This window comes from Mesorhizobium sp. M8A.F.Ca.ET.161.01.1.1 (assembly GCF_004792105.1).
Classification (GTDB): domain Bacteria; phylum Pseudomonadota; class Alphaproteobacteria; order Rhizobiales; family Rhizobiaceae; genus Mesorhizobium.
Genome location: NZ_SRTD01000004.1, coordinates 1 through 452499 on the forward strand (window position 1 = coordinate 1; position 452499 = coordinate 452499).

Below are 452499 nucleotides of genomic sequence, written 5' to 3' on the forward strand. Positions count from 1 at the left end.
TGCTGGCGCTGCGAGAGATCATCCACTCGACCGCAAACGGTGTCCGTCCGCTCTCCGGCATGTTCACCACACGCGAAGCTGCGGTTGTGGAGGCGCTCAGGACAGGCAAGGCGAACAAGATAATTGCTTACGAGCTCAACCTGTGCGAGAGCACCGTCAAAGTCCACATCCGAAATATCATGAAAAAGCTCAAGGCTACCAACCGCACCGAGGTAGCGTACAAGCTTAGACAAATGCTGCTTTGAAGGCTGCCTCGGATCGGTCTTTGCCTGGCCGGCTCTGGCAATACAACTGCTGGATGGCTAAACGGCGGGCTAGCAGTTCGCCGTTCTGATCTAACCGAAGCTCGATCGCCCCGTTCGACCCTTTTCGCGCGACAGCCACTCTCGGCGGCTTTCGGGCGCGTTTCCGTCCCGCGCGACCAGGGAAACACAAGCCAGTATGCGCCATGAATCGCTGCTGGATTTTAGAGATGAAACTCAGTGCGTCGGTTGTCGCTTGGCGCCCACAGCGAAACCGCGTCCAGAAAAGCGCCGCATACGTTCGCGGTCCACCCTAAGTAAATTTGGCTTGGACTACGCCGAGCTAGATATACTGGAAAGGCGCCTGCGCGCTTTGGCGGTTGCAATCCGCACCGATGGAGCAGTCTCAGGCCGGATGCTCTTGCACCCACTCTCACTTGACCCGTTGCACGAACAAATCCTGCAAGCGGAGGGGTAGTTGCGGCGAGGCTTGCAATTCCCTACAGCTCTGTTCCCATCGTTGAAGATATTCGGCGATGGGAATACCGGTTCGACCGGGCCAGCGGTTTAGTGCGCCGAGCGCTTCGATGCAGCCAGGCGCGCGGTCGTATTCGGTGAGGATAGTCGCTGACATTGCTTGGGCGAATGGATTGAGGCCTGGGATTTCGATTTCGCTGCGATGATCGGCGAACCAGGCCGCCGCGTCGCGAGTGAGCCCCTGGCCATCGGCGAGCGCGGTGTAACCTCGGACGATGTTGTCGCGATACTCGGCAATGGCATCACCGAAAGCGTTGTCGCCGGGGAACGGAGAATTCTCCTTCCAGTCTTTCGCCAGGCTTCCCAGGCCACGCAGCGAAAACGCTTCAACCGTCGCTTCCTCGAGCCACTGGCATGGTGGCGCCGGCTTGGCGTCCGCCTGCCAGCTGTTGGCCATGACGTGTCCGAGCTCGTGCCCGAACTGATAGGCAAGCTTCGACCAATCGCGCTCGCCGATGTCGACGATGATCCACGCCATGCTGGTGCCGTCTGGATGCAGCCACACGGCCGGTTGCCCGGAGGTGTGCTCGTCGATACGAAGTCGCGTAGGCTGGCGATCGGAGAGCAGGCGTAGGCCATCCAGGCAGGCGTGCCGCATACGCTCGACGACCTGATCTGCCGCACCTGGAAGCATGCGGCCCCAGTCGCCTGCGAGTTCGATGGGGGCCGAAAGAAGGGTGACAGAGGGCTCAGTTGGGAGGGGCGGCATGGCTGAGTTGATCTCCAATCTGGGCCAAAGCCCTCCTGTTGCAGCCGCCGATCCTGCCACAACGACGACGCCAACCGCCAACTCTCGCCGCGTCATAAACTCTCCTGTTGGCAGAACAAATCATCCAGGCTAGCGCCTGTCATCCGGGACATCTCGTCAGCTATCACCAAACCGGCTAGACTTGAAACTGTCTTCAAATGGCGGCCTTGCTGCGAACTGCCTCAGGCGATGGAAGGGTACGACTGCGCGAACCGTCGATTTCAAAACAGGTCTAAAAGCATGATAGATGAAATTCATGTCATCAATCTCGATCGCAGTATCGGGCGCCTAGATATATTTCGCAAGTTAAACTCGCATCTTTGCAACACTCGGAGGTTCTCCGGGATTGACGGTAAGTCAGTTGATCGCGATCGGCTCGTCAGGGACAAGGTCATCGCTCCGAATCTAGATTATGCAGCCGGCAGTTTGGGCTGCGCTATTTCGCACGTGACGCTGTGGAGAGAAGCAGTCGCACGCCATAAAGTGATAACGGTTGCCGAAGACGACGCGATCATCTCGCATCAATTCGAACGACATACCAAGGCGCTCTTGTCAAAGGTCGGAGCCGATTGGGATTTTATCCTGTGGAGCGCAAGCCTGCGATGCTACGCCTGGTTGAATGCCCTTCCGGGCGGAACTGGTGCTAGGTTGGAGTTTTTTTCTGGCGACGTCATGACGCATGTTGCGGATTTCCAAGAGGCGAAAATCGAACCCGCTCTGCTCCGCGCGCATTATCTGCTGGGGACGGTCTGCTATTCCATCTCGCCTCGCGGCGCGCGTGCACTGTTGGATTGGTGTCTTCCGATACGACCAATGATCGTAGATTTTGCCGGTTTTGGACTGAGGCTAAACAATGCAGGAATTGATTGTCTGATGAACGGGGTGATGCCGTCACTCAAGGCGTATGTGTGCTTGCCGCCGCTCGCGATAAGTGACGAACGGCCCGAAGAATCGGTGCGGATAAACACGTGAGGAGCTTGCGCTCAGCCTGAGCCGCGGCGTCTTCGCCGAGCGGTGATTTGACGTCTCATGCCCGGTCCTCTTCCCGCAGCCGAATGAAGAAATTCAGATTGTTCGAAAGACGCTCATTGGTTGGATCAAGCTCAAGCGCTTTCCTGCCCCACGCGACGGCATGGTCCATCGCATTCAGGTGCCATGATGCGATGGCGCCCAGGTCAAACAGCCGAAATCCCCAGCAGTTCGGATCGTCCAGATAGCTTCCGGTGCGGTGCGTCTTCTCGATACCGTTGGTGCAAGCCCAAAACAGATTCAACCAGTCCGCTTTGCCGTGGAACTCTTCTGCCAGATCGGCCCAGATCTCGCGGCGGTGCGGCGCTTCCATCCGCGCCTTGTCCAGCCAGGACAAGCTCTGTTCCGGGCGCATGCGCGCGATATAACGCATGGCCTCAGCCCGTTCTTCGCCCCACGTGCTTGTCGGTAAGGCAAGGTAGTTCTCAAGCAACTGGACGGCTCGATCGTGCTGGTTGGCCCACATCAGGTCCCGCCCGAGCCAGAAGCAGATCTGTGCGTCCGCTGGATCTTCCTTATGTGCAATCTCCATCAGCGGCAGGTAAGTGCTCCTTGTTGGCTTGGTGAGGTCTTGCACCTCGAACATGACGATGTCGGTGCTGGTCGCCGTCACTTCCCTTTCTCCGGTGAAGACGAGGGCCTCATGGACTGGTCGCTTGAATCGATAGCCCCAGCGATGGTGAAAATTCTTCGCCGGCCAACTTCGCAACGGTGCCGGATCATCAACACTGGATCTATAGATCGTCTGGCAATAGAGGGCTGTCGTTTCGGCGTTCCAGGCCGCCTCCAACTTCGGGCGCCAGCCCGGTTCGAGAAACCGGTCCATGTCCATGGTGCAACACACATCGACGTCGGCAGGGATAAGAGCCATGGCGGCGTTGCGGGCGTCGTCAAAGCGCCACGGACGGATCGCTATCGGGTGCACAGTGACGCCGGCCGCGGTCAGCCGTCCTACCGTGTCATCGGTGCTGCCCGTATCGGCCACTATCCGGTAGTCCGCATCGACGGCCGAGTTGGCCCAACGTTCGGCGTTCCCGGCCTCGTTCAATGCGATGGTGTAGACCGCAACTTTCAACGAAGCGCTCCGCGATCAGGCATATCCGGCGTCTATTCTGTGCGCATCAACGCGGACCGAGCCCGCCCGGAATGACCTGTGGGGCTCAACGCACAAGGCCAATCCCTCCGCGCTTGCGGATCGCGACCAAGCCGCCGAGCAGATTTGCCCGGTTCAGCTCATAGTGGCTGTCGAAGAACAGGATCTCGGCGATTTGACCGGCAAGCGCACTCACTCCCAACGGATCGGCCGAGCGGGCACTGCCGTGCCGCTGAATCTCGCGCAGCAGGTTCTTCGTGAGTGCAATCTTGCCGGTGTCCTCGTCCGGCGGCTGCCAGTCGAGGTCTTCGATGAAATACCAGCCGCCCTCGGCGAGCAGCGGGAAGAACTCGCGAAGCGTGAGTTGTTCGTCGAACGAAGCATGGCTGCCGTCGTCGATGATCACGTCGAGCGAGCCTGGTTCGAGTTTCGTGGCCACCCTGTGTAGATCGTCCAGCTTGGACTGGTCGCAGATGAACGATTTGAACCTTTCGTTGTTGAACTCGGAAAAATCCGTCGAGTCGACGCCGAACACTTGGCAGAAGGGAAAAAAGCTCTGCCAAAGCGAGACTGATGGGGTCTCGGTTTGGTCGTCCGCCAACACGCGACACAGACCGATCTCCATAAGCCTCCGCAAGGAAAACCGCCGGCCTGACAGCAGGCGATCGTAGACCCTGGCATAGGCATGACGATTGCCGGTATGCCGGTTCTTGTCGGTATTGAAACGGTCAGCGAGGTTCGTGAGCGAGGGGAAACTGTGCAGGGGGTCGATCAGCAGTGCGTTAAGCGGCGCTCCTTCACCGTCCGAGCGAGCTTCATTGCGTGCCGTCCAAAGATGGATTCCAAAGACGCGCTCATCATTAAGATAGTCGGCCAACTGGGACAGCGGCTTGTCGAACTCGCTTATCTCGGTCCAATCGATCGGATTAAAGAGCATCGGCCCAAACACCCATTCGCGCAATTCGGCGCCTGCATCCGACGCAACGTAATCGGACAGCAACCTCGGACCGATCTCGCCGAATCCCTTTCCGGTGTCACCGAAGAACCGCTCGATCGACATTTCGTAGAGCACTCTTAGGTGGTGGCTATAAGCTTCAGCATAGATCACGTTGCCACAGATGAAGTGACCTTGGTGCCCGCCGCGCCATTGCAGATTGAAAAAATAATCGCCACGGAACGGGAATGGTCTCAGCATGACCACGTCGCAGTCCATCCACAATCCGCCATGCTCGTAAAGCACAGCGTACCTAAAGGCGTCGCTGAAATACCTGATCTCGGAGCCGGCAACAATTCGATCGAACAAGGCGCGCGGCATCACGTCGTCCGCAGTTCGGACCTCCACGCCGAGCGGGAGCAGGAATTCAAGCTTGTTCGGCGAATAGGTCCAGACCCTCACGGGATGGCCGGCCGCGCGCATCGATGTGGTGGCGGCAATCAACGTTCGATGCTCTGCATTGTCGGACAGCACCTCGTAGAAGCAGTGGATCTGCGGCAACGCGGCATCCCCTGTGCGCAAGTGAGACGCGATGCGGGCATCGAAGGCTCGCGATAGCGCGCATCGCTCTTGCGGCGAATCCGCCAAACGAAGGAACGGCGCCAGCTCGAGAAGGATTTCTTCAGTTCCTTTCGCTTCGCTCGAGGCACCGCTGCTTGCCGGTTGAGAAAGGCCGCCGTCAGGCGGGCCTGGATTGCCATTCTCGCGCCTCACAGGCTGATGGTCCGTTTCCAGCTTCTTCCGCACAGGGGGTCGTTCGTTGGCGCCGGCCGCCGAATGCATGGCCAGTGAGTTCCAGTGAGCCTCGCCCGGTAACAAGTTGCCTGTGGCCTGTAGCAGTAGGCGTACCTCCGATGCATCAACAAGGCCAATCCACGACTCTCTGTCTCCGACGCCATAGGAAATCAGCAGCTGTTCCTCATTCGGGTGCCATGTGAGGCCGGCTGCAAATTCGCTCCCCTTGTCGTTAAAGAAGAAGGGTCGGCTGACCTTCCCCAGGCGAGCTGCGTCGTCGAACCAGACGAAGCGATGCTGGTAGATTGGCCGAACTTCGTTCGGCCGCGTGCGCACCTCATGAACGAGTGCCAGCCACCCGCCGTCGAATACAATCGCCTGCGTGGCCCCCCTGAATTGTTCGCTACACAAAGCAGACGCGGCCTCCGAGACCGTTTGCCCTTGATCGTCGACAATGCGGACGGGGTCGCCCGCACAAAAGAACTGCAGCTGCTCACTATCGGCATCGATGCCAGCCGGCTTGACGAGGGGCATCCAGCTGGTGTCGAGCAGCTTCGTACCCAGGGGGTGGAGCACACGCCAATCGGTCATTTGGTATGGCCCAGGTCCGCGATCGTCGATACGCGCAATAACGGGTTCGCACCAGCTGTCTGCCGTCAACGCGCGCGAGCATGCGACAGTCCACAGTTGTTCGCGCCAAGCAAACACGCGAATGGCCTCGAAGCCTGGTTCTGCTCTGTCGGCGGCTTCTGCCAGGTCGGCCGGCGCCAGTATCTCCGTGGCTGACTGAACGACGAGATCGGCATCCAGGTGAACGAGGAAATTGCGCGTTTGGCTCGGCGCCTCTTCGGGCGTATCAGGCCGGCCATCTTCCTTCAGCGTGCAGTTAACGGTCGGCTGAACCAGGACGATCCGGGCACCCAATCGCGTTACTGACGGACTGCTTGGCCGGTGGCCGTCGGGGGGGGTGAAGCCGATAGGGCGCGCGCTGAACGACGGCATCGTTGTCTTGGCGGACTGCAGATAAAAGAGCAGGTTGGATCGCGCCAACTCCCTGGGTCCATCGCCGATGCTACGGTCCAGCGCTAACCAGTTGCACGTCGCGAAACCGCGATCCTTGCGCGCCGGGTCGCGCGCATAATTCGCCGCGATCGCATACTCTTCGCGCAAGCCTGTCGTGTAGACGAAATCCTCAAGGAACAGGATGTCTTCCTCCGGCCGCTTGATCGCCAGCCCCGCTTCGGAGAACAACACGCTGGCGTCGTTCATCCCCTTCTCTCGGTAAAACCGGGCCAGGTCATAAAGTGGCTCGGCGCGTTGCGGCCGTTGATTGAAGGCGGCAAGCGCCTGTTGAACAAAACCGGCCTCATCGCCGAGTTTGCGCAAGCAGCGCGCCTCCTGCAGGCGGGCGTTCCACGCCTCCTCGTCCCAACCGCCCATCGCGGCACGCTTGGCGTAGGCCACCGCCGCCTCCGCCGTTCGCCCAGCGTCGCGGTAGGACTGTGCCAGGTAGAACCAGTAGCGCTGATTTTCCGGATTCTTATCAAGGGCCTCCAGCAGAAGCCTGGCATCACGCTCGAACTTGTCCGCTCGGTTCGACCCGCTGGCGTGGTCCTTGTACCAGGCGCCCCTCAGTTCCCGCACGCCACCAGGCACGTCGAGATATTCGTGGGTCACGCCATGGTAGCGTGCACCGGCGTCGCGCCTGGCAAGACGTGTATTCCAATAGGCGAGGCCGGAATCCGAGCGCTGGAGCAGCCGGTAACCCGGGCCGTCGAGCCCATCTCGGAAGCCTGTATCCTCGACCATCAGCTCCATGTCGGCATCGTCGAACAGCAGATAGTCATAGGCGAGCGGCGAGGCATAGGCGTGATCGAGCGCGGCGTTGCGCGCCTGCTCGAAATTGTGGAACGGGAACTCATGCAATTCGCCAGGCAGGTTGTGGACGGCAAAGAACGCCTTGATGAAATCCTGGGTTCCGTCGTTCGAGCCGGTGTCGCCGATGACCCAACAGTCGATGTGGTCGACAACCGCCCCGAGACAGCGTTGAAGGTTCGCCATCTCGTTCTTGACGATCATGTTGAGGCAGAGGCGCTTACCGCTCATATGCTGCCTATCGACCCCCATGGCTGCGGGCTGAAGCGGTTACATTTGTGCCATGGTGCCATCGGCGACAGCGATCCGATACACATCATCCCTGCCTCGGCCATCTGGATGCTACCTCAGCGTGGTCCATTGTTAGCCAGCACCTTCCGCCGCAGCAAGGGTCTCGCGGTCACCTTGATCGCGGCTTTGCGAATTGCCCTGTAGGCTCGATCGCTACGCAGACACCCCCGCCGCGATATCAAGGGTTCGTCGCTGCCGAAGGCGGCGTATCTTAAGTCCCGGATTTTTCGGTGCATTTGGGCGTAATGCCCGCCATCTCGATGATTGCCAAAGGTAGTAAGTCATGGTTGGGCGTTTAATAAATTGCAAACAGGTTATTTACAAACTGCTAATTTTATATTTTACTAATATCTTATGTATGGGAGGGTCTCCGTGGACCGGCAGTAGGCCTGTCGGTTCGCGCTGTCTGCGAAGCCAGGAGAGTATCTGGAGCAATCCCACTTCGTGCGTGAGGGCGCAGAAAGTGTTTGGCGTGCAGGAAGACGTCGTAGGGTCTTGAATTAGGCCCGCGTTTTCCCAACCGGATGGTCCCTCGCAAGTAGTCGATTCCCTCGTGTGTTGGGAGTTGGCTGTGGTTGGTGTGATACCAAGTGCGAAACGATGCGTACGCGACGCAGGTTTCTGCTTCAATCAATCCCTCAACTATCTGCAGCTGGCCGCCAGCAAAGATTGCGTGGCGCTTGATGAGTGTTGCTCGGCGCCCTTTGGACCGCGGCGCGCAGCGAGTTCCACACCCACCTCAGTGAAGACAAGTGGACGGCGTTCGATCGGACGGCACGAAGAGGTCGTCAAGCCTTGTGCGCGCGTCTGGTCGCTCGTGCGGCGCCCGTCGGTTTACGGATCTTGCACGCAGCTCGAGCACCGGCAGAAGCTGCGACCGCCCTTAGCGAGCGCGGGCGCTCGGCAGCGATAGAAACCTAGGCACGAAACAAGACACACAGCGGCGTTGCCGCCGCCGACCGAGGAGGAAATGATGAGCTACATAGCAGGGTTTGCCGTCATGGAAGTTGCTGTTAGAGGCGTTTTGCCCATCGGCGACACGCCCGAAAATGTGGCTTATTTTATCCTTGACACGGCCAAGAGCGCCGTCGTCGGTCAGGTCATTCTTCCCAAGGCCGTCAAGCGAAGCCTCGCCGTCGCTGTCACCGTCAAGGTTCCGGCCGCGGCCGGTTCATTTGCGATTGGCACGTTTGATGATGGCGGGAATTTCCAGGCCTGCAGCTTCCTCCGGGTAGAGAGCCCCGCTGTCGAACATCCCGACGGCGCCATCGGGCCGTCCGGAAGATGAGGCCTCTCAAGTCGCTTATCCCGAGCCCTCGCCGGCGAGGCCGGTGGGCGGTTTCCGTTTGAACTGAGTTCGAAGCCAAGAGGAGCCAGTCATGGCCCGTGCCTCTGAAATTCTTTTTGTCGATACCTCGGTCTCCGACCTGCAGACGGTGGTCGGCAACGTGCGCCCCGAAGTTCAAGCGATTGTGCTCGACGACCGCTCGCCGGCGGCGCAGCAGATCGCTGCGGCGCTCGCGGAGCACGAAGGGCTCGATGCGATCCATGTTATGGCGCATGGCGCGCCTGGCCGCGTTAGCTTCACAAGCGGAGAATGGTCGGCCACCACACTGAAGGAAGATGCTGAGGATCTTGCCGCAATCGGCAGGGCGCTTGCCGCGGACGGCGAACTGCGACTGTGGAGTTGCGAGACGGCTTTAGGGAATGCTGGCGAGACCTTCGTTACGGCACTGGAACAAGCCGTCGGCGCGGACGTCCGCGCATCGAGATCGCTGGTTGGAGCAGCCAAGCTAGGTGGCTCTTGGGAGATGTCGGAACACGCGAACAAACCCCGGCCACCCCTGACCCAGGATGGGATGGTGTATTATGGAGGAGTTTTTACCGCAGGTGATTTGACGCTGACTGGATTAATAGATGGCTCGGGAAAAAGCATTAACACGTTTTACCTAGTAGATACGAATAACACTCCTGAGGCATCTGATGATCTCATAGTAGGAAGTTTTGTTCTTCCGGCTACTCCGGACGTTGCATCACATTTTTCCATAACTGTTACTGTTCCAGATATAACTCATACTTATCTTGTCTACGATTCAGGCTTTCGCTTGTACGGTACGCTAACTGCTGTCGCAGACATTGACCCCGTGATGGCAGGCGACCAACCTGGTTTCAGTTTCGCGACCACGCCCATCAATGCCGTTGGCGGATCCGGCAACAATGGCGATCATTTTGATGGGGGCAACATAAACGTAGCAAGTGCCGGCACTCCAGGCCCGACAGGCCCGACAGGCCCAACAGGCGCGACCGGCGCGACAGGAGCAACGGGCGCGACAGGAGCCACAGGTGCGACGGGCGCTACTGGTGCGACAGGCGCTTCGGGTGCGACTGGCTCGACAGGTGCTTCTGGCGGGACCGGTGCAACGGGCGCCACGGGTGCCACGGGAGCTTCAGGTGGGACGGGCGCGACTGGTGCGACTGGCTCGACCGGTGCCACCGGCTCGACCGGTGCGACAGGCTCGACTGGCTCGACCGGAGCGACAGGTTCGACTGGTGCGACCGGCTCTACCGGCGCAACTGGTGCGACCGGCTCGACCGGTGCCACCGGCTCGACCGGAACGACAGGCTCTACCGGAGCGACAGGTTCGACTGGTGCAACCGGCTCGACCGGAGCAACGGGTGATACCGGCTCGACTGGCTCGACAGGTGCAACTGGCTCGACCGGTTCGACCGGAGCGACAGGTTCGACTGGTGCAACCGGCTCGACCGGAGCAACGGGTGATACCGGCTCGACCGGAGCAACGGGTGATACCGGCTCGACTGGCTCGACAGGTGCAACCGGCTCGACTGGCTCGACAGGTGCAACTGGCTCGACCGGTTCGACTGGAGCGACAGGTTCGACTGGTGCAACGGGCTCGACTGGAGCAACCGGCTCGACCGGAGCGACCGGCTCCACAGGAGCAACTGGCTCGACAGGAGCAACAGGTGATACCGGAGCGACTGGTGCGACCGGCTCTACCGGCGCTACCGGCTCGACCGGCGCCACCGGCTCGACCGGAACGACAGGCTCGACCGGAGCAACTGGCTCGACTGGAGCAACAGGCTCGACTGGAGCAACAGGTGATACCGGTGCGACTGGCTCGACCGGTGCAACTGGCTCGACCGGAGCAACTGGCTCGACAGGTGCGACTGGCTCGACAGGTGCCACCGGCTCGACCGGCGCAACAGGCTCGACTGGAGCAACAGGTGATACCGGAGCGACTGGTGGGACCGGAGCCACAGGCTCGACCGGAGCCACAGGCTCGACCGGGGCAACAGGCTCGACCGGTGCAACGGGCTCGACCGGAGCAACCGGTGCGACCGGCTCGACCGGAGCCACCGGCTCGACCGGCGCGACTGGCTCGACCGGTGCAACCGGCTCGACTGGAGCAACCGGTGCGACCGGATCCACAGGCTCGACCGGATCCACAGGCTCGACCGGGGCAACAGGCTCGACCGGTTCGACTGGTGCAACCGGCTCGACTGGTGCAACGGGCTCGACCGGAGCAACGGGCTCGACCGGCGCGACTGGCTCGACCGGTGCAACGGGCTCGACCGGAGCAACTGGCTCGACCGGTTCGACTGGTGCAACGGGCTCGACAGGTGCGACTGGCTCGACTGGAGCGACGGGTTCGACTGGTGCAACCGGCTCGACCGGAGCAACTGGCTCGACAGGTGCGACCGGTGCCACTGGCTCGACCGGTGCAACCGGCTCGACCGGAGCCACCGGCTCGACTGGCTCGACAGGTGCAACTGGCTCGACTGGTTCGACTGGTGCAACGGGCTCGACTGGTGCAACGGGCTCGACCGGTGCAACGGGCTCGACCGGAGCAACTGGCTCGACCGGTTCGACTGGTGCAACGGGCTCGACTGGTGCAACGGGCTCGACAGGTGCGACTGGCTCGACTGGTGCAACCGGGTCGACCGGAGCAACCGGCTCGACAGGTGCGACCGGTGCGACTGGCTCGACTGGAGCGACGGGTTCGACTGGTGCAACCGGTTCGACAGGTGCGACTGGCTCGACTGGAGCGACGGGTTCGACTGGTGCAACCGGCTCGACCGGAGCAACTGGCTCGACAGGTGCGACCGGTGCCACTGGCTCGACCGGTGCAACTGGCTCGACCGGTGCAACCGGCTCGACCGGTGCAACGGGCTCGACCGGAGCAACTGGCTCGACCGGTTCGACTGGTGCAACCGGCTCGACTGGTGCAACGGGCTCGACAGGTGCGACTGGCTCGACTGGTGCAACCGGCTCGACCGGAGCAACCGGCTCGACAGGTGCGACCGGTGCGACTGGCTCGACTGGAGCGACGGGTTCGACTGGTGCAACCGGTTCGACTGGTGCAACCGGCTCGACCGGAGCCACCGGCTCGACTGGAGCGACAGGTTCGACTGGTGCAACCGGCTCGACCGGAGCAACTGGCTCGACAGGTGCGACCGGTGCCACTGGCTCGACCGGGGCAACAGGCTCGACCGGCGCGACTGGTTCGACCGGTGCAACCGGCTCGACTGGCGCGACTGGCTCGACCGGTGCAACGGGCTCGACCGGAGCAACCGGCTCGACGGGAGCCACAGGCTCGACCGGGGCAACAGGCTCGACCGGGGCAACAGGCTCGACCGGCGCGACTGGTTCGACCGGTGCAACCGGCTCGACTGGTGCAACGGGCTCGACAGGTGCGACTGGCTCGACAGGTGCCACCGGCTCGACCGGAGCCACCGGCTCGACTGGAGCCACCGGCTCGACTGGTGCGACTGGCTCGACAGGTTCGACCGGGGCCACCGGCTCGACTGGAGCGACAGGTTCGACTGGTTCGACTGGAGCAACCGGGTCGACTGGAGCAACCGGTGCGACTGGAGCAACCGGTGCGACTGGCTCGACCGGGGCAACCGGTTCGACCGGAGCGACTGGCTCAGCCGGTTCGACGGGTGCGACCGGAGCGACCGGCCCGGGCGGTGAGACTGGTGACCACCACCATGGCAATAACGGCTTTGGCAATGGCGATCAGGATGCACCTGGTAATTCCGGGAACCATAACAATGCCGAAAACGGCCCTGGCCACAAAGCCACCATCTCGGCCAATACGCTCGGACTGAAGGACTCGACGCAGTTCCTGCAATCCAGCTCTACCGACAGTAGTGCCGTCAGCCATGCGTCGTTCCGCCAGCTTGTCGGCCTGGCAGCCAGCTCCGTGACGACCGACCTCCTGAATGTCCTCAACACGATCAGGGGATTTGGTCAGAACCAGAACAAGCCGTTGGGTGCGAGTAACGACCTGATTTCGGACAAGACCAAGCAAGGTGCCGGCTACGCCAACACCGACGACACAGTGAAGAAGGCTCTGAAGGATATTCTGAAGCCGCATGAGTGAGCAGGAATGGTGACCGGACAAACCACAAAAGAGACCGGTCCAAGGGTAAGAAATGGTCGCGCGGGCTTTGCGAGAGAGCAAAGCCTGCGCGTTCACCATTTCCGAATGGGCAAGGGACGGTCTGCCCTGGGCACGACTGAACTTTGGCCTGCGTGCCGGAAGGGAAGTCCATGGTAAGCATCCCTTTTAACGCCGAAACCCGGCCGGTCCAGATCCGCACCGACACCGAAGCCGACGCGACCGGCAAGGCCGGCGGCGAGAGCGTAGTAGGACGGACTCCGGGTGGCCCCGCCGAGTTTGACCAGGTCGGGCCGCGCCTCAAGGCGATGCTCGCGGTCGCCCGCTATCATGGTGTCGAACTCGACCCGAAGGAATTCAGGGCGGCAACTGCAAGCCCGTTTCCAACCTCCACTGATCTGTCCGAATGGGCGCGCAACGGTGGTATGTGGTCTCGCGCCGTCCGCGTTCGCTGGTCTCACCTCTTGCGCTTTCAGGACACGGGACCCGTCGTTCTGTTGTTCAACGATGGGGGCGCGGGGCTCCTGATCGGGGCGAGTGCGGAGCGCGACCTAGTCTTCCTCAAAAGCGCGGACGCGTCTGATGATGGTCAACCCACCGCGATCGACGAGTTGCGCCTGTCGCAGGTGTGGACGGGCGAGGCGGTGCTGCTGAGACAGGCGCGATCCTATGTTGCGGCGGATGCGCCTTTCACTCTCGGCTGGCTCGTCGAACTGGTGGGGCTTGAAAGCCGACCCCTCCGGGACGTCGCTATCGCCTCGTTCACGCTCAGCGTGCTTACCATCCTGCCGCCGCTCATCGTCATGACGGTCGTCAACAAGGTGCTGCAGTTCAACAGTGTCTCCACGCTGTTGCTCTTATCGGCCATAATCGCGGTCGTCTTCGCCTACGAGACATTCCTAGGTCACGCGCGGCGATTGATCATCAACGTCGTCGGCGCGCGTTTGGACACCAAACTGCAGCTGCACGTTTTCAGTCGGCTCCTGCGCCTGCCGCTGGACTATTTCGAGCGTCATCCAGCCGGCGAGACGATGTACCGTCTCGCCCAGGTCTATCGCATCCGCGAGTTCCTGACCGGCAAACTGCTCGGCACGTTGCTCGACCTGATTACGCTGTGCGTGCTGATACCGGTGATGTTCTACATCAACGCCAAGCTCGCCTGGATCGTGATCGCCTGCGCAGGCGCGATCGTGGTGATCATTCTCGCCTTCCTCAAGCCGCTGCGCCGGAGGTACCAGCGGGTGATCGAAGCCGAGACATGGAAAGCGGCGGCACTCGGCGAAACTGTTGTCGGGATAAAGACCGTGAAGGCACTTGGTCTCGAGCCGCAACGCAAGGCGCTTTGGGACGAGCAGGTGGCGGAGTCGGGAAGGGCGCGCCTGGCCTTCGGCCAGTTCGCCAGCTGGCCGCAGACCCTGGTTACGCCGATCGAACGTGCCATGGTGCTTGGCACTATGCTGATCGGCGCCTATCTCGCGATGAACGACAGTTCGGGATATATGGTAGGTGGCCTGTTCGCCTTCATGATGATCTCCCAGCGCGTCGCACAACCCCTCGTGGGGCTGGCACGACTGATCGAAGACTACGAGGAGGTCGGGGCAGCGATCGGCGAGGCGGCGTCTGTTCTGAACCGGCCGCTGGAGAGCAGTTCGAATTCCCTCGGCCTGAGACCAAGGCTCGTCGGCGAGATCACGTTCAGCGATCTGACCTTCAGCTATATCGGTACGAAGACGCCCGCACTCGACCGGGTCAGCTTCAACATTCCGGCAGGGTCCATGTTCGGCATCGTCGGGCGCAGCGGGTCGGGAAAATCCACGATCGCGCGCCTCCTACAGGGGATCAATCGAGACTATAGCGGATTCCTCAAGCTGGATGGTGTCGACCTCAAGGAATTCAACCTGCGCCATCTGCGCCAGGGGCTCGGTGTGGTGCTCCAGGACAATTTCCTGTTCCGCGGATCAATTCGCGACAACATCATTGCCGGGCGCGCAGGCCTGACGCTTTCCGACGCCATGCGTGCCGCACATCTGGCCGGCGCCGAAGAATTTATCGAACGAATGCCTAATGGCTACGACACCTACATCGAGGAAGGATCGCCCAATCTGTCGGGCGGTCAAAAGCAGCGGCTGGCGATCGCGCGCGCCCTCATCCACAATCCGACCATCCTCATCCTCGACGAAGCGACCAGCGCACTCGACCCGGAGAGCGAAGCCGTCGTCAGTAACAACCTGATGCGCATCGCCAGCGGGCGCACGATGATCATCGTTTCGCACCGGCTCTCCTCTCTCACGGAGTGTGACCAGATCCTGGTAATGGAGCAAGGTAAGGTGCTCGACGTGGCATCGCACGCGACCCTGCTCGAGCGATGCCCCCTCTACAGGCAACTGTGGTTGCAGCAGAACCGGCACCTCGACGGCCGCGCCGGCCGCCCGGTGGCCGTACCGTCGCGGCTGGATTGACGATGTCACGCTGCGATCGATTGAGCGTGAGGATCGCCGGCAAATGGGCGATCCATAGCGGCGCCAACGCGCTTGGCGGCACGCCAAAAGGTGGAATGGGATAGCAAGCCATGAGCAGCAGCACCTCGGTCGCCATCCGCCCCCCCCGCCGGCAGCGGACCAAAACGAACGATCCGACCACACCGGCCATCCTCGAATTCCAGTGGCCTTCCACGGCGATCGCCAATGCGCCAATGCCGAGAACGGCGCGGGGCATCATCTGGGTTATTTCGAGTTTGGTAATCGCCTTGATTGCCTTGGCAGGGTTGATTCCCGTCGACCAGGTGGTGACGACCAGAGGGCTAGTGGTCTCACAATCGCCGAACATCATTGTGCAGCCACTGGAGACGGCGATCGTGCGCTCGATCGACGTGCGCGAAGGACAGCATGTGCGAGCCGGTCAATTGCTTGCCCGCCTCGATGCTACGTTTGCCTCAGCCGACCTCCAGTCGTTGGCAATCCAAGTCTCGACGCTTGAGGCCGAAGTGGCTCGGTTGAAGGCAGAGGCCGACGGGCAAGCCTTCAACTATGATGGTCTCGATCCAAGCTGGACCCTGCAGGCGTCCATCTTCGAGCGCCGTAAGGCAGTCTATGACTCCAAGCTCGATAGTTTTGACCGACAGCTTGACGAACTCAGTTCCGTGATCTCGCGATCACAATCTGATGCGGAAGGCTACCGCCAGCGGCTCAAGGTCGCGGCCTCGATCGAACAGATGCGAAAACAGCTGGAAGCAAGACAGGTGGGTAGTCGCCTCAATACGCTCCTCGCCGAGGACAACTGGGCGGAAATGTCCCGCTCACTCAGCAATGCCGAGCAAACAACAGAAGCCGCCAAACGCCAGCAGGGGGGGACGGCCGCCGACCGCAACGGATACATTCAGAGTTGGCGAGCGGAAGTCTCACAGAGCCTGTCGGAGGCGAACTCGCGATTGTCCGACGCCCGCGAACTCCTCAACAAGGCGAAGCTGCGCAAGCAGTTGGTCGAACTGCGGAGCGAAGCCGACGCTATCGTCCAGTCGGTGGCGAAGGTTTCGGTTGGGGCGGTTCTGCAGTCTGGTGAGCGCTTGATCACTCTGGTGCCGGTCAACGCGCCTCTCGAGATCGAGACAAACATCGTCGGCCGGAGCAGCGGCTTCGTTCATGTCGGCGACCCAGTGGTCATCAAGTTCGACACCTTTCCCTATTCGCAATACGGCCTCGCCCACGGCACCGTACGAGCGCTCAGCCCTGATTCCTTCTCGGCACGAGACCAGGTGCGCGATCAGAACAGCTCTCGGGCCATGCTGCCTTCTGATGCTGAGCCGTTCTATCGTACGCGGATTTCCATCGATCAGGTCGCGTTGCACGACGTGCCCACCGGGTTCGTGGTCAGCCCCGGCATGCCGGTGACGGCAGATGTGAAAGTCGGTCGGCGCACTGTGCTCAAATACATTCTTGGCGTGATGCTCCCGATCGGCCAGGAAGCCATGCGGGAACCGTAGGGCAGTTGGTTGGACTACGGAGGGGCCGCATCGATGGCAATCCTGAATCGGCTGACTGATCGCGCCTTCCCCGCAGTTGCGTTGCGCCGGGCAATCCAGCTCAGCGACAAGCCGGCAGAAGCCTTTCAGCACTTGGCGGTCGCGGCACGCGCGGGTCTTGTCGATGCCGAGTATCGGGTCGCCCGTTGCTATCTAGAGGGCTCAGGCGTGCCGGCGAGCCGGGCGGAAGGTAGGCGTTGGCTGCTGCGGGCAGCGAACCACGGAAGTGCTGACGCGCAGGCGCTTCTGGCTGCCCTCTATCTGGCCGGGCTGGTGGCCGCGGATGCTGACGGTCGCGATGCCAGCGTGAGTCTTTTCGAACAAGATTACTCTGGCGAACCTGACTTCGCTGCTGCGCTCGGTTTTGCCACGAAGGCGGCCGAGGCAGGCTCGGCAACGGGACAGGCGATCCTCGGTTACATTCTGGCCAGCGGCCCCGAGCCGATGCGGGATGAGGATGCTGCGCAGCGCTGGTATGAAAGGTCGGCCGCAGCTGGCTGCGCCGAAGGAAGTCTCGGCCTTGCCCTCTCGCTGGCCCGGCGCGGCAGGCCGGAACAACGGAGCAGGATTGCCGACGAGGTACGGCGCGCGGCAGATGCCGACCTGCCGACCGCAACCTATCTTCTCGCGGTCCTCACCGAACATGGGTTCGGAGTTACGAGTGATCTTGCTGCGGCCGCGCGGCTTTATCAGCAAGCCGCGGAGAAAGGCCTTGCCTCGGCCCAATTCCGGTTAGGGCTGGCACTGATCGACGGGAGCTTCGTCGCCCCGGATCCCGTGGCCGGGGAGGCGTGGATGCGGCGCGCCGCGCTGGCCGGCAACGTCGAGGCAGCCCACTTCCTGGGTGATCGGAACGCCAAGAGCCGGCCACCGGATTTTGCTGAAGCCGCAACATGGTATCGACGGGCCGCCGAGGCGGGCCACCAGGCCGCCGCGCGCGCACTGGCATCCCTGTATTTGACGGGAAACGGTGTTGTTAGGGATGAGAAAGAGGGGACACGCTGGCTGCGCACTGCAGCGGCCAGCGGGAACCAGGCAGCACAAGTAGACCTGGCCAACCTCGTGCTTCGAGGGGCTGGCGAGCCGGCAGATACTGCAAGTGTAGCCCGATGGTTCGAGGCAGCTGCATTGTCGGGCGACCTGACCGCTGCGTTCAATCTAGGGCTCTGTTTCACCAAGGGACTCGGTGTATGCCAGGACGACGGTCAGGCTGCGCGGTGGCTAAGACGGGCGGCCGAAGGCGTGGCCGACGCTCAATACATGTATGCGCGCATGCTCAGGGATGGGCGTGGCGTGGTGGCCGACGCGCATCACGCTCGCGCTTGGTTTGCCGAGGCGGCCGAAGGTGGCGTGCTGGACGCCCAAGTGGCACTTGCGGAGATGCTGCTCAACGGGGGCGGCGGCAAGTGCTTGCCGGAGACCGCCGTGAAGCTGTTCGAACGGGCCGCCGCCGACGGTCATGCTGGGGCAATGTTTGCCTTGGGAGTGCTGCACAGTTCCGGGGAGGGCCTGCACATCGATCAGGTGGCGGCGCAGAAATGGTTTGCCGCCGCCGCCGAACGTGGGCACGGACAGGCCCAATTCATTCTGGGCCGGTATCTCTCCAGAGGTCTTGCCGGAGAGCGCAACCCAATGGCGGGCCGCTTTTGGCTTGAGCGCGCAGCAGCGCACGGGATCCAGGAAGCGGTCGAGGAGCTCGCGGATTTTGCCCCGGGTTGAAGCAGGACACAATATGAGCAAGCGCGCCGCCGACTTTCTACGCAGATGGATTCTCGACCACTTGCCGCCGCGAATTGAAGACCCGCCCTTGTCGTGACCACCATGGCGGCCGACGCGTACGGGCTGCCGAGGGCCAAGGCATGACGGACCAAGAGATCGATCAAGAGATCGCAAGCGTTTATGAAGCGATCATGTATACGCTCGAAGATCGCGCGTCAGATTTGGCGGGTTAGGTAAAAGTTCCGGCCGACTCGAGGTGCGCCTGTGCGCCAGTGATCATCAGAAGCCGTAGAAGGCGCAGAGCTTTCGCCGCCAACACTGACGCCGCCCCTGGTTTCGCAAGCATCATCCTCGCGTTTTAACCTTTTCCATCACGGTGAGGGCGTCGGTTTTGCTATTCGCGTTCCATGGAAACGCCTGCTGTTCGATGATAGTCAGTCCGGCACGTGCGCAAACATGCTCGACAAATCCCCTTGGCATGAAGTTCCGCCAATCTGGATTTTCCTTGAACGTTCCGGTCGGGTTTTCCGAGTAGTTCGAATGATGAAGGATAGCTCGCCCTCCAGGCTTCAAGACCGAGGCGACTTCCAAGATATAGGACGCTACCGTCAGCGGTTCGAAATGAACCATCGAGTCGTAGCTGAAAACGGAGGAAAAACGGTCCTTTTCAAAAGGAAGGCTCTTTCCGTCCGGCGAAAGGATCACGGTCACATGAGATGCGCTTGAAAATCGTTTCCTAGCTAATTCGGTGGCGTCGACTGAAGTGTCGATCAACGTCAGCCGCCTGCAGCGGCCCACGATCTGCGCCGAATGGCGGCCGGCACCGCTTGCTACGTCTAGCACGTCGTCTAGATCCAGATATTGCTCAAACACTTTGCGAAAACGGCTGTCCGGCGCCCAAAACCAAGCCAGCAACTCAGGCTTCTCGTACCGTTCAAAGTACTCATAGTCAGAGGCACCAAGATTACGCCACGTATCGGCGATTGCCTTGAGCTCAGCGTCAGCCTCAGTCACAAGCCTTACCTCTTAGCACCCCTTATCTTTTGCTCCAGATTTTAGAGGAATTATCTGTCAAAGGCAAAGGCAGGAGCCGAAAGTGCCATCGTCAGCACGCAGATAAATCGAACTTTTTTTCGAAGGGCGGGGCAATAGCTTCCGCATCATACCTAGAATTCTGCTGGATCCTCGTTCGTGGCAGACGTGCGTTTGGCGCTCGCGCTGGTCTGGCCCTGCATCCGATCGCGGCCACATCGATGCTGCGGCCGCGCTTGAACATTAATGCGACGTCGGTTTCTCAGTTGCCGCCTCAAGTGCGTCTATCGCATTTCTCACAGCTTGGCGCTTAGGCTCGATTGGTTCATCAGGGCGGAAATGAGAGAGCGAAAGTGTGGTGAAGGCGACAGTCAGGACGCCGATGAGGTCTCGCATTCTGAACCGATCTTCGACATCGGCTGCGACCCGCCACGCCAAGATGGCATCCCTTCCGCTATGCGTATCTTTGCCGTCTTGCTCAAGATCCTCTCGAAGCATCGCCAACGCCGCGACCCGGTCGACAAGCTGCGTCTCCGGATCGACCAGCAGCTCCAGGTCTACGTCGATAGGCTTGCGTTCTTCGGGCCAGCCGGCACAGCATGCCTCCAGGGGCAGCGGTATGGGCCTCGCCCCACGCTTGTGCGGCGGCGCCGGCTTGATCATCCAACCCACCCTCAGGAAAACCGATGATGTCCCAGCCTTCGAGTGCAAAGGCGCCATCTGCCGCTTCCTCGGCTGTGAAACCGGCGCGCTCCAAGGCCCCCTCTGCTGCGGCAATCCCGCGTGTTATTTCCTCGGGTGAAGCGCCCGGAACTGACAAGATCAGAGCCATGACATTCTCCTGTGCCTATTTCAGCAATAGTGAACGAAAAGAGAACACTGAGTCAAGTCCGCGCTTGACGACAGAGGAATATGTTCCTTATTTCTGACGTGCATGTGAGCAGGAAGGGCAATGGGAAAACGCCATAACGCGCCGAGCGGCGAAGCTATGTCCAAGTTGGAAGAAGCTGCTCAGCAGGCAATAGAGTCGGCCGGCGGCGACGCTGTGGTTGCCTTGTTGAAGGCCCTCGCAAGAAACGCTGAACTCGAGCACGAGCTCGCTCTTTCGCGTGCGGCTGTGTCGAACGGCTTTTCCCGCGGCTGGCACAGGGCGCCGCCGTTATGAGTTCCGACGGGGAAAAGACGCTTCTCGAAACCATCAGCCGGTCACGGATTTCACCCTCAGCATGGCTGCCTGCCATGCGGCAATGCGTACGGCGACCAGGCATGCTGCTGGCCCACTTCAACAGCCGCCATGTGATGGAGAAACTCCTGACACCAGGCAAGGTAAAAATTCCGCCCCAGACGATCATCGACGGCAGCGTTCACGCCGGCTTGGACGTCTCCCTCGGGGAGCTTCGCGAATGGCACACGTTGCGGGCCTGGTGCACAAAATGCTCGCATCATGCCGCGGTGAAGCTGGCCGGGTTGATCCGGCGGTATGGAAAGGGTGAGCTATTCAGCACAGTCGAACCGGCGCTGTTTTGCACGAGTTGCGAGAGGGGTGGCCCAGTTCGGCTGGAAATCCACAAACTTCCAAGAAATTGAAAGGGAGCTGGCAATGCACGACTTGATCGACTTCTTCCAGACCAACGGGGCTCTGGTGATCGCCAACCCTCTGCCCTTCCTTACTTTCGCTGTCCTTTTTGGAGGCGGAGGATTCATCGTCGGCCGCTATTTCCTTACCGAACGCATAGCCAATCTTGAGAGCCGTATTGCGCGGCGAGATGATGAAATCGCGGCGCTGAAAACACGCAAGGGCAAGACGGCAGTGCCGTCACTGATCCCAATCATGGGTACCTCGGCAATTGGCGAAAACGACGTAACACCCATGCTGGCCAGATCGGCGTCGGCCGGGAACGCTGTCAGCGCCACCGCGTCAACGTCGTGGCTAAGCTTAGGCTGGCGGGGTCTATCATCTTCTGGAATTCAGACAGGGTCGCGGGAAAATTCCGCGCAAGATACCGAACAACGGGCGCGTTATCCATCAGGCGGTTGAGATAGCCGCGCGCTGCTACAAGTTCGAGGCCCCACGGACCAAGGTGCTCCGCGGCGTTCAAGAAATCCAGGCTTAGGGCGGCCAATTCGATTTCCATCGCTGCAATGTCGCTGGCATCGATACCGGCGAACTGCATTCGCGAGACCGAAGGCGCGGCGAGCTGCGTTTGCGGCGTCAGAGCGACCAACACTCTTGCCCAGTGGAGCCTCACTCTGTCCAGCCCGATCATCAGTCGTGTAATTTCTATCTGCCGGCTTGGCACGACTTTCCGTAGCAGGCAAAAAATGCCCGCTGGCACGGGGCCGTCTTCCAACAATTCGAGAGCGTCAAGGCAAATCCCCGCAACCAGCTGTCGGTTGATAACCGAGGTCGGTTTCTCGTCACCAATGGGAGCGCGATTGCCTCGGATTCTTTCCGCAAGCCGCATTGGAAGGGATCCAAGGCGTTCCGCTTCCATCAGCGCCCGAAACGCATTTACAGTCGTCAGTTTTCCAAAGTGCGCGGCTATCGTCTCCAGCCCTGCCTGCGACGCGTTTGCCTCTCGGATGAAGAGCCGCATTCTTTCGCATTGACAGTCGTAGGTGGCACGCAACTGGTATGAATAGAGCTTCTGCGGCCCCTGCAAATCACTGATCAGATCGACGGTGTGACGGCTGATCTTCACGGCCTGAGTCATGACAATGCTGGTCCCTCCAGACGAACCCGCCGCGCCAGCTCGACCAAGGGGTCCATCGACTGGAACAGAAACGCGTCAATGCCGGCGTGGTTGTTTGCCGTCAGCATAGTTGTGCGGCGTTGCACCTGAAACGTCGGACCGATCAGGTAGTCTCGGACCGAAACATTGTCAGGGTTCATTCTGATCAGCACAGAAATGTCGGCCTCGGGAAGGCGCTCCTGCGAGTATGCCCAATGAGGACAGCCGAAACGCTCGGGATGACAGCGCGCGATCCAGACCGCAACGGTGAATTCGTCATTGACGCTTACGAGTTTGGTCTCTGGGTCATAGCGCGCCAGTCCGCCGGCCAGGCCAATCGATGCCAGAAGGTCTTCAATGATTTTCCGACGGCGTCGATGAAGCTGGTCGTTGATGTGGAACCACCCATTGTTCGGGGGGTCAAATCCGACCAGTTTGTAAACCGCGTAGAGGCTTCCGAAACGCACCTGGTAGGTGCTGACGCTCACACAACCTGGTGCCGCATTGATAATATGTTCCGACAACTTTCCTCGCTCAACCAGCAGCTTGGAAAGATCTGCCAACATCCGCTCGTTGCTGAGGGGCGCGCGGGCATCCGCGACGGCCCTTGCGCGCAGAAACACCTTGCGGTCGAGGATGGGCTCGCAAGACTTTTCCGCGCGTACCCATGCAGACGCGGGATTTCTCGCCCTCTTGCCATGAAGCTTCTCGGATTTTCTGTTCCATACGATGTTGCCGATGTAGCGTTCGTTGTTCAGGACCGTATGCACCGTATTGCTCGTCCATGTCCGGCCCATCTCCGTAAGCACACCCCGCTTGTTGAGCGCGCGCACGATTTCGATCCGGGATTTGCCCTTCACAAACTGGCTGAATATCCAGCGCACGACGGCAATCTCTTCCGGCGGACCTGGCACCAGCACAACCCGGTCGGATGCCAGGCCTTTGTACTGTCTGCGTTTAAGGATGAATTTAGGCTCGCCTGCCTCATCCACCAGGAGGCGCCTGAGACCGTACCCCGCGAGGCCGCCCCCGCAGAAACCCATTTTCACCACGCGCCTTTGGCCGAGAAAGACCTTTATCGAAAGCATGCGGCTCAACTCGGCCGCCATGCTGCGCTTGATGGCCTTGAGCACGTCTGAACCGATGGTGCCATCGTTCGCGAACTGCTCAGCGCAAAATTCGATCCGTACGCCGGCCCGCTGGCATCGATATTCGTAAGAGGCGCTCTCATCAATATTCTGAAAGCGCCCCCAACGGCTTACATCATAGACCACCACGGTCTCGAAATCGGCTTGCCCGCTTTCCACATCCATCAACAGCCGTTGCAGGCCGGGTCGCCCTTCGATGTTCAGTCCGCTGCGACCAGGGTCCTCGTACGTAGCGACGATGTCGTAACCCATGATGTCGGCATATTCGCCGATGGCGTCTCGCTGGTTGTGGATGGAATAGGTCTGAGTGTCGGTCGACATTCGCAGATATTGGGCAGCCCGGATCCTTGGCCTCGATGCCGATGCCTTTGAAATGCCGGGGTTCGTGACCATCGCTTGGTTGTGCACTACGTTGCGGAAGCGAAAGCATACCGACATGGGCCTGTCGTTTCGTTATGGTTTCCCAAACAGTTTGTGTCGAATGGGCCGCTTCTGCGCAGTTACTCATCAGTGCCTGCGATTGGTTCAACCACCGAGAAACCATGTCTCATATCGTGAGCATGCGTGCCGCCGTTCCGCCGCAATGGAACCGCACGTGACGATCGATAGGGATTTCAGACGTTAAGGGAGACTTCACATGACCTTCCAAAAAGCCATTGCCGCCGTGCTTCTGGCCGCCGCGCTCGCTGGCTGCCAGTCGCAGACTGAGGGCCAACAGCGAGCCACCACCGGTGCGCTCCTCGGCGGCGCCGGCGGCGCGCTCGTCGGCCAGGCGATCGGCGGCAACACCAAGAGCACGGTCATCGGCGCGGCTAGCGGCGCGCTGCTCGGTGCCGTCGTCGGCTCTGCCACCACCCCGCAGCGCCGCGGGGAACAGCTCTGCCGCTACCAGGACCGCTACGGCCGCATCTACACCGCGCCTTGTGACGACCGCTACTACAACGGCAACTACTGATGTAAAGCCGTCCTGCAGCCTTGTTTTGGAGGACGGCTTCCAACTATCCTCCGCACTCAGCCGGGATGCGCTGAGATAGGCGTGGTCTCCCACAGGCGGCGAGACTGAACGACACTATTGCACCAGGACCGGCGCTTGCCGGACAGCCCTTCGGGAATCCCCAGCATGCCAGGACCAACATGTTTCTGAGCCAGATTTTGAAGCACTGACGCGACCTTTGCCAAGCTGAAGCCGGCTGAAGTCGCATGAGCATCCGGTCGCCCCAGTGCCACGCCTCCTTACAAGTTGGCTGCCACAGCGCCAGTGACGGCCCCATCGCTGGTGGAGGGATTGGCTCGGTTCCGGAGCTGCGTGATTGACTTAGCCGCGGTCAATCGACTTCGATCCAAGCTGGCGCATGGTCGCTAGGCTTCTCCCACCCGCGCAACTCGACGTCTACGCCGGCATTGCGGAGTTTCTCCGAAAGAGAAGGGCTCACCAGCAGATGGTCCATTCGGAGGCCGGAGCTTCGATCGTAGCCGCCCCTGTGTGAGAAGTTCCAGTAGGTGTAGATGCCCTTGTCCGGATGGATACGTCGGACGGCGTCTGTCCAACCATTCGCAAGCATTTCGGCGTAAGCCCGCCGGCTTTCCGGGAAGTACACTGCGTCTCCTAGCCATCGTCGGGGCACGACGGCGTCAATTTCGGTCGGAACGACGTTATAGTCGCCGCAGAGAATGCTCATGGCGCCATCTCCGAGCAACTGCTGGCCGTAGCTAATCAGCCGATCGAACCACCGGAGCTTGTAGTCGAATTTCGGGCCTGGCGCCGGGTTGCCGTTGGGCAGGTAGAGGCAACCCACAACAAGCCCATTAACCTCGGCCTCGATGTAGCGGCTGTGCGTGTCGTCCGGGTCCCCCGGCAGCCCGCGTCGACGTTCTAGCGGTTCCGCCCCCCGAGCGAGAATAGCTACCCCATTGTAAGATTTCTGGCCGTGCCAGATCGCGCCGTAACCGGCTCCCTTGATCGCGTCGGCAGGAAACTTCTCGTCAGACGTCTTGAGCTCCTGAAGGCAGACGATGTCGTACTCGGTTTCACCCAGCCACTTGAGCAGCACGGGCAGGCGGCCGTTGACCCCGTTCACGTTGAAGGTTGCGATGCGAGTCATTTTGGACTTTCCGTAGGCTAGGCTGCGCCCCTCAACGCCGAACCGGTGATTACGATCCACGTCTCCGTGCAAGAATAGCTAATTGATCATCAATGCAACGAAGAACCTCCGCAGTAAGAGTGTTCGCATGTCGAAAGTCGTCTGTGTCCGCACCCCTATACAAGCAACCATGCCCGCCGCTGCGCTCGACTTATTCAAGCTGACAAGTGATTTGTCTATCGCCTCTGGCGACCGTCGAGCGCATACGCCCATCACCGCACTGCGGCTTCATCGATGGTCAGGTCCAATTCCTTCCGCGAACGCAGCCGAACGTGCCACGGTCATCAGAATCTGCAACTCTTCCAAATCGCGACCGGCCTTTGTCCGATTTGTGATGGCAGACGAGATCGCGCGACACAGGCCATTCAACTCCATAGTTTGCCGAGTGGCTTCGCGCGAGGAAGCGCGAAGTGATGGTGCTCGCGATTCTGCGATCAGCCAGGTTGCTGGCGATTGGATGAGCCAAAACGAGTTGGCAGTTGAGGATGCAGGCCTGTTCGGCAGATACTCCAACTTGCCTGCTGTTCTCTTCAACGAGCCGCCGGCCGTTTGATCCAGCGACTCCACAAGCCTGCAGGCCAGCGGAACCAGTGCCGGCCCGCACGCAGTTCCATACGTTGGCCTTTTTTATTGGAACTGAACCGCCACGGCGAAGTTCTTTATAAGCTTGGAAGTCCCCTCAACCGAGCAGATAGACAAAGGCCCGTCACTGCTTCTTCAGTGGCGGGCCTTGCTTAATTCATATCTAAATAGCCCGGGGTTCCAACGCCTCGGGTTATGCCCCTGATTCATCCCTGGGGCGCCCGCCGCTGCCGTGAATGGGGCGGCGGGCAATTGAAACTTTGGCTGGAGGTGGTTCAGAACCCAGCCGTGAGACCATGACCACGCACTCTCCTGGTCTCCGGCCGTCGCAAGGCCGGCTGTCATAGCGGGCTTTCCGTAATGGACGGGAAAGAATCATCGTCCGGGCGGCCCACCAAGTGAGTTGATTGCTCGCTGCCGGCTTGGCTACGCAAGAGGGATCTGCTTAGGGAGATTACCCAGCACTTGGTTCGTTCGGTGGTGACGGATGTCGCTGATTTAGCAGCATAGACAGGGCTGTAATGATCTGAGGTAGCGCGAAAGGCTTGGTGATCATCACGCTTTCTGGAACACCTTCGGCACCCCAGTTAGGGGCGCTGTCCCCGCTGATATAGATCACCGGCATCATCGCATTGGTTTGCCTCACATGGCGAGCAACTTCCCAGCCAGATCGGCCGTCACCTAGGCGGATATCGGATATCAAAGCGTTGAACGATCCAGGCGGCATCAAAGGCAGACAACGCTTGGCCCGCGCTATTCACACCGACAACATCGAAGCCCGCTTCAACGAGTCCCCCTTCGATATCGAGCAATATCATTGGTTCGTCTTCAACGACGAGAACCAGGCCATTCATCATCATGAATACATCCCCTGGCGCCATGAACGGGGGACGGCATTCTTAGTTCCGTCCAGTCCCCTCACGTAGGCGCGAGTCTGGCATGCTCCGGTACGGAATAGCACCAACGATCCCTTCCTCCGGGCATGGGGTTCAGACCGAGAGACGAGCCTGCTAATTGACGCTGGCGCGGGCGCGAGAGAGGAAGACACTTCGCCTCCGCGAACGCCGACGGAAGATGGAAGCGAATTGCCGAAGCTGCGGCCGATGGCCCATATTCCACCCAGGGGTTGATGTCATCTCAGTCGCGGAATTGATGAAGAAGGTCTTCGGCGACGCCAAAGTGGTCGGGATCGGGAGCGCGAGATCGAGGGCAGGGTCTATAAAGCGATCCTTGATCGATCGTTTATCACGATGCGGCTCGGTGGATTTAGATTAGCCGGCGATCGCTAAGCCTATGTCCAGGTCCATGGGAACCTTGTCGATCGCCACAGATTGGTACAATCGGCGACAGCGTTGCACAGGCCTGTCGCTGACCAAAGACCCAATCTCTGGTCGGCCCGCACCTCGCCAAGGGGTGCGGGTCATTCGCGCCGTGAGAAATCAGCCGGGGAATACGATGAAGAAGCCCGACGAAAAGCCTACGCTGGTAAAACGTGAGCGCCTGAATACAGTTACTGCCCAAGTCGTGGTCATGGTATCGGGGCCGGTCACTTAGCCGGGATTGCGTTCGAGTGCATTACCAGGCGCGGTGGTTTTGGCCGGCGGGCTCTCTGCCCTCGAGAAGCCTTTGACGACCTAATATCGGGTGTATTGCCATCAGCCGCTCGTGTTCCGTGAAAGAATGCCAGACAACTTGGGGTGTTCACACATCTGACCCAGCACTCTGGCACGCTCTAGCGGCGCCGGCGTCATCCCGTCGGGCGCTTGGCAGGTTTCTCACCATCAATGATAGATCCAAAAGGCGGCTTGGCGGGCAAGAAATTTATTCCCTATTTGTTCTCATGGTGCACGATCCAATAACACGCTGGGAAGGCGACCCGGCACAACATGTGAAGAGGAAATGCAGCTGCTGGAATCCGTTACTGCCGATCTGCCGATCTCATGTCGGTCTATGGCGGCGGCGTGGACCCGTTGAAGCAGTCGACTGTAGCCGGTGCAAGCCGCAAGCGAAGGTCACGCTGATCGAGCTAGAGGCCGCGGCCATCGTCTAAGCCGATCATCTTCGCAAGCGCTTCCTTCGTCTGAGCCCGTAAGTTCCGTCGCAAGTGCGAGGCGTCCCGGTAGATGAACTCGCCGTTGACGTAAGTCGTGCAGTGATCGTTTGGGCACATGCCAGGACCCGGATCGACGAAGGACAAATGGTTCTCAGCGGCCAGCGATTTGAGGGCCGCAGTAATCGGTCGACGCACCGACGTGGCCCATTTGCTGTTCATCTCCGTCGAGCACCGGCGTCTTAGAAGGTTACTCGCCTTGTTAACAGCGCAGGAAGTCAAATCCTCGGCGGGCCCTGGCGTCGGACCGACAATTGTGATCCGTCGATTGGCTGCCGCAATCTCTGGAAGGAGTATCTGTAAACCCTCGCGTACCAATGAAATCTTGTCGGCCTGATGTCCGTCGGCCGCAACGATGTCGGTGAATTGCAGCCCTGACCAAGCAGCGGCCAGAACCACAACGTCAACGTCAGGCCGCTGGCGTAGCATTGTGATCGCCGCTTTCTGCGATGACGCACAGCGGTCCTTGTAATTGGGCGTCTCGGGAAAGTTGCGATAGATCCTATCGCCGAGCGCAGCTGGGCACGGTTCGTATAGAAAGAATGCCGTATCTTTTCGCTGACCGACAATATCAAGTAGCGGGGCAAGATGGTCGGCATGGCTGTCACCCCAAAGAATCCCGTGGTGCTTGGCTAATCCCCACGGAGCGCCGAAGGCACAGTAGGTAACGCCGAGTTCAGGGATGTTGACCGTCTGCGGGCATGGCCAATCCCACATCGCTTCGAGGCTGCGCATCGCCAGAGCATCATTAGAAACTCGGCTGGCAAATCCGCCAGCTTGCGAGATCGCGTCGCCAGTCGACGCGACTATCAAGGCTGAAGCGGCGCCGGCGGTGATCGCTTTCAAGGGCACAGGCCGGAGGCGACGCACGGGCTCCTCGACGTAGCGCCAAGAGAGGGAGGCGATCAGAACCGTGAACAGCAAGATTGATCCGGTTTCCGTCGCCGTCGGTACAGCACCGCCGTTATAGTGACGGAAGAAAACAAAAACTGGCCAATGCCAGAGATAGAGGCTGTAGGAAATTTTGCCCGTGAAACGCAATGGCGGAATCGAGAGTGCAGATATGACTGGCGAAGGTGGACGACGCCAAACCAGCAATCCGGCGCCGAAAACTGGAGCGAGCGCATTCACTCCAGGGAAAGCATCGTCTGGCGACAAGCGCAGAATGCTCAGCGCAATCATAAGCAACCCCAGGCAGCCTAACCAATCGAAAGATGGACGCCTTGGGACCGGGAGGAACACAAGTAGGCCGCCAGCCCCTAATTCCCACGCCCTGCTGAAGGGGCCATAAAATGCCTGTTTGGGATCGGAGGCGACTAGATGCACCGCTATCGAAAAACTGGCGACGGCCACCACGCAGATTGCTACGACCGCAACACCCGGCCGCCCGTGTGAAATACGGCTGATGGCAAGCAGCAGAGCAGGCCAGATGAGGTAAAACTGCTCTTCGACCCCTAGCGACCATAGATGCAGCAGCGGTTGCAGCGCTGCCTCCCGGTCAAAATAGCCTGTGTTCCAAAGGAAGTAGTAGTTCCCAAATCCCACTGAGGAATAGGACGCACTTTTTCCCAAGCTAACATAGTCGCCTGGCAGGAGCAGAAACCAACCGGCGATGAGCGACACCGCGATAACAACTAACATCGCAGGCAGAATTCGGCGAACGCGTCGACCATAGAATTCGGTCAATGAGAGGCGGTTCGGCCCAACTAGAATACTAGTGATCAGATAGCCGGAGATCACAAAGAAAACATCGACCCCGGCGAAACCACCCGCAAAGCCGGGGACGCCGAAATGGAACATTATGACGGCGATCACCGCTACGGCACGTAGCCCATCAATGTCGTGCCTATAGTCGTTGAACTTCACGGATGCCCCTGGCGCCCTCCACGCGTCTACGCGTCGCGACAATAACCAAAATCCAAATCTGAACAACCTGCCCCAAAGCGGCGGAAAGGATTATCCATGGCACTTTCCCGTGAAAAGGAATCGCATGCCCGCGTACTCGCGCATGAGGGCGGCTATTCGAACCATCCAAACGATACTGGCGGCGTCACGATGAAGGGTGTCACCCAGCGGGTCTATGATGCCTATCGGAAGAGCAAGGGCCAATCCACGCGCTCGGTCAAAGCCATCCAGACGGCCGAACTAAACGAGATCTATGATCGCCAGTATTGGGACGCTGTGAAAGGCGGTCTCCTGCCGGCCGGCGTTGTCTACGTGCTCTTTGACGGCGCGGTGAACTCCGGCCCCGGTCGTTCGATCATGTGGTTGCAACAGGCGCTGCGGCCTGCCTATACCGGGCCGATAGACGGCGTCATGGCGTCGGGACTTTGGCGGCGCTCAAGGCCGACAAGAACAACGACGCGTTGATCGATCGCATTTGCAACCCGCGCATGGCCTTCCTGAAGCGCCTTGGCACCTTTGCCACCTTTGGCAGGGGTTGGACCGCTCGCATTGCCGAGGTGCGCTCCATCGGCCAGGCGTGGGCAACTGAGCAGGTGCCGCAGTCGGCCGCTTCTATGACGGCGGCCAAGCGAAGGCTTTCGTCGAAGACGCTGAGACTCCGCCCTCAACCGCGCCGGCCGATGCGGCGATCGGCGCCGGCATTGGCAAAGGTGGTATCGCTGGCACGCTGCAGGATCTTCAGAATCAACTCTCGCCGATGTTCTACGGCAGCGAGTTCATCATGAAGGTGGTGCTGGTGTTGGCTGTCCTCAGTCCCGCGCTGCTGCTAGGCGGTGTTGGATATCGCTACTATGCCGGCTGGAAGGCGCAGCACATCGCGGTCGCGCTGGGCGGCGAAGTCTCGGAATGACTTGGCTCATTACGCTTGTCGCCGGCTTCGCTGGCGTGCCACGGCCGATGGCCGGCATCATCGCGTGGGCCGTCATCGCCTTAGCCGTCTCCGACACCGCGCTCAGCGTCTACGAACTCATCAAGCACAAAGGCGCCGACGAAGTCCGCGCCAAGATCGAAAAGGAGAACACTGATGCGATCTACAAGGGCATCGACGCTCGCATGTCTCTTGACGAGTGCATTGACGCTGGTGGCGTGTACGACTTCGGGCGTCAGCCGTGTGGTGCCGCTACGCTCGGCCCTCGGTAACAGCCTGGCCCGCCGGGTTGCGTCGAATGAATTAGCCAGGCCTGTCGGCTCGGCCGGCGGGCTTTTTGCGTTTCAGCGTTTGACGACTTCGGGCTTCAATCGCTCATATGCCTCGGCTGTTCGATGCAAATCGGCTAATCTACCTCAAAAGGACATGGTGTGATCGCGGAAGCTTCCTCCGGGCGGCTCGGCGCCGGGGGCATCGAGAGGCGGCGGGCGCCGAGCCTAACCGGCGGGACACAGGGTTGGGATGACAGCATCCCGTCGGCTAGCCCGACTATGCGCCACCCTCCGATATGAACGAAGTCATCCGAAAGAAGGTGCGCTACCTATCGCCCGAAACTCGCCGGGCGAAGGACCCCAACCACCTCAAGCCCGGCGAGCCTACTACCTGATCGCTACGCGATCAGGGCCGGGATTACCGGCACGAAGTCCGAAGCAAGAGCAATGCCAGCACCATAGAGCTGCAATGGGACAGGAGGAGGCACCGCGGGCCAACAGGGGCGCCAGGACGCGCACGGGTCTACTATGAATCAGAACTGCGGGCATTACTGCTGCGGCCTTGGCTTCGCTGGCCCAGATCGCTATTTTGAAAAGTCCGCGGGAGGCTGAGGCTCATCCAGGCCGAACTTATCTACGGTGCCTTCTATCTCGTCCACAACACGCAACCAATGTTCTCGCACGGCATCCTTGGCGGAAAGAGAAATCGCCGTGATCAATTTGACCGCACTCGCGGCGTCTTCAGCGGCCACAACGTGCGAGCCAACGACCTCGTCACCGTGCATTTCTTCGACTTGGTATTTCGGCATTGATGGACGCTCCTTTTTTCAGCAACCCCCTTCGGAGTGGATGGTTCCTTTGGGCCGCACAAACCTTAAGCGTCCGGAACTAACCACTCCTATAAGGCAGGCCCGTCACGTATCCTCCCGCGACGGGCTTTTCACGTCGGTACTTAGGTCTTGAATTGCAACTTTGTGCGCTTCGACTGTCACATTACATCATTATGTGGGTCGGCCAATGGCGGACCAAGAACCATATCGCGGATGCGATCAGGGCAAAAATAGCAAGGTATGCCAGGATAAACCGTACAGACGACATGAACCGCTCCAGAACACGACAGTTAAGGACTTAGCTTCGGAGTGTCGCTTGATCGGAGCGACGGTCCAGCTCGGTGGCCGGCTCTATTTGCTGGACCGGGTGAATTTCAGGATCGTCGCTTCCCGCTCCGGCTCCGGCTCCTGTTCCGGCTCGGGCTCCGGCTCCAGCGGCTCGTGCCCCGGCTCCTCGTGATAGAAAACCTGACGCAGATCGCGCTGGTCGACCCGCTGTCCGCAGCTCGGGCAATTGTAGAAGTGGCCGTCTGACCGAATGAGGTCGTCTCGGTTGAGCACGCCGGGGATCGGAGGGCCAAGGTCGGATAGCTTTGTCATCGCTATCGAACATCCCTCAGTGATAAAAGTTCCCGGAACCATTTTAGGACATGCTAATTGAATCACCGGCAGTCGGTGTCGACTGCTGACCAACGTCCCCGAGACCTCGGTCGGCCCGCGTCAGTGGTTGGGCAAGGCGCGGGCCATCGCATTCGGACGCCTGGCAATTTGAGCACTCGCGGCACAAACTTCTTAGACTGGTGGATAACCAACAACGTTCCCAAGACGGGCGTGATCGACGTCATCTCGATTGCGGAACTGGCCCAGCAACTGTTCGCCGACGCCAAGGCTGTCGGAATCAGCAGCGCGGAGATCGAGGAAGACACCGAAAGCGCCTACGAAGCGATCCTTGATGCGATCGTGCATCACGATGCTGGCTTGGCGGATTGATTTCAACAAATCTAACGATTGGGAAGACGCACCGGAAGGCACGTTTGGTAACTGTTGATTCAACCATTGCTGGTATTTAGAAGGTAGGGTGACGGCTCCGACAGCGCGGTGGGATGTGCGTGCCGGAGCCGCCCGCGCAGTCCGGGTTGGGGTTTGACCGCGCTGTTCCAAAATAGGACAGCGCGGTCAACGAATCGTTAAAATTTACCGGAACTAATTAAGCGCATGCTAATTGAATCGCGGTTCCGCGAGTCCTGTGCATGCGTTTAAAGTTCATCGAGCCGTTGATGCCGACCTTGGTGGAGAAACCTCCCGAAGGCGATGGGTGGACTCACGAGGTGAAGTTCGACGGCTACCGGTCGCTGATCATCAAGGACGAGGAAGGCGTGCGAATCTTCACCCGTCGCGGGCTGGACTGGACGGCCAAATACCGAGACCTCGCCAAGGAGGCTGGCGACCTCGATGTCGATAGCGCCATCATAGACGGCGAGGTCATCGTGTTGAACGACGCAGGGCTTTCTGACTTCGGTGCGCTGCGCAAGGCGATCAGCAGGCGGCAACATGACCTGTATTTCGTCGCCTTCGATCTCCTGCACATCAATGGCCTCGATATTCGCGACATGCCGCTGGAAGAGCGTCGCGAGATCCTCGCCGAGATGATCCCAGTGGGACAGCACATCCAGTTCAGCCAGGCGCTGCCGGGCGAGGCGAGGGTTATCTTCCACCTGATCGACCAGGCCGGCATGGAAGGCATGGTATCTAAGCGGCGCGACAGCAAATATCGCAGCGGCATGTCGACGAACTGGCTGAAGGCCAAATGCTATACGGTTGAGGAATACGGGCTGCTGGGCGTTGAACGTGAGCCAGGCAAGCCGGCTTTTGCCCTGATGGCCGATCGGAAGACCGGGCGCTATGTCGGTTCGGCTTTCATCAATTCCAGCCGGGCGATCCGGGAGCGCCTGTGGGAGCGCGTCCAGGAGCACGCCGGGCCGCCGCCCAAGGGAATGAAGCGGCCATCAACACAATGGGTGAAGCCGGGAATCATCGCGCGCGTGAAACACTTGCGCGGCGAGGAGGATTTGCGGCACGCCTCGCTGCAAGATTTCCGCGAGGAATAAGAGCGTCGACGAAATCCTCCCGAAACTTTTTCATGTTGGCTAGATTAAATGCCTATGGCGCTTTATTTTTTCGCCTTTTCGGATAACGGCGAAGCTCATCCCGACGAACAGGGGACAGACTTATCCAGTTTCGATGCCGTCAAGCGTGAGGCCGTCAGCGCATTGTTCGATCTGATAAAGGAGGTGTGCCGGATGGCGCCACCGCAAGTGGCCATCACCGGCCCTGCTATGATTTGAGTTCGGCTCGCCTCTCGGCGCTGGCCGCCGGTTGATCCCACCAGACGTGCCCGCTGCCGACAGATGGCGGGTTATTGTGTTTTTTAGCACATGCTACAATGCCGCTTTGCAGCGAGGCGGGCGTCTTACTGTTTTCAATGGTAGTGCTGCTGTTCATGGCCAGCGGCTTCTGGCTTGCGGCCGAGCTTGTGATCGCAGGCGGTTGACAACAATCGTCGGCGCAAGGCAGTTTCCCAGCGAGGGTAAAGCGAGGAGCACCACTATGAAGAAGGCCTATGAGAAGCCAGCGCTGATGAAGCGCGAGCGCCTGTCGGTTGTGACAGCCGCCGTGAGCCTGTCGTTTACACCGCCGCCTCCGCCGCCTTGAGTTCTGGCTGACTTTCTATCTAGGCCCGCTTTGCGCTGACCGGCAGGCGGGCTTTTTCTATTTTGGTCGAGGGAAACTGAGGATTGTTGCGGACTGTGTCTGCAGTGGCTCGTGACCCGATTTTTCATGCCAGTACACCTGGCGGAAATCCCGCTGGTCAACCCGCTGACCGCAAGCGGGACAATTGTAGAAATGGTCCTGCTCGTTTGCGAGTTCAGCCTCATGCACCTTTCCACGCATTGAGGGACCGAAGTCGGCGCTTTCGCTCCATGCCAAGAGATCTGGGCGCTGGTCAGGCCCAACCAGGCTGTACTCGTGAACGGTGGTCTTCTCCTCATCTACCGCACGGAACCAATGCTCTTGTGCTGCCCTGGGCAATAGCGGTTGACCGGCCAGCGTCTCGGCGGCCTTAAGCGGATCGCTCTCCACAACGATGCCAGAGACCACGATAGTGTCGCCGTAGATCTCTTCCACCTGATACTTCGTCATCGTCGCCTCATCCCAGAGCGTGAGCAACGTGGTTTGCTGCGCATTGTTGCATGACACATAGGTTTATTTTAGCACAAGCTGATTGAATCGCCTGTCGTGAGTTCGTGCATGCGTTTGAGTTCATCGAGCCAATGATGCCGACCCTGGTTGAAAAGCCACCACCCGAGGTCACGAGCTCAAGTCCGACGGCTATCGAAGCCAGATCATCAAGGATGAAACCGGCGTTCGCGTCTTCACCCGCCGCGGGCTCGACTGGACAGCCAAATACCGAGACCCCGCTAAGGCGGCCGGCGACCTCGATGTCGACAGCGCCATCATCGACGGGGAAATCATCGTGCTGAACGACGCCGGCTTTCTGACTTCACCAGGCGTCAACATGACCTGTATTTCTTCGCCTTCGATCTGTCGCACATCAACGGCCATGATCTTCGAGATATGCCGCTGGAAGACCGGCGCGAGATCCTCGCCGAGATGATGCCAGAGGGACAGCACATCCAGTTCAGCCAAGCGCTGCTGGGGGAGGCCAGCGCATCTTCCACCAAGCAGGCATGGAAGGAATGGTGTCAAAGCGGCGCGACAACAAATATCGCAGCGGTGCGTCGACGAACTGGCTGACGACCAAATGCTATACGGTTGAAGAATACGAGCTGCTAGGCGTTGAACGTGAACCGGGCAAGCCGGCTTTGCCCTGATGGCCGATGGGAAGACGGGACGCTATATCGGCTCGGCCTTCGTCAATTCCAGCCGCGTGATCCGCGAGCATCTGTTGGAGCGCGTCCAGCAGCACGCCGGGCCGCCGCCCAATGGAATGATGCGGCCATCAACACAATGGGTGAAACAGGGATCATCGGGCGCGTGAAACACTTGCGCGGCGAGGAGGATTTGCGGCACGCTTCGCTTCAGGATTTTCGCGAGGAAAAGCATGCCGATTCGAAGAAAGGCAACTGAAGCGGGAATTTTGGAACCTGAGGAACTGGTCCTGCTTGGGCGGGTATTCGAACAGATCAAGGTCAACAGTCAGTCGAAAGAATCGCTAGACGCGCTCGCATCGCGCGTCATCGCGAACTATGTGGCCGGCGTGACTGACGAAGCCGAGCTCGTCTCGCTGTCCAGGCAGCCTCTCGGCCGGTAGGAGAACAAGATGGCGGTTGCCAAGAAGGAGCAGGTCCAACTACGCGTGGATATACGGTGTGTCCAGGATGCAAGGAGGGCAAGCAGCGTGTCGTGCATTCGCAGGAACACGCTGATGTGTGGCTCCAGGGCTTTGACGGTCCCCTTGGCTGGCGCAGACAAGGCCAAGCCCATCTGCGGCCAGATGGAGACCGAACTAGACGCCTCGGCGGTCGACCGAGACGGACATAATCGACCACATGAGCTTACGGCTTAATGAGCGCGCGTGGCATCGATTTCCTGTACCAATGGATCGCGAACACGCTCCTAAGACGGCAAAACCATCTGTCATCGCCGTGGACGAACTTACCGATCAGCGAATTGCCGATGCGAAAGCGATCGGCATCAAGCGGGTCGAACTCGATGAGGAAGTGGACAGCCTCTTTCGCACCATCCTCGAGGCGATTGTGTATGTCGATCCCGGCATGCCCGACTGGCGCAGGCAACTCGCTGGTTAGATTCTTAATTAGCAATTACTAATATGCGCGTAGATTAGCGTCGCGGACGCTGCCACGCCCGCAATGGCCGGTGCGGCGACGACTCCTAAGGCTCCTGCTGCACCGGCCACCCCAGCGCCACTGAACGGAATTAAGCGCTTGCCGTACGGCGCTTGGACAGCGCCCGCCACAAATCGGTTTCGTCAATGAGGCCATCCTCAAAGGCTTCCATGACCTCGCGGGCCAGTTGTTCCCTCTGCTCGCGGTCCTTAAGCGCCAGACGACGCTCTTGGCATAGTTGGTCAAACGTGATGACTTCCGCGTCGTGAGCGTGGGCAGCGCGGCGCAAGCCCTGTCAACCTTCGATGCCGATCCAGGGTCGTTCAAGGCGCTGATTTCCGATATCCGGCCGGGTCGACGGCGAGGCCGGCTGGGAACTTGTCCGCCATGTTCGGCAAGCCAATCCGACGATGCCCGTGAGCTAACATCCGCCGCCACCGAGCGATCAAAGTGCCCTCCACCATCTCGCCCTCCGCCAGTCCTCGCCCCGGAGGTCTTTCCCTACGTGTGAAGGTGGTAGATCTTGCTCACAATCCTCCACTCCCCGGCGACCTTAAGCAGGGATAGATAGTCGGTGAACTTCATGCTCCCAAACTCGTCCTCAACCTTCACCGTGGCCGCATCGGCCGTGATATCGAGAAGCAAGATTTTCCAGTTGGGGCTATTGTTCGGTGCCAAGTCCGCACCCATGACCTCGCCCACATAGCCATCGACGCTCAGCCATTCCACTGCGCCCTGGAAGTTGCCGATGATTGATGCCGACGCGTGAAACGCCGTTCGCAGCTTTTCCTGGTCAGCAGTGGACATAGCGAGGACGTAGGACTCAACCACAGCGTTGATTTGGCGTTCGTCGGTCTGCGACATCAGGCTAAACCATCTTTTCCCAGTTATGCGAGACGAGCATACAGAAAGCTACCGCATTGGGAACCGAGTTCGAGACATCACGTTGCTCGTGACGGTCACCACGCTGTGGTCATGACCCAAAAACGGAGGAAATGCGATGAACATCAAGAAGCTCACTATAGGCGCGATGGCGCTCGCAATGATGACGGGTTCAGCTCTCGCTGGCAGCACCTCTGCGCTCGACGATCCGGCAAAGATGTCGCCGTTCTTCACCGATGCCGGCATGAAAACACTGAGGTCCGAAGCGGATTTCAAGACCGCTTGGATGGCCATGAAACCCGACGAGCAGAAGGCGGTGATTAAAGACTGCGGTGATACAACGCTCAACAAGGCGCATGCAGATTTCTGCGCGATGGCGAAAAAGATGGGTGGCTGAAAGCAGCCCCCTCCAAACCCTCGCCTCTTTCTGGCCCGCTCCTCACCGGGGGCGGGCCACTTGTTTGTCGGTCGCTGTTTAGACCTTTGGTTCAGCCTGGCCCTCAAAATATTTCGATTTGCTATTTATCTATAACCTTGCGGATTTTTTCGGCGAGTTCGTCGATGGTATAGGGCTTGGTCAGAAGTTCCGTTCCGAAATCGAGAGTACCATTGTGGACGATCGCGTTGCGCGTGTAGCCCGTGGTGTAGAGAACTTTCAACGATGGTTGGACGACCTTCACCCTGTCGGCCAGTTCGCGCCCCGACATTTCGGGCATGACGACGTCGGTGAAGAGGAGGGATGGCACCGTGCCGCCTTCCAGAGCCGCGAGGGCTTCCCGCGGGCCTCGCATTTCAAGAACGGAATAGCCGAGGTCTCGCAGCGCCTCGGTTGCCATTGACCTGACACGATCCTCGTCCTCAACGACCATGATGACTTCGGCAGCGCTGCCTGTGTTTTCAGGAGCTGGTGGTGTCGCGCGCAGTTCGGGGACGCTTTTATGCGAACGGGGCAAATAGATTTTCAGCGTGGTGCCGACGCCGTGCTCGGAATAGATCCTGACGCTGCCTCCAGACTGCCGAACGAAGCCGTAGACCTGGCTCAACCCAAGGCCGGTCCCCTTGCCGACTGACTTGGTGGTGAAGAACGGATCGAAAGCTCTTTCCATGACATCGGCGCTCATTCCGACACCCGTGTCGGTCACCGACAAGAGGACATATTGACCGACCGGGATGCCATTTTCCTTGGCGAATCTTTCGTCGACATGAGTGTTTGAAGTCTCGATCGTCAGTTTGCCCCCGGCCGGCATGGCGTCACGGGCGTTGACGCAAAGGTTGAGCAGCGTGCTTTCCAACTGTCCGGCGTCAACCTCGATCTGCCACAGGCCAGCGGCAAGAACAGTCTCAATCTGTATCGGTTCGCCTAGCGTTCGACCGAGCAGTTCACTCATTCCTGACACAAGCCGGTTCGGGTTCATGACCTTGGGGGCGAGGGGCTGCCGGCGAGAGAAGGCAAGGAGGCGTTTGGTGAGTTCGGCCGCGCGTTGCGCCCCCTCGACGGCTCCTTCGACGAACATGTTGACGTTTGTGTCGCCATTCCTGAGCTTGCGCTGCACCAGATTCAGGCCGCCGATGATGACGGCAAGCATATTGTTGAAGTCATGGGCGATGCCACCCGTGAGCTGCCCCACCGCTTCCATCTTCTGGGACTGGCGCAGGTGCTCTTCTGCCCTTGCGCGCTCGGCGACGGCTTCTACGACACGCTGCTCAAGCGTTGAATTGAGTGTCTGCAATGCCTTGAAGAGGCGGGAGTTATCGATTGCCGAAGCCGCATGGCCCGCCAGGCCCAGCATTGCGGCCTCATGCTCCGCACCGAAGACGCCGACGTCGGAATGCCCAAAAAAGAGCCCGCCTAACACCTCGCCCGATCGGGAGGTGACCGGTACCGCCAGATAGGACCGCACCGGCAGGTGACCTTCGGGCATCCCCTTCCTTGGCGAATTCCTGCCATATCGCGGATCCTGCAGGATGTCGTCGGAACGAACCACGCCTGTACCGCGGAACGTAGGCTCGAAGACTGCAGTGTTGCGGGGCATCGGAAAGTTCTCGAACGCCGATCGCGGAGCGCCAGATAGCGTGTAAAGTGTGTAGCTGTCGCCGTTTTCGTCCACGAGATTGTAGAAAAATGCGCCGAACTGCGCTCCCGTGAGTTCGACCCCGACGTCGGTCACCGTCTGGACAATAATCTCGACGTCCAATTCGGCTGCGACGGTCGCAGCAGTGGCATTTATGACCTGGAGATGGCGCTCAATCCGCTTTCGGGACGTGATGTCGATTACCGTGCCGACAAAGCGAACGGCGCGTCCATTTTCAAAGAGCGCATCTCCGGTCGCAGCAATCCATCGCTCCTTTCCGTCATGAAGTCCGATGGTGCGATATTCGATATCATAACGGGACGAGCCTCCAGACTTGAGCGCCTGCCGCACGGCGTTGTCAGCGCGCGAGCGGTCGTCGGGATGCAGGCCTGGCAGGAAGGTGTGCTCGTAAGAAACACTTGCCTCCGGCGGCAACCCGAAAAGCGCCTTGCATCGGTCGTCCCAACGAAGCGTGTCAGTTACGGGATCATAATCCCAGATCCCGATCGCAGCAGCGTCTGTCGCTAGCCGCAACCGTTCCTCTGAGGTCCTGGCAGCTTCTTCGGAACGAACACGTTCGATATGGGCCCACGAGCGCTCAGTCACCTCTGTCAGCAAAGCTAGTTCACGTTCGGACCAGACACGAGGTTCTTTGTCATGAATGGCCATCAACGCCGCGAGCCGCCCCTGCTTGACCAACGGCATGCAAATTGTGGCCGTTATCCCGATATCCCGGAACGTCTTAGCTTCTGCGGCGTCAATCTCAGTCAGGTTGTTATTGATGATAAGCGGTCGGTTCGCACTAAGGTTGCTGACTGCAAGCTTGCCGAAATCCGCAAGGCTGTAATAGCCCACGATGCTCGGCGATCCCGGCGCGCTCCAGTCGCCGCGGATCGTGAAATGGTCCTGGTCGGCGGCCATATCGGCATAGGCACAAATGGAAACCCCAAGGTGTTCGCCAAGCCTTTTTGTCGTGGTTGCCATGACAGCATCGGCATCTTTGGCAAGAGCGATCTCCTTGCCCAGCCTATCCAGGAATGCGAGACGTTCCGTGGTCTCTCGCAGCGCCCGCTCTGCCCTAAGCCGTTCGATTGCGGTCCGTGTGCGCTCTGCAACCTCAAAAATCAGAGTAATCTCGTCGTCACTCCAGCGCCTGGGAGCGGCATTGTTCAGGTAAAGCAGTGCGACCACCTTGCCGTGCTCGGAAACTGGCATGTTGATGAGGGAGCGCGCACTGAGGGCTTTAAGGGCTTCAGCGCGATCATGGGTCCGGGGACCGGTCTCGGCGTCCTCGAGGATGACGATCTCGCCACGTTTCAGGTCGTCGATGTAAGAGCCGTAGTCGCGAAACTTCAGTGTGCCTGCCAGGCTCTTGATTCCAGGGGCGTTCCAGTCCCGATCGATCGAGATGCTCTCGTCTTCGAGGTCGATCGTTCCATAGCCGGCACGGCTGACTTCAAGGTGGCGCCCAAGTAATTCGGCGGCGGCATAAGCCAACTCTCGGGGATCTTCAATTTCCCGGATGCGATCGCCCAACGCTGTCAGAAGTTCCAGGCGCAGCCGCCCTGATCGATGTGCGGTAGCCCCCATTGCGTTCCCCACCGTGAAGCGCATTCAATGCGCGGCGGAGAAAAGGGTTCCACCAGAGGCGAAGTCCGGCCGTCGTCTCGGGCCGGAACTTGAGTTGATAGAGGGGTGTCCCCCGTCCTGCCTCGGGGCCACGTCCTGTGTGGCGGGTTTTTGCCGAATTGTGTTAAATCGAATAGCTGGGGCAACGCCTCAGGCTATGCCCCCTTGGGGCATAGCCAGGCCGCCGGGCAGTCGTTGGGTTGCGTATTTGCTGCTCAAACAGAATAGGGAGACCGGCGATCTTGGCCGTTGATCGAGCTTGCCAGCGCATCCAGGCGCATCAAGCTTCTGCTTGGCTCAGATGAGACTATCATGTCCTGGTCCCTTGCGGCTTTGAGAAAGGCGTCGAACGCGACACTGTGCCGGCAGGTCCCGGCCTGAGCCTCAGTCAGCAAACGCAATGCCTGTCGATAGGAAAGCGTTTCCTTGTTTTTCCATGCACCATTCATTGCACTTCTGGCATCGGCCACCGAACAGATCGTTCGCGTTTGGTTCAAAAACTTTATCTGCACAGGAAGGAAAGCAGTCAACTTCAACCCTCTTTGCTAGCAAGAAGGTTTGGCAAACTTTAGAGGGCAAGATTGGTTGCATATCACGCGATTTTTTGGCGGCACGGCGGGTCGTGCGGGAGCAACCTATGCGGGAACCGGGCGGCGTCTTGGAAGTTGTGCGGCCAAGGAGAAAAGCAATGGCCGACGCACAGAAACAACCACAAATGAGCCCCCGCGAGATCGAAGCGCTGGCGCGCGAAACTGGCTGCACCGAAAGCCAAATTCGCGAGATTGTTTCGCTTGTTGGGTTCGACCGCGCCTCCATACTCAGAGAGGCCCGATCGCTGCGACAGTCCAATTGATAGTCTTCGTCAGATCCTCTTGACCCTTGGTTTGCTGCGCGGCAAAAAGCGGGGAGAGCTTCCTACTCGCTATTCATCATCGGTAGCGCGGTTGGCATGAGCAGCGGTCGGCATCGCCGTTGGGGTTGGGTCAATCTTGGCTGGAGAACGATTAACAATCCTCGTCTTGGAGGACGAGCCATTAATCGCCCTGGACGTGGAAGCCACCTTGGTCGAGGCGGGCTTTAACGTCGCCGTAACTGCCAGTTGCGCCGAGGCAGAGTCGATTTTGGAAGATGTCTCTCCGGATGCCGCTGTGCTCGATCTCTATCTGAAAGATGGGCCGTGCATCGCGGTGGCCAAGAAGTTGGTGGGGCGCGGGATCCCTTTTGTCGTCCACACTGGCTATCTTGGACCCGATCGCGACGAGATATTCGCCCATGGCACGGAGATTCAAAGCCCTCCGACCCTGCCCATCTCCTCGCTGCGGTCCAAGCGTCGCTTGGATCGTGACCACCAGAGATGTTGATCGAATTACCACAGGGCCTATCTTATGCCGGCTCGGCCTTCAGGCTTGCCAACAGATATTTGCCGCACGACATTGCCCTGCGTCAATAGGACCATAATCCACGGAATCAAGCTGTCTTGCGGTTGGTGGAGGTGGCCTTTTTTTTGGGCGCTAAACCTTCCTGTTTGAGGCTCTTCTTCAGAACGTCGGCGAGATTGATGACATTCTCTTTCGGCCGCGGGGCCGCCTTTGGTGGTTTCTTACCCTTGCGTTTGGCGTCGATCATGGCGATCAGCGCGTCCTCGTAGGTGTCTTCGAATTTCGAGGGGTCGAATGTCGTCACCTTCTTGTCGATCAGCATGCCCGCGATTTCGAGCAATTCAGGATCGTATTTGGCCTTCGACAGGTCATGGAAGACGCTGTTTTCAGACACCATTTCATTGTGGTTTCGCAACTCGCTCATGACCATGCCTTTGTCGTAAGGCTCGATCAAAACCTCACGGCCGCGCTGATACAGGACAATACAGGATCGCGCCGCCACACCTTTGTTCTTCATCGCGTCGCGGATGACCCCATAGGCCTCGAGCGCTGCTCCGTCGGCCGGGATGAGGTAGTAGGGCTTTTCCAGATATCGGGTGTCGATCTGGTCCAGCGAGACGAACTCGCCGACCTCGAGCGTGTGGTCTGTGGTCAGCTTTAGCGCCTTGATGTCGTCGGGCTCCACCATGACATACTCATCCTTGGAGATCTCAAACCCCTTCACCTGATCGGCCGGATCGACCGGCTCTCCCGTCTGCTCATCCACATAGACAGTTTTAACCGGAAGGCCGTCTTTGCGGTTCAAGATCTTGAAGTGGATCTTTGAACTCTCGCTCGTAGCGCCGACAATCTTGACCCCGCAAGTCACCGACCCGACCTTCAGGAAGCCCTTCCATACAGCACGTGGCGCTACCATCTGCATTGATCCTGTTTTGGTAAGGGCCAACGGGTTTCCATTGAAATTGTTCCTCGGCAACAGGCTCGGACGGCGGCTAGGAAACACACCAACGCCAGGTGTCCGCGCTAACAATGATGCCTCACCCATTTGGAACGCTTTTAAAAGTCGCAAGTTCGCCAACAGCAGCGAATTGTCGAGGTTCGCTGTGTCGGGCGGCAAAGCCCGGCGAGCCCGCCGGTCGGTGTCCTCCGTTGGCGGGCTTTCTGTTTACCGCCGATGGGCTAGTCCATACAAGTGGTTGGATTCCTTAAGAATACTCGTCCGCCGCCTACTCAGGGAGGGAACCTAAACATCCAAACGCCATTAATCTGGCGCGAGCAAGCATGTTCGCGATCCTTCGCAAGGGTAGACGACAAGGTTGCCTTCGTCCTTCGACTGATCCGGCATCGATCACCGGTCTGGCGGATGGGCCACGAAGAGATGCCGCGGATTCAGCAATGACGCGGCCCTTGCTGCCATCGCCGTCGTCAGCGATTGCGTCGAGATTGATGGCCGCCAGAATCTGCAAGTGGTGTTCGCGCTCTAACGCAGGCAGCATTTGCACGGCCTTAAACGGCCAGGAACAGCAAATTGCCGGCAGTGCCCCCACCGTTGGCAAAGACATTACAGACCGCTAATCCCGCCGCCAGACCTGCCTTCATGTCGAGCAAACCCCGTCCAGCAAGAAATTGCCCGGTCTCGAGATCGGCTCGCCAGGTTGCCCTGATCTGTCTCCACCCCCACCAGGCTGCTCGCCAAGGCCGGAGTCACTTTTGCCGGTTGCGTGGCCAACGCTTCCAAGTCACCGTAGTCCCGTGTCGACACGGTGTCGTAGTGGCCTGTCAGTACGACCGTGCCGCGACCCGCACCGGGAACCAGCATTGCAACGCAGTGGCGACCGTCCCCCGGCTCGACCTCGATGGTCCAGATTTTGGCGCGATCGAAAGGCGGCCTTTCACCCAGGACCTTTGCTAACCATGGCCCAAAAGACTTCTCGTCATCAGTGCCAGTGACGCTTCGCCGTTCGGTCAAGGCGATGGCCCAATCTCTGGCGATGCTAGAAAGGGTGTCTGCGGCTGTAGGATCCATGGTCATCCGACTCAAATGCGGAGGCCGACGTTAGTGGATCGCGCGGCGCCAGCTAAGGCCTGATGTTCAGACGCTGCCATTTTTCCTACATTACCAGCGTAGCCGAGGTTTTCGCCGGGCCGCTCCTAACCACCGTCAACTGGTGGGACCAGCGGCTCCATGAAGAAAGCCTCCAATCGGCGTCTCACGAACACTAATCAGAGCCGCGTATCAGCATGGGTGACGCCTGGGCCTCGAAGAAGTCGATCGGGTGTGACGAGGTTGCCCAGACGCACGTCGCGTAAGCCGCCACGAAGGACACCAAAAGGGCGGTAACAACGGAGAGACGATGCATTCTGGACTGTCCTCTTTGCTGCAGGCCCGTCCACAACCTCCTGCAACCGGATCGGTTCGCCGTAAAGTATTTACCGTGTCGCCATGGTTGACAAAAGGTTTCGAAAACCTGTGGCATTCGCAAGCAGCCAACCCACGCCTGTCTATCATCGGCCGTGCAAACGTTCCGCCGCCCAGGCCTTGTCGTCAAATCCAACATCAAGCAGGCGCAATCATTTTTAAACGACAGGTCATCGCCCGGGAGCCATATTCCCCCACACGCTCACTGGCCCTGTCTGGAGTTTTGTCCGATGCTTGACCGTTGCTCGCACAACCAAGCCATCTACCCCGACGACCTGAGCGCACTCAAGCGCGTCTTTGATGAGCTTTGCCGTGAAGCGGACATTTCCCTGGAATCGATTGAGGCCAGCGATATTGCGGCTGAGCTTGTGCGGCTTTTTCAAACCGGCGTTGCCGACGCGACAGTGCTAAAAATTGCAGTTCGATCACGCAATCAAACTCTGCGACAAGCCGGATAGCCGCGCGGCGCACCGCACTGAGTTGAGGGAGCTTCGACCTTGCGAAGGTGATCGAAGCTCCGCATTTCCCCCCGGCTGCGCCGGGCTCCGGCCTTTCAATATAGCGAAGCCGGGCAAGCAAACGCGGCCTAGTCGTCGTTGCCCTGATCGATGACGACGTGTCGATGGTGATGGCGACGGTGACCCATCGTCACGATGACCGTATCCCGGCGGTGATGGCGGTGGCGCCACGCACGCTCGCCATTGTCGTAGAATGCGACATGCCGGTGATGGCGATGATGGAGCTGACCTCCCTCGTCATTATAGACGATGGCGGCGCGATGGTGGTGACGGTGATGCGCCGTGATCACCACGTCAGCCTCGGCGGCCATGCCGACAGCCGGGATGCCAAGAGAAAGCGCCAAGGCGCTCAAGATCAAAGCCTTCATGTTTATAGTCCTGTCTGCTGAAAACGGCGTCCCTTCAATAAAGGAATGTTGATCATTCACCTTTGTTCCCGACCTGCGAAAGGTTGACGAAAAGCACCGCTTTGTTGTGCACATGAATCGCCCGGCCGAGATGGTCTGCGGCTGGAAGAGACAGGCTCTCCTGAATTGATCTGGCTCCGCTCAGCCCGTGGTCAGATCCAGCCGCATCTCCTTGGCGATCTCAAATCCGGCGGCGCGGTAAACGCCTTCGCCGGCATCCGATGAATGGAGGACCGCTTTTGTGCAACCGATGGATCTCAAATAGTCGACCCCGGACCTTACCAGCGCCAGGGCCACGCCATTTCGCCGGGCCGCGGGTTCAACGAACACGCTCCAGATATAACCATGCTTGCGAAACGATGGGACCGCTACGTCGGGGTAGGGCAGACGTTCGACCTGACAGGCCAGTGACCCGACGGCCACGCCATCAACTTCCGCAAGGAAGCTCCCCAATTCGAAATGCCGCCGGCCAGACAAAATGAACTTCGAGGTGACGGCCTCGGCGTCGAGTTTGATGTTGACCGGATCGACGCCATAGCTGTCCCACAACGCTGTGTAATGACGGATCAAGGTTGGATCGTCGACCGGGGTCCCTTTGCGGATGAGGTAGTTCATCGCCTGACAACGCGGACTAGGTCCTGCCGTTCCGCATGTGACACGCTGATCGGGAAGCCCCTCGAAGAACGACGAGCGTACGGTGGCCGCCATGCCGACGAAACCACGCTGCGCATCACCCCAGGATTATCGGGAGAGGAGACCGTGTTGATGGCTGCGAGGGTGACCCCGACAGGGAGAGGTGATGAGGCCATTGGCTCGATCATTCTCCCGGGCAAGCCCTGGAACTTTTCCATGGCTCTGACGTTGCGGGTGGCCATCGTTCACAGCCAACGAAGAGGAATATTTCTGTGGGAAGCACGAGCGACAAGGCCTCGGGTCTTGCTAACCAGGCGGTTGGAAAAGCCAAGGAAGGCGCGGGCAAAGCGGTAGGCAATGACAGGCTCAGGGCCGAGGGCGAGGCGCAGGAAGCCAAGGGCAAAGTGCAAAAGGCGGTCGGCGATGCAAAATCGGCTGTCAAGGACGCCACAAACAAGGTCGCGTCCAAGATCAACAAGAACCTCTGAGCGCCGGCTGCCGACCAGAGGGGCCGCCGGTGGGGAGTGGTGTTGGACAAATGTCTTCCCACCCCACCTTCGACGCGCGCACAAGGCAGAAGCCTCTGATGCGCAACGGTCACCGTCGTCGATGCTGTCGACGAAGAACCGCGCAGGTGGATTTTTTGCGACAAATCAGTGCGTTGTTTAGCTGTGCATAAGTGTTTTTGACCGTTGTGGTTGCCGACGAGTCCTGCAAGCTCGCCAGATGATTTCTGCAGGCTTGGATGAGATCATGTTTGAGATGGTGGTCAGCACCATCCGCCACATGCCAGGCCCTTTCTCCGACAAGGTTAACCTCGTCGCCGAGCGCACTCGGGGCGTGATCCTCTTCGAGCTTCGTGTCGATGGGGATCGGCACCTTCAACGCATCGCAGCGCTGGCCTATCCGACCGGGGGCCTCGGACTGATGGCTCTCGACAAACCTGGCCAAGCGGTAATCTCCCATTTTGTGGGTCAGGGTTTCGATGACTTCATCCAGCCCTTGGTTCGCTGGAACCTCCTCACCATGGCTGAGCAGGCTTCCGGCGACTGCCTTGGCGCGACACTTCTGCTGGTCGAAGCGCTCCGTTGCGAAGGCCACTTTCTTTGCCAACCCCGCTGACAAAGATTCGGCATGTTTAGGTCGTTGCCGCACGGCAAAAATCGACAAGCTTTCTCGTGGCGCGCAAACGGCCCGGCCCCGGTGTCGTAGCGATCTTGAATATCACGCGCTCTTCGCCTGGGGTGCAATCTGGGTACTTTTGCAGACGGGCCAGAAGCTTCGAGTCCGGCTGCGCGAACTCGATGGCGATGGCTGCGGGGCCGGCGCCGATCCTGACGATGCCGGCACCGGCGGCGGCTTGTTTCAGCCGGGCCAACTCAAAGAGCAACATCGTTTCTGGTGGCGGAGCGCCAAAACGGTCTTCCAGTTCGTCGGCGAAGGCATCGATCTCGGCTGCGCGCTCGATGCGTTGCAGCCGGGAATAGAGGTTGAGTCTGACAGTGGCGTCGGGGACATAGTCCGATGGGAACGCGCCCGAAATTTCCAGGTCGATCTCGGGCTCCGATATTGATCTGTCGTCACCTCGCGCCTTTTTCACCGCCCTTGCCAAGAGGCGCTGATAGAGGCCAAGGCCGATCAGCTTCATATGGCCGGCTTGGTCTTCACCAACCAGATCGCCGGCGCCGCGAAGATCGAGATCGCGCACGCTGATCGGCAGGCCGGAACCGAGTCGGTCCAAAGCCAGAAGGGTCGAGAGCCGCGCTCTCGTCTCAGGTGCGATTTCCTTGCCTGGCTCGGTGAGCAGATAGGCCGAGCCTTGGGCTCTTCCTCGTCCGACCCGGCCACGCAGCTGGTGCAGTTGTGCCAAGCCAAATCGATCTGCGCGAATGACGATAATGGTGTTGGCTCGCGGAACGTCCAGGCCGTTCTCGATAATGTTGGTCGAAAGCAGAATATCGCCTTCACCATTGGCGAAGCGAACCATCGCATCGTCCATCGCAGCGGGTTTGAGCTCACCATGTGCGATTAGAAGCGATAAGTCGGGCACCAGATTGCGCAATTCGGTGGCAGTCGCTTCGATGTCAGCGATACGGGGAACGACGCAAAAGCTTTGCCCGGATCGGCGACGCTCGCGGATTAAAGCGGTCTTGATCAAGACAGTATCAAATGGGGAGAGCTCGGTTCGCACGGGTCGCCGCCTCGCAGGTGGGGTGGTGAGCAAGCTTGCCTCCTGGACCCCGACCATCGCAGCCGCAAGGGTGCGCGGTATCGGGGTCGCGCTCATAGAAAGCACATGAAGTCGAGGCGCTAGGCCACGAAGCTCCTGTTTGACCCTGACGCCGAACCGGTGCTCCTCATCGATGACAAGCAAGGCGAGATCCGCAAATGTCACGTCCTGGGCTGCGATGGCCTGCGTCCCGATGACAATTCTTGTCGACCCGTCGGCAAGGCTAGCCCTGACCGCCTCCGCCTCGGCCGCGCCGACCGTGCGAGACAGAAGCGCGACGGTGACGTCCGTCCCCTCGAACCGTCGAGAAAAAGTTTCGAAATGCTGGCGCGCCAGCACGGTCGTGGGCGCCGCGACTGCTACCTGGCCCCCGTTCAGTGCAACGACCGCCGCTGCCCGCAATGCCACTTCCGTCTTGCCGAATCCGACATCGCCGCAGACCAGCCTGTTCATCGCCTTACCAGACGACAGGTCTTCGAGAACGGCGGCGATCGCTGCAGACTGGTCCACGGTCTCGGGGTAAGGAAACCTTGCAGCAAAGCGGGCATAGGCAGCGCGTGGCGGGTTCAGCACGCGAGCACCGTTCTTCTCGCGCTCCTTGGCCAGCCTGACGAGATGATCGGCGGTTTCGTCGATCTCCACGTCGAGTTGCGCACGGCGCTTGGCCCACCCGTCGCCCTTGAGCTTGTCGAGCGATACCGCGTCCGCCTCCGCCCCATAGCGCCAGATGCGGCCAAATTCGTCTACGGGGGCGAGAAGCGACGCGCCGCCGTGATACTCCAGCCGGACGGCCTCAGCGACTTTCCCGTCCAGCTCCAGCGTTTCAAGCGCCCGCAGCACCCCAAGACCATGATCTTCATGAAGGATGACATCGCCAACCCGCAAATCGGGTTCCTCGATCAGCCCGGTGCGAGTTCGGGTTGATGCGTTGAACCTGGTGCCAAAAACGTTGGCGCCTGCAAGGACAGCCAGCGCGGCGGTCTGATCGATGAAACCGTCTTCAATGTCGGCCGCGAACCGCACGACGCTGCCCGGCTCACCATTGAGGATGTCTGGCCACCTTGCGGCTTCCTCGATTTCTCGCGAGAGCGTCCGTCCGACGGTCCTCGCAAGGCGATCAACGTCGGCGGCCGCACCGGCAAGCACGACCCGCAATCCCGCCTGGGCCATTTCGTCTGCAAATGCCGCTGCGGCCCTGGACGGGTTCGGTTCGCCGATGAAGTCGGGAGTCGAGGTCAAGCCGGCTGTTTCAAGGTCGGTTCGCCGGGGCTTCAATTCCGCATTCAAGGCACGGCGATCGAGGTAGAAACGCTCCGCCGTCGGCTTGCGACCTCTTTGCTTGTCGCGTGCATGGCGAGCTTCGTCGATCAGTGTGATCGCGGCGTCGAAACGGTCGTCGACGCCTGGCCCCACGATGATCGAGGCTCGCGGCGAAAGCGCAAAGATGCTGGCCAGTTCGACATCGGCTGAGAGAATCCGCGACTCGATACTCGACACATCCGCCAGGTCGGCTTCCATATTGGCAGCCATAAGCTCCGTCGCAGGCACGATTTCGATTGTCTGCGCCGGTTCGAGCGTGCGTTGCGTGACAGGATCATAGGAACGGATGCTGGAGACCACACCGTCTTCAATGAAAACTCGATATGGATTCGGGGCACCGGGCGGATATACATCGAGCCCCTGACCGAGCAAGGAAAATTCGCCGGCCTCGTCGACCCGATCGTCGAGGAGATAACCAAGCGACAACAAGCGATCGGACAGCGCGTCGATGTCGAAAGGTTCGCCTGCGGACAGGGTTATGAATGCCGTCGCCATCGCCTTCACCGGCGCGATGCGTTGCAGCGCCGCCTCTGGCGATGTGACAACCAGTCGAGCCGGGCTAAAGGCTGGCTCGGCCATTGCGACCAGGGCTGCAACGCGCCTGCCCATGCTTTCACGCGAGGGTTGGATACGGTCATAGGGGAGGCAATCCCATGGCGGCAACAGGATTACCTGAGACTCGGGCATGAACGCCTTGCAGCAGATGGAAACTTCCTCCGCCTGGCTCTCGCTTCGCGCGATGAAGACCACGCCATCGGGGCCGGCATCACGAACGCGCTCGATCAGCCTTGCGCCTATCGCCGAGGAACTCACACGCCATGTGGTCCGCCGCTCATCGGTGGGAAGGTCGGCGTCAGGCAATGCACTCCGACCGACCACGTCAGGCGGACGATCTATGGGTTTTGGCTTTGTCATGGCATTCCGCTGGAGACGTTCTGTGTTCAACTTGCGCGCTAGTCCTCCGTTCCCGCTGGACACCGTTATCGCCGGCGCATGACTGAGGAGGGCAATCCAGGAGAACTGTGGGATGTCGGATAATTTCGAAGTCGCTGATGAACCAAAATGGGCCCGGGCAGTTAGCACTGGATGGAGTTTGAAACGATCATTGGCTCTCTGGCCGCAGTTTGCTCGACGACGAGTTTCGCGCCGCAAGCCTGGAAGATCATCAAGAGCCGAGATACGGCCGGCATTTCGGCGCCGATGTACGCAATCACAGTGTTGGGATTTGCGCTTTGGCTCACCTTCGGGCTTATCAAAAAGGAATGGCCGATCGTTATCACCAATGGCGTCTGCCTGATCCTGTCGACATTTATCCTGTCGATGACGCTCCTTCCGCGCACTAAGAAGGACGCCGTGGCAAACGCTCTGGATCCTGCCGAGCCGACAGAGCAGTGAGCAGTAGACAGTTCACGATCATGCGGTGTCACGACGTCGGGCTGCCCCTCCGGATTGCTCGGCATCTCTCTGCCGCTCAATCTCCTCTGGCTCTTTCTGATCGATCGTGGTCACCTCGTCTCGGGCAGCGCCGTTGGCGTGGATGAGTTCGTCCAGCTTGGCCTGAATCGCCTGCGTGTCCCGGTGCTCAGCGCGCTGGATGAAGAGCGTCATCGCCCACGTGGCCAATGTAGCGGCGCCATGCCAGTCGAGGCTTTCCCGCTCGAAAATTGCCCACAGGGCGCCGTAGCCCAGCAAGATCAAAAACGCCCATGGCCGCGCAGAGAGCGTGCCCAGTTTTGTAAGGATGCTTCCGACGTCCATGCTTCTGCCTCCGGTGAGGGGGTGGCCGCTCTATTTCGCCGTCAACGATCAATCCGAAGGAAGGTCACGTCACGGAATGAAGCCGGGCCTGTTCGAGAGCGGGCCGGAGCATTTGGCGAAAGAGCTGGCTGGTCGCCGAGGCCGAGCGACGAATGTCATAATAAGCTTGAGCCCTGACGACGCTCTTTGCCGACATGTCTTTCAGACGCTTCGGCTGTCCGATCAGGGCCAACGCTGCCTGCGCGACACCTTCCCAATCGCCCGCGTATTCGGACACAATCCCCGGCCATTCGCTTGTTCCTATAAGAATTCCCGTCTCTCCGGTTTCGATGATTTCCGAGACCCCCCCGACCCCGATTGCGACCACCGGCACGCCGGAGGCCATGGCCTCCAGGATCGCCAGGGGCATGGCGTCGGCGCGCGACGTATGCAGCATCATGTCGAGCGACGGATAAGCCTTATTTGGTTGCGGCCAAAGGCCCGCCATGTGGAAATGCGCGCTTATGCCTGCACGGCCTGCCGCCTCTGCTAGCTCGGTTTCCATCACACCGGTACCGATCATGGCAAAGTGGATGTCGGGCCGGCGCTGCAAAATATACTCGGCCGCCTTGAGGAATTTGTCGGGACCTTTTTCCCACGCGAGGCGACCGACAAAACCGATCAGGAAATCGTCGGGACCAATGTTGATGGCCCGACGAAAGTCCGCGGGATCCGCCGACTGGGGATTGTATGTCGACAGATCGACGCCATTGGGGACCAGGCTGACGGCATCGGGCGCAAGCCCGACCGCCATAGCCTGCGACCATGCTTCCCTACAGACGACGATCGTGTGGCTGCCGGTGTTGCGTACGACGCTGATTTCCTGCGGTTGCAGGCTCATGCCATGCAGCGTCGCCACGGTTGGTGTTCCGGTCAGTTTACCGGCAATCGCGGTCGCCGTGTGCGCGTTCATGAGATGGGCGTGAAGCAGATGGACGCCATGCTGTCGCACGAGCGTGCAGATCAACTCGATTGTCCGCCATGGGGGGTCGTCGCGCAGAGGCGCGATGAAGACGTCGCGGCCCTCGATGCGCAGCGCCTTGGTGAACGCGCTCTCGAAGGGACACAACAGCGACACCTTGTATTCTTCCGCCGGCAGGCAGGCGATGAGATTGCGGACGTAGTTTTCCATGCCGCCGACGATCGCATTTCCCAAGACTTCCAGAACGTGGATCTGTTCGCCGGGTTTGGCCACGATGTGCGGGGCGCGTGTCATGAGGCGGGACTGTCTTCGGCGGATTGGTCGAGGCGCAGCCATTCCGATGCCGTGTAGCTCATGATCGTCTTGCGATCCGATACGCTCACCTCAAGACGATCGAAGATGTCCATCACCTCGTCGATTGCCGCCCGTATGTGACTCCCCTCGCATGGAAGGAAACGGTCGCTTCCGAATTGGATGGACCGCGGACCTATGACGTCGATTGCCTTGCGGAAGACGTCTTCGCGATAGATCGGTGGCGGCCCAAAGGAGATATCGAAACGAAACTGGCTCTCAGCCGGGTCGATCCCATTGATGCGATCGATCACCCCGACGGCGTTCGCCTCATCGCACCAGGGCCAGCCGAGGTGCGCCAGCGTTACCCTCAGACCAGGGTAATCCCTGACAGCTTCGTAGAAGCTGGGCCGGCAAAACCGTCCGGAGCGTCCGTCAATGAAGATGCCACTGTGGAACAGGATCGGCAGATCAAGCCGGGCCGCGACTTCGTAGACCCGATGCGCACAATCATCGTAAGGATACCATCCGGTAGGCACCATCTTCAAAGCACGGATACCTGGCAACTCGGCGGCGCGCTCAAGATCTTCGGCCGCATCATCGTGGAGAGGATTGACGACAGCAAAGCCCACGAGCCGATCCGTGTGTGCCTTAAGCAGGTCCGATAGATATCGATTGCCCGCCCTCAGCGAGCCGGCGTCGGCGAGCGAATAGGGCGGTGTCAGAAACGGGGCGAGCAGGAACGCCACGTCCACGTCGGCCTGATCGAGCGTGTGCAGCACGCCCGCCGTTGTCTCCTGGCCTGTCGTGTGGAGATGCGCGTCTATGATCATGAGTGGTCTCCCTGTTCGACAACGAGCATGATCGTGCCGCGTTCCCGGAAATCGTACGCCGACATTCTATTGAGGGTCGGCATCCGCTAGCCGCGAGGTGCACATGGCAGGCTGAGCCAGGGGCTTGATGCGGGTGAGGGTGGGCTGTTCACGATGGAACACTGTATTCGAAGACGCTGGCACTCGCCTCGTCGACGACCCGGTACCAGCGCAAATGCTGCCCGCGCTCAATAAATGGACCCGCGACGATCTGCTCCAAAGCATCGACAGGGTCATGTCCGTTCACTGCATGGCTGGCGACGAGTTCGTCGCCCATCATCTCGTCGATCTGGTACCGGATTGTTCGTGCAGAAGTGCCCATCGAACGCAATCTCGCAGATCGGACGAAGTTCCGTCCCACGTGCACGCTCACGGCTGAAGGACGCCCACGTGCATAAAAGACAGTCGCGGAAGTGTTGACCCTGGCCTACACGACGCGGGTGGGCATCGACTTGGATGCCCTGATCCCCGTTATCACCGGATATAGCGGGTCAATGACGTCGAGGTCGGCGCGATCAATCTCTTCAAAGGCCATGCCTTGCAGGAAGGCCGTCGCTGCCAGGACATTGCCAAACTGTTCGGCCACGACTCCGGCACGCCCGAACCGTTCCTCGAACAGGCGTCGGGCGGCGCTCTGCGTCATAGCCCAGAACCACTTTTCAGGACCATCCAGCGCGTCGATCGGCGTAATGCCAGGAACGGTGGCCAGCACGACCCCACCAGGCGCCAGCGCTCGATGGACGGTCGCCAAGGCCCCACGGATGTCATAGATCATGTGGAGGGTCTGAGTGACGATCATGCAGTCGAAGCATGCTGCCTCGATGTCTTCCTCACGCTGGAGGTCGCACTTGATTGTGGCGCACGGATTGGCGCTTTCTGGAGAATCGATGATGTCGGACCGCACCACGCGCTCCCCGCCGAAACGTCTCGTGTAGACGTCATCCCCAATCTCGGCGACGCGGCCCTTGATGTCGCCGGCGTGCCGTTCCAGAAAGCTTTCGATATAATAGCGATCAAGCGGCCTGCCACGATCGCCACCAAATGCGCGGCTCAATGGCTCGATGAAGTTCAGATCTCCGAAGTCCACCATTCCCGGAGCGGGGAAATGCTGGCGTACTTTCATCATTGGGGTCTCCATTTCCAGCATTGGGGCCGATGCAAGATATCCCGGTGCCGATAGCCGAACGGAGAGATAGCTCACCGCTACAATTTCCAAACAGTCAAACATGAGCGCATGCGCCGGCGCTGATCGGCGTCATGTCCACTGAACTCAGCGCGGCGGCCCAAGTTCCTGCTGTGGACGTTGCTTCCGCGTGCCTCCTTGTTACGCTGGGGAAAGCCCCATCCATTTCCTAGAAGTACCAGCTGAGCCGAGTCATGGAAGCGGCACAAAGGTATGCTTTTGCCAACAGGCTTAACTCTAGGGTGGCCGATAGTCTTGTCGGGCAGTTGATCCGGGGGCATGCAAATCGCCGGCATTGTCTCCGGTGGCGCCCCAGGGTTGATGCCTGAAAGGGATCAAGCAACGAAGCTTTCAGCCTGGACCGAGCGCTCGGTCCCTATGGTCAGCCTGCCGAAACTATATTGATTGCCTGGTCCAGAGTGCAGCATCTCGAGCGAACCGCGTTCGCCATCGATAACCAGATCGAGAAAAGCATGGCACATGTCGATGGTCGGCGCGGTCGAATTGACCTGGAGCAGGAGCTCGGTGCTGTCGGGATAGTGGCATACGAGCCTGATTGTCGAGGCGGCATCCTTGCGGGAGCCTTGCCCTTCCACGCGGATCGCCGCCCATGCGCGCTGATCCGCGATGGATGCCTTAACCCGGGCTGCGGCCGCCGCGACTACCGTAAGCCTGCGCAAAGCACAGCATTCCTCGATGGTCGAGATTGTGCGGCCGAAACCCACGAGGAGGAGGGGTCGTGCCTCACACGTCCCGGATGCATGCTCCTCCCTCCACCAGCCTCGCCCATCAAGAACGGGATGGTCAACGGCCCCCCGCGCGGCCAGTTGTGCAATCGTCTGTGCAAGGGCGGTTGGCCGGGCGACGCCGCCCCGAACGTCGAACGCTCCGCTTTCATAAAATCCGCTCCGCGCGGTCAGCAAAGAGTTCCAGTCGACAGCGCCGAAGACGGACCAAGCCGTCACCGCGCGGACATCGATGCCGCGAGCCCTGGCCTCCTGCGCCGCCTTCCATCCCTCCGCCAGCCAGCGAACCTGCTCGTCGCGGGTCGATCCATTGTGCAGTTCAGTGATCGCGATCGGTAAGCGGTAGCGTTGCCAGACTTCGTCGATCCGATGGCCCAACTCCGCCTCATGGCGGCGATCGGACCGGACTGCTGCGCTATCGACATAGGCGTCGATGCCATTCCCGCCGACGCGTTCGTGCTCATAGCGGTCGACATTGTCGTCGAGCATCCGGTCGCTTGTCAGGTAATAGTCGAGGCCGATCATGTCCGGTACGCATGGCTCGGCCGCAAGCGATGACAAATCCGCAGCACGGACTCCTGCTTCCAGGAGCCGGCCATGGAAAGGGTGTCGATGATCGACGCGCCCGGCCAGCAAATCCAGAGCCAACCAGCGCCGTTCATTTTCATGGTCTGCCTGATAGGCCAGAGCTTCGGTTGAAAACACCCGCCCGACATCCTCCGTCTGTACCAGACCCGCCGCTGGCGTCAGGCTGCGAATCGCCCTCATCGCCCATGCGGTCGCCAGGCATTGGGCGACAGTCAATTGGAAGCAAATCGCCTCGCTCGAACCGTGCGGATGCCAGAGGCCGTAGAGCCCGCTCAGGCGCGCCGTGGTCAGCGGCTCATTGATGGGTGTGTAAAGCTTCAACCAGGGATAGCGCTGGGCAACCGCCCCCGCATAACGCGCGAAACTCCCCGGAAAATCGGGATCCAGAATGTCCAGCCAAGGCGGGCCGCTGCCATGGTGCAACAGGCCGGCAACCGGCTCGATACCAAGTTCCCTGAGACGACGGAGTCTGGCATCCGTCCAGCTCCAGTCATAGGAGCCGGGCGTGCGTTCAACCAGTTCCCACAACACCGGATAGCGAAGTGTTCGGATCCCGAGTGCCGCAATCAGCTCAAGGTCCTCGGTCCGATGCAGATGCCCGGTTTCCGACAATTGATCGCGCACGATTGGGCCGACGCGAACATGGCTGCATTCCACACCCCCCCACATTTCGAGCGGCCCATTCATTCCGCTGCCTCGACCGCGGTCGACGCGCCCGCAGCCAGCTGCCTCTGAATCCGTCCAAAGGTGGCAAGGGCCTGACCTACGACTTGGTCCATGTTGTAATATCGGTATGTCGCCAGGCGGCCGACAAACCAGACGTCGCGGACTTCGGCCGCAAGCGCTTCGTACCGCTTATAAAGCACTTCGTTTTCGGCTCGCGGCACCGGATAATAGGGGTCACCGACATCAGTCGGATACTCATAAGTGAGGCTGGTCTTCGTGCTTTGCTGGCCGGTGAGGTGCTTGTATTCTGTGATGCGCGTATACGCTTCGGTCTGGGGATAATTCACGACAGCGACAGGCTGGAACTGCTCTTGATCCAGCGTGATGTGGTCGAACCGCAGTGACCGATAGGGCAGCGCGCCAAGCCTCCAGTCGAAATACTCATCGACCGGTCCGGTATAGATCATCCGGCGAAACGGGATGCTTGCCCTGACGTCGCGATAATCCGTCTGCAGCATGATCTTGATATTGGGATGGTCCAGCATGCGCTGAAACATGCGCGTGTATCCTTCGGCGGGCATTTGCTGGAAGCTGTCGCCGAAATACCGATCGTCTCGATTGGTTCGCGTCGGAACGCGCGCCGTCACCGATTTGCTGAGCTGAGACGGGTCCACCCCCCACTGCTTTCGAGTATAGCCCTGAAAGAATTTCTCATAGAGCTCGCGGCCGACTGTGCTGACGACGACATCCTCGGCGGTGCGGATTTCTTCGACCCGCTCGCGGCGAGCGGCAAAGAACCCTTCCAGCGCCTCCGACGTCAAATCGAGATCGTAAAGCCGGTTGATCGTATCGAGGTTGATCGGAATGGGCAGCAGCTTTCCGTCGACTTGTGACAGGACGCGATGCTCGTATGGCCGCCACGCGGTGAACTGGGAGAGATACTCGACGATGGACTGGGCATTGGTGTGAAAGATGTGCGGTCCGTATCGATGGATCAGGATACCAGCCTCATTGTAGCAATCGAAAGCGTTGCCGCCGATGTGACTGCGTCGGTCGATCAGCAGCACAGTTTCATTTCGCTGGGAAGCGATGCGCTCGGCCAACACACTGCCGGCAAAGCCGGCACCCACGATCATCCAGTCAAACATTATCAAGCGCTCCGTCTGAACGCGACGACGTTCTTCCTCGAATGGGCGTGCTCGAGGTGTCCGGCCATTGCGACCCAGGTCTTCTCCCACGACATGTCGACGAGGTAAGCGTCGACACGGGAGAGCCAGCTGTCGCGTGGTCGGGCCAGGACGGATCGGATTTTCACCTCGGCATCGCTTGCATCGATGATCTCAACCAGACCTTTGGCGCCGTAGGTTCGTACGACATCAACGATCGCGGTGGAGACCAGCGGAACGCCGGCGGCGAGAAATTCCGGGGTCTTCGTGGGACTGATGTAGCGGGTGGCCGCATTGAGCGCGAACGGCATCCACCCCGCATCCCAATGCCTGAGATAGTTCGGCAAATCTGCATAATCCTTGCCGCCAAGCCAATGGATGTTGGCGGCTCGCGGAAGGCTGTCGCGATCGATCTTGACGACCGGCCCGAGCATGACGAAATGGATGTCGGGCATGCCGCGGGCTCCCTGGGCCACCAGGCCGACGTCGAGCCTTTCGTCGATGACCCCAAAATAGCCTACCCGTGGATGGGGAATCTGGATCTGGTCGTGCGGGTCCTCTCCGGTCGCCCTTGCCTGATGAAAGTGTGTGAAGTCGATGCTGCTCGGAAATGGAAATATCGAGCGGTGCAGGCCGCGCTTGGCTTCGTAAAGGCTTTGGCCGCCGGTGAAGACGATATCGGCGCGTTCGAGAAGTTTCCGCTCCATCTGGATCAGTTCAGGCGGAGCGTTCTTGAACGCGGAAAGCTCGTCCATGCAGTCGTAGACACACACGTCGCATAGGACGTGGTCGCTGAACTGCAGCGCCATCGGCGTGTAGTACCACAGTGTAAGCAGGTGTTGGGGCGTCGCCGCGATGAGCTGGTCAACGAAATTTCGCTGGATCTTTGTGGCATCCGCCGGATCTGTCCCAAGCGGTAGGATCGGCGTCACGACTGTGATGGATGGCGAGATCAGATCGGCTCGCATCGAGGCCTTCGCGACAGACTCGAAGATGGGCTCCTCGAAATAAACGACCTTCTGGGATTTCGAAGCGAGAGTCAGAATGTGTTGAGGACGCTGGTACACGAAATTCCATCGCAAATGAGAGAAGCACAATAACAGAGAGGAATCAGATGAAGTTACATGGTCCTTCGCTACTGCCCGGTTTTTCATTTAAGCGTCCCTTAATTCTGTGAAGAAATTCTATTAGGCGTGGCCGTACAACAAATGTTAATAACGGCCTTAAGATGTGATGTCAGCTAAGGGGCTAACTTGGCTAAGCGACACTCGTTCCGCTGCTGAATTGAATTCGATGCCCCTGAGCGAGCGGCAAGTCCGAACGCCGCCCGGGCTGGACCTGCGCAACGCAGCGGGTTCCCGTTGCGCCTGTTCGCGCAACGGTAGAAACTCGCCTGGTGAAACCGATTCTGCCCAGCGCAGTTGTCGGCAAAATCGAAGTTTTAACGAGGGTCTGATGTCAGTCACTTTTGAAACAAATGTCTTCCCATTGTTTCAGCCAACGAACGTCGATGATGTGAAGGACCCGTGCCCGGTTTTCGATGGGCACCGATGGCACATGTTCGGATCAAGTGGCACGGTGACGAACGAGACGTGGAGGATTCTCCATGCCTCCGCGCCTGGGATGGAGGGGCCATGGACCGAGCATGAACCGATCGTGCTGTCGCTCGTCGGATCGGGGGTGGCGGCCCCCGGTGTGATCTTCGAGGCCGGCGTCTTTCATATGTTCATCCAGACCGAGTTCATGAAATCGGGCGGCCGCTGTGAGCATGTTGTCTCGGACAACGGCTTCGATTGGACCCTGCTGGGGTCCGCGATCGATGCACTTCCCGGTACGGATGAGGACGGAATCTACGATCCGCATCCGGCCCTCATCGGTGGCAAGCGCTACATCGTCTATTCAGGCATGCCACGGTTTACCAAGGTTCCGCAGCCCGACATTTATCTCGCGCGCAGCCAGTCGGATTCGTGGTTTGGGCCGTGGAAGCGGGTTGGCAAGATACTCGACCATGCCGACTTGCCTCACCACAATTCGCGTGAGCACCCTGACTATGAATGGGGCATCGAGGGTGCGCAGCTTGTCGAGTTGCCGGGCGGCCGCATTCTGCTCAACGCCACATGCTTTCTCCCCGAAGGGCCCCGCGGCAGCCGCCAGCGGGTCTTTTTCGCGCTCGCCGAGCAGGTCGAGGGCCCTTACCGCACGGTCGGGCCGGTTCTTGACCCTGGAGAACCAGGTGAAAATGGGCATTCGACCGTCGTCATCGAGGGCAATCGGCTGGTGCTTTTCTACCAGAGCCGCAGGGCCGCGACAGGTCATCGCTGGCGGTACGGTGTCGCAAAGTGCGACCTGGCAAGACAGGCATGGTCCAACGTGGCTTGATTTCACCCATCAACGCTGGACCCAACGCCCTCATTCGGGAAACCAAGCCGAACACCAACGTCACTTCGCCCGCTCTCTGCTTGCGTCACTGATCTTGCCGCGGACGGCCTTTTCGGTTTCCGAGCCAGCGGTTTGGACGACGTCAGCAACTGTGTCGATGATCGAAGCAGGATCGGTACTGAAGCCCTTTTTGTCGGCCTCGTCCTTGACTGTCTGGTAGGCTTGAGCGGCAACATCCTTGGCGCCTTCCACGCCTTGATGGAGCAACTCGTTCGCCTTGTCGCGGACCGCGTCGCTTGTTTTACCGATCTGTTGATCCTCGAAATCGGTGCGTGGAAGCATTGCTCCTACTGCCGTCCCGAACGCCAGGCCCACCGCCGCCAGCACCAGCGGTTCCTGGCGAATCAGATCCACCGCCGCAGCGGTTGCCTTGCTGGCCTGATCAACGGTGCTCGCACCATATTGGCTTGCGCTGTCCGAAACACTCGAAGCAGCCCCGGCCATGGACGACCGCACGCCATCCGCCGCATCTTCGACGATCGATTTCGCCTTGTCGATTGCGCCCGACAAGGCGCCGGACACGCCGCTTGTCAGGCCCTCGGTGTCGAAAGGACGATCCACGGCCCCGAGATCATCCGCGAAGTCGGGACGCACCGTCGAGCGGGGGGCACCATTGACCGCAGATGGCTTCTGCGCTCCTTGTCCCGCCATCAGCCACATCAACCCCACGCCGACGAGAGCGACGGGAAGCGGATTGGCACCAACCTGGGACTTGAGGGCGCCGAGCATCGAGCTGCTATCGCCACTTGCAAAGAGCCCTGAGAACTCGTCGATGAGTTGGCCTGGCGTCATTTTGTTGCGAATGGATTCAGCGGTGTCGGAAACGTTGGCCCGCGCGATTTCGGCCTCACGTTGAAGTTCGGCGGATGTTTTCTCGATCATTTGACTTGGTCCTTGATTACCTTTGCGTCGCTCTTCAGCTGCGCGGCGGTGCGATCCGGCGTTAATTCGGATGGTTTCATATTCGCGGAGCCTGTCTTCACCAAGAAGAGGCCGAGGACGGCGACTACGATGCCGACCAGCAGCGACGACCATCCGGGTCCGAGAGGGGTCTTCGAGAGCGCGATCACCAGGGCCTGTAAAAGCACCATCAAGGCGGCCAGAAGGCAAATGGCGCCGCCCAGAACCTCGATTGCACCCGCGCCAGCTTTTTCGGCCTTTTCCGAGAGCTCAGTCCTGAGCAGCCTGCCCTCGGTCTGGACCAACGTAACAACCTGCTGCGACAGATCTCCGATCAGCGTCATCAGGCTTCGGTCCTCTTGGCTGCCGGGGGTCATGGCGTATGCCTCCCGGCTGCCACATCGGATTGGGGACGATCTTTAGCGTGGGCATCCCCCGACGAGCTTTTGATAAAGCGACCCAATGCCAGACCCGCGAGCATTGCTCCACCGAACAGCGCCGCCGGATTGCTGCCACCGAAAGCGCGGACTTCGGCCAGGACTTCTTCGAAGGGCTTGTCGTTGAGCGATGCGGACATACGCTCAAGACTGCCGGCTGCTTCAAGGGCAAATTTTGCCGCCGCTTTCTGGTCGCTGTTGGCCAGGTGCTCACTGGCCGCGCGGACGGCGCCGCCAAGCGCGGCGACCGCACCCGTCAGGGTATTCTGTGCAAGCTGGGCCTTGTCGAATAGCGCTTCCTTGCCTTCTGCGGCCACGTCCTTGGCTTTCCGGGAAATATCTTCCTTGGCCGAGCCAAGAATGTCGGAGGCCACGCGCCCCGCCTCGTCGGCGCGGCCGGCAATTTCTCGCTGGGCCTGCGAGAAATCGGGGTTAGGTTTCGGTTCAGATGCCATGCCAGTCTCCCATGTCGGGCCAACCATCAGTGGAGGCCTAGAAACGAAAGGATCGCGAGCACGACGACCACCAATCCGATCAGATAAATGACACCGTTCATGTGCGTGTTCCTCCTGACGGGGCAACTTGCCATTTCCTCAAACGTTCCGGCGTTCGCTTATTTATGGTGTCGGCTTGAGGTACATTGAGAGTTTCGTTACTTCCGCTTGCTCGACCATGAACCTCGGCGACTTTTGAAAGGCAGGTACGGAAGAGTTGGGGCTTGGATCACCGAGCAAAGCATGCGCGCGGCCGGGTCACGTCCGCATAGGCGAAGACCGCAACTGCATCGCCAGGCCCATCCCGGGTCAAAGCGGAGAAGCCAGCGTCAGCCTGTCCGCCCACGCCATGGCGACAGTACCGCCATCTCCGGATCGATCATCTAGACCGCCAGGAACGGCAAGCCAGCCATAGATTTGGACGAAAAAGGGTAGCGTCAAAGTTTTGAATTTTCAGCCACGCGCTTTTGTAAGAGCCGCTTGCCCGCTACTCCTCTGCCATCGGATTGGCATCGCTGATGTGGACTACACGGTCGCCGAATCCACACGCGCGCCACTGAGAAGATTTATCGGAAGGGCAACATATTTGCGCAACATCTGGCGGCGTGCGCACTTACCGAGAACAACGATCTTGGCCAGTTCACCGCTGCGGCGGTCGAAGGACCGCTTAGCGAAATCATGGGCGAGCCGTACGAGGTTTCCGCGTTCTCGTTCACCTAAATCAGATGACCAATCCTGAACGCGGTAGCGTGCTTAGAAAGACCGGGGCGCGCCGCACGTTTCAGCACCACTTTTCGGCACGTCGTTCTGGCGTCATGTTTGCAGCACGCTTCTTGCCGCCTTTGGCGCCAAGGATTTTGGCTGCCTTGGCATCGGCATCCTGCGCGTCGTCGCCTTCCTCGCCGGTGGCAAGGCGCATGACGCGGACGGCATTGCCGATGACGTCGGTGGGTCTCTTCTGGCCTTAAAGTCCGGTGGGCATTAATAATCCTTCGCCTCTAAGCTCGTGACGATCTTTTGGAGCGCCTCAATCGTTCGCTCGTAGTGGGCAATGGCGTCGTCGTTTAGGCTGGTGAGCCTTCCGCTTGGAGACGCGTTGCCAATCGTCGCGGTGTCCGCGTGCATTATCCGAATAGTCGCTTGGAGGTATTCGATTTCGTCCTTGAGACGACTGATCATATCTTCGCGCCAGCTCATCGGCTCCTCATGCTTTCCATTAAGCATATAGGCGTTTACGCAATTCGGCCAAACGAATCAGGCGTTTGCGCAAATTTCAAACTGAGACACTCCCCATCGTCAATCGAGATAACATCCGCATCTGCGGTTTCAGGAACGTTGTTTGCGATCCATCGGTGGAGGAAGTTGATGGCGCGGGTGCTCATCTGGCGATAAGCTCACCATCACTGTTCGGTTCCGGGTCAAGATCAAAGACAAATATAGGCGGTTGCGTTCACAGAATAGCGTCAGGCACGCCCGCCGCCCGGTTCTTGGCTCACCGGCGGACATAGGCGAAGGTCCGCTTTTCCCCTTCGATCTCCGTCACACGCAGCCAGTCGTTTTCCTGCCGCCTGAAGGTAACAGGCTGGCCGATGTGGGTTTCAGCGGCTTTGAATGGCAACTGTGCCATGACCATGGTCGAAGATACCACTGATCCGGCCGCCATAATCTCAACCCGATACTGCGGCATCTCGCGCCCCCGCGATTGATAGCCACTCAACCGCGATTCAATCAGCTTGTCCTAAAATGGTTCCGAGGCCTGGACACGTCTTGCAACGAAGCAAGGCGATGCGCGTTGCGGTCGATCGCAGGTGAGAGACCGCCGAAAAAATAAGTTGGGGTATCAGGATCGAAGGCGCGTGAGCGGCGATGAAGAATACGAGGTCGGCTGTTTCGCCAGCAAGTTCGGCCTGTCATCCCGCAAGTCCGCGAGTTGGTTGCAAAGCACGGTAGCCACCGCGAGACGCTGGAACGAGAAGCCAAAGCGCTCAAGGCTAGTCGATGATCAAGCTGGAAACGGCACGCTGCGTGGTCCGAGCTTCCGCGGGCAGGCGGTCGATCCGAGAAATGTCCGTCAATCAACGGCTGGAGAGCCCGCGCCACCTCGGGGGGGCGCGGGCCGACCAAGATTGGGTCTTTGGTCCCGGCAATTTCCACGGAGGGGAACCGGCCGCCGTGGCTCAATTTATTCTCAGCAGGAAGGTTCCGCAGGCGCATAAACGTGAGCCGGCAGGCAATGACTTCGCAGGCCGCGCTGACGGTACAACCTGGACGGCCATTCATCTCCCGGGCCGGAACATTCCGAGAATGTACGATCAACGTCCGCCATCCGGTATACGGACGAATGGACGTGAGCTCGGATGCAGGCGTGGTCGCAAAACTGGGTACTCCAACAGCCAAATCCGCGAGATTGTTCGCTGGTCGGCATGGATCGTTCGTCAATCTGCGAGTCCGATTGCCTGCACGAGGGCAACGATTAGGCCCAGGACCTATCGTTGTGGCCTTTGGACGTGGGGTCGTGTCGGACCGCTTTTCACTCCGCGCCCGTCCACGAAGATCTGTCCAAAGGGAACTAATAACCGATCGGTTAGTTCCAGTGGATGAACCTGAGTCAACTTTCATCGGACCTCGATAAGGCGTTCGCATCGCTGGCGGACCCCACACGCCGCGCCATTCTGGAGCGGCTGACGCACGAGGGGGAAGTCGCCGTCGGAGAGTTGGCTGAACGCTTCCCGACCTCGCTGACAGCAGTGATCAAGCATATCGACGTGTTGTGTGACGCGGGTTTGGTACGACGTACACGCCGTGGCCGAAACGTCTGCTGCAGTCTCGTGCCGGCCCCAATGGCCGAAGCCAAGGCGTGGCTGGAGCGCAACCTCGCCTTTTGGAACTCTAGCTTCGACAGGCTCGGCGAAATCGTGGATGGAGACAAGGAATGAAGGGGGCAAAGCTTCAGATCGTTCGACGCTTTCGAGCATCGCCGGAAAAGGTCTTTGCAGCATGTACCAATCCTTCTGTCATGGCTCGCTGGTTCGGGCCAAAGGATTTTCGCGTGATTGAACTGAACGCCGACGTGCGAAAAGACGGCACTTTCGCCTTCCGCATGGTTGGGCCGCCTGGTGAGATGGCGGCTGAAGGGACCTATGAGGTTGTCGAGCGGCCGACACGGCTGGTGCATACGTGGCTCTGGACGGACGGGCCGGCAACGTTTCCTCCAGATGGCATCGTGTCCCGCATTAGCTATGATTTCTCCGCTGACGGCACGGGCACACGCCTGACCTTCACGCAGGAGGGTCTCCGCGACCAGGATGAGGCCGATAGTCACGAGCAGGGTTGGGACGAGGCGCTCGACAAACTTGGAGCGATCCTTGGGGAACCGGCATGATCTCAGTCTCTAGCATGAACGCGGGCAAGCGGCCCGAGTTTCTTACGGATTCGCAGGAGGCGATGAAATCCGGGCGCGCCGGGCTCGGGCGCCGGTAACGTCGTCGTCTCTGCGGATCCGTTCGAGGACGTCCGCGTGAACGTCTAGGAGGAAGGGGACTCGGCGAAAGCGATGCTCGCATTTGGCGGTGGTGGTTCCGACAGCGCAATGACGGAAGTGATCGTCAACGCCTGTGTACGTCGACACTCAGTAGGGAAAAGCGGTCCAGCCTGGGAGGCCTGAAGGACAAGAGTGTTCGAAACAGCAGTGAGGAGATCCCTGACTATGGAAGCAATTCAGCTCTCACGCCGCTCGCTGCTTCGCAGCGCCGCTCTATCGCTGGCCTTTAGCGCGATGCCCGCCTTCGCGAAGCAGCCGGACGAGTTCTCGCCATTTTCCTTCCACGCCCCTGATGACGTGCTGAGCGACTTGAAACGGAGGCTTCAAACAGTTCGCTTCCCGGAAGCCGCCACCGAGCCCGGCTTTGCCCAAGGTCCCCAAATTGAAAAGCTGCAGGTACTGACAACATATTGGCGCGACCGATATGACTGGCGTCGGACCGAAGTCCGTCTGAACGGTTGGCCGCAGTTTAAGACCGAGATCGACGGGCTTGGCATTCACTTCCTCCATGTGCGCTCGAAGCAGGAGAACGCGCTCCCGATCATTCTCACGCATGGCTGGCCAAGCACCATCCTGTTATTCCAAGAGATCATCGAACCCCTGACCGATCCGACAGCGCATGGCGGCAAAGCTGAAGACGCTTTTCACGTGGTCATCCCTTCGCTACCGGGCTTCGGCTTCTCGGATAAGCCAAGTGAGCCTGGTTGGAACGCTGGCCGCACGGCGCGCGCCTGGACGGAACTGATGCAACGGCTCGGCTATGGCCGTTATGTCGCGCAAGGCGGAGATTGGGGTGCCTTTGTCACAACGGCCCTCGCACAGCAGAAGCCGCAAGGGCTGGAGGCGATCCATCTGAACTTCGCTCAGACCATTCCCGACAAGATCCCGGAGAAACTGGAGCCTGACCAGAAGAAGGCCGTGGATGCATTCAAAAAATTCCAGGAGACCGGCTTCGGCTACGCCATGCTACAGGCGACCAAGCCGCAGTTGGCCGGTTACCTTCTCAGTGACTCACCGATGGCACAGGCGGCCTGGCTATATGACATCTTTGACGGTGGGACCGGAGCCACCGGCAAGCCTGAGGACTTCCTGTCGCTCGATCATATGCTCGACGAGATCACGCTCTATTGGCTTACAAATTCCAGCGCGTCGTCGGCGCGTTTCTATCACGAGCAGGCGGCGATCCTTAAAGGGCGAAACAATCCCGGCGTTGTTGAACTGCCGGTAGGCGTCAGTGTTTTTCCGCACGATCTGCCGCCAGCGAAAAGCTGGGCGCCGTTAGTCTATCCGAACCTGTTCTACTGGAACGAGCTCAACCAAGGTGGACACTTCGCACAGCTCGAGGTGCCTGACCTGTTCGTTGCCGAGCTACGAAGCTGCTTTAGCAAATTTAGATGAGGAGATAGCCATGCTTGGACCGCTTGATGCCGTTAAGATAGCTTTGCAGGCCTATGCCGACAAAGACCGCGACGCGATAGAGGCGGTCATCGGCGATCCCTACAGCTTCACCAGTCCGCTGGACAATGCGCTAAGCCGCAAGACCTACTTCACACGGTGCTGGCCAAACAGTGAAGCCTGCACCGGGATGAAATTTATTCACGGCGCCGAGCAGGGGCACTGGGCTTTCATTGTCTATGAGACCAGCACCGGCGGCAAGACTTTCCGAAACACCGAGCTGCATCGCGTCGAGAACGGTCGCATCCTTGAAACCCAGGTCTATTTCGGTTGGGACGTGCCGCATAAGGCCGAACCGGGCGGCTTCCTGCAAGATGACGCGAGCGGCCACTCCTAACCGCCCGCTAACCTACTTTGAAGGACACAACGACCGCACCTTTGCCGGATGAATCGACCGGAGCCGAAGCAACAATGAACGATCCAAGGGGATATCGAGCGCTCTGCGAATACTCGATCGATCGCTGCTACCCCGCTTGTGCCGTTGGCCCTTCCCGAAGCGCTCCAGGAATTGGGGCTGTCAATCGTGGCATTTCAATCTTGTCCCAATGGGCGGCCTTAGCCCGCCTTTAGCGCAAGGAAATCGCCGGACAAACCTGACCAGGTGTTGGCCTGGACGGGCACGTGGCAATCCGGCAGTCCGACGCACCATCCGTTGCGCTGGCGCTGGCTCGCTGGACGCCGTTAATTGCTTGCACCAGCCTTTCTGAGCGATGCACATGAGATTTTGGACGTCTGAAGGTCCGTTATTGTTCACTCACGAACAAAAGCTGACTCCCCGCTTTCGCCCCAACCAGGCGATGCGGGGGCGGTTGAGAATTAGGCCTGCCAAGGCCATTTTGCGCATTCGTTCCGAACCTGAGTACGACTAAGACCCAGGTCTGCAAGCTGATGGTCTTCGAGCTCGGCCAATTGTTCGCGTTGGCAGTGGAGTTGGATCCAGCGCGATACCATCACAATCGCTCCTGTCACATTGTTGACGATGTGACGCACATGTGTCGCCATTGACGGCGAAGGCCTCCGCGCGTCAGTCAGCGGGTGATTGAACATTTCTCATCCTTTCGCGGCATCCATGTTGACCTGTGCCGCTGAAATGCGCCAATCTACGGGCGCGCGCAAAGCATGGTTTCTCGTGCTAGTCTCAATTTTTCTCATGATGTGGTGCGAAATTGGCTCGCCGACTGCCATCGCTCAATGCCCTCAAAGCCTTCGAAGCGGCGGCACGCCATGAGAGCTTCACCAAGGCGGCGGAAGAGCTGTCCGTGACGCAGGGGGCGGTGAGCCATCAGGTGAAGGCGCTGGAGCTCGAATTGGGCCTCCGGCTGTTCGATCGCGAACGTCAAAAGCTGACCATTACGCGGGCCGGGCTCTCCTATCTGGAGGTGGTGCGCGATGCGTTCGATAGCATAGCTCTCGGCACGCAGCGCATCCAGCATCTCTCACGGGCCGGAGCGCTGACCGTCAGCACGTCGCCCGACTTTGCCGCCAAATGGTTGGTCAACCGCCTTGGCCGGTTTGCCGAGACGCATCCAGCCATCGATCTCAGGATTTCCGCAACCATGCATCACGTCGACTTCGCCAGAGAGGATGTCGACCTTGCGGTGCGGCATGGCGATGGCAACTGGCCGGGGCATGAAGTTGTCCGCCTGTCCTCCGAGGAACTGTTCGCGGTCTGCAGTCCCCAGCTGCACCAGAGGATGCGCGAGCCGTCCGATGTGCTGAAATTTCCGTTGCTGCATCTTGATGACCGAAAGGATTGGTCGGAATGGCTCGAGGCCGCTGGCGTGGTCGATGCCGAACTCTCCCACGGACCGGTCTTGAACCGCGCCAGCATGGTCATAGACGCCGCTGTCGACGGCCAGGGCGTCGCTCTCGCCCGCACGACGCTTGCAGCGTGGGACCTCATCAACGGGCGCCTCGTCAGGCCGTTCGCCACGGCTCTGCGATTGTCCAAGACCTACTGGGTCGTGTGTCCCAAGGCGACGTCGATGCTGCCCAAGATCACGACATTCCGCGACTGGCTGTTGGCCGAGGCCGCTGATGACGTACGTCGCCTCAAGACGCCCGTCCCATAGTAGTACTTCCAGGGAGGCGTCGGCGGCAATGACGTGCGATTAGGTCGAATCTAATCCACTACCGCGCTGCATTAAGAAATTGAGAACACAGCTACATATGGTAGTCGCCACCGAAGCGCGCTGGGATCGGGAAAAGGCACTTGTCGCCGAGATTCTCGACCTGTGCGCCAAACTCCGAGGCGAGGGCATGCCGCTGACGCGGTCGGAGGCATCTTGACAGTCCGATGCTCCTTCAGGCAGCGCCGCCAAAGCGGTTGACCCTGAAATCGTCCAGCGGCGTTTCGCAGCGGCCGGTCGTGATGAGCTCGGCCATGACATCGCCGACGCCCGGTCCGAGCTGGAAGCCGTGTCCGCTGAAGCCGAAGGCATGGAACAGGCCGGGCGTCGTCGTCGACCGTCCCATGACCGGCAGCATGTCCCTGACATAGCCCTCGCAACCGGACCATGTGCGGATGATCGTGGCCTGCGCGATGGCCGGCAGCAGCCGCGCGACGGCGCGCAATTGCGCGGGCAGGCGCTTGGGGTCGGTGGCCGCATGGCCGGGATCGAGATCCATCGTCACTCTTTCGGCAGCTCCGCCGAACACGATGTTGCCGCGCTCGACCTGGCGCAGATAGGCGCCATGGTCCTTGTCGCGCGTCCAGATGCCGACCACCGGCAGAATCCGGTGCGGCAGCGGCTCGGTCACGCCCATCTGCGGGCCGCGGGCGTCAAGCGGCACCGCTTCGCCGAACTGCGCGGCGATGCGCGCGCCCCAGGCGCCGGCGGTGTTGAGCAGGTTTTCGGCATCGAATGTGCCTTTTGAGCTGGCGACGGCGAAGCTGGAGCCGGTGTGCCTGATCGTCTGGACCTCCGCGTTCTCGACGATTTCCGCGCCCAGTCTGCGGGCGGCTTCGGCAAAGGCCGGTGCGATCAGCCTGGGATTGCCGCTGCCATCATGCGGCGAGAACGACGCTGCGATCGCGCCGGGGCCGAGGCCTGGAAAACGGGAACGGATTTCATTAGGGCCAAGTTCCTCCAGCTCAAGCCCCCAGGGCCGCGCCGCTTCGGCATAGGCCCGCATGTCGGCAAGGCTTCCCTCGTCGAAGATCAGCCGGATGTGGCCGGTGGCGCGGAATTCGACGTCGCGGCCAAACATTTTTTCGGCCTCGCCCCACAGGCGGAGCGAGCGATGGGCGAGCGGAAGCTGTGATAGATGCCGCCCCGTGCGACGGATGTTGCCGAACGAGGCGACGGTTGCACCGCTGCCGATCCGGTTGCGCTCGACCAACGCCACGCGCGCACCGCGCCTGGCGAGGAAATAGGCCGAAGCTGCTCCCATCAGCCCGCCGCCCAGCACGATCACATCCATAGTCGTTCCTTAGCGCTGACGGCCGATCCTTGGAGCATCCATCTTGTCCGCGCCGTGCTGTTGCGTCAAAGATGGGTTTGGAGAGAAGCCATAACCCTTACCTATGGAGTGGCCATGCGAGCCCGGCAGCTCGAAGTGTTCATCGCCGTCATGCGCGCCGGCACCGTGACCGCTGGGGCGCGGATGCTGAATATTTCCCAGCCCGCGCTCAGCCAGATCCTGCTCCATGCCGAGGACGAACTCGGCTTCACTTTGTTCGAGCGGGTGAAGGGCCGGCTGCGGCCGACCCCGGAGGCGCTCGAGATATTTCCCGATGCCGAGAGACTGTCGGCTGGACTTGAGGGCTTGCGCCGCAAGACCACTGACTTGCGTCTTGGCCGGGCAGGGCTGGTGCGGGTCGCCGCCTCGCCGCCGCCGGCCATGGCGATATTGCCGCGTGCGTTCACCAAATTCCGGGTCCAGCACCCCAACATGATGCTGCGAGCCCATAGCGCGCCGATCGCCGCGATCGTCGACATGCTTCGCGCCGGCGATGCCAGCCTCGGCATCGCCCTGGACGATCGGCTGCCGCCGGATATCGAGGCTGAGGTAATCGGCAGCGTCGGCTTCGCATGTCTGCTGCCAGCCGGGCATGCCTTGCAGCGGAAAACCGAGCTGACACTCGCCGACCTCGCCGGGGAGGAGTTGATATCCTACCGCGGCAACACCCGTCCCGCCGACGAACTGGCCCACGCAGCCCGCACTCAGGGTGTCAGGTTTTCGCCGTCGCTCGAGATCGACGTCTCGATCTCCGCAATCGGCTTTGTCCAGGCCGGCCTGGGCATCGCCTTGGTCGACGCGCTGCTGCCGTGGCACCAGTTTTCCGGGCTCGCGGTCAGGCCGCTGGCTGCCGGACCGGAATTCCCGGTCGCGCTGCTTACCTCACGCGCCCGAGCCCTTTCGCGGGTCGACGAGATGATGCGGGACGAGATTCGCGCGGCCTGTGCCGCCGTGCTGGATGGGCATCGCGCGAACGCATAAGTAAGACTTATATCCTTGCTCATCATCCATCTTGGACCCGCGCCAGCCTGTCATGCCAGCTTGGTTGGCAGACAGGAAGGGGCGCATCATGGATGGTGTCATCGCGGCAGATGAGACGCAAAACGGAGCCGACTGGAAGGTCGGCGTCGATATCGGCGGAACGTTCATCGATTTCTGTGCGCTCGAAGCAAACTCCGGCCGCGTCGCCTCGCTGAAGGTGCTGACGACACCGGAAGATCCGGGCGCCGAGCTGATGACAGGCCTCGCCCTGCTGGCCGAGCGCGAAGGCTTCGACCCCTCTCACATGACGCGCTTCGTGCACGGCACGACCGTCGGTATCAACACGATCATCCAGCGCAAGGGCGCGCCGATGGCGCTGTTCACCAATGCCGGCTTCGAGGACGTGATCGAACTCGCACGGCTTCGCATGCCGGACATGTATTCGCTGTTCTGCTCGCGGCCGGACCCGCTGATCTCGCGTGACATGGTTTTCGGCATTCCGGCCCGCATGCGCGCCGATGGCAGCGAATCCCTAGCTCCGGACATAGCTATCGTCGAAAGCGCGGTCGCGGCGGCGAAAGCGAAAGGGGCGCAAGGCATCATCGTGTCCTTCCTCCATGCCTGGCGCAACGCCGCGCAGGAGGCCTCCGTCAAGGCGGTGATTACGCGTCTGGCACCGGACCTGTTCGTCTTTACCTCGGCCGAGGTCTGGCCGGTCATCCGTGAGTACGAGCGTAGCTCGACCGCCATTCTCAATGGCTATGTCCATCCGCGCGTCTCGGGCTACCTGACGGCGCTGGAAGAACGACTGAAGGGGCGCGGCGTGCCGGCCCGTCCGATGCTGACGAAGTCGAATGGCGGGCTGATGAACGCCGCCGAGGGCAAGCACGCCTGCGTCAACATGCTTTTGTCGGGAACCGCCTCCGGCGTCATCGGCGCCTCGTGGCTGGCGCGGCAGGCTGGCGAGGCGAGGATTCTTACCCTCGATATCGGCGGCACCTCGGCCGACTTCGCGCTCATCATCGACGGCGAGCCGCAATTCGGCACTGGTGAGCTGATCGGCGAATTTCCGCTCTATATCCCCTCCGTCTCGGTCAGCTCGATCGGCGTCGGCGGCGGCTCGATTGCCAGTGTCGATGTGCAAGGCGTTCTGCGCATCGGCCCGGAATCGGCCGGCTCGACGCCGGGACCGGCCTGCTACGGCCGTGGCGGCGATCGAGCCACGGTGACGGACGCCATGGTCGTGTGCGGATGGCTCGGTCACAGCGAGATGGCCTATGGTCAGCTCCGCATCGATACCGGGTTGGCGCATCGCGCCGTCGGCGAACTCGCGGCGCGGCTTGGCCGGTCGGTCGAGCAAACGGCGCAGGCGATCCTCGACATTGCCGTGTCGGAAATGTTCGTCGAGGTCGAGAAGCTCGCCTCGCGCGCCGGCGTCGACTTGCGCGATTTCACGCTGATGCCGTTTGGCGGCGGCGGCCCGATGCTCGGCGCCTTCCTCGCTCGCGAACTCGGCATCAAGCGCGTCATGGCGCCGCGCCGCCCGGGCGTGGTGTCGGCGCTCGGCGGACTGGTGGCGGATCTGCGCGGAGACTTCATCCGCACCATCTTCAGCCCGCTGTCGGCGACGTCGCTTCCCGTCATTCGCGAGGCCTTCGCGGCGCTGGCACAGGAGGGCCGCGACTGGCTCGCGGCGCAGGGGCACGATGCGACCGCAGAGCTCAATCTCTCCTGCGACATGCGCTATCTCGGGCAGACCTATGAGATCGAGGTCGTGCTGTCGCCGCAATGGCTGGCGGACGGCGACGCCGACGCAATCGAACAGGCTTTCCACCGCACCCATGAGCAGCTCTATGATTTCCATGATCCCGAGGGTGCGATCGAGCTTGTGAACATCAGGCTCTCGGCGATAGGCGCGGGGCCGGCGCTCTCCTTTCCCGAGGCTGAAGAGATCGACGTTGCGGCCAGCCCGGCGCGCCGGCTTCCGGTCTATACGGGCCTGGGCGTCGAAACCGTCGATCTCCATGACCGGCAGACCCTTGTACCCGGCAGCACCTTCAACGGGCCTGCGGTGGTGGTGCAGGAAGACACCACTTTCGCCATTCCAGGCGGCGCGCAGGTGCGCGTCGACCGCCACCTTAACCTTCTACTGACCTTCGCGGAGTGACGCCATGTTTGACCGCACAAACCTTCAGGTTCTGGCCAACCATGCCCGCGCGGCGGCCGAGAACATGGCCCATACGCTGCACCGCACCGCGCATTCAGCCTTCGTCAAGGAGACGCAGGATTTCACCGTGATGCTGATGGACCGTTCGGGGGCAACCTTCGCGGTCCCGATGGAACTCGGCGCCACCTGGTATCCCGGGCTTTCCTATCGCCGCGCCATCGCGATGGTGGACGACTACCGGCCGGGGGACGTTGCCTTCACCAACGATCCCTATTCCGGCCATGTCGCCACCCATGCACCCGATACGCATCTGTGGAAGCCAGTCTTCGTCGACGGCGAAATCGTTGCCTGGACCGGAGGTCACATCCACAATACCGACATGGGCGGGGCGGTGCCGGCTTCGCTCAGCCGCGCGCTGACCGAAATCCATCAGGAAGGCATCCGCTTTCCGCCCATGAAGCTCGTCAATGAGGGCGTCTTCGATCAGATGATCCTGCGCATCATGAGCACCAATGTGCGCAAGCCGGATCTCAACATCGGCGACATCAAGGCCCTGGTCGGCGCGCTCAACACCGGCGAGCGCAAGATCCACGCAATGGTGCGGAAGTTCGGCAAGGTTGGCTTCATCGAAGGCGTTGCCGCGCTTCTCGATCATGCGGAGGCGCAGGCGCGCGACGTGCTACGTGCAATGCCCGACGGCACCTGGGAATTCGCCGACTATGCCGACGAGGATTCGGTCGAGGCCAATCCCTGCCGGCTGAAGCTGACGCTGACGATCAGGGGCGACGAGGCGGTGCTCGACTTCACCAGCTCCGATCCTCAGCTCGGCTCGTCGCTCAACGTGCCTTCGGGCGGTGACCCGCGCCACACCATGCTGCTCGTCGGCGTCTACTATGTGCTCTACACGCTCAACCCGAAGATTCTGCTTAACACCGGTCTAACTCGTCCCTTCACCTGCATCACGCCCGAAGGCTCGGTGCTGAACCCGGTCCACCCCGCCGCCGTCGGCATGCGCTCGCTCACCTGCGCCCGGCTGCGCTCGGTCATCTTCGGCGCCTTTTCGCAGGCAGTGCCGGAGCGCCTGCCGGCAGCGCCTGCTGGCAACAACTGCATCGTCAACGTCATGACCACGGACGAGCGCACCAGCCGGAGCGTCATCGCGGCTGTGAACCCGGTTGTCGGCGGCGGCGGCGCCATGCCGCATCGCGATGGCACCAACGGATCGGGCGCCGATGCCGCCTATCTCAAGAACACGCCGATCGAGATCACCGAGACCGAGACCCCGGTCGAATTCGTCAAATACGGGCTCGCCAGGGACAGCGGCGGCGCCGGCCGCTGGCGCGGCGGGCTGGCGACCGAGATGGCGTTTCGAGTCTTTGCACCCGACTCCAGGATCACGGCGCGCAATCGCGACCGCAGCTTCTTCCGCCCCTGGGGCGTGCTCGGCGGCAAGGCGGCTGGCCTGTCGGACATGGTCGTCAACCCTGGGACCGAGCACGAGCGGCGGCTGGGCAACATCGACACAGCGGTTCTGCAGCCCGGCGACATGCTCGCGATCCGATCCGCCGGCGGCGGTGGGCGCGGCAACCCGCTTGAGCGCGAGCCCTGGCGGGTCGCGCAGGATGTGCTGCGCGGCTATCTGTCGCCAGCAGCGGCCGAGCGTGACTATGGCGTCGTCCTCTGCAACGGCGAGGTCGACGAGCAAGCGACGGAGCAATCGCGCGCAGGCAAGGAGGCATCGGCCGGCCATTTCCATTTCGGTCCGGAGCGCGACGGTTACGAAGCACAGTGGACGCCTGCCGCCTATGACCGGCTCCATGCGGTGCTGGATGCGTTGCCGATCCATTGGCGCTTCTTCGCCAAGACGGAGATCTTCCGCCGCATGAAAGGGCGTGCGGGGCCGGAAGGTGTTCGGGCGGCGTTCGATGCGGTCTGCGAACGCTTCCCCGAATTGCCGCGTCCTCGTTCCCTGCAAGAGGCAGCGGAATGAGCACTGCCGGCCGCATCGTCCGGCTGGCGGAGCGCAACCGGGCCGAGGTGCGGTTCGTTCTCGACGGGCAAATGCGTTCCGCTCTTGCTGGCGACACCGTGCTGACCGCCATGCTTGCGTCGGGACATGCCTTGCGGTGCTCCGAGTTCGGCCCAGAGCCACGCGCCGGTTTCTGTCTGATGGGCGCTTGCCAGGATTGCTGGATATGGCAGGAGGAGGGACCGCGCCTGCGCGCATGTTCAACGCCGATCGTGGAAGGCATGCGGCTGCGCACGACGCCGTCGGAGAGCTGGCCGTGAGCGACGCCTCAACGCCGAAGGTCGTGATCGTAGGCGCCGGGCCGGCAGGCATACGGGCTGCCGCGACGCTGGTCGAGGCGGGACTCCATCCAATGGTGATCGACGAAGGGCATCGCGCGGGCGGGCAGATCTATCGGCGTCCACCGGCCGGGTTCGTGCGCACGCCGGAGCAGCTCTATGGGTCGGAGGCGGGGAAGGCGGGCGCGTTGCATGCGCTGTTCGACCGGCTGGCAGAAGAGGGCCGGCTTACGCACCGCGCGGGCAGTTCGGTCATCGCCATGCGCGATGGGCAATTGCACGTGCTGGGGGAGGGCGGCTTGGAACTGGTCTCTTATGACAGCGTGATCCTTGCCACCGGCGCGTCCGACCGCGTCGCACCCATCCCCGGCTGGCAGAACGCCGGCGTCTACAGCCTGGGCGCGGCGCAGATCGCGCTGAAGGCGCAGGGCGTGGCGCTCGGGCGGCGCATCGTGCTCGCGGGATCGGGGCCTCTGCTGACGCTGGTCGGCGCGCAGCTCCTCAAGGCCGGAGCGGATGTGGCGGCGGTGCTGGATACTTCGTCCTGGCGGCAGCAGATACGCGGATTCTCGGGCCTTGCGGCCAGGCCGTTGGTCGCGCTGCGTGGCCTGACTCTGCGGGCGAAGCTCGGCCGCCGCTATCATGCGGGCGTGACGCTGGAGCGCATCGAGGCCGACGGTCAAGGCGTCGCAGCCTTGCGCTGGCGTGACGCCGGCGGCCGGCAGCAGCATACGCCTTGCGCCATGATCGGCATGGGCTGGCATCTGCGAGCCGAGACACATCTCGCCGATCTGGTGGGATGTACCTTCATTTATGACGAGCAGTGGCAGCAATGGCTGCCGAAGGCCGACGAAATGGGTCGGGCCGGCAACGGCGTCTACCTTGCCGGCGATGGGGTTCGCCTGCTCGGGGCGGATGGTGCCGAGATCGCGGGACGTTTGGCGGCGGCGGCTTGCCTCTCCGATCTCGGCTATCGGGCGCCTCCCGCCAGCGCCGATCTGCGCAAGCTCGAGCGGCTCGATCTCTTTGCCCGTGGTCTGGCTCGTGCCTTTCCCTGGCCAGCCGCGATGGTGCGGGCGCTTCCCGGCGACGCGGTTGTCTGCCGCTGCGAGAACGTGACTGTCGCAGCTGTGCACGAGGGCGCGGATTTCGGAAGCAGCGAGGCCAACAGGGTCAAGTCGCTTTCACGCGTCGGCATGGGGCGATGCCAGGGGCGCTATTGCCAGTTGGCCGCGGTCGAACTCGTCGCGGCACGAGCCGGCTGCTCGCCAGATGCAGTCGGCAGGTTTCGCGGGCAGGCCCCTGTCCGACCAGCGCCTGTCGGCGCCTTTCTCCGGGAGTACTGATGCGATTGCCAAAGCCGCGCCCGGATGTCGGTATGGATCACATCTCAGAAATCGGCGACCTTGCCCCAGACCGAACCATCGAAGCGGCGCGGATCGTAGGATGTCGCATCGACGATCGGTTCCGACCCGGTCACCAGATCGGCGACCAGATGCCCGGCGCCGGGCCCGATGCCGAAGCCGTGTCCCGAAAAGCCGGCGGCGAGGATGAAACCTGGAACGCTGTGGATCGCGCCAATGGCGGGCACGCCGTCCGGCGTGCTGTCGATATAGCCGGCCCAGGCAGCGTTTATCCTCGTCCGGCGTAATGCCGGCAGCAGTTCGAGCGCGCGGGCATGGGTCAGGCGAATGGTCGACTGATCCGGAGCCGGATCGAGGATGCGCATCCGCTCCATCGGCGTCGGCTGGTCGAGCCGCCAGCGCCGCAGCGTTTCATGGCCCGAACGCACGCCTTGCAAGCCGCCAGGCCCGAGGCTTCGCCAGCGCTTCAGGAACATGGGCACGAACTGCGACGAGAAGCGCAGCTGCTGTGGCGTCACGTCGACGCGTCCGCGTCCGCTAATCGCAAGCGTGTAGCCGCCGTCGCCGCGGCGGGTGGCCGAAATCTTCGCGGTGTGCAGCGCATCCGGCAGGCCCTCCGCGCCGGGCGATACGGACAGGATGGACGAACGCACCGATGCCTGCGGAAAGCGGAAACCGAACTGGTGGCAAAAGGAAGAGGCCCAGGCGCCGCCGGCCATGACAGCTGCCTTGGTTCGGATTGTTCCGCTCTCCGTGACCACGCCGCTCAGGCGGCCGCCCTCGGTCTCGATGCCGCGCGCGGCACAATTCTGGTGCACGCTGCTGCCGAGCTTGACGATGGCGCGGGCGACGGCGGGTGCGGCCCGCGAGGGGTCGGCGGTGCCGTCGGTCGGTGAGAAGACGCCTCCCTTCCAGCTCCGCCCCGTGGCGCGGCCCTGCTCGCTGGCCTCGGCACCGTCGAGCATATGCGTGGTAACGCCGGCCGTTCTGGCGAAGTCGCGCCAGCGCGCCCAGCCGGCCAGTTCCGCCTCGTCATTGCTGAGATAGAGCAGTCCGCAACGGCGAAAGCCGGTGTCTTCGCCGGTCTCCGCCGCAAAACTGTCCCACAGGTCGAGGCTTCTTGTTGCCATCGGCAGCTCGCGGGCGTCGCGGTTTTGCTGGCGGCACCATCCCCAGTTTCTGCTGGACTGCTCGGCGCCGATTCGTCCCTTTTCGACGAGTGCGACCTTCAGGCCGCGACGGGCCATATAGTAGGCGGCGAAGACACCGACGATGCCGGCGCCGATCACCACCACATCTGCCGATTGCGGCAGTTTGCCGGACGTTTCGATTTGCTGCAGCGGCGCGCGCATGGTTCTCTCTGCCTCGAAGCGCCAGTCTACCGCGTCGCGCAGGCAGCCGCTGCTGCAGTTGCAGTCGAAGCAGAATTTTATTCCGACAGCCGCATTGAAATCGCGAGTCCCTGCGTTTCAAAGCGCTATCCCTCGGATGGACAGGCCAGCGGGCTGTGGTAGTCTCGACGGTCACCAGCAAGGCAGCATTTTGTGCTGCGGTACTGTTCCCCGGAGGCAAATCGTGAAACTGGATCGGATCGATATCAAGATTCTTCACGAACTGCAGAAGAACGGCCGTATCACCAATGTGGAACTGGCCGAGCTGGTGCATCTGTCGCCGAGCCCTTGCCTGATGCGGGTCAAGCGACTGCAGTCGGAGGGCTACATCGAGGGCTATTCGGCGCAGGTCAATATCGGCAAGCTCGGCCAGACGCTGACAGTCTTCACCGAAATCACCTTGAAGAACCATCGCCAGGTCGACTTCGCCCGCTTTCTCGCCGTCGTCGAGAAGATTGAGCAGGTCATCGAATGCCATCTGGTCTCGGGCGGCTACGACTATCTGATGAAATTCGTCACCTCCGGCATCGGCGAGTATCAGTCGATCATGGAGCGCCTCACCGACATGGATATCGGCATCGACAAGTATTTCAGCTTCGTTGTGCTGAAGTCCCCCATCGTCAAGGCGCACATGCCGCTGCCCAGTTTGTTTCCGAGGTGAGGCCCTGTTTCCGAGGTGAGGCCTTACCGCCTCGTCAACGGTGGCCGTACTGGCTGACGAGTTCGGGGTCGCGGACGAGGCCGTCGAGCCATGTCGGGTCGAGCTTCGGCACCGAGGAGAACAGCAGCTTGGAATAGGGGTGGGTGGCTGACTTGACTTTGTCGGGCGTGATCTGCTCCACCCGCTCGCCATTGTACATGACCATGATCTCGTCGCAGATGGCCTCGACGACCGAAAGGTCATGGCTGATGAAGATGTAGGAGAGCCCCAGCTCGCGCTGCAGCTCCTTGAGCAGCTCGATCACCGCGGCCGCCACCACCGTATCGAGCGCCGAGGTGATTTCATCGCAGATGATCAGCTTGGGGTCGGCCGCCAGCGCGCGCGCGAAGTTGACGCGTTGCTTCTGGCCGCCGGAGAGTTCGGATGGATGGCGGTAGCGCAGCGTCTTGGGCAGGCGCACCATGTCGAGCAGTTCGTCGACGCGCTTCGACCGCGTCTGCCTGTCGAGGCCATGATAGAAGGCCAGCGGCCGGGCGATGATGTCTTCCACCGGCTTGGCCGGATTGAGCGCGGTATCGGCGTACTGGAACACGATCTGCATCTCGCGCAGCTGGTCCTGGCTGCGTTTGCCCGCCGCGCGCTGCAATTCCTCGCCGTTGAAGACGATCTCTCCGGCGGCCGCCGGATGGATGCCGGCGATCACCCGCGCCAGCGTCGATTTTCCGCAGCCGGATTCGCCGATGATGCCGAGATTGCGCCCCTTCTCCACGACCAGGCTGACGGAATCGACAGCTCGGATGAGGGGCAGTCCGTCATCCCGAACCGCCCCGTAGCCGGCGGTAACATTGTCGATGCGCAGCAACTGGTTGGCCGTGGCATCCGCGTCCGCATGCGCCTGCCGCGGCTTCGGTTCAAACGCTGCCAGCAGCTCGCGCGTGTAAGGGTGCTTGGCGGATGAAAGGATTTGAGCTGTGGTGCCGGTCTCCTGCACTTCGCCGCCCTTAAGCACCACGATGCTGTCGGCGATCTGGGCGACGACAGCGAGGTCGTGGGACACATAAACGCCTGCGATCCCGCCCGCCTTCATCACCGACTTGAAGGCCTTCAGCACGTCGATCTGCGTGGTGACGTCGAGCGCCGTCGTCGGCTCGTCGAAGATCATCAGCTTGGGGTCCCCGATGAGCGCCATGGCCGCGGCCAGCCGCTGCAGTTGTCCGCCCGAAACCTGGTGCGGATAACGGGCGCCGATCCCTTCGGGGTCCGGCAGCGATAAGGCCCTGAACAGCTCGACGGCACGCTTGCGTGCCTGCTCGGGCGGCATCAATTTGTGGATGCGCGTGACCTCGATCACCTGCTCCATGATCGTGGACGAGGGGTTGAAGGACGCGGCGGCACTTTGCGGAACATAGGCGATGTCGGTGCCGCGTAGTTTGGCGCGCTCCTTTTCGGAAAGCGCCGCCATGTTCTTGCCGTTCACGTTGATCTCGCCGCCGGTGATCCGGCAGCCTGGCCGTGCATGCCCCATGAGCGAGAGCGCCACTGTCGTCTTGCCGGAGCCGCTCTCACCGATCAGGGCGACGATCTCGCCGTCGGCTATATCGAGGCTGACGCCCTTGATGATTTCGACAATCCGCCCGGCATCGGTCGTCGCCTCAATCTTTAGGTTCCTGACCTCGACGAGATTGGTCATGCGTCCCTGTCCCTGATCTTCTTCGGCAAATTGTCGATCAGCAGGTTGACGCTGATGGTGAGGCTGGCGATCGCCAGCGAGGGCACGATGACGGCGGGAGCCGCGAAAGGCAGGCCGCCGATATTCTCGCGCACCAGCGCGCCCCAGTCGGCGAGCGGCGGCTGCAGCCCAAGCCCGAGGAAGGATAGGCCGGAGAGCAAGAGCACGATGAAGACGAAGCGCAAGCCGAAGTCGGCCAACACCGGGCGGATGATGTTGGGAAGGATCTCGGAGCCTATGAGATAGATGGTGCTCTCGCCTCGCACGCGGGCGACGGTCATGAAGTCCATCGTGTTGATGTTGACCGCGAGCGCCCGCGCGAAGCGGTATGCGCCCGGGATGTAGATGACGGCGAGCGTCAGGATCAGCACCGGGATCGACGAGCCGACCGCGGCGACGACCACGAGGCCGAACAGCTTGCTGGGGATGGAGTTCATCGCATCCAGGAAGCGGCTGAGGCAGGCGTCAAACCAGCCACCGGTGACGGCCGCGATCATGCCGAGCACGACGCCCGAAAAGCAGGCGATGGAGACGGCGGCGAGCGATATGCCGACGGTATAGCGCGCGCCCATCAGCACCCGCGAGAGCATGTCGCGCCCCAGATAGTCCGAGCCGAGCCACAGCCCCTGGCGCATCGGCCCGAAATAGTCGTCGTCGACGATGTCGCCGATCGAATGGGGGATGATGTAGGGCGCGAAGATGGCGATCAGCGTCCACGCCAGGATGACCAGCGCGGCGACGACGCCCACGAGGTTGTAGCTGCGGCCCAGGAACGACCGTTGGGAAGCTGCCACGCGCGCCACCATCATCTGAGTCTCGGGTTGGACATGATGGCGACGATGTCGGCGGCGGTGATGAGCAGCAGATAGCCAAGGCAGAAGATCATCGCGCAACTCTGGATCAGCGGCAGGTCGCGGGTTGCGACCGCGTCGACCATCAGCTTGGCGATGCCGGGATAGTTGAAGATGGTCTCGACGATGATGACGCCGCCGACCAAGTAGGACAGCGAGAGCGCGATCGCATTGACGATGGGGCCGAGGGCGTTGGGCAGCGCGTGCTTCAGCACCATGCGGCTGCGCGATGCGCCCTTGAGAAGCGCCATCTCGACATAGGGCGTGGAGAGCGTTTCCATCACCGCGGCGCGGGTCATGCGGATCATCTGTGCGGAGATGACGAAGGTGAGGGTAATCACCGGCATCGCATAGATGCGCACGAGGTCGGTCAGCGAATGCGCCTCGTTGACCGAGGACAGGGCCGGCAGCCATTTGAGATAAACGGCGAACAGCAGCACCGCCAGCGTCGCGACCATGAATTCCGGCACGGAGATGACGCCGATCGAAAGGATGGTAACGGTGCGGTCGTAAATAGAGCCTCGCAGCATCGCGGCGGTGATGCCGAGCGTCAGGGCCAGCGGCACCGAGAGCAGCGTGGTGATGCCGGCAAGCTCCATCGTGTTGACGAAGCGCCCGCCGATCAGCTTCGCGACCGGCATCTCGTTGGCATAGGAGGTGCCGAGGTCGCCATGCAGCAGGCCGAAAAGCCAGAGCAGGAAGCGCAGGATCGCCGGATCGTTGAGATGCATGGCCTCGCGCAGGCCAGCGACCGCCTCGGGCGTAGCCGCCTGGCCGAGCAGAATCGACGCGGTGTCGCCAGGCAGCATGCTAGTGGCGAAAAACACGGCGAACAGGACGATCAGCAGAGTGACGACCGCGACCGCCAGCCGCTTCAGCACGAGGTTGAAAACCCCAGACTTCATGGAAGCGCTCCCTACGGTTGCATTCGGTCGAACAATCTTGCGCAATGCAGTGCCGGGGCCGGCCGACCGTCCCCGGCAGGCGCCTCTCAGGCTTCGAGCCAGAGATATTCCGCCATTGCGTAGCCCATCATGCCACCAAGCGGGTTCGCCTCCAAACCCTTCACCTTGCTGGAGAGGGCGTCGACGTTTGAAATGTAAGCCGGGATGATGGTGCCGGCCTCTTCGGAGACCATGGTCTGCATCTGGCCGTAGATTTCCTTGCGCTTGGTTTGGTCGAGCGAGCCGCGCGCCTCGACAAGGAGCTTGTCGAACTTCTCGGACTTGTACTGGCTTTCGTTCCACGGCGCGCTCGAAGCGTAGAGGAGCGAGAACAGGATGTCCGGCGTCGGGCGCGGATTGATGTTGCCGAAATGGATCGGCGCCTTGAGCCAGTAGTTGTCCCAGTACCCGTCGGAAGGCACGCGCTGGACATCGAGCTTCATCCCGATATCGGCGCCGGCCGCCTGGATGATCACAGCCATGTCGATTGACGAGGTCGCTGCGTCGGAAGCGATCACCGGGATGGACTGGCCGAGCAGGCCAGACTTCTGGAAGTGGAACTTTGCCTTGTCCGGGTCGAAAGCCTTCGGCTTGAGGTCGGCATTGTGGAAGATGTTCGCCGGCGAGACGGGCTGGTCGTTGCCGATTTCGCCGAGGCCGCGCAATGCCGATTTGACGATCTGTTCGCGGTTGACGAGATACTTCATGCCGGCCACGAAATCGGCCTTGTTGCCCGGGTCCATGTCGAGCCGGATGTTGAGGTCGGTGTAGTTGCCCGAGGTCGTCTTCGATAATTCGAAACCCTGCTGGCCTCCAATGAGCTTCATCGCGCGCGGATTGATGGAAGCGGCAAAGTTGATGTCGCCGGAGAGCAGGGCGTTGACGCGGGCGCTGTCGTCGCTGATGGCGATGAACTCGAAGGAGTCGAGATAGGGCTTGCCCGACTTCCAGTAATTCTTGTTCTTGGTGACCACCGAACGTACGCCAGGCTCGAACGTTTGCAGCACGAAGGCCCCGGTGCCGTTGCCCTTTGAGAAATCCGTGGTGCCATTCGCGACGATCATGAAGTGATGCAGCGCCAGGATCGTCGGAAGGTCGGCATTCGGATCGGCCAACGTGATTTCCACGGTGGACTTGTCGACCGCTTTGAAGCCGGTCATCTGCGCGGCGATCTTGGCGACCTTGGAGCCGACCGCCGGATCGAGATGGCGCTTCATCGAGAAGACCACGTCGTCGGCCGTGAGGTCCTTGCCGTCGTGGAAGGTCACGCCTTTGCGCAGCTTGACGGTCCAGGTCTTGGCGTCCTTGGTGTCGAAGCTTTCGGCCAGCTCCATTTGCGTGGCGCCATCCTTGTCGAGGAAGGTCAGGCGGTTATAGAGCGAGCAACAGCGGACATAGTCGGTCGAGAGAGATGCCTTCGCCGGATCGAGCGTGTCGGCTGTCGAGGACGACCAGCCGGCCGCCTTGAAAGTTCCGCCGGAGACAGGCGCGGCGGCGACGGCCTGTGTCGCGCGGCCAAGCACCACGCTGCCCGCGGCAACCGCGGCGCCGCCGGCCAGCAGCATCTTGAGAAGTTCTCGGCGGCTGGCGCCTCGCCGGATGGCGCTTTCGACCATGGCATCGTCTGCGCAGGTCCAGTTGGTGATCTTGTCGGTCATGTCATTCCCCTTTCTGTTGGTTTCGTCCGGATGCTCGTCTTGGCGCGCGCTTTCCGGCATGGCTCAGGTTCGTTCCTTCAGGCTTTCCCGCACGGCCGCCGCCAGGGCTGCCATCGAGGTGAAGTGGTAGTCCGGCTTAGTAAAGCGCTCGGGCTCGATCGTGCCGCCATAGCCCTTCTGGGCGTGCCGGCGTTCGATCCAGCAATTGGTCATGCCAAGCGCCCGGGATATGCCGATGTCGTGGTACTGGCTTTGCGCGACGTGCAGGATGTCGTCCCTGCCGTCGCCGAGCGAGGCCACGAAATCGAACACCTTCTGGAAGAAGGCCGGGTCCGGTTTCTCCGTGCCGGTGTCGTCGGCCGTGAAAGCGGCGAAAAAGGGCAATCCGAGCTGCTTTTCGAAATAATCGAGCGCCCAGCGCCGGGCATTGGTCATCGCGATCAGCTTGTGCGATTTCGCAAGGTCGGCCAATGCCGCAGCGCTATCGGGAAAGCCTTGCCAGACGCTGGCAGAATCCCGCAGACGGATGCCGTATTTTTCCTCGACCGGCAGGTCGAGCTGCGGCGCGATGACCCTGTAGACACGCACGAGATCGTCGGGAAACAGGCCTGCATCGGGCATATAGCGGGCCTGCCGGTAAAGCGCCAACGCCTCTTCGCCATCGATCGAAACACCGGACTCGGCGGCAATGCCAGCCAGGCAGGCCGTTATGCCACCTTCGAAGTCGATCAGCGTGCCGACCACGTCGAAGGTCATGTATTTGAATTGGCTAAAGCCCCTGGCCAAAACTGGCTCTCCTTTTTTGCGCGGCCGAAATACATGTGCTGAACACAACAAAATTCCGTGCTGTCCCGGGCGTGGGCCTGTTTTGAGTGCCCGCAAATCTGGGCTTTCTGGCCTTGTCTTAACTGTAGTCTGGCACTTCCCCCGCGCTGGATTCGCCGAAAAGGCGCGGGACTGCGGCACAAAATTGCGAAATCGTCCGCCCCGGCGATATTTCGAGATGCGAAGAAATCGCCGCCTTTCATGCCATGGCCTGGCGGACATCTGGATCGGCCAGCGTTTGGTCGAGCGTTCGGCGCGTGCGCTCGATGATCGCATCGATATCGCTGTCCGTGCAGCAGAGCGGCGGTGCGTAGCCCAGAACCCCATGCGCAAAGGCACGGATGATCAGGCCGTTGTCCCACGCCCTGTCGAAGACCCGCCGCGCCGGCATCGCCGAGGCGGGAAGCGGTGTCTTCTTCTGCTTGTCGGTCACCAGTTCGACCGCCGCAAGCATGCCGCGACCGCGCACGTCGCCGACCAGCGGATGATCGCCCAGTTCCGCTAATCCCGCCATCAGGCGGGCGCCGGCCTTGATGCCGTTCTCCAGCAGGCCGTTCTCATAGAGCTTCAACACTTCGAGCGCGACGGCGGCGCTGACGGGGTGGGCGGAATAGGTGTAGCCATGGCCGACCGCCGAATTGCCGGCGCCATCGGCGATGACGTCGTAGACATGATCGGCCATAAACACGGCGCCCATCGGAACGTAGCCCGAGGTCAGACCCTTCGCCGTCGTCATGAAGTCGGGAACGATGTCCTCCTCGGTACAGGCGAACAGGGGGCCTGTGCGGCCGAATCCGGTGATTACCTCGTCGGCGATGAAAAGGATGCCGTACGACCGGCAGAGTTCCTGTATCGCCTTGATCCAGCCTTTCGGCGGGACGATGACGCCGCCCGAGCCCTGGATCGGCTCGGCGTAGAAGGCGGCGACCCGCTCCGGCCCGATCGCCTCGACCTTGGTCTTCAGCGCGGCAAGCGAGGCGGCGATGATCGTGCTGCCATCTTCGCCAACCGGGTTGCGGTAGGGATAGGGCGAGGGAATCTTGTGCTGCCATTCGAAGGGAATGCCGAAACCGGCGTGAAAGGCGGGCAGCGCGGTCAGGCCGGCGCCAACCACCGACGACCCGTGATAGCCCTGCTCGATCGAAATGAACTGGTCGCGCTGCGGCTCGCCCTTGGCGTTCCAGTAGTAGCGGACGAAACGGATCGTGCTGTCTACAGCGTCCGATCCGCCGAGCGTGAAATAGACGTGATTGAGATCTCCGGGCGCGCGCTCCGCCAGTTCCGAAGCAAGCCGGATGGCCGGCTCCGAGCCCAGATCGAAATAGGCGGTGGCGTAGGGAAGCTCGCGCATCTGCCGGGCCGCGGCCTCGACAATGCTGTCATGGCCGTAGCCTGCGTTGACACACCATAATCCAGCGAAGCCGTCCACGAGTTGCTTGCCGGACACATCGGTCACGGTCGCACCCTTCGCCGATTTCAGCACGCGCACGCCGAGCGCTTCATGGCCGCGATAGGAGGAGACCGGATGAATGAGATGGGCGCGGTCGAGTTCGATCAGGGAATTGGCGAGCATTCTTATCCTCCGGCTTTAGCCGAGCGCTTGGTTGGCGAGTGCGTAAACTTTTGGCCGGGCCTGTACCGCACCCCTGTTGGACGGGCGGTCCATGGTCACGCCGCCGCCGACATGGACGAGGCCGATTCCCGTGAGCCAATTGGCGATGCCGGTCCTGCTGTCGGTATCCACGCGCAGGAAGGCACCGGCACGCGATGCGGCCAAGAAGGCGACCAGGGCCTTGGCATCCTCGACACTTCCAGCGATGACCGGGCCGATCACCTCGCCGCGTCCGAATGGGCGGATCGCGGCATAGGCCTCGATGACGCCGTTGCGGCGGATGACCGCGAATTGACCGCGCTCGGCCAGCGCATCGATCAGAGCTTCACGATCCGCGCCGTAGGCCTCGCGGTCCATCGCCTTGATTTCCGACAGGTCGACGGTGGCCGCGGCCTCCACTTCGTCGGGAGCGCTAAGCGCCGCTACCTGGCCCTGATGTTGCTGGATCGTGCCAGAGGGCACGAAGCCCAGCTTCTCATAGAGGGGCATGCCGTCCCGCGTCGCCACAAGCCGCAACGGACGGTCCTCGGCAAGCGCGAGGGCCTCGTTCATCAGTCGGCGCCCGAGCCCCTTGCCCCGCATAGTCCTGTCGACGATCACCATGTTGATCATGGCGCAATCAGCCCCATAGGGCGTCACCAGGATGGTTCCGGTGACCTGACCATGGCCGCCAAGCGCAACCACGCCGCTCGAGAGCTCTAGCGCCATCTGCCAGTCCTGCGGGCGATGCGGCCAATTTTCTTGACGCGAAAGCGCCACAGCGCCCTCGATATGGTCCGGTCCAAACGCATGGATTTCGATCTGGTCCTGCTGCATGAGGCATCCTTCCGTCTGTCCATAAGTCTTGACCATCGGCGCGCCGCAGATCGTCTGAAGGCACCGGTTTCGGCGGTATCTTTCGCCGTAGCGCGAGTGGTGCGCCGCATCTTGTGCTGGCGCCGTCCGCGGCGGACGCGTTTGAGGTCGAAGAAGCACGCCTGTTGGCCATCAGGATGCTACAGCATGCCAAACCAGCGGCCGGATACGGAACTTTCTGCTTTCGGGAAGGCTATTTCGGTCAGGTGGCTCGTCGCCTGCCGTCCTATGATGATGAATACACCCCAACGCGGATGTGCTTCCACCGGAGATCGACGGACATGGCTTCTTTCAGGCCCAAATACATCACCTTCGACTGCTATGGCACGTTGACCTTTTTCCAGATGGCGGAAGCGGCGCGCGATCTCTACGGCAGCAGGCTCGACGAACCACCCATGCAGGCGTTCATCAAGGACTTCGCGGCCTATCGGCTCGACGAGATCCTGGGTGACTGGAAGCCTTATGCCGAGGTCGTTTACAATGCGCTCGACCGCGCCTGCAAGCGCAACGGTGTCGCGTTCAACCCCGACGACGCCAAAATGGTCTACGAGCGTGTCCCGACCTGGGGACCGCATGCAGATGTTCCGGCGGGCCTGGCGAAGGTTGCCAAGGAAATTCCGCTGGTTATCCTCTCCAACGCCATGAACGCGCAGATCATTTCCAATGTCGAGAAGCTCGGCGCGCCCTTCCATGCTGTCTATACGGCCGAGCAGGCGCAGGCCTACAAGCCCCGCTTCAAGGCCTTCGAGTACATGCTCGACATGTTGGGCTGCGGCCCGGACGATATCCTTCACTGCTCGTCCTCGTTCCGCTACGACCTGATGTCGGCGCACGATCTCGGTATCAAGAACAAGGTCTGGGTCAACCGCGGCCACGAACCAGCCAACCCCTATTACGGCTATGTCGAAATATCGGATATTTCGGGTCTTCCAGGCGTGGTCGGTCTCTAAAAACAGGCGGATTGCCGATGAAGCTGGTCTCCTACTGGCACGACACTGCCCCCGTCTTTGCCGGCGCGGCGCAAGGCCCGGTCGAGGGGCACTACGATGCCGCCATCATCGGCGGCGGCTTCACCGGTCTCGCCGCCGCCCGCCAATTGGCGAAGGCCGGCGCCAAGATGGTGGTGCTGGAAGCGGAACGCGTGGGCTGGGGTGCATCCGGGCGCAATGGCGGACATCTAAACAACGGACTTGCCCACAGCTACCTCTCGGCCAAGGCGGAACTCGGAAAGGAACGCGCGATCGCGATCTACCGGGCGCTGGACGATTCCGTCGACACCATCGAGGCGCTGGTCGCCGAAGAAGGCATCGATTGCAACTTCCGCCGCTCCGGCAAGCTGAAGCTAGCCTCCAAGCCGCAGCATTTTGATTCGATCGCCCGCAACTTCGAAGCCATCCATGCCGAGGTGGATCCGGATACGGCGCTGCTGTCAGCGGCCGATCTCAAATCGGAGATCGGCTCGCTTTTCCATGGCGCGATGCTGTCGAAGAAGAGCGCCATGATGCATATGGGCCGCTATGTGGCGGGCCTTGCCACCGCCGCCGCCCGCCACGGCGCCGTCATCCACGAGAACACCCGGGTGACGGACCGCAGGCAAGCCGGCACCAGGCATGAGCTGACAACGTCCCGCGGCAAGATCAGCGCCGACAATGTGCTGGTGGCGACAGGCGCCTACACGACACCGAATTTCGGCTATTTCCGCCGCAGGCTCATCTCGGTGGGCAGCTTCATTATCGCCACGCGGCCGTTGAGCGATGTCGAGATCACGGCCACCATGCCTGGCAACCGGACATGCGTGACCTCGATGAACATCGGCAACTACTTCCGCCTCGCACCCGACAAGCGTCTGATCTTCGGCGGCCGCGCGCGTTTCTCGGCGACATCGGACCAGCGCTCCGACGCCAGGAGCGGGCAGATATTGCGGGCGAGCCTCGCGGCGATTTTTCCGCAACTCGCCAAGGTCGAGATCGACTATTGCTGGGGCGGGCTGGTCGACATGACCAAGGACCGCTTCCCGCGCGCCGGCTACCATGACGGGGTCTGGTACGCGATGGGCTATTCCGGTCATGGCGCGCAGCTTTCCACCCAGCTCGGCATGATCCTGGCCGATGCCATGCTCGGCCGCGAGGACCGCAATCCGCTGAAGGGGCTCGAGTGGCCTGCCATTCCAGGCTATTCCGGCAAGCCATGGTTCCTGCCGATGGTCGGCCTCTACTACAAGGCGCTGGACCGGCTCCAGTGACCACTGATCCGGCGGATGGGGTTTAGCCCAGCCCGCCCATATGGAAGCTTTTCATCTCGAGATATTCCTCGATGCCGGCCTGCGCGCCTTCGCGGCCGAGGCCGGACTGCTTGACGCCGCCGAAGGGTGCCACCTCCATCGAGACCGAGCCGGTGTTCAAGCCCACCATGCCGAACTCCAACGCCTCGCCGACGCGCCAGGCGCGTTTCAAATTCTCGGTGTAGAAGTAGGAGGCAAGTCCGTAGGGTGTGCCGTTGGCCAGCGCGATCGCTTCCTCTTCCGTCTCGAAACGGAAAAGCGGCGCGACCGGGCCGAACGTTTCCTCGCCGGCAAGCTGCATGTCCTTTGTGGCGCCCGTCAGCACCAGCGGCGCGACATACTGAGATCCTTCTGGCAGGGCGGCCTGCTTCTCAGTGACGATCGCAGCACCCTTGGCGAGCGCGTCCGCGACGTGGCGGTTGATTTTCTCGACCGCCGCCATGTTGATCATCGGTCCGATGACGACGCCGGGCTGCGTGCCGGGCCCCACCGTCATGGCGTTGACGCGAGCGGTGAGCTTCGCGGCGAAGGCGTCATAGACACCGGCCTGGACGACGATGCGGTTGGCGCACACACAGGTCTGGCCGCCATTGCGAAATTTCGAAACGAGCGCGCCCTCGATGGCGAGGTCGAGGTCGGCGTCGTCGAAGACGATGAAGGGGGCGTTGCCGCCGAGTTCGAGGCTGAGTCGCTTCACGCTGTCGGCGGCGCCGCGCATCAGCAGCGAGCCGACCCGCGTCGAGCCGGTGAAGGAGATCTTGCGCACTGTCACGTTCGCCATGATCTCGTTGCCGATTTCCGCTGGCATGCCAGTGACGATGTTGATGACGCCGGCGGGAATGCCGGCCCGTTCGGCGAGCACGCCGAGCGCGAGCGCCGAATAGGGCGTGAACTCGGACGGCTTGATGACCACGGTGCAGCCTGCGGCCAGCGCCGGCGCGACCTTGCGGGTGATCATCGCGTTGGGAAAGTTCCACGGCGTGATGATGCCGCAGACACCCACCGGCTCCTTCAGCACGATGATGCGGCGGTCCGGAGTGGGCGAGGGGATGGTGTGGCCGTTGATGCGGCGCGCTTCCTCCGCGAACCATTTGACGAAGGAGGCACCGTAGCGGATCTCGCCCTTGGCTTCGTCCAGCGGCTTGCCCTGTTCCGTGGTCAGGATCAGCGCCAGATCGTCGAGATGCGCCAGCATCAGGCCGTGCCAGGCTTCGAGCAGCGCCGCGCGTTCGGCGTTGGTCTTCTTCCGCCAATCCCGATAGGCGGAAGCCGCGGCTTCTATCGCCGCACGCGTCTCCGCGCCGGCCATGTCGGGCACTATGCCGATTGCCGACTGGGTCGCCGGGTCGAGCACATCGACCGTCTTGCCGGAGCCGGCAGCAACCCACTTGCCGCCGATCAGGCCGGCTTCGCGAAATAGACTTTTATCGTTCAGGCTTTTCATCGGAAACGACCTTGCAATCAGGTGAGAGCGGCGTCGACGGCGGCCGTGATGGCCCCCGTTCTGTCCTTGCCGGGAATGGTGCCTATGCCGCGCGCGGTTGTCGCTTCGACGGCTTTCATGATGCGGCCAGCGGCGGCTGTTTCGCCAAGATGTTCGAGCATCATCGCGCCGGACCAGATGGTAGCGATCGGGTTGGCTATGCCGAGATGCGCGATGTCGGGCGCCGAGCCGTGCACCGGCTCGAACATCGACGGCGCCGAACGGTCAGGATTGATGTTGGCGGAAGCGGCGTAGCCGAGCCCGCCCTGGATCGCCGCGCCGATGTCGGTCAGTATGTCGCCGAACAGGTTCGAGGCGACGACCACGTCGAGGGTCTCGGGCGCCATGATCATACGCGCGGCGAGCGCGTCGACGTGATAGCTGGTGACAGTGACATCGGGATAGTCCGCCGCCAGCTTGCGCGTGATCTCGTCCCAGAACACCATCGAGTACTTCTGCGCGTTCGACTTGGTGACGGAAGCGAGCTTGCCGCTCCGCGCCCGCGCCTGTTCGAAGCCGAAGCGCAGGATGCGCTCGACGCCGGGGCGGGTGAAGATCGAGGTCTCGACAGCCACCTCGTCCAGCGTGCCTTGATGCACACGCCCGCCGGCGCCCGAATATTCGCCTTCGGTGTTCTCACGGATGCACAATATGTCGAAGCTTTCGGCCCGCAGCGGTCCCGTCACACCCGGCAGCAGGCGATGCGGCCGGATGTTGGCGTACTGCACGAATGCCTTGCGGATCGGCAGCAGTAGGCCGTGCAGCGACACCGAATCCGGCACTTCCGCCGGCCAGCCGACGGCGCCGAGAAGAATGGCGTCGAAACCGCGCAAGGTTCCGATGGCGTCTTCCGGCATCATGCGGCCGGTGTCCCGGTAGAACTTGCACGACCAGGGGAATTCGGTTCCGGCAAGTGCGAAGCCGGCATGGTTAGCAGCCGTCTGCAGCACGGACCATGCGGCGGCAGTCACGTCGATGCCGATGCCGTCACCGGGGATCAGGGCGATCGAATAGGACTTCATCGGCATCTCTCTAGAGGCTGATCAGGACGCTCTTGGTCCTGCGATTGGCGAGATAGGCCTCGCGGCCAAGGTCCTTGCCAATGCCGGAGCGCTTGTAGCCACCGGTCGGCAGGATGTGGTCGCGCGAGCGGCTGTAGCGGTTGACCCAGACGGTGCCCGCTTCGAGCTTACGTGCGAAGCGGATGGTGCGCGACAGGTCTGACGTGAACAGGCCGGAAGCCAGCCCGTAGGTCGGATGGCTGGACAGCGCCAGCGCCTCTTCCTCGCTCTCGAAGGTCTGGACGGTCAGGACCGGGCCGAAGATTTCCTCGACGATGGCAGGATTGGCCTGGTCGACATCCGCGATCAGCGTCGGCTCGTAGAAATAGCCGGGATGGTCCATGCTATTGCCGCCGGTCAGGCATTCGCCGCCGGCCGCGACCGCGGCGCGCACGATGCTGTCGATACGCGCCCGCTGCCGTTCCGAGATGATGGGCGAATATTGCGTCGTCGCGTCCCAGGTCGGGCCGGGTCGCACCGCCTTCATCTTCTCCAGGATAGCGGCCGTCAGCCGGTCGGCGACGCGCTTCTCGACGATCAGGCGTGTCGCGGCCACGCAGGCCTGGCCGGCATTGAAGGTGACGCTGCCGGCGATCGCGGAGGCCGCCTTGTCGAGATCGGCATCGGCAAAAACGAGCTGGGGGCTCTTGCCGCCGAGTTCCAGCGTCATTGGTTTGACGCCGGTGCGGGCGACATTCTCCATGATAGCCGAGCCGGCGCGGGTCGAGCCGGTGAAGGAGACCTTGGCGATGTCGGGATGGCCGGTCAGCGCCGTGCCGGTGGTTGGACCATCGCCGAGCACCACGTTGATCAGTCCCGCCGGCAGGCCGGCTCTCACGGCGAGTTGCGCCAGATAGACGGCCGAGAAGGGCGTCATTTCCGACGGCTTCAACACAACCGCATTGCCGGCGGCCAGCGCCGGGCCGAGCTTCCAGCCGGCCATCGAGACGGGAAAATTCCAGGGCGTGATCGCGCCGACGACGCCATAGGGCTCGCTCATGATCATGCCGAGGCTAGCATCGTCGGTCGGCGCGAGCTCGCTGCCTTCCTTGTCGGCGAATTCGGCGAAGAAGCGGATCTGTTCGGCGGTGATGGCGATGTCGCCGGCGACGAGCTGGCCGACCGGCCGCGTCGAGCTCAGCGCCTCGATCCGGGCCAGCGTCTCGGCTTCCGCCTCGATAAGGTCGGCCCAGGCCTGGAGTGCCCTGGTGCGCTCGCGTGGCCGGACGCCGGCCCAGTTGCTGACCTTCAGTGCTGCCTTGGCGCTGTCCGCCGCACGCTCGATCAAGTCAGGGCCGGCTACGGGGCAGTCCGTATAGGATTTGCCGTCCGACGGGCGACGCATCCCGATCACGCCCCCGGCCGGGATCAGTTCCCCGCCGATGAAATGGCCGACGGGGAGGGGAATTGTATCGGGATCGAAGCTCAGGCTCATCGACAACCACTCTGCGGCACCGGCTGGAGCCTAGCGCGTGGCGCCACGCAGCATGCGCTGTTCGGCGTTCCGCCACCGACGAATGTTGCGTGCCAGGCACGAGGGACGGCAAAATCTTCCGCGCGACGACGTGCCTCGCTATCCGACGGTCACGTAGATCTTGCGCACCGTTTCGATGGTCCTCCAGACACCGGTGAAGCCGGGCTTCATGACGAAGCTGTCGCCGGCGCGGTAGGTCACCCTCTCGCCGGCGTCCGGTATGATCTCGATCACGCCGGAGAGAATGTGGCAGAACTCGAAAGTCTCGCCCTTGATCGAGCGCGTCTCACCCGGCGTCGCCTCCCAGACGCCGGTATGGACGAGATCGTCCTTGGCGACATCCTGCGCCCAGGTCTTGAAGGCTGGGTCGCCGGCAATCAGCCGCTCTGGCAGCGCCCTGGATTCGCGCGGCGAAAAGGCTGGGTTGGTATCGACGGTCTTGAGCAGGGACAAGGGATGGCCTTTCTGGTTGGATTTCAATAGCCGCGCGACCGGTCGACAAGCCCAATCGGCTCAAGGCCGGCACGGTGGCGCCGGATGTTGTCGATGACGGCGCGTGCCGCGGTCACGGGCTGGGTGACGCTGGCGACATGCGGGGTGAGGATGATCTTCGGATGCGACCAGAGCGGATGGTCCGGGGGCAGGGGTTCGGGATCGGTCACATCGATCATCGCCGCCGAGAGCTGGCCGCTGTCGAGCGCGGCGACCAGCGCTTGATGGTCGATCTGCGGCCCCCGGCCCGTATGAACGAGGGCCGCGCCTTGCGGTAGCTTTGCGAACAGACCGGCATTGAGAAATCCGCGCGTGTCTTCGGTCAGCGGCAGCAGGCAGATCAATATGTCGCTGGCCGCCAGCATCGCCTCCAGCCCAACCTCGCCGTGGTGGCAGGTCACGCCGTCGATCTGGCGCGGCGAACGGCTCCAGCCGGCGAGCGGGAAGCCGAACGGTTTTAGCCGTTCGAGAACCGCCTGGCCGAGTTGGCCGAGGCCGAGCACGCCGATCCGGCGCGACCCGGCCTGGATCTGCGGAATGTCCAGCCATTCGCCGGCCCGCTGCTGCGCCAGATAGGCGGGCAGGTTGCGGTGCAAGGCGAGCACGGCCAGCGTCACATATTCCTGCATCATGCGCACGATGCCTTCTTCGACCATGCGCACGATCTTCACCGTCGCGGGCACCGCATCAAAGCGGAACTGGTCGACGCCCGCGCCAATCGAAAACAGGATTTCCAGGTTATTGTAGCGGGCGAGATTATCCGGCACGGTCCAGGTGATGAGGTAGCGCACGGCGTTGGGATCGACCGTTGCGGCATCCGTGGCGAAGGCAACGTCCGGCAAGTCCTGGGTAAACGCATCTGCAAATATTGCAGCGCGTCGCGCATCGGAATTGAACAGGAATGTCATCCAGGCTTCCCTTCAACCCGCGCAACGCGCAGCCAGCGCTTCGATCATGCGCTGGCAGGCGGTGAGTTCGCCGGCGAGAATATATTCGTCCGGCTTGTGGGCGCGGCCGATATCGCCGGGACCGCAGATGATCGCATCCAGGCCGGCGGCCTGGTAGAGCCCGGCCTCGGTGCCATAGCTGACGGCGGCAAGCGGTGCCTCGCCCGTCAACTCACCCAGCAGCGCCGCCAGTGCTGCGTCCTGCGGCAGCGACAGCGCTGGATAGGCGCTCATCGGCGTCCACTCGACCAGATACCCCTTGGCGGCAAGCGCCTCGGCCCGCGCTTTGACCGGCGCGAGCAGGCTCGCCGGATCGACGCCCGGTATGGCGCGCGCCTCCAGGTCCAGCGTCGAGCTGTCGGGGATGATGTTGACCTGATGTCCGCCAGCGATCACGCCGGCCTGCAGCGAAGAATAGGCTGGCTCGAAGGTTGGATCGAACGGGCCATGTGTAAGCCGTTCGGCCTCGCTGACGGCCGCGTTCAGTGCCTCGGACATCGCATGGATGGCGTTGAGCCCGAGATCGGGCCGGGAGGAATGACCGGAACGCCCCTTGATGGTGATACGGGCGGCCGCCTTGCCCTTGTGGCCGCGCACGGCGCGCATGCCGCTCGGCTCGCCGACGATGACGCCGAGCGGCTTGGCGCAGAATTCGGGAAGGCGGGCGATGAGGTGCGGCACGCCGCGGCAGCCGATCTCCTCATCGTAAGAGAACGCGAAATGGATCGGCCTGGCGAGGCGCAGCCGCGACAGAGCAGGCACCGCTGCCAACGTAGCGGCAAGGAACCCCTTCATATCGCTGGTGCCGCGTCCGTAGAGCCGCTCGCCGTCGCGGCGCAACGCGAAAGGGGACGAACTCCACTGCGGCTCGCCGGCGGGGACAACGTCCATATGGCCCGAGAGGATATACCCGGGGACGTCGGCAGGACCGATCGTCGCGAAGAGATTGGAGCGGTCGCCTTCCGGCCCCGGAAGCAGGGTGACCGTCGCTCCCTGTTCCGACAGGTAGGACTCGATCCAGCTGGCAATGTCGCCGTTCGGCTTGCCGGCCACGGATGGAAAGGCGATGAGACGGCCGATTATGTCGAAGACGTCCATTCCAGACCTCAAAATATTCTGGGTTTGGGCATTTGGCACTCCGGTTCGTCGGGCCGATACGCTCAACAATGTGCGCGTTCCTTCGCGATTGCGTGCCGAAAGCGGAAGTGTTTCAGTTGAATCTTGCGTTGGCGCGTGGCTTTCGAACAGATCATATCGGTCCGATTGTTTAGCGTCGGCGGGGCAGGAGTGGCCGTTGTGGACCTCTCCATAGCGGCAATGGTTTCAGAGGCATGGAATTGAAGCCGTCCGAAAGCTTGAAAATCGATGCCTTCTCGATGCGCGTCAGCGGCATCGAAGACGTCGACCTGGACCGGTTGCACGCGCTCTCGCTGTCGGTGAATTGGCCGCACCGGGCCGAGGACTGGCAATTCCTGCGCGACGTGGGTGAGGGTTTCGTGGTGCTCGACGAGATAGGGCGCGTTCTCGGCTCGGCCATGTGGTTCAGACATGGCGCCGATTTCGCGACCGTCGGCATGGTCATTACCTCGCCGCGCCTGCAGACGCTGGGCGCGGCGCAATGGCTGATGAAACGGATATTCGACGAGGTCACCGGGCGTGATCTGCGGCTTAATGCAACCCGGGCCGCAAAGCGGCTCTATCTCTCGCTCGACTTCCAGCCGGAAAAGACCGTCTATCAATGCCAAGGCATAGCCCGCGCGCCAACGATGGCCGGATCCGGGACGCGGGGCGACATCCGGACTCTGGACGCGAAAGATATCCACGCCGTCATCGCGCTCGACGCGGCGGGATTTGGTGTGAGGCGTGAGGCGCTCATCGAAAAGCTTTTCGCGCACTCGGTCGGCTATGGCCTTTTCAAGGGCGACACGCTCAGTGCTTTCGCGCTCTGCCGGCCGTTCGGGCGAGGCCATGTCGTGGGGCCTGTCGTGGCGGAGAGCGACGCCGACGCTGTGGCGATCGTCCAACCGCATGTGGCCGGCCATTCCGGGTCTTTCCTCAGAGTCGATACCCATATGAAAGACGGCGAATTCGCCGCCTTTCTAGCGCACAGCGGAATGCCGGTCTATGACACCGTGCTGACCATGTCGATCGGCAAACGCCTCGCCGATTTTTCGGTCGGCGGTGCAGCCACACCGATGACATTTGCCCTCGCCAGTCAAACTCTCGGATAAGGTCAGCCGAGGACGCGGGCCGTCGCCGCTGCCCCAGCCTTGGGCGACGGCACTTTTCGAGACACAGGATTTAGGGAGGCTGGTCTCTTGTCGTTGAGGATATCCTTTTAAAATCAATACTTTAGGGCTCTGACGACTTGCGCGCAGGGCTTCGAAGCTCAAAACAAGAAAAAACCCAGTTAGATCAGTGGCCTGGCTGGACTAGGACAGTCGAGCGGGCATCATCCCACTTTCGCAGCTCGCACAGGGAATCATTCCTTCGACTTTTAGGCGGTCACGCAACCATACGGAACGATGCGGGAAGATTTCGGATTTTGTCCCACGAAAGCCCAATAGATCAACGGTTTTCGTACCTCCTCCGCGCCCACCAGCGATGTTGCTCTATGGCGTCGGGCTCCGGCTGCACCAAGGGCAAAAAGTTGCCTCGAAGTGCTACATATTGTGATACAAATTTCCGATAAAGAAGCTAAAAAGATAAATAAAAACATTATCTTGGTGTTGGAATAGATCTAAGCCAACCGGGCCACCAGATGAGCTTCTCGCTGCTGGCCGATCCTCAATCTTTAAGGGATTGTCCTGACGTGAAGAATGCTCAAGCTGGGCTAGCTTCGGGGCGACCATCAGTGACCGCTACTAGGCCGAAGGTCGCGCCCTAATTCAACCCTTAGACCGTGTGAATCGCTCGCGTACTGCCGCGAGGCGTTTGTCCTTCGTCCGAAGATCCTGCATAGCGCCGTCCAGGTAATCGTATAGCGGACGCAATGCCTCACCTTGGTCGCCTTGGGCGACGATTTCGGCAACGCGGTCGAGAGCCCGTCCGATGCGCTCCGAAGTGATCGGACGACGAGTAGTCGAATACGGTCTCATGATAACGTCCTTCTAAAAGGCACTAGTTCAGCATCTACTTTAGGCGGATTTGCATCATGGGAGAAAGGATGACGTCTTCGAAGGGGGAACGATGCTCTATTCGGTGCCCCGAGGGCCTCTGAACGCGCTGTGACCTTCGCCGCCATCACACCTGTTCTTATCCGGCCGTGCCCGTAGTCCAGCGCGAGCCGCGGTTTACGTCCCCACTTTTTTGCTTCAATGACGTAAGGCAAGACCGGTGTCGGCTCGTAGTTGCGCCCAAGGCATACCGATGCGATTCTGCCTGCGACGCGTTATCGACGCTTGCGCGAGGCCAATGTGATGCTCCTGGCTGTCCACCATGTCGCAATCATCTGCAGCGACTATGAGACGTCCAAGCAGTTCTACACGAGCAAGCTTGGTTTCGTCATTCTCGCCGAAAAGTGGCGCCCCGAAAGGCGGTCTTGGAAGTGCGACTTGCGTCATGGCCTCGTCCAGATCGAATTGTTCAGTTTCCCGGATCCGCCGAGTCGGCCCAGCAGGCCCGAGGCCTGCGGATTAAGACATATTGCCTTCGTGGTCGCGTCGGTCGAGGCAACTGCCGCGCTGCTTCGGTCGCGAGACGTTGACGTGGAGCCAATCCGAACAGACCCCTACACTGGGCGCTTGTTTACCTTCATCGCCGATCCGGACGGACTCCCGATCGAACTTTACGAGGCCAGCGCCGTGTGAGCTGAACGAACGCGCCTTCGGCGACTGCATAGACCTTCGGGCGCTCCGATGGCCAGGCAGCCTCGTTCCGATGCAGAAATGTGCCTGGCTTCCTGCTGCGTTCAGCCTCGAGGGACCGCGCGATGGCGAGGTGCTTGTCGAGATCAAGGCGACCGGCATCTGCCACACCGACGAATTCACGCTCTCGGGCGCCGATCCCGAAGGCATCTTCCCGGCCATTCTCGGCCATGAGGGCGCCGGCGTGGTGGTCGATGTCGGCAAGGGCGTTACCTCTGTCAAGAAGGGCGACCATGTCATCCCGCTCTACACGCCGGAATGCCGGCAGTGCCCGTCCTGCTTGTCGCGAAAGACCAATTTGTGCACCGCCATCCGCGCCACCCAGGGGCAAGGCCTGATGCCGGACGGTTCGTCGCGCTTCTCGATCGGCAAGGACAAGATCTTTCACTATATGGGCTGCTCGACCTTCTCCAACTTTACGGTCTTGCCCGAGATCGCGGTCGCCAAGGTCAATCCCGACGCTCCCTTCGACAAGATCTGCTACATAGGCTGTGGCGTCACCACCGGCATCGGCGCGGTCATCAACACCGCCAAGGTCGAGCAAGGTGCCACCGCCGTCGTCTTCGGCCTCGGCGGTATTGGCTTGAATGTCATCCAGGGCCTGAAGCTTGCCGGCGCCGACATGATCATCGGTGTCGATTTGAACAACGACAAGAAGGAATGGGGCGAGCGGTTCGGAATGACGCATTTCGTCAATCCGAAGGAGATCGAGAGCGACATCGTCCCCCACCTCGTCAACATGACCAAGCGCGGTGCCGACCAGATCGGCGGCGCCGACTACACCTTCGACTGCACCGGCAACACCAAGGTGATGCGCCAGGCACTGGAGGCTTCGCATCGCGGCTGGGGCAAATCGGTCGTCATCGGCGTCGCCGGCGCTGGCCAGGAGATTTCGACAAGACCATTCCAGTTGGTCACCGGCCGCAGCTGGATGGGCACCGCCTTCGGCGGCGCGCGTGGCCGCACCGACGTGCCCAAGATCGTCGACTGGTACATGGACGGCAAGATCCAGATCGACCCGATGATCACCCACACGCTGAAGCTCGAAGACATCAACAGGGGCTTCGACCTCATGCATGAAGGCAAGTCGATCAGGAGCGTGGTGGTTTATTGAAGGAGGTTCGAATTCGCTTCGTCGACCCTGAGAAGTCGACGATCCATCGAATACGGAACTTTGGTGAGGATCTTTGGCGCAGCTTTCGCGAAGAAAAGCGCGTCACGATCAATCTGGAGGAGATCGATCGGGCGCATGATCAGGTCGCTTACCTCGTGCATGGACATTTTCTAAGGAGGAGTCTGACCGAAGTACATCGCCTGCTGAAGGTGCACTTCATGGAAAATGAGGTCGTCATCGAGACATAATCGAGATGACAAACAGGGAGGAATAAAAATGCCTGAGAAACTGCATCCGAAAATCGACAATGGGTTGCCCAGGGAAAGCGCGAGCTTTGCCGGCGGCACGCTGGTCTGCGCCTGCACCAGCAAGCCGGTCAAGGTGAAGGTCAAGGGACAGATCGCCCACAACCATGCCTGCGGCTGCACCAAATGCTGGAAGCCTGAAGGGGCTGTATTCTCGGTGGTGGCGGTTGCCGGTACCGGCGACGTCACCGTCACCTAGAACGGTGACAAGCTGAAGGTGGTCGACCCCTCAGCGCTGATCCAGCGCCATGCCTGCACCGGCTGCGGCGTCCACATGCATGGGCCGGTCGAGCGCGACCATCCATTCAAGGGCCTGTCCTTCATCCATCCCGAGCGTTTCCAGGAGGACGGCTGGTCGCCGCCGGGCTTCACCGCCTTCGTCTCGTCGATCATCGAATCGGGCGTCGACCCCAAGCGTATGGACGGCATCCGGGCCCGGCTGAAGACAATCGGGCTGGAGCCTTATGACTGCCTCAATCCGGGCCTGATGGACTACATCGCCACCTGGACGGCGAAGAAGTCCGGCGCGCTGCCCGCCTGACAAATTGCGGTCCGGTTCATGGGCGGTAGAGATACGCCAGGCCGAAGGTTCTGTGTTCCCAAACTAACGAGCCTCCAAGCAAGGCGTAAGACCGGCGGCGCAGTCGAGCCAGCGCAGCTCGATCGCGTCGCCGGTGCGGTTTCAAGGCGCAGAGCCGGGAGCGGTCCGGCCGGTGGCTATACCTGATTGAGATTATCAGGACGAGAGGCAGAGTTGATGAAGGTCGTTTCTACGTCGAAATCGCATAGCGGCACCCAGGGCGTCTACTCGCATGCTTGCGAGGTCTGCGCCTGCGACATGACCTTTGCCGTCTTCGTGCCGCCGCAGGCCAGGGATCGGCTGGTGCCGGTGCTTTGGTATCTGTCCGGCCTCACCTGCACGCACGCCAATGTCATGGACAAGGGCGAATACCGGCGCCTGGCATCCGAACTCGGGCTGGTCGTCGTGTGTCCCGACACCAGCCCGCGTGGTCCCGACGTTCCGGATCAAAAGGACAATTGGCAGATCGGCTGCGGCGCCGGCTTCTATCTCGACGCGACAGAGCAGCCTTATGCGAAGAGCTACCGCATATACTCCTAGATCACCGAGGAATTGCCGGCGCTGGTCGCCGCGAATTTCCCGGTCGACATGTCACGCCAATCGATCTTCGGCCATTCGATGGGCGGGCACGGCGCGCTGACGATCGCGCTGAAGTATCTTGAGTGCTACCGAAGCTGTTCGGCCTTAGCGCCGATCGTGCAGCCGTCGAGCTGGTCGCGGCCAGCCTTCGAAAAATATCTCGGACAGGACTAGAAGAGCTGGCGCGCCTACGATGTCACACTGCTGATCGAGGACGGTCGTCGCTTTGGCGAGTTCCTGGTCGACCAGCGCATGGCCGACGGATTTCTTCAGGATGGGCTGCGGCCTTGGCTGCTCGAAGAGGCCTGCAAAAACAATAGTTTGTCGCGATGGCTGATCCCCGGCCAACTGGATCAAGCAGAAGCACTTCGCACTTATGCTTCGCGAACTCAGCGTGATGAAGGTCCAAGTGATCGGTCTGGAGTCACGCAGCATGGTCGAGGGGGTTCAAAAACCCTTTGTGCGTCTGCCGGATGGACCGAGGCGCCTAAATGCTCATCTGTTTCTGTGGGGATACCTGTGGGGTAGGCATCTTACAGACTGCCTAACCCGTTGTTTTTTCTGGTCGGAGTGGCAGGATTTGAACCTGCGACCCCCTCGTCCCGAACGAGGTGCGCTACCAGGCTGCGCTACACTCCGTGACCAGACCGCGGGCTTATAGCCGCCACACTTCGTTCCTGCAAGCGGCAATGGCAGCACTTCTGTCGCATTTCGTGCGCTTTCGTCGGGGCTTGCGGGAAAGCTCGGATTTCCATCCGGGATAAACGCGGCTTAAAGCCTTGTGTGCTAAGCCGCTGCCTCGATAGATCGTGTTTCTGTCTCCTGGAGCCCTGCTGTCTTGCCCCCAAAAATCGTTGGCGAAGCCTGGCCCAACAGCTTCGAATTCGAAACCGCGGCGCTGATCAAGGCATCCGGGTTTCGTGAATATGATGCGCGCTGGTGGTTCGGTCATCCCGGTTCGACGGTGCCGCCGGAACTCAATCTGATCGGCGTCCAGGCGCTTGGCATGGGGCTCGGCACGCTGATCCGCCGTCTCGGCGCCGGACCCGACATCGTCACCGGGCATGATTTCCGGTCCTATTCGCTTGGCATCAAGCTAGCGCTGGTTTCCGGGCTGATGGCGGCCGGCGCAAGGGTGAAGGACATCGGCCTGGCGCTGTCGCCTATGGCCTATTTCGCGCAGTTCGCACTGGAGACGCAGTCCGTCGCCATGGTCACCGCCTCGCACAACGAGAACGGCTGGACCGGCGTCAAGATGGGAGCCGCGCGGCCGCTGACCTTCGGGCCTGAGGAGATGACCGCGCTGAAGGCGATGGTGCTCGCCGGCGATTTCGACCTTACAGGCGGCGGCTCCTATGATTTCGTCCGCGATTTTCGCGCCACCTATCTCGACGACATAGTCGGGGACAAGCGCATCACACGCAAGCTCAAAGTGGTCGCTGCTTGCGGCAATGGCACTGCCGGCGCCTTTGCCCCGGAAGCCTTGCGGCGCATCGGTTGCGAGGTGATTCCGCTCGATGCCGAACTCGACCATACCTTCCCGCGCTACAATCCCAACCCGGAGGACATGCGGATGCTGCATGCCATCAGGGACAAGGTGCTGGAGACAGGGGCCGATGTCGGTCTGGGCTTCGATGGCGACGGCGACCGCTGCGGTGTCGTCGACAATGAAGGCAACGAAATCTTCGCCGACAAGGTCGGCGTCATGCTCGCGCGGGATATTTCGCGGCTCCATCCGGGTTCGACCTTCGTCGTCGACGTCAAGTCGACCGGACTGTTCAACACCGACGCGGTGCTGCGCGCCAATGGCGCCGTTACCGACTACTGGAAGACCGGCCATTCCTACATTAAACGCCGCGTTGCCGAACTCGGCGCTGTCGCCGGCTTCGAAAAGTCTGGCCATTTCTTCTTCAACCCGCCGATCGGCCGCGGCTATGACGACGGGTTGGTCACGGCAATCGCCATCTGTCAGATGCTGGATCGCAACCCGGCCAGTTCGATGGCCGATCTCTACCGTGCGCTGCCGCTGACCTTCGGCACGCCCACCATGTCGCCGCACTGCGCGGACGATGTGAAATACGGCGTCGTCGAACGGGTGGTCTCCGATTTTCAGGCGATGCAGCGGGACGGTACCAGTTTCGCGGGCCAGAAGATCATGGACCTCGTCACCGTCAATGGCGTCCGCGTCGTCGCCGAGGACGGCACCTGGGGTCTGGTGCGCGCCTCGTCGAACAAGCCGGAACTGGTCGTGGTCGTCGAAAGCCCGGTCTCGTCCGAGCGTCGCCGGCAGATGTTCGATGCCGTCGACGCCGTGCTGCGCCGCAGTCCGGAGGTCGGCGCCTACAACCAGACTTTCTAGGTCAGCGCCCCGCTGCGGGCGCTGCGGCCGTCAGCACGCCCCAGTCAAAATCGCGCGCCCAGTCGGCAAAGCCGTGCCAGCGCACCTCCGCAAATTCCCGGTGCAAGGCGGCGATATCGACGTCGTAGCCGACGCGGTCGAACCATTCGAACATCAGCGCCGCGTCCTCGCTCTGCTGGCGGGCGACTGCGATCGGGATTTCCTGATAGCGGATCTGGTGGCCGATGGCGCCGGACAGGATTTTAGCCTGCTCTTCGCCTGACAATTCGTCGCCGGCGAAATCGAAGCGTTTGCCGAACACTTCTTCCCGCCGCTCGACCAGAGCGGCCACGAAGGCGCCGATATCCACCAGCGAGACGAGCTGGAGGACGCGCTTGGGTGGCATGGCGAAGGCATGGATGCCTTGGTTGAGCGCACCGATCGACCACGGCGCAACGGCATTCTCCATGAAGGCCACCGGCGCGCTGATCGAATAGGGAATGCCGAGCTGCTCGATATGCCTCTCGACCAGATATTTGCTTTCGAAATGTGGGATGCCGGTGTTCTTGTCGGCGTCGGCAACGGAGGAATAGATCAAGTGTCCGACGCCGGCGGTCTTCGCCGCATCGGCGGCTAGGATCCCCAGACGGGTCTCTTCCTCGAGACCGGCCTCATAGCTGTTGCCCATCAGGAACATGGTGTCGACGCCTTTTGCGGCGCTCACGACCGAGCCCGCTTCGGCGAGATCGCCGGCCACCACCTCGGCGCCCGCCGACGCCAGTTGCCGCGCGCCCTCGCTGCCCGGCTTGCGCGTCAGTCCCTTGACGTGATGGCCCCTGGACAACAGCGCACGCGCTACCGCGCCGCCTTGCTGGCCCGTGGCGCCGGTGACAAGAATGTTTCGTTTGCTGGTCATTTCGTCTGCTCCTTTTTCTCTGTCCGGCTTGTCTGCCTGGAGCAAAATTAGGCTCTGTCGGATTGATGCATAACTGCCTATAGTTGGAAAACTTTGTCTCACTGGTGAGCACAATGATCGATCTCAACGATGTCATCGTGTTTGCTCGCGTCGTCGAGGCCGGCAGCTTCACCGCCGCCGCGCGTCTGCTTGCCATGCCCAAGACGTCGGTCAGCCGCCGTGTCGCCGCGCTCGAACGCGAGGTCGGCGTGCGCCTGTTGCAGCGCACGACACGCAGCCTCAACCTGACGGATGCCGGGCGTCTGTATTATGAGCAAAGCAGCCAGGGGCTGCGCACGATCGAGGAGGCGAATCTGCGTCTGGCGGAGGCGAGGGCGGAACCGTCGGGCACCATCCGCATTTCGGCCCCGGTAGGCTTTGGCGGCTATTTCCTCATCCGCGCCGTGGTCGACTTTCTGGCGCTGTATCCGAAGACCAATGTCGAGCTTCGCCTCACCGACGACAAGCTCAACCTGGTCGAGGACGGAATCGACCTCGCCTTTCGCACCGGCACCCTCCAGGATTCGACGTTGATCGCCCGCAAGCTCGGCGCCGCGCGCAGGCTGCTCTGCGCCAGCCCCGACTATCTCGCACGATATGGAATGCCGGAAGGTCCGGCGGATCTCGCGCGCCATCGATGCGTCATCGCGGGTCCATCGGCCTCGGGCGCCCATTGGGTGCTGGATGGACCACGAGGCCAGGAGACGGTCGTGGTCGCCGGGCGCTTCGCCGCCAATGAAATGCAGGCGGTGGTTGCGGCCGCGCTCGCCGGCTTCGGTGTCGCCCAATTGCCCCAGGCGATGGCCGAAGGGCTGATCGATCAGGGGCGCCTGCAGCGCGTCCTCGAGGATTACACGACACCGGCCGGCGGACTGCATGTGCTCTATCCGAGCAGCCGCCACCTTTCGCCCCTGGTGAAGGCCTTTATCGAACTGGCGGCCGAGCGGATTTCCAATCGGGCAAATACCGCTTAAAGGGCGTCTGTGCTACCCAATCGACCTCCAATTCCCGAGCGCGAGACCTGAATGACCGAGCGGATCGTCAGTTTTGTCATGAGCGGCGGCGTTGGCTCTCGGCTATGGCCGCTGTCACGCGAGGACAATCCCAAGCAGTTCCACGATCTGTCGGGCGATGGCTCCATGCTGGCCAAGACCTTGCGCCGCCTGACGGCGAGACCGGCTGGCGAGACGCCGATCTTCCTGATCGCCTCGGAACGTCACGCCGATCGTGTCCATGCCGACTTGGCCGGTCTCGATCTTGCCGGCGGCGGCCCGCTGTTCGAGCCCGCGGGACGCAACACCGCCGCCGCCGTCGCACTGGCGACGCTGCGCACTCTGTCGGAATTCGGCGACAGCCTGGTGCTGGTGGTGCCTTCCGACCATGAAATAGCGACGGCGGGGCAATTCTGGCAAAGTATCGAAGCGGGATCGCAGGCGGCGCGCGCCGGCCGCCTGGTGGTGTTCGGCATCAAGCCGACCCAGCCGGAAACCGGTTACGGCTATATCGAGGTATCGGCCGAGAAGGGCGGGGTGTTCGACGTTTCGCGCTTCGTCGAGAAGCCCGACCTCGCGACGGCCAATGATTATCTCAAGGCGGGAAATTTCTACTGGAACACCGGCATCTTCCTGTTTCGGGCGGGTGCCATGCGCGACGCCTTCGAGGCATTCCAGCCCGATATCTGGCGCACTACCGAAGCGGCCTACAAGGCGGCGACATCGGACCTGTCCGGCCTCTATATGCCGCTGGAGCTCTACGCGGCCATCCCGTCGAACTCGATCGACTATGCCATCATGGAGCGGGCAAAAGACATCGCCATGGTGCCGGCCGGTTTCCGCTGGAACGATCTCGGCTCCTGGCAATCGCTCCTCGACGTCGGTCCCGCTGACGAGCGAGGCAACGTCGTCGTCGGTGATGTCGTGGCCATCGATTGTGAGAATTCCTATATCCGCAGCGACGGCCGCCTGCTGTCGGCGATCGGCATGAAGGACGTTGCCATCGTCTCGACGGCGGATGCCACTTTCGTTGCCCCGGTGAGCCACAGCCAGCACGTCAAGAAGATCGTCGAACAACTCGAAAAATCGGGACGGCTGGAAACCAGATTCACGCCAGCGCACGACCGCGTCATCGAAAGCGGCGCCTGGCGGCGGCGCGTGCATCACTGGCTGTTCCAGGAGACCTTGCCGCTATGGTCGACATCAGGCGTCGACGAGCGCCATGGCGGCTTCCACGAGGCGTTGGGTTTCGACACCAGGCCGCTCGTCAAGCCCAAGCGCATGCGCACCCAGGCCAGGCAGGTCTATGCTTTCGCCGTTGCCAAGGAACGTGGCTGGACCGGCCCGGCCGACCGGCTGATCGCGCATGGCATCGATTTCATGGCAGGGCAGGGCCGCACCGAACGGGGCGGTTGGGTGCGCACGCTGAATGTCGATGGCTCCGTCGCCGACCCGGTCGAGGACGCCTACGATCATTCCTGCATTCTGCTGGCACTGGCGCACGCGCATATGTCGGGCAATCCCGATGCCTTGCGGCTCGGCGAGGAGACCTTCGCCTTCCTCGATGCGCATCTGGAGGACAGCCGCATGACGGGGTTCCTCGAGACATCGGATGGGGCCGGCGAGCGGCGCTCCAATCCGCACATGCATCTGCTCGAAGCTTTCCTGGCCTGGCACCAGGCGACCGGAGAGCGCGCGCATCTGCGACGCGCGGCCCGCATCATCGACCTCTTCCGCAGCCATTTCTTCGACGCCGAGAGCTGGACGCTCGGCGAGTATTTCGATGCCGAATGGAAACCGGTCTTGGGAGAGAAGGGAACCTGGACCGAACCCGGCCATCACTTCGAATGGGCATCGCTGCTGGTCGATTTTGCCGATCGAAGCGGCCAGGCCGAGCTGAGCGTCTATGCCCGAAAACTCTATGCCTCGGCGATCGCCAACGGCCTTAACCGCGCCACCGGCCTTGCCTATGGGGCAGTCTCGCGGCAGGGCCTGCCGCTCGACCTGATGTCGCGCAGTTGGCCGCAGGCCGAAGCGCTCAAGGCGGCGATCGCGCTGGATGGCTCGGGCGGCCCTGATCTCAAGCCGGAGATCGAGGCGCGCGTCGGCCGGCTGTTCCGCTGGCACATCGACCCGGCGCCGCTGGGCCTCTGGATCGACCGCATCGACGAACGCGGCCGCTCGCTGGCGTCAGACGTGCCGGCGAGCATCTTCTACCATCTGGTCTGTGCGCTGACCCAGTATCTGGATGGGACGGTGGACAAGTAGGCGGGATCAGTACGGGCTTGCCACGTCCCCGGTCTCGACATAGACCGACTTCAGCTGCGAATAGAGCGCCAGTGCCGCCAGCGAATTCTCGCGGCCGATGCCCGATTGCTTGACCCCGCCGAAGGGGATTTCCACAGGGGTCAGATTGTAGGCGTTGATCCAGCAGGTTCCGGCCTGCAACTCGGCAATGACGCGGTGGGCGCGCGGCAGGTCGCGTGTGAACACGCCCGCGGCAAGGCCGAACTCGGTGTCGTTGGCGCGGTCTATAACCTCGTCCTCACCGTCGAATTTCAGCACGCTCATGACCGGGCCGAAAATCTCCTCGCGGGCGATGCGCATGGTGTCGGTGACGCCGGTGAAGACCGTAGGCTCGACGAAGAAGCCGCCCTGGAAGCCCTGCAGCGACGGCACGTTGCCGCCGCAAGCGAGCGTGGCGCCATCCTGCTTGCCAGCCGCGATATAGCCGACGACCTTGTCTTGCTGCGCCTTGTTGACCAACGGACCCATCTGCGTATCCGGATCGAGCGGATCGCCGATGCGGATTTTCTTGGTTCGCTCGACCAGCCGCTCGACAAAGCGGTCGTGAATGCCGCTCTGCACGAAGACGCGCGTGCCGTTGGAACAGATCTGGCCGCTCGAATAGAAATTGCCGAGCATGGCGCCGCCAATGGCGTTTTCGAGATCGGCATCGTCGAAGACGATCAGCGGCGACTTGCCGCCGAGTTCCATCGTCGCGTGCTTCATCCCTGAGCCGGCCAGCGACAGGACCTTGCGCCCGGTCGGCACCGAGCCGGTCACCGAAACCTTGGCGACGACATCATGGCCGACCAGCCCGGCGCCGACATCGCCATAGCCTTGCACGACGTTGAACAGCCCGTCGGGCAGGCCGGCCTCCGAGTAGATCTCGGCCAGCGCCAGCGCCGAAAGCGGCGTGTTTTCCGATGGCTTGAACACCATGGCGTTGCCCATGGCGAGCGCCGGCGCCGATTTCCAGCCGGCGATCTGGATCGGATAGTTCCAGGCGCCGATACCGACGCAGACGCCAAGCGCCTCGCGGCGCGTGTAGGCGAAGGGTCCGCCGAGGTCGACCGCTTCGCCGTTGAAGACGGCGACCGCGCCGGCGAAATATTCAAGGCAATCGGCTGCTGAAGGCGCGTCCGCCACCAGCGTCTCCTGGATCGCCTTGCCGGTGTCCAGCGTCTCGATGCGGGCAAGGTCGGCGTTGCGGGCGCGCAAAATGTCGGCGGCACGGCGCAGAATGCGGCCGCGCTCGACCGGCTTGAGCCGCGCCCAGGCCGGCTGTGCGGCGCGTGCGGCCTCGATAGCGAGTTCCAGCACGTTCGGCGTCGCCGAACGCAGCATGGCGATGGTCTCGCCCGTGGCAGGATAGATCACCGGCAGCGGCGCGCCGCCTTCGTCCTCGATATAGCGTCCGTTGACATAGTGCGAAGCCGTGGGCTGAGCGCGCATGGGGATCTCCAAATCGTCTGCGCCCAAGTGGGCGGCTCAATCTATCGAGGCGGCTCGATCCGTTGCCCGGATCATGGCCTATCTGTCAGACGCCTGCCAGCGCGGATTGATCCATGGCTCCTGGTTGGACGGCGCGAGCGGTGTACGGCCAAGGATGTGATCGGACGCCTTCTCGCCGGTCATGATCGATGGTGCGTTGAGGTTGCCGTTGGTCACGCGCGGGAAGATCGAGGAGTCGGCGACCCGTAATCCGTCGACGCCGATGACCCGGCATTCCGGATCGACGACGCTCGATTGATCATCGACCCGGCCCATTCGACAGGTGCCGCAAGGGTGGTAGGCGCTTTCGGCATGGTCGCGAATGAACATATCGAGATCGTCATCCGACTGCACATGGCTGCCCGGCGAGAGTTCCTGTCCGCGGTAGGCATCGAAGGCCGACTGGCCGAAGATTTCGCGGGTCAGGCGGATGCAGTGACGGAACTCCGCCCAGTCGTCCGGATGCGACATGTAGTTGAAGCGGATGACCGGCTTCGCTTTCGGATCCGGCGAGCGCAACGTCACCGAGCCGCGCGACTTCGAGCGCATCGGCCCGACATGCGCCTGGAAGCCATGCGACTTCGCCGCCGCCTTGCCGTCATAACGCACCGCCGCCGGGATGAAGTGGTACTGGATGTCGGGATAGTCGACGCCTGCCTGCGAGCGCACGAAGGCGGCCGCCTCGAAATGATTGGTGGCGCCCAGGCCCGATTTGAAGAACAGCCACTGCGCCCCGATCATCGCCTTGGAGAACGGGTTCAGCACTGAATTCAGGGTGATCGGCTTGGTCGATTCCTGCTGGATGTAGAGCTCCAGATGGTCCTGCAGGTTGCCGCCCACACCGGGCCGGTCGGCCACGACGGCAATGCCGTTTTCGCGCAAATGCCCGGCCGGGCCGATACCGGACAGCATCAGGATTTTTGGCGAGTTGATCGACGACGCCGCGACGATCACTTCGCGTCGCGCCTTAACGACCTGAATCTGTTTGTGAGCTTCGATCTCGACGCCGATGGCGCGTTGATTCTCGATGATCACCCGGCGCGCGAAGCCCTTGACCAGACTCACGTTTTTGCGCCGAAGCGCCGGCTTTAGATAGGCTGATGCCGCCGACCACCGGCGGCCGCCCAGAATGGTCTGCTCCATCGGGCCGAAGCCTTCCTGCTTGGCGCCATTGTAGTCGTCGGTCAGTTCAAACCCTGCCTGCCGGCCCGCTTCGACGAAGGCGCCATAGAGCGGATTGCGCCGCGAGCCGCGCTGCACATGCAGCGGGCCGCCGTGCCCGCGCCAGCCATCCTCGCCACCGTCGGAATCTTCCATGCGCTTGAAATAGGGGAGCACGTCAGCAAAACCCCAGCCGGCCGCTCCCTGTTCGGCCCAATGGTCGAAGTCACGGGCGTGGCCGCGCACATAGACCATGCCGTTGATCGAGGACGAGCCGCCGATCACCTTGCCGCGCGGCGTCGCCAGCACGCGGCCGCCCAGATGCGGCTCCGGCTCACTGGCGAACCCCCAGTCGTAGAGGTTCATGTTGAGCGGGATCGACAGCGCCGACGGCATCTGGATCAGAGGTCCGAGATCGGTGCCGCCGAATTCGATGACGATGACCGAATGCTTGCCGTCCTCAGACAGGCGATAGGCCATGGCCGAGCCGGCGGAGCCGGAGCCGATGATGACGAAATCCGCTTCAAGCATCGTTCATATGCGCCATAAAATCGGCGAGCGAGACATTGCCGCCGGTTGCCACCACAAGGACGGTCTTTCCCGCCACATCCACCTTGCCACCGAGCAGTGCCGCCAGCGACGCCGCGCCCGAAGGCTCCAGCACCAGCTTCATCCGCTCGAAGGCGATCTTCATTGCCCGCCGCACCGACTGGTCGTCGACGGTGATGCCGCGAACACCCGCTGCCTTGACTGCTGCGAAGGGGGCGTCGCCGGGCCGGCGCGACATCAGCCCGTCGCAGATCGACTTCGGGCCAATCGGCATGGTCTCGATCGAGCCATGCGCCAGTGACGAGCCCATGCCGTTGAACCCTTCGGGCTCGACGCCGATGATCTCGGTCGCCGGCGACAGATAGTGGAAGGCGAGCGAAACGCCGCCGATCAGCCCACCGCCGCCGACCGAGCAGAACAAAAGATCGGCGCTGGCGTCCTTGGCCGACAGCTGGTCGAGCGCCTCGAGGCCGGCGCCCGCCTGGCCGGCGACGATCTCGGGATCGTCGAACGGATGCAGCAGAGCCAGACCTTCGGTCTCCGCGATCTCGCGCGCCTTTGCGGCCGCGACCTCTTCACGCGCCCGATCGCCATGATCGGTCAGCACGACGCGGGCGCCATAGCCTGATGTCGCATCACGCTTGGCGGCCGGGGCGTCGATCGGCATGACGATGGTGACCGGGATGCCGAGCGCCTGTCCGGCGGCCGCCAGCCCTTGCGCGAAATTGCCGGAGGAATAGGCGACGACGCCCTTCCTTGCTTCGTCGGGCGAAAGCCGCTTCAGCCGCCAATAGGCGCCGCGAACCTTGAAGGATCCGGCCCACTGCAGCGATTCCGGCTTGATGAAGACCCGGGCCGCACCGGTTTCCTTGGCGAGTGCCGTCGATTCCAGCAGCGGCGTGACCTGTGTCGCCTGGGAGGTGACGGCATAGGCCTGCATGAGATGATCGAGGGTGGGAACGAGAAGATCTGTCATCATTCGCCTCGCGGATACCTTTTGCTCTCTTCGAGATTGTCGAGGTTCATGTGATTGCGCATGTACCGCTCTGACGCCTTCTGCAGTGGCTGGAAATCCCAGGGGTAATAGGCGCCATTGCGCAGCGCCGGATAGACCACCCAGCGGCGCGCCTGGCTCTCGCGCACGGCGGCGTCGAAGCCGGCCATGTCCCAACGCGCCCTGACCTTGTCCATGAACTCGGCCACCAACGCCACATTGGCGGGATCATCGGCGAGATTGTCCCGCTCCAGCGGATCGGCTTCGAGATCGAACAATTGCGGCGGATCGAGTTCGCAATGGACGAATTTGTAGCGGCCCTCGCGGATTGCCACCAAGGGCGCATAGGAGCCTTCCGCGGCGTACTCGATCAACACCGGTGCCGTGCGCTGCCCGCCCTTGGTGAGCGGCAGCAGCGACTGGCCGTCGGTCCACGGCGCGATCGACCCGATGTCGATGCCGGCGAGGTCGCAAAGCGTTGGCGCCACGTCGAGATTGGAGACCGGCGCGTCGATCAGCCCGGCCGGCACGCCCTTGCCGGCGATCATCAGCGGCACCCGCGCCGAGCCTTCGAAGAAGCTCATCTTGAACCACAGGCCTCGCTCGCCCAGCATGTCGCCGTGATCGGAGCAGAACAGGATGATCGTGTCGTCGAGCATGCGCGTTCGGGTGAGAACGTCGAGGAGCTCGCCGAGCTTGTCGTCGACATAGGAGATGTTGGCGAAATAGCCGCGCCGCGAACGACGCACCTGCTCCGGTGTGATCTCGAAAGAGGGATAGTCGCTGGCGTGGTACAGCCGCTGGGAATGCGTATCCTGCTCGTCATGCGCGATGAAGCCAGTTTCCGGGTCCAGCGCCTGGCAATGCTCATAGAGATCCCAATACTGCTTGCGCGCGACATAGGGATCGTGCGGGTGCGACAGCGAGACGGTGAGGCACCATGGCCGATGGCTTGCATCGTCCTGTTCGCGTGAAAGCTGATAGAGCTTCTGAGACGCGAGGAACACGACCTCGTCGTCATACTCCATCTGGTTGGTGGTCTCGGCGATGCCGGCGCCGGTTACCGAACCCAGATTGTGATACCACCACTCGATGCGCTCGCCGGGTTTGCGGTAGTCCGGCGTCCAGCCGAAATCCGCCGGATAGATGTCGGTGGTCAGCCGCTCCTCGAAACCGTGCAACTGATCCGGTCCGACGAAATGCATCTTGCCCGACAGGCAGGTGTAGTAGCCGGCGGCACGCAAATGATGGGCGAAGGTCGGGATCGACGAGGTAAATTCAGCGGCATTGTCGTAGACACCGGTGCGCGACGGCAACTGGCCGCTCATGAACGAGGCGCGGCCCGGTGCGCAAAGCGGCGAGGCGGTGTAGTTGTTGGCAAAGCGCGCCGAACGCGCCGCCAGCGCTTTCAGATGCGGCGTGTGTAGAAATTCCGCTGGCCCATCCGGGAAAAAGGTCCCGTTGAGCTGGTCGACCATGACGATCAGGAAATTGGGTCGCTTCGCTGTCACTGTTTGTGCTGTCCGCCAAGTTTGGTTTCGAGATAGTCCTCGACCAGCGCGATCGCGGTCGCGGCGTCGGGCACGCCATCCTTCAGCGCGCGCCTGATGTAGAGCCCGTCGATCATTGCCGCCGTCGCTTCCGCGGCGCGGTCGGCTTCGGTCCTGGGCAGGATACCGATCAAACCGCTCATCAGGTTCGAATGCAGCCGCCTTGCGTAGACTCTGAGCAACCGGCGCAGCGAGGACGATTGCTGCGCCTCGACATAGAAGGCGAGCCATGCGGCGATGGTCTCCGCCTGGAACTGGATGTCGGAAAAATTGACGGCGACCACGGCCGACACGCGCTCGCGCGGGGAGGTGGTGGATTGAAGCGCGCGGCGCATGTCGATGGTCAGTTCGGCCAGGATGTGCCGCATCGTCGCGAACAGCAGCTCGTCCTTGGCGCCGAAATAGTGATGGGCAAGGGCCGAAGACACACCGGCGCGTCCGGCAATCTCGGACATGGTCACGTCAAGCGAGCCGCGCTCGCCGATCGCCGAGATCGTCGCGTCGATGAGCGCCTTGCGGCGCAATGGCTCCATTCCGACCTTTGGCATGCTGTTCCCGATCTTTTCGGGAGATTATTTTTTATTGACGCGTCAATCAACAAAAAATCGATGCTGACGCGACCTGCACCAAGCGATTGTTGCGCGGCGGCTCTTCACGGTTCGAGCAGGAATGTTTATATTTGAACAATAAAGACGAAGTGCGCCATGAGCCCACATGTTAGGCTGGCGCCAAGGATGGAGACCGGCATGACCGCATGTATCGTTGGCTGGGCACATTCGCGCTTCGGCAAGCTCGAGGGCGAGACGCTCGAAAACCTGATCGTCAAGGTCGCGACGGACGCGCTCGATCATGCCGGCATCGGCCCGGACGAGGTCGACGAGATCGTGCTTGGCCATTTCAACGCCGGCTTTTCGGCGCAGGATTTCACCGCAAGCCTGGTTCTCCAGGCCGATGACCGGCTGCGCTTCAAGCCGGCCACGCGCGTCGAGAATGCTTGCGCAACCGGTTCGGCCGCCGTCCGGCAAGGCATCCGCGCGATCGATGCAAACGCTGCCCAGGTCGTTCTGGTGGTCGGCGCCGAGCAGATGACGACAACGCCCGGGCCCGAGATCGGCAAGAACCTGCTCAAGGCGTCCTATCTGCCCGAGGACGGTGACACGCCGGCCGGCTTTGCCGGCGTCTTCGGCAAGATCGCGCAGGGCTATTTCCAACGCTATGGCGACCAGTCGGATGCGCTCGCCATGATCGCCGCCAAGAACCACAAGAACGGCGTCGACAATCCCTATGCCCAGATGCGCAAGGATTTAGGCTACGATTTCTGCCGGCAGGAGAGCGAGAAAAACCCGTTCGTCGCGGGACCCTTGAAGCGCACTGATTGCTCGCTGGTTTCCGACGGCGCCGCTGCCCTTGTCCTTGCCGACACGGCGACGGCACTGAAGATGCGCCGCGCCGTTGCCTTCCGCGCCAACGAACACGTACAGGATTTCCTGCCGATGTCGAAGCGCGACATCCTGGCCTTCGAAGGCTGCGAGCAGGCCTGGACCCGCGCTTTGAAGAATGCCGGCGTGACGCTCGACGATCTCTCCTTCGTCGAGACGCATGACTGTTTTACCATCGCCGAACTGATCGAGTATGAGGCGATGGGACTGGCCAAGCCCGGTGAGGGCGCTAAGCTGGCGCTGGATGGCACAACGGCAAAAGACGGTCGCCTGCCGGTCAATCCTTCCGGCGGCCTGAAAGCCAAGGGCCATCCGATCGGCGCCACCGGCGTCTCCATGCATGTCTTGACCGCCATGCAGCTTGTTGGCGAAGCCGGTGGCATCCAGGTGCCGGGCGCAAAACTCGGCGGCATTTTCAACATGGGCGGCGCGGCTGTCGCCAACTACGTTTCCATTCTTGATCGGATCAGGTAAACCGCCCCGGCATTCACGGGAGGTGACATGGCCAATCCGGTTCTGATCGAAGTCTTGCGCGGCGCCATTGTCGAGAGCGCCCATCGCGGCGCCGTCGCCGTCTTCGATGCCGGCGGCAAGCCGGTCCTGGAGATCGGCGACACATCGAAGCCGGTCTTTCCCCGCTCTGCCGTCAAGGCGATCCAGGCCCTGCCGCTTGTCGAAACGGGTGCCGCCGATGCCTACGGCTTCGGCAACCGCGAACTGGCGCTAGCGTGTGCCTCCCATTCCGGCGAGCCGGCACATGTCGACCTGGCGCGGTCCATGCTGGCCGGGGCCGGGCTGGATAGGTCGGCGCTCGAATGCGGCACCCACTGGCCCTCGGACCATGACGCCGAGATTGCGCTCGCACGTGCCGGCGGTTCACCAAATGCGCTTCACAACAACTGTTCCGGCAAGCATTCCGGCTTCCTTTGCACCTGCGTGCATTCCGGCATTGAGCATCGCGGCTACGTCAAGCCGGGGCACGCTTTGCAGGAAATGGTGCGCGACGCCATGCAGTCGGTCACCGGCGCTGTCCACGGCGCCGACGAACGCGCGACCGATGGCTGCTCGATCCCGACCTATGCGGTGCCGCTGAGGAGTTTCGCGCTCGGCTTTGCCCGCATGGCGACGGGACAGGGCTTTGGCCCCGAGCGGGCGAAAGCTGCGAAGCGACTGCTTTCGGCCTGTATGGCGGAGCCGTTCTTCGTCGCGGGCACAGGCCGTGCGGACCTGTTGCTGATGGAAGCCGCTCCCGGGCGGATTTTTGCCAAAGGCGGGGCCGAGGGCGTCCATTGTGCCGCGCTTCCGGAACTCGGTCTCGGTATCGCCGTCAAATGCGATGACGGTGCCGGGCGCGCTGGCGACGCAATCGCCGCTGCCGTCCTCGCCAGGCTGCTGCGGGCGGACGAAACCGTGGCCGCGAAGTTGTTGGACCTGGCGAACGCGCCAATCGAAAGCCGGATTGGCGCCAAGGTCGGGGCGCTGAGGCCGACGCCAGCCTTGAATTGAGGTCAGCTGACGCGGTTGCGCTCGACGGTCAGATGCGCAAAGCCGCTGCTGCTGGTCTGGGTAAGGTCTGACGTCACCGGCTCGGCCCAGCGCTGGCCGACAACCGCCCCGTTCGACGCACCGTCGATGACATTGTCGGAGATGACGGCGGTGCCGGCGCCCTCGACCACGCTGACGACGATACCGGTGCCTGCCTTGCGGATGATGTTTCCCGTGGCCACGACATTACGCAGATACGGCCCCCAGCCGATCGACATGCCGTAGAGCGGTGCATTCTCGATGACGTTGCTGGAAGCAATGGTGTCGGCTTCGACGGCGATACCGACGCCGAAACCGGGCGGGTCGGCGGTGTAGGGGCCTGATGTCGACAAATTGCGCACGATGTTGCCGGAGCAGACACCCATGCGGCCGCCTTCGTTGAAGTTGACGATCGAGATACCGTTGGCCGCACCGTCGACGATGTTGTTGGAGATGACGGCGCCCTCGAACGAGAACTCGGAGTAGACCGCGGTCTCGCCCGAGCGTGCGCAGGTGTTGCCCGATATCTGCAGATTGCTGGAACTGTTGGCGCGGATCGCCGAGAACGCGCAGTCCGAAACCACATTGCCCGAGATAACGACATTTCCAGCGCGGAAGGCATTGATGCCGTTGCCGTTCTGGCCGGTCCCGCCGCTGCGCGCGCCAATGCGTTCGACGCGGTTGCCGGTGACCATGGTGCCGTCTTCCGCGGCTTGCCAGCGGTGCACGAGGATGCCGCCATTGGCGCAATCGGAGACGGTGTTGCCGGTGACTGCCAGTCCTGCGGCTTCGACGGAATAGATGCCGGCGTCCGCCGCTCCTGATATGTCCGAACGCTCGATCCTGCCCGCCGCGTGTTCCAGCGCCAGCCCGTTCTTGCCGCTTCCGGTGATCTGGCAGTTATCCACCACCAGGTGAGCGACCCGGCGCAGATCGAGCAGCCCTTGTGCATAGTCGCCCATCGAGCGGTTCGAACCGTCGAAGACCAGCCCGCTGAGTTCGATATGGTCGGCCTGTTCCGCCATGAACAGATGGCCGTCGCCGCCATAGACGATCCGCGTCGCACCCGGTACCCCGGACAGACGCACGCGGCCAGGCAGCGAGAGATTGGACACCACATAGGTGCCGGGCGGCAGGAAGACTGGCATGTCGCGGCCGTTGGCATCGCGCAGCAGCTTGGCGAAGGCCTTGCTCTGGTCGTCAAACGTGCCGGGCTGCACGCCAAGTTCCGTGGCATTGATGGAACCGCGCATCGAGGCCTTCTCGATGCCGGTCAGGCTGGCGGCCGCCGCCTTGCCGAGCGCGAGGCCCATCACGGCAAAGCCGGCGGTCTGAGTCAGCAGCATTCGTCTGTTCAACATCGGCACACAATCCAAGTGTTCAGTCCCGACACCCCAGTGTCCAGTCCTGACACCGCAGGAATCATGCCAGACGCTGGGCAGCCGTTCTCGGGGGGCATGGCTTGTCGAGCGGCCACTCGGCGCCTAAGTTCAGGAGATGAGCAGAGCTTTTACCCGCGAGGAAGACAGCGAGAATGCCATCGCCGGCGTTGGCGAGAGGCCGATCAGCACGCACCGCAACCTGGTGACCGAGCGCGGCCTGGCGCAGATCGAGGACAATCTGGCCGATTTGCGCGACGTGCTGGCGAAAGCCGAGAGAAAGGCCGATCGCGAGCGCATCGCGGTCGTGTCGCGTGACCTGCGCTACTGGACCGCGCGGCGGGAGAACGCCGAACTGTCCGTACCGGAGCCCGGCAGCGACGTCGTCCGCTTCGGCATGGGTGTCACGCTGGAAAGCGATGACGGCAAGAAGGTGCACTGGAAGATCGTCGGCGAGGACGAAGCCGATCCCGCCAAGGGCAGCATCTCGCATGTCTCGCCGATGGCAGTGGCGCTATTCGGCAAGAAGGTCGGCGACGTCGCCAGCGTCAATGGCAAGGAGTGGGAGATCGTCAAGCTCTCAGAGAGTTGACGCAAGGCCCGTCTACTTGGCCATCCTTTGCAATACGGCCTCATACTGGTCCATGACATCACGAGCAGCGCGCATCTGCCGTTCGACGTCGTCACTTCTCATCGGTCTTAGAATGACGCCGTCATCGGTTTCGATGATCTGGAATTGATCGCCTACTCGCATGTTCAGGTTGTCCAGCATTTCCTGCGGCAAGATCACGACACCTGATCCGTCGTCGAGCTTGCGGACAATAGTCTTCACGGGCCGTTACCCTTGGTTGCGTTCGTCATTGTGACACAACCTTTCCGGCGCTACAATGTTTCGCTCAACGCGCCAGCAGCCGATGCAGCAGCCTCTCGGCCGCCTCCGGAATAACCGTGCCCGGCGGGAAAATTTCCGCAGCCCCCGCCTTCAGCACAGCCTCATGGTCCTGCGGCGGGATGACGCCGCCGGCCACGATCAGCATGTCGCCGCGGCCGAGCTTTTTCAGCGCGTCGCGCAATTCGGGGATCAGCGTCAGGTGTCCCGCCGCCAGCGACGAGGCGCCGATGATGTGGACATCGTGCCCGACGGCCAGTTTCGCGATCTCTTCCGGTGTCTGGAACATGGCGCCGACGGTGACGTCGAAGCCGAGATCGGCGAAAGCCGTGGCGATCACCTTCTGTCCGCGGTCGTGGCCGTCCTGTCCCATCTTGGCCACGAGAATGCGCGGCTTGCCGCCATTTTTCTTTTCGAAGGCATCAAGCTTGTCCCGCAGCCGGTCGACCACCGGATTGTCGCCGAGCGCCTTGCGGTAGACGCCGGAAATGGTCTGCACCGTGGCCACATGGCGGCCATAGGCTCGTTCCAAGGCGAACGAGATTTCGCCGACAGTGGCGTTGGCGCGCGCGGCGCGGATGGCGAATTCAAGGAGATTGTCCTCGCCTTGTGCGGCACGTGTCAGCGCATCGAGCGCGCTTTCGACGGCGGCCACGTCGCGCGTGCCTTTCAGCCGTTGCAGCTTCGAGAGTTGCCGGGCCCTGACCTCGGCATTGTCGATCTTCAGCACATCGACCTCGATGTCGTTCTCCGGGCGATGCGCATTGACGCCGACCAGCATCTGCTCGCCGGAATCGATGCGCGCCTGCGTGCGGGCCGCCGCTTCCTCGATGCGCAGCTTGGGTATGCCCTTTTCGATCGCCGCCGCCATGCCGCCGAGAGCCTCGACCTCCTCGATATGAGCAAGCGCACGCGCCGCCAGATCGTGTGTCAGCCGCTCGAGATAGGCCGAACCGCCCCACGGATCGATGATGCGCGTGGTGCCGGACTCCTTCTGCAGGACAAGTTGCGTGTTGCGGGCGATGCGCGCCGAATGGTCGGTCGGTAGCGCCATTGCCTCGTCGAAGGAATTGGTGTGCAGCGACTGGGTATGCCCTTGGGTCGCCGCCATCGCCTCGATCATGGTGCGGATGATGTTGTTGTAGGGATCCTGCGCCGTCAGCGACCAGCCGGAAGTCTGGCAATGGGTACGCAGCGACAGCGATCGCTCGTCCTTCGGCGCGAAATTCTTTTTCATCAGCGTCGCCCACAACAGGCGCGCGGCCCTGAGCTTGGCCACTTCCATGAAGAAGTTCATGCCGATCGCCCAGAAGAAGGACAGGCGCGGCGCGAAACTGTCGATGCCGAGCCCTGCCGCGACGCCGGCGCGGGCATATTCGATACCGTCGGCGATCGTATAGGCGAGCTCCAGGTCGGCGGTCGCGCCGGCCTCTTGCATATGGTAGCCGGAGATCGATATCGAGTTGAACTTCGGCATGTTCTTCGAGGTGTAGGAGAAGATGTCCGAGACGATCCGTATCGAGGGCTTCGGCGGATAGATGTAGGTGTTGCGGACCATGAACTCCTTCAGAATGTCGTTCTGAATGGTTCCCGCCAGATCTTCCTGTGCGACGCCTTGCTCTTCCGCCGCCACGATGTAGAGCGCCATGATCGGCAGCACGGCTCCGTTCATCGTCATCGACACGGTCATGTCGCCGAGCGGAATGCCGTCGAACAACTGACGCATGTCGAGGATGGAATCGATGGCCACGCCCGCCATGCCGACATCGCCGGCGACACGCGGATGGTCTGAGTCATAGCCGCGATGGGTGGCAAGATCGAAGGCAACCGAAAGACCTTTCTGGCCGGCGGCAAGGTTGCGCCGGTAAAAGGCGTTGGACTCTTCGGCGGTCGAAAAGCCTGCATATTGCCGGATCGTCCAGGGCTGCTGGACATACATGGTTGGGTAGGGGCCACGCACGAAGGGCGGCAGGCCGGGATAGGTGTCGAGATGCGGCAGGCCCTTGAGGTCGCCCTGATTGTAGAGATGCTTGACGACGAGGCCTTCCGGCGTCGTCCGCTGCCCCTTGACCTCGACAGGCGCGCGGCGCGGTGGCACCCAGCCGATCTGACTGAAATCCGGAATCAAGAAGCGGCCCCGATGGATTGATCGATGCGGACTGGAGGCAGCGGCTCGCACAGGACGACGCCCTCGGTGAAGGCAGCTCGCCGCTCAGCGTCCAGCGTCTCGACCGGACGCTCGCCTTTCAACGGATAAAGCGTGGCGCCGATCATGGCCCGCTCGCCTGACTTGAAGGCAATGCCGCGCTGGACGGCGGCAGCGCGGACGCGTTGCTGGATATGTCCGTCCCGAAGGCTGGAGAGCACGCCACCCTCTGCCTCGATCGCCTGCAATTCCGCCCACGCTGCTTCGCAAAGATCCGACGTCAGCGCTTCGACGGCGCCGGAGCCATGGGCGGGATCGGCGACATGGTCGACATGGCTTTCATTGGCCATGATCAACTGCGCGTTGCGCGCGACGCGGCGGGCAAAAGCCGCCGGCAGGCCATGCGCGATCGTATGCGGCAGGATTGAGATCGAATCGGCGCCTCCCGCCGCCGCGGCGAAGCAGCCGATCGTCGTGCGCAGGATGTTGGTTTCGGGGTCCAGTGCCGTCATCATGCGAAATGATGTCTCGGCATGGATGTTGGCCGTGGAATTGGGGATCGAGCAGGCCTCCTGCACCCGTGCCCACAGCCTGCGCAAGGCCCGCACCTTGGCGATTGACAGGAACTGGTCCTGGTCGACGCTGAGCGCGAAACCGATATGAGGCGCGGCATAGACGAGCGGCTGCCGCGCCTTCTCGAACATTCTCAGATACGAGACCGCCGAGGCCAGCATGATGCCGAGTTCCTGCGCTTCCGTGGCGCCGGCATTGTGAAAAACGCGACCGTCCGCCTCCAGGAGCACACCCGGAACGCCCATCGAGAAGAAATGCGCCAGCGATTGCGGCATCGATTCTTGCAGCGCCTCGATCGACATGCGCAGCCGGCCGGTGCCGGCGAGGACTGCCGCCGGATCGATGCCGAAGGAAAGGTTGAGCTTTGCCGGATCGGAGCGCCGCTTGCTCAGGAACGCCACCAGCCAGTCGGCCATGGGGCGGCTCCAGGGGTGGGTGTCGATGCGGACCTGGACCCTGTTGAGGGGCACGCCCTCCAGCACCGTCTCCAGTGCCTGCGCCGTCCTCGGCAGGCCATAGCCGAACGCGTTCGGGGCACCTTCGAAGACGAGCGACAGTCCCGTCGCGCCTTGCGCGATGTCTTCCAGGGCCTGGCTCTTGGCGCGATCGACATCGGGGTCGTCGACGCGCTGGCTGACGATCCAGGGCGATTGAGGATTGGCGCGCACGATCGGTTCGGCTCCGGTCGCGCGGTCATAGAGCGGCTCGACGCGGATGTTGTCGTCGGTATGCGAGATCAGCTTTTCCTCGAAGGATGCGCCGGCCAACGCCTTTTCCGCCAAGGCCAGCCATCGCTGACGCTCCGCATCCATTGGCTCAACATCCCTGGTCAAGGCTCCGGCGCCCATTCGTCGTCCTCGTTCTGTGTGGCCGCACCAGCCCGGCCAGCCCAGTCTACGGTCCCCGGTCGGTTACCGCAATGCAGGTGCAAGGCCCGAATCCCACTCACCTGATATTCGATCCACCTGATATAGGTCGGCTTGGGTGGGCGGACCATGGACGATTGCCAAACACCATCGAAATTCGCAAGTTCCAAAATCCGATCCTGGCGATTGGTCCGATTTGGACGATTGGCCTGGATTGGATGATCGGCCCCGCGTTGGACAATTGTCATTGTCGCTGTGCAACAGCCTCACTATACCTTCGGGCAAAGGCTGGCTTTGGGCACATCAGTTTGCGGAGACCCGACATATGGCTGACGACACCAGTATTTTCATCGGCGCCAGCCGCAAGCCCGACGACAGCTATCAGCGAGCTGAAAATCTGCTGCTGCAATACGGCAATCGCCATGGCCTGGTGACCGGCGCCACCGGTACCGGCAAGACCGTCAGCTTGCAGATCCTGGCGGAGGGATTTTCCAACGCCGGCGTGCCGGTCTTCTGCGCCGACATCAAGGGCGACCTTTCCGGCATCGCCATGATGGGCACCGCGCAGGATTTCCTGGTCAAGCGGGCGGAACAGGTGAAGCTCGACCCTTACGACTTCCAGGAATTCCCGGTCATCTTCTGGGATCTGTTCGGCGAGCAGGGCCACCCTATCCGCGCGACCATTTCGGAAATGGGACCGCTGCTGCTGTCGCGGCTGATGAACCTGACCGACGCACAGGAAGGCATCATGAACATTGCCTTCCGCATAGCCGATGAGGAAGGGTTGCTGCTGCTCGACATGAAAGATCTGCAGGCGCTGCTCGCCAACATTGCCGAGCGTGCAGAAGAGATCAGCGCCCGTTACGGCAACGTCACCAAGCCATCGGTGGGGGCCATTCAGCGCACGTTGCTGGTGCTGGAGCAGCAGGGCGCGGCGAACTTCTTTGGCGAGCCGGCATTGCGCATCGCCGACATCATGCGCACGACCCGCGACGGTCGCGGCGCCATCAGCGTGCTGGCCGCCGACAAGCTGATGATGAATCCGCGCCTCTACGCGACGTTCCTTCTCTGGCTGATGTCGGAGCTGTTCGAGGAACTGCCCGAAGTCGGCGACCCCGACAAGCCGAAGCTGGTGTTCTTCTTCGACGAGGCGCACCTCTTGTTCGACGAGGCGCCGAAGGTGCTGATCGACCGGGTCGAGCAAGTGGTCCGCTTGATTCGCTCCAAGGGCGTCGGCGTCTATTTCGTCACGCAGAACCCTTTGGATATTCCCGAAAAGGTCCTCGCCCAGCTCGGCAACCGCGTGCAGCATGCGCTGCGCGCCTACACGCCGCGCGAGCAGCAGGCGGTGAGGACGGCGGCCGAGACCTTCCGGCCCAATCCCGATTTCGACTGCGCCACCGCCATCACCCAGCTCGCCACCGGCGAAGCGCTGGTCTCGACCCTGGAGGCCAAGGGCATTCCGTCGATGGTCCAGCGCACGCTGATCCGTCCGCCGTCGTCGCGGCTTGGACCCATTACCCCCGCCGAGCGGCAGAAGCTGATCGGGGAAAGCCCGGTCACCGGCCAGTATGACCAGGTCATCGACCGCGAATCGGCGTTCGAGATGCTGCAGAAGAAGGCCAAGGAGGCGCAGGACGCCGAGGCGCAGCAGGCAGACACCGGCGGCTCGCGCTGGACCATCCCAGGCTTCGGCAATGACGATCCAGCGCCGCAGTCCGGTGGCAGGCGCGCGCCGGCGCCGCGGCCGTCCAATCGCCAGACGGTGGCGGAAGCCGCAATCAAGTCGGTGGTGCGATCGGTCGGCTCGTCGGTCGGACGTGCGATTGTGCGCGGGATTCTGGGGAGTTTGTCGCGGGGGCGGTAGGATCGGGCAGCGGCGTTGCCGCTGCCCTGTGAGCTCAGAAGATCGCGTCCGTGACCGCCTTGACCGGGCCGAGCAGCACCGATCCATCCGGCACGCCGGCGTCGATCGGGATGGCCTTGTGGTTCGCCGTCGCCACCATGGGCTGGCTGGCGTTGCTGGTCACGATGACCGGGCTCTTCGACGGCACGCGGTCATAGAGATCGATGATGTCCTGGTTCATCAGGCGCACGCAGCCCGATGACACCGATTTGCCTATCGAGCGCCATTCCGGCGAGCCGTGCAGGCGATAGAGCGTGTCCACATTGCCCTGGAAGAGATAGAGCGCGCGCGCCCCGAGCGGGTTCTTCAGGCCGCCGGGCATGCCGCCATTGTCGGCGCTGTACTGCTTCAATTCCGGCTGGCGCGCGATCATCTCATCCGGAGGCGTCCATTTCGGCCATTTCTGCTTCCACTGGACGACGGCGTCGCCCGACCATTCGAAGCCGGCGCGGCCGAGCCCGACACCATAGCGAATGGCCTGGCCGCCCGGGCGAACCAGATAGAGGAAGTGGCCTGTCGTATCGACGACGATGGTTCCCGGCTTCTGTCCGGTCGGGTCGGGCACGATCTGGCGCAGGAACTGCGGGTCGATCCTGTCGACCGGGATGGCCGGCAGATCGAAGCCGCCATCGTTGACCGCCGCGTACATAGACGCATAGTCGGCGAGCGGCGGCTCGACATAGGTAGGTGGCGGCGGCTCGGCCGGCCCCGGTCCGGTGGTTGCGCATGCCGAAACCGCGATCGAGGCGGCGCCCAGGGCTGCGGCGTTGAGAAAGCCGCGACGGCTCAGGCGATAGGATTCGATTTCGGTTATGGACATGGCTGCCTTCTTTAAGACTCAAATCGCAACAAAGCGTCAACACGCCGACGTCCGCCGCGGGTGCCTAACAACACCTGAGGCGATAGGCGGTTCCGATTCTGGCCCGAACGTGGACAAACAAAGGCGAAGCTGTGACTGCGCCGCCACTGTGGCGTTGGGGCCACAGGTCTGTCAGCTGCCGGATACGAGGGCCTCCAGCGATGGCAGGATCAGGGCCGGCGGCAAGTCCCGGTATTCCTCCGGCTGGTTGGAGCGGTTGATCCAAACCGTGCGGAAACCGAATTTGGTGGCGCCCGCAATGTCCCAGCGATTGGAAGACTGGAAGGAGACCGCGCCTGGATAGAGGCGCCAGCCGGTGGCGACTATGTCGTAGACCGCTGGGTCGGTCTTGAAGCGCCGCACCGCATCGACCGAATAGACGTCGTCCAGGACCTGGTCGAGTGCCGCGGACTTTACCGCCGCTTCAAGCATTTCGGGCGAGCCATTGGAGAGGATAGCCAGTCTGGCGCCGGAAGCCTTGAGCGCCTTCAGCACGGCTGGCACTTCGGGGTAACAGTCCAGCCTCCAATAGGCCTCCAGCAACTTTGCCTTGAGACCAGGATCGGCCGAAGGGACCTTGCGCAAGGCGAAGTCCAGCGCTTGTTCCGTCAACTGCCAGAAGTCGGCATAGGTGCCCATCAGCGTGCGCACCCAGGAGTATTCGAGCTGCTTGGCGCGCCAGATTTCGGACAGGAGCTGGCCGTCCGGGCCGATCGCGTCTGCATGGCGGCGCACGGCGGCGTGCACGTCGAACAGTGTGCCGTAGGCGTCGAAAACATAGGCGGCGTATTGCATGGCAACAGTTTTGAGGCGAGGCGGGACAAGGTGCAAGCCTTGATTGCACCGCACCCGTCGCTGGCCTCAACAAATCTCCCTGATGATGGTTGACGAGGCCTGTCAAAGCATCTTCCAATGGCTGTCACATAAGATTGACCGGAACGGGAAAACGCGATGACACTGGCGGCGGCGGCGCAATCCGCGACATGGACTTTCATCGATGGCGATTGGTACGAAGGCAATGTCGCCATTCTGGGGCCGCGCAGCCACGCCATGTGGCTCGGCACCAGCGTGTTCGACGGGGCTCGCTGGTTCGAGGGCGTGGCGCCCGATCTCGAACTTCATGCCGCACGCGTCAATGCCTCGGCGATCGCGCTCGGCCTCGCGCCGAACATGACGCCGGAGCAGATCGTCGGGCTGACCTGGGACGGATTGAAGAAATTCGACGGCAAGACGGCGGTCTACATCAGGCCGATGTACTGGGCCGAGCATGGCGGCTACATGGGCGTGCCGGCCGATCCCGCCTCGACCCGTTTCTGCCTGTGTCTCTATGAATCGCCGATGATCTCGCCGACCGGTTTTTCCGTGACCGTATCGCCGTTCCGGCGGCCGACCATCGAAACCATGCCGACCAATGCCAAGGCCGGCTGCCTCTATCCCAACAACGGCCGCGCCATCCTCGAGGCCAAGGCGCGCGGCTTCGACAATGCACTTGTGCTCGACATGCTGGGCAATGTCGCGGAGACCGGAAGCTCGAACATCTTTCTGGTCAAGGACGGCCATGTGCTGACGCCGGCGCCCAACGGAACCTTCCTGTCCGGCATTACCCGCTCGCGGACCATGACGCTGCTCGGCGATTATGGGTTCAGGACGACCGAAAGGACGCTGTCGGTGCGGGATTTCCTCGAAGCCGACGAAATCTTCTCGACCGGCAACCACTCCAAGGTGGTGCCGGTAACCCGCATCGAGAGCCGCGACCTGCAGCCCGGCCCGGTAGCCAAGAAGGCACGCGAACTCTATTGGGATTGGGCGCATTCGACCTCGGCTGGCTGAGATGCCAGTCGGGCCTTTTTGTCGCTGCGCGGCCCGCGGCGGGAAAAGCGTGTGACAGTTCCCGGGAACCCGCTTAGAAAGGGAACCGGCGCTTCACTTCCGGAGTTGTTCCAACTCAATCCCGACCTATCTTACTCCGGTATCCACACCGGATTTTTCCACGAGGGAGTACTACCCATGGCTTTCGAATTGCCCGCTCTGCCCTACGACTATGAGGCCTTGCAGCCCTATATGTCGAAAGAGACGCTGGAGTATCACCACGACAAGCATCACAAGGCCTATGTCGACAACGGCAACAAGCTCGCCGCCGAAGCCGGCCTTGGCGATCTTTCCGTCGAAGAGGTGGTCAAGCAGTCGTTCGGCAAGAACGCCGGTCTCTTCAACAATGCCGCCCAGCACTACAACCACATCCATTTCTGGAAGTGGATGAAGAAGGGCGGCGGCGGCAACAAGCTCCCTGGCGCGCTGCAGAAGGCTTTCGACAGCGATCTTGGCGGCTATGACAAGTTCAAGGCCGACTTCATCGCCGCCGGCACGACGCAGTTCGGTTCGGGCTGGGCATGGGTTTCGGTCAAGGACGGCAAGCTGGCGATCTCGAAGACGCCAAACGGTGAAAACCCGCTCGTTCATGGCGCATCGCCGATCCTCGGCGTCGACGTCTGGGAACACTCCTATTACATCGACTACCGCAACGCCCGGCCGAAATATCTCGAGGCCTTCGTCGACAGCCTGGTCAACTGGGATCACGTTCTCGAACTCTACGAAAAAGCCTGACAGGCCTCCAGAAAAGCCCCGCAAGACGGGGCTTTTCTTTTTTGTAACGAGGTGCCGCACAAGCAAAGGTCATACAAAATTCATGCCGCGAGAAGGGAATATTCCTCCCGCCACGTCCGTTAACGTCCTGTCCTGAATGCCTTCATCACGGAGCCAAATGAATGAGAAAGCTTGTCATCGCCATCTCCATGCTCGCACTCGCCGCGTCGGCGGCCTTTGCCGATCCGATCCTCGACCGGCAGGCTCTGATGAAGGAACGCGGAAAGATCGTTGGCGGTCTGGCGAAAGTGGTCAAGGGCGAGGAACCCTTTGATGCCGCCGCGGTGCTGACGCAGCTGCAGGCAGTGCAGGCAAATGCCGAGAAATTCGACGTAGAGGCCTTGTTCCCGAAGGGCAGCGATGCCGGCGACACCACGGCGGCCCCAAAGATCTGGGAAGACATGGCCGGCTTCAAGGCGGCCGAGGATAAGTATCTCTCCGACGTCAAGGCCGCGGTCGCGGCGGCTCCTGGCGATGTCGATGCGCTCAAAGCGCAAGTCGGCGTTCTTGGGTCGAATTGCGGCGCCTGCCATCAGAGCTACAGGGTCAAGAAGGGCTGATTGCCTGATATGGCATGGCTGAAGAAGCTCGTCGGCGCGGCCCTCGTTCTGGGCGTCGCCGGCGCGGCAGCCGGTTGGCTGCTGTCGGCGCCGGTCAAGCTTGATGCAGCGGCGCTGGCGCAACTCGGCCCCGGTGATGCTGCCCGGGGCAAGCGGATTTTTTATGCAGGCGGCTGCACCTCCTGCCATGCGAAACCTGGGTCGCAGGGCGATGCACGGCTTCAGCTCGTGGGTGGCCTTGAACTCAAGACGCCGTTCGGCACCTTCGTTCCGCCCAATATTTCGCAAGACCCCAAGGACGGCATCGGCGCATGGTCGGCCGAGGATCTCGCCAACGCCATGTTGAAAGGCGTATCGCCCTCGGGTCATCATTTGTATCCGGCGTTTCCCTACGCGTCCTACGCGCGCATGAAACCTTCCGACATTGCCGATCTCTATGCCTTCCTGAAGACGCTTCCCGCCGTCGCCGGCAAGACGCCGGGCAATTCGCTGGCGTTCCCGTTCAACATCCGGCGCGGCATTGGCCTATGGAAGCGCCTCTATCTCAGCGACCAGCCTGTCATTCCGCTGCCTGGCGGCACGCCGGAACCCGTGATGGCAGGCCGCTATCTGGTCGAAGGACCAGGTCATTGCGGCGAATGCCATACGCCCCGCGACTTGGCTGGCGGCATCAGGAAAAGCGAATGGCTGGCCGGTGCTGTGGCAGCCGAGGGCTCGGGCGTCGTGCCGAACATCACTTCGGGTGGGAGTGGCATCACCAACTGGTCGGAAGCCGACATTGCCAACTACCTCGAAACCGGGTTCACGCCGGATTTCGATTCCGCTGGCGGCGCGATGGTCGATGTGCAGCGCAACATGGCCGAGCTGACGGCGGACGACCGTGCGGCGATTGCCGCCTATCTCAAGGCGGTACCGCCGCATCCCAACGGCTATCCGCCGCGCAAGAAAAGCACGAACTAGTCTTCGGACTGCAGGTGTCGATCGCCGAGGAAATCGAACCCCGTTTCGAAGAAATGGTTGTAGTTGCAGGTCATCTCCTCGCCGGGCGCGATGTCGCGCAAGGCGTAGGTTTCCTCGGGCGACGAGACATCGCAATTCGGCTCGTCGTCATGGTTCATGTAGCGGGCGTCGTCGGCTTCGAAGACGATATAGGCCGGATCGCGCCGGTCGGGGTAGGAATAGCGGTCGAGATAGTTCTTCACTGGCCCGGTCTCGCCCTCATAGGTCTCGACGTCGATGATCCGGTCGAACCGGGGGTCGAGCTTCCAGACCAGCGTGCCCTTGGCAATGTGGTGCTTGGCAAACACGCCGATGCCCTGGATCGGCGATTTGTCGAGATAGACGTCGACGAGCAGCATGATGGACCCTTGTGCGAGTGTGGGCTTCGTGGCCCGGAAAAGTCGTGCTTTGGGTAACGCGCGAGCGTCGCAATTGCGAGCGGAAATGAGCCGCGCGGAATTCAAAAAGTCATGATCATCATGCCTGCCGGCAGACGCGTGGCTGCCTGACCTCAGCGCTGTTGCAAGGCCAGGCGGACACCGAGCGCGCAATAGATGCCGCCGACAACCTTGCCCTGCCATTTCAGCACTGTCGGATTTCGGCGCAGGAAACTGCCGAGCCGCCCCGCGCTCACCGCGAACACAACCGTGCTGAATAGACCCAGCACGACGAAGATGATCCCCAATACGGCCAACTGAACCATCGCCGATCCGTTTTCGGGCCGCACGAACTGAGGCAGGAAAGCGAGGAAGAAAAGCGCGGTCTTGGGGTTGAGCACCTCGGCCAGGACAGCCTGTCGAAACGCCTTGCCGGCGGAGATTGCAAGCGCGCCGGCGGTCGGATCGGTCGGCGCTTTCTCGATGATGGCGCGAATGCCGAGGTAAACGAGGTAGGCCGCGCCGATATACTTCACGAGGCTGAACAGCGTCGCCGATGTGGCGATGATCGCCGAGATGCCGATCATCGCCATGACGGTATGAAACACATCGCCGGCCGCGATCCCGGCGCCGGTGGCGATCCCGACCCTCGTTCCCGAACTCGTCGCGCGCGCGATCGTCAACAATGTGGCCGGACCCGGAATGAAGACGAAGCCGAACACAACTGCGATATAGGCTATCAATATGGACAGATCGATCACCGCGGCGTTCCTCCGTAAGCTATGCCTTGTCCGTCACCTTCAGCGTGAAGGCATAGATATAGGCGATCTCCTCCAGGCGCGAAAACCGGCCGGAGGCACCGGCATGGCCGGAATCCATGTTGATTTTGAACAGCACCGGATTATCGCCGCTCTTGCGGTCACGCAGCCGCGCCACCCACTTGGCCGGCTCCCAATAGGTGACGCGCGGATCGGTAAGACCGGCGAGCGCCAGGATCGGCGGGTAGCCGAGCGCGGCGACATTGTCGTAGGGCGAATAGGCGGCGATCGTCCGGTAGTCGTCGGCCGATGCAATCGGATTGCCCCATTCCGGCCATTCCGGCGGGGTCAGCGGCAGCGTCGCGTCGAGCATGGTGGTAAGCACGTCGACGAACGGAACCTCGGCCACGATGCCGCCGAAGCAATCCGGCGCCATGTTGGCGATGGCGCCCATCAGCATCCCGCCGGCCGAGCCGCCCTGCGCGACGATGCGGTCATGCGCGGTATAGCGCTCGGCAACGAGGTGACGGGCGCAGGCGATGAAATCGGTGAAGGTGTTCATCTTCTGTGCCCGCTTGCCGTCATCGTACCAGCCATAACCCTTGTCCTTGCCGCCGCGGACATGGGCAATGGCAAAGACTAGGCCGCGGTCGACGAGTGAGAACCAGTTGGTATTGAAGGCGGCCGGCACGGCAATGCCATAGGAGCCATAACCGTAGAGCAGGCAGGGCGCGGAGCCGTCCAGCGGCGTGTCGCGGTGGTGCAGAAGCGAGATCGGCACCAGTTCGCCATCGGCCGCGGGCGCCATCAGCCGCCTCGTGACGTATTGATGCGGATCGTGGCCGGACGGCACTTCCTGGGTCTTGAGCAGCACCCGCTCACGGGTGCGCATGTTGTAGTCGAACATCTGCGACGGCGTCGTCATCGACGAGTAGGAAAAGCGCATCATCTCGGTGTCGTATTCCAGGGACCCTGAAAGGCCGAGCGAGAAGGCTTCCTCGTCGAAGAAGATCAGATGCTCTTCGCCGCTGGTGCGGTCACGCACGACGATACGCGGCAGGCCTTCCTTGCGCTCGAGCCGGACCATGTGGTCCTTGAAGCCGATCACCGACAGGATCAGCCGGCCCGGTTCATGCGGCACCAGGTCCTGCCAGTTGGCGCGAACAGGATCGCTCGCCGGCGCCGTCATGATCTTGAAGTCCTTGGCACCGTCCGCATTGGTCAGGATGAAGAATATGTCGCCGCCTTCCTCCAGCTCATACTGAAGGCCGGTCTCGCGCGCCGACACCAGCTTCGGCTCGGCAAACGGATCGCTGGCGCTCAACAGGCGATATTCCGAAGTCTCGTGATCGTTGATGCCGATCATGACCCATTGATTGTTGCGGGTCCCGTCGACGTTCATGAAGAAGCCGGGGTCGGTTTCCTCATAGATCAGGCGGTCGTTTTCAGGATTTTGGCCCAGGGCGTGGAACAGCACTTTCGACGGCCGGTGGTTTGGATCGAGGCGCGTATAGAAGAACCCGTCATTGCCCGCGTCCCAGACGCCCGAACCGCCGGTGGCGGGAATCTGGTCCGCGAGTTCCCTGCCATCGGCAAGGTCGCGCACACGCAGCGTGTAGAATTCGGACCCCTTGTCGTCGAAGGCCCACAGCAGCTTGCGATGATCGGCCGAATGATCGACGCCGCCAAGCCGGAAATAGGCCTTGCCCTCGGCCTCGGCGTCGCCGTCGAGCAGGATCTGCTCCGGCCCGCCGTCGCGCGGCATGCGGAAATAGCGCGGCTGCTCGCCGCCAAGCTTGAAGGAAGACCCATAGGCGTAAGGCCCGTCCTTCATGGGAACGGAAGAATCGTCTTCCTTGATGCGGCCCTTCATTTCCTTGAAAAGCTGCTTTTGCAGATCCGACGTGTCGGCCATCAGCGCCGACTGGTAGGCATTCTCGGCTTCGAGTTCGGCGCGGATCCCAGGATCGAGCAAGGAAGGGTCCCTGAACATCTCCTGCCAGTTATCCGCCCGCAGCCAGGCATAGTCATCGGTTCGCGTGATGCCGTGATGCGTATCCGAGACCGGCCTTTTTTCGGGCGCAGGCGGGTTGACGGTCGGAAATCGGGAAGTCCTGGTCATTGCGTCTCGCTCTGGAAATATCTTGAACGATGTATGAACGCGCAGATCAGCGCGGGTTCAAGAGCTGTTGCGTAGAGGTGGTGTCGGGCCCTGAGATGGTCGGGAGGAGAGAAGATGACTATTCGGTCTCGTATTGCCGCGGTCTTCGCCGTCGCTTCGTTGACTCTGATCTTTGCCGGCCAGTCTCATGCGACCGTATTCGCAGCTTGGCAAGTGGCCAATGTGTCGTTCGGCGATACGCTCAATGTGCGCAAATATCCGTCGGGCATCTCCCAGAAGCAGGCCGCATACCCGAACGGGACCGTCCTGCAGATGACCGGACGATGCACTGGCGGCATGGATCTGCTCGATATTGCCGGCCAGGCGGCATGGAAAGAGCAGCAGACGGTTCGCTATCGCTGGTGCGAAGTCTGGCATGACCCCGCCAGGAACGGCGTCTTCGTCACCGGCTGGGCCTATGGCGGATACATCGTGCCGTTTTGACCCCGGAGTGGCCTGCTTGACCGGGGAATGGTTTGGCAACCTGTGGTTTTGTGGACAGGTGTGAACAACCAAGCTTGCCGGTGTGCTCGTCAAGCAAACCGGAGCATTGAAGCTTGTTTTGTGAGTTATCGCGAATGTAACGATTAGCTGACCCAACGTCAGCCTTTGTCCGTTTGGCGACCGAAATATCGAAAAATTACATGGTGCACGAAAGATTGAAGCTGATCCCGGAATAGTTGATCAACATTCCTAAATATAATGCAAAGAGCGAATTGACTTACTTGACGTGTGGTCGCATTGATGTCCCCGTGACACGAATCGCGGATGCTCTATCTGCAAAAAATTCGTGCAATGCCCTGCTTGTAAAAAAGGGCGCAGACCGACGTAACTCTTGTTGGGGCCTGAAGACCATGGATATTGTCGAAACACCTTCCAGAAACAATGATGCGCTGATCGAGCTCACCGCCGATGTGGTGGCTGCCTATGTCAGCAACAATCCCGTGCCGGTCGGCGAACTGCCGAACCTGATATCCGATGTCCACGCCGCTCTTGGGCGTGTGGGCGGTACCGTCGAACAGCCGCCTGCGGACAAGCAGAAGCCGGCTGTCAACCCGAAGCGCTCGGTTCACGACGACTACATTGTCTGTCTTGAAGACGGCAAGAAGTTCAAGTCGCTCAAGCGTCACCTGATGACCCACTACGATCTGACGCCCGATCAGTATCGCGAAAAGTGGAACCTGGACCCAAGCTATCCGATGGTTGCCCCGAACTACGCGGCGGCCCGCTCGCAGCTTGCCAAGAAGATGGGCCTCGGCCGCAAGCGCAAGGCGCGGTAGCCGATACTGCCGGATTGGACCTGAAATCGGACGGCGCCTTCGGGCGCCGTTTGATTTTGAGGGCCAGAGCAATTCCAGGAAAGGTGTGAAGAAGCCTGTCAGGCAGTCTGCGCGAGCGCCATCTCGGCGTCGCGCTTGATGCGCTTGACCATCGAGCGAAGGCCGTTGGCGCGCTGGGGGGACAGGTGCTCGTCGAGGCCGAGTGCCTTCAGCGTTGCTTCAGCGTCGGTTTTCTGGATTTCGCTGGCTGTTTTTCCGGAAAACAGCGCCAACATGATCGCGACCAGTCCGCGCACGATATGGGCGTCCGAATCGCCCGTGAAGGTGATGACGGGATCGGCGCCCGAACCCCGTTCGGTGGTCAGCCAGACCTGGCTGACGCAACCCGGCACCTTGTTGGCGGCGTTGCGCTCCGCATCGGGGAAGGGAGGCAGCGCTTCGCCGAGCTCGATGACGTAACGATAGCGGTCCTCCCATTCCTCGAGGAACGAGAAGTCGTCGCGGATCGTCTGGATCGTGGTCGTCATGACCCGGATATAGTCACGCGGCGGCGCCGCGTCACGGAAAAAACAAGGACACCGCGGGCGTCGAGAGGGCAAACGATCCGCGGTGCGCCGTCGAGACGGCTTAATTCTTTATCGGCAGGTTGACCGTCTGGGGCAGGACGATTTCGTCCGGCACGCTGCCCGTCATTGTCGAGGTGTCGGGGCCGGCGGACTTGTCGTCCAGCATCGCGGCCGCGATCTTGGCGGTCTCCTTGGCGCGTGCGGTGATGGTGTGCATCGCCGACTTGCCGGTTTCGCAGACATCGGGCTTGCGTTCGCAGATTCCGGCGATGTCGCCGACGGCGTCGCGCGCCGCGAACAGGGCCTGGATCGGCCCGACGCTTTCCTGGCCCGTTTCATCGGACCCGACGCCCAGCGGCAGCGCCAGCAGCACAAGTGAAAACCAGAAAGCCATTCTTATCAGGAAGAACATGCCTTGCCTCTCGTCGTGACCGGATCATGCATCATATGGCATGACCTCTTTTATGGGCAGGATATTGGCACACAGGGACGAAAGACGGCTTGCATGATCGCCGAGAATTTTCCTCAAATTTTAGGCAAATTCGAAACGAAGCGTTTTTGCTGTCGATTTGTTTCATATCGGGACGATTATCGTTACCATCCGATAACCATCTATCTATTTGTTTATATGACATTTTTCGCAAATCAAGGCGATCCCGTTCCTGCCGCTTGGCCGCTGATGGGGGGCGTTCGCGAATAACCCTCCGTTTACTATGGCTGCATTTGCCCGGATTTTCGGTGGCCGTCATCCCGATATTTGCCGCAGGGCCGGCCTTGGTCGGCCCTGCCTTATCCATTCCTTAAACGCTGGATGCGAGTTTCAAAGCCAATCAAGACAATCTGCAAAAGCAGAGCTGTTCCCGACGAGTGCGAGTGCGTTGAGTTGATGCCGATCGAGGCCAGATACGCTGAATTGCCTGGCGCAATGGCGGCCGGTTGTGAACGCATGGTTCATCCCAGCGTTCTCGGGCGCAGCGACCGCGAGCGCCAGCGCCGTTTCATAGGCGTGATGCTGGCCGCGCCGTTCTTTGCAGCGGGTGCCGCGGTCACGCTGGTTACATCGGGCATGGGGGCCGCCGTGACCATGGCCGCCATTTTCGCCGCCTTCGGTCTGTGCTGGTTCGTCGCCCTCCTGGTGGCCGCGACCGGCAAGATGGCCGCCGCGGGACCGATCGCGCTGGCGATGGCGGCGATTGCCCTTGGCGGTCTCATCGGTGCCGCAGGCGGATTGAGTTCACCTGTCGCCATGCTTGCCCTGGCGCTGCCATTCGAAGCCTGGTGGATCGGCGCGTCGCGGCGTGCGGCATTGTGGGGGGGCGCCTCGGCCGCCATCGCCATCGCCATTCAGTCCCTGTCGGCCGCCTTCCTTCCATTCGCGGACGCGCACATCGCCGCCTGGCACTGGCTGGTGCCATTGGCCTGGGCGCTGACCCTCATCCCGCGCATATCGGCTTTTCGCGGTACCGCCGGCGCGACCGATACGGTCGATACAGGGGACCGATTGGAAGACATCATCGACGCGGTGGTCTTGCGGATCGCCCGCCACGGCGAAGTCGTGGATGCGTCCGCCAAGGCGCGTACGCTTCTGAAATTGCCGCCTGAACTGTTGTCCGGAACGGGCCTCTTCGACCGCGTCCACCTGTCGGACCGTGTCGCCTATCTCAGCGCCCTGGCCGACATGCGAGACGGCGCACTGTCGCGCCGTCTCGAATTGCGCATCAGGCTGCCCCAGAGTGGCAATGGCACCCAGAACGGAAATGGGTTTGTGGCCGACAACTATCAGCCATTCGCGCTCGAACTGGTGCGCGGCGAGGAACAAAGCGACGTCTTCACGCTTGTCCTGCGCGAGAATGACGAGACAGCGCGGCTGCGCGAAGAACTGGCGCAAGCCAATGAGACGGCGGCGGCCGCCGAAGTGGCCAAGGGCAGGTTCCTGGCAGTGGTGAGCCATGAACTGCGCACGCCGTTGAACGCCATCATCGGCTTCTCCGATATGCTGCTGCACGAGATGTTCGGCGCCTTCAAGGACCCGCGCCAGAAGGAATATGTCGGCCTCGTGCGGGATTCGGGCCAGCATTTGCTGGCAGTCGTGACATCCATACTCGACGTATCGAGGATCGAATCGGGCGTCTACGCCACCGAACCGGAGCCGTTCCGGTTCGTGGAAGCCGTGGACATGTGCCAGTCGATGATGCGGCTGCAGGCGCAGGCCAAGAATATCGACCTGCGGACGCAGATCGCCCCTGACGCAGGCGATATCAACGCCGATCGCCGCGCCGTACAGCAGATGCTCATCAACCTCGTTTCCAACGCGATCAAGTTCACGCCCGACGGCGGCGACGTCGTCGTCGGCGCCAAGCGGATCGGCTCACGTCTGCATTTCTGGGTCAGGGACACCGGCATCGGCATCGCCGAGGAGGATTTCGCCAATCTCGGCAAGCCCTTCATGCAGATCCAGAACGATTATACCCGCCGTTTCGAGGGGACGGGTCTTGGCCTTTCCCTGGTGAAGGGGCTGGTCGCCTTGCATGAAGGGACCATGTCGATCGAAAGCATGCCGGGCGAGGGCACCACGGTGACCATCAGCCTGCCGGTCAGCGGGCCGAAGGGACGCCCCGCCAACCAAACCGGAGTGCTGACGATGCCGGTGACGAGGGCGAAAGGGGACGGAAATGGCTCGCTCCGCAAAACAGCCTAAGGCGGTCAAACGCCGCAGCAACGCCTTTCAGGACGGCGCCATCGCCGTCGGCGGCATGATTTCGCGCAATCCCGTCCTGGTGGGAGGATCGACCGCATTCCTGGTGACGCTGTTCTACGTCTCGGCGAATGCACTGTGGTATCAGCCTTTCCCGCACGCCGGAGCATTTTTCGCCACACGCAATTTCCAGGGCTTTCCGCACGCAGCCGACGAGCCGGAGACGACGATCAACATCGTGCGGCCCAACGCTGCGCCCGCCCCGATCAAGGGCGATCCGGTGGTCGAGCAGGTGCAGGGCATATTGAAGGATCTCGATTTCTATTCCGGCACCGTCGACGGCATTTCCGGCCCCAACACGCGCAAGGCCATACAGGCCTATCAGCAGAAGGTCGGGCTGAACGCCTCGGGCGAGATCGACGCGCTGCTGCTGGACCAGCTGGGGGCAACGCCGAAGACCGCCGCCGTGCCCAAACCGCAGCCTCGTCCCGCCATGCCGTCGGCCGCCGTTCCCGTGTCGTTGCAGACGAATTCTGGGCAGACGAATTCTGGGCAGACGAATTCCGGGCAGGCGAGTTCCGCCCCGGCCTCCACCGAAGGACCCGATCCCCGCATCGTCAAGATCCAGGCCGGGCTCAAGGCCTTCGGCAATGACGACATGCAACTGGATGGCGTCGTCGGTGCACGCACCAAGGCGGCGATCAAGGAATTCCAGTCGCTGTTCGGACTGCCGCAGACCGGCGAGCCCGACGAGATCGTCTACGTCAAGATGCGCGAGATCGGCCTGACCAACTGACGGCCGAAACGACGGCTCGCCCTGCATGGGAAATTTCGATAGAGAGCCCGCATGTCGTCGGGAGTCTTCCATGCGTGTAACCGCTGATCTGTGGGTGTCGGCCCTGTTGCGCCGGGTTTTCAGCGCTGGCGGATTTGCCGCCGTGGTCAATCGCGGTGCGATCGAGGCCGGGGCTGTGTTCATCCTGGCGCGGGGCAGGATGGGTGAAACGGCTCTCTACGGGCCGGCACCGCAGACAAGCTACGATTCGGCCAAGCCCGAGGACCGTTTTTTCAGCCTTCTCGCCACCGGCGATGATGCCGCCGTGCTGGATGCGAGACTTGAGCGCGAGAAAAAATTCGATCCCGACATCTGGGTGGTCGAGATCGAGGCCGGGAGCGTTCCCGTCGAGGAGCTTATTTCCGTGAAGACGCCCTGAGGCCGGGGGCGTCGGCTTCGTCGCCGTTCGAGTCCTTGCGGCTGTCGCCGTTCGTCGGCGAAACGTTGCGACCCGCCTTCGACAGGGTTTCGGCTTTCCATCCCCGCACCGTCTCCAGGGCCGCATCGCGATGCAGCAGGCGGTAACGGTCGAGATAGGTGCGGATGGCCTGCGGATGCGGGAACAGGCCGGGATAGACGGCAACCGTGATCAGGAATGCCCGGTCCTCGCTGAAGTCGAGCGAACGCAGCGCCGCAAGCAGCGGCGCATAGTTCTGGTTGGCGATCAGCGATTGCGCGATCGAGAAATCAATGTCGAGGGCGTCCGCTAGCGCGGTCTGGAAGAAGGCGGCGTTTCCGGTCAGTGCCGTCTCGCGCAGTTTGACATAGGTATCCGCACCTGGGAACGCATCGACCTTCGCGGCCAAGGCTTCGTCGCCGGTGTGCATCATTGAGCGCAGCCTGCGCCGCGCGTTCTCGGCGGCAACGCCGGGCGCCTGTGGGGTTTCGGCGCTGTCCGCCGTCGCCTGCGTCTTCACGGCAAGGCCTTGCGCCGGGGCTGCTTCCGGATCCCGCACTCGCACCAGCGTCGGTCTTTCAAGCGCCCTGATCAGATCGGCGATCGTCGGGTTCAGCTCCTTGCGCCGCGCTATGGCGCGCGCATGCGGCAGCCCATGCCGGCCAATCAGCGCGATCAGGTCAATATCGCTGACGGCGCGTGAGCGGATGAGCAGCGGAGCGGCGATGTCGACCGGTTCCTCGCAGAGGCGCCGCACCAGGGCCGCGGGTGCATATTCGCATTCGGAAAGGGCGGCTGCCACGTAGCGTCGCGATTCGACGGACACATCGTCGAACAGCGGCAGGGTCAGGTCCTCGAGCTGGCCGATCTCGCGGCGCGACGGGCGCGTCAGTGAACAGAACGCCGACACGGCGGCGCGGAACAACCTTTCGGCTTTTCCCGATTCCGTCCTGATCGCGATTTGCCTGAAATCCGAAGATGACACGAAGGATACGCCTGACAACACGAGCTTGCACATGCCCAACCGGGACCGTGCCGGTTGGGCGATTGTCTCGGCCGGAACTCCGACCTGGGGAACAAAGATCAAGTTAGCGGCGATCCGTTAGCGCTCCGTTAACCTAAGCCCTTGTTCTACCAAGCATCCGTCTTAGCGATTTAACGAGCATATTGTGCCGGGTCGCCTTTCCCAGCGTGTCGATTGGATCGTGAGTCATGAGAACAAAATAAGAACAAATTCCTGTCTCTGGTCAAGCCGCCCCTTGGTCATTACCTATCGCAACAGGCGAGAATCGTAGCGGTGAGGGGGGCAAATGAGTCAGCTTACAAGCCTTTGGCATTACCTGAATTCCAGCCAAAACGTCAGTACCGCGATTGTTGGCGTAGCGGCCTCGTTCGCTGGTGCCTGGGGCGCGCAGATTGCGATCTTCCGTCGAGATCAGCGTCGCGAGGTAGTGGCAACGTTGAGAGCCACGAATGCCGCGCAAGCCCTGTGTTTCTCAATCGGAAACAGCTTTATGGCGCTGAAGAAGCAGCATTTGATTGGGATGCTGGTCCGGTTCCGCGAAATGGAAAACCAGTTCGAGGAGTTTATGGCGAAACGGCAGGCAGCGAAGGAGGGCGAGCAACAGGAGAAATTTCTGTTTCAGGCAGACTTGCATACACTGCCGATCTCAAAAGTTCCGATGGATCGGTTGGAAAGCATCGTCTTTGAAAAACTCACGCTCGATACGAAAACGCTGTCGCTCGCGATCGCGGTGAGTACTGCGATCGACGCGCTCAACACATCGACGGCGTCCAGAAACGACATGATAACGAAATGGTATGAAGGGCCTGCAAGGCCAGACGATGAAATCCTGATCCGCTATCTCGGCATTCCGTTCGAAGGTGGTGCTGATGAGAAATACAAACAGACGCTTTTTGCGATTGAGAGCTATTGCAACGATTGCATCCATTTCTGCAGAGAGTTGGCAGAGGCCCTGACTAAGCACGGCCAAGGGGTTCGCAGGAAATATCGGCATCACATTTTCTGGCGGTTGCCGAAAGTTGCCAAAGCTGACTATTCCGCGCCAGAGGTGCAGGCATTACTCCCAGATCCGAAGGAATATGAGCAATGGCATAAAGGCTTTGCTTCCGAACCGACGAAATGGGAAATGATCAAGGATTTCTGCAGCCGCAAAAAGAAAGTGGCTACTCCTCCCAAAGATCCTGAAACGTAGCGCTCGACCCAAGCCAGTCACGCGGTAATGGAATGTTTAGGGAGGCTGAAAACAAAAAGGTCTGGCTGATATGGGACCAACCGGACTGGGAGAGGGAGCGTTTAGGTTCCCGTTTTGAACGTTCAGCGCATTACAGAGAATTTTAATGACATTTCAGGGTGCTAGGTAAACGCTCCATTAACCCTCTGCCGGCCTTAATGATATTTGGAGGCGTTGCGTTGTGCTCCGGGGAAACCGAGAGGAATGCGCGAACCATGGGCATGGTACTGTCTTTCGTGCCGCGTGCGGCACCGACCAATCGAGCCAAGCAAACCACCGAGATACCGGCGGCCGTGATCATATTTCCCGGCATCCGCTATGAGCGGCCCAACACCGGCGAAGCGCGGCCCGCAGGCCCGGACAAGCCGGGATCGCCACGGACGCCGGTGCCGCATCACTAAGCCTTAAGGCTGTGGCCTGGTCCGCCAGCCCTTCAGCTCTGGACCTCTGGTCGGCGGCCTAGAAATCCTGCAGCTCGCAGGAACTTTGATCGAGAAAGCGCGACACGATCGGCTTCCAGCTCTCGTCGGGCACGAAGCTGCGGATGACGAAGATGCCTTCGTCGATGGGCGCCTCGACAAAAATCGCTCCCTGCAGGTCTTCGGGCAGGTCCTTGCGCACGTCGATCATCTGCGCCGGCGTCAGCACGACTGCATCCAGCTTGCCGCCCGTCGCCGTATGGTCGTTGAAGGAATAGACATTGTGACCGCTGCGGTCATAGACCGACACCGACCAGAAGGGGACGTTTCCTGGTGCCTTGATCCGCACCATTCCCTCCTCGAGGTCGAAGCGGCAGGCCGTGGCATAGAACAGCGGGTCGACCGACTTCACCACCGGCGCACCGCCCGCTTCGGCGTCGAGCCGATTCATCCTGTAGAGATCCGACGCCAGGGAGAGACGCGACCAGGCATCACGTTCCGAAAATTCCGGCACCAGAAGCAGGACGATAATGTGGACGATGCCGGCGCCGACGAGGCCGAGCAGGATGGCATGCAGAAGCCTGCGCAGTGCGGCACGCAAACTACGCATCGCAGCCTGCCTTGACGATCCTGGGCAGCGAAACGTCCGACAGGCCGGTGCTGCTGGCGATTGGCGTGTCATAGAAGGTCAGGACGAAGTACATCCTTCCAGAACCGTCGGTCAGAAGCCAGTTGCCCGGCATCGGGTGATGGCCGACGGAAATGGTCACGGAATTGTCCGGTTGGCGCAGCACCTCGTAGGACTGAAGTGCCGCAAGCCGCGATTTTCCGGTCTCGACGACGCCGAGCGATTGATCGGCGGCATAAAGCGTCCAGAACCGGGCTGTTGGAAATCCCCCCTCGATCCTGTAGGTGCATTCCCGCTTGAGCTGGTCGCCGGCGGCATCATTTTCCGCCACGAAGGACAGGCCTTCGGCGCGGCCGAGCGCCAGCACGCCCTCGCGCGCCACGCGCGCCTTGGAATAGGGATCCGCGGCCGGTGTGCCGATGTCGGGGAAGGCGGTCCACTGGCCGATCCTGATCGCGCCGACGCCGTCCTGGATCTTCAGCGCATACCAGACGCTGGCACCGCCCCCGCCAACAGCTATGGCAAGCGAGATCAGCATCAGGAAAGCATTCTTGAGCATTAAGGGCCGGGTGCGCGAGGATTGCCGTTCGGGGATATCGCGGCGCAGGGCCCTGTGGCAAGCCGGCGTGATGGTTTTGCCTGTCGGTCTTGTCTCACCGGGCGGATGTCACAGGGCCGAAAGCGTCTCGGGTGGAGTGGGGGCCTCGAGTTTGGGCGCCATCTGGAACAGTTGGCTCATGTCCCGCAGCGTCTGCGTGGTTCGGCTGGACAGCACCGGCGGCCGCTCGGCGGCGGCGTCGGCCGCTGCCTGCTCCTCGCTCTTCTTCTGCGCCTCGGCGGCCTTGGCCGCGATCTCCTCGTCGACGAAGGGTTTGTCGATACCGGGGATCGGCTTCAGGTCGATGTTCTGGTGCGCATAGACCATCAGCCGCTGCCACACCATCGCCGGCAGCGAGCCGCCGGTCATGTTCTTGGTCGGGGTGAAATCGTCATTGCCCAGCCACACGGCCGCCGTGTAGTTGCCGGTGAAACCCACGAACCAGGCATCGCGGTAGGATTGTGTCGTGCCGGTCTTGCCGGCGACGACGATGTTGGGAATTTGTGCCCGCCGCGCCGTGCCCATCACTGGCACGGCCGCCAGCATGGTGTTCATGGATTTCAGCGCCTGCTCGGAGAGCACGCGATGCGGTGGCGGCGCGTCCTTGGTCCAGTCATACACCACGTCGCCGGTGCGGGTGACGAGCTGGGTGATGCCGTGCCTGGAGCCGACGAAGCCGTTCTGGGCAAAGACGCTGTAGCCAGTCGCCTGGTCCATCACGGTCATGCCCGAGGTGCCGAGCACCATCGTCTTGTGCCCTTCGAGCGGCGACTCCACGCCAAACGATTCCGCCAATGCCTTGATCGGCGCGATTCCGAGATGGTCCTTCGCCAGTCGCACCGGCACGGTGTTGATCGACTTGGCCATCGCCATGATCAGGGTGATGTTACCCGCCGACTCGCCACTGTAATTGTGCGGTGACCAGTTGCCCCAGCTGATCGGCCCACCCGAGATGATCGAGTTCGGCGTGAAGCCGTGTTCCATCGCCGTGGCGTAGACATAGGGCTTGAACGACGAGCCGGTCTGCCGCAGTGCCTTGGTGGCACGGTTGAACTGGCTGGCGCCGTAATCGCGGCCGCCGACGATCGCCCGCACCGCGCCATTGGTCTCGATGACCACCACCGCGCCTTCGGTGACGTTGTACTCCTTGCCGAACTGGCGCAGGTGGAACTCGACGGACTCTTCCGCCGCCTTCTGGATGTTGGCGTCGAAGGTGGTATGGGCGACCAGCGAGTGCTGGCCGGGCTTGGCGATCTTCTTCACCTCGTCGAAGGCCCAGTCGAGATAGTAGTCGGGGCTCTTCTGTTCGCCGCGGTCGACGACGTCGGCCGGATGCAGCCTGGCCTGCAGCACCTGGCCTTCGGTCATGAAGCCGGAATCGACGAGGTTGGACAGCACCACATTGGCGCGCGCGCGTGCCGCTGGCAGGTTGATATGCGGCGCGTATTTGGTCGGGGCCTTGAACAGGCCGGCGAGCATCGCCGCTTCGGCAAGGTTCAGGTCCTTGACGCTCTTGCCGAAATAGAAATCCGCCGCCGCCTCGATGCCGAACGTGCCGCCGCCCATATAGGCGCGGTCGAGATAGAGCTGCAGGATTTCCTTCTTCGACAGATTGGCCTCCAGCCACAGCGACAGGAAGGCTTCCTTGATCTTGCGCTCGAACGTGCGCTCATTGGTCAGGAACAGGTTCTTGGCCAGCTGCTGGGTGATGCTGGAGCCGCCCTGGACGACCGAGTTTGCCCGCACATTCTCGAAGATCGCCCTGGAAAGGCCGAGCACGTCGATGCCGTAATGGTCGAAAAAGCGTCGATCCTCGGTGGCGAGCACCGCCTTGATGACGTGGTCGGGCATCTCGTCGACCGGCACTGAATCGCGCTGGATGATGCCGCGCTGGCCGATCTCGTTGCCGTAACGGTCCAGGAAGGTGACCGCGAAGTCGCCCTGGGCACGCCAGTCGCCGGTGGTGTCCTGGAAAGCGGGTATCGCCAGCGCCAGCATCACCACCATGCCGCCGGCGCCGAGTGTAAAACCTTCGCTCAACAGTTCGATGAAGCCACGGCGCCAGCCCTTGAGACGGAAGCGCCGCGAGAAGATCGTCGCGGCCTCCCAGAACTCGCGCGCCTTGAACCCGATCTCATAGAGCGAGGAATCGAGCCACGCGTCCAGCGCCAGAAGGCGGGAGGCGATCGGACCTCTTCTCTTGCGCGGTTCAGGGTTGACCATTCTAAAACCCGGCTCGGCTCTGGCGCGACCTGAAAACCGCAAGCGGGCAATTTCAGGGCGGTGCCCTGTTCCGACTATTCATCCATTTTGCCGACACCCACAAGAGCGGCGAGGACACAACTGCAAGGTTTATCGATGGAAGAGCCGGTAGCTGGCGGACCGGCTCTTCGCCCGCCAGATTCTCGATCGGGCGAGCGAAGAGGATTTGGCTTTCCCGGGCTATCAGGCCGGTTCGCGCTTCAGCGCCTGCGCCATGCAGTGAATGCCGCCGCCGGTCTTGGAGATCTCGCTCATGTCGACCGCCGCGACCTCGAAACCGCGCGCCTTGAGCTGGCCGATCAGCGTTTGGCTGGAGGTCGGCGCGATCACCCGGTCCTTGCCGAGCGACATGAAATTGCAGCCGAGCGCCATCGTGTCCTGGAAGGGCACGTCGATGATCTCGTGACCCTTGCCCTTCAGCCAGTCGACGATGCCGGGTTCGGTGCAGGCGAGGCAGACGGCGGTGAGCTTTTCGGCGATCGGCACAACCATCAGGTCGATGTGGACGTAATATTCGTCGATGAAGGCGATGCGCGTCTCCCAACCTTCCTTCTCGAACCAGGCCTGCACCTGGCGGGCGCCTTCCTCCTGCGTGCGGGCGCCGCCGCAGCCGATCAGCACCACGCCGTCCTCGATGACGTTGAAGTCCCCGCCTTCGAAGGTGCCGGCCGTCACCATGTCGTAGATCGGGATGCCGAGCTTTTCATAGGTGCGGATGGCGGCATAGTTCTCGCCGCGCCGCCACCAATTGGCCATGGCGGTGATAATGGCGCCATAAGGCGTCATGACGCTGGAATCACGGGAATAGACCTGCATCGGCAGCTCCGGCGTCGGCTCGTGCCAATGGATATTGACGCCGAAATGCTCGTAGGCCGCGACCAGATCCTTGTGCTGGGCCTGCGCGATCTGGACATTGCAGGGCGCCTCGCGCAGATGTTTTCGCGAGAGCGAGCTGGTCGAGAGGTGACGCAGGAAGTTCGGCGATCCGAGCAGCACGTCGGTCAAGACGTCGGTCTCGTTGGCGAAGCCCCATGATGTCATTGGCTTGGTGCCGCCGACCGGGTTGCGGCGTTGCAGCGAAAACGGTTCGGCGACGATGCGGTCATGAACGGTCATGCGGTTCTCCTCGTGGATTGTTCTCAAGAATTGGTCGGTCGCGCATTGTTTGGTATCCACCAGTCGCGCCCGCGCGGCGTGGTGACATATTCCGGCCAGCGGAAGTTGATCGGCGGCTCGTAGTCGCAGAGCGGCGCGATCCAGTTGGAGCCGCCGATGCCGCCGCCGGTGCGGGTGGTGAACTCATTCATCGCCTCGTCGCGGGCGGTCTTGTCCTCGAGCAGGTGCAGCGCCGCCAGCGCGACCGTTTTGGCCGCGCAGATGACCATCGGATCGATCGTCGCGGGAATGCCGCCCAGAGCATTCATCACCCATGCCGGAAAAGCGTGGCCGTTTGCCGAGCGCAGCGCTGGGCGGGCGACATAGAAGCGCGCGGTCGGCGCGTGCCAGCTCATGTCGGTGTAGTCGTCGGAGGTCGAATTCACCTGGGAAGGCGGCAGGTCGCGGCGCAAGATCGCCTCGGCCTCCTGTGGCGAAATCAGCCGCTCCAGCTCATCGATGAAGGGGTTTTCGGTCGCGGTGCCGCCGGCATTGACCTGGATTTCCCGCGCGATCGTCCTGGCGGCCTCGTCCCAGCGTGGCGGCCCGACCGTCGACAGGGCTTCGTAGGTAATCCCTGCCATGGCGTGGTTGGCCAGCCCCGGCCGCGACTTCGACACCCAGTGCCGATCGTAGCGGCAGCCGCTGATCGCGGCCGCGGCCGCGGCGTTGCGGTCGAGCACCGCCGTCACCTGCTCGGCCATGCGAAGCGTCGGCACGCGGATCATGTACTGGATTTCCGCCAGGCCCGCCGGCAGATTGTCGGCCGTGGCCTGGCCAGCCGTCAGGATCGCCTCGCTGATCGACCAGCCGCCCTGATGCGGCAGCATGGAATCGCGCAACGCCTTGGAGGCCATGTACATGGTCATCAGCGCATCGTTCGCGCCCGGTGCCCTGACCGCCGAATGCGCCTGCGGGATCGGCGCGCCGTCGCCTGCGCGAATCCAGTTTTCGGGTTCGTCGCAGACGAAACGATAGATCATCGCATAGGCCGCGCCGCAATGCGTATCCCAGCGAGCGGTGTTGCAGAGCGGCAGCATGTAAAATGGATGGAAGGAAATCATGCCGGCAAGGCCGTCATAATAGCCTTTTGCCGCATGGATCGGCTTCGAACCGCGCACCTTTTCGGCCGGCTCGCCGGTAAAGCGCAGCGTGCCTTGAATGTCGTGGCGCTGCATCGCGGCCTTGGTCGCGAGCAGCCCGCCGAGGCTTGCTATGCCGAGCCCCGAATGCGGGTCGGTATGGCCGCCGGCCTCGGCGCCAAGGCCAGGTCGCGGCTGCCTCACCGTCACGGCGTCCTGGCAATTGCCGGGCACGGCATCATATTCGGCATACATGCCGATTGTCGGTCCGGCGCCGTTTGTCCAGTGGGCGCAGAAGGCGGTCGGCATGCCGCCCGAGCCTTCCTCGACAGAAAATCCCTCGCGTTTGAGCCGATCGACATACCAGGCGGCCGATTGGTACTCGCGCCATGCGGTCTCGCCGAAATCGAAGATGGTGCGTGTCCAGGCCGACAGCAGGGGCTGGATGCCGTCGAGGCAGGCAAGCGCGGTCTCTTGCGCCGATGTCGTCACCGGTTTGTCCATGCTCTAGAAGAAAGCAGTGAAGCGGCTCGCCAAAAAGTGATATGTTTTCCCGGTTCGTGCAAATTCGGTTCACCTCTTGAGAATTCCTTCGACACAGGCGCTACGCGCCCTCGACAGTTTCGCCAGGCATGGCAGCGTCTGGCGTGCCGCCGACGAACTGCACCTGACCCGCAGCGCCGTCTCGCACCAACTGCGGTTGCTCGAGCGTGACCTTGGCTTCGATCTCCTGCAACGCATCGGCAAGGGCGTGGCGCTGACGCCGCGCGGCCAGCGCTATGCGGCCGATGTCAGGAAGGCGCTAACCGTGCTCGGCGACGCGGGGGCGCAAAACAGCGGTGCGGGCGTCGGCGGTTCGTTTGCCATTTCCTGCCCTCCGGGCTTCGCCTCGATGTTCCTTTGCTCCCATATCGGCGAGTTCCAGCAAATGTATCGGGACGTGGCACTCTCGATCTTGACGCCTCGTCGCCTCGATGACGTCAGCAATCCGGAGGCCGACGCTTTCATCGCCTTTGGCGTCGGCAACTGGCCGAACCGCGCGGTGGAACTGCTCTGCGAGGTCTCGTTCACGCCGCTCTGCAGCCCGACGCTGCTCAACAAGGTCGGTGGGTTTTCCAAGCCCGCCGACGTGCTGCGCGCCAATTTGCTCCATCTCGGCGACACCGAGGACTGGGCACGCTGGCTGGCATTGTCGAAGGTGGAAAATCCCGACACCGAGGGCGGCATCTTCTTTTCCGACATGAACCTCGTCTTTTCGGCGGCGGTCGCCGGGCAGGGGATTGCCATGGGCGACGAACTGACAGGCCGCCGGGCGCTGAGCGAAGGCCGCCTTGTCAAGCCGTTCGAGGCGTCGGTCCCCTCGCCACGCTCATATTTCCTGGTCTTCGAGCATGCCAAGGCGGGACATCCGGTACTCAATGCCTTCAGCGATTGGTTGAGGGCAAAGCTATCGGAGAACAGGCTCTAGGCGAATTAAGACTAGCAGATCCCCCACGAGGGGGAGATTGGCGGTTCCAGCCACGCCATCCTCCATCCACCCGTGAATCAAATTTGCCGATCAGGCGAAAACTATTCGGTTGCGGTGAGCTTCGGCCCTGCCTACGATTTGGCTCAACGGTAAGGATAGAGGCAGGATGCTACAACCCGGCCGGGCCGCAGAGATCAAGGCAATCGGGATCGGCAAGAGCTTCGGCTCGTTCCGTGCACTGGACAATCTGACGCTTGACATTGGGCGCGGCGAGTTCCTGACCCTGCTTGGCCCCTCCGGCTCCGGCAAGACCACCTTCCTGATGATCCTGGCCGGCTTCGTGCAGCCGAGCGAGGGCAGGCTTTTCAGCGACGGCGCCGACATCACCGACCGCCCGGCCGAGCAGCGTGCCGCCGGCATGGTGTTCCAGGGTTATGCGCTGTTTCCGCATATGAGCGTCGAAGCCAACATCGCTTTCCCGCTCAAGGTCCGCAAGAAATCGGCCGCCGAGATCAGGAAGCGCGTCGGCGAGATGATCGAGCGCGTCGGTCTGGTCGGCCACGAGAAGAAACTGCCGTCGCAGCTGTCCGGCGGCCAGCAGCAGCGCGTCGCCCTTGCCCGCGCGCTGGTGTTCGAGCCGGGCGTGCTCCTCCTCGACGAGCCGTTTTCGGCGTTGGACAAGAGCCTGCGCGGCCAGATGCAGGCCGAGATGAAGCGCCTGCATCAGGAGACCGGCACCACCTTCGTCTTCGTCACCCACGACCAGAGCGAGGCGCTGGCGCTGTCGTCGCGCGTCGCCATTTTCAACCACGGCAAACTGCTGCAGGTCGGGGCGCCGGACGAGGTCTACGACCGGCCGGACAATCGCTTCGTCGCCGAGTTCCTCGGCGAGATCAACATGCTGCCGCTGAAGGGGGTCAAGCCCGCCGACCACGGCTCGACCGGCCTTTGCGAGGACCGCGCGGTCAGCATGCACTGCAAGGCCGCGAAAGTCCGCGGTGACGCCATCCTGGCGATCCGGCCCGAACACATGTCGATCGCGCCCGAGGCGGCAGCTGGAGAGAACGGCATCGCCGCGACCGCGATCGCCTCGACCTATCTGGGGGCGGCGACCAAGCTCGACCTCACCACGCGCCATGGTGCCAAGGTAACCGTCTCGGTGCCCAACGAGGTCGCGGCGGCTGCTCTCAGCAAGGGCAATTCCGTCTGGCTGACATGGCCGGCGGAAAAGGGCTTCCTCCTTCCGGATGGAGGACAATGAGCGCCGGTGCGGCCTGATCCGCCGCACCGGTTTCCGGATTGAAGTCAACGAAAACAAAGGGGAACTGACATGAACGACACCAAGAAACAGGCCATCGAAACGCTGTCCGAGAGGACGAGACGCGGCGAGATCTCGCGCCGCCAGTTCACGCAACTCGCGGCACTCGTGCTTGCAGGCTCGCCGATGCTGCTGCGCTCGACCGGAGCCTTCGCGGCGGCGAAGGAACTGGTGCTGGTGAATTGGGGCGGCGACGCGATCACGGCTTACGACGCCGCCTATGGCCAGGCTTTCACCAAGGACACCGGCATCACCGTCAAGATGGACGGCTCGGGCCCGACCGAAGGCGCGATCGCCGCGCAGTCCAAGAGCGGCGCCCCGACCTGGGACCTTGTCGACGTCGATCCGTTCTCGGCCATCACGCTCGGCGCGCAAGGCATGCTCGAGCCGATCGACTACAATATCGTCGACAAGAAGAAGATGCGTCCCGGTTTCGGCTGGGACTATGCCGCCTCGACCTATTTCTTCTCCTATGTCATCGCCTACGATTCCGAGAAATACGGCAAGGATGCACCGACCGGCATGGCCGATTTCTTCGATGTGAAGAAATTCCCCGGCAAGCGTTCCCTTTACAAATGGGGCGTGTCGAGCTGGGAAGCGGCCCTTCTGGCCGACGGCATCGCGCCGGCGTCGCTCTACCCGCTCGACTTGAAGCGTGCGCATGACAAGATATCAGCCTTCAAGGAAAACGTCGTCGCCTATTGGGGCGGCGGCGCCGAGAGCCAGAGCGTGCTGCTCAATGGCGAAGCGTCGATGGCGATCGTGTGGTCGACACGGGCCTCGCTGATCGAGCAGGATTCCGGCGGCAAGATCAAGTTCATCTGGGACCAGGGTCTGATCTCGCCCGGTGCGCTGGCCGTGCTCAAGAACAACCCAGGCGGCAAGGATGCGGCGATGAAGTTTATCGCCAGCGCCCAGGATCCGGAAAAGCAGCTCGTCATGTTCGACAAGCTCGGCCAGGGTCCGGCCAATCCGGCGGCCGACGCGCTGATTCCCGCCGACAAGAAGCGCATCAACCCCGTCGATCCGGAGAACATGAAGAAGCAGATCCCGCTCGACATGGACTGGTACGCCAAGAACTACGGCGCGGCCCTCGACGAATACACCAAGATCATCTCCGCCTGATCACTGGCGTTGCTGAGCTGACATGAGAGGTGTTCTCTCCGACAGGATGGGCGCGGCGCTGTTGATGGCGCCGCTGCTCCTGTTCCTCGTCCTGGCCTATGCCTGGCCGTTTCTCGGCGTGGTGAAGTGGAGCTTCACCTTGCCGACGCCCGGGCTTGGCCAGTACCAGGCGTTGCTCACCGACGATCTGGTGCAGTCGGTGTTCATCCGCACGCTGCGCATCGCGGCCATCGTCACCATCGTGTCGGTCGCCGCCGCCTATGCCATCACGGTCGTCTGGGTGCGCGGCAGCCCAGCGCAGCGCCTCATCGCCGAATTCTGCATCCTGGTGCCGTTCTGGATCTCGGTGCTGACGCGCGCCTTCGGCTGGGTGGCGCTTTTGTCCAACCGCGGCCTCATCAACACCTGGCTGCAGTCCATCGGTTTCATCTCCGAACCGCTGACTTTGGTGCGCAACGAATTCGGCGTCATCGTCGGCATGACGCATTTCCTCATTCCTTTCGCCGTCTTTCCGTTGGCGTCAGCCATGCGCAGCCTGGACGAGCGCGTGCTGCTCGCGGCGCGCGGGCTGGGTTCCAGCCGCATGCGCACCTTCTGGACGGTGTTCGTGCCGATGACGCGCTCCGGCATCATCGGCTCCGCGATGATCGTCTTCGTCTTCTCGCTCGGCTTCTTCGTCACGCCGGCGATTCTCGGCGGCGGCCGCAGCGTGATGATCGCCGAATTGATCTATCTCCGGATATTCCAGAGCCCGGACTGGGGACTGGGGGCCGCGATCAGCGTCGTGCTGGTGGTCTTCGTCGGCGCCCTGATGGCGCTGCTCTTCCGATACGTCAAACCGAAGCAACTGGTGTAGCGTGATGCCGACCTATCGCCCCGGACCCGTCTCGCTGATCCTCGCCGTGCTGGTGGCGCTGTTCCTGCTGTTGCCGCTGCTGGCCGTCATTCCGGTCTCGCTGACGCCGAGCCGCATGCTGGCAATGCCGACGGGTGAATTGTCGCTGCGCCACTATCGCTCGCTGATCGAGGACCCGCGCTGGCTCCAATCGATCCTGCTTTCGATCCGGATCGGCATCGTCAGCAGCGCTATTTCAACCGTACTGGCGCTTAGTTTCAGCCTCGGCGTCTGGATGTTCCAACCGCGCTTCACCGCCACCCTTGTCGGTTTCGTGCTGTTGCCGATGGTTGTGCCGCCGGTGGTCTCGGCGGTGACGCTCTACTTCCTGCTCACCTCGATCTCAGGCGTCAGTTCCTTCTTCGGCTACGACACCTGGCTCGGCGTTGCCATGGCGCATTCGGTGATGACGGTGCCGTTCGCGACCGTGCTGATCCTGGTTTCGCTCAGTCAGCTCGATCGGCGCATCGACCTTGCCGCGCGCGGTCTCGGTGCAAGCGTGTGGGAACGCGCCACGCGCGTCATTATGCCCAACATCAAGTTTGGCATCGTCACCGCGGCACTGCTCTCATTCGTACTCTCCTGGGAAGAGATCGGCGTCACCCTGTTCATCACCTCGGTCAACGCCATCACGCTGCCGCGCCTGATGTGGATGGGCCTGCGCGACAACATCGACCCGGCGATCGCGGCGCTTTCCGTGATATTGATCATCATCACCGTGCTGGTTCTGGCGGTGAGGAGCTTCGTGGTCAGGCTGAACCGGGAGAGCAAGCCGGTCTAGACAAACCGTACCGAGACGCGGCCAAACTTGCCCAAATCGCCGATCACTTCATCACCAGCCTCGACGCGTATCGGCGTCACGCAAGTGCCTGTGATCACCACCTGTCCCGGCTGGAGCGCTATGCCGAGGCCCGACAGTTCGTTGACGATCCATGTGAGCGCTATACGCGGGTCGCCTAACACCGCCGCGCCGGTTCCGTCGTGCCGCGACTTGCCCGAAACAAGACCGGTCACCGGGTGTTCCGCGAGGTTCACGTCACGCCATTCGTCTTGCGTGGGCTGGCCGATGACGAACAGATTGGCACAGGCATTGTCCGCTATCAGCTGTGGCGCACCGACGGCGCGGAAATCGTCGTAGCGCGAGTCCGGTATTTCTATCGCCGGATGCAAGGTTGCCACGGCATCTATCACCTCGGCGATTTCATAAGGCGCCGGGCGCGGCGGGATCTGCCGGCCAAAACGGAAAGCGAATTCGATCTCGGCGACCCGCATCTTGCTCGTCGCGAGCGAGACGGTCCCGCCAACCGCGACCGCTTTCTCTGCCAGCAGGCGCCCGGCCATCGGGCCGTCGACATTGATATGCCTTTGACCGGCAAGGCTGGTTGCCGCGATCTTCCAGCCGAAAAGCGGGGCCGCCGAACGATCCATGACATGGGCCTGGATGGCATAGCCTTCGGTCCGTGTCTTCGGGCGAAGCTCCTCAGGTATGGCGTCGAGATGGGTGCCATGGTCCCAATGGCTTACCAGCAGACGCGACGCGGCCTTGGCCTTTTGTGGATCGAGCATGGTCAGCTCCCGAATCTGGGAAAATGGCCCGGCGCCGGGCGTTGATGATGCTTGCGGTGCGCAACCGGTATCGCTATGCCGCGTCCGCTGAGGAGATTGTCGGCAAGTCGTATTTTCGAGATCATCGGCATTCATCATCGAGACGACGAATCGGCAAACCTGTCCGTGCGGGAAATGGTTATATATGGCAAAGCGTCTAGAACGCGGAAGAGCTTCTGGCAGGCAAGGGTCGGTGGCGCAACAGGCGAGGGGAAGAACGATGACCGCGCCCGGTGATTTGCAGCAGGCCCTGTTCCTCAGGTTGAAAAGCGATGCGTCGCTGTCGACGCTGCTCGGCGGCGCCGGGCTGCTCGAGCGGGCAACCGACACCGCCGCCTTTCCCTATGTGACTTCAGGCCAGACCTCGGCTTTTGACTGGGATACCGGCGCCGAGAATAACGACGACCAGCTGATCACGCTGCATGTCTGGTCGAAGGCCCATGGTGAAGCCGAAACGCTTGCCATCATGGCCGCCATCAAGGCGCGCCTTGCCGACGCGGTGCTGGTGATCGGCCCGCGTGGACAGACGCGGCTGTCGCTGGAATTCACCGAGGCGCGTTATGATGAGGAATTGCTTGTCCATCATGGTCTGCTGCGATTCCGAGCGCTGACGCAGGAAAACGCCTGACGCGCTTTCAATATCATCGAAACGGAGTCTAGACTGGGCTTTCGCGGGGTTCACTGGTGGGGCGGTGAATCCAGATTGTCTATCTCGCGTTGCAGGGGTGTGGCGAGCATGGGTTCAGGGCCGTTCACTGTTCATTTCACGTTCAGCACCGATGCGTTACAACGCCGGTCATGAAAACGCTTCGCTCCCATTTCCGAACCGCGACCCTGGCGCTTAGTGCCGCCGGGCTGTTTGCGTCGCAGGCAATGGCGATACCGGCGATCGCGCCCGATCAGCCCACCCCGATCGTCCTGGCCGCATCCGACTGCTATGCGATCGGTCAGCAGGTGGCCCAGCAGAATGGCGGAACACTCGCCAAGGCCTCGGCGTCGACGCGTGGCGGCCAGGCGGTTTGCGTTATCGTCGTGCTCGTGCCGGGCAAGGACGGGCAGCGTCCGCGCCGCTCCGAAATCGTCGTTCCGCAGAACTGACGCAGTCTTCTCGTCCTACAGGGCTCCGTTTCCCAGGCCGGCGGAATCGGCCTATATCTGAAACCTCAGTCAACAGGCATTGGTCCCCGCATGCGCGTACTCGTCGTCGAGGATGACAAGGATCTCAACCGGCAGATTTCCGATGCGCTGGTCGATGCCGGCTATGTCGTCGACCGTGCCTTCGATGGCGAGGAGGGTCATTTCCTCGGGGACACGGAGCCTTACGATGCCGTCGTGCTCGACATCGGCCTGCCGCAGATGGACGGCATCAGCGTGGTCGAGCGTTGGCGTCGCGGCGGCCGCAAGATGCCGGTGCTGATCCTGACCGCGCGTGACCGCTGGAGCGACAAGGTCTCGGGCATCGACGCCGGCGCCGACGACTACGTCACCAAGCCGTTCCACATCGAGGAGGTACTGGCACGGGTCAGGGCCCTGATCCGCCGCGCCGCCGGCCACGCCTCGTCGGAACTGACCTGTGGGCCGCTGCGTCTCGACACCAAGGCTTCGAAGGCCGATGTCAATGGCGTGCCGCTGAAATTGACCTCGCACGAATTCCGGCTGCTTGCCTATCTGATGCACCACATGGGCGAGGTCGTTTCGCGCACCGAACTGGTCGAGCATCTCTACGACCAGGATTTCGACCGCGATTCCAACACGATCGAGGTCTTTGTCGGGCGGCTGCGCAAGAAGATGGGCATCGACATGATCGAAACCGTGCGCGGCATGGGCTACCGTATGCGTGAGCCGGAGGCGTAAGGCGGAACCGCTTCCTACCAACCCAACCGTGGGCAGACGGCTTTCGCTACGCGCTTGGCCGCGCTCGCTGACGTTCCGCGTTATCGCCTTTTCCACGGTATGGGCGATCCTGACCCTGGTCGTCATCTTCACCCTGATCACCACGCTCTACCGCCAGGCCAGCGAGCGGGGTTTCGACAGTTTGCTGTCGGCGCATCTGTTCAACCTGATCGGCTCGATCGGCATTTCCGACAGCGGCGCGCTGACCGGCTCGCCCGACCTTGGTGACCTCCGTTTCTCCGAACCGAATTCGGGCTGGTACTGGTCCGTCGAGCCCGCCTCGGAAGGCGTGCACGGCGATCTTCATTCTTCGTCCATGACCCGGACCATCCCGTCGCCCGATGTGGCGGACGTTCCCTTCAACGCCAATTTCCAGCGCAGCTATGCCGCGCAAGGCATCAACGGCGAGGAACTGGTCGTATTCGAGAGCGAATTCGTTCTCGATGCCAAGAACCGCGCCGCGCGCTTCCGCGTCATGGGAAACAAGACCGAGCTGGAGCAGGAAATAGGGACCTTCCAGCGTCGCCTGCTGACCTATCTCAGCCTGTTCGGCATCGGAATGATCGCCATCAACGCCATCGCCATCCTGCTCGGGCTGCAGCCGCTGCGCAGGGTCAGGAACGCACTCGCCATGGTGCGCGAGGGCACCGCGCAGAAGCTCGACGGCCGCTTCCCGGCCGAGATCGAACCGTTGGCCAACGAAACCAACGCTTTGATCGAAAACAACAAACGCATTGTCGAGCGTTCGCGGACCCAGGTCGGCAACCTCGCCCATTCGCTGAAGACGCCGCTCGCCGTGCTGCTCAACGAGGGCCGGGCGCTTGGCGGCGCCAAGGGGCAGTTGATCGCCGAGCAGGCCGCCTCCATGCAAAAGCAGATCGATCACTATTTGCAGCGCGCCCGCGTCGCGGCGCAGCGCGACAGCGTCGTCTACCGCACGCCCGTGGCGCCGCTGGTACAGCGCATGGTGCGTGTTTTGCAGAAGCTCAACCCGCGGACCAGCCTATCGCTGTCGCTGCCGGCCACCGAGATCGTCTTTGCCGGCGAACGCGAGGACCTCGAGGAACTGCTCGGCAATCTTCTCGAGAATGCGATGAAATGGGCAAGGAGTGCTGTCGCGGTCTCGGTCGTGCCCTTGGTCAGCAAGGATGAGAGCCTGTTCGAGATCAGCATCGAGGATGACGGCCCTGGCATTCCCGAGGACAAGGCGCGCGAAGCCATGAAGCGCGGACGGCGCCTGGACGAGACAAAGCCGGGAACGGGCCTGGGCCTCGCCATCGTCGCCGACCTCGTCAACGAGTACGGAGGTGGCCTGGATCTGGGGCGTTCCGGCATGGGTGGTCTGAAGGCAGCGGTGCGATTGCGGAGCCTTCAGTGACGTTTGCCCAGACCAATCGACACCAACGGGTGGCACATGCTATGGCGGCATATCGATTGACCTCATACTGGCCGGCGGCGGCCAAATTTCCGACAAATATCAATAGTATGGCCATGCCCACTTCTCAGATGATGCCAGGCGCATCCATGGCAAGCTCCAACTCAGGAATACCGGTTGTTGGCATGAAGATTCGCGTCGCGCTTGTTTCCGCATTGCTGGCCGTGTCGGGCTGCACCACCTTGAGCGGCAAGGGCCCGACCGTGGCCGCGACCCCGGCCTCGACGCCCCCGGCCGGCGGCAAGGTCGTCACCAAGTCGATCATTTCCGCCATGGGCGGCGGCCTCATTGGCGGGTCTGTCGGCAATGGCCTGAGCGACACGGAAAAGCGCAGCGCGCTCGAGGCCGAATACAAGGCGCTTGAATACACGACGAGCGGGCAGAAGGTGGCGTGGAAGGGCGATCAGGCCTCGCGCCATGGCGAGGTCGTTCCAGCCCAACCTTACCGCGTTGGTTCGCAGGATTGCCGCCAGTACACGCAGACGGTGTTCACCGGCAGCGCCAGTGTCACGGCGCACGGAACAGCCTGCCGCAATGCCGACGGCGGCTGGACACCATTGACCTAGCACGCCGGGTCCGGTTGCGACCCGGCCAGTTGATGTCGATCAAGGACATTCGGTGCGCCTGCCGTCAAAGCGTCGCAGGATGCCTGTGTTGGCAGGGCAGGGCTCTGCCTTTATTGGAAGAACCATGCTGTTCTGGGTCATAGCCGCAATTCTCACGCTGGGCGCCAGTCTGGCGGTGCTTTTGCCGCTGGCTGGGGCTTCCAAGGGCGCGTCATCGAGCGGCGACCACGACCTGGAAGTCTATCGCGATCAATTAGCCGAACTCGACCGCGATGCCGCGCGCGGCTTGATCCGGCCCGCTGAGGCAGCCGAGGCGCGCGCCGAGATCGCCCGCCGCATCCTTCGCCTGGGTAACGCTGACATAACCGGCAAGACGTCCGGCAGGGCGGCGTCGGTCACGGCACGGCTTGTCGCGACCGTGGCCGTGCTGGCGGTCCCGTTGGTCAGTTGGGGGTTCTACAGCCAGATCGGCTCGCCTGACCTGCCGTCGCAGCCGCTCAGCGAGCGGCTGGCCAAGAACCCGGCCGACAGTTCGGTCGATGAGCTGGTGGCGCGCGCCGAAGCCCACCTCGCGGCCAACCCTTCCGATGGGCGGGGCTGGGATGTGCTGGCGCCGGTTTATCTGCGCATGCAGCGCTTTGCCGACGCCGCGGCGGCCTACCGCAACGCCATACGCCTCGACGGCGACAGCGCCGTACGCCAGGCCGGACTCGGTGAGGCGATCGCCGGTGCCGCGGGCGGTATTGTTTCGGCCGATGCCCAGGATGCCTTCGAGGCGGCCTTGAGGCTTGACCCGGCCAATGCGAAAGCCAGCTTCTATCTGGCGATGGCATTGGCGCAGGAGGGCCGCGGCAAGGAAGCGGCCGCGGCCTGGCAGGTGATGCTCGGTAAACTGCCGCCGGATTCGCCATGGCGCGGCGCCGTCGAACAGGCACTGGCCAAATCCGGCTCCGAAGTCGCTTCCGGCGCGGCCCCGAAAGGCCCCGATGCCGGCGATGTCGACGCGGCATCCTCCATGTCGCCGCAGGACAGGGAAGCCATGATCAACACCATGGTCGCCGGCCTCGACGACAAACTTCGTCAAAATCCGCGCGACCCGGAAGGATGGATGCGGCTTGTTCGTTCCTATGTCGTGCTGGGCAAGACCGACCAGGCGCGCGATGCGCTGGGCCGCGCCATTGCGGTCTTTGGGGCCGACAGTGACGAAGCCAAGAAATTCACCGCCTTTGGCGCCTCGCTCGGCCTGACGGCGACGGAGTAGAATTGGATATGACGCGCAAGCAGAAACGATTGTCGGTGATTGTGGGCGGCTTGGCTTTCCTCGCAGCCGCCACCGGCCTGACGTTCTACGCGCTTGGCCAGAAAGCGTCCTATTTCTACATGCCGGCCGATCTGACCACTGCCAGTGTGCAGCCCGGCCAGCGCATCAGGCTCGGCGGTTTGGTCGAAAAAGGCACCATCCAGCGCGGCCAGGGCGCGACGGTTGCCTTTTCGGTCACCGACACCCACAAATCGGTCAAGGTTACCTATACCGGCATCCTGCCCGACCTTTTCCGCGAAGAGCAGGGCGTCATCACCGAGGGCACCTTTGGCCCCGACGGCGTCTTTGTCGCCGACAGCGTGCTGGCCAAGCACGACGAGCGTTACATGCCCAAGGAAGTTGCCGCCGGCCTGAAGGCCAAGGGTGTCTGGCAGGAGAGCAAGAGTGAGTAATCCCGGCGGGAGAGCAAGCGGGAATGGTTGAGACCGGACATTTCGCCCTGGTTCTGGCGTTCGCGCTTTCACTGGTGCAGACCATCGTGCCGCTGTTTGGCGCGCGGCTGAACAACCAGCGCCTGATGGCGGTCGGCGGTCCGGTCGCGGTGACTGGTTTTGCCTTGACGGCCCTGTCCTTCGCGGCACTTGCGAGCGCCTATGCAAGTTCCGATTTTTCGCTGGCGAACGTCTGGGAGAACTCGCATTCGCTGCAGCCGCTGATCTACAAGATCACCGGAACCTGGGGCAATCACGAAGGCTCGATGCTGCTCTGGGTGCTGATCCTGACCTTCTTCGGCGCGCTTGTCGCCGCTTTCGGCTCCAACCTGCCGGCGACGCTGCGCGCCAACGTGCTTGCCGTGCAGGGCGCCATTGGCGCAACCTTCTTCCTGTTCATCCTGGTGACGTCCAATCCCTTCGTCAGACTCAATCCGGCGCCGATCGAAGGCCGCGATCTCAACCCGATCCTGCAGGACCTTGGCCTCGCCATTCATCCGCCGCTGCTCTATCTCGGCTATGTCGGCTTCTCGATCTGCTTTTCCTTCTCGGTCGCGGCCCTTATCGAGGGCCGCATCGATGCTTCCTGGGCGCGCTGGGTGCGGCCATGGACGCTGGTCGCCTGGATGTTTCTGACCGGCGGCATCGCCATGGGATCGTATTGGGCCTATTACGAGCTCGGCTGGGGCGGTTTCTGGTTCTGGGATCCGGTCGAGAACGCTTCCTTCATGCCTTGGCTGGCGGGCACCGCGCTGCTGCATTCTGCCATCGTGATGGAAAAGCGCTCGGCGTTGAAGATCTGGACGCTGCTGCTCGCCATTTTGACCTTCTCGCTGTCGCTGCTCGGCACTTTCCTGGTGCGTTCGGGCGTCCTGACGTCCGTCCACGCCTTTGCCACCGATCCGACGCGCGGCGTCTTCATCCTGTGCATCCTGACGCTGTTCATCGGCGGCTCGCTGGCGCTGTTTGCGCTGCGCGCCTCAAGGCTGACCGCAGGCGGCCTGTTCCATCCGATCTCGCGCGAAGGCGCGCTCGTCCTCAACAATCTGTTCCTGACCACGGCGACCGCCACCGTGCTGGTCGGCACGCTCTATCCGCTGGCGGTCGAGGCTTTTTCGGCCGACAAGATTTCGGTGGGCGCGCCGTTCTTCAACCTCACCTTCGCCCCGCTCATGGTGCCGCTGCTCGTGATGGTTCCCTTTGGGCCGCTGCTGGCCTGGAAGCGCGGCGATGTCCTTGGCGTCGCGCAGCGTCTGATGCTCGCGTTTGCGGCCGCCCTTCTGGCGACGCTGGTCACTGCCTTGTTCATCGACGGCGCTTCGGTGCTTGCCGCGCTTGGCGTTGGCCTCGCGGTCTGGCTGATCCTTGGCGCGCTGACTGACCTCGCCGTCAAGGCAGGCTTAGGCAATGTCGCCGCGCCGGTCATGGTCAGGCGCCTGGTTGGTTTGCCACGCTCCGTCTTCGGGACCGCTTTGGCGCATCTCGGCCTTGGCCTGACGGTGCTCGGCATTGTCGGCACGCTCTGCTTCGGCACGGAGAAGATCCTGTCCATGCGTGCTGGTGAAACCGTCGAAATCTCCGGCCGCACGGTGCGTTTCGTCGGCCTCTATCCGGCCCAGGGGCCGAACTACAGCGAGGATCGCGGCCGTTTCGAGCTGATCGGCGTCAGCGGCAGCCCTGTCGGCGAAATTAGCTCCGCCAAGCGTTTCTATCCGGTGCGGCAGATGACGACGACGGAGTCCGGCATCAAGACCATCGGCCTCTCCCAGCTCTACATTTCGCTCGGCGACGAGGGCAAGGACGGCTCGGTCGTGGTGCGCCTGTGGTGGAAGCCGCTGGTGACGCTGATCTGGGGCGGCGGCCTGGTGATGATGGCGGGTGCCGCCATGTCGCTGATGGACAGGCGCCTGCGGGTCGGCGCGCCTTCGCGCCGCCGCAAGCAGGCGGTGGCGCCGGTGGTCCTGCCATGAAGGCAAGGTTTTCGCTGACCTCGATTGTCCTCCTGCTGGCATTATTCTTCGCCGGCACGGCAATGGCGGTGAAGCCTGACGAGATGCTGGCCGACCCCGCTCTGGAGGCACGGGCGCGGGCGCTGTCGGAAGGCCTGCGCTGCATGGTCTGCCAGAACCAGTCAATCGACGAATCCGACGCCGACCTTGCCCGCGACCTGCGTATCCTGGTGCGCCAGCGCCTTGTTGCCGGTGATACCGACCAGCAGGTGATGGACTATGTGGTCTCCCGGTACGGCGAGTTCGTTCTGTTGAAGCCGCGTTTCGACCTGCGCAACGCGTTGCTGTGGGGCACGCCCGTGCTGTTGCTGCTGGTGGGAGGCGTATTCATTGTGTTGACCGCGCGGTCGCGCCGGACGCTGGCGACAAAATCCCTGTCAGCCGATGAACAGGCGGCATTGGACACGATCCTGGACCGCGACTGACGTCTGCGCCGCGCGCCAACATTACCAAAGTTTCATGTGCCGGAAATGGCGTCGTAATGTGCGCCGCTCTAATTCTCGTTCTTGAGGATGCCGATCAAGGCGCGTCCGTTGAAAGAGGATAAGAGAACCATGAATATTGCCCCCAATTCATATTCCCGCACCCGCAAGCGTCTTCTGGCTGCCGCCGCGTCCATCGCTGTCGCCGGCGCGATCGGCGTTGGCGCGCTGACCAGTGGAACCAGCCCCGTTCTGGCTGACGCCGTGCGTGTGGAGGCTCCCCAGGTTCCGAGCTTCGCCGATGTCGTCGAGCGCGTTTCGCCAGCCGTGGTCAGCGTCAAGGTCAAGGCCAAGCTGCAACCGACCGCCGATGACGGTTCCGACGATCAGGGCGGTTTCGACAATCTTCCCAACAATCCGCAGTTGCGCCGCTTCTTCAAGGAATTCCGCGGCTTTGGTGACCAGGGTGGCCAGAACGATGAAGGTCAGCGCCGCTTCGGTCATCGCGATCGCAACAACGACCAGCCGCGTCCGGTGGCGCAGGGCTCCGGCTTCTTCATCTCCGAAGACGGTTATCTCGTCACCAATAACCATGTCGTCGAAGAAGGCACCGCCTTCACCGTGGTGACCAATGACGGCAAGGAACTCGACGCCAAGCTGGTCGGCACCGATCCGCGCACCGATCTCGCCGTGCTCAAGGTCGATGGTGGCGGCAAGTTCACCTATGTCGACTTCGCCGACGATTCCAAGGTTCGCGTCGGCGACTGGGTCGTGGCTGTTGGCAACCCGTTTGGCCTCGGCGGCACCGTCACCGCCGGCATCGTATCGGCGCGCGGCCGCGATATCGGCGCCGGCCCCTATGACGATTTCCTCCAGATCGACGCATCGGTCAACCGCGGCAATTCGGGTGGCCCGACCTTCAATCTCAACGGCCAGGTGGTCGGCATCAACACCGCCATCTTCTCGCCTTCGGGCGGCAGCGTCGGCATTGCCTTCGACATTCCGGCCTCGACCGCCAAGCAGGTCGTCGGAGATCTGATGAAGAATGGCGCGGTCCAGCGCGGCTGGCTCGGCGTCGAAATCCAGCCGGTCACCTCCGACATCGCCGAATCGCTCGGTCTGAAGTCCAACAACGGCGCCCTGGTTTCGAGCGCCCAGGACGATGGCCCCGGCAAGAAGGCCGGCATCACCGCGGGGGATGTCATCACCCAGGTTGATGGCAAGGACGTTGCCTCGCCGAAGGAACTCGCCCGCCTGATCGGCGCCTATTCGCCGGGCAAATCGGTTGACGTCACCGTGTGGCGTGACGGCAAGAGCCAGACGGTCAAGGTCGATCTCGGCAAACTGCCCATCAGCGACAAGCAGGCATCGGGCGACCAGCAGCAGCAACCCTCCGCTCCGGCAAAGCCGGACACGCTCGCCGATCTCGGCCTCACCGTCACCAAGTCTGAAAACGGCAAGGGTCTGGTGGTGACCGACGTCGACCCCGACAGCGCTGCCGCCGATCGCGGCATCCAGCCGGGCGACGTCATCACCGCGGTTAACTCGGCGGAGGTCAACGGCACCGACGACGTCACCAAGGCCATGGCCGATGCGGTCAAATCCGGACGCAAGGCGGTGCTGATGCAGATCACCCGCGACGACAACAACCGCTTCGTCGCGCTGCCGGTGGCCAAGGGCTGAGACGACTTTTCCAATGCGGCGGTTTCAACACCCCCGAGTCGCCGCATGGGAAAGCAAGAAGGAGAGCCCGTTAGTCAGTCATCGCGCTCTTCTTCAGTGGCAGCGGGCTTCCCATCGCCCGCTGCCGCGCGCCGCATATGGGTGCCCACATCACGCTCTCGTGCCCGAAGCCGGTCGGTTCGGTGTCGCGGGGGGTAACGACATGACCGGGAACTGGCATGTCCGGCGCAACGACGCCACGGAACAAGGACTTTATCGCGCACGCTCTCGATCATCTTGATCGCGATGCGCTTTGGCAAAGGCTAGAATGCAGATGCCGGCTACTCAATCTTCCAGCGAAATCGCGTATAACGGCCCTATGAAGATTCTCGTCATAGAAGACGACCGCGAGGCTGCGGATTATCTGCAGAAAGCCTTCACGGAAGCCGGTCATACGGCACATGTCGCCGGTGACGGCGAGACCGGCTTCGCGCTTGCCGATGCGGGTGATTACGACGTGATGGTCATCGACCGGATGATGCCGCGCCGCGATGGCCTGTCGGTCATTGCCGCTCTCCGCTCCAGGGGCAACACGACACCAGTGCTCATCCTGTCGGCGCTGGGCGAGGTCGATGACCGGGTCACCGGCCTGCGTGCCGGCGGCGACGACTATCTGACCAAGCCCTATGCCTTTTCCGAACTTCTGGCGCGTGTCGAGGTGCTGAACCGACGCGCCAGCGCCAAGGAGGCCGAGACCGTCTACCGGGTTGGCGACCTTGAACTCGACAGGCTGTCGCATTCTGTCCGCCGGGCCGCGCGTGAGATCACGCTGCAGCCGCGCGAATTCCGCCTGCTCGAATATCTCATGCGCCATGCCGGCCAGGTGGTGACGCGCACCATGCTGCTCGAAAATGTCTGGGATTATCATTTCGATCCGCAGACCAATGTCATCGATGTCCACGTCTCGCGGCTGCGCGGCAAGATCGAAAAGGGCTTCGACAAGCCGATCCTGCACACGGTTCGAGGCGCCGGCTACATGCTGAAGGGCGGCTAGGCGACAGCATGGCTCTTTCCGTGCCCGCCATCATGAAGACGACGGCAGCGCGGCTTTCGGCGCTTTATTTCCTGCTTTTCGCGCTGTGCGCCGTGCTGCTGGTCTTCTACATGACGTCGCTGTCAGCGAGCATGCTGACCGGGCAGACGCAGGACACAATCAATGATGAGATAATAGGCTTGGCCAGCGCCTACAAAAAGGGCGGCTTGCCATTGCTGGTGCGTGTGGTCGAAAACCGCTCCCGCCAGCCTGGCGCCAACCTCTATCTGATCGCCGACACCAATGGCCAGATCCTGACCGGCAATGTGCAGGCCCTGGAGCCGGGTGTGATCGATACCGAGGGCTGGACGACCGAGCCGTTCTCCTACAAGCGCTTCGGCGAAGGTGAGCTTGATCGTTTGCGCAGCGGAGCGTCCGACCAGACGACGTCTCCTTCAACGGGCGACAACGCGGTGCAGGCTGAAGGCGAGAAGGGCCACAATGCCATCGCGCTGGTGCTGCGGCTGCCCAATCAGATGATCCTGCTGGTTGGCCGCGATCTCGGCGAACCGGAGCGTTTTCGCGCCGTTATCCGCCGCTCGCTGATGCTGGCGCTCGGCATGATGGGGCTCGGCGGACTGCTAATCTGGTTCTTTGTTGGCCGCGCCGCGCTGAAGCGCATCGACAGCGTGTCGGAGGCCAGCCGTCGCATCATGGGCGGCGATCTCAGTGGCCGATTGCCGGTTACGGGCACCGGCGACGAATTCGATCGGTTGTCCGAAAACCTCAATTCCATGCTGGCCAGGATCGCCACGCTCAATGAAGGCTTGAAACAGGTTTCCGACAACATCGCGCATGATTTGAAGACGCCGCTGACCCGGCTGCGCAACCGGGCCGAGGCGACGCTTTCTGGCAAGCAGAAGACGTCGGACTATCGGCAGGCGCTGGAGGGCACCATCGCCGAGTCCGACCAGCTGATAAAGACCTTCAACGCCATCCTGATGATCTCCCGGCTGGAGGCTGGATATTCTTCCGAGCACACCAACCGCGTCGATCTGGCGGCTGCCGTGCGCGATGTGGTCGAGCTCTACGAGCCGGTGGCCGAGGAGGCTGGCGTTTCGCTGGACGCCGAGGTGAACGGTGCTTTTGCCGTTGACGGCAACCGCGAACTGATCGGCCAGGCGCTCTCCAACATCGTCGACAATGCGATCAAGTACTCGACCGATGCCACGTCCAAGCCGGCGGTCCGCGTGGCGCTCGAACGCACGCATGGCGAGATCAGGCTTTCCGTCGCCGACAACGGCCAGGGCATTCCCGACGATGCCGATCGCGCCCGGGCGACGGAGCGCTTCGTGCGGCTGGAGAAAAGCCGTTCGCAGCCTGGTTCCGGCCTTGGCCTCAGTCTCGCCAAGGCGGTCATGACATTCCATTACGGCCGGCTTGACCTGTTGGCCGGCAATCCGGGACTATCCGTGGTCATGAGTTTCCCCACACGCGAGGACCACTGATGGCGGCCGTTGCCAAGCGGAGCAAGACAGACTGGTTGCTGAGCCTGGAAACCCCGCTTGTCCCGCTCGACGAGGGGCGGGCGCGGCAGGAACTGGCCGAAATCGCGGACGCAGCGCGCGAAGAAGGGCTGACACGGGCGGCCAAATTCCTGGCCGGCAAGGGGACGGCGCAGGATTTCCTGGCCGCCGTCTTCGACCTTTCGCCGTTCCTGCGCGATACGGCGCGCCGCCGGCCGCAAATCCTCGACGGCCTCTTCGACCTGCCGATCGAGGCCCGCCTGAAGGCGATCACCGCCGCGATCGACCAGGCGCCGCTGGCCGAAACGGTCTCGGAATCCGGCCTGATGATGGAGCTGCGTCAGCATAAGGCCGAGGCGCATTTCCTGATCGCGCTAGCCGATCTCTCGGGCGAGGCCGAGACGTCGCTGACAGTAAGGCGCTTGAGCGATCTCGCCGACGCCTGCACCCGCGCGGCCGTCGATTTCCTGCTGCGTGACGCGCATGGCCAGGGCAAGCTCAGACTGCCAGACCTCGACAGCCCGTCGCATCAATCGGGCTGGATCCTGCTTGGAATGGGCAAGCTCGGCGCGCATGAGCTGAATTTCTCGTCCGATATCGACCTCGTCGTGTTCTTCGATCCGGAAGCGCCCGCCGTGGTCGATCCCCTCGACGCCACCGATTTGTTCTCGCGCCTGACGCGCCGGCTGGTGCGCATCCTGCAGGATCGCACCGAGCACGGCTATGTCTTCCGCACCGATCTGAGATTGCGTCCCGATCCCGGCTCGACCCCGCTGGCGATTCCGGTTGAAGCCGCGCTGCGCTACTACGAGGCGCGCGGCCAGAACTGGGAGCGTGCCGCGATGATCAAGGCGCGCCCGGTGGCAGGCGATCTGGCGGCCGGCGATGCCTTTCTCAAGGAACTCCAGCCCTATATCTGGCGCAAATACATGGACTACGCCGCGATTGCCGACGTCCATTCGATCAAACGCCAGATTCATGCCCATAAGGGTCACGGCGAGATCGCCGTGAAGGGGCACAACGTCAAGCTTGGGCGCGGCGGCATCCGCGAGATCGAGTTCTTCGTCCAGACCCAGCAGCTCATCGCCGGCGGCCGCTTCCCGGAGCTGCGCGGCCGCGAATCCGTGCCCATGCTCGGTCAGCTCGCGGCCCGGGGCTGGATCACGTCGGATGCGCGTGACGCGCTCGCCCGCCAGTACTGGTTCCTGCGCCGGGTCGAACACGCCATCCAGATGGTGGCCGACGAGCAGACGCACATGCTGCCGGAAGACGATGAGGGGCTTGAGCGCATCGCCCGCATGCTGGGCTTTGCCGACGCGGCCGCGTTTGCCGGGGCGTTCCGTGCCTCGCTGCAGCAGGTCGAGCGCCACTATGCCGCGCTGTTCGAAACCGCGCCCGAGCTTTCGGCCGGCATCGGCAATCTTGTCTTCACCGGTGACGTCGACGACCCGAATACGCTGCAGACCCTGCACGGTCTCGGCTTTCAGCGGCCAAGCGACATTTGCCGGGTCATCCGCGGCTGGCATTTCGGGCGCTATCGCGTCACCCAGTCGGCGGAGGCGCGCGAGCGGCTGACGGAACTGACGCCGGCACTGCTCAAGGCCTTTGGTCAGACGCGCCGGGCTGACGAGGCGCTGGTCCGTTTCGACGAGTTCCTCGCTGGTCTGCCGGCCGGCATCCAACTGTTCTCGCTGCTGCAGTCGAACCCCGCACTGCTCAAGCTGATGGCGACGATCATGGGCGCGGCGCCCCGGCTGGCGGCGATCATCACCCGCCGGCCGCATGTCTTCGACGGCTTGCTCGACCCGGCATTGCTGACCGAGCTCCCCGACCGTGCCTATCTCTCGGCGCGGCTTTCCGCCTTCCTCGAAGGCGACAGGGCTTATGAGGACGTGCTCGACCGGCTGCGCATATTTGCTTCCGAGCAGAAATTCCTGATCGGTGTGCGGCTGCTCGCGGGCTCCATCGATCCGGCCCGCGCCGGCCGCGCTTTCTCCGATCTGGCGGACCTGACAATCGCGGCGGCATTGGAAGCGGTGACCGCCGAATTCGCGGTGCGCCACGGCACGATCGCCGGCGGTGTGGTCTCGCTGCTCGGCATGGGCAAGCTTGGCAGCCGCGAGTTGACCGCCGGGTCGGATGTCGATCTCATCCTGCTCTACGATCACGATGCGGACGCCGAGGATTCCGATGGCGACAAACCGCTGGCGCCGTCGCATTACTACTCCCGCATGACGCAGCGGCTGATATCGGCGGTATCGGCGCCGACGGCGGAAGGGGTGCTTTACGAACTCGACCTGCGTTTGCGGCCGTCCGGCAACAAGGGACCGGTCGCCACCCATATCGATGCCTTCAAAAAATACCAGCGCCAGGAAGCATGGACCTGGGAACACATGGCCCTGTCGCGGGCGCGTGCCATCGCCGGTGATGATGGCTTGTGCGGTGAGGTCGAGGCGGAAGTTGCCGCGGTGCTTGGCCAGTCGCGCGATGCGGCAAAGGCGAGGGCCGAGGCCTCGGAAATGCGTGCCATGATCGAGCAGGAAAAGCCGCCCCGCGACCTGTGGGACATCAAGCTGATCCCGGGCGGTCTGATCGATCTCGAATTCATCGCCCAGGTGGCTGTCATCACCGGGCAGGTCGAGGCCGGACCGCGCGCCACCGGTACGGCCGAGATCCTGTCTCGCCTGACGCCCCGTTTCGCCAATGCCGCGATCAGGCAGGACCTTGGCGATGCTTACGCCCTTTATCTGGCGCTGACCCAGATGACGCGGCTGTGCCTTACCGGACCCTTCGAACGTGACGACGTTCCGCCGGGGCTTTCGGATCTGCTTCTGGCGGTCACCGACCTGCCGGATTTCGGTGTGCTGGAAGCACATCTCAAGGAGACGTCGCAAAAGGTCAGGAAGGATCTCGACCTTTTGCTTCGTGCCGGGGGTTCGTGACCAACGACCATCCGGCCGCATCGGGGGTGACGATGCAACAGGAGAAAATCATGAGAAAGACAATCAAGCTCGCACTTGCCTTCATCGCCCTGGCCGGAGCCGTCGGCGGCGCCGCCTATGCCGAGAATGTCGGCAGCGCAAATATGCGTCAGCGCACCATGATGCGGCTCGACAAGGCGATGAAGGACAATGACGGCACCATCACCTTCGATCAGTTCTCCAATGTCATGGACGCGCGGCTCAAGAAGCTTGTCGCCGACAATGGCGGCAAACTGACTGTCGCTCAACTCGCCGACGCGCTGGAGAAGGCACGCTTCGAACGCATGGCCAGGCGCATCATCGCCCGTTACGACAGCAAGGGCGACGGCACGCTGACCGCTGATGACATCAGCGGCCGCGAGAGGAAGCTTTTCGCCGTGCTCGACAAGAACAATGACGGCAAGATCGAGAAGGGCGAACTGCCGAAGCGCGGCCGCTTTGGCCATGACCGCCAATGGGATCACGAAGGCAACGACGGCGGCCTGCAGTAGGATTGGTTGATGCGGGCTCCGACATCGTCGGCCGGAGCCCGTCGCTCAGGCCGCGGCCTTGACCGCCGTTGGCGCCTTCTTCACGGGAATGCGCACCGAGACGATCGTGCCGACACTCTCGGTGGAACGGATCTTCAGGGCACCGCCCTGCAACTCGGCCAATGAGCGTGAAATCGCAAGGCCAAGACCGGAGCCGGCATGGTTCTTGGAAAACTGGTTCTGGACCTGCTCGAAGGGGCGCCCCAGCTTGCCGAGCGCTTCCTTCGGGATACCGCAGCCATTGTCCTCGATTGTCAGCACCAGCGCGCCTGACGTGTTGCGGGCCCTGACCGATATGTGGCCGCCCTGGCCGGTGAACTTCACCGCATTGGACAGGAGGTTGATGACGATCTGCTTGATCGCCCGGCGATCGGCGAACAACGTCAGCGCGTCGGCGATACGCGTTTCCACGGTGATCGCCTTCTGCGCCGCCTGCAGCGACACGACACGCACCGTCTCGCTGATCAGCGGACCGAGATCGATCTGCTCCTGGTCCAGCGAGAACTGGCCCGCCTCGATCTTGGACATGTCGAGAATGTCGTTGATGACGCCAAGCAGGTATTTGCCGCTGCTGTTGATGTCGGTGGCGTACTCCTCGTAACGTTCTGAGCCCAGCGGGCCGAACAGCCCCTGTTCCATCAGTTCGGAGAAGCCGATGATGGCATTGAGCGGTGTGCGCAGTTCATGCGACATGTTGGCCAGGAATTCGGATTTGGCCCGGTTCGCCGCTTCGGCGCGCTCGGTTTCCTTCATGTATTTGCGGTTGAGGTCGACCAACTCGCGCGCCCGTTCCTCTTCTGCCCGGCGGGCGAGGCTGAGATCATGGATGGTCGCCATCAGCCGGCGCTCGCTGTCGACCAGCTTTTCCTGGTGCAGCTTGATCTGGGTGATGTCGGACCCGACCGAGACGATGCCGCCGTCCCTGGTCCGGAGTTCGTTGACCTGAAGCCAGCGGCCGTCGGACAGCTGCCGCTCGAACGTGGCGCCGCCCTGCGGACCATTGGTATTGGCAAGCCGGCGTTCCGAAGCAAAGGCCAGCATCCGCTCTTCCAGGGACGCGCGCGTCACACCTGGCATTACGTCGCGATCCGAGAGCCCGTTGTCCTGCTGGTATTTGGAATTGCACATGATCAGGTGCTGAGCCGAATCCCAAAGCACGAAGGATTCATTGATGTTCTCGATCGCGGTCCTGAGGCGAAGATCGGCCGCTTCGGAGCGCAGCGCCAGATGCCGTTGCTCGGTGACGTCGACCGCGATGCCGATCAGCTGGATCTCCGGCGCTTCCGGATCCATGACCTGTGCCCGGGCGCGCATCCACACCCATTGGCCATCGGCATGCCGCATCCGGAACACCTGGTCGATATGATCGATCTCGCGCGCGACGATCTTGTTGGCGAGTTCGAACAGGTCGCCGTCCTCGGGATGGATGATCTCGTCGACCTCGCCGAAGGACAGCATCGTCTCGCAGGGCTCGTAGCCGAGCATGTCGTACATCGAGCGTGACCAGTACATCTTGCCACGCACCATGTCCCAGTCCCAAAGGCCGCAGCGGCCGCGCACCAGCGCCATGTCGATACGCTGATGTGCCTCGAGATAGATGCGGTCGGCTGCCTGCGCGCGCGCCGCCTGTCCGAAATAGGCATAGAGGATGATGATCAGCACGCCGGCCGTCAGCACGAACAGGGTGACGTTGAGCGAGACTGTCTTGCGCCAAGTGTCGAAGACCGCCTCTTGCGGCACAAGCGCCGCGGCGGCTCCCTTCCTGTCCTTGGACAGGCTGACCGCCGCGTACCAGTCCTGACCGCCGATGTTGACCTCTATGACACCGGCGCGATCGCCGAACATGAACAAAGGCTGGCCGCCCTGGACGAGGCCGTCGAGCGAATGGCCTTGCCAGGGCACCGAACGCGGCGTCACCGCGGTGATCCTGAAGGCACTGTCGGTGACGACCAACACGTGGCTGCGGCCCATCGCGCCCTGGCGGCTGGTGGTCTCCAGCAGGTCCTGGGTGGCGCCCGGCAGCGTGTCCGACGTGGTGGCGAGCGAACTGGCGAGCTGCGCGGCGGCCAGCGTCAGGATCGCCTTGGCATCGCGCTCGACATCGTCGCGCTCGTTCATCAGCGAGAGCACACGCAGCGCCGCGATGACGAGCAGGAAGATGACGATGAGGGCCGGTATCGACCGGCGCAGCAGCGGTTCAGCCGCAAGAAGCCGCTTGTAGGCCGGTTCGGCGATGAGCCGCGTATTCCCGGCAAGGCCGTCGCTGCGCGTCTCGCGACGCGCAAAAGCCATCCCACCGGGCGCGCCCCACGCGTCCGCCTTCGCCATAAATGGCACTCCCCGATTTCCAGTATGCCGCATTTCTATGTGCTGGTGACCCGGCAACACCGCACTTCCGAATCGCCATTAAAGAATCAAAGGTGATTCGCCTTGTCCAGTGGTCCGGCGAAAAAAGATTAAAAATCGACTTAAATAATGCTGAATCGACCCAATGCCCTTTTTGAGCGCGACCCTATGGCGAGGGCTATGTGACAGAAGGCGAGTCGGATAAGAGCGGACCGATCCTTGAGCTTTCCTTGACGGGATGTAGTTTATAAACTACAAATCCCTATGATCGATCTAAAGCAGACCGAAACGTTCCGAAAATAGTGGATGCGGCTAAAGGATGAGCGCGCTCGTGGCGCGATCTTTGCCCGGCTTGACCGTCTTGCTTATGGGCATCCGGGAGACGTTGAGCCTGTGGGAGAGGGGATAAGCGAGTTGCGTATCCACCATGGCCCCGGCTACCGCGTCTATTTTCAGAAGCGGGGCAACACGATCATCGTCCTCCTGTGCGGCGGTGACAAAGGCACCCAGAAGAAGGACATCAAGACGGCGAAACGTCTGGCACAAGAATGGAGCGAATGAGATGGCTGAGAAACTGACGACCTTTGATCCGGCTGAAGGCCTGACCTCCGATGAGGCGATTGCGGCATTCATGGCGGAAGCGTTTGCTTCCGAAGATTCTGGCTATATCGCGCATGCGCTGGGTGTCGTTGCGCGCGCTAAGGGCATGGCCCAAATAGCGAGCCAGACGGGACTTTCGCGTGAACAGCTTTATCGCTCGTTCAGTGAGAACGGCAATCCGACACTAAAAACCACGATTGCAGTGATGAAGGCCCTTGGAATCGAGTTGACCGCAAAGGCACAGCCCCATCAGTCGGTTTGATAGGCGCCGGGCACAGGAGAACTCCCCCATAGGCAGCGGAGTCTGCATTCACGCCAACGTGCGCTCGACGATATCGCGCAGATCCGCCGAGAGGTTTTCGGCATTGGCGATCGAAACCAGCGCTTCCCTGGCCTTTGCCTGCCGGCCCGGTTCGAGCGAACGCCAGGACCTGAGCGCCGTCGCCAGCCTTGCCGCCACTTGCGGGTTGCGTTTTTCGACCTCGAGCACCGTCTGCGTGAAGAAACGGTAGCCTTCCCCGTCGGCGCGGTGAAAGCCGGTCTGGTTGGCGCTGGAGAATGTGCCGATCAGCGAGCGCACCCGGTTCGGATTGCCCATCGAGAAGCCCGGATGAGCGGTCAGGGAGCGGACCGTGTCGACAGCCTGCGGCCCCGGCACGCCGGCCTGGATCTGGAACCATTTGTCCATGACCAGCGGGTCGGACGCATATGTCTTTTCGAAAGCCGCCAGCGCTATTTTCGCCTCCGGCGATCCGTGGTGACGATGCGCGAGCACTGCCAATCCGGCCGCGCGGTCGGTCATGTTGGTCGCGGACTGGAAATGCCCGGCCGCCAATGCCGATCCACCGGGCAGCAGCGAGAGATAATCCAGCAGAATGTTGCGCAAGGCGCGTCGTCCCGCGCTCGCCGCGTCGGGGCTGAAAGCGGTCTTGTCGGCAAGGCTGTCATAGAGGCCGGAAAATATCTCGCCGTTAGCCGTGGCGATCGCCAGCGCTAGCGCCTGGCGAGCTGAATGGATGGCGTCCGGATCGATGTTCTTGCCGATGTCACGCGCGATGTCGGCGTCGCCGGGCAGCGCCAGGGCAAGGGCCCGATAGGCTGGCTCCAGCGTCTCGTCGCTGGCGATGTTGCCGGCAAGCTCGGTCAGCTGTGAGGCGAAGTCCGGCTGTTTGCCGCCGAGGGTCTGGCGGAAGGCCGCGATCAGTGCATCGGTGAGCAGGGTGTTGAAGGCCTGCCAGCGCGAGAAGGCGTCGTTGTCATGGCGAGCGAGGAAGAACTGGTCAGCCGCCTTCTGCTCGACCGACAGCGTCACTGGTGCCGAAAAGCCGCGGTTGAGTGACACCGCCGGTCGTTCGGCAACGCCGGAAAAGCGCACCATGTGACGGCGCTTGCGGACATGGATGACACCGTCCTCGACGCTCGCGCCCTCGACGCCGCTATAACAGACAGGTTTGCCGCCGGCGCCGATCAGCCCAAAGGCGAGTGGTATATGCATCAGCCGCTTGCGGCTTTCCGACGGTGTCGGCGGCACCGACTGCTCGATCTCGAGCGTGAATTCCCGCGCGGCAGGATTGTGCGTCGAACTCACGGTCAGGTTGGGCGTGCCCGCCTGGTGATACCAGAGCGCAAATTGTGAAAGATCGCGGCCGGACGCCTCCTCGAACACCTTGATGAAGTCCTCGATGGTCGCGGCTTCACCGTCGTGGCGTTCGAAATAGAGGTCCATTCCCGCGCGAAAGGCCTCGGCCCCGAGAATGGTGCGGATCATGCGCACCACTTCGGACCCCTTTTCGTAGACCGTCGCCGTATAGAAATTGTTGATCTCGCGGTAGCGGCGCGGCCGCACCGGATGCGCCAGCGGTCCCTGGTCCTCGGGAAACTGGTGGGCGCGCAGCGTGCGCACTTCGGCGATGCGCTTGACCGCGCGCGAGCGCTGGTCGGCGGAGAACTCATGATCGCGGAAGACCGTCAGCCCTTCCTTCAGGCAAAGCTGGAACCAGTCGCGGCAAGTGATTCTGTTGCCTGTCCAATTGTGGAAGTACTCATGCGCGATGATCGCCTCGATATTGGCGAAATCGGCGTCCGTCGCCGTCTCCTGGTCGGCCAGGACGTATTTGTCGTTGAAGATGTTGAGGCCCTTGTTCTCCATCGCGCCCATGTTGAAGTCCGACACGGCGACGATGTTGAAGACGTCGAGGTCGTACTCGCGGCCAAACGCCTCCTCGTCCCATTGCATCGACCGCTTCAGCGCGTCCATCGCGTAGCCGGCGAGCGCCTCCTTGCCGGGCTCGACATAGATGCCGAGCTCGACCTTGCGGCCGGACAAGGTCACGAAACTGTCGGCGACCTGGCCGAGATTGCCGGCCACCAGCGCGAACAGGTAGGACGGCTTGGGGAAGGGGTCGTGCCAGCTGGCATAGTGCCGGCCATCGGCGAGATCGCCGCTCTCGACCGGATTGCCGTTGGACAGGAGCAGCGGCGCCTCGTCGCGCCGCGCCTCGATCCGCACCGTGTAGACGGACAGGATATCGGGGCGGTCGAGGAAGTAGGTGATGCGGCGAAAACCCTCCGCCTCGCACTGCGTGCAGTAAACGTTGTTCGAACGGTAAAGGCCCATAAGAGCCTCATTGCCGGCAGGCGCCAGTTCGGTTTCGATCAGCAGCTGGAAACGACGTGCGGCCGGCGGCTTGAGCAGCGTCAGCTGGTCGGGGCTCGCCAGCAGATCCGCCGCTTTCACCGTCTTGCCGTCGATCTCGACGCGCTTCAGCGTCAATCCATCGCCGTCGAGCACCAGCGGAGCCGATTCCGATATGCCCTCGCGGCGCTCGACGGTCAGTATCGCGGTGACGACCGTGGCCTGCGGCGAAAGACGGAAGTCAAGGTTGGTTTCCGGAATGAGGTAGTCGCTGGGGCGGTAGTCCTCGAGTTTGAAGACCTGGCCTGTATCAGTGCGCATTCCCTGGCTTTTCCTGTCTTTTCCGGGGACCGGACATGGTTTGACTGGTCCAAAAAATTCAAAGTCCGCGCTCTTTACACGAAACACACCCTCGACAAAACTGCGGCAGAGCCTAATTCAGGCCTTCCTTTCGTCGTCGCGAGGCAGTCATGACCGCCGTCACACCGAAATTCGGGATGGGCGCTTCCGTTCGGCGCGCCGACGATCTCCCGTTCTGCCATTTCGAGACCCGCAACGTGCCCTCGACGGCGGGCAGAGATGCATTGCCGAAGTGACATCAGGGGCCGGGGCGCAACCAGAGACGACGGGCGGCCACGGCACGCTGAGAGGCATCGTGCTGAAGATCGTCTCCGTGACGGTCTTTGTCGGCATGCAAACCTGCATCAAGGCGGCAGGCGACGTGCCAGCCGGCCAGATCGTCTTCTTCCGTTCCTTCTTCGCCATCTTCCCGATCATCGCCTTCCTGGCATTGAAAGGGCATCTGGCCACCGCTTTCGCCACGAAGCGTCCCTTCAACCACATCGCGCGTGGCGTCGTCGGCGTCGGTGCCATGGGGCTCGGCTTTTTCGCGCTTACCAGGCTGCCGTTGCCTGAGGCGATCACCCTGAACTATGCACAACCGCTGCTGGTCGTGGTGTTCTCCTCGGTCTTCCTTGGCGAGACGATCCGCGTCTATCGCTGGAGCGCCGTCGCGATCGGCCTCATTGGCGTGCTCATCATTTCCTGGCCGGAGCTGACGCTGCTCAATTCGGATGAAGGGCTCGACGACCAGGAGGTGCTGGGCGTCATGGCCGCGCTGATGGCCGCGGCAATCTCGGCTGTCGCCATGCTGCTCGTGCGCAATCTCGTGCAGACGGAGAAGACCGCCACCATCGTGCTGTGGTTCTCGTCGACGGCAAGTGTGCTCTCGCTGCTGACGCTGCCCTTCGGCTGGCAATCGCTGACGCCAACGCAAGCCGCGCTGCTCATCATGGCAGGCTGTTGTGGCGGCCTCGGCCAGATCTTGATGACCGCGGCCTATCGCCATGCCGAAGCCTCGGTCGTGGCGCCTTTCGAATACACCTCCATGATCCTTGGGATCGTGGTTGGCTATCTCGTTTTCGGTGACGTGACCTCGTCCGGCACGCTGGTCGGTGGTGCGATCGTGGTGGCCGCCGGCATCTTCATCATCTGGCGCGAACGGCAACTGGGTCTGGAACGCACCCGCACCCGCAAGGCGGCCCTGCCGCAGGGGTGATCAGGACCGTTCCGACCGTTCCTTTGCCAGGCGTACCAGCGCCGCCCGTGTCTGCTCATCGGCCGGGAAAAAGGATTCGATCGCCAGTTCCGACAAGGTCACATCCAGCGGTGTGCCGAAGACCGTGATGGTGCTGATGAACGACAGCACCTGATCGCCATGGGCAAGCCTCAGCGGATGGACGATCGCATTCGGCTCGACCGGCGCCGGCCGGCTGCCCTTGACGCCTGAAGGATAGCCGCGCAGTTCGCGCTCCAGTTCGACCAGCACCGGATCGCCGGTGGCATCGTTCTGGCGCTTGAGACGCTCGATCAGGTGCGTGCGCCATTCCTGCAGGTTGACGATGCGTGGCGCGATGCCGCCGGGGTGCAGGCTGAGGCGAAGCACGTTGACCGGTGGTGTCAGCAGCGAAGCCTCGCCGACATCGGCAAGGAAAGGGGCGATCGCGGCATTCGCCGAAACCAGGTTCCAGTGCCGGTCCACCGCCAGCGCCGGAAATGGCTCATGCCCCTTGAGTACGGTCTCGACCGCCGCCATCGCCGGCGCCAGCGTCGTATCGGTGAGCGGCCGTTCGCCGAAGCTGGGCGCAAAGCCCGCGGCCAGCAGCAACTGGTTGCGTTGCCGCAGCGGGATCGCCAGTTGCTCGGCCAGATGCAGCACCATGTCGCGCGAGGGTGCGGCGCGTCCGCTTTCGACGAAGGAGAGATGCCGCTGCGAAATTTCGGCCTCCACGGCGAGGTCGAGCTGGCTCATGCGGCGGCGCGTGCGCCATTCGCGGATGAGACTGCCGGCGGAGGTCTGCGAGCTTGTCATGGCCGCATGACTAGGCGGACGCTGAAGGCATTTCAATTACCTGCGAGGTCATCGCTAGCCGAGCGCCCGCAGCTTCGCCTTCACCTCGAGAAAGTCCCGCCACGCCAGCTTCTTGTGCGCGGGCGTCCGCAAGAGATAGGCCGGATGCAATGTCGGCATGGCCGGAATGGCAATGCCGGACGCCGTGGTGTGGACGCGCCAGTTGCCGCGCAGCCGCAGGATACCTTCCGAGGTGTTGAGCAAGGTCTTGGCCGATGGACCGCCGAGATTGATCAGCACCTTGGGATTGATCAGCTCGATCTGACGCTCGATGAACGGCCGGCAGATTTCCGTCTCGTGCGGCGTCGGCGTGCGGTTGCCGGGTGGCCGCCAGGGAATGACATTGGCGATGTAGGCCGAGTTGCGGTCAAGGCCGATCGCGGCCAGCATGCGGTCGAGCAGGCGGCCCGAGCGGCCGACGAAGGGCAGGCCTTCAATGTCCTCGTCACGGCCGGGGGCTTCACCGACCAGCATGACAGCGGCTTGCGGGTTGCCGTCGGCGAATACGAGGTTCTTGGCGGTCGCCTTGAGATTGCAGCCCTCGAAAGCGGCCATGTGCTGGCGCAGTTCGTCCAGGGACACTGCCGCGGTCGCCAGTTGGCGAGCCAGCGCCGCCTGCGCCTCGTCCGGCACGGCCGAGGTCGGCGGGCGCGGGGCCGGAGCATCCGGCACGGCGCGCCCATCGAGGCGCGGCGGAGCCACGGGCGGCTCCGGTGCGCTGCTTTCGCGTGGCGTCGTGGTCGGCATGCGCTCCGCCGGCTTCGGCGCGGCCTCCGAGAACCGGTTTACCGGCGCATCCTCCAGAGCCTCGTCCACACCCACGCTGGCATAGAAGGCGAGCAGATCGGCGAAATCGACCGGATTGTTGGGAGAGGCGGCAGTCATGGCCGCACCATCGTCCGGGCGGCGTCAATTTGCAACCTCGGCGAAGGCGGTTCGCGACGGTCTAGCCGGTGGGAATGCGCGGATCCTGCACGAGATAGAAGGTCCATCGCGGCGTGTAGTCGGTCATCAGGAACTCGAAGCTGGCGGTCTTCAACGGGTCCACCTTGCCGTTTTTGAACAGCAGCCGGTCATAGGGTTCGAAGTCGCGGTCGAAATCGGCGAAATTGCTCGACCAGATATTGTCCGGCGTCTTGTTGCGCTGGTCGAACGAAAGCCCGTCCCCGAACACGCTTGGCTGATCCAGTATTTCCTGCAGCTCGAACTGGAACTCGATCCAGGCCTGGCCGCTGTTGTTGAGCACCTCAAGGCGCATATACATGATGCCGTTGGCAAACTCTCCAGCCTTGCCGAATGTCTGGATCGGCTTTGTAGTGCGGATGGTCAGCGTCACGGGTGTCGCCGAATTCAGCTCTTCGGTGATGACAAGCGGGTCGTCCTTGGTTCCGATGCCGGAAGCCCCGGTGATGCGGAAACCGCCAAGCTCGTCGGAGAATGAGTACGCGCCTGTAGCCCAGACCTTCACTTCATCTGCGACGGCATGGCCCGGCGCCAACGCCAGAAGGGCCAAAATAACCGCCCGGCAGGCCCGGCAGGGCGTTGATGGAAAGCGCGTCGAAGAGAAGCCGCCTGGCCCGGGAATGCGCATGGCGGGAAGTATGGCCGATAAGCAAGCCGTCGAACAATAGAAAACGCAAGCTTGAGGGGCCGCGCCGCGCGGAAACGGCTTGGCTGCCGCGGAATGCGCGACTTTTTGGCCAAATCCGCATTGTCACGTATGCGCCGGTTTCCTGTCGCCAATTGATGCGCTATGCAGCGCAGGAGCCAGCAAGATACGCCAACGGCGGCAAGCGAGTGCGGAGGGGTTGATGAGCGATATCGAACGCGAAAGCATGGAATTCGACGTGGTCATCGTCGGTGCCGGACCGGCCGGCCTTGCCGCGGCCATCCGCCTCAAGCAGGTCAATCCCGAGCTTTCCGTCGTCGTGCTGGAAAAAGGCGGCGAGGTCGGCGCCCATATCCTGTCGGGCGCCGTCGTCGATCCGATCGGCATCGACCGACTTCTGCCCGGCTGGCGCGAGGAGGATGGTCATCCCTTCAAGACGCCGGTCACGGCGGACCATTTCCTGGTGCTCGGCCCCGCCGGTTCGTTCCGCCTGCCCAACATCCTGATGCCGCCGCTGATGAACAACCACGGCAACTACATCGTCTCGCTGGGCAACGTCTGCCGCTGGCTGGCTGGCAAGGCCGAGGCGCTTGGCGTCGAGATCTATCCAGGCTTTGCCGCCGCCGGCCTGCTCTACAATGAAGAAGGCGCCGTCACTGGCGTCGTTACCGGCGACATGGGCGTCGAGAAGGACGGCACGCACGGTCCGGGCTTCGCGCCGGGCATGGCGCTGATGGGCAAATATGTGCTGATCGGCGAGGGCGCGCGCGGTTCGCTCGCCAAGCAGCTGATTGCCAAATACAACCTCTCCGATGGCCGCGAGCCGGGCAAATACGGCATCGGCCTCAAGGAACTCTGGCAGGTCAAGCCGGAGAACCATCGGCCGGGTCTGGTGCAGCATTCCTTCGGCTGGCCGCTCGACATGAAGACCGGCGGCGGTTCGTTCCTGTATCATCTGGAGGACAACCAGGTGGCTGTCGGCTTCGTCCTCCACCTCAACTACAAGAACCCCTATCTGTCGCCCTTCGAGGAATTCCAGCGCTTCAAGACCCATCCGGCGATCGCAGGCACGTTCGAGGGCGCCAAGCGCCTGGGCTACGGCGCGCGCGCCATAACCGAGGGCGGCTGGCAGTCGGTGCCGAAATTGTCGTTCCCGGGCGGTGCGCTGATGGGATGCGCGGCCGGCTTCGTCAACGTGCCGCGCATCAAGGGCTCCCACAATGCGGTGCTGTCTGGGATGCTGGCGGCCGATCATGTCGCCAAGGCGATCGGCGCCGGCCGTGCCAATGACGAGCTTTCCGCCTACGAGGAAGCCTGGCGGGCGACCGACATCGGCAAGGACCTGAAGAAGGTGCGCAACGTCAAGCCGCTCTGGTCGCGTTTCGGCACCATCATCGGCGTCGGCCTCGGCGGCCTCGACATGTGGCTGAACACGCTGTTCGGCGTCTCGCCCTTCGGCACGCTGAAGCATGGCAAGGCCGACTATGCGACGCTCGAGCCTGCCGCCCAGCACAAGAAGATCGCCTATCCGAAGCCGGATGGCGTACTCACCTTCGACCGCCTGTCCTCGGTGTTTCTATCCAACACCAATCACGAGGAAAACGAGCCGGTGCACCTCATCGTCGGCGACATGGCGCTGCAGCAGCGGTCGGAGCACGATGTCTTCGCCGGACCTTCCACGCGCTATTGCCCGGCGGGCGTCTATGAGTGGGTGGACAAGGACGGCAACGCCGCCGCCGATCCGCAGGCCAAGGACGTCCGCTTCGTCATCAACGCGCAGAACTGCGTCCACTGCAAGACCTGCGACATCAAGGACCCGAACCAGAACATCAACTGGGTGCCGCCGCAAGGCGGTGAAGGACCCGTCTACCAGGGCATGTGACCCCTGCGCCGCTAGGCCGCCCAGGGCGCGGCGGCAAAAAATGCAGCGGAGTGCTGGCTGCGAGGGCATGCAGCACAGCGGAACCGTTGAAACGATCACCGGCTTGTGGTTCCCTTCTCCAGGGACAAGGAGAAGGCCGATGCGCCGGACAGTTCTGACATGCCTCATCGTCATCGGAACACTGTGTGCGCCGGAGGCCTGGGCTGGCACCAGGGCAATCGTCCAGACGCGGACCTACGACATCAAGGGAAGCTCGGGTACGGCCTTCATCGAGGCGATGGACAGCAAGGGTCCCAAGCATGGCTTCATGACGCATGCCATCGCCACAACTGCCTATACCGTCGACTGGGATCTCGGCGGGGGGCAGGACAACGGCTTCTGCCGGCTGCGGCGGGTCAACGGCACGCTCAATCTGTTCTACACCTTCCCTCGCGTTGGTTCGCCCATGACGCCGGCGCTGAAAAGGCGGTGGAACAGATTTTTCGCCGGTGTTCGCGCCCATGAGGAAACGCATGGGCGCATCGCCAAGAAGATGATGCGCGCTACGGAACGGTCGATAGCCGGCCTGCGGGTTGCCAACGACCCATCATGCGACAAGACGCGCCGCGAGGCTCGGCTTCGCATCAAGACCGTCTATGCGGAATATGAGGCCAGGCAAAACGCTTTCGACCGGCGCGAGCATAGCGATGGCGGCCATGTCGAACATCTGATCGCTGCCTTGATCGGGAAACCTTGAACGCGCAATCCATTCGCCATCTCGACGCTTCTGCGCTGCGCGGCGCGTGTAAGTCAGCCCTGCGGCTTGGCTGACAAGCCGCTCGCCGCGAGCGCCGTGGCGTGCCCATCCCCGGGCTGCTTCTGATCCGATCGAACCGTAAATTCGACCAGCACCGGCAGATGGTCGGAGCCGGTATCCTCCAGCCGCGTCGATGACAGGATCTTCAGCCCGCCCTTGCTGAACACCTGGTCGATCGGCAGGCCCGCATAGCGGCGCAGGAAGTCGGGCAGTGTCCGGTGGATCCAGGTCGGGCCGGCTGAAGGCATCAGTGTCAGCCCGCCGAGCGCCGCGACCCGCCGCACCGCCGCACTCCAGGGCACGGCGTTGCAGTCGCCGGCCAGGATCGCGGTCTCGCCGAGCGCGGCCAGTGGCTGCGCCAGTTCGCCGATCTGCCAGTATTGCTCCTTCGGCCAGGGCCAGCTCAAATGGATCGCGGCGACATCGACATCGCTCCCGCCAAAGTCGATGGTGGCGGTCGCCATCGCGCCGCGCGGCTCGCAACGCGGCGCGGTGTCGGCGGCAAACGGCCGGCGCGACAGCAGCGCCACGCCGAACATGCCGTTCGGGTAGGGGCAGAGGATACGGTAGGGGTAGGCGCTGGCGATGTAGCCAAGCTCGGTCGTCCACATCGCCGACACTTCGTCGAGGGTGATCACATCAGGATTGGTGCGGCCGATCAGTGAGAGCACTTTCTTCGGCGTCGGGTTGTTGAAGCGCAGGTTCATCTGCAGCAGGCTGTAGACGATCTGGTCGGCGGGCTTGGCAACTGCTGGCTGCGGCCACAACCTGGGCAGTGCGTTTGCCGTCGTGGCCAGGCAGGCGATGGCGAAGAGCAGTGCCGCGGCCGCCTGCAGCCGGTAGGAACTCGCAAGCAGCGGCAGCGCCAGAAGCGCCATCAGCACACTGAAGTGAATGCGGAAATGCGAGAAGGAATCGAAAGCGGGGTGCAGCGCGCCGAAAAACCCGGCCAACAAAGCGGCCGACAATACCGTTATCGCCAGGAATACCAGCCCAGCCGTCATGTTCAAGCGCGCGCCTGTTGTCATTGAGGTCGTGTCTGCCGAATGCCGCCTGCCGATCCGTTCGATTTTGCTTGTCCGCCAAATTACGGCCTGAGCAAGACGACCAATTGCCTCGCCGAGGCTTCGCGCGACCGCCTACTGGAACGCTGTCTCCGAAAAGCTCCTGAGCTTGCGCGAATGCAGCCGCTCCATCGGCATCTCGGCCAGCTTCTCCATCGCCCTGATGCCGATGGTCAGGTGCTGCGCCACCTGGCGTTTGTAGAACTCGGTCGCCATCCCAGGCAGTTTCAACTCGCCATGCAGCGGCTTGTCGGAAACGCACAGCAGCGTGCCATAGGGCACCCGGAAGCGGAAACCATTGGCGGCGATCGTGGCCGATTCCATATCGAGCGCGATCGCGCGCGACTGTGACAGGCGCTGCACCGGTCCGCGCTGGTCGCGCAGTTCCCAGTTGCGGTTGTCGATGGTGGCGACGGTGCCGGTGCGCATGATGCGCTTCAGGTCATAGCCAGACAGGCCGGTGACCTCGGCGACTGCTTCCTGCAGCGCAACCTGGATCTCGGCCAATGGCGGGATCGGCACCCAGACCGGCAGATCGTCGTCCAGCACGTGATCCTCGCGCACATAGGCATGCGCCAGCACATAATCACCCAGTGCCTGAGTGTTGCGCAGCCCGGCGCAGTGACCAAGCATCACCCAGGCATGTGGCCGAAGCACCGCGATATGGTCGGTGATGGTCTTGGCGTTGGAAGGACCCACGCCGATATTGACCATGGTGATGCCGCCATGGTTGGGCTTCTTCAGATGGTAGGCCGGCATCTGCGGCAGGCGCTGTGGTGCTACGCCTTCGCTGGGCGCACTCTGCCCGGCCCGGGTGATGACGTTGCCGGGTTCGACAAATTCTGTGTAGCCGTCGCCCCCCTTTTCCATCAGGTCGCGGGCGCGGGCGACGAACTCGTCGATGTAGAACTGATAGTTGGTGAACAGCACGAAGTTCTGGAAATGCTGCGGGCTGGTTGCGGTGTAGTGCGTCATGCGGTGCAGTGAATAGTCGATGCGCTGCGCCGTGAACGGCGCCAGCGGCCGGGGCTCGCCGAAGGCGACCTCGAACGTGCCGTTGGCGATCTGATCGTCGGTACCGTCGAGATCCGGCACGTCGAACAGGTCGCGGATCGGCCGCTTGATGCGCTCGGCAGCGGCGCCGTCCACATAGGTGCCTTCCAGGAAAGCGAAATGCAGGGGAATCGGCGTGGTCGATTCCGAGACGGTCACCGACACGCCGTGATTGCGCATGATCAGCCGAAGCTGCTCGATGAGGTAGGTCTCGAACAGGTCCGGCTGGGTCACCGTGGTGGCGAAATGGCCGGGCGTCGGCATGTGGCCATAGGCCTGGCGCGAGTCGACCTGGGTGAACGAACTCGTGGTGACGCCGATCTCGGGGTAGAAGGCCCGGCAGCGCTTGCTGCTGTCGCCGCCGGCGGCAAGGGCTGCGAAGGAATCGCGAAGGAACTTGGTGTTGCGGTTGTAAAGCACCTTCAGCGCGGCAACGGCCTTTTCGGCATTGTCGAAGCTTTGCCGGCCAAAAGGCTCGGGCATGACGACTGATTCGATGGCTTGGGGGTAGATTCGCTTTTCCATGACTCAATATAGAGACTTGGGGAGGCGGTTGGGAGGGGGCTCGCCGCTGAAGGCGCTCAAAGCGCCATTTTTCTTCAACCCCGCTGCAGGCTGACCAGCAGCACGAACCCGACGCCGGACTTTCTGAGCGCCGGCGCCTCGATCGTCGAGCCGGCATCGGCGCGCATCATCGGCACCGCCAGGACCGGAGCGGCCAGGAGCACCAGGATAAGCGCCGCCCTCGGCAGGAGCCGGAGGGTCTTGGCGAGGTTGGCGGCGATGCGGTTCATGATGTCTGTGCTTTTCTTTTCGAGGTCTGGTTCTCTGTTTCAGTGGCGAAGGTTGGTCGGGCAGGCGAGGTGGCACATTCTGGCGGCTTCCTCCCAGGAGCGGGGGGACCGGGCCGCTTCGGCGACGAGGATGGCGAAGAACATCCCAAACAGGCTCATCAGCAGGCAGACGATGGTGAAGCGGCGAGCAAGCATTGGGTCCGTGTCTCCTTCAACACGCAGGAGAATGCCCTGACGCCTCTGAACCGGCTCTGATGCCGGCGTTCATCTGCGGTTCAAATTGATTGACGGGACATTGGCTGGGTCGCCGCCGGCCCGAACGGCCATCGAGGGTCACGGTCAGCGCGTCGATAAAACGAAAACGGGGCCCGCCGGGCCCCGTTTTGAGATCGCAAGGAGATGGACGATCAGAGCTTGTGCCAAGTCTGGCTCTTGCAGATCAGTCCGCCTAGCACGCAACCGCTCATCTTGAGCGAGGTGCCAGCCAATGTCGCCTTGCCGGAATAGGTCTTGTCGTTTGCCGGATCGGTGATGTTGCCGGTATATTTGTTGTCGCCGGCCGCCTTGAGCGATCCGATGGTCTTGCCGGCATATTTACCGGACTTGAGCGTAATGGAAAATGAATCGCCGCCTGAAATGGCCGCGGTGTCGCCTGCCTGCGTTTTCCAGTTGCCCTCGATCGGATCGGCCCATGCCGCGCCGCTCAGCATCAAAGTGGCCGCCAGGGCCAGGCTCACTTTTCGAAACATGTCTTCCTCCGTTTGGATAGCCGGCCGGATGCTCCGCCTCGCCGGTCTGCCGCTTACGCAAACGTAAGCTAGTCCAGCTTCCGTCAAAACAAAAGCGATGCCGCAACGGAAGACTTTGGCGTTTTGAAAGCGGCTGAATTCGCTCTGTCGGGACGGAAACGGAAACGATCGCCGCGTCGTGTTTGTTTCCCGTGGTTAGCGGAGTGTTGATCGGGGTCCCGAAAATTTTCGTCAAATTTGGCGAAAACCAGCCGAATTGCTGGTTTCGTATCCTTAACGAATTTCCGTGTTTACCTCTTGTTTTAGCTTTGTTTTCCTCAAATTAAGCACGCCATTTAACGACGGATTCAAGCCTGCGCGGCATTCTCGAAAGCATCGAAAGAGCGCCCCGGACAAGACAAACGGAGGCAGCTCTCGGGAGCCAGACAGGGGACTAAAATGGCACGTTTTGAAATGCTTGAAGCAGGCTTCGGCGCCATGGGGGCAACTGCCCAGGCCGACATTCTTTTCGAACTGGGCATGATGTATGCGACCGGTCGCGATTGCGAGACCGATGTCGTTGCCGCCCACAAATGGTTCAACATCGCCGCCATCAAGGGTTCGGCCCGCGCCGCGGAACTGCGCTCGGAACTCTCGGCGGCCATGTCGAAGGTCGAGATCGCCAAGGCGCTGCGCGAAGCCCGCGAATGGATGACGATGCACTGAGTCCCGCCAGACGGGGACGCTCCGGCCAAGACCGCTAAAAGACGGTCGGGCCAACAGGGACAAGGCTGCGCAGACAGCCAGGCCACGGGCCAATAACAAAAAGAATGCGGCAGGCCGACAGGTCCAAGCCGCGCGACGGACCATGATCCCGAAAGTGGAATCGGGGCTTCGGCAAGATCATGGCCAACAGGAAGACAGGGAAGGTGGGTTGGGTTCACAGCGCGGGGGGCGCCGGGGAAACAGCCTGACAGGCAAAAAGCCACGACCAGCCGGAACAAGGCTGGCGTGGCTTTTTGCGTGGATGAGACCGCGCAGGCCCAATCGAGCGGCGCCAATGCGCCTAGACAGGCCCGGTGAAGGATGAAATTGTCCCGCCTCTCTGGAAGAAGCGCGGCCGGGGCGGCCGCGCGTTAGTGGAGGAGTTCTATTGTCATGAAAAAAATGAGTATTTTGAGCGCGGCCATTTTCGGCCTGATGATGAGCGCGCCTGTCGCATTCGCCGACGACATCACCGTATCGGTGGTCGGCCCGATGACCGGACAACTCGCGACCATCGGCGATCAGTTCAAGCAGGGCGCACAGGCCGCGGCCGATGCCATCAACGCCGCGGGCGGCGTCAACGGCTCGATGATCAAGCTCGACATCGAGGACGACCAGTGCGACCCCAAGCAGGCCGTTTCGGTCGCCAACCGCATCATCGCCAACGGCGTCAAGTTCATCGACGGTCATGCCTGCTCGGGTTCGAGCATTCCGGCCTCGGCCGTCTATGCCGAAGCCGGTGCGCTGATGATGAGCCCGGCCTCTTCGAACCCGGTGCTGACCGACGCCGCGGCCAAGTCCGGCTGGCCGACGATCATGCGTCTTTATACGCGTGACGACGCACAGGGCGCCTTCATCGGCCCATGGATCGCCAAGAAGTATGCCGGCAAGAATGTGGTCATCCTGCACGACAAGAGCGCCTACGGTCAGGGCGTGGCTGACGCCGTCAGGGCAACCATGAATACCGGTGGCCTCAAGGAAGTCTACTATGACGCCATCAACCCCGGCGAGAAGGACTATTCGGCGCTTGTCACCAAGCTGAAGGATCTCAAGGCCGATGTCGTCTATTTCGGTGGCTACCATCCTGAGGCTGGCCTGATCCTGCGTCAGTCGGCCGAACAGAACCTGAAGTTCCAGCTGATCATGCCGGACTCGATCGCCTCGCCGGAGTTCTGGCAGGTTGCCGGCCCGGCCGGCGAGGGCACCATGTTCGTGTTCCCGTCGGATCCGCAGGCAAAGCCGGAAGCCAAGGCGGCCGTCGAGAAGATCAAGGCCGGCGGCTTCGTGCCGGAAGGCTTCACGCTGTTCTCCTACGCCGTGGTCCAGGCTTTCGCCGAAGGCATCAAGCGTGCCGGCAGCGACGATCCGGCCAAGGTTGCCGAAGCGTTGAAGAACGGCACGCCGATCAGCACCGTTGTCGGCGACGTCACCTTCGACGAGAAGGGCGACCTCAAAAATGCCAGCTATGACATCAACCAGTGGCATGACGGCAAGTACGCGCCGATCGCGCAGTAATCGCTCCGACGATCGGCTAGAGCAATTCTAGGAAAAGTGTGTAGCGGTTTTCCGTCCAGAATTGCGTAAAAACAAGAAGTTAGAGCGGGTCAGAGATTCTATCAAACTCTGAACCGCTCTAGTCCAAGGAAATGGCCGGGTTCTTCCCGGCCATTTCTGTTTGCGGTCCGCGATGCGCTCCGGCTATCGGCCGGTGGCGGCGGTCGACGCGTTCTGGTCCTCGATGAACCCCACCAGCACCGCCCCGTCGGTGACCTGTGACCCTTCCCCGGCGATCTCGGCGATCACCCCGTCATGCGGGGCGGCGATGGTGTGCTCCATCTTCATCGCTTCGAGGATCAGCAGAATTTGTCCCTTGATCACGGCGTCGCCTTTCGCCACGCGCACAAGCTTGACGAGACCCGGCATCGGCGCGCGCAGGCTGCCGGAGGCGGCAGCGGCTTCATCGCTCCTGGCCAGGGGATCCGGCACGGTGAAAGTATAGGCGACAGCGCCTTCGAACACGGTGATGTGGCCAGGCCAGCGGGCGAGGCGGGGAACGGCCCGAAGGTCATGCGAATTGGTGCTGTCATACGGCGCATCGAGCGCCACCTGAAAGCGTCCGTCCGGCCGCATTGAAACCTTGGCCAGGATGGCCTCGTCGCCGAACTTCAGCCGCATGCGCCGCGCAACCCCGTGGAAATGCGCATAGCCGGCAAGCGACGACCAGGGGTCGTCCGACGACGGCAATGCTCCGGCACCCGAGGCCGCCAGCGCGGCAGCCGAGATGACTTCGCCGGTCGGCGGCGCGACCGCCGTCAGCATCTCCTGGTGTCTGCCGATCAGGCCGGTATCGACGTCGCCCGCCGCAAAATCCGGATCGGCGGCAAGAGCGGCAAGAAAAGCGGCGTTGACGGTGGAGCCGGCAATCTCGATTTGCGCGAGCGCGGTGCGGAGCGCCTCCAGCGCCGCCTGCCTGTCCCCGGAATGGACGACCAGCTTCGCGATCATGGGGTCGTAATAGGGCGAGATGGCATCGCCAGCCCGCACGCCGGTCTCGATGCGCATCGCGGCACCCTCGGGGGCAACGCCCGGAAATTTCAGGTGGTGCAGCGTGCCCGTCGCCGGCAGAAACCCCTTGGCCGCGTCCTCTGCATAGATGCGCGCCTCGAAGGCATGGCCGCAAAGCGCGATCTCGCTTTGTGTCTTCGGTAGTTTTTCGCCGCTGGCGACGCGTAACTGCCACTCGACGAGATCGGTGCCGGTGACCATCTCGGTGACCGGATGCTCGACCTGCAGGCGGGTGTTCATTTCCATGAACCAGAAGCGGTCGGCCTTGAGGCCTTGCGAGGCGTCGACGATGAACTCGATGGTGCCGGCGCCGGAATAGTTGATCGCCTTGGCGGCCTTCACCGCCGCCTCCGTCATCGCCTTGCGCAAGGCCGGCGTCATGCCGGGGGCGGGGGTCTCCTCGATCACCTTCTGGTGGCGGCGTTGCGCCGAGCAGTCGCGTTCGTAGAGATGCACGGCATTGCCGAAATTGTCGCCGAACACCTGCACTTCGATATGCCGTGGCTTGTCGACGTATTTTTCGACCAGCACGCGGTCGTCGCCGAAGGCGGCCTTGGCTTCGCGCCGGGCGCTGGACAGCGCCTCGGAAAAATCATCGGGATGCTCGACGCGCCGCATGCCCTTGCCGCCGCCGCCGGCACGCGCCTTGATCAGCACGGGATAGCCGATCTCGCGGGCTTTCGAGGCAAGCAGCACGATCTCCTGCGCCTCGCCATGATAGCCCGGCACGACCGGAACGCCGGCTTTCTCCATCAGCCGCTTGGCGGCGTCCTTGAGCCCCATGGCGCGGATCGAAGCGGCCGATGGGCCAATGAAGGTGAGCCCTGCGGCTGTGACCTGATCGACGAAGTCAGGGTTTTCCGAGAGGAAGCCATAGCCCGGATGGATCGCTTCGGCACCCGTCGCAAGTGCTGCCGCGACGATCCTGTCGCCGCGCAGATAGCTCTCGCCGACAGGCGAGGGGCCGATATGGACCGCCTCGTCGGCCATTTCGACATGCAGGGATCTCGCGTCGGCATCCGAATAGACGGCGACGGTGTGCACGCCGAGCTTGCGGGCGGTGCGGATGACGCGGCAAGCGATCTCGCCCCGATTGGCGATCAGGATCTTGCTAAACATGGAGCCTCCAGCGGCGAATTTGCTTCGAGCGACGCAGGCCTTGCTTCGCGCTCGCCTCAGTCCTGCCGGACATATCCCCCACGAGAGGCACGCTGTCCCGCCGACCTATGCTGGCAGACGTTCCCTCGACCTCTCCCTTACCAAGGGAGTGCTCCAGCTGGCGTTCGGCCCTGCCTACTTCGACGCCGAGATGGCGCAGCCGCCGCTCGCGGTCTTGAGCTTCCACCGTGTCAAGCCGGCCTGGCAGTTGCGCAGCGCCATTTCTTCCGCGGCCTTCTGGGACGGCGCGTTGAGCTTCGTCCCGCAGATGATGTAGAGGTCGACAACGCGCGAATAAAAGGTCGTGGCGTAGGCCGAATGACCGCCCGCCGCGATATAGGCTTTGTACGCCACGTTGCATTCGCTTTTCGGATCCGAGCCCATGGTCGGTGGAAAATGCACGTCTCCCTTGCTTCCCGCCAGTGAACCCGCCGTCGCGGCGGCGACTGTCGTTACGACAAGCAGTCCGGTCAGCACCGGGAAACGAACGTGGTCTTTCCTGCCTGCAAGCGATTTGGCCCTGCTCATGCCAGTCGCCGAGAACATTAGTAATCCTGCAAGTATCGACGCTGCCGACTTGCGACAATATTTCCGAACCATTTTCACCCCAGCCCAATTGCCCAACCCAGTGTGAGCAATAGCGAACATTCGGTGCCGCCGCCAGTTCGCCGGTAGAAATTTTCATTTGGCTATGATGATGAATCGATTGGTCCATACAGTTCAACTTTCCCCCAGAGCAGCAATGGCTCTTCGGTATAGTTCTGAAGTCGGCTCATCGAAGCAGCAGAAAGTAACGGTTTCCGGCGATGTGTTCCGTGCAAGGAAGCTGCCGACCGTTCGGACCGCGATCGCAGTCGCTTCAGCCTTCGGATACCGGTAGACACCAGTCGAGATTGCTGGAACGGCAATTGTCTGGCAGTCATTGGCAAAAGCGATTTCGAGCGAGCGCTGGTAGCAGGAGGCGAGCAGTTCTGCCTCACCCTTGCCGCCACCCTGCCAAACCGGCCCGACCGTATGGATGATATGGCGGGCCGGCAGCCGATAACCCTTGGTCAGCTTTGCATCGCCCGTCTTGCAGCCATTGAGCATGCGACATTCGAATTCGAGTTCCGGCCCGGCGGCGCGGTGAATGGCTCCGTCGACCCCGCCGCCACCGAGCAGCGAGGAGTTGGCGGCGTTGACGATGGCATCGACCGCCAGCTTGGTGATGTCGCCGGTGTGAACGCTGATCCGGTCGCCCGTGGCGCTCATCATCACATCCTGAACACACCGAAGCGTGTCTCCTCGATCTCGGCGTTGAGCGCGGCCGACAGGCTGAGCGCCAGCACCTCGCGTGTCCGGGCCGGATCGATGATGCCGTCATCCCAGAGCCTTGCCGAGGAATAGAGCGGGTGGCCTTCATGCTCGTACTTCATCAGGATCGGCTTCTTGAATTTCGCCTCCTCCTCGGCGGTCCATTCCCCGCCCTTGCGCTCGATGCCTTCGCGCTTGACCATGGCTAGCACCGTCGCCGCCTGCTCGCCGCCCATCACCGAGATGCGGGCGTTGGGCCACATCCACAGGAAGCGAGGTGAGTAGGCGCGGCCGCACATGCCGTAATTGCCGGCCCCGAACGAACCGCCGACGATGACGGTCACCTTGGGCACCCTGGCGGTCGCAACCGCCATCACCAGCTTGGCGCCGTCCTTGGCGATGCCGCCCGCCTCGTATTTCCTGCCGACCATGAAGCCGGTGATGTTCTGCAGGAAAACCAGCGGGATCTTGCGCTGGCAGCACAATTCGATGAAGTGCGCGCCCTTCAGCGCGCTCTCGGAAAACAGCACGCCATTGTTGGCGATGATGCCGACCGGCATGCCGTGGAGATGGGCAAAGCCGGTGATCAGCGTCGTGCCGTAGTTCTGCTTGAACTCATCGAATTCGGAGCCGTCGACGACGCGCGCGATCACCTCGCGCACGTCATAGGGCTGGCGCAGATCGGTCGGGACGATGCCGTAAAGCTCATCCGCCGGATGAAGCGGCGGAATCGCTTTGTGTAACTTCAGGCTTACAGCTTTGTTCCGATTCAGGTTCTTGATGATGCGCCGGCAAATGGCGAGCGCGTGTTCGTCGTCCAGTGCATAGTGATCGGCGACACCGGAAAGTCTGGTGTGCACATCAGCGCCGCCCAGATCCTCGGCGCTGACATCCTCGCCGGTGGCCGCCTTCACCAGCGGCGGTCCGCCGAGGAAGATGGTCGCCTGATTGCGCACCATGATCGTCTCGTCCGACATCGCCGGCACATAGGCGCCGCCGGCGGTGCAGGAGCCCATGACGCAGGCGATCTGCGGGATGCCGGCCGCCGACATGTTGGCCTGGTTGTAGAAGATGCGGCCGAAATGCTCGCGGTCGGGAAAGACCTCGTCCTGGTTGGGCAGATTGGCGCCGCCGCTGTCGACCAGATAGACGCAAGGCAGGTTGTTTTGCAGTGCGATCTCCTGCGCCCGCAGATGCTTCTTCACCGTCAGCGGATAATAGGTGCCGCCCTTCACGGTGGCGTCGTTGACGACGACCATCACCTCGGTGCCCTCGACACGGCCGATGCCGGCGATCAGGCCGGCCGACGAAATCTCCTCGCCATACATCGACCAGGCCGCGAACTGGCCGATCTCGAGGAAAGGCGAACCGGCGTCCAGCAATTGCGCCAGGCGTTCGCGCGGCAACAGCTTGCCACGGCCGACATGGCGCTCGCGTGCCTCGTCCGAGCCGCCCCGCTCGACGGCCGTGGCCTTTTCGGCGATGTCGGCAACCAGAGCCCGCATGCGCTCGGCATTGGCACGGAAGGTCTCGGAGGAAGGAGAAATCTGGGTTTGCAGCGCGGCCATGCTACGCTCCCTCCGCCATGATTTCGCGGCCGATCAGCCAGCGGCGGATTTCGCTGGTGCCGGCCCCGATCTCGTAGAGCTTGGCGTCGCGCAGCAGCCGGCCGGTCGGATAGTCGTTGATATAGCCGTTGCCGCCAAGCAGCTGGATGGCGTCGAGCGCCATCTGCGTCGCTTTCTCGGCGGCAAACAGCACGCAGCCGGCGGCATCCTTACGGCTGGTCTGGCCGCGGTCGCAGGCGGCGGCGACGGCGTAGACGTAGGCGCGCGCTGCGTTCATCGCCGTATACATGTCGGCAAGCTTGCCTTGCACGAGCTGGAATTCCCCGATCGGCTGGCCGAACTGCTTGCGCTCGTGAACATAGGGGATCGCCACGTCGAGGCACGCCGCCATCAGGCCGATCGGCCCGCCGGCAAGCACGGTGCGCTCATAGTCGAGGCCAGACATCAGCACCTCGACGCCGCGTCCTTCCTCGTGCAGCACATTGTCGAACGGTACCTCGACATCCGAAAAGACCAGTTCGCCGGTGTTGGAGCCTCGCATGCCGAGCTTGTCGAGCTTCTGCGCCACCGAAAACCCCGGCATCGCCTTTTCGACGATGAAGGCAGTGATGCCGCGCGATTGCCGTTCCGGGTCGGTCTTGGCGTAGACGACCAGCGTTTCGGCGTCCGGACCGTTGGTGATCCACATCTTGGTGCCGTTGAGCACATAACGGTCATTGCGCTTGTCTGCGCGCAGCTTGAGCGACACCACGTCGGAGCCGGCGCCGGGCTCCGACATGGCGAGCGCCCCGACATGCTCGCCCGAACACAGCGGCGGCAGGTATTTTTCCTTCTGTGCCGGTGTTGCCCAACGGTTGATCTGGTTGACGCAGAGATTGGAGTGGGCGCCATAGGAGAGGCCGACCGATGCCGAGGCGCGCGAAATCTCCTCGACCGCGATCACGTGGGCGAGATAGCCCATGCCGCTGCCGCCGAAATCGGGATCGGCGGTTATGCCGAGCAGGCCGAGCGCGCCGAGTTCGTGCCACAGATGCGCGGGGAATTCGTTCTCCCGGTCGATGTCGGCTGCGAGCGGAGCGATCCTGTCCTGCGCGAAGCGCCGGACCAGGTCGCGCAGCGCCTCGATGTCCTCGTCATGCCCGAAGCTGAGCGTGTTCGTGTACATGCCGTTCCTCCTGCCGCATGACCCCATCGATCTTCGCGCCGACCAGGCGCATTGTCATCGAAAGATATGTTGCCGTGACTTCAGCGATCGACAATCGCTCGCCCGGCCGGAACCAGACAATGACGCCGGTCATCATCTGGATCAGCGCCATGGCCGTCAGGCCGGTGTCCTCGACGCTGAAAATACCCGCCTCGGCGCCATCGCGCAGGATCGAACGTAGTTCCTTTTCGTAGGCCGTGCGCATGCGCAGGATCTGCGTCAGCCTGTCGGGCGACAGGCTGCGCAATTCCATGTTCGACACATGCGTGGCGTGGCGGCGTTCGATATGAAAGGCGATGTGGTTGCGCACATAGGCGGCAAGCTGCCGCGCCGGATCCGCGCCGGCCGGCCTGGAGTGCTCCCAGGCTTCGCGAAGTCCTTGCATATGCTCGCGCATCAGTGTGAACAGCAGCTCTTCCTTGGTCGGGAAATAGCGATAGAGCGCGGCTGCCTGGACGCCGACCTCGGCGGCCAACTGGCGCATCGACATCGCTTGATAGCCGTAGCGCGCTATCAGATTGACCGCCGCTTCGCGGATTGCCGCCTCGGTTCGCCCGCCGTCTGATCCTGTGGTGCGTGCCATCATCGCCTCGCTGACGGCGGTAGTAATAAAACGAACGTTCAATTAATTCAAGAGAGCGAAATGCTCCTACGCAATGATCCTGAAATCTCCAGGCGTGGTCCAACTCTCCAGCTCTTCCACATCGATCCGCGAGACCGCCGCTCCCAGCGGGCCCTGCCGTAGCCGCTCGATCATGTCCGCAACCGCCGCGTCGGCGCCGGTAAGCCATGCCGTCACCGAGCCGTCTCTCTCGTTGCGCACCCAGCCCAGCAGCCCGAACCTTGTCGCTTCGCCTCGCGCCCAGATCCTGTAGCCGACACCTTGAACCTTGCCGTATATGCGCGCCTGAACCGCCCTTTTCCGGTCTTTCATGGCTCACTCCCTTGCATAGAGTCTGGCGCGGCACCGAACGAAGGCAACTGGCTTGAGGTACTATCCAATCGAAGACCGGGAGTTTTTGCGGAAATAAGTGACTTGATCCAGTAAATGGTTGACTGGGTCAATTTTCTGGCCATCATCCCTGCGGTCTGGAAATTTCCCGGAGGCTTCTGGCATGAGCGATCGCAATGCCTTGGTCGGCGATATCCGCCGCTTCAACCGGTTCTATACCGGGCTGATAGGGTTGCTCGACGAGACGTTGATGCACAGTGCCTATACGCTGACCGAGGCGCGGGTGCTGTTCGAGCTCGGTCATCACCCCCGCGATTGCCCCACCAAACCTGGCGGCAAGACAGGCTTTCTGGCCCGAGCGCTTCGGCTCGATCTCGAACCGGTGGCCTCCGCAATCGCTCGGGGCCTTCAGGTGGATCCTGCCTATGTCACTAGAATCCTTCGCAAATTCTCTGCCGCCGGCCTGACTGAAATGTGCACCGGTCCCGCGCCGCTACGATCGCGCGTTCTTTCGCTTTCCGCGCGCGGCCAGGCCGCGCTTGCCGCACTTCATGCGGCTACGGATCGTGATCTCGCCCGCCTGACCGCGAGCCTGAATGACAAGGAAGCCGCGGAACTGTCGGATGTGCTGACGCGTGCCAGGCATCTGCTCGGCGTAGCGATGGCTCCTGAGCGCCCGGAAGTGCCCTAGTTTCCCCGCGCCGCCGCCAATGCGCCCGGCAATTCCTCGGCGAAGATATCCAATTCGTGGTCGAGACCGACACTGACGCGGATGCAGCGGTCTAGTCCTGGCGCCACCGGCTTGCGGATGAAGACGTCGCGCGACAACAGTCCCTGCAGCACTTTCAGGGCGAAAGCACCGTCATGGCCGCAGTCGATGGTGAGGAAATTGGTCGCCGAGGCGAGCGGCTTCAACCCGTTCTGTTCGGCGATATCAGCGATGCGCCGCCGTCCGGCGGCCACCCGGGCCACCACCGCCTCGAGATAGGCCTGGTCGGCGAGCGCCTCGACGCCGGCGATCTGCGCCATGCGGCTGACGCCATAGTGGTTGCGGATCTTCTCGAAGTCGCTGATCACCAGCCTCTCGGCCAACGCATAGCCGCACCGTATGCCGGCAAGTCCGTAGGCCTTCGAAAAGGTTCGCATGCGGATGACGTTTGGCCGCGAAATATCGATCGGCGGCAGGGCCGAGGCCGGTCCCAGCTCGCCATAGGCCTCGTCGAGCACCAGCATGGTGGTTTCCGGCAGGGCTTGTATGAAGCCGATGATCTCGTCGGCCTCCCACCAACTGCCCATCGGATTGTCCGGGTTGGACAGATAGACCAGCGGCGCCTTTTCCCTGACGACCGCCGCGAGCAGACCGTCCAGGCTTTCGCGATCGTTCTCGTATGGGACGCTCACCAGCCGGCCGCCGACACCGGCAATGTGGAAGTTGAAGGTAGGATAGGCGCCGAGCGAGGTGACCACCGCATCGCCAGGCGCCACATACATGCGCGCCACCAGGCTGAGCAGGCCGTCGATGCCTTCGCCGACAACGACGTTCTCGACAGCCACATTGTGATGCGCGGCCGCCGCAACTTTAAGGTCGTAATTGTCCGGGTCGCAATACATCCACTGGTCGCGCGCGACACTCTCCATGCGGGCGATCACGCGCGGCGAGGGGCCAAAGCTGCTCTCATTGGCGCCGATGCGGGCACGGAAAGCGCGCCCGCGTTCACGCTCCTGCGCTTCGGGGCCGACAAAAGGCACGGTCGACGGAAGCGCGGCGATGAGTGGTGAGAGGGCAGGGCGCTGAAGCATGTCGAAAGCTCGCTTGGAAGGGAGCCTTCTTGCTAACGTGCCGCTTGGGACGGTGCAAGGTCAGGATCGGCCGATCCGGTGGCCTTACTGGATTCTGCCGGCGGTATTTGCCAGCGAGGCAGGATGAACACGCGATTGCCCCCGCCTAGTCCAGGCAATTCAACGCTCGATCTGCACCAAGGCGCAACCCGCGACCAGTTCTACCAGCCAGGAATTGCCGCAGAATCCCCGCATCGCGCAAAGCCGCGGTCCGGTACGCTCTTATTTTTCCATATTAATGACGCGGGCTTGTTGATTGTGCCGCCGCTTTTCTTTATCCACCGGCGCAACGGAGAGGTGGCCGAGTGGTCGAAGGCGCTCCCCTGCTAAGGGAGTAGAGGTCAAAAGCTTCTCGTGGGTTCGAATCCCATCCTCTCCGCCATGACCCCAAGACCTTGGTTGCTCTCGGGGCTTACCCCGGATTTTTCTGCGCCTCTGCTTGATCCAGAAAGAGCGCGATCTCATTGGGCAGGTTACCGGTCTCCAGGAAGGGTGCGTGGCCCTGATCCGGTACGGTGATTGTCCTGGTGCCGGGAGGATGACGCTTTCGCATCTCCTCCAGCGTTTCCTGGGACAATAGCCTTGAATTGGCGCCGCGTATGACGAGCAGCGGAATGGCCGCCAACGCATCGAATTGCTGCCAAAGAGGCGGCAATGGCTGTGACAGGTCGAGATTGGCAACCGTGTCGACCAGCTTCGAATCGAAATCGGGCAGCAGCCCTTGATTCGTCTCGCGATAGAGCGCGCGCACCATTCGCTCCCAGTCGCCCTCAGCAAGCGCTGGAAAGTCCTGGCTATGAACATTGCGCTGGGCATCCACCGCCTCGGTGAAGGTTTTCGGCTTTGGCGTGCGTTCGAGATAGGACTGGATGTGAGCGAGGCCGGCGGCTTCGATCACTGGCCCTATGTCGTTGAGCACGATGGCTTTCAGTACCGCCGGCTGCATCGCGCCAAGGACATGGATCACCAGCCCGCCGCGCGAGGTGCCGATGAAGGCCGCCTGTTCGATACCGAGTGCGGCCAGCCCGGCAAGAACGTCGCCGGCTTCGATGCCGACATTGTAGTGACTGACATCGGGATCGTAGGCCGACTGCCCGCGTCCGCGGTAGTCGAAAGCGACAACCTTGCGCGCAAGGGCGGATCGCGTTGAGAGATAGAGCGCAAGCTCGTGAAAATCCCGCGCGTTGCGCGTCAGGCCAGGCAGACAGACGACCGGCCAATGGGCGGAACTCGCTTCGCCATAGACACGCGCGTGAAGCCTCAGCCCATCTGGCGCGGCATAGAAGAAGTCGGAGAAATCTGGATTGCTCGACATGGAACGGACGCCTTAGCCGCGAGATCGTCCACGACTGCTATAGACGGAGCGCTGGAGGGTCAAACGGGAAAGGCTCCTCCTTCTCCTCGCACGGGGAGAGCAAGAGCCTCAGCTGCGCCCATTCACGAGATCGCCTACAATGTCGTACTTGCCGGAAATACGCATCTTGTAGACCTCGTAATTCTCCATCACGCGCTGCACGTAACTTCTTGTTTCCGTGTAGGGAATCCGCTCGACCCAGTCCACCACCGCATCGATGTCCTTGCCGCGCGGGTCGCCGTATTTCGCCACCCACTGGCTGGCCCGGGCGGGGCCCGCATTGTAGCCCGCGAAGGTCAATACGTACGAGCCGTTGAAGCGATCGAGCTGTTCGCCAAGGAACGCCGAACCAAGCGTTGCATTGTAGCCGGCGTCGCTTGTCAGCCTGGTCTGCGAAAACTGCAATCCGGCCTTCTTCGCCAATTGCTTGGCGGTTCCCGGCATCAGCTGCAGCAGGCCGCGCGCGCCGGCACTGGATACGGCACCGACGTTGAATTCGCTTTCCTGGCGGGCGATCGCATAGGCCAGCGCCTTGCCCGAACCGGAAATATTGGCCGAATCGGGGATGACGCCGAGCGGATGCGACAACGCACCGACATCGATGCCGCGCGCCCCGGCGATCTTGCCAACTTTCAGCGCCATGAAATGGTTGTTCTGCTTTTCCGCAAGGACAGCGAGCAGCGCCAGTTCACCCGGGCTGGTCAACTGCCCGGCAAGGTCGCGATAGAGCGTTTCGGCATAACGGTCGTAGCCTGCCTCCTGCAGGCGCTTGATGGCGGAGACGGCCTCGCGGCCGGCAAAGTTCTGCCGGTCGGCGGCACTTGGCTGGGGATAGACGATGTTGAGCGCCTGCCGGCCGACGCGTTCGGCGGCTAGCTGGCCGTAGAACGTCGTTCCGTAGGTCGCCGCACGTCCAAAATAATCCTTGGCATTGCCGGGGCCGCCGACTTCCGCCGAGCGGCCGAGCCAGTAATAGGCGCGCGACAGGGTCATCGGCCCCTGAGCTAGCTCGGCGATGCGCGCGAAGTGCGTCGCCGCGAGCTTGGGATCGCTCAGGCCGCGCAGCGCATACCAGCCGGCATGGAACTCGGCTTCCGCTGCATTGGCCGCGCTTTCGGCTGCATGCATGGCGACTATCTTGTATGCGGTCTTCATGTCGCCCTGGTCGACCAGTTCGCGCGACAGCACCCGGCGTTCGACCCACCAGGCGTCCGGATCGACCAGGGATTCACGGTCTGCCGGCGCTTTCATGACAACCGCCGCTGCGCCCGCAAAATCCTCCTGCTTGCGCAGATATTCGGCCTGCGCGAAGAAATAGCCGGCCGAACGCTGCGCCACCGGCACCGCCTTCAGCAGTTTGGCCGCATTCTTGTCGCCTCTGTCGGCCGCCACCCAGGCGTCGGCAAGCTGCTGGGCGCCGGCGAGGCCGGCGACACGCAAGGCGGAATTCACCCGGTCGGCATAGAACATGCGTTCCATGCGAAAACGGTGATCGGCGGCGGGAACAAGGGCGCCGAACTCCTTGATCAGAGCCGCCTCGTCCTTGGCGTCCAGGATCGCGGTGCGCCAGAACGGCGACAACACCGATCGCGCCGCTTTGGCGTTGCCGGACGACACATAGGCGCGCGCGAGAACCATCACGCCTTCGAATGTCTGCGGCTGGCTGCCGTCGAAAGCCTTGATGACGATGTCCGCCGCTGGGTTCTCGCGATAGAGCGCGCGCTCGCTGTTCTTGCGCAACGCAACGGTGCCTGGCCAATTGGGCAGCATCTTCGCGGCCGCCGCGATATCGCCACTCGGAACCTTGTCGCCCCCGTAGAGCGCGATCGCCCAGGCCAATATGTGCTGGTCGAGCGATTGTGCGGGGAGGGCATCGCGCACACCGCGCGCGCCGGGAATATCGCCAGCTGCCAGCGCATCCAGGCCGCTTTTCAAGAGCGTGACGCCGGGGGTGGGGGCCTGTTGCGCCTTGTCCTGTACGCCAGGCATCGGAATGGCCGAAGTGACCCGCACATCGGCGCTGCCACAGATCGCCACGCCGGGCATCAGCGCGGCGATGGCGCCAAGAAGCGCGAACAGGCGGGGCCGACCGGTCGGCATGATCCTTCGTGTCTTTCCTTAGTCCAGCATTTTACCAGCAGGCGAAGAAGCCTCGAAGCCTAGACTTAGGTCGTGAAGGGCTCGTAAACAAAGGGTTATCGAGGCCGTTCGAATAACGCTTGCTGGCACCATGGCAATGCTTGCCGCGCAACAATGTCGAGACTATGGTGCGCGGCTTCGCTTTCGGTTAGAAGGCGCGCACGATAAAACCCGATGCATGTCGTCCCAAAACCGGTAACCGCTTTTGGGACGACGACATGCATGAACCTAGAAGTCCCAAGGAGTTGGACGACATGCTGAGAGGCTCGCTTACTGCGCTCGTGACACCGTTCGAAAAGAGCGGGCGTTTCGACGAGAAAGCCTTTCGCGCGTTCGTCGAATGGCAGCTTGGCGAAGGCACCACTGGCCTCGTCCCCGTAGGCACCACCGGCGAGTCGCCGACGCTGTCGCATGACGAGCACCGCCACGTCGTCAAGGTTTGCATCGAGGTTGCCAAGGGGCGCGCCCCTGTGGTTGCCGGCGCCGGTTCCAACAACACCGAGGAAGCTGTTGGGCTTGTGCAGTATGCCGAAAAGGCCGGTGCCGATGCCGCCCTGGTCGTCACGCCCTACTACAACAAGCCGACACAGCGCGGTCTCTACGAGCATTTCGCCGCCGTCGCCCGGGCGACCAAGCTGCCGATCATCATCTACAATATCCCGCCGCGCTCGGTGATCGACATGACGCCGGAGACGATGGGCCGGCTGGTGCATGACTTCAAGAACATCGTCGGCGTCAAGGACGCGACCGGCAAGGTCGAGCGGGTGTCCGAGCAGCGCATGACCTGCGGCAAGGATTTCATCCAGCTTTCCGGCGAGGATGCCTCGGCACTCGGCTTCAATGCGCATGGCGGCGTCGGCTGTATTTCGGTGACCTCGAATGTCGCACCGAGGCTGTGCGCCGAATTCCAGGAGGCAACGTTGTCCGGCGACAGCGCCAAGGCGCTCGAGCTGCAGGACCGTCTCTTGCCCCTGCACAAGGCGATCTTCATAGAGCCCGGCGTCTCCGGCGCCAAATACGCGCTGTCGAAGCTGGGCAAGGTCGAGAACGTGCTGCGTTCGCCGCTGGTCACCATCGAGCAGTCGACGGCCGAAAAGATCGATGCGGCCATGAAGCACGCCGGCTTGATTAATTGAGGATGAGGCGCCACCTCTCCACATCATGAATCAAGTCAGAAAAGCCGATCCCAACAACAAGACCGTTGCGGAAAACCGCAAGGCGCGGTTTTCCTATGAGGTGCTCGACACGATCGAGACCGGCTTGGTGCTGACTGGCACCGAGGTCAAATCGTTGCGCCAGGGCCAGGCCAACATCCAGGACAGTTATGCCTCGGTAGAAGGCGGCGAGATCTGGCTGATCAATTCCTATCTGCCTGAATACCTGCAGGCCAACCGCTTCAACCACGAACCGCGCCGGCGCCGCAAGCTGCTGCTCAACAAGCGCGAGATGGCAAAACTGTCGCAGAGCGTCGACCGTGAAGGGATGACGCTGGTGCCGCTAAAAATCTATTTCAACGATCAGGGGCGCGCCAAGCTGCTGCTTGCCGTTGGCCGCGGCAAGAAGCTGCATGACAAGCGCGAGACCGAGAAGCAACGCGACTGGTCGCGCGAAAAGGGCCGGCTGCTCAAGGAACGCGGGTGATCAGGTGACGGCCTGAAAAAAGCCAACAGCCGGGGCTTCAAGGTCTAACAATCGGCAAGCCCAACAGGGGATGGTCTTGAAGAAGCGGATTGTTCTCTGGGGCCTCGCCAGTCTTGCCCTGGCATGTATCGTTGCGGCGGGGGCCTTGGTCTATTTCCACACCTATTCTCCCGACCGCGGCAGATATCCGGTCAGGGGCATCGACGTCTCCCATCATCAGGGCAAGATCGACTGGCGGCGCGTTGCCGCCGATGATGTGGCTTTCGCCGTCATCAAGGCGACTGAGGGCGGCGACCATGTCGACGAAGCCTTCGCCGGCAACCTGCGCGAGGCCCGCGCCGCCGGGCTCGCCGTCGGCGCCTATCATTTCTTCACCTTCTGCCGTCCGGGCGCCGACCAGGCCAGGAATTTTATCTCGGTGGTGCCGCGCGATCAGCCGTTGCTGCCGCCGGTCGTCGACATCGAGTTCGGCGGCAACTGTCCGCAGCGCCCGTCGCCCGAGCAACTGAACGCCGAACTGCAGGCTTTCCTTGGACCCGTCGAGGCGGCCTTCGGCAAGCCAGCGATCGTCTATCTGACGGATGAAGCCGAAGCTGCCTATGCCGGGCAAATCAGCGCTCGCCCACTCTGGCTGCGCTCTCTGCTCATGGAGCCGGACCGCCGTGACTGGGTCTACTGGCAGTACCACAACCGGGGACGCGTGGACGGCATTGAGGGGGACGTCGACCTGAACGTTTTGCAGGGCGGGCCGCAGAAGTTGGCGGCGCTGCTTGCCCCCATACCTTGATGCCACTGAAACCATTTACGATCCAGCTGGTGCCGGAACAGCCAGATTTTCCCTGGTGATGCGTCGACCCATCGCCGAATAACCCATCCCGGCGGCCATGATGGCGATGGCCACGCATTGGATCGCCAGCGGGGTCTCGCCAAGCACGACCATGCCGACCATCACGGTGGCGATCGGCACACCCGGCAGGAACAGCGATGCAGCCTGCGAGCCCAATTGGTCGACAATGTAAGTGTAAAGGAACATTGCGACAGCGCCGGCGAGAAGACCTTGAATGACGATCTGGCTGGCGATTTCGGCGCCTGCGGCGGCATGGAGGCCGCTTGGCGCAAAGACATAGAGAAGTGGCAGCGGCAGGCAGGACAAAAGCACGACGCTCGCGGTCGCCGTCACCGGCTCGATACGCCACCGCTGCACAAGAACGGCATATGTGGAAAACATCGCGCCCGATCCGACAAACAGCAGATCCCCGAACAAGACATCACCGGCGCCGGTGCGCGCCGGCGCTATGAACAGCAACAAGCCGGCGATGATCGTGGCGACGCCAATGATCCGCCGGCGCGACGCGCTTTCCCTGAACAGCGACAATAGGAACGAGAAGAAGACGATCGAGGCGGGGCAGAGCGCCGCGGCATGGGCGGCGGGCGCATGAGTGAGGCCCCAGTTGATGATCAGCGGATAGGGCAATCCGGCCAGCGCCGCCAACGTCAATCCACGCCGCCAGCCCAGCGCCGTCATGGTCGCCAGGCCGCGCCTCCAGACGATCGGCAGGAACACCGCGCCGGCACCGGCAAAGCGCAAGCCGGCCATGTCGGTGGCCGTCAGATGCTCCCTGAGGCTGAAGCGGGCGGCCACGAACTGCGCGGCATAGATGGCGATCATGGCGAGGCCGGCGATCACCGCAAGCCTTGTGTTTCCCGTGTCTCGGACGTCCGCCATGTTCTGCCACCATATTCATGCCGCCAGGAGGAGACAGCCCCGACCTTGCGATGAAGCGCAGCCTATTGTCGAAATGGCCGCGACTAAATACGCTGTTTTTCGAAAATTGACGTGTAGTTCACGCAAATGAGGTGGCTTGAACGTGAATCCTGAATCGGGCGACCTCGACGCCGTCGATCGCAGTCTTTTGCGGCTGCTGCAGGAAGATGGACGCAGCACCACGCTTGATCTGGCAGCGCGCGTCGGCCTGTCGCCGACCGGCACCAGCCAGCGCGTGAAGCGCCTGTTTCGCGACGGGTTCATCACCGCCGTCAGGGCGGTGCTCAATCCGGTAAAGATTGGCCGAGGCATGCTTGTCTTCATCGAGGTGCGGCTCGATCACACGGCCCCGCATATCTTTGATCGTTTCGCCGAGGCGGTCGCAAAGGCGCCCGAGGTTCTGGAATGCCATATGGTCGTCGGTGGCTTCGACTATCTTGTGAAGGCGCGCATTGCCGAGATGGCCGACTATCAGGACTTTCTCAAACGCGTCATCCTGCCGCTGCCGGGCGTGAAGGAAACACATACCTATGCGTCGATCGGCGACGTGAAACCGGATGCCCTGTTGCCGGTGTAGGCTGGCACCGGAGACCGTCCGACGACCGATATTTCAGGTCTCCAGGAATGCCGCGATGTCGCCAAACACCCTGACGAACATGCCTTCGGTCAACACGCCTGTATTGGTGTTGTAGCGCGAGCAATGATAGCTCGAAAACAGCGTAATGCCGCCGGCGGGCAATTGCCCGCCATGTTTGAACGGATAGGCGGCGACGCGCCCGCCCAATGCCCGCACGGTCGACTGGTGCGCGATCGATCCCAGCGCCAGCACGGCGCGCAAGTTTGGAAAGCGAGCGATCGTCGGCACCAAAAATGTCCGGCAGGTGGTGATCTCGGCGCCCACCGGCTTGTTCTCCGGCGGCACGCAGCGCACCGCGTTGGTGATGGCAGTGCCGACGAGTTCCAGCCCGTCATCGGGCCGCGCCTTGAACTCGCCGCGTGCAAAACCGTGGGCAATCAGTGTCGAATAGAGCAGGTCACCGGCATAGTCACCGGTGAACGGGCGCCCGGTGCGGTTGGCGCCGCGCAAGCCAGGCGCCAGACCGACGATCAGAAGCCGGACGGTGTCTTCGCCGCCCGGTGGCAGGAAGGTCGGCACTGGCGCATTGAACCAGGACGGCTCGCGCTGCCGCCATTCGGCGATGAAGTCATGCAACCGCGGGCAAAGTGGGCAGTCGCGGCTGGGTTCGGAAGCGGAGAGGACGGTCAAGTCGACCGGCCTCAGTAGTCGTCCTCCTCGACTTCGGCCGGTTCGGGCCGCCTTACGGGCCGCTCGGAGGGATCGCGGCCGACTTCGTTCTTCAGCGTCGCCAGGTCGATGAAATGGTCGGCCTGGCGGCGCAGGTCATCCGAGATCATCGGCGGCTGCGAGGCCATGGTCGAGACGATCGACACCTTGCGGCCACGCCGTTGCAGCGCCTCGACCAGCGTGCGGAAATCGCCATCTCCGGAGAATATGACATAGTGGTCGACGACGTCGGCGAGTTCCAGCGCATCGACAGTGAGCTCGATGTCCATGTTGCCCTTGATCTTGCGGCGGCCGGTCGAGTCGGTGAATTCCTTGGCCGGCTTGGTCACCACCTTGAAGCCGTTATAGTCGAGCCAGTCGATCAGCGGCCGGATCGAGGAATACTCCTGGTCCTCCACCAGCGCGGTATAATAATAGGCGCGCAACAGGTAACCACGCTTGTGGAAGCTCGCCAAAAGCTTGCGATAGTCGATGTCGAACCCGAGTGCGCGCGAGGTGGCGTAGAGATTGGCGCCGTCGATGAACAGGGCGATTTTTTCACGAGGGTCGAACATGGAAATAATCCTTTTCGAAATAAGCGCCGTCTAAACGAAATGCGGTATCGACTATTGGTCAGGCTCATGAAAACCGGCCGACCTTGGACCAACCGAGATAACGCCAGTTTGGTGGCAATCCAAGGGCGTCTGGCGCACTGCAAGCAATTGTGATCGTAGAGCCGAACCGTGGACGCGGCCGGCTTTGCCAAATCCGCAGTTTGATGGAGGGATTGAGTGCCCTGTGGGCCTGCATCGCCATGATGCTTGTATTTTGGCGCCGTTCGGGTTATGCACCGCGCCTGTTTTCCGTCACATCCAGGCATGAAAGGGGCAATCCATGGCCCGCGTAACCGTTGAAGATTGCATCGACAAGGTCGACAACCGCTTCGAGCTGGTGCTTCTGGCCGGCCACCGCGCCCGTCAGATCAGCCAGGGCGCGCAGATCACCGTCCCGCGCGACAACGACAAAAACCCGGTCATTGCGCTGCGCGAGATTGCCGACGAGACGCTGTCGCCCGACGATCTCAAGGAAGATCTGATCCATTCGCTGCAGAAGCATGTCGAGGTCGACGAGCCCGAAGCCGATGGCGAAGTGATCGCCGACCAGACTGGCGGTGCCGTCGCCGCCGCCGACACCGACGACGCCGAGGACAACGTCACCTTCGATCGCATGACCGAGGAAGACCTGCTGGCCGGCATCGAAGGTCTGGTCCCGCCGGAAAAGAGCGACGACTACTAAGACAGCTCTCCGGAAGCGCCTGGAACAATCTTCCGGCCCTTCCGTCCCGGCAGTTTCGTGGCTATCGAGTACCAACTGTCGCAAATACCAGATGCAGTTTTGGCCGCACTTGGCATAATGTATGAATCTGGTATTTGCGACAGTTGGTACCGGACATGCGCCGTACGACAGTACGGCGCATGATTCATTTCATCGCCGAGAGATTTAGCCCATGATGCGTCAGTATGAGCTTGTCGAGCGCGTGCAGCGCTACAAGCCTGACGTCAACGAGGCGTTGCTCAACAAGGCCTATGTCTACGCCATGCAGAAGCATGGCCACCAGAAGCGCGCTTCCGGCGATCCCTATTTCTCGCACCCGCTCGAGGTCGCGGCCATCCTCACCGAGATGCACATGGACGAGGCGACCATCGCCGTCGCCCTGCTGCACGACACCATCGAGGACACCACGGCGACGCGAGCCGAGATCGACGATCTGTTCGGCCCCGAAATGGGCAAGCTGGTCGAGGGCCTGACCAAGCTTAAGAAGCTCGATCTCGTCTCCAAGAAGGCCGAGCAGGCGGAGAACCTGCGCAAGCTTCTGCTGGCGATCTCGGAAGATGTGCGCGTGCTGCTGGTCAAGCTCGCCGACCGTTTGCACAACATGCGCACCCTTGATCACATGCCCGAGGCCAAGCGCCTGCGCATTGCCGAGGAGACGATGGACATCTACGCGCCGCTGGCCGGGCGCATGGGCATGCAAGGCATGCGCGAGGAGTTGGAAGAGATCGCCTTCCGCTTCATCAATCCGGAAGCCTACCGCGCCGTCACCGCCCGCCTCGCCGAGATCTTCGAGCGCAACAAGGGCGTACTGACCGACATTGAAAAGGCGCTGTCGGCACTGTTTGAGAAGCATGCCATCAACGCCGGCGTGAAGAGCCGGCAGAAGAAGCCATGGTCGGTGTTCCGCAAGATGGAGGCCAAGGCGCTGTCCTTCGAGCAACTGTCCGACATTTTCGGCTTCCGCGTCGTCGTCGACACCGTCGAGGATTGCTATCGCGCGCTGGGTGCCATCCACACCACCTGGTCGATGGTGCCCGGCCGTTTCAAGGACTACATCTCGACGCCGAAGCAGAACGACTACCGTTCGATCCACACCACCATCGTCGGCCCTTCGCGCCAGCGCGTCGAACTGCAAATCCGCACCCGCGAGATGAACAAGATCGCCGAATACGGCGTCGCCGCCCATTCCATCTACAAGGACACCGGTGGCAAGACGAACGGCGCCGGCCATGCGATCTCGAAGGAGACCAACGCCTATGCCTGGCTGCGGCGCACCATCGAGCAACTGGCCGAAGGCGACAATCCGGAAGATTTTCTCGAAAACACCAAGCTGGAGCTGTTCCAGGACCAGGTGTTCTGCTTCACGCCGAAGGGCATGCTGATTGCCTTGCCGCGCGGCGCCACGCCGATCGATTTCGCCTATGCCGTCCACACCGATGTCGGCGACACCTGCGTCGGCGCCAAGGTCAATGGCCGCATCATGCCGCTGATGACGGAATTGAAGAATGGCGACGAGGTCGAGATCATCCGCTCCAAGGCGCAGGTGCCGCCAGCCGCGTGGGAATCGGTCGTCGTCACCGGCAAGGCGCGCGCCGCCATCCGCCGCGCCACCAAGAATGCCATCCGCAAGCAGTATTCGGGTCTCGGCGCGCGTATCCTTGAGCGTGCCTTCGAACGAGCCGGCAAGACCTTCACCAAGGAAAACCTGAAGCCCGTCCTGCACCGGTTGGCTCGCAAGGACATCGAGGATGTGCTGGCGTCCGTCGGTCGCGGAGAACTGGCTTCCACCGATGTCATGAAGGCGGTCTTCCCTGACTACAAGGACGAGCGCGTCACCCCTGCGGCTCCCAAGCAGCGCGAGGAGGGCTGGTCGAAGATCCGCAACGCCGCCGGCATGCTGTTCCAGATACCTGGCCGGGCCGCGCGCAAGGACAAGGACCAGCCAGGCGCCGGCGCCGTGCCGATCCGCGGCGTGCGCGGCGACCTGCCGGTGCGCTTCGCGCCGGAGGGCGCGGTCCCTGGCGACCGTATCGTCGGCATCGTCCAGCCGGGCACCGGCATCACCATCTACCCGATCCAGTCGCCGGCGCTGCAGGCTTTCGACGACCAGCCGGAGCGCTGGATCGACGTGCGTTGGGACATCGACGAACGCACCAAGGAACGGTTTCCCGCGCGCGTCTCGGTCACCGCCATCAACGCGCCGGGCTCGCTCGCCGACATCGCCCAGGTCGTTGCCTCAAACGACGCCAACATCCATACGCTGTCGATGGTGCGCACCGCGCCCGATTTCACCGAAATGCTGATCGATCTCGAAGTCTGGGACCTCAAGCATCTCAACCGGCTGCTCTCGCAGCTCAAGGACAATTCGAGCGTCAGCGATGCGCGGCGCGTCAATGGCTAGCGATAGCCGATCCATGGGGGACGAGATGAATACCGACGAAGTGCTGGGCATATTCCGCGAGGCTGGCGCTGTTCTGGAGGGTCATTTCATCCTGACGTCGGGTCTGCGCAGTCCGGTCTTCCTGCAGAAGGCACGGGTGTTCATGCATGCCGACAAGACCGAGCGGCTGTGCAAGGCGCTGGCCGAGAAGATCCGCGCCGCGGTGCCGGGCAAGATCGACTATGTCGTCGGGCCGGCGATCGGCGGGCTGATCCCGGCTTACGAAACCTCGCGCCACCTTGGCGTGCCGGCGATCTGGGTGGAGCGGGAAGGGGGCGAGTTTCGCCTGCGGCGCTTCGAGATCGACCAAGGCGCCCGCGTCGTCATCGTCGAGGACATCGTCACCACCGGATTGTCGATCCGCGAAACCATCGATTGCTTGCGCCAACTCGGCGCAGAGGTGGTCGCGGCCGCCTGCATCATCGATCGTTCGGCCGGCAAGACCCATGTCGGCGTGCCGCTGATTGCGCTTGCCGAATACGAGGTTCCAGCCTATCCGCCGGACAGGTTGCCGCCGGAGCTTGCCGCCATCCCGGCCATCAAGCCCGGCAGCCGCAACATCTGAGGAGGAGGTCGCATTGATCGTTGGCATCGATCATTTCGTGCTGACGGTGGCGTCGCTCGACGCAACCTGCGCCTTTTATCAACGCGTGCTGGGCTTCGAACGCGTCGATACGCCGGGCCGGCCGACAGCACTTGCCTTCGGCAACCAGAAGATCAATGTCCACGAGGTCAGCCGCACCTTCGAGCCGAAAGCCCAGTCGCCGACGCCAGGATCCGGGGACTTCTGCCTGATCACCGAGCGGCCGCTCGATGAATTCCTTGCCGGTCTCGAAGCCAATCACGTGACGGTGGAGCTCGGGCCGGTGGAACGCCTCGGCGCGCGGGGCCCGATGATGTCGGTCTATTTCCGCGACCCGGATGGCAACCTGGTCGAAGTCAGCCAGTATCTGCGGTAGCGTATCGATCATTTGGCTGCGACAATTAGCCGAAAACCGCTTCTCAAATTCGCCGCGATTGTCCGATGTTGGAGGAGACGGACCTTACCAAAATCTGGCGGTGCGGCCACCGCGCGGACGGCCTCCGGTTGTTGTCGGGGTTGCGGATGGCTATATCAAAGTCGCGATTGCCTTCTGGCGACCGTAAAGCGCAAGATATGGTGGTCGAAGCCCGGCTGGAACAGCCGGCGTGTAGGCTGTGAATTGTCGGGAATAGGAAGACAGTGCTTTTTCGTCGCCGCAAGCCTGATGGCCTTTTCGAGCGGGTGCGCACCTATTTGTGGCCGCGCCGTTCGTTTTCGCGCTCGCTTCAATATTTCTCCAAGCGCATTCTGCGGCTGAAGGCCACCCCGCACGCGGTGGCGGCGGGCGTCGCCGCAGGTGTCTTTGCTTCGTTCTTCCCCGTCGGTTTCCACTTCATCATTGCCGCCGTTCTGTGTTGGGTGATCGCCGGCAATCTGGTGGCAGCTGCTCTCGGAGCTGTTTTCTTCGGCAATCCGCTGACCTTTCCGCTCTTGTGGGGCGCATCCTGGGAAACCGGCAAGCTCATCCTGCACGATCGCCTGCCGGCGCATGGCCCACCGGCGCATCTGGGCGAGATGATGCACACGCTTTCGTTCGCCAAACTATGGCATCCCGTCCTGGAGCCGATGCTGATCGGGGCGGTGCCGCTCGGGCTGGTGTTCGGCCTGGTGTTCTACGGCATCACGCGCTGGGGCATGAATGTCTTCCGCGAACAGAGGCGCAAGCGGCTGGCCGAGCGCGCAAGACGCCGTGAGCATTCGCATCATCCCGGCGGAAGCGTCGGTTCCGCTGCCCAATGATCATCGGCATCGGCAGCGACCTGATCGACATCAGACGCATCGAGAAGTCGCTTGAGCGCCACGGCCAGCGCTTCATCCAGAGGATCTACACCGAGGTGGAGCAGGCGCGTTCGGAGAACCGGCGCGCCCGCGCGGCGTCCTACGCCAAGCGCTTTGCCGCCAAGGAGGCTTGCGCCAAGGCACTGGGCACCGGTCTGGCACAAGGGGTCTTCTGGCGTGACATGGGGGTCGTCAACCTGCCCAGCGGTGCGCCGACCATCGCGCTCACCGGCGGGGCGCTGGCGCGGCTGGAAAAGATCCTGCCCCAAGGCCATCAGGCTGTCATCCACCTCACCATCACGGATGATTTTCCGCTCGCTCAAGCCTTTGTGATCATCGAGGCGGTGCCCGTCGAAGAAGCGCCACATTGATTGCATCTGACGACCGGCATTGACGTTGCCCAGCGCGCGCCGAGACTCTATACCATCCAACGCACAATCGAGGACGACATGAGCGTGGCTGAAAAATCCCAGAAGAAATCCGGCGGGCTTGGCGAAACCGTCAGCGTCATCGTCCAGGCGCTTTTGCTCGCCCTGGTCATTCGCACGCTGCTGTTCCAGCCGTTCTCGATCCCGTCGGGCTCGATGCGGCCGACGCTTCTGGAAGGCGACTATCTGTTCGTCACCAAATGGTCCTATGGTTATTCACGCTATTCGCTGCCTTTTGGGCCGGACATTTTCTCGGGCCGCATCTGGGGCTCCGAGCCCAAGCGTGGCGACGTGGTGGTATTCAAGTTCCCGCCGGATCCGTCCGTCGACTACATCAAGCGCGTCATTGGCCTGCCCGGCGACAAGATCCAGATGAAGGATGGCCAAGTGTTCATCAACGGCGTCGGCGTGCCGCGCGTCAAGACCGGCCAGATCGACAATCCCGACATCACGGAAAAGGATTATCCCATCGACGTCTATCGCGAGACGCTGCCCGATGGCGTCAGCTACGACACGCTGGACCTGTCGCCGAACTCGATCGGCGACAACACCCGCGAATTCGACGTGCCGCCGGGGCACTATTTCATGATGGGCGACAACAGGGACAATTCCGCCGACAGCCGCTTCACCGTCGGTTATGTTCCGGCCGAGAACCTGGTCGGCCGCGCCAACCTTGTCTTCTTCTCGATCGCCGGCAAGGCAAGCCCGCTCGAAATCTGGAAATGGCCGTCGCTGATGCGCGCTTCGCGCCTGTTCCATTTCGTCAACTAGGGCCATGGCGGCGCCAAAACGGTTGACCGCCGATGCGCTCGCCGAAGCGCTTGCGGAACGCACGGGCCATGCCTTCGCCGACCGCCAGCGCCTGCAGCGTGCGCTTACCCATGCCAGTGCGCGCGGTGCCAATGCGGGCGCCGATTATGAACGGTTCGAATTTCTCGGCGACCGGGTTCTTGGCCTTGTAGTCGCCGATATGCTGTTGGCTGCCTTTCCCGATGCCGCGGAAGGGGAGTTGTCGCTGCGCCTCAATGCGTTGGTCAATGCCGAGGCGCTGTCTGATATCGCAGAGCATATCGGGCTGCCGGACCTGATCCGTGCCGGGTCGGACGTGCGAGGGCTCGAGGGACGCAAGCGCGTTAACCTGCGCGCCGATGCGTTGGAATCATTGATCGCCGTGCTCTATCTCGACGGTGGTCTGGAAGCGGCCCGCGTGTTCATTCACAAATACTGGCAGCCGCGTTCGCAAGCCTCGGGCGCGGCACGCCGCGACGCCAAGACCGAATTGCAGGAATGGGCGCATCAGGCGGCGGGTGCTGTTCCCGCCTATCAGGTCGACGGCCGGGAAGGCCCCGATCACGATCCGCTGTTTACCGTCAGCGTCAAGGTCGGCGCGTTTCAGCCGGCAACCGGCAGCGGCCGCTCCAAGCGCGAGGCCGAACAGGCCGCCGCCACCGCCCTTCTGGTTCGCGAGGGCGTCTGGGTTCATGAAGGGAGTGCGGCATGACCGCCGAAGACACTGCAGCCGCTCCTGTCACGCATTCCGGCTTCGTCGCGCTGATCGGCGCGCCCAATGCCGGCAAGTCGACGCTGGTCAACCAACTTGTCGGCGCCAAGGTCTCGATCGTCACCCATAAGGTGCAGACGACACGCGCCATCATGCGCGGTATCGCCACGCACGACAACGCGCAGATCGTCTTTGTCGACACACCGGGCATCTTCAAGCCCAAGCGGCGGCTGGATACGGCAATGGTGACCACCGCCTGGGGCGGCGCCAAGGACGCCGATATCGTGTTGCTGCTGATCGATGCGGAACGCGGCATCAGGGGCGACGCCGATGCCATCCTCGAACGGCTGAAGGACGTGCGCCAGCCGATGGCGCTGATCCTCAACAAGGTCGACCGCGTCAAGCCGGAGGCGCTTCTGGCCCTCTCAGCGGCAGCGAACGAGAAAGTGCCGTTCCAGCGCACCTTCATGGTCTCGGCGTTGACCGGCTCCGGCTGCAAGGACCTGCTCGACTATCTGGCCCAGGCGCTGCCGGCCGGCCCGTGGTACTATCCGGAAGACCAGATTTCCGACCTGCCGATGCGCCAACTCGCGGCCGAGATCACCCGCGAAAAGCTCTATCTCAGGCTGCATCAGGAACTGCCCTATTCCTCGCACATCGAGACCGAGAAATGGGAAGAGAAGAAAGACGGCTCGGTGCGCATCGACCAGACCATCTTTGTCGAGCGCGACAGCCAGAAGAAGATCGTGCTCGGCCACAAGGGCGAGACCATCCGCGCCATCGGGCAGGCCGCGCGGATGGAAATATCAGGCATATTGGAGCAGAAGGTGCACCTGTTCCTGTTCGTAAAGGTGCGCGAGAACTGGGGCGATGATCCCGAGCGCTATCGCGAGATGGGGTTGGAGTTTCCTCATTAGGGCATGATCCCGAACAAGAGGGTCTGTTTTCGGGAAAGATCATGCTTGAGGTCGCGATCGATGTCGCCTTGGTGCGCCGGCTGATTGCCGCGCAATTCCCGCATTGGAAGAATCTTGCGGTCAGGCCGGTTGATTTTGGCGGCTGGGACAACAGGACCTTTCATCTCGGCGACGAGATGACCGTGCGGTTGCCGAGCGCCGCCGCTTATTCCCTGCAAGTGGAAAAGGAACATCGCTGGCTGCCGAGGTTGGCGCCGCTGTTGCCACTGTCCATCCCCGTACCGCTGGCGATGGGCGCTCCGGCCGAGGGCTATCCCTGGCACTGGTCCGTCTATGGCTGGATCGAGGGCGAGACCGCGAAACGGGAACGTATCGCGGATCTGTCGGAATTCGCGGCGGACCTGGCTCGGTTCCTGGTTGCGTTGAGATACGTGGACGCGACCGATGGGCCAGCGCCTGGGCAGCACAATTTCTTTCGCGGCGGACCGCTGACCGTCTATGACGGCGAGACAAGGCAAGCGATCTCGGCGCTCGGCAACCGCATCGATACCGGCGCCGCCACCGCTGTCTGGGAGATAGCCCTTGCCGCGGCCTGGGAAGGTCCTTCCGTGTGGTTCCATGGCGACGTCAGCCGGGGCAACCTCCTGGTCGAAAAGGGCAGGCTAGGCGCGGTGATCGATTTTGGCACCTGCGGTGTCGGTGATCCCTCCTGCGATCTGGCAATTGCCTGGACGCTTTTCGAAGGCGAGAGCCGGGACACTTTTCGCGCCTGCCTCGCGGCAGATGAGGCGACCTGGGCGCGCGGGCGTGGCTGGGCGCTGTGGAAGGCGCTGATCATCGCCGCCGGCCACATAGACGTCGCCCGGGCCGAGATCGAAGAATCTTGGCAGGTGATCGATGCGGTGCTGATCAATCGCGAGTGTCAGGCGTGAGGGGAAGCGCGTGATGCGCCGACATCGGACGGCGTTGAGTTTCCGATGGATCAAAAAAAGTCACTGCGGCGGGCAACTTCACACGGCCCTTCTGGCGTCGGCGGAGTCCGAGGGATTGGTCAGATTTGATTCAGGGATCTGACGTCGAAAGATAAGTTATCCAATGTTTTTGTTAGAAATCGTATTTAATTACATGAAAATAATAGAATAAATTACAGCATCAGATGAATAAATCAAAAAAATACCCAATTATTACATAAAAATGACAATGTACCATTTGTGCCGATTTGAAAATTGGTCCTGGTGGGTTAGTGTTATTTGTGCAACACAGATTTAATCTGTGGTCTGAATCCGGCATATTTGTGGAATTGTCATTGAAGGCGGAAGATTGGTGGGTATGTTCGCCGCGAAAAGGGGACGCGGTGCGAGCCCTTTTTCATTGTCGGGTGAAGCGGGACAACATATCCGCCAGCCACAATTCAGAAGCCATCTTATTAACTTGACTGGAGAGGTCAGAAATGAACATCAAGAGCCTCCTTCTCGGCTCAGCCGCGGCACTGATCGCGGTGTCTGGCGCGCGCGCCGCGGACGCGGTCGTCGTCGCCGAACCGGAACCGGCCGAATACGTCAAGATCTGTGACGTCTACGGCGCCGGTTACTTCTATATCCCGGGCACCGAGACCTGCCTGCGCATCGGCGGCTATGTCCGCTATGATATCGGCGTCGGCGATTCCGGCTCGTTCGATGGCGTCAACCATGTCCAGGACCATCAGAACGCCAACGACGATCACTCGACCTACTACAAGAACACCCGCTTCACGCTGAAGACCTGGACCGGTCAGGAAACCGAGCTCGGTACCCTGAAGACCTACACCGAGACCCGCTTCAACTACGGCAACTCCTCGGGCGACTATGAAGATTCGGCCAGCACCGATTGGACGGGCCGTAACAAGTCGCTCTCGCTGCGTTTCGCCTGGATCCAACTCGGTGGTCTGCGCGTCGGTAAGGACGATACGGCTTTCGACACGTTCATCGGCTATGCCGGCAACGTCATCCAGGATACGCTGGTGCCCTACGGCGGGCAGGAGAGCAACGTCGTCCAATACTACTTCGACGCAGGCAACGGTTTCTCGGGCATGGTCTCCCTCGAAGAAGGCGCCGGCGTCGTGGGCACCATCGACAGCTATGTTCCGCATGTCGTCGGCGGCTTGAAGTACAAGGGCGACTGGGGTGCGATCACCGGCGTCGTGGCCTATGACAGCAACTACGAAGAAGTCGCTGGCAAGGTTCGCCTCGACGTCAAGGCAACCAACGAATTGTCGCTGTTCATCATGGCTGGCTACGGCACCGACGACAATCTCACCGACGATGCGAACAACGCCATCGATGCACACGGTCGCGGCTTCTACAAACAGTGGGGCGGCAACTGGGCAATCTGGGGTGGCGGCACCTACAAGTTCAACGACAAGACCTCGTTCAACGCCCAGATCTCCTATGACGACTGGAAGAATCTCGGCATCGCCGCGAACGTTGCCTATACCGTTGTGCCCGGCTTTACGGTCACGGCTGAAGTCGATTACCTCAATGCAGGAAAATTCGACGACGTCGACTTCAACAACTGGACCAAGGCCAACAAGAAGAGCAGCGTCGGCGGCATTCTCCGCTTCCAGCGCTCGTTCTAACGGATCGACTGACCTTACCAGACCGCCCGCAGCGTATCGCTGTGGGCGGTTTTTTGCGCGCTGTCCCGGAGCCAGCCCGTCTGAGCACCAGCGCCTCATCTTGATTTCGCCATCCAACGGGTGAAAAGCTCGGGCATGGAATGGCGCGACGAGGGAATCATTCTCGGCACCCGCAAGCATGGCGAAACCAGCGCCATTCTCGAGGTGATGACGCGTGCGCATGGCCGCCATCTCGGCCTCGTGCGCGGCGGCCGCTCGCGCAAGCAGCAGCCCGTTCTCCAGCCCGGCAATCGCGTCGATCTCTTGTGGCGTGCGCGCCTCGACGAGCATCTGGGCACCTTCCAGGCCGAAGCGATCGAAATGAATGCCGCCCGGCTGATGGACAGTGCCATCGCCGTCTACGGCCTTCAGACCATGGCGGCGCATCTGCGCCTGCTGCCCGAGCGTGACGCCCATGGCGGCCTCTTCGAGGCGCTTTCGGTGATGATCGTCCACCTGGACGATGCCGATGCCGCCGGCGAGCTGGTGGCGCGTTTCGAACTTCTGATCCTTGATGAACTCGGCTTCGGCCTCGATCTCAGCCAATGCGCCGCCACCGGTACAAGGCAGGATCTTGCCTATGTCTCGCCGAAGTCGGGACGCGCGGTGTCGCGTGAAGCCGGCGCGCCGTGGCACGACAAGATGCTGGTGCTGCCTGCATTTCTGCAGCGCGGCTCCGGCATGCGCGCGAACCATGCGGCGATCGCGGACGCCTTCCGCTTGACCGGTTTCTTCTTCACCCGCCATGTTTACGAGCCGCGCGGCATCGATCAGCCTGACGCGCGCGCCGGCTTTCTTGCAGCGCTGCGCAAGCACCACGCGACGCACAAGCCCATCGCCGGAGAGAACGCGGCCGGGGAAATCATCAGATGAGCGAAGTCGAACTCTATCCGGGCCGGGTCTCGCCACTCGGCCTCGGCACCATTCCTCATGCCGACATCCTGAAATACACCGGCCTGGAATTGCTTCAGCGAATCATCGACGGCAAATATCCGGCACCGCCGATCTCCTTCCAGCTCAGCTTCGCCTTGACCGAAGTGTCGGAAGGCCGCGCCGTATTTCGCGGCGTGCCGGACGAACGCCGTCTCAACCCGCTGGGCAGCGTGCATGGCGGTTGGGCGGCGACGCTGCTCGATTCGGCGTTGGGCTGCGCCGTTCAGACGCTGCTCGAAAAGGGTGAGGCCTACACGACGGCCGAGTTCAAGGTGAACCTGACGCGGCCGATCACGCCCAGGACCGGCGAGGTGGTTTGTGAAGGCAAGGTGGTTCACAAGGGCCGCACGCTTGCCGTTTCCGAGGCGACGCTGAAGGACGCCGGCGGCAAGCTGCTGGCTTTCGGTACCGAGACATGTTCGATATTTCCGGCAGCCAATCTGGCGGCACGTTGAGTTTTCAGCCGTTTGGCCGCCGCATTTGAATGTCAGTGAGACGAAATGTCAGTGAAAACTGGCCTGGTTTGGGGGAACCGCCATGTTTGAAAGCCTGATCGGCCTTGTCGCCATCATCGCCTTGTTCGTCATCATTTCGCGCCAGCAGAGCCGGATCGGTCTGATCGAGCGCGAGCTTGGCGCGCTGCGCAGTCTCGTGCTTTCGGGCGTCGTGCCGCCCGTGGTCAGGCTGTCGGACCAGGAGGCGGCCGAGGGCAAGGCGCACACGTCATCGGTGTCCGCGCCCGCGGCCGACATCGCCCCGGCAGCAATCAGCGATCCGGCACCCGCGATGGTACAGGCCATGGAGGTGGAAATCCCGGCCGGCGAGAGTGTGCCCGGTCCCTGGAGCGCGCCCGAGGCAGCACCGGAAACGCCGGAGGTCGTGCCGGCCGCGGCCGCCCAGGCCGCCCGGCAGTCCGATGTCGAAACCGCGCTCGGCACGCGTTGGGCGGTCTGGGTCGGCGGCATCGCGCTTGCTCTCGGCGGCTTGTTCCTGATCCGCTACACCATCGAGGCCGGCATTTTCGGACCCGGCGTGCGGCTCACCATGGCGGCTGTGCTCGGGTTGGTGCTGGTCGCCGGCGGCGAGTTCATTCGCCGCACCGGCTTCAAGGTGCCGGTGCAAGATGTTGCCGGCGCCTATATTCCGGCGATTCTGACGGCGGCCGGTGCCTTCATCCTGTTCGGCACCGTCTATGCCGCCCATGGCATTTACGGCTTCATCGGCCCGGCTCTTGCCTTCACGCTGCTCGGTGCGATCGGTATTGCGACCATCGCCGCCGCGCTCGTCCATGGCCAGGCGCTGGCTGGCATCGGTCTTGTCGGCGCTATGGTGACCCCGGTGCTGATCGCTTCGCAGGCGCCCAGTCCCTGGGCATTGTTCGGCTATCTCGCCATCGTGCTCGCGGCCACCGGCGTCATCGCCCGCATGCGCGACTGGCAAGTGCTGATGGCGGCCGCCTTTTTCGGCACCGGCATCTGGACCATCCTCTACATGACCGACGCGCCGGGCGCGGACCTCTCCGCCATCCTGTTCATCGACGCCGTCACGCTGGCCGTGCTGGCTCTTGTCTGGCTGAGCGGTCGGGGCAGCGAAGCGGAAAGCGGCTTCGACTGGCCATCGATCGTGCCGGGGGCTTTCATCGCGTTTTCGGCGCTCGGCCTGTCGGTCGACGCGACATTTGTCGCGGCAGGCTATGCCTTGCCAGGCGCCTTGGTTCTCGTCGCCCTTGTCGCCACCGCATTCTTCCGACCGCGCGCGGTGCCGCTGCTGCACGCAGCCGGGCTGGTCACGGTGATGATCCATCTCGGCATCATTCCGCCCACCACCATTGGCTCCGATTTCTCCCAGGGCAATCTGGGCTTTGACGGCTTGCCGGTGGCGGCCGGAAATGCCTTGACGCTGCGTATCGGTATTGGCCTCGGCCTTGTCTTCGTTGCCGCCGGCTTGTGGACCGCCCGCCGCTTTGCCGCCTCGGTGTGGATCCGGGCAGCCTCGTGGGCAGCATGGGGCGTCATCGCGCCTCTGGTCATCCTGCTGGCGCTCTGGCTCACCTTCGGCAATCTCGACCGTGATTTTGCATACGCCGCGGTCGCGGCCCTGCTGGTCGTGATCCTCGCCGCCGGCGGCGAATGGATCGCGCGGGCCGAGGAACCACCGTTCAAGGGCGGTGCCGCAGTGTCGTTTGCCTTGGGTGGCGCAGCAGTCGCCGGCCTCCTGATGCTGCATATGGCTTTTGATTCCGGCTGGACCACCACCTTGCTCGGCGCCGCGGCGATCGTGCCGGCGCTCGCCACGCGCTGGCGCTCTTATCCTGTGCTCGGCTGGATTTCAGTCGCCGCCGTCATCACGGTGCTTGGCCGCGTCGCCTTCGACCCGACGATTGTCGGCGCCGGGTTCCTGTCAACGACACCGGTCTTCAACTGGTTGCTGCCAGGCTATGGCGTGCCGGCGCTCGCCTTCGGCTTCGCGGCCTGGCAACTCGCCCACACCACCAATGGCCGACCGCGCCTCGCCATGGAGGCCGCGGCGGCACTGTTTGCGCTGCTAACGCTCGCCATGCTGGTGCGCCACGCCATGCATGGCGGCGTCATCAACAGCGATGCGCCGACGCTTGCCGAACAGGCGATCTACACGCTGATCGCCATCGGCGCTGGTGCCATCCTGATCGCCATCGACCGGCGCTCGCCAAGCTCGGTGCTGCGCTATGGTTCGATGGCGGTGGGCGTGGTCTCAGTCGCCTTCGTCGTCATCCAGCATTTCCTGGTGCTCAATCCGTTGTTCACCGACGAATCGACCGGTCGGATCCCGGTTTTCAATCTTTTGTTCCTGGCCTATCTCCTGCCGGCCGTCGCCGCTGGCGGCCTGGCGCTCTATAGCAGGGGCAAGCGGCCGAAATGGTATTCGGCCATGCTGGCGCTGGTGGCGGCGCTGCTTGCCTTCGCCTATGCCACGCTCTCGGTGAGGCACCTGTTCAAGGGCGAGTTCATTGGTTTGTGGAGCGGCCTTGGCCAGTTGGAGACCTATACCTATTCGGCACTCTGGCTGGTGATCGGCGTGGCGCTGCTCACGGCTGGCGTCTGGCTGAAATCGCAGGTGCTGCGTATTGCTTCGGCCGGGCTGATCGCGGTCGCCGTGCTCAAGGTCTTTCTGTTTGACATGTCCGAACTCGAAGGTGTGCTCAGGGCGCTATCCTTCATCGGCCTTGGCGCGGTGCTGATCGGCATCGGCCTGTTCTATCAGCGGCTTTTGACGCGGGCGGCGAAGGAAAAAGGCTAATCGCCCGCGAATCATTGGGTTTTCTTGCCGGTCGGGAATAAACCGGCAGCAGCCAGCGTTATCTCGTTGCTTGGGTGACCGGAGCGGCGGACCGCTTCGCGCTGGCCGCTTGCGCCGTGCCGGGAAGGCGCGTTCAATCGGAATCAACAAGGGCGACCTCAGAACCAGCGGTCATGGACGAAAAGAAGGCAGCAATCCTTGGCGAAATACCGCGCCTGCGCCGCTACGCACGCTCGCTTCTGCGCGACCGTGATTCTGCCGACGACCTCGTTCAGGACTGCCTCGAGCGCGCACTGTTGCGGCTCGACAACTGGCAGACAGGAGAGAGCCCCAGGAGGTGGCTGTTTACGATCATGCATCATTTGTTCATCGACCAGATGCGCAAGGTGAACCGCCGCGGCGAAGCGGCGATGCTGCCGCTCGAGGCGGGCGAGGCGGTTGCCCAGCCGCCCGAACAGTTGGAGGGCATTGCTTCGCGCGAGATCATCAACGCATTGCAGGCGATCAGCCCCGATCGCCGCGCGGCCCTGGTCATGGTCGCCATCGAGGGATTTTCCTATGCCGAAGCCGCCAACATTCTGGGTGTGCCCGCGGGCACGCTGATGTCGCGCATCGCGCGTGGGCGTGAGGAACTGCGCGGGTTGCTGGACGACACAGCGCGCCGCCGCGCCATAAGGATCGTCGAGAAATGATCCGCCGCGATTTTTCCGAACGGGACATTCACATGGCGCTCGACGGCGAACTGCCGGCCGATGAGCGTGCCGCCTATGATGCCTGGCTCGATGCCAATCCGGAGATGAAGGCGAGGAGCGTCCGCTTCACCGCCGACCGCGAGGCATTGCGTGCCGCCTTTGCCGGCGTGCTGGATGAGCCTGTTCCCGCGCGCTTGCGCAAGGTGGTGCTCGGCGAAGCGCCTGTTAAGGCAGCGGTGCCACGCTCGCGCTGGTGGCTTGCCGCCGCCGCGGCGGTGTTTCTGACCACGGGCGGATTTGGCGGCTACTTTGCCGGCATCGGCGGACTCGGGCAGGAGGATCCGGCGGAGGATCGGCTCGCCGAACAGGCGATCGCCGCCCATGTCATCTATGCCGCCGAGAAGCTGCATGCGGTGGAAGTGCCGGCCAGCGACAAGGATCATTTGCAGACCTGGCTGTCCAACCGGGTCGGCCTGAAGCTGGTGGCGCCGGATCTGAGCGCGAACGGGTTCCAATTGGTTGGTGGCCGGTTGCTGCCGGCCGGTGAAAGCAAGGCGGCAATGCTGCTCTACGAAGACGACAAGGGCGAGCGCATATCCCTCTTCGTGACGGCGGAATCGACGGAGAATGCCAAGGGTACCTACGCTTCGGCTCAGGAGGGTCCGCAGGCCGTCTATTGGCTGGACAAGGGCTATGGCTGTGCCGTCGTCGGTTCGCTGCCGCGCGAGCAATTGGCGGCCGTGGCGAAGAGTGCGTATGGGCAGCTTCTGGCCGGTCTCGCCAGTTGAGCCGGCGGCGATCTCGGCTTGAAACAGCGATTCCGTTCAAAGCTTGTCAGCTTCCCTGCCGCCGCGGAAACTGTCACAATTCGGCCCTAATCAAGGAGCGATAGCGCTTGATGAATACCGGCGCTTCGGCCGGTGTTTGCGACGCTTTGACTGGGGCCGTTTCCGCAACGCAATCGAGGTTTTCTCAAGCCGCATGCCTGCCGAGATCCGCACGGCCCGCGCGTCTGACGTCGATGACCTCGCCGCCATCGAGAAAGCTGTGTTCTCGAGCGACCGCATTTCCCGCCGCTCCTTCCGCCAGTTCATCGAGCGCGAGACCGCCGAGACGCTGGTCGCCGAAATCGATGGCCGCGTCGGCGGTTACGCGATCGTGCTTTTTCGCAAGGGCAGCGGCGTGGCACGGCTCTATTCCATAGCCGTCGGACCGTTTTTCGGCGGGCTCGGTATAGGCCGCCAATTGCTGTCCGCGGCCGAAGAGGCAGCCTTCGAACACGGCCGCATGATGCTGCGTCTCGAAGTGCGCGAAGACAATGGCCGTGCCATCCGCATCTACGAGCAGGGCGGATACCGCAAGATTGGCCGGGAGCCGGGTTACTACGAGGACGGCGCGACGGCGCTGCGCTATGAGAAGACCCTGCGCGGCGACCTTCCGGTCGCCACCAGGGTGCCATTCTATCAGCAGACCTGCGAGTTCACCTGCGGTCCATGCTGCCTGATGATGGCCATGGCCAATTTCGATCGTGGCTTCGTACCCGACCCGGTGATGGAAATCCGACTCTGGCGCGAGGCGACGACCGTCTTCATGATGTCCGGGCCGGGCGGCTGCGAACCATTCGGTCTGGCTGTCTCGGGGTATGAAAGCGGGCTCGCGGCGGAAATCTTTGTTTCCTTCTACGGCGCGTTGTTCCTGCAATCGGTGCGTAGCGAGGACAAGCGCCGGATCATGGAATTGGCCCAGGTCGACTTTCGCCGCCGAGCGGAACTTTACGGTATCCCGGTGAATTACCGTCCGTTCACCATCGACGATATCAGGGCGGCTCTCGCCGGGGGCAAACTCGTGCTGGTGCTGATCAGCGGCTTCCTGATGTTCGGCAAGAAGGTGCCGCATTGGGTGCTGGCCATCGGCGATGATGGCGACCATATTCTGATCCACGATCCGTGGGTCGAGGATGAAAGGCAGGAAACCATCCTTGATGCCGCCAACATTCCCGTGCCTTACGGCATCTTCATGAACATGGCGCAGTTCGGCCGCGACGGACTGCGTGCCGCCATCACTTTGGGAAAGAGATAATGACCTGGGTCATTCTTACCGGCAGGCAAAGCGATCTCGACCAGGTGGCGACACCGCACAAGATCATCACCAATCGCGACTATCTCGCGCATCCCTCGCTGTTCCGCGGCCAGCGGCCGAAGGTCATCAACCTGTCGAACAATTACGGCTACCAGAGCCGCGGCTATTACGCGTCGCTGCTGGCGAGTTCGCGCGGCCACAAGGTCATCCCGACCGTCGAGACGATGATCGACCTGTCGGAGCGCAAGCTCTACGAGCACGCCTTGCCGGAACTGGAACTGGCGCTCAACAAATGCCGCAAGGACCTCGGCGGCGTATTTCCGGCGAAGGTCTGCATCTTCTTCGGCATCGGCCCGTCCAAGGTCTGGGACCGTTTTGCCAAGCTGTTGTTCGACTGGTTCCGGGCGCCGGCGCTCGAAGTCCACATCAAGGACAGCGCCGAATGGGCCTCGATCCGCAAGATCGGCTTCCACCCGCTGGCGCGGATGACCGAGGACGAGGAAAAAAGCTTCATCCAGTGCCTGGAGACCTACACCAACCGAGAGTGGCGCGACACCAAGGGCCGGACGCCGGCGCGCTACACCTTCGCCACGCTGGTCGATCCGCATGAGGAATTGCCGCCGTCGGAAATCTCCTCGCTGCGCTACTGGGCCAAGATCGCCGAAAAGATGGGGGTCGAAATCGAGCCCATCACCAGGAAGGATCTCGCCAAGCTCGCGAATTACGACGCGCTGTTCATCCGCGAGACCACCTCGATTTCCAATCACACCTATCGTTTCGCCCGCCGCGCCCAGCAGGAAGGCATGCCTGTCATCGACGACCCGCTGTCGATGATCCGCTGCACCAACAAGGTCTATCTCAACGAACTGATGGCCTACAACAAAGTGCCGGTGCCGCCCACGGTGATGATCGCCGGCGCCTCTGATCTCGAACTCGCGGCGCAGACGCTGGGTTTTCCCCTGGTGTTGAAGATCCCGGATTCGTCGTTCTCGCGCGGTGTCAAGAAATGCGCCAATTTCGAGGAACTGAAGACGCTTGCCACCGAATGGCTCGAGGATTCCGATCTTCTGATCGCGCAGAAATTCATCCCGACCGAATATGACTGGCGCGTCGGCGTGCTCGGCGGCCAGCCGCTGTTTGCCGTGCACTATCTGATGGCCAAGAAGCATTGGCAGATCGTCAACCACAAGGCCAATGGCAAGCCCGACCAGGGCGGCATCAAGACCTTCACGCTGAAGGAGACGCCGTCTCATGTCGTCGAGACGGCGGTGAAGGCGGCGCGCTGCATCGGCGACGGCCTCTACGGTGTCGACCTCAAGGAGACCAAGGACGGCGTCTTCGTCATCGAGGTCAACGACAACCCCAACCTCGACCATGGCTGGGAGGATTCCGGCGAGAAGGACGAAGTCTGGGTGCGGTTGACGCAGTGGTTCCTGGAGCGGCTGGACAGGCCGGGGCGGTAATCGACCGAGGGAAGAGATGCTGTTCATCGTCATCGAGGATTTCACCGGCTGCGACCGCAAGGAAATCTATCGCCGGTTCCGCGACCGGGGCCGCCTGAAGCCGGAGGAGCTTGTCGTGCATCATAGCTGGATCGCGGCCGATATGAGCCGCTGTTTCCTGCTGGTGGAGGCCGATGATGTCACGCTCCTGCAGCGATGGGTCATCGAATGGGCTGATCTGGTCGAGTTCGAGATCGTGCCCGTGGCGACCAACAAGGACATGGTGGTGGCCTTGAGCGGGCACCTCTAGCCATCGCCCTCCTGGGTCAGCGCAGCGCCGGGGAGTCCACGGCGCGCCGGCATTCATCGATCAGCCAAGCGCGGAACGCGGCCACGACATCGCGCCTTGCGCTTCGCTCCGGGACAGTCAGGCAGTAGGGCTGTCGCAGGGCGATTGCGCTCGCGGCGGGCCGCACCAGCCTGCCGTCCTCCACCGCCTCGGCACAGTAAATCCCTTGCGCCAGCGCCACGCCCAACCCCGAAATCGCGAGGTCGAGGGCCGCGCGCGACGAATTGGCCGACAGGCCGCGCCGCAATGCCCGGCCAGATTGGGCATTCGTCGCCTCGAACCAGTTGCGCCAGGACGGAAACGAAGCACCGGTCGGTCCCCAATCCGTGTGGATCAGCGGCAGCCCGGCGAGCGGCTCGCCGCCTGCCTTGATCATGCCGGCAAGCTTTGGCGCGCAGACCGGATAGACCGCGTCCCTGGCAATATCCTCGGTCGGATGTTCGCGATAGTGCGGACCGTAGGAGAGCCTGATGTCGATCAGTTCGCGGTCGAACGGCACCGGGTCGTCATCGCCCCGCACCGATATGTCGGCGGCGCCATGGCTTGCGACGAAGCCGGCCAGACGCTGCGAAAGCCAGCCCATGGCCATGGATGGCGGCACCGATACGACCAGACGCGGGCGGAATGCATCGCCGCCCAGTTCGCGCGAGACGCTGCCGATCTCCTGGAAAGCCACGGTCAGCCGCGGCAACATTTCCACGCCCGCCTCGGTGAGGACAACGCGCCGGTTGATCCGCTGAAACAGCTTGCGGCCCATCTGCTCCTCCAAGGTGCGGATAAGCTGGCTGACGGCGGCAGCCGAGACCGAAAGTTCTTCCGCCGCCGCGGCAAAGCTGCCCGTACGTGCGGCGGCTTCGAAAGCCTGGAGCCCTTTCAGGGATGGGGATGTGACCATGATCGCCAGATAGATAAGCTTAGCTTATCCAAATCGCAGGAATCGTCGTTTTTGGAAAGCTTTTTCGCGGACTAGAGTGGTTTTCATCAATCTCCAGCCTGGATCGAAGCCGATGGACCATCGCGACATCATCGCGTCGCTGACGACAGAAGAGCGCATTCGCCTGACGGCCAAATCCGATGTCGCGGGCCTGTTCCAGCTCGGCGCTCACTTGGGTGCGATTGTCATCATTGGATCGCTGATCGCGGCCGAGGTGCCGTTCTGGCCATTGCTGATGCTGCCGCAAGGCATCCTGATCGTGTTCCTGTTCACGCTGCTGCACGAGTCGGTTCACCGAACGGCTTTCAATACGCAGCGGCTGAATGACGGCGTGGCGCGGCTGTGCAGCCTGGCCATCGGGCTGCCCGCCGACTGGTTCCGCTACTTCCACTTCGCTCACCACCGGTACACGCAGGATCCGGAAAACGATCCCGAGCTTGCCTTCCCGAAGCCTGAGACCTTGCGGCAATACATTGTCCACGTCTCGGGCCTGCCGGTGTGGTGGGGGCATTTCAAGACGCTGTACACCAATGCGCGTGGGGACTGCCACGATAGCTATGTGCCGCCAAAGGGCCTGCCCAAAGTGCGCGCCGAGGCACGTGCGATGATCGGGTTCTATGTCGTGGTCCTGGCGCTTGCCATCTGGTTCGAGGCAACGGTGCTGTTCTATGTCTGGATCTTGCCGGCTCTGCTCGGACAGCCATTCCTGCGGCTTTATCTGCTGGCCGAGCACGGCCGCTGCCCGTTCGTCGCGAACATGCTGGAAAACACCAGGACGACGCTGACCAATTGGGCGGTGCGCAAGCTGGCCTGGAACATGCCGTTCCATGCCGAGCATCATGCCTATCCCGGCGTGCCGTTTCACCAATTGCCGCGGTTTCACGCGCTGATCGAGCGGCACCTGAAGGTGGTCGAGCCCGGCTATGTCAGCTTCCACGAGAAATACCTGGAGACGCTGCGCTGACCTTGCGCCGATGCGTTAGCCGGTCTGGCTGCGCGGCGCACGCGCTTTCAACAGACGCTGGATGTCAGCCGCCTTCGACGGCACGCCGATCAGATAGCCTTGCGCCTCGACACAACCGTTGTCGCGCAGCATGTCGAGTTGCCTCTCGGTTTCGACGCCCTCGGCGGTGACGACGATGCCAAGTTCGGTGCCGAGACCGATGATGGAGCGAACGATCGCCGCCGTGTCGCGATTGCCCATGTCGCGAATGAATGATCGGTCGATCTTGATCTTGTCGACCGGAAAACGCCTGAGGTAGCCGAGCGAGGAATAGCCGGTCCCGAAATCGTCCAGCGCGATGCGGATACCGAGCTCACGCAACTGGCGCAGCGTTTTCAGCACGGCCTTGCTCTCGTCCATCAGTACGGTTTCGGTGATTTCCAGTTCCAACTGTCCGGCCGGGACGCCGGAAAAAGCCAGCGCCGAGATGACGGCGCGGGCAAACCCGCTGCTTTTGAGCTGCACCGCCGAGACATTGACCGCAATGCGCAAACCCGGCGGCCAGCTAGCCGCCGTCGCGCAGGCTTTCCTCAGCGCCCACTCGCCAAGCGGCACGATCAGCCCTGTCTCTTCGGCGACGGGAATGAAGTCGTCCGGCACCACCTTGCCGCGCGCCGGCGAATGCCAGCGCATCAAGGCCTCCGCGCCGATGATCTCGCCCGAGGCGATGTTCATGATGGGCTGGAAATCGAGATCGAACTCCTGGCGCGGCAGCGCGGTCTCCAGGTCGACTTCAAGCGCCCGCCGGGCCTGCACGGCGGCGTCCATTCCAGGTTCGAAGAAGCGATAGAGGTTTCGCCCTTCGCTCTTCGCCCGATAGAGCGCCGTGTCGGCGTTCTTCAGCAGCGTGTCGGCGTCACGGCCATCGGCGGGGAAAACGGCGATGCCCAGGCTGACGCCGACATGCATCTCGCGGCTCTTGTCGCGAAATGGTTTTGCGATTGCCTCGACGATGTGCTTCGCCAATTTCTCGGCATCGGCAATGCCCACGGAGTTGGATTGGATGACGACGAACTCATCGCCGCCGAAACGGGCGATCATGTCCGCATCGTTGCGCAGGCAACGCAGCAGTCTTTCGGCTACGCTCTTCAACAGCCAGTCACCGGCAGGGTGTCCCCAGGTGTCGTTCACAGCCTTGAAACGGTCGAGGTCGAGCGAGAAGATCGCGAGCGGCGTAGCGGCCACATCCTCCAGCGCATGGTCGAGCCGTTCGCGAAACATCGATCGGTTCGGCAGCCCAGTCAGCGTGTCGTGATGCGCAAGATGGGTCATGCGCTCTTCGGCCAAACGGCGTTCCGTGACGTCGTCGAACGTCGCCACCCAACCGCCGCCACTCATCGGCTGGCGCACGACCAGAATCGTCCTGCCGTCGGCGAGATGGCGATACGTCGAATGCATTTTTCCCGCCCGCCGGCAGGCTTCGGTCTTGGCGACTTCGCTGTCGACGTCGATCTTCGTGTAGATGCCGAGTTCCAGCAATCGTTCGAGGGCGTCGCGGTGCGTCGTTCCAAGCGGGAAGTCGGCCGCCGTGACATTGTACAGTTCCAGAAAACGCCCGTTGCGCACGATCATCTTGCCGTCGGCGTCGTACATCAGCAGGCCTTGCGACATGTTGGCGAGCGCGGCGTCGAAGCGGCGATGCTGCTCCTTGAGATCCTGCTCGGCGCGCCGCTGTTCGGTGATGTCCTCGTAGATCGAGACCCAGCCGCCCGAAGCCAGCGGCCGGTGCGAGATAAGGATGATGCGGCCGTCCGACAGGACTTCTTCGTAGGCCGAAGGTTTCGCCTGGTCGATATAGGGCTTGCGGATGGCGTAGAGCTCATCGGCGCTTTGCGAGGCGACGCCGAGGTCGACGCTATGGCGCAGGATGTCGATGAAGCGGATGCCTGGCCGCATCACCTTGGCATCGAGGTGGAAGATGTCGATGTAGTTGCGGTTGCAGATGATCATGCGTTCATCGGCGTCGAACATGCATAGGCCATGCGACATGTTTTCGACAGCGGCTGAAAAGCGTTCGTTCTGCTCGCGCAGCTCATCTTGCATGCGGCGAGAGTGTTCCACGCCTCCGGCCGCCCGTTCCGGGACGACCGAACCATCCTTGACATCCACGACGGGCATGAGGCGCCCCTGCGGTGCTTGATCGAACACCACACTGTTGACGCTTCCGGTTAATTTAGCGTTTTCTACCCTAGCGCGGATGTCGCAACGTGATGTCTTGACGTCTCGATCGCCGAAAACCGCTTCAGGAAGGCATTCTGCGCCGAGGTCACCGAGCGTGGCGCGAAGTCGAAGCGCTCCGCGGAAAAACCGCGCGGGCGGCCGAAGAACTCCGTCGCCTCGGCGCTCGAAAAGCCGGCGAGCAGCGTTGCCTCGAAATAGGCGGCGATCTGGTCGGCGCGCTTGATCTCCTTGCGCAGGACGGCGGCCGGTTCGGGAGGCAGCGAGAAACGCAGATGGATGGCGCGCTGCAGGCGCAATTCGCAATCCTTGTAGCTGCCGCCCATCACCGACTTGAATGGCGAGATCATGTCGCCGATGACATATTCGGGGGCGTCGTGCAGCAGCGCCGCCAACTGGTCGTCGGCCGAAGCCTGGGGCACCAGTTCGTTGAACAGCGCCTCGACCAGCAGCGAATGCTGGGCGACGGAAAAGGCGTGCTCGCCGCGGGTCTGGCCATTCCAGCGGGCAACGCGGGCAAGCCCATGCGCAATGTCCGAGATCTCGATGTCGAGCGGCGAGGGGTCGAGCAGGTCGAGCCTGCGGCCTGACAGCATGCGCTGCCAGGCGCGTGGTGGCGCGCCGGCGCGGTCCGCCGCCATCAGGTTTCCTCCGTGCCGGCGGCATCCTGCGGGAAACTGAATTTGGCCCAGGCAGGAATGGTGAGCGTCACCGGAGCATCGGCCGCCAGAATCGGTTGGCCAACGTCCAACGCCGCCTTGACCCTGTCTATGCGGGCAATGGCGAGCCCTGATGTGCCGGCACTTGAGCCGAGCGTGCCGACCGACCGCCCCTCGACAGTCAGTTCGGTGCCGACGGGGGGCAAGGGAAGCCCGGCCTCGACAATCAGCACGCGCCGCCTGGCCGTGCCCCGATGCTGCATGCGCGAGACCACCTCCTGGCCGACATAGCAGCCCTTCTTGAAGCCGACACCGCCCATCTCGTCGAGCAGCACGTCATGCGGGAACGCATCGCCGAGTGCATAGTCGGGTCCGCTCTCGGCAATGCCGTGGGCGATGCGAAAGGCCTGCCACGCGGCGATGTCGCCGGTATCCGCGGTGCCGGCATAGAAGCGCGTGACGCCTTCGTCGCCAAAGCGCCTGTCGGCGACCGCGGTTGAATCACTTTCTGAGGCGATTGATTCCTTTCCCCACGCGACGGTGACAAGCGTTTGTTCCGACTTGGCAATCTCGACCTTGGCGCGAAGCTTGTAGAGCATCAGCCGGCGAATGAAATCGTCTGAAACGTCGGCACGGCATTCGATGCGGAAGGCGTTTTCGCCGGCCCGCGAGATCAGGAAGTCGAACAGGATCTTGCCTTGCGGCGTCAACAGCGCGCCCGGCTTGGCCTCACCATTGCCAAGCGCATCGAGATCCGTGGTCAGGATGTTTTGCAGAAAGTGTTCGGCATCCGGGCCGGAGACGATGATGAGCGCGCGGTCTTTCAGCAGGGCAAAGGGCATGGGGCGGATAAAAGCCTGATCTTGCAAAACGGTTGGCCATTACGTAAGCCGCTGACACTCCCCCCGCAAGAGAGCATCACCATGACCTACGACCTCATCCTGACAGGCGGCACAGTGGTCAATCATGACGGCGAGGGGCTGCGCGACGTCGGCGTGACGGGCGGGCGCATCGCCGCGATCGGCAATCTGCGCCAGGCCTCGGCTGGCGAGACGATCGACTGCCGGGGCCTGCATATCCTGCCGGGCGTCGTCGACAGCCAGGTGCATTTCCGCGAGCCGGGACTGGAGCACAAGGAAGACCTGGAAACGGGTTCGCGCGCGGCGGTGCTGGGCGGTGTCACCGCCGTGTTCGAAATGCCCAACACCAACCCGCTGACCACCAGCGAGGCAACGCTTGCCGACAAGGTCCGGCGCGGCAGCGGCCGCATGCATTGCGATTTTGCTTTCTGGGTTGGCGGTACCCGCGACAACGCCAGGGACGTCGGCGACCTCGAACGTTTGCCGGGGGCCGCTGGAATAAAGGTCTTCATGGGCTCGTCCACCGGCGACCTGCTGGTCGAGGACGATGAAGGTGTCGCCTCGATCCTGCGAAACACCCGCCGCCGCGCTGCTTTTCATTCGGAGGACGAGTTCCGCCTGCGCGAGCGCCTGGACGAGCGCATCGAGGGCGACCCGTCATCGCATCCGGTCTGGCGTGACGAGATCGCCGCCTTGCGCTGCACCGAAAGGCTGGTCCGCATCGCGCGCGACGTCCGCGCCCGCATCCACGTCCTGCACATCTCGACCGCCGAGGAAATACTGTTCCTCGAACAGCACAAGGATGTCGCGACCTGCGAGGCGACACCGCACCATCTGACGCTGAGCGCCGACGACTATGCGCGCCTCGGCACGCTGATCCAGATGAACCCGCCGGTGCGCGACAAGCGCCACCGCGACGGCGTCTGGCATGGCATTGCGCAGGGCATTGTCGACGTGCTCGGCTCCGACCACGCGCCGCACACATTGGCCGAGAAGGCAAAATCCTATCCGGCTTCACCCTCGGGCATGACCGGCGTGCAGACGCTGGTGCCGATCATGCTCGACCACATCAATGCCGGCCGGCTGACCCTGCAGCGCTTTGTCGATCTCTCCAGTCATGGCCCGCAGCGCATCTTCGGCATGGCCCGGAAAGGCCGCATCGCCGCCGGCTACGACGCCGACTTCACCATTGTCGACATGAAGCGGCGCGAGACCATCGCCAATGCGCAGGCCGGCTCGAAAGCCGGCTGGACACCCTATGACGGCAAGCAGGTGACCGGCTGGCCGGTCGGCACCGTCATCCGCGGTCAGCGCGTCATGTGGGAAGGCGAAATCGCCACGCCGGGCCAGGGCAGGGCGGTGGAGTTCTCCGAGGCGCTGCCTGGTTAGGCAACCAGTGGCTGTGCGTCACGTCTTTGATTTTTAAGCGTTCCACACTATGTTCAAGGCATTATGCAGGCACATAGCGCGCCTATGATTGACCCCGCCGAGTTTCCAGAGCTGCAAGCGCTCTTGTGGAATCGCGATGCCGCGCGACTGATCCCGGCCAACGAAGCATTTGCGTTGTACGAGCGCAATTGGCGCTTTGTCGATCAGACACGGCTTACGACGCGCGAGAAATTGCTTATCCAGAATCTCGCCAGCGAATTCGGTCACGGTATCCTTCTGACTGCCGGCTGAATTGTCCTCCTGTGCTGGTTTTCGCCTCGCATTTGCAACCTCAAAACCGGACATTTCGCGAGCGGAAGCCATGAAGGAATTCAGAAAGCCGGAACACAGGATTATCGCTGAAGCCCTCGCGCTTATGGACCGCGATTTCCTGACCGCAGCCCAATGCTGGTTCGGTGGCGGGACGGCGATTGTGTTGAAATTGGGCGAGTATAGGCGGTCGTTGGACGTCGATTTTCTGTGCGCGGACGTCGACGGCTATCGCCAATTGCGAATGTCAGCAGTCGAACGCGGTGTAAGGGCATTCTTTCCTGAACCAGTCGAAGCTGTACGGGATTTTCGGATTGATCAGTATGGCCTGAGGACCGTGGTAAAGTTGAGGAGGCAATTGATCAAGTTTGAAATCGTTCGTGAAGCCCGCATCCCATTGCAAGGTCGTTTCGACGACGATCTAAATGTACCTTCTTTGACCCCCTCGGACATGTTCGCCGAGAAGTTATTGGCGAATGCCGATCGATGCCAAGACCGTGCTGTCGGCTATCGCGATGCTATTGATCTGGGGATGTTGATCAGCGCCTACCGGGAGATCCCGAGCGACGCTGTAGCCAAGGCCCAGGCTGCATATGGACAGGATATCCAGCGCAAGGTTGTTTGGGTGGTTAACAAGCTTCGGGATGCGGAAGAGTTGAATTACGCAGCCGAGATCCTACTGATGGAGGCTGACATGGCTTGCGGCGCCATTTCGGCTCTTCGAAATGAGAGCATTCGCATTTGGCCTGATGCTGACATCAGCGAAGAACCTGCCAGCCCGCTCAAATAGCAACATCGTCTGCGATGCTTGCATCCTGACGCAACCAGGCAGGCGATGGCTTCAATCGCCGGCGACGAAGAAGGTCCATTGTCCGGCGGGTGTGATGCCGACGCGATAGAAGATGTAGGCGCCGAACTGTTTCATGTCGTCGAAATCGCCGGCCGTGACGATCTTGAACAGCTCGACCCGCTGCTTGGCGTCGAGTTTGTCGAGCGGCAGCGCGAAGAAATACGGCCAGACATAGAGTTCCTGTGGCGTGCCCGCATCGACACGGACGTAGCCGGCGGAGAGCACCTCCTCCAGAATAGCCAGGATCTCCTGGCCGTCAGGGTCGCCCGACAGCGCTTTGAGGAAGGCGATGGCGTCGCCATCGATATCGGCAAGCGACAGTTGGGTCATGCTGTCGCCCTTGCCGATCAAGGGCCTGAGCTTCTCGATGTCGCCGCTCTTGCAGGCTTCGATGATCAGGTCATGCATGCGCCGCACCGGCTCGGGCAGCTTGCCGAGGTCGTAGACGACTTCCGGCAGGGGCGCCTCGGGATCGACACGCGGCCTGTTGCTGCCGCCATCCGACGGAGTGTCAGGCTCCGCGGCGTCGGGAGCGGCCGGTTGGCTGCTCGAAGGCGATGTTCCCACCGGGTCAGGCATCGGAACTGTGCTTCCGGGCGTTGAACTATCGCCATCCGTCGACGGTGTGACCGGCGAGGGGAGTTCTTCGTTTTTGATCTCGCTCAGTGCATAGGCAGGGCTGCTGGCCAGGCACGTCGCCAAGGCAATCGCGCCACAGCAAGCAGCGAGGCGGATGTAGAGGACAAGGCCCTTCGGCCTGCCTGACATCGGAAAATTCACTGCCCGTATCTCCCTGCTCCGGGCATGGTGCCCGATCGGCATCCAATCGTCAAAGAACCTGATATCGGTTCAGTGCCGCAGCCGCTCGGGTTCGAAGGCGCCAGCAATCACTTTTTCACGCATACGGTCCAGCAGGGCAAGGGCCGAGGTCTCGCCATTGGCGCGCAGCATTTCGCCGAATGCCGTTTCGAGTGCCGCCTCGGCAATGATCTCGGGCTCGATGCCGGCCGAAAGGCCTTCCGCCCAGGCTTCGCTGTGGCTCTCAACCGCCGTCAGGCGCTTCTCTTCCCTGACCAGCGCGTCGATGTCGTTGGCAGCATGTTCCATAAGCGATGTCCACCCTTTCAAGCGGCAACCCATCAGTGTGGATCAGGCTTGATCTGTTCCATTCATAGGCAGCTCCAAGTAAGTATCTGTAAATACGACATTTTTTAGATCGTCTGTTACAGGGGCCGACTGTGTTTGGCGAAGCTGCGTTTCAACCCGGATCAAACTTAGCCGATTAGGCCGGCCTGCGGGGCGAAAACCTTCAGTTTGAGTTAATTCCGCATTCGCGTGGTAACGTTTGATTAACGCTGTTGCAGAAGTGCAACATCAGGATTGCACCAAGACTTAGACAGGCACAAGCCGGATATGGCGATCATCGGTCGCGACGGGCCTGATATCTGTTGATGGATGCTCAGTTGCCATAACGCGAGGCGATGTCGCGCGACAGCGTCTCACCTTCCTTCATATAACGGCTGATGGCTTCAGTGGCCGAAGCGGTGCACTGGGTGTAGGTGCCGCCGAAGGAACGATAGCCGCGGTTGAAGCTGGCGATGAAGCGGGCGCGGCGTTCCGGGTCAGGGTTTTCCGAATCGAGCAGTTTTTCCATCTCGTCCCGCCACTGGTCGCCTTTCTCCCCGCACAGATTGCGCAGGAAATGCAGTGACCCCAGAACTTCCGCCAGCCGCATCAGCCCCGGCTCGAACGGCGACTCGGCACTGAAGGCAGGCCGCGCCGGGACAGCCGCGCTGACAGCAAGGCAAATGGCGAGGAGTATTGACGGACGGTTCATAAATCTTCTCTGCCCGACGGCTTAGGCCGTTATCGTCTGTCGAACGGCTTAAGCCGTCATGGCTGGCGAGACAACATAAGCCTTGTGACGAAACAATTTGTCTCCTGCAAGGCGATTTTCAGTGACGGCTCAGTGGGTCTGAAGGGGACCGAGGAGTTCCTCTGCGACCGCGAATACCGAGCCGACAAGCGGCAGCAGGGTCATCTCCTTGAGTGTATAGAAGGCGGCTGTCTCGGCGTCGTCGCTGGCCACGGCCTCGCCACCGGCATAGGCGCCGCCGAATACCGTGAGCAGATAGTCGACTGGGTGGCTGTCGTCCCTGCCGTCGATGTGGATTTCCCGAAGCGGCCGCAAGCCGGTGGCGCGCAAGCCGGTCTCTTCCATCAGTTCACGCCGTGCCGCATCCTCCAGCGTCTCGTCGCCTTCGACCTTGCCGCCGGGAAAGGCGTAGAGCCCTTGCGAAGGCGGCCTTGCCCGTTTCACGAGGAGTATGCTGTCCCCCCGCACGACGGCGACCGAGACGGCGGGAAGTGTCTTTCGTGCTTCGTTCATGATCAGGCTCATTCGCGGGCCGGTCTGTTGTGGACCGCCCGGTAAGAGGAAGCATTACCGGTTGCGCAACACCGGTTCCATAGCCACTTTCGGAGCCGAACCATTCGAAAGGCTCCATCATGTGCGGACGTTTTGCCTTGACCGCCACGCCGGACCGGACCGCCGCCTTCCTGGGCCTTGCCGAGCTCGAAGATTTCCCGGCCCGCTACAACATCGCGCCGACGCAGCCGGTCCTGATGGCGACTGCTGGCGTGCCGCGGGCTGCAGGCTCCAACCTGCCGGATCGGCAGCCGATGCTGGTGCGCTGGGGGCTCCTTCCTGCCTGGGTCAAGGACACCAGGGAGTTTCCGCTGCTGTTCAACGCGCGCTCGGAAGGCGCAGTCGAAAAGGCCTCGTTCAAGGCCGCCATGCGCCATCGCCGTGCGCTGGTGCCGGCATCCGGCTTTTACGAGTGGCGGCAGACCGGAGGCAGGAAGGGGCAACCCTATTGGATCCGGCCGCGGCATGGCGGATTGGTCGCCTTTGCCGGCCTGATCGAAACCTATGCCGAGCCGGGCGGCTCGGAGATGGACACCGGCGCCATCCTGACCGTCAACGCCAACGCCGACATCGCCCATATCCATGACCGCATGCCGGTGGTGATCGATGTCTCCGACTTTGCCCGCTGGCTGGATTGCCGGACGCGCGAACCGCGCGATGTCGCCCATCTGCTGCGGCCGGCACAGCCCGATTTCTTCGAGGCGATCCCTGTCTCCGGCCTTGTCAACAAGGTCGCCAACACCGGACCGGAGATTCAAGAGAGGGGCGAGGTTGGGCCGGAACCCGAGAAAGTCAGGCGCCAGAAACCCGGCGCGGACGACAGTCAGATGACGCTGTTCTAGCGAAGCCAGTCGGGGTCTTTATGTTCAGGGCGCTTGTTCGCGCCCTCGGTGTCGGCCGGGGCGCCGCTTCAGGCGGCGCGGGGCGATACGATCTTCTGCGCCGGCTTCTTCTTCTTGGCGGTGTGAAGAAGGGCGGCGACGATGGCTGCCGGACCGATCGCACGATAGTGGTTGGCCAGCGCCGGTTGCTTGGCGCGATTGGCTTCCTGCTTGCTTCGAGGCATGTTTCTCTTCCCAGATAACGTTTTCGTGTATGCGACTTGGTCGCCGAATCCGACCAAATCGTGACGCTTGCTGATCTAGCCGGCGAATGTTTCATGACTGTGCCGACATGTTTAATAAAATGTTTCATTGGCTGATTCCGTGTAATCGGGCGATGCGTTTGCCAGCCCTCGCGATGTTTTTCCCGGGATCAGCGACTTGACGGCAACACTGGTCGGGGCGATAAAGCCGCCCATGAAAACGTCTTTCGCCATTTGTGGCATTTGCATTATTGGCTAGCCTCGCGCTGGTCCGGACGTTTTCGCCTCATCTTCCCCAGATTGGACAAACGCCCCGGCCAGCAGGCTGGAGTCTGATTTGCGCCTCGGCGCGGGGCTGGCTCCATCCAGACAAGAAGTTCTGAAACCGGGAAGGCTTGGAATGTCTGACGCATCGCAGGGCCTGCGCCTCTACAACACGCTGACGCGCGCGAAAGAGGACTTCGTGCCGATCGATCCGCGAAATGTGCGCATGTATGTCTGCGGCCCGACCGTCTACGACTTCGCCCATATCGGCAACGCCAGGCCGGTCATCGTCTTCGACGTGCTGTTCCGTCTGCTGCGCCATCTCTATGGCGAGACGCACGTCACCTATGTGCGCAACATCACCGACGTCGACGACAAGATCAACGCGCGCGCGTTGCGCGATTTCGGCGGCGAGATATCAGCCGGCACACTGTCGCTCAACGAAGCGATCCGGCGGGTTACCGAAAAAACCGCCGACCAGTTCCACAGGGACGTCGCCACGCTTGGCTGCCTGGAGCCGACGGTCGAGCCGCGCGCCACCGAATTCGTCGAGCCCCGCGCCGACGGCAAGGCGGACATGATCACCTTGATTCAAAGCCTGATCGGACGCGGCCATGCCTATGTCGCGGCGGGCGAAGTTCTGTTCGATACGGCGTCGATGCCGGACTATGGGCAATTGTCGAAACGCAATCTCGACGAGCAGCAGGCCGGCGCCCGCATCGCCGTCGACGCCCACAAGAAAAACCCCGGCGATTTCGTGCTGTGGAAACTGTCTTCGGCCGAAGAGCCGGGCTGGCAAAGTCCGTGGGGCAGGGGCCGGCCCGGCTGGCATATCGAATGCTCGGCCATGTCGGCTGCCTATCTCGGCGAGGTCTTCGACATCCATGGCGGCGGCCTCGATCTGATCTTCCCGCACCATGAGAACGAGATCGCCCAGTCGCGCTGCGCCCACGGCACGTCGGTCATGGCCAATGTGTGGATGCACAACGGCTTCCTGCAGGTCGAGGGCCAGAAGATGTCGAAGAGCCTCGGTAATTTCTACTCGATCCACGAATTGCTGGAGACCGACACTTTTGGTGGTCGCAAATGGCCGGGCGACGTGCTGCGGCTGGCGATGCTGATGACGCATTATCGCGAACCGATCGACTTTTCCGTGCGCAAGCTGGAGGAGGCGGAAAACACGCTGCGCAAATGGAAACGAGCGGCGGATCTGGCGCCGGCCGCGGGAAGTCGGTTGCCGGTGGAGGTGGTGGAGGCGCTGTCGGATGACCTCGCGACCTACGCGGCCTTCCAGCAACTGACCCAGCTTGCAGGCGAGGCGACCGAATTCAGCGGCGTTGGCGAAAATGGCGCTGCGGCTTCCTTGAAAACCTCGCTCGCATTCCTCGGTTTCGACGTCGGCGCGGCTAAGGTCGACGAGGTCGCGATCGCTCAGGCCATCGCCAGGCGCCTGCAGTTCATCGCCGCGAAGAACTGGGCCGAGGCCGACCGCATCCGCGATGAACTGCTGGCCAAGGGAGTGCAGCTGAAGGACGGCAAGGACCCGGTCACCGGCGAGCGCATGACGACGTGGGAGATCAAGCGGTGAGAGTGGTTGCTGTTATGGCCGGAGTGGAGAGGTTGGCGGGCCGTAGAGAGCTGATCTCGACAGTCCAATGTGCCGGCAGCCCGCCAAGGCTGCTGCGCTTCTGGAACGACGACGTGATCCGCGATATCGACAATGTCTGCCAGCACATCGTCATTGAGGCCGGCCTGGCCAATGCCGAAATGCCGGCGAGCGAACCGGCAATGGAGGAGCTCGTTCCATGATCGACCATCTCGGCATCACCGTGTCTGATTTCGACAATTCAAAAGCCTTCTACGACAAGGCGATGGCGCCGCTCGGTGCCTCGCTGCTTTACATGGTGCCGCAGGAATACACCGGTGGCGCCAAGGTCGGCGGTTATGGCCGCGACCGGCCAGTGTTCTGGCTGAGCGCGGCCAGCGAAAAGCCCCGAGATCACCAGCACGTCGCCTTCACCGCGCGCAGCCGCGCCGAGGTCGACGCCTTCCATGCCGCCGCCCTTGCAGCCGGCGGCAAGGACAATGGCGGACCGGGCCTGCGCCCGCACTATCACCCCAACTACTACGGCGCCTTCGTCTTCGATCCCGACGGCAACAATGTCGAGGCGGTCTGCCATGATCCGGAGTGAGCCCATGGATCGGAGTGAAAGTCGATGAGCCTCGACAACCGGCCGGTCTATACGGGCGGCTGCCAGTGCGGCGCGGTGCGCTTTCGCGTCGAAGGCGCGCTTGGTGACGCCTCGGTCTGCCACTGCCGCATGTGCCAGAAGGCGAGCGGCAATTTCTACCTGCCGCTCGTCTCGGTGCGCGGCGCCAAGGTCGATTGGACGCGCGGCGAGCCCAAGCGGTTCCGGTCCTCCAATGCGGCCTGGCGTGGCTTCTGCGCCGAATGCGGCACGCCGCTGACCTTCGAGGCGCCCGACGGCATGGCGCTGGCGATCGCCGCCTTCGACGATCCGGCTGGTATCGCGCCGACCATCCAATGGGGCACGGAGGCGAAACTGCCCTACGTGGATTCCATTCCGCGATTGCCGGGCGAGGACACGATGGCGGATATGGGCTCGGCCCCCTATCTCGCCGAGCTCATCTCCTATCAGCATCCCGACCACGACACCGACCAATGGCCGCCGGAGGAAAGACCATGACCGAGACAGTCCGAACCGGCGGCTGCCAATGCGGCGCCGTGCGCTTCCGCATCAAGGGCGCGCTGGGACGCCCATCCATCTGCCATTGCCGGATGTGCCAGAAACAGTTCGGTTCCTTCTTCGGCGCGCTGGTGACGGTGCCCAAGGATGGTGTCGAATGGACCCGTGAGGAGCCCAGCTATTTCCAGTCGTCGGTCAACATCGATCGCGGCTTCTGCGCCCGGTGCGGCACGCCGCTGACCTACCGGCAGCCCGGCGGGCTCGAGATCGCCATCGGCGCCTTCGACGACCGCTCCGATCTGGCGCCGCGGATCCAGGTCAACTATGCGGCACGGCTGCCTTGGGTGGAGACGATCTTCGAGCAACCCGTCCACCAGGATCCAGACTATTACGCGCGACAGGAGCAGATCATCTCCTTCCAACATCCCGATCACGAAACGGCCAATTGGCCGCAACAGGGCCTGAAACTATGAGCTTGCGCACCCTCTATCCGGAAATCGAACCGTTCGACTCGGGCATGCTCGACGTCGGTAATGGCCATCAGGTCTATTGGGAGCGGTCGGGCACCAAGGGCGCCAAGCCGGCGGTGTTCCTGCATGGCGGGCCGGGCGGCACCATTTCGCCAAAACACCGGCGGCTGTTCGACCCCAAGCTTTACGATGTCATCCTGTTCGATCAGCGCGGCTGCGGCAAGTCGACGCCGAATGCCTCGCTGGAGGCCAACACGACCTGGCATCTCGTTGCCGACATCGAACGCCTGCGCGAAATGGCCGGCTTCGATAGATGGCTCGTGTTCGGCGGTTCCTGGGGCTCGACACTGGCGCTCGCCTACGCCGAGACACACCCTGATCGCGTCAGCGAACTGGTGGTGCGCGGCATCTATACGCTGACCCGCGCTGAGCTTGAATGGTATTATCAGTTCGGCGTCTCAGAGATGTTCCCCGACAAGTGGGAACGTTTCCTGGCGCCGATTCCCGAGGTCGAGCGCGGCGACATGATGGGCGCCTACCGCAAGCGGCTGGTCGGCTCCGACCGCAAGATGCGGATCGAGGCCGCCCGTGCCTGGAGCCTATGGGAAGGCGAGACGATCACCCTGCTGCCGGAGCCCGAAACCAGCGGTCCCTTTGGCGAGGACGACTACGCCGTCGCCTTTGCCCGCATCGAGAACCACTATTTCGTCCACGCCGGGTGGCTGGAGGAGGGGCAGTTGCTGCGCGATGCCGGAAAGCTCAAGGACATTCCGGGCACCATCGTCCATGGCCGCTACGACATGCCGTGCCCGGCGCGCTACGCCTGGGCGCTGCACAAGGCCTGGCCCAAGGCGGACTTTCATCTGATCGAGGGCGCTGGCCATGCCTATTCGGAGCCGGGCATCCTCGATCAGCTGATCCGCGCGACGGACAAATATGCAGGTAAATGACAGTGCCTGACTGCGCTCTGCGACGACTTTTCGAGCTATGGCCATGACAAAACAACGCCTCTATCTCTTCGACACCACACTGCGCGATGGCCAGCAGACGCCGGGCATCGACTTTTCGGTCGAGGACAAGATCGCGATTGCCAAACTGCTCGACGAGTTCGGCTTCGACTATGTCGAAGGTGGTTATCCCGGCGCCAACCCGACCGATACCGCCTTCTTTCAGCAAAAGCGCACGGCACGCGCCAAATTCGTCGCTTTCGGCATGACCAAGCGGGCTGGGGTCTCTGCCTCCAACGATCCGGGACTGGCGGCACTCGTCCAGTCGAAATCGGACGCCATCTGCTTCGTCGCCAAGAGCTGGGACTACCATGTTCGCGTGGCGCTCGGTTGCACCAACGAGGAGAACCTCGAGAGCATAAAGGTGTCCGTCGAGGCATCAGTCGCTTCGGACAAGGAAGCAATGGTCGATTGCGAGCATTTCTTCGACGGCTTCAAGGCCAACCCGGACTATGCGCTTGCCTGCGCGAAGACAGCTTATGATGTCGGCGCGCGCTGGGTGGTGCTTTGCGACACCAATGGCGGCACGCAGCCCTCGGAAGTGCGGGCAATCGTTGAAAAGGTCATCGCGGCGGGCATCCCGGGCGAGCATCTCGGCATCCACTCCCATGACGACACCGGCCAGGCGGTGGCCAATTCCCTTGCTGCCGTCGAAGCCGGCGTGCGTCAGATCCAGGGCACGCTGAACGGCATTGGCGAGCGCTGCGGCAACGCCAATCTGATCTCCATCGTGCCGACGCTGGCGCTGAAGCCGGCTTTCGCCGACCGCTTCGAGACTGGAATTTCAGCCGAATCGCTGACCGGCATCTCAAGGCTGTCCCGCGCCTTCGACGAATTGTTGAACCGGGCCCCGGAAGCGCAGGCCCCCTATGTCGGCTCGTCCGCCTTTGCCACCAAGGCCGGCATTCATGCTTCCGCGCTTGCCAAGGAGCCAGCGACTTATGAGCACGTGCCGCCGGAATCCGTGGGCAACCGTCGCCGCGTCATGGTCTCTGACCAGGGCGGCAAGGCCAATTTCCTCGCCGAGTTGAAGCGGCGCGGCATCGATGTGCCGAAGGACGATCACCGGCTCGACGCCCTGATATCCGTGGTAAAGGAGCGTGAGGCGTCGGGCTATGCCTATGAGGGTGCCGACGCCTCCTTCGAACTCCTGGCGCGCAAGATGCTGCATGGCCTGCCCGAGTTCTTCCACGTCACCTCGTTCCGCTGCATGATCGAGCGCCGCTTCGATGCCAACGGACAGTTGAAGACGGTATCGGAAGCGGTGGTCAAGGTGCTGGTCGAGGGCGAGGAGAAGATGTCGGTGGCCGAGGGCCATGGCCCGGTCAACGCGCTCGACATCGCGCTCCGCAAGGATCTCGGCAGATACCAGAACGAGATCGCCGATCTCGAACTCGCCGACTTCAAGGTGCGTATCCTCAATGGCGGCACCGAGGCCATCACCCGCGTGCTCATCGAATCGCATGACGGCACCGGCGCCCGCTGGTGGACGGTCGGTGTCTCCGAAAACATTATTGACGCATCGTTCCAGGCGCTGATGGATTCAATCATCTACAAGCTGATGAAGAACCGCGAGATGGCGGGGCTGGTGGCTGCGGAGTAAGTTGAACCATCAGCGAAAGTCCATTGATCCATCAGAACTTTGCGATGGTCTTGCCAAGGTTACTGGGCCATAGCGTTGGGCCATGGCCGCTGAAGCAATTGCCTCCGATACAGATTCAAAAGCCCGCCGCGGCTTCTTGCTGGCGCTGGGCGCTTATCTCTTGTGGGGGTTGCTGCCCTTCTACATGAAGGCGGTGGCGCATCTGCCGCTTGCCGAGGTCATTGCACATCGCATCGTCTGGTCGGTGCCGATTGCCGCGGCGGTCCTGGTCTGGGCCGGCCGCACGGCCGATTTCAAGGCGGCGATCCGCTCGCCCCGTACCATCGCCATGGCGGCGCTGACGGCGGCGTTGATTTCGGTCAACTGGGGCATTTACGTCTGGGCGATCGCCGTCGACCGCACCGTCGAGACAGCCCTCGGCTATTACATCAACCCGCTGGTCAACGTCGTGGTCGGCGCGCTGCTGCTTGGCGAACGGCTCGACCGGCTGCAGATCGCGGCGGTGGCGCTTGCCGCGGTTGCCGTCGCCGTACTGACGATCGATGGCGGCAAGCTGCCCTGGGTGTCGCTGGCGTTGGCGTTTTCCTTCGCCGCCTACGGCTTCTTCCGCAAGACGCTGCCGATCGGCCCCAGCCAGGGTTTCCTGCTCGAAGTGCTTTTGCTGTCGGTGCCGGCGCTGGGCTACATCGTCTTCCTGATCGCCACCAGACAGGACCATTTCGTCTCCGGCAATGGCACCGACACCGCGCTGCTCATCGGCTGCGGGCCGGTGACCGCCGTGCCGCTGCTGCTGTTCGCCTTCGGCGCCAAGCTGCTGCGCCTCTCGACCATCGGCATCATGCAGTACATAGCGCCGACCATGGTGTTTCTGATTGCCGTGCTGATCTTCGACGAGCCGTTCGGTACAACGCAGGCTATCGCCTTTGCCCTGATCTGGGCGGCGCTTGCGATCTATTCCTGGTCCATGCTGGCGACGGCGCGCCGGGCTACATCTGTCCGAGCCGCCTGACGAAAAGATAGGTCGCGCCCGCGATCAGCAGCGATACGGCGGTGACCACCCAGAAGCCCAATGGGGTGTTGACCAGCGGCAGGCCGCCGACATTCATGCCAAACAGGCCCGAGATGATGGTCATCGGCAACAGCACCGCCGTCATCACCGAGAGCACATAGAGCAGCCGGTTCGACTGCGTCGTCAGCTTGGCCATCAGCTCGTCCTGCAGCAACCGCGTGCGCGCCTGCAACTGCTCGCCGTCATAGTGCAGCGTCTGGGCGCGGTGCGAAAGCCGCGCTGCCATGTCGTTGATCGAATCCGGCAGGTCGTTGCGGTGCGAATGGTCGAGGTGGCGAAACAGATTTGTCAGCGTCGCCATCTGCCGGTGGATGACCACCAGGTGCCGGCGCGCATCGACCAGCGCCTGCCGCTCATTGTGCCATGCGTCGCAGACGATACGGTCCTCGATGCCGTCGAGACTGTCGCTGAGTGATGCCAGTTCCGCCGCCATGCCGTCGAACGACTGCCCGACGACAGCCTCGATCAGCTCGGCCGGCGAGCGGAACTTGCGCGATCCGTTCTCGATCGCCTTGCGGATGTTGTCGACCGATTGCAGCGGTTGCTTGCGGGCGCCGACCAGCATCGTATCGTTGAGCGCGAAGCGGAAATGACCAAGCCCGCCGGCTTCCGCCGAATAGTCATGGCGCAGGTCCGGCAGATCGCCGTAGAGCCAGTCATCCTCGAGGTCGATATGGCAGCCATGACTGGCGCCCAGGAAGGCTTCGCGCACCGGCGCCGGCAAGGCCTTATCGGCGCCGATCTCGTGGCGGGCGCGCATGTCGGAAAGCTGGTAGCTGCGCCATGTCCAGTGCGCGGCGGCGGCATCCCTGGTGCGCGCGCCCTCGGCGGTAAAGTGGTAGATGAAGAACAGCCCGTGCTCATCGGGCAGGTAAGGCGACAGGTCGGTGCCTTCGGCGGGGAGGGCGATATTCATGGCGGCTTCGCCGGTCTCTGATGCGGTCGGGGTCGCGGGGGCGGCCGGGTCCGATTTCTAGCATGGCATCCCCGATTTAGTGTGACTGTTTCGTGACGGCGCCTTCCTACAGGACGCTGGTGATCCCGCCATCCACCAGCAGTGTCTGTCCGCTCACGAAACTGGCGGCGTCGGAAGCCAGGAACACGGCGGCTCCAGCAAGTTCCTGCACCTCGCCCCAGCGCCGCATCGGCGTGCGGCCCGTCAGCCAGCCGGAGAATTTCTCGTCGGCGACCAGCGCGGCGTTGAGCTCGGTCCTGAAATAGCCCGGCGCGATGGCGTTGACGCGCACGCCGTGCTGGCCCCATTCGCCGGCCATCGACTTGGTCAGCATGGTGATGGCTCCCTTGCTCGCCGCGTAAGGCGCGATCGAAGGGCGCGCGAGCACGCTCTGCACCGAGGAGACGTTGATGATCGCTCCCCTTTGGCGAGCGATCATGCCCTTTACGACGGCCCGGCTCACCTTGAACACGCCGTCCAGGTTGGTGGCCATCAGCGCGTCCCAGTCGGAGTCGCTAAAGCTTTCCAGCGGCGCCCGGCGCTGGATGCCCGCATTGTTGACCAGGATGTCGATCGGTCCGGTGCCCGTTTCCGCCGCCGCGACCGCCTTATCGACCGACTGTGTGTCGGTCACGTCGATGACCGCTTCCGCGATCGAATGGCCCGCGGCGCGCAGCCTGTCTGCGGCCACTTTCAGATCGCCGGCCTTACGGCCGCCGATCGTGACGCGAGCGCCGGCGCTCGCAAGCGCCTCCGCGAAGGCCAGGCCCAGCCCGCGGCTGGCGCCGGTGATGAAGGCATGCTTGCCTTCGAGGCCGAACAGGCGGCCGAGATAGTCAGTCGAATGCAATTTGCACCTTCATCGATCGCGAACTGTCGGCCGCCAGCGCGAAGGCCCGTCTGGCCTCGGCAAGCGGCAGCACCAGCGTGCCGCGTGGCTTGATGACATGCAAGGCGCTTTGTCGCCTTGGCGCCCGGCTGGCGGCCGCGGTTGTCGCGGCCGTCAGCCTCAGCGCTTCGGCCCAAATCCCGGATAGGGGTTGAGCGGCACGATCGCGGCAATATCCATCATGCCGGCCTTGACCAGCGGCAGAGTGGCGAGATGGCCGCGCACATCGGCGTCGCTGCCGGCTTCGAACATCATGCCGCTGCCGGGAATGTCGCCGCGATTCCAGATCTGGCGCACCGCGCCTTCCGCATAGAGGGTGCGGCGCTGTTCGGCCTCGTCAGGCAGAACGGGTGCGAAATCCGCGTCGGTGAACTTTTCCGTGTTGCGGGTAAGAAGGGCAAGGAACTGCATTTCGATCTCCTGTTGTCAGTGGTTGATGGCAGGAGATATCGCGCCGCATGGTCAGACTGTCCAAGACTGATTAGGCTAAAGTTGAGACCTGAGAGGACTTGGGTTTCGAGGAGCAAAAATGTTCGACCTGCGCCAGATCAGATATTTCGTCACCGTCGCCGAAACCGGCAATGTCGGTAGAGCCGCTGAATTGCTGCATATCTCGCAATCGCCGCTCAGCCGGCAGATCATGCAGCTGGAGCAACAGCTTGGCGTCGCCCTGTTCGAGCGGGCAAAGCAGCGCGTTCATCTCAATGCCGAGGGCCGCGCCTTCCTGACCGAGGCCCGTGCCTTGTTGTCGAATGCGAGCCGGTTGGAGGAGCTTGGCCGCAACCTGGCCAGCGGTTCCACCGGGCGCCTTGCCATCGGCTATGTCGAGGGTGCGGTTCATGCCGGGCTTGTCGCCGGCATGCTGCGCCAGTTCCGCCGCGACCGGCCGGATTTTCACCTGCAGCTGAGAAGCCTGCGCTCGGCGGCGCAGATGGAGGGGCTTCGGCAGCGCTCGCTCGATCTTGGTCTGGTGTATTCTCCCGCGGCTGCCGACGATCCCGATATCGCCAGCACGCCGCTGCGCCACGAGCCGCTGGTGCTGGCCATTCCCGAAGACGATCCGCTGGCCGATGTGGCTGATATCCAGCCGCACCATCTCGACGGCCGCGTCTGGATCACCGTGGTGCGCCAGCCCGACGACACCAATCGTGGCCAGTTCCTCGCCGCTTGCGCCGAGGCTGGCTTCGTACCCGATATCGCTTATGAAACGGCCGACCCGCTGACCTCGCTCGGCCTTGTCAGCGCTGGCCTTGGTCTCGCCACCGTGCAGGCAAGCCTGCGCACTGCCGCGCCCCCCTCGATCCTGTTCCGCGACATGCCGTGGTTCGGGCGCATGGTTTCCATTCATCTCGCCTGGCGACGGCAGGACCGGCGCGCGGTTATCGCCGATCTGCGGGAGGCTGCTCGGAGGGAGGGGAGTAGGGAGTAGGGGAAAAGCGTGCGCTCGGGCAATGCAAACGTACTGCCCCCTAGCTCTACATCTTGTCGATCACCGACTGGACGCCTTCCGTCGGCGCGTCGACCGACGACCCGGCCACCATGATGGCGGCGACGATGGCCTCGGGGTCGTTGACGACCAGCGGCTTCACACGCTGAGCGGTGTGAATGAAGCCTTCCCCAGCCATGTGATCAAGCAACGCCGTCATCGGGTCCCAGAATCCGTTGACATTGCCGAAGACGATCGGCTTGCGGTGATGGCCGAGCTGCGCCCAGGTCATGATCTCGACGATTTCCTCGACTGTGCCGATGCCGCCGGGCAGCGCCACAAAGGCGTCGGATTTCTCGAACATCTTATGTTTGCGCTCGTGCATGTTGTCGGTGATCAACAACTCGTCGAGCCGGTCAAGCGCGGTTTCGGTGGCTTCCCTGTTGATGAGGAAGCGCGGAATGATGCCGGTCACCTTGCCGCCGGCCTTGAGCGCGCCTTCGGCGACAGCGCCCATGATGCCTTTGGTGCCGCCGCCATAGACCAGCCGCAGCCCTGCCTTGGCAATCGAGCGTCCAAGCAGATGGCCGGCCTTGACATAGATTTCATCGCGGCCCGGAGACGAGCCGCAATAGACGCAGACGGATCGAATCGTGTTCATACGGATGATTGGTGATTGGGTCTGGAAGCCTGGTCAAGCCCAAAGGCTGACAAGGGCGGGCTTTTTCTTGTCGGCTTTGGCAAAACACGCTAGACCGGCGTTAGGTGGCTAAGGGGTAGGGAAATATGGCAATTAATCCATTGAAGGCGTTCCTGTTCGCGGCGGGTGGGACCGTCGCGGCGGCGGGAACCGCCTATGTATCGGGCGCGCTCGACCCGTATCTTCATCCCGCGCCGCCGGCGCAAGTGGCGGCCTTGACGCCGCCCGCGGCGCCGAAACCCGCCGACCCCGGCACGGAAGGGCGGCTGCCGGCTCCGGCGGTGCCGGCCGCTCCGGCCGCGGCACCCCAGGCGACAGCCCCGGCAGCACCCGCAACCGATGCGGCGGCGCCTGCGGCGCCCGCGACGGCGGGTCCGATCGCGCCGACTTTCGACGTCGTGCGCGTCGAGAGCAACGGCTCGATCGTCGTTGCCGGCAAGGCGGCGCCCAACTCGAAGGTCGAAATCCTCAACGGCTCAACGGTGATCGGCTCGACGGTGGCTGGTCCCGATGGCGCCTTTGTCATCGTGCTCGACGATCCGCTGAAGCCCGGCGACTATACGATCGCGCTGCGTTCGACCGTCGGCACGGTCGTGACCGCCTCGGCGCAGACTGCCGTGGTCTCGGTGCCCGCGAATGCGGCTGGCCAGGTGCTGGCCATGGTCGAGGAGCCGGGCAAGCCGGCCGAACTGTTGACGGTTCCGACACCCGAGACAAAGCCGGCGCCGGCAACCGGCGACCAGGCTGCTGAAGCGCCCGCGACGGTCGCTCCAGCGCCCGCCGCGCCGGCGCCGACCGCGCCAGCCGTGGTTGAGGCACAACCCGCTCCGGCGGCACCGGCCGCGCCCGCTGTGGCTGAACCCAAGATCGTCGTCGAGGCGGTCGAAATCGACGGCAACAAGATTTTTGTCGCCGGCCTCGCCGATCCGGGCCGCAAGGTGCGCGCCTATGCCAACGACATTCTGCTCGGCGACGCACAGACGTCGCCGGACGGCCATTTTCTGGTCGAGGCGACGCGCGACATTCCGGTCGGCAGCTATACCATCCATGTCGACGGCCTCGATGCCGACGGCGTGAAGGTGGTGGCTCGCGCCGCCGTACCCTTCGAGCGCGAGCCGGGCGAGGCGGTCGCCGCCGTTGCCCCAGCCGGGACCAAGCCGGCCGAGACCAAGCCGGCAGAGACCAAGCCCGCTACGCCTGCTGCCGCGGAGGCACCAGCCGCTGCGGCGCCTGCTGTTGCCGCTGCTGCTCCGGCGGAGTCCGCACCAACCGCAGAGGCCCCGGCACCGGCCGTTGTCGCGGCAGCCACGCCGCCAAGCGACGTGCCCGAAGTCGTGTCGCCCAAGCTCGAACATGCCGACGGCGCGGTCGTCATTCGGCGCAACGATACGCTGTGGCGGATTTCAAGGCGCGTCTATGGTCACGGCGTGCGCTACTCCACCATATACCTCGCCAACCAGGACCAGATCAGGAATCCGAACCGCATCTGGCCGGGGCAGGTATTCAAAGTCCCGGAAAAGTCGAAGGAAGGTGAAGCCGCCGACCTCAAGGCGATGGGCGAGCAGGCGACCACTGCACCGGCGAAGACGCAATAGCGAGAGATCGGCAATTCCGGCGATCTACCCATCGGCCTAGCTTGCCCTGTCATCGCTCATCGTCTATCGCCGATGAACGATGACAGAATACATCCCCGTATCAGACCACGCCGCCTCGGCGGCGCCTGGCTGCATGCCGGACAGCCGCCTTGTCGCGGCGCGGTTCGCAGCGCTTTCGCATCCGGCCCGGATCGAGATACTGAGGCATCTGTCCGCCAGCAATTCCTGCTGCTGCCGTGAGGTTGTCGACCATTTCGATCTGGCGCAGTCGACCATCTCCCAGCATCTGAAAATATTGGTCGAGGCCGGCCTTGTCCGCTTCGAGCCCGATCGTCAACGATCGCGCTATGCCGTCGATCGCGCGGCACTTGCCGACGTATCGGCGTCGCTCGGCGCGCTCATCAATTCCTGCTGCTCCGGCCGCTGATCCTCTCACCCAAAAGGCAAGAAAAGTGGCCGAAAAAACCGTCTCCGCCGACACCTCGACACTCACGACATTGCGTAACCTCTGGCCCTATATGTGGCCTGCCGATCGCGCCGACCTAAGGGCACGGGTGACCTGGGCGACGCTGCTGCTGGTCGTGGCCAAGGTGACGCTGGTCGCCGGTCCCTATTTCTTCAAATGGGCAACCGATGCGCTGGCGGGAGGCTTCAAATCGCCCCCGCCGCTGCCGTCGTTCATGCTTGCCCCGGTGATGCTGGTCATTGCCTATAATGTGCTGAGGCTCGTCCAGCTCGGCTTCAACCAGCTGCGCGACGCTCTCTTTGCCCGGGTCGGCCAGCATGCGGTGCGTCAGCTTGCCTTCCGCACCTTCGTGCACATGCATCAGCTGTCGCTGCGTTTTCACCTGGAGCGCCGCACCGGCGGCCTGTCGCGCATCATCGAGCGGGGCACCAAGGGCATCGAGACGATCGTGCGCTTCATCATGCTGAACACGGCGCCGACGATCCTCGAATTCGCGCTGACCGCCGGCATATTCGGTTTCACCTATGGCTGGAAATACGTGGCCGTGGTGGCGATCACCGTCTGCCTCTACGTCTGGTTCACGGTCAAGGCGAGCGACTGGCGCATCTCGATCCGCCGCGACATGAACGACAGCGACACCGACGCCAACACCAAGGCGATCGACTCGCTGCTCAATTTCGAGACGGTCAAGTATTTCACCAATGAGCGCATGGAGGCCGAGCGCTTCGACCGCTCGATGGCGCGTTACGAGATCGCCGCCACCAAGACCTGGACCTCGCTCGGCTGGCTGAACTTCGGCCAGGGCTTCATCTTCGGCGTCGGCACGGTCGTCGTCATGTGCATGTCGGCGCTGGAGGTGCAGGCCGGCACCCAGAGCGTCGGCGATTTCGTTTTCATCAATGCCATGCTGGTGCAGCTTTCCGTGCCGCTCAACTTCATCGGCTTCATCTATCGCGAGATCCGGCAAGGGTTGACCGACATCGAGCACATGTTCGATCTGCTCGACGTGCCGCAGGAGATCGTCGACAAGCCCAACGCCAAGCCGCTGGCCGTGAGCGCCGGCAAGGTCGAGTTCCGCGACGTCCACTTCTCCTACGATCCGAACCGCAAGATCCTGAAGGGCGTCTCCTTCGAGGTGCCGGCCGGCAAGACCGTTGCCATTGTCGGGCCGTCGGGGGCGGGCAAGTCGACCATCTCGCGGCTGCTGTTCCGCTTCTACGACGTGCAGGGTGGCCAGGTGCTGATCGATGGCCAGGATGTGAGGGATGTGACGCAGGACAGCCTGCGCGCGGTGCTCGGCATGGTGCCGCAGGACACGGTGCTGTTCAACGACACCATCGCCTACAACATCCGCTACGGCCGTGTCAGCGCCGGCGAGGAGGAGGTGCGCAAGGCCGCCGAACTCGCCCAGATCGGACCGTTCATCGAGAAGCTGCCGGACGGCTACAAGTCGATGGTCGGCGAGCGCGGGCTGAAACTTTCCGGTGGCGAGAAGCAACGCGTGGCGATCGCGCGCACCATCCTGAAGGCGCCGCCCATCCTGATGCTCGACGAAGCCACTTCGGCGCTCGACAGCCACACCGAACAGGAGATCCAGGCCGCGCTCGACCTGGTCAGCAAAGGCCGCACCACCATCGTCATCGCCCACCGCCTGTCGACGGTGATTTCGGCCGACGAGATCATCGTGCTCAAGGATGGCCAGATCGCCGAGCGCGGCACCCATGTCGAGCTGATGCGAAAGCACGGCCTCTACGCCTCGATGTGGGACCGCCAGCGCGAGGCGACCGAGGCCGAGGAGCGGCTGCGCATTGCCCGCGAAAGCGACGAACTGGGTGTCGTCGTGCGCAGGCGCACGTCGGAAGTGTCGTAGTCGGTGGAGTGCCAATCTCCCCCCTTGTGGGGGAGATGCCCGGCAAGGCAGAGGGGGGCTGTCCCGCGGTCATCTCCGGTTTCTTTCGGAGCAGGCGCCGCTGTCTGGGCCTTTCCACAAATCAATCGAGAATCCTGCTTGACCTCAACTTAAGTTGAGATTGTAGACCGTCGCTCGAGAGCCGCGAAACAGCATCCTCGAGGACGAGACAAATGGATATGAGCGTTACGAATCAGAACGTTAACGGCAGCAGCGTGTTCAGGGTCGACAAGTTCGTCGTACCCGCCGCCGCGCGCGAGGAGATCCTTAGCAAGGTCAGGACGACACACGAATTGCTGCGCCAGCAGCAGGGTTTCGTGCAGGATTTCCTGCTAGAGCAATTTTCGGGGCCAGGTGAATTCAATCTGGTGACGATCGTCGAATGGGAAAGCCAGGCGGCCGTCGACAAGGTCGTGCCGATCGTCAAGGCGGCGCAAGAACGCGTTGCCTTCAACCCGCAGGAGACGCTCGCCCGGCTCGGCGTCAGGGCCGACATCGCCAACTATCAGCGGGTTCCTGGGCTCTAGCCCGGCCAGCCGACACCGGGTGCCGGCGCTTTAATGCCGAGCACTTGGCCGGTGCGGGCATCGCTGACCATGTGCTCGAAGCCGCGCCATTCGGCGGCGGTGATGAACAGCGTTTTCCTGTCCGCACCGCCCAGCATGCAGGCAAAGCAGCCGCGATCGGCGGTGACGGTCTGCAAGACGTCGCCGCCTTCGCGCACCCGCACGCAGTGTTTGTTGGGCACGTCGGCGTACCAGGCCGCCCCTTCGGCATCGAGGCAGATGCCATCGGGATATCCGTCTAGCGCGGCCCAGACGCGCCGATTGGACATAGTGCCGTCGGCGGCGATGTCGAAACCGGTGAGCCGGCTGGCATGGGATTCGGCGATGATCAGCGTCTTGTTGTCGGGCGTCACCGCCATGCCATTGGCGAAGGCGATGCTGTCAGCCACTTGGCCGATCGTGCCCTCCGGCGTGATCAGCACGATGGTGCCGGGGCCGAAATGCTCGCCGGCAGCCGGCGCCGGCCCGCCGCCATTGACATAGATGTTGCCGCGTCCATCGACGACGATCTCGTTCCATGGGCTTTTGGAGAGGGCTCGCAGATCGGCATGGGTGACGAGCGAGCCATCGGCTTCCTGCCGCAACAGCAGGCCTTCGCGGCCCGCGATCACCAGCAGCCGGCCATCCGGCAGCCAGTCGATGGAGTAGGGCAGCACGGCCGGGATGGTGAGCATGACCTCGCTCTTGCCGCCTTCGTCCACAGCGATGATCTCGCCGGTGCCCCAGTTGCAGACCCACAGGCGTCCGTCATGCCAGCGCGGCGATTCGCCGAAGGCGAGACCGGTGGCAATGAGACGCTGGGGAAGCGGGTGAAGAGCGTGGTTCTGCATAGCGAGGAACTCCTTGTTGGACGACGGCTTGCAAGACGGCGTCGTCTCATCAAGGACGGGCGGGGGATGGGTGTCCCGACTTCAGCGTCAGCATTTTCGTTGGCCGGAACGCTGCCCCTCACTTTGAGGTCCCGATAGCTCAGGTTTGAATTCCTATATCCCATTGTGCTGCCGATATTGTTTCGTCACAATAACCCGTGGGAAGTTTTTCCTAGCACTTAGGGATTTTTGAATGTTTGGCTTTTTCTCCAGAATATCCAAGAGAATCGCCCAGGCTTCGTCTGGTGTCCAGTCTCCAGCAGCGAGGCATGCATCGAGACCCCGGTTCTTGTTGCCGGTGATCGTGCCCCGGTCGATCGTAGATGAGGCGAATGAAGAACCTTTCGAAGTCGTCTTCGCTGTTGAGAAGTTCATCCACAGCATGGTTTCCGAGGGGCTTTACCGTAAATGGGAGATTAACCCGAAGGCGATGCAGGTCTCCCATGCTGATTTGTATTCGGCGGAGGTAAAGAACGGTGGCCATAGTCAATTCATCCATAATGCCGGCGAGGAGTTCGACGCTAGGTTGCAAACGCCCGCGCGGCTCTGACGGCCATTGGCGCAAAAGGGCAATTGGCGGCTCTCGAAAAGATGTCCACCTGGGTCGCCGATCACCCTGACGAGGCCGAAGAACAGACTGGCTTCGAGGGCGGCCGCGACGATTTTCTCGATACACTTGACCATGCGTTCTACGACGCCGACGAAGCTTCACCAATGATCGAGCTGTTGGCGCGCTGGATCGTGTCCTGGCCTGACCTGCGAGTTGTCGAAGACGAGACCTTCGATGAGGCCATACTTCAGTTGGCAATGGCCAATCCTCGTCGTGAACCTCGGCTCCTCCATCAATCGATCGCCGAGCTGGTCGGTCAGATGATCAGCGCTCGGAACGTGGGAGTCAGTCTCGCTTGCGCCAATGCAACGCCGCCGGAGGTCAGATTGTTGCTGGGCATGGCCAGGATGCTGGATGTCGATGGCGAGAAGCAATTGGTTTTTCAACTCCGGACCAATTCGAATGAGCCTCGCCTGTGCGTTGCAACGGGCAGCCACGCAGCATTTTATGAGTGCATACCTCCAGAGGCACCAGCGATTATTCGCCCCGGTGAAAACCTATTCACAGCCGGCGCGCCGCGCGTTGGCCGCAGGCTCGGGTACGCGGACGGGCAAATGGTAGCAAAAGTGATTGAGCTAGCGGAGGAGTATCATGCGCCGGTTGCCGTCGATCTTCTGTTGCGAAAGATTGGGGTCGATCCGACCAAGGCTATCGTTTCGGCGAATTCGGTCGTTCAGCGTGCGGAGGGGCCGGTTGTGAATTGGGTGGTGATGGCTGGTGGTCACGCTTTTCTCTTCCAGTCGTACCCGGATCGTGGCGTGCTGCTCCGCGGCGACCACGAAGAAAGTCTTGCGGAGGTTCATCGAAATGAGCTTCAGGAGTATTTTGACCTCACCGCCGCAGCTGGCGAATAAATTGTTCGTGGTGGATCCGAGCAGGCCCTTCAGCTGCCATTGCTTACTCGAGAAGAACACTTCATCGGCGTGGCGGCGCTGAGCGATGCCACTTGCCGGTGCCGCTCTGCTCGACGACCAGCACGGGTCGCCATCGCGGCGAAAGCTGGCGACAAACTCGCGCCGCCGATTGTCGCGTTGCGGGCAGGGGGTGTTTCCGCTATTGAGGCCGGACCTGAAACAGGGACCGCCCCCAGCCCATGAGCCTTGTCGACACGGTCAAGAACGCGTTCGTACCGATCCATCGCGAAGGCTATCCCTTCATCGCGGCCTTTGGCGCGGCGACGCTGTTCCTCGGCTATTTCTCCTCGATCCTGTTCTGGGTCGGCCTGATCCTGACCGCCTGGTGCGTCTATTTCTTCCGCGATCCCGAGCGCGTCACGCCTGTCGACGATCGCCTGGTGGTAAGCCCCGCCGACGGCATCATTTCGGCGGTGGGGCCTGCCGTGCCACCGCGCGAGCTTGGCCTCGGCAATGTCGAGATGACCCGCATCTCCGTGTTCATGAACGTCTTTTCCTGCCACGTGAACCGCTCTCCGGTGCGCGGCCGCATCGCCAAGATCGAGCATCGCCCTGGAAAGTTCCTCAATGCCGAACTGGATAAAGCGAGCACCGAAAACGAGCGCAATGGGCTGGTCATCGAGAGCCCCAACGGTACGGTGGCGGCAGTCCAGATCGCCGGCCTGGTGGCGCGCCGCATTGTCTGCTGGACCGAGGCCGGCGCTTCGATCGGCACCGGCGAGCGTTTCGGCCTGATCCGTTTCGGCTCGCGTGTCGACGTGTTCCTGCCTTTGACCGCCACGCCGCGCGTTGCCGTCGGCCAGACGGCCGTCGGCGGCGAAACGGTGCTGGCCGAATTCGGCGGCATCGCCGGCACGCCCCTCGTACGGATTTCCTGACCGGTGGGCACGCAGTATAAAAAATTCGAGGCCCATGCCAGCGGCGGTCCCCGCATCCGCGAGATCCCGATGCGCATGGTGCTGCCCAACCTCGTCACCGTGCTTGCCATCTGCGCCGGCCTGTCCGGCATCCGCTTTGCCTTCGAAAACCGCTTTGAAACCGCCGTTGTCATGGTGCTGCTTGCCGCCTTCCTCGACGGCATCGACGGTCGCCTGGCACGAATGCTGAAAGCCACCTCCAAATTCGGCGCGCAGATGGATTCGTTGGCCGACATCGTCAATTTCGGTGTCGCGCCAGCGCTGGTGCTTTATGCCTTCCTGCTCGACCGTGCCGGCTCGCCGGGCTGGATCGCGGCACTTTTGTTCGCGATCGCCTGTGGTTTGCGGTTGGCGCGCTTCAACGTGCTCGACGACGAGAAGGCCGAGCGCCCGATATGGCAGAGTGAATATTTCGTCGGTGTGCCGGCGCCTGCTGGCGCCGTGCTGGTGATGCTGCCGCTCTATCTCTATTTCCTGCGCCTTGGGGCGGAGCCCAGCCGGCCGGCCGCCTTCGTCGCCACCGGCTTCACCATCCTGGTCGCCTTCCTGCTGGTCAGCCGGTTGCCGGTCTATTCCGGCAAGAGCGTCAAGATCCCTGGCGACAGGGTGCTGCCGGTCATCCTCGCCGTCGTGCTCTATATCCTCCTGCTGATGACCTATCCCTGGTACACGCTGACGGCATCGGTCGCGGGCTATCTGATCTTCCTGCCGTTTTCCGTGCGTGCCTACTCCAAGCGCGCCAGGCTGGAAGGCGAGAAGGTGCCGCCTTCGGATATAGGTTAGGGTCGCAGACCACGGACCAACAAATCGGTCCAGGCGGACGCGAAGCGTTCGTCGCTGACCTCGATCGAGCGCTCGGCCCAGATCGCTTCGAAGACGCGGAACATGGCGACGCTGCCGACGATGACGGCGGAGACCGCGTCGCTGTCATGGGGACGCAGTTCGCCCTGGCGCTGGCGCTCCCGCAACCATTCGGCGACTGCGTGGTACGTGCTCTGCATGATCTCGCCACGCGCCGAGGCTTTCAATTCCGGAAAGGGCTCAAGATCGCGCCACAGGATTCTGAGCACGTCGCGATTCGCGCCGAGTTTTTCCAGCATGCTCTCCACGATCCGCCGCGCCCCCTGATCGACAGGAAGCACCTGTTCGCCAAGCTCGGCGCGTCCTTCCCGCGCCGTTCCAACAAACCGGTCGATTGCCGCGGCAAGCAGCGCCTCCTTTGAGGGAAAGTGCTTGTAGAGCGCACCCGAGCCACGCGACAGGCCGGCGGCTTCCTGAATTTCGGGAACGCTGGTCCGGTCATATCCGCGCTCGGCGAACAGGCGAATGGCTTCGCGTAAAATGCGCTCGCGTCCGGCGGATGGCGGCTTCATGGCTATTCCTGTCACTCGATCCTGGTGGTGGAGATTCGGCGCCCGACAGTACCATTCTCGCGCGAAATCGTAGGATCGCTCACGGCGCGCATCCACCCTGCTCGGAAAGCCATGCCTTCCATGTTCTTTCTCCCAGCCGTTCGCTGGTTTCGACCAGGCCCAAGGCAAGGCTTATCTTTCGACTCACCGGAAACGGCAGAATGAGGCGCCGGAGCCCGAGCACATCCCGGTATTGTCGAGCGAATGTCGAGAACGGCATCACCTCGGGTCCGCCGATCTGCGGGCGGACACCGCGTTCCCCGTCGCTGACAGCCTGGGCCAGATATCTGGCGACATCGCGTGTATCGACAGGATTTGAGGGCGAAGTCGGCAGCAGCCAGACCGGCAGCCATCTCAGCCCGGCCAGCATCTGCGCCAGAAGGTAAAAGAATGGCGTCGCGCGGATGACCGACCACGAAAGTGGCGACTCTCGCACAAGCTGCTCGCCCGCCAGCTTCACGCGGCTATAGGGCAGGGTGCTGAAGTCGAGGCCAACGATCGACACGAAGATGAAATGCGAGACATTGGCGCGCTGCGATGCGGCAAGCAGCCGCCGCGTGCCTTCGACGTCGACATCCGACGGACTGGAGAAGAAATCGATCGGCCGCATACCGCGCCTGGCGATCGGTGACAACGTTGCGGCATGGATGACCGTATCGACGTCGCCAAGGGCTTCATCAATGCCTTCGCCCGTTGCGAGGTCGCCAAGCGCCCATTCGACGGCGCGGTCCAGCCTCGCTTCCCTGGCCAGCAACCTGACAGTGTGTCCGGACGCGGTCAGTGCCGGCACGAGATCGTGTCCGAGATGCCCGGTGCCGCCGGTGACGAGGATCTTTGCCATGCTGGATCTCCTCGCCGTGCAAAGGAGGTGTCATGTCGCGCTGGCAGAAATATGCATGCTCAGCCTGCCTTACTCAGTGAGTGAATACTCTCTCACCTTAGATTTGTCCATCTGAATCGCTGCGGCAGGATGGCGCGGTCCTTGGTCATGCGAAGACGACAGCGGGCCTCGAAAGGGGGCGTTTATAAGAGTCTGGCGTAGGTGGCACTAAGCCGCCACGCCAAGCCCCAGCCGGTCGATCGCCAGCTTTCTGGTCGATACATAATCGGTCTTGCCCGAACCGAGCACCGGGATTTCCTCGACCTTGACGATGTCGTTGGGCACCATCAGTTCGGCCGCGCCGGCCTTTTTGCCGAACTGTCGCAACTCCTCGGCGCTTGCTTCGTCAGCGGTGGTGACCAGCACGATGCGCTCGCCCCGCCTCTTGTCCGGCACCGCCACCGCCGCATGGTGTTCTTCCGGCCAAAGCGACTGCACCAGCATCTCCACCGCGCCCAGCGACACCATCTCGCCGGCGATCTTGGCGAAGCGCTTGGCGCGGCCGCGAATGGTGATGAAGCCTTCGCGGTCAACGGCGACGATGTCGCCCGTGTCGTGCCAGCCGGTCAGCGGCTGCAGTTCGCCGGGGCGCTCCGCGGTCATGTAGCCCATCATCATGTTCGGCCCGTCGAGCCACAACTGGCCGGCATCATTGATGCCTTCGACCGGCTCCAGCTTCATGCGGATGGCCGGCAGCAACCGCCCGACCGTGCCGTCGCGGCCGTGGATCGCGGTGTTGACGGCAACCACGGGCGCTGCCTCGGTCAGCCCGAAGCCCTCGATGATCTCGGCCTGGAAGCGTTCACGATAGGTGCGGCGGGTGTCCGGCTTCACCGCCTCGGCGCCGGCAACGACGAAGCGCAGGCTGGAAAAATCCCCGTCCTTGGCAGTGCGCGCATAGTTGGCGAGAAACGTGTCGGTGCCGAACATGATGGTCGGTTTCACCTTGCGCGCGATCTCGGGGATGATCTTGTAGTGGAGAGGCGAGGGATAGAGGAACAGTTTTACCCCGGTGACCAGCGGCAGGATGGTGCCACCCGTCAGGCCGAAGGAATGGAACACCGGCAGCACGTTGAGCAGGATGTCCGCCGGCGAAATGGTGATCCGCGCCTCGGCCTGCATGGCATTGGCGAGAAGGTTCTTTTGCGACAGAACGACCGCCTTCGGCGTGCCTTCCGAACCCGAGGTGAAGAGGGTCACGCCCGGCCTGGCCGCGTCCTGCCGTTGCAGTGGCAGGCGCCACAGCAAGGCGGCGGCAAGCTTGTCCAGCGTGGTGACGCTGGTCCGCAAATCTTCCAGCCACAGCAGCCGGGCGCCGCCCGTTTCGGCCGCGGCGACGATATCGGCGAGATCGGCCTTCTCGACAAAGGCACGCGAAGAGACAACGGTGCGGATGACGGCCGTGCGGATCGCCGCGGTGACGCTTGCCGGCCCGGCCGTGTAGTTGATCATTGCCGCCACCCGGCCCGCCGAGAGAAGGCCGACGAGCGACAGCACGACGCCATTGGCGTTGGGCAGCATCACCCCCACCGCTTCGCCCGGCGCCGTCACCGCCTCGAAGCGCCTGCCCAGCACCCGTGCGCCGATGAACATCTTGCGGTAGCTCAAGGCCCCCGAGATGACATCTTCGATGATGGTGTGCGAGGCGCCGACGCGGTCGGCGGCGTCGCGCATGGCCAGGAACAGGCCGCGGTCGAGGTCGGTGCCGAAAAGCCGGGCCTCGGCGACACGGTCGAACAGCGCATTGGTGTTCGAGGCCTGGTCCGGGTTGCGCGCCACCAGTTCGGCGACCGTCATTGGCTCCAGGACACTGATCGCCAGCCGTGGAAACCAGTGACGCGGTGCCTTGTCCGCCGGCGTCAGCGAGACCGGCAGGCTGCGTGCACCGGCGACAAAGATCGGCACGATGCGGGCATCGGCCTGCATGGCGATGCGGGTGACGGCGCGAAACAGCCGAAACGTCTTGACGTCGGGCTCGACCGCATCGGGCAGATAGACGGCCAGCCGGCCCTTGCCCTTCAGCACGCGCACCAGCCGGCGGCTGACGAAGACATGTTCGGCGTTGAAAGCAATGGTGCGGCCGAGTTCGCGCCAGGGCTCGAGCCATGGCGAGCGCGCCGAGACCTCGTCGAGTATATGCAGCGTGTCGTCCGGCAGCAGCGAAAGCATCAGTGCCGGCTCGAAGCGCGACTGGTGCGAGATGACATAGATGACCGGCACCTGCGCCTTGCGGGCGACCCTGATGCGATTGTCGCTGATCCGGTAGGCGAGTTTGAACGGCACGTAGAGCAGCGCCTGCGTGAAACGCAGGTCGAGGCGGAATTTCTCCACCGCCCCGATCAGCAGCCATGCCACGACCAGGCCCGCAAGCAGCGCCAGTGTCAGGATCATGCCGCGTCTCTCCCAACGGTTCTGTCATCGCGGCTCTTGTGAGGCCGCTTCGAGAGCAGAGCCTAGCGGAAGTCGAGGCAAGGTCAATGCGGAAGGGGGCCGCCTCACGCCGCCTTCAGCCGCCCGCTGATGAAACGGAACTCCTGCGTCTTGCCGCCATAGCCATAGGCGGCTGCCGGAACCTCGTGCACGAAAGCATAGCTTTCCTGGTGCACGCCGCCCAGCAGGCGGCCAAAGGCGTCGAAGATCGCCTTGAGATAGGCTTCCAGTTCGAGCTTGGTGTTGGTGCCGTCGACCACCTTGATGTCGAGCCAGAACGTGTTGGTGCCGTGCTCGGCGAGCGACTTGCCGCCGGCGAACCAGTGCTGCGGATCGAGATAGGACACGGCCACCGCGGTGATTGTCGGATCCTTGCGCAGATGCGTGGCGGTGATCTCGGTTACTTCCCTGGCGATGCTGGCGGACAAGGTGGCATCTGGCTTGCCGGTGACGCTGACATTGATGATGGGCATTTTTCTTCTCCTTGGTTTCTAGCGGCGTCGGTCGCCGTTGGAGAGACCATGCCATCATCTTGGATTCAAAAAAATCGAATTGTTTTAAATCGAAGATTCGATAATATCGAATTGTGGAAACGCTCGATCCCGACCTGCTCAGAACCTTCCTTGCTTTCGTCGACAGCGGTTCGCTGGCGCAGGCAGCCGCCAATATCGGCCGCTCACCGTCGGCGGTGACGGCCCAGATGCAGCGTCTGGAAGAGATCGTCGGCGAACCGCTTCTGGCGCCACAGGGCAGGGGTCGTGGCCTGACGCCGGCAGGCGAGGACCTCGTCGGCCATGCCAGGCGCATCCTTGCCGTGCATCGCGAGGCGTGGCTGGCGCTGAAAGGCGCACGCGCTGCCGGGCGCGTCGCCATCGGTACGACACAGGATTTCGCCGATAGCGGCCTGCCGGACCTGCTGCGAGCCTTCGCTTCCAGCCATCCGCGCGTCAGGATCGAACTGCGGGTCGGTCGTTCCGCCGAACTGGCGCAGGCGCTGCAGGCCAGCAGCCTCGATCTGGCGATCGTCATGCGCCGGACCGCGGTGCCGGATGAGGTCGGCGTGCTGCGCGAGCCGATGATATGGCTGTGTTCGAGCAAGGGGCTGGCCTCGCGGCAGGAAGAATTGCCGTTGGCGCTACTTGATCCCTATTGCGGGTTCCGCGAAGCGGCACTCGCCGCGCTCGATGCCGCAGGCCGCCGCTATCGTATCGCCGCCGGCAGCGCCAGCCTTGCCGGACTGCGCACTGCGGTGAATGCCGGCGTGGCGCTGACCTTGCGAACCCCCCGCTTTGCCCATTCCGGCATTGTCGAAGCACCGCGCGAGCTTGGCCTGCCGCAGGTGCCGATGGCTGAGTTCGCGATCCGGCTGCGCGCCGGCGCCGATGCGTCCGCGGGCGATCTGGCGGCGCTGCTGGGTGACAACCTGGCTCTCTCCGGTTGATTTCCAAAAGGCCGCATTCCGTCACAGCCTTTTGGCAAAGAAAAAGCCGACCTTGCGGTCGGCTTGGGAGTGGGACGGGCCGAGGGGTTTGGGGGGACTTGGGGGTGGCCCGTCGCACCAATAATGTCTGAGCACGGCGATGGTTCCGTGACTTTGAAATTTTTTTTTAGGAAATATTTGATGCCGGGCGTTGCGAACGTGCCATCAGCCAGTCGCGGCCGGCGTGGGCAAAGACGGCACAGAGCACGATCGCGCCGCCGACCAAGCTCGCCACCGGGGGTATTTCGGCCAGGAACAGAAATGCAAACAGGATCGCGAACGGCACTTCCGCCGAGCCGAGCAGGCCGGATTCAGGCGCCGGGATAAGCCGCGAGCCTTCTGTCCACAGGATCGAAGCCAGCGCGAAGGATGCGCCGAACGTGGCGAGCAGAACCGCGTCCCTTGCCGAGACCGCCAGGGGATCGGTGACGAACCAGCCGAGTATGAACAACAGGAAGGCGGAGACCGCGCCGGCCCACACCGCCGGAGTGTCGCGGAACGCGCGCACCATGATCATGTAGAGCGCGCTGCCGGCCGTCATCAGCAGCGCCAGTCCGTCGCCGAACAGATTGCCGGTACCGAAACCCGACCACACCATGATGGCAACCCCGCACAGCGACACGGCCGCCGCCACCATGGTCTGCAGGCGGAACGGCTCGCGCACCAGCATCCAGGCCAGCACGGCGGCAATGAAGGGCGAGGTCGCGTAGATCACCGCGACATTGGCGACGAAAGTGAACTTGAACGCCGAAATGAAGGCGATGCTGGCCAGCGCGCCTTCCACCGCCAACAGCCAGCCGCGCCAGCCAAGCCGCAGCGGCTCGCGGTTGCCGGCACGGTGGCGGCGCCACAGCACGTAAAGGCTGATCAGGATCGCGCCGACAAAGCCGCGCCAGCAGGTGATCGTCAGCGGATCGGCATGGATCGACTTGGTCAGCACACCGGTCAGCCCGAATACAGCCGCCGAGGATGACACGAGGATGATGCCCAGCGTGCGCTCGGCGATAGTGTCGGTGGTGGCTGTCACATCAGTCATGCCGCGAGACTACGCCACTCCATCCTGACATCGTAGCGTCAGCAACATTGACCATCAGAGCCGCTTGCGAAAATGCTCGCCGCCGATGATCAGCAGGCCGGCGGCGACGATAAGGGCAGCACCCAGAAAAACCTCGCGGCGTGGCACGTCGCCCCAGATCGCGAAGCCGAGCGCGAACGCCCACATCAGGGAGGTGTATTCGAGGGGCGCCAGGATCGATGCCGGCGTCCGCTTCATGCCTTCGAAGAGAAGATATTGCGCCAGGCCGCCGAGTGCGCCGACGCTGGCAAGAAGCAGCAATTGTGTCGGGTCCGGCGTATGCCACCACAACAAAGCCGGCACCGCCGAAAACACCAGGAAGTTGAAATTGTTGAGGAGGAGCTGAATCATCGAGCGCTCGGCAAGGGCCGTCTTGCGCAGCAGCACGATGGCGATGCCCCACAGGAAGGCCGCCGTCAGCACCAGCAACACGGGTACCGAAAGGCCGAGATGGCCGGGATCGCAGGCGACAAAGACACCGGCAAAGCCGATCAGAACCGCCAGCCAGCGCAAAACAGGCACCTTTTCGCCGAGCAGGACCACCGAAAGCACGGTCACGATGATCGGGGCCGCGTAATAGACGGTGGTCAGTTCGGCGAGCTGCAGGCTGCGGGCGGCATTGTAATAGCAAAGCCAGGCGGCAAGCGTGAAGGCGCTGCGCACCAGCATTGGCAACACAATCGGCGAGCGCACGGTATCGGTAAACAGCCGCCGCCCGCCGATGGCCGCGCAGGCACCAAGAATTGTGATGCTGCGAAAGAACATGATCTGCCAGACGCTCATGCCGGCAACCAGCAGCTTGATCGAGGCATCCTGCGTCGAAAACAGCAAGTAGGCGGCGCCGGTCAAAAAGATGCCGGCGAGAACTCTTTCGCGTGTATCGAGAATGGCGATATCGGCCATAAGGCATGCGCCTGCTTGTGTGAGGGCGGCTCCGGCCCCTGTCGGCTCCGCTCTGCCAGCTATACGGGCGAAATCCGGCACGACGCTGCTCCAGCACCGCGCTTGCCTTTGGGGCAGGGGGCGGCGGCGCGAAATACAGCCTGTCCCGGATGCGGCTTCTGGCGCGGCCCGGCTGATTGGTTTAGCATCGTCGCATAAAGCCTGAGAAGGGCGGCGCGCGGAACGCCGGGGAACGGACAGCGAATTGGCGCTCAGCTCATGCCAGATGTAGCATGCGTAGGCGCGGCCTGACGGGCCGCCTCTGTCAGAGCGGATATTTCGGGGGAGAAGGCCGATGCGGAAACTGCAGTCGCAAGGCGTCCATCACATCACGCTGGTCGGTGCCGGCCGTCAGACCTCGATCGATTTCTGGGAAGGTGTGCTGGGCATGCCTTTCATCTTCGAGCAGCCCAACCTCGACAAGCCGACCGAAAGCCATCTGTATTTCGACCCGGGCGACGGCCGGCTGATCACCATCTTCACCGACGAGACCCGCACGGCCGTGAAGCGCCGCACCCCAACCGACCCGGGCTGCGTTCATCACATCGCCTTTTCGGTGTCGCGGGTCACCTTCCTGCAGGCGGTCGCCCGGCTCGACGAGCGCGCCATCAAGCACAGCGGCGTCAAGGATCGCGGCTTCATGGATTCGATCTATTTCGAGGACCCGCGCGGCCTGCTGATCGAGCTTGCCTCCTATCGTTTCGAGCCGCCTGCGGGCTTCACCCATGCCGACGTGCTGATGGAGGCGCACAGGCTTCGCGTCGCGCGTGGCGACTACAACATCGCCGAAGTGCATCTGGCTGACGCCATCCAGGCTCTGGTGGAACGCGCGCGCGCGACATTGTCGGCCGACCGGGCACCCAAAAATCCATATTGAGCGCTGAACAGGCAAGGGAGGAATATGTGGCAAAGGCAATGACGAAGAGCGCAAGCAAGCCGGTGGGCAAACCAGCGTCAAAACCGGCGGCAAAAGCCGCCGCCAAACCAGCGGCAAAAGCAGCCGCCAAACCAGCGGCCAAGACGGCGTCAAGGGCAGCCGCCGGCAAGACGGTGGCCAAGGCCAAGGCGAAACCGGCAAAGAAACCGGCGCTGACCATCAGCATGCTGAAGCCGAGCGTCAACAACATGACCGTTCGCGTCTTTGCCCGCGCCGCCGGGCTCGACCATGCGGAGACCGATGCGTGGGGGCTCACGCGCTCGCCGGAATACATGGCGCGCAATCCGGCCCATCTGACGCCGATGATCGAGGACAAGGGCCTGCCGCGCGGCGTGCTTTGGGAGAGCTGTGCCATCATGCAATATCTTTCCAACAAGCATGGGTTGGAGAAATTCTACCCCAAGGCGCCAGCCAAGCGGGCAATGATAGACAGCGCCATGTTCTATCTGATCGGCACGCTCTATCCCTATGTGGCGCGCGCCACCTATCCCGCGCTCGGCTTCCCGCAATATGCCGGCGAGGTCGGTCACAGCGACGCCCATCCGGACAGGAAATCGGAGGCACAGAAGGCGGCGGTCGCCGCCATTGCCGAACCGCTCGAGGTCTTCCATTCCTTCTTCCGCGACGGCAAGCCGTTCATCGGTGGCAAGAACCCGTCGATCGCCGACATCCGCCTGGCGGCGACCCTCGAATTCCTCGCCGTCATCGACTACGCCCTGCCCAAATGGGCGAAGGAATACATGGCGGCGATGGAGAAGAAGCTCGGCAAGGCCTATGCCGGCCCTGCCGGCGACGTGCGCGGCTACATCGCCCATGTGAGGTCGCAGGCCAAGGCGTGATTCCAAGCCGTCGATGGGGCGGTGAGCTGCGGAAGCAGCCACCGACTGATTTCACCGGTGGCGTCACGGTTCCCTGCCAGCTTGAAGTTGGCGGGGCTTGCGTTAGTCTGGGCGCGGATGCAGTCGAATTTTTCTCTCGACCGGCTTGAACGCTGGAGCGGTGGCGTGGCCGCCGCGGCCCTGGCGGCAACGCCCGAAGACTTGTCGGCCCGCTTCAGCGCGGCGGCAGGCGTGCTGCTTGGCTCGGATCGTGTCTATGTTGGCTTCTATCGTCGCGATATAACGTCCTTGACCATCGACGATGCCGGACCCGATCGCTGGAACCGCGACTATGATGCGCGCATCTATCGCCAGGATCCCTTCTTTCAGAGGTTCGCCAGCACCAGACAGGATTTCCTGCTGCCCTTGTCGGCTCTCAGCCACGGCGATTTCCAGCGCACGCCCTATTATCGCGAATTCTACGGGCCCTCCGGCAGCTTCGATGAAATAACGGGCGTCTTCAATCTCGACGGACTGACGGCCGGCTATGTGACCTTTCTGCGCCGCAACGGCGCACCGCGTTTTGGCGAGCATGATCTGGCCGTGGCCGGCGCGGCGAGCAGCGCGACGAAGCTCATTCTGCAAAGGCTGCTTCATTTGTGCCGCCTTCGGGACAAGGGGTCCGCACTCGAAGCCGCGGGGTCGCAACTGAGCGCCCGGGAAAGGCAGATCGCGCGGCTGCTGATCGAGGGCGGCAGCGCCAAGACGATTGCGCGAAACCTGTCGATTTCACCCGGCACCGTGCGCAACCACATCAAGCAGGTCTACCGCAAGCTCGGTGTGCACTCCCAGGTCGAGTTGCTGGCCGCCGGCTGGGAGGCTCCGCGCACCTGACGGTGTCGTTTTGCCAGCTTCACTGTCCCGTCACGACGCGTGTCCACATGCGGTTCTGCAGGCGCAGCAGCTTTGCGTCGTTGTTCTCGACCACGAATAGCTTGGCCTTTACGTCATCGGGTGGGAAAACGCCGGGATCCTTGGCGACGGCCTGATCCATCAGCGGCAGGGATTCCGGGATCGCATTGGCATAGGAAACATAGCTGGAATTGGCCGCCGCTATGTCGGGCCGCAAGTTGAAATCGATCCAGGCCCGGGCATTCTCCGGATGCGGCGCATCCTTCGGCACCGCCATCGTATCGAAGTTTATCAGCGTGCCTTCCCTGGGAATGGAATAGGCAATCTCAAGCTTCTTCGCGGATTCCGCCGCACGGGTCTTCGCCTGCAATATGTCGCCCGACCAGCCCAGCACGACACAGATGTCGCCATTCGCCAGGTCGTTGATGTATTTCGACGAGTGGAAGTAACGGATATAAGGCCGCACCTTGCCCATCAGTTCTTCAACCTTGGCGAGGTCGTCCGGACTGGTCGACCTGGGGTCGATATGGAGATAGTTCATGGCCATCGGAATGATCTCCGCCGGGGCATCGATCATGGCGACGCCGCAATCGGAGAATTTCTTGACGACGTCGACGTCGAAGACCATGGCGAACGAATCTGTCGGCGCGTCCGGCATCCGTTGCTTGATGGCAGCGACATTGTAGCCGATGCCGTCCGTGACGGCCATGTAAGGCACTGCGTGCAGGTTCTGCGGATCCGCGCCCGCGATCAGCGACAAGGCTTGCGGATCGATTTTCGAGTGGTTTGAAAGCTTCGATCCGTCGAGTGGCAGGAAAGCGCCCGCCTTCACCTGGTTCTTCAGAAACGGAAAGGCCGAGGGATACACCACGTCATACCCCGAGCCGCCGGTGAGCAGTTTCGTCTCAAGGACCTCGTTGCCGTCATAGACATCGTAGCGGACCTTGATACCTGTCTCCTTCTCGAACTTCTCAGCCGTGTCCGGCGCGATATAGTCGGACCAGTTGTAGACGTTGACGACCTTCTCGTCGTCCGCCCGGGCGCCGCCGAAGCAGATGCCGCAGGCAAGCGCGGCGCTCAGGATTGGGATGAGCAGGGAGCGCATGGGTGTCCTCCTTTCGCGGGTGCGGCCGATGCGGCGCACCGTTCCAATTTCACTTTCGGCACGCTTGCCGCTCAACGCCGCTGCGGCGCATAAACGGGTAAGGTGATACAGGCGACATTGCCGCCGCCGAGCAGAATTTCGCGGGAGTTCTCGATGCCCACGATCTTGTGGTCGGGGAACAGCGTGGCCAGCTGTTGCTTTGCCTTCCGGTCGAGATCGCAGCCGAACTCCGGCACGACCACGACGCTGTTGCCCGGATAATAGTTGATGTAACTCGCCGCGATCCGGTTGCCTGTTGGCCGCGCCCAGGTCGAATCGACCCGGTCCAAGCCCTCGCTTTCCTCGGCCGTCATTTCGATCGGAAGGGGATGGTGCAGCCGATGAACCTCCAGGCTGCGGCCACGCGCGTCACGGGCCGAACGCAGCACCTCTTCGGCTTCGCGCACGATCTCATATTGCGGGTCGCTCCGCTCGTCGGTCCAGCTCAGCGCCACGACGCCCGGACGAACGAAGCAACAGAGATCGTCGACATGACCATCCGTCTCGTCGAAAGCAAAGCCACGCGGCAGCCAGATGATGTCGTCGACGCCGAGATAGTCGCCAAGCCGGCTCTCCACCTCGGCTTTGCCGAGTTGGGCGTTGCGATTTCGATTGAGCAGGCATTGCTCGGTCGTCATCAGCGTTCCCTGGCCATCGCATTGCAGGCCGCCGCCCTCGGCGATCAGCGGCGCGCGGTAGCGGTCCATCCTCTCGATCTCGAGCACTTTTTGTGCGGCAAGGTCATCGAGATCCCAAGGCGAGTAGAGGCCGCCGTCAAACCCGCCATATGCGTTGAAGATCCAATCGACGCCGCGCACGCCGCCTTGGTCGTTGACGACGAAATTGGGGCCGCTGTCGCGCAGCCAGGAATCGTTGGTGGACATCTCCACTACGCGCACCTCGGCGGGCAAGCGCGCTCTGGCGTTCCGCCATTGGCGGCTGGATGCCGCCACGGTCACGGGTTCGCTTTGACCGATCGCGGCGGCGACGTCGGCGAACAGCTTCTGGGCGGGCTTGGCGCCCTGGCGCCAGGTGTCCGGCCGCTCCGGCCAGATCAGCCAGCAGCCTGATTTGGGTTCGAATTCGCCAGGAGCGCGAAACCCATCCTGTCTCGGTGTGGTCGAGAGCGTATGTGACATTGTGGGACTGCCGGAAAATGGAACGACGAAACTTTCCCGGATCAGAAGGTTTTGGGGCCTTGTTCGTCAATGTCCCATTTGGGATAGCTTGATCACTGCGCCAGTCCCCTGGCCTGCGTTCGGCTGGGGCCAGCACCATTGGCCCCGGGCCTAGGTTGCCCGAAATTGCGGGGTCTCTATTGTTTATTGCGTCGCCTGGTAAAGTTCCGAAGCGGCCTCTTTCAGCGCGTGTCGGCCGTCCGGCTTGAAATACATCATGTGTCCACCTTCAACGACGTCGAGGCGGATCGGCCTGGCGCCGGCGAGCGACGGAATCTGGCTGACCAGATAACGCGACGCCAGGTAGGGAGTGACGAGATCGGTGTAGCCGTTGACGATGACGACGCCCAGCGCGGGATTCAAGGAGCGTGCCCGCTGCAAATCGTCCACCACGCCAGCATAGCCTTGGCGCGAGGCGCTCGTCCCATAGTCCCAGTTGTGGCTGATATCGTCGTTCAGTAAGCGGTAGCTAACATCGGTGCGAAAGTTCAGCTCGTCGCGAGCGTAGCCGACAAAAGCCGAGGTCAGCGCCGGCACACTGCGGTCCAGCACCGGATCGGGACCGGCGATCCGGGCGCTCTGAGGCGCTATGTCCGCCGTCGCGATCATACCGTCATAGGGGCTGAGCACCTTGCCCGTGGCACGGCCAAACTCCCTTGCGAAGAGCGAGGTCGGGACGCGGGCGAAGTTGCGGTGAACGAGGTCGAGTGGCAGGCCGGTGATCTCCGCTACGCGATCGCTGGCCAGCCGCCCGCCTTGCTCCAGCCCACTGGCGAGCGCGGTGAGGTACTCGCCAAGTGCATAATGCTCGATATCGGCGAGCTTTTCCCGCAGTGCATCGCCGTTGAAACCTTCACTACGCAGGCGAACCGCGGCGAGGGAGGGTAGTTCGAGAGCCCAATGCAGCGGCTCGAATTCGTCGGGCTGCACCAGGGTGAATTCCAGCGCCGGCGAGATCAGCACGATGCCGCTTGGGCTGATGCCGATATCTTCCTGCAGCGTCCTGGCAAGCAGTGCCGCCCGGAACCCGCCATAGCTCTCACCGGCGAGGAACAGCGGGGATCCCATGCGGCTGTTTTGGGCAAGATAGAGCCGGATAAACGCACCGATGGAACTGGCGTCCTGCCTGACGCCCCAGAAGTCGTGCGTATCCTGGCCAGGCGCCTCGCGACTGTAGCCGGTTCCCACCGGATCAACGAAGACGAGGTCGGTCATGTCGAGCCAGCTGTCGGGATTGTCGATGAGCTTCTGCGGCGAGGGGAGGAATTCCCCGTCGGCTCCGGTCGCCACTATGCGCGGTCCGAGCGCGCCGAGATGCAGATAGGCTGAAGCGGCGCCCGGGCCGCCATTGAACGCGAAGGTGATTGGCCGCGGTGCTTCCGTCGCCGTGCCCTCACGCGGTTTCAGCGTATAGGCAACATAGAAAATCTCCGCCGTGACCTCGCCCTTGCCGGAGAGCAGCGGAAGCGTGCCGGCCTTTGCCTGGTACCGCAGACTGTGCCCGGCAATGGTGATCGAATGGTCGCTGATCTCGGGTGAGGGCAGCAGCGACAGCACACCGCCCTCGGGCGCTGGCCGCTCTGGCGTTTCAGCCAAGAGGGGCCGCGCGAAGCCGGCAAGCATGAAGAGGACAAGGGAGACGAGTTTCAGCTTGGAACGCATGAGGCCTCCGCGGGAACGACTCCCGCATAGGTATGGCCGAGGCGAATGAAGTCAAAGGGAATAGACGAAGGCGAGCCCACTGCTATCCCCTCGACACCGGTTCCTGACAGCTTGGATCGTAGCTCGGATTGGCTCACACCTCTCGCACGACCGTGCTATCAAGACAGAAAGCGTTCGAAAGGAACGAAAATGGACGCGACCGAACTCAAGGCCATGCAGGCGCCGCTGAAGCAGGCCTACCGTAACGACGCCGCGCAAGCACTGATCACGCTGAGAGCGAAGGGTTCGATCGACGAACAGTCGGTGGCCTGCAAGGTCGAGACGGGCAGGGCGATTGCCGTCGCTGGCCTTCATCCGGCAACAGGCGGCTCGGGGCTCGAGCTGTGCTCCGGCGACATGCTCCTCGAGGCGCTGGTGGCCTGCGCCGGGGTGACGCTGAAGGCTGTGGCGACGGCGCTCGAGTTCAAGCTCGGCGCCGCGACCGTTGAAGCCGAAGGCGACCTTGATTTTCGTGGCACACTCGGTGTCGCCAAGGATGCGCCGGTCGGTTTTCGCGCCATCCGGCTCAGTTTCGATCTCGACACGGACGAGCCGCAGGAGCGGATCGATTCGCTGCTGAAGCTGACCGAGCGCTATTGCGTGGTGTTCCAGACCATCAACCAGAAGCCGGAGCTGACGGTGAGCGCGCGGAGATGAATCACAAGGCCCGCGGCAGCGGGCCTAGAGCGGTTCAGAGTTTGATAGAATCTCTGACCCGCTCTAACTTCTTGTTTTTACGCAATTCCCAAGGGGAAGCGCTACGCGCTTCTTCCGGGAAAACCGCTGCACACTTTTCGTGGAATTGCTCTAGTGATACCTGACGCTTACTGAGCTGCCGGCTCTTCGGCGTCGCCTTCGTCGGTGAAGGGCGAGGCGCTCGGCACGCACTGCACGGACCAGCCCGCGGGTGTCGGCTGCTTCTGATACTCGGTGATGGCGGCGGCGCACTGTTCGCGTTTGTCGAAGGTGCTGGGCAGCACAACCATGCCGCCCTGTGGGCCGGCGATTACCAGATACCAGACCAATGCTGCGGTCGTAGCCATGGAGTTTTCCTTGTTCTGCCCCAGCAGGGCGCTTGGTGTGGGAGTCTTCCGATCCTAACAACTCCTCCGAAATGACGAAAGCATGACCGCCGCGCGCCCTTCTCCCTTAGATCACAGCCGCGTGATCATCCGGCGGATTTTCGGACTGGCCTGTTGCCGACGCCACGGTTCAGTCGGTCGCAAAACAATAGAACAGGCCGTCGCCACCTGTGCCTTTCAGCGCCTCCTGGCTGCAGCCGCCACGAGAGGCGTGCGAGGAATTCCATGACTTTGCCGCCGCCGAATCGTCGAGACCGGTGCGGTCGTGATGGCCCATCATGGCCGCCCCTTCGGCGCCGCTCATCGTCCAGTCGCCGCAGGTCTGGTCGGCGATCCGGGTGCCGTCAGGCTTGGATCCCGTCAGCATATCGTGCCGGTTGGGAGTATCGCCGCGACCGTTGACCGTCTCGCCCTTCTCATTCAGCGCGGTCTGCTTGGTGATGCCGTTGGCGTCGCTGTGCAGGGAGGCGACATTATCCGCGATCTTGGCGCCCTTGGCGTTGAACCAAGGCCCCTTGCCGATGCGGTCGCGCGCATCCTCGGCGCTGGTCGAGAGATAAGCGTGCCAGCTCTTGCCGGTGACGCCGGCGGCTTCGGCAAGCGATGCGCAATGGGCGTCCGCGCCCTTCAGGCCACCGAGATCGGCGCCCTTGCCGGAGCCGACACTGGTGACGAAGAAGCTCATTTTGGTATCTTGGGAAACAGCCACACCGACTGTAGCCCCAAGGGCGGCGGTGAGAGCGGCGGCAACGATAACGAATCTGCGCATGTCGGTCCTCCGGTTTCGAATGTCCTACGTCAGGAAAACGTAGCCGAAGGCTCTTTTAATCCGTTTCGAACCCGAGTTTTATTCCGGTTGCCGATAGGTGACGAAGCGGTTGTGCTTGGCCTGGAAGATCAGGCCGGTCTCTTTGAGGTCCGGGCTGGCCAGCGGCACGATGCGTTTGGCGATCTCGGAGGGGTGCGGCAGCGTCTCGGGATCCTCACCGGGTACGGCTTGCGCGCGCATCGCGGTGCGCGTGGCGCCGGGGTCGGCGGCGTTGACGCGCAGCGGCAGGCTTTGCGTCTCATGCGCCCAGGAACGCATCATTGTTTCGACCGCCGCCTTCGATGCCGCGTAAGGCGCCCAGAACGCGCGCGCGGAATGCGCGGCATTGGAAGACAGGATAATCGCCCGGCCGGCGTCCGAGAGCCGCAGCAGCGGGTCGACGGAGCGGATCAGCCGCCAGGTCGAGGTGACGTTGATGGTCATCACCTTTTCGAAGGTCTTGGCCTCGACATGGCCGATCGGCGAGATGACGCCGAGCACGCCGGCATTGGCTACGAGAATGTCAAGCTTGCCCCAGCGCTCATGGATGGCGCCGCCCAGCCGGTCGATGCCGGCCATGTCGGCGAGATCGAGCGGGACCAGCGTCGCCTGGCCGCCAGCCGCCTTGATCTGGTCGTCGAGTTCTTCCAGCCCTCCGACGGTGCGGGCAACCGCGATGACATGCGCACCGGCCGCCGCCAATTCCCTGGCGATGAAATAGCCGATGCCGCGCGAGGCGCCGGTGACGACCGCAACGCGGCCGGTAAGGTCGAGGGTCATGCGATGCTTCCGGAACTCTGGCTAGAGCAATTCCAGGAAAAGTGTGTAACGGTTTTCCGTCCGGAATTGCGTAAAAACAAAGAGTTAGAGCGGTTCGGCGATTCTATCAAACGTTGAACCGCTCTAAGCTGGTGACGGTCCGGCGATCCTACGCCCCGCTTGTCGCCAGCAGCGACAGCGTGCGCACATTGTCGTGGCCTTCGAAGTCGAGCAGGCGGGTCGGGTACTGGCCGGTGAAGCACGCATCGCAGAACTGCGGCTGTTCGTCGTTGCGGCTGGCCTCGCCGACGGCGCGGTAGAGCCCGTTGATCGAGAGGAAGCCGAGTGAATCGACGCGGATGAACTCGGCCATCTCTTCCACCGACATGCGCGAAGCGAGCAGCTTCGACTTCTCCGGCGTGTCGACACCGTAGAAGCACGACGCGCTGGTCGGCGGCGATGCAATGCGCATGTGCACTTCCCTGGCGCCGGCGTCACGCACCATCTGCACGATCTTCTGGCTGGTGGTGCCGCGCACGATGGAATCGTCGACCAGCACCACGCGCTTGCCCTCGATCATGCGGCGGTTGGCGTTGTGCTTGAGCTTGACGCCCATGTGGCGGATCGAATCGCCGGGCTGAATGAAGGTGCGGCCGACATAATGGTTGCGGATGATGCCAAGCTCAAAGGGAATGCCGGCCGCCTGGCTGAAGCCGATCGCCGCCGGCGTGCCCGAGTCCGGCACCGGCACGACGATGTCGGCCTCGACCGGGTTTTCCTGCGCCAGTTCGGCGCCGATGCGCTTGCGCACCTCATAGACATTGCGGCCCTCGACCGAAGAGTCGGGCCGGGCGAAATAGACATATTCGAAAATGCAGAAGCGAGTCTTCTGCGGTTCGAACGGGAACAGGCTCTCGATGCCCTTCGAGGTGACGACGACCATCTCACCGGGCTTCAGATCACGCACGAAACGGGCGCCGATGATGTCGAGCGCGCAGGTCTCGGAGGCCAGGATCCAGGCGCCGTCGAGATCGCCGAGCACCAGCGGGCGGATGCCGAGCGGATCGCGGCAACCGATCATCTTCTTGGCCGTCATCGCCACCAGCGAGAAGGCGCCCTCTACCTGGCGCACCGCGTCGATGAAGCGCGAGTTGAGATCGCGCTCCTTGCTGGTCGCGACCAGATGCAAAAGCGTCTCGGTGTCGGAGGTGGAGGAGAAGATCGCGCCCTGCTTCTGCAGCGCGCGCTGCACGGTCATGGCGTTGGTGAGGTTGCCGTTATGGGCGACGGCGAAGCCGCCATCGGCCAACTCGGCGAAGAAGGGCTGGATGTTGCGCATGCCGGCGCCGCCTGTCGTGGCGTAGCGCGTGTGGCCAATGGCGCGGTTGCCCTGCAGGCTGTCGATGACGCGCTGCTTGGTGAAGGTGTCGCCGATCAGTCCGACATGGCGTTCGACATGGAACTGGGTGCCGTCGTAGGAAACGATGCCGGCCGCTTCCTGGCCACGATGCTGCAGCGCATGCAGGCCGAGCGTGACGATGGCCGCCGCATCCTGCCGGCCAAAGATGCCGAAGACGCCGCATTCGTCATGGAAATGATCGTCAGCCTCGGCGGAAAGCACGTCGTCTGCGTCTGCCATCTTAAGCTCCGCTAAAATCGCCATATAAGGCGGTCGCGCGTCGAAAGCAACGCACTGCATGCGATCGTTCACATGGATCGATCGCCAGACGTCCCGTTCGGACCTCAGTTCGCCGGCGCTGGCGCCGGCTTGGCCGTGTTGTCGGCGGGACCGGCGTCGTTGTCGTCGGGCGCTGGCGCATTGGCGTCGTCGCCGCCGGCTGGGGCATCCGCCGCCGGTGCGTCGGGCGCGGCGGGCGTCTCGGCGGCCGGCTGATTCGGATTGAGCTTCTTGAGGATGGCGTTTTCCGGATCCTCCGGCAGCAGGCTTTCCAGCTTGGCGCCGATCTGTTCCAGCAGCGGCCGCGACTTGGCTTCCGTGACCCAGGCCGGGGCCTTGGCGCCGGCCAGCCAGTTGAAGAACAGCAGCGCCACCGCGACGACCAGGACGCCGCGCGCGGCGCCGTAGAGGAAGCCGAGCGTGCGGTCGAGCGCGCCGATGCGCGAATCGATGATCCAGTCGGCGAGCTTCATGGTGATGACCGAGACCACGATCAGCGCGATGATGAAGACGACGCCGGCGGCAGCGGCCATGGCGATCTTCTCATTGTCGATATAGGGCTTCAGGTAGGGCAGGACCGGCTTGTAGAAGAAGAAGGCGGCCGCCGCCGCCGCCGCCCAGGACACCACCGAGAGCACTTCGCGCGAAAAACCGCGAACCATGGCGAGCATCGCCGAGACCAGGGTGAAGCCGACGAGAATTCCGTCAAGCAGCGTAATCGGCATGTCTTTCGCCCCACTCTGTCTTGCTCACCACCGGATGAGCCGCGTCACTCTTCATCGTCGGCACGGCTTCGCCGTGAGCCGGCTATACGCGCCACGAGGTCGGCAAGCTCGGTGGGTTGGAAAGCGCCGGCCCCGATCCCTCCAGCAAGTTCCTCGCTGCCCAAGGGCAGAACCGCGCTACCAAAACCCAGTTTTTCGGCTTCCTTGAGGCGCTGCTGCGCATGCGCAACCGGCCTCACCGCGCCCGAAAGGCTGATTTCGCCGAAATAGACGCAATCGGCGGGAAGGGCAAGACCGGTGAGCGAGGAAACCAGTGCCGCGGCGACCGCAAGATCGGCCGCCGGCTCGCTGATGCGGTAGCCGCCGGCGACGTTGAGATAGACGTCATGCTGGCCGAAACGGACACCGCAATGCGCCTCCAGCACCGCCAGCACCATCGACAACCGAGCCCCGTCCCAGCCGACCACCGCCCGGCGCGGCGTGCCGAGCGAGGAGGGCGCGACCAGCGCCTGGATCTCGACCAGAACGGGCCTGGTGCCTTCCATGCCGGCGAAAACCGCTGCTCCCGGCGATTTCGCGTGCCGTTCGCCGAGAAAAAGTTCGGACGGGTTGGAGACCTCGCGCAGACCCTTGTCCGACATTTCGAAGACGCCGATCTCATCGGTCGGTCCGAAGCGGTTCTTCACCGTGCGCAGGATGCGGAAGTGGTGGCCGCCTTCGCCCTCGAAATAGAGCACGCCGTCGACCATGTGCTCGACCACGCGCGGACCGGCGATCTGGCCTTCCTTGGTGACATGGCCGACCAGCACGATCGCGGCACCCGTGGATTTGGCGTAGCGGATCATTGCCTGGGCGGCAGCCCGCACCTGGGTGACCGTGCCCGGCGCCGAGTCGGCTAGGTCGGTCCACAGCGTCTGGATCGAATCGAGGATGACCAGATCCGGCCGCTTGCCGTCGGCGATCGTGGCGAGGATATCCTCGACATTGGTCTCGGCCGCCAGTTCCACGGGCGCCGACGCGACGCCGAGCCTCTGCGCGCGCAGCCTGATCTGGGCAACCGCCTCTTCGCCCGAAACATAGACGATGCGGTGGCCCTTGGAGGCAAGAGCGGCCGCGGCCTGGGTGAGCAGCGTCGATTTGCCGATACCGGGATCGCCGCCGACCAGCAGTGCAGAGCCCCGGACGAAACCGCCACCGGTGGCGCGGTCGAGTTCGCCGATGCCTGATATGATGCGCGGCGCGTCCTCGATGTCACCGGAAAGCGTGGTCAGCACCACCGCGCGGCCCTTGCGGGCATTGCGCGTGTTGGCAGGCCCCGAGCCGATGCCGCCCGACGTGCCTTCCTCGACCAGCGTGTTCCACTCGCCGCAGGCATCGCATTTGCCCGCCCAGCGCTGATGCACCGAGCCGCAATTCTGGCAGATGAACTGGACGCGGGATTTGGCCACGCTTTTACCTTCCCGCCCGGTTGCGGGTTCCGGACAGAGGGGGGCGTCGTAGAGCGCCGAGACCCGTTGTTGTTGAGGTCGCGGTCAAACGGCTACTCGAACCTCTCCGCGATGTGGTGCTCTTCGGCCAAATCAGAGAAGCGGGTGAATTCGCCGTGGAAGGCGAGCGTGACCGTGCCGGTCGGTCCATGGCGCTGCTTGGCCACGATCACCTCGGCCTTGCCGCGCATCTCGTTCATCTCGTTTTCCCACTTGACGTATTCCTCGGTGCCGAGCTTCGGCTCGCGGTTCTTGAGGTAATACTCCTCGCGGTAGACGAAGATGACGACGTCGGCGTCCTGCTCGATCGAACCGGATTCGCGCAGGTCGGAGAGCTGCGGGCGCTTGTCGTCGCGGCTTTCGACCTGACGCGAGAGCTGCGACAGCGCGATAATCGGCACGGTCAGTTCCTTGGCCAGCGCTTTCAGGCCCGTGGTGATCTCGGTGATTTCCTGCACGCGGTTCTGCGAGGACTTGGCGGATGAGCCCTGCATCAGCTGGATATAGTCGATGACGATCAGGTCGAGGCCACGCTGGCGCTTCAGGCGGCGCGCGCGGGCAGACAACTGAGCAATGGAAATACCACCGGTCTGGTCGATGAACAGCGGGATCTTCTGCATGGTCTGCGAACAGGCGACCAGCTTTTCGAAATCCATTTCGCTGATTTCGCCGCGGCGGATCTTCGAGGAAGAGATTTCCGTCTGTTCGGAAATGATACGGGTCGCGAGCTGTTCGGACGACATTTCGAGCGAGAAGAACCCGACGACACCGCCATTGGCCGCCTTGAACGAGCCGTCGGCTTGTTGTGCCGGCACATAGGCCTCGGCGACGTTGAAGGCGATGTTGGTGGCGAGCGATGTCTTGCCCATGCCCGGACGGCCGGCAAGCACGATCAGGTCGGAGGGCTGCAGGCCGCCCATGCGGCGGTCGAGATCGCGCATGCCGGTGGCGAGGCCCGACAGACCGCCGTCGCGCATATAGGCGGCGTTGGCCATGTCGACCGCGGTCTTGACCGCGTCGGTGAAGCTCTCGAAGCCGCCGTCATAGCGCCCGGTTTCAGCCAGTTCGAACAGGCGGCGCTCGGCGTCCTCGATCTGTTCGGAAGGCGACATGTCGACAGGTGCGTCATAGGCGATGTTGACCATGTCCTCGCCGACCGTGATCAGCGCCCGGCGCGTCGCCAGGTCATAGATGGCGCGGCCGTAATCGGTGGCGTTGACGACGGTGACGGCTTCCACCGCCAGCCGCACGACATATTGCGCCACCGTCATGTCGCCGACCTTTTCGTCGGCCGGCAGGAAGGTCTTCAGCGTGATCGGCGTCGCCGCCTTACCCATGCGGATCAATTCGGCCGCGACGTCGAAGATCTTGCGGTGCAGGGGTTCATGGAAATGACCGGACTTCAGGAAATCGGACACCCGGTAGAAGGCATCGTTGTTGACCAGGATGGCGCCAAGCAGCGCCTGCTCGGCCTCGATGTTGTTGGGCGATTCACGATAGAGCGGTTGCTCCGCCACGCCGAATTTTCGCGCTGCCTCTGCCATGATGTCCCCAATTTCGATCCCGCCCTTTCGATATCAGAACTGGACAAGTCGGTGCTGACTTATCTGCAACAGCCCGTGTCGAAGCGGCTTTGATACTCGCGATTCACAGCCAAAATTTTTCCGTGGAAAGAATCGCAATTGACTCGAATCGAGAGTTGCGAGTTTAGCGTTTCTCGAAGGAGAACAAAACAGGAAAGTGGAGCGATTGGCACCGGATCGCGGAGCCGTCGCGTTCGTTTCATCCTCGTGCCAGCGCATCGCCCCAGTCCAGCCGCCGCGCCACCTTGAAGGCGTCGCCGTCGCGTTTGGTGAAGAGCTTTTCGCCGGCGCTGCCGTCTGCTTCGCAGAGTTTCAGCGACACCTTGCCGGACCCTGACTTCGGCGGCGCGATCACCCGTGCGGCGCGGGAGACAGCCGGCTGGCGCGAAGCGGCGACATAGATGAATTTCTCGTCCTCCCATGGCACATCGGCGTCCTTGGCCAGCCGGTGCAGGCGCGAGCGGGCGACGCGGCGGGAAAAATGGCACCAGTCGGGCGGGTTGAGCGGGCAGGGCGCTTCGTGCGGACAAGGCGCCAGCACATGCGCGCCGGCGGCGATCAATTGCTGGCGCACCGCCAGAATTCGCTGCCAGCCCGCCGGCGTGCCCGGCTCGATAATCAGCAGCGTGTCGGTCGTGAGGTGCCATAGCCGGTCGATCATTTTGGCCAGGGATGCTGACACGATCTCGTCCAGCACATAGGCGCATGTGACGAGGTCCGCGGGCTGGAGGTCGGCAAGGTCTGTCGTGACATCGCCGGCCTGCCAGATGGTCCGGGCCGCGATCGCATCGGCGGCAAGTGTCTCGCCGATTTTGCGCACCGCGGCACTCGCCTCCAGCAACGTGGCCAGTTCAAGTTCAGGCCAGAGGTCGCTGGTGGCCCAAAGCACCGTACCAGGGCCGGCGCCGACATCGAGCAAGGTTTTCGGCGTGAAATCCGGCCGGGCTTCGGCGAGCGCATCGAGGCTGGCGCGGACCGCGGCATAGGTCGCCGGCAGCCGCGTCGCCAGATAGGCCCTGGCCGCCATGTCCTGCGCCATGTGCAGGCGACCGTCGCGCAGTTCGGCGCGGTAACGGTCGGAGAGCGTCTTTGCCGCCTGCTTCAGGTCCGGCAGCGGCACCTTTTCCAAAATGCGATCGACAGCCTGTCGAAGAGGGGCCGGCAACTCCACGCTATGCTCCTCGCGGCACGAGCAGGATGATCGAGGCACCTGCCACGCAGAGTGCCGCACCGCCAAGATCCCAGCGGTCGGGCCGCACGCCTTCCACCAGCCAGAGCCAGGCCAGCGAGGCTACGATGTAGATGCCGCCGTAAGCGGCATAGGCTCGCCCTGCTGCATTGGTGTCGACCAGTGCCAGGAGCCAGGCGAAGACAAGCAGCGAGACAAAGCCCGGCGCCAGCCACAAAGGCGATTTTTCCAGCCGCCACCAGGCCCATACCGAAAAACAGCCGGCGATCTCGGCCAGCGCTGCGGCGGCATAGAGGAGATAGGTCATGAAAAAGGCCTCGCTACGATCACGAGGCCTTTTTCGGGGCAGGAGCCTGCAATGGCAAGCGCCAATAATGCGTTCTGCAGCGCCGTTCCTATTCCGCCACCTTGCGGCGCCGGGCCGGCTTGACGGGCTTCTCGACTGGAGCCGCCTCGCGGCGACCCATGTCGCGCATTTCCAGTGCCTTTTCGCATTTGGTCATGTAGTCGCGCGTCATCGGCAACGTGTCGTTCTTCTTGGTGATCTGGAACTGGAAAATCACCAGGTCCTGCCAACGGAAGGCAGCCTCCGAGGCGGCCAGATAGAACTCCCACATGCGGCAGAAGCGTTCGTCATAGATCGCCTTGGCCTTGTCGCGGTTGGCGGCGAAGCGCTGGCCCCAGTGCTTCAGCGTGTCGGCATAGTGGAGCCGCAGGATTTCGACGTCGGTGACCACGAGGCCGGACTTTTCGATCGCCGGCAGCACCTCGGACATCGCCGGAATATAGCCACCCGGGAAAATATACTTGCGGATGAAGGCGCTGGTCGCCCACGGCACGCCGGAGCGGCCGATCGTGTGCAGAAGCATGACACCATCAGGCTTCAGCAATGTTGCCGCCTTGTCGAAGAAGGTTCGGTAATGGTTGACGCCGACATGCTCGAACATGCCGACCGAGACGATGCGGTCGAAGCGTTCGTTGAGCTCGCGATAATCCTTCAGTTCGAAATGGACGTGGTTTTCCAGCCCTTGCGCATGCGCCCGGTCCGTGGCGACGCCATGCTGTTCGGTCGACAGCGTCACACCCTGCACGTCGACGTCGAAAGCCTTGGCGAGATAGAGGCCGAGCCCGCCCCAGCCGGAGCCGATGTCGAGCACCGTCTGCCCCGCCTTCAGCCGGAGCTTGGCGGCGATATGGCGCTTCTTGGCTGCCTGCGCCTCTTCCAGCGTCATGTCCGGTTGCTCGAAATAGGCGCAGGAATACTGCATGTCCTCATCGAGGAAGAGCCGGTAGAGTTCACCTGACAGGTCGTAGTGCCGCTGCACGTTGCGGCGCGAGCGCGAGGCGGTGTTGATCTGTTGCAGGCGGCGGAAGGCGTGGCGCAGGCCCTCGATGGCTTTCGACCAGGTCGCGTCGATGCCGCCGCTGCCCATGTTCTGGAAGGCAATGCGCATCAGCCCAAGCACGCCGCCTTCAAGAATGTCCAACTCGCCGTCCATATAGGATTCAGGCACCGCCAGCATCGGATCGAAGGAGATGGCGCGCTCGGCATGGCGGGTCTTGATGTGCATATGCACCGGCTCGCCGCTGCCGTCGCCGAAGATGAATGTCGAACCCTTCGGCCCGGTTACCTTCAGATTGCCCGTGCGCACCAGGCGGTCGAGAACGCGCTTCAACAGAATATTCATGTCCAATGTCCCCTCACGGTCAGACAGGCTGTCCTACTCTGCATCAATATATAGGGTTTCGAAAAGTTCCTTTTGGCACAAAAATGCCCGGGCGAGAGGCCCGGGCATTGGTCCAGAATGGCTGGAGAGCGGTGGTCCGGGGACCTGTGCGATCAGGCGTTGTCTTCGCCGCCTTCGAACTCGGCATTCGGATCGAAGAAGTTTTCCGGCCGCGCATTGTCGTTGATGTCGTCGCCGTAAATGGCTTCGGCGGTGGTCAGCGTCTCGCCCTTGGCCTGGCGTTCGGCCTCGTCGGCCGTGCGGGCGATGTTGAGCGTGATGGTGACTTCGACTTCCGGATGCAGCGCGATCGCCACATTGGTGAGGCCGATGGTCTTGATCGGCTGGTTGAGCTGGATCTGGTTGCGGTTGACCGTGAAGCCCTCCGCGGTCAGCAGGTCGGCGATGTCGCGGGTCGACACCGAACCGTAGAGCTGGCCGGTCTCGCCGGCCGAACGCACCGCGATGAAGCTCTTGCCGTCAAGCTTTTCGGCGACCTGGGCCGCTTCCGACTTGCGTTCAAGGTTGCGGGCTTCGAGTTGGGCGCGCTGGCCCTCGAACTTCTTCTTGTTGGCTTCGTTGGCGCGCAGCGCCTTGCCCTGCGGCAGCAGGAAATTGCGGGCAAAACCGTCCTTGACCTTGACGGTATCGCCCATCTGGCCGAGGCGGGAAACGCGTTCGAGAAGAATGACGTCCATGGCTATGTTCCTTTTGGTTGGGCGTCCGTCCACGAGGCCGACGCCGAATTCTCTGGAACAGGTCAGGAAGCAAAAGGGCGTTGCCGCCGGTGTCGCTGTCCTGCCTGTCGCGGCAGTTAGAGGTTATTGACCTCAACTCGGGATTTGATGGCTAGCCGGTCATGCCCGTCATGGCCGGCGACAGGAACGGGCGGCGAACCGCCCGCTCGGAAGAATTAGCGAACCACGTAGGGCAGCAGGCCGAGGAAACGGGCACGCTTGATCGCCTTGGCGAGCTCGCGCTGCTTCTTCTGGCTGACGGCGGTGATGCGCGACGGCACGATCTTGCCGCGCTCGGAAATGTAGCGCTGCAGCAGGCGCACGTCCTTGTAGTCGATCTTCGGTGCGTTGGCGCCGGAGAACGGGCAGGTCTTGCGGCGGCGATGGAAAGGGCGCCGGGTCGGGATCTGATTGATGTCGACCATTATTCTGCACCCCCTTCAAAACCTTCGCGCGGACGGCGCGGACCACGGTCGCCGCCTTCGCGATCGCCGAACGAACGCGGGCCACGATCGCCGCGGTCGCCGAAGCTGCGCGCCGGACGATCGCCACGGTCGCGATCGCCGAAGCCACCGCGCTCGGAGCGCTCTTCGCGCTTCTGCATCATGGCCGATGGGCCTTCCTCATGCGCCTCGACCTTGATGGTCAGGAAACGCAGCACGTCCTCGGACAGACCCATCTGGCGCTCCATCTCGTTGAGCGCTGCCGGCGGGCAGGTGAGGTCCATCAGCGTGTAGTATGCCTTCCGGTTCTTGTTGACCCGGTAGGTGAGGGACTTCAGTCCCCAGTTCTCGACCCGGCCGACGGACCCGCCATTTGCTGCGATGACGCCCTTGTACTGTTCGACAAGCGCATCGACCTGCTGCTGCGAAAGGTCCTGCCGGGCAAGAAACACATGTTCGTAAAGAGCCATTATGGTTCAGTGCCTTTCTTCGTTTCTCTCCCGGTTCCCGGCGGCAAAAGCCTCTGCAACTTCTCTGACCCGCATGTGCCTCGAAAGGCGCGGGAAGAAAGGAGCATGACGAGACGGTCGAGAGCGGAGACACGGGAGGCGGAAGCGCTTCTGGCTTCACACGAAGGTTCTCGAAAAAACCTCCGGCCCTCCGTTCAGCCCCCAGCTGGGACCGGCAGATTGGCGGCGTCTATATAGCAATCCACCGATAAGGCAAGGGCAAGCGGCGTCCCCGATGTCGCAACCACCAGAAAATCAAGCCGCGGCGCCAGCAAGGCCCGGCGATCTTCCCCGGCAACCGGACCTTAACCACAATGTCAGGTTGCGCAGGGTTGCCCTCCGCCGTCAACGGTCGATTCATTATGAAAGGTGCAAAAGCCCGGACAGCCGTGCATGACAAGCGGCAAGCATTTTCGGGGGTAAGGATGCTTCTCAACAGGTTCTGGCGCTCGAAGAGCGGCAATTTCGCGCTTCTCATGGGATTGGGGCTACCCGCCATTCTGTCGGCCGTGGCCTTCGCGACCGATGTCTCGACCATGATGCGGGCGAAGAGCAACCTGCAGAACGCGCTCGATGCGGCAAACCTTGCCTCCTCGCATCTTGGCGATCTCGACATGACCCGCACCGATGCTTTCGACCGCTATTTCCAGGCCAACATCGCTGGCCATGGCGAACTCGTCAACGCGCAGGCGACCCTGACCGTCGACAGGGGCGTCAATTTCATCAAGACCAAGGCGGTCGCCTCGGCCGACGTCAATCTGAACTTCGCTTTCCTGTTTGGCCAGAGCAAGCACATCGTGGTCGATGCCTCGGCGGCCGAGTCCAATAACCAGCTCGAAGTCGTGCTGGTTCTGGACAATACCGGCTCGATGGCTGGCGCCCGCATGACGGCTCTGAGGACGGCGACGAAGTCGTTGCTGGATACGCTCGAATCGACAAAGTCGCCGACGCGCCAGGTCCGTGCCTCGCTGGTTCCCTTCGTCACGGCCGTGAACGTCAATGGCGACGGGTTCGATCCGTCCTGGATCGACATGGACGGCAAATCCTCGACCAACGGTATCAATTTCCCCGTCATCGACGGCAAGCGCCCGAACCACATGGCCCTGTTCAGGCAGCTCAAGGACACCGGATGGGCCGAGCCCGGATGGAACGACACGGGATGGAAGGGCTGCGTGGAGGCGCGGGCCGGCGCCTACAACATTTCCGACACGCCGCCCGACCCGGCTAAGCCCGACACGCTGTTCGTTCCCTATTTTGCGCCGGATGATCCGGGAGATGCGCAGATGCCGTCCAGTTCCTATGGCAATGAGGCAAAATACTACAACAATTCCTATCTCAGCGACGCCAGCGACACGGTCAAGCTAGACAAACAGAAAGGCGACAACCGGCTCGGCATCGACTTCAGCGGCCTCGACAGCGATCCCGACAAAGCCACCAAGGAACAGGTTGCCAAATATGTGGCGCCGGCCAAGGAACTTATCACCGAGACAGGAACTCCCGTCACCGTTGGTCCCAACCGTTCCTGCCCGACCCCCGTCGTTCCCCTGACCGACGATTTCGACAAATTGCGTAAGGCGGCGAGCCAGATGACGGAATGGAACGGCTCCGGCACCAACGTCTCGGAGGGGCTGTCCTGGGGCATGCGGGTGCTTTCGCCCGGCGCGCCCTATACCGGCGGCGCGCCATTCAAGACGCCTGGCGTCAGCAAGATCGTACTCCTGCTCACCGACGGTGAGAACGTCGTCTACGGCGCCAGCCAGCAATCGACGAAGTCCGACTACACATCCTACGGCTATCTGGCGGGTGGCCGCTTCGGGTCGGACAATCAGACGACGGCGGCCCGCAATGTCGACGGCTGGACGAAGAGCGTCTGCACGCAGTTGAAGAACCAGGGCGTGCAGATTTACACGATGGTGCTGCAGTCCGACACCGCCGCCAACCGCACGCTTTACAGCGCCTGCGCTTCCGATCCGAGCGATTATTATGCCGTCAACGATCCGGCCAAGCTGCCGAATGTTTTTCAGCAGATCGCCAACAAGTTCTCGAAGCTGCAACTGACGAATTGAGCGCCCGATGCCGAGAGCGCGCGATGCATCCGGGGGGTCCAGACCTTCAACTCGTATGGGCGACAACCTTGTCGACCGTCTCGGGGAAGAAGTCGGGCGCGGCATGGCGCTTGCCGAACATCATGTCGTACTGGATCAGCCGGAAGTCGCGGATCGCCGGGTCGATCTCTTTCTGACGCGACCAGTCGGCCGTGGCCGCGCCGGCCGGCGTGAGCAGCAGGTTGCGGTCGACAACGCGATAGCGCTCCCGCATCTCGCCCAGGAAGCCGGTGTAGTAGGGGTGGGTGATGCCTGCGGCGGTGAGGATATGATAGGGCAGGAACGCAGGACTCACCGTCCCCAGATTCTCGACCGGGCCCGAACGGTTCGACCAGATGATCAGCGGAGTCGCGTGATGTTCGAGAGCGGCCTCCGGCGTCGGTTCCTTGCGGGGCGCGACGTTGTCCTTCAGGAAGCCGGTCTCGACATAGACCGGCCCGAGCGGCGGCAGGTGGTCACCGAAAAAGGCAACAATCGTTGGCCGCTCGCGCGTCTTGGCCCATTCGATCAGCCGCTCGAGGCCGCGGTCCGCGTCGGCTGAACCCTCGGCGTAGGAGAGCAGCGAGTCACGCGCCCACTGGCTGATCGGCGCCTGCACCGAGTGGGTCGGGTTCGAATAACGGTTCGGCTCATACGGGCCATGGTTCTGCAGGCTGACCGCGAAGAAGAAGACGGGGTCGTCGCTGGCGTCGGCTTCGCGGATGATCTCGTCGGTCATCGCAGCGTCGGATGCCAGCGGTCCGCGCTTTTCCATGGGCGGCAGCGTTTCTTCCGATTTGAAGTCGTTGAAGCCGAAATCGGCATAGACGGCGCCGCGATTCCAGAACCAGTTGGTGCCTGGATGGATGGCGCGTGCCCTATAGCCTTCGCTCTTCAGGAAGGTCGCCATCGATGGCGTCGGGGTGCGTACATACTGCTGGTAGGGGATGCTGCCGGCCGGCAGGAAGGCGTTCGAGAACCCGGTCAGCGCTTCGAATTCGATATTGGCGGTCATGCCGCCGAATTCGGGCGAGAACATCGAGCCCGAGCGGAGCGACCGCACATTGGGGATCGGATCGGGCGTGATGGTGACGCCGGGCAGCTTGGTCGAATCCCAGAAGGATTCGCTCATGACGATGATGATGTCTGGCTTCTGGGCCGGCACCGAGGCGCTCACATCGGGCCTGTCGATCGCCGCGATTGCCTTGTCGGAATAGCCCGGCGGGGCAGAGACGTGCGCCATCGGCACGTTGAGCGCGAAGGCGAGCGCAAAGCCGTTGGAGGCGTAGTTTTCCTTCTGGTCCCACATGATCGGGATGATCTGCAGCCGGTCCCTGGTCCACGAGAAGGTGGCGTAGTCCATGATTGAGACGAAGAAGGCGAGCAGCGGCACCGCCAGCGTCAGCCGGGCGAGGCGGCCCTTGTGGCTGAGGGCTGGAACCTTGCGGCGCCAAAGACGCCAGCCGTAGACGAGCAGGGACAGGCCGACCACGATGCCCGCGACCATGGCGAGCGCGGTCATTGGCCGCTCGCGCACCAGCAGCGGCAACAGCGCGAAGATCTGTCGGGCGTAAAGGAAGTCCGTCGGATAGAGCGGGTCGCCGAGATAATGCGACTTCTGGTGGCCGACAAAGGCCAGCGATAGGGTCAGCGGCGCGACGATCATCAGGCTTTGATGACTGCGGCCGAGCACGGCATCGAGGCCGATCAGGACCAGCGCGAACACGACGATGGTGGTCCAGCCCGGCTTAAACGGCTGCAGGAAGAAGGAAACGGTGCCGGCGACATCACCGCGCACGATCAGTTCGATGGCGAACACCATGACGGCCGAGATCGCCAGGCTGATCAGCCCGTAGCGGACGACCGGCCATCTCCGGCCCGGCAGATAGCCGGTGGACGGATCGTCTTCCAGGAATTGCGGCGCGGCGTTGCCGGCACGTTTCGAACTCTTTGCCACTTTAACTTCCCACCCAAAGACAACCCACGTCATTCGATTGTCATATAATTGTCACGCAAAGCTAGCGCCTGTGACGGAAATAAGAAGAGCCAGCAAACGATTCGTGAGCGGTTTTCATCAGGTGTGATCGCCAAAAAGCCCTTTCGGAACAGGCACTCGCTCAAGGATACGGCCTTCGGCATGGGCTGAAGTGGCTTGACTTGGCGGCCTGCCTTGCGTCACAGGCAGGGAAAATTCGTAGTATCACGCAAGCAGAACCAGTCTGGGGAGCCCTCGCATGGCCGTCGCATTTACCTTTCCAGGACAGGGCAGCCAGGCTGTCGGCATGGGCAAGGATCTCGCCGATGCCTTTCCCGAAGCGCGCAGGGTCTTCCAGGAAGTCGATGATGCGCTCGGCGAAAACCTGTCGAAGCTGATCTGGGAAGGTCCCGAAGAGACCTTGACGCTGACGGCCAACGCGCAGCCGGCCCTGATGGCGGTATCGCTGGCGGCGATCAGGGCGCTGGAAGCGCGCGGTTTCTCGCTGAAGGACCAGGTCGCCTATGTCGCCGGCCATTCGCTGGGCGAATATTCGGCACTCGCCGCCGCCGGCTTCGTTTCCGTCGCCGATGCCGCTCGTCTGCTGCGCATTCGCGGTAACGCCATGCAGGTGGCGGTGCCGGCCGGCGAGGGCGCCATGGCGGCGATCATCGGGTTGGAGCAGGCCGATGTCGAAGATGCCTGCGCCGAGGCCGCTAAGGGCTCGATTTGCCAGATCGCCAACGACAATGGCGGCGGCCAGCTGGTCATCTCAGGTGCAAAGGTCGCGGTCGAGCTGGCAGCGAAACTGTGCACCGATAAGGGCGCCAAGCGTGCGCTGATGCTGCAGGTGTCGGCGCCCTTCCATTCGGCGCTGATGGCGCCGGCGGCCAACGTCATGCGCGAGGCGCTTGCCGGCGTGGCAAAGACCGCGCCAGTCGTTCCCGTCGTGTCCAACGTATCGGTGCAGCCGTCGACCGATCCCGACGAGATCGCCGGGCGCTTGGTCGAGCAGGTGACCGGTCGCGTGCGCTGGCGCGAAACGGTGGAATGGTTCGGCGCCAACGGCATCACCACGCTTTGCGAGATCGGTGCCGGCAAGGTGCTTTCGGGACTGGCTCGCCGCATCAACCGCGATATCGCCACCGCGTCCGTCGGTTCCTCGGCCGAGGTCGAGGCGGCACTTGCGGCGCTTGCATAAAGCGCCATTTGAGACCATCCCTATAAGGGGCGCCCTCTTCTCAACCTGGAGACAAAAATGTTCGAATTGACCGGCCGCAAGGCGCTTGTCACCGGCGCATCGGGGGGCATCGGCGAGGCGATCGCCAGGGTGCTGCATGCGCAGGGCGCGATCGTCGGCCTGCACGGCACGCGCGTCGAGAAACTGGAAACGCTGGCCTCCGAACTGGGCGATCGGGTCAAGCTGTTCCCGGCCAACCTGTCGAACCGTGACGAGGTCAAGGCACTCGGCCAGAAGGCGGAGGCCGATCTCGAGGGCGTCGATATCCTGGTCAACAATGCCGGCATCACCAAGGACGGCCTGTTCGTGCGCATGTCGGACGCCGACTGGGATACGGTGCTGGAGGTCAATCTCACCGCCGTTTTCCGGCTGACCCGTGAACTGACCCACCCGATGATGCGCCGCCGCCATGGCCGCATCATCAACATCACATCGGTGGTCGGCGTGACCGGCAATCCCGGCCAGGCGAACTACTGCGCCTCCAAGGCCGGCATGATCGGCTTGTCCAAATCGCTGGCGCAGGAAATCGCCACCCGCAACATCACCGTCAACTGCGTCGCTCCGGGCTTCATCGAATCGGCGATGACCGACAAGCTCAACGAGAAGCAGAAAGAGGCGATCATGGCGGCGATCCCGACGAAGCGCATGGGCACCAGTGCCGAAGTGGCGTCCGCCGTTGCTTATCTGGCTTCGAACGAGGCCGCCTACGTAACCGGGCAAACCATCCACGTGAATGGCGGCATGGCGATGATCTGAGCGAGCTCCGGCAGCAACATCGCCGCGCTGTGAAAACCCACCATTTCGGCTTGGACCTCGGCAATTTTTCGTGTAATGCGGCCCGCAACCCGGCGGTTCGGGCAAAAACCGGTCCGTGGCCGTTGCGTTTCCGGCAGGACCATCTTTCAGCTTGATTAGCGGCATTCCGCCCGCTAACGAAGACAGACAAACAAAAGACGAGGATGCCCCAAATGAGTGACACCGCAGAGCGCGTCAAGAAGATCGTCATCGAGCACCTTGGCGTCGATGCCGACAAAGTGACGGAGCAGGCGAGCTTCATCGATGATCTGGGCGCTGACAGCCTCGACACGGTTGAACTCGTCATGGCGTTCGAAGAAGAATTCGGCGTCGAGATCCCCGACGACGCAGCAGAGACCATTCTGACCGTTGGCGATGCGGTGAAGTACATCGACAAGGCTTCGGCCTGACGCTTTCCGCAGTCGTCACCGGGGAGGACCTGCGATGAGGCGTGTCGTCGTCACGGGCCTTGGCCTGGTTTCGCCGTTCGGCATGGGCTTCGAGCACAGCTGGAAGCAACTGCTGACCGGCCGCAGCGCTGCCAAGCGCGTCACCGAGTTCGAAGTGGACGATCTTGCCTGCAAGATCGCCCACGTCATTCCGCGTGGCGACGGCTCCAACGGTACGCTCAATCCCGAAGCCATTCTCGAGCCGAAGGAACTTCGCAAGATCGGCGACTTCATCCTGTACGGGATCGCGGCCGCCGATGAAGCGCTGAAGGATTCCGGCTGGCAGCCTTCCACCGAAGAAGAGCGTTGCGCCACCGGTGTGCTGATCGGCTCCGGCATCGGCGGTCTCGAGGGCATCGCCGAGAACGCGATCATCCTGAAGGAACGCGGCCCGCGCCGCATCAGCCCATTCTTCATTCCCGGAAACATCATCAATCTCGTGTCGGGCCAGGTTTCGATCCGGCACGGATTGAAAGGCCCCAACCACGCTGTCGTCACCGCTTGCTCGACCGGCGCGCACGCCATTGGCGACGCCGCCCGGCTGATCATCTTCGGCGATGCCGACATCATGCTGGCCGGCGGCGCCGAATCGCCGGTGACCCGACTTTCGCTCGCCGGCTTCGCGGCCTGCCGGGCACTCTCGACCGAGCGCAACGACACCCCGCAAACCGCCTCGCGGCCCTACGACCGCGACCGCGACGGCTTCGTCATGGGCGAGGGGGCCGGTGTCGTGGTTCTGGAAGAGCTCGAGCATGCCAAGGCGCGCGGCGCCAAGATCTATGCCGAGGTGACCGGCTACGGTCTGACCGGCGACGCCTATCACATCACCGCGCCGGCTGAAGATGGCGACGGAGCCTTCCGTTGCATGACCGCGGCGCTGAAGCGGGCAAAGCTTACGCCGGCCGATGTCGACTACATCAATGCGCACGGCACCTCGACCATGGCCGATACGATCGAACTCGGCGCTGTCGAGCGGCTGGTCGGCAATGCGGCTTCCAAGATTTCGATGTCGTCGACCAAGTCGTCGATCGGCCATTTGCTGGGCGCGGCCGGTGCCGCCGAAGCGATCTTTTCGATCCTCGCCATCCGTGACAATATCGCACCGGCGACCATCAACCTCGACAATCCCGAGCGCGAAACCGCGATCGACCTGGTGCCGAACAAGCCGCGCCCGCGCCAGATCGACGTGGCACTGTCCAATTCCTTCGGCTTCGGCGGCACCAACGCCTCGCTGGTCTTCCAGCGTTATAATGGCTGACCGAGCTGCCGGGCGGTGCTTTGGCGTGCCGTCAATTTTGCCATATTCGCCCCTACTCTGCCGCAGGGGATTCGTTGAGAGATCGAACGGTAGGGCGAAATGAACACAAATCCGTCAGGCAACGGAGAATTCGGGCAAAGGCCGGCGAATGCCGGGCCGATCGTGCCGAAGACGGCAAGCGAGGCGCTGCGGCCGGAGGCTGGAACGCCGCCGCCGAAACGGTCGCGCGCTTCGCGCAGCCAGATCGTCGTGTTCATGAACTTCGTCATCTCCTCGGTGATGCTGATGGTTCTGGCGGCAGGCGTGGCCCTCTATTTCGGCAAGCAGGAGTTTACCGAACCCGGCCCTTCCGCCAATGGCGACACCTTCCTCGTCAAGCCCAACACCCGCGTCCAGGATATCGCCGACCAGCTTGAGCGCCGCGGACTGATCAGCGACGCCCGCGTGTTCCGCCTCGGCGTGCGTGCCTTCGGCAACGATTCCGCGCTCAAGGCCGGTGAATACGAGATCAAGCCCAGGGCGTCCATGCGCGACATCATGGAACTCCTGAAGAGTGGCAAGTCGGTGATGTACTCTTTGACTATTCCCGAAGGGCTGACGGTCGAGCAGGCTTTGCAGCGCATCGCCGACGAACCCGCCCTGAGCGGCGATATGCCGTCGAAGACGCCCCCCGAGGGTAGTCTTGCCACCGACACGCTGCGCTTCACGCGTGGCGCAACGCGCCAGCAGATGGTCGACAAGCTGCTCGCCGATCAGAAGAAACTGGTCGATGAGGTGTGGCAGCGGCGCGCGCCGGATCTGCCCCTGGCCAGCGTCGAGGACTTTGTCACCCTGGCCTCGATCGTCGAGAAGGAAACCGGCAAGGGCGATGAACGCTCACGCGTGGCCGCCGTCTTCCTGAACCGGTTGGCCAAGGGCATGCGCCTGCAGTCCGATCCGACCATCATCTACGGTCTGTTTGGCGGCAAGGGCAAGCCGGCGGACCGTCCGATCTACCAGTCCGACATCCAGAAGCAGACGCCTTACAACACCTATGTGATCAGCGGCTTGCCGCCGACACCCATCGCCAATCCCGGCCGCGCGGCCCTCGAAGCCGTGGCCAATCCGTCGAAGACCGACGATCTCTATTTCGTCGCCGACGGCACGGGCGGCCACGTCTTTGCCGCGACCCTGGACGAGCACAATGAAAACGTCGCCCGCTATCGCGCGCTGCAGAAGAAGCAGGCCGATGACGCAGCCAAGGCCGCCGCTGCCGCCGGTACCAGCGGCAGTGCCGACAAGCCTGCAGCAGACAAGCCAGCCGACGACAGCGATGCCAGCGGCGGCGACAATGGCGATGCCGGCGGTGATGAGGGCGCAGCCCAGTAATGTGAAGAAAGGCGTTGCCTGGAAGGCGGCGGCCTGACATTTGAGAGAACGCCAGGCGTCCGATTTCGACGCGTTCGCGGCGTAGTCATTTTAAGCCGCGCTTGCCCTACCGGAAAACCGGTTTCAGGGTGAGGCGCCAGGGATGTGCGGGCGACATGAATTTGCAAAGTATGACCGGTTTCGCGCGGGCCGTCGCCGAGCACGACGGCACCTCCATTGCCTGGGAAGTCAAATCCGTCAATGGCAAGAGCGTCGAGGTGCGACTGCGGCTGCCCCAAGGATTCGAGCGGCTGGAACCTGTGGTCAGGCAAACGCTGCAGAAGCGTTTCGCCCGCGGCAATTTCCAGGCGACGCTGACCATCGGCCGCGCCGCCGGCACGCAGGCGCAACCTATCGTCAACGAGGCGTTTCTGAAGGATCTTGCCGGCCTGGCCAAGCGGCTGCAGGAGCAGTTCGGCGTCGCGCCCGCGACGGCTGACGGATTGCTGTCGCTGCGTGGTGTGCTCGACGTACCTGAAACCATCGAGACCGAAGAGGCGCGGACCGCACTCGACGCCGCCATCATGGCCGCGCTCGACGTGGCGCTGAACGGCCTGGAACAGGCCAGGCACGGTGAGGGCGCAGCACTGGCCGTGCTTTTGTCCGGCCATGTCGATACTATCGAGACGCTGACCCTGAGCGCGGAAGCTGACCCGTCACGCGATGCGGCGGTGATCCGCGAACGCATCGCCGAGCAGGTCAGGCTGCTGATGGACGCATCCGCCAATCTGGATGCAAGCCGGCTGCACATGGAGGCGGCGTTCCTTGCCACCAAGGCCGATATTCGCGAAGAGATCGACCGGCTGAAAACGCATGTCGCGTCTGGCCGGGCCTTGCTTGAGGGCGGCGGCGCGGTCGGCCGCAAGCTCGATTTTCTGGCACAGGAATTTAACCGCGAATCAAATACGCTGTGCTCCAAGTCGAACGCCGCGACAGTCACAGCGATTGGGCTGGAGTTGAAGGCCGTGGTCGACCAGTTTCGTGAACAGGTCCAGAATCTGGAGTAGCCGATGGTTGCCAAGGAACCGATGGTTCCCAGGGATTTGGGGTCCCGCATCCGCCGCCGGGGGTTGATGCTCGTCCTGTCGTCTCCATCGGGGGCCGGCAAGTCGACGATCGCGCGCAACCTTCTGGAGAGCGATTCAAGCCTTGAACTGTCGGTCTCGGTTACCACAAGGCCGCGCCGGGGTTCGGAAATCGAGGGCGTTCACTACCACTTCCGCACGATGCGCGAATTCGAGCGGCTGCGCGATTCCGACGCGCTCCTCGAATGGGCGGAGGTGCACGGCAATTGCTACGCGACACCGCGCGAGCCGGCCGAACTGGCGCTGGCGCAGGGCCGCGACATGCTGTTCGACATTGACTGGCAGGGCGCTCAGCAGCTCAAGGAGAAGATGCGCGCTGACATCGTCTCGATCTTCATCCTGCCTCCGTCGATGAAAGAATTGAAGGCGCGGCTGAAGCGCCGCGCCGAGGACCAGGAAGCGGTGATCGAGACGCGGCTGAAGAACGCCCGCAACGAGATCGAGCACTGGAAGGAATATGACTTCGTCATCGTCAACGACGATCTCGACCGTGCCTTCGCCGAAGTGCGCGGCATCGTCGTTGCCGAGCGGCTGCGGCGCGACCGCCGGCCGGGTCTCTTCGATTTCGTGTCGGGATTGCTGGACGAGAAAACGGTGTGATCGCCCTTTCCTTCTTCCCGTCAACGGGGAGAAGGTGGCCCGAAGGACCGGACGAGGGGCAGCACCATACCTTCGCAACTTCGCACTGCCCTTCATCTGCCTGCCGGCATCGTCTCCCCGTGAACGGAGAGAGCGGAGTTAGACCGCATTGGTCAGCCGCACGAACTCCTCGATGCTGAGTGTTTCCGCCCTGCGCGTCGGGTCGATCCCCGCTCGTTCGAGCAAGGCCTCGCCGCCGAGGCTTTTCACGCTCTGCCGCAGCATCTTCCGGCGTTGGCCGAAGGCGGCTTCCGTGACTCGGCCGAGTTTCTTCACATCGGCGGGCAGGGGTGTCGTGCGCGGCTCCAGGTGCACCACCGAAGAGGTGACCTTGGGTGGCGGCGTGAAGGCCTGAGGCGGGACGTCGAAGGCGATCCTGGCCTGCGTGCGCCAGCCGGCGAGCACGCCCAGCCTGCCATAGGCATCGCTGTCGGGTGCCGCCACGATGCGCTGGGCGACCTCACGCTGGAACATCAGCGTCATCGAGGCGTAGTAGGGCGGCCAGTTTGGGACCGTCAGCCATCGGACCAGCAGTTCCGTGCCGATATTGTAAGGCAGGTTGGCCACGATCCGGACCGGACCGTGGTCGGCCTCCGAGGCGAGTGCCGCGAAGTCGGTCTTCAGCGCGTCGCCCGAAATCACCTCCAGCCGACCGGGGTAATGAGCGGAGACTTCGGCAAGCGCAGCCAGGCAGCGTTCGTCGCGCTCGATGGCAACGACCCGGCGGGCGCCGTTCGATAGCAGCGCCCTTGTCAGCCCTCCAGGCCCGGGCCCGACCTCGATCACCGTGGCATTTGCCAGGTCGCCGGCGCTGCGTGCGATCTTGCCGGTCAAATTGAGATCGAGCAGGAAGTTCTGGCCGAGAGCCTTTTTCGCCTGCAGCCCATGGCGCTCGATGACGTCGCGCAGTGGTGGCAGCCCATCGATGCTCATGCGCGAAGACCGGAAGCGGAAGCACTCATGCGGCGACGGCCTTCGCGTCGATGTCGGCGAGCTTCCTGGCGAGCTTCAGCGCCGCTATCAGGCTGTCCGGCCGCGCCACGCCCTTGCCGGCGATGTCGAAGGCGGTGCCGTGGTCGGGGGAGGTGCGGATGAAGGGCAGGCCCAGCGTGACGTTGACAGCTTCGTCGAAGGCCAGCGTCTTGGCCGGGATCAACGCCTGGTCGTGATACATGCACAGTGCGGCGTCGTAGCCTGCCCGCGCCCGGGCATGGAACAGCGTGTCGGCGGGCAAGGGCCCGAAAGCATCGATGCCTTCAGCGCGCAGGATGTCGACCGCTGGGCGCACGATATGCTCGTCTTCCATGCCCATGGAGCCGCCTTCGCCGGCATGCGGATTGAGGCCGGCAATGGCGAGCCGAGGCCTGGCGATGTCGAAGCGGCCGGCAAGGTCGGCCGCGGTGATGCGTGCGGTCGCGACGATCAATTCGGTGCTCAGGGCCTTCGGCACGTCGGCCAGGGCGATGTGGATGGTTACGGGAACCGTGCGTAAGTCCGGGCCTGCCAGCATCATCACCGGCATCGCCTCGACGCCGCTGTGCCGAGCCGCCAGATGCGCCAGATATTCGGTGTGGCCGGGAAAACGGAAGCCGGCATCATAGAGCGGCTTCTTGGCGATCGGGCAAGTCACCACGGCGGCCGCCTCGCCGGCAAGGCAGGCCTCGACCGCGCGGTCGATCGCTTCGATGGTGCCGGCTGCGTTGGCGGGGTCTGGCCGGCCGGGGCTGTCGATGAAGCGCTCCGTCAGGGGAACGATCGGCAAGGCGCGGCCAAAGACCTCGATCGCCTGCACCGGCGTCACTTCCTGGACAGGCAGCGAAACGCCAAGGAGGCGCGCGCGCGCCGCGACCACGGCCGGGTCGGCCAGAAGGTAGAAGGGGGGCAAGCCGACGGCGTCCCGCGCAAGGAAGGCGGCGATGGCGATTTCAGGTCCGATACCGGACGGATCGCCGACGCTCAACGCCAGCGCGGTCATCGCGCGGCCCACGTCAGCGCTTGACGATGCGGGCTTTAGCCTTCAGCTCGTCAACATATTTCTTGCTGAGATCGTCGGCGGCCTTGTCGTTGGAGCCTTCGCTCTGGAATACCATCTGTGCCGTCTTGTCGTCGGACACTTCGCGCGACGAGCAGATGCCGATGAATTCGACGCCGCGTTCGGTCTCGCGCGTGACGGTGGCGCCACCGACCTTGGTCGCCTTGATCTGCTCGGCCCAGTCCGGCGGTAGTTGCGGCGCCAGAATCCGGCCGAGGTCGCGAACGGTGACGTCGATCAGGCCCTTGGCGAACTCGCGTGTCGTGTTGCAGCCGTTGAAGCGGGCACGCATGGCATCGGCCTCGCGCTTGCGCTTGGCCAGTGTCGCGCTGCGTTCGGCCGCTGGCACGACGAAGATGACCTGCTGCAGCATGTATTCCATGGCGCTCGGCTTGGCGCCGCCCTTGTCAAGCATGCGCCGCACCGCGTCCTGTTCGGTCACGCTGCCACCTTCACCGGAGCGGTAACGCGCGCTCAAGGCTTGGTTCCATGCCATCTGGGCACGAATGAACTCCTTGAAATGGTCCTTGCTGACGCCGGATTTTTCCATGACGCCGTCGAGCTGGCCGAGCTGCATCTTGTTGTTGGTGGCAAAGCGCTGATAGGCGGCCTCAACCTGGGCATCGCTGATACGGATGCCAAGCCGTCTGGCCTCGGCGAGGCGCAGCGTCTGGTCGATCATTTCCTGGGCAGCGTCGCCCTTCTTGTGTTGCAGCTTCAGGAAGGCGGCACGATGGGCGATGTCACCACTGGTGATTGCTATGTCGTTGACGACGTATTTGATCTCGCTGGCGAAAGCCGGCGGCGTCATCACGGTCATCGACAGGGATGTCGCCGCCACAAGCAACGCGAACCCTGCTGAAAAGAGGTATTTCCTCATCGTTAGCATCCCAATTCTATTCCGGCTCCGCCCAATTCCGTCCCCTTCCGGATACGCGAATCCGTGCCAGCCCTATGCGGCGAAACGATGTCGCCGCTTATTGGATGGTGTCGATTGCGTTGGTCGACGAGCCGAAGTCGCCGAGGGTGCGGAACGACAGGTTGAATCCGATGCTCTGCGTCACTTCCCTGGTGTTCAGGTCACGCGACTGCGCGTACGTCATCAGATAGGTGAAGCAGGAATCGTTGTAGGCGAAGCCCACCCCGTCCTTGACCAGCAGGCCCTCCTGCAAATCGTAGGTTCCTGTTCCGAACACGCGCCAGTTCTCGGCAAGATGTGTCGATGCGCCGAGCGTGACCTCGTGACGGTCGGTCGTGAACCCATAGAGCGGCTGGGCCTGGATGAAGGCATACTTGGCGCTCAACGACACCGGCAGGCCGGAATAAGCAGCTTTCAGCTCGGCGCGGCGGATCTCGAAGCTCTGTTCGTCGAAACGGCCGCTGACGGAGGCCGCGAAGCCATTGGGGCTGGTTATGCCAAACAGGCCGACATAGTCGGACTTGGTCGTCTCAAGCCCTGAATTTGCGCCGACATTGACCAGATCGGGTGCCGCAAAGGAGTTTTCGCCGCCAATCTGATAGGACTGGCCGAAGATCGCATTGGTGCCCCAGCCGTTGATGTAGGAGCCGGAATAGCGCAGGCCGACATTGGCACGCGAGCCGCCCTCGATGCGGTCGTAACCGGAGAACTTGTCGCGTTCGAACAGCGTGGTTGCATCGAAAACCATACTTTGAGCGTCTTCGTTCGGAATGGAGAGGCCGCCGACATACTGTTCGTTCGGGCGCAGGAACACCTGAGCCATCGGCTCGACAACGTGGCTCGACCCGCTGGCCAGCGAGAACAACAGCGGCCAGCTCATCTCGAGCCCGGCGGTCGCCATGTAGCGTGCGAAGGACGAGCGCATGTCTTCGCTGGTATGTATGTCAGGGTTGGCGGCCATCTCCTGAATGGCCGCGAGCGAAGCCGATGACGCGCGGACGTAGTCAACATCGCCCTGGAATGCCAGCAGTGGTGTCAATACCAGCCCATCATCGGTAACGAATGTCCGCTTCCATTCGGCTTCGGTGGTGAGTCTGCCAGACTCGCCCTCTATGCCACGGACACGCTGTGCCGGCGTGGCAGAATCGTATGGCGTGTTGAAAGCTTCGTCAAGATCTTCGCGGCGAATGACTCGCGTATTTACGTTGAACGACAACTGGCCGCCGGCGACCGATGTGTCGGGGATATAGGCATAGTCGAGCGAGGGCAGCACCCAAGGCTGCTGGCCGCTTCGCGCCGCGGCATTTTCGTTGGGCGTATCTTCCTGGACCTCGAAATGCATGGCGCGCACGTCGAAATAATTACGGTCATTAAGGCCGGTCAGGTAGACGGACGACTGGTGAACGTAGGCATTGTACTTGGCGATGTTGTAGGTGTTGGAGAAGTTCTTGTCGGTCTGCAGCAACACGTCCCAGCCGAAATTCCAGCGTTCGTTGATCGCGAACTGCCCCTGCGTGCCCATCATGCCGCGGAACTTGTTCGGATCGCCCACCGCGCCGGAATCGATATTGTGACCAGCGGTCGAGGGGAATGCCGCGCCGTCGATGAAGGCGTCCGGATCCTGCTGCTGAATGCCGGCGATCTTGAAAGTGTATTCGCCATTGTTGAAGCGCTGGCGCCATTCGGCTTCGCCGAGGAAGCCCTGCTTGGTGTAGCCGCTTCCGGTCACCGTCAGGTCATATGTCGGCGAAAGGGCGAAATAGTAGGGGATCTTGACGCTGTACCCCAAGTGACTGTTGTAGCCGATACTGGGGATCAGGAAGCCGCTCTTGCGCTTCACCGTCGGGTCGGCGATCTCGAACGCCGGCAAGTAGGCCAGCGGAAACCCGAAGAACTCGAAATTCGCGTTCTCGAAGCGAACCGTCTTCTTCTCGCCGTTCCAGATGATCTTTCTGGCTTTGACGCGCCATGTCGGCGCCTTGTCGGGCTTGTCTTCGCATGGTTCGCAGGCAGTGTAGACACCATTGTGGAAGGTGGTCAGCACGCCGCCCATGCGTTCGGCGCTTTCGGCGGCGAAATAGGCCTTGTCGACGGTTTCAACGCGCAGCGCGTTGACGAAGCCGTCTGCGAAATCGTCGGTGATGTCGATGTGCTGCGAATTGATCTTGGTGCCGTCGCTGTTGACGATCTCGACATTGCCGCTGGCAACCATTCGCTTGGTGTTGCGGTTGTACACGACCTTCTGGGCGACGAGGCGGTTGCCGCCATAGTCGATCTGCACGCCGCCGATGGCGGTCACCGTCTGGTTGTCGTTGTTGTATTCCAGCGTGTCGGCGGCGAGCAGCATCTGCGAGCCGGACGGAACCGTGGTCGCCATGTTGCCGACATCCTGCGCGAACGCCGGCAGCGGGACGCCGCAGGCGACCAGGCACGCCAAGGCGCTCGCCGCATAGAGGCGCGCCAAACGGGCCTGCCTGTCGCTGGGCAAAAACGCCTCCCTCACTAGCCGTCTTCCTTGTATAGCAGGAAAGTCACCCCGAAGAACATAGCTACCACGACCGGCACCCAGGCGGCTATGGCAGTCGGCACGAACCCCGCCACGCCGAACGCCTTCACCAGCACCGAAACGACATAAAGCAGAAACCCGGCAACGACGCCACCCAGAATCATCGTTGCCGACTGCCCCATTCGCGCAAATCGCATTGAAACTGTTGCCGCAATCAGCGTCATGGCGACGAGGAGAAACGGCAACGCCACCAGCGAATCAAACTGCATGGCAAAGGCATTTGCCTTGAGGCCGAAGGAACGGGCAACCTCGATTTTTCCGGGCAGGTCATAGAAGGGAATTGTCTCCGGGCGTGCCAGCCGCTCCTGCACGAATTCCGGCTTCAGATTGGTCGGCACACGATCGTTCGCGACGGGCTGGATGGTGCCGTTCCTGAAGATCTTCACATCCTGCAATTCCCAATAACCGTCGCGCAGGTAAGCACGCGCCGCATCCTTGCGCTCGACGATATTGCCTTGCTGGTCGAGGATGAAAAAGACCGCGTCGGCCATCTCCAGACCCTGGTCGAGGATGGCCCGCGCGCCGATGATAGTATCGCCGGAACTGGTTTTCTGGCGAATCCAGGGAGCGGCGTCGGCCGAAACCGTGTTGGATTTGCCGGAGCGCAGCTGCGTCTCGATCTGTTCGGACAAGGAGAAGGCGTGCGCGGCGAGCGGGTTGATGATTCCGACCGAGACGGCGCCGAACAGCAGTGCGCCGATGCAGCACGGCAAAAGGAACTGCCAGGCGGAAACGCCCGCGGACCGCGCGATGACAAGTTCGTACCGCCGGTTGAGCGAAACCAGCGTCGCCATCGCCGAGAACAAGCCGACAAACGGCACCGTCTGCAGCATGATCATGGGCATTCGAAGGCCGGAAATGGCCATCGCCGTGCCATAGGTGAACCCTGGCAGGCCGGTGGTGCGGCCGGACAGTTCGGTGAAATCGATAAGGAATACCAGTGCCAGAAGGCCGAGGAAGAACCAGATCGTGATCGCCACGTAGCGGAAGAAGAAATATCGACCCAGAGTCCAGCCCATCAGCCGACCCCCTGGCCTGAGGTGTCGCGCCTGGAGAGACGCAATTTGAGGGCATTCCAGCCATCACCGATTCGGCTGGCCAGGTTTGTCATCCAGTCCGCCCAGGCAACCGGCAGTTCCATGGTCCGGTTCGATACGATGAACCAGATCGCCACCGCGGAAGCCACGATCGGCACGCCATAGACCATGTAGGCATATTGCGGGACCTCATCGGCCTTGCTGGCGGCGAAGAAACCCAGCCAGCGCACGAACAGCGATATCGCGATGGCGGTGATCAGCGGATTGACGCGCGCCTCGCGATGCGAACGCGCGTCTCCCGCCACCGCGAGCGCGATCAGCGCAAAAACCATGGAGTAGGTCCATTCCGAAAACCGCTGGTCGACCTCGGCCCGGTACTCCTGGGGACTTTGCTGGTAATTCTTGTCGTTAGGACTTGGATTGAGCAGGTATTGGGTGGTCTGGTCCTTTGGCAGGAGCGTCACCTGGTTGGCCGCCGACATGAAGGCCGACATGTCGAAGGCATAGGACGTGAACCGGATGACACTGAGGTCGCCCGTCAGCGTTTTGCGATGGATGACGCCATCATTCATCATCAGCACCTTTTCGCCGCCGCGTTCGATGATGCTGCCGGTCTTGGCATAATAGACGAGATTGACGCCTTCCTCGCGCGAATCGGCGACGAAGATGCCACCCAGCCGGTTGTCGGGAAGCCGCTCGCCAATCTGCAGGAACAGTCCGTCCTCGATCTTGCGGAAGGTGCCTTCCTGGATGATCAGCGACAAAAGGTCGGCGCGCGACTCCGCCACCAGGGCGCGGTTCTTCTGTCGTGCATAGGGGTCGATGCCGTTGTCCACGGCGAACGAAAAGACGCTGGCGGCCAGCGCCAGCAGCATGATCGGCCGCACGATGGTCCATCGTGAGGCTCCCGATGCATTGACCACCGCGAGTTCCGAATCCGAATTCATCACACTGAGCGTCTGGGCGACCGCCACCACGAGCGCGAAAGGCACGACGATCGGAACGATGGAGGGGAGAATAAGGGACGCGACCTCGAAGAAGGTCAAAGCTGACTGACCGCTGTCGGTGACCAGGTTGATCTTGGCCAACACCTGCGTCGTCCACACGATGGCCAGCGTCCAGACCAGTGCTGCCAGGAAGACCACGAAAGTGCGGCGCATGATGTAGCGTTCAACGACCTTCATGAAGGCTTTACTCGATTTTCTCGAACGGCATCATGCCACCACGCTAAGGGTAGCTGTCCGGCGACGCCCGCACAACTGGCTCCGTTGGGCTGCATTAGGCAGGCGATCCGGTTCCCGTCCCACGTCGCGTGCCGCAGTAGGCCGGAGTGTCGGCGGCAATGGATAAGAAAGGACGAACATCGATGGTTAACAACAGGTTGCGGCATGAAGCGGAGCCGTTCCGCGACGAATCGCCATCGATTCCATGTCTCATATGGGTAGCCATTTTGGCAAAGTCTTGCCAAATGCCGGAAAACGACCAAATGTCGCGGATCGCTTCAAACCGCTTCGCGCATCATCGCGCAATCCCCGAAAGCAGGACATGATGAACCCGAGACCGTCGATCGCCTTTGCAAAATTCGCCGCGCCCCAGACGGCGGCGAACAGAAAGGGCACGGTCTTCGTGCTGTCGGCGGATGACGGTGGCCTGAGCGATATGGCCAGGGCTTACGATCCGGGCAAGACGCTGGATCGGGCTTTCCCGGTCGCCGAATTTACCGGCAAGTTCGCCGGCGCTGTCGAAATCCTGGCGCCGGAGGCAACATCGCTCGACAGGTTGGTCGCGGTCGGCGCAGGCAGGGTGTCGGGGCTCGACGAGTATGCCTGGCTGAAGCTCGGCGGCACCATTGCGGCATCGCTGCGCAAGGCAACCGACGTGGCCGTGGTGCTCGACCTGGCCGGTGCCTCGCCCGATGGCAAGGACGCCGCGAACCTTGCGGCCGGCATTCTCTTGCGCGGCTATTCCTTCGACAAGTACAAGACCAGGAAGGATAAGGACGACGGCCAGGGCAGCGGCAAGGCCGATCCGAAAAAGCCGGTCAAGGTGACCATCCATACCGCCGATCCGGTGGGCGCCAAGAAAGCCTTCGCCGATGCCGAGGCGGTGATCGACGGTGTGCTTCTGGCGCGCGATCTGGTCAACGAACCGGCAAACGTGCTGGGACCAGTCGAATTCGCCGCCCGCGCCAAGGAACTCGAGGCGCTTGGCGTCAAGGTCGAGATCCTGGCCGAAAAGGAGATGAAGAAGCTCGGCATGGGCTCGCTGCTCGGTGTCGCGCAGGGCTCGCCGCGTGGCGCCCGTATGGCGGTCATGCAATGGAACGGCGGCAAGCCCAAGGACAGCCCGGTCGCCTTCGTCGGCAAGGGCGTTACGTTCGACACCGGCGGCAATTCGATCAAGCCGGCGTCCGGCATGGAGGACATGAAGGGCGACATGGGTGGCGCTGCCGCCGTGACCGGGTTGATGCACGCGCTCGCCGCGCGCAAAGCCAAGGCCAATGTCGTCGGCATCATCGGTCTTGTCGAAAACGCGGTCGACGGTTATGCGCAGCGCCCGGGCGACATCGTCACCTCGATGTCGGGACAGACCATCGAGGTGCTCAACACCGACGCGGAGGGGCGCCTCGTCCTGGCCGACGCGCTGTGGTACTGCAACGACCGCTTCCAGCCGAAATTCATGGTCAACCTGGCGACGCTGACCGGCGCCATCATGGTTGCGCTCGGCCTGCATTATGCGGGCCTGTTCTCCAACAACGACGAACTGGCGCAAAGGCTGACCGCGGCCGGACAGTCAACGCAGGAACGGCTGTGGCGCATGCCGCTCGGCGCCGAATACGACAAGCTGATCGATTCCAAGAATGCCGACATGAAGAACATCGGTGGCCGCTACGGCGGCGCGATCATCGCCGCGCAGTTCCTGCAGCGCTTCGTCAAGGACACGCCCTGGGCACATCTCGACATTGCCGGTACCGCGATGGGCTCGCCATTGAACGAGATCAACCAGTCGTGGGGTTCGGGTTTCGGCGTACGGCTGCTGGACCGGCTGGTGCGTGATCACTACGAAAGCTGACGTCGATCCATGGCCGATGTGCTGTTCTACCATCTGACCGAATCGACCCTGGAGGATGCGCTTCCGGGGCTGCTCGAGCGCAGCGTCGATCGCGGCTGGCGCGCCGTGGTGCAGACCGGCACCGAGGAACGGCGAGACGCGCTCGACCAGCATCTGTGGACTTTCCGCGATGATTCCTTCCTGGCGCACGCGACCGATCGCGAAGCCTACCCAACTGAACAGCCAATCCTGCTGACCACCGGCGCCGGCAACCCCAACGAGGCCAAAATCAGGTTCCTGGTCGACGGCGCCGCCCCGCCCGACCTCGGCGGTTACGAGCGTGCGGTTTTCCTGTTCGATGGCCATGACGCGGCCCAGGTCGAGATGGCCCGGGCGCATTGGAAGACGATGAAGGACGCGGGCCACGCCGTGACCTACTGGCAGCAGACGTCAGACCGCCGCTGGGAACGCAAGGCCTAGTTTAGAGCAATTCCAGGAAAACTGTGCACCTATCCAGGGAAAGCGCGTAGCGCACTCCATAGGGAGGTGCGTAAGAACCAAGGGCTGGAGCCGTTCGGCGTTTCCCCGAAACGATGAGCATCTCCAGCCCAGCGTCGCGGATGACAGTTCTAGAGTCTTGCCTTGATTCGGTTCTGTTTCCTGGTGACGTAGTCGCCGTATTTCAATTTCATGAACTCGTCCGAGCGGTTCCGATGCGGGCTCCTGAAAACGTACCATTCGCCATCAGGCGATTTGCGCTTGTAGATCGCCTTGCCGGTCTGGCGATGCTCGAAGCAGGTCATGGAGCCCTTCACGCCCCAGGCGCCGTGCCATTGCGCGCGGTAGCACAACTTGCCGCCGCCGGGGATGAACCATGTCCCGTCGCCATAGCCCGGCTGGCCCTTTTCGGTCGACCAGGCGTTGAATTGCCGCTGCCTGACGGCAAAGAACGCGGCCCCGTGATTGCCCCACATCCACGAATGGTTCTGATAGATTTGGTAGACGCCTTCGTCGGGCACCACGGCGCCCTTTTGCGCCTGCTCGGCGATTTTGGTCGCTGTCTCGGCTGTCGCAGGGACCTGTAAGGCAAGAACAAGAACGGAGCAGGCGAACGCCGCTCCGACACAATTACCCAGCACTCGTTTCACGGAACTACTCCACAGACTGATTCACGCCACGCCTCAACCATCATGCCGAAACACTGGTCCGGCATGGATGCCAATCAAACAAGAAAGATGGAGATCCATCCCGATCGTGTCGGGACGCATCGAACGATGCGTCTACGGCAGGACGTGCTGGGTCACCCTCCAATCGGGCAGACCATAGCCCCCCAGCCACGGCCACACTTCTTTCTGGTTGAAGTAGACAACGGACGTGAGCGCCGGGAACTCCGCATAGGACTTGCGGGAATCGTCCTGCCACTTCGAAACATAGTCCTGCTTGCCGACATAGCCGAGTTCCGCCACCACGATCGGCTTGTTGAAACCCGCCACGCGGTCATAGCCGGGTTTCAGCATCTCGGCGAACGTACGGTCGCGACCGGCCTCGTCATTGTCCTTTTTCTGCAGGCCGAACACCGACAGGCCGATCACGTCGACATAGTCGTCACCGGGGTAGTATTTTTCCAGGCCTTCTTCACCTTTGGGCGACCACATGTATTTGGCCGCGGGGGCCGCCTTGCGGCAGATATCGACTTCGCGCTTGTAAGCTGAGATCCAGTCCTTGGGAGCCCAGTTGGCCCAGGTGAAGCGGCCGTTCTTGTCTTCCATTTCCTGCGCCCAGCGAATGGTTACCGGGCTTTTCATCTGTCCCACCAGGCCACAGATCGCCTGCATATTGGCATCATACCTGCCGCCCAATATGCCGTCACGCAGTTCGGGCGGCGTGATGCGCCAGTCCTTCGACCAGGTCCACGGCTCGATCGTGATCAACAGCGAGCGACCGCGCTCCTGGGCATAGGTGTCTGCCAGAGGCAGCGTCGATAGATCGACATCTTCCCAAGGCAGGAACAGTTCCTCGATGCTGGCGGTCTTGTCATTGGTGAAATCGCCATACGGATCGTACGAGCCGAATGCCGACGCGGCGCTGCTCGTCTGGACGGGGTCTGTCGCGGGGGCGGAACCGGCGCCTCCCGCGGAAGGAAACGCGGCACTTCCGCCCAAAGCCAGCGCGACTACAAGTACATTTGCTGCGGAGTGTTTCATCGTTGACCTCCTATGGCCTTAGCTTCCCATGGAAGCCAAGGCTTCGCCCGCCGCATCGATGCCTGATCGACACGACTACCCAACACCGATCGGGTCTATTGGCGGAATCTGCGGGATTTCGGAGCGACCATTGGCGGGTGTGCCAACCTGTGCAAGGGGCCACCCAAATTATCTCTCAAGGCGCCGACACTGAGGAGCTTCAGAGAGAAAGTTCGCCGCGATACTCACAAATTCGCGTCAATATTCCGATATATCATCCCTGACTAATTTAAGAGCCGGACCGGACCAAGAGTCAAGAACAATTAACGATCGGTTAACCTTGGCGCTCGCAAAATGGTTAACGCTGCGCGGCGGTGCAGCCTCCAGATCGCCTTGACCCCGGCGAATTCTCCAAAGCGCAAAAAAGTGCGGTTCATCATTCCGGCATGGGTCGACGGCGACTCTTCGGCGGAATACTTGCTGCGATTCAAAGGCGTTAGGTTAACCAGTTCTCAAGAAAGCTAGTTAAGGATCGGTTAATTTAGTTGACTCTAATGAGATGTGGAGGGATTCTGAAGCCGACCTGAAAAGCGTGTCGGCCGTCGTTCGGCTGATGCTCGGAGTGGCGGCGGTAGTTGTATGAGTGTTTCCGCGGACGCAGGGATCATCAGTCCCAAGACCAGGCCGACCCGGCCGCGTGGGAGGATGCACGCCAACGCCGCGGCGCAGGTTCCTTTCCTGGTGCCCATATTGTCTCCGGTCCGGCAGTGGATCCTGCGGCTCGGCCTGGCTTCCTGGTTCGTCACTCTCGGCTTTTTCTGGATCTGGTGGCTGAAGCCGGACCATATCGGATACCTCGGGTCATACATCTTTGCGACGCTGGTGCTGGCCTGGCTGACCTTGATGCCGATGTATTTCCTGCTCAACGTGCACGCTTCGAGGAAGCCATCCAAGCTTGCCAGCATCCCGAAGCGCTCGCGGGTCGCCATGGTGGTGACCAAGGCGCCGTCCGAACCGTTCGCCGTGGTTGCGCGCACCTTGGAAGCAATGCTTACGCAGGACTATCCGCATGACACCTGGCTGGCCGACGAGGACCCGTCCGAGGAGACGGTTCGCTGGTGCGATGCCCACGGCGTGTTCATTTCGACGCGGCGCGGAAGGGAAGACTACCACCGCAAGACTTGGCCGCGCCGCACCCGTTGCAAGGAGGGCAACCTGGCGTTCTTCTATGACCACTACGGTTATGAGCGCTACGATTTCGTCGCCCAGATGGATGCCGATCACAGGCCGACGCCAACCTATCTCAGGGAAATCCTTTATCCTTTCGCCGATCCGGCGGTCGGCTATGTCTCGGCGCCGAGCATCTGCGACAACAACGCCGCCGAAAGCTGGGCAGCGCGTGGCCGGCTGTTTCCAGAAGGGATGTTTCACGGGCCCTTGCAGTCCGGCCATACCGGTGGCGGCGCGCCGCTTTGCATCGGCTCGCACTATGCCGTTCGAACCAAGGCACTGAGGCAGGCGGGCGGTCTCGGTCCGGAGTTGGCCGAGGATCACTCCACCTCGATGCTGATCAACGCCGCCGGGTGGCGCGGCGTGCATGCGCTCGACGCCATCGCCCATGGCGACGGCCCGCAGACCTTTGCCGATCTCGTCACCCAAGAATTCCAGTGGTCGCGCAGCCTGATGACGATCCTGCTCGAATACTCGCCCACATATTTTCCCAAATTGCCCTGGAGGCTGAAGTTTCAGTTCCTGTTCTGCCAGCTCTGGTATCCACTGTTCGCCATCTTCGCATTGCTGATGTACGTCATGCCGATGTATGCGCTCTTCACCGGGCGCAACTTCGCCAACGTCATGTATGCCGACTTCCTTCTTCACTATCTGCCCAACGCCGTTGCTCTGGTGGGCCTGGTCATGATGCTGAAGGCATTCGGCCTCTCTCGGCCGCTGACGGCCAAGACGATAAGCTGGGAAGGCACGCTGTTTCTTTTCTTCGCACGCTGGCCTTGGGTACTGGCCGGCACGCTATCGTCGCTGCGCGATTATCTGACCAAATCCTTCGTCGATTTCCGTGTCACCCCCAAGGGCAGCGGTCCCAAAAGCCTGTTGCCGGTCCGCGCCTTCGTTCCCTATGTGGCGCTGGCCATCGGCGCGGCACTGCCCGTGTTGATAATTGAGCACCCTTTCGACGCGACCGGCTTTTTCTGGTTCGCGGCGTTCAATGCATTCCTCTATGGGCTTTTGGTGGTGGTGATCGTTTCAAGACACGTCATCGAGAACAAGATCCCGTTGCGTGCCAATGCCGCGAAGATGACCTTGCAGGCCTCGCTCGCCGTGCTGGCGCTCGCCGTGCCGGCCGTGGGCTTCTACGATCGCGGCATGGAAGGCGTCTACGGATTGCAGCAGGGCGCCGGCGGCTTGCGCATCGTGCGCATAGCCTATGTGATTTCGGGCGCCGGCCAGGGTAACATCGGTGCCCGCAATTTCTACTTCGATCCGGGTTGGGAAACGCCGCGCTGACGTTGAAGAGGCGCGCGCGACAACGCTTCCCGGAACATTCGCCTTGTGAGCCGGCGGCCGTCCGCGCAACCGCGGCGCAGTCTCAATAGATTCAGTTTTAATAATATCCGATCGAGTGCGGACAGACCGTGCTCATCATGTCGCTTGCGCGATTCTTAATAAGTATCCCCTAATATAAGATCATGATGCGAGCGGCGTGAGGCTGCTAGCGTGGCGCGGAACACAAAATAACCGACAATATATCCCCGCGCTCCAGTGGCTTATGTTTTTGCAGGGGACGTCGATGAAAACATATATTGGAAATGGGCCAAGGATCGGCAAGAAATATGCCTGTGCATTCGCAGCTGTTGCATTGATCTCGATGGTGTCCGGTTGTCAGAGTATGGATGCGACCAAGACCGGCTCGATCAGCACCAGGCCGGAGGCTCATATGCTTGGCCAGAAGGCTCACTACGTCCAGAAGAAACGGTTGCATCTGGTCGATCGCAAATCGCTCACGCGGATCACCAGCGTGACACGCACGAGAGAGGAGGCCTATGCGGCTTTCGTCCGGCCGCAGCGGATCGGCAAGACGGCGCCCGTGAAGGTTTCCTACAGTTTGGGCAATAGCGGACCGTTGCTCGGTCACTCTCCCTGGATTTGCGGCCCGAGCGGCTTTGGCCAGCGCGCCAGCTGCCGTTCGCGGTACTGAAGCAATTACGGGAACAGTGTGTAACGGTTTTCCCGGGACAAGCGCGTAGCGCTTGCCCTTGCGAAACCGCCTGGAACAAAGAGATGGATTGGTTCGGCGTCCTCTTTGAAACTGTGAACCGTTCTAGAGCGTCAGACCTGGAAGTGGCGGCGTGATTTGACTTATGCAGCCGCCGCTCCGTTCCTCGCGGGGGGCGCGAGCCGAGGGCAAGAGGTTGGCGAGGGATTGCGCCTGACCTCTTGCCCGCGGCCGCCATTCCTGGCGATGGCAATCGGCGGACGCTGCCATTCTGTCCCTCGATCGGCACTTTCCGCCTGAAACCGAAATCCCTGTCCGGTATTCCGATCACGTCACGACAAACGGGCGGGGCGGTGCCAGCCGCTATCATTGTCTTCCGGCGCCGACCGCGGCCGCGCGACGTAGGCCGACGATCCGTTCGCTTCGTGATAGACGCGTGCCAGCATTTCCGCCAGCACGCCCGACGTCACCATCTGCACCCCGGCGATCAGCAGGAAGAAGCCGGTGAACAGCATCGGCCGTGTTCCGATGGCTTCCTCGAAAAACACCTTCAGACAAAGCAGATAGGCAAGGATCAGCGAACCCAGCGCGCCGAGCACGATGCCGATACCACCGAAGAAATGACCGGGCCGGGTGCGATAGCGCATGAAAAAATACATGAACACCAGATCGAGCACGACCCTGAAGGTGCGCGAAATCCCGTATTTGGACTGACCGTGAATGCGGGCGTGATGCGTCACCACCTCTTGTGCGATGCGTCGTGGGGTCGTCACCGTGGCCAGCCATGCCGGGATGAAGCGGTGCATCTCGCCATAGAGCTTGACGCTGCGGATGACGGTGCCGCGATAGACCTTGAGGCTGCAGCCATAATCCTTGAGGCGCACGCCGGTGACACGCGCGATCAACGCGTTGGCGATGCGCGAGGGGAGCCGGCGCATAAAAAACCCTTCCTGGCGATCCTTGCGCCAGCCGACCACCAGGTCGAGATCCTCGCTCAGCAAGCGGTAGACCATGCGCGGAATGTCGTAGGGATCGTTCTGCAGGTCGCCGTCGATCGTGGCGATGACGTCGCCGCGTGCCGCGTCTATGCCGGCCTGCATGGCGGCGGTCTGCTTGTAGTTGCGCACCAGCTCGACCGAATGCACATGCGGGCCGTATTGCGCCGCCAGGCGCCTGATCTCGCTCACGGTCGCGTCGGTGCTGCCGTCATCGACCAGCACGACCTCCCATGGCTGGCCATAATGTTCCATGGCCTGGTGAATCCGCGCCAGCAGCGGCTCGACGTTTTCGGCCTCGTTATACATGGGCACGACGATGGACAGCGTATGGTCCGGCATCACCGCGCCGTCGGGCAGTCCCGAAGCAGGGATAGGTAATACGGTCATAGGGATGGCTTCCTTGCAGATCCGGCGGCCGGGTTCCCCGGCAGCGTCGATTTCGAGGGAAACAGCCAGGCAATCGCGCCCGTGACGACAGCTGAGCAAAGGATGAAGAGGTGCAATGCCAGCGCCGCCTGCAAGCCGCTCTTCATCGCAATTCCGGAAGTCAGCAGCGCCGCCGCCGCCGCCGCTTCGTAGGTGCCGAAACCGGCGACGCCTTGCACCGGCAATATCGCGGCGCCTTCGGCGCCGACGACGCCTGGAAAGGCGGTGGTGAACGATGTGCCAAGTATCAGCGCCAGCAGCCATCCCTGCACGGCGAGCTTCAGCGACCAGTTGGCGATCGTCCACCACCAGCCGTAGCGCGAGCGCCCCGTCGCCTCGGTGAAGATGTCGCGAAGCAAGCCGAGCTTGGCTACGATCTTGCCGCGCCCGGCCCAGTCATGCGGCGCGCGCGCCCAGCGCGGCAGGTACCATGCCACAGCGACCAGGACGGCCACGCCCGCGACCCTGATCGCCGGATGCAGGCCTGGCCACACCGCCAACGCCAGCACGCCGACGACGAATGCATCCTGCAGCCTGAACCACAGCAGCGAGGCGCTGGCGCGCATGAGCGGTACGCCGAAGATCTGGCGCAGGAGCAGAGGAAAAGCCGTCTCGCCGCCGCGGAAAGGGACGACGTTGATCATCGCGTTGTGGATCAGGATAACGCGCAGGCAGGCGCCGAAACGGCCTTGCACCTCGTCGCGGAACTCGTCGCAGACGCGCAGCGTTCGCAAGACATAGGTGACGAAAAAAGCGAGCGTCGCCACCGCGAGCGTCCCGGGCGTGACGCGGTCGAAGGCGTCGCCGACCGTCCTCCAGCGCGAGTCGCTGGCGAGCCAGACCAGCAGGGCCAGCGTCGCGACTATCGAGATTGCTCTTTTCAACCAATTCTCCGCTGGTTTTCGCCGCCTCGTCCGGGCGGCGGCAATGCGTGGTGCCCGGATGCCCATGGCGTCAACCGGACTCGGCGCCTGGCCCACCGCCTTGCCGAACTCCCGCGGACGAAATGCGGAGCCGTCGACTGCTGGGAGCATGTCCAAAACCCACGGCCCCCAACCGTCGCGGCTCTCAAGGGCGGGTGATCCTATAGACCAGCAAATCATCGGAATCCACAAGCTTGGTTCCGGTCTTGTCCAGATAGTCGATGACCCCGTCATGATGCTCGACGAACAGCAGGTCTTGCTTGTCGGCGGCGTTCTTGGCCGCGCCGAACAGATCTGCGCCTTGCGCGCGCAACTCCTCGAGCTGCGCGATCGCGGTGTCGTCGTCCGCGACGAATTTCGACCATTCGACATCGCCGCCGCCGGGCGGGAACACCCAGCCGCGCGCCCTGCTGTAGTAGACAGCCACTGGATCGCCGACCTCGGGCGCTATTGCGACGACGAGGTCACCCGGTTGTGCCAATCTCGCCAGTTCCTCGCCGAGCAGCTTGCCATTGATGGCAACCGGCTTCTTCATTGTCTTGACGAGGGGAAAGGTCGACCACACGAGCGTCACGGCCACGATACAGATCGAGCGCAGGACCATGGCCGGCGACGGAGCGTTGCCCCATGGCAGCGTTGCCAGGACCAGTGCTCCTCGGCCGCAGAACATCGCCAACGGGACATGGAAGATGTGGTAATTCCAGGGATTGCTGGTGATCTCGCGCGCCGCCGCCAGATAGACGGCCATGGCCGCCACCAGCCAAACATAAGGAATGGCCGAAAGTGTACGTTGTTTCTGGTTTTCGGCGGGGGGCGGCATCCAGAAGCCCACCGCGATCAGCACCATGAACGGATAGCCGTAGAACCACCAAACCGAGGTGTTCCACACCGATTTGAAGTAGAAGCTCTCCTTGAAGAATGTCCAGAAACCGGAATCCCAGATATAACCGCTGCCCGCGACATGAAATGGCGGATAGGTTCGGCCGAGATAGATCGCCCAGCTGAAATATGCGGCGATGATGGCCAGGCTCAAAAGCCCTGACAGGAACACCCTGGTCGCTTGCTTTCGCTTCTTCTCGACAATCCAGCAAACCATCAGGTAGAAAATGACGGCGCCGGCGGCGAGCCCCGGCGGTTTCGCCAGCACTCCGAGCGAGAAACTGACGGTGGCAACCGGCAAAAGCCAGCTGCTGCCGCCGGCCCAGTACCTCGCGAAAAGCCAGACGCCTGTTGTCACCAGGGCCAACATCGACGGATCTGGAAGAAACGAGCTGTCGATCATGATCGCTGCCGGCATCAGCGCATAGGCAAGCGCCGCCGCATGGGCATGCGTTTCGCCCCAGCATAGCGCCGTCAACCTGTGCAGCGAAAACACCGTGACCAGGCCGAAGAAGGCCGCAACCATGCGGCCAAACCAGTCGTGCCAGCCGAAGAGTTGGTAGAGCAGGGCGGTCAGATAGCTGACGATCTGGAACTCGCGGCCCTGATAACTCGGCCCGGGCCCGGTCCAACTGACCTCAGGGAAGAAGATATTCCAGCTGCGCTGTTGAAAATTGTCGGCCATCATTGCTGTGCTTGTCTCGCGCCAGCTGAAGACGTCGACCAGCGGCAAGGTTATGTTGTGGAACCTGAACACGATCGCGATGAACAGGATCCCCAGCAAGATAGCCGTGTCGAGGTTGAGGTAATTGCGAGCAGCCGAGCCCCAAGCAGTCGGCTGCCGCGGGTATTGCTGAACCTCGGCCTGATTTAGTTCCGGGTCGGCGCCCATTTGAAACCGCATCCTCTCTGACGTCTGCGGATGTTGCTTTTACACGCGATTGTCAAAGGTGAAGGAGTATACGACGCAATCCTTAATTTTGGCGAAAGCGGGCGTCGCGAAAGTTGACATCGCAGCTCCCGCGGCTGTTAAATAGTTCACAGGCCTGTCGCGCCGACAGCGCTGCCTTGGGCCACAATACAGACATGCCAACGCCGATTGTACCGATAGCTCCGACCAGCTTGCCGCCGCTTGGCGTCGACCATCGGCCACACAACGAACCTCGTCGGACTGCAAGTTTCACGCCGCTGCTGTTTCTGTTCGCCTTCTGCGGTCAGGTGGCCCTCGCGGGAGCGACCCACGCGGCCGCCGCCAAAGACGGCGCACCTGCAAAAGCGGACAGTGCCACTGTGCCAACCCCCTATGAGTTGCAGCTTCTGTATGCCGATCGCACATGGGTGTGGAAAAACGGAGCGGCCTATTTCGCACGGGGCAATCGACGCCTCGAGGCCTGGACGTCGGGGCAGGATTCAGCCTCTGTCGCCGAGGGCAGGTGGCTGGTGACCAAGGACGGCAAGATGTGCATGGATGTCGCCTGGCGATCCAAGAGCTACAAGGGCAAACAGCAGCGTACCTGCTATAGCCATCAGATCAAGGATGGAACCATCGAGCAGCGCAAGGATCCGGACGGGGAATGGTACAGTTTCAAACGAACTCCCGAGGATCCCTCCGACGAACACCGAAAATTCGAACCTGGTGATACCAAGGCCGCTCAGTTTGAAGAGGCCCGTAAGTTGGTCGATTCCAAGAATTAAGGCTGGCCAGGCTGGGCCCACGGCATGACGGGAAACGCCGTTCCTGGCTCCGTTGGCGCGTCCCCATATGGCATCGGTGACGGCGTGTGCGGCGTGTCGGAGTCAGGCAGGCTGCTTTTGCCGGGCCTGTGAAGAAGCTTGCGAATCGCTTATAAAAGCGCGGAGCAGTCCGGCGGGAATTGCCGTCGCACCGACCGCCAAATGGTCGCATTCGATTCCTCTCTGACAGAACGACGAGACGATGGGTACACCACCATACGGCTTTCATGAAATTTAATAATTAGTGATGTCTAATATTCTTGTGTGATGTGCGAGTGGTCACTGAAACGACGTGAGGCGGCGCAGGCGTCGCAACGCGTCCTGGCTTTACTCAAAGGCAAGGGACACATGGCGAACAATTCCGCAGCGGGCGTATTTCGCCCAAGCAAGAAAGCCCTCTCTATTGTTGTGGTGGCGGTGACCTCCCTGGTTGCAGGGTGTCAGGTCATGGATGCGACCAATACCGGTTCCGTCATCATCACGCCGGCCGTGCACCCGGTCCAGAGCAGGCCTCCAGTCCAGCCATTCCAAGGTGGATATGTTGTGCAGTCGCTCAGGGCCGAGCCCCAGGTCCTGATGACAAGCACCACACGGACCACTGAAAGAACTTACGCTTTTGCACCGCCGCCGGTTACAACCCCAACGTTGGGACCTGTGAAGGTCGCTTTCAATCCCGTCGATGGCGGTACGTTCTCGGGCGGTTCGCCCTATGTCTGCAGTCCCAGCGGATTTGGCCAGCGCGCCAGTTGCCGCGCCCGCTCTCTGTGATCTATCGGGCAGATGCTGCCGCCTTGCTTGGCGGCAGTGTCTCCGGTTTCGTCCGCAGCCCGAAGAATGGGGCAGCTGTCCTGACGATCGTGTCGATGTCGGAAAGCTCAGGCACAAAGCCAAGATGCGCGCGCGCCTTGCTCGGATCGGCATAGAGTTCAGCCGGGTCCCCCGGGCGCCGGGCTCTGAAGACAGCCGGGACCGGTCTTGACGTCACCCGGCTGACCGCCTGGACAATCTCCCTGATGGATACGCCTCGTCCGGTGCCGAGGTTGACCGCCAGGCTTTGTCCTCCGCCCTCCAGGTGTTGGAGGGCTTTCAGGTGGGCGCGAGCCAGGTCGCTGACATGGATATAGTCGCGCACGCAAGTCCCGTCCGGCGTCTCATAATCGGTGCCGAAGACCTCGATTTCATCGATGATGCCCGACGCCGCCATCAGCACCCTGGGGACCAGATGCGTCTCCGGCGAATGCCACTCACCGAGTTCCCCGTCGGGATCGGCCCCGCAGGCATTGAAGTAGCGCAGGATGGCAAACTTCATTCCGTATGCGGACGCATAGTCGCCGATGATCTGTTCGCCCATCAGCTTGGTACGGCCATAAGGGCTGATCGGATTTTGCGACGAACTCTCGCGAACGGGCAATGCTTCCGGCACGCCGTAGGTTGCGCAACTGCTGGAGAAAATGATGTTTTCAATGGCGTGCGCGCGTGCGGCATCGAGCACGGCGATGGTGCCCATCACATTGGTCGAATAGTATTCGGCCGGCTGCTGGACGGACTCGCCAACATAGGCCAGCGCCGCGAAGTGGATGACAGCGGTCGGCCGGTACGTGGCGATCGCCGCCTGCATTGCAGCACTGTCCCGGATATCGCCGACGACAAGCGGACCCCAGGCGACGGACTTCTCGTTGCCGCGGGATAGATTGTCGAAAGCCACAGGCAGGTAACCGGCGGCGGCAAGCAGTTTGCAGGTGTGGCTGCCAATGAAGCCGGCCCCCCCTGTTACCAGGATTGCCTTCCCGGTCATGAAGCCGCGACACCCTTGGCCAGCCGCCTTCCGTAGAGCAGGGCATCGAAATAGTCGATGGTATGCGCGAGCCCTTGGGCCAGATTGATCCTCGGCTCCCAACCGAGATTGTTCCTGGCAAAGGAAATGTCCGGTTTGCGCTGTCTGGGATCGTCGACCGGCAGTGGCCGATGCACGATCTTCGACCTGGAATTGGTGTAGCCGACAACCAGCGTCGCGAGTTCCATGATGGTGAATTCGCCGGGATTGCCGAGGTTGACCGGGTGGGTAGGGGCACTCGGCGCGTTCATCAGCCGCATGAAGCCCTCGATCAGGTCGTCGGCGTAGCAGAAGGAACGGGTCTGCAAGCCGCTGCCATAGACGGTCAGGTCTTCGCCGCGCAACGCCTGGACGATGAAGTTCGAGACGACGCGCCCGTCGTCGGGCTGCATGCGGCGGCCGTAGGTGTTGAAGATGCGGGCAACGCGAATATCGAGGCCATATGTCCTCGAATAGTCGAAGAACAGGGTTTCGGCCGAGCGTTTGCCTTCATCATAGCAGGACCGCGGTCCGTGCGTGTTGACATTGCCGAAATAGCTTTCGGGTTGCGGGTGCACGAAGGGATCGCCGTAGACCTCGGACGTGGAGGCCTGGAATATCTTGGCGTTGTTGCGACGCGCCAGTTCCAACAGGTTCAGCGCGCCAAGCACGCTCGTCTTGAAGGTATGGATCGGATCTGCCTGGTAGTGTGGCGGAGAAGCGGGGCAGGCGAGATTGTAGATCTCGTCGAACCGGAGGTCCAAGGTCAATGGATCGACGATGTCGTGCTCGATGCAGCTGAATCTCGGATCGTGCAGCAGCGCATTGAGATTGTATCTTTTGCCGGTATGGAAATTGTCCACCGCGACGACGTCGTATCCGTCCTGCAAAAGACGTTCGCACAGGTGCGATCCCAGGAAGCCAGCGCCCCCGGCGACCAGAGCCCGGCTTCGGTTGTGGCCCTTGCCGTTGCCCTCTTGGTCGTTCCTGGAACCAAGTTTCAGAACCTTTACGACCTTACTCATTCAGTCCTCCTACGCACCGCAACACTACCCGTCGGGCCGGGGCAAAGCACTGCCCGGCCACGTTCTTGAAACGCGGCAATCCTCCGCATCCGCGGATCGCCATCATTGATGCGCGCTTGTCATTTTCTGAGTTTGCGGAGCCACTGCCGCGCGGCTTCTATGCTGCCGTTCAGCTGTCCATGCGCCCCGAGATCGCGATCACGCGCTTGGTGCCATCATCGCCGATTGCTCGCCCAAATTGCACATCCCAACGAATTGAAAATATACCTGTGGAAATTCCAGTCAACTAAATTAGCGATTTCTTAACCAATTGTGTTTGCCAATGGTTAATCATGAGGCGGCACGCCCGCTAGTCGCGTGCAGGTGGCCGTGGGCGCGGTTCCTCATTTTGAATCAGCATATTGGCTCGACCGCGAAGAGATTCCACATGCCACGGCGAGCTGTTCTCGGGCGCGCCATCAAAAAGCTTGATATCGAGGAATGCCGGGAAGTGCCCTCGTGAGGCACTGGGATGCGCAGCCCCGGAGAACTACCCGAATGAAGAAGGTTCAGAACGATTCAAATCTTCAGGTTGCAATGAGATTGTTGCCCAAATCCGCTCGGGCTGCAGACGTAAACATTCGGTTGTGAAAACCTTGCCAGTATCGCTTTGTGAATGGAATCCGCATCGCAGCTGGCAGTGGCGCAGGGCAGACCAACAGTCAAAATTAGAAGGCAAAATCGGCCCGCGGGAACAAGGTTTAATCCCGATTTCTTTTCGTCGGGGCCGCCCGTGATCTCTGTGCATTCGAGGTCCCTCATCCGTAAAGATGCGAGGCGACATTCCCGTTTCAGGCGCGTCGAATTTATAGTGGAATGCCGGCTATCTCGGCAATGGCATTTGAGGGTTTAGCAGGCTCTTGTCTATTGCGCGATCACGCATTCGGGTTGAACGCAGCCCTGGTGTGCGAGCCGGAAAATGGCCGAGGCTGACGATGGCCCGCTTCGCTGCGGGCCATCCCAGCCCTTTTGTCGAGTGTGATGGATCTCTCTTGAAGCAGGCCAGGCTTGCCAGCGGGCTTACTGCCCGCCCATTTCCTTCTTGAATGTGTCGAAATCGACCTGCATGCCGTTGAAGATCGTGCTCCAGTGGCGGGTCAGCGCCGCCATCGCCACGGCCTCCTGGATCTCCTCGTCGGTTGCGCCGGCTCGCTTGGCGTCCTGCGTGTCCGACCAGATGCAGTAGGTGCAAGGGATCTGTGCCGCCACGGCCAGGGAGATCAGCGACTTGACCTTGGGCGGTAGTGCCGTCTTGTCGCTGAGTTCGATGGCCTTGACCTCGGCCCAGGCACCGGGCAGACCGGTTTTGGGAAACTGTTTCACAAAGCTCGGTACACCGCCCATGGTCGACTGTATGTCCTTGAGGGTGGCGTCATAGTCGTCGGCCCGGGCCAGCCCGGTGCCGAGCGACAGCACGCAGGCGGCGGCGAACAGGAAAGCACGATGGGACGAAGACTGTATGGATTTGACGATGCGATGGTACGACATGGTTTCTCCTCTGGCCTTTGCTAGCCTTACGATGTAAGGTGATCGTGAAAATGAACCTTACACTGTAAGCTGTCAAGCCTGCGCTAATGGATCAATCAATCAAGAAAAAGAGAGCACGCGGGCGTCTGTCCCGCGAAATGATCGAGGACGCGGCTTTCGAGGTGATCGAGAGGGAGGGGCTTTCCGGCTTTTCGATGCGCAAGCTCGCCGCTGCGCTCGGCTGCGAGGCGATGAGCATCTACCATCACTTTCCCTCAGTGGCGCATCTGCACGAAGCGCTGGTCGACCGGCTGATCGGTGCGCTCGAAATCCCCGACGCCAGCCTTCCCTGGCGGCAAAGAATGCGCATCGCCATTGAGGATTTTCGCCGCATCGGCCGCGACCATCCCGCCTATTCCAGTTTCATCGTTACCTATCGGATGAACTCGCCGACTTGCCTTGCCTGGTTGAACGGCATTATCGGCTTGTTCAAGGACGGCGGCTTCGGCACTGAACTCAGCGCGCGGCTGTTCCGCACCGTCGGATACTATCTGATGGGCGCGGTGCTGGACGAGAATGCGGGCTATTCCAGAGGCCCGTCCGCGGTGAACACGGTCAGCGACGAGCAATTGGCCAGGGACTATCCAAATGTCATGGCAGCCGGGCGCTTTTTTGGTGCCGCCGAATTCGACAAGACATTCGAACTCGGCCTCGACATGGTGCTGGACGAAATGGAGCGCCTGCGCGACGGTGCGAATGCAAGCCAGCCGTCCGGCAAGGTTTGATTGCAAGGTGACCGCCTGAATGCGCTTTCTGTTTGTCCTGATCCTGTTGGCCGGCACCGGCATCGGTCTCATCTACCCCTGGGCGATGACGAATTTTTCCGGTCGCGAAATCGGCACCTGGCGGGTCTATGAGCAAGGCCGGTTCAGGCCGTTGACCGTATCGCTCAAAGGTCGAGATGCGCCGGTGCGGGTGCTGGTGGACCTGACGGCAAGGGCCGAACGCATCGTTTCGCAGCAGCGCACGGTGTTGACGCTGACCGCGGCCACCAATGGCCGCACGGTGCTTGCCTCGACGCTGCAGTTCAACCACGTGGACAATCCGCGCCAGGCCAGCCCGCAACTGCCCGACAAGATCTTTCGCGACGAAGCTGGCCTGATTGCCACTGTCAACCCTGGCGCCTACGTCTTCACCGTCGGCCCGGGCGACGCCGACGACATACCGATGCGAGCGGTCGACCTTGTCTTGCGCTCCGGCGTCGGGGAAATCGACGGCCGCTCGCGGCCGATAGGCTTCTCGCTGATGGCGATCGGCTTGATCGGCTTCCTGCTGTCCTTGCGTTCCGGTGGCGGACGACCGGAAAATCCGAACTCGCAGCCGCCGCCACGCTGGGGCAGGGGTCCCACGTGAACTACCGCCACGCCTACCACGCCGGCAATTTTGCCGATGTCGTCAAGCATGTCGTGCTGACGCGCCTGCTCGAATATCTGAAGCAGAAGGACAAGGCGTTTCGTGTCGTTGACACCCATGCCGGCATTGGCCGCTACGACCTGTCGTCACTCGAAGCGCAAAAGACCGGTGAGTGGCAGGGCGGCATCGGCAGGCTGATCGATACCTCGTTCGACGCGAAGGCGGCGGCGCTGCTGGCGCCCTATCTGGCGGCGGTGCGCTCACTCAATCCAGAGGGCGGCGTGAAGAAATATCCAGGCTCGCCGTTGCTCGCGCGCAATCTCCTGCGCAAGCAGGACCGGTTGTCGGCGATCGAACTGCACCCTAAAGACGCCGCGAAGCTGAAGACGGAGTTCGCCGGCGATTTCCAGACAAGGGTGATGGAACTTGACGGCTGGCTTGCACTCGGAGCGCACCTGCCGCCGAAGGAAAAGCGCGGCCTGGTGCTCATCGATCCGCCCTTCGAGGAAGAGGGTGAGTTCGGCCGCCTCGTCGACGGGCTGGTGAAGGCGCACAAGCGCTGGCCCAGCGGCATCTACGCGCTCTGGTATCCGATCAAGGACCGTAGGGCGGTGATCGCCTTCAGGAAAGCGCTGAAGCAATCCGGCATCCCGAAAATCCTCGACATAGAATTCGAGATCAGGCCGGCCTCGTCGGAACCCAGTCTCGATGGCACCGGCATGGTGGTGGTCAATCCGCCCTTCACGCTGGAAGGTGAGTTGAGAACCGTATTGCCGGCGTTGCACAGATTGCTTGCGCTGGCAAAACCGGCGCACTGGTCGATGGAATGGCTGGCCGGCGAGCAGGTCCCGCCGCCGGGATAGCCGCCTTCGACCGCCGCGCTCGTTACGACCGCACGATCCGCCTTCTGGGGAACTTCGCCGCCGCCAGTGCATTGCTGCTTGCAGCAACTGTCCGGCACCGGTTTCTGGAAACCATTGTTTCGGCAACCGCTTGACCGCCGTCAAGCGAATCCGCACAGTGCGTGCAATCGACCTTGAGAGGCTGCCATGACTCGCTTCGCCAAATCCGCACTTGCTGCCCTGATTTCGCTCTGCACGCCGCTTGCCGCGCCTCTCGGGATCACCCAGGCGGTCAAGGCGGCTGACCTCGCCGTCTATACTGAAGACGATGGCAGCGTCTGCGGCGAATCATGGGTGCTGAGCAAGATCACGGATCGGTTCTCTTATCAGGTGCATCACGTGCCGCATCTGCCCGACGTCGCTATCACCGATTTTCGCGACATTCGCCAGCACCGCTACGAGCAAGCGAGCGAGGAATGGCCGATCGGCCGTCACTATTGCCGGGCAACCGTCAGCCTGTCGGATGGCCGGGATCGGTCGATCTTCTATCTGATCGAGGAAGGCCAGGGCTTTGCCTCGATCGGCGACAATGTCGAGTTCTGCGTCTCGGGCTTCGATCGATGGATGGTCTATAACGGCCGTTGCCGCGTCTTGCGCTGAACGCGTTTCTTCCTTTTCCGATCCTTTTTCGCGCCTGGCAACGGGGGCGATTATCGCCGCCTATGCGATGGTCGACGCGATTGGCGTTCGTGCGGCGGGCAATGTCGGCGCCTACACCGCCTGGGTCCTGCTGGCCTATGGCCTGTTGCTGCCGTCGACCTTCGTAGCTCTTCGCGGCAGGCTCGCCGTCGATGCTCGGGCACTGGAAACGGAAGGCGCTGGGCGGCGGCCTGTTCGCGCTTTTGGCCTATGGCGTCGTGGTGGCGGCCTTCGCACTCGGTCCTGCCGGTCCGATCACCGCGATCCGCGAGACCAGCGTCGTCTTCGCGGCCTTCATCGGTCGGCTGTTTCTCGGCGAGACGCTGACGCCCCGGCGGGTCGGCGCCTGCGCCGTCGTCGCGCTCGGCGCCATTTGTCTCGGCTTTCAGCCGTGATGACGACGCTCACGCTCGCCGACAAACGCTGCGATGCCGCTGCCATCGACAATTGTCGAGACGATCCTGATTATTCTGATGCCGGCAACGGCCGGTTCGGCTAGGCCGAAACCCGAGAGCAACAAGTCACTTTCGGGAGCCTCCATGGACCTTGCCACCATCAGGCTCTGGACCGCCGCGCCGGTGGTGCCGGAGCTGAAACCTGTCTCGGGCGGGGGGCTGCTGTCGATCTTCGCCACGGGTGTCGCACTCAATCTCGGCAATCCGAAAACGCCGTTGTTCTATGTGGCGCTGCTGCCGAACGTCGTCGGAACCTCGCTCGCATCAGCGCATCTCGGCATCCTGATCGCGGTGATCCTGGCTGTCGAAATTGTGGTGATCGGCGGGCACGTCGTTCTCGCCGGCCGCGCTCGTAGTCTGCTGCGAACACCCAGGATCGTGCGACGGGTGAACCGCGCGGCAGGCGGGGTGATGATCGGCGCCGGCGTCGCGGTCGTCGCCACGTGCCGATGTTCGCTTCGTCGCTGGGCTATTTCCTGCGTTGTGCCTCGGCCTGATCGATGATCTTGCGAAGAAAGGCGATGTGACCGCGAAAGGCCCGCCGTCCTGCCGTCGTGGCGCTGACCCGTGTCTGCGGCCGACGCCCGACAAAAAGTTTTTCAATGTCGACATAGCCAGCTCTGGCCAGTGTGTCGAGATGTGCCCCGAGATTGCCGTCGGTGGCTTCGATCATGGCTTTCAACTGGGTGAACTCCAAGGCCTCGCGCCTTTCCAGCGTGTTCAGGACGGCCATGATCCTGAGACGCGTACTCTGGTGGATAATGTCGTCGGCGCTCATCAATGGCTCCAATGCGGCAAAGCCTTGGCCTGTCGCCGTGTGACTCGGCAATCCCTGCCAGCGGGTGTCACTTGCCTTTGTATGACCGAAATCGAAGGCGCGATCGGACTCCGTGACAGAATACTCTGTCATACAGAGTATTCTGTCAATCAGAAAGCTGCTGCTCGAAACATGCTTGACAAGGTGATCTTCAGATCGGGCGTCGCATCGCGCTCGTGATCCGCACGGACCGCTCTCTTGCAAAAGATGATCGCCTCGATGAAACGGCAAGTCATGATCTTCACGACCAAAGATCGTGCGTGAAGTTGCTCGCTAATCTTCGGAGCTTGATGGCGAGCTCGCATCGCGAATGCCGATGTCGAATTGCTGGCGATGTCGGAAGATCAACCGCGGATTTTTCCGGTGATGAGTGTGATTGTGTGGCGATCGCAACCAAAATTTAAGGTGAGAAAATCATACCATTGCTTCGCTGGCTAGCGAGACGCGAGTCAGATATGCATTGCGCGCCGGGGTCATTCACGGCCATCGGCATAACGTGAAGGGGCATGACATGGCTAAGCAGTCATCTAAAGCGCCGGCATCCAAGACACCGGCAAAGAAAGCACCCGCAAAAGCAGTCGCGGCGAAGGCCGCTACGGCAGTGAAGAAAGCAGCGCCTGCGAAGGCGGCGGCAAAGCCCGCAGCGAAAGCAGCACCGGCCAAGAAGCCGGCGCCCGCCAAGGCTGCTGCGAAGCCGGCAGTGAAGAAGGCAGCGCCCGCCAAGGCAGCGGCAAAGCCGGCAGCGAAGGCGGCACCGGCGAAGAAGCCAGCGGCCAAGGCGGCGGCAAAGCCCGCGGCGAAAGCGGCTGCAAAGCCCGCGGCGAAGGCGGCGGCAAAGCCCGCAGCCAAGAAGGCAGCACCCGCCAAGGCTGCGGCGAAGCCCGCCGCGAAGGCCGCGGCAAGGCCAGCCATGAAAGCAGCAGCAGCCGCAACCAAGCCGGCGGTGAAGAAAGCCGCCGCCCCGAAGGCAAAGGCAGCGCCTGCGAAAGCGAAGGCTCCGGCCAAGAAGTAGACGGAGCGTTGGGGCGTCACGTGTCCTTCGGGACACGGCAAGGACGCTCTGACGTTCTGTGTCGGAGCATATTCGGCAGCGGGTTCAGCCTTCGGGGCTGAGCGTCGGTAACGGGCCGAGGGGCAAGCAAAGCGAGGCGCCGGTTGGCTGCCTCGCTCGCCCCACTCTTTCGCTCCTGCCGTGGTTGGCGAAGGTCACGGCACGGCTTCTGGCGCCTCTGAAGTATGGGCGCCTGTGAAGTGTGAATGCAGGTTCGAATTCCAGCGGCTTGCCGTCGTGCCTGCTGATGCTTTCCAGGCTGCTGCTTTCAGGCTTGTGGTGATGCCAGGACGGAGACCGCGGCCGGTTTCTGGCTGCTGTTTTTTTGCACTCTGGCAATTGATCGCAACAGCCCCGCGGTCGACACTGGATGTCCGCAAACAGGAAACCGATCATGCCGAAGCTGCTCTACGCGTCCACCTCTCCCTACAGCTCCAAGGTAAGGATGGCCGCGGCCTATGCCGGGATCGCCATCGATGAGGTGCCGGTCAAGACCGAGGACAGGCCGGCCGAACTGATCGGCGCCAATCCGCTCGGCAAGATCCCGGTGCTGGTGCTCGACGATGGCCGTTCTGTTCACGACAGCCGAGCCATCACCCAGCACCTCAACCGGATTTCGAAGAACGCGTTGTTTCCACGCAATCCCGACAAGCGTCTGGAAGCGGAAGTGCTGGAGGCGCTGGCCGACGGTATCTGCGATTGCGCGCTGTCGATGGTCTATGAGCGCCGCACCCGGCCCGACGAAATGGTTTATCAACCCTGGCTTGACCGCCAGTGGGCGAAGATCACCGCCGCACTCGATTTGCTCAATGCCAATCCGCCAAAACTGCCGAAGAAGATCACGGCCGGTCAGATGGCGTTGCGTGCCTGCCTTGGCTATCTCTCTTTGCGCTTCGCCGGGAAATGGGAAAAGGGCCGCGGCCGGTTGACTCGCTGGGCCGCACGCTTCGACGAAAAATTCCCGGAGCTGAAGTCGGCGGTTCCCGCCTAAAAACGACCCGCAATAAAAAAGCCGGGCGCGAGGCCCGGCTTTTTCGTGTCGTGGCTTGGACGGACTTAGAACTTCATACCGAGGCCGAAGGTGACGCGGTTGTCCGTCGCCTTGACCTTGCCGATACCGTCGAAGCTCTTCGAGCCGAAGTCGGTGTAGCGATACTCGACGCGGCCGAACACGTTGTCGGTCAGCTTGATGTCGGTGCCGACGCCGGCGGTCCAGCCGATCATCGTAGCGGTGTCGCTGGCGAGGAGGTCGGAGTCTTCCACTTTCAGGCTTCTGCCGGCGAGACCGCCGGTGCCGTAGAGCAGGATTTCCGGGGTCACGGCATAGCCCAGACGGGCACGCAGCGAACCTTCGAAGCCACCCTTGGAGTGGATACCATTGTCGTCACCCTTGACGCCGTTGTAGCCGAGTTCGGCTTCACCGCCGTACACGAAGTTCTCCTGCTGCCATTGGTAGCCGCCGAAGACACTGCCGTCGAAACCCTTGGTGTCGGTCGAGAACCCAAGATCCTTTTCCTTGGTCTTGCCGCTGAAGCCGTAGCCGAGGTTGATACCGGCATAAGGGCCGGCCCACGAAGCGACCGGAAGTTCGGCAACCGGAGCGGGTGCCGGCGGCTCTTCCTGAACGACGTCCGCTGCATAAGCGGTACCACCGAGGGCGAAGAGCCCGATTGCGACAGCCAGCGGCCGTGCGAATTTGAGATTGGCTTGCATTGTTCTTTACTCCTTAAGCCACAGGACACAGGCTTGTTTCTCACGATCGCCATCAACCCGTCCGGGGGGTGAAACGGGTCTGGCGTTCGTCGGTTCCAAATGTCGTGTCAAAATGCGGCTGAACCGAACCTGAACTTGGGTCATTCCCCGGCACGAATGAGGCAGAACCTTGACGTTGCATCTTCGCAACAGCGAAATGTCAGCAGCCAGTTTATGCTGCGCTGCACACCGCTTGGTGCAAGGAGTCCAGCGTCCTATATTGCTGTCCGGCGGTTCCGAGTCCAAGAGGGCTCGGCATGCCGAACGGGCACTTCGCCACAATGCTGCCCCAGGTGCGAACACCATTTAACGCATGCCGGGCCATATTTCGCCGGCGTCGCGTTTTCGGGCCGAAATTGAGGATTGACAACAGATGAGCAAAGCCACTGCCGTGGCGCTGGTGACCGGTGGAGCGAAACGGATCGGCAAGGCGATCGTCGAGGACCTCGCCAGCCATGGTTTTGCGGTCGCCATCCACTCCAACCGCTCGCACGATGAGGCGGATGCGGTGGCCGAGGGGATTAACCGGTCGGGCGGCCGCGCCGCCGTGGTTGCGGCTGATCTGACCGACATGGACGCCGTCAGCGAGCTCGTCGGCCAGGCGGAAGCCGCGCTGGGCCCGATCTCGCTGCTGGTCAACAATGCTTCGCTCTTCGTCGACGATTCAGTGGAAGATTTCGACTGGCACGCCTGGGACCGCCACTTCGCCATTCATGTGAAGACGCCGGCGCTGTTGGCGCAGACCTTCGCCCGTTCCTTGCCGGAGGGGCGGGAGGGGCTGATCGTCAACATCATCGACCAGCGCGTCTGGCGGCCGACGCCGCGCTATTTTTCCTATGCGTTGTCGAAATCGGCATTGTGGACCCAGACGCAGATGTTGGCACAGGCGCTCGGGCCCCGCATCCGCGTCAATGCGATCGGGCCGGGCCCGACGCTGAAGAACGCGCGCCAGGACGATGCGGATTTTGACGCGCAGGTCGCCGGCCTGATTCTGAAGCGCGGCCCGGAATTGCCGGAATTCGGCGCCACCATCCGCTATCTGTGGGAGACGCGCTCGGTCACCGGCCAGATGATCGCGCTCGATGGCGGCCAGCATCTTGCATGGCAGACGCCCGATGTGACAGGCATGGCGGAATAGCAGTCGAAATCCTTGTTGGGGTCTAATTTGATCGGCTAAAAGCACAACCGGGCTGTCCCGACGATTGTGGCTTCTGGAAAAAGTCTCTGACGATGGCGCTCCCCGGGGCTGTTCGGCAGCACTCCCGACCTGCAGCGCTGAGCGGCTCCGGCATGCCGCCAATGTCGGCACTTGCCCAAGCACGGTGCCGCGTAATATGCGGTTGGACGGAAGGGGTCACAGGTGTCCCCACGCCCGACTGCCCCTGAACCGGACGCGTCAACATCCGGCTCTCAGGCGTCATACGCTGGTTCCGGCTTCAAAAGTCCAGTCAGCCAGCAGCAGCCAATGGCCGAGATGGGTGGAACGTTGCTGGGCCGGCGCTCAATGCTTGAGGCACTTGCGCGCCATTGCCATTGCTTTGTAAGTCCCCTTCAGATCGACGACAAAGGCTCCCTTGGTCTCAGGAAACACGATCATTTTATATCTCTTCGCCACGTCACGCTTGAATTTCGGGTCGTCGGTCAAGATGTAGCCGCCAGAATATCCGCCCTTGAGTATTCCGTTCGTGGTGGTGGCCACTCCCTTGTAGAGATGGCCGTCGATAGAAACGAAGATATCCGACTGCTTCCCGTTCTGGAGGCCGATATCCACCGTCGTGAACACGCCGAGATACCCGACCTCCCGATTCGCGGTAACCCCCATTTGAACCGAACTTGGGCCGTCCGAGTGGACGAGCAAGCAATCGCCGCGGGTTTGATTGGTGTAAACTGTCCAGCCTTGGACGTCTCCATATTTGACCAGGACATCGCTGGCCTTTGGGAGGGGATTCTCTGTCTGGGCATAGGCAGCCATCGCAGACGAAAGAGCTACCGACGTGACCGCGATGAGCGTCATGAACTTTCGCATAACATTTCCCTCGTGAGTAAGTTGAAGTATCTATCACTTGGGCATCGTAGTCGGCTGCCCCATGCCTGGATAGTTGGACCTAGGGGAGGAGCGCTGGCCAACCGCTCGGTTCGTCCGAGGTGGTTGAACTCGGTCATTAATTTGCGGTATCGGGTCAATGCTGCTGTCGCCGGGAGAGGCAACCAACGGTCGTTCCAAGGACTGTCCCGCCACTCCAGCATTGACACCACGGTGAAATATGCCCAGGTCACGCATGACGATCTGGCGGCGGTGTCCCGGAAGGGAGGCTGTGATAAACCCGTGAAGGAAAGCCCAGGAATTAGTCCCGGAGAAACCGGTGCGGTCGCTGTAAAGATTTGAAACGGCGAGTAGTTCGGGCGTGTCCTATTGGGCGCCGGATGTGACAGGCATGAAGGAATGAGTCCCTTAGACCACAAGAGCAAGCCGCGTGGCGGCGCCGATGATTTGCCTCCTGAAATCGACCTCGAGGATGAGGCGATCGAGGAGATCGTCGAACCGGTCGGCCCGGATGTGGCGTTCACGGCAATCGACTGGACGCCGCATGCCGGCGATGCCGAAGGCATGGTGGGTGCCGAGGTGATCCAGACGCTGGTCAAGCGGCTGCCCAATGCGCCCGGCGTCTACCGGATGATGAACGCCGCCGGCGACGTGCTTTATGTCGGCAAGGCGCGCAGCCTGAAGAAGCGTGTCACCAACTACGCGCAAGGCAGATTCCACACCAACCGCATCGGCCGCATGGTGCGCGAGACGTCGACGATGGAGTTCGTCGTCACCCGCACCGAGATCGAGGCGCTGCTGCTCGAAGCCAATCTCATCAAGCGTTTGCGGCCGCGATTCAATGTGCTGATGCGGGATGACAAGTCGTTTCCGTATATCCTTTTGACCGGCGACCATGTCTCGCCCGGCATCTACAAGCATCGCGGCGCGCGGTCGCGCAAGGGCGACTATTTCGGCCCCTTTGCCTCGGCCGGTGCCGTTGGCCGCACCATCAATTCCCTGCAGCGCGCCTTTCTGCTCAGAAGCTGCACCAATTCCTTCTATGAGAACCGCACGCGGCCATGCCTGCTCTACCAGATCAAGCGCTGCGCCGGTCCGTGCACCGGCGAAATCTCGCATGAGGGTTATGCCGAGCTTGTCGACGAAGCGAAGGATTTTTTGTCCGGCCGCAGCCAGAAGGTGAAGACCGAGATTTCGGCTGCCATGCAGCAGGCTTCGCAAGACCTCGATTTCGAGCGAGCCGCCATCTATCGCGACCGGCTGGCGGCCTTGTCGCACGTGCAGAGCCATCAGGGCATCAACCCGGCGACCGTCGACGAGGCCGATGTGTTCGCCATCCACCAGGAAGGCGGCCAGGTCTGCATCCAGGTGTTCTTCTTCCGCACCGGCCAGAACTGGGGCAACCGCGCCTATTTCCCAAAGGCCGATCCGGCGCTGGAGGGATCGGAAGTGCTGGGCTCGTTCCTGGCGCAGTTCTATGACGACAAGCCGACACCGCGTGCCATCCTCTTGTCGCAGACCGTCGAGGACCAGGAACTGCTGGCCGAGGCGCTCTCGACCCGCGCCGGCCGCAAGGTGACGATCTCGGTGCCGCAGCGCGGCGAGAAAAAGGACCTGACCGACAACGCCTTGCAGAATGCGCGTGAGGCGCTTGGCCGCCGGCTGGCCGAGACCTCGACGCAAGCGCGGCTGCTTGCCGGTTTCGCCGAGACCTTCGGCCTGTCAAAGCCGCCGGTGCGCATCGAGGTCTACGACAACTCGCACATCATGGGCACCAACGCCGTCGGCGCCATGGTCGTCGCGGGGCCGGAAGGCTTTGTGAAGAACCAGTACCGGAAATTCAACATACGCTCGACGGAGATCACGCCGGGCGACGATTTCGGTATGATGCGCGAAGTGATGGAGCGGCGATTTTCGCGACTGCTCAAGGAGCATGGCGATGTTGTCCTTGCCGACGATGCGGCAGGGGGCGAGGCAGCGGCAGTCGAGGCGGGCGACGATATCGAAGACGATATCTCCGGAAGCTTCCCTGCCTGGCCCGACGTCATCCTGATCGACGGTGGCCAGGGCCAGATGACGGCGGTGCGCAAGATCCTTTCCGATCTCGGCATCGAGGACCGCGTCGTCGCCATCGGCATCGCCAAGGGGCAGGACCGCGATGCAGGCCGCGAGCGCTTCTTCGTCAAGGGCAGAGACTCGTTTTCGCTGCCCGTGCGCGATCCCGTGCTCTATTTCGTCCAGCGCCTGCGCGACGAGGTCCACCGTTTCGCCATCGGTTCGCACCGGGCCCGCCGCAAGAAGGAAATGGTCAAGAGCCCGCTCGACGAAATCGTCGGCATCGGTCCCGGCCGCAAGCGCGCGCTTCTCTTGCATTTCGGCACCGCCAAGGCGGTCAGCCGGGCCGCGGTGGAGGATCTGAGGAAGGTCGACGGCATCTCCGAACAGGTGGCGAAACTGGTCTACAATCACTTCCACGAGAGTTGAAAAAATCGCCACTTTCATCTGGCCAGTCGAATCTGGCCTGTTGACCCCCTACATCCGCTTCTGATTTGAGTACGCAGGCAGAAAGAGTCCACCAGACATGGCCCAGCGCGCGTTTAACCTGCCTAACATGTTGACCTACGCCCGCATCATCGCGGTGCCGCTGGTCGTGCTGTGCTTTTTTCTGGAGGGCCATCTGAAATCGAGCGACTTCGCTCGCTGGTCGGCGCTGGTCATTTTCCTGCTGGCGTCCGTCACCGATTATTTCGACGGCTATTTTGCGCGTGCCTGGCAGCAGACCTCCAACATCGGCAAGATGCTCGATCCGATCGCCGACAAGCTGCTGGTCGCCACGTGCCTCTTGCTGCTTGCGGCTGACACCGACCGTCACGCCGGGATCGCCGGCTGGTCGCTGTGGGCGGCGATCATCATCCTGTGTCGCGAAATCCTGGTCTCGGGCCTGCGCGAATATCTGGCGGCACTCAAGGTCTCGGTGCCAGTGACGCAGCTTGCCAAGTGGAAGACCACCATCCAGATGGTCGCCATCGCCTTCCTCCTGGCGGGACCGGCCGGTGACAAGATCTTTCCGCTGACCACGCAGACCGGCCTGGTGCTGCTGTGGATCGCGGCCCTCGTGACGCTCTACACCGGCTACGACTATTTCCGCGCCGGCCTCAAGCACATCATGGACGAGTGAGATGACGACCCGTCTCATCTATTTCGCCTGGGTTCGCGAACGTATCGGCACATCGGAAGAAGATGTCGAACTGCCCGCCGGCATCGAGACGGTCGCCGACCTCTTGCGCTGGCTGCAATCGCGCGGCGAAGGTTACCAACACGCGCTGCAATATCCCGATGTGATCCGCGTCGCCATCAACCAGGAACATGTCGACCATCGCGAGAAGATATCGGGTGCACGCGAGATCGCGCTGTTCCCGCCGATGACCGGAGGCTGACATCATGTCGGCCGTCCTGGTGCCGACCGTGCGCATCCAGCGCCAGGATTTCGACGTTGCCGCCGAGATCGCCGGGCTGACGCAAGGCCGCGCCGACATTGGCGCGGTGGTCACCTTCTCCGGCCTGTGCCGCGATGAGCAGGGCGCGCTCTCGGCACTCGAACTCGAGCACTATCCCGGCATGGCTGAAGCCGAGATCGGGCGTATCGCTGCCGAAGCCACCGAGCGCTGGCCGCTGCAAGGCCTCACCGTCATACATCGCCATGGCAAGATCGCGCCGGGGGACAACATCGTCCTGGTGGTGGCCGCTTCGGCGCACCGCCAGGCGGCATTCGAGGCGGCGGACTTCCTCATGGACTACCTCAAGTCGCGTGCCCCCTTCTGGAAGAAGGAACATCGCACCGACGGCTCCGAGGGGGGCTGGGTCGAGGCTAAGGAAACCGACGCCCAGGCAGCCCGGCGCTGGAAGCGACCGCCGTCCGAATAATACCGTGCAGGCGTCACGGAACCACCGCAATCCTTCTGCCAACTGGTGACGTGACTGATTGGGCAAGGGAGACGGTCATGCTGGAGAGGATCGCCGAATTCTTCGTCTTCGGCTTGGTGCCGTTGGTCGTCGGTATCCTGGCGGTTCCGGAGCTGTCCGTTGCCGCGGAAAAGGCGGTGAGGGGCGAGGTGATCTATCGCGAGCGCATCGCCTTGCCGCCCAGCGCCGTGCTCTCCGTCGAGCTCGCCGACGTCTCGTTGGCCGACGCGCCGGCCAAGATCATCGGGCAACAGAAGATCAAGCCCGCCGGCCAGGTGCCGATCAGCTTCGAGATAAAATTCGCCCCCTCCGTCATCCGGCCGCAAATGACCTACGCGCTGCAGGCCCGGATCACCGTGGACGGAAGGCTGATGTTCATCTCCGATGTGCGCCATCAGTTCGATCCGCTGACCGACGCGCCGCAGACCATCATGCTGAAGATGGTTACGCCCAGCAAGGAAACGGCGGCTTCCATCTTTGATCAGCTCTGGGTGGTCGATTATGTCGATGGCATTGGCGCCATCACCGCGCCGCAGGCGACCTTCAGGGTCAGCGAGGCCGGCAAGGCCGGTGGCAGCGGTCCCTGCAACATCTATTTTGCCACGGCGAAGGTCGAGGGCCAGGCGATCGCGATCGGGGATATCGGTTCGACTTACAAAGCTTGCGCGCCCGATGTGATGGCCGAGGAAAAAGCCCTGTTCGATGCGTTGGCCAAGGCGGCATCATACAAGGTCGATGCCGGCAAGCTCACCATCTCAGACAAGGACGGGCGCGAAATCCTGCGCTTCAGCGCCGCGAGCTGATTGCACTCCAGAAAAAAGGCCGGCTGAACGCCGGCCTTCCAGATCGGATTTGATGCCGTCGGCTCAGCCGACGATTTCGGTGTCCGAGAACCAGTACTTGATTTCCTGCGCGGCGGTTTCCGGCGCGTCGGAGCCGTGCACCGAGTTCTCGCCGATCGACAGCGCATGCACCTTGCGGATGGTACCTTCGGCGGCGTTGGCCGGGTTGGTGGCGCCCATCACGTCGCGGTTCCTGGTAATGGCGCTCTCGCCTTCAAGGACCTGCACGATGGTCGGGCCCGAGGACATGGATTCCACCAGCTCGCCGAAGAACGGCCGCTCCTTGTGGACGGCGTAGAAGCCTTCCGCCTCGCGGCGGCTCATCCAAACGCGGCGCGAGGCGATGACGCGCAGACCGGCGTCTTCGAGCATCTTGGTGATGGCGCCGGTGAGGTTGCGCCGCGTTGCGTCGGGCTTGATCATGGAGAAGGTGCGTTCGAGCGCCATGGGTCGTCCTTGTCTGAATTTGAATTGAGAGTGGCGGGCTCTATACAAGCCGCCCGGCTTATTGCCAAGAGGGTGAGGAGCGGGTCCGCGCAGCGAGCGGAAAGCCAATTGCCTGGCTTTCCCAGCGACGAACGCCCGGAGCGACAGCGAGCGTCGAACGGCCAGGCTTCCGTGGCTGGTCGCTGCGGGCAGGCGGGATCAGACGGCTGTAAAGCAACGGTTTGCTTGCTATAGTCGCCCGGTCGGCGCCGCGCTGAAGTCGGCCCGCATGGAGACAATATGACCATGACAGACGATCGTCAGGAGCGCATTCGCAACCGCGCCCACCAGATCTGGCAGGAAGAAGGGCAACCGGCCGGTCACCACGAACGCCATTGGCAACAGGCGGCCGCCGACATCGATCGGGAGGACGCGGGGTCGGCGGAGAAGAAGCCAGCCAGGAAGGCATCTGGCGCCGGCAAGGCAAAAGCCGCTCCCAAGGAAAAGGCCGCCGCGAAAGCCAGCAAGCCAAAGAAGGCGGCCAAGTAAGGCCAGCTGTTCCGCCGCTGATCTTCGCGACAGTTGACGGCGCTCAAACTGCCTTTCTGCCAGGGCGGGCGCTTGTGGCCGTCACGCCGCCGCCGCAACCTTCCGTCCCAGCCCGCCATGCAGGTCGAGGCAGCGGGTGAACCATTGCGCCACCACGTCGCTGTCGTCGAGCAATTTGTACGGCGTGGCGATGCGTGCCCATTGCAGCGCGCCGAAGACGATATAGTCGGCAAACAGCGGCGAGGCGCCGCCGATGAATGGCTGGTAGCTCAACATGGAGCGCAGCGGCTCCAGCGCTGCCCGGAAGGTTGCCAGGCCGGCGTCGCGTGCGGCGGCGACGTCCTCCAGCCGCTTGCCGAAGCGCTGCTCCCGGCTCTGGCGGAAATACGAGGCGTTCTCTTCGTCTTGCATGGCATGAAGGTCAACGAGCGCCGCGGTGGTAACATAAGGATGGATGGTCAATTGCGACCAGCGTTCGATGAAGCGCGCCATCGCCTTGCCGCCTTCGCCGCCAAACAGCGTCGGGCGATCCGGATAGGTCTCATCGAGATAGAGCGCGATGGCGAAGGAATCGATGACGACCTTGTCGCCATCGCGGATGACCGGAACGGTTTTTGAGACACCGCCTTCAATGGCCGGCACTTCGAGAAAACGCGTCGGCGCGGTCGAGATATCAAGTCCCTTGTGGGCCAGCGCCATCGTTGCCTTCCAGCAATGCGGACTGAACGGGCGGCTCTCGTCATGTCCGACCAGGTCGTAAAGCAGAATGGTCATTGGCGTCGGCCCCTTCGCGGTCTAGGTATCGCCCCGAAACCCGAAACGGGCGCGGCGGGAGAAAAGATGAAACAGCACTTCATGATGTTTGCGGCCTACAATCAATGGGCCAATGGCCGCATCTATGATGCCGCCGACGATCTGAACGATGAGGAATTCAATCGCGACGTCGGCGCTTTCTTCGGTTCACTGATGGGCACGCTCAACCACCTGCTCGCCGCCGATCGCATCTGGATGAAGCGCTTCACCGGCGAAGGCATCGCGCCGACGACATTGGACGCCATATTGCACCGGGCCTTGCCCGTCTTGAGGACCGCGCGCGAGGCGGAGGACCGGCGGATGATCGACTGGCTCGGCGGCCTGGACGACAAAGCGCTGTCGGGTCGCTTCACCTATATGACCGTTTCGGATATGCGCACCGTCTCGCAGCGCCTGGCGCCCGCGCTGGCTCATGTCTTCAACCACCAGACCCATCACCGCGGCCAGGCGCATATGATCCTGACGGTTCTGGGCCGCCCCTCCGTGCCGCTCGATCTGGCGCATTTCCAGCGCACCGAGGAGGGAAGGGCTTTCGCTTAATCCATAGGGCTTCAATTCGAATTGGACGACGGATGATCGCGCATTTTTTGCCCTGGGCGCGACAAATGAGGACCAATGCGAATTTCAGACAGCCTCTGAAGCCAAGTCCGCAATTTCGTTGTCCAACTGGCGTTGCGTCATGGCCGCTTCCGCCATCACCCATTGCTTGAACAGCAGCATCTTGCGTGCGGCAAGGCCCTTGTGCGGCGAGACAAAGTACCAACCGGCCGTGTTCGGATGATGTACGGCAAAGGGAGCGACCAGCCTCTCGGCGCGGATATCGCTGGCCATATAGGCGCGGTTGGCAACGGCAAAACCCATTCCGGCGTTGGCCGCCTCGTAGGACATCATGCACGAGTCGAAATAGATGCTCTTGGTCTCGCTGAGCACAAAACTGGCACCAGCGAAACCAAGCCAGGATTGCCAGTTCTGCGTGCAGGTGTCGGAATGCAGCAGCGTGAAGTGCTTAAGGTCGTCCGGTGTCACCTTTGACACCGGCTTGTCGCCGAGAACCTCGTGGAACAATTTGCGGCTGCACACCGGTGTCAGGTCTTCCTGAAACAGCAGGTCGGATGGCAGCCCGTTGAAGTGGCCGTCGCCATAGCGGATTTCGAGATCGAATTCGGAAGTCGTGAACTCATGCGTCGCGTATGAGGTCGAAACCCGCATCACGATATCGGGATGTTGCTGCTGGAACAGCGGCAGGCGCGGAAACAGCCAGCGCGCGGCAAATGTCGGCAGCACCGATATCTTCAGCACATGTTCCTGTGATTGCCCGGTCGCTTCCATGCTGGCGGCGACAATCCGCTCCAGCGCCTCACGAACGCGCGAGACATAGGTTTCGCCCTCCGGTGTCAGCGACACCGCATTGCCGCCGCGCTGGAAAATCTTGAAGCGCAACTGGTCCTCCAGGCTCTTGACGCGCTGGCTGACCGCCGAAGCGGTGATGAACTGCTCTTCGCCGGCACGCGTGAAATTCCCGTGCCTCGCAGCACTCTCCACGATTTTCAGCGAATTGAGGTTGACCTGACTGAGCAGACGCACGGCTTTCGACCTTAAGCTGGGCTTAGGGTAGCACTAGCATTCCTAATTTTACAGGGGGGGCTAATTTAATCGACTGTTAACCAAGTGTTTGCCCCCCACTTGGAGAAGTACAATGAACGCACATACCGTACCCGAACTGCGCTATGCGATGAGCCGCGAGGCCATTATCGGCCACGAAACCGCCTGGAAAGTGTCGAGCTTCGGCGTTGCGCAGTATCGGCATGGCTATGATCCGGCTCTGCTTGCCGCGATCGAGGAGGCCGCCCTGAAGCTCAAGGCCAGCCATGCCGTGCACAAGCACCTCGATCTGACCTTCATCACAGGCGCGGACCGTTTCATTCCCGAAATCAAGGAGTTGCTGAACGACAAGTTGCGCCTGGAACGGCTGTCCGACATGATGGGCACGAAGCTGGAGCCCTATCCGCTGTCGATCGTCGGTTCGACAGTCACCTTCATGAATCCCAGGGATGGCGCCGTCGAATGGCATTGCGACGGCGTTCCGGTCACTGAGCTCATTCCGCTGTCGATCAGCGATCCGCTGGTCGGCGGCCATCTCGAAATCTATTGCGACGATTCCGAGACCGGCCGCGCCATCCTCGAATCCGGCCGCGAGATTCCGCGCAACCGCATCATGCGCATCGATCACAAGATGAACTATGCGACGCTCGGGCAGTTCCTCGGCGTCCTGCATCGCACGGCGCCGATCCAGTTCGGCGAGCGCGTCACGCTGGTGCTCAACCAGCGCTCCGTGGCCAAGCCCTATGTCGACGACAACAGGATGTTCTACCTTGCCGCCGACAACGATCACGACCGCGAGTGGGTCAACGAGCTGGCCGAAGATGTGTGGCAAAACCAGCTGCCGGCCTATCGCCGGTTCGAGGCCGAACATCCGACGCCGGCCCCCGCCGAAGCGCCGGTTCCGGGTGGAGCCAGGGAGTCATGGTAGCGACCCATGATCCCAAAAAGTGGAGACCGGTTTTCGGACGGGATCATGGTCGAACGCAGAGATAGGGGCCTATGCCGATTCCTTCTGCATGGATCGGGCTCGATATCCGCGCTGGTCTTCGCTGCCGGGGCGGTGGCGTTGTGGTCGACAAATGCGCTGGTCGGCAAGTCCCTGCTGGCCAGTCACCCGGTGTCGCAGGTGCAGTTCCTGCAATTTGTGGGGGCCGCCCTGGTCTTCGCGGTCATCCGGTCGATGAGCCGCGAGAAAGCCGCGACGGCCACGGCAAGCACCGCGCTGGTGCCGCTCGCGGTCGGCTTTATCGGTCTGGTCGGCACCATGGTGCTGCAATATATCGCCTTTGCCTCGATGCCGGTGATCGAAGCCAATCTCGTGGCCTACACCTGGCCCTTGATGGTTGCCGCGGCAGTGATCGCCTTCGACAATCCCCGGCGTCCGGCCTTGCTGGGCATTGCCGCGGCCCTTGGCTTCGTCGGCGTCGCGCTGGTGATTTCGGGAGGGCGTGACCGCACCTGGTTCCAGGGTGATCTCGCCGGCTATTCGGCCGCATTCGGGTCCGCGCTGTGCATGGCTTTCTATTCGGTGATGGTGGGGCGGCTCGCCACGTCGCCGGACCGCCTGTTGCTGCCCTCCGCGCTGGTCGGCGTCGCCTTGACGCTTGTATGGTCGGCTCGCGAAGGCGTCGCCTGGCCCAGCGGGGTGGATCTGGCCCTCGGGCTTTATCTCGGCGCTGGCCCGATGGGGCTGGGTTATTACTTCTGGTCACGCGCCTTGAAGCTCGGAGGCAGCGGCAAGGTGGCTGTCGTCGCCTATCTCACGCCGATTGCTTCGACGCTGCTGTTGACGTTGTCCGGCGAACGGCTGACGACCACCGCCATTGCCGGAGCCATTCTCGTGATCGGCAGTTGTGTCGCGGTCGGTCTGGAGCGTTCGGAGGCGCAAGACTATGTTTGATGACAATGAACGTCTCGCCAGGCAGGAAGCGCATTGGCTGATCAAGGAATTTGGCGCCGAGGCACCGCTTTACGCCGCAATGAAGGCCGAAAAGGCGATTGAACAGAAGGATTTCGGGCGTTGTGCCCGCTGGAAGCGTATTCTTGAGATATTGGCCGACAGCCGCCCAACCAAGTCTGCCACCTCCAAGTATTAGATTTTCTAATTTGCACGACGTCGATTTCTCATAAAAGTAGTTGATGCCAAGTCTTGATTCGTTTTGGGATTTGGCGGCCCGTTGGGGGGCGCGGTTAAAGAGATACATCGACAAAAGTCTTTACTGGGGTAGATGACTTTGTCGCAGATAGGGTGAAAGAATTGTCAAATATCGAGGATAAGACCGTTATCGAGCTGACCGCCGATATTGTCTCGGCCTATGTAGGCAACAATCCGCTTCCGGCTTCCGGCCTGCCTGACCTGATTGCCAGCGTCAGCGCCTCGGTCCGAAAGCTGGCTGGTGCGGCCGTCGTGGAAAGCCCGAGCCTTGTTCCGGCCGTAAATCCGAAAAAGTCGGTGTTTCCCGACTACATCATCTGCCTGGAGGACGGAAAGAAGTTCAAGTCGCTCAAGCGACACCTCAGGACGGACTACGGTTTGAGCCCGGATGACTATCGGGCCAAATGGGGCTTGCCGCCGGACTATCCGATGGTCGCGCCGAATTACTCGGCGACCCGGTCGGCGCTGGCGAAATCGACGGGACTTGGCCGCAAGCCGGTCGCTGCGCCGGCGGTCGTGGCCAAGGCGACAAAGCGTGGCAAGGCCACTGCCTGAGGCCTTTCTGGCCGGTATCGCAGGTCACTGATCGCCTGCTCTGGCGGCGCATTGTGCGCGCCGTTTCCAGGCCTTGTGCGGCCAACTGGCCCGCAAGGTCTTGCGAAGCGTTGATGTCCAGTGCAAAAGCGCGGCCATGCTTATCATCAATGACCTTTCACTCCGCATGGCGGGGCGCTTGCTTCTCGACCACGCCTCGCTCACCTTGCCGGCCGGCACCAAGGCCGGTCTCGTCGGCCGCAACGGCACCGGCAAGACGACGCTGTTCAAGGCCATAACAGGCGATTTTCCCTCCGAGACAGGCTCGATCAGCCTGCCGAAGAATACGCGCATCGGCCAGGTGGCGCAGGAAGCGCCTGGAACCGAGGACCCGCTAATCGAGATCGTGCTCAAGGCCGATCTCGAGCGCACGGCGCTGCTCGAAGAAGAGAAGACGGCGACCGATCCGCACCGCATCGCCGACATCCACATGCGGCTGGCCGACATCGATGCTCATTCGGCCGAGTCGCGCGCGGCCACCATCCTCGCCGGCCTCGGCTTCGACGACGCCGCGCAGCGGCGTCCGGCCTCGTCCTTCTCCGGCGGCTGGCGTATGCGCGTGGCGTTGGCCGCCGTACTGTTTTCCGAGCCGGATCTCCTGCTGCTCGACGAGCCGACCAATTATCTCGACCTCGAAGGCACGCTGTGGCTGGAAAACTACGTCTCAAAGTATCCGCACACCGTGCTCCTGATTTCGCACGATCGCGATCTGCTCAACCGCGCCGTCAACTCGATCGTTCATCTCGACCAGAAGAAGCTGACCTTCTGGCGCGGCGGTTACGACCAGTTCGAGCGCCAGTACACCGAGCAGAAGGAGTTGCAGGAAAAGGGCCGGGTCAAGCAGGAAGCCGCCCGCAAGCATATGGAATCCTTCGTCGAGCGGTTTCGCGCAAAGGCCTCCAAGGCAAGACAGGCGCAGTCGCGCATCAAGGCGTTGGAAAAGATGAAGCCGATCTCGGCCATCGTCAACGACACGGTGCGGCCGTTCTCTTTCCCCGAACCTGTGAAGACGGTGGCCTCGCCGATCGTTGCGCTGAACAACGTCAATGTCGGTTATACCGAGGGCCAGCCGATCCTGAAGAAGATGACGCTGCGCATCGACGCCGACGACCGCATCGCGCTGCTCGGCGCCAACGGCAACGGCAAGTCGACCTTCGCCAAATTGCTGTCGGGTCGCCTGAAGCAGGAAACCGGCACCATGACGGTGGCGCCCGGGCTGAAGGTGGCGATCTTCGCCCAGCACCAGCTCGACGATCTGCGCCCCGAGGAGAATGCCTATGAGCATGTCCGCCGGCTGATGCCGGAGGCGCCGGAATCCAAGGTGCGCGGCCGCGTCGCCCAGTTCGGTCTCACGACCGAGAAGATGAACACGCCCGCCAAGGATCTGTCCGGTGGCGAGAAGGCGCGCCTTCTGATGGGCCTGTCGGCCTTCGAGGGTCCGAACCTGTTCATCCTCGACGAGCCGACCAACCACCTCGACATCGACAGCCGCGAATCGCTGATCCATGCGCTGAATGAATTTCCCGGCGCCGTCATTCTGATCTCGCACGACCGCCATCTGCTGGAGGCGACGGCCGACCGGCTGTGGCTGGTCAAGGATGGTGCGGTCAATCCCTATGACGGCGACCTCGAGGACTACAAGACGCTGGTGACCGGCGTCTCCGGCGACCGCCGCGGCAAGCGCGAGGCCGACAAGGCATCAAAAGCCGACCGCCGCCGCGACGCCGCAGCGCGCCGCGCCGCCTTCGAGCCGTTGGCCAAGGAAATCCGCGCCACCGAGGCGCTGATGGACCGTATCCGCAAGCGCATCGACGGCATCGAGGACGAACTGTCCAATCCGTCGGTCTACGAGAAGGATCCGTCGACTGCGACCAGGCTCGCCAAGGAACGCTCGCAGCTTGCCCAGACGCTTGCCGGCCATGAGGAAAAATGGCTGACCATGTCGGCGGAATATGAGGAAGGGACGGCGGAGTAGAGCTAATCTCCCCCCTCGTGGGGGAGATGCCCGGCAGGGCAGAGGGGGGCGCTGTCCCGCCAACCTGCCGGTCTCTTTGCAATCACCATCGCCAACTTCGGTGGCATATTGATGGGGCTCGATAGGCCGCGATCCTTCGCGCCCCCTCTGTCCTGCCGGACATCTCCCCCACAAGGGGGGAGATTGGCTAATCATCTGGCCCTACACGCCACCGTCAAAACCCGCTAGACAAATGGCATGAACCAGCACGCCAAGCTTCGTATCGGCCATTCGGCCTGTCCGCATGATTGCCCGTCGACCTGCGCGCTTGAGGTCGAACTGCTTGACGGCAACCGCATCGGCCGCGTCCATGGCGCCAAGTCCAATACCTATACGGCCGGGGTCGTCTGCGCCAAGGTCGCCCGCTATGCCGACCGCGTCCATCATCCCGACCGTTTGCTGAAGCCGCTGGTGCGCAAGGGCGCCAAGGGCGGGGGCGTCTGGCAGGAGGCAAGCTGGGAAGCCGCACTCGACCTCGTTGCCGAGAATTTCATCGCGGCCGAGGAGAAGTACGGATCGGAGACGGTCTGGCCTTACTATTACGCAGGCACGATGGGGCTGGTGCAGCGCGACGGTATCGACCGGCTGCGGCATGTGAAGAAGTACTCGGGCTTCTTCGGCTCGATCTGCACCAATCTCGCCTGGACCGGCTGGATGATGGGGGCGGGCGCCTTGCGCGGTCCCGATCCGCGAGAAATGGCCAAATCCGATTGCGTCGTGATCTGGGGCACCAATGCGGTGGTCACGCAGGTCAATGTCATGACCCACGCCATCAAGGCGCGCAAGGAACGCGGCGCGAAAATCGTCGTCATCGACGTCTATGAAAACGCCACGATGAAACAGGCCGATATGGGCCTGGTGCTGAAGCCCGGCACCGACGGCGCGCTGGCTTGTGCTGTCATGCATGTCCTGTTCAGGGAAGGCCTGGCCGACCGCGCCTATCTCGAAAGATACACCGACGATCCCCAGGGCCTTGAAGCGCATCTGCGCACCCGCACGCCGGAGTGGGCGGCTGATATCACCGGTTTGACGGTCGCCGAGATCGAGGCCTTCGCCCGGCTCGTCGGCACGACGAAAAAGACTTATTTCCGGCTCGGCTACGGCTTTGCTCGCCAGCGCAACGGCGCCGTCAACATGCATGCGGCGTCATGCATCGCCGCGGTCACCGGCGCCTGGCAGTATGAGGGCGGCGGCGCCTTTCATTCCAATTCGGGCATCTTCAAGCTCAATCAGGATGTGCTGGAAGGCTCAAGAATGCGCGATCCCTCGATCCGCTATCTCGACCATTCGCGCATCGGCCCGGTGCTGACCGGCGCCAGCGACGCACTCTACGGCGGACCGCCGGTGACGGCCATGCTGATCCAGAACACCAATCCGGTGAATGTCGCGCCCGAACAGCGGCTGGTGAAGCAAGGTTTCCTGCGCGACGATTTGTTCACCTGCGTGCACGAGCAGTTCATGACCGACACGGCCAAGCTTGCCGATGTCGTGCTGCCGGCGACGATGTTCGTCGAGCATGACGACATCTACAAGGGCGGCGGCAACCAGCACATCACGCTCGGCCCCAAGCTGATCGATCCGCCGGAAGGGCCGCGCACCAACCATTTCGTCATCGAGCAGCTGGCCGAGCGCCTTGGCGTCGCCGATCGGCCGGGCTTCGGCCTCACCGAGCAGCAGCATATCGACATCATCCTCGGCAAGCGCGGGCTGGGCAGCTTCGATTCCTTGAAGGAAGAGAAGTGGGTCGACCTGCAGCCGGATTTCGAAACCGCGCATTTCACCCGGGGCTTCGGCCATGCGGACGGCAAATTCCGCTTCCGCGCCGACTGGACCGGGCAGGCGGCTCCCAACCGGCCGCCGAAGAGCATGGGTCTGTTCGGCCCGGTGGCGCGGCTGCCGGAATTTCCCGATCATGTCGACCTGATCGAGGTGGCCGACGAAGCGCATCCGTTCCGCCTGACGACTTCGCCGGCGCGCAACTTCCTCAACTCGACCTTTTCCGAGACACCGGTTTCAAGGGCGAAGGAAGGCCGCCCCGAACTCCTGCTGCATCCCGACGATGCGGCGGCTCTCGAACTTGCCGACGGCGACCGTGTCGAGATCGGCAACATGCGCGGCGAGGTGGTGCTGCACGCCAGATTGTTCGACGGCATCAAACGTGGCGTCGTGATCGCCGAAGGCATCTGGCCGAACAGCGCGCATGAGCGCGGCGAGGGCATCAACGTGCTGACCGGCGCCGATGCCCCCGCGCCCTATGGCGGCGCGGCCTTCCACGACAACAAGGTGTGGTTGCGCAAGGCAAGGGAGCTGGCGGCATAGCCGGTCAAGGATTTCCTGGTCGTGCATCTGGTGACGCAGCAACAAAAGCAAAAATATTGGCCGCGCGCCGCACATGGCTGCGAAGATAATATTGTTGAGATTTTAGCGGAGACTATGTATCGCGAAAATAACTAGTGATTAGAAATAATTTAGCTTTGAGATGGGGTGTACATCAAGTTCATTTGCAAGAAATTTTGAAATATTTTTTATATGATTGTTGAATGAAATAGAAATGCCCAGATGAAAAACTGCGAAAAAAACGAGGTAGAAAACCATATCGGGTGCATTTTTATTGGCTATTAGGAGACATATCCATCCAAAAAAAGCCAAAATTAAAGCTGGATACGATATCCATGTCCCGCTATTAACAAATGATCCATGTATAAATTTATCACCTTCACTTTCAATAAATTTTGCCTTAAAGGTTGTAATGTTTCTGTATACTCCCGCTTCAATCCAGAATTTCTTATTGACGTTGTCTAAAAGCGCTCTGCTTATCAAGCTACCGTGATTTTCCTTCGCATCAGAAAGTCTAAAAAATAGATCTTTTTCTGATGTCTCATATTTGAAATCTCCGACCATTCTTGGGAAGGCCAAAAGTCTTAGGAAGCTGCTATGTTTGAAAGGTTCCATGAAGCTCCGCTTGGTCTTATTTACCAGATACGAGGTCCCGCATAAATTCCCAATTTAAGGCTACGATTTTGCACCTGAGCTTTGCAACGCCCTTTAGTCGGCTTTGCGCCAGCTCACCCAATATTCCGGCTCTTCCGGCCCTGGCAGGCGTTTTTCTCATTCGACCGTAAATCCTGCTCCGGTTAGGGCCGCCACGGCCCCAACCAGGATCTCTCCAACATGACGGGGCTTGTCGCCGCCAAGCTGGTGAAGGAGATCGCCGGCATGATGCTGAAGACAGCACCGGCCGCTGATTGAGAGACAACAAGCGCAGCCGAGGCGCGGAAAGTCACACTGGCAGGAATTCGGCCACCTTTTTCCTGTTCAGCCGGTGCCGGATGTCGTCGGCGATCGCCTGGGCCTCGATCCCGATTTCGCGCAGCAAGCCGGTGACGGCGTTGTGGAAACCAACAAGGTAGAGGCCGAGGTCCGAAGCTTGCGCGGTAACGCCGCTGCGATCCGGCTGGATGCCGGGGTCCAGGAATTTGGCATAGCCCGGCCGGTAGCCGGTGGCGAAGAGGATGGCGTCGAATTCGCCGTGGCCGCCATCGACAAAACGGGCACCGCGTTCCGAGATTTCGGCGATGTCGGGCGCCACCTTGATCGCGCCTTCGCGGATCTTGCCGATAGTGCCGACATCGATCACCGGAATGCGCGACGCAAGGGCGATCTGTTGCAGCAATCCCTGCTTCGGCCGTCTGAGCCCAAATTTCTCCAGCCTGCCCAGCACAAGGTCGAGAATGAGGGGGAACAGGGAGTCATTGATGCGCCGCGGCCCGAGCCGCGTCGCCATGCCGACCATTTGGATCGGCACGCCGAACAGTTCGCGCGGCACGATGTGAACGCCGTCGCGCACCGAGATCGTCGGCCGGGCACTGCCTTCCGCCAGATCGAGCGCAATCTCGGCACCGGTGTTGCCCATGCCGACGACCAGCACCGACTGGCCGGCAAAAGGCGTAGCGTTGCGGTAGTCCGCGCTGTGCAGCGTCTTGCCCTTGAAGGCGTCGATGCCGGTAAATTTTGGCAGCAAGGGCTCGGCATTGTAGCCGGACGCGATCACCACATGCCAGGCACGTAAGGCGCCGGACGTCGATTCCACCCGCCAGCCGCGGCCGTCCCGGGTGATCGCCCGCACGGTTTCGCCGAAGCGGGGCTCGAGGTCGAAACGCTTCGCATAGGCATCGAGATACTCGACCACGAGATGGCGGGGCACATAGCGCGGATAATCCTTGGGGAAGGGGACGAAGGGCAGCGAAGAGTAGCGTTTGGTCGTATGCAGATGCACGCGATCATAGTGACGCCGCCAGGCTGGCACGGCCTGCTGCTCCTTTTCGAGGATGACAAAATCCACCCCGGCTTGCCGCAGGCACGCGGCAACCGCCAGGCCCGCTGGCCCGGCACCGATGATCGCGACCTTCGTGGTTTCGTCCATGCGCGCCTCCCTCGCCAACTCGCGATCCTGAGAATGTCAGAAACGTGGCAAGGGTGCCACGGGCTCATCCAGGCAAGGGCACCGTCAACCCGACCTTGACGCGGTCCATGGCGACGAAGGTGCGGAACTTCCGCACATTGTTGCTGCCGAAGAACAGTTTTCGCGTCAGCGCCTCATAGGCGCCCATGTCGGCTACGGTGATGACGAGGATGAAGTCGGCTTCGCCGGTGACATAATAGCATTGCTGCACGTGCGGCTCTGCCGAGAATTGCCGCTTGGCCGCATCGATCAGTTCGGTGCGTTCGCTCTCCAATTCGACCTCGACGAAGATGGTGATGGGCTGGCCGACGGCAGCCGGCTCCACCACGGCGACGTTGCCGGCAATGACACCGGTCTGTTCCATGCGCTTGATGCGGCGCTGCACGGCGGGCGCCGACAGGTTCACCGCCTCGCCGATCAGCCGTTGCGGCGTCGTGTTGTCCCGCTGCAGGATGGCAAGGATGGCGAGATCGAAGCTGTCGAGGGCGGTTGGTGCCTGAGGCATTGGCGTATCCTGACGAAACAAACTTGCATTTTGAGAGCCGAATTACAGCGCCTTTTGCGCATGTTCCGCAATATCTTCTCTCGGACGACGTCAAGGAGAGAGCCTCAATGTTCCTGCCCAATCGCAATGCCCTGCATCGCCAGCCACTGGGCGCGGCCGATGCCGAAACCCTCGGCATCGCCGGAGCGGACACCGTCGAGCGTTTCCTTGCCCGCCGTGACAATCACCTGGCAACGCCGCTGCACGCGTTGCCGGCGCTGGGGGGCGAGCTCGGTCTCGCGGCCTTGCACGTCAAGGATGAGGGCTTTCGGCTCGGCCTCGGCAGCTTCAAGGCGCTGGGCGGCGCCTATGCGGTCTTCCGTCTGGTCCTGGAAGAAGCCAGCAAGCGTCTGGGCCGCTCCGTCGATGTCGGCGATCTCGATCGGCCCGAAGTCCGGTCGGTCGCGGCGACCATGACGGTTGCTTGCGCCACCGACGGCAATCACGGCCGCTCCGTCGCGCAGGGCGCCGAACTCGTCGGTGCCAAGGCGGCGATCTTCGTCCATGCCGGCGTCAGCGACGAACGCGTCGCGGCCATCGCCCGCTACGGGGCCGAGATGATCCGCGTCGACGGCAATTATGACGATTCGGTCAGGCAGGCGGCGCGCATCGCCGCCGAGAAAGGCTGGACGGTGGTTTCCGATACCTCATGGCCGGGCTACGAACGCATTCCGGGGCTTGTCATGCAGGGCTACACGGCGGTCGTGCGCGAAGCGCTGGGCCAGCTCTCCGAACCGCCGACGCATGTCTTCGTGCAGGCAGGCGTCGGCGGCATCGCGGCGGCGATCGCCGGCCATCTCGCCATCGTGCTCGGAGAAGCCAGGCCTGTTTTCACGGTGGTGGAACCTGCGCGCGCCGCCTGCGTCTTCGGCGCCGCCAAAGCCGGGCACCCGGTCAAGATCGCGCATGGCGAGGCGACGGTCATGGCGATGCTCGAATGCTACGAGGCCTCGCCTGTCGCCTGGCGCGTGCTGGCACGCGTCGCCGATGCCTTCATGACCGTCGACGAGGACGACGCCGTCGCCGTGATGCGGCGGCTGGCAAGGCCGTCCGGCAACGATCCGGCCATCGTTGCCGGTGAAAGCGGAGGGGTCGGTCTTGCCGGACTGATCCGGGCGATGGCCGGTCACAAGGCCGAGCTTGGCCTCGACGCCACTTCGCGCGTGCTGGTTATCAACACCGAAGCCGCGACCGACCCCCGCCGCTATGCCGAGCTCGTCGGCATGAACCCGGCGGATGTGCTTGCCGGCAAGATGCTTTCAGGAGCAACGCCATGATCTCGATCGACGGACAAAGACTGCTTGGCCGCATCCGCGAACTCGGCGGCATCGGCCGTGATGGCGAGGGCAGGCTGGTGCGGCTGGCCGCCTCCGATGCCGACCGGCTGGGTCGCGACCGCTTCGTCGGCTGGCTGCGCGAGGCCGGGCTCGAAATCGCCATCGATCGCATGGGCAACATCTTCGGTATCTGGCAGGTGCCTGAGAACGCCGGGCAAGCGCCAATCCTCGTCGGCTCGCATATCGACACCGTCATCGATGCCGGCATTTATGACGGCTGCTACGGCGTGCTGGCCGGCCTGGAGGTCATCGAGACGCTGAAGGGGTCAGGCTATGTCCCGTCGCGCCCGCTCTCGGTCGCCGCCTTCACCAACGAGGAAGGGGTTCGCTATTCCCCCGACATGATGGGTTCACTGGTCCATGCCGGCGGCGTCGCTATCGCCGAGGCGCTGGCCGCCGTCGGCACCGACGGCAGCGTGCTGGGAGAGGAGCTGGCCCGCATCGGCTATGCCGGCGACGAGGAGCCCGGCTTCCTCAAACCGCATGTCTATCTCGAACTGCATATAGAGCAGGGCCCGGTGCTGGAACGCGAAGGCGTGCCGATCGGCGCCGTGGAAAACCTGCAAGGCATCTCCTGGCAGCGCATCACCATAGATGGCATCGCCAACCATGCCGGCACCACGCCGATGTCGATGCGCAATGATGCCGGCCATGCAGCTGCGCGAGTCGTCACGTTCCTGTACGATCGCGCCAAAGCTTCGAACACGCCGACCGTTGCAACCGTCGGCACGATGCGTTTCGAGCCAAACGCCATCAATGTCATTCCCTCGCGCGCCGTCTTCACCGTCGACCTGCGCGACCCTTTCGAGCATCGCCTGCAGGCGGAGGAGGCGGCACTTGCCGCATTTCTCGAGGACCTCGCGGCCGCCGATGGCGTCACGGTCTCGGTCGAGCGGCTGGCCCGCTTCGAGCCGGTGATTTTCGACAGCCGCATCGTCGAACTGATCGAGGCTGCCGCCAGCAACCGCGGATTGGTCTCGAAGCGCATGACGTCAGGCGCCGGCCATGATGCGCAGATGATGGCGCGCCTTGCGCCCGCGGCGATGATTTTCGTGCCGAGCGCCGGCGGCATCAGCCACAATCCGCGCGAACATACGGACGATGCCGAGCTTGTCGCCGGCGCCAACATCCTGCTTGATGTCGTCGCCCGCCTTGCGGATCAGGAGATATCAGGCAATGGCTGAAATCGACCGTGACGCGCTGAAGCTGGAGATGACCGGGTGGCGGCGCGATCTGCATGCGCACCCCGAATTCGGCTTCGAGGAGAAGCGCACCGCGGCCTTCGTCGCGGCCAAGCTGCGCGAATTCGGACTGGATGATGTCGCCGAGGGTGTTGGTGGCACCGGTGTCGTCGGCACGTTGAAGCGCGGCAGCGGCAACCGTGCCATCGCGCTCAGGGCCGACATGGATGCGCTGCGCATATCAGAGCAATCGACCGCGCCATACCGCTCCGGCAATCCCGGTCTCATGCATGCCTGCGGCCATGACGGCCACACGGCGATGCTGCTTGGTGCGGCCAAGCTTCTGGCCGGGGAGGGCGGTTTCGACGGCACCGTGCGCTTCATCTTCCAGCCGGCGGAGGAATGGGGAAAAGGCGCGTTGGCGATGCTCGACGATGGCCTGATGCAGCGCTTTCCCTTCGACGAGGTCTTTGGCCTGCACAACATGCCTGGCCTGCCCGTCGGGCATTTCGAAACCCGCGCCGGTCCGGTCATGTCGGCCGAGGATATCTTCGAGATCGTGCTCAAGGGGTTGGGCGGCCACGCGGCCCGGCCGCATTCGGGTCAGGAAACGCTGGTCGCCGCCTGTGCGCTGGTCACCAGTCTTCAGACCATCGTCTCGCGCCGGCTGAGCCCGGCCGACATCGCCGTGGTTTCGGTGACCGAGCTGATCACCGACGGCACCCGCAACGCACTGCCGGGCTTTGCCCGCGTCCTTGGCGACGCGCGCAGCTTCCGCCCCGAGGTCAGCGCCGAGATCGAGCGCCAGATGCGCATCATCGCCGAAGGCATCGCTGCCGCGTACAATGTTGCCGCCGAGGTCAACTACACCAGGGAATTCGTGCCTTTGCGCAACGATGCCGAACTGGTCGATGCGGCCTTCGCCGCCGCCACGACGGTTTTCGAGCCTGGCAATATCGCGGTCGCCCGCGAACCGATGACGGCGTCGGAGGATTTCGCCCGCTTCCTCGACCACGTGCCGGGCTGCTTCGTCTTCCTCGGCAACGGCGAGGGTTCGGCGCCGCTTCACAATTCCAGCTACGACTTCAACGATGACGGGCTGTTGTTCGGCGTCGATTTCCATGTCGCCATCGCCAGACAGCGGCTTGGGACTTGAACCCACGGGGGGCTTTTCGCGGCATTTTACCGGGGGAAAACGCCCGGAAAAGGCCGATATCCTTGATCTCGCATGACGCTGCGGCAAGACTCAGCTAGCGTGCTTCATGCGGCGGACCTGATATCCGCCTGGCCGGCGCTATCAGATTACCTCCCAAGCGGCGCCGGCCTTCTCCCCTGTGCGCTAAATTAGCTTTCGTTAAATTTAGAATGCTGGCGCTTGGCGGAAGTTAGCGTTTTGCTGCCAAGACTCCACGCTTTGGGTGCTGGGGGAGCCATGGATGCGCGGGCAGAGCTGGATAAAGGCGTTGCGTCAGGACGAAGCGCGGCGAGTGCGCGCGCGTATCGCTGAACTCGAACAAAACTTGACCGCTGCCTCGGCCCAGACACGACAATTGCGCCAGGACGCAGGCCACGAACTGCGCAATGCCAAGTTCCGCCTCGACCGCCTCGAGGAATGGATCGCGGCAATGCGTTGATGACGACCCCGCAATTGTCGGGTGCGGGCCACCATTCACTGCCTGGCAATGCCATTGTTCGCGGCAGGAATTGCGAGACCTTGGTCCCCTCCAGTCGCCTTTGTCGGCGGCAGTTTGTTGTCACAGGCCGTGAGCGCCAAGGCGACGAGCGCGAGGATCAGTCCTAGCTTTTTCATCGCTACCTCCTCCAAGTCAGAACGAGGCGGCGCCGGTTTGGTTGCGGGATTGCGCCGAGGGAACAAAAGACCCGGCCTCCAGTTGATCCAGAGAAGGAGGACCGCCCACATGATCCGTTTGCTTCTGGTTGGCACGCTGGCCTTTGTCACTTACCGTCTCGCCCGCAAGATGATCGACGAGGTCCCCGACACTGTCGATCCGCTCTTGCTGCCGGCGCCTGCAAACGACCGCGAAGCGCTACGCCGGCAATCGGCGGCGATGGGCGTTGACCCGAAACGCTGATCGTATTGCTCGCCGAATTGGCGGAGCCGCTTCTCTGTTGCGAACAAAGCGGAAACGATGCTTGATGGGCGATGAACCTCGCCGCCCATGATTCGACCTTTTTGGACTCGACCGTCCAGCCGGCCTATCTCGCCCGGCTGAATGATGCCCAGCGCCAGGCCGTCGAACATGGCGACGGCAAGATTGCAGGCCCGCTGCTGGTCATTGCCGGGGCCGGCTCCGGCAAGACCAACACGCTGGCGCACCGCGTTGCCCATCTGATCGTCAAGGGGGCCGACCCGCGCCGCATCCTGCTGATGACGTTTTCGCGGCGCGCCGCATCCGAAATGGCGAGACGCGTCGAGCGCATCGCCGGCGAAGTGCTCGGTCGCGACGCCGCGGTGATCACGGATGCGCTCACCTGGGCGGGCACTTTTCATGGCATCGGTGCGCGGCTGTTGCGCGATTATGCATTGGAGATCGGCCTCGATCCGGCCTTCACAATCCATGATCGCGAGGATTCCGCCGATCTGATGAATCTCGTGCGCCACGAACTCGGTTTCTCCAGGACGGAAGCGCGCTTTCCAACCAAAGGCACCTGCCTTGCCATCTATTCGCGCGCCGTCAACGCGCAGGCCCCGCTCGGTGAGGTGCTGGGGTCTGCCTTCCCCTGGTGCGCCGGCTGGGCAGAGCAGCTCAAGCAGCTGTTTGCCAGTTACGTCGAGGCCAAGCAGGCGCAGAACGTGCTCGATTACGACGATCTGCTGCTCTACTGGGCGCAGATGACGGCCGAGCCTGAGATCGCCACGCATCTGGGCGGGCGTTTCGATCATGTGCTGGTCGACGAATACCAGGACACCAATCGGCTGCAGGCGTCGATCCTGCTTGCGTTGAAACCCGACGGCGCCGGGCTGACGGTCGTTGGCGACGACGCGCAGTCGATCTATTCGTTCCGCGCCGCCGAGGTGCGCAACATCCTCGACTTTCCCCGGCAGTTCGCGCAGACCGCCGACGTGGTGATGCTGGAGCGCAATTACCGCTCGACCGAGACCATTCTGGCCGCCGCCAATGCGGTCATCGGCGAAGCTTCCGAGCGCTTCACCAAGAACCTGTGGTCGGAACGCAAATCCACCGACAAGCCAAGACTTGTGACCGTGCGCGACGAGGTCGAGCAGGCGAACTTCGTCTGCGACACCATCCTGGCGGAGCGTGAGGCCGGCACCGCGCTGAAGTCACAGGCGGTGCTGTTTCGCGCCTCGCACCACAGCGGACCGCTGGAGATCGAACTGACGCGGCGCAACATTCCTTTCGTCAAGTTCGGTGGCCTGAAATTCCTCGATGCCGCCCACGTCAAGGACGTGCTGGCGGTGCTGCGCTTTGCCGAAAACCCACGCGACCGTGTCGCCGGCTTTCGCGTGCTGCAGCTCTTGCCAGGCATCGGTCCTTCCGCCGCCGCGCAGATCGTCGAGGCCATGACGTCGGCGCTGGACGAGGCGATGGGCCTGGCCGGCTGGCGTCCACCGCAGCGCGCCGCCGACGACTGGCCGGGATTCGTCTCGCTCTATTCCGGCTTGCGTGCCGGCGCCAAATGGCCAGCCGATCTCGAACAGATCAGGCTTTGGTACGAACCGCATCTGGAGCGCATCCACGAGGATGCGACCACGCGCCGGGCGGATCTGCTGCAACTGGAGCAAATCGGGTCGGGCTATGCTTCGCGCGAACGCTTCCTGACCGAGCTGACCCTCGATCCGCCGGACGCGACCAGCGACCAGGCCGGGCCACCGCATCGCGACGAGGACTATCTGATCCTGTCCACCATCCACTCGGCCAAGGGCCAGGAGTGGAAGAACGTCTTCGTGCTGAACACGGTCGATGGCTGCATTCCGGCCGATCTCGGCGTCGGCACCAAGGAGGACATCGAGGAAGAGCGCCGGCTGCTCTACGTGGCGATGACACGAGCCAAGGACAGCCTCAACCTGATCATGCCGCAGCGCTTCTTTCCGCACGGCCAGGCGGCGCGTGGCGACCGTCATCTCTATGCCTCGCGCACCCGTTTCATCCCGGCCTCCATCCTTGCCGCGTTCCAGCAGCTTTCGTGGCCGGCCGCGCAAGCGGCGCAGGGCAGGGCACCCCGGCCGGAGGTGCGCGTCGACATCGGCGCGCGCATGCGCGGCATGTGGAAATAGCAGGAGCCGATGGCGCAACCGCCGATCAGGATTGCCATCGCTGGCGCGCTCGGCCGCATGGGGCGCCAGATGGCGGATGCGGTGCGGGCCGATGCGCGTCTGGCGCTTGCCGCCCGCTTTCACCGCCCAGGCAGTGTCGGTGACGGGCTGGTGAGCCGCGAGGAAGCGCTTGCCGCGGCCGATGTGGTCATGGACTTCACCACTGCGGCAGCCTCCGCCGGCCTGGCGAGAGTCTGTGCGGATCGGGGCGGGCCAGCCTTGGTGATTGGCTCGACCGGTTTCGATACGGCCGAAGCGGCCATTATTGCCGATGCCGCCAAAAACATCGCGATAGTCCGCTCCGGCAGCTTTTCGCTCGGCCTGAACATGCTGGTCGGATTGGTCGAGCAGGCGGCGGGGGCACTCGCTCCGCAAGACTGGGATGCCGAGATTTTCGAGGCGCATCATCGCCACAAGGTCGATGCGCCGTCGGGCACGGCGCTGATGCTGGGGCAAGCCGTTGCAGTCGGGCGCGGCGTCGAACTGGACACGGTGGCAAGGCGCGTCCGCGATGGCGTCACCGGCGCGCGGCCGGTGGGCGAGATCGGCTTCGCGGTGGCGCGCGGCGGCAGCATCGTCGGCGAGCACAGCGTCTCCTTCTGCGCGGAGGGCGAGACCGTTACCGTGTCGCATGCGGCCGGCGACCGCGTCATGTTCGCGCGTGGCGCCATCGCCGCCGCTCTCTGGGTGGCGGGCCGCACTCCCGGCGAATACGACATGCGCGACGTCCTGGGGCAGAGCGCTCGGGCGTGACGCTGCGAACGATTTTTTTGCCCCGCGACTGAAAGCCAGCTGAAAGCTTGGGCATGTCATGACGGTTTTGCGGTGTCACCGCATGTCCGGCCCGCGACGGTCGGCGAGGGAGGAATGCGGCGCGGCTTCACAGCGCGTCGCCCAAATGGAGGAAGTTTTGTGACCGGTTTCATCTCGAAGTGTGCGTTGCGCACCGTTGCCTTGACGCTTGCCATCACCGCCACGGGTGCCACGGCGGCATCGGCGGCCGACGAAAAGATTTCCATCATGGTGGGTGGCTACGAAAAGCAGATCTATCTGCCCGCCAAGCTCACCGAAGCCCTGGGCTACTTCAAGGACGAGGGTCTTGACGTCGAGTTGCTGAACGAACCGGCCGGCGTCGATGCCGAAAACGAGATGCTGGCCGGCGCCGTACAAGGCGTTGTCGGCTTCTATGACCATTGCATCGACCTCCAGGCCAAAGGCAAATTCGTCGAGTCCATTGTCCAGTTCAGCCAGGCGCCCGGCGAGGTCGAACTGGTTTCGACGAAGCATCCCGAAATCAAGTCGCCGGCCGATTTCAAGGGCATGAACCTTGGTGTCACCGGCCTCGGCTCCTCGACAAACTTCCTGACGGAATACCTCGCCGTGAAGAACGGCTTGAAGCTGGGTGAATTCACCTCAATCCCCGTCGGTGCCGGCGATACATTCATCGCCGCGATGCAACAGGACAAGATCCAGGCGGGTATGACGACCGAGCCGACCATCACCCGGCTACTCAAGACGGGTGAGGCCAAAGTCCTTATCGACATGCGTACGATGGAAGGCACAAAAGCCGCGCTCGGCGGCACATACCCGGCCGCGTCACTCTACATGCAGACAGACTGGGTCGAGGCCCACAAGGATGTGGTGCAGAAGCTGGCCAATGCTTTCGTCAAGACGCAGAAATTCATCAATACCCATAGCGGCGCCGAAATCGCCGACAAGATGCCGAAGGACTACTATGTCGGCGACAAGGAGGGCTATGTGAAGGCCCTCGATGCCGGCAAGGCGATGTTCACCGCCGACGGCGTAATGCCCGAGGGCGGCCCCGAGACGGTGCTGACTGTGCTGTCGGCCTTCAAGAAGGACCTGCAAGGCAAGCAGATCGACCTGTCGAAGACCTACACGACGGAATTCGTCAAGAACGCGAAGTAAACCCGTCTGCCGGCGCGATGCACCGCCTCGTGCCGGCAATCGTCTGGTTTTCACGTCCGGAGGCCCTGGCCGACGGCGGTTCTTCGTTCGAGGAGTTAGCCCAGCATGGCACAAGAGAAAAGCGCACCGGCAATTGAGCTGATCAATGTCAGCCGCCGCTTCCTGTCACCCACCGGCAAGTCGCTGACCGCGATCCGTGATTTCACCATGACCGTCGAGCGGGGTGAATTCGTCGCCGTCGTCGGCCCGACCGGCTGCGGGAAGTCCACCACCCTCAACCTCGTCACCGGATTGGCGAGCCCAAGCGCGGGCGAGGTCCGGGTCATGGGTGCACCCGTCAAGGGCATCGATTCCCGCATCGGCTTCGTCTTTCAAAGTGACGCGCTGTTTCCATGGCGCACGGTGATCGAGAACGTCATGGCCGGGCCGCTCTTCCGTGGCAGGGCCAAGGCAGAAGCGACGGCCGCGGCGCGCGACTGGCTGGCGCGCGTCGGCTTGGCGCGCTTCGAGCATCACTATCCGCACCAGCTCTCCGGCGGCATGCGCAAGCGCGTCGCGTTGGCGCAGACCTTCATCAATGGCCCCGAGATTCTGCTGATGGACGAGCCGTTCTCCGCGCTCGACGTGCAGACACGTGTTCTCATGCACGAGGAACTGCTGCGTCTGTGGTCCGAAGCCAGGGCTTCGGTCGTTTTCGTCACCCACGACCTGGAGGAAGCAATAGCGCTGGCCGACAAAGTCTATGTGCTGACCGACGGGCCGGCGACGGTGAAGTCGGTCTACACCATCGACCTGCCGCGCCCTCGCGTCGTCGCCGACATCCGTTACGAGCAAAGCTTCATCGACTATTCGCGCACCATCTGGGCCGATCTCAAGGAAGAGGTCGAGACCAGCTATGCCCGCGCTGCCGCGTGAGGGAGGACACAATGACCGATGCCACCATCGACATCAGGGCAGGAAGTTTCAGGCCGGGAACTTCGGACGCCGAAATAGAGGCCGCCGCCGCCAAGGCCGCGCAGCATCGTCGCCGCACGGTGATCTTCTGGCGGTATGCCATCCTCATCGTCTTCCTCGCCGCTTGGGAAGTCGCCGGGCGCAAGGCCTGGATCGATCCGTTCTTCTACGCCACGCCAAGCGCGATCGCGCAGAGGCTCTATGAGTGGACGACGGAAGGCACGTCCGAAGGGCCGCTCTGGTACCATCTCTACGTCACGATGGAGGAATCCGTCCTCGGCTTCGTCACAGGCTCGGTTGCCGGCATCATCATCGGCGTCGCGCTTGGCCGCAACCGCATGGCCGCCGACATCTTTTCCATCTACATCAAGGTCATCAACTCCATCCCTCGCGTGGTGCTGGCGCCGATCTTCATCATGATCCTCGGCCTTGGCCTTGCTTCGAAAGTGGCGCTGGCCTTCATCATGGTGTTCTTCGTCGTCTTCCATAACGCCTTCCAGGGCGTGCGCGAGGCCGACCGGGCGATGATCGCCAATGCCCGTATCCTCGGCGCCTCCGACTGGCAGCTGACCCGCTCGGTGATCGTGCCGTCGGCGATGAGCTGGATCTTCGCCAGCCTGCACGTCAGCTTCGGCTTCGCCATCATCGGCGCCATCGTCGGCGAGTTCGTCGGCTCACGCTATGGTATCGGGCTCTTGATCAACATCGCCAAGGGCTCCTTCGACGCCGCCGGCATGTATGCCGCGATCGTCATCATCATGGTCGTGGCGCTGGGTGCGGAATATCTGATGACGATGGTCGAGAACCGGCTGGCGAAATGGCGTCCGCAGCCGCTGCACGAGACGCAGTAAGCAGATCGGAGCGGGGCAAGGACCCCTAGCCGCCGGCCAACGGCAGGCGCACCTCGACGACCAGGCCGCCGGTCGCGCCATCCGCAAGGGTGATGCGACCGCTGGCATTTTCGACCACCTCGCGCACGATGGCGAGCCCGAGGCCGCTGCCTTCGTCGGTCGCGCCGGTGAGCCGATAGAAGCGCTCGAAGACATGGTCGCGCTCGTCGGCGGGTATGCCTGGCCCGTCGTCGGTAACCGTCAGCACGGCCTCGCCACCGGCGGCGGCGAGCTTGACGGTGACGGTGCCGCCTGCCGGTGTGTAGCGCAGGGCGTTGTCGACGAGATTGACGATCATCTCCCGCAGCATCGTGCCGTCCCCGATGACCGGTACGGCGCCAGTCTCATCGAGGCCAAGATCGACGTTGCGATCAATGGCCCTCGGCGCGTGCGTTTCCAGCACTTGGCGCGCGGCTTGCGTCAGGTCGATGCGATCGGCACGCGGTCGCCGGCTGCCCGGTTCCGCGCGCGACAAGGTCAAGAGCTGTTCGGCCAGCCTCGCCAGCCGGGCGGAGCTTGCCTGCAGGGCGACAAGCGCTTCCTTGCGCGCATCCACAGCGTTTTCGCGCAGCGCGTAGCTCGCTTGCGTCGACAACAGCGCCAGCGGCGTGCGCAACTGATGCGCGGCATTGGCGATGAAACGGCGCTGCGCCGCCATCTGCGCCCGCACCCGTTCCATATAGGCATTGAGCGCATCGACCAGCGGCCGGATTTCGCTCTGCGCACCGGCGACTTCGATGGGGTCGAGTTCGCTGCGTTTCGGTGAGCGCACTGCGTCGCGCAGCCGGATGAGCGGCGTCAATCCTCGCCGCAGGCCGAGCAGCACGAAGACGCCGGCAATCGCCACCAGCGCCAGTTGCTGGGTGAAGGCGCTGAACCAGAGATGCCGCACCATCGCGTCGTGGCCGAAAAGCGTGACGCCGACGGTGACCGATATCGGCGAGTCGCCGCCGGCGCCGACCACCGCGTGCGTAAATGTCAGCAGCCGCAGCGTCTGGTCGCGATAGGTCGCTTCGATGCTGGGGCGTCCAGGCGTCTTGGGTAGCCCGGGATAGCCTGTCAACAGCCGCCCTCCGGCGGCTTCGACACCGTAGTAGACCCTGTCGCGGTCGCCGGTGTCGAACATCTCGAGCGCTGCCGGCGGCACCGTGGCGTTGATCACTCCGTCGGTCATTGCGACCTGCTCGGCAATCATCCGTGCCGAACCGACCAACATGCGATCAGTGATCAGATCGGCGGTCGCCAGGGCATTGCCATGGCTGGTCCACAGATTGACGGTGGCGAGCCCGGCGAGCGGCAACACCACCCAGGCCAGAAGTTGCAGCCGAAGACTGTTAATTCTCATTGCACCAGATCATCGTGCCGCAAGAGATAGCCGAGGCCACGCAAAGTGGCGATCTGGACGCGCGACCCTTCAAGCTTCTTGCGCACACGGTGCACATAGATCTCGATGGCGCTGGGATCGGCGTCGGTCTCGAAATCATAGATCGCCGCGGACAGTGCGGCCTTGCTTACGGTGCGTCCTGCCTTGATCATCAATTGCTCGAGCACGGCATGTTCGCGCGGCGTCAGCGCCAGCGCCTCCCCGCCGAGCGAGAACAGCCTGGTGTTGGTGTCGAAGACGAGGTCGCCGCAGGCAACGACCGGTGCCGTCCGGTCATTGACGCGGCGCAGTTGCACGCGGATGCGTGCTTCAAGCTCCTCGATCTGGAAGGGCTTCGCCAGGTAATCGTCGGCGCCTTCGTTGAGGCCTTTGACCCGGCCATCGAGGCTGGCGTTGGCGGTCAGTACGATCACCGGCACCCGGTTGCCGCGGGCTCGCAGCATGCGCAGCACTTCCAGTCCGCCCATGCGAGGCAGCGCAAGATCGAGAATGACAAGCGCGTGGTCGCCCGCGGCAAGCGCGTGTTCCACATCCTCGCCGTCATGGACGATGTCGACGACATAGTTCGCCTGGCGCAGGGTCTTGCCCAGCCAGTCCGCCAGTTCGCGATTGTCCTCCACAAGCAGCAATCGCATGTCTATTGCCGTTCCAGCATCCGCCCGCTTTCGGTCTCAACGGGCCGCCTCGGGCTCGATCGTCGATCCCATTCGCCAATCGGACCCGAAATGATCGATAGTATCGATCGCAACGCAAGGCAAATGCGGCTTGGGCCGTGGCCGGCGAAACCTCCAAACTGTCCGAGCGACGCGAAATTCCTCCCAAGGGCACGCCACTTGACGTCTTTTTGGATGAGCCCAGGGCATTGGCGTCATCAGCCGATCTTCGCAGTCGGCAAAAAACAATTCACGTTCAGGAATAAAACCAGGCTGCTTCTGGTCTTCTCCTCAGCGGAACCGTCCTCCCAAGACGCCGCCCAACGGATGAACCAGGAGATTGAAATGAACAGGCTTGCTCTCGCTACCGCCGCTATCCTTATCGCAACCGGAGGTGCCTTGGCCGGCAGCGACCACTTTGGCTCCGACAATGCCAGCCAGCCGGTTGCTTCGGCCGCCGGCGTGGATCACGCCACCACCGGCGCCGTCAACAACAAAACGAATACGACCGGCCACAAGGCTGCCGACACCAAGATGAAGCCCGCCATCGACTGGCCGGAGCCGGGGCAGGGTATCTGGGGCAACTGAGGTCTCGGGCGCGGCGGACTGTCCGCCGCATCTGCCCGGCATGGCTTCTAGCTCAATCCTTCGGGCGCAGGCAATGCGTCAGCCGCGCGGAGAACAGGGCGGACCATTCGCCCTCGAAGACGAAGCGCCCAAGGGCCGCCGTCGGAAACTTTTCCTCGAGCCTCTTGCGCGCCTTCGCCTCCGATCGCGGTCCGGCAAGCTGTTTTGCCAGGTCCTCAAGCCCCGGATTATGGCCAACCACCACAAGGCAAACGCTCGACGGGTCGACCCTATGGATTTGGCCCAGAATGTCCGCAGCCGAAGCTTCGTAGAGTGGCTGAGCAAACGCGACTCTTGGATGCACCGGCAACTCCGCGGCCACCAATCGCCAGGTGTCGCGGGTGCGTAGCGCCGACGACACCAGTGCCTGATCCGGCAGCCAGTCACGCGCGGCAAGCTCGCGGCCGATCAATCGGGCTGCGTTCAATCCACGTTCCGCGAGCGGCCGGTCGAAATCATCGAGATCAGGATCATCCCAGCTCGATTTGGCATGGCGAAGCAGGAGAAGCTGTTTCATGGCCGCGTTCTCGGCTCAAGGCGTGATCCGCGCCAGATGCTCGAGATCGGCTTCCTCGCGCAGCGGATCGGGCGCCATCACCACCGAGGTGCCGTTGTCGGCATCGTCGGCGAAATGGGCAAGCACGGTGCGGCCTGCCTCCATGCGCGCCTTGCCTTCGGCGACCAGACCCAGCGCCAGCGCATAGAGCCGATGCTCGGCCTTCAGCACGCGCGCTGCCAGCGTATCGGCATTGTCGCCGACCATCACCGGCACCGCCGCCTGGGCGATGATCGGGCCGTCATCCATCTCCGGCGTCACGAAATGCACCGTGCAGCCATGAATGCGGATGCCGGCTGCCAGCGCGCGCGCATGGGTATCGAGCCCCTTGAAGGCCGGCAGCAAGGCAGGGTGGATGTTGATCATGCGGCCCTGCCATCTCTGGACAAAGCCGGGGGTCAGGATGCGCATATAGCCGGCCAGCGCCACGATATCTGCATTGAAGCCAGTGAGTGCCGCGTCGATCGCTGCGTCATGCGCCTGCTTGCCGCCGTGATCAGCTCGGGAAATGACCTGCGTGGCGATGCCGCGTGCCCTGGCGATGCCGAGGCCGGCGGCGTCAGCCTTGTCGGAGATGACGCCGACGATCTCGGCCGGAAAGGCCGGGTCGCTGGCGGCCGCGATCAGCGCGGTCATGTTGGAGCCGCGCCCCGATATCAGGACGACGGTGCGCTTTCGCTGCGTGCTCATAGGCCGATCGAGCCCCGATAGATGACGCCGGCGTCGCGGCGCGGCACGATGCGGCCGATCGGCGTCACCGTCTCGCCGGCTTCCTGCAGCACGGCAGCGACCTGTGCCGCCTGACCCGAAGCGACAGCCAAAATCATGCCGATGCCGCAATTGAAGGTGCGCATCATCTCTTCCGGCGCCACGCCGCCGGTCTTGGCCAGCCACGAGAACACCGGCGGCACGTCGATCGCCTCGAGATCAAGCTCGGCCGAGAAATCCTTGGGCAGCACGCGCGGAATGTTTTCCGGGAAGCCGCCGCCGGTGATGTGGGCGAGCGCCTTGATGCCATGTGTGTTGCGGATCGCCTTGAGGAGAGATTTCACATAGATGCGGGTCGGCTCGAGCAGCGCCTCGGCGAGCGTCGCCTCGTCGTTGAACGGTGCCGGATCGCTCCACGCCAGGCCGCTCGCGGCGACGATGCGGCGCACCAGCGAGAAACCGTTCGAATGCAGGCCGGAGGAGGCTAGCCCGAGCAGCACATCGCCTTCGACGATGTCGTCGGTGGGCAAAAGCTGCCCGCGTTCAGCGGCCCCAACGGCAAAGCCGGCGAGATCATAGTCCTTGCCGTGATACATGCCGGGCATTTCGGCGGTCTCGCCGCCGACCAGCGCGCAGCCGGCCTGGCGGCAGCCCTGCGCGATGCCGCCGACGATCGCGGCACCCTGGTCGGGATCGAGTTTGCCGGTGGCGAAATAGTCGAGGAAGAACAGCGGCTCCGCGCCCTGCACGACGATGTCGTTGACGCACATGGCGACGAGGTCGATGCCGATCGTGTCGTGCTTGCCGGCATCGATGGCGATCTTGAGCTTGGTGCCGACGCCGTCATTGGCGGCGACCAGCACCGGATCGGTGAAACCGGCCGCCTTGAGATCGAACAGACCGCCGAAGCCGCCGATCTCGCCATCCGCGCCTGGCCGGCGCGTCGAGCGCACCAGCGGCTTGATCTTCTCCACCATGAGATTGCCGGCATCGATGTCGACGCCGGCCTCGGCATAAGTGAGCCCGTTTCTGCGCTTGGCCGTTTTGTTCTGGCCCGTTTTGTGCTGGCCGGTTTCGCGCTTGCTCATCGCAATGTTCCTGCTCGTTTGCGGGCTCTTCGCATGAACGGTTTCGGTCCGCAAGGATAACGGCCGAACCGGGCGCCGTTTGGCTGACAAAAGCGTGGATAGACGGGGGCATCGCACACAGCGCTTGCTCCGGCCCAGGCTGCTCCCTTGCCTCGACCCTTCACCGCCCTCATCTATCTCCAGGCATAATACGGCGGGACAATGCGTTGACCATCCCCAACCTGATCACCATCCTGCGCCTTGTGCTGGTGCCTGCCGTGGTGCTGGCCATGCTGCAGGCGCGCTGGGACTGGGCTTTTGCCGGCTTCGTTATTGCAGGCGTTTCCGACGGCATCGACGGCTTCATCGCCCGCCGCTTCGACCAGCAGTCGACGCTCGGCGCCTATCTCGATCCGATGGCCGACAAGCTGCTTTTGGTTTCGGTGTTCGTCGTCATGGGCTTCATCGGGCAATTGCCGCTCTGGCTGGTCGTCACCATGGTGTCACGCGACGCGCTGATCGTCTGCGCGGTTCTGTTGTCCACGGTGATGGCCCATCCGGTCGAGATAAAACCGTTTCTTGTGTCGAAGGCCAATACCGCCATACAGATCGTGCTGGCGGCGGTCGTGCTGGGTGAACTCGCCTTTGCCGTGCACCTCGACCCTCTGCGGCCCGCCCTCATATTGCTGTCCGGGGTCTTGACCGTGGCTTCGGCCGCGGCCTATCTCGTGGCTTGGCTGAGGCATATGAACGGCTATGGCGAAGGCGGTAAATCGGGCTGACAAGCCCATCGACGGCAAGGCTGCCCGCAAGCCGGCTGCCCGCAAAGCGGTGACGCGGGGCAAGACCGTCGACGACCAGATGGTCGTCGACGTTCCGGCCGGCGAGACGGCGGCGGAGGCAGAGGCGGCGTCGACCTTCTACCGCCAGATCTTCTTCTGGCTGGCGGGTGCCGCGATCCTGGCGCTTTTCCTTTATGTCTTCAGCGGCGTCCTGCTGCCCTTCGTCGCCGGCATGGTGCTTGCCTATTTCCTCGATCCGGTCGCCGACCGGCTGCAGCGGCTCGGCCTCAGCCGTTTCATGGCGACGGTGGTCATCCTCATTACCTTCCTGATCGTGCTGGTGCTGGCCTTCGTCATCCTCATTCCGGTGCTGGCGACGCAGATGACCGATTTCGCCGGCAAGCTGCCGGAGTACCTGACCCGGTTGCAGAGCCTGATCACGTCGTTCGACCCGAAATGGCTGGAACAGAGATTCGGCGTCAACGCCAATGGCTTGCGCGACGGATTAAATTCGCTGCTGACTTCCGGCTTTGGCCTGATCACCACCGTATTTACCTCGCTGTGGAGTTCGGGCATGGCGCTGGTCTCGGTGGTCAGCCTGTTCGTGGTGACGCCGGTCGTGGCCTTCTACATGCTGCTCGACTGGGACCGCATGGTGGCGGTCATCGACAGCTGGGTGCCGCGCGACAACGTCGCGACGGTGCGCGCCATCGCGCGCGACATCAACACCGCCACTGCCGGCTTCGTGCGCGGGCAGGGCACGCTCTGCCTGGTGCTGGGCGCCATGTACGCCACCGGCTTGACGCTGACGGGGCTGAACTTCGCCATCCTCATCGGCCTGTTCGCCGGGCTGATCTCCTTCATCCCCTATGTGGGCTCATTGACCGGGCTGGTGCTGGCCGTCGGCGTTGCCTTCGTCCAGTTCTGGCCGGACTGGACGATGATCGTCGCCGTTGCCGTGGTCTTCTTCATCGGCCAGTTCATCGAAGGCAACATCCTGCAGCCCAGGCTGGTCGGCAAAAGCGTCGGCCTGCACCCGGTGTGGCTGATGTTCGCGCTGTTCGCCTTCGGCGCGCTGTTCGGTTTTGTCGGGCTTTTGATTGCCGTTCCAGCATCCGCGGCGGTGGCAGTTCTGGTACGCTTCGCCATCGCCCGCTACCTGGAATCGCCGCTCTACAAGGGCCATGCGACAGAGCTCGCGCCGCCGTTGCCGGCCGATCGCGGCGGCGGCCACCGCACGCAACCGCGTCGCTGAAGTGACTGCCCAGCGAACCGACCCGCCGCGCCAGCTGCCGCTCGATCTCGGCCACGGCACCGGTTATTCGCGCGACGAGCTGGTCGTCTCCGGCACCAACAACCAGGCGGCCGCGCTGGTCGACCGCTGGCCGGATTGGCCAGCACCGGTGGTGGTGCTGGCAGGCCCCGCTGGTTCGGGCAAAACGCACCTGGCCTCGATCTGGCGTGCCCGCGCCAACGCGCTTGCCGTCGACGCCAGGCGCATGGGCGACAGCATCGCCAATCTCGGTGCGCGACCGGCGCTGATCGACGATGTCGATATCGGCGCGGTCGATGAGCAGGGCCTGTTCCATTTGATCAATGCCGTGCGCGGTGCCGGCTCGACGCTGCTCTTGACGGCGCGACGCTTTCCGTCGGCCTGGGGCGTCAAGCTGCCCGATCTTGCCTCGCGTTTGAAGGCGGCGGCGACCGTCGAGATCCACGAGCCCGACGATCTCCTGCTCGCCGGCGTCATCACCAAGCTGTTCGCCGACCGGCAGGTCGAGGTCGAACCGCATGTCGTGCAGTATCTGGTGCGGCGCATCGAGCGTTCGCTGGCCACCGCGATGCGCGTGGTGGAGCGTCTGGATCGCACCGCGCTGGAGCGCAAGATGGCGATCACAAGGGCATTGGCGGCCGAAACCGTCAACGCCATGGACGAGGGGCAGGGCGAATTCGAGATTTAGAGTGCCTCGATGTTACAATCGCTCCGCAACCGCCGTCCCATTTCGGGAAATAACAGCTGGCACCCATCTTGCAGCGTGAGCTTGCCGGCTGACCCCGGTCCTGATTGCGTTCCAAATCAGGTTGTAGGCTCGCCGGGAATGAGGTGCTTGGGGTTCTCGCCCGGCGAGCTTGCCTTTCACTTGCGGCCAATCACAGCCAAAGTCTGACGAAATGCCGGACCAACAGATAGACGGCTGAATGCGCGGCAATATAGCAGGCCGCGACCAGCACAAAAATCCCGGTGCTGGCTGCCCACGAACGGGAGGCAACGATGCCTGGTGCCAGCCTGGCGTGCCCGCGGCTCTCGCGATTGTTCCACATCGCCAAGGCTGCACAGGCGATCGCCCACGTCACCATGAAGGGAACCGTCACGCCCGCATAGGCAAAATAGGCCGGCCCGAACAGCGACACCCAGGCATCGATCCCAAGCACCGCAAATCCCCCATTTTGCCGGAGTTTAAGCCGGCAATAGCGAGGGAAGCGAGCCTGAAATGATGAAGCCCGGATATTGGCCAAAAGCCCTTGATGCTCGCTCAATCCAGACGCGATTGCACGAAGTCGATGAAGGCGCGCACCTTGGCCGGCGCGAAACGAAGACGATCAAGGGCAAGACAAGTACGGCGGCCTTGATCGCGGCTCTCGTCGCCGGCGAGGGCGCCTAGATCGCATGGGATAAGAAGGGATGGTCGGAGTGGAGAGATTCGAACTCCCGACCCTCTGGTCCCAAACCAGATGCGCTACCAGCCTGCGCTACACTCCGAACGGTCTGTTGCCTATTCATTTCGGTGTTACATGGCAAGTGCAAAAACCTTGCCGCCGCTGCCAATGCGCAGTAATGACGGCCCTAGGGCGGCGATGCCGCCTTGCACAACAATGAGGTGGCCATGTCCGCGCGCATTTTCAGCCCAGCCAAAACCGCGATGCAGTCCGGCAAGGCCAAGACCGGCCACTGGGTGTTGGAATTCGATCCCGAGATGCGCAAGAAGATCGACCCCCTGATGGGCTACACCACGTCGGGAGACATGAGAAGCCAGATCAGGCTCACCTTCGGCACCAAGGAAGAGGCCGTCGCCTACGCCGAAAAGGAAGGGCTTGCCTTCCGCGTCGAAGAGCCGAAAGAGCCCAAGCGCCGCCAGATTTCCTATGCGGAGAATTTCCGCTATGACCGCAGGACGCCCTGGACGCATTGACCGGCTAGCCCAGCGCGAACATCTACCGGCCCCGAGCCGGCCAGCGGTCCCGTAGCTCAGCTGGATAGAGCACCGGCCTTCTAAGCCGATGGTCACAGGTTCGAATCCTGTCGGGATCGCCATAATTTCAAAGGCTTACGCCGCATGACCTGACGAGGTCAACCAATCCTCACCCTTGCCTGCCAGTGCCGCGACGCCGTGCAATGGAGGCCTGGAACGGCAGTCTCGGGCCCACCGGCGCGGGGGGCCCTGGAATTATTTCGTGATCTGTCCTGTTGGAACCTCGGCCAAGCCCAGGCGTTCGGGGCCTTGTATTCGTGGAGCCTCATGAAAAGGCAATGTGCGGTCCGGCGAATAGGGTAGGGCAGGCACAACGAGAATGGGTTGGGGGAGGAGAAGCCAGGCCATGTCGAAACGTGAGATTGGAACGTCCCCTGCCTTGGTGCGGCGCATCGCCGAACTCAGGGCCCGCATGCAGGATGCCGAAATTTCCGGCCATGAAATGAAAACCTTTCACAAGGTCGCCGCCATCATGGGGGCCGGCGACGGTTCCTTGTGGCTGGATGCCGACGACATGATCGCGGCATCCTTCGTCGTCGAGGCGGCTGGACAGGCGTCCAACCGCTGACTTCGGAATTCTCCCTGTCAGGAATCCGATGAGCCTTCAACCACCGGGGCACGGCCGCCTGTTGGCGATCGTGCCCGCCCCCGGCCATCCGATCCCGTCTCCCTGCCATCCGATCTCGAATTGAAAGGAAAGTCTTATCATTTTGTTTGCGTTGGCACGTCATAGTAGGGACGGCTAACGGAGTGAAGGGGATGAAGCTGGACCTGTCGCCGACCAGCTGGGGCAGGGTGATCGCCGTCACCGCCGCCGGCACGGCATTCTTCATTGCCGTGGCGTTTTTCGTCGATTCGTTCAATTTCCCCTATCTTTCGCCCGAGTCTGTCTTGCGCGCAAAGCTGACCGACCTTCTGCTGCCCCTGGTGCTGGGTGGCTCGTTTCTGTTTTTCCTGATGTGGAAGATCCGCCAACTGGCGATAGCCCAGCGCGACCTCAGTGTCATCGCCGCGACGGACAGCCTGACGGCAGTGCTGAACCGCGGCGCCTTCTCTATGCTGGTCGAGGCCTATCTCGAGCAGACCCGCAAGCAGGAAGAGACCCGTTCCGGCGCGCTGCTGATCATCGATGCCGACCACTTCAAGTCGATCAACGACCGCCTCGGCCATGATTGCGGCGACCAGGCGCTCAAGCTGATCGCGCAGGCGATCAAGGGCCAGCTGCGCGGCGGCGATATCGTCGGACGCATCGGCGGCGAGGAGTTCGGCGTATTCCTTCCCGGTGTCGACCCCTCGCAATCCTGGCTGGTTGCCGAAAGCATCCGCCGACGGATACGCGAAATGGACTTTTCCCCGGGCGGCCGCTCCTGTCCGCTTTCCGTCAGCATAGGCGGTACCAGCTTCAGCGGGCCGACCACCTACGAGGCAATATTCTCGGCCGCCGACAGACGGCTTTATGCCGCGAAATCGAATGGACGCGATCAGGTCAGCTTCGATCCGGCGGAAGCCTCCCTGGCGTCTCCGGCCAGCGCCGCTACCCTGCACTGACGGCAGCCTCGTAGTAGGCTGACACCCACCGCTTGCTTGACGCTTGATTAACCGTGTGCTTCCTCCGGGCAGTAATGTACGGAGTATCGCCAGAAATAGTCCTGCTTCTTAGTCCCTCGATCGTGCCATTCGCGGGTACAGCACGGCCCTTGGGTGCAGGCAATTGAATGGCGAGACGCCCGGCTAGAGCCGAGTAAGCACCGCGACCATGATCCATCTATTCAACGGCTTTCAGAACCAGTTTGGCGGCAGTGAGCGCGAAACCCTGGAGTTGTACCGGCTCTTGGGCGCCGACTCACGGGTGTGCCTGTGGGCAACCTCGTCGCGCGTATCCGAAGGCCTGATGCAGGAATTTCCGATACGCCGCGTCTCGCCGGCAACACGCAATGTGCCGGATGGCGGCACCTATGTCTTTCTTGGCGCGCATTGGCGCAACAAAATGTGGCCCTACCTGATCCCGCGGCCGCGCCGGCTGATCTATGTCTTCAACACCTTTCATCCCAAGCTCATCGCCCTGACGACACGCAGGCCGCGCCTGCTGCGTTGGCCGGCTGCCGAACTGGTGCTGATCTCCGAATTTCAGAGGCGCGTGCTGCAGGTCGAAGGCGTCGTCCATGCCTCGCCGATCGATATCGGGCGCTTCTCGCCACGACGGGCAAGGCCAAACGGTCCGTTCACGGTGGGGCGGCTGAGCCGCGACACGGCGGACAAGCATCACCGCGACGATGTGGCGCTCTATGAGGCATTGCTTGGCGATGGCACCGCGGTCCGTATTCAGGGCGGCACGCCGCTCAAGGACAAGCTCGCGCCGCATCCGCAACTCGAACTCCTGCCGCAGGGTGAATTCGCCGCCGAACAGTTCCTGCCGACGCTCGACGTCTTCTACTATCGCACCGGTTCGCATGTGGAGACGTTCGGCCGGGTGGTGTTCGAGGCGATGGCCTGCGGCCTGCCCGTGGTCTGCCATTCGCATGGTGGCTACGTCGACCACATCAGACATGGCGAAAACGGCTTCCTGTTCGAAACGACACAACAGGCGGCGCGGATCCTGGCGGATCTCAAAGCCGACCCGGGCCTGCGGGCGACGGTCGGCCGCAAGGCGCGGCTGACCGTCGAGCAGATGTTTTCATCGCAGGCGTTGCAAGAACGGCTGGATTTCTATCGGCGTTAGCCGCACCGCGCCATCTGCCTTCAGATATTCTCCGCCAACAAGCCACCTAGCCGTTTGGCATCAATCCCGACATCGCGCTAAAGCTGGCATCACGTGAATCGCGGGCGGCCGGCATCGGCGCGCGGGCAGATCGAGCAGGGCTTCTACCGATGACATTGATGGGCGGCGCGGCACTGCTGATCCTGGTCCTTACCTATGCCGGCGTCGCCATCGGCCGCATCCCTGGCCTGCGGCTTGACCGCGCGGGCATTGCGCTGCTTGGCGGCGCAGCGATGATCGCCATCGGCGCGCTCAGCATGGAGGATGCCTATCGCGCCATCAATTTCGACACCATCACGCTTCTGCTCGGCATGATGATCGTGGTGGCGCATCTGAAAGTATCGGGCGCCTTTCGCGGTCTCGGCGCCATTGCCATCGAGCACGCGCATGCGCCGTTCATGCTCCTGGTGATGGTGACGCTCCTGACCGGCGTTCTGTCCGCCTTCCTGGTCAACGACGCCATCTGCCTGGTCATGGCGCCGATCGTCGTCCACGTCACCCGTGTCATCAACCGCAATCCGATCCCCTATCTGATCGCCACCGCCACCGCTTCGAACTGCGGCAGCGTCGCCACCATCACGGGCAACCCGCAGAACATGGTCATCGGCGCGCTGTCGGGGATTTCCTATCCGGCCTTTTCGGCGGCGCTCGCGCCGGTCGCCTTGTTCGGCCTTGTCGCGGTCATCGTCATTGTGCGGATCGTCTATCGCGCCGAATTCAGGCGCAACGGCGAACTGGCGCCACACATCTCGCGCGGCCGCATGCATCGTGGCCAGGTGCTGAAGGCCGTGGTCGTCTGCATCGGGCTGGCGATCGCCTTCTTCGCCGGTGTTCCCGTAGCCAAGGCGGCGCTCATCGGCGGCGCCATCCTGCTGCTCACGCGCGCCATCAAGCCATCGCGCATCTACCATGAGATCGACGGACCGCTGCTGTTCATGTTCGCGGGTCTGTTCGTGGTGGTTGCCGGCGCGGAAAAGACGCTGCTGACGCCTGACATGATCGCCTCCGCCAAGAACATCGGGCTCGACGACGTCTGGAGGCTGTCGGGGTTCACCGCCGTGTTGTCCAACATCATGAGCAATGTTCCTGCCGTGCTGGCGCTCAGGCCATTCATACCCGGCCTGGAAAACCCCGAGCGCGCCTGGCTGGTGGTGGCCATGAGTTCGACGCTGGCCGGCAACTTCACCTTGCTCGGCTCGGTCGCCAACCTGATCGTCGCCGAACAATCCAAGGCCGCTGGTACACCGTTGTCTTTCGGTGCCTTCTTCAAGGTCGGCCTGCCGCTGACACTGATCACGCTCGCCGCCGGTACGGCGTGGCTGGCGTTCGGGGCCTAGCCCTGCATCTGACTGACCGACATCCGCGCCCTGACCAGCGTCGCCGCGGCTCGTCCGGCGGCTTCGACGTAGTCGGGATTGCGATGGATCAGCATGATCGAAAAGCAGCCGTCTATCAGCAGCACGATCTCGCGGGCCAGTGCCTGCGGCCCCTCGATATCGTCCCCGGACAATTCCGTGGCCAGCCATGTCTCGAAGTTGGATTTGTGCCGCGCCCCGACCTCGACCGCCGGGTGTCCAGGCATCGAGGCAAGCTCGGCAGCTGTGCGCAGGAAGCCGCATCCCTTCCATTTTGGATGGCGCGTGGCCCGGGCCAGATTGGTGAAGATGGCTTCGACCTTGCTGTCCACGCCCCCTTGCTCGGCTTCGAACCAGCCGGCCATCCGTTTCAGATTGGGCTGATCGCGGCCGTCGAGATAGGCTGCGATGAGGTCGTCCTTGCTCTTGAAGTGGTAGTAGAGCGTCCGCTTGGTGAGGCCCGCTTCCTCGGCGACGGCGTCGACACTGACACGGCCGATTCCTTCCGCGTAGAACAATCTGGTTGCGGCATCGACTAGGCGCTTGCGGGTGGGGCTTTGTGCTTCGGCCATGGGTCTAAGTATACCGACTAGTGAATATACACAAGGTGCGAACGACGTAACCTTCCAACTCGTCAACAAGCTGGAAGGAAGCCAAATGACCGATCTTGTCCTGAGCGAGACCCGCGACGGGGTTACCGTCCTCACCCTCAATCGTCCCGAAAAGCTCAATGCACTGAATTATGCCTTGATCGATCGCCTGCTTGCGGTTCTCGACGACATTGAAGTCGATGACGGCGTCCGGGTTGTCATCCTCACCGGAGCAGGGGAGCGGGCTTTTTCGGCGGGTGGCGACATCCATGAATTCTCGGCCAGCGTGGCGCTTGGCGCCGATATCGCAATGCGCGACTTCGTCATGCGCGGGCAGCGGCTGACGGCACGGCTGGAAGCGTTCCGCAAACCGGTCATCGCTGCCGTCAACGGCATTGCCTTTGGCGGTGGCTGCGAAATCACCGAGGCCGTTCCGCTCGCCATCGCCAGTGACCGTGCGCTGTTCGCCAAGCCCGAAATCAACCTTGCAATGCCGCCGACTTTTGGTGGAACCCAACGCCTGCCGAGGCTGGCCGGGCGCAAGCGGGCGCTCGAACTGCTGTTGACGGGCGACTGGTTTCCGCCGCCGCGGGCGCTTGAGCTGGGTCTCGTCAACGAGGTTGTTCCGCATGCCGAACTGATGCCGGCGGCATTTGATCTGGCCAAGCGTATCCTGCGGCATTCCGGACCGGCCGTCACCGGCATTCTCACGGCGGTGGCGAGGGGCCTCAACCAGGGTATTGCCGAGGGGCTGCTGATTGAGGCGGAGCAATTCGCCCGCATGGCTCCGACCGCCGACCTGCGTGAAGGGCTGAATGCGTGGATCGAGCGGCGCAAGCCGAGCTACGACGGTTCGTGGACCCATATCACACGGCCCGATGAGGCGCGGCGAGCCTCGTTGGCGATCGACCGGCGCGGGACGCGGACCAGGACGCCTTCGCCGCCACACGGCCCTTGACGTCTAGCGGGAGCAACACAAGTCACCGAACCTTCAAAGAGAGCCGTGGCCGATAGACCTGGAGCAATCCCGGACGGAAAACCGCCACGCACTTTTCCTGGATTTGCTCTAATATTCCGATCGACGGCGAAGTGGTCTTTTCGCCATCGATCTCTCAGTCTCACGGCGCCACCACCAAGCGGCCTTTCATGTTGGGGTGGAAGCGGCAGAAGTAGTCGATGGTTCCCGCCGCCTTCAAATTCAGGCTTGCCGACTTCTTCGGCGGGATCATCACCTCCCAGCCACCCTTCACCGTAGCCGTATGGGCGATCACGTCCTTGTTCACCCACTCGATCGTGTCGCCGACCTTCGCATCGACGCTGGCCGGCGAGTAGACGAGCCTGTCGATCGTCACCTGGATGGTTGCGGCCGCCGCCGGCGCCGCCGTAAGGGTCAGCGCCAGCATTGCCAGCCACGTCAGACGTTTCAAGGCGCCTGCTTTCATTTCAGCATGCCGGCAACGTGTTCGGCATGCTGCTCATGGCCCTGGAAGATCCTGAGGCCGGTCTCAAGCAGGCTCTTCAGTTCGGCATTGCTGGCCGAGGGAATGAGCAGCGTTTCGAGCGCGCCGTTGACCTGCTTGTGATAGGCGACCTCGTTTTCGATATAGGCCTTGTCGAAAGCCGCACCTTTCAGCTTGGCGAGCTTGGCGCGTTCCTCAGTCGCGGCCTTGGTCAGCGCCTGGCTGGTGGCGTTGTCCTCGGGCTTCACCTTCAGCTTCTTGACGAGATCGAGCGCCTGCTTGTTCACCGCTTCGTGGTCGCGCTCCATGTCCTTGGCGAAATCGATCACCTCCTTGCTCTTTGATTTCTTGATCGCCTGCTTGGCCGCCTCGATGTCGATGACGCCGGCCGTATAGGCGATATGGGCGATCTGCGGGTCCGTCGGCTTGTCGGCGGCTTGCGCGACCGGGGCAGCGCCGACGAGAAGCAGGGCGGCAAGGGCAACGGTATATCGGGTGAACATGGCATCCTCCTTGGCCCGACCGCGCGGAGGCGCGGGGCTCAAATTTCAGTTGACGCTCATTGGATGCGCGACGGGAGGAAACGTTCCCGGAAAATCAGGACGGCATCATTCGAAACCCAGCCGTCCCATCACCGCCTGGGTCAGTCGCTCGCAGCGCCGTCCGGCGAACGGGAAGGCATCGAGCAGCACCGGACCGATTTCATTGTCCAGCGCCTTGCGCAGCAGGACACGGGCCCGGTGCAGCCTCGTCTTGATGGTCTCCGGCCGCACACCAAGCAAATCGGCGGTTTCCTCCATGCTCAGGCCCTCGATGACGCGGGCGACGAAGACCATGCGGTAGATGTCGGGCAGACTGTCGGTCGCCCGTTCGACAAGTGCGAGAATCTGCCGCTGCGCCATCGCCCGCTCCGGATCGTCGTTGGAATTGAGGGGAAACCGGATGATTTGCGGTTCCGGGTTGTCAGGCATCTCCACTGTGCGACGCTTCTTGCGCAGGCGGCCGAGAGCTTCGTTGATGACGATGCGCGACAGCCATGTGGCAAGCGTGGATTCGCCGCGAAACGCCGCCAGGCTGACAAAGGCGCTGACATAGGCCTCCTGGACGACATCCTCGGCTTCGGCGTCGTTGCGCAGAATGCCGCGCGCGATGCGGTAGAGCCGCTGGTTGTGTATCTTCATGATGGCGCGAAAGGCATCCGGTTCGCGCGCCAGCGCCCGGTGGACGAGCAGCATGTCGCCGGAAAGGCTTTCGGCAATCATAGGCACCGTGGCGGGCGTTGCGAGCTTGCTCATCGCGACCGGATCTCCCTGAACAGACGCCTCTTCGAACAGGCGCCTCTTCGAACAGGCGCCTCTTCGAACAGGCGCTTGACTGCACGTTGGATGCGCCTGCCGGCAAAAGGTTCCCAGATCGGTGGGATCCACGTCCGCTATTCTAGGCCGCTGCCAGACCCTTGTCTGCCGTCTGCACGCGGGCGGCCGCCGCCAGCAGGTCGGTCTGCGTGATCAGGCCGAGAATGCGCCGCTCGCCGTCGACGATGACCACGGCATGGCTGCGGCCGTCGGTCAGCACGGGAAGCAGGCTTATCGCCGGCGTCTCGGGCGAGGCGGTGCCGGCTTTTGCCATCACGCCCTTCACCGTATCGACGGCTTTCGTCAGCTCGCGCAGGCCGACGGCGCCAACCAGCCGGGCATCCGCATCGACCACCGGCAACGTACGGATATTATGATCGAGCAGTTGCTGGCGTGCTTCGTCGGTGGTGGCTTGTTCGGCCACCGAAATCACGTCGCGCGACATGATGTCCTCGCACAGCAGCGTCCGGTGCGACCGCACCATGGCCTGCAATTCGACCTGTCGCAGCAGTCGTTCGAGGTCGTCGCGGTCGATATCGAAGGTCTCGTCGAGCGCCGTCAGCGCCGCGTCGATGTCCTCGGGCCGGAAACCGGCGCGCTGCTGAGCCGGCGGATCGGCGGTACCGTGGCTGTTTGCGGGCGGTGCGGCGACATGCGGGTAGTTGCGCCGCGCCAGCTTGTGGAAAAGGAAGCCCAGCGCCACCAGGATGGTCGAATTCAAGGCCACCGGCACGAACGGGAACAGGAAGCCCGCGCTGATGACGGCCGGCCCGCCGAGCACCGCCGTCAGCGCGGCGGCACCACCTGGCGGATGCAGGCAGCGCGTGAACGACATCGCGGCGATGGCCAAGGCCACCGCGAGACCCGAGGCCATCACCGGATCATGGATGAAATGCGCCACGGTCACGCCGACCAGCGCCGATATGGAATTGCCGCCGATGATCGACCAGGGCTGAGCCAGCGGGCTCGCCGGCACGGCGAACAGAAGCACGGCGGAGGCGCCCATCGGCGCCACCAGCAGGGCCACATGCGGGCCGCCGCCCATCGCCAGCCCGCTGATCACGCCGGTCAGGGCAATGCCGATCGTGGCGCCGATACACGCCAGGACGCGTTCACGCAGCGTCGCGCCGGCGAGGATGGGAACAAAAAAACGAAAGGCCATGGCAAGCTTTATGACGAAATGGATTTGGCGCGGACGCCCTGTCCAACGCAATGGAGCCGAACTCGCGGATTTGAAAGTCAAACAAATCCGCAAAGTCGCGGCGTGGGAGAATAATATTGCGCGAGACCGCTCGCCGGGATGCTGCGAGCGGCTCGCGCTTTGCCATCAGCGTCAGTGTGTTGTGGCCGTTCGCCAACTCTTCTGGGCGGCCAGACAGATCAGGCGGCGGCCGCTGCAAGCCCGCGCATGATGTCGGCTTTCAGGTCGTCGACATCCTCGAGGCCGATCTGCAAGCGGATCAACGGACCTTCATAAGGGCCTTTCGCAACGACGCGGTCGACAAGCCAGACCGGCACAGCCAGGCTCTCATAGCCGCCCCAGGAATAGCCGAGACCGAAGATGCGCAATGCGTCGAGGAAAGCGTGCTGCTCCCGCTGGCCACCGCCGGCCAGCACGATCGAAAAGATGCCGCTCGAACCGCAAAAGTCCCGCTTCCACAGATCGTGGTCCGGATGGCTGGGAAGGGCAGGGTGGAGCACCCGCGCCACGCCCGGCTGGCTTTCGAGCCATGAGGCGATGGCAAGCGCGCTGCGCTGATGATGGTCGAGCCGCACGCCCATCGTGCGCAGGCCGCGCAGCACCTGATAGACATCGTCGGGTCCCGAACAGCAGCCAAGCGTGCAAAAACTCTCGTAGAGCTGCTTCCAGCAGGCCTCATTGGCCGAGACCGTGCCGAGGAGCACGTCCGAATGGCCGGCCGGATATTTCGTCGCCGCGTGGATCGAGATGTCGACGCCGTGGTCGAGCGGCCGGAAATAGAGTGGTGTCGCCCAGGTGTTGTCCATCATCACGATGGCGCCGGCCGCATGCGCCGCCTTGGCGATCGCCGGGATATCCTGCACCTCGAATGTGTTGGAGGCCGGCGATTCGGTGAACACCACTTTGGTGTTCGGCTTGATCAAGGCCGCGATGCCGGCGCCGATACGGGGCGCATAATACTCGACCTCGACGCCCAATCGCTTCAGCATCGTATCGGCGAAGTTTCTCGTGGGGTGATAAACGGAATCGACGATTAGCAGATGGTCGCCCGCCGATACGAAGGCGAGCAGCGGAATGGTCACCGCCGCCAGGCCCGATGGCACCACGATCGTGCCGGCGGACCCCTCCAGCGCATCGATCGCCTGTGCGAGGGCATCGGTCGTCGGTGTTCCGCGCGTGCCGTAAGTGTATTTCTGGTTGCGTGCGGCCATCGCGGCGGCATTGGGGAACAGCACGGTCGAGGCGTGCACCACCGGCGGATTGACGAAGCCGAAATAATCGTGCGGGTTGTTGCCTGAATGGGCAAGCCGGGTGTTGATGCCCACCTTGCCGGAACCCTGCTCGCTGCCGTCTTTCGCCATTCTTGGTCGCCCTGTCTGATAAGGCGCTAGCCATAGTGCGGCGTCGTGGACCGTGCAACAGCCCACTGTCCGCCAGGAATGGACTTCGAATATGCCAATTCCTGGGTCCGGAAAACAGCTGGGGGTTGATCTGAATCGGACCGACCAGGGCGGCCGTGCCTTGCCGGACGCCCAGTCGCCGGCCGGCCGGCCTATTGTAGCCGGCTGTGAAAGATATATAATCAAGCCCTAATATTAATCGCCGGATTGCTTCGATCAGATGCTGCCGGATGGTTTTGCCGGCTACCTCTCCTGGTCCCCAATCCGGGTATCGCGCCCACCGCGCGGCAAAGGGAGGAAGGCCATGCCTGACGTCAAATGGACGATGAAGGCGCGCGAATTCATCAACTGCAATTGCGCCTATGGCTGTCCGTGCCAGTTCAACGCCATGCCGACATACGGATTCTGCCAGGCCGTGGCCGGCATGGAGATCGAGACCGGCCATCACGGCGACACCAAGCTGGACGGGTTGCGGTTCGTCGGCATTTTCAGTTGGCCCGGCGCGATCCACCAGGGCAGGGGCGAAGCCGCGGTGGTTATCGACGAGAGGGCCAGCGAAGCCCAGCGTGAAGCCCTGCTTCGCATACTGGGCGGCCAGGACACCGAGCCGGGCGCAACGATATTCCAGGTCTTTTCGACCACGCTGGAGAAATTCCACGATCCGATCTTCGCCGCGATCGATTTCAAGGTCGACGTCGACGCGCGAACCGGCCGGCTGCACGTCAAGGGCGTCACCGACGGCCATGGCGAGCCGATCAAGAACCCGGTCACCGGTGCCGAGCACAGGGCGCGCATCGACCTGCCGCACGGCTTCGAATACGCGATCGCCGAGATCGGTCGTGGCTGGACCAAGGCGACGGGCCCGATCAAGTTCGAGGTGGCCGACACGCACAGCCATTTCGCCAATCTGCATCTCACGCAGAGCGGCGTCGTGCATTGACCTGATCCAATGGGCGACACGGCTCTCGAGGCTGTGCTGCGGCGCGACCGCGCGGTCGTGATGACGGCGCTCGTCGTGATTGCCTTGCTCGCCTGGACCTATGTTCTTTGGCTCGCCGCCGACATGGCCATGCCTGGTGTCCCCGTCGCGGACGGCGCGACAGGCGGCATGGCCGGGATGGACATGTCGAACACGGATATTGGCGGCATGGATATGGGCGCCGCCGTGGCGCCGGGTTTCAGGACCTGGGCATCGGCCGATTTCGTCTTCATCTTCACCATGTGGGCCGTGATGATGGTCGGCATGATGACGCCTTCGGTCGCGCCGATGTTGCTGCTCTATGCAGGCGTCGGCCGCAAGGCACGGGTCGATGGCCAGCCTATCGCGTCGACGGCATGGTTCTTTGCCGGCTATCTCATCGTCTGGATCGTCTTCAGCATCGCGGCCACCGGCGCGCAATGGCTGCTCGCCCATTTCGCCTTGCTTGATCCGGCAATGGCTACCAACAGTGCGACCCTCGGTGGCCTCGTCCTGATCGCCGCCGGCCTCTATCAATGGACGCCGGTCAAGGGCGTCTGCCTGCGCCAATGCCAGACGCCGATCGCATTCCTGGCCAGCCATGGCGGCTTCCGCACCACCCCGCCCGGCGCGCTTCGGCTCGGCATCGGCCACGGCGCCTATTGTCTCGGCTGCTGCTGGGCACTGATGGCCTTACTGTTTGTCGGCGGTGTCATGAACGTCCTGTGGATCGCCGGCATCGCCATCCTTGTTCTCTTGGAGAAGATGGTCCCGGCCGGCCAATTGATCCCGCGCATCTCCGGCGCATTGATGGTTGCGATCGGCGTCTGGCTCGTCTTTCCCGCGCTTTGACCTGCGTACCGGCTTTGTTCACGAGCAATATTGACCGGCAATCGCCGGCCGGGGGTATTCCGCGACGTCAATGCATTTCGTGCTGGAGGCAGTAACACTCAGGTATTGCCGGCAATGGATTTCACGGAACCGGCTCACATCCGCGGCAAATGAGCTTTGCCGATTCAATTCGCGCTTGTGACTAAATCGCGGGCGCGTTTGTCTGCAATTCAGGCATTTCGGACAATCGATTTTCAAACCCGTTGCAATTCGGTCATTTTCCTTGACCTCACGAGAATTATCGCCTTCGATGCTGTTCGTGAATGGGAGGCGGCGCGTCGATTTGCGACGCGGGGTGCCGGGAATGGGCCGGGATGGGAGCTGCGTTCACACGGGAGAAAAGATCAGGGTCACTGCCTGAAAAAACAGAAAAGGGTCTGTGGGTTATGAAACACATTGCTATCGGCATTCTCGGCGTCGCCACGCTCGGACTGATGGCGTCGGCCGCGTCGGCCGGCACGCTCGACACCGTCAAGGCGAAGGGCTTCATCCAGTGCGGCGTCTCGACCGGTCTGGCCGGCTTCTCGGCGCCGGACGACAAGGGCGACTGGCAAGGCATCGACGCCGATTTCTGCCGCGCGGTTGCCGCCGCCGTCTTCGGTGATGGCACCAAGGTCAAGTTCACGCCGCTCAGCGCCAAGGAGCGCTTCACCGCGCTGCAGTCCGGCGAGGTCGACATCCTGTCGCGCAACACCACCTGGACGATCAACCGCGACACCGCGCTTGGCCTGAATTTCATCGGCACGACCTACTATGACGGCCAGGGTTTCATGATCAACGCCAAGAAGCTGCCGGGCGTCAATTCGGCGCTGCAGCTTTCGGGCGCCGCCGTCTGCGTGCAGAGCGGCACGACCACCGAGCTCAACCTCGCCGACTACTTCAAGGCGAACAAGATGGAGTACAATCCGGTCGTCTTCGAGAAGCTGGAAGAGGTCAACGCCGCCTATGATGCCGGCCGCTGCGACGTCTACACCACCGACCAGTCGGGCCTTTACGGCATTCGCTTGACGCTCGGCTCGCCGGCCGATCACGTCGTGCTGCCCGAGATCATCTCGAAGGAGCCGCTCGGACCTGCCGTTCGCCAGGGCGACGACCAGTGGTACCACATCGTCAAGTGGACCTATTTCGCTCTGCTCGACGCCGAGGAGCTCGGCATCACCAAGGCCAATGTCGACGAGATGAAGAACTCCGCCAGCCCGGAGATCAAGCGCGTGCTCGGCCAGGAGGCCGACACCAAGATCGGCACCGATCTCGGCGTCTCCAACGACTGGGTCGTCAACATCGTCAAGGCGACCGGCAATTACGGCGAAATGTTCGACCGCAATGTCGGTTCGGGCAGCCCGCTGAAGATCGCCCGCGGCATCAACGCGCTGTGGACCAAGGGCGGCCTGCAATACGCTCCGCCGATCCGCTGATCGAAATGTGATCCGGAAGGCAGGCACCTGCCTTCCGGTTTCTCTTTCACAGGGGACGTGACATGGCATCGCAGGAAATCCTACGCGAGGAGCCGAGCCGCGGCTCCTTCGTCAATGATCCGAGAATACGCAGTCTCTTCTTCCAGACGCTGGTCGTCGTCTTGTTGTTCGGCTCCATCTGGTGGATCGTGCAGAACGTCATCGACAATCTGCATCGCCTGCACATCGCCTCGGGCTTCGGCTTCCTCAAGGGGCGCGCCGGCTTCGACATATCGGACACGCCGATCGCCTATACGTCGGACTCGACCTATGGCCGAGCCATCATCGTCGGCCTGATCAACACCATCATCGTTGCCGCCGCCGGCATCATCACCGCCACCATCATCGGCTTCATCATCGGCATCGGTCGCCTGTCGCAGAACTGGCTGATCCAGAAGATCTGCACGGTCTATGTCGAGATTTTCCGCAACATCCCGCCGCTGCTGGTCATCTTCTTCTGGTATTCCGGCGTGCTCGCCGTGCTGCCGGCGCCGCGCGACTCCTATCATCTGCCCTTCGGCTCCTTCCTCAACCAGCGCGGCTTCTATTTTCCGCGCCCGGTCTGGGGCGACGGCTCCTGGCTGATCCTGGTCGCCCTCGTCGTGGGCATCGCGATGTCGTGGTTCGTCGCCCGCAGGGCGCGTCAGCGGCAGATGGCGACAGGCCAGCAATTTCCCGTGTTCTGGACTTCCGCCGCGCTGATCGTCGGCCTGCCGCTGCTCGCTTACGTGCTGAGCGGCTTTCCGCTGAGCTTCGATCTTCCAAAACAGTCGACGTTCAACCTGACCGGCGGCTTCCAGGTCAAGCCGGAATTCCTGTCGCTCTATCTGGCGCTATCCTGCTACACGGCGGCCTTCATCGCCGAAATCGTGCGCGCCGGCATCAGGGGCGTCAGCAAGGGCCAGACCGAGGCGGCGGCAGCGCTTGGTCTGCGATCCGGGTCGATCCTGCGGCTGGTCGTGGTGCCGCAGGCCATGCGCATCGTCATTCCGCCGCTGACCAGCCAGTATCTCAACCTGACCAAGAACTCCTCGCTGGCGATTGCCATCGGTTATCCCGACCTGACGGCGACAGCCGGCACGGTTCTGAACCAGACCGGACAAGCGGTCGAAGGCGTGCTGATCATGATGATCGCCTATCTCATACTCAGCCTGGTGACCTCGGCCGTGATGAACGTGGTCAACGCCAGAATGGCGCTGGTGGAGAGGTAGAGCCATGCAGGAACACGACATGTCCTGGGTGCGGACCGAAATGGCGCTGGCGCAGCCCGCGCCAGCGAGCGTCAGCGGTCCCGTCGCCTGGGTGCGCAGGAACCTGATCGGTTCGGTCGGCGACACCATCCTCACCATCCTCGGCATCGTCATCGTCGCCTGGGTACTGCCGCAGGTCATCAACTGGGCGTTCATCAACGCACAGTGGACCGGGCCGGACCGCACGGTCTGCGCGACCGTTGCGCAAGGCGGCATTCAGCCCGACGGCTGGAGCGGCGCCTGCTGGGCTTTCGTCAATGCCAAGTTCGGCCAGTTCATGTTCGGCACCTATCCGGTCGAGGAGCGCTGGCGGCCGATCCTGGTCGCCATCCTGTTCGTGGCACTGCTGGTGCCGATGCTGATGCCACGTGTGCCGCGCAAGGGGTTGAACGCGATCCTGCTGTTCCTGGTGCTGCCGATCGTTTCCTTCTTCCTTCTGGTCGGCGGCATATTCGGCCTGCCGCATGTCGAAACCTCACGCTGGGGCGGGCTGCTGATCACGCTGAGCCTGTCCTTCGTCGGCATCGCCGTGTCGCTGCCGCTGGGCACTGTGCTGGCGCTCGGCCGGCGCTCGAAGATGCCGATCGTCAAGATGCTGTGCGTCATCTTCATCGAAGCCGTGCGCGGCATACCGCTGATCACGGTGCTGTTCTTCGTCAGCGTCATGCTGCCGCTGTTCCTGCCGGCCGGCGTCACCTTCGACAAATATCTGAGGGCGCTGATCGGCGTGTCGCTGTTTGCCGCCGCCTACATGGCCGAAGTCGTGCGCGGCGGCCTGCAGGCGATCCCGAAGGGACAGTATGAAGGCGCCGATTCGCTCGGCCTCGGCTACTGGCAGAAGATGGGCCTGATAGTGCTGCCGCAGGCGCTGAAGCTGGTCATTCCCGGCATCGTCAACACCTTCATCGGCATGTTCAAGGACACCAGCCTGGTCCTCATCATCTCGATGTTCGACCTGCTCGGCATCGTCAAGCAGAACTTCTCCGATGCCAACTGGGCAACGGCGCAGACCGCGAAATCCGGTCTTGTGTTCGCGGCCTTCGTCTTCTGGCTGTTCTGCTTCGGCATGTCGCGCTATTCAATGTACACGGAACGCCGGCTCGACACCGGCTACAAACGCTAAACAAAAGAACAAGGGGACCCAGCCATGGCCACCGAAAACGCCGTCAGCGCGGAAGAGATCAAGGTCAACGCCGCCAAGATGCAGATTTCCACCACCGATGTCGCCATCGACATCGTCGCCATGCACAAATGGTACGGCGAGTTCCATGTGCTGAAGGACATCAACCTGAAAGTGATGCGCGGCGAGCGCATCGTCATTTGCGGCCCGTCCGGCTCCGGCAAGTCGACCATGATCCGCTGCATCAACCGGCTGGAGGAGCACCAGAAGGGCAAGATCATCGTCGACGGCAAGGAACTCACCAACGATCTCAAGAAGATCGACGAGGTGCGCCGCGAGGTCGGCATGGTGTTCCAGCACTTCAACCTGTTCCCGCATCTGACCATCCTGGAGAACTGCACACTGGCGCCGATCTGGGTGCGCAAGACGCCGAAGAAGCAGGCCGAGGAAATCGCCATGCATTTCCTCAAGCGTGTCAAGATTCCCGAGCAGGCCAACAAATATCCGGGCCAGCTTTCCGGCGGCCAACAGCAGCGCGTGGCGATCGCACGCTCGCTGTGCATGAACCCGCGCATCATGCTGTTCGACGAGCCGACCTCGGCGCTCGACCCTGAAATGATCAAGGAAGTGCTGGAGACCATGGTGGGGCTGGCCGAGGAAGGCATGACCATGCTGTGCGTCACCCACGAGATGGGTTTTGCGCGGAAAGTCGCCAACCGGGTGATCTTCATGGATCAGGGCCAGATCGTCGAGCAGAACACGCCGGCCGAGTTCTTCGACCATCCGCGCCACGAACGCACGAAACTGTTCCTGTCGCAGATTCTGCACTGAGCGCTTCACTGGAATCAGGGGAAGCCCGGCCGTGCCATGGCCGGGCTTTTTGCGTCTGGCCGATCGGATAATGATCTTCTCCATTGAGCCGCGACGAATCGCGAAGCCGCACCGATGAAAAAACTCCTGCGTTTGCTGGTCATGCTGGTTGCCGCAGTGGTGCTCGCTTTGTCGCTCGGCACGCTGGTGCCGCGGCCGCTCTGGCCCACGGCTGCCGCAGGCGAGGGCACGCGGCGCATATTGGTGCTGAAGAACCCAATCCACACCGACATCGCCATTCCGGTGGATGACGGGGTGCGCCGGCGCTTCCGTTTTCTTGCCGATGCCGGCCTGCCTTCGGACGCCCCCGAAGTGCGCTACCTCGTCTTCGGCTGGGGCGGGCGCGCCTTCTACCTGGAAACGCCGACATGGTCGCAAGTGAAGGCGCTGCCGGTATTCAAGGCGCTGACACTCGATGCTTCGGTGATGCATGTCGACGTCGCCGGCGATATCTCCGAGCCGCGCCCCGATATCGCCGGCTTCGACGTGGACGAGGACCGTTTTGCCGCGTTGCTCGACTTTGTCGAAGCGAGTTTTCAGCAGGGACCGAGCGGCCCGATCGTCATCGACAATGCCGCCTATTCCAATTTCGACCGTTTTTATGAGGCCAATGGCCGTTTCAACGCGCTGATCGGCTGCAACACCTGGGCTGCGGCCGCACTGCGCACTGCCGGCCTGCGCACCGGCTGGTGGAACCCGCTGCCGGCATCGCTTGGGTTGTCGATGCGGCTGTATAATTAGCTTTGCCGCAGTTGCTTTCAGCGACGGATGATGTTCTGCTGTTCCCAGCCGTAAAGCCAATCCAAATCCGCCGCGAGCTTCTCTCCTGGCCGAGTCGCCAGGACCAGATTGCGCGCCAATGCCACCGGTCCCCGGGCGTGCCAGGCGAGGCGGTTGAGCGCGCCGCGTTTCAGCACCTTTTCGATGCGCGGTCGTCTTAGGTGCTCCCAGATGGTGAGGCTTTGTGTCAGGTCGCCGGGGAAGTCGGCGAGGAGGTTGGCAAGCGTCGCGGCGTCCTCGATTGCCATGGCGGCACCTTGCGCCGCGAACGGCGTCATTGCGTGCGCGGCGTCGCCGATCAGCGCGATGCCGGCTGGCATTGTCCAAGGCTGTCTCTGTTCGACGGTATGCAGCGGCCAGGTCAGCCACGGGCCGGCTATTTCCACCAGCTTCACGAGTCCTGGCGCGGTGCCGCGCATGGCGGCGGCGAGTATGCCGGGATCGGCATGGCCGGACCAGCCCTCGGTAATGCGCTCGCCTTTGGTGAAGGCGACGAGGTTGAATGCGTCGCCCTTACTGACGGGATAGACGACCATGTGGAAACCCGTATGCAGGAAAGTCGTGACGCAATCGGCTGCACCGATCGCGGCGAAGGCCCGCCCGGCGCTGCTGTCTGCCGCGACGGTGGTGCGCCAGGCCAACTCTCCCGAAAAACGGCTTCTTGGCGATGCCATCCTTTGTGCATCGACAAGCTCGCGCACCGACGACCAGACGCCATCGGCGCCGACCAGCAAGGAGCCTTGTTCCTCCGCCGTATTGCCACCTATCTCGACGGCCGCCGTGACACCATGGCTGCCAGTCGCAATTCTTTGGACGCGCGCCCCGACGGTGAGATGGATATCAGGTATCTCGGCAACCCGTGCCATCAACGCGCTCTGCACATCGGCCCGGTGGGCGACGAGATAGGGCGCGCCCCAGCGGCTCTCGCCGGCTTCCCCTAGCGGCACGCGCGCCAGTTGGCGCAACGTCCTTGCGTCCTTCAATACCACGGCCTCCGGCCTTACCACCGCCGACAGCAGTCGGTCGAGCACGCCGAGTTGACGAAGGATGCGTGTCGCATTGGGAGAGAGCTGGATGCCCGCGCCGACCGCTTCAAGGCGCTGCGCCTGCTCGAACACCTGCACGGGATAACCGCGTTCGGCGAAGGCAACCGCCGCGGTCAGTCCGGCAATGCCAGCTCCGGCGATGACGACTTGCCGGGAGCGCGTGTCGTCCATCCGGTTTGCCGCGAAAGGCTTCAGGCGGCCTGGTCGATGTAGAGGCAGCCCGCGGGCAGGGTTTCCGTCGCCTTCAGCTTTGGCGAATAGCGGTAGAGGGTCGAGCAGTAGGGGCAGACTTTCTCATTGTCGTCGCCCATGTCGAGAAACACATGCGGATGATCGAAAGGCGGGTTGGCGCCCGTGCACATGAATTCCTTGACCCCGATGTCGATTGCCGGATGGCCCGCATCGTTCTGGAAATGGGGAATGGAACCGCCTGCCATCGTCGTCTCCTTAACGCAGTCTCTCTGCATCTGGATCATATCAAGCCTGTTTGCAAGTTCGATGAAATCAAACTGTCGCAAAAGCCTGTCAGAGAACTGTCGCAAAAGCCTGCCACAGGATAAGTTAAGCCGGTTAACCGGCTAAAGCGGGCGGAAGATCAGGAATCATGAACGAATTGAAGCCGGTACAGAGCGAATTCAACAACGTCACGGCAGCGAGCCCGGAAGGCAATCCGGACCGTTTCGTCAACCGCGAGTTCTCCTGGCTGCAGTTCAATCGCCGCGTTCTCGAAGAATCGCTGAACACCCATCACCCGCTGCTGGAGCGCGTCCGCTTCCTGTCGATCTCGGCGGCCAATCTCGACGAGTTCTTCATGGTGCGCGTCGCCGGCCTTGCCGGCCAGGTGCGCGAGGGCATCGTGCTGAAGAGCCCGGACGGACGCACCCCCGAACAGCAGCTCGAACAATTGCTGCATGAAGTCGAGCGGCTGCAGGAAGACCAGCAGAAGAGCCTTTCGGCACTCACGGTTCTGCTCAACAAGGAAGGCATCGAGAGCATCACCCGCGATGCGCTGACCAAGGACGAAAAGGTCTGGCTGGAAGAGCATTTCCAGGACCAGGTGTTTCCAGTGCTCACCCCGCTGTCGATCGACCCGGCGCATCCGTTCCCGTTCATTCCCAATCTCGGCTTCTCCATGGCGCTGCAGCTTCGCCACCGCAAGAATGGCGAGGAGATGAGCGCATTGCTGCGCCTGCCGGTGGCGCTGAAGCGCTTTATCCGCCTTCCGGACCGCAAGAACCATGTCCGCTTCATTCCGCTGGAGGAGGCGGTCGGCCTTTACATCGGCAAGCTGTTCCCCGGCTACGAGGTCAAGGGCTCCGGCACGTTCCGCATCATCCGCGACAGCGATATCGAGGTCGAAGAGGAGTCGGAAGACCTTGTGCGGCTGTTCGAAACGGCGCTGAAGCGTCGCCGCCGCGGTTCGGTTATCCGCATCGAGTTCGACATGCTGATGCCGGGGGAATTGCGCGATTTCGTCGCCGGCGAGCTTGGCGTCTCGTCGAGCCGCATCAGCGTGCTCACCGGGCCGCTGGCGCTCAGCCAGATCTCCGAGATCGTCTCCGTTCCCCGCGACGACCTGAAGTTCACGCCCTACAATCCACGCTTTCCCGAACGTATCCGCGAGCATGGCGGCGACTGTTTTGCCGCCATCCGCGAGAAGGATATCGTCGTCCATCACCCCTACGAGTCGTTCGACGTGGTGGTGCAGTTCCTGCGCCAGGCAATGGCCGACCCCGAAGTGGTGGCGATCAAGCAGACACTCTATCGCACCTCCAACGACAGCCCGATCGTGCGTGCGCTGGTCGACGCGGCCGAGGCTGGCAAGTCGGTGACGGCGCTGGTCGAGCTCAAGGCGCGTTTCGACGAGGAAGCCAACATCCGCTGGGCGCGCGATCTCGAACGCGCCGGCGTGCAGGTCGTGTTCGGTTTCCTCGAACTCAAGACCCACGCCAAGATGTCGCTGGTGGTGCGGCGCGAGGACGGCAAGCTGCGCAACTACGTCCATCTCGGCACCGGCAACTACCATCCGGTGACGGCGCGCATCTACACCGACCTGTCCTTCTTCACCACCGATCCGACGATTGCCCGCGACGTCGCCCAATTGTTCAATTTCATCACCGGCTATGCCGAGCCGACCGCCGAAATGCGGCTGGCGATCTCGCCCTTCACGCTGAGGAACCGCATCCTCCAGCACATTTCAGCCGAGATTACCCATGCGTTGGAGGGACGGCCGGCGCGCATCTGGATGAAGATGAACGCGCTCGTCGATCCCATCATCATCGATGCGCTCTATGATGCCAGCCGCGCCGGCGTGGAAATCGACCTCGTCGTGCGCGGCATATGCTGTCTGCGGCCGCAGGTGCCGGGCCTGTCGGAGAACATCAGGGTCAAGTCGATCGTTGGCCGGTTCCTCGAGCACAGCCGTATCTATTGCTTCGGCAACGGCCATGGCCTTCCCGCGGACGAGGCGATTGTCTACATCTCCTCGGCCGACCTGATGCCGCGCAATCTCGACCGCCGCGTCGAGACCATGGTGCCGATCACCAATCCAACTGTGCATGAACAGATTCTGGGCCAGATCATGCTGGGCAACATCATGGACAATCAGCAAAGTTTCGACGTATTGGCTGATGGAACCTCCCGGCGCGTGGTGCTAGAGGAGGGCGAGGAACCGTTCAACGCGCAGGAATATTTCATGACCAATCCGAGCCTGTCGGGACGGGGTGACGCGCTGAAATCGCATGCGCCCAAGCGAATCGCGCAGTTCAAGCGCCGCAAGAAGAACGCCACCACCTGATGCTGTTCAATTCCCAGGGCCGGCTGCAGGACCGCCGACCGCTGTCCATCATCGACATCGGATCCAATTCGATCCGTCTTGTCGTCTATGAGGGGCTGGCGCGTTCGCCGACCGTGCTGTTCAACGAAAAGATGCTGGCCGGCCTCGGCCGCGGCATCGTCTCGACAGGGAAGCTCGACCCCGAAGGGGTGGCGCGCTCGATGGAGGAGTTTCGCCGTTTCCGCGCGCTCTCCGACCAGGCCGGTGCCGAACACATGTACGTGCTGGCAACCGCCGCGGCCCGTGAGGCGATCAACGGTCCCGATTTCATCCATCGCGCCGAGGAGGTGCTCAAGACCGAGATCCGCGTGCTCTCCGGCCGCCAGGAAGCGCATTATTCCGCGCTCGGCGTCATCTCAGGTTTTCATCCGGCCAACGGTATTGCCGGCGACCTTGGCGGCGGCAGCCTGGAACTGATCGACATCGATGGCGAGGCGATCGGCGACGGCATCACGCTGCCGCTCGGCGGTCTGCGCCTGCAGGACATGGCGAAGAACTCGCTCGTCCAGGCGCAGAAGATCGCACGCCAGGAACTGGCCCGGGCCAAGCTCTTGAAGGGCGGGCAGGGCAGGACTTTCTACGCCGTCGGCGGCACCTGGCGAAACCTCGCCAGGCTGCACATGGAGATGAACAACTACCCGCTCGGCGTCATGCACCACTACGAGATATCGGCCGACAGTGCCCAAACCTTCCTCAAGCAGGTGGCCAGGGGCGAGGTCGAAAAGGTGAGGGGTATCGAGGGCGTCTCCAAGAACCGCCGCTCGCTGCTGCCATACGGCGCGCTCGTGCTGCAGGAAATCATGACGGCGATGCAACCGTCCAGGATCGTCGTTTCGGCGCAAGGCGTGCGCGAAGGCTTTCTCTATTCACTGCTCGAGGCGGCCGAGCAGAAGGCCGATCCGCTGATCTCGGCCGCCGAGGAGCTTGCGCTTTTGCGCTCGCGTTCGGTCCACCACGCGCATGATCTGGTCGAATGGACCGGCAAGGCCTTCAAGGCTTTCGGCATCGACGAGACGGAAGACGAAGCGCGCTATCGCCATGCCGCCTGCCTGCTTGCCGATATCGGCTGGCGCGCTCATCCGGAATATCGCGGCAAGCAGTCGCTCAACATCATCGCGCACGCGTCCTTCATCGGCGTCGATCATCCCGGCCGCGCCTACCTGGCGCTGACCAACGCCTACCGTCATGACGGCGTCTTCAATGAATTGGTGGCGCCCGAAATCAAGGCGCTGGCGCCGCCCCGCCTGTTGGAGCGTGCCCGCGTGCTGGCGGCGATGATGCGCGTCGTCTATCTGCTGACGGCCGCGATGCCCGGCATCATGCCGAGGCTGAAATGGGAAAGCCGCGCCAACGGCGTGCTGGCGCTGGTGCTGCCGGCTTCGCTTTCCGATCTCTACGGCGAGCGGCCGGCCGGCCGGCTGGCGCAACTGGCGCGCGTCACCAATCGTCGTCTGGTGCTGGCGGTCGAGGGCGGCCAGAGCGTGTCGGTCAAATAGTCAAGTCGCGTCGGCGCCTATGCCGAAGCCTCGCCCGTCGGCCGACCATGCGCCGGCGCCAGCCATGGCAAGCGCCAGGAAACCGCCCGATATCGCGATATCCTTCATCAGCATCTGCTGGTGCAGGAAAGCGAGCGCCGCATCACCGGCGCCTTGGCCATGGTGGCCGATATAGCCGGCCGCAATGCAGAAGGCGGCCAGCAGCAGCGCGACGATCCGCGTCTGGAACCCAACGAGGATCAGCAGTCCCGCGATCAGCTCGAAAAGCCCGGTGCCCCAGGCGGCGAGCGCCGGCAGCGGCAGGCCAAGACCGGAGAAATAGCTGGTGGTCCCGGCAATATTGGCGAGCGCCTGGAAGCCGGACGGCACGAACAGCACGGCAAACAGCAGCCGCGAAACTATAAGCAATGCATTGCGACCCATGGCACCCTCCCTTGCCGGCACGGTCACCGGCGACCATTGCAGTCTACGCCTGTGATCACACAACGAAAAAGCGGCGCGGAAAATTCCGCGCCGCTTGTTTCGGGTCCTTGGGAGGGGAAAGCGTCAGCCGCGCTTGGCGTCGATCGAATAGGCGCCGGCGCCCGAGGAGGCGAGCAGGATGAAGCCGCCGGTGATGGCGAGGTTCTTGAGGAACTGGATCATCTGCATCTGGTCGGCCCAGCCGGTGTGGGCGACCAGCCCGGTTGCGATCGTGAAGATGGCGAGCACCCAGGCGGCGATCCTGGTCTGGAAACCGACGAGGACGGCAAGACCGCCAAGCAGCTCGATCAGGCCGACGATGACGGCCGTCGCCGTCGGTGCCGGCAGGCCGAGGCCGCCGAAATAGGCGGCGGTGCCGGAAATGGCTGACAGCTTGCCGAATCCGGAAAGCAGGAAAATGACTGCGAGCAGGATACGGCCGAGAAGGATGGTGACAGAACTGTTGGACGCGGTGCCGGCGCCGGCGGCGGAAGTGTTGATGGACATGGTGGCTCTCCGAATGGGTTGAATGACCACTCACATAGACGATGCCGACTGTTCACCAAAGTCGGCTATGCGGCGACACATTGTTCACAGGAAGGATGTTTTCGGGATTGGCGGCCGCGCGCGAAAATCGTGTCGCGGGATTGGGTTGGAGAAGTAAATTGTGCTGCCGCAAAACGGGATCCTCGGTTCCGAAGTTTGCGAGCACTTGCTTCGGAGATTAGCCGAGACGCTCGTGACGTCGTCATCCACGGGCGAAGCAAGGAGCGAAGCGACGCGCGCAGACCCGAGGATCCATGCCGCGACCTCAAAACGGTCGCAAGCGGTGGAGGATCTACACCGTTGTGCCCTTCGACTGAAGTAGCGGCATGGATTCCAGGGTCTTCGCGACGGAGCTTCGCTCCTGCATCGCCCTGGAATGACGACCTCTTGGGCCTGTCCGCAGGGACCTACCCCGGATGGGTCATGTCCTCCGGCCGCACCAGACGGTCATAGTCGGCCTCGCTGACCAGTCCGGTTGCCAGCGCTTCCTCGCGCAGCGTCGTGCCTTTCTTGTGCGCGGTCTTGGCGATCTTGGCCGCGTTGTCGTAGCCGATGGTGGGCGCAAGCGCAGTCACCAGCATCAGCGAACGGTCGAGGGCCGCCTTGATGTTGTCCTCTCGCGCCTCGATGCCGACGACGCAATTGTCGGTGAAGGAGACCGAAGCGTCGGCCAGCAGCTGCACCGACTGGAGGAAGTTGTAGGCCATCAGCGGATTGTAGACGTTGAGCTCGAAATGGCCCTGGCTGCCGGCGAATGTTAGCGCCGCATTGTTGCCGAACACCTGCACGCAGACCTGCGTCAGCGCTTCGCACTGGGTCGGGTTGACCTTGCCCGGCATGATCGAGGAGCCGGGCTCGTTTTCCGGCAGCGACAATTCACCGAGGCCCGAGCGCGGGCCGGAGCCAAGGAAACGGATGTCGTTGGCGATCTTGAACAGTGCCGCGGCCGCCGCATTGATGGCGCCGTGCGAGAAAACCATGGAATCGTGGGCGGCGAGCGCTTCGAACTTGTTCGGCGCGGTGACGAAGGTGATTCCCGATATGGCGGCGATACGATCGGCCACCCGCTCGGCGAAACCGACCGGCGCGTTGAGGCCTGTACCCACGGCGGTGCCGCCTTGCGCCAGTTCCTGCAGGCCGGGCAGCGTCAATTCGATGCGCTTGATCGACGAGGCGACCTGCGCCGCGTAGCCGGAGAATTCCTGGCCGAGGGTAAGGGGGGTGGCATCCTGCGTGTGGGTGCGGCCGATCTTGATGATGTGATTGAAGTCCCGGCTCTTGGCGGCGAGCGCCTTGTGCAGGTGCTTCAGCGCCGGCAAGAGGTCGTGCACGATGCGCTCGGCGCAGGCAATGTGCATGGCCGTCGGGTAGGTGTCGTTCGACGACTGGCTCATATTGACGTGGTCGTTCGGGTGCACCGGCTTCTTCGAGCCCATGACGCCGCCCAGCATTTCGATCGCGCGGTTCGAGATCACCTCGTTGGCGTTCATGTTGGACTGCGTGCCCGAGCCGGTCTGCCAGACCACCAGCGGGAAATGATCGTTGAGCTTGCCGTCGATGACCTCTTGCGCGGCCTCGATGATCGCCTTGCCGATGGCCGGATCGAGCCGCTTGAGTTCCATATTGGCTTCCGCCGCCGCCCGCTTGACGATACCCAGCGCGCGCACGATCGAAGCCGGCTGCTTTTCCCAACCGATCTTGAAGTTTCCCAGGGAACGCTGGGCCTGCGCGCCCCAATACCGGTCGGCGGCAACCTCGATGGGGCCGAACGTATCGGTTTCAGTTCTGGTCTTTTCAGCGCTCACGGGAAATCTCCGGTCTGTCGATTTGCGCAAGGGCGTATCGCGTTGCACAAATGGCTTCAAGCGGAGAATGACGCGGGTGCGGATGCAAATCGGTTGAAGGAAAGGTCAATCTCCCCCCTCGTGGGGGAGATGCCCGGCAGGGCAGAGGGGGGCGCGAAGGATCGCGGCGTCTGGAAGATGAGATAACGGACACGGCGGCCCGGGATTGCGCATCGACAATCCGTTCCGCGACCTTCGAACAGGAGCGGAAGGCTGGCGGGACAGCGCCCCCCTCTGGCCTGCCGGCCATCTCCCCACAAGGGGGGAGATGGCCTGTCCTCACCCTGCCGTATAGCCGCCGTCGATGGCAAAGATCGCGCCGCTGGTCCAGGCGGCCTCGTCGCTGGCAAGATAGACCGCCATCCCGGCGAGGTCGTCAGGGCGGCCGATGCGGCCCAGCGGATAGCTGCGCTCGACATAGGCTTTCAGCTCCGCCTTTGCCTCGACCGGCAGGTTGTCGACGGTCTTGCGCCGCATGGCCGTGTCGACCGTGCCGGGCGCGATGGCGTTGACGCGGATGCCGCGCGGGCCAAGTTCGAAGGCGAGCGATTTGGTCAGCGAATTTAGCGCGCCCTTGGACAGGGAGTAGAGGCTGGACGGACGCTTCGGGATCATCTTGTCGGCGAAGTAGGACGAGATGTTGATGACGGATGCGCCGGTGCCGAAATGCTGCAGCAGCCCCTGTGTGAGGAAGAAGGCCGCCGACACATTGAGCGCGAAGGAGTGCTGGAACTGCGCCTCGCTGACGGTCTCGAATGGCACGAGATAGGCAACACCGGCATTGTTGACGAGAACGTCGAGCGGCCGGCCGGAAGCTTTCGCGTGCTCGACCGCCGCTGCTATGCCGGGGCTGGTGGCGAGATCGGCCGACAATGTCTCAACGGTGCCGACCGGGCCGGAAGCCGTCAGCTTCTGGCGAGCGGCTTCGAGCTTGCCCGCGTCGCGGCCGACGATCAGCACATCGGCGCCCTCGCGCAGGAATGCCTCGGCGATCGCCAGGCCGATGCCGTCCGATCCACCGGTGATCAACGCCCGCTTGCCGTGAAGCCTCATCGCTCACCTCACCATGTGCTTGGCATCAAACAGAGGGATCGCACCGCATGTGCGCGACGGGGTCAAGCCATCAGGCTATCCCAGGGTATGAACTTCGGCAGCCGACTGCTCACGCGCGGGCGGTCGAGCGATCCCGAGTGGCCAGCCGCGCGGCGACATAGTTCTTAACCTGCCGGATCGCCTGTTCGCGCGAGACGCTGCCTGGCTGCAGGCCGAGGCGAAGCCAAAGTCCGTCGATCAAGGCCGTGACGCCAAGCGCGATGTCGTCGGCCTCGCTGGGTGAGGCGAGGCCGCGCAGGCCGGACAACAGGTTCGAGCGCATGCGCCCGTGGATCACCTTCTGGATGCGCGCCAGCTTTTCATCGCGCGGCACCTCGGCGCAGAGCGAAAGCCAGGCATGGCAAAGAGGCGGCAGGAAGAGATGCTCCTCGAAATTGCCCTCGATCACCGCATCCAGGCGTTCCATCGACGTCCGTGCCTGGCGAAGCCTTGCGACCACCGCGTCGCCCAGGACCGCGTTGGCCTCGCGCATGGCGTGCTCGAACAGTTCCTGCTTGTTGCGGAAGTAGTGCAGCACGATGCCTTTGGAGGCACCGGCCTGGGCGGCGACCTTTTCCAGCGTGGCCCCAGCAATGCCTTCGCGCTCCAGAACCGCGAAGGCCGCCTGCCGCAATTCCTTGCGGCGTATGTCGCCGAGGCGCTTCAGTTTCACGGGATCGTTCCATGCATCACGAATCCACGTTGACATTTTCGTCCCGCGAGATCAATCATTGACCAGTGGGACAATAAAAAGACCGATTGGTCAATTTGAGCAATGAGGAGAACGGAATGTTGCGCATCCTTGCAAACGGAGCCTGTCTTGCCGCGCTGGCCCTGGCCTCGCAGGCGGCCCAGGCGGTGGACGCCGAGCAATGCCGCGTGGTCCGCATGGCCGAGCCCGGCTGGAACGATCTCGCTTTCACCACGGGTGTGGGCAATGTGCTTCTGCAAGCGCTGGGCTATCAGCCACAGAGCGAGGTGCTCGGCATCAACGTCATCTACGAAGGCATGAAGAACCGCGATCTCGACCTGTTCCTGGGCTACTGGGACCCGGCGATGGTCACCTACTACGAGCCTTACAAGAAGGACGGCTCGATCGAGAATGTGCGCGTCAATCTCGTCGGCGCCAAATACACGTTTGCCGTACCGACCTATGTCTGGGAGGCGGGGGTCAGGGACGTCTCCGACCTGCACAAGTTCGCCGACAAGTTCGGCAAGAAGATGTACGGCATCGAGCCCGGCTCCAACCAGCTGATGATGGATGCCATCGCCGATCCGGCTTTTGGCCTCGATGGCTGGCACGTGGTCGAGTCCAGCGAAGCCGGCATGCTGTCGGAGGTCGGCTACGAGATCAAGGAGAAGCAGTTCATCGTCTTCCAGGGTTGGGCGCCGCATCCCATGAACACCATGTACGACTTCAAGTATCTGACCGGCGGCGACAAATTCTTCGGCCCGAATTTCGGCGCCGCGACGGTGACGACGCAGGTCCGCAAGGGCTACCTGCAGGAATGTCCGAACGTGGCGCGGCTCCTCGGAAATCTCGTCTTCGACATCGACTTCGAGAATGTCGGCATGGGCTACCTCATCAATGACGGCATGAAGCCGGAGGACGGGGCGCTGAAGGCGATCACGCTGAACAAGAACCGCCTCGATGCCTGGCTCGCCGGTGTCACCACTTTCGATGGCAAGCCTGGTCTTGCCGCCGTCAAGGAAAAGCTCGGCCTGTGAGACTGCCGGACGCCTTGCCCGTTGCCGAGGTGGAACAGGACGCCTGGGCCGCCCGCAAGCAATGGGTCCACACGGGCGATCTCGACATCGCCTATGTCGAGATCGCCGGCGCCGGGCCGCCGCTGTTGCTGATTCATGGTTTCACGGACACCAGCCGCAGCTTTTCACTGCTGGCGCCGCATCTGGCCGGCCGCCGGCTGATCATGCCCGACTTGCGTGGCCATGGTGCCTCGCAAGCGGGCGACGGCTGCCGCGTCGCGGATTTCGCCGAGGACATCGCCGGGTTGATCCGGCACCTGCGGCTGGAAAGGCCTGTCGTCGTCGGTCATTCCCTGGGCGGCATGGTGGCGATTGCCTTGGCCGCTTGGCATCCGGGCCTGATCGGTGGCCTGGTCGTGCTGGCCAGCGCGTTGAAGCCCGGCTTCACGCCGGACCATCCATTGCCGGTCGGCATCCGGGCCTTGCGCGACCCGATATCGCCAACCGATCCGTTCTTCGCCTGGTGGCATGCATGTGGGGCCTCGGTACCGCAGCCGTTTCTCGCCGGCCTGGCGAAGGAAGCTTCCGCCATGCCAGCTGCCCGCTGGCGCGGCATTCTCGATGAAGTCCGCATGACCGACCTGGCAGCCGAGGCACGGGCGGTGCGGGTCCGGACGCTGATCATCGCCGGCGCCTGCGATCCGCTTTTCGGCGAAGCGCACCAACAGGCTTTGGCCGAGGCGCTGACCGGATCCCGTCTCGTGTGGGCGCAAAATTGCGGTCACAATCCGCACTGGGAGGACCCGGCCTTTGTCGCCTCGGCGATCGCGGAAATGTTGACCGGCCGCTGATCATCTCAACAGCGATCGGGCCGTGGGCACCAGCCGCAACGTCTCTGCCGGCTTTGTGCTGACGGCTTGCATGCTCTGGATGAGCGCCCGCCACGCCGACGAAGCAGCGAGGCTATGGTTGGCATGGGCATCGGCGTCGTGGAAGCCGGTAACGGCGACGAAGACGTTTTCTCCGGCGCGCACGGGAAGTCGCGGGAACGTGTTTGCGGCCGGCTCCGTCACGAAGGCGCCGAGCAGACGCGCGCCGTTCTGGGCAAGCCGCGCAACCATCTCCGCTCGGAAGCGCCCGGCGACATCGGCCCCGGTGCCCGGCCGCAAATGATGAATCGAAATCTCAACCAGACCGGGCAACCCATTCCGATCGCTTGTGCTTTTGGCCGCCGATGGCCGGCGCAGCCCCGACAGATCGAAGCCGGCATCCGGCCACGCCGGTCGCAGCAGCAACACATCGTCGGAATCGATCATCGTCGCATTGGCGGCATCGCGGTGTGCGGCCCATACAGGGCCGTCATAGAACGCGCCCAGAGCGTCCTTGCGGGCATCCATGCTGTCGAAGCCGCGCATCCAGACGAACATGTCGGGGCGGTCCAGGTCACGGAATTGGCCGATGATGGTCATCCCCGCGTCTTCCTGGCTTTCGATGAACTCCGTGTCGAAGATCTCGATCAACGTTTCGCGCCGGCCGGGCTTCAACGTGTACTGGCGCAATTCGACGATCGGTGAGGCGAGTGCCGCCGGCTTCGGCGTGGCATTCGGGGTCGGGTTCATCCGGCGTTCTCCAAAACAGGTTGATCACCCGGTTTATAAACAGACCGGTTGCCCTGTTTTGTCAACATGCTATCCTTCGAGAATGTCAGCAGAGCTCAACATCCAGCCAAGGCGAGCCCGAGGCAAACGCATCAACGACCCTGAGGGCATGCGCCGGAAAATGCTCGATGTCGCGGAAGACGCGTTTCAGGCACGCGGCTATCATGCTTCCAGCCTCGGCGACCTGATGGCGGCGGCAGGCGTCAGCGCCGGCGCGCTGCATCATCATTTCCCGACGAAGAAGGCGCTGGCGCTGGCGGTCATCGACGAGCGTGTGGCGGCGGCGGTCGAGGAGACGTGGATCGCCCCGGTGCAAGCGGCGGCTTCGGCGCGTGATGGCGTGCGTCAGGTGTTCGAAGCCGTGGCGGCGGAACTGGAACGGCAAGGTTTCGTGCGCGGCTGCCCGCTCAACAATCTGGCGCATGAGCTCTCGCTCGCCGATCCCGAGTTCCGGATTGCGCTTGCCGGCATCTTCGCTGCATGGCGCCAGGCGATCGCCGACAAGATCAGCGCCGACCAGCAGGAGGGCAGGGAGCAAGGCACGGACCCCCGGCAGTTTGCGATGGTTGCCGTCGCCGCCTATTCCGGTGCCATGTCGATGGCCAAGGCAGCGCAGGACGCCAGCCCGTTGCGCGATTGCCTTGCGGCGTTCGAGAGCGCCGCGCAAGCGGCATCATCGCAGGGCGATCCGGGGGCGAGGCGACGTCGCAGGGTGCTGCGGCGGTACGGCGGCATTTGAGGCAGGCTACAGCCCAGCTTTGCGGCGATGCCGCGGCGAGCGGGACAGCCGGTTCCTAGATCTAGTCGGCCAAAGGCTTGATCGTCTTGTAGCCGTTCACTGATTCCGCGCTGGTGCCTTCATCGTAGCGCCGGGCGAGAGCGGCCTGCAGATCGGGTGAATAGAGTGCCGTGAAGGCGTCGAGTGTCTCTCCGCCTCCGTTCTTGAAGGTCTCCGTGACGGCGAGCACATTGTATTTGCAGTCGCCCAGGCTGAACGTCTCCTTGCCCTTGACGGCCAGCGTCAGTGTCTTGGTGGCATTCGGCTGCTTGCTGGGCGACAGCTCGACGAACTCGATCGTGCTCTTGGCTCCCGCCTTGAGTGGAAACAGTTTTCGCAAATCGGCAAACGGGACAATTGCCAGCCGACCCGTCTCGCTGTCGCGAAAAACCTCGATGGCGGCTCTTTCCTGCGGCGATCGCCGTGGCGAGGACTGAACTTTACTGCCGCCCGCCCTCCATGCTGAAATCCCCGATGATGAATCGCCCTTCCTCCATATTGCTCTCGCGCCGTGGGTTTCTACTACAGGCCGCCGGTCTTGCCACGGCCGGTGCGCTTTCACGCCCGGCGTTCGGTCAGACCGGGCAGCGCATCCAGCCTGTCGACGCCACCTTCCTGTTCGTCGCCGATGTCCATGCCTGCCGCATGGCGAGCGGCTTGAGCCCCAATTGCCAGCTGGAAGGCAAGACGGACGCGGCGCTGCTGCGCGACGTCGCGGCGTTGAACGCCATCGGTGACAAGGAGTGGCCGGCCGAGATCAACGCCATCGCCACCGGCCTGCGGCCTGCCGGTAGCCGCATCGGCACGCCGCTCGGCCTTGTCGTCGGCGGTGACATCACCGACGATGGCGGCGGCCAGATCACCGAGCCCAGCGAAGGCACCCAACTCCTGCAGTTCAGCCAGCGCTATCAGCAAGGCATGGGCCCTGACCGCGTGCATGTTCCGGTTTATGTCGGCCTCGGCAATCACGACCTCGACCAGAACGGGCCGCCGCACCATGTCGACTGGTACCGGCGCGAAATGCGCGACTATGTCGAGGTCAATCATCGCGCCGGCGTGTTCTTCAAGCCGCCGGTGCCGGCCACCAGCTACGATGTCGACACCGACTGCTATTCATGGGACTGGGGCGGCCTGCATCTGGTGCAGACCCATCGCTTCGCCGGCGACACCGGCCATGGCGCCGACAACAGCCTGCCTTGGCTCAGGCAGGACCTGGCGACCTATGCCGCCGACGGCCGCCCGGTCATCCTGTTCCAGCACTATGGCTGGGATATTTTTTCGACGGAGCGGTGGGACCCCGCCAGGAGGGCGTTTGACGACGAAGGCAAGGGAGCGTCGCATTGGTGGAGCGATGCGGACCGCCAGGCATTGCTGGCGGCCCTGAAGGGCTACAACGTTATCGCCATCTTCCACGGTCATCAGCACGAGGTGCCGATGATCTATCAACGCGACAGCCTCGATCTCTTCAAGCCGAAAGCGGCCTATATGGGTGGCTTTGCTCTGGCACGTGTCACCGACGACAGCCTGGACGTCGTGTTGGGTGAAGCCAGCGACGATGATGGCGACGTGATTTTCACCAACGCCTTCAGCAAATCGCTGAAGACGTGAAAAGGGCCGCTCGACGCGGCCCTTCCACAGCGATCAGAACGATTTCTTGACCTTGTCCTTCACGTCGCCATAGGCCTTCTGCACCTTGCCGGTGGCCTTGTCGGCCATGCCTTCGGCCTGTGTCTGCCTGTTGCCGGTCGCTTTGCCGGCAGCCTGCTTGATCGAGCCTTTCACCTGCTTGGCGACGCCGGCCACCTGATCCTTGTTCACCATTTTTCGCATCTCCTGGTTCGCCTGGGCAAACGAGCCGGCACGGTTTCGGTTCCAGCAGCCGCTGCTTGGGTCGGCAAGACAGGTGCCTTTCGGCGGCCGGGTCGGCAGGCTAGGGTGCCGGCCAGCGCACTCCGCAAGAAGCAATACCGCCAAAGGGGGACAGATGTCGGAATTCACGCTTTATATCGGCAACAAGTGCTTTTCATCCTGGTCGCTCAGGCCCTGGGTGGCGATGCGGCACCTGGAGATAGCATTCGAGGAGGGATTCGTGCGGCTGCGCACGCCGGAAACCGCGGCCAACCTGGCGAAAGTGTCGCCGACCGGTCAGGTGCCCGTCCTGAATCACAAGGGAAGGATCGTCTGGGAAACCCTTGCCATCCTTGAATATCTCGCCGACCTCTTTCCGGAGAAAGAACTCTGGCCGGCCGATATCGGCGCCCGGGCGCTGGCGCGTTCGGCGGCGACCGAGATGCATTCCGGGTTTCGCGAAGTCCGCTATGGCTGGCCGATGAACTTGCGCCGGCCCAAGGGGCACAAGCCGCTCGACGCCGAAGGCGAGATCCAACGTGCCCGCATCGAGGCGCTGTGGCGCGAGTGCCGTGAGAAACACGGCAAGGACGGCCCGTTTCTGTTCGGCCATTTCACCGCGGCCGATGCCATGTACGCGCCCGTCGTCACCCGTTTCGACACCTATGGCGGCGATCTGGCGCCCGACACCAGGGCTTATGTCGACGCGGTTCTGGCAACGCCGGCCATGCGCCAATGGTATGCCGAGGCAGCCAGGGAGACATGGCCGGAGCCGGGGCCGGACGAGTAGGGTCTGTGCGGAACGATCTTCCCCAGGGGTCGGCGCGGGCCGCCTAAGGAGCTTTCACCTGGCGGATTTTCGGTCCGATGGCGCAACATTTGACAGGCGTCTGAAACACGCGTAGAAGAAGTTCGTCGATATTTGTTTGACTGACTTTTGTTATCCGCGCTTTCGAGCGCGCCTTTGACGAACTTCCCACATCAAAAATCGAGACAAACGACGTCGTGCATCCGCACGGCGGCGAACGAATATTTGCCATGGAAAGGGTTCGTCATGAGCACCGGCACAGTTAAGTGGTTCAACGCCACCAAAGGTTTTGGTTTTATTCAGCCTGACGACGGCTCCGCCGACGTTTTTGTCCACATCTCGGCCGTGGAACGCGGCGGCATGCGCGACATCGTCGAGGGCCAGAAGCTCGGCTACGAGATGGTCCGCGACAACAAGTCGGGCAAGATGTCCGCCGACCAGTTGAAGGCGGCGTGAAGTAAGAATTCAGCCGTCCCGGTGACCACGGATGTACTGGCACTGGTGAACGGCGAATTCGGGCGCATTGCCACGGGAAACCTGAGTTTCCAAGGTTTGTGCTGCCCATCAGGAGCCAGCTTGTGCATCCAGTTGGATGCGCGGCGGTTCCCAGGGAAGGTCAGGCGGTGCCTGGCCTTTTTCATTTTACGCTTGTTGCCGCCGAAAATGCGCTGCGCATTGGGCTGAACGTGCTAAGGGACGCTGCAGCATTCTGAATCCGCTGCCGCATCGCTTTGTACTGGTCCCGACCGAAGACCCGGTCTCGCCCTATCGGTACCAGGCTCCTGACAGGAGAAAGATCTTGACCGCCCATTCGAAGCCAGCCGTCGACCCGGCCGTGTCGCTTTTCAGCAAGACGCAAACCCAGTCGATGTCGCTCAACCGCATCATTTCCGAACGGGATGCCGTCAGCGAAGCACGGGAAGCCAAGACCGCGCGCCTGCGCGAACTGCGGCTGGAGAAGGAGGCCGACGAGATGGCGGCCGCCGCCGCGCTCGCGGCGCTGCCGAAACGAGCCGGAAAACGCTGATGGCCACCAAGCGCGTACCGCCAACGCCGATCGCGGCCGATGCGACCATAGCCGACATGGTCGAAACCCTGGACAAGCCGGTCGAATATGTCCGGCGCGTGCTGGAAAAACTCGAACGCTGCAAGCGCGCCCATGGCGATGCCCAGGTGCGCGTCGGTGTGCGCGGCCGCGCCGAAGCCCCGAACTACCTGATCGAATATGTCCGCGAGGACAAAAAGACCCAGGAGCGGGTGACCTACCAGGACGCCGCCTACAGCGGCAGCACGCATCGTGAGCTGGCGCCGCATCACATCGCGGAAGCGCGGAACTGGTCGCCCGAGGAGATGAACATCACGGCGGTTTCGGCCCTGATCGGCCGCTTGCGCAATCCGCGCGCACCGTCATCGCGTTTCGCCGACGAGGACTGACATGGCCATAAAATTCTCCGCCAAGGACCAGCCGTCAGCGCCGGCTTCCGCCGCAAAGCCGGCCAAACCGGTTGCGGCGCCGAAGGCGGCCAAGGCCGACGAGGCAGCGACCGATCTGTTCAAGTCGCCGGTCGACGCACCGAAGGGCAAGACGGGCAAGAAGAAGTAGCGCCTTGCCTCGGGATGCCGATCGCAACCTTGCCGCTTCGGGGCCGTTTGCCGTGCTAGCCGCGAGCAGTCCGCCTTCGTCAGCTCCTGTCTTCGATTGCCAGAGCTGCGGGGCCTGCTGCTCCTATTCGGCCGAATGGCCGCGCTTTTCGACCGAGGACGATGCGCAGCTCGACCGGATCCCGGAAAAACATGTGGCCGCCGACCTGTCGGGCATGCGCTGCGACGGCGTGCGCTGTTCGGCCCTGTCCGGCGAAGTCGGCAAGTCGACCGCTTGCACCATCTATGAACTGCGACCGGATGTCTGCCGCGCCTGCATGCCTGGCGATGACGAGTGCCTGATGGCGCGCCGGGCGCTCGGATTTTCAACCTTTTAGCAGCGAATGACTGTCGCTTGTGCACGCCTGGCTTGCTGGCTAGGTTGCGTCAGGGCAGGGCGCCGGAGGAGATCATCGTGAGCATCGAATTTCTGTTGACGTCGCTGATCGTCGTGGCTTCGCCCGGCACCGGCGTTCTCTACACGCTGAGCGCCGGGCTTTCGCGCGGCGCCCGGGCCTCTATCATTGCCGCCTTCGGCTGCACGCTCGGCATCATTCCGCATATGGCGGCCGCCATCACCGGCCTTGCGGCGCTGCTGCACACCAGTGCTGTCGCCTTCGAAACCCTGAAATATCTCGGCGTCGCCTACCTGCTCTACATGGCCTGGAACACGCTGAAGGAGAAGGGCGGCCTGAGCGTCGAGGAAAATGTCGCGCCGCGTTCGGCCGGCAAGGTGATCGCCACCGGCATCCTCGTCAACGTGCTCAATCCGAAACTGTCGATCTTCTTCTTCGCCTTCCTGCCGCAATTCGTCAGCACCACCGAGCCCAATGCACTGTCGAAGATGCTGGAGCTCAGCTCGGTCTTCATGCTTTTGACCTTCGTGGTCTTCGTCGGCTACGGCATCTTCGCGGCCTCGATCCGCAGCCATGTCGTGTCGCGCCCGATGGTGCTGACCTGGATGCGCCGGACTTTTGCCGGCGCCTTCGTCATGCTCGGCGCCAAGCTGGCGCTGGCGGACAGGTGATCGACTAGGCTAGCCCTTGACGTAACCCATCGCCTCGATGATGCGCCCGTCCGCGACGCGCATCAGGTTGACGCCGCGCAGCGAACTGCCGTCGGCCATCAAATAGCGCCAGCGGATCGTGGCGCGGTCGCCCGCCACGAAAGTCTCCTCGAGGTCGAAGCGCGTGCCGGGCGCGGTGGCGATCGCCGACCACAGCTCGACGCAGGCCGCCTTGCCGGCGCGGCGTGCGCCGTCCGGCGCCGGCGTGGTGTTCTCGATCACGCAGTCCTGCGCCACCAATTCGTCGAGCGCCGAGGGGTCGTGGCGCTGGAAGACGTCATTATAGCGCCGCATGATTTCAGCCGTTTCGCCGGAGCGGTTGGCCATGGCGATGTCGATGATCAATTCCTGGGTCACTGGATTTTCTCCTTCCGTCCTTAGTGAGTTACGAGGTTCGCCTTCAGCGTGATCGCTGCGACACCGGCCAGAGCCCGCGAGACGAGGCATCCAGCCTTGGCCGACTGCGCGAGCCGCTCGAAGTCGGCTGCGGCAAGCCCGGCGACATTCGCCTCCGTCTCAAGCTCGATGCGGGTAATCGTCGGTCCGGCCGCGGTGGCGCCCAGATGCACCTTTGCGATCGTGTGGATATCGCTTGCGATATGACCTTCACGGCCAAGCACGGCGGTGAGCGCCATCGAAAAGCAGCCGGCATGGGCGGCCGCGATCAGTTCCTCCGGATTGGTGCCCGGACCGTTTTCGAAGCGGGACGGGAACGAGTAGGCGCCCTCGAAGGCGCCACTGCCCAGCCTGAGCCGGCCGGATCCCTCTTTGAGCGTGCCGTGCCATTCGGCCGATGCGCCGCGAACTGTCATTGCTTTCTCTCCTCTGGTTGATGAATGGGGGGCTCACGCGCCGTCGATGACGACCTTGCCGAACACATCGCCCTGCATGAAATGCCGATAAGCCTCGCGCGCTTCGGCGAACGGGAAGACCTTGTCGATGACGGGCTTCAAGCGATGCGCCGCGACGGCGGCAAGCATCGCCTCCAGGCCGCTGCGGCTGCCGACGAAGACGCGGCCGATGGTGACAAGACTGCGCTGGTAGACGGCGGCTGGGATCTCGACCGATCTGCCCTTCTGGTCTTGGACCGTCAGCAGCACGATGCGTCCATAGAGGGAGCTTGCGATCAGCGATTGCATAAAAGTCGCCGGCCCGCCGGTCTCGACAGTCAAATCGACGCCGCCCGTCGCCTCGCGCAGCTTCATGCCCCAATCCGGCGCCTCGGCCGTTGCGATGACGAGATCGGCGCCGAGCGCGCGCAACCTGTCGGACTTTTCGGCGCGGGAGGTGACGGCCGCCACGCGGCAGCCCATCAGCTTGGCAAACTGCAGTGCAAACAGCGCGACGCCGCCCGAGCCGATAACCAGCACCCATTGCCCGGGTTTTGGGGCGTCCGCGCCCGTCAGCGCGCTCCAGGCCGTCAGCCCCGCGCAGGTGAATGTCGCGGCTTCATGCCAGTCGAGATGCTCAGGCAGCCGCACCGCCCATTGCTCGTCGAGCACGGCGTATTCACCGAGCATGCCGTCCAGCGTGCAGCCGAGCTGGTCGATCAGCCCGGCGTTGATGCGGCCGTCGATCCAGCGGGCGAAATAGCTGCCGGTTACACGTTCGCCGACGGCAAAGCGGGTGACGGCATCGCCGATGGCCACCACTTCGCCGGCGCCATCGCTCAGCGGCACGATGCCGGCTCGCGGCGTCAGCGGATAGGTGCCGTTGAGGATCATCGTGTCGCGGCGATTGAGCGAGGTAGCACGTACCCGCACGAGGATCTGACGCGGACCCGGCTGGAGGACCGCTTCCTCGCGCATCGCCAGCCTGTCGAGGCCGCCGTCCTGTCCTTCCAGCCGATAGTTTTGCATCGTCGCCTCTCAAATATGTAGACCGATTTACATATTATGTAGACCGATTGTCATATTCGGGGCAAGCCCTATAATGCGCGCTCCTGACAGAGGTTGACATGGCGACGGACACACGCACGCGGATGATCGAGGCGACGGCACTGCTTTTGCGGCGGCGCGGCTATCACGGCACTTCGCTCAACGATATTTTGACTGCCAGCGGCGCACCGCGCGGCTCGCTCTATTTCCATTTCCCGGGCGGCAAGGACCAACTGGTTATCGAGGTGACTCGCGCCAGCGTGGCCGACGTGACCGAGCGGCTGGGCGCCCAACTAACAGCGGAAAGCGATCCGGCGGTTGCTGTCCACCACATTTACCAGTCTGTCGCCCGCATGCTGGAGGACAACGAGTTTTCGCTTGGCTGTCCGATCGCGCCTGTCGTGCTCGATGCGCCGAACGATGTGCCCGACCTCGAAGAGATCTGCCGTTCCGCTTTCGAGCAGTGGATCGGCCTGCTGCGGCAGGCGTTCGTCAGAGCAGGGGTGGTCGAGCGTCGTGCCCAGGCGCTGGCGCTGCTGGTCGAGTCTTCGCTGGAAGGCTTGATGGTGATTGCCCGCGCCACCCGCGATCGTTCATCGCTCAACGCCGTGGCCGATGAGGTGGCTGCACTCATCGAGCAGGCCGTGCTCGCCGGCAAGGTGGCGCAGCAGGCCGAGAGCGCTGCTTAAGAAAGGCAGGTGCCGGCCGAGTTAACTGCCAAAACGAAAAAGGGCGGCATTTCTGCCGCCCTTTCCGTATGCATAAAGCCAAGTTGGCTGGATTGAAGTCCATGCCGCCACTCAAGCCCGCTAGCGGGCTTGAGCAACTTGGATTCATGGGCGTGCTTTATGGACTTCTTAGAAGTCCATGCCGCCACTCAAGCCCGCTAGCGGGCTTGAGCAACTTGGATTCATGGGCGTGCTTTATGGACTTCTTAGAAGTCCATGCCGCCCATGCCGCCCATGCCGCCGCCGCCCATGCCGCCAGGCATGCCGCCGCCAGCCGAGTCCTTCTTCGGAGCTTCGGCGATCATGGCTTCGGTGGTGACGAGCAGGCCGGCGACCGAGGCCGCGTCCTGGAGAGCCGTGCGCACGACCTTGACCGGATCGACGATACCCATGGTGATCATGTCGCCATATTCGCCGGTCTGGGCGTTGTAGCCGAAGGTCGCGCCCTTGTTCTCGAGGATCTTGCCGGCAACGATCGAAGCTTCCGCACCAGCGTTCGACGCGATCTGACGGGCCGGAGCCTGCAGCGCACGACGCACGATGTTGATGCCAGCGGCCTGATCGGCGTTGGCGCCGGCCGACTTGATGTTGGCCGAAGCGCGCAGCAGGGCAACGCCACCGCCAGCAACGATGCCTTCTTCCACGGCCGCGCGGGTCGCGTTGAGGGCGTCATCGACGCGGTCCTTCTTTTCCTTGACTTCGACTTCCGTCGCACCGCCGACGCGGATCACGGCAACGCCGCCGGCGAGCTTCGCCAGACGTTCCTGCAGCTTCTCCTTGTCGTAGTCCGAGGTGGTCTCTTCGATCTGCTGCTTGATCTGGGCGACGCGGCCCTGGATCTCGGCCTTCTTACCGGCGCCGTCGACGATGGTGGTGTTCTCCTTGGAGATCGACACCTTCTTGGCGCGGCCGAGCATGTTGAGGCCGACGTTCTCGAGCTTGATGCCGAGGTCTTCCGAGATGACCTGGCCACCGGTGAGGATGGCGATGTCTTCCAGCATGGCCTTGCGGCGATCACCGAAGCCCGGCGCCTTGACGGCGGCGATCTTCAGGCCACCACGCAGCTTGTTGACGACCAGCGTGGCCAAGGCCTCGCCCTCGACGTCTTCCGAGATGATGAGCAGCGGCTTCGAAGTCTGCACAACGGCTTCGAGGACCGGCAGCATGGCCTGCAGGTTGGAGAGCTTCTTCTCGTGCAGGAGGATGTAGACGTCCTCGAGCTCGGCGACCATCTTGTCGGCGTTGGTGACGAAGTAGGGCGAGAGGTAGCCGCGGTCGAACTGCATGCCTTCGACGACTTCCAGTTCGGTCTCGGCGGTCTTGGCTTCCTCGACCGTGATGACGCCTTCGTTGCCGACCTTCTGCATCGCTTCCGCGATCATCTTGCCGACCGACTCGTCGCCATTGGCCGAGATCGTGCCGACCTGGGCGACTTCCTCGGAGGTCTTGATCTTCTTGGCGGCCTTGCCGAGAGCGGCGACCACTTCGGTGACGGCGAGATCGATGCCGCGCTTCAGGTCCATCGGGTTCATGCCGGCGGCAACCGACTTGTGGCCTTCCTGGACGATCGACTGCGCCAGAACGGTCGCGGTGGTGGTGCCGTCGCCGGCGATGTCGTTGGTCTTCGAAGCAACTTCGCGGACCATCTGCGCGCCCATGTTCTCGAACTTGTCTTCAAGCTCGATTTCCTTGGCGACGGTGACGCCGTCCTTGGTGATGCGCGGGGCGCCGAACGACTTGTCGATGACGACGTTGCGGCCCTTGGGGCCGAGCGTGACCTTCACCGCGTCGGCAAGGATGTTGACGCCGCGCAGCATGCGCTCGCGGGCGTCGCGGGAGAATTTTACGTCTTTGGCAGCCATGTTTTAGCTCCTGGCAGGGGCTCGGAAAGAGCCCGAAAATTCAAGTTGAGGGTGAGGCCGATAATCAGCCGATGATGCCCATGATGTCGGATTCCTTCATGATCAGAAGGTCTTCGCCATTGAGCTTGACTTCGGTGCCCGACCACTTGCCGAACAGGATGCGGTCGCCGGCCTTGACGTCCAGGGGGACCAACTTGCCAGCTTCGTCGCGGGCGCCGGAGCCGACGGCGATGATTTCGCCTTCCTGCGGCTTTTCCTTCGCCGTATCCGGGATGATGATCCCGCCGGCGGTCTTGGATTCGGATTCGACCCGGCGAACGACCACGCGGTCATGAAGCGGGCGGAACTTCGACTTTGCCATTTTTTCTTCCTCGATGAGAACAGTGAGAAACAGTTCCTCCATCCGGCGAAGCCGGACATGTGGTTAGCACTCACCAAGGGCGAGTGCTAACGTGGCGCTGAAATAGGCGTGTGGCCCTCGAGAGTCAAGGCGCGCGGCAAGGGGCGTCAGCGCGAAATTTTGCTCTTGCCGCATCGTCGCGACGAATGCGGCGGTTATCGGCCGCGATCTGGCAGAATGGTGGTCAGTTCGATGGAAGCGCTGGGCATCGATTGTTCAATGCCCAAGGCGTAGGCCGATCTCCTGGGTTTCTAGATCCACCAGGAGGCTGTTCCTTTCGAAAAACCGTATCCCGACGATGTTATGTTCAAGACCCGGTACAATCTCCACTTCGGGCTTGTAGGTGGTTGTAAAATTCCAATCGTCCTGACCTTCGGTTTTCACCGCAACCTTCGTGCCGGCGTCTAATGACCTATACGGTTTGGACGTGTCGGTCGGGACCATAATGGTTGAGTTCCCTGTGTCGTATAGCGTTGGCCGACAATTGGGTTTGGAGTTCCATGAGAGGCAGGATTCAAAGGTTGGGAAATTGTAGCGCGGGTTGGCCTGTTTCCATTTCTGCATCTTGAAAGTCTTCTTTACGTCATCCGGAACGCCGATGTGCAAGGCTCGAACCTCAGGGCAATTGCCCTGCTCGTTTGTGCATGGCTTCCACGTGCTGCCGATCGGGGAGAGGTAATAACCTCTGTGCAGGACTGTCCCTACGCTTACAGCGGCCATCGGCGACCTGATCATCTGATTTGGCCCATCGCCTCCAATGGGCGAGATGCCAAAAATGCCTTTTGGCCAGAGCGGACCGCCGACAATTTCACCTGTGTCACGTCTGACTTGCTTGTAGCGAATGAGGAACGAGACCCGCCTGTCCGTGGAAGCCGATGAGACCGGCGAACCAAAAGTCACGCGCGCTGAAGCCACATTTCCATACTCATCGTAGGTGCCATAATGCATGACTACCTTCTTGGTGGTGACAAGTATCCCATCGAACTCCCGACTTTCTGTAATCTTAATGCCGTCCTCGGAACAGAGTTCGGCGGGGAGCGCCGATAGACACTCGATTGTCATACCACTAGACCCTGTATCCAACAAAATCGGCTGATCGATTTTCCGATTTCCTAGGGAAATAATATTCACATAAAGCATGTGAATGTTCTGTGGATTTCCGGGGTACTCTAGTTTCGTCAATGGAATAGCCGTTGGGCCGTCGTCAGCTTCAGATGAAGCGGGCGAATAAATGAGTGCGCAAAATAGGGTCGACAGCACCGCCCCAGATATCTTCATTTCCTTACCGTGTTTCTAATCGATAGATTTCATCGGGGCCGAACATGGAGTATTGCATGGCGTTTTGCAATTTCCGTCTCTTTCAGTGCACGCTGCTGTAGACTCAAACTTTCGGCGACCGCAGCACCAGAAGCGGGCATCTCTCGGCGAGCCCGTAGCCGCCGGTTGGAGCAATGCGGACGTCGTTGAAGAATGCTTCCGCCTCGGCCACGAGCTGCGCTGGTGGTGCAAAACTGTAGATGGCCGTGGAGTTCCGGTAAACGTCGATGGTGGCGATGACAGGCAGGTCCCAGCCCGTCCGCGCGGAAAGTTCCTGGCGGTCAGGGAAGAGTGCATCGAACCTTTCCGCGATCGTCCTGACTGGAATCGCATGGTCGGTAGCGCGGCCTGTCGCGGTCATGGCGACGCGCCATTTGAGCTCGTGGAAAGTGGAGACACCGCCAGAAAGCGCAAGCGCCTGCACCGCTGCCGGATCGTCCGGTGTCTCGGGACCGGCGAAGAGACGCAGGCCCGCGCGGCCATCAGGGCGCAGCACGCGGGCGATTGCCGCGAACAGCGCTCGGCGCGCGGTTGAAAGCCCGAGCACCGACAGGCAGCCGTCGCCGATCACCGCATCGACGCTTGCATCGGAAACCGGCAGGTCGAGCCAGTCGCCTTTGACAGCCTTTCGCGACGCAGTGTCGCCTGGCCAGATTCCAGCGATCATGTCGGAGGATTCGTCGACGGCCATCATGGTCGCGCCGAGCGCGGCGAGCTCCGGAGTCACACCGAGCAGAACGACATGCGCCTCCGAAAGGTCGAGCTCGCGATGGTAGGTTTCCACCGCTTCGGCGGGAGGCCGCAGCGGCGGTCCGAGCAACTTCCAGTGCCCTCGAATGGCATTCCAATGATCAGTCATCCCTGGCCCCAAGCCGGCATTGTATTCAAATGCATAATCGAGGACGCTAATGAAACCAAGTGCGGGGGGCGCATGACACGCATCGCGGTTATTACACATGAGTTCGACAGGTTCGAACGCCGGCGCGGCCCGCTGTTGCGCCGCGACAGTCCCTACATGCTCTTTGATTTGCTGGAAGAACTGAAACGGCGCGGCCATTCCGTCCGCATACTCTCAGGAACGTCGGCGAAGCCGGAGGCCGATATAGCGGTGCTGCATGTCGATGCGACCGTGACGCCACCCGAATATGTCGAATACGCGCGCGCTTTTCCCTTCTGCCTGAACGTTGGGGCAGCCGACATCTCCAAGCGCCGTGTCAGCGGCGCCGTGATCGGCAGGGATGACGACTGGCCAGGGCCGGTCATCGTCAAGAGCAATCTCAACAATCTGGGAATGCGTGAGCAGTCGCTTAACCGGCGATCGCGACGTGCCGGAAAGCCGGAGCCATTTCCCGGCGTCGAGCTTATCGAGGGCTACCACGTCTGTACGTCCCTTTCGGATGTTGCGCCTGCGGTGTTCGACCGAAGGGATCTCGTCGTCGAAAAGTTCATTCCCGAGCCGGAACCGGACGGCTTTGGCGCCCGCTTCTGGACATTTTGCGGGGAGCGCGAGCGCTGCACCCGCCATGTTTCGCCACAAAGCCTGGTCAAAGGCGACGACACGATCCGTCGTGAGCCGGTTCCGGTTCCCGAGGAGCTGCGCGCGCTGAGGCGCGAACTTGGCTTTGACTATGGCAAGTTCGACTTTGTCATGCACGAGGGCAGGGCGGTGCTGCTTGACGCCAACAAGACACCCGGCGGCGCCCGCAATCTTTCTGCCTTTCTCGCCGCCGGCAATGCCAATCTTGCCGACGGCTTCGAAGGCCTCATCCGCGAGTTTACATAACCGGCGTCCTGACATTCATGTCGGCAGTCACCCTCTTATTCGGCGTGGCTTCACGACGATCATCAGGCTTACAAGAACACCCGCAACTGGGTGTGGATGATCGACCGGTAATCCTCGATCGTGCGCCGGCCTTCTTCCTCATCTTGCGTCAGGGCCAGGCGCACGACGCCGCCGGCAAGCTGGAAGATGAGAAAGACCAGGCGTGCGAATGCCTCGCGCTGCTCCGCCTGAAGCATCGGACCGACATGGTCGCAGAATATCTTCGACTGATGTCTCGTCTCGGCGATGTCGAGATGTTGCAGCGCCTTATCGGCCTGGATGGCATTCTGCAGGTCCTGAATGGCCGGGTCAGCCGCGACACGGCTGTAGTAGTCGTTGAGCAGGCGGTCCGCGGCGCCGGTCACGTCGCCCAGCCCCTGGATTTCGGCGATGATCGCGCCGAAGCGCGCCCGGCTGACCTCCGAGAACCGCTCATAGAGCATCGCCAGGATCGCCGACTTGTTGGGAAAGTAGTGGTAGACGGTGGCGATCGGCCCGCCCGCCAGCATGCCGACCTCCTTCATGGTGACGGCGTCGATGCCCTTTTCGCCGATCAGCCGCATGGTGGTCGACAGGATGGCGTCGATGCGTTCGCGGCTGCGCTCCTGCTTGGGTCTGCGCCTGGGCTCGGTGGCCGTTCGTGTTGCTTCCGTCATGCACCGATCTTTCGCACGGGTTCCCGAATTGCGGTTGACAAAAAATATGATCAAGTATCAGTTTCTTAAATGCTGACAGATTGTCAGCTTTTCTGCCGCGCGGCAAGGACGTTGGGAGGCGCCTTTGACTTCGACAAGCACCGGTCTTCAGGGCGATGGTGACTGGCTGGTCGGCAATCCGACCGGCGGCCAGCTTGCCTCGGCCTTGTGGATCGGGTCGGTCGGCCTGCTCATTTTAGGTCTGCAGCCCGTCCTGCTCGGCGCGCTCTATACCGAGGGCCATGTCAGCGGCGACGAGCTGGCACTGGTCGCCACCGCCGAGATGATCGCTATCGCGATCGGCTCGGCGATCGTCGCGATGCTGCTCTCCGCCCGCAATATGCGCTGGAAAAGCGCGGCCCTCCTGCTGCTCCTGGCGTTGGCCAATGTCTGGACGGCCTATGCCGCCGGCGCCAACACGCTGATGGCGGCGCGCGCTCTGGCCGGCCTTGCCGAAGGTGGCCTTGTCGCGGTCGCCACCGAACTGATCGCCCGTTCGCGGCGCGCCGAACGCATCGGCGGTTTCTTCGTCACCATGCAGACGCTGGCGCAATGCGCTCTTGCCTTGCTGCTGGCGCTCTATGTCATCCCCGCCGCCGGATCGGCGGGCGGCTTCCTCGTTCTCGCGGTCGTCTGTGTCGTGTCGTTGGTAATCGCCTTCGCGGTCCCCGCCGACTATGCCGACCTGCCGAAGGACGAGAACCTCGCCAATGTGCTGACGGGTCCCTCGATCACCGCGCTGTTGTCGGTCTTCTGCTACTTCATGTTCTTCGGCGCGGTCTGGGCGTTTTTGGAACCTCTCGGCGCCCAATTCGGCATCGATGGCCGCACCGTCGGGCTGATCGTCTCGGCCAGCCTCGCGGCGCAGGTGCTGGGCGCGATGACGGCGACCGTGTTCGAGGCGCGCATCGACTATCGCCTTGCCATCGCGGCGATCGGCATCGTCGCGCTTGCCGCCTCCCTCGTGCTTGCCAGCGGACCTAGCCTTACGACATTCTGGGTCGCCGCCCTGGTCATGGGTTTCATCCTGCTGTTCATCGTGCCCTACCAGATCCGGCTGGCGATCACCGCCGACGAGACGCGCACCGCCGTGCTGCTGGTACCGGCCGCCCAGCTTTTCGGCCTGGCGATCGGGCCGGTCGCGGCGTCGCTGCTCATCGACGGCAAGGATTTTCGCCCGGTTCCGGCATTCGCCGCCGCGAGCGCCGTCGCCAGCGTAGTGCTGCTCGGCCTGTTTGTCCTCGTGGCGCGGCGTCGCCGGGCTATTGCGTGAGCGGCATGTCGAGCAGCTGGAGCAACTGGTCGGGCTTCGTCACCGCCGAGCCGCGGCTGCTTGCCAGCCCGGCCGATGCTGGCGAGCTCGGCGATCTCATTCGCACCGCGCCCGGTCCGGTCCGCGTCGTCGGCGCCGGTCACTCCTTCACGCCGCTGGTGAAGTCGCAAGGCACCATCCTGTCGCTGGAGAAGCTGGAAGGGCTGGTCTCGCATGACGCGAAAAAACATCAGGCGCGCGTGCGGACAGGGACGCGGCTTGGTCCGCTCATGCACATCCTGCAAGGCATCGGCCAGGGCCTGCCCAACATGGGCGACATCGACCGCCAGGCGATAGGCGGCGCGCTGGGCACGGCTACTCACGGCTCGGGGCCGACGCTCGGTGCCTATCACACGCAGCTGGAAACGGTGCAGATCGTCGATGGGCTTGGCAAAGTCCGCGAGTTCAAGCGGGAAGGGGATCAGGAGACGATCCATGCCATCGGCGTCACGCTCGGTGCCTTCGGCGTCTTGAGCGAAGTGACGCTGAACAACATCGCGACCTACCGGCTGCGCCGCCGCAAATGGGTGCTGCCGATCGGCGACATGCTGCGCGATTTCGAAACGATGATGGCCGCGCATCGCTCGGCCGAATTCTACTACATTCCATTTTCCGGTTACGCGCAGTTCATCGCCAGCGACTTCAGCGCCGAGGCCACGACGACGCGCCCGACCGACGATGATGAGGGCTCGTTGCGCACGCTGCGCCGCTTGCGCACCGGGCTTGCCTGGCTGCCGTCGCTGCGCCGCCGGCTGATCCTGGGCGCGGTCGCCAAGGTGCCGGCCGAGGATTATGTGCAGGACTGGCTCAACGTCTATGCCAGCGACCGGCAGACCAGGTTCAACGAAATGGAATATCATCTTCCCTTCGAGGAGGGGCCGAAGGCGCTGGCCGAGATCATCGAACTGACCGAGAAGCATTTTCCGGAAGTCTATTTCCCGATGGAGGTGCGGTCGGTGGCATCGGACGAATTCTGGCTCTCGCCCTTCCACAAGAGGCTCACCTGTTCCATCGCCATCCACCACGACGCGGCGAACGATCCGTTGCCATTCATGCGCGCGGCCGAGCCGATCTTCCGCAGATATGGCGGCAGGCCGCACTGGGGCAAGATGCACAGCCTGAAAGCGGCCGACCTGAAAAAGCTCTATCCGCGTTGGGACGATGCGATTGCGGTGCGCCGCGACATCGACCCGCACAACCGTTTCGTCTCGCCCTATATCGCCGATCTCTTCGGCATCGACCAATGAAAGCCTATTTCGCCTCGCTTTCGGATGCGCTGAAGCAGGCGGGCATCTTCCAACCCTGCCTGCTGCTCGACCGCGACCGGCTGGACAGCAACATCGCCCTGGTGAAGCAAAGGCTCGATCCCCGCCTCGCCGTGCGGCTGGTCGACAAGTCGCTCGCTTGCCTGCCGTTGCTTGCCCATATCGGCAAGGCGCTTGGTACCCACCGCTTCATGACCTTCCACCCGCCGATCAGCGAGGCGGTGCTGAGCGCGTTTCCGGATGCGGACCTCCTCTACGGCAAGCCGATGCCGGTCGGCGCGGCAAGGGCGGCGCTTTCCAAGGGGAACGCAGCCGGGTCGAGGGTATGCTGGCTGATCGATACACAGCAGAGGCAGGCGGAATATGGCGCGCTCGCCGACGAACTCGGCGTCGAGCTGCGGATTGCTTTCGAAATCGATGTCGGACTGCATCGCGGCGGCTTCGCCGAACCGGAAGCCCTCTCGCAGGCGTTGAAGGCGCTGCCGGCCCACAAACGGCTGCGCTGCGAAGGCGTCATGGCCTATGAAGCGCATGCGCCGCATATACCCGGCCTGTTCGGCGGGCCGGCGAGGGCATTGGCGCAAGCCTCGGAACGAGCCGCCGCTTTCGTGGCGCGCCTCGGCATGGACCAGCGCCATATCTTGAACATTGGCGGCAGCAAGACAGCGCTGCTTCATCATGGCGGCGCTGCCAATGAAGTGTCGATGGGCTCGGCCTTCGTGCTGCCCGGCGATTTCGACACGCCGGGCCTCGGTGGCTTTCAGCCGGCGGCCTTCATTGCGACGCCGATCCTGAAAGTGGTCGAGCCGATGCTGCCCGGCCCGCCGGCGGTTTCGCGTCTGCTCCAGGCGCTCGGCCGGTTTCCGCGCAAGGGTTGTTATCTCTATGGCGGCAAATGGATGGCCGAACCGGTGTTTCCCGAAGGCATGACGACGAACGGCCTGCTTGGCCTGTCCTCCAACCAGCAATTCATGGGCCTGCCCGCCGAGGCCGTTGTCAGGCCCGGCGACCATGCGCTCCTGCGGCCCACGCAGAGCGAAGCCGTGCTGCAGCAGCTCGGACCGATCGCGGTGCTTTCCCGTGGCAGGATCGTCGACCGCTGGCCGGTGCTGCCGATGGGGTGACGTTTCGGCGTTCGCCATTGGCGCCTGCATTTGCGATGTCGTGATTCTAGGGGCTGCGCTCCGCTTCGCTCCTTCTGCTAGAATGACGAAGTTGTGAAGCGCCTCGTTGCAATGACTTTATTGACTAAGTCAACTAAATGATTGATCCTGTCCACGACAGGAGGAGTGCCATGACGATCCACGACCACCCCGGCAAGGAACGCATCGACGCAGTGCGCGCCTTCAACCGCTTCTACACCCGCCAGATCGGTGTGCTCGACGAAGGCTGGCTGAAAAGCACCTTTTCGCTTACCGAGGCGCGGGTGCTCTATGAGCTTGCCCATCGCGACGGGCTCGTCGCCAGCGACCTGGTGCGCGATCTCGGCCTCGACCCCGGCTATGTCAGCCGTTTGCTCAAAAAATTCGAAGAGCGCGGTCTGGTCGAGCGCGAAGCCACCGAAGCGGACGCGCGCCGCGCCTCGATCGCGCTGACGCCGGCGGGCAGGGAAGCCTTCGCGCCGCTCAACCAGGATTCGCACGACCAGGTGCGAGCGCTGCTCGATCGACTGGCGCCCGTCGACCAGGATCGGCTGGTCAAGGCCATGCGCATCGTTCAGGACCTGCTCGGCGACAGACCGGAACCCAAGGTGCCTTACATCCTGCGGCCGCTAGAGGTTGGCGACATCGGCTGGGTCACGCGCCGCCAGGGCATGCTCTACGCGCAGGACTATGGCTGGGACGAAACCTATGAGGCGCTGGTCGCTGAGATCCTCGGCGAGTTCGTAAAGAAATTCGATCCGAAATGGGAGCGCGGCTGGATCGCCGAGCGGGAAGGCGAGGTCGTCGGCTCGGTCTTCGTCGTGCGCAAGTCGGATCAGGTGGCCAAGCTGCGGCTGCTCTATGTCGAACCGTCGGCGCGGGGCCTCGGCATCGGCAAACGGCTGGTCGAGGAATGCATCGGCTTTGCCCGCGCCAGGGGGTACAAGACGCTGACTTTGTGGACCAACGACATTCTGACCGCGGCCCGGCACATCTACCAGGCGGCCGGTTTCAAGCTGACCGAGGAAGAGCCTCACCATTCCTTCGGCAAGGATCTGGTTGGCCAGAACTGGGATCTGGAGCTGTAGCGGCGCCTCTATGCCTTGACCGGCACCCAGATCTCCAGCCCGCCATTACCGGTGCGGGCATCGAATTCGGGCCCATAGCGCTCGAATTCCGGCACGTCGGCGATTTCATGGCCGGAGGCCGGGAGCCAGCTGTTCCAGATCGTGTTGATCGTGCGCCGGATGGTCGAGATGTGCTCGCGATGCGTGAAAACGGCGTATTTCCGCGCCGGCACATGCACCCGGTAGAATTCCTTCGGCAGGTCGGAGAAGTCCGACACCTCGACGCCGACGACATAGTCGAAATTGCCGGCATCGTCGCCATTGAGGCAGACACCGTAGAAAACGCCTGGGACTTCGCCGGGGATGTTGCCGATATAAGGGCTGAAACGCTGCCACTGCATCGGAATGCCGGCGCTCGATTCGCAGCTGTAGCGCTCGCCGAAGCCGGCGATGAGGAAGGGTCGGCTGGTCTCGAAGCGCGGTGGTTCAAGGCTGGTGAGCAGGGTATGGTCCATCAAGATAGGCTCCACGAGATCGAGTGTCTTGGTCGAACCTTGCGCGCGCACCAGTTCCGGCGTGGTGCCGAACTGGTCGCGGAAGGCACGGGTGAAAGCCTCATGCGAGTTGTAGCCGGCGTCGAGCGCGACGCACAGTATGTCGGGCGCGCCGCCGGCGAGCCTGCGCGCCGCCTCGGTCAGCCGGCGCGAGCGCATGTAACCCATGACGGAACGGCCGGTGGCGGCGCCGAAGGCGCGCGTCACATGAAAGCGCGACACGCCGCTGCTGTGGGCGACGTCGTCGAGCGTAACAGCCTCCGGCAGGTGGCTCTCGACAAACCATAGCGCTTTCTCGGTCGGGTTCATGTGCTCCTCGCATGTGGCGTCTTCACTCTGGCGCCTCGTTGCCCGGCCAGTTTGATCGAAATTGCGCATGGCGCAAAATCGAAAACGGCAACGCTGACAGGCGTGGACGCAAAGTCCGTCCGCGCCCATGCCGACGGCAGGCTTGCTCTCGTATGAGTTCTGTTATAACAAAACGAGGCAATCGCCTTGCCTCGAAATCGCTCGCGGCATAGGCTGCGACTCGTGATGGTCCCCGAGCCGAAAGGCGAGGGGTGAAAAGGGAACGCGGTGAGACCCGGTTTTTGGGTCGAGGCCGCGGCTGCCCCCGCAACTGTAAGCGGCGAGCAAGATCCGGAACGCCACTGGCCGGCAAGGCTGGGAAGGCAGGATTGCGCAGAGACCCGTGAGCCAGGAGACCTGCCATCACTGAGTTGACCGGACGGGGTGTGCCGGGAGGAGACGTGGACATCGGTCTTGTCGGCCGGTCGACCAACATTCTTCCGTCGCCAGTTTTGAAAGTGACGTGAAGTTGGACGGCGCAATCGATCGTATTCAGCCCAGCCCCATGCACCAGATCATCGTGTGCACCCTTTGCCGCGACGTGCCGACCGGCGTCAGGTCGGGCGAAGGTTTGTGCGCCGAGTTGCGCTCCCGCCTCTCGGCCCAGCCTGACGTGGCGCATGGTTTCACGGTCGAGGGCGTGGCTTGCATGGCGGGTTGCGCGCGTCCCCTGACGGTGGCTTTCCAGGCACCAGGCAAGGCCGCCTATCTCTTCGGGTCGATCGACGCGCAGGCCGACGCCGCCGACCTCGTGCGATTTGCCCGGCTCTACGCTTCGCTTGCCGACGGCTGGTGCAATTCCGGACAACGTCCGCCGCGCCTGGCCGGCAAGACGCTTGCCCGCATTCCGGGGGCGGGCAAGCTGGCGGAAGGCAGTCGATGACAACGCCGCTTCTCGATGCGTGCGACCTGGGCGCGATAGCGAATGGCCGGCATCTGGTCCATGCGGTCAGCCTGTCGGTGACATCAGGCGACCGCCTTGCCATCATTGGCCCCAACGGCGCCGGCAAGACCACGTTGCTGCGCATGTTGTCCGGCATGCTCAGGCCGAGCTTCGGAGAGGTGAAGCTTGGCGGGCGGCGCCTGGACAGGATTTCGCCCGCCGAGCGGGCCCTGCATATCGCCGTCGTGGGCCAGAGCGACCAACCGGATCCGCGTTTGGCGGTGATCGACTATGTCGAGCTTGGCCGCGTCCCGCATGCCGGCCTGAGGGGCCGGAGCGAGGAACGCGACATTGTGGTGGACGCGCTGCGCCGGACCGGCCTGTTGTCGTTGCTCGGCCGGAGCATCGGCTCGCTGTCTGGTGGCGAACGCCAGCGCGCCCAGCTTGCGCGTGCCATCGCGCAGGAGCCCAAGATCCTTTTTCTCGACGAACCGACCAACCACCTTGACCCGCGCGCCCGCGCGCAGCTGCTCGAACTGGTGGCCGGCTTCGGCATGACCGTTATCGCGGTGCTGCACGATCTGACCCTGGTGGCACCCTTCGCCACCAGGGTCGCGGTGATGAACGAAGCCCGGCTGCAGGCGCTGGCGCCGCCGCACGAGGCGTTGACGCAACAGCTGATCCGCGAGATTTTCGGCGTCGACGTGTTTCGCCTGCGCCATCCCACCGAGGATCGCGAACTGACGGTGTTCGACCTTCCGAACCGCGCCTCGCCGCCATCCTGATCAACGCCCCTCATCGTCCGACACGGTTCAACCAAGGAGCAAATCCGTGAAACGCCTTGCCTTCTCGCTCGCCCTCTCGCTGCTGGCCTCGACGGCCTTCGCCTTCCCCGTCACCGTCGACAGCTGCGGCAAGCCGCTGACCTTCGACGCTCCGCCGAAGCGCGCCGTCATCCATGATCTCAACATGGCCGAGATGGCCTTCGCGCTGAAGCTGCAGCCTTCGATCGTCGGCCTGACGGGCATCAGTGGATGGTACAAGGTCGGCCCCGAATTCAAGGCCGAACAGGGTGCCATTCCCGAACTGGCGCCGAAATATCCGACCCTGGAGAACCTCGTCGCCGTCGAGCCCGACTTCTTCTTCGCCGGCTGGTACTACGGCATGAAGCCCGGCGGCGACGTGACGCCCGACACGCTCGCTCCGCACGGCATCAAGACGCTGGTACTGACCGAAAGCTGCGTCCACCTCGACAAGAGCCGCCCGGCCGCCTCCATGGACCTGCTCTATGGCGACGTCGAAAAGCTGGGCAAGATCTTCGGCAAGGAGGCAGAAGCGGAACAGCTTGTTGCCGGCTGGAAGGCGCAACTCGCCGAGATCAGCGCCAAGGTCGGCAGCGCCAAGGTTGGCAGCGCGAAGGGAACACGCGTGTTCCTCTACGATTCCGGCGAGGACAAGCCGTTTACCGCGGGAAAATTCGCCATCCCCAGCGCCATGATCTCGGCGGCCGGCGGCGACAATATCATGGCCGACTTGGAAACGAGCTGGGGCAACACGGACTGGGAGACGGTGGCGGCGCGCAATCCGCAATTCCTCATCCTGCTCGATTATCAGGACGGCGGCGGCTACAGGAAACTGCTCGATTTCCTGAAGGCGCACCCGGCGATGAAGGAGACGGACGCGGTCAGGAACGAGCGCTTCGTGGCGCTTCGTTATGCCGAGCTGACACCAGGACCGGCGAACATCGAAGCCATCGGCAAGATCGCCAGGGCGATGCATCCGGAAGCGTTCTGATGGATCTTGCCCGAGAGCGCAAATCCGGCGCGCTTTCAGGGCACAGGGCCCTCACGCTGGCCATGACGGCGGGCGCGGGGGCGCTCGTCGCTCTCGCGCTGCTGTCGATCGCTTATGGCTCGACGCTGATACCTCTGAGCGATGTCATCGCCGCCCTTGGCCGTGCCGTCGGACTGGACGAGCCTGAGATATCGGGCCCGGTCGGCAAGATCGTCGTCGACCTGCGGCTGCCGCGCACGATCCTGGCGATCTGTGTCGGCGGCGGGCTGGGCATCGTCGGCGCGCTTTTGCAGACGGTGACCCGTAACGATCTTGCCGACCCCTTCCTGTTCGGCCTGTCGTCGGGGGCCGCCGCCGGCGCGGTTTCCGTCATTACCGTGTTCGGCGACAGTTTCGGCATCTGGACCTTGCCCGTGGCTGCGTTCTCTGGCGGCATCCTCGCCGCCTCCATCGTGCTTTTGCTGGTGGCGCGGGTGAGGGGGCAAGGTCCTGAGCGGCTGATCCTCGCCGGTCTTGCCGTTTCCTTCATGTTCACGGCCTTGACCAATTATCTGGTTTTTGCCGGTGACCAGCGCGCGGCTCATTCGGTCCTGTTCTGGACCATGGGCGGGCTCGGGCTGGCGCGCTGGGACAATGTATGGCTGGGGGCGGTGGGCGCCGGCACGATCGCGGCCTACGGGCTGTGGAGCCATCGCAGCCTGGACGCTTTCCTCGCCGGTGAGAGCGCCGCCGAGAGTCTAGGCGTGCCGGTGGCGCGCATGCGCAGGACGACTTTTCTCGTGGCCGCTTTCTCGACGGCAATCCTCGTCTCGGTCGCCGGCGTGATCGGCTTTGTCGGATTGATGATACCGCATCTGTCGCGGCCGCTGGCCGGTCCACTGCATCTGCGCCTGATCACAAGTTGTGCGCTGTTCGGGGCGGTGCTGCTGCTGGCAAGCGATCTCCTGGCCCGAACCTTGCTGCCGCCGCAGGAACTGCCGATCGGCATCATCACCAGCTCGCTCGGCGCGTTCTTCGTCGTCACCATGGTTGTCCGAAACCGCCTGTGAAGACGTGCCCTCCGAGCGTTGTTGCGCACGGGTACACGTTCATCTGCCGCTAACCAGGATCGGATTGCAGGCCTGCCATGCGCATTTTGCCGGCTTTCATCGCGCTGTGGCATCTTGAATAGTAAGCACGCTTATTATATCTATCGCTCATGGTTGCAGATGGCATCGACAGATTGGGATTTTTGATCCACGACGTGCAGCGCCTGATGCGCAAGCGCTTTGAGGCGCGCGCCAGCGGGCTCGGCCTGTCTTCGGCGCAATGGCGGCTTCTGGTCCGCGTTGCCAAGGAGGCGGGCGTAGCACAGGCGCGGCTCGCCGAACTGCTCGAAATCGAGCCGATCAGCGTCTCACGCCTGGTAGACCGGATGGAGGAGGGCGGCTGGATCGAACGCCGCTCCGACGCGGCCGACCGGCGCGTGCGCATGATCTTCCCGACCGAGAAGGCGAACGCGGCCTATGCGGACGTCAAGAGCCTTGCTGGCGAGGTCTATGAGGAATCGCTCAGCGGCGTTTCGCCCGAAGATCGACGCGTCCTGATCCGGGCGCTGGATGTGATCGTACAGAATCTGACGGACGGCGAAGCTTCGTCGCTCGAAAAGATCAAGAGTGCGGAAGGTGCGGCAGCATGAACGCGGTAGCCAAGGTCGAAGAAAACGCTCCCAAGGTGGAGATGGAAGCGCCTGCCCAGCCGGCCGCCGCTCCCGTCGCGGTCGCTCCTCCCGTGCAGCCGGCCCCGGCGCCGAAGAAGCGCCGCATCGGCCGCTTCTTCCTGATGTTCGCCTTGCCGGCGGCATTGGTCATCGGCGGCGGCTATGTCTGGGTGACGGGCGGGCGCTACCAGGAAACGGAAAACGCCAATCTGCAGCAGGCCAAGGTGTCGATCGCCTCCGACACGGCCGGTCGTATCGTCCAGGTCGCCATATCGGACAATCAGACGGTGAAGAAGGGCGATCTCCTGTTCGCCATCGACCCGGAGCCCTACCGGATCGCGCTTGCCCAGGCCGACGCAGCGGTGGCCGCCGCGCGCCTCAATGTCGAGCAGCTGCGCGCCGCCTACAGCCAGGCGATGGCACAGGAGAAATCCGCCAGCAGCGAAGTTGCCTATGCGCAGTCGCAATATGACCGTGCCGCCGATCTTGCCCAGAAAGGGATCAATGCCAAGTCTTCGCTGGATGAGGCCAGGAATGATCTCGACAAGGCCAAGCAGCAGCTTGCCGTTGCCGATCAGGGCATCGTCAGCGCCAAGGCGGCACTTGGCGGCAATCCCGATATCGAGACGGACAAGCATCCGACCGTGATGTCGGCACTCGCCGCGCGCGACAAGGCTGCCTATGACCTGGCGCAGACCACGGTGAGAGCACCTGCCGATGGTCTTGTCTATCAAGCCGCATCCTTCAAGGTTGGCCAGTATGTCGGCTCCGGCACACCGTTGTTTGCGCTGGTCGAGACCGGCGACACCTGGATCGACGCCAATTTCAAGGAAACCCAGCTCACCAACATGAAGCCGGGTCAGAAGGCGGAGATCGTGGTCGATACCTATCCGGGTAGGACCTTCGAGGCGACCGTCAAGGCTATCGGCGCCGGCACCGGCGCCGACTTCTCGCTGCTGCCGGCCCAGAACGCCACGGGCAACTGGGTCAAGGTCACCCAGCGCATTCCGGTCCGCCTGGAACTGACCGATCCCGACGCCAGGATGGCGCTGCGCACCGGCATGAGTGCTTCGGTCACCGTCGACACCGGCATAGCGCGCGGCTGGCCGTCGATCTTCGGCCACGCCACGGCCGGCGAGCCCGCGCGGTAAGACAGCGGAAGCCCGCAGGGACCGGGCGGGTCGAAGCGAGTTTGCAGGATTGGTCTGATGGAGGGGTGGGAAGGATCAGTGTTTGGGCGAGCCGCATGGCAGCTGTCCAAAGGCCTGAAATCTTCGACACGGTCCCGTCGGTCCTCAAGTTTCCGGGCGGCAGCGTCCGCTCAGCTGGAGACATTCGGTCGATGTAACCCCCACATCGACAATCGCGTCCCACCGCGATGAAGGTCTCTCGACGGAAGGCTTCGCCGCCCGGAAACCCGTTGTACACGTTTCTGTTACTGTCTGGAAGTTCTTCGCCATGAGCACGCCTGAACCGTTCAAAGAAGTGCCACATCGTGGCCTGATCACGGTGGCGCTCATGCTGGCGACGGTCATGCAGGCGCTCGACACCACGATCGCCAACGTCGCGCTCCCGACCATGACCGGCGATCTCGGCGCTTCGCCCGACAACATCAACTGGGTGCTTACCTCCTACATCGTTGCCGCCGCCATCATGACGCCGGTCACCGGCTGGCTCGCCGATCGCTTTGGGCGCAAGGAGCTGTTCCTGGCGGCGGTGGTCGGCTTCACCATCTTCTCGATGTTGTGCGGCCTGGCGTGGAGCCTGGAAACCATCGTGCTTTTCCGGCTGATGCAAGGTGTGTTCGGCGCCGCGATCGTGCCGCTGTCGCAGACCTTCCTGCTCGACATCAACCCCAAGGAACGCCACGGCCAGGCGATGGCGATATGGGGCGCCGGCATCATGCTGGGACCGATCCTCGGCCCCACCCTTGGCGGCTGGCTGACCGAGAATTTCAACTGGCGCTGGGTGTTCTTCATCAACCTGCCGGTCGGCATCCTCGCCTTCCTTGGCATGGCCGCCTATCTGCCGGCTGTTGCCCGGCGGGTGCGCAGCTTCGATTTCTTCGGCTTCGCCATGATATCGCTCGGCGTCGGCGCGCTGCAGCTGATGCTCGATCGCGGTGGCGAGGTCGACTGGTTTTCCTCGATCGAGATCTGGATCGAGCTTGGTCTTTCGATCACCGGTTTCTGGGTGTTCGTCATTCACACGGTGACATCGGAACATCCCTTCATTGATCCGAAGATTTTCCTCGACCGCAATTTCGTCACCGGTCTGGCATTCATCTTCGTCATGGGCGTGCTGATCCTGGCTTCTATGTCGCTGCTGCCGCCGATGCTGTCGACCATCTTCGGTTATCCGACCGTCACCATCGGCATCGTCATCGGGCCGCGTGGCGTCGGCACGATGATTTCCATGCTCGTCGTCGGGCGCATCATGGGCAAGATCGATGCCCGAATTCTGGTCGTCATCGGCTTCCTCCTGACCGCGCAGTCGCTCTACACCATGGCCAGCTTCACCCCACAAATGGACAACTGGCTGATTCTCAGCTCCGGCGTGATCCAGGGCCTGGGCATGGGAATGGTGTTCGTGCCGCTGTCGACGGTTGCCTTCGCCACGCTCGATGCCCGCTACCGCACCGATGCAACCTCGTTGTTCAGCCTGGTGCGTAATCTTGGCTCGTCGATCGGCGTCTCGGTCGTGACGGTGCTGCTGGTGCGCAACACGCAGATCAACCACGCCGAGCTTTCGGCCTTCATCAACCCGTTCAATCCCAATCTCTGGGCTGTCTCGCCGGCGGCCGCCGGCGGCGCCCCGACGGCGCTGTCGCAGGTCGATCGCATGGTCAATCTCCAGGCGATGATGATCTCCTACGTCAACGACTTCAAAATACTGATGATGATGACGCTGGCCGCCATCCCGTTCGTGCTTCTGTTGCGCAAGCCGAAAACGGCACCGGCCGGCGGCGGCGCGCCTGCCGCCCATATGGACTGATGGAGCGGCCGCTCGCCAGGGGATGTCCGCCGGCGATATCTTTGCTACCTGCCGAGCACCAGCGACCAGTAGCGCAGGTTGGGGTCGCGGCCGTCACGGACATAGGCAAGCCCGAAGCGGCTGAAGTCCGGATCGAGTATGTTGCGCCGGTGTCCCTGCGAATGCATCCAGATATCGAACAGCTTCTGTTGGTCGAAGCGGCCGGCCGCGATGTTCTCGGCCGCGGCGCCGTGTACGCCGTTGTCCTTCATGCGCGAGGCGAAATCCTTGCCCCAGCCGGTGGTGTGGCTCATGTTTTCACGCTGCGCCATGTAGCCGGCCTGCTGGAGTGCTGCTTGCTCAAGCTGTGCGTCGGAAACAAGCGGCCCTAGCCCGGCGGTCGCGCGCAGGCTGGCCAGCGTGCCGGTTGCCGAGGAGGAGACCCCAGCGCCTTGCCCGGTCGGCAGCGAAACGGTGCCGCAGGCGGCCAGCCCGAGCAAGGCCGCGAGGCCGGCCGTCTTGAGCCAGGTGCGCCTATTCAGGTTCGCGATCCGGTCGCTTTCGAGTCTTGAAGTGGTCATGCCTGCCTGAGATAGTCGTGATCATGGCTTTTGCCGGGCAGGGTGATGAAAATCTGAAATCGAATGGCGGTCAGCCGCTTATTTCACAAGCGTGATGAGGCGGCCGGCATACATCTCGCGATTTCCGAACACGGCCGTGCAGTCGGTTTTGATGGACGAGTTGCCTGTCATCTGCACGGTCAGGCCAACAAGCCTCAGACAGTCGCCCTGACCGCTCATATCCGAGTTGCCGGCAAAGGAAATGGCCGCGTCAGGCGCATAGACGAACCCGCTGATCACGGAATTCGCGCCGCCATTCAGCGTCAAGGCCGATGTGTTGCCATGGTTCTCGAAAATGGTGATGCCTGCGTAGGGGCCACTGGTGGGCGGAGAAAGGTCCACCTTTTCATTGGCATTTATGTAGATCTGTGCGCCCTCCATCAGGAATATGGTGACGCCGTGGCCGGTCAGGCTGCCGTTGCCGCCCGGTTTCAGGGTCACGCCGCGCAAAATGTAGACGCCCGGGTTGAGCGTGATATTTCCCGACAATGTCTTGTCGCAATAGGTGCCGGGCGACAGCGTGTAGGTTTTGCCGTTCGGGACCGGCAGGCAGAATGTGTAGGGGGGAGGCACGATGTCGGCCAGGGGATCGAAGGACGCATATTGATGTTCGAGCGGCGCGCCGCAGGCGAGATTGGCACTGGGCGGTAAAAGCCCGGAAGTGCCGCCGACGGTCGAGACGCAACCCGCCGAAACCTGCGCGGAACCGCCTCTGCTGACGGCATCGGACGCGTCCGAGTTTGCCGCGATCACGCAATTGCTCATGGCGACATTGGTCGAGCCCTGCAGGCTTGCCGCGGCCGACGCATGCGGATCGAGCGCCAGCACGCAGGCCTGTGCGCCCGGGTGCATCTTGACCGTCGCCGACCGGTGAGCTGGCCAGGGGGCCGCGCCATTGATGAAGCTCGGACGGTTGATGCCTGACGAAAGCGAGATGTAATAGGCGCTCGGGTCGCCGCTGGCTGTGGCCGAAAAAGCGGAGATGCTGTCTGAATATTCCTGTTGATCGGCGACGCTCATATTGGCCGCAAAGAATGTCAGCCCAAGCCCTTGGACATCACTCGCGCTCATGCTGGGCAGGTACTTCGTGCCGACGGCAAGCCCAGCCGCGTCCAGCGAGTTCTGCAATTGCGCGGCGTCATCGCTCGTGCCTGTCAGGTCGAGGGTGCCGGCGACGACGGCCATTATCGGCAGCAGCGCTATGGCGGTCGCCATGGCAAAATTGCCGTGCTCCGAAGACCAGAAGCCCTTCAACGTGAACATCGCCCCTCGCCAAGGTTTGAAAAGCTCAGGTGATACACCTTGGGGTCTCTACGAGTAATTTAAGCAATAGCTAAAATGCATAGATTCTAAGATGAACTCGGTGGTTCGCCAAACCAAGGCCGCCCAGCAGGCATAACGAGACGCGCGGCGACAATCCCGGGAAGATCGGATATGATGCCAGCGTTCTTGAAGTGGCAGCTACGGGCGGCCACCCTAGGCGGTGACCGCCCCCCGAGAAAAACGGAGGTAGGTTATGGCCGGCTTTCATGTCATGGCGGACGCGCACGGGATGCATGTGCAACCCGCGGTCCGCCGCATTTCCACGCCAGACCTCTGGGACGCATTGAGACTTGGCGCCGAGGACTTCTGGGCCAAGCCCTCGCATTACGTGTTCCTGTGCCTGATCTATCCGGTTGTCGGCCTGATCCTGACGCGGTGGACCTCCGGCTCCAACGCCATCCAACTCGTCTATCCCTTGATGTCGGGCTTTGCCCTTGTCGGCCCGTTCGCCGCGATCGGGCTCTACGAGATCAGCCGCCGGCGCGAGCTCGGCATGAATACCAACTGGCGGCACGCCCTCGACGTGCGCCGCTCACCGGCGCTGCCCTCGATAGCGGCCATCGGCATCATGCTGTTCGCGCTGTTCCTGCTGTGGCTGTTCACGGCGCAGTCGATCTACACCAGCCTTTTTGGCAGCGAGCCGCCGGCTTCGGTCGGGGCCTTCCTGCGCGATGTGCTGACGACCAAGAAGGGCTGGACACTGATCCTTCTCGGCAACGCGGCCGGCCTGGTCTTCGCGGTGGTCGTGCTGGCGACCACGGTCGTTGCCTTCCCGCTTTTGCTTGATCGTGACGTCGGCGCCGTTTCGGCGATTGAGACCTCGGCCCGGGCGGTCATGGCAAATCCGCTGCAGATGGCGCTCTGGGGTCTGATTGTCGCGGTGCTGCTGGTGATCGGCTCTATCCCGCTGTTTGCCGGTCTCGCCGTCGTCATGCCGATCCTCGGCCACGCGACCTGGCACCTCTACCGCAAGGTGGTCGAGCCCGCGCAGATCCGGCCCCCGCGCCGTCCGATGTGATGCCTCAACGCTGCGCGTCAGTCGCCATCTTCAGCGCCAGCGCCGTCAGCACGGTTCCCATCATCCAGCGCTGGATCACCAGCCATAGCGGCCGCCCGGCGAGGAAGGTGGCGATCGAGCCGGCGGTCAGCGCGATGATGGCATTGACGCTGAGGCTGATCGATATCTGCGTCGCGCCCAGCACTAGAAGCTGCGACAGGACATGGCCCTTGCCGGGGCTGATGAACTGCGGCAGCAGCGAAAGATAGAGAACGGCCACCTTGGGATTGAGCAGATTGGTCATCAATCCCATGGCGAACAGCTTGCGCGGCCGGTCCTTCGGCAGGTCGCGCACCTGGAACGGCGAGCGTCCGCCGGGTTTCACCGCCTGCCAGGCCAGCCACAGGAGATAGAGCACGCCGGCAAAGCGCAACACGTCATAGGCATAGGGCACCGCGATCAGCAGCGCCGTGATGCCGAACGCGGCCGACAGCACGTAGAACAGGAAGCCGACCGCAACGCCGCCAAGCGAGATCAGTCCGGCCTTCGGCCCTTGCGACAGCGAGCGCGAGATCAGGTAGATCATGTTGGGGCCTGGCGTCAGCACCATGCCGAGGCAGACCAGCGCGAAGGCGAGATGGTTGGCGGTGTCGGGCATTGTTCGTTCCCCAGCGTGCCGCGATGGATGAGGGACCGCGCGGGCGGTCAATCTGTGCCCGTCACGGCGGGCGTCTGCAAGGGCTTGACGCCGCCAGGCGTTGCGCCAGGAACGATCCTGGTTAGCCGACCACGCGCAGGTTCGACAGTTCGCTGCCGATTTCCTTGAAATCGTTTGCCAGGCTGGCGCCGGTCGCATTCCAAAACAGCTTCGCCGGTTTGCTCGGATCCGTCGCATCCTTGCGGAAGCGCGAATTCGACGAGCAGGATTTCAGCGCATCGATCGCCAGCTTGTCGCTGGCCTTCGTCGTCGACAGGTCGAGCGCCACCGTCATCACCATGATGTTGGCTGCCTTGGCGTTGTTGCAAAGCGTGGCCATCTGCTCGTTGAGCGCGTTGGTGTAGTTGCCGTTCGAATAGTCCAACTGACCGATGGCGCTCGACGTGCCCATGAACAGGCGGCCGACCGAAGTGCCGTTGTAACCGGGGTTGAGATAGCCGTAGGACGCATAGGTCGATTTCGAATTGGCGGGATCCGAGTAGCCCAGCGAGGAAGGTGTATAATAGGTGTTGGCGCCGTCGGTCAGCACGATCACCACCTTGTCGTTGCCTCTTTCGGTTTCTGGGCGCCCTTGCGTGAACGGCTCTCCGCTCGAAACCACCCGCCAGCCCCAGGCCATGCCCTCGGGGACGTTGGTGCCGCCATTCGGCTGCATCAGGTCGATCGCCGCCTTGATCGAGGTGAGCCCGTCGGCGACGCTGACATCGGTCAGCGGCGTGATCGGGTTGGTGGTGCAGCTGTAATTCGGCCCGTTCCCGGCGGGCAGCGCCGGCGCATCGATCGGCCGCGGCTGGAAATACTTGGCCATGTTGCGCAGCCGCGATTGGCCGCTGCTGCTCGATGGATCGTCGTTCCACCAGCTGTTGACGGCGCCATAGGTTGCCGGCGCGGCCTCGTCGGGATCCTGGCTGAGCTTCCAGTGATTGCCCGGTTCGTCGGGTGCGAACATGGGCACGAACATCGTTGCCGGATCGCCGACGCCGATGCCGGTGTTGGCCGAGCCACCGGACGGCGTGGCGTCGTTGATGTTGTAGGGGTAGGGCCTGGCCTCGACGCAGCCTTGCCAACTGGCGAACGGACCATAGGAATCGATATAGTCATATTCGTCGTGGCTGCTTTTGCAGGTGTTGTTCGAATTGTATTGGTCGCACACGACCCGTTTGCTGTTGACGACCCGCTCGTGGTTGGTGACGACCTGCATGTCGCGGTAGAGCGAGAACCGGGTCAGCATCTGGCCTGCCCCGGTTCCCCAGCCGGTCCCGCGCTTGTACCAGATGCCGTTGGTTTGCTGGGCGTATTTGTTGGCGGCGTTCAGCGTCGACCAGTCGAAATTCTCGTTCGACACCGGCGACAACCCTTCGGTGTCCATCCACGATGCGTTGCCATTCCTGGGGCCGACATTGACCGAGGCGGCAAAAGGGACGAGGCCGAATTGCACCGGCTTGTCGACCTGCTTGATCATGATCGCCTGCTGGGCCAGCGTGTCGACCAGCTGCTTGGAAGCAGTCTTGAGAAGATCGATGCGCTTTTGCCCCGAGCCCGTGCCGAGCGTGGTCATCGATCCGGAATTGTCGAGCACCAGGGCAACTTCCAGCGTGTTCTTCAGCCGCACCTGCGAGCTGACGTTGAAGCTGAGCCTCTGGTTCGCATCGGTCGCCGATTTGCCGACGAATTGGGCGAAGGCGGGGTAGAAATAGGGTTTGTAGTTGAGCTGGGCGGTCATGGTGAGCAGGCCGCCGCCGCTGGTGTTGCTTGGCAAGATGACGTTGAGCGTGGCGCTGGCGGGATCGATATCGTTCAAATTGGCGTTGAAGAAGTCGAGCGCATAGGCTCTCAACTGGTCGTCGGTCGCACCTTCCGTCAGCCGGCGGGCCGTAGCGAAGTTGGCAGCGTCGAGCGCGTTCATCAACATCTGCTTTTCGCGGTTCATTTCCGTGAAGTCGACAGCGAGCGCCAGACCGCCCATCAGCGGCACCATCGCCACAACCGTCATAAGAGCATAGTTGCCGCGCCTGTCGCGGCGGAACTGACGCCAGATTTCATGCATGTCTTGAAGCGGCCCCCGCCGACGGATTCTCGGTCGGCGCGAGCTTCCCACAGAACGCTGAAGGACGGGTTTGGGAAACCGCTCTATTGCTTGGTTGGCGCTTCACCAACCGCTAACCAATCAAAGGCCGCGGCTTGCGCCGCAATTCGTGCCGATGCGGGTGAAAGCTGGTGACAGCATGGGCCGGTTCGGATAATTCGAACCGGCTGCGGCGAACCGTCGGCCGCCGCACCCGCAACGATCATACTGAAGGAAACGGCATGGCGGATTCGCCCGAAATCGTCGGCTCGCTCGAAGACGTGTCGAAAGCCTATTCGGCAATTCTCTGCGACGTCTGGGGCGTGGTGCACAATGGCGAGTGGCATTTTCCGGCGGCCGCGGCCGCGCTGGCGGCGGCAAGGGCGACCGGCATTCCTGTCGTTCTGATCACCAATTCGCCACGCCGCAGTGCCGATGTCGTGGCACAGATGAGCGTGATCGGCGTTCCGCCGTCAGCCTATGACCGTGTGGTGACCTCGGGCGACGTGACCCGCGACCTGATCGCGGAGGGCCCACGCAAAGTCTTCCACATCGGCGCCGACCGCGATTTGACCCTTTACGATGGCCTCGATGTCGAACTCGTCGAGGAATTCGAGGCCGCCGGCGTCGTGTGCACCGGGCTGTTCGACGACGAGGTTGAAAAACCCGAGGATTATACCGACCTGCTGCGCCGGTTGCGCGCCAGGAACTTGCCATTCATCTGCGCCAATCCCGATATCATGGTTGAACGCGGCGAACGGATCATCTGGTGCGCCGGTGCACTCGCACGCGACTACGCGCAGCTCGGCGGCCGCACGCTGATCGCCGGAAAACCCTATGCGCCGATCTACGAGGTCGCGATGAAGGAGGTGGCCGAGATCCTCGGCCAGCCGGTTGAGCGTTCGCAAATACTGGCGATCGGCGATGGCATGATGACCGACGTCAAGGGCGCGGCCGACAATGGTTTCGACGTCCTCTATGTCTCCGGCGGCATTCACGCCCGCGACTACGGCGATCCATCCCGGCCGGATCCGGCAAGGCTTGGGCTCTTCCTGAAGCGGCACGGCTATCGTCCGGTGGCCGTCATCGCAAGGCTGCAGTAGGTGGCAATGGTCGCGTTCCAGCATCTTGCGACAACCGCGCCGCTGCCCGCCGATCTGCGAGGCGGCGTCGTTGCGATAGGCAATTTCGATGGCGTCCACCGTGGCCACCAGGCCGTTCTCGAACGGGCATTGGCGGAGGCCAAGCGGCGTGGCGTGCCGGCCCTGGTGCTGACCTTCGAACCGCACCCGCGAACGGTTTTCAAGCCTGATTTGCCGCTTTTCGTGCTGACGCCGCCACCGATGAAGGCGCGGCTCTTGTCGCTGCTGGGCTTTGCCGCGCTCGTCGGGCAACCTTTCACGCGCGATTTCGCCTCGCTGTCGGCGGAAGCCTTCGTCACCGATGTGCTGGAGAGGACGCTGGGCATCACCCATGCCGTGACCGGTTTCGATTTCCATTTCGGCAAGGACCGCCAGGGCGGGCCGGCCTATCTGATGGCTGCCGGCGAGCGCCATGGCTTCGGGGTCACACTCGTCGACGCCTTTCGCGACGAAGGCGCCGAGGTGGTTTCGTCGAGCCGCATCCGTGCCTTGCTTTGCGAGGGCGAGGCGGCCGGGGCCGCCGGTCTGCTCGGCTATCGCTTCACGGTGGAAAGCGAGGTTGTCGGCGGCCAACAACTCGGGCGAACGCTCGGCTTTCCCACCGCCAACATGAGGCTTCCGGCGGCAGCCACGCTGAAGGAAGGTATTTACGCCGTCCGCTTCCGGCGCGCCGACGGCACGCTGCACGACGGCGTCGCCAGCTTTGGCCGCCGCCCGACCGTCGACGACAACGGCGCACCGCTCCTGGAAACCTTCGTCTTCGATTTTTCCGGCGATCTCTATGGCGAGACTTGCGAAGTGTCGTTCTTCGGCTTCCTGCGCAGCGAGATCAAGTTCGACGGGCTCGATGCGCTGGTGGCGCAGATGAAGCGCGATGAAGTCGAGGCACGCGCGCTGCTTGGCGGCGTCAAGCCGCTGTCCAGCCTGGACGCCGCGGTGGCGTTCTGAAGCATGACCCCGAAATGGGGGAGGCGAGTTCCTACCTCTTCAATGCAAGACCGACGGCGATGAAGGTCCAGCCCTGGAAGATCAGGTCGATCGCCAGGAACAGTCCGAGCACCCACAGGCTGTTGACCGGCCAGCCCATGGCGATGATCAGGCCCGCGAGCACGCTGATGAGACCCGCCGCGACAATCCAGCCCCAGCCGCGCTCCGGGCGGTGGCTGTAGCCGACCCAGGCCCGCAGCGCGCCGGAAGCGACGAGCGCGACGGCCAGCAGGAAGGTCAGCACCGCCGAGGCCAGCAGCGGATTGTCGAAAGCGAAGAATCCGGCGACCGCATAAAGCAGTCCGCTGAGCAGCCAGTAGAAGAAGCGTCCCCAGGTCTTGACCCCGAAAGCATGCATGATCTCGATGATGCCGGCCACCAGCATCAGCCATCCAACGACATAGACGGAAGCCACCGTGGCGATGAACAGATTGCCGAAGGCGATGCCGCCGAGGATCAGCAGCACCACGCCCAGGCCGACGAACCATCCCCATTTGTCGCGCGTCTGGCCGATCGCGTTCTTCAGAGTATCGCCGTGCAAGGTCATGTCCATGCCTCCATTGAGGGCCGCCAGCATGCAAGGACGTTACCCTCGGCGCCAACCCGCGTCCAGCCGGTCGCGGACGCGATGGTGCAGGCAATGCGAGCCGGTTGTCTCGTCCTTAAATCAAATTTTACCAAAGCCTCGTCAAAGCTGTCGCCGTATCGCGTTAGTGGAGTGGCCATGAGTCCGGTCGGGAAGATTTCTGCAGCCTTGGCTACCGTCATGCTGGCTACGTCAGGCGCGGCCGAGGCCGGCGATGGCGCTTTCGGCTCGCTGTCCGGCGATTGGTATCTGATGGTCGGCGCGACCGGCATGGTGGCGCCCAATTTCGAGGGCGGCAAGAAGTACATGCTGAGCGCCCAGCCCATCATTTCGCTGGGCAAGGCCGGTCCCCAGGCGCGTTTCACGTCCCGCAACGACAATATTTCGCTGGCGCTCGTCGACGATGGCGGTGTCCGTGCCGGCCTGACCGGCAAGTTCCTGTTCTCGCGTGACGACGGCGATGCCGACGAACTCAAGGGGCTGGACCCGGTGCGCTGGGGCGGCGAGGTCGGCGGCTTCTTCGAATTCTACCCGACGGACTGGATGCGCGCACGTGCCGAATTGCGGCACGGCATCCGTGCCCATAATGGCTTTGTCGCTGATATCGCCGCCGATGCTTTCTACGACGTCACGCCGACGGTCAGGATTTCGGGCGGCCCACGCGTGTCTTTTGCCTCGGCGAACTATTTCGATGCCTACTATGGCGTCAACGCGCGGGAAGCCGTGGCCTCGGGGCTGAGCCAGTACAATCCCGGCGGCGGCCTGAAATCCGTCGGCCTCGGCGGCGCCGTGACCTGGAAGGTGACCGATCCGATGACCGCCAGCCTGTTTGGCGAATATTCGCGCCTCGAGGGTCCGGCGGCCGATTCCAGCCTGGTCAAGGAGCGCGGCGACCGCAACCAGTTCATGGTCGGCGTGTCGACCACCTATCGCTTCGACTTCAAGATGTAAGTGAATCGAACGAGACGCTTTATTCCTGCGCTCTTCTCCGCTAAAAGCCCAGCAATGACGAGCTTTTCGCGCCTTCGCGCGCCGACGATACGAATTACCAGCCCGGTGTTCCCGGCAGCCTGAAGGCTGTTGGAGCAGCCGGGACTATTGCGCGCGGCCTCTCGCGCTTTTCCAGATCATCAAGGCATGTCGCCCAGAAGTGGCCCGGTTTGGGAAAACGGCATGCGTATAAAGTAAAATTCCAAGCCGCAAGCCACGTGGCCCGGCATGCACATGGCAGACCAATGACCGACCAAAACCAATCAACGATCGACTATTCCAAGACCCTTTACCTGCCGCAGACGGAGTTTCCGATGCGCGCCGGCTTGCCCGAGAAGGAGCCCGTGCTTGTCAAGCGCTGGCAGGACATGGACCTCTACCGCAAGCTGCGCGAGAGCGCGGCCGGGCGCACGAAATACGTGCTGCATGACGGCCCGCCCTACGCTAACGGCAACATCCACATTGGCCACGCGCTGAACAAGATCCTCAAGGATGTCATCACCCGCTCGTTCCAGATGCGCGGCTATGACTCCAATTATGTGCCCGGCTGGGATTGTCACGGCCTGCCGATCGAATGGAAGATCGAGGAACAGTACCGCGCCAAGGGCAAGAACAAGGATGAGGTGCCGGTCAACGAATTCCGCAAGGAATGCCGTGAATTCGCCGCGCACTGGATCTCGGTGCAGGGTGGCGAGTTCCAGCGGCTTGGCGTCATCGGCGACTTCAAGAACCCTTACACGACCATGGCCTTCCACGCCGAGTCGCGCATCGCCGGCGAATTGCTGAAATTCGCCATGTCTGGCCAGCTCTACCGCGGTTCGAAGCCGGTGATGTGGAGCGTCGTCGAGCGCACGGCGCTCGCCGAGGCCGAGATCGAGTACCAGGATTACGAGTCCGACACGATCTGGGCGAAGTTTCCGGTGGCCAATCTCGTCCTCGCCAGTGTTGTGGACGGGCAGCCGGCGGAGCTCGATCCGAACCTGAGCGGGCGCTCGCTTGACCTGCTGGATGCCCATGTCGTCATCTGGACGACGACGCCATGGACCATCCCTGGCAACCGCGCCGTCAGCTATTCGCCGCGCGTCGCCTATGGCCTCTACGAGGTGACGGCGGCCGAGAATGCGTTTGGCCCGCAGCCGGGCGAGAAGCTGATCTTTGCCGATGCCCTGGCCGAGGAAAGCCAGGCCAAGGCCAAGGTCACGTTGAAGCGCCTTCACGGCATCAGCGCAGAACAGCTTGGAAATCTTGTGCTTTCGCATCCCTTCAAGGGCCTCGGTGGCGGCTACGAGTTCCCGGTTGCGATGATCGCCGGCGAGCATGTCACCGATGATGCCGGCACGGGCTTCGTGCACACGGCTCCCGGCCATGGCCGCGAGGACTTTGATGCCTGGATGGATGCCGCGCCGGCGCTGCGCCAACGCGGCATCGACACCGAGATCCCGTTCACCGTCGACGATGCCGGCTTCTTCACCAAGGACGCGCCGGGCTTTGGCCCGGGCCGCGAAGGCGGACCAGCGCGCGTCATCGACGACAACGGCAAGAAGGGCAACGCCAACCAGGCGGTCATCGACGAACTGATCAAGCGCAACGCGCTGTTCGCGCGCGGCCGGCTGAAGCACAGCTACCCGCATTCATGGCGTTCGAAGAAGCCGGTCATCTTCCGCAACACGCCGCAATGGTTCGTCTACATGGACAAGGACCTCGGTGATGGCACCACGTTGCGCAGCCGCGCGCTGAAGGCGATCGACGAGACGCGCTTTGTCCCGGCCGCCGGCCAGAACCGTATCCGCGCCATGATCGAGGAGCGCCCCGACTGGGTGCTGTCGCGCCAGCGCGCCTGGGGCGTGCCGATCGCCGTCTTCGCCGACGAGGACGGCAACGTGCTGAAGGACGAGGCGGTCAACCAGCGCATCATGGACGCCTTCGAGGCGGAGGGCGCCGACGCCTGGTTCGCGCCCGGCGCCAAGGAGCGCTTCCTCGGCAATCACGATGCCTCCAAATGGCGGCAGGTGATGGACATTCTTGACGTCTGGTTCGATTCGGGCTCGACCCATGTCTTCACCCTGGAAGACCGGCCCGACCTGAAGTGGCCGGCGGATGTCTATCTCGAAGGCTCCGACCAGCATCGCGGCTGGTTCCACTCCTCACTGCTCGAAAGCTGCGGCACCAGGGGCAGGGCGCCTTACGACACCGTCGTCACCCATGGCTTCACCATGGACGAGGATGGCCGCAAGATGTCGAAATCGCTCGGCAACACCGTCGTGCCGCAGGATGTGATCAAGCAGTCCGGCGCCGATATCCTGCGGCTCTGGGTGGTGACGACCGACTATTGGGAAGACCAGCGGCTCGGCAAGAACGTGCTGCAGACCAACATCGATGCCTATCGCAAGCTGCGCAACACCATCCGCTGGATGCTGGGCACGCTCGCCCATGACGATGGTGAGGACGTGCCCCTGGAGACGATGCCGGAGCTGGAGCGGCTGATGCTGCACCGGTTGGCGGAGCTCGACGAGGTGGTGCGCCAGGGCTACGACGCCTTCGAGTTCAAGCGCATCACGCGCGCACTGCTCGATTTCATGGTGGTCGAGCTGTCGGCCTTCTATTTCGATATTCGCAAGGACGCGCTCTATTGCGATGGCCCGTCGAGCGTGAAGCGCAAGGCCTCGGTCCAGGTGGTGCGCCATCTCTTCGACTGCCTGGTGAGATGGCTGGCGCCGATGCTGCCCTTCACCATGGAAGAGGCCTGGCTCGACCGTCATCCCGATGCGGTCTCGGTACATCTCGACCAGTTCCCGCACATCCCTGCGAATTGGAAGAACGAGGCGCTGGCGGAGAAATGGCGCAAGGTCAGGCAGGTGCGCCGCGTCGTCACCGGCGCGCTCGAGATTGCGCGTGCCCAGAAGGTGATCGGCTCCTCGCTGGAGGCTGTACCGGTGGTCACGATCAACGACGCGGCGCTCGAGGCGGCGATATCGGACGTCGACATGGCTGAAATGGCGATCACCAGCGATCTGGTCATTGCCCATGGCCAGGCGCCGCAAACCGCCTTTGCCCTCGACGATGTCAAGGGCGTCGCCGTGGTGGTCGAGAAAGCGGAGGATCGCGGACTGGTCAAATGCGCGCGTTCCTGGCGCTACACGGCCGATGTCGGGCAGGATCCGGAATTCCCGGATGTTTCGGCACGTGATGCCGCCGTGCTGCACGAGTTGAAGGCGCTGGGAAGGCTCTAGTGCCTGTCGCCCAAAAGTGCGCAGCGGTTTTGGGATAAACGACAGGCACCAGATCAAGCGCGTGCCTGTCGCCCAAAAGTGCGCAGCGGTTTTGGGACAAACGACAGGCACCAGATCAAGCGCGTGCCTGTCGCCCAAAAGTGCGCAGCGGTTTTGGGACAAACGACAGGCACCAGATCAAAGAAGTGCACAAATGCCACGCCGAACGGTGGAGATCCGGCCGCGCGTTGCCCTTAACGAGTGGTTGAGGTAAACACGCGAAACTCCGGAAGACAAATTGTCGCCGGATTTCCGTCGCAAGTGCTTGCAAGATGGGGACCGGATACAAAGCCGGTGCGATCGAGAGGCTGTCTAGAGTGGGACTTTTTGGCATGACCGAGAGATATAACGCGCGCCTTGCGCTGTTGGCGCCGCTTGTCGTATCGGGCCTCGCTTTGTCCGGCTGCATGGGCTCTCCGACCTATGGCACCGACAAGACCGCTGCCGAACAGTTGGCCGGCGATCTGACAGGCGCCGTGTCCTTCGCGCCGAAGCACAAGGACCCGATCGACTACAAGCCGCGTCCCACTCTGGTGAAGCCGGCACCCGGCCAGAAGGAAGCGCTGCCTGCCCCGCAGGAAAGCATTCAGACGGCGAACGCCGGCTGGCCCGAGTCGCCCGAGCAGCGCCGCGCGCGCCTGCGCGCCGACGCCACCGCGCACCAGAATGACCCAGCCTACCAGGCGGAGATCGTCGACGACGTGCAGACGGATCCGGCTTCGGTGAAAAGGGCGATGGCTGAATCAGGATCTAGCCACCCGCCGGCGTGGAAACCCGCCGATTCCGACAAGGGCCGCGCTGCCGAGATCCAGCGCCGCCTTGCCGAAAGCAAGCAGGGCGACCCCAATACGCGTAAATATCTCAGCGAGCCGCCATTGCCCTACCGTGTCGCCTCCGATGCCGCGCCCCAGAACGAACTCGGCGAAGACGAGTACAAGAAGGAGCGCCGCCTCAAGGCAAAGGCCGAGGGCAAGAAGGGCGGCTGGTTCGACTGGTTGCCGTCGCTGTAAGAACAGTCGCGCCGCCTTGTCGTGCGCGGCCTTGGCTCAGTCTCGACGCCCCCTGAAAAAATCCTTCAGCAGCAGGCCCGCTTCGGTTTCGGCCATACCCGGATAGATATCGGGTGTGTGATGGCAGGTCGAAGAAGTGAAGAAGCGTACGCCGTTGACCACGGCGCCGCCCTTTTCGTCGGCGGCGCCGAAATAGAGACGGCGCAGCCTGGCGAAGGAGATGGCTCCGGCGCACATGGCGCAAGGTTCCAGTGTCACATAAAGATCGTGGCCGGTGAGCCGCTCGCTCGAGAGTTTGCCGCAGGCTTCACGGATCACTAGCATCTCTGCGTGCGCCGTCGGGTCGGCAAGCTCGCGCGTGCGGTTCCCGGCACTGGCAATGACCGTGCCGCCATTGGCGATCACCGCGCCGACCGGCACTTCGCCGCGCAAGGCTGCAGCTTCGGCCTCCTGCAGCGCCAGCGCCATGAAATCCGGCCTCTTCAAGCGGTTTGTCTTCCCATTATATCCTCGCCACCCGGCGGTGATCCTGTTATGGAGCGCATCAACCCGAAAATCGGACTCGATTTTCGGGAATGATCATGCGCCAAATCAAAAATGCTACAGCGTTCGTTGCGCGCCGAACGGATGTGCCACGCTGTAGCAGCGCAAACGGACAAAGGCCACATGGACGACAACGACAAGAAATCTCCGCGCAAAGGCGGCCCGGGCAGGAGTGGCCCGAAATCGGCAGGTGCACGTGGCCGCGACGCCAGCAAGGGCGGGAAGCCGTCCTTTGGTACGAAAAAGCCTTATGCCCCGCGTGGCGATCGGCCGATGGCCGCCGATGGGGACCGGCCGAAGCGGGACTTCAAGGGCGGTGACAGGCCGTTCAGCAAGGGACCGCGCCCAGAAGGCAAGCCTTACGAAAAGCGCGAAGGCCCGCGCAAGCCCTACGCGCCTCGCGGCGACCGTCCGATGGCGGCCGAAGGCGAGCGCAAGCCTTATGAAAAGCGCGAGGGGCCGCGCAAGCCCTATGCCCCGCGCGGCGAGCGTCCGATCGCCGCCGAAGGCGAGCGCAAGCCTTATGAGAAGCGTGAAGGGCCGCGCAAACCCTATGCCTCGCGTGGCGACCGTCCCATGGCGGCCGAAGGCGAACGCAAGCCTTATGAGAAGCGTGAAGGCCCGCGCAAACCCTACGCGCCGCGCGGCGACCGTCCGTTTTCTGCTTCGGCCGACGGCGGCGAAAAGCGCTTTGACCGTCCCAAGCGTGATTTCACAGATCGTCCGAAGCGGGATTTTGCTGACCGTCCAAAGCGCGACTTTGGAGGCGACAGACCCAAGCGTGATTTCGGTGATCGGCCCCAGGGTGCATCGGGCGGTGGTTTCAAGCCACGTCCGCGACCAGCCGAAGGAACCGAAGAAGCCGGCGAGCGCATCGCCAAGCGGCTGGCACGCGCCGGGCTCGCCTCGCGCCGCGATGCCGAGGAACTGATCGCCGCCGGCCGCGTCAAGGTCAATGGCCGGGTGCTGGCCTCGCCGGCGTTCAACGTCATGCCCAATGACATCATCCATCTCGACGGCATGGAAATCCCGCCGATCGAACGCACGCGCCTGTTCCTGTTCCACAAGCCGGCCGGCGTCGTCACCACCAACCGCGACCCCGAAGGCCGCAAGACCGTCTTCGACGTGCTGCCGGCCGAGCTGCCGCGGCTGATGACCATCGGCCGGCTCGATATCAACACTGAAGGCCTGCTGCTGCTGACCAATGATGGCGGCCTGTCGCGCGTGCTCGAACTGCCGGCCACCGGCTGGCTGCGCCGCTACCGCGTGCGCGTCCACGGCAAGGTCGAGGAAAGCGCGCTCGCCGGCCTGCGCGATGGCATTGCCGTCGACGGCGTCTTCTACGGCGCCATCGAAGCCAGCCTCGATCGCGAGCAGGGCTCCAATGCCTGGCTGACGATCGGCTTGCGCGAGGGCAAGAACCGTGAGGTCAAGAACATCCTCGGCGCGCTCGGCCTCGACGTCACGCGGCTGATCCGCATCTCCTACGGCCCGTTCCAGCTCGAGGATCTCCCCGAAGGTCATGTGCTGGAGATCAAGGGCCGAGTGCTGCGCGACCAGCTTGGCGAGCGCCTGGTCGAGGAATCCGGCGCCAATTTCGACGCCGAGATAACAAAACCGTTTTCCAACCAGCCCGTGCGGCGCACCGAAGTCCGCGAGGCCGAGCCCGAACGGCCGAAGTTTACGCGAGACGGCGAGCGACGGCCGATCGGCGAGGGCGGGCTGATCAAGAACCGCAAACGCCGGGAAGGCAGCCGCGACGAGGCGCTCGGCAAACTGTCGACGAGTCCCGACAGAGGCGAGAGAGCAGAAAAGAGCTTCGGCGATCGCGGTCCGCGACCGGAGCGTGGCGGCTTTGGCGATAAGCCGCGTGGAAGTTTCGGCGACAAGCCGCGCGGCGGATTCGGTGACAAGCCTCGCGGCGGCAAGAAATCCGAACGCGAGCAACGGCCGATCGAGCCGCCCGGCCAGCGCAAGGCCAATGTCTGGATGGCGCCGGGAGCCCGGCCGATCGGCAAGGGCAGGGCGGAGGCCGATGCGGCCAAGGCGGCCGAGAACAAAGCGCGCAAGGCCTCGTTCAAGCCGTCATATGGCAAGCCCGCCGACAAACCAGGCGGTGCGAAGCCATTCGGCAAGCCGCGTGGCGAGCGTCCAGGAGGCGCCGGTGGCGGTGAGCGGCCGCGCGGCGGCCCCAAGGGTCCCCGCACAAGATGAGAATCGTCGGCGGTGAGTTTCGCGGGCGTCCGCTGGCGACGCCCCGCAGCAGCGCTATCCGCCCGACGACCGACCGGACCCGCGAGGCCGTCTTCAACGTTCTGGCGCATCGCTTCGCCGGGCAAGTGGAGGGCGCGCGCGTGCTCGACCTGTTCGCCGGCACCGGCGCGCTTGGTTTGGAAGCCCTGTCGCGCGGGGCATCCTATGGCGTGTTCATCGAGGAATCGGCCGAAGGCCGGGGCCTGATCCGCGACAATGTCGAGGCCTTCGGCCTGACCGGACGCACCAAGATCTTCCGCCGCGATGCAACCGGCCTTGGCGAGGCGGGCACGCTGGCGCCGTTCGGTCTCGTCTTTGCCGATCCGCCCTACGGCAAGGGCCTTGGCGAGCGCGCCCTGCGGTCCGCCAAGAATGGCGGCTGGCTGCGCCCCGGCGCGCTCTGCGTGGTCGAGGAGACGGCGGCGATTCCCTTCCAGCCAGGCCCGGGCTTTTCCGTGCTTGATGAGCGCAACTATGGCGAGACCGTCATCCGCTTCATCGAGGCTGCCTGAATAGGCCCGCTTTCAGCAGTGGCCTCTTTGCCGCCGCCTTTGACGGCAAGATGACCAACAATTCACTTTGCTTGTCGCCAGCGCCTTGCCTATCGTCGCTGCATGAAAACCGGAGCCATCGATGACATCCAGGACTGAATGGCTGCGGCCGGCGCTGCTGGCGACCTCGCTGGCCTTGTTCATCGCCGGCCCTGTCCTGGCCGACAGTTCTGCGTCGCCCAAGACTCTGCCGGCCGAGTTCAAGGTCACGGATTTCCTGCTCGACAACGGCATGGAAGTGGTCGTCATTCCCGATCACCGCGCGCCGATCGTCACCCATATGGTCTGGTACAAGATCGGTAGCGCCGACGAGCCGCCGGGCAAATCCGGCATCGCCCATTTCTTCGAGCATCTGATGTTCAAGGCGACAGCTCATCACGCGGCCGGCGAGTTCGATCGCGCCGTCTCCGACATTGGCGGCTCCAACAACGCCTTCACCTCCTATGACTACACCGCTTTCCACGAGACGGTGGCCCCGTCGGATCTCGAGCTGATGATGAGCTTCGAAGCCGACCGCATGCGCAACCTCATCCTCACCGACGACGTCATCAAGACCGAGCGCGACGTGATCCTGGAGGAGCGCCGCTCGCGCATCGACAACAATCCGCAGGCCGTGCTCGACGAGGAGGTCGATGCCACACTGTGGCAGAACCAGCCCTATCGTATCCCGGTCATCGGCTGGATGCAGGAGATGGAGCAGCTGAACCGCACCGACGCCGTCGCCTTCTACAACAAGTACTACCGGCCCAACAACGTCGTGCTGATCGTGGCCGGCGACGTCGAACCGGAAACGGTGAAGGCGCTGGCCGAGAAGACCTACGGCAAGGTGGCCCGCGGGCCGGATCTGCCGCCGCGGGTGCGCCCGGTCGAACCGGAGCAGAATACCAGGCGCACCGTCACGCTCTCCGACGCCCGCGTCAGCGTGCCGAGTTTCTCGACACAATGGGTCGTGCCTTCCTATCACACCGCCAAGCCGGGTGAGGCCGAAGCGCTCGATCTGCTCGCCGAGATTCTCGGCGGCGGCAACCGCAGCCGGCTTTACCAGGCGCTTGTCGTCAAGCAGGGCATCGCTTCCAGCGCCGGCGCTTACTTCCAGGGCACCATGCTCGACGACACCAATTTCACCGTCTATGGCGCGCCGCGCGGCGACGCCAAGCTGGCCGACGTCGAAGCCGCGGTCGATGCGGAGGTGGCGCGCCTCGCCAGCGACGGCGTCACATCGGATGAGCTCGAAAAAGCCAAGGACCGCTATGTCAGGTCGATGATCTTTGCCCGCGACAAGCAGGATTCCATGGCCAACATCTATGGCTCGACGCTCGCCACCGGCGGCAATGTCCAGGACGTGCAGCAATGGCCGGATCGCATCCGCAAGGTCACAACCGACGAGGTCAAGGCCGTGGCCGCGCGCTATCTTGTGCCGGCCCGCTCGACGTCAGGCTATCTCTTGCCGCAGCAACAGGCGGGGAATTGATGATGATGAACGAGCATCTCCGCGCTTTTCCTTCTCCCGCAAGGGGAGAAAGGAAGGCCCTGCACGCCCTCGCGACCCTCTTCCTCTCCATCCTCTTCCTGGTCCTGCCGGCGCTTTCCGCCCGCGCCATGGAGATCCAGTCCGTCACCTCGCCGAAGGGCGTCACGGCCTGGCTGGTCGAGGACTATTCCGTGCCGGTTGTCGCCATCCGCCTCGTCTTTGGCGGCGGCTCGACTCAGGATCCGCCGGGCAAGGAAGGGCTGGCCAATCTGATGACCGGTCTGTTCGACGAAGGCGCCGGCACTCTCGATTCGGAAGCTTTCCAAATCAGGCTCGACGATGCCGGCGCCGAGATGAGCTTCGACGAGACCCGCGATGGCATCTACGGCTCCATGCGCATGCTGGCCGAACAGCGCGACGAAGCCTTCGACCTGTTGCGGCTGGCGGTCAACGAGCCGCGCTTCGATCAGGCGCCTATCGACCGCATCCGCGCCCAGGTCCTGTCCGGCATCATCGCCAACGAAAACGACCCAGACACGGTGGCGCAGAACCGATGGGCGCGCGCCGTCTATGGCGACCACCCCTATTCGCGCTCCGATCAGGGCACCAGGCAGAGCGTCGCCGCCATCACTCAGGCTGATCTCAAGGCCCTGCACAAGGCGGTATTCGCGCGCGGCGGCCTGCATGTCGCCGTGGTCGGCGCCATCGACGCCGAGACGCTGAAGAAGAAGCTGGACATGGTGTTCGGCGATCTGCCGCCGAACCAGGCGCTCGCCCCTGTCGGCGATATCGAGCCCAGGCTGGCGCAGCATATCGAGGTCAATTACGACCTGCCGCAGACCTCGCTGCAGCTCACGTGGCCCGGCGTGAAGCGCACGTCGCCGGATTTCTTCCCGGCCGCGCTGATGAACGAAATCCTTGGCGGCGGCACCTTCACCTCGCGCCTGTTCCAAGAGGTGCGCGAAAAGCGCGGGCTGGCCTACAGCGTCAATTCCTCGCTGGTAAACCAGGACCACGCCGACGCACTGATCGTCACCACCGGAACGCGTTCCGACCGCGCCGCCGAGACGCTTGGCATCGTGCGCGACGTCGTCAAGCGGCTGGCCGAGGACGGCCCGACCGAGGCCGAACTGGCGGCGACCAAGAAATATCTGATCGGTGCCTATGCCATCAACAATCTGGATTCGTCGAGTTCCATCGCCGCGACGCTGGTCGAGCTGCAGCTCGACGATCTCGGCATCGACTACATGCAGCGCCGCAGCGGTTACATCAACGCGGTGACGCTGGATCAGGTCAAGGCGGCGGCGAAGAAGCTGCTGACGGCGGAGCCGACCATCATGGTGGTCGGGCCTCCACTGGCGGGAGCCGGCAAGGGATGAGCCCGACCTTTGGCATCGCTTTCGGCGGCGGCGGCGCGCGCGGCCTGGCGCATATCCATGTCATCGAGGCGCTGGACGAGCTTGGCATCAAGCCGGTGGCGATAGCCGGCTCGTCGATCGGCGCCATCATGGGCGCCGGCATGGCCTCCGGCATGACCGGCAAGGATATCCACGACTATGCCCGCTCGATCCTTGGCCGCCGCGCCGAGGTGGCGAGCCGCATGTGGCGGGCGCGGCCGGGCACGATCGCCGAGGCCATGCAAAACGGCATCCGCGTCAGCCAGTTCAATGTCGAGCGCATCCTCAAGGCGTTCCTGCCCGAGGCCATTCCTGAAACCTTCGCCGAATTGAAAATCCCGCTGAAGGTGACGGCGACGGACTATTTCGGCCACAAGCTCGCTGTCTTCGACGACGGCGACCTGCACTCGGCCCTTGCCGCTTCGGCCGCCATTCCCGCCGTCTTCCGCCCGGTGACGCGCGACGGCAGGCTGCTGATCGACGGCGGCATCTACAACCCCGTGCCGTTCGACCTGATCGAGAAGGATGCCGACATCATCATCGGCGTCGACGTGGTCGGCGCGCCGGAAGAGGCCGACCGCAAACAGCCGACCTCAGTCGACCTGATGTTCGGCGCCACGCAGCTGATGATGCAGTCGATCATCGCCAACAAGCTGAAACAGTGCCAGCCCGACATACTGGTCCGCCCGGCGGTGTCCAAATACCGGGTGCTCGATTTCCTGAAGATCGACGCCTTGATGAACGAGACGGCGGACATCAAGGATCGGCTGAAGCGGGAGGTGGAGAAGGTGGTGGAGGCGCGGCGCGGGAAGGGGAAGCGCGCGGCTGGGTGATACTTCTGGGAATGCGCCAGTCGGGCTCGAGCACAAGCGGCCGCTCAAGGCAGTGCGGGGCGCTCATTTATGAACATGCGCAGGCTTTTCCGGCTCGGTGCTCAACGCGCGAAGCGACGTTTAATGCGATCGACCACTGCACGTATGGGAGCGGATGCGCGCCAGGTCGTGCTGGATATTATGGCGGCCAAGTGGCTCTGCGCGTCCTGGCTTGCCTTTCGCATGCATTCAGTCTCTTCGATCAGCTTTGAGTTGTCAGAATTCAGCCGCTCTATTTCGGCATGGATTGTTGGAGAGTGCACCTTGGCAATGTGAGACCACAGCTGCCGTTGCGATCGATCCAGGTAGGTCTCCCGGTCCAATGCGTGAGGTTGAAGCCGATCTCGGACCGCAGATGCCAGACGGCCGAGGCCGATGACGGCGACTGTGTCGGGAAGGATTACTGTTTCGTGCGCGATGCCGAGATGATCGAGAAAGCGTTCCGCATTGACAATCGCGTCCGCGATCAGGTTAGCGTCGTGGAAGGAAACGATGCAGTCCGGCTTCATAAGTGGCAAAACGCCGACAAAGTCCGAAAAACAGGCCCTGGTCGTGTGCTCGCCGTCTATCAGCGCAAGCGTGGCCTTGGAGTCAACCGCGTCGGCGCGCACATCGGAAACGTCGCTGTCAATTGTGGTAAGCTTGGCCATCGCTGCGGAGGGGACATAGTCCGACAGCACGGAGATCATTCGAGCCGCCGAGTTTTCAGGATAGTGAAAAATCTGGGCGCGTTCGTCAGGCTGCGCCTTGGGTCGCGGGTCGACCGATATCACCGCCCTGCAGGCTGGATCCATCAGGTGCGGCACCAGGCTTCCCCCGAGGTGAGAGCCGATCTCGAGGTAGACATACTGGCCAAGCACCGACCGGGCGAAGTTCTGCACCCGCAGGAAGCTCTTGCGGTCACTGAGGGTGCTCTCGGTCTTGATCTGGAAAACGGCAATGTCGAGCGTTTCGATCATGCCCATCGCTTGATCGGCGGTTGGCATTGAGGTGGCTCCCTGGCACTGGGTTGCGGCTCGCTTGCTCGGTGCTATTGGCTGGACCGTCGCAAAATGATTATAGCTCCGTTGCACTTTCGCTCGAAGTCCGCAACAGCATATCTCGAAACACCTCGAAAGGTCGACGATGAACCGCCTTTATACAGATCTGCTGATCAAGATCATTGCCAATACAATTTATGGCTCCGGTTCGCAGGTCATGGATCCCTCGAAGGTTGGCCAGTCGACACCGTTCAATCGCGAGGATCGGCTCAACGGCCGCGATTGGCCGACGGTTGCCCATTCGATGGCGGGCATCAAGCGGCTGACCAATCTACGTGACCTCGTCCAGCGCGCCATCGATGAGAACGTCCTTGGTGATTTCATCGAGGCCGGGGTCTGGCGCGGCGGCTGCTGCATCCTGATGCGCGGCGTGCTGGCCGCCAACGGGATCACGGACAGGAAGGTCTATGTCGCCGACTCGTTCGATGGTCTGCCGCCGCCCGATCCTGAGAATTTTCCCGCCGACCGGGGCGACAGGTTGCATGAGTTCCGCCAACTGGCGATCGACCAGGGACAGGTTGAAGCGAATTTTGCCGCCTATGACCTGCTGGATGACCAGGTGGTCTTCGTCAAAGGTCTGTTCGGCAACACGCTGCCGGGTCTGGAAGCCGGTCCCTTCGCCTTGATCCGGCTGGACGGTGATCTATACGAGTCGACGATGGACAGCCTTGAAGCGCTCTATCCAAGGCTGTCGCCAGGCGGTTTCGCGATCATCGATGACCTGGCACTTCCGACCTGCCGGCAAGCGGTCGAGGAGTACCGCGCACGCAACCACATCACCGCGCAGATGCACGAGATAGACTGGACAGGCGGTTGGTGGCAAAAGTCAGTTGCCGACACCTGAGCCACGGAGGCGCGATGAAGCAGGACCTCGTGTCAGTCGTTGTTGTTGCCTACAACATTCCCCGAGAACTACCCCGAACGCTGCTTTCACTCGCATTGCCCTATCAGCAAGGCGTGACGGCCGACGACTACGAGGTCATCGTCGTCGACAACGGATCACCATCTGCGGTCAGCGAAAGCCTTATCGCGGAATATGGGCCGAACTTTCGCCTGCTGCGCATGGATGACGCGTCACCCTCGCCCGCGGCAGCCGTCAATCGTGGAATTATGGAGGCGAGGGGAGACAAGATCGGCGTGATGATCGACGGCGCGCGGATGGTGACGCCGGGTTTGGTACATTTCGCTCGCATAGGCCTTGGGATGGCGCCGACGGCGGTCGTGGCCGCGCCTGGCTGGTATCTTGGAAGCGACGTCCAGGCGAACGCCGCCGGGAATGGCTATACAAAAGCCATTGAGGATTTGCTCCTGCAATCGATTCGATGGCCAGAAGATGGGTATCGGTTGTTCGAGATCGGGACCATGGATGAATCGTCGGTCGATCCATGGTTCTCGCCAATAGCCGAAGCCAATGCTCTCTTCATGAGTCGGGACAACTGGCAGGCGATCGACGGCATGGACGAGCGCTTCGGCCATCCGGGCGGCGGCCTTGTCAACCTCGACACGCTCGAGCGTGCGATGGGGTTGCCGCACGCTAAGCTGATCCTCACCCTCGGAGAGGCCACATTTCACCAATTGCATGGCGGGGTGTCCACCAACGCAACCATTGAACAACAGCGCAAGAACTGGACCGCCTGGAAGGCCGAAAGGGATGCCCTGCGGGGACCGGGAGACCTTACCCTTCATGTTCCTTCGGCATTCGTGGGCTCGCTGCCCCAATCGATTCTGCCGCACCTTGCGCGCGCTACAATTGCGACCCCATTCCGGGCCGCGCCTGCCGTTGCCGCAGGCTTCAGGGCGCAATTAATGCCGTTGGAAGAAGACGTGCCGACGGACCACACAGCAGCAACGCTGGTCGGTTTGGCCAAAGGACAATTTCAGCTCGGGAATTACCGAGCGGCAGCGGACATCCTTCGCATGGCAAGCGCCACCTCGCCTGTCGAGCTTGGAGCGTCGCGCCTTCTTTCGTTCGCCGGCATTCTTGCCCGGCATGACCCGGTTCGAGACGCGGCCTATTTTACCGCCATCGGTGATGCGTACCTTGCCATTGGCGAGAACGAGAAGGCTGAGGTTCAGTACCGCAGGGCGTTGGACCTCAACTCCAATGCCATAGGCGCCCATACCGGACCTGCCGGCATGCGGATGGAGGGGCCTTCCTATCATGACTGGCTGGAGCGTCTTTACGCGGAGCTGAAACCCGACATCGTGATGGAGATAGGCATCTGTAACGGCATGTCGCTTTCCAGTATCAAGGCTCCGACGCTCGCAATCAGAATCGATCCCAATCCGCGCATTACGGCAACCCTCAGTGCGGAAACACATATCGTTCCGGAAACCAGTGATGCCTTCTTCGAGCGCGGCGGAGCGGATGCGTTGCTGGCTGGCCGCCCGGTCGCCATCGGGCTCATCGACGGCTTGCACAGTTTCGACCAGGGGTTGCGCGACTTTGCGAACCTCGAACGCCACTGCGACCGTGGCTCGGTGTTGCTCCTGCATGGTGCGGCTGCGTTGGATGAAGCGCCGCAACAGGTTCCACCAGTCACCCAATTCCACCGTGGTGATGTCTGGAAATTGGTTTCGGCCCTAAGGGCTTTTCGCTCCGAACTTGACGTCTTCACCATCGCCACGCCGGGGACCGGCCTCACCGTGGTGGCCGGCTTTGGGGGCGGCAGATACGATCGTTCATGGATCATCGAAGCGGGCAAACATTTTGCAAACATGGATTCTCCCGAGATCGAGGCAAATCCAGCGGGTGCGCTTTGCTTGGTTGCAAATGAATGGGAGCCGGTAATCGCGCGGCTCAAGACCAACTTAGCCGGAAAAAAGAGCAGGAAACCACGATCAAAACAGGTGGCGGCATTAAATCGCGAGGTCGAGGAGGTCACAATGGGTGGATTCTTACATCAGTACTTTTTGAATAACAGCGGCAAGGAAATGTACAAATGGATGCACTATTTTGACGTGTACGAACGTCACTTCGAGAGGTTCAGGAATAGACAGCCGGTCGTTGTTGAAATCGGCGTCTACAAAGGAGGCTCGCTCGAGATGTGGCAAGCTTATTTCGGCGAAGGGGCGCGGATTGTTGGAGTCGACATCGACCCTGCCTGCAAGACACACGAGTCGGAGCAGATTGAAATTTTCATCGGCAGTCAGGACGATCCCGATCTACTCGATCGCGTCGTCGAGAAATATGGCTCCATCGATATCGTCATCGATGATGGCAGCCATATCATGGACCACGTTATCGCGACGTTCGAGCACCTCTACCAGCACGTGCAGCCGAACGGAGTGTATTTGGTCGAAGACACGCATACGAGCTATTGGGAAGACTATGGCGGCGGGCTTCGCAGGCCAGGTTCGTTTATGGAATTCGTCAAGGGAAAGCTCGACGAGATCAATGCCCACCACGTGCGCGGCGAGATGCCAGCGAATGCGTTCACCAATTCAACGAATTCAATCTCCATCTATGACAGCATCGTCGTGTTTGAAAAACGGCCGCAAGCCAAACGACAGTCCCTGACGACCGGCAAGGCGTAGGGTCGCGCCTGACTGTGAGTCAGCAACGGCTTTTCGTCCGAAATTGCATCGAAGAACAGATGAAGCGGTTTCCGTGAATGATTGAACGGCCGGGTCTGAGCAGGGCAGGGCACTCCGGTCCGATCAAACTCCCTCAGTCCTTCGCCCGCTCCACATAGGACCCGTCGGCGGTCATCACCACCACGCGGGTGCCAGGCGCGATGTGCGGCGGCACGGTGGTGCGCACGCCGTTGGAAAGCACGGCCGGCTTGTAGGAGGACGACGCCGTCTGGCCCTTGGTCGTCGGCTCGGTGTCGACCACTTCGAAGGTGGCGCGCTGCGGCAGCACCAGGGCGATCGCGATGCCGTTGAACTGCGACACCTGCACCGGCATGCCTTCCTGCAGATAGGGGGCTGCGTCGCCGACCACGGCTTCCGTCACCGCCACCTGGTCGTAGGTTTCCGGGTTCATGAAGTGATAGCCTTCGCCGTCGGCGTAGAGGAAGGTGTGCTCGCGCTCCTCGACATAGGCACGCTCCACCTGCTCGGTGGTGCGGTAGCGCTCCGACACCTTCACCCCGTCGCCGATGCGCCGCATGTCGAGCTGGGTCACGGGCGTGCCCTTGCCTGGGTGAATGTTTTCGGCAAAGAGGATCACATAAAGCTTGCCGTCCTTGTCGACGACATTGCCTTTGCGGAGCGAACTGGCGATGACTTTCACCACGGTTTTAAATCCTGCAAGAGTTGACTGGCGTTTGCCGGCTTGTGCGGCGCTGGATGGGGGCCTAGCGCATCTTGGCGCGAACCGCCAGCCCCCCAATGCGAACTGGCATGGGGCGAACTGGCATGGGGCGAACTGGCATGGGGGGCGAACTGACATGGGGCGCACCGCCATGCCTTCAATCCGCTCATGACCGCCGCGTCGCCCTGGTGGACGCCGCATGTCCACGCCGATCGCCGCCCGCGCCTTATGCTGCGCAACAAGCTGACGGCGGCCTTGCGCGACTGGTTCGCCGGTAACGACTTCATCGAGGTGGAGACGGCGGCGCTGCAGGTCTCGCCCGGTAACGAGGCACATCTGGCGGCTTTCGCCGCGGAATCGGTAGGGCCGGATGGCGTCCGCTCGCCGCTTTATCTCCACACCTCGCCGGAATTCGCCTGCAAGAAACTGCTTGCCGCGGGGGAGCAGCGCATTTTCAGCCTGGGTCCGGTCTACCGCAACCGCGAGCGCGGTCCTTTGCACCATCCCGAATTCACCATGCTCGAATGGTACCGGGTGGGCGAAACCTACGAAAGCCTGATGCGCGACTGCGCCGATCTGCTGGCGCTGGCCGCGACACGGGCAGGGGCCACGCGCTTTTCCTTCCGTGGCCGCGATTGCGATCCGTTCGCCAAACCGGAGCGGCTGACCGTGGCGGACGCCTTCAGCCACCATGCCGGCATCGATCTGCTGGCCACGGTCGCCGTCGACGGCGGCACGGACCGGGACGCGCTTCATGCCGCGCTGGTCCAAGCCGGACTGCGCACCGCGCCCGACGACACCTGGGCGGATTTGTTCAGCCGCGTGATGGTGGAAAAGATCGAGCCGTTCCTCGGGCAGGGGCGGGCGACCATCCTGTGCGAATATCCGGTCGCCGAGGCGGCACTGGCCCGTCCGAGTCCCGGGGATCCGCGTGTTGCCGAGCGGTTCGAACTCTATTGCTGCGGTGTCGAGCTGGCCAACGGCTTTGGCGAGTTGACCGACGCGGCCGAGCAGCGTCGGCGTTTCATCATCGAGATGGATGAGAAGGAGCGCATCTATGGCGAGCGCTACCCGCTGGACGAGGATTTCCTGGCGGCCCTTGCCGTCATGCCGCAGGCCAGCGGCATCGCGCTCGGATTCGACCGCCTGGCGATGCTGGCGACCGGCGCGCAGAAGATCGAGGACGTTATCTGGACACCTGTTGCGGCATCTTGAACGAGAGGCCGCTACCAGGCCCTCATTTCAATGCGCGAAAATCTGCTCCAGTGAACGAAAACCCTTGAATTCCAGGGCGTTGCCCGACGGGTCGCGAATGAACAGCGTCGCCTGTTCGCCGGGCTCGCCCCTGAAGCGGACCATTGGCCGCTCCAGCCAGTCTATGTCGTCGCGCGCTTCCAGCCGCGCCGCCAGGCGCTGCCAGTCATCCATTAAGAGCACGGCGCCGAAATGCGGAATCGGCACCAAAATGCCGTCGACCTTGCCGTCACTGGCGGCTTGCGCGGCCTGCGGCCGCAGATGCGCCGACATCTGGTGGCCATAAAGGTCGAAATCGACCCAGGTCGCCGACGAGCGGCCGATCGCGCAGCCCAGCACCTCGCCATAGAAAGTTCGGGTTTCATCGAGATCACGAACCGGAAAGGCAAGATGGAAAGGCGTCATGGCGAAGGCTCCAGATAGGCAAAAACTGCGGCGTCCGCTCCTGGCGGGCGCTTCGATGGCGATTTGGTCGCGACATCCTGATTGCCCTTCTGCCATTGCACAAGCGGCATTGGAACAATAGATGGTGCGGCAGCACCTGCCTTCCGGACAGGCTGAAGAAACAGGATCAAGTGCATGACCGACAAGCTCGACGCCGCGAAAT

Annotated in this window: 441 protein-coding genes, 4 tRNA genes, 7 pseudogenes and 1 riboswitch (1 of these 453 only partly in view); of the genes and pseudogenes, 251 read left to right on the forward strand and 201 right to left on the reverse strand. The window is 62.5% G+C overall.

Features of this window, described 5'->3' with window-relative positions; genetic code table 11:
- Positions 1-245, forward strand: a 245-nt coding sequence (locus tag EN804_RS11505; RefSeq protein WP_135919452.1) for a LuxR C-terminal-related transcriptional regulator, incomplete at its 5' end; no start/stop codon positions are given.
- A gap of 430 nt (positions 246-675) precedes the next feature.
- On the opposite strand, the gene EN804_RS11510 is transcribed toward EN804_RS11505, so the two are convergent.
- The gene (locus EN804_RS11510) at positions 676-1506 is read right to left on the reverse strand and encodes a hypothetical protein (protein WP_246693419.1); all 831 of its coding nucleotides are present in this window, start codon (positions 1504-1506) and stop codon (positions 676-678) included.
- 261 nt (positions 1507-1767) lie between these two features.
- Between EN804_RS11510 and EN804_RS11515 the strand changes: the two genes are divergently transcribed.
- Positions 1768-2499, forward strand: a complete 732-nt coding sequence (locus EN804_RS11515; protein ID WP_189343601.1) for a glycosyltransferase family 25 protein — start codon at positions 1768-1770, stop codon at positions 2497-2499.
- Positions 2500-2554: 55 nt separating this feature from the next.
- Here the strand turns inward: EN804_RS11515 and EN804_RS11520 are convergent, their stop codons facing one another.
- Together EN804_RS11520 and EN804_RS11525 are read right to left on the reverse strand one after the other, a co-directional pair.
- Positions 2555-3631: a glycosyltransferase gene (locus EN804_RS11520; protein WP_135863550.1), complete on the reverse strand. Its 1077-nt coding sequence runs from the start codon at positions 3629-3631 to the stop codon at positions 2555-2557.
- A gap of 85 nt (positions 3632-3716) precedes the next feature.
- Entirely contained in the window at positions 3717-7484 is a 3768-nt protein-coding gene (locus EN804_RS11525) for a glycosyltransferase (RefSeq protein ID WP_135919453.1), read from the reverse strand.
- 1033 nt (positions 7485-8517) lie between these two features.
- On the opposite strand from EN804_RS11525, the gene EN804_RS11530 reads away from it, so the two are divergent.
- Together EN804_RS11530 and EN804_RS37200 are read left to right on the forward strand one after the other, a co-directional pair.
- Positions 8518-8832, forward strand: a complete 315-nt coding sequence (locus EN804_RS11530) for a hypothetical protein (protein ID WP_127280955.1) — start codon at positions 8518-8520, stop codon at positions 8830-8832.
- Positions 8833-8923: 91 nt separating this feature from the next.
- Positions 8924-9361, forward strand: a pseudogene (locus tag EN804_RS37200) (DUF4347 domain-containing protein); the annotation flags it as partial.
- Positions 9362-9768: 407 nt separating this feature from the next.
- Here the strand turns inward: EN804_RS37200 and EN804_RS37205 are convergent.
- Positions 9769-12576 carry a DUF4573 domain-containing protein gene (locus EN804_RS37205; protein WP_189524497.1) on the reverse strand — a complete coding sequence of 936 codons (2808 nt, stop codon included), beginning with the start codon at positions 12574-12576 and terminating at the stop codon, positions 9769-9771.
- Positions 12491-13045, reverse strand: coding sequence for a hypothetical protein (locus tag EN804_RS37210; protein ID WP_189524498.1), 555 nt, complete (start codon positions 13043-13045; stop codon positions 12491-12493). The genes EN804_RS37205 and EN804_RS37210 overlap by 86 nt, the downstream gene beginning before the upstream one ends.
- Positions 13046-13119: 74 nt before the next feature.
- Here EN804_RS37210 and EN804_RS11540 point away from each other — a divergent pair, with 74 nt between their 5' ends.
- The 3 genes from EN804_RS11540 (at position 13120) to EN804_RS11550 (ending at position 18704) form a co-directional block, all read left to right on the forward strand.
- Entirely contained in the window at positions 13120-15426 is a 2307-nt protein-coding gene (locus tag EN804_RS11540) for a peptidase domain-containing ABC transporter (RefSeq protein WP_135863552.1), read from the forward strand.
- A gap of 110 nt (positions 15427-15536) precedes the next feature.
- Positions 15537-16946: an HlyD family type I secretion periplasmic adaptor subunit gene (locus tag EN804_RS11545; RefSeq protein WP_135863554.1), complete on the forward strand. Its 1410-nt coding sequence runs from the start codon at positions 15537-15539 to the stop codon at positions 16944-16946.
- A gap of 33 nt (positions 16947-16979) precedes the next feature.
- The gene (locus EN804_RS11550; RefSeq protein WP_135919454.1) at positions 16980-18704 is read left to right on the forward strand and encodes an SEL1-like repeat protein; all 1725 of its coding nucleotides are present in this window, start codon (positions 16980-16982) and stop codon (positions 18702-18704) included.
- A 345-nt stretch (positions 18705-19049) separates the two neighbouring features.
- On the opposite strand, the gene EN804_RS11555 is transcribed toward EN804_RS11550, so the two are convergent.
- A complete protein-coding gene (locus EN804_RS11555) occupies positions 19050-19718 on the reverse strand; it encodes a class I SAM-dependent methyltransferase (RefSeq protein WP_127279810.1) in 669 nt (222 codons plus the stop codon).
- Between the two features lie 261 nt (positions 19719-19979).
- Complete coding sequence (locus EN804_RS11560; RefSeq protein ID WP_135919455.1) at positions 19980-20399, reverse strand: hypothetical protein; 420 nt, start codon at positions 20397-20399, stop codon at positions 19980-19982.
- A 603-nt stretch (positions 20400-21002) separates the two neighbouring features.
- On the opposite strand from EN804_RS11560, the gene EN804_RS11570 reads away from it, so the two are divergent.
- A complete protein-coding gene (locus tag EN804_RS11570) occupies positions 21003-21323 on the forward strand; it encodes a hypothetical protein (protein ID WP_246693420.1) in 321 nt (106 codons plus the stop codon).
- Between the two features lie 317 nt (positions 21324-21640).
- On the opposite strand, the gene EN804_RS11580 is transcribed toward EN804_RS11570, so the two are convergent.
- Together EN804_RS11580 and EN804_RS11585 are read right to left on the reverse strand one after the other, a co-directional pair.
- Positions 21641-22450: a plasmid partitioning protein RepB C-terminal domain-containing protein gene (locus tag EN804_RS11580; protein ID WP_127279814.1), complete on the reverse strand. Its 810-nt coding sequence runs from the start codon at positions 22448-22450 to the stop codon at positions 21641-21643.
- The gene (locus EN804_RS11585) at positions 22447-24009 is read right to left on the reverse strand and encodes a recombinase family protein (protein WP_281404928.1); all 1563 of its coding nucleotides are present in this window, start codon (positions 24007-24009) and stop codon (positions 22447-22449) included. Before EN804_RS11585 ends, EN804_RS11580 begins: the two co-directional genes overlap by 4 nt.
- Positions 24010-24253: 244 nt before the next feature.
- Between EN804_RS11585 and EN804_RS11590 the strand changes: the two genes are divergently transcribed.
- Positions 24254-24571 carry a YMGG-like glycine zipper-containing protein gene (locus EN804_RS11590; RefSeq protein WP_127278430.1) on the forward strand — a complete coding sequence of 106 codons (318 nt, stop codon included), beginning with the start codon at positions 24254-24256 and terminating at the stop codon, positions 24569-24571.
- Between the two features lie 370 nt (positions 24572-24941).
- On the opposite strand, the gene xth is transcribed toward EN804_RS11590, so the two are convergent.
- The gene (gene xth / locus EN804_RS11595) at positions 24942-25718 is read right to left on the reverse strand and encodes an exodeoxyribonuclease III (RefSeq protein ID WP_135919459.1); all 777 of its coding nucleotides are present in this window, start codon (positions 25716-25718) and stop codon (positions 24942-24944) included.
- Between the two features lie 127 nt (positions 25719-25845).
- Between xth and EN804_RS11600 the strand changes: the two genes are divergently transcribed.
- A complete protein-coding gene (locus EN804_RS11600; RefSeq protein WP_127278428.1) occupies positions 25846-26310 on the forward strand; it encodes a hypothetical protein in 465 nt (154 codons plus the stop codon).
- Positions 26311-27016: 706 nt separating this feature from the next.
- On the opposite strand, the gene EN804_RS37965 is transcribed toward EN804_RS11600, so the two are convergent.
- Positions 27017-27199, reverse strand: coding sequence for a hypothetical protein (locus EN804_RS37965; RefSeq protein WP_245464370.1), 183 nt, complete (start codon positions 27197-27199; stop codon positions 27017-27019).
- Positions 27200-28365: 1166 nt separating this feature from the next.
- A complete protein-coding gene (locus tag EN804_RS11610) occupies positions 28366-30315 on the reverse strand; it encodes an acyltransferase family protein (protein ID WP_189524499.1) in 1950 nt (649 codons plus the stop codon).
- A gap of 96 nt (positions 30316-30411) precedes the next feature.
- Between EN804_RS11610 and EN804_RS37970 the strand changes: the two genes are divergently transcribed.
- The 3 genes from EN804_RS37970 (at position 30412) to EN804_RS11620 (ending at position 31554) form a co-directional block, all read left to right on the forward strand.
- The gene (locus EN804_RS37970) at positions 30412-30819 is read left to right on the forward strand and encodes a glycosyl hydrolase 108 family protein (RefSeq protein WP_246693421.1); all 408 of its coding nucleotides are present in this window, start codon (positions 30412-30414) and stop codon (positions 30817-30819) included.
- Positions 30820-31111: 292 nt separating this feature from the next.
- Positions 31112-31264, forward strand: coding sequence for a hypothetical protein (locus EN804_RS37975; RefSeq protein WP_245464368.1), 153 nt, complete (start codon positions 31112-31114; stop codon positions 31262-31264).
- Positions 31261-31554 (forward strand): hypothetical protein, encoded by a 294-nt coding sequence (locus EN804_RS11620; protein WP_127278426.1) that lies wholly within the window; start codon positions 31261-31263, stop codon positions 31552-31554. The genes EN804_RS37975 and EN804_RS11620 overlap by 4 nt, the downstream gene beginning before the upstream one ends.
- A gap of 584 nt (positions 31555-32138) precedes the next feature.
- Here the strand turns inward: EN804_RS11620 and EN804_RS11625 are convergent.
- A complete protein-coding gene (locus EN804_RS11625; protein WP_127278425.1) occupies positions 32139-32363 on the reverse strand; it encodes a hypothetical protein in 225 nt (74 codons plus the stop codon).
- A 372-nt stretch (positions 32364-32735) separates the two neighbouring features.
- Positions 32736-32984, reverse strand: coding sequence for a hypothetical protein (locus EN804_RS11630; RefSeq protein ID WP_245512020.1), 249 nt, complete (start codon positions 32982-32984; stop codon positions 32736-32738).
- 231 nt (positions 32985-33215) lie between these two features.
- On the opposite strand from EN804_RS11630, the gene EN804_RS11635 reads away from it, so the two are divergent.
- The 4 genes from EN804_RS11635 to EN804_RS11650 all read left to right on the forward strand — a co-directional run bounded on the left by EN804_RS11635 (position 33216) and on the right by EN804_RS11650 (position 35096).
- Positions 33216-33374 (forward strand): hypothetical protein, encoded by a 159-nt coding sequence (locus EN804_RS11635; protein WP_348642045.1) that lies wholly within the window; start codon positions 33216-33218, stop codon positions 33372-33374.
- Between the two features lie 260 nt (positions 33375-33634).
- Positions 33635-34492: an ATP-dependent DNA ligase gene (locus EN804_RS11640; RefSeq protein ID WP_135863565.1), complete on the forward strand. Its 858-nt coding sequence runs from the start codon at positions 33635-33637 to the stop codon at positions 34490-34492.
- 48 nt (positions 34493-34540) lie between these two features.
- Positions 34541-34729: a hypothetical protein gene (locus EN804_RS11645; RefSeq protein WP_127280314.1), complete on the forward strand. Its 189-nt coding sequence runs from the start codon at positions 34541-34543 to the stop codon at positions 34727-34729.
- Between the two features lie 262 nt (positions 34730-34991).
- Positions 34992-35096 carry a putative RiPP precursor gene (locus EN804_RS11650; RefSeq protein ID WP_127280313.1) on the forward strand — a complete coding sequence of 35 codons (105 nt, stop codon included), beginning with the start codon at positions 34992-34994 and terminating at the stop codon, positions 35094-35096.
- Between the two features lie 57 nt (positions 35097-35153).
- Here the strand turns inward: EN804_RS11650 and EN804_RS37980 are convergent, their stop codons facing one another.
- Positions 35154-35585 carry a hypothetical protein gene (locus tag EN804_RS37980; protein ID WP_245464494.1) on the reverse strand — a complete coding sequence of 144 codons (432 nt, stop codon included), beginning with the start codon at positions 35583-35585 and terminating at the stop codon, positions 35154-35156.
- Positions 35586-35790: 205 nt separating this feature from the next.
- Between EN804_RS37980 and EN804_RS38815 the strand changes: the two are divergent.
- The 4 genes and pseudogenes from EN804_RS38815 (at position 35791) to EN804_RS11675 (ending at position 37213) form a co-directional block, all read left to right on the forward strand.
- Positions 35791-36200 (forward strand): annotated as a pseudogene (locus tag EN804_RS38815) (hypothetical protein).
- 76 nt (positions 36201-36276) lie between these two features.
- Positions 36277-36444, forward strand: a complete 168-nt coding sequence (locus EN804_RS38820; protein WP_348629827.1) for a hypothetical protein — start codon at positions 36277-36279, stop codon at positions 36442-36444.
- A gap of 63 nt (positions 36445-36507) precedes the next feature.
- A complete protein-coding gene (locus EN804_RS11665; RefSeq protein ID WP_127280312.1) occupies positions 36508-36717 on the forward strand; it encodes a hypothetical protein in 210 nt (69 codons plus the stop codon).
- A gap of 254 nt (positions 36718-36971) precedes the next feature.
- A pseudogene (locus EN804_RS11675) lies at positions 36972-37213 on the forward strand (hypothetical protein).
- A gap of 540 nt (positions 37214-37753) precedes the next feature.
- Here the strand turns inward: EN804_RS11675 and EN804_RS11685 are convergent.
- Positions 37754-38116, reverse strand: a complete 363-nt coding sequence (locus EN804_RS11685) for a nuclear transport factor 2 family protein (protein WP_135919461.1) — start codon at positions 38114-38116, stop codon at positions 37754-37756.
- Between the two features lie 136 nt (positions 38117-38252).
- Here EN804_RS11685 and EN804_RS11690 point away from each other — a divergent pair, with 136 nt between their 5' ends.
- A complete protein-coding gene (locus EN804_RS11690) occupies positions 38253-38531 on the forward strand; it encodes a hypothetical protein (protein WP_127280309.1) in 279 nt (92 codons plus the stop codon).
- Positions 38532-38652: 121 nt separating this feature from the next.
- Here the strand turns inward: EN804_RS11690 and EN804_RS11695 are convergent, their stop codons facing one another.
- Together EN804_RS11695 and EN804_RS11700 are read right to left on the reverse strand one after the other, a co-directional pair.
- A complete protein-coding gene (locus EN804_RS11695; protein ID WP_135919854.1) occupies positions 38653-41796 on the reverse strand; it encodes a GAF domain-containing protein in 3144 nt (1047 codons plus the stop codon).
- A gap of 254 nt (positions 41797-42050) precedes the next feature.
- On the reverse strand, positions 42051-42365 hold the full coding sequence (locus EN804_RS11700; protein WP_189524500.1) for a DUF982 domain-containing protein: 315 nt from the start codon (positions 42363-42365) through the stop codon (positions 42051-42053).
- A gap of 158 nt (positions 42366-42523) precedes the next feature.
- Between EN804_RS11700 and EN804_RS11705 the strand changes: the two genes are divergently transcribed.
- Together EN804_RS11705 and EN804_RS11710 are read left to right on the forward strand one after the other, a co-directional pair.
- Entirely contained in the window at positions 42524-42688 is a 165-nt protein-coding gene (locus tag EN804_RS11705; protein WP_127277719.1) for a DUF3606 domain-containing protein, read from the forward strand.
- 136 nt (positions 42689-42824) lie between these two features.
- Entirely contained in the window at positions 42825-43196 is a 372-nt protein-coding gene (locus tag EN804_RS11710) for a response regulator (RefSeq protein WP_189524501.1), read from the forward strand.
- Positions 43197-43302: 106 nt separating this feature from the next.
- Here the strand turns inward: EN804_RS11710 and EN804_RS11715 are convergent, their stop codons facing one another.
- Positions 43303-44130: a Ku protein gene (locus EN804_RS11715; protein WP_127277722.1), complete on the reverse strand. Its 828-nt coding sequence runs from the start codon at positions 44128-44130 to the stop codon at positions 43303-43305.
- A gap of 1733 nt (positions 44131-45863) precedes the next feature.
- On the opposite strand from EN804_RS11715, the gene EN804_RS11720 reads away from it, so the two are divergent.
- Both EN804_RS11720 and EN804_RS38825 read left to right on the forward strand, forming a co-directional pair.
- Positions 45864-46091, forward strand: coding sequence for a hypothetical protein (locus EN804_RS11720; RefSeq protein WP_127277721.1), 228 nt, complete (start codon positions 45864-45866; stop codon positions 46089-46091).
- A 164-nt stretch (positions 46092-46255) separates the two neighbouring features.
- Positions 46256-46540 carry a hypothetical protein gene (locus EN804_RS38825; RefSeq protein ID WP_189524502.1) on the forward strand — a complete coding sequence of 95 codons (285 nt, stop codon included), beginning with the start codon at positions 46256-46258 and terminating at the stop codon, positions 46538-46540.
- 159 nt (positions 46541-46699) lie between these two features.
- Here the strand turns inward: EN804_RS38825 and EN804_RS11730 are convergent, their stop codons facing one another.
- Complete coding sequence (locus EN804_RS11730) at positions 46700-47173, reverse strand: GNAT family N-acetyltransferase (RefSeq protein WP_135919465.1); 474 nt, start codon at positions 47171-47173, stop codon at positions 46700-46702.
- A 290-nt stretch (positions 47174-47463) separates the two neighbouring features.
- Here EN804_RS11730 and EN804_RS11735 point away from each other — a divergent pair, with 290 nt between their 5' ends.
- Complete coding sequence (locus EN804_RS11735) at positions 47464-47679, forward strand: CsbD family protein (RefSeq protein WP_127277709.1); 216 nt, start codon at positions 47464-47466, stop codon at positions 47677-47679.
- Between the two features lie 109 nt (positions 47680-47788).
- On the opposite strand, the gene EN804_RS11740 is transcribed toward EN804_RS11735, so the two are convergent.
- Together EN804_RS11740 and EN804_RS11745 are read right to left on the reverse strand one after the other, a co-directional pair.
- Positions 47789-48361: a hypothetical protein gene (locus EN804_RS11740; RefSeq protein WP_135919466.1), complete on the reverse strand. Its 573-nt coding sequence runs from the start codon at positions 48359-48361 to the stop codon at positions 47789-47791.
- A complete protein-coding gene (locus EN804_RS11745; RefSeq protein WP_189524503.1) occupies positions 48330-51602 on the reverse strand; it encodes a DEAD/DEAH box helicase in 3273 nt (1090 codons plus the stop codon). Before EN804_RS11745 ends, EN804_RS11740 begins: the two co-directional genes overlap by 32 nt.
- Before the next feature lie 225 nt (positions 51603-51827).
- Here EN804_RS11745 and EN804_RS11750 point away from each other — a divergent pair, with 225 nt between their 5' ends.
- Positions 51828-52136 (forward strand): SemiSWEET transporter, encoded by a 309-nt coding sequence (locus tag EN804_RS11750; RefSeq protein WP_127277630.1) that lies wholly within the window; start codon positions 51828-51830, stop codon positions 52134-52136.
- Positions 52137-52154: 18 nt separating this feature from the next.
- On the opposite strand, the gene EN804_RS11755 is transcribed toward EN804_RS11750, so the two are convergent.
- From EN804_RS11755 to EN804_RS11790, 8 genes are all read right to left on the reverse strand, one after another.
- Entirely contained in the window at positions 52155-52499 is a 345-nt protein-coding gene (locus EN804_RS11755; RefSeq protein WP_127277628.1) for a low affinity iron permease family protein, read from the reverse strand.
- A 64-nt stretch (positions 52500-52563) separates the two neighbouring features.
- Positions 52564-53754, reverse strand: a complete 1191-nt coding sequence (locus tag EN804_RS11760) for a glycosyltransferase family 4 protein (protein ID WP_189524504.1) — start codon at positions 53752-53754, stop codon at positions 52564-52566.
- Positions 53751-54584: an amidohydrolase family protein gene (locus EN804_RS11765; protein ID WP_127277622.1), complete on the reverse strand. Its 834-nt coding sequence runs from the start codon at positions 54582-54584 to the stop codon at positions 53751-53753. Before EN804_RS11765 ends, EN804_RS11760 begins: the two co-directional genes overlap by 4 nt.
- Positions 54585-54732: 148 nt before the next feature.
- Positions 54733-54945, reverse strand: a complete 213-nt coding sequence (locus tag EN804_RS11770; RefSeq protein WP_135863588.1) for a hypothetical protein — start codon at positions 54943-54945, stop codon at positions 54733-54735.
- A 105-nt stretch (positions 54946-55050) separates the two neighbouring features.
- Positions 55051-55749 (reverse strand): methyltransferase domain-containing protein, encoded by a 699-nt coding sequence (locus tag EN804_RS11775; protein WP_189343611.1) that lies wholly within the window; start codon positions 55747-55749, stop codon positions 55051-55053.
- A gap of 392 nt (positions 55750-56141) precedes the next feature.
- Positions 56142-57827 (reverse strand): family 1 glycosylhydrolase, encoded by a 1686-nt coding sequence (locus tag EN804_RS11780; RefSeq protein WP_135919469.1) that lies wholly within the window; start codon positions 57825-57827, stop codon positions 56142-56144.
- On the reverse strand, positions 57824-58954 hold the full coding sequence (glf, locus tag EN804_RS11785) for a UDP-galactopyranose mutase (RefSeq protein WP_135863592.1): 1131 nt from the start codon (positions 58952-58954) through the stop codon (positions 57824-57826). Before glf ends, EN804_RS11780 begins: the two co-directional genes overlap by 4 nt.
- Positions 58955-58956: 2 nt before the next feature.
- Positions 58957-60126, reverse strand: a complete 1170-nt coding sequence (locus EN804_RS11790) for a glycosyltransferase family 1 protein (protein WP_127277614.1) — start codon at positions 60124-60126, stop codon at positions 58957-58959.
- Between the two features lie 301 nt (positions 60127-60427).
- On the opposite strand from EN804_RS11790, the gene EN804_RS11795 reads away from it, so the two are divergent.
- On the forward strand, positions 60428-61351 hold the full coding sequence (locus tag EN804_RS11795; RefSeq protein ID WP_135863595.1) for a hypothetical protein: 924 nt from the start codon (positions 60428-60430) through the stop codon (positions 61349-61351).
- A 60-nt stretch (positions 61352-61411) separates the two neighbouring features.
- On the opposite strand, the gene EN804_RS11800 is transcribed toward EN804_RS11795, so the two are convergent.
- From EN804_RS11800 to EN804_RS11830, 6 genes are all read right to left on the reverse strand, one after another.
- A complete protein-coding gene (locus tag EN804_RS11800; RefSeq protein ID WP_127277612.1) occupies positions 61412-62293 on the reverse strand; it encodes a hypothetical protein in 882 nt (293 codons plus the stop codon).
- A complete protein-coding gene (locus EN804_RS11805) occupies positions 62290-62688 on the reverse strand; it encodes a phage holin family protein (protein ID WP_135919470.1) in 399 nt (132 codons plus the stop codon). The genes EN804_RS11800 and EN804_RS11805 overlap by 4 nt, the downstream gene beginning before the upstream one ends.
- Entirely contained in the window at positions 62685-63203 is a 519-nt protein-coding gene (locus tag EN804_RS11810) for a hypothetical protein (RefSeq protein ID WP_135919471.1), read from the reverse strand. The genes EN804_RS11805 and EN804_RS11810 overlap by 4 nt, the downstream gene beginning before the upstream one ends.
- 820 nt (positions 63204-64023) lie before the next feature.
- Positions 64024-64161, reverse strand: coding sequence for a hypothetical protein (locus EN804_RS11815; RefSeq protein WP_246693422.1), 138 nt, complete (start codon positions 64159-64161; stop codon positions 64024-64026).
- Between the two features lie 62 nt (positions 64162-64223).
- Positions 64224-64439, reverse strand: a complete 216-nt coding sequence (locus tag EN804_RS11820) for a hypothetical protein (RefSeq protein ID WP_135863599.1) — start codon at positions 64437-64439, stop codon at positions 64224-64226.
- A gap of 295 nt (positions 64440-64734) precedes the next feature.
- Complete coding sequence (locus EN804_RS11830) at positions 64735-64929, reverse strand: hypothetical protein (protein ID WP_145972049.1); 195 nt, start codon at positions 64927-64929, stop codon at positions 64735-64737.
- 910 nt (positions 64930-65839) lie between these two features.
- Between EN804_RS11830 and EN804_RS11840 the strand changes: the two genes are divergently transcribed.
- The 4 genes from EN804_RS11840 to EN804_RS11855 all read left to right on the forward strand — a co-directional run bounded on the left by EN804_RS11840 (position 65840) and on the right by EN804_RS11855 (position 68575).
- A complete protein-coding gene (locus EN804_RS11840) occupies positions 65840-66178 on the forward strand; it encodes a metalloregulator ArsR/SmtB family transcription factor (protein ID WP_127277360.1) in 339 nt (112 codons plus the stop codon).
- Positions 66175-66624: an SRPBCC domain-containing protein gene (locus EN804_RS11845; RefSeq protein ID WP_135919472.1), complete on the forward strand. Its 450-nt coding sequence runs from the start codon at positions 66175-66177 to the stop codon at positions 66622-66624. The genes EN804_RS11840 and EN804_RS11845 overlap by 4 nt, the downstream gene beginning before the upstream one ends.
- A gap of 324 nt (positions 66625-66948) precedes the next feature.
- A complete protein-coding gene (locus EN804_RS11850; RefSeq protein ID WP_135919473.1) occupies positions 66949-68181 on the forward strand; it encodes an epoxide hydrolase in 1233 nt (410 codons plus the stop codon).
- 10 nt (positions 68182-68191) lie between these two features.
- Entirely contained in the window at positions 68192-68575 is a 384-nt protein-coding gene (locus tag EN804_RS11855; RefSeq protein WP_135863607.1) for a nuclear transport factor 2 family protein, read from the forward strand.
- Between the two features lie 479 nt (positions 68576-69054).
- Here the strand turns inward: EN804_RS11855 and EN804_RS38830 are convergent, their stop codons facing one another.
- A complete protein-coding gene (locus EN804_RS38830; protein ID WP_348630901.1) occupies positions 69055-69285 on the reverse strand; it encodes a DUF1127 domain-containing protein in 231 nt (76 codons plus the stop codon).
- Between the two features lie 119 nt (positions 69286-69404).
- On the opposite strand from EN804_RS38830, the gene EN804_RS11865 reads away from it, so the two are divergent.
- Positions 69405-70310: a transcriptional regulator GcvA gene (locus tag EN804_RS11865; RefSeq protein WP_135919474.1), complete on the forward strand. Its 906-nt coding sequence runs from the start codon at positions 69405-69407 to the stop codon at positions 70308-70310.
- Between the two features lie 232 nt (positions 70311-70542).
- Here the strand turns inward: EN804_RS11865 and EN804_RS11870 are convergent, their stop codons facing one another.
- Complete coding sequence (locus EN804_RS11870; protein WP_135919476.1) at positions 70543-71661, reverse strand: FAD-binding oxidoreductase; 1119 nt, start codon at positions 71659-71661, stop codon at positions 70543-70545.
- A gap of 114 nt (positions 71662-71775) precedes the next feature.
- Here EN804_RS11870 and EN804_RS11875 point away from each other — a divergent pair, with 114 nt between their 5' ends.
- The 5 genes from EN804_RS11875 (at position 71776) to EN804_RS11895 (ending at position 78501) form a co-directional block, all read left to right on the forward strand.
- Positions 71776-72681, forward strand: a complete 906-nt coding sequence (locus EN804_RS11875; protein WP_127277346.1) for a LysR family transcriptional regulator — start codon at positions 71776-71778, stop codon at positions 72679-72681.
- A gap of 88 nt (positions 72682-72769) precedes the next feature.
- Positions 72770-74848 carry a hydantoinase/oxoprolinase family protein gene (locus EN804_RS11880; RefSeq protein ID WP_127277344.1) on the forward strand — a complete coding sequence of 693 codons (2079 nt, stop codon included), beginning with the start codon at positions 72770-72772 and terminating at the stop codon, positions 74846-74848.
- A 4-nt stretch (positions 74849-74852) separates the two neighbouring features.
- Positions 74853-76838: a hydantoinase B/oxoprolinase family protein gene (locus tag EN804_RS11885; RefSeq protein WP_135919478.1), complete on the forward strand. Its 1986-nt coding sequence runs from the start codon at positions 74853-74855 to the stop codon at positions 76836-76838.
- Positions 76835-77137, forward strand: coding sequence for a (2Fe-2S)-binding protein (locus EN804_RS11890; RefSeq protein ID WP_127277340.1), 303 nt, complete (start codon positions 76835-76837; stop codon positions 77135-77137). Before EN804_RS11885 ends, EN804_RS11890 begins: the two co-directional genes overlap by 4 nt.
- Positions 77134-78501, forward strand: coding sequence for an FAD/NAD(P)-binding oxidoreductase (locus EN804_RS11895; protein WP_135919480.1), 1368 nt, complete (start codon positions 77134-77136; stop codon positions 78499-78501). Before EN804_RS11890 ends, EN804_RS11895 begins: the two co-directional genes overlap by 4 nt.
- Positions 78502-78545: 44 nt before the next feature.
- On the opposite strand, the gene EN804_RS11900 is transcribed toward EN804_RS11895, so the two are convergent.
- The gene (locus EN804_RS11900; protein WP_135863617.1) at positions 78546-79871 is read right to left on the reverse strand and encodes an FAD-binding oxidoreductase; all 1326 of its coding nucleotides are present in this window, start codon (positions 79869-79871) and stop codon (positions 78546-78548) included.
- Positions 79872-80094: 223 nt separating this feature from the next.
- On the opposite strand from EN804_RS11900, the gene EN804_RS11905 reads away from it, so the two are divergent.
- Positions 80095-80571, forward strand: coding sequence for an Lrp/AsnC family transcriptional regulator (locus tag EN804_RS11905; RefSeq protein ID WP_127278242.1), 477 nt, complete (start codon positions 80095-80097; stop codon positions 80569-80571).
- A 34-nt stretch (positions 80572-80605) separates the two neighbouring features.
- Here the strand turns inward: EN804_RS11905 and EN804_RS11910 are convergent, their stop codons facing one another.
- The 7 genes from EN804_RS11910 to EN804_RS11940 form a co-directional block, all read right to left on the reverse strand.
- Positions 80606-82261 (reverse strand): ABC transporter ATP-binding protein, encoded by a 1656-nt coding sequence (locus EN804_RS11910; RefSeq protein WP_135863619.1) that lies wholly within the window; start codon positions 82259-82261, stop codon positions 80606-80608.
- On the reverse strand, positions 82258-83109 hold the full coding sequence (locus tag EN804_RS11915) for an ABC transporter permease (RefSeq protein ID WP_127278240.1): 852 nt from the start codon (positions 83107-83109) through the stop codon (positions 82258-82260). Before EN804_RS11915 ends, EN804_RS11910 begins: the two co-directional genes overlap by 4 nt.
- The gene (locus EN804_RS11920; protein ID WP_127278239.1) at positions 83106-84056 is read right to left on the reverse strand and encodes an ABC transporter permease; all 951 of its coding nucleotides are present in this window, start codon (positions 84054-84056) and stop codon (positions 83106-83108) included. The genes EN804_RS11915 and EN804_RS11920 overlap by 4 nt, the downstream gene beginning before the upstream one ends.
- An 86-nt stretch (positions 84057-84142) precedes the next feature.
- Positions 84143-85753: an ABC transporter substrate-binding protein gene (locus EN804_RS11925; protein WP_127278238.1), complete on the reverse strand. Its 1611-nt coding sequence runs from the start codon at positions 85751-85753 to the stop codon at positions 84143-84145.
- A gap of 63 nt (positions 85754-85816) precedes the next feature.
- Complete coding sequence (locus EN804_RS11930; protein ID WP_127278237.1) at positions 85817-86539, reverse strand: HAD-IA family hydrolase; 723 nt, start codon at positions 86537-86539, stop codon at positions 85817-85819.
- Between the two features lie 238 nt (positions 86540-86777).
- On the reverse strand, positions 86778-88151 hold the full coding sequence (locus EN804_RS11935; RefSeq protein ID WP_127278236.1) for an aspartate aminotransferase family protein: 1374 nt from the start codon (positions 88149-88151) through the stop codon (positions 86778-86780).
- A gap of 15 nt (positions 88152-88166) precedes the next feature.
- On the reverse strand, positions 88167-89006 hold the full coding sequence (locus EN804_RS11940; RefSeq protein ID WP_135863624.1) for a GNAT family N-acetyltransferase: 840 nt from the start codon (positions 89004-89006) through the stop codon (positions 88167-88169).
- A gap of 320 nt (positions 89007-89326) precedes the next feature.
- Between EN804_RS11940 and EN804_RS11945 the strand changes: the two genes are divergently transcribed.
- The gene (locus tag EN804_RS11945) at positions 89327-89995 is read left to right on the forward strand and encodes a haloacid dehalogenase type II (RefSeq protein ID WP_135863626.1); all 669 of its coding nucleotides are present in this window, start codon (positions 89327-89329) and stop codon (positions 89993-89995) included.
- Between the two features lie 17 nt (positions 89996-90012).
- A complete protein-coding gene (locus EN804_RS11950; RefSeq protein ID WP_135919482.1) occupies positions 90013-91287 on the forward strand; it encodes an FAD-binding oxidoreductase in 1275 nt (424 codons plus the stop codon).
- Between the two features lie 22 nt (positions 91288-91309).
- Here the strand turns inward: EN804_RS11950 and EN804_RS11955 are convergent, their stop codons facing one another.
- The 6 genes from EN804_RS11955 to argE all read right to left on the reverse strand — a co-directional run bounded on the left by EN804_RS11955 (position 91310) and on the right by argE (position 97881).
- Positions 91310-92770 (reverse strand): NAD-dependent succinate-semialdehyde dehydrogenase, encoded by a 1461-nt coding sequence (locus tag EN804_RS11955; protein WP_135919484.1) that lies wholly within the window; start codon positions 92768-92770, stop codon positions 91310-91312.
- A gap of 17 nt (positions 92771-92787) precedes the next feature.
- Entirely contained in the window at positions 92788-93831 is a 1044-nt protein-coding gene (locus EN804_RS11960) for a tartrate dehydrogenase (protein ID WP_127280398.1), read from the reverse strand.
- 10 nt (positions 93832-93841) lie between these two features.
- Positions 93842-95305 (reverse strand): aldehyde dehydrogenase family protein, encoded by a 1464-nt coding sequence (locus tag EN804_RS11965; RefSeq protein ID WP_135919486.1) that lies wholly within the window; start codon positions 95303-95305, stop codon positions 93842-93844.
- Positions 95306-95443: 138 nt separating this feature from the next.
- Complete coding sequence (locus tag EN804_RS11970) at positions 95444-95797, reverse strand: cupin domain-containing protein (RefSeq protein ID WP_135919488.1); 354 nt, start codon at positions 95795-95797, stop codon at positions 95444-95446.
- Between the two features lie 23 nt (positions 95798-95820).
- Complete coding sequence (locus tag EN804_RS11975; RefSeq protein ID WP_135919490.1) at positions 95821-96744, reverse strand: glyoxylate/hydroxypyruvate reductase A; 924 nt, start codon at positions 96742-96744, stop codon at positions 95821-95823.
- Between the two features lie 12 nt (positions 96745-96756).
- Positions 96757-97881, reverse strand: a complete 1125-nt coding sequence (gene argE / locus EN804_RS11980; protein WP_127277640.1) for an acetylornithine deacetylase — start codon at positions 97879-97881, stop codon at positions 96757-96759.
- 233 nt (positions 97882-98114) lie between these two features.
- Between argE and EN804_RS11985 the strand changes: the two genes are divergently transcribed.
- The 6 genes and pseudogenes from EN804_RS11985 to fghA form a co-directional block, all read left to right on the forward strand.
- Positions 98115-99014, forward strand: a complete 900-nt coding sequence (locus EN804_RS11985; RefSeq protein ID WP_127277642.1) for a GNAT family N-acetyltransferase — start codon at positions 98115-98117, stop codon at positions 99012-99014.
- Positions 99015-100202: 1188 nt separating this feature from the next.
- On the forward strand, positions 100203-100592 hold the full coding sequence (locus EN804_RS11990; protein WP_135919856.1) for a VOC family protein: 390 nt from the start codon (positions 100203-100205) through the stop codon (positions 100590-100592).
- A gap of 70 nt (positions 100593-100662) precedes the next feature.
- Positions 100663-101763, forward strand: coding sequence for an S-(hydroxymethyl)glutathione dehydrogenase/class III alcohol dehydrogenase (locus EN804_RS11995; protein ID WP_348642046.1), 1101 nt, complete (start codon positions 100663-100665; stop codon positions 101761-101763).
- Positions 101760-102011, forward strand: a complete 252-nt coding sequence (locus EN804_RS12000) for a hypothetical protein (RefSeq protein ID WP_135919493.1) — start codon at positions 101760-101762, stop codon at positions 102009-102011. Before EN804_RS11995 ends, EN804_RS12000 begins: the two co-directional genes overlap by 4 nt.
- Before the next feature lie 28 nt (positions 102012-102039).
- Positions 102040-102609 (forward strand): annotated as a pseudogene (gene gfa / locus EN804_RS12005) (S-(hydroxymethyl)glutathione synthase).
- A 216-nt stretch (positions 102610-102825) separates the two neighbouring features.
- Positions 102826-103539 (forward strand): annotated as a pseudogene (gene fghA, locus EN804_RS12010) (S-formylglutathione hydrolase); the annotation flags it as partial.
- Between the two features lie 250 nt (positions 103540-103789).
- On the opposite strand, the gene EN804_RS12015 reads toward fghA, so the two are convergent.
- Positions 103790-103866 (reverse strand) — tRNA-Pro (locus tag EN804_RS12015).
- Positions 103867-104065: 199 nt separating this feature from the next.
- Between EN804_RS12015 and EN804_RS12020 the strand changes: the two genes are divergently transcribed.
- Positions 104066-105586: a phosphomannomutase/phosphoglucomutase gene (locus EN804_RS12020; protein ID WP_135919495.1), complete on the forward strand. Its 1521-nt coding sequence runs from the start codon at positions 104066-104068 to the stop codon at positions 105584-105586.
- A 1-nt stretch (position 105587) separates the two neighbouring features.
- On the opposite strand, the gene EN804_RS12025 is transcribed toward EN804_RS12020, so the two are convergent.
- Positions 105588-106481, reverse strand: coding sequence for an NmrA/HSCARG family protein (locus EN804_RS12025; protein WP_135919497.1), 894 nt, complete (start codon positions 106479-106481; stop codon positions 105588-105590).
- A gap of 113 nt (positions 106482-106594) precedes the next feature.
- Between EN804_RS12025 and EN804_RS12030 the strand changes: the two genes are divergently transcribed.
- Positions 106595-107494 (forward strand): LysR family transcriptional regulator, encoded by a 900-nt coding sequence (locus EN804_RS12030; RefSeq protein ID WP_135915277.1) that lies wholly within the window; start codon positions 106595-106597, stop codon positions 107492-107494.
- Positions 107495-107545: 51 nt separating this feature from the next.
- Entirely contained in the window at positions 107546-109780 is a 2235-nt protein-coding gene (locus EN804_RS12035; protein ID WP_135919498.1) for a mannose-1-phosphate guanylyltransferase/mannose-6-phosphate isomerase, read from the forward strand.
- Between the two features lie 6 nt (positions 109781-109786).
- On the opposite strand, the gene betB is transcribed toward EN804_RS12035, so the two are convergent.
- From betB to betI (EN804_RS12060), 5 genes are all read right to left on the reverse strand, one after another.
- The gene (gene betB, locus EN804_RS12040; protein ID WP_135919500.1) at positions 109787-111250 is read right to left on the reverse strand and encodes a betaine-aldehyde dehydrogenase; all 1464 of its coding nucleotides are present in this window, start codon (positions 111248-111250) and stop codon (positions 109787-109789) included.
- Between the two features lie 78 nt (positions 111251-111328).
- Positions 111329-112981 carry a choline dehydrogenase gene (gene betA / locus EN804_RS12045; protein ID WP_135863648.1) on the reverse strand — a complete coding sequence of 551 codons (1653 nt, stop codon included), beginning with the start codon at positions 112979-112981 and terminating at the stop codon, positions 111329-111331.
- Positions 112974-113978 (reverse strand): threonine/serine dehydratase, encoded by a 1005-nt coding sequence (locus EN804_RS12050; protein WP_167531187.1) that lies wholly within the window; start codon positions 113976-113978, stop codon positions 112974-112976. Before EN804_RS12050 ends, betA begins: the two co-directional genes overlap by 8 nt.
- The gene (gene betC, locus EN804_RS12055; RefSeq protein WP_127277706.1) at positions 113975-115504 is read right to left on the reverse strand and encodes a choline-sulfatase; all 1530 of its coding nucleotides are present in this window, start codon (positions 115502-115504) and stop codon (positions 113975-113977) included. Before betC ends, EN804_RS12050 begins: the two co-directional genes overlap by 4 nt.
- A complete protein-coding gene (gene betI / locus EN804_RS12060) occupies positions 115501-116091 on the reverse strand; it encodes a transcriptional regulator BetI (RefSeq protein WP_135915281.1) in 591 nt (196 codons plus the stop codon). Before betI (EN804_RS12060) ends, betC begins: the two co-directional genes overlap by 4 nt.
- Before the next feature lie 198 nt (positions 116092-116289).
- On the opposite strand from betI (EN804_RS12060), the gene EN804_RS12065 reads away from it, so the two are divergent.
- Positions 116290-117456 carry an acetyl-CoA acetyltransferase gene (locus EN804_RS12065; RefSeq protein ID WP_135919502.1) on the forward strand — a complete coding sequence of 389 codons (1167 nt, stop codon included), beginning with the start codon at positions 116290-116292 and terminating at the stop codon, positions 117454-117456.
- Between the two features lie 27 nt (positions 117457-117483).
- Complete coding sequence (locus EN804_RS12070) at positions 117484-118488, forward strand: asparaginase (protein WP_135919504.1); 1005 nt, start codon at positions 117484-117486, stop codon at positions 118486-118488.
- Between the two features lie 2 nt (positions 118489-118490).
- Here the strand turns inward: EN804_RS12070 and EN804_RS12075 are convergent, their stop codons facing one another.
- Entirely contained in the window at positions 118491-119867 is a 1377-nt protein-coding gene (locus EN804_RS12075) for a TIGR03808 family TAT-translocated repetitive protein (protein ID WP_135919507.1), read from the reverse strand.
- A gap of 136 nt (positions 119868-120003) precedes the next feature.
- Between EN804_RS12075 and greA the strand changes: the two genes are divergently transcribed.
- The gene (greA, locus tag EN804_RS12080) at positions 120004-120477 is read left to right on the forward strand and encodes a transcription elongation factor GreA (protein ID WP_127280456.1); all 474 of its coding nucleotides are present in this window, start codon (positions 120004-120006) and stop codon (positions 120475-120477) included.
- A gap of 12 nt (positions 120478-120489) precedes the next feature.
- On the opposite strand, the gene EN804_RS12085 is transcribed toward greA, so the two are convergent.
- From EN804_RS12085 to EN804_RS12095, 3 genes are all read right to left on the reverse strand, one after another.
- Positions 120490-120717, reverse strand: coding sequence for an AbrB/MazE/SpoVT family DNA-binding domain-containing protein (locus tag EN804_RS12085; RefSeq protein ID WP_127871324.1), 228 nt, complete (start codon positions 120715-120717; stop codon positions 120490-120492).
- 64 nt (positions 120718-120781) lie between these two features.
- Positions 120782-122902 (reverse strand): methylmalonyl-CoA mutase, encoded by a 2121-nt coding sequence (gene scpA, locus EN804_RS12090; protein ID WP_135919509.1) that lies wholly within the window; start codon positions 122900-122902, stop codon positions 120782-120784.
- The gene (locus tag EN804_RS12095; protein ID WP_135919511.1) at positions 122899-124341 is read right to left on the reverse strand and encodes a methylmalonyl-CoA mutase subunit beta; all 1443 of its coding nucleotides are present in this window, start codon (positions 124339-124341) and stop codon (positions 122899-122901) included. Before EN804_RS12095 ends, scpA begins: the two co-directional genes overlap by 4 nt.
- A gap of 343 nt (positions 124342-124684) precedes the next feature.
- Here EN804_RS12095 and EN804_RS12100 point away from each other — a divergent pair, with 343 nt between their 5' ends.
- Entirely contained in the window at positions 124685-126226 is a 1542-nt protein-coding gene (locus tag EN804_RS12100; RefSeq protein WP_135919513.1) for a helicase HerA-like C-terminal domain-containing protein, read from the forward strand.
- Positions 126227-126260: 34 nt separating this feature from the next.
- Here EN804_RS12100 and EN804_RS12105 read toward each other — a convergent pair whose 3' ends face one another.
- Both EN804_RS12105 and EN804_RS12110 read right to left on the reverse strand, forming a co-directional pair.
- On the reverse strand, positions 126261-127085 hold the full coding sequence (locus tag EN804_RS12105; protein ID WP_135883408.1) for a L,D-transpeptidase: 825 nt from the start codon (positions 127083-127085) through the stop codon (positions 126261-126263).
- Between the two features lie 171 nt (positions 127086-127256).
- On the reverse strand, positions 127257-127919 hold the full coding sequence (locus tag EN804_RS12110) for a haloacid dehalogenase type II (RefSeq protein ID WP_135919515.1): 663 nt from the start codon (positions 127917-127919) through the stop codon (positions 127257-127259).
- Between the two features lie 156 nt (positions 127920-128075).
- Between EN804_RS12110 and EN804_RS12115 the strand changes: the two genes are divergently transcribed.
- The 4 genes from EN804_RS12115 to EN804_RS12130 all read left to right on the forward strand — a co-directional run bounded on the left by EN804_RS12115 (position 128076) and on the right by EN804_RS12130 (position 131287).
- Positions 128076-128954, forward strand: coding sequence for a branched-chain amino acid aminotransferase (locus EN804_RS12115; protein ID WP_135919517.1), 879 nt, complete (start codon positions 128076-128078; stop codon positions 128952-128954).
- A gap of 177 nt (positions 128955-129131) precedes the next feature.
- Complete coding sequence (locus EN804_RS12120; protein WP_135883405.1) at positions 129132-129728, forward strand: superoxide dismutase; 597 nt, start codon at positions 129132-129134, stop codon at positions 129726-129728.
- 161 nt (positions 129729-129889) lie between these two features.
- Entirely contained in the window at positions 129890-130327 is a 438-nt protein-coding gene (locus tag EN804_RS12125) for a cytochrome c (RefSeq protein ID WP_135883404.1), read from the forward strand.
- 9 nt (positions 130328-130336) lie between these two features.
- On the forward strand, positions 130337-131287 hold the full coding sequence (locus EN804_RS12130) for a cytochrome c (RefSeq protein WP_135919858.1): 951 nt from the start codon (positions 130337-130339) through the stop codon (positions 131285-131287).
- Here EN804_RS12130 and EN804_RS12135 read toward each other — a convergent pair.
- From EN804_RS12135 to EN804_RS12145, 3 genes are all read right to left on the reverse strand, one after another.
- Positions 131284-131685, reverse strand: coding sequence for an SET domain-containing protein-lysine N-methyltransferase (locus EN804_RS12135; RefSeq protein ID WP_127277815.1), 402 nt, complete (start codon positions 131683-131685; stop codon positions 131284-131286). The two genes, EN804_RS12130 and EN804_RS12135, sit on opposite strands and share 4 nt — an antisense overlap.
- Positions 131686-131837: 152 nt before the next feature.
- Positions 131838-132464 carry a LysE family translocator gene (locus EN804_RS12140; RefSeq protein ID WP_135883403.1) on the reverse strand — a complete coding sequence of 209 codons (627 nt, stop codon included), beginning with the start codon at positions 132462-132464 and terminating at the stop codon, positions 131838-131840.
- 19 nt (positions 132465-132483) lie between these two features.
- Positions 132484-134583 (reverse strand): S9 family peptidase, encoded by a 2100-nt coding sequence (locus EN804_RS12145; protein WP_135919519.1) that lies wholly within the window; start codon positions 134581-134583, stop codon positions 132484-132486.
- Between the two features lie 114 nt (positions 134584-134697).
- On the opposite strand from EN804_RS12145, the gene EN804_RS12150 reads away from it, so the two are divergent.
- Together EN804_RS12150 and EN804_RS12155 are read left to right on the forward strand one after the other, a co-directional pair.
- A complete protein-coding gene (locus tag EN804_RS12150; protein WP_135919521.1) occupies positions 134698-135066 on the forward strand; it encodes an SH3 domain-containing protein in 369 nt (122 codons plus the stop codon).
- A 410-nt stretch (positions 135067-135476) separates the two neighbouring features.
- Positions 135477-135902, forward strand: a complete 426-nt coding sequence (locus tag EN804_RS12155) for a MucR family transcriptional regulator (RefSeq protein ID WP_027143963.1) — start codon at positions 135477-135479, stop codon at positions 135900-135902.
- Positions 135903-136000: 98 nt separating this feature from the next.
- Here EN804_RS12155 and EN804_RS12160 read toward each other — a convergent pair whose 3' ends face one another.
- Positions 136001-136429, reverse strand: coding sequence for a SufE family protein (locus tag EN804_RS12160; RefSeq protein WP_127277819.1), 429 nt, complete (start codon positions 136427-136429; stop codon positions 136001-136003).
- Between the two features lie 100 nt (positions 136430-136529).
- Positions 136530-136880: a DUF5330 domain-containing protein gene (locus EN804_RS12165; protein ID WP_127277820.1), complete on the reverse strand. Its 351-nt coding sequence runs from the start codon at positions 136878-136880 to the stop codon at positions 136530-136532.
- A 534-nt stretch (positions 136881-137414) separates the two neighbouring features.
- Between EN804_RS12165 and EN804_RS12175 the strand changes: the two genes are divergently transcribed.
- The 3 genes from EN804_RS12175 (at position 137415) to EN804_RS12185 (ending at position 140377) form a co-directional block, all read left to right on the forward strand.
- Entirely contained in the window at positions 137415-139166 is a 1752-nt protein-coding gene (locus EN804_RS12175; protein WP_135919526.1) for a HAMP domain-containing sensor histidine kinase, read from the forward strand.
- Positions 139141-139959: a peptidoglycan-binding protein gene (locus tag EN804_RS12180; RefSeq protein WP_135919528.1), complete on the forward strand. Its 819-nt coding sequence runs from the start codon at positions 139141-139143 to the stop codon at positions 139957-139959. Before EN804_RS12175 ends, EN804_RS12180 begins: the two co-directional genes overlap by 26 nt.
- Before the next feature lie 70 nt (positions 139960-140029).
- On the forward strand, positions 140030-140377 hold the full coding sequence (locus EN804_RS12185; protein ID WP_135919530.1) for a DUF1491 family protein: 348 nt from the start codon (positions 140030-140032) through the stop codon (positions 140375-140377).
- Here EN804_RS12185 and EN804_RS12190 read toward each other — a convergent pair.
- Complete coding sequence (locus EN804_RS12190) at positions 140355-141380, reverse strand: hypothetical protein (RefSeq protein WP_189524505.1); 1026 nt, start codon at positions 141378-141380, stop codon at positions 140355-140357. The two genes, EN804_RS12185 and EN804_RS12190, sit on opposite strands and share 23 nt — an antisense overlap.
- 325 nt (positions 141381-141705) lie before the next feature.
- Between EN804_RS12190 and EN804_RS12195 the strand changes: the two genes are divergently transcribed.
- The gene (locus EN804_RS12195; RefSeq protein ID WP_135919533.1) at positions 141706-142611 is read left to right on the forward strand and encodes a hypothetical protein; all 906 of its coding nucleotides are present in this window, start codon (positions 141706-141708) and stop codon (positions 142609-142611) included.
- Positions 142612-142865: 254 nt separating this feature from the next.
- Entirely contained in the window at positions 142866-143051 is a 186-nt protein-coding gene (locus EN804_RS12200) for a hypothetical protein (RefSeq protein ID WP_127277826.1), read from the forward strand.
- A gap of 58 nt (positions 143052-143109) precedes the next feature.
- Here the strand turns inward: EN804_RS12200 and EN804_RS12205 are convergent, their stop codons facing one another.
- From EN804_RS12205 to EN804_RS12225, 5 genes are all read right to left on the reverse strand, one after another.
- Positions 143110-143679 (reverse strand): DUF1254 domain-containing protein, encoded by a 570-nt coding sequence (locus tag EN804_RS12205; RefSeq protein ID WP_127277827.1) that lies wholly within the window; start codon positions 143677-143679, stop codon positions 143110-143112.
- Positions 143672-144256 carry a DUF1214 domain-containing protein gene (locus EN804_RS12210; RefSeq protein ID WP_135919535.1) on the reverse strand — a complete coding sequence of 195 codons (585 nt, stop codon included), beginning with the start codon at positions 144254-144256 and terminating at the stop codon, positions 143672-143674. The genes EN804_RS12205 and EN804_RS12210 overlap by 8 nt, the downstream gene beginning before the upstream one ends.
- A gap of 108 nt (positions 144257-144364) precedes the next feature.
- The gene (locus EN804_RS12215; protein WP_127280683.1) at positions 144365-146518 is read right to left on the reverse strand and encodes a penicillin-binding protein 1A; all 2154 of its coding nucleotides are present in this window, start codon (positions 146516-146518) and stop codon (positions 144365-144367) included.
- A gap of 222 nt (positions 146519-146740) precedes the next feature.
- The gene (locus tag EN804_RS12220; RefSeq protein ID WP_135919537.1) at positions 146741-147673 is read right to left on the reverse strand and encodes a dimethylarginine dimethylaminohydrolase family protein; all 933 of its coding nucleotides are present in this window, start codon (positions 147671-147673) and stop codon (positions 146741-146743) included.
- A gap of 23 nt (positions 147674-147696) precedes the next feature.
- On the reverse strand, positions 147697-149298 hold the full coding sequence (locus EN804_RS12225; RefSeq protein ID WP_189524506.1) for an amidohydrolase: 1602 nt from the start codon (positions 149296-149298) through the stop codon (positions 147697-147699).
- A gap of 76 nt (positions 149299-149374) precedes the next feature.
- On the opposite strand from EN804_RS12225, the gene EN804_RS12230 reads away from it, so the two are divergent.
- From EN804_RS12230 to EN804_RS12250, 5 genes are all read left to right on the forward strand, one after another.
- The gene (locus tag EN804_RS12230) at positions 149375-150262 is read left to right on the forward strand and encodes a LysR substrate-binding domain-containing protein (RefSeq protein WP_135883392.1); all 888 of its coding nucleotides are present in this window, start codon (positions 149375-149377) and stop codon (positions 150260-150262) included.
- A 166-nt stretch (positions 150263-150428) separates the two neighbouring features.
- Positions 150429-151523, forward strand: coding sequence for an ABC transporter ATP-binding protein (locus tag EN804_RS12235; protein ID WP_135919541.1), 1095 nt, complete (start codon positions 150429-150431; stop codon positions 151521-151523).
- Between the two features lie 69 nt (positions 151524-151592).
- The gene (locus EN804_RS12240; RefSeq protein ID WP_127280994.1) at positions 151593-152705 is read left to right on the forward strand and encodes an ABC transporter substrate-binding protein; all 1113 of its coding nucleotides are present in this window, start codon (positions 151593-151595) and stop codon (positions 152703-152705) included.
- Between the two features lie 22 nt (positions 152706-152727).
- On the forward strand, positions 152728-153561 hold the full coding sequence (locus tag EN804_RS12245; RefSeq protein WP_135883390.1) for an ABC transporter permease: 834 nt from the start codon (positions 152728-152730) through the stop codon (positions 153559-153561).
- A gap of 4 nt (positions 153562-153565) precedes the next feature.
- On the forward strand, positions 153566-154381 hold the full coding sequence (locus EN804_RS12250) for an ABC transporter permease (protein ID WP_135919543.1): 816 nt from the start codon (positions 153566-153568) through the stop codon (positions 154379-154381).
- Here EN804_RS12250 and EN804_RS12255 read toward each other — a convergent pair.
- Complete coding sequence (locus EN804_RS12255; protein WP_135919545.1) at positions 154378-155166, reverse strand: fumarylacetoacetate hydrolase family protein; 789 nt, start codon at positions 155164-155166, stop codon at positions 154378-154380. The two genes, EN804_RS12250 and EN804_RS12255, sit on opposite strands and share 4 nt — an antisense overlap.
- 259 nt (positions 155167-155425) lie before the next feature.
- Here EN804_RS12255 and EN804_RS12260 point away from each other — a divergent pair, with 259 nt between their 5' ends.
- From EN804_RS12260 to EN804_RS12325, 14 genes are all read left to right on the forward strand, one after another.
- Positions 155426-155833, forward strand: coding sequence for a DUF3168 domain-containing protein (locus tag EN804_RS12260; protein ID WP_127278457.1), 408 nt, complete (start codon positions 155426-155428; stop codon positions 155831-155833).
- Positions 155834-156003: 170 nt separating this feature from the next.
- Entirely contained in the window at positions 156004-156303 is a 300-nt protein-coding gene (locus tag EN804_RS12265; protein WP_135919547.1) for a hypothetical protein, read from the forward strand.
- 90 nt (positions 156304-156393) lie between these two features.
- Positions 156394-157059 carry a response regulator transcription factor gene (locus EN804_RS12270; RefSeq protein ID WP_015318627.1) on the forward strand — a complete coding sequence of 222 codons (666 nt, stop codon included), beginning with the start codon at positions 156394-156396 and terminating at the stop codon, positions 157057-157059.
- 28 nt (positions 157060-157087) lie between these two features.
- Positions 157088-158476 carry an ATP-binding protein gene (locus EN804_RS12275; RefSeq protein ID WP_245511631.1) on the forward strand — a complete coding sequence of 463 codons (1389 nt, stop codon included), beginning with the start codon at positions 157088-157090 and terminating at the stop codon, positions 158474-158476.
- A 182-nt stretch (positions 158477-158658) separates the two neighbouring features.
- Complete coding sequence (locus tag EN804_RS12280; RefSeq protein WP_127278453.1) at positions 158659-159099, forward strand: hypothetical protein; 441 nt, start codon at positions 158659-158661, stop codon at positions 159097-159099.
- A 124-nt stretch (positions 159100-159223) separates the two neighbouring features.
- A complete protein-coding gene (ccmI, locus tag EN804_RS12285) occupies positions 159224-160360 on the forward strand; it encodes a c-type cytochrome biogenesis protein CcmI (protein ID WP_127871345.1) in 1137 nt (378 codons plus the stop codon).
- A gap of 8 nt (positions 160361-160368) precedes the next feature.
- Positions 160369-160812: a cytochrome c maturation protein CcmE gene (gene ccmE, locus EN804_RS12290; protein ID WP_135883386.1), complete on the forward strand. Its 444-nt coding sequence runs from the start codon at positions 160369-160371 to the stop codon at positions 160810-160812.
- A 23-nt stretch (positions 160813-160835) separates the two neighbouring features.
- Positions 160836-162821, forward strand: a complete 1986-nt coding sequence (locus EN804_RS12295) for a heme lyase CcmF/NrfE family subunit (RefSeq protein ID WP_135919549.1) — start codon at positions 160836-160838, stop codon at positions 162819-162821.
- Entirely contained in the window at positions 162818-163285 is a 468-nt protein-coding gene (locus EN804_RS12300; protein WP_135919551.1) for a cytochrome c-type biogenesis protein, read from the forward strand. The genes EN804_RS12295 and EN804_RS12300 overlap by 4 nt, the downstream gene beginning before the upstream one ends.
- 129 nt (positions 163286-163414) lie before the next feature.
- Positions 163415-164965: a Do family serine endopeptidase gene (locus EN804_RS12305; protein ID WP_135919553.1), complete on the forward strand. Its 1551-nt coding sequence runs from the start codon at positions 163415-163417 to the stop codon at positions 164963-164965.
- A 358-nt stretch (positions 164966-165323) separates the two neighbouring features.
- Complete coding sequence (locus tag EN804_RS12310; RefSeq protein WP_023771592.1) at positions 165324-165998, forward strand: response regulator transcription factor; 675 nt, start codon at positions 165324-165326, stop codon at positions 165996-165998.
- 8 nt (positions 165999-166006) lie between these two features.
- On the forward strand, positions 166007-167485 hold the full coding sequence (locus EN804_RS12315; protein WP_135919555.1) for a HAMP domain-containing sensor histidine kinase: 1479 nt from the start codon (positions 166007-166009) through the stop codon (positions 167483-167485).
- Positions 167485-170445, forward strand: coding sequence for a bifunctional [glutamine synthetase] adenylyltransferase/[glutamine synthetase]-adenylyl-L-tyrosine phosphorylase (locus tag EN804_RS12320; protein ID WP_135919561.1), 2961 nt, complete (start codon positions 167485-167487; stop codon positions 170443-170445). Before EN804_RS12315 ends, EN804_RS12320 begins: the two co-directional genes overlap by 1 nt.
- Positions 170446-170495: 50 nt before the next feature.
- On the forward strand, positions 170496-170975 hold the full coding sequence (locus EN804_RS12325; protein WP_135883383.1) for a hypothetical protein: 480 nt from the start codon (positions 170496-170498) through the stop codon (positions 170973-170975).
- A gap of 45 nt (positions 170976-171020) precedes the next feature.
- Here the strand turns inward: EN804_RS12325 and EN804_RS12330 are convergent, their stop codons facing one another.
- Positions 171021-173342: a PAS domain-containing sensor histidine kinase gene (locus EN804_RS12330; protein ID WP_127871353.1), complete on the reverse strand. Its 2322-nt coding sequence runs from the start codon at positions 173340-173342 to the stop codon at positions 171021-171023.
- A gap of 324 nt (positions 173343-173666) precedes the next feature.
- On the opposite strand from EN804_RS12330, the gene EN804_RS12335 reads away from it, so the two are divergent.
- Positions 173667-173921: a type II toxin-antitoxin system RelE/ParE family toxin gene (locus tag EN804_RS12335; RefSeq protein WP_145972020.1), complete on the forward strand. Its 255-nt coding sequence runs from the start codon at positions 173667-173669 to the stop codon at positions 173919-173921.
- A 1-nt stretch (position 173922) separates the two neighbouring features.
- Positions 173923-174222: an addiction module antidote protein gene (locus tag EN804_RS12340; protein ID WP_135915302.1), complete on the forward strand. Its 300-nt coding sequence runs from the start codon at positions 173923-173925 to the stop codon at positions 174220-174222.
- Positions 174223-174270: 48 nt separating this feature from the next.
- Here EN804_RS12340 and pepN read toward each other — a convergent pair whose 3' ends face one another.
- Entirely contained in the window at positions 174271-176916 is a 2646-nt protein-coding gene (gene pepN, locus EN804_RS12345; protein WP_135863709.1) for an aminopeptidase N, read from the reverse strand.
- 149 nt (positions 176917-177065) lie between these two features.
- On the opposite strand from pepN, the gene EN804_RS38685 reads away from it, so the two are divergent.
- On the forward strand, positions 177066-177191 hold the full coding sequence (locus tag EN804_RS38685) for a hypothetical protein (RefSeq protein WP_272483014.1): 126 nt from the start codon (positions 177066-177068) through the stop codon (positions 177189-177191).
- Positions 177188-178153: a DMT family transporter gene (locus EN804_RS12350; RefSeq protein WP_135863711.1), complete on the forward strand. Its 966-nt coding sequence runs from the start codon at positions 177188-177190 to the stop codon at positions 178151-178153. The genes EN804_RS38685 and EN804_RS12350 overlap by 4 nt, the downstream gene beginning before the upstream one ends.
- Here EN804_RS12350 and EN804_RS12355 read toward each other — a convergent pair whose 3' ends face one another.
- The 3 genes from EN804_RS12355 to EN804_RS12365 form a co-directional block, all read right to left on the reverse strand.
- On the reverse strand, positions 178154-178966 hold the full coding sequence (locus EN804_RS12355) for a helix-turn-helix transcriptional regulator (protein WP_127871357.1): 813 nt from the start codon (positions 178964-178966) through the stop codon (positions 178154-178156).
- Between the two features lie 54 nt (positions 178967-179020).
- Positions 179021-179890, reverse strand: a complete 870-nt coding sequence (locus tag EN804_RS12360; RefSeq protein ID WP_135919563.1) for a uracil-DNA glycosylase — start codon at positions 179888-179890, stop codon at positions 179021-179023.
- A gap of 61 nt (positions 179891-179951) precedes the next feature.
- The gene (locus EN804_RS12365; protein WP_135919565.1) at positions 179952-180596 is read right to left on the reverse strand and encodes a hypothetical protein; all 645 of its coding nucleotides are present in this window, start codon (positions 180594-180596) and stop codon (positions 179952-179954) included.
- A 220-nt stretch (positions 180597-180816) separates the two neighbouring features.
- Between EN804_RS12365 and EN804_RS12370 the strand changes: the two genes are divergently transcribed.
- Both EN804_RS12370 and EN804_RS12375 read left to right on the forward strand, forming a co-directional pair.
- Complete coding sequence (locus EN804_RS12370; RefSeq protein ID WP_135919567.1) at positions 180817-182496, forward strand: electron transfer flavoprotein-ubiquinone oxidoreductase; 1680 nt, start codon at positions 180817-180819, stop codon at positions 182494-182496.
- Positions 182497-182635: 139 nt separating this feature from the next.
- On the forward strand, positions 182636-183232 hold the full coding sequence (locus tag EN804_RS12375) for a DUF922 domain-containing protein (RefSeq protein ID WP_135919569.1): 597 nt from the start codon (positions 182636-182638) through the stop codon (positions 183230-183232).
- A 53-nt stretch (positions 183233-183285) separates the two neighbouring features.
- On the opposite strand, the gene EN804_RS12380 is transcribed toward EN804_RS12375, so the two are convergent.
- The 5 genes from EN804_RS12380 to EN804_RS12395 all read right to left on the reverse strand — a co-directional run bounded on the left by EN804_RS12380 (position 183286) and on the right by EN804_RS12395 (position 186952).
- Positions 183286-184296, reverse strand: coding sequence for an endonuclease/exonuclease/phosphatase family protein (locus EN804_RS12380; protein WP_189524516.1), 1011 nt, complete (start codon positions 184294-184296; stop codon positions 183286-183288).
- Positions 184297-184431: 135 nt separating this feature from the next.
- A complete protein-coding gene (locus tag EN804_RS12385; RefSeq protein ID WP_246693423.1) occupies positions 184432-185892 on the reverse strand; it encodes an AMP nucleosidase in 1461 nt (486 codons plus the stop codon).
- A 116-nt stretch (positions 185893-186008) separates the two neighbouring features.
- Entirely contained in the window at positions 186009-186203 is a 195-nt protein-coding gene (locus EN804_RS12390; RefSeq protein ID WP_127871363.1) for a hypothetical protein, read from the reverse strand.
- 39 nt (positions 186204-186242) lie between these two features.
- A complete protein-coding gene (locus EN804_RS37220; protein WP_167531191.1) occupies positions 186243-186398 on the reverse strand; it encodes a hypothetical protein in 156 nt (51 codons plus the stop codon).
- Positions 186399-186610: 212 nt separating this feature from the next.
- Entirely contained in the window at positions 186611-186952 is a 342-nt protein-coding gene (locus EN804_RS12395) for a DUF2147 domain-containing protein (RefSeq protein WP_127871364.1), read from the reverse strand.
- A gap of 438 nt (positions 186953-187390) precedes the next feature.
- On the opposite strand from EN804_RS12395, the gene EN804_RS12400 reads away from it, so the two are divergent.
- Positions 187391-187657, forward strand: a complete 267-nt coding sequence (locus EN804_RS12400; protein ID WP_010915070.1) for a sel1 repeat family protein — start codon at positions 187391-187393, stop codon at positions 187655-187657.
- 432 nt (positions 187658-188089) lie between these two features.
- The gene (locus EN804_RS12405; RefSeq protein WP_127281159.1) at positions 188090-189211 is read left to right on the forward strand and encodes a branched-chain amino acid ABC transporter substrate-binding protein; all 1122 of its coding nucleotides are present in this window, start codon (positions 188090-188092) and stop codon (positions 189209-189211) included.
- 183 nt (positions 189212-189394) lie between these two features.
- Here EN804_RS12405 and EN804_RS12410 read toward each other — a convergent pair whose 3' ends face one another.
- The 7 genes from EN804_RS12410 to EN804_RS12440 form a co-directional block, all read right to left on the reverse strand.
- Positions 189395-191380, reverse strand: a complete 1986-nt coding sequence (locus EN804_RS12410; protein ID WP_127280394.1) for an acetyl/propionyl/methylcrotonyl-CoA carboxylase subunit alpha — start codon at positions 191378-191380, stop codon at positions 189395-189397.
- Positions 191381-191554: 174 nt separating this feature from the next.
- Positions 191555-192019 (reverse strand): hypothetical protein, encoded by a 465-nt coding sequence (locus EN804_RS12415; RefSeq protein ID WP_127871367.1) that lies wholly within the window; start codon positions 192017-192019, stop codon positions 191555-191557.
- Between the two features lie 120 nt (positions 192020-192139).
- A complete protein-coding gene (locus tag EN804_RS12420; protein WP_135919576.1) occupies positions 192140-192670 on the reverse strand; it encodes an O-acetyl-ADP-ribose deacetylase in 531 nt (176 codons plus the stop codon).
- Positions 192671-192672: 2 nt separating this feature from the next.
- On the reverse strand, positions 192673-194280 hold the full coding sequence (locus tag EN804_RS12425) for a carboxyl transferase domain-containing protein (RefSeq protein ID WP_135919578.1): 1608 nt from the start codon (positions 194278-194280) through the stop codon (positions 192673-192675).
- A 1-nt stretch (position 194281) separates the two neighbouring features.
- The gene (locus EN804_RS12430; protein ID WP_135883368.1) at positions 194282-195445 is read right to left on the reverse strand and encodes an isovaleryl-CoA dehydrogenase; all 1164 of its coding nucleotides are present in this window, start codon (positions 195443-195445) and stop codon (positions 194282-194284) included.
- Complete coding sequence (locus EN804_RS12435) at positions 195414-196067, reverse strand: TetR/AcrR family transcriptional regulator (protein ID WP_135919580.1); 654 nt, start codon at positions 196065-196067, stop codon at positions 195414-195416. The genes EN804_RS12430 and EN804_RS12435 overlap by 32 nt, the downstream gene beginning before the upstream one ends.
- 66 nt (positions 196068-196133) lie before the next feature.
- A complete protein-coding gene (locus EN804_RS12440) occupies positions 196134-196418 on the reverse strand; it encodes an acylphosphatase (protein ID WP_127278538.1) in 285 nt (94 codons plus the stop codon).
- Positions 196419-196599: 181 nt separating this feature from the next.
- On the opposite strand from EN804_RS12440, the gene EN804_RS12445 reads away from it, so the two are divergent.
- Entirely contained in the window at positions 196600-197127 is a 528-nt protein-coding gene (locus EN804_RS12445) for a MarR family winged helix-turn-helix transcriptional regulator (RefSeq protein WP_135919582.1), read from the forward strand.
- On the opposite strand, the gene EN804_RS12450 is transcribed toward EN804_RS12445, so the two are convergent.
- Complete coding sequence (locus EN804_RS12450) at positions 197124-198236, reverse strand: pyridoxal phosphate-dependent aminotransferase (RefSeq protein ID WP_135919584.1); 1113 nt, start codon at positions 198234-198236, stop codon at positions 197124-197126. The genes EN804_RS12445 and EN804_RS12450 overlap by 4 nt on opposite strands.
- Before the next feature lie 330 nt (positions 198237-198566).
- Between EN804_RS12450 and EN804_RS12455 the strand changes: the two genes are divergently transcribed.
- Positions 198567-198657 (forward strand) — tRNA-Ser (locus EN804_RS12455).
- Between the two features lie 30 nt (positions 198658-198687).
- Here EN804_RS12455 and EN804_RS12460 read toward each other — a convergent pair.
- Complete coding sequence (locus EN804_RS12460; RefSeq protein ID WP_127871374.1) at positions 198688-199590, reverse strand: alpha/beta hydrolase; 903 nt, start codon at positions 199588-199590, stop codon at positions 198688-198690.
- A gap of 108 nt (positions 199591-199698) precedes the next feature.
- Positions 199699-201729 (reverse strand): lytic transglycosylase domain-containing protein, encoded by a 2031-nt coding sequence (locus tag EN804_RS12465; RefSeq protein ID WP_135919586.1) that lies wholly within the window; start codon positions 201727-201729, stop codon positions 199699-199701.
- Between the two features lie 293 nt (positions 201730-202022).
- On the opposite strand from EN804_RS12465, the gene dapA reads away from it, so the two are divergent.
- From dapA to EN804_RS12480, 3 genes are all read left to right on the forward strand, one after another.
- A complete protein-coding gene (gene dapA, locus EN804_RS12470) occupies positions 202023-202904 on the forward strand; it encodes a 4-hydroxy-tetrahydrodipicolinate synthase (RefSeq protein ID WP_135919860.1) in 882 nt (293 codons plus the stop codon).
- 25 nt (positions 202905-202929) lie between these two features.
- Positions 202930-203409: an SsrA-binding protein SmpB gene (gene smpB / locus EN804_RS12475; protein WP_027144197.1), complete on the forward strand. Its 480-nt coding sequence runs from the start codon at positions 202930-202932 to the stop codon at positions 203407-203409.
- Between the two features lie 76 nt (positions 203410-203485).
- Positions 203486-204196, forward strand: coding sequence for a GH25 family lysozyme (locus EN804_RS12480; protein WP_135919589.1), 711 nt, complete (start codon positions 203486-203488; stop codon positions 204194-204196).
- Between the two features lie 15 nt (positions 204197-204211).
- On the opposite strand, the gene EN804_RS12485 is transcribed toward EN804_RS12480, so the two are convergent.
- Positions 204212-205135, reverse strand: a complete 924-nt coding sequence (locus EN804_RS12485) for a DMT family transporter (protein WP_135919591.1) — start codon at positions 205133-205135, stop codon at positions 204212-204214.
- Positions 205136-205277: 142 nt separating this feature from the next.
- Between EN804_RS12485 and EN804_RS12490 the strand changes: the two genes are divergently transcribed.
- Entirely contained in the window at positions 205278-205751 is a 474-nt protein-coding gene (locus EN804_RS12490) for an Lrp/AsnC ligand binding domain-containing protein (protein ID WP_135919862.1), read from the forward strand.
- A 33-nt stretch (positions 205752-205784) separates the two neighbouring features.
- Here EN804_RS12490 and EN804_RS12495 read toward each other — a convergent pair whose 3' ends face one another.
- Both EN804_RS12495 and EN804_RS12500 read right to left on the reverse strand, forming a co-directional pair.
- Complete coding sequence (locus tag EN804_RS12495; RefSeq protein WP_135919593.1) at positions 205785-206441, reverse strand: uracil-DNA glycosylase; 657 nt, start codon at positions 206439-206441, stop codon at positions 205785-205787.
- A gap of 11 nt (positions 206442-206452) precedes the next feature.
- Entirely contained in the window at positions 206453-207034 is a 582-nt protein-coding gene (locus EN804_RS12500; protein ID WP_127276201.1) for an NYN domain-containing protein, read from the reverse strand.
- A gap of 319 nt (positions 207035-207353) precedes the next feature.
- On the opposite strand from EN804_RS12500, the gene rpoZ reads away from it, so the two are divergent.
- The 19 genes from rpoZ (at position 207354) to EN804_RS12595 (ending at position 226326) form a co-directional block, all read left to right on the forward strand.
- A complete protein-coding gene (rpoZ, locus tag EN804_RS12505; RefSeq protein WP_127276203.1) occupies positions 207354-207755 on the forward strand; it encodes a DNA-directed RNA polymerase subunit omega in 402 nt (133 codons plus the stop codon).
- A gap of 211 nt (positions 207756-207966) precedes the next feature.
- Positions 207967-210195, forward strand: coding sequence for a bifunctional (p)ppGpp synthetase/guanosine-3',5'-bis(diphosphate) 3'-pyrophosphohydrolase (locus EN804_RS12510; protein ID WP_135919595.1), 2229 nt, complete (start codon positions 207967-207969; stop codon positions 210193-210195).
- 25 nt (positions 210196-210220) lie between these two features.
- Positions 210221-210799: an orotate phosphoribosyltransferase gene (gene pyrE, locus EN804_RS12515; protein WP_127276208.1), complete on the forward strand. Its 579-nt coding sequence runs from the start codon at positions 210221-210223 to the stop codon at positions 210797-210799.
- A 13-nt stretch (positions 210800-210812) separates the two neighbouring features.
- On the forward strand, positions 210813-211193 hold the full coding sequence (locus EN804_RS12520) for a VOC family protein (RefSeq protein ID WP_189524507.1): 381 nt from the start codon (positions 210813-210815) through the stop codon (positions 211191-211193).
- Positions 211194-211456: 263 nt separating this feature from the next.
- Positions 211457-212056 (forward strand): DUF2062 domain-containing protein, encoded by a 600-nt coding sequence (locus EN804_RS12525; RefSeq protein WP_127276212.1) that lies wholly within the window; start codon positions 211457-211459, stop codon positions 212054-212056.
- The gene (gene acpS, locus EN804_RS12530) at positions 212053-212466 is read left to right on the forward strand and encodes a holo-ACP synthase (protein WP_135919597.1); all 414 of its coding nucleotides are present in this window, start codon (positions 212053-212055) and stop codon (positions 212464-212466) included. The genes EN804_RS12525 and acpS overlap by 4 nt, the downstream gene beginning before the upstream one ends.
- 78 nt (positions 212467-212544) lie before the next feature.
- Positions 212545-213294 (forward strand): signal peptidase I, encoded by a 750-nt coding sequence (gene lepB / locus EN804_RS12535; protein WP_027144187.1) that lies wholly within the window; start codon positions 212545-212547, stop codon positions 213292-213294.
- 4 nt (positions 213295-213298) lie between these two features.
- A complete protein-coding gene (rnc, locus tag EN804_RS12540; protein ID WP_127871381.1) occupies positions 213299-214024 on the forward strand; it encodes a ribonuclease III in 726 nt (241 codons plus the stop codon).
- Complete coding sequence (gene era / locus EN804_RS12545) at positions 214021-214941, forward strand: GTPase Era (RefSeq protein ID WP_135919599.1); 921 nt, start codon at positions 214021-214023, stop codon at positions 214939-214941. Before rnc ends, era begins: the two co-directional genes overlap by 4 nt.
- Before the next feature lie 41 nt (positions 214942-214982).
- Positions 214983-215873, forward strand: coding sequence for an aminoglycoside phosphotransferase family protein (locus EN804_RS12550; protein ID WP_189524508.1), 891 nt, complete (start codon positions 214983-214985; stop codon positions 215871-215873).
- 518 nt (positions 215874-216391) lie between these two features.
- Positions 216392-217555 (forward strand): porin, encoded by a 1164-nt coding sequence (locus EN804_RS12555; RefSeq protein WP_127276222.1) that lies wholly within the window; start codon positions 216392-216394, stop codon positions 217553-217555.
- Between the two features lie 135 nt (positions 217556-217690).
- Positions 217691-218467, forward strand: coding sequence for a DNA repair protein RecO (gene recO, locus EN804_RS12560; protein WP_135919603.1), 777 nt, complete (start codon positions 217691-217693; stop codon positions 218465-218467).
- Entirely contained in the window at positions 218464-218982 is a 519-nt protein-coding gene (locus tag EN804_RS12565) for a PaaI family thioesterase (protein ID WP_135919605.1), read from the forward strand. The genes recO and EN804_RS12565 overlap by 4 nt, the downstream gene beginning before the upstream one ends.
- Positions 218983-219064: 82 nt before the next feature.
- Positions 219065-221803, forward strand: coding sequence for a DUF2339 domain-containing protein (locus tag EN804_RS12570; RefSeq protein ID WP_135919607.1), 2739 nt, complete (start codon positions 219065-219067; stop codon positions 221801-221803).
- A gap of 173 nt (positions 221804-221976) precedes the next feature.
- Positions 221977-222495: an RNA polymerase sigma factor gene (locus EN804_RS12575; protein ID WP_127276227.1), complete on the forward strand. Its 519-nt coding sequence runs from the start codon at positions 221977-221979 to the stop codon at positions 222493-222495.
- Complete coding sequence (locus EN804_RS12580) at positions 222492-223283, forward strand: anti-sigma factor (protein WP_135919609.1); 792 nt, start codon at positions 222492-222494, stop codon at positions 223281-223283. Before EN804_RS12575 ends, EN804_RS12580 begins: the two co-directional genes overlap by 4 nt.
- A 193-nt stretch (positions 223284-223476) precedes the next feature.
- Positions 223477-224574 carry a peptidase C39 family protein gene (locus EN804_RS12585; RefSeq protein WP_127871387.1) on the forward strand — a complete coding sequence of 366 codons (1098 nt, stop codon included), beginning with the start codon at positions 223477-223479 and terminating at the stop codon, positions 224572-224574.
- Positions 224574-226037, forward strand: a complete 1464-nt coding sequence (locus EN804_RS12590) for a RimK family protein (RefSeq protein WP_127280355.1) — start codon at positions 224574-224576, stop codon at positions 226035-226037. The genes EN804_RS12585 and EN804_RS12590 overlap by 1 nt, the downstream gene beginning before the upstream one ends.
- A gap of 16 nt (positions 226038-226053) precedes the next feature.
- Complete coding sequence (locus EN804_RS12595) at positions 226054-226326, forward strand: DUF3303 family protein (RefSeq protein WP_127871388.1); 273 nt, start codon at positions 226054-226056, stop codon at positions 226324-226326.
- A gap of 16 nt (positions 226327-226342) precedes the next feature.
- On the opposite strand, the gene EN804_RS12600 is transcribed toward EN804_RS12595, so the two are convergent.
- On the reverse strand, positions 226343-227260 hold the full coding sequence (locus EN804_RS12600) for a LysR substrate-binding domain-containing protein (protein WP_135863744.1): 918 nt from the start codon (positions 227258-227260) through the stop codon (positions 226343-226345).
- A gap of 112 nt (positions 227261-227372) precedes the next feature.
- Between EN804_RS12600 and EN804_RS12605 the strand changes: the two genes are divergently transcribed.
- Complete coding sequence (locus EN804_RS12605; protein WP_135919611.1) at positions 227373-228263, forward strand: fatty acid desaturase family protein; 891 nt, start codon at positions 227373-227375, stop codon at positions 228261-228263.
- 15 nt (positions 228264-228278) lie between these two features.
- Here the strand turns inward: EN804_RS12605 and EN804_RS12610 are convergent, their stop codons facing one another.
- The 3 genes from EN804_RS12610 to EN804_RS12620 form a co-directional block, all read right to left on the reverse strand.
- Positions 228279-230420: an EAL domain-containing protein gene (locus tag EN804_RS12610; protein WP_135919613.1), complete on the reverse strand. Its 2142-nt coding sequence runs from the start codon at positions 230418-230420 to the stop codon at positions 228279-228281.
- A 65-nt stretch (positions 230421-230485) separates the two neighbouring features.
- Positions 230486-231121: an HD family hydrolase gene (locus EN804_RS12615; protein ID WP_127871392.1), complete on the reverse strand. Its 636-nt coding sequence runs from the start codon at positions 231119-231121 to the stop codon at positions 230486-230488.
- A complete protein-coding gene (locus EN804_RS12620) occupies positions 231121-231981 on the reverse strand; it encodes a folate-binding protein YgfZ (RefSeq protein ID WP_127278320.1) in 861 nt (286 codons plus the stop codon). Before EN804_RS12620 ends, EN804_RS12615 begins: the two co-directional genes overlap by 1 nt.
- 75 nt (positions 231982-232056) lie before the next feature.
- On the opposite strand from EN804_RS12620, the gene EN804_RS12625 reads away from it, so the two are divergent.
- The 3 genes from EN804_RS12625 to EN804_RS12635 all read left to right on the forward strand — a co-directional run bounded on the left by EN804_RS12625 (position 232057) and on the right by EN804_RS12635 (position 234487).
- Positions 232057-233388, forward strand: a complete 1332-nt coding sequence (locus EN804_RS12625; protein WP_189524517.1) for a dihydroorotase — start codon at positions 232057-232059, stop codon at positions 233386-233388.
- An 84-nt stretch (positions 233389-233472) separates the two neighbouring features.
- Positions 233473-233679, forward strand: a complete 207-nt coding sequence (locus EN804_RS12630) for a hypothetical protein (protein WP_245511629.1) — start codon at positions 233473-233475, stop codon at positions 233677-233679.
- A 70-nt stretch (positions 233680-233749) separates the two neighbouring features.
- A complete protein-coding gene (locus EN804_RS12635) occupies positions 233750-234487 on the forward strand; it encodes a nucleotidyl transferase AbiEii/AbiGii toxin family protein (protein ID WP_135919617.1) in 738 nt (245 codons plus the stop codon).
- Between the two features lie 51 nt (positions 234488-234538).
- Here EN804_RS12635 and EN804_RS12640 read toward each other — a convergent pair whose 3' ends face one another.
- From EN804_RS12640 to EN804_RS12655, 4 genes are all read right to left on the reverse strand, one after another.
- Positions 234539-235327 (reverse strand): hypothetical protein, encoded by a 789-nt coding sequence (locus EN804_RS12640; RefSeq protein ID WP_189524509.1) that lies wholly within the window; start codon positions 235325-235327, stop codon positions 234539-234541.
- A gap of 69 nt (positions 235328-235396) precedes the next feature.
- A complete protein-coding gene (locus EN804_RS12645; protein WP_015318556.1) occupies positions 235397-235654 on the reverse strand; it encodes a hypothetical protein in 258 nt (85 codons plus the stop codon).
- Positions 235655-236006: 352 nt separating this feature from the next.
- A complete protein-coding gene (locus tag EN804_RS12650) occupies positions 236007-236384 on the reverse strand; it encodes a TIGR02301 family protein (protein WP_127278315.1) in 378 nt (125 codons plus the stop codon).
- A gap of 129 nt (positions 236385-236513) precedes the next feature.
- Positions 236514-236936 carry an NUDIX hydrolase gene (locus EN804_RS12655; RefSeq protein WP_135863754.1) on the reverse strand — a complete coding sequence of 141 codons (423 nt, stop codon included), beginning with the start codon at positions 236934-236936 and terminating at the stop codon, positions 236514-236516.
- Positions 236937-237055: 119 nt separating this feature from the next.
- Between EN804_RS12655 and EN804_RS12660 the strand changes: the two genes are divergently transcribed.
- On the forward strand, positions 237056-237817 hold the full coding sequence (locus EN804_RS12660; protein ID WP_135919620.1) for an SOS response-associated peptidase: 762 nt from the start codon (positions 237056-237058) through the stop codon (positions 237815-237817).
- A 68-nt stretch (positions 237818-237885) separates the two neighbouring features.
- On the opposite strand, the gene EN804_RS12665 is transcribed toward EN804_RS12660, so the two are convergent.
- Positions 237886-238041, reverse strand: coding sequence for a hypothetical protein (locus EN804_RS12665; protein WP_015318552.1), 156 nt, complete (start codon positions 238039-238041; stop codon positions 237886-237888).
- A gap of 418 nt (positions 238042-238459) precedes the next feature.
- On the opposite strand from EN804_RS12665, the gene cysS reads away from it, so the two are divergent.
- From cysS to rarD, 8 genes are all read left to right on the forward strand, one after another.
- Complete coding sequence (gene cysS / locus EN804_RS12670) at positions 238460-239911, forward strand: cysteine--tRNA ligase (protein ID WP_127871399.1); 1452 nt, start codon at positions 238460-238462, stop codon at positions 239909-239911.
- Positions 239912-239943: 32 nt separating this feature from the next.
- Positions 239944-240132, forward strand: a complete 189-nt coding sequence (locus tag EN804_RS12675) for a hypothetical protein (protein ID WP_127871400.1) — start codon at positions 239944-239946, stop codon at positions 240130-240132.
- A complete protein-coding gene (locus tag EN804_RS12680; protein ID WP_127871401.1) occupies positions 240129-240515 on the forward strand; it encodes a VOC family protein in 387 nt (128 codons plus the stop codon). The genes EN804_RS12675 and EN804_RS12680 overlap by 4 nt, the downstream gene beginning before the upstream one ends.
- 24 nt (positions 240516-240539) lie before the next feature.
- A complete protein-coding gene (locus tag EN804_RS12685) occupies positions 240540-241031 on the forward strand; it encodes a GFA family protein (RefSeq protein ID WP_127871402.1) in 492 nt (163 codons plus the stop codon).
- Entirely contained in the window at positions 241028-241504 is a 477-nt protein-coding gene (locus tag EN804_RS12690; protein ID WP_127280640.1) for a GFA family protein, read from the forward strand. The genes EN804_RS12685 and EN804_RS12690 overlap by 4 nt, the downstream gene beginning before the upstream one ends.
- Positions 241501-242451: a prolyl aminopeptidase gene (pip, locus tag EN804_RS12695; protein WP_127871403.1), complete on the forward strand. Its 951-nt coding sequence runs from the start codon at positions 241501-241503 to the stop codon at positions 242449-242451. The genes EN804_RS12690 and pip overlap by 4 nt, the downstream gene beginning before the upstream one ends.
- 37 nt (positions 242452-242488) lie before the next feature.
- Entirely contained in the window at positions 242489-244111 is a 1623-nt protein-coding gene (gene cimA, locus EN804_RS12700; RefSeq protein ID WP_189524510.1) for a citramalate synthase, read from the forward strand.
- An 82-nt stretch (positions 244112-244193) separates the two neighbouring features.
- Positions 244194-245120, forward strand: coding sequence for an EamA family transporter RarD (gene rarD / locus EN804_RS12705; protein WP_135919624.1), 927 nt, complete (start codon positions 244194-244196; stop codon positions 245118-245120).
- Here the strand turns inward: rarD and EN804_RS12710 are convergent.
- The 3 genes from EN804_RS12710 to EN804_RS12720 all read right to left on the reverse strand — a co-directional run bounded on the left by EN804_RS12710 (position 245098) and on the right by EN804_RS12720 (position 247435).
- Positions 245098-246096, reverse strand: a complete 999-nt coding sequence (locus EN804_RS12710; protein ID WP_135883341.1) for a transporter — start codon at positions 246094-246096, stop codon at positions 245098-245100. The genes rarD and EN804_RS12710 overlap by 23 nt on opposite strands.
- Before the next feature lie 106 nt (positions 246097-246202).
- Entirely contained in the window at positions 246203-246985 is a 783-nt protein-coding gene (locus EN804_RS12715; protein ID WP_135919627.1) for a glucose 1-dehydrogenase, read from the reverse strand.
- Positions 246986-247144: 159 nt separating this feature from the next.
- Positions 247145-247435: a muconolactone Delta-isomerase family protein gene (locus EN804_RS12720; protein WP_135919629.1), complete on the reverse strand. Its 291-nt coding sequence runs from the start codon at positions 247433-247435 to the stop codon at positions 247145-247147.
- A gap of 118 nt (positions 247436-247553) precedes the next feature.
- Between EN804_RS12720 and EN804_RS12725 the strand changes: the two genes are divergently transcribed.
- On the forward strand, positions 247554-248453 hold the full coding sequence (locus EN804_RS12725; protein ID WP_135863768.1) for a LysR substrate-binding domain-containing protein: 900 nt from the start codon (positions 247554-247556) through the stop codon (positions 248451-248453).
- Between the two features lie 46 nt (positions 248454-248499).
- On the opposite strand, the gene EN804_RS12730 is transcribed toward EN804_RS12725, so the two are convergent.
- Positions 248500-249111 carry a TIGR00730 family Rossman fold protein gene (locus EN804_RS12730; protein ID WP_127281002.1) on the reverse strand — a complete coding sequence of 204 codons (612 nt, stop codon included), beginning with the start codon at positions 249109-249111 and terminating at the stop codon, positions 248500-248502.
- Between the two features lie 125 nt (positions 249112-249236).
- Between EN804_RS12730 and EN804_RS12735 the strand changes: the two genes are divergently transcribed.
- From EN804_RS12735 to EN804_RS12750, 4 genes are all read left to right on the forward strand, one after another.
- Entirely contained in the window at positions 249237-250745 is a 1509-nt protein-coding gene (locus tag EN804_RS12735; RefSeq protein WP_135919631.1) for a LysM peptidoglycan-binding domain-containing protein, read from the forward strand.
- A 133-nt stretch (positions 250746-250878) separates the two neighbouring features.
- Complete coding sequence (locus EN804_RS12740; protein WP_135883434.1) at positions 250879-251172, forward strand: metalloregulator ArsR/SmtB family transcription factor; 294 nt, start codon at positions 250879-250881, stop codon at positions 251170-251172.
- 25 nt (positions 251173-251197) lie between these two features.
- Positions 251198-253081 carry an ABC transporter ATP-binding protein/permease gene (locus EN804_RS12745; protein ID WP_135863772.1) on the forward strand — a complete coding sequence of 628 codons (1884 nt, stop codon included), beginning with the start codon at positions 251198-251200 and terminating at the stop codon, positions 253079-253081.
- A gap of 218 nt (positions 253082-253299) precedes the next feature.
- A complete protein-coding gene (locus EN804_RS12750) occupies positions 253300-253647 on the forward strand; it encodes an antibiotic biosynthesis monooxygenase (RefSeq protein WP_127280728.1) in 348 nt (115 codons plus the stop codon).
- On the opposite strand, the gene EN804_RS12755 is transcribed toward EN804_RS12750, so the two are convergent.
- Positions 253644-254516 (reverse strand): SMP-30/gluconolactonase/LRE family protein, encoded by an 873-nt coding sequence (locus tag EN804_RS12755; protein ID WP_127871410.1) that lies wholly within the window; start codon positions 254514-254516, stop codon positions 253644-253646. The two genes, EN804_RS12750 and EN804_RS12755, sit on opposite strands and share 4 nt — an antisense overlap.
- Positions 254517-254748: 232 nt before the next feature.
- Between EN804_RS12755 and EN804_RS12760 the strand changes: the two genes are divergently transcribed.
- From EN804_RS12760 to pssA, 4 genes are all read left to right on the forward strand, one after another.
- On the forward strand, positions 254749-255105 hold the full coding sequence (locus EN804_RS12760) for a hypothetical protein (protein ID WP_135919633.1): 357 nt from the start codon (positions 254749-254751) through the stop codon (positions 255103-255105).
- A gap of 41 nt (positions 255106-255146) precedes the next feature.
- Positions 255147-256019: a hypothetical protein gene (locus EN804_RS12765; RefSeq protein ID WP_135919635.1), complete on the forward strand. Its 873-nt coding sequence runs from the start codon at positions 255147-255149 to the stop codon at positions 256017-256019.
- 239 nt (positions 256020-256258) lie between these two features.
- Complete coding sequence (locus EN804_RS12770) at positions 256259-256957, forward strand: phosphatidylserine decarboxylase (RefSeq protein ID WP_127278715.1); 699 nt, start codon at positions 256259-256261, stop codon at positions 256955-256957.
- Positions 256958-257032: 75 nt separating this feature from the next.
- On the forward strand, positions 257033-257779 hold the full coding sequence (gene pssA, locus EN804_RS12775) for a CDP-diacylglycerol--serine O-phosphatidyltransferase (RefSeq protein WP_245464392.1): 747 nt from the start codon (positions 257033-257035) through the stop codon (positions 257777-257779).
- Here pssA and EN804_RS12780 read toward each other — a convergent pair.
- From EN804_RS12780 to EN804_RS12795, 4 genes are all read right to left on the reverse strand, one after another.
- Positions 257776-258369: a TetR/AcrR family transcriptional regulator gene (locus EN804_RS12780; protein WP_127278713.1), complete on the reverse strand. Its 594-nt coding sequence runs from the start codon at positions 258367-258369 to the stop codon at positions 257776-257778. The two genes, pssA and EN804_RS12780, sit on opposite strands and share 4 nt — an antisense overlap.
- A gap of 79 nt (positions 258370-258448) precedes the next feature.
- The gene (locus EN804_RS12785) at positions 258449-259249 is read right to left on the reverse strand and encodes an NAD(P)H-binding protein (protein ID WP_135883333.1); all 801 of its coding nucleotides are present in this window, start codon (positions 259247-259249) and stop codon (positions 258449-258451) included.
- A gap of 207 nt (positions 259250-259456) precedes the next feature.
- On the reverse strand, positions 259457-261679 hold the full coding sequence (locus EN804_RS12790; protein ID WP_135883332.1) for an AMP-binding protein: 2223 nt from the start codon (positions 261677-261679) through the stop codon (positions 259457-259459).
- A gap of 104 nt (positions 261680-261783) precedes the next feature.
- Positions 261784-262191 carry a 4-oxalocrotonate tautomerase family protein gene (locus EN804_RS12795; RefSeq protein ID WP_127871414.1) on the reverse strand — a complete coding sequence of 136 codons (408 nt, stop codon included), beginning with the start codon at positions 262189-262191 and terminating at the stop codon, positions 261784-261786.
- A 113-nt stretch (positions 262192-262304) separates the two neighbouring features.
- Between EN804_RS12795 and EN804_RS12800 the strand changes: the two genes are divergently transcribed.
- Positions 262305-263159, forward strand: a complete 855-nt coding sequence (locus EN804_RS12800) for a LysR substrate-binding domain-containing protein (protein WP_135919637.1) — start codon at positions 262305-262307, stop codon at positions 263157-263159.
- A 166-nt stretch (positions 263160-263325) separates the two neighbouring features.
- Here EN804_RS12800 and EN804_RS12805 read toward each other — a convergent pair whose 3' ends face one another.
- On the reverse strand, positions 263326-264234 hold the full coding sequence (locus tag EN804_RS12805) for a DMT family transporter (protein WP_127871416.1): 909 nt from the start codon (positions 264232-264234) through the stop codon (positions 263326-263328).
- 54 nt (positions 264235-264288) lie between these two features.
- The gene (locus EN804_RS12810; RefSeq protein ID WP_127871417.1) at positions 264289-265176 is read right to left on the reverse strand and encodes a DMT family transporter; all 888 of its coding nucleotides are present in this window, start codon (positions 265174-265176) and stop codon (positions 264289-264291) included.
- A gap of 334 nt (positions 265177-265510) precedes the next feature.
- On the opposite strand from EN804_RS12810, the gene EN804_RS12815 reads away from it, so the two are divergent.
- From EN804_RS12815 to EN804_RS12825, 3 genes are all read left to right on the forward strand, one after another.
- The gene (locus tag EN804_RS12815; protein ID WP_135919640.1) at positions 265511-266092 is read left to right on the forward strand and encodes a VOC family protein; all 582 of its coding nucleotides are present in this window, start codon (positions 265511-265513) and stop codon (positions 266090-266092) included.
- 38 nt (positions 266093-266130) lie between these two features.
- Complete coding sequence (locus EN804_RS12820) at positions 266131-266991, forward strand: glutathione S-transferase family protein (protein ID WP_245511628.1); 861 nt, start codon at positions 266131-266133, stop codon at positions 266989-266991.
- Between the two features lie 165 nt (positions 266992-267156).
- Entirely contained in the window at positions 267157-267864 is a 708-nt protein-coding gene (locus EN804_RS12825) for a LuxR C-terminal-related transcriptional regulator (protein WP_245512021.1), read from the forward strand.
- A gap of 19 nt (positions 267865-267883) precedes the next feature.
- Here the strand turns inward: EN804_RS12825 and EN804_RS12830 are convergent, their stop codons facing one another.
- The 3 genes from EN804_RS12830 to EN804_RS12840 all read right to left on the reverse strand — a co-directional run bounded on the left by EN804_RS12830 (position 267884) and on the right by EN804_RS12840 (position 271866).
- A complete protein-coding gene (locus EN804_RS12830) occupies positions 267884-268987 on the reverse strand; it encodes a polyamine ABC transporter substrate-binding protein (RefSeq protein ID WP_127871420.1) in 1104 nt (367 codons plus the stop codon).
- 71 nt (positions 268988-269058) lie between these two features.
- On the reverse strand, positions 269059-270165 hold the full coding sequence (aguA, locus tag EN804_RS12835; RefSeq protein WP_127871421.1) for an agmatine deiminase: 1107 nt from the start codon (positions 270163-270165) through the stop codon (positions 269059-269061).
- A gap of 183 nt (positions 270166-270348) precedes the next feature.
- Positions 270349-271866, reverse strand: a complete 1518-nt coding sequence (locus EN804_RS12840) for a peptidase S10 (protein ID WP_127871422.1) — start codon at positions 271864-271866, stop codon at positions 270349-270351.
- A 189-nt stretch (positions 271867-272055) separates the two neighbouring features.
- Here EN804_RS12840 and EN804_RS12845 point away from each other — a divergent pair, with 189 nt between their 5' ends.
- The gene (locus EN804_RS12845) at positions 272056-272562 is read left to right on the forward strand and encodes an OsmC family protein (RefSeq protein WP_127871423.1); all 507 of its coding nucleotides are present in this window, start codon (positions 272056-272058) and stop codon (positions 272560-272562) included.
- Positions 272563-272729: 167 nt separating this feature from the next.
- Here EN804_RS12845 and EN804_RS12850 read toward each other — a convergent pair whose 3' ends face one another.
- The 13 genes from EN804_RS12850 to rpsF form a co-directional block, all read right to left on the reverse strand.
- Entirely contained in the window at positions 272730-272948 is a 219-nt protein-coding gene (locus EN804_RS12850; RefSeq protein ID WP_127278756.1) for a hypothetical protein, read from the reverse strand.
- Positions 272949-273117: 169 nt separating this feature from the next.
- The gene (locus tag EN804_RS12855) at positions 273118-273756 is read right to left on the reverse strand and encodes a hypothetical protein (protein WP_135883326.1); all 639 of its coding nucleotides are present in this window, start codon (positions 273754-273756) and stop codon (positions 273118-273120) included.
- A gap of 78 nt (positions 273757-273834) precedes the next feature.
- Positions 273835-274575, reverse strand: coding sequence for an SDR family NAD(P)-dependent oxidoreductase (locus EN804_RS12860; protein WP_127871424.1), 741 nt, complete (start codon positions 274573-274575; stop codon positions 273835-273837).
- Between the two features lie 148 nt (positions 274576-274723).
- A complete protein-coding gene (gene purF / locus EN804_RS12865; RefSeq protein WP_127278759.1) occupies positions 274724-276193 on the reverse strand; it encodes an amidophosphoribosyltransferase in 1470 nt (489 codons plus the stop codon).
- 104 nt (positions 276194-276297) lie between these two features.
- Positions 276298-276957 (reverse strand): CvpA family protein, encoded by a 660-nt coding sequence (locus EN804_RS12870; RefSeq protein ID WP_127278760.1) that lies wholly within the window; start codon positions 276955-276957, stop codon positions 276298-276300.
- 44 nt (positions 276958-277001) lie between these two features.
- Positions 277002-278405, reverse strand: a complete 1404-nt coding sequence (radA, locus tag EN804_RS12875) for a DNA repair protein RadA (RefSeq protein WP_127871425.1) — start codon at positions 278403-278405, stop codon at positions 277002-277004.
- Positions 278406-278497: 92 nt separating this feature from the next.
- Positions 278498-279988: a replicative DNA helicase gene (locus tag EN804_RS12880; protein ID WP_127871426.1), complete on the reverse strand. Its 1491-nt coding sequence runs from the start codon at positions 279986-279988 to the stop codon at positions 278498-278500.
- Between the two features lie 238 nt (positions 279989-280226).
- Positions 280227-281198: a small ribosomal subunit Rsm22 family protein gene (locus EN804_RS12885; protein WP_135919642.1), complete on the reverse strand. Its 972-nt coding sequence runs from the start codon at positions 281196-281198 to the stop codon at positions 280227-280229.
- Position 281199: 1 nt separating this feature from the next.
- Complete coding sequence (locus tag EN804_RS12890) at positions 281200-281523, reverse strand: YnfA family protein (RefSeq protein WP_127280224.1); 324 nt, start codon at positions 281521-281523, stop codon at positions 281200-281202.
- Positions 281524-281611: 88 nt separating this feature from the next.
- Positions 281612-282904, reverse strand: coding sequence for a cyclopropane-fatty-acyl-phospholipid synthase family protein (locus EN804_RS12895; RefSeq protein ID WP_135883323.1), 1293 nt, complete (start codon positions 282902-282904; stop codon positions 281612-281614).
- Positions 282905-283056: 152 nt separating this feature from the next.
- Complete coding sequence (gene rplI / locus EN804_RS12900; RefSeq protein WP_127871428.1) at positions 283057-283641, reverse strand: 50S ribosomal protein L9; 585 nt, start codon at positions 283639-283641, stop codon at positions 283057-283059.
- 215 nt (positions 283642-283856) lie between these two features.
- The gene (gene rpsR / locus EN804_RS12905) at positions 283857-284105 is read right to left on the reverse strand and encodes a 30S ribosomal protein S18 (RefSeq protein WP_006203718.1); all 249 of its coding nucleotides are present in this window, start codon (positions 284103-284105) and stop codon (positions 283857-283859) included.
- Positions 284105-284593 carry a 30S ribosomal protein S6 gene (rpsF, locus tag EN804_RS12910; protein ID WP_027144123.1) on the reverse strand — a complete coding sequence of 163 codons (489 nt, stop codon included), beginning with the start codon at positions 284591-284593 and terminating at the stop codon, positions 284105-284107. Before rpsF ends, rpsR begins: the two co-directional genes overlap by 1 nt.
- Positions 284594-285057: 464 nt before the next feature.
- On the opposite strand from rpsF, the gene EN804_RS12915 reads away from it, so the two are divergent.
- Positions 285058-286698, forward strand: coding sequence for a pilus assembly protein (locus tag EN804_RS12915; RefSeq protein WP_127871430.1), 1641 nt, complete (start codon positions 285058-285060; stop codon positions 286696-286698).
- A gap of 46 nt (positions 286699-286744) precedes the next feature.
- Here EN804_RS12915 and EN804_RS12920 read toward each other — a convergent pair whose 3' ends face one another.
- Positions 286745-288706: an LTA synthase family protein gene (locus EN804_RS12920; protein ID WP_127871431.1), complete on the reverse strand. Its 1962-nt coding sequence runs from the start codon at positions 288704-288706 to the stop codon at positions 286745-286747.
- Between the two features lie 244 nt (positions 288707-288950).
- On the opposite strand from EN804_RS12920, the gene fabD reads away from it, so the two are divergent.
- The 7 genes from fabD (at position 288951) to gmk (ending at position 295525) form a co-directional block, all read left to right on the forward strand.
- A complete protein-coding gene (fabD, locus tag EN804_RS12925; RefSeq protein WP_135919644.1) occupies positions 288951-289892 on the forward strand; it encodes an ACP S-malonyltransferase in 942 nt (313 codons plus the stop codon).
- A gap of 57 nt (positions 289893-289949) precedes the next feature.
- Positions 289950-290687 (forward strand): 3-oxoacyl-[acyl-carrier-protein] reductase, encoded by a 738-nt coding sequence (gene fabG / locus EN804_RS12930; protein ID WP_135915339.1) that lies wholly within the window; start codon positions 289950-289952, stop codon positions 290685-290687.
- 212 nt (positions 290688-290899) lie between these two features.
- Positions 290900-291136 carry an acyl carrier protein gene (locus EN804_RS12935; RefSeq protein WP_006203723.1) on the forward strand — a complete coding sequence of 79 codons (237 nt, stop codon included), beginning with the start codon at positions 290900-290902 and terminating at the stop codon, positions 291134-291136.
- A 34-nt stretch (positions 291137-291170) separates the two neighbouring features.
- Positions 291171-292433: a beta-ketoacyl-ACP synthase II gene (fabF, locus tag EN804_RS12940; RefSeq protein WP_135883319.1), complete on the forward strand. Its 1263-nt coding sequence runs from the start codon at positions 291171-291173 to the stop codon at positions 292431-292433.
- Between the two features lie 99 nt (positions 292434-292532).
- Entirely contained in the window at positions 292533-293801 is a 1269-nt protein-coding gene (gene mltG / locus EN804_RS12945; protein ID WP_135919646.1) for an endolytic transglycosylase MltG, read from the forward strand.
- Positions 293802-293956: 155 nt separating this feature from the next.
- Positions 293957-294847: a YicC/YloC family endoribonuclease gene (locus EN804_RS12950; RefSeq protein ID WP_135883317.1), complete on the forward strand. Its 891-nt coding sequence runs from the start codon at positions 293957-293959 to the stop codon at positions 294845-294847.
- Between the two features lie 21 nt (positions 294848-294868).
- Positions 294869-295525 carry a guanylate kinase gene (gene gmk / locus EN804_RS12955; RefSeq protein WP_027053294.1) on the forward strand — a complete coding sequence of 219 codons (657 nt, stop codon included), beginning with the start codon at positions 294869-294871 and terminating at the stop codon, positions 295523-295525.
- 138 nt (positions 295526-295663) lie between these two features.
- Here the strand turns inward: gmk and rsmA are convergent, their stop codons facing one another.
- From rsmA to lptF, 6 genes are all read right to left on the reverse strand, one after another.
- Entirely contained in the window at positions 295664-296497 is an 834-nt protein-coding gene (gene rsmA / locus EN804_RS12960; RefSeq protein ID WP_135919648.1) for a 16S rRNA (adenine(1518)-N(6)/adenine(1519)-N(6))-dimethyltransferase RsmA, read from the reverse strand.
- A gap of 25 nt (positions 296498-296522) precedes the next feature.
- Positions 296523-297539 (reverse strand): 4-hydroxythreonine-4-phosphate dehydrogenase PdxA, encoded by a 1017-nt coding sequence (gene pdxA, locus EN804_RS12965; RefSeq protein WP_189524511.1) that lies wholly within the window; start codon positions 297537-297539, stop codon positions 296523-296525.
- Positions 297540-297552: 13 nt separating this feature from the next.
- Positions 297553-298485: a peptidylprolyl isomerase gene (locus EN804_RS12970; protein WP_189524065.1), complete on the reverse strand. Its 933-nt coding sequence runs from the start codon at positions 298483-298485 to the stop codon at positions 297553-297555.
- Between the two features lie 88 nt (positions 298486-298573).
- Complete coding sequence (locus tag EN804_RS12975) at positions 298574-301018, reverse strand: LPS-assembly protein LptD (RefSeq protein ID WP_189343619.1); 2445 nt, start codon at positions 301016-301018, stop codon at positions 298574-298576.
- Complete coding sequence (gene lptG / locus EN804_RS12980) at positions 301018-302103, reverse strand: LPS export ABC transporter permease LptG (RefSeq protein WP_189343640.1); 1086 nt, start codon at positions 302101-302103, stop codon at positions 301018-301020. The genes EN804_RS12975 and lptG overlap by 1 nt, the downstream gene beginning before the upstream one ends.
- Entirely contained in the window at positions 302100-303302 is a 1203-nt protein-coding gene (gene lptF / locus EN804_RS12985; RefSeq protein WP_127276079.1) for an LPS export ABC transporter permease LptF, read from the reverse strand. Before lptF ends, lptG begins: the two co-directional genes overlap by 4 nt.
- Positions 303303-303666: 364 nt before the next feature.
- Here lptF and EN804_RS12990 point away from each other — a divergent pair, with 364 nt between their 5' ends.
- Both EN804_RS12990 and EN804_RS12995 read left to right on the forward strand, forming a co-directional pair.
- The gene (locus tag EN804_RS12990; RefSeq protein WP_127276080.1) at positions 303667-305190 is read left to right on the forward strand and encodes a leucyl aminopeptidase; all 1524 of its coding nucleotides are present in this window, start codon (positions 303667-303669) and stop codon (positions 305188-305190) included.
- 9 nt (positions 305191-305199) lie between these two features.
- Positions 305200-305649 (forward strand): DNA polymerase III subunit chi, encoded by a 450-nt coding sequence (locus EN804_RS12995; protein ID WP_127276081.1) that lies wholly within the window; start codon positions 305200-305202, stop codon positions 305647-305649.
- Between the two features lie 149 nt (positions 305650-305798).
- On the opposite strand, the gene EN804_RS13000 is transcribed toward EN804_RS12995, so the two are convergent.
- On the reverse strand, positions 305799-306317 hold the full coding sequence (locus tag EN804_RS13000) for a DUF995 domain-containing protein (RefSeq protein WP_135863798.1): 519 nt from the start codon (positions 306315-306317) through the stop codon (positions 305799-305801).
- Positions 306318-306449: 132 nt separating this feature from the next.
- Entirely contained in the window at positions 306450-307373 is a 924-nt protein-coding gene (locus EN804_RS13005; RefSeq protein WP_127276083.1) for a glycoside hydrolase family 26 protein, read from the reverse strand.
- Positions 307374-307991: 618 nt separating this feature from the next.
- Between EN804_RS13005 and EN804_RS13010 the strand changes: the two genes are divergently transcribed.
- Entirely contained in the window at positions 307992-309872 is a 1881-nt protein-coding gene (locus EN804_RS13010; RefSeq protein WP_127276084.1) for a cellulose synthase catalytic subunit, read from the forward strand.
- A gap of 430 nt (positions 309873-310302) precedes the next feature.
- On the forward strand, positions 310303-310563 hold the full coding sequence (locus EN804_RS37990; RefSeq protein ID WP_245464269.1) for a hypothetical protein: 261 nt from the start codon (positions 310303-310305) through the stop codon (positions 310561-310563).
- Between the two features lie 350 nt (positions 310564-310913).
- Here EN804_RS37990 and EN804_RS13020 read toward each other — a convergent pair whose 3' ends face one another.
- The 3 genes from EN804_RS13020 to EN804_RS13030 all read right to left on the reverse strand — a co-directional run bounded on the left by EN804_RS13020 (position 310914) and on the right by EN804_RS13030 (position 314699).
- Positions 310914-311918 (reverse strand): glycosyltransferase family 2 protein, encoded by a 1005-nt coding sequence (locus EN804_RS13020; RefSeq protein WP_210212407.1) that lies wholly within the window; start codon positions 311916-311918, stop codon positions 310914-310916.
- Positions 311919-311962: 44 nt separating this feature from the next.
- Entirely contained in the window at positions 311963-312889 is a 927-nt protein-coding gene (locus EN804_RS13025; RefSeq protein ID WP_135919650.1) for a lysylphosphatidylglycerol synthase domain-containing protein, read from the reverse strand.
- A 184-nt stretch (positions 312890-313073) separates the two neighbouring features.
- Positions 313074-314699, reverse strand: coding sequence for a glycosyltransferase family 39 protein (locus tag EN804_RS13030; RefSeq protein WP_135883309.1), 1626 nt, complete (start codon positions 314697-314699; stop codon positions 313074-313076).
- A gap of 194 nt (positions 314700-314893) precedes the next feature.
- Here EN804_RS13030 and EN804_RS13035 point away from each other — a divergent pair, with 194 nt between their 5' ends.
- Positions 314894-315502 carry a DUF995 domain-containing protein gene (locus EN804_RS13035; RefSeq protein WP_189343620.1) on the forward strand — a complete coding sequence of 203 codons (609 nt, stop codon included), beginning with the start codon at positions 314894-314896 and terminating at the stop codon, positions 315500-315502.
- Between the two features lie 387 nt (positions 315503-315889).
- Positions 315890-316309, forward strand: coding sequence for a hypothetical protein (locus EN804_RS13040; RefSeq protein ID WP_135919652.1), 420 nt, complete (start codon positions 315890-315892; stop codon positions 316307-316309).
- 1 nt (position 316310) lies between these two features.
- Here the strand turns inward: EN804_RS13040 and galE are convergent, their stop codons facing one another.
- On the reverse strand, positions 316311-317336 hold the full coding sequence (galE, locus tag EN804_RS13045; RefSeq protein WP_135919654.1) for a UDP-glucose 4-epimerase GalE: 1026 nt from the start codon (positions 317334-317336) through the stop codon (positions 316311-316313).
- Positions 317333-318379, reverse strand: a complete 1047-nt coding sequence (locus EN804_RS13050) for a UDP-glucuronic acid decarboxylase family protein (RefSeq protein ID WP_135919656.1) — start codon at positions 318377-318379, stop codon at positions 317333-317335. Before EN804_RS13050 ends, galE begins: the two co-directional genes overlap by 4 nt.
- A 65-nt stretch (positions 318380-318444) precedes the next feature.
- On the opposite strand from EN804_RS13050, the gene EN804_RS13055 reads away from it, so the two are divergent.
- Entirely contained in the window at positions 318445-318669 is a 225-nt protein-coding gene (locus tag EN804_RS13055; protein WP_135919658.1) for a hypothetical protein, read from the forward strand.
- Between the two features lie 769 nt (positions 318670-319438).
- Here the strand turns inward: EN804_RS13055 and EN804_RS13060 are convergent.
- Entirely contained in the window at positions 319439-319906 is a 468-nt protein-coding gene (locus EN804_RS13060; RefSeq protein ID WP_127279835.1) for a carboxymuconolactone decarboxylase family protein, read from the reverse strand.
- Between the two features lie 137 nt (positions 319907-320043).
- Between EN804_RS13060 and EN804_RS13065 the strand changes: the two genes are divergently transcribed.
- The 6 genes and pseudogenes from EN804_RS13065 to EN804_RS13090 all read left to right on the forward strand — a co-directional run.
- Positions 320044-320670 carry a TetR/AcrR family transcriptional regulator gene (locus tag EN804_RS13065; protein ID WP_246693424.1) on the forward strand — a complete coding sequence of 209 codons (627 nt, stop codon included), beginning with the start codon at positions 320044-320046 and terminating at the stop codon, positions 320668-320670.
- 19 nt (positions 320671-320689) lie between these two features.
- Complete coding sequence (locus EN804_RS13070) at positions 320690-321298, forward strand: hypothetical protein (RefSeq protein ID WP_135919662.1); 609 nt, start codon at positions 320690-320692, stop codon at positions 321296-321298.
- Complete coding sequence (locus tag EN804_RS13075) at positions 321295-322161, forward strand: 23S rRNA (adenine(2030)-N(6))-methyltransferase RlmJ (protein WP_135915348.1); 867 nt, start codon at positions 321295-321297, stop codon at positions 322159-322161. Before EN804_RS13070 ends, EN804_RS13075 begins: the two co-directional genes overlap by 4 nt.
- A gap of 186 nt (positions 322162-322347) precedes the next feature.
- Complete coding sequence (locus EN804_RS13080) at positions 322348-322800, forward strand: hypothetical protein (protein ID WP_127871448.1); 453 nt, start codon at positions 322348-322350, stop codon at positions 322798-322800.
- Between the two features lie 34 nt (positions 322801-322834).
- Positions 322835-323234, forward strand: a pseudogene (locus EN804_RS13085) (EamA family transporter); the annotation flags it as partial.
- A 159-nt stretch (positions 323235-323393) separates the two neighbouring features.
- Positions 323394-323798, forward strand: a pseudogene (locus tag EN804_RS13090) (LysE family translocator); the annotation flags it as partial.
- Here EN804_RS13090 and EN804_RS13095 read toward each other — a convergent pair.
- Positions 323764-324072: a transcriptional regulator gene (locus EN804_RS13095; RefSeq protein ID WP_127280633.1), complete on the reverse strand. Its 309-nt coding sequence runs from the start codon at positions 324070-324072 to the stop codon at positions 323764-323766. The pseudogene EN804_RS13090 and the gene EN804_RS13095 sit on opposite strands and share 35 nt — an antisense overlap.
- Before the next feature lie 640 nt (positions 324073-324712).
- Here EN804_RS13095 and EN804_RS13100 point away from each other — a divergent pair.
- Positions 324713-325123, forward strand: coding sequence for a hypothetical protein (locus tag EN804_RS13100; RefSeq protein WP_189343621.1), 411 nt, complete (start codon positions 324713-324715; stop codon positions 325121-325123).
- A gap of 433 nt (positions 325124-325556) precedes the next feature.
- On the forward strand, positions 325557-326153 hold the full coding sequence (locus EN804_RS13105) for a glutathione S-transferase (RefSeq protein ID WP_127871450.1): 597 nt from the start codon (positions 325557-325559) through the stop codon (positions 326151-326153).
- A gap of 65 nt (positions 326154-326218) precedes the next feature.
- Here the strand turns inward: EN804_RS13105 and EN804_RS13110 are convergent, their stop codons facing one another.
- Positions 326219-326875 carry an outer membrane protein gene (locus tag EN804_RS13110; RefSeq protein ID WP_127280635.1) on the reverse strand — a complete coding sequence of 219 codons (657 nt, stop codon included), beginning with the start codon at positions 326873-326875 and terminating at the stop codon, positions 326219-326221.
- 412 nt (positions 326876-327287) lie between these two features.
- On the opposite strand from EN804_RS13110, the gene EN804_RS13115 reads away from it, so the two are divergent.
- Positions 327288-328052, forward strand: coding sequence for an SDR family oxidoreductase (locus EN804_RS13115; protein WP_135919665.1), 765 nt, complete (start codon positions 327288-327290; stop codon positions 328050-328052).
- 363 nt (positions 328053-328415) lie between these two features.
- Here EN804_RS13115 and EN804_RS13120 read toward each other — a convergent pair whose 3' ends face one another.
- Positions 328416-328940, reverse strand: coding sequence for a hypothetical protein (locus EN804_RS13120; protein WP_127280667.1), 525 nt, complete (start codon positions 328938-328940; stop codon positions 328416-328418).
- A gap of 417 nt (positions 328941-329357) precedes the next feature.
- Between EN804_RS13120 and uvrC the strand changes: the two genes are divergently transcribed.
- The 5 genes from uvrC (at position 329358) to EN804_RS13145 (ending at position 333724) form a co-directional block, all read left to right on the forward strand.
- Entirely contained in the window at positions 329358-331442 is a 2085-nt protein-coding gene (gene uvrC / locus EN804_RS13125) for an excinuclease ABC subunit UvrC (protein WP_135919667.1), read from the forward strand.
- Positions 331443-331539: 97 nt separating this feature from the next.
- Entirely contained in the window at positions 331540-332136 is a 597-nt protein-coding gene (gene pgsA, locus EN804_RS13130) for a CDP-diacylglycerol--glycerol-3-phosphate 3-phosphatidyltransferase (RefSeq protein WP_010915213.1), read from the forward strand.
- A 1-nt stretch (position 332137) separates the two neighbouring features.
- Positions 332138-332395 (forward strand): molybdopterin converting factor subunit 1, encoded by a 258-nt coding sequence (gene moaD, locus EN804_RS13135; protein ID WP_127281088.1) that lies wholly within the window; start codon positions 332138-332140, stop codon positions 332393-332395.
- A 4-nt stretch (positions 332396-332399) separates the two neighbouring features.
- Positions 332400-332882, forward strand: a complete 483-nt coding sequence (locus tag EN804_RS13140) for a molybdenum cofactor biosynthesis protein MoaE (RefSeq protein ID WP_127281087.1) — start codon at positions 332400-332402, stop codon at positions 332880-332882.
- Between the two features lie 77 nt (positions 332883-332959).
- On the forward strand, positions 332960-333724 hold the full coding sequence (locus tag EN804_RS13145; RefSeq protein ID WP_135919669.1) for a YbaY family lipoprotein: 765 nt from the start codon (positions 332960-332962) through the stop codon (positions 333722-333724).
- Positions 333725-333787: 63 nt separating this feature from the next.
- On the opposite strand, the gene ndk is transcribed toward EN804_RS13145, so the two are convergent.
- Positions 333788-334210 carry a nucleoside-diphosphate kinase gene (gene ndk, locus EN804_RS13150; protein WP_135919671.1) on the reverse strand — a complete coding sequence of 141 codons (423 nt, stop codon included), beginning with the start codon at positions 334208-334210 and terminating at the stop codon, positions 333788-333790.
- 279 nt (positions 334211-334489) lie between these two features.
- Here ndk and EN804_RS13155 point away from each other — a divergent pair, with 279 nt between their 5' ends.
- Positions 334490-334738: a DUF2934 domain-containing protein gene (locus EN804_RS13155; protein ID WP_135919673.1), complete on the forward strand. Its 249-nt coding sequence runs from the start codon at positions 334490-334492 to the stop codon at positions 334736-334738.
- Between the two features lie 81 nt (positions 334739-334819).
- On the opposite strand, the gene EN804_RS13160 is transcribed toward EN804_RS13155, so the two are convergent.
- Positions 334820-335512: a glutathione S-transferase family protein gene (locus tag EN804_RS13160; protein ID WP_135919675.1), complete on the reverse strand. Its 693-nt coding sequence runs from the start codon at positions 335510-335512 to the stop codon at positions 334820-334822.
- A gap of 66 nt (positions 335513-335578) precedes the next feature.
- Between EN804_RS13160 and EN804_RS13165 the strand changes: the two genes are divergently transcribed.
- Entirely contained in the window at positions 335579-336091 is a 513-nt protein-coding gene (locus EN804_RS13165; RefSeq protein WP_127279523.1) for a DinB family protein, read from the forward strand.
- 84 nt (positions 336092-336175) lie between these two features.
- On the opposite strand, the gene EN804_RS13170 is transcribed toward EN804_RS13165, so the two are convergent.
- Positions 336176-337135, reverse strand: a complete 960-nt coding sequence (locus EN804_RS13170) for a LysR substrate-binding domain-containing protein (RefSeq protein WP_135883298.1) — start codon at positions 337133-337135, stop codon at positions 336176-336178.
- 112 nt (positions 337136-337247) lie between these two features.
- On the opposite strand from EN804_RS13170, the gene EN804_RS37230 reads away from it, so the two are divergent.
- The 6 genes from EN804_RS37230 to EN804_RS13205 all read left to right on the forward strand — a co-directional run bounded on the left by EN804_RS37230 (position 337248) and on the right by EN804_RS13205 (position 344235).
- Positions 337248-338081, forward strand: coding sequence for a hypothetical protein (locus EN804_RS37230; RefSeq protein WP_167531202.1), 834 nt, complete (start codon positions 337248-337250; stop codon positions 338079-338081).
- 45 nt (positions 338082-338126) lie between these two features.
- A complete protein-coding gene (locus tag EN804_RS13185; protein ID WP_135919677.1) occupies positions 338127-339053 on the forward strand; it encodes a DMT family transporter in 927 nt (308 codons plus the stop codon).
- Positions 339046-339249, forward strand: coding sequence for a hypothetical protein (locus tag EN804_RS13190; RefSeq protein ID WP_127871457.1), 204 nt, complete (start codon positions 339046-339048; stop codon positions 339247-339249). The genes EN804_RS13185 and EN804_RS13190 overlap by 8 nt, the downstream gene beginning before the upstream one ends.
- Positions 339250-339410: 161 nt before the next feature.
- Positions 339411-339863 (forward strand): MucR family transcriptional regulator, encoded by a 453-nt coding sequence (locus tag EN804_RS13195; RefSeq protein ID WP_127871458.1) that lies wholly within the window; start codon positions 339411-339413, stop codon positions 339861-339863.
- Positions 339864-339999: 136 nt separating this feature from the next.
- Positions 340000-341877, forward strand: a complete 1878-nt coding sequence (locus tag EN804_RS13200; protein ID WP_135919679.1) for an ABC-F family ATP-binding cassette domain-containing protein — start codon at positions 340000-340002, stop codon at positions 341875-341877.
- 237 nt (positions 341878-342114) lie between these two features.
- On the forward strand, positions 342115-344235 hold the full coding sequence (locus EN804_RS13205; protein WP_135919681.1) for a molybdopterin oxidoreductase family protein: 2121 nt from the start codon (positions 342115-342117) through the stop codon (positions 344233-344235).
- Positions 344236-344373: 138 nt separating this feature from the next.
- On the opposite strand, the gene EN804_RS13210 is transcribed toward EN804_RS13205, so the two are convergent.
- The 3 genes from EN804_RS13210 to EN804_RS13220 all read right to left on the reverse strand — a co-directional run bounded on the left by EN804_RS13210 (position 344374) and on the right by EN804_RS13220 (position 346883).
- On the reverse strand, positions 344374-344868 hold the full coding sequence (locus EN804_RS13210; protein ID WP_135883550.1) for a hypothetical protein: 495 nt from the start codon (positions 344866-344868) through the stop codon (positions 344374-344376).
- A 328-nt stretch (positions 344869-345196) separates the two neighbouring features.
- Positions 345197-346339, reverse strand: coding sequence for an NAD(P)/FAD-dependent oxidoreductase (locus EN804_RS13215; RefSeq protein ID WP_135919685.1), 1143 nt, complete (start codon positions 346337-346339; stop codon positions 345197-345199).
- Between the two features lie 64 nt (positions 346340-346403).
- Positions 346404-346883 carry an Lrp/AsnC family transcriptional regulator gene (locus tag EN804_RS13220; protein ID WP_135919687.1) on the reverse strand — a complete coding sequence of 160 codons (480 nt, stop codon included), beginning with the start codon at positions 346881-346883 and terminating at the stop codon, positions 346404-346406.
- Positions 346884-346990: 107 nt separating this feature from the next.
- Here EN804_RS13220 and EN804_RS13225 point away from each other — a divergent pair, with 107 nt between their 5' ends.
- The 10 genes from EN804_RS13225 to EN804_RS13265 all read left to right on the forward strand — a co-directional run bounded on the left by EN804_RS13225 (position 346991) and on the right by EN804_RS13265 (position 357471).
- Positions 346991-348199 (forward strand): diaminopropionate ammonia-lyase, encoded by a 1209-nt coding sequence (locus EN804_RS13225; RefSeq protein WP_135919689.1) that lies wholly within the window; start codon positions 346991-346993, stop codon positions 348197-348199.
- Positions 348196-349443, forward strand: a complete 1248-nt coding sequence (locus EN804_RS13230; protein ID WP_135919691.1) for a Zn-dependent hydrolase — start codon at positions 348196-348198, stop codon at positions 349441-349443. Before EN804_RS13225 ends, EN804_RS13230 begins: the two co-directional genes overlap by 4 nt.
- A complete protein-coding gene (locus EN804_RS13235; protein WP_135919693.1) occupies positions 349436-350596 on the forward strand; it encodes a M20 aminoacylase family protein in 1161 nt (386 codons plus the stop codon). Before EN804_RS13230 ends, EN804_RS13235 begins: the two co-directional genes overlap by 8 nt.
- 280 nt (positions 350597-350876) lie before the next feature.
- Complete coding sequence (locus EN804_RS13240; RefSeq protein ID WP_135919695.1) at positions 350877-351074, forward strand: hypothetical protein; 198 nt, start codon at positions 350877-350879, stop codon at positions 351072-351074.
- 285 nt (positions 351075-351359) lie between these two features.
- A complete protein-coding gene (locus EN804_RS37235; protein ID WP_167531203.1) occupies positions 351360-351533 on the forward strand; it encodes a hypothetical protein in 174 nt (57 codons plus the stop codon).
- A gap of 71 nt (positions 351534-351604) precedes the next feature.
- Positions 351605-353698 carry an ATP-dependent helicase gene (locus EN804_RS13245; protein WP_135919697.1) on the forward strand — a complete coding sequence of 698 codons (2094 nt, stop codon included), beginning with the start codon at positions 351605-351607 and terminating at the stop codon, positions 353696-353698.
- Positions 353699-353707: 9 nt separating this feature from the next.
- Positions 353708-354490: a 4-hydroxy-tetrahydrodipicolinate reductase gene (gene dapB / locus EN804_RS13250; protein WP_135919699.1), complete on the forward strand. Its 783-nt coding sequence runs from the start codon at positions 353708-353710 to the stop codon at positions 354488-354490.
- 171 nt (positions 354491-354661) lie between these two features.
- Complete coding sequence (locus EN804_RS13255) at positions 354662-355666, forward strand: ABC transporter substrate-binding protein (RefSeq protein ID WP_189524518.1); 1005 nt, start codon at positions 354662-354664, stop codon at positions 355664-355666.
- A gap of 105 nt (positions 355667-355771) precedes the next feature.
- The gene (locus EN804_RS13260; RefSeq protein WP_135919701.1) at positions 355772-356581 is read left to right on the forward strand and encodes an ABC transporter ATP-binding protein; all 810 of its coding nucleotides are present in this window, start codon (positions 355772-355774) and stop codon (positions 356579-356581) included.
- A gap of 11 nt (positions 356582-356592) precedes the next feature.
- Complete coding sequence (locus tag EN804_RS13265) at positions 356593-357471, forward strand: ABC transporter permease (protein WP_127276617.1); 879 nt, start codon at positions 356593-356595, stop codon at positions 357469-357471.
- Between the two features lie 25 nt (positions 357472-357496).
- On the opposite strand, the gene EN804_RS13270 is transcribed toward EN804_RS13265, so the two are convergent.
- A complete protein-coding gene (locus EN804_RS13270) occupies positions 357497-358855 on the reverse strand; it encodes a sensor histidine kinase (RefSeq protein WP_135863818.1) in 1359 nt (452 codons plus the stop codon).
- On the reverse strand, positions 358852-359529 hold the full coding sequence (locus EN804_RS13275; protein WP_135919703.1) for a response regulator: 678 nt from the start codon (positions 359527-359529) through the stop codon (positions 358852-358854). Before EN804_RS13275 ends, EN804_RS13270 begins: the two co-directional genes overlap by 4 nt.
- A gap of 363 nt (positions 359530-359892) precedes the next feature.
- Between EN804_RS13275 and EN804_RS13280 the strand changes: the two genes are divergently transcribed.
- A complete protein-coding gene (locus tag EN804_RS13280; protein ID WP_135919866.1) occupies positions 359893-360135 on the forward strand; it encodes a DUF680 domain-containing protein in 243 nt (80 codons plus the stop codon).
- A gap of 52 nt (positions 360136-360187) precedes the next feature.
- Here the strand turns inward: EN804_RS13280 and EN804_RS13285 are convergent, their stop codons facing one another.
- The 3 genes from EN804_RS13285 to purM are packed head-to-tail and all read right to left on the reverse strand — an operon-like array spanning position 360188 to position 362526.
- On the reverse strand, positions 360188-360691 hold the full coding sequence (locus EN804_RS13285) for a histidine phosphatase family protein (RefSeq protein WP_135919706.1): 504 nt from the start codon (positions 360689-360691) through the stop codon (positions 360188-360190).
- A 15-nt stretch (positions 360692-360706) separates the two neighbouring features.
- Positions 360707-361420 carry a phosphoribosylglycinamide formyltransferase gene (purN, locus tag EN804_RS13290; RefSeq protein ID WP_135919708.1) on the reverse strand — a complete coding sequence of 238 codons (714 nt, stop codon included), beginning with the start codon at positions 361418-361420 and terminating at the stop codon, positions 360707-360709.
- Positions 361417-362526 carry a phosphoribosylformylglycinamidine cyclo-ligase gene (gene purM, locus EN804_RS13295; protein ID WP_135863828.1) on the reverse strand — a complete coding sequence of 370 codons (1110 nt, stop codon included), beginning with the start codon at positions 362524-362526 and terminating at the stop codon, positions 361417-361419. The genes purN and purM overlap by 4 nt, the downstream gene beginning before the upstream one ends.
- Positions 362527-362732: 206 nt before the next feature.
- Between purM and EN804_RS13300 the strand changes: the two genes are divergently transcribed.
- The 3 genes from EN804_RS13300 (at position 362733) to hdaA (ending at position 365248) form a co-directional block, all read left to right on the forward strand.
- A complete protein-coding gene (locus EN804_RS13300; protein WP_127276634.1) occupies positions 362733-363287 on the forward strand; it encodes a CDP-alcohol phosphatidyltransferase family protein in 555 nt (184 codons plus the stop codon).
- A 79-nt stretch (positions 363288-363366) separates the two neighbouring features.
- Complete coding sequence (locus EN804_RS13305; protein WP_127276654.1) at positions 363367-364542, forward strand: AI-2E family transporter; 1176 nt, start codon at positions 363367-363369, stop codon at positions 364540-364542.
- 1 nt (position 364543) lies between these two features.
- On the forward strand, positions 364544-365248 hold the full coding sequence (hdaA, locus tag EN804_RS13310; protein ID WP_127276636.1) for a DnaA regulatory inactivator HdaA: 705 nt from the start codon (positions 364544-364546) through the stop codon (positions 365246-365248).
- Between the two features lie 190 nt (positions 365249-365438).
- On the opposite strand, the gene EN804_RS13315 is transcribed toward hdaA, so the two are convergent.
- On the reverse strand, positions 365439-365825 hold the full coding sequence (locus EN804_RS13315) for a hypothetical protein (RefSeq protein ID WP_245511625.1): 387 nt from the start codon (positions 365823-365825) through the stop codon (positions 365439-365441).
- Positions 365826-365971: 146 nt separating this feature from the next.
- A tRNA-Pro gene (locus EN804_RS13320) sits at positions 365972-366048 on the reverse strand.
- 124 nt (positions 366049-366172) lie between these two features.
- Between EN804_RS13320 and EN804_RS13325 the strand changes: the two genes are divergently transcribed.
- The 6 genes from EN804_RS13325 (at position 366173) to EN804_RS13350 (ending at position 370633) form a co-directional block, all read left to right on the forward strand.
- Positions 366173-366478: an ETC complex I subunit gene (locus EN804_RS13325; RefSeq protein WP_127276639.1), complete on the forward strand. Its 306-nt coding sequence runs from the start codon at positions 366173-366175 to the stop codon at positions 366476-366478.
- Positions 366479-366523: 45 nt separating this feature from the next.
- Positions 366524-366600, forward strand: a tRNA-Arg gene (locus EN804_RS13330).
- Positions 366601-366884: 284 nt separating this feature from the next.
- On the forward strand, positions 366885-367106 hold the full coding sequence (locus EN804_RS13335) for a hypothetical protein (protein ID WP_127276641.1): 222 nt from the start codon (positions 366885-366887) through the stop codon (positions 367104-367106).
- 191 nt (positions 367107-367297) lie between these two features.
- Entirely contained in the window at positions 367298-368086 is a 789-nt protein-coding gene (locus tag EN804_RS13340) for a GGDEF domain-containing protein (RefSeq protein ID WP_135919710.1), read from the forward strand.
- Between the two features lie 208 nt (positions 368087-368294).
- Positions 368295-369257, forward strand: coding sequence for a glycosyltransferase family 4 protein (locus tag EN804_RS13345; protein ID WP_127276645.1), 963 nt, complete (start codon positions 368295-368297; stop codon positions 369255-369257).
- Between the two features lie 149 nt (positions 369258-369406).
- Positions 369407-370633, forward strand: a complete 1227-nt coding sequence (locus EN804_RS13350) for an anion transporter (RefSeq protein ID WP_127276647.1) — start codon at positions 369407-369409, stop codon at positions 370631-370633.
- Here the strand turns inward: EN804_RS13350 and EN804_RS13355 are convergent.
- A complete protein-coding gene (locus tag EN804_RS13355; RefSeq protein ID WP_135919712.1) occupies positions 370630-371223 on the reverse strand; it encodes a TetR/AcrR family transcriptional regulator in 594 nt (197 codons plus the stop codon). The two genes, EN804_RS13350 and EN804_RS13355, sit on opposite strands and share 4 nt — an antisense overlap.
- A gap of 85 nt (positions 371224-371308) precedes the next feature.
- Here EN804_RS13355 and EN804_RS13360 point away from each other — a divergent pair, with 85 nt between their 5' ends.
- Positions 371309-372199 carry a crotonase/enoyl-CoA hydratase family protein gene (locus EN804_RS13360; RefSeq protein WP_127276652.1) on the forward strand — a complete coding sequence of 297 codons (891 nt, stop codon included), beginning with the start codon at positions 371309-371311 and terminating at the stop codon, positions 372197-372199.
- 160 nt (positions 372200-372359) lie between these two features.
- Here EN804_RS13360 and EN804_RS13365 read toward each other — a convergent pair whose 3' ends face one another.
- The 5 genes from EN804_RS13365 to EN804_RS13385 all read right to left on the reverse strand — a co-directional run bounded on the left by EN804_RS13365 (position 372360) and on the right by EN804_RS13385 (position 376618).
- Entirely contained in the window at positions 372360-372683 is a 324-nt protein-coding gene (locus EN804_RS13365) for a cupredoxin family copper-binding protein (protein ID WP_167531204.1), read from the reverse strand.
- Complete coding sequence (locus EN804_RS13370; RefSeq protein WP_135919714.1) at positions 372680-373204, reverse strand: DUF4142 domain-containing protein; 525 nt, start codon at positions 373202-373204, stop codon at positions 372680-372682. The genes EN804_RS13365 and EN804_RS13370 overlap by 4 nt, the downstream gene beginning before the upstream one ends.
- Positions 373205-373309: 105 nt before the next feature.
- Complete coding sequence (locus EN804_RS13375) at positions 373310-373996, reverse strand: RNA polymerase sigma factor (RefSeq protein ID WP_189521790.1); 687 nt, start codon at positions 373994-373996, stop codon at positions 373310-373312.
- A 142-nt stretch (positions 373997-374138) separates the two neighbouring features.
- Positions 374139-375218, reverse strand: coding sequence for an HPP family protein (locus EN804_RS13380; protein WP_135919716.1), 1080 nt, complete (start codon positions 375216-375218; stop codon positions 374139-374141).
- A 218-nt stretch (positions 375219-375436) separates the two neighbouring features.
- Positions 375437-376618, reverse strand: a complete 1182-nt coding sequence (locus EN804_RS13385) for a cystathionine beta-lyase (RefSeq protein WP_135883565.1) — start codon at positions 376616-376618, stop codon at positions 375437-375439.
- 343 nt (positions 376619-376961) lie between these two features.
- On the opposite strand from EN804_RS13385, the gene EN804_RS13390 reads away from it, so the two are divergent.
- The 7 genes from EN804_RS13390 (at position 376962) to EN804_RS13420 (ending at position 383941) form a co-directional block, all read left to right on the forward strand.
- Entirely contained in the window at positions 376962-377597 is a 636-nt protein-coding gene (locus tag EN804_RS13390; RefSeq protein ID WP_127871479.1) for a DUF1326 domain-containing protein, read from the forward strand.
- Between the two features lie 9 nt (positions 377598-377606).
- Positions 377607-378467, forward strand: coding sequence for a DUF2182 domain-containing protein (locus EN804_RS13395; protein ID WP_135919718.1), 861 nt, complete (start codon positions 377607-377609; stop codon positions 378465-378467).
- Positions 378468-378892: 425 nt separating this feature from the next.
- Positions 378893-379921, forward strand: a complete 1029-nt coding sequence (locus EN804_RS13400; protein WP_127871480.1) for an amino acid ABC transporter substrate-binding protein — start codon at positions 378893-378895, stop codon at positions 379919-379921.
- A 62-nt stretch (positions 379922-379983) separates the two neighbouring features.
- Entirely contained in the window at positions 379984-381171 is a 1188-nt protein-coding gene (locus tag EN804_RS13405; protein ID WP_135883567.1) for an amino acid ABC transporter permease, read from the forward strand.
- A 4-nt stretch (positions 381172-381175) separates the two neighbouring features.
- The gene (locus EN804_RS13410; RefSeq protein ID WP_127277336.1) at positions 381176-382333 is read left to right on the forward strand and encodes an amino acid ABC transporter permease; all 1158 of its coding nucleotides are present in this window, start codon (positions 381176-381178) and stop codon (positions 382331-382333) included.
- Positions 382334-382357: 24 nt separating this feature from the next.
- Positions 382358-383161 (forward strand): amino acid ABC transporter ATP-binding protein, encoded by an 804-nt coding sequence (locus EN804_RS13415; protein WP_127277334.1) that lies wholly within the window; start codon positions 382358-382360, stop codon positions 383159-383161.
- Positions 383162-383275: 114 nt separating this feature from the next.
- Positions 383276-383941 carry a TIGR02117 family protein gene (locus tag EN804_RS13420; protein ID WP_135919720.1) on the forward strand — a complete coding sequence of 222 codons (666 nt, stop codon included), beginning with the start codon at positions 383276-383278 and terminating at the stop codon, positions 383939-383941.
- Between the two features lie 17 nt (positions 383942-383958).
- On the opposite strand, the gene EN804_RS13425 is transcribed toward EN804_RS13420, so the two are convergent.
- On the reverse strand, positions 383959-385197 hold the full coding sequence (locus EN804_RS13425; RefSeq protein WP_135919722.1) for an FAD-dependent monooxygenase: 1239 nt from the start codon (positions 385195-385197) through the stop codon (positions 383959-383961).
- Between the two features lie 20 nt (positions 385198-385217).
- Entirely contained in the window at positions 385218-385463 is a 246-nt protein-coding gene (locus EN804_RS13430) for a zinc-finger domain-containing protein (RefSeq protein WP_015318409.1), read from the reverse strand.
- A gap of 167 nt (positions 385464-385630) precedes the next feature.
- Between EN804_RS13430 and EN804_RS13435 the strand changes: the two genes are divergently transcribed.
- Entirely contained in the window at positions 385631-387823 is a 2193-nt protein-coding gene (locus EN804_RS13435) for an RNA degradosome polyphosphate kinase (protein WP_135919724.1), read from the forward strand.
- On the forward strand, positions 387823-389358 hold the full coding sequence (ppx, locus tag EN804_RS13440) for an exopolyphosphatase (protein WP_135919726.1): 1536 nt from the start codon (positions 387823-387825) through the stop codon (positions 389356-389358). The genes EN804_RS13435 and ppx overlap by 1 nt, the downstream gene beginning before the upstream one ends.
- Here ppx and EN804_RS13445 read toward each other — a convergent pair whose 3' ends face one another.
- From EN804_RS13445 to betI (EN804_RS13465), 5 genes are all read right to left on the reverse strand, one after another.
- Positions 389359-389781, reverse strand: a complete 423-nt coding sequence (locus EN804_RS13445; protein ID WP_135919728.1) for a DoxX family protein — start codon at positions 389779-389781, stop codon at positions 389359-389361.
- Between the two features lie 123 nt (positions 389782-389904).
- A complete protein-coding gene (locus EN804_RS13450; RefSeq protein ID WP_127871488.1) occupies positions 389905-390327 on the reverse strand; it encodes a DoxX family protein in 423 nt (140 codons plus the stop codon).
- Between the two features lie 446 nt (positions 390328-390773).
- Positions 390774-392171 carry a class II fumarate hydratase gene (fumC, locus tag EN804_RS13455; protein WP_135863853.1) on the reverse strand — a complete coding sequence of 466 codons (1398 nt, stop codon included), beginning with the start codon at positions 392169-392171 and terminating at the stop codon, positions 390774-390776.
- 318 nt (positions 392172-392489) lie between these two features.
- The gene (locus EN804_RS13460; RefSeq protein ID WP_127871490.1) at positions 392490-393263 is read right to left on the reverse strand and encodes an SDR family oxidoreductase; all 774 of its coding nucleotides are present in this window, start codon (positions 393261-393263) and stop codon (positions 392490-392492) included.
- 109 nt (positions 393264-393372) lie between these two features.
- Positions 393373-394011, reverse strand: coding sequence for a transcriptional regulator BetI (betI, locus tag EN804_RS13465; RefSeq protein ID WP_135863855.1), 639 nt, complete (start codon positions 394009-394011; stop codon positions 393373-393375).
- Positions 394012-394091: 80 nt separating this feature from the next.
- On the opposite strand from betI (EN804_RS13465), the gene choX reads away from it, so the two are divergent.
- Positions 394092-395030 (forward strand): choline ABC transporter substrate-binding protein, encoded by a 939-nt coding sequence (gene choX, locus EN804_RS13470; RefSeq protein ID WP_135919730.1) that lies wholly within the window; start codon positions 394092-394094, stop codon positions 395028-395030.
- On the forward strand, positions 395027-395860 hold the full coding sequence (locus EN804_RS13475) for an alpha/beta hydrolase (RefSeq protein WP_135919732.1): 834 nt from the start codon (positions 395027-395029) through the stop codon (positions 395858-395860). Before choX ends, EN804_RS13475 begins: the two co-directional genes overlap by 4 nt.
- Here the strand turns inward: EN804_RS13475 and EN804_RS13480 are convergent, their stop codons facing one another.
- Positions 395861-396628 (reverse strand): NIPSNAP family protein, encoded by a 768-nt coding sequence (locus EN804_RS13480; protein WP_135919734.1) that lies wholly within the window; start codon positions 396626-396628, stop codon positions 395861-395863.
- Positions 396629-396776: 148 nt separating this feature from the next.
- Here EN804_RS13480 and EN804_RS13485 point away from each other — a divergent pair, with 148 nt between their 5' ends.
- Positions 396777-397406, forward strand: a complete 630-nt coding sequence (locus tag EN804_RS13485) for a TetR/AcrR family transcriptional regulator (protein ID WP_189521789.1) — start codon at positions 396777-396779, stop codon at positions 397404-397406.
- A gap of 61 nt (positions 397407-397467) precedes the next feature.
- Here the strand turns inward: EN804_RS13485 and EN804_RS13490 are convergent, their stop codons facing one another.
- Positions 397468-397785: a hypothetical protein gene (locus EN804_RS13490; RefSeq protein WP_246693426.1), complete on the reverse strand. Its 318-nt coding sequence runs from the start codon at positions 397783-397785 to the stop codon at positions 397468-397470.
- Between the two features lie 134 nt (positions 397786-397919).
- Here EN804_RS13490 and EN804_RS13495 point away from each other — a divergent pair, with 134 nt between their 5' ends.
- Positions 397920-399053, forward strand: a complete 1134-nt coding sequence (locus EN804_RS13495; protein WP_189524512.1) for a metallophosphoesterase — start codon at positions 397920-397922, stop codon at positions 399051-399053.
- Positions 399054-399086: 33 nt separating this feature from the next.
- Here EN804_RS13495 and EN804_RS13500 read toward each other — a convergent pair whose 3' ends face one another.
- Positions 399087-399275, reverse strand: a complete 189-nt coding sequence (locus EN804_RS13500; protein WP_189343626.1) for a CsbD family protein — start codon at positions 399273-399275, stop codon at positions 399087-399089.
- A gap of 154 nt (positions 399276-399429) precedes the next feature.
- Here EN804_RS13500 and EN804_RS13505 point away from each other — a divergent pair, with 154 nt between their 5' ends.
- The 7 genes from EN804_RS13505 to EN804_RS13535 all read left to right on the forward strand — a co-directional run bounded on the left by EN804_RS13505 (position 399430) and on the right by EN804_RS13535 (position 402769).
- Complete coding sequence (locus EN804_RS13505; RefSeq protein ID WP_135919740.1) at positions 399430-400083, forward strand: glutathione S-transferase family protein; 654 nt, start codon at positions 399430-399432, stop codon at positions 400081-400083.
- Positions 400084-400347: 264 nt separating this feature from the next.
- The gene (locus EN804_RS13510) at positions 400348-400557 is read left to right on the forward strand and encodes a cold-shock protein (RefSeq protein WP_135919742.1); all 210 of its coding nucleotides are present in this window, start codon (positions 400348-400350) and stop codon (positions 400555-400557) included.
- A 343-nt stretch (positions 400558-400900) separates the two neighbouring features.
- Positions 400901-401128, forward strand: a complete 228-nt coding sequence (locus EN804_RS13515) for a hypothetical protein (RefSeq protein ID WP_127280426.1) — start codon at positions 400901-400903, stop codon at positions 401126-401128.
- A complete protein-coding gene (locus EN804_RS13520) occupies positions 401128-401535 on the forward strand; it encodes a hypothetical protein (RefSeq protein WP_056562978.1) in 408 nt (135 codons plus the stop codon). Before EN804_RS13515 ends, EN804_RS13520 begins: the two co-directional genes overlap by 1 nt.
- Position 401536: 1 nt before the next feature.
- Complete coding sequence (locus tag EN804_RS13525; RefSeq protein ID WP_135883579.1) at positions 401537-401704, forward strand: hypothetical protein; 168 nt, start codon at positions 401537-401539, stop codon at positions 401702-401704.
- Between the two features lie 52 nt (positions 401705-401756).
- Complete coding sequence (locus EN804_RS13530; protein WP_189524519.1) at positions 401757-402080, forward strand: YkgJ family cysteine cluster protein; 324 nt, start codon at positions 401757-401759, stop codon at positions 402078-402080.
- A 77-nt stretch (positions 402081-402157) separates the two neighbouring features.
- On the forward strand, positions 402158-402769 hold the full coding sequence (locus EN804_RS13535; protein ID WP_135863877.1) for a LysE family translocator: 612 nt from the start codon (positions 402158-402160) through the stop codon (positions 402767-402769).
- A 9-nt stretch (positions 402770-402778) separates the two neighbouring features.
- On the opposite strand, the gene EN804_RS13540 is transcribed toward EN804_RS13535, so the two are convergent.
- From EN804_RS13540 to EN804_RS13550, 3 genes are read right to left on the reverse strand one after another with little or no spacing between them, the layout of a single operon-like run.
- A complete protein-coding gene (locus tag EN804_RS13540) occupies positions 402779-403165 on the reverse strand; it encodes a nuclear transport factor 2 family protein (protein WP_135883580.1) in 387 nt (128 codons plus the stop codon).
- A 20-nt stretch (positions 403166-403185) separates the two neighbouring features.
- Entirely contained in the window at positions 403186-403620 is a 435-nt protein-coding gene (locus tag EN804_RS13545) for an OsmC family protein (RefSeq protein ID WP_135915379.1), read from the reverse strand.
- Positions 403621-403653: 33 nt separating this feature from the next.
- Positions 403654-404667, reverse strand: coding sequence for an NAD(P)-dependent alcohol dehydrogenase (locus EN804_RS13550; protein WP_135919746.1), 1014 nt, complete (start codon positions 404665-404667; stop codon positions 403654-403656).
- A 98-nt stretch (positions 404668-404765) separates the two neighbouring features.
- Between EN804_RS13550 and EN804_RS13555 the strand changes: the two genes are divergently transcribed.
- Complete coding sequence (locus EN804_RS13555; protein ID WP_135915381.1) at positions 404766-405374, forward strand: TetR/AcrR family transcriptional regulator; 609 nt, start codon at positions 404766-404768, stop codon at positions 405372-405374.
- A 245-nt stretch (positions 405375-405619) separates the two neighbouring features.
- Here the strand turns inward: EN804_RS13555 and groL are convergent, their stop codons facing one another.
- From groL to EN804_RS13575, 4 genes are all read right to left on the reverse strand, one after another.
- A complete protein-coding gene (gene groL, locus EN804_RS13560) occupies positions 405620-407275 on the reverse strand; it encodes a chaperonin GroEL (RefSeq protein ID WP_135915382.1) in 1656 nt (551 codons plus the stop codon).
- A 64-nt stretch (positions 407276-407339) separates the two neighbouring features.
- Positions 407340-407636, reverse strand: coding sequence for a co-chaperone GroES (gene groES, locus EN804_RS13565; RefSeq protein ID WP_006203049.1), 297 nt, complete (start codon positions 407634-407636; stop codon positions 407340-407342).
- 255 nt (positions 407637-407891) lie between these two features.
- On the reverse strand, positions 407892-408815 hold the full coding sequence (locus EN804_RS13570) for a hypothetical protein (protein WP_135897763.1): 924 nt from the start codon (positions 408813-408815) through the stop codon (positions 407892-407894).
- A gap of 241 nt (positions 408816-409056) precedes the next feature.
- Positions 409057-410049: a class I SAM-dependent methyltransferase gene (locus tag EN804_RS13575; protein WP_246693427.1), complete on the reverse strand. Its 993-nt coding sequence runs from the start codon at positions 410047-410049 to the stop codon at positions 409057-409059.
- Between EN804_RS13575 and EN804_RS13580 the strand changes: the two genes are divergently transcribed.
- The gene (locus EN804_RS13580; protein WP_245512025.1) at positions 410008-410775 is read left to right on the forward strand and encodes a hypothetical protein; all 768 of its coding nucleotides are present in this window, start codon (positions 410008-410010) and stop codon (positions 410773-410775) included. The two genes, EN804_RS13575 and EN804_RS13580, sit on opposite strands and share 42 nt — an antisense overlap.
- A 68-nt stretch (positions 410776-410843) precedes the next feature.
- On the opposite strand, the gene EN804_RS13585 is transcribed toward EN804_RS13580, so the two are convergent.
- The gene (locus EN804_RS13585; RefSeq protein WP_135919750.1) at positions 410844-411470 is read right to left on the reverse strand and encodes a TetR/AcrR family transcriptional regulator; all 627 of its coding nucleotides are present in this window, start codon (positions 411468-411470) and stop codon (positions 410844-410846) included.
- Positions 411471-411594: 124 nt separating this feature from the next.
- Between EN804_RS13585 and EN804_RS13590 the strand changes: the two genes are divergently transcribed.
- The 4 genes from EN804_RS13590 (at position 411595) to EN804_RS13605 (ending at position 416316) form a co-directional block, all read left to right on the forward strand.
- Entirely contained in the window at positions 411595-412782 is a 1188-nt protein-coding gene (locus EN804_RS13590; RefSeq protein ID WP_135919752.1) for an MFS transporter, read from the forward strand.
- Between the two features lie 5 nt (positions 412783-412787).
- On the forward strand, positions 412788-414068 hold the full coding sequence (locus EN804_RS13595) for a D-arabinono-1,4-lactone oxidase (protein WP_135919754.1): 1281 nt from the start codon (positions 412788-412790) through the stop codon (positions 414066-414068).
- Positions 414065-415210 carry a DSD1 family PLP-dependent enzyme gene (locus tag EN804_RS13600; protein WP_135919756.1) on the forward strand — a complete coding sequence of 382 codons (1146 nt, stop codon included), beginning with the start codon at positions 414065-414067 and terminating at the stop codon, positions 415208-415210. The genes EN804_RS13595 and EN804_RS13600 overlap by 4 nt, the downstream gene beginning before the upstream one ends.
- Positions 415211-415380: 170 nt before the next feature.
- Positions 415381-416316 carry a helix-turn-helix domain-containing GNAT family N-acetyltransferase gene (locus EN804_RS13605; RefSeq protein WP_127869705.1) on the forward strand — a complete coding sequence of 312 codons (936 nt, stop codon included), beginning with the start codon at positions 415381-415383 and terminating at the stop codon, positions 416314-416316.
- Between the two features lie 8 nt (positions 416317-416324).
- On the opposite strand, the gene EN804_RS13610 is transcribed toward EN804_RS13605, so the two are convergent.
- Positions 416325-417158 carry an AraC family transcriptional regulator gene (locus EN804_RS13610; protein WP_135919758.1) on the reverse strand — a complete coding sequence of 278 codons (834 nt, stop codon included), beginning with the start codon at positions 417156-417158 and terminating at the stop codon, positions 416325-416327.
- Between the two features lie 209 nt (positions 417159-417367).
- A riboswitch (cobalamin riboswitch) is annotated at positions 417368-417577 on the forward strand.
- Positions 417578-417702: 125 nt separating this feature from the next.
- Here EN804_RS13610 and EN804_RS13615 point away from each other — a divergent pair.
- The 7 genes from EN804_RS13615 to EN804_RS13645 all read left to right on the forward strand — a co-directional run bounded on the left by EN804_RS13615 (position 417703) and on the right by EN804_RS13645 (position 424567).
- Entirely contained in the window at positions 417703-418080 is a 378-nt protein-coding gene (locus tag EN804_RS13615) for a DUF1636 family protein (protein ID WP_135919760.1), read from the forward strand.
- A complete protein-coding gene (locus EN804_RS13620; protein WP_135919762.1) occupies positions 418077-418865 on the forward strand; it encodes an ABC transporter ATP-binding protein in 789 nt (262 codons plus the stop codon). Before EN804_RS13615 ends, EN804_RS13620 begins: the two co-directional genes overlap by 4 nt.
- A gap of 46 nt (positions 418866-418911) precedes the next feature.
- Positions 418912-419874, forward strand: a complete 963-nt coding sequence (locus tag EN804_RS13625; RefSeq protein ID WP_135919764.1) for an ABC transporter substrate-binding protein — start codon at positions 418912-418914, stop codon at positions 419872-419874.
- A 62-nt stretch (positions 419875-419936) separates the two neighbouring features.
- On the forward strand, positions 419937-420923 hold the full coding sequence (locus EN804_RS13630; protein ID WP_135919872.1) for an iron ABC transporter permease: 987 nt from the start codon (positions 419937-419939) through the stop codon (positions 420921-420923).
- 149 nt (positions 420924-421072) lie between these two features.
- Positions 421073-421552 (forward strand): MarR family transcriptional regulator, encoded by a 480-nt coding sequence (locus EN804_RS13635; RefSeq protein WP_135919766.1) that lies wholly within the window; start codon positions 421073-421075, stop codon positions 421550-421552.
- Positions 421549-422724 carry an HlyD family secretion protein gene (locus EN804_RS13640; RefSeq protein WP_135919768.1) on the forward strand — a complete coding sequence of 392 codons (1176 nt, stop codon included), beginning with the start codon at positions 421549-421551 and terminating at the stop codon, positions 422722-422724. Before EN804_RS13635 ends, EN804_RS13640 begins: the two co-directional genes overlap by 4 nt.
- Before the next feature lie 307 nt (positions 422725-423031).
- Complete coding sequence (locus tag EN804_RS13645) at positions 423032-424567, forward strand: DHA2 family efflux MFS transporter permease subunit (RefSeq protein ID WP_135919770.1); 1536 nt, start codon at positions 423032-423034, stop codon at positions 424565-424567.
- 44 nt (positions 424568-424611) lie between these two features.
- Here EN804_RS13645 and EN804_RS13650 read toward each other — a convergent pair whose 3' ends face one another.
- Both EN804_RS13650 and EN804_RS13655 read right to left on the reverse strand, forming a co-directional pair.
- Entirely contained in the window at positions 424612-425127 is a 516-nt protein-coding gene (locus EN804_RS13650; RefSeq protein WP_127869699.1) for a CAP domain-containing protein, read from the reverse strand.
- A gap of 78 nt (positions 425128-425205) precedes the next feature.
- The gene (locus tag EN804_RS13655; protein ID WP_135919773.1) at positions 425206-426429 is read right to left on the reverse strand and encodes a TadE/TadG family type IV pilus assembly protein; all 1224 of its coding nucleotides are present in this window, start codon (positions 426427-426429) and stop codon (positions 425206-425208) included.
- A 253-nt stretch (positions 426430-426682) separates the two neighbouring features.
- Here EN804_RS13655 and EN804_RS13660 point away from each other — a divergent pair, with 253 nt between their 5' ends.
- The gene (locus EN804_RS13660; protein ID WP_127278889.1) at positions 426683-427507 is read left to right on the forward strand and encodes a DUF2189 domain-containing protein; all 825 of its coding nucleotides are present in this window, start codon (positions 426683-426685) and stop codon (positions 427505-427507) included.
- A gap of 4 nt (positions 427508-427511) precedes the next feature.
- Here EN804_RS13660 and EN804_RS13665 read toward each other — a convergent pair whose 3' ends face one another.
- Both EN804_RS13665 and EN804_RS13670 read right to left on the reverse strand, forming a co-directional pair.
- Positions 427512-428144, reverse strand: a complete 633-nt coding sequence (locus tag EN804_RS13665; protein ID WP_127278888.1) for a LysE family translocator — start codon at positions 428142-428144, stop codon at positions 427512-427514.
- A 121-nt stretch (positions 428145-428265) separates the two neighbouring features.
- Positions 428266-430251: a TadE/TadG family type IV pilus assembly protein gene (locus tag EN804_RS13670; protein WP_189524514.1), complete on the reverse strand. Its 1986-nt coding sequence runs from the start codon at positions 430249-430251 to the stop codon at positions 428266-428268.
- 260 nt (positions 430252-430511) lie between these two features.
- On the opposite strand from EN804_RS13670, the gene EN804_RS13675 reads away from it, so the two are divergent.
- Both EN804_RS13675 and EN804_RS13680 read left to right on the forward strand, forming a co-directional pair.
- A complete protein-coding gene (locus EN804_RS13675; protein WP_135919775.1) occupies positions 430512-431372 on the forward strand; it encodes a TIGR01459 family HAD-type hydrolase in 861 nt (286 codons plus the stop codon).
- 6 nt (positions 431373-431378) lie between these two features.
- Positions 431379-432359 carry a bifunctional riboflavin kinase/FAD synthetase gene (locus EN804_RS13680; protein WP_135919877.1) on the forward strand — a complete coding sequence of 327 codons (981 nt, stop codon included), beginning with the start codon at positions 431379-431381 and terminating at the stop codon, positions 432357-432359.
- Positions 432360-432390: 31 nt separating this feature from the next.
- On the opposite strand, the gene EN804_RS13685 is transcribed toward EN804_RS13680, so the two are convergent.
- The gene (locus tag EN804_RS13685; protein ID WP_127869696.1) at positions 432391-432945 is read right to left on the reverse strand and encodes an HdeD family acid-resistance protein; all 555 of its coding nucleotides are present in this window, start codon (positions 432943-432945) and stop codon (positions 432391-432393) included.
- A 177-nt stretch (positions 432946-433122) separates the two neighbouring features.
- Between EN804_RS13685 and EN804_RS13690 the strand changes: the two genes are divergently transcribed.
- The 3 genes from EN804_RS13690 to EN804_RS13700 all read left to right on the forward strand — a co-directional run bounded on the left by EN804_RS13690 (position 433123) and on the right by EN804_RS13700 (position 438253).
- Positions 433123-433935 (forward strand): MipA/OmpV family protein, encoded by an 813-nt coding sequence (locus EN804_RS13690; RefSeq protein ID WP_135919777.1) that lies wholly within the window; start codon positions 433123-433125, stop codon positions 433933-433935.
- A 284-nt stretch (positions 433936-434219) separates the two neighbouring features.
- Positions 434220-437204, forward strand: a complete 2985-nt coding sequence (gene ileS, locus EN804_RS13695) for an isoleucine--tRNA ligase (RefSeq protein ID WP_135919779.1) — start codon at positions 434220-434222, stop codon at positions 437202-437204.
- Between the two features lie 371 nt (positions 437205-437575).
- On the forward strand, positions 437576-438253 hold the full coding sequence (locus EN804_RS13700) for a hypothetical protein (RefSeq protein ID WP_127276750.1): 678 nt from the start codon (positions 437576-437578) through the stop codon (positions 438251-438253).
- Between the two features lie 36 nt (positions 438254-438289).
- Here the strand turns inward: EN804_RS13700 and EN804_RS13705 are convergent, their stop codons facing one another.
- Entirely contained in the window at positions 438290-438739 is a 450-nt protein-coding gene (locus EN804_RS13705) for a nucleoside deaminase (protein ID WP_127276748.1), read from the reverse strand.
- Between the two features lie 180 nt (positions 438740-438919).
- Between EN804_RS13705 and EN804_RS13710 the strand changes: the two genes are divergently transcribed.
- From EN804_RS13710 to EN804_RS13730, 5 genes are all read left to right on the forward strand, one after another.
- On the forward strand, positions 438920-441010 hold the full coding sequence (locus EN804_RS13710) for a pseudouridine synthase (RefSeq protein ID WP_135919781.1): 2091 nt from the start codon (positions 438920-438922) through the stop codon (positions 441008-441010).
- Positions 441007-441561 (forward strand): 16S rRNA (guanine(966)-N(2))-methyltransferase RsmD, encoded by a 555-nt coding sequence (gene rsmD / locus EN804_RS13715; protein WP_135919783.1) that lies wholly within the window; start codon positions 441007-441009, stop codon positions 441559-441561. Before EN804_RS13710 ends, rsmD begins: the two co-directional genes overlap by 4 nt.
- Positions 441562-441682: 121 nt before the next feature.
- Positions 441683-443071, forward strand: a complete 1389-nt coding sequence (locus tag EN804_RS13720; RefSeq protein ID WP_127869692.1) for a pitrilysin family protein — start codon at positions 441683-441685, stop codon at positions 443069-443071.
- A 2-nt stretch (positions 443072-443073) separates the two neighbouring features.
- Positions 443074-444450 (forward strand): pitrilysin family protein, encoded by a 1377-nt coding sequence (locus EN804_RS13725; protein WP_135919785.1) that lies wholly within the window; start codon positions 443074-443076, stop codon positions 444448-444450.
- A complete protein-coding gene (locus EN804_RS13730; RefSeq protein WP_135915391.1) occupies positions 444447-445301 on the forward strand; it encodes a patatin-like phospholipase family protein in 855 nt (284 codons plus the stop codon). Before EN804_RS13725 ends, EN804_RS13730 begins: the two co-directional genes overlap by 4 nt.
- Before the next feature lie 101 nt (positions 445302-445402).
- Here the strand turns inward: EN804_RS13730 and EN804_RS13735 are convergent, their stop codons facing one another.
- Positions 445403-446326, reverse strand: coding sequence for a class I SAM-dependent methyltransferase (locus EN804_RS13735; RefSeq protein WP_135883601.1), 924 nt, complete (start codon positions 446324-446326; stop codon positions 445403-445405).
- 139 nt (positions 446327-446465) lie between these two features.
- On the opposite strand from EN804_RS13735, the gene EN804_RS13740 reads away from it, so the two are divergent.
- Positions 446466-447224 carry a TylF/MycF/NovP-related O-methyltransferase gene (locus tag EN804_RS13740; protein ID WP_135883602.1) on the forward strand — a complete coding sequence of 253 codons (759 nt, stop codon included), beginning with the start codon at positions 446466-446468 and terminating at the stop codon, positions 447222-447224.
- A 14-nt stretch (positions 447225-447238) separates the two neighbouring features.
- Positions 447239-449917, forward strand: a complete 2679-nt coding sequence (locus tag EN804_RS13745) for a CmcI family methyltransferase (RefSeq protein WP_135883603.1) — start codon at positions 447239-447241, stop codon at positions 449915-449917.
- A 133-nt stretch (positions 449918-450050) separates the two neighbouring features.
- Here the strand turns inward: EN804_RS13745 and efp are convergent, their stop codons facing one another.
- Positions 450051-450620 (reverse strand): elongation factor P, encoded by a 570-nt coding sequence (efp, locus tag EN804_RS13750; protein ID WP_127276735.1) that lies wholly within the window; start codon positions 450618-450620, stop codon positions 450051-450053.
- A 186-nt stretch (positions 450621-450806) separates the two neighbouring features.
- Here efp and epmA point away from each other — a divergent pair, with 186 nt between their 5' ends.
- Positions 450807-451853, forward strand: a complete 1047-nt coding sequence (gene epmA, locus EN804_RS13755) for an EF-P lysine aminoacylase EpmA (RefSeq protein ID WP_135919787.1) — start codon at positions 450807-450809, stop codon at positions 451851-451853.
- 27 nt (positions 451854-451880) lie between these two features.
- Here epmA and EN804_RS13760 read toward each other — a convergent pair whose 3' ends face one another.
- Complete coding sequence (locus tag EN804_RS13760; RefSeq protein WP_135919789.1) at positions 451881-452297, reverse strand: VOC family protein; 417 nt, start codon at positions 452295-452297, stop codon at positions 451881-451883.
- A 174-nt stretch (positions 452298-452471) separates the two neighbouring features.
- Between EN804_RS13760 and EN804_RS13765 the strand changes: the two genes are divergently transcribed.
- Positions 452472-452499: the beginning of a TldD/PmbA family protein gene (locus tag EN804_RS13765; protein ID WP_127869691.1), read on the forward strand. 1316 nt of this gene lie beyond the right edge of the window; 28 of the gene's 1344 nt are visible here — the first part of the coding sequence; its start codon is at positions 452472-452474; the stop codon falls past the right edge of the window.

Excerpts from the sequence above, each read along its gene's own strand:
- EN804_RS12635 (WP_135919617.1), top strand. The coding sequence starts at position 233,750 with ATGAAGGAATTCAGAAAGCCGGAACACAGGATTATCGCTGAAGCCCTC.
- EN804_RS13215 (WP_135919685.1), bottom strand. The coding sequence starts at position 346,339 with ATGGACGAAACCACGAAGGTCGCGATCATCGGTGCCGGGCCAGCGGGC.
- EN804_RS13065 (WP_246693424.1), top strand. The coding sequence starts at position 320,044 with ATGATCGAGGACGCGGCTTTCGAGGTGATCGAGAGGGAGGGGCTTTCC.
- EN804_RS13060 (WP_127279835.1), bottom strand. The coding sequence starts at position 319,906 with ATGTCGTACCATCGCATCGTCAAATCCATACAGTCTTCGTCCCATCGT.
- EN804_RS13270 (WP_135863818.1), bottom strand. The coding sequence starts at position 358,855 with ATGAGAATTAACAGTCTTCGGCTGCAACTTCTGGCCTGGGTGGTGTTG.
- rsmA (WP_135919648.1), bottom strand. The coding sequence starts at position 296,497 with ATGAGCATCGATGGGCTGCCACCACTGCGCGACGTCATCGAGCGCCAT.
- EN804_RS13670 (WP_189524514.1), bottom strand. The coding sequence starts at position 430,251 with ATGCATGAAATCTGGCGTCAGTTCCGCCGCGACAGGCGCGGCAACTAT.
- EN804_RS13575 (WP_246693427.1), bottom strand. The coding sequence starts at position 410,049 with ATGGCCGCGCCGTTTCAGTTCTTCCAGCAAATCAAAGAGCATGTAGGG.
- EN804_RS12760 (WP_135919633.1), top strand. The coding sequence starts at position 254,749 with ATGTTTGGCTTTTTCTCCAGAATATCCAAGAGAATCGCCCAGGCTTCG.
- EN804_RS12065 (WP_135919502.1), top strand. The coding sequence starts at position 116,290 with ATGACCGCATGTATCGTTGGCTGGGCACATTCGCGCTTCGGCAAGCTC.
- EN804_RS11960 (WP_127280398.1), bottom strand. The coding sequence starts at position 93,831 with ATGAAGTCCTATTCGATCGCCCTGATCCCCGGTGACGGCATCGGCATC.
- EN804_RS13595 (WP_135919754.1), top strand. The coding sequence starts at position 412,788 with ATGTCGAGCAGCTGGAGCAACTGGTCGGGCTTCGTCACCGCCGAGCCG.
- pyrE (WP_127276208.1), top strand. The coding sequence starts at position 210,221 with ATGAATACCGACGAAGTGCTGGGCATATTCCGCGAGGCTGGCGCTGTT.
- EN804_RS12750 (WP_127280728.1), top strand. The coding sequence starts at position 253,300 with ATGAGCGTTACGAATCAGAACGTTAACGGCAGCAGCGTGTTCAGGGTC.
- EN804_RS13335 (WP_127276641.1), top strand. The coding sequence starts at position 366,885 with ATGTCGAAACGTGAGATTGGAACGTCCCCTGCCTTGGTGCGGCGCATC.
- EN804_RS12365 (WP_135919565.1), bottom strand. The coding sequence starts at position 180,596 with ATGCGCATTCCCGGGCCAGGCGGCTTCTCTTCGACGCGCTTTCCATCA.
- EN804_RS13190 (WP_127871457.1), top strand. The coding sequence starts at position 339,046 with ATGTTTGATGACAATGAACGTCTCGCCAGGCAGGAAGCGCATTGGCTG.
- EN804_RS12685 (WP_127871402.1), top strand. The coding sequence starts at position 240,540 with ATGAGCCTCGACAACCGGCCGGTCTATACGGGCGGCTGCCAGTGCGGC.
- EN804_RS13240 (WP_135919695.1), top strand. The coding sequence starts at position 350,877 with ATGCGCGGGCAGAGCTGGATAAAGGCGTTGCGTCAGGACGAAGCGCGG.
- EN804_RS12030 (WP_135915277.1), top strand. The coding sequence starts at position 106,595 with ATGATCGATCTCAACGATGTCATCGTGTTTGCTCGCGTCGTCGAGGCC.
- EN804_RS12660 (WP_135919620.1), top strand. The coding sequence starts at position 237,056 with ATGTGCGGACGTTTTGCCTTGACCGCCACGCCGGACCGGACCGCCGCC.
- EN804_RS12405 (WP_127281159.1), top strand. The coding sequence starts at position 188,090 with ATGAAAAAAATGAGTATTTTGAGCGCGGCCATTTTCGGCCTGATGATG.
- EN804_RS12380 (WP_189524516.1), bottom strand. The coding sequence starts at position 184,296 with ATGACGGCTGGGCTGGTATTCCTGGCGATAACGGTATTGTCGGCCGCT.
- EN804_RS13110 (WP_127280635.1), bottom strand. The coding sequence starts at position 326,875 with ATGCAAGCCAATCTCAAATTCGCACGGCCGCTGGCTGTCGCAATCGGG.
- EN804_RS12340 (WP_135915302.1), top strand. The coding sequence starts at position 173,923 with ATGGCTGAGAAACTGACGACCTTTGATCCGGCTGAAGGCCTGACCTCC.
- EN804_RS13005 (WP_127276083.1), bottom strand. The coding sequence starts at position 307,373 with ATGAAACACTCCGCAGCAAATGTACTTGTAGTCGCGCTGGCTTTGGGC.
- EN804_RS11560 (WP_135919455.1), bottom strand. The coding sequence starts at position 20,399 with ATGATCAAGCCGGCGCCGCCGCACAAGCGTGGGGCGAGGCCCATACCG.
- EN804_RS13235 (WP_135919693.1), top strand. The coding sequence starts at position 349,436 with ATGGCTGAAATCGACCGTGACGCGCTGAAGCTGGAGATGACCGGGTGG.
- EN804_RS13275 (WP_135919703.1), bottom strand. The coding sequence starts at position 359,529 with ATGCGATTGCTGCTTGTGGAGGACAATCGCGAACTGGCGGACTGGCTG.
- EN804_RS12120 (WP_135883405.1), top strand. The coding sequence starts at position 129,132 with ATGGCTTTCGAATTGCCCGCTCTGCCCTACGACTATGAGGCCTTGCAG.
- EN804_RS12155 (WP_027143963.1), top strand. The coding sequence starts at position 135,477 with ATGGATATTGTCGAAACACCTTCCAGAAACAATGATGCGCTGATCGAG.
- EN804_RS11850 (WP_135919473.1), top strand. The coding sequence starts at position 66,949 with ATGGAAGCAATTCAGCTCTCACGCCGCTCGCTGCTTCGCAGCGCCGCT.
- EN804_RS12235 (WP_135919541.1), top strand. The coding sequence starts at position 150,429 with ATGCTACAACCCGGCCGGGCCGCAGAGATCAAGGCAATCGGGATCGGC.
- EN804_RS12025 (WP_135919497.1), bottom strand. The coding sequence starts at position 106,481 with ATGACCAGCAAACGAAACATTCTTGTCACCGGCGCCACGGGCCAGCAA.
- EN804_RS11940 (WP_135863624.1), bottom strand. The coding sequence starts at position 89,006 with ATGCAGCAGGACCAGATCGAAATCCATGCGTTTGGACCGGACCATATC.
- EN804_RS13660 (WP_127278889.1), top strand. The coding sequence starts at position 426,683 with ATGGCCGGCTTTCATGTCATGGCGGACGCGCACGGGATGCATGTGCAA.
- EN804_RS11820 (WP_135863599.1), bottom strand. The coding sequence starts at position 64,439 with ATGAGCTGGCGCGAAGATATGATCAGTCGTCTCAAGGACGAAATCGAA.
- EN804_RS13370 (WP_135919714.1), bottom strand. The coding sequence starts at position 373,204 with ATGTTCACCCGATATACCGTTGCCCTTGCCGCCCTGCTTCTCGTCGGC.
- EN804_RS11650 (WP_127280313.1), top strand. The coding sequence starts at position 34,992 with ATGAAGAAGGCCTATGAGAAGCCAGCGCTGATGAAGCGCGAGCGCCTG.
- EN804_RS37965 (WP_245464370.1), bottom strand. The coding sequence starts at position 27,199 with ATGATGATGAATGGCCTGGTTCTCGTCGTTGAAGACGAACCAATGATA.
- betI (WP_135915281.1), bottom strand. The coding sequence starts at position 116,091 with ATGCCAAAGGTCGGAATGGAGCCATTGCGCCGCAAGGCGCTCATCGAC.
- EN804_RS12550 (WP_189524508.1), top strand. The coding sequence starts at position 214,983 with ATGCTTGAGGTCGCGATCGATGTCGCCTTGGTGCGCCGGCTGATTGCC.
- EN804_RS12990 (WP_127276080.1), top strand. The coding sequence starts at position 303,667 with ATGAACCCGAGACCGTCGATCGCCTTTGCAAAATTCGCCGCGCCCCAG.
- EN804_RS12095 (WP_135919511.1), bottom strand. The coding sequence starts at position 124,341 with ATGGGCGCCGGAGCCTTGACCAGGGATGTTGAGCCAATGGATGCGGAG.
- argE (WP_127277640.1), bottom strand. The coding sequence starts at position 97,881 with ATGGACGTCTTCGACATAATCGGCCGTCTCATCGCCTTTCCATCCGTG.
- EN804_RS12755 (WP_127871410.1), bottom strand. The coding sequence starts at position 254,516 with ATGCAGAACCACGCTCTTCACCCGCTTCCCCAGCGTCTCATTGCCACC.
- EN804_RS13400 (WP_127871480.1), top strand. The coding sequence starts at position 378,893 with ATGAAACACATTGCTATCGGCATTCTCGGCGTCGCCACGCTCGGACTG.
- EN804_RS12840 (WP_127871422.1), bottom strand. The coding sequence starts at position 271,866 with ATGCGTTCCAAGCTGAAACTCGTCTCCCTTGTCCTCTTCATGCTTGCC.
- EN804_RS12205 (WP_127277827.1), bottom strand. The coding sequence starts at position 143,679 with ATGCGTAGTTTGCGTGCCGCACTGCGCAGGCTTCTGCATGCCATCCTG.
- EN804_RS12440 (WP_127278538.1), bottom strand. The coding sequence starts at position 196,418 with ATGAAAGACCGGAAAAGGGCGGTTCAGGCGCGCATATACGGCAAGGTT.
- uvrC (WP_135919667.1), top strand. The coding sequence starts at position 329,358 with ATGAGTCCCTTAGACCACAAGAGCAAGCCGCGTGGCGGCGCCGATGAT.
- EN804_RS13710 (WP_135919781.1), top strand. The coding sequence starts at position 438,920 with ATGGACGACAACGACAAGAAATCTCCGCGCAAAGGCGGCCCGGGCAGG.
- EN804_RS38825 (WP_189524502.1), top strand. The coding sequence starts at position 46,256 with ATGGTGATGGCGACGGTGACCCATCGTCACGATGACCGTATCCCGGCG.
- EN804_RS12645 (WP_015318556.1), bottom strand. The coding sequence starts at position 235,654 with ATGGAACATGCTGCCAACGACATCGACGCGCTGGTCAGGGAAGAGAAG.
- EN804_RS12570 (WP_135919607.1), top strand. The coding sequence starts at position 219,065 with ATGTTTGAAAGCCTGATCGGCCTTGTCGCCATCATCGCCTTGTTCGTC.
- EN804_RS13355 (WP_135919712.1), bottom strand. The coding sequence starts at position 371,223 with ATGGCCGAAGCACAAAGCCCCACCCGCAAGCGCCTAGTCGATGCCGCA.
- EN804_RS11705 (WP_127277719.1), top strand. The coding sequence starts at position 42,524 with ATGGCCGACGCACAGAAACAACCACAAATGAGCCCCCGCGAGATCGAA.
- EN804_RS13280 (WP_135919866.1), top strand. The coding sequence starts at position 359,893 with ATGAACAGGCTTGCTCTCGCTACCGCCGCTATCCTTATCGCAACCGGA.
- era (WP_135919599.1), top strand. The coding sequence starts at position 214,021 with ATGACCGCCGAAGACACTGCAGCCGCTCCTGTCACGCATTCCGGCTTC.
- EN804_RS11775 (WP_189343611.1), bottom strand. The coding sequence starts at position 55,749 with ATGATGAAAGTACGCCAGCATTTCCCCGCTCCGGGAATGGTGGACTTC.
- EN804_RS13210 (WP_135883550.1), bottom strand. The coding sequence starts at position 344,868 with ATGGAACCTTTCAAACATAGCAGCTTCCTAAGACTTTTGGCCTTCCCA.
- EN804_RS13675 (WP_135919775.1), top strand. The coding sequence starts at position 430,512 with ATGGCGGATTCGCCCGAAATCGTCGGCTCGCTCGAAGACGTGTCGAAA.
- EN804_RS12445 (WP_135919582.1), top strand. The coding sequence starts at position 196,600 with ATGAGCGATCGCAATGCCTTGGTCGGCGATATCCGCCGCTTCAACCGG.
- EN804_RS13265 (WP_127276617.1), top strand. The coding sequence starts at position 356,593 with ATGACCGATGCCACCATCGACATCAGGGCAGGAAGTTTCAGGCCGGGA.
- purM (WP_135863828.1), bottom strand. The coding sequence starts at position 362,526 with ATGAGCAAGCGCGAAACCGGCCAGCACAAAACGGGCCAGAACAAAACG.
- EN804_RS12115 (WP_135919517.1), top strand. The coding sequence starts at position 128,076 with ATGACACTGGCGGCGGCGGCGCAATCCGCGACATGGACTTTCATCGAT.
- EN804_RS11645 (WP_127280314.1), top strand. The coding sequence starts at position 34,541 with ATGCCTATGGCGCTTTATTTTTTCGCCTTTTCGGATAACGGCGAAGCT.
- EN804_RS11630 (WP_245512020.1), bottom strand. The coding sequence starts at position 32,984 with ATGACAAAGCTATCCGACCTTGGCCCTCCGATCCCCGGCGTGCTCAAC.
- betA (WP_135863648.1), bottom strand. The coding sequence starts at position 112,981 with ATGCTTGAAGCGGATTTCGTCATCATCGGCTCCGGCTCCGCCGGCTCG.
- EN804_RS12595 (WP_127871388.1), top strand. The coding sequence starts at position 226,054 with ATGCTGTTCATCGTCATCGAGGATTTCACCGGCTGCGACCGCAAGGAA.
- aguA (WP_127871421.1), bottom strand. The coding sequence starts at position 270,165 with ATGTCACATACGCTCTCGACCACACCGAGACAGGATGGGTTTCGCGCT.
- EN804_RS12450 (WP_135919584.1), bottom strand. The coding sequence starts at position 198,236 with ATGCTTCAGCGCCCTGCCCTCTCACCACTCATCGCCGCGCTTCCGTCG.
- EN804_RS12895 (WP_135883323.1), bottom strand. The coding sequence starts at position 282,904 with ATGAATATTCTGTTGAAGCGCGTTCTCGACCGCCTGGTGCGCACGGGC.
- EN804_RS11780 (WP_135919469.1), bottom strand. The coding sequence starts at position 57,827 with ATGAATGGGCCGCTCGAAATGTGGGGGGGTGTGGAATGCAGCCATGTT.
- EN804_RS12510 (WP_135919595.1), top strand. The coding sequence starts at position 207,967 with ATGATGCGTCAGTATGAGCTTGTCGAGCGCGTGCAGCGCTACAAGCCT.
- EN804_RS12845 (WP_127871423.1), top strand. The coding sequence starts at position 272,056 with ATGGACGCGACCGAACTCAAGGCCATGCAGGCGCCGCTGAAGCAGGCC.
- EN804_RS11875 (WP_127277346.1), top strand. The coding sequence starts at position 71,776 with ATGCGAGCCCGGCAGCTCGAAGTGTTCATCGCCGTCATGCGCGCCGGC.
- EN804_RS11925 (WP_127278238.1), bottom strand. The coding sequence starts at position 85,753 with ATGACCGACAAGATCACCAACTGGACCTGCGCAGACGATGCCATGGTC.
- fabG (WP_135915339.1), top strand. The coding sequence starts at position 289,950 with ATGTTCGAATTGACCGGCCGCAAGGCGCTTGTCACCGGCGCATCGGGG.
- EN804_RS11750 (WP_127277630.1), top strand. The coding sequence starts at position 51,828 with ATGGAGTTTGAAACGATCATTGGCTCTCTGGCCGCAGTTTGCTCGACG.
- EN804_RS12425 (WP_135919578.1), bottom strand. The coding sequence starts at position 194,280 with ATGGCCGCGCTGCAAACCCAGATTTCTCCTTCCTCCGAGACCTTCCGT.
- fabF (WP_135883319.1), top strand. The coding sequence starts at position 291,171 with ATGAGGCGTGTCGTCGTCACGGGCCTTGGCCTGGTTTCGCCGTTCGGC.
- EN804_RS11530 (WP_127280955.1), top strand. The coding sequence starts at position 8,518 with ATGAGCTACATAGCAGGGTTTGCCGTCATGGAAGTTGCTGTTAGAGGC.
- EN804_RS11715 (WP_127277722.1), bottom strand. The coding sequence starts at position 44,130 with ATGGTAGCGCCACGTGCTGTATGGAAGGGCTTCCTGAAGGTCGGGTCG.
- EN804_RS12680 (WP_127871401.1), top strand. The coding sequence starts at position 240,129 with ATGATCGACCATCTCGGCATCACCGTGTCTGATTTCGACAATTCAAAA.
- EN804_RS13115 (WP_135919665.1), top strand. The coding sequence starts at position 327,288 with ATGAGCAAAGCCACTGCCGTGGCGCTGGTGACCGGTGGAGCGAAACGG.
- EN804_RS13610 (WP_135919758.1), bottom strand. The coding sequence starts at position 417,158 with ATGAACCCGACCGAGAAAGCGCTATGGTTTGTCGAGAGCCACCTGCCG.
- purF (WP_127278759.1), bottom strand. The coding sequence starts at position 276,193 with ATGGCAGACGCAGACGACGTGCTTTCCGCCGAGGCTGACGATCATTTC.
- ccmE (WP_135883386.1), top strand. The coding sequence starts at position 160,369 with ATGACGCGCAAGCAGAAACGATTGTCGGTGATTGTGGGCGGCTTGGCT.
- groL (WP_135915382.1), bottom strand. The coding sequence starts at position 407,275 with ATGGCTGCCAAAGACGTAAAATTCTCCCGCGACGCCCGCGAGCGCATG.
- EN804_RS13140 (WP_127281087.1), top strand. The coding sequence starts at position 332,400 with ATGTCGGCCGTCCTGGTGCCGACCGTGCGCATCCAGCGCCAGGATTTC.
- pepN (WP_135863709.1), bottom strand. The coding sequence starts at position 176,916 with ATGCGCACTGATACAGGCCAGGTCTTCAAACTCGAGGACTACCGCCCC.
- EN804_RS13410 (WP_127277336.1), top strand. The coding sequence starts at position 381,176 with ATGCAGGAACACGACATGTCCTGGGTGCGGACCGAAATGGCGCTGGCG.
- EN804_RS12105 (WP_135883408.1), bottom strand. The coding sequence starts at position 127,085 with ATGTCCATAACCGAAATCGAATCCTATCGCCTGAGCCGTCGCGGCTTT.
- EN804_RS12395 (WP_127871364.1), bottom strand. The coding sequence starts at position 186,952 with ATGTTTCGAAAAGTGAGCCTGGCCCTGGCGGCCACTTTGATGCTGAGC.
- EN804_RS12160 (WP_127277819.1), bottom strand. The coding sequence starts at position 136,429 with ATGACGACCACGATCCAGACGATCCGCGACGACTTCTCGTTCCTCGAG.
- fabD (WP_135919644.1), top strand. The coding sequence starts at position 288,951 with ATGGCCGTCGCATTTACCTTTCCAGGACAGGGCAGCCAGGCTGTCGGC.
- EN804_RS13460 (WP_127871490.1), bottom strand. The coding sequence starts at position 393,263 with ATGAGGCTTCACGGCAAGCGGGCGTTGATCACCGGTGGATCGGACGGC.
- rnc (WP_127871381.1), top strand. The coding sequence starts at position 213,299 with ATGGCGGCGCCAAAACGGTTGACCGCCGATGCGCTCGCCGAAGCGCTT.
- groES (WP_006203049.1), bottom strand. The coding sequence starts at position 407,636 with ATGGCAAAGTCGAAGTTCCGCCCGCTTCATGACCGCGTGGTCGTTCGC.
- EN804_RS13510 (WP_135919742.1), top strand. The coding sequence starts at position 400,348 with ATGAGCACCGGCACAGTTAAGTGGTTCAACGCCACCAAAGGTTTTGGT.
- EN804_RS11900 (WP_135863617.1), bottom strand. The coding sequence starts at position 79,871 with ATGCGCGCGCCGCTGCAGCAAATCGAAACGTCCGGCAAACTGCCGCAA.
- EN804_RS11935 (WP_127278236.1), bottom strand. The coding sequence starts at position 88,151 with ATGCTCGCCAATTCCCTGATCGAACTCGACCGCGCCCATCTCATTCAT.
- EN804_RS11640 (WP_135863565.1), top strand. The coding sequence starts at position 33,635 with ATGCGTTTAAAGTTCATCGAGCCGTTGATGCCGACCTTGGTGGAGAAA.
- EN804_RS13425 (WP_135919722.1), bottom strand. The coding sequence starts at position 385,197 with ATGGACGACACGCGCTCCCGGCAAGTCGTCATCGCCGGAGCTGGCATT.
- EN804_RS38820 (WP_348629827.1), top strand. The coding sequence starts at position 36,277 with ATGGCCGATGGGAAGACGGGACGCTATATCGGCTCGGCCTTCGTCAAT.
- EN804_RS12915 (WP_127871430.1), top strand. The coding sequence starts at position 285,058 with ATGCTTCTCAACAGGTTCTGGCGCTCGAAGAGCGGCAATTTCGCGCTT.
- EN804_RS13405 (WP_135883567.1), top strand. The coding sequence starts at position 379,984 with ATGGCATCGCAGGAAATCCTACGCGAGGAGCCGAGCCGCGGCTCCTTC.
- EN804_RS37230 (WP_167531202.1), top strand. The coding sequence starts at position 337,248 with ATGAACGCACATACCGTACCCGAACTGCGCTATGCGATGAGCCGCGAG.
- EN804_RS12585 (WP_127871387.1), top strand. The coding sequence starts at position 223,477 with ATGCCTGCCGAGATCCGCACGGCCCGCGCGTCTGACGTCGATGACCTC.
- EN804_RS13345 (WP_127276645.1), top strand. The coding sequence starts at position 368,295 with ATGATCCATCTATTCAACGGCTTTCAGAACCAGTTTGGCGGCAGTGAG.
- EN804_RS13230 (WP_135919691.1), top strand. The coding sequence starts at position 348,196 with ATGATCTCGATCGACGGACAAAGACTGCTTGGCCGCATCCGCGAACTC.
- EN804_RS11550 (WP_135919454.1), top strand. The coding sequence starts at position 16,980 with ATGGCAATCCTGAATCGGCTGACTGATCGCGCCTTCCCCGCAGTTGCG.
- EN804_RS13365 (WP_167531204.1), bottom strand. The coding sequence starts at position 372,683 with ATGAAAGCAGGCGCCTTGAAACGTCTGACGTGGCTGGCAATGCTGGCG.
- pgsA (WP_010915213.1), top strand. The coding sequence starts at position 331,540 with ATGGCCCAGCGCGCGTTTAACCTGCCTAACATGTTGACCTACGCCCGC.
- EN804_RS13720 (WP_127869692.1), top strand. The coding sequence starts at position 441,683 with ATGACATCCAGGACTGAATGGCTGCGGCCGGCGCTGCTGGCGACCTCG.
- ppx (WP_135919726.1), top strand. The coding sequence starts at position 387,823 with ATGCTGTTCAATTCCCAGGGCCGGCTGCAGGACCGCCGACCGCTGTCC.
- EN804_RS37975 (WP_245464368.1), top strand. The coding sequence starts at position 31,112 with ATGTTCTACGGCAGCGAGTTCATCATGAAGGTGGTGCTGGTGTTGGCT.
- EN804_RS12830 (WP_127871420.1), bottom strand. The coding sequence starts at position 268,987 with ATGCGCTCCCTGCTCATCCCAATCCTGAGCGCCGCGCTTGCCTGCGGC.
- epmA (WP_135919787.1), top strand. The coding sequence starts at position 450,807 with ATGACCGCCGCGTCGCCCTGGTGGACGCCGCATGTCCACGCCGATCGC.
- EN804_RS12810 (WP_127871417.1), bottom strand. The coding sequence starts at position 265,176 with ATGGCCGATATCGCCATTCTCGATACACGCGAAAGAGTTCTCGCCGGC.
- EN804_RS11625 (WP_127278425.1), bottom strand. The coding sequence starts at position 32,363 with ATGCCGAAATACCAAGTCGAAGAAATGCACGGTGACGAGGTCGTTGGC.
- EN804_RS13725 (WP_135919785.1), top strand. The coding sequence starts at position 443,074 with ATGATGAACGAGCATCTCCGCGCTTTTCCTTCTCCCGCAAGGGGAGAA.
- EN804_RS13615 (WP_135919760.1), top strand. The coding sequence starts at position 417,703 with ATGCACCAGATCATCGTGTGCACCCTTTGCCGCGACGTGCCGACCGGC.
- EN804_RS13415 (WP_127277334.1), top strand. The coding sequence starts at position 382,358 with ATGGCCACCGAAAACGCCGTCAGCGCGGAAGAGATCAAGGTCAACGCC.
- EN804_RS12600 (WP_135863744.1), bottom strand. The coding sequence starts at position 227,260 with ATGGTCACATCCCCATCCCTGAAAGGGCTCCAGGCTTTCGAAGCCGCC.
- EN804_RS12185 (WP_135919530.1), top strand. The coding sequence starts at position 140,030 with ATGCGTGTAACCGCTGATCTGTGGGTGTCGGCCCTGTTGCGCCGGGTT.
- EN804_RS12610 (WP_135919613.1), bottom strand. The coding sequence starts at position 230,420 with ATGCCCGTCGTGGATGTCAAGGATGGTTCGGTCGTCCCGGAACGGGCG.
- rarD (WP_135919624.1), top strand. The coding sequence starts at position 244,194 with ATGGCCGCTGAAGCAATTGCCTCCGATACAGATTCAAAAGCCCGCCGC.
- cysS (WP_127871399.1), top strand. The coding sequence starts at position 238,460 with ATGTCTGACGCATCGCAGGGCCTGCGCCTCTACAACACGCTGACGCGC.
- EN804_RS13395 (WP_135919718.1), top strand. The coding sequence starts at position 377,607 with ATGGGCGACACGGCTCTCGAGGCTGTGCTGCGGCGCGACCGCGCGGTC.
- EN804_RS13260 (WP_135919701.1), top strand. The coding sequence starts at position 355,772 with ATGGCACAAGAGAAAAGCGCACCGGCAATTGAGCTGATCAATGTCAGC.
- EN804_RS11690 (WP_127280309.1), top strand. The coding sequence starts at position 38,253 with ATGAACATCAAGAAGCTCACTATAGGCGCGATGGCGCTCGCAATGATG.
- EN804_RS13185 (WP_135919677.1), top strand. The coding sequence starts at position 338,127 with ATGGTCGAACGCAGAGATAGGGGCCTATGCCGATTCCTTCTGCATGGA.
- EN804_RS12390 (WP_127871363.1), bottom strand. The coding sequence starts at position 186,203 with ATGAACCGCATCGCCGCCAACCTCGCCAAGACCCTCCGGCTCCTGCCG.
- EN804_RS11730 (WP_135919465.1), bottom strand. The coding sequence starts at position 47,173 with ATGAACTACCTCATCCGCAAAGGGACCCCGGTCGACGATCCAACCTTG.
- ccmI (WP_127871345.1), top strand. The coding sequence starts at position 159,224 with ATGCTGTTCTGGGTCATAGCCGCAATTCTCACGCTGGGCGCCAGTCTG.
- gmk (WP_027053294.1), top strand. The coding sequence starts at position 294,869 with ATGGTTCCCAGGGATTTGGGGTCCCGCATCCGCCGCCGGGGGTTGATG.
- EN804_RS11585 (WP_281404928.1), bottom strand. The coding sequence starts at position 24,009 with ATGGTCACGAACCCCGGCATTTCAAAGGCATCGGCATCGAGGCCAAGG.
- EN804_RS38830 (WP_348630901.1), bottom strand. The coding sequence starts at position 69,285 with ATGTTCAATCACCCGCTGACTGACGCGCGGAGGCCTTCGCCGTCAATG.
- EN804_RS12580 (WP_135919609.1), top strand. The coding sequence starts at position 222,492 with ATGATCCGCCGCGATTTTTCCGAACGGGACATTCACATGGCGCTCGAC.
- EN804_RS13390 (WP_127871479.1), top strand. The coding sequence starts at position 376,962 with ATGCCTGACGTCAAATGGACGATGAAGGCGCGCGAATTCATCAACTGC.
- rplI (WP_127871428.1), bottom strand. The coding sequence starts at position 283,641 with ATGGACGTCATTCTTCTCGAACGCGTTTCCCGCCTCGGCCAGATGGGC.
- EN804_RS12460 (WP_127871374.1), bottom strand. The coding sequence starts at position 199,590 with ATGTCGAGCAATCCAGATTTCTCCGACTTCTTCTATGCCGCGCCAGAT.
- EN804_RS12605 (WP_135919611.1), top strand. The coding sequence starts at position 227,373 with ATGGACCATCGCGACATCATCGCGTCGCTGACGACAGAAGAGCGCATT.
- pssA (WP_245464392.1), top strand. The coding sequence starts at position 257,033 with ATGGTGCTGCCCAACCTCGTCACCGTGCTTGCCATCTGCGCCGGCCTG.
- EN804_RS13580 (WP_245512025.1), top strand. The coding sequence starts at position 410,008 with ATGCTCTTTGATTTGCTGGAAGAACTGAAACGGCGCGGCCATTCCGTC.
- EN804_RS12075 (WP_135919507.1), bottom strand. The coding sequence starts at position 119,867 with ATGTTGAACAGACGAATGCTGCTGACTCAGACCGCCGGCTTTGCCGTG.
- EN804_RS12590 (WP_127280355.1), top strand. The coding sequence starts at position 224,574 with ATGACCTGGGTCATTCTTACCGGCAGGCAAAGCGATCTCGACCAGGTG.
- EN804_RS37970 (WP_246693421.1), top strand. The coding sequence starts at position 30,412 with ATGGCACTTTCCCGTGAAAAGGAATCGCATGCCCGCGTACTCGCGCAT.
- EN804_RS12765 (WP_135919635.1), top strand. The coding sequence starts at position 255,147 with ATGTCCACCTGGGTCGCCGATCACCCTGACGAGGCCGAAGAACAGACT.
- EN804_RS12415 (WP_127871367.1), bottom strand. The coding sequence starts at position 192,019 with ATGGTTCGGAAATATTGTCGCAAGTCGGCAGCGTCGATACTTGCAGGA.
- EN804_RS11620 (WP_127278426.1), top strand. The coding sequence starts at position 31,261 with ATGACTTGGCTCATTACGCTTGTCGCCGGCTTCGCTGGCGTGCCACGG.
- EN804_RS11720 (WP_127277721.1), top strand. The coding sequence starts at position 45,864 with ATGCTTGACCGTTGCTCGCACAACCAAGCCATCTACCCCGACGACCTG.
- EN804_RS13635 (WP_135919766.1), top strand. The coding sequence starts at position 421,073 with ATGGTTGCAGATGGCATCGACAGATTGGGATTTTTGATCCACGACGTG.
- EN804_RS12565 (WP_135919605.1), top strand. The coding sequence starts at position 218,464 with ATGAGCGAAGTCGAACTCTATCCGGGCCGGGTCTCGCCACTCGGCCTC.
- EN804_RS11590 (WP_127278430.1), top strand. The coding sequence starts at position 24,254 with ATGACCTTCCAAAAAGCCATTGCCGCCGTGCTTCTGGCCGCCGCGCTC.
- EN804_RS13655 (WP_135919773.1), bottom strand. The coding sequence starts at position 426,429 with ATGTTCACGTTGAAGGGCTTCTGGTCTTCGGAGCACGGCAATTTTGCC.
- ileS (WP_135919779.1), top strand. The coding sequence starts at position 434,220 with ATGACCGACCAAAACCAATCAACGATCGACTATTCCAAGACCCTTTAC.
- EN804_RS13420 (WP_135919720.1), top strand. The coding sequence starts at position 383,276 with ATGAAAAAACTCCTGCGTTTGCTGGTCATGCTGGTTGCCGCAGTGGTG.
- EN804_RS13010 (WP_127276084.1), top strand. The coding sequence starts at position 307,992 with ATGAGTGTTTCCGCGGACGCAGGGATCATCAGTCCCAAGACCAGGCCG.
- EN804_RS12225 (WP_189524506.1), bottom strand. The coding sequence starts at position 149,298 with ATGGACAAACCGGTGACGACATCGGCGCAAGAGACCGCGCTTGCCTGC.
- EN804_RS12795 (WP_127871414.1), bottom strand. The coding sequence starts at position 262,191 with ATGCCCATCATCAATGTCAGCGTCACCGGCAAGCCAGATGCCACCTTG.
- EN804_RS13480 (WP_135919734.1), bottom strand. The coding sequence starts at position 396,628 with ATGAACCCGACCCCGAATGCCACGCCGAAGCCGGCGGCACTCGCCTCA.
- EN804_RS11685 (WP_135919461.1), bottom strand. The coding sequence starts at position 38,116 with ATGTCGCAGACCGACGAACGCCAAATCAACGCTGTGGTTGAGTCCTAC.
- EN804_RS12620 (WP_127278320.1), bottom strand. The coding sequence starts at position 231,981 with ATGCCCTTTGCCCTGCTGAAAGACCGCGCGCTCATCATCGTCTCCGGC.
- recO (WP_135919603.1), top strand. The coding sequence starts at position 217,691 with ATGGAATGGCGCGACGAGGGAATCATTCTCGGCACCCGCAAGCATGGC.
- EN804_RS12300 (WP_135919551.1), top strand. The coding sequence starts at position 162,818 with ATGAAGGCAAGGTTTTCGCTGACCTCGATTGTCCTCCTGCTGGCATTA.
- EN804_RS11840 (WP_127277360.1), top strand. The coding sequence starts at position 65,840 with ATGAACCTGAGTCAACTTTCATCGGACCTCGATAAGGCGTTCGCATCG.
- EN804_RS13500 (WP_189343626.1), bottom strand. The coding sequence starts at position 399,275 with ATGCGAAAAATGGTGAACAAGGATCAGGTGGCCGGCGTCGCCAAGCAG.
- EN804_RS12710 (WP_135883341.1), bottom strand. The coding sequence starts at position 246,096 with ATGAATATCGCCCTCCCCGCCGAAGGCACCGACCTGTCGCCTTACCTG.
- EN804_RS12135 (WP_127277815.1), bottom strand. The coding sequence starts at position 131,685 with ATGCTGCTCGTCGACGTCTATCTCGACAAATCGCCGATCCAGGGCATC.
- EN804_RS13245 (WP_135919697.1), top strand. The coding sequence starts at position 351,605 with ATGAACCTCGCCGCCCATGATTCGACCTTTTTGGACTCGACCGTCCAG.
- EN804_RS11795 (WP_135863595.1), top strand. The coding sequence starts at position 60,428 with ATGTCAGTCACTTTTGAAACAAATGTCTTCCCATTGTTTCAGCCAACG.
- EN804_RS12555 (WP_127276222.1), top strand. The coding sequence starts at position 216,392 with ATGAACATCAAGAGCCTCCTTCTCGGCTCAGCCGCGGCACTGATCGCG.
- EN804_RS12785 (WP_135883333.1), bottom strand. The coding sequence starts at position 259,249 with ATGGCAAAGATCCTCGTCACCGGCGGCACCGGGCATCTCGGACACGAT.
- EN804_RS11965 (WP_135919486.1), bottom strand. The coding sequence starts at position 95,305 with ATGAGCCTGAGCTTCGATCCCGATACAATTCCCCTCCCCGTCGGCCAT.
- EN804_RS13570 (WP_135897763.1), bottom strand. The coding sequence starts at position 408,815 with ATGCTTTATGTGAATATTATTTCCCTAGGAAATCGGAAAATCGATCAG.
- EN804_RS12735 (WP_135919631.1), top strand. The coding sequence starts at position 249,237 with ATGGCAATTAATCCATTGAAGGCGTTCCTGTTCGCGGCGGGTGGGACC.
- EN804_RS11920 (WP_127278239.1), bottom strand. The coding sequence starts at position 84,056 with ATGAAGTCTGGGGTTTTCAACCTCGTGCTGAAGCGGCTGGCGGTCGCG.
- EN804_RS12180 (WP_135919528.1), top strand. The coding sequence starts at position 139,141 with ATGGCTCGCTCCGCAAAACAGCCTAAGGCGGTCAAACGCCGCAGCAAC.
- EN804_RS11975 (WP_135919490.1), bottom strand. The coding sequence starts at position 96,744 with ATGACATTCCTGTTCAATTCCGATGCGCGACGCGCTGCAATATTTGCA.
- pdxA (WP_189524511.1), bottom strand. The coding sequence starts at position 297,539 with ATGACCGCGCTGGCGTTGAGCGTCGGCGATCCGTCCGGTATCGGACCT.
- cimA (WP_189524510.1), top strand. The coding sequence starts at position 242,489 with ATGGCCATGACAAAACAACGCCTCTATCTCTTCGACACCACACTGCGC.
- EN804_RS12240 (WP_127280994.1), top strand. The coding sequence starts at position 151,593 with ATGAACGACACCAAGAAACAGGCCATCGAAACGCTGTCCGAGAGGACG.
- EN804_RS13600 (WP_135919756.1), top strand. The coding sequence starts at position 414,065 with ATGAAAGCCTATTTCGCCTCGCTTTCGGATGCGCTGAAGCAGGCGGGC.
- EN804_RS12130 (WP_135919858.1), top strand. The coding sequence starts at position 130,337 with ATGGCATGGCTGAAGAAGCTCGTCGGCGCGGCCCTCGTTCTGGGCGTC.
- EN804_RS11755 (WP_127277628.1), bottom strand. The coding sequence starts at position 52,499 with ATGGACGTCGGAAGCATCCTTACAAAACTGGGCACGCTCTCTGCGCGG.
- EN804_RS12725 (WP_135863768.1), top strand. The coding sequence starts at position 247,554 with ATGTTCGACCTGCGCCAGATCAGATATTTCGTCACCGTCGCCGAAACC.
- EN804_RS11570 (WP_246693420.1), top strand. The coding sequence starts at position 21,003 with ATGCTGCTGGCCCACTTCAACAGCCGCCATGTGATGGAGAAACTCCTG.
- glf (WP_135863592.1), bottom strand. The coding sequence starts at position 58,954 with ATGTTTGACTGGATGATCGTGGGTGCCGGCTTTGCCGGCAGTGTGTTG.
- EN804_RS12655 (WP_135863754.1), bottom strand. The coding sequence starts at position 236,936 with ATGAACGAAGCACGAAAGACACTTCCCGCCGTCTCGGTCGCCGTCGTG.
- EN804_RS13200 (WP_135919679.1), top strand. The coding sequence starts at position 340,000 with ATGCTTATCATCAATGACCTTTCACTCCGCATGGCGGGGCGCTTGCTT.
- EN804_RS13650 (WP_127869699.1), bottom strand. The coding sequence starts at position 425,127 with ATGACCACTTCAAGACTCGAAAGCGACCGGATCGCGAACCTGAATAGG.
- EN804_RS13165 (WP_127279523.1), top strand. The coding sequence starts at position 335,579 with ATGAAACAGCACTTCATGATGTTTGCGGCCTACAATCAATGGGCCAAT.
- EN804_RS11580 (WP_127279814.1), bottom strand. The coding sequence starts at position 22,450 with ATGACTCAGGCCGTGAAGATCAGCCGTCACACCGTCGATCTGATCAGT.
- EN804_RS13630 (WP_135919872.1), top strand. The coding sequence starts at position 419,937 with ATGACGGCGGGCGCGGGGGCGCTCGTCGCTCTCGCGCTGCTGTCGATC.
- EN804_RS12245 (WP_135883390.1), top strand. The coding sequence starts at position 152,728 with ATGAGAGGTGTTCTCTCCGACAGGATGGGCGCGGCGCTGTTGATGGCG.
- EN804_RS12920 (WP_127871431.1), bottom strand. The coding sequence starts at position 288,706 with ATGACGTGGGTTGTCTTTGGGTGGGAAGTTAAAGTGGCAAAGAGTTCG.
- EN804_RS12970 (WP_189524065.1), bottom strand. The coding sequence starts at position 298,485 with ATGCTAACGATGAGGAAATACCTCTTTTCAGCAGGGTTCGCGTTGCTT.
- EN804_RS12315 (WP_135919555.1), top strand. The coding sequence starts at position 166,007 with ATGGCTCTTTCCGTGCCCGCCATCATGAAGACGACGGCAGCGCGGCTT.
- EN804_RS12995 (WP_127276081.1), top strand. The coding sequence starts at position 305,200 with ATGGCCGATGTGCTGTTCTACCATCTGACCGAATCGACCCTGGAGGAT.
- mltG (WP_135919646.1), top strand. The coding sequence starts at position 292,533 with ATGAACACAAATCCGTCAGGCAACGGAGAATTCGGGCAAAGGCCGGCG.
- EN804_RS12730 (WP_127281002.1), bottom strand. The coding sequence starts at position 249,111 with ATGAACACGATTCGATCCGTCTGCGTCTATTGCGGCTCGTCTCCGGGC.
- EN804_RS13105 (WP_127871450.1), top strand. The coding sequence starts at position 325,557 with ATGCCGAAGCTGCTCTACGCGTCCACCTCTCCCTACAGCTCCAAGGTA.
- EN804_RS13730 (WP_135915391.1), top strand. The coding sequence starts at position 444,447 with ATGAGCCCGACCTTTGGCATCGCTTTCGGCGGCGGCGGCGCGCGCGGC.
- EN804_RS13030 (WP_135883309.1), bottom strand. The coding sequence starts at position 314,699 with ATGGGCGCCGACCCGGAACTAAATCAGGCCGAGGTTCAGCAATACCCG.
- EN804_RS13485 (WP_189521789.1), top strand. The coding sequence starts at position 396,777 with ATGCGCCGGAAAATGCTCGATGTCGCGGAAGACGCGTTTCAGGCACGC.
- EN804_RS13545 (WP_135915379.1), bottom strand. The coding sequence starts at position 403,620 with ATGACAGTTCGCGGCGCATCGGCCGAATGGCACGGCACGCTCAAAGAG.
- smpB (WP_027144197.1), top strand. The coding sequence starts at position 202,930 with ATGAATCAAGTCAGAAAAGCCGATCCCAACAACAAGACCGTTGCGGAA.
- EN804_RS13435 (WP_135919724.1), top strand. The coding sequence starts at position 385,631 with ATGAACGAATTGAAGCCGGTACAGAGCGAATTCAACAACGTCACGGCA.
- EN804_RS12815 (WP_135919640.1), top strand. The coding sequence starts at position 265,511 with ATGCGGAAACTGCAGTCGCAAGGCGTCCATCACATCACGCTGGTCGGT.
- EN804_RS12210 (WP_135919535.1), bottom strand. The coding sequence starts at position 144,256 with ATGCTCAAGAATGCTTTCCTGATGCTGATCTCGCTTGCCATAGCTGTT.
- EN804_RS13205 (WP_135919681.1), top strand. The coding sequence starts at position 342,115 with ATGAACCAGCACGCCAAGCTTCGTATCGGCCATTCGGCCTGTCCGCAT.
- EN804_RS11915 (WP_127278240.1), bottom strand. The coding sequence starts at position 83,109 with ATGATGGTGGCGCGCGTGGCAGCTTCCCAACGGTCGTTCCTGGGCCGC.
- EN804_RS12430 (WP_135883368.1), bottom strand. The coding sequence starts at position 195,445 with ATGTACACGAACACGCTCAGCTTCGGGCATGACGAGGACATCGAGGCG.
- betI (WP_135863855.1), bottom strand. The coding sequence starts at position 394,011 with ATGTCAACGTGGATTCGTGATGCATGGAACGATCCCGTGAAACTGAAG.
- EN804_RS13620 (WP_135919762.1), top strand. The coding sequence starts at position 418,077 with ATGACAACGCCGCTTCTCGATGCGTGCGACCTGGGCGCGATAGCGAAT.
- EN804_RS12215 (WP_127280683.1), bottom strand. The coding sequence starts at position 146,518 with ATGGTCAACCCTGAACCGCGCAAGAGAAGAGGTCCGATCGCCTCCCGC.
- EN804_RS12820 (WP_245511628.1), top strand. The coding sequence starts at position 266,131 with ATGACGAAGAGCGCAAGCAAGCCGGTGGGCAAACCAGCGTCAAAACCG.
- EN804_RS13340 (WP_135919710.1), top strand. The coding sequence starts at position 367,298 with ATGAAGCTGGACCTGTCGCCGACCAGCTGGGGCAGGGTGATCGCCGTC.
- EN804_RS12255 (WP_135919545.1), bottom strand. The coding sequence starts at position 155,166 with ATGCTCGATCCACAAAAGGCCAAGGCCGCGTCGCGTCTGCTGGTAAGC.
- EN804_RS12435 (WP_135919580.1), bottom strand. The coding sequence starts at position 196,067 with ATGGCACGCACCACAGGATCAGACGGCGGGCGAACCGAGGCGGCAATC.
- choX (WP_135919730.1), top strand. The coding sequence starts at position 394,092 with ATGTTGCGCATCCTTGCAAACGGAGCCTGTCTTGCCGCGCTGGCCCTG.
- EN804_RS12250 (WP_135919543.1), top strand. The coding sequence starts at position 153,566 with ATGCCGACCTATCGCCCCGGACCCGTCTCGCTGATCCTCGCCGTGCTG.
- EN804_RS12855 (WP_135883326.1), bottom strand. The coding sequence starts at position 273,756 with ATGCGCAGATTCGTTATCGTTGCCGCCGCTCTCACCGCCGCCCTTGGG.
- rpoZ (WP_127276203.1), top strand. The coding sequence starts at position 207,354 with ATGGCCCGCGTAACCGTTGAAGATTGCATCGACAAGGTCGACAACCGC.
- EN804_RS13325 (WP_127276639.1), top strand. The coding sequence starts at position 366,173 with ATGTCCGCGCGCATTTTCAGCCCAGCCAAAACCGCGATGCAGTCCGGC.
- EN804_RS12805 (WP_127871416.1), bottom strand. The coding sequence starts at position 264,234 with ATGACTGATGTGACAGCCACCACCGACACTATCGCCGAGCGCACGCTG.
- EN804_RS13035 (WP_189343620.1), top strand. The coding sequence starts at position 314,894 with ATGCCAACGCCGATTGTACCGATAGCTCCGACCAGCTTGCCGCCGCTT.
- EN804_RS12870 (WP_127278760.1), bottom strand. The coding sequence starts at position 276,957 with ATGCCGATTACGCTGCTTGACGGAATTCTCGTCGGCTTCACCCTGGTC.
- EN804_RS11855 (WP_135863607.1), top strand. The coding sequence starts at position 68,192 with ATGCTTGGACCGCTTGATGCCGTTAAGATAGCTTTGCAGGCCTATGCC.
- EN804_RS13225 (WP_135919689.1), top strand. The coding sequence starts at position 346,991 with ATGTTCCTGCCCAATCGCAATGCCCTGCATCGCCAGCCACTGGGCGCG.
- EN804_RS12485 (WP_135919591.1), bottom strand. The coding sequence starts at position 205,135 with ATGGCGGACGTCCGAGACACGGGAAACACAAGGCTTGCGGTGATCGCC.
- EN804_RS11515 (WP_189343601.1), top strand. The coding sequence starts at position 1,768 with ATGATAGATGAAATTCATGTCATCAATCTCGATCGCAGTATCGGGCGC.
- rpsF (WP_027144123.1), bottom strand. The coding sequence starts at position 284,593 with ATGGCTCTTTACGAACATGTGTTTCTTGCCCGGCAGGACCTTTCGCAG.
- EN804_RS12295 (WP_135919549.1), top strand. The coding sequence starts at position 160,836 with ATGGTTGAGACCGGACATTTCGCCCTGGTTCTGGCGTTCGCGCTTTCA.
- dapA (WP_135919860.1), top strand. The coding sequence starts at position 202,023 with ATGCTGAGAGGCTCGCTTACTGCGCTCGTGACACCGTTCGAAAAGAGC.
- EN804_RS13680 (WP_135919877.1), top strand. The coding sequence starts at position 431,379 with ATGGTCGCGTTCCAGCATCTTGCGACAACCGCGCCGCTGCCCGCCGAT.
- EN804_RS13550 (WP_135919746.1), bottom strand. The coding sequence starts at position 404,667 with ATGCAAAACTATCGGCTGGAAGGACAGGACGGCGGCCTCGACAGGCTG.
- EN804_RS12360 (WP_135919563.1), bottom strand. The coding sequence starts at position 179,890 with ATGACTGCCGCCTCTCCCAACAATCCGGTCGATTTCGCCGATCTGCTC.
- EN804_RS12860 (WP_127871424.1), bottom strand. The coding sequence starts at position 274,575 with ATGACCCTCGACCTTACCGGCCGCGTTGCGGTCGTCACCGGCGCCTCG.
- EN804_RS11770 (WP_135863588.1), bottom strand. The coding sequence starts at position 54,945 with ATGGGCACTTCTGCACGAACAATCCGGTACCAGATCGACGAGATGATG.
- EN804_RS12665 (WP_015318552.1), bottom strand. The coding sequence starts at position 238,041 with ATGCCTCGAAGCAAGCAGGAAGCCAATCGCGCCAAGCAACCGGCGCTG.
- lptF (WP_127276079.1), bottom strand. The coding sequence starts at position 303,302 with ATGAAGGTCGTTGAACGCTACATCATGCGCCGCACTTTCGTGGTCTTC.
- EN804_RS12220 (WP_135919537.1), bottom strand. The coding sequence starts at position 147,673 with ATGACCGTTCATGACCGCATCGTCGCCGAACCGTTTTCGCTGCAACGC.
- EN804_RS12420 (WP_135919576.1), bottom strand. The coding sequence starts at position 192,670 with ATGAGCGCCACGGGCGACCGGATCAGCGTTCACACCGGCGACATCACC.
- EN804_RS37990 (WP_245464269.1), top strand. The coding sequence starts at position 310,303 with ATGCTTGGCCAGAAGGCTCACTACGTCCAGAAGAAACGGTTGCATCTG.
- EN804_RS13605 (WP_127869705.1), top strand. The coding sequence starts at position 415,381 with ATGACGATCCACGACCACCCCGGCAAGGAACGCATCGACGCAGTGCGC.
- EN804_RS13450 (WP_127871488.1), bottom strand. The coding sequence starts at position 390,327 with ATGTCCATCAACACTTCCGCCGCCGGCGCCGGCACCGCGTCCAACAGT.
- EN804_RS12110 (WP_135919515.1), bottom strand. The coding sequence starts at position 127,919 with ATGCAATACGCCGCCTATGTTTTCGACGCCTACGGCACACTGTTCGAC.
- EN804_RS12375 (WP_135919569.1), top strand. The coding sequence starts at position 182,636 with ATGCGCCGGACAGTTCTGACATGCCTCATCGTCATCGGAACACTGTGT.
- EN804_RS13160 (WP_135919675.1), bottom strand. The coding sequence starts at position 335,512 with ATGACCATTCTGCTTTACGACCTGGTCGGACATGACGAGAGCCGCCCG.
- acpS (WP_135919597.1), top strand. The coding sequence starts at position 212,053 with ATGATCATCGGCATCGGCAGCGACCTGATCGACATCAGACGCATCGAG.
- EN804_RS12880 (WP_127871426.1), bottom strand. The coding sequence starts at position 279,988 with ATGGCAGAGGCAGCGCGAAAATTCGGCGTGGCGGAGCAACCGCTCTAT.
- EN804_RS13120 (WP_127280667.1), bottom strand. The coding sequence starts at position 328,940 with ATGCGAAAGTTCATGACGCTCATCGCGGTCACGTCGGTAGCTCTTTCG.
- betB (WP_135919500.1), bottom strand. The coding sequence starts at position 111,250 with ATGCGCGCTCAGCCCACGGCTTCGCACTATGTCAACGGACGCTATATC.
- EN804_RS12070 (WP_135919504.1), top strand. The coding sequence starts at position 117,484 with ATGGCCAATCCGGTTCTGATCGAAGTCTTGCGCGGCGCCATTGTCGAG.
- moaD (WP_127281088.1), top strand. The coding sequence starts at position 332,138 with ATGACGACCCGTCTCATCTATTTCGCCTGGGTTCGCGAACGTATCGGC.
- EN804_RS12950 (WP_135883317.1), top strand. The coding sequence starts at position 293,957 with ATGAATTTGCAAAGTATGACCGGTTTCGCGCGGGCCGTCGCCGAGCAC.
- EN804_RS12850 (WP_127278756.1), bottom strand. The coding sequence starts at position 272,948 with ATGGCTACGACCGCAGCATTGGTCTGGTATCTGGTAATCGCCGGCCCA.
- EN804_RS13020 (WP_210212407.1), bottom strand. The coding sequence starts at position 311,918 with ATGCCGGACCATACGCTGTCCATCGTCGTGCCCATGTATAACGAGGCC.
- dapB (WP_135919699.1), top strand. The coding sequence starts at position 353,708 with ATGGCGCAACCGCCGATCAGGATTGCCATCGCTGGCGCGCTCGGCCGC.
- EN804_RS12370 (WP_135919567.1), top strand. The coding sequence starts at position 180,817 with ATGAGCGATATCGAACGCGAAAGCATGGAATTCGACGTGGTCATCGTC.
- EN804_RS12330 (WP_127871353.1), bottom strand. The coding sequence starts at position 173,342 with ATGGCGAAGGCGGACGCGTGGGGCGCGCCCGGTGGGATGGCTTTTGCG.
- EN804_RS11830 (WP_145972049.1), bottom strand. The coding sequence starts at position 64,929 with ATGCCGCAGTATCGGGTTGAGATTATGGCGGCCGGATCAGTGGTATCT.
- EN804_RS13690 (WP_135919777.1), top strand. The coding sequence starts at position 433,123 with ATGAGTCCGGTCGGGAAGATTTCTGCAGCCTTGGCTACCGTCATGCTG.
- EN804_RS12310 (WP_023771592.1), top strand. The coding sequence starts at position 165,324 with ATGAAGATTCTCGTCATAGAAGACGACCGCGAGGCTGCGGATTATCTG.
- EN804_RS11765 (WP_127277622.1), bottom strand. The coding sequence starts at position 54,584 with ATGATCATAGACGCGCATCTCCACACGACAGGCCAGGAGACAACGGCG.
- EN804_RS12320 (WP_135919561.1), top strand. The coding sequence starts at position 167,485 with ATGGCGGCCGTTGCCAAGCGGAGCAAGACAGACTGGTTGCTGAGCCTG.
- EN804_RS11600 (WP_127278428.1), top strand. The coding sequence starts at position 25,846 with ATGTCGAAAGTCGTCTGTGTCCGCACCCCTATACAAGCAACCATGCCC.
- EN804_RS12385 (WP_246693423.1), bottom strand. The coding sequence starts at position 185,892 with ATGCCCGAGCCTTTTGGCCGGCAAAGCTTCGACAATGCCGAAAAGGCC.
- EN804_RS11545 (WP_135863554.1), top strand. The coding sequence starts at position 15,537 with ATGAGCAGCAGCACCTCGGTCGCCATCCGCCCCCCCCGCCGGCAGCGG.
- greA (WP_127280456.1), top strand. The coding sequence starts at position 120,004 with ATGAGCAGAGCTTTTACCCGCGAGGAAGACAGCGAGAATGCCATCGCC.
- EN804_RS11890 (WP_127277340.1), top strand. The coding sequence starts at position 76,835 with ATGAGCACTGCCGGCCGCATCGTCCGGCTGGCGGAGCGCAACCGGGCC.
- EN804_RS11880 (WP_127277344.1), top strand. The coding sequence starts at position 72,770 with ATGGATGGTGTCATCGCGGCAGATGAGACGCAAAACGGAGCCGACTGG.
- EN804_RS13740 (WP_135883602.1), top strand. The coding sequence starts at position 446,466 with ATGAACCGCCTTTATACAGATCTGCTGATCAAGATCATTGCCAATACA.
- EN804_RS37235 (WP_167531203.1), top strand. The coding sequence starts at position 351,360 with ATGATCCGTTTGCTTCTGGTTGGCACGCTGGCCTTTGTCACTTACCGT.
- EN804_RS11695 (WP_135919854.1), bottom strand. The coding sequence starts at position 41,796 with ATGGGGGCTACCGCACATCGATCAGGGCGGCTGCGCCTGGAACTTCTG.
- EN804_RS12650 (WP_127278315.1), bottom strand. The coding sequence starts at position 236,384 with ATGAACCGTCCGTCAATACTCCTCGCCATTTGCCTTGCTGTCAGCGCG.
- galE (WP_135919654.1), bottom strand. The coding sequence starts at position 317,336 with ATGACCGGGAAGGCAATCCTGGTAACAGGGGGGGCCGGCTTCATTGGC.
- EN804_RS12890 (WP_127280224.1), bottom strand. The coding sequence starts at position 281,523 with ATGACCTATCTCCTCTATGCCGCCGCAGCGCTGGCCGAGATCGCCGGC.
- EN804_RS12615 (WP_127871392.1), bottom strand. The coding sequence starts at position 231,121 with ATGGCGGCGGACCGCGCCGGCGCGCCACCACGCGCCTGGCAGCGCATG.
- EN804_RS11885 (WP_135919478.1), top strand. The coding sequence starts at position 74,853 with ATGTTTGACCGCACAAACCTTCAGGTTCTGGCCAACCATGCCCGCGCG.
- EN804_RS11985 (WP_127277642.1), top strand. The coding sequence starts at position 98,115 with ATGGAATTGAAGCCGTCCGAAAGCTTGAAAATCGATGCCTTCTCGATG.
- EN804_RS11810 (WP_135919471.1), bottom strand. The coding sequence starts at position 63,203 with ATGGCATCTGAACCGAAACCTAACCCCGATTTCTCGCAGGCCCAGCGA.
- EN804_RS12500 (WP_127276201.1), bottom strand. The coding sequence starts at position 207,034 with ATGTTCGACCCTCGTGAAAAAATCGCCCTGTTCATCGACGGCGCCAAT.
- EN804_RS11815 (WP_246693422.1), bottom strand. The coding sequence starts at position 64,161 with ATGCGCCTTGCCACCGGCGAGGAAGGCGACGACGCGCAGGATGCCGAT.
- EN804_RS12035 (WP_135919498.1), top strand. The coding sequence starts at position 107,546 with ATGACCGAGCGGATCGTCAGTTTTGTCATGAGCGGCGGCGTTGGCTCT.
- EN804_RS13155 (WP_135919673.1), top strand. The coding sequence starts at position 334,490 with ATGACCATGACAGACGATCGTCAGGAGCGCATTCGCAACCGCGCCCAC.
- EN804_RS13700 (WP_127276750.1), top strand. The coding sequence starts at position 437,576 with ATGACCGAGAGATATAACGCGCGCCTTGCGCTGTTGGCGCCGCTTGTC.
- EN804_RS12780 (WP_127278713.1), bottom strand. The coding sequence starts at position 258,369 with ATGAAGCCGCCATCCGCCGGACGCGAGCGCATTTTACGCGAAGCCATT.
- EN804_RS13305 (WP_127276654.1), top strand. The coding sequence starts at position 363,367 with ATGGTCGTCGACGTTCCGGCCGGCGAGACGGCGGCGGAGGCAGAGGCG.
- EN804_RS12195 (WP_135919533.1), top strand. The coding sequence starts at position 141,706 with ATGAGTCAGCTTACAAGCCTTTGGCATTACCTGAATTCCAGCCAAAAC.
- EN804_RS12100 (WP_135919513.1), top strand. The coding sequence starts at position 124,685 with ATGGCTGACGACACCAGTATTTTCATCGGCGCCAGCCGCAAGCCCGAC.
- EN804_RS12050 (WP_167531187.1), bottom strand. The coding sequence starts at position 113,978 with ATGATGACAGATCTTCTCGTTCCCACCCTCGATCATCTCATGCAGGCC.
- EN804_RS12200 (WP_127277826.1), top strand. The coding sequence starts at position 142,866 with ATGGGCATGGTACTGTCTTTCGTGCCGCGTGCGGCACCGACCAATCGA.
- EN804_RS12935 (WP_006203723.1), top strand. The coding sequence starts at position 290,900 with ATGAGTGACACCGCAGAGCGCGTCAAGAAGATCGTCATCGAGCACCTT.
- EN804_RS11665 (WP_127280312.1), top strand. The coding sequence starts at position 36,508 with ATGCCGATTCGAAGAAAGGCAACTGAAGCGGGAATTTTGGAACCTGAG.
- EN804_RS12125 (WP_135883404.1), top strand. The coding sequence starts at position 129,890 with ATGAGAAAGCTTGTCATCGCCATCTCCATGCTCGCACTCGCCGCGTCG.
- EN804_RS13080 (WP_127871448.1), top strand. The coding sequence starts at position 322,348 with ATGACTCGCTTCGCCAAATCCGCACTTGCTGCCCTGATTTCGCTCTGC.
- EN804_RS13040 (WP_135919652.1), top strand. The coding sequence starts at position 315,890 with ATGGCGAACAATTCCGCAGCGGGCGTATTTCGCCCAAGCAAGAAAGCC.
- EN804_RS13220 (WP_135919687.1), bottom strand. The coding sequence starts at position 346,883 with ATGCCTCAGGCACCAACCGCCCTCGACAGCTTCGATCTCGCCATCCTT.
- EN804_RS11760 (WP_189524504.1), bottom strand. The coding sequence starts at position 53,754 with ATGACACGCGCCCCGCACATCGTGGCCAAACCCGGCGAACAGATCCAC.
- EN804_RS12465 (WP_135919586.1), bottom strand. The coding sequence starts at position 201,729 with ATGCCGACCGGTCGGCCCCGCCTGTTCGCGCTTCTTGGCGCCATCGCC.
- EN804_RS13350 (WP_127276647.1), top strand. The coding sequence starts at position 369,407 with ATGACATTGATGGGCGGCGCGGCACTGCTGATCCTGGTCCTTACCTAT.
- EN804_RS11790 (WP_127277614.1), bottom strand. The coding sequence starts at position 60,126 with ATGAAAAACCGGGCAGTAGCGAAGGACCATGTAACTTCATCTGATTCC.
- EN804_RS11950 (WP_135919482.1), top strand. The coding sequence starts at position 90,013 with ATGAAGCTGGTCTCCTACTGGCACGACACTGCCCCCGTCTTTGCCGGC.
- EN804_RS13070 (WP_135919662.1), top strand. The coding sequence starts at position 320,690 with ATGCGCTTTCTGTTTGTCCTGATCCTGTTGGCCGGCACCGGCATCGGT.
- EN804_RS13645 (WP_135919770.1), top strand. The coding sequence starts at position 423,032 with ATGAGCACGCCTGAACCGTTCAAAGAAGTGCCACATCGTGGCCTGATC.
- EN804_RS11990 (WP_135919856.1), top strand. The coding sequence starts at position 100,203 with ATGCTCCTGGCTGTCCACCATGTCGCAATCATCTGCAGCGACTATGAG.
- EN804_RS13760 (WP_135919789.1), bottom strand. The coding sequence starts at position 452,297 with ATGACGCCTTTCCATCTTGCCTTTCCGGTTCGTGATCTCGATGAAACC.
- EN804_RS11845 (WP_135919472.1), top strand. The coding sequence starts at position 66,175 with ATGAAGGGGGCAAAGCTTCAGATCGTTCGACGCTTTCGAGCATCGCCG.
- EN804_RS13285 (WP_135919706.1), bottom strand. The coding sequence starts at position 360,691 with ATGAAACAGCTTCTCCTGCTTCGCCATGCCAAATCGAGCTGGGATGAT.
- EN804_RS12145 (WP_135919519.1), bottom strand. The coding sequence starts at position 134,583 with ATGACCAGGACTTCCCGATTTCCGACCGTCAACCCGCCTGCGCCCGAA.
- EN804_RS38685 (WP_272483014.1), top strand. The coding sequence starts at position 177,066 with ATGACCGCCGTCACACCGAAATTCGGGATGGGCGCTTCCGTTCGGCGC.
- EN804_RS11525 (WP_135919453.1), bottom strand. The coding sequence starts at position 7,484 with ATGAGCGGTAAGCGCCTCTGCCTCAACATGATCGTCAAGAACGAGATG.
- EN804_RS12175 (WP_135919526.1), top strand. The coding sequence starts at position 137,415 with ATGGTTCATCCCAGCGTTCTCGGGCGCAGCGACCGCGAGCGCCAGCGC.
- EN804_RS13520 (WP_056562978.1), top strand. The coding sequence starts at position 401,128 with ATGGCCACCAAGCGCGTACCGCCAACGCCGATCGCGGCCGATGCGACC.
- EN804_RS11540 (WP_135863552.1), top strand. The coding sequence starts at position 13,120 with ATGGTAAGCATCCCTTTTAACGCCGAAACCCGGCCGGTCCAGATCCGC.
- EN804_RS11910 (WP_135863619.1), bottom strand. The coding sequence starts at position 82,261 with ATGACCAATCTCGTCGAGGTCAGGAACCTAAAGATTGAGGCGACGACC.
- EN804_RS13495 (WP_189524512.1), top strand. The coding sequence starts at position 397,920 with ATGATGAATCGCCCTTCCTCCATATTGCTCTCGCGCCGTGGGTTTCTA.
- EN804_RS12260 (WP_127278457.1), top strand. The coding sequence starts at position 155,426 with ATGACCGCGCCCGGTGATTTGCAGCAGGCCCTGTTCCTCAGGTTGAAA.
- EN804_RS11805 (WP_135919470.1), bottom strand. The coding sequence starts at position 62,688 with ATGACCCCCGGCAGCCAAGAGGACCGAAGCCTGATGACGCTGATCGGA.
- EN804_RS13050 (WP_135919656.1), bottom strand. The coding sequence starts at position 318,379 with ATGAGTAAGGTCGTAAAGGTTCTGAAACTTGGTTCCAGGAACGACCAA.
- EN804_RS13525 (WP_135883579.1), top strand. The coding sequence starts at position 401,537 with ATGGCCATAAAATTCTCCGCCAAGGACCAGCCGTCAGCGCCGGCTTCC.
- EN804_RS13445 (WP_135919728.1), bottom strand. The coding sequence starts at position 389,781 with ATGGGTCGCAATGCATTGCTTATAGTTTCGCGGCTGCTGTTTGCCGTG.
- EN804_RS11995 (WP_348642046.1), top strand. The coding sequence starts at position 100,663 with ATGCAGAAATGTGCCTGGCTTCCTGCTGCGTTCAGCCTCGAGGGACCG.
- ndk (WP_135919671.1), bottom strand. The coding sequence starts at position 334,210 with ATGGCGCTCGAACGCACCTTCTCCATGATCAAGCCCGACGCAACGCGG.
- EN804_RS13095 (WP_127280633.1), bottom strand. The coding sequence starts at position 324,072 with ATGAGCGCCGACGACATTATCCACCAGAGTACGCGTCTCAGGATCATG.
- EN804_RS12410 (WP_127280394.1), bottom strand. The coding sequence starts at position 191,380 with ATGTTTAGCAAGATCCTGATCGCCAATCGGGGCGAGATCGCTTGCCGC.
- EN804_RS13745 (WP_135883603.1), top strand. The coding sequence starts at position 447,239 with ATGAAGCAGGACCTCGTGTCAGTCGTTGTTGTTGCCTACAACATTCCC.
- EN804_RS13145 (WP_135919669.1), top strand. The coding sequence starts at position 332,960 with ATGCTGGAGAGGATCGCCGAATTCTTCGTCTTCGGCTTGGTGCCGTTG.
- purN (WP_135919708.1), bottom strand. The coding sequence starts at position 361,420 with ATGAGCACGCAGCGAAAGCGCACCGTCGTCCTGATATCGGGGCGCGGC.
- EN804_RS12335 (WP_145972020.1), top strand. The coding sequence starts at position 173,667 with ATGCGGCTAAAGGATGAGCGCGCTCGTGGCGCGATCTTTGCCCGGCTT.
- EN804_RS12305 (WP_135919553.1), top strand. The coding sequence starts at position 163,415 with ATGAATATTGCCCCCAATTCATATTCCCGCACCCGCAAGCGTCTTCTG.
- rpsR (WP_006203718.1), bottom strand. The coding sequence starts at position 284,105 with ATGGTCGACATCAATCAGATCCCGACCCGGCGCCCTTTCCATCGCCGC.
- EN804_RS12740 (WP_135883434.1), top strand. The coding sequence starts at position 250,879 with ATGCCGGACAGCCGCCTTGTCGCGGCGCGGTTCGCAGCGCTTTCGCAT.
- EN804_RS12575 (WP_127276227.1), top strand. The coding sequence starts at position 221,977 with ATGGACGAAAAGAAGGCAGCAATCCTTGGCGAAATACCGCGCCTGCGC.
- EN804_RS12400 (WP_010915070.1), top strand. The coding sequence starts at position 187,391 with ATGGCACGTTTTGAAATGCTTGAAGCAGGCTTCGGCGCCATGGGGGCA.
- EN804_RS12165 (WP_127277820.1), bottom strand. The coding sequence starts at position 136,880 with ATGTTCTTCCTGATAAGAATGGCTTTCTGGTTTTCACTTGTGCTGCTG.
- EN804_RS13585 (WP_135919750.1), bottom strand. The coding sequence starts at position 411,470 with ATGACGGAAGCAACACGAACGGCCACCGAGCCCAGGCGCAGACCCAAG.
- EN804_RS13685 (WP_127869696.1), bottom strand. The coding sequence starts at position 432,945 with ATGACCTTGCACGGCGATACTCTGAAGAACGCGATCGGCCAGACGCGC.
- EN804_RS12265 (WP_135919547.1), top strand. The coding sequence starts at position 156,004 with ATGAAAACGCTTCGCTCCCATTTCCGAACCGCGACCCTGGCGCTTAGT.
- EN804_RS11945 (WP_135863626.1), top strand. The coding sequence starts at position 89,327 with ATGGCTTCTTTCAGGCCCAAATACATCACCTTCGACTGCTATGGCACG.
- EN804_RS13665 (WP_127278888.1), bottom strand. The coding sequence starts at position 428,144 with ATGCCCGACACCGCCAACCATCTCGCCTTCGCGCTGGTCTGCCTCGGC.
- EN804_RS13385 (WP_135883565.1), bottom strand. The coding sequence starts at position 376,618 with ATGGCGAAAGACGGCAGCGAGCAGGGTTCCGGCAAGGTGGGCATCAAC.
- EN804_RS12270 (WP_015318627.1), top strand. The coding sequence starts at position 156,394 with ATGCGCGTACTCGTCGTCGAGGATGACAAGGATCTCAACCGGCAGATT.
- EN804_RS12280 (WP_127278453.1), top strand. The coding sequence starts at position 158,659 with ATGAAGATTCGCGTCGCGCTTGTTTCCGCATTGCTGGCCGTGTCGGGC.
- EN804_RS12325 (WP_135883383.1), top strand. The coding sequence starts at position 170,496 with ATGAGAAAGACAATCAAGCTCGCACTTGCCTTCATCGCCCTGGCCGGA.
- lepB (WP_027144187.1), top strand. The coding sequence starts at position 212,545 with ATGAGCGTGGCTGAAAAATCCCAGAAGAAATCCGGCGGGCTTGGCGAA.
- xth (WP_135919459.1), bottom strand. The coding sequence starts at position 25,718 with ATGACTCGCATCGCAACCTTCAACGTGAACGGGGTCAACGGCCGCCTG.
- EN804_RS13735 (WP_135883601.1), bottom strand. The coding sequence starts at position 446,326 with ATGCCAACCGCCGATCAAGCGATGGGCATGATCGAAACGCTCGACATT.
- pip (WP_127871403.1), top strand. The coding sequence starts at position 241,501 with ATGAGCTTGCGCACCCTCTATCCGGAAATCGAACCGTTCGACTCGGGC.
- EN804_RS13555 (WP_135915381.1), top strand. The coding sequence starts at position 404,766 with ATGGCGACGGACACACGCACGCGGATGATCGAGGCGACGGCACTGCTT.
- EN804_RS12770 (WP_127278715.1), top strand. The coding sequence starts at position 256,259 with ATGAGCCTTGTCGACACGGTCAAGAACGCGTTCGTACCGATCCATCGC.
- EN804_RS12150 (WP_135919521.1), top strand. The coding sequence starts at position 134,698 with ATGACTATTCGGTCTCGTATTGCCGCGGTCTTCGCCGTCGCTTCGTTG.
- EN804_RS12690 (WP_127280640.1), top strand. The coding sequence starts at position 241,028 with ATGACCGAGACAGTCCGAACCGGCGGCTGCCAATGCGGCGCCGTGCGC.
- EN804_RS12790 (WP_135883332.1), bottom strand. The coding sequence starts at position 261,679 with ATGATCCTGACACTGGCGCTGCTTGCGGGCCTGGTCGTGGCATGGCTG.
- EN804_RS13430 (WP_015318409.1), bottom strand. The coding sequence starts at position 385,463 with ATGGCAGGCGGTTCCATTCCCCATTTCCAGAACGATGCGGGCCATCCG.
- EN804_RS13505 (WP_135919740.1), top strand. The coding sequence starts at position 399,430 with ATGTCGGAATTCACGCTTTATATCGGCAACAAGTGCTTTTCATCCTGG.
- EN804_RS13375 (WP_189521790.1), bottom strand. The coding sequence starts at position 373,996 with ATGAGCAAGCTCGCAACGCCCGCCACGGTGCCTATGATTGCCGAAAGC.
- EN804_RS11870 (WP_135919476.1), bottom strand. The coding sequence starts at position 71,661 with ATGGATGTGATCGTGCTGGGCGGCGGGCTGATGGGAGCAGCTTCGGCC.
- EN804_RS13640 (WP_135919768.1), top strand. The coding sequence starts at position 421,549 with ATGAACGCGGTAGCCAAGGTCGAAGAAAACGCTCCCAAGGTGGAGATG.
- EN804_RS11955 (WP_135919484.1), bottom strand. The coding sequence starts at position 92,770 with ATGAAAAGCCTGAACGATAAAAGTCTATTTCGCGAAGCCGGCCTGATC.
- EN804_RS37980 (WP_245464494.1), bottom strand. The coding sequence starts at position 35,585 with ATGACGAAGTATCAGGTGGAAGAGATCTACGGCGACACTATCGTGGTC.
- EN804_RS11800 (WP_127277612.1), bottom strand. The coding sequence starts at position 62,293 with ATGATCGAGAAAACATCCGCCGAACTTCAACGTGAGGCCGAAATCGCG.
- EN804_RS12630 (WP_245511629.1), top strand. The coding sequence starts at position 233,473 with ATGATTGACCCCGCCGAGTTTCCAGAGCTGCAAGCGCTCTTGTGGAAT.
- EN804_RS13380 (WP_135919716.1), bottom strand. The coding sequence starts at position 375,218 with ATGGCCTTTCGTTTTTTTGTTCCCATCCTCGCCGGCGCGACGCTGCGT.
- EN804_RS12720 (WP_135919629.1), bottom strand. The coding sequence starts at position 247,435 with ATGCAGTTCCTTGCCCTTCTTACCCGCAACACGGAAAAGTTCACCGAC.
- rsmD (WP_135919783.1), top strand. The coding sequence starts at position 441,007 with ATGAGAATCGTCGGCGGTGAGTTTCGCGGGCGTCCGCTGGCGACGCCC.
- EN804_RS12355 (WP_127871357.1), bottom strand. The coding sequence starts at position 178,966 with ATGACAAGCTCGCAGACCTCCGCCGGCAGTCTCATCCGCGAATGGCGC.
- EN804_RS37220 (WP_167531191.1), bottom strand. The coding sequence starts at position 186,398 with ATGCTTGCTCGCCGCTTCACCATCGTCTGCCTGCTGATGAGCCTGTTT.
- EN804_RS13360 (WP_127276652.1), top strand. The coding sequence starts at position 371,309 with ATGACCGATCTTGTCCTGAGCGAGACCCGCGACGGGGTTACCGTCCTC.